The organism is Pelagerythrobacter sp. (assembly GCF_041912895.1).
Taxonomy (GTDB): Bacteria; Pseudomonadota; Alphaproteobacteria; order Sphingomonadales; family Sphingomonadaceae; genus Pelagerythrobacter.
In genome coordinates, this window is the sequence record NZ_JAYSGI010000001.1 from 55355 (window position 1) to 500678 (window position 445324).

General features: G+C 67.2%; 441 protein-coding genes, 7 tRNA genes, 1 other RNA gene, 2 pseudogenes and 1 riboswitch (1 of these 452 only partly in view). Of the genes and pseudogenes, 290 read left to right on the top strand and 161 right to left on the bottom strand.

Going from position 1 to position 445324, the window contains the following annotated elements:
- Nucleotides 1-194: 194 nt before the first annotated feature.
- Nucleotides 195-2045: a DUF885 family protein gene (locus tag ACE3QC_RS00295; protein ID WP_374405072.1), complete on the bottom strand. Its 1851-nt coding sequence runs from the start codon at nt 2043-2045 to the stop codon at nt 195-197.
- 96 nt (nt 2046-2141) lie between these two features.
- Between ACE3QC_RS00295 and ACE3QC_RS00300 the strand changes: the two genes are divergently transcribed.
- A complete protein-coding gene (locus tag ACE3QC_RS00300) occupies nt 2142-2354 on the top strand; it encodes a hypothetical protein (protein WP_374405074.1) in 213 nt (70 codons plus the stop codon).
- Between the two features lies 1 nt (nt 2355).
- On the opposite strand, the gene ACE3QC_RS00305 is transcribed toward ACE3QC_RS00300, so the two are convergent.
- The 3 genes from ACE3QC_RS00305 to ACE3QC_RS00315 all read right to left on the bottom strand — a co-directional run bounded on the left by ACE3QC_RS00305 (nt 2356) and on the right by ACE3QC_RS00315 (nt 4287).
- Nucleotides 2356-3033, bottom strand: a complete 678-nt coding sequence (locus ACE3QC_RS00305; protein WP_374405076.1) for an energy transducer TonB — start codon at nt 3031-3033, stop codon at nt 2356-2358.
- 121 nt (nt 3034-3154) lie between these two features.
- Nucleotides 3155-3625 (bottom strand): GFA family protein, encoded by a 471-nt coding sequence (locus tag ACE3QC_RS00310; RefSeq protein WP_374405078.1) that lies wholly within the window; start codon nt 3623-3625, stop codon nt 3155-3157.
- A gap of 5 nt (nt 3626-3630) precedes the next feature.
- Nucleotides 3631-4287 carry an alpha/beta hydrolase gene (locus ACE3QC_RS00315; protein ID WP_374405079.1) on the bottom strand — a complete coding sequence of 219 codons (657 nt, stop codon included), beginning with the start codon at nt 4285-4287 and terminating at the stop codon, nt 3631-3633.
- A gap of 177 nt (nt 4288-4464) precedes the next feature.
- On the opposite strand from ACE3QC_RS00315, the gene ACE3QC_RS00320 reads away from it, so the two are divergent.
- From ACE3QC_RS00320 to ACE3QC_RS00330, 3 genes are read left to right on the top strand one after another with little or no spacing between them, the layout of a single operon-like run.
- Nucleotides 4465-5427 carry a cysteine desulfurase family protein gene (locus ACE3QC_RS00320; RefSeq protein WP_374405081.1) on the top strand — a complete coding sequence of 321 codons (963 nt, stop codon included), beginning with the start codon at nt 4465-4467 and terminating at the stop codon, nt 5425-5427.
- Between the two features lie 16 nt (nt 5428-5443).
- Nucleotides 5444-6523 (top strand): cysteine desulfurase family protein, encoded by a 1080-nt coding sequence (locus tag ACE3QC_RS00325; protein ID WP_374405083.1) that lies wholly within the window; start codon nt 5444-5446, stop codon nt 6521-6523.
- Nucleotides 6524-6525: 2 nt separating this feature from the next.
- Complete coding sequence (locus tag ACE3QC_RS00330; protein WP_374406592.1) at nt 6526-6855, top strand: 2Fe-2S iron-sulfur cluster-binding protein; 330 nt, start codon at nt 6526-6528, stop codon at nt 6853-6855.
- Here the strand turns inward: ACE3QC_RS00330 and ACE3QC_RS00335 are convergent.
- Both ACE3QC_RS00335 and ACE3QC_RS00340 read right to left on the bottom strand, forming a co-directional pair.
- A pseudogene (locus tag ACE3QC_RS00335) lies at nt 6852-7313 on the bottom strand (DUF4349 domain-containing protein); the annotation flags it as partial. The gene ACE3QC_RS00330 and the pseudogene ACE3QC_RS00335 sit on opposite strands and share 4 nt — an antisense overlap.
- Nucleotides 7314-7464: 151 nt before the next feature.
- Complete coding sequence (locus tag ACE3QC_RS00340) at nt 7465-8001, bottom strand: type 1 glutamine amidotransferase domain-containing protein (RefSeq protein WP_374405084.1); 537 nt, start codon at nt 7999-8001, stop codon at nt 7465-7467.
- 99 nt (nt 8002-8100) lie between these two features.
- On the opposite strand from ACE3QC_RS00340, the gene parC reads away from it, so the two are divergent.
- Nucleotides 8101-10398 (top strand): DNA topoisomerase IV subunit A, encoded by a 2298-nt coding sequence (gene parC / locus ACE3QC_RS00345; RefSeq protein WP_374405085.1) that lies wholly within the window; start codon nt 8101-8103, stop codon nt 10396-10398.
- A gap of 83 nt (nt 10399-10481) precedes the next feature.
- On the opposite strand, the gene ACE3QC_RS00350 is transcribed toward parC, so the two are convergent.
- The 6 genes from ACE3QC_RS00350 to ACE3QC_RS00375 all read right to left on the bottom strand — a co-directional run bounded on the left by ACE3QC_RS00350 (nt 10482) and on the right by ACE3QC_RS00375 (nt 15465).
- Entirely contained in the window at nt 10482-11060 is a 579-nt protein-coding gene (locus tag ACE3QC_RS00350) for a hypothetical protein (RefSeq protein ID WP_374405086.1), read from the bottom strand.
- A gap of 240 nt (nt 11061-11300) precedes the next feature.
- The gene (locus ACE3QC_RS00355) at nt 11301-12479 is read right to left on the bottom strand and encodes a CCA tRNA nucleotidyltransferase (RefSeq protein ID WP_374405087.1); all 1179 of its coding nucleotides are present in this window, start codon (nt 12477-12479) and stop codon (nt 11301-11303) included.
- On the bottom strand, nt 12472-13077 hold the full coding sequence (locus ACE3QC_RS00360; RefSeq protein ID WP_374405088.1) for a CoA pyrophosphatase: 606 nt from the start codon (nt 13075-13077) through the stop codon (nt 12472-12474). Before ACE3QC_RS00360 ends, ACE3QC_RS00355 begins: the two co-directional genes overlap by 8 nt.
- Nucleotides 13074-13622: a DUF1285 domain-containing protein gene (locus tag ACE3QC_RS00365; protein WP_374405089.1), complete on the bottom strand. Its 549-nt coding sequence runs from the start codon at nt 13620-13622 to the stop codon at nt 13074-13076. Before ACE3QC_RS00365 ends, ACE3QC_RS00360 begins: the two co-directional genes overlap by 4 nt.
- Nucleotides 13623-13657: 35 nt before the next feature.
- Entirely contained in the window at nt 13658-14164 is a 507-nt protein-coding gene (locus ACE3QC_RS00370) for a GNAT family N-acetyltransferase (RefSeq protein ID WP_374405090.1), read from the bottom strand.
- Nucleotides 14165-14241: 77 nt separating this feature from the next.
- Nucleotides 14242-15465: a PQQ-dependent sugar dehydrogenase gene (locus ACE3QC_RS00375; protein ID WP_374405091.1), complete on the bottom strand. Its 1224-nt coding sequence runs from the start codon at nt 15463-15465 to the stop codon at nt 14242-14244.
- On the opposite strand from ACE3QC_RS00375, the gene ACE3QC_RS00380 reads away from it, so the two are divergent.
- The 42 genes from ACE3QC_RS00380 (at nt 15464) to ACE3QC_RS00585 (ending at nt 47337) form a co-directional block, all read left to right on the top strand.
- On the top strand, nt 15464-16087 hold the full coding sequence (locus ACE3QC_RS00380; protein ID WP_374405092.1) for a ribonuclease HII: 624 nt from the start codon (nt 15464-15466) through the stop codon (nt 16085-16087). The genes ACE3QC_RS00375 and ACE3QC_RS00380 overlap by 2 nt on opposite strands.
- Nucleotides 16088-16489: 402 nt before the next feature.
- Nucleotides 16490-17668: a site-specific DNA-methyltransferase gene (locus ACE3QC_RS00385; protein ID WP_374405093.1), complete on the top strand. Its 1179-nt coding sequence runs from the start codon at nt 16490-16492 to the stop codon at nt 17666-17668.
- A gap of 39 nt (nt 17669-17707) precedes the next feature.
- Nucleotides 17708-17950: a hypothetical protein gene (locus ACE3QC_RS00390; protein ID WP_374405094.1), complete on the top strand. Its 243-nt coding sequence runs from the start codon at nt 17708-17710 to the stop codon at nt 17948-17950.
- Nucleotides 17951-18138: 188 nt separating this feature from the next.
- Nucleotides 18139-19251 (top strand): dihydropteroate synthase, encoded by a 1113-nt coding sequence (gene folP, locus ACE3QC_RS00395; protein ID WP_374405096.1) that lies wholly within the window; start codon nt 18139-18141, stop codon nt 19249-19251.
- Nucleotides 19252-19586: 335 nt separating this feature from the next.
- The gene (gene rpsL, locus ACE3QC_RS00400) at nt 19587-19958 is read left to right on the top strand and encodes a 30S ribosomal protein S12 (protein WP_006831873.1); all 372 of its coding nucleotides are present in this window, start codon (nt 19587-19589) and stop codon (nt 19956-19958) included.
- 169 nt (nt 19959-20127) lie between these two features.
- Nucleotides 20128-20598 carry a 30S ribosomal protein S7 gene (rpsG, locus tag ACE3QC_RS00405; protein WP_374405097.1) on the top strand — a complete coding sequence of 157 codons (471 nt, stop codon included), beginning with the start codon at nt 20128-20130 and terminating at the stop codon, nt 20596-20598.
- A gap of 108 nt (nt 20599-20706) precedes the next feature.
- Nucleotides 20707-22800: an elongation factor G gene (gene fusA, locus ACE3QC_RS00410; protein WP_374405099.1), complete on the top strand. Its 2094-nt coding sequence runs from the start codon at nt 20707-20709 to the stop codon at nt 22798-22800.
- 92 nt (nt 22801-22892) lie between these two features.
- A complete protein-coding gene (gene tuf, locus ACE3QC_RS00415; RefSeq protein WP_374405100.1) occupies nt 22893-24083 on the top strand; it encodes an elongation factor Tu in 1191 nt (396 codons plus the stop codon).
- A gap of 162 nt (nt 24084-24245) precedes the next feature.
- Nucleotides 24246-24557 carry a 30S ribosomal protein S10 gene (gene rpsJ, locus ACE3QC_RS00420; protein ID WP_006831877.1) on the top strand — a complete coding sequence of 104 codons (312 nt, stop codon included), beginning with the start codon at nt 24246-24248 and terminating at the stop codon, nt 24555-24557.
- Nucleotides 24558-24846: 289 nt separating this feature from the next.
- On the top strand, nt 24847-25743 hold the full coding sequence (gene rplC, locus ACE3QC_RS00425) for a 50S ribosomal protein L3 (RefSeq protein ID WP_374405101.1): 897 nt from the start codon (nt 24847-24849) through the stop codon (nt 25741-25743).
- Nucleotides 25744-25745: 2 nt separating this feature from the next.
- Entirely contained in the window at nt 25746-26369 is a 624-nt protein-coding gene (rplD, locus tag ACE3QC_RS00430; protein WP_374405102.1) for a 50S ribosomal protein L4, read from the top strand.
- Complete coding sequence (locus ACE3QC_RS00435; protein WP_374405104.1) at nt 26362-26673, top strand: 50S ribosomal protein L23; 312 nt, start codon at nt 26362-26364, stop codon at nt 26671-26673. Before rplD ends, ACE3QC_RS00435 begins: the two co-directional genes overlap by 8 nt.
- A gap of 12 nt (nt 26674-26685) precedes the next feature.
- On the top strand, nt 26686-27522 hold the full coding sequence (gene rplB, locus ACE3QC_RS00440) for a 50S ribosomal protein L2 (protein ID WP_374405105.1): 837 nt from the start codon (nt 26686-26688) through the stop codon (nt 27520-27522).
- 6 nt (nt 27523-27528) lie between these two features.
- Nucleotides 27529-27804, top strand: coding sequence for a 30S ribosomal protein S19 (gene rpsS, locus ACE3QC_RS00445; RefSeq protein WP_374405106.1), 276 nt, complete (start codon nt 27529-27531; stop codon nt 27802-27804).
- On the top strand, nt 27804-28181 hold the full coding sequence (gene rplV, locus ACE3QC_RS00450) for a 50S ribosomal protein L22 (RefSeq protein WP_374405108.1): 378 nt from the start codon (nt 27804-27806) through the stop codon (nt 28179-28181). The genes rpsS and rplV overlap by 1 nt, the downstream gene beginning before the upstream one ends.
- 1 nt (nt 28182) lies before the next feature.
- A complete protein-coding gene (gene rpsC / locus ACE3QC_RS00455; protein WP_374405109.1) occupies nt 28183-28878 on the top strand; it encodes a 30S ribosomal protein S3 in 696 nt (231 codons plus the stop codon).
- A 22-nt stretch (nt 28879-28900) separates the two neighbouring features.
- Entirely contained in the window at nt 28901-29332 is a 432-nt protein-coding gene (gene rplP, locus ACE3QC_RS00460; protein WP_374405110.1) for a 50S ribosomal protein L16, read from the top strand.
- A 2-nt stretch (nt 29333-29334) separates the two neighbouring features.
- On the top strand, nt 29335-29544 hold the full coding sequence (gene rpmC / locus ACE3QC_RS00465) for a 50S ribosomal protein L29 (protein ID WP_374405112.1): 210 nt from the start codon (nt 29335-29337) through the stop codon (nt 29542-29544).
- Between the two features lie 11 nt (nt 29545-29555).
- Nucleotides 29556-29846: a 30S ribosomal protein S17 gene (gene rpsQ, locus ACE3QC_RS00470; protein WP_374405113.1), complete on the top strand. Its 291-nt coding sequence runs from the start codon at nt 29556-29558 to the stop codon at nt 29844-29846.
- 58 nt (nt 29847-29904) lie between these two features.
- Complete coding sequence (gene rplN, locus ACE3QC_RS00475; RefSeq protein WP_061924894.1) at nt 29905-30273, top strand: 50S ribosomal protein L14; 369 nt, start codon at nt 29905-29907, stop codon at nt 30271-30273.
- Entirely contained in the window at nt 30273-30593 is a 321-nt protein-coding gene (rplX, locus tag ACE3QC_RS00480) for a 50S ribosomal protein L24 (protein ID WP_374405115.1), read from the top strand. Before rplN ends, rplX begins: the two co-directional genes overlap by 1 nt.
- Entirely contained in the window at nt 30586-31167 is a 582-nt protein-coding gene (gene rplE, locus ACE3QC_RS00485) for a 50S ribosomal protein L5 (RefSeq protein ID WP_374405116.1), read from the top strand. Before rplX ends, rplE begins: the two co-directional genes overlap by 8 nt.
- 43 nt (nt 31168-31210) lie before the next feature.
- Nucleotides 31211-31516 (top strand): 30S ribosomal protein S14, encoded by a 306-nt coding sequence (rpsN, locus tag ACE3QC_RS00490; RefSeq protein ID WP_374405117.1) that lies wholly within the window; start codon nt 31211-31213, stop codon nt 31514-31516.
- Nucleotides 31517-31526: 10 nt separating this feature from the next.
- Entirely contained in the window at nt 31527-31922 is a 396-nt protein-coding gene (rpsH, locus tag ACE3QC_RS00495; protein WP_374405119.1) for a 30S ribosomal protein S8, read from the top strand.
- Complete coding sequence (rplF, locus tag ACE3QC_RS00500; RefSeq protein WP_374405120.1) at nt 31922-32455, top strand: 50S ribosomal protein L6; 534 nt, start codon at nt 31922-31924, stop codon at nt 32453-32455. The genes rpsH and rplF overlap by 1 nt, the downstream gene beginning before the upstream one ends.
- A 1-nt stretch (nt 32456) precedes the next feature.
- A complete protein-coding gene (gene rplR, locus ACE3QC_RS00505; RefSeq protein ID WP_374405121.1) occupies nt 32457-32801 on the top strand; it encodes a 50S ribosomal protein L18 in 345 nt (114 codons plus the stop codon).
- The gene (gene rpsE / locus ACE3QC_RS00510) at nt 32801-33676 is read left to right on the top strand and encodes a 30S ribosomal protein S5 (protein ID WP_374405122.1); all 876 of its coding nucleotides are present in this window, start codon (nt 32801-32803) and stop codon (nt 33674-33676) included. Before rplR ends, rpsE begins: the two co-directional genes overlap by 1 nt.
- 5 nt (nt 33677-33681) lie before the next feature.
- Nucleotides 33682-33870, top strand: a complete 189-nt coding sequence (rpmD, locus tag ACE3QC_RS00515) for a 50S ribosomal protein L30 (RefSeq protein WP_374405123.1) — start codon at nt 33682-33684, stop codon at nt 33868-33870.
- A 112-nt stretch (nt 33871-33982) separates the two neighbouring features.
- Nucleotides 33983-34387: a response regulator gene (locus ACE3QC_RS00520; RefSeq protein ID WP_374405124.1), complete on the top strand. Its 405-nt coding sequence runs from the start codon at nt 33983-33985 to the stop codon at nt 34385-34387.
- A gap of 105 nt (nt 34388-34492) precedes the next feature.
- Nucleotides 34493-35017 (top strand): 50S ribosomal protein L15, encoded by a 525-nt coding sequence (gene rplO, locus ACE3QC_RS00525; protein ID WP_374406594.1) that lies wholly within the window; start codon nt 34493-34495, stop codon nt 35015-35017.
- Nucleotides 35018-35122: 105 nt separating this feature from the next.
- Nucleotides 35123-36487, top strand: a complete 1365-nt coding sequence (secY, locus tag ACE3QC_RS00530; protein WP_374405126.1) for a preprotein translocase subunit SecY — start codon at nt 35123-35125, stop codon at nt 36485-36487.
- Nucleotides 36488-36532: 45 nt separating this feature from the next.
- Entirely contained in the window at nt 36533-37177 is a 645-nt protein-coding gene (locus tag ACE3QC_RS00535) for an adenylate kinase (RefSeq protein WP_374405127.1), read from the top strand.
- Nucleotides 37178-37247: 70 nt separating this feature from the next.
- Complete coding sequence (locus ACE3QC_RS00540; protein ID WP_374405128.1) at nt 37248-37904, top strand: SRPBCC family protein; 657 nt, start codon at nt 37248-37250, stop codon at nt 37902-37904.
- A gap of 81 nt (nt 37905-37985) precedes the next feature.
- Nucleotides 37986-39347 (top strand): NADP-specific glutamate dehydrogenase, encoded by a 1362-nt coding sequence (gdhA, locus tag ACE3QC_RS00545; RefSeq protein WP_374405129.1) that lies wholly within the window; start codon nt 37986-37988, stop codon nt 39345-39347.
- Nucleotides 39348-39682: 335 nt separating this feature from the next.
- The gene (gene rpsM / locus ACE3QC_RS00550) at nt 39683-40051 is read left to right on the top strand and encodes a 30S ribosomal protein S13 (RefSeq protein ID WP_374405131.1); all 369 of its coding nucleotides are present in this window, start codon (nt 39683-39685) and stop codon (nt 40049-40051) included.
- Between the two features lie 63 nt (nt 40052-40114).
- Nucleotides 40115-40504 (top strand): 30S ribosomal protein S11, encoded by a 390-nt coding sequence (gene rpsK / locus ACE3QC_RS00555; protein WP_047805755.1) that lies wholly within the window; start codon nt 40115-40117, stop codon nt 40502-40504.
- A gap of 116 nt (nt 40505-40620) precedes the next feature.
- Entirely contained in the window at nt 40621-41676 is a 1056-nt protein-coding gene (locus ACE3QC_RS00560) for a DNA-directed RNA polymerase subunit alpha (protein WP_374405132.1), read from the top strand.
- A 79-nt stretch (nt 41677-41755) separates the two neighbouring features.
- Entirely contained in the window at nt 41756-42178 is a 423-nt protein-coding gene (gene rplQ, locus ACE3QC_RS00565; protein WP_374405133.1) for a 50S ribosomal protein L17, read from the top strand.
- 95 nt (nt 42179-42273) lie between these two features.
- Nucleotides 42274-43647 (top strand): serine hydrolase domain-containing protein, encoded by a 1374-nt coding sequence (locus tag ACE3QC_RS00570; RefSeq protein ID WP_374405134.1) that lies wholly within the window; start codon nt 42274-42276, stop codon nt 43645-43647.
- A gap of 81 nt (nt 43648-43728) precedes the next feature.
- Complete coding sequence (locus tag ACE3QC_RS00575) at nt 43729-45885, top strand: prolyl oligopeptidase family protein (RefSeq protein ID WP_374405135.1); 2157 nt, start codon at nt 43729-43731, stop codon at nt 45883-45885.
- 142 nt (nt 45886-46027) lie between these two features.
- Nucleotides 46028-46543, top strand: coding sequence for a hypothetical protein (locus ACE3QC_RS00580; protein WP_374405136.1), 516 nt, complete (start codon nt 46028-46030; stop codon nt 46541-46543).
- 89 nt (nt 46544-46632) lie between these two features.
- Nucleotides 46633-47337 (top strand): hypothetical protein, encoded by a 705-nt coding sequence (locus tag ACE3QC_RS00585; protein WP_374405137.1) that lies wholly within the window; start codon nt 46633-46635, stop codon nt 47335-47337.
- Here ACE3QC_RS00585 and ACE3QC_RS00590 read toward each other — a convergent pair.
- From ACE3QC_RS00590 to ACE3QC_RS00660, 15 genes are all read right to left on the bottom strand, one after another.
- Nucleotides 47325-47975, bottom strand: a complete 651-nt coding sequence (locus tag ACE3QC_RS00590) for a trimeric intracellular cation channel family protein (RefSeq protein WP_374405138.1) — start codon at nt 47973-47975, stop codon at nt 47325-47327. The two genes, ACE3QC_RS00585 and ACE3QC_RS00590, sit on opposite strands and share 13 nt — an antisense overlap.
- A 2-nt stretch (nt 47976-47977) precedes the next feature.
- A complete protein-coding gene (locus tag ACE3QC_RS00595; protein WP_374405139.1) occupies nt 47978-48652 on the bottom strand; it encodes a PepSY domain-containing protein in 675 nt (224 codons plus the stop codon).
- On the bottom strand, nt 48649-49980 hold the full coding sequence (locus ACE3QC_RS00600; protein ID WP_374405140.1) for an amidase family protein: 1332 nt from the start codon (nt 49978-49980) through the stop codon (nt 48649-48651). The genes ACE3QC_RS00595 and ACE3QC_RS00600 overlap by 4 nt, the downstream gene beginning before the upstream one ends.
- Nucleotides 49981-50053: 73 nt before the next feature.
- Nucleotides 50054-51505, bottom strand: a complete 1452-nt coding sequence (locus tag ACE3QC_RS00605; RefSeq protein ID WP_374405141.1) for a DUF4403 family protein — start codon at nt 51503-51505, stop codon at nt 50054-50056.
- Between the two features lie 67 nt (nt 51506-51572).
- On the bottom strand, nt 51573-52421 hold the full coding sequence (locus ACE3QC_RS00610) for a hypothetical protein (protein ID WP_374405142.1): 849 nt from the start codon (nt 52419-52421) through the stop codon (nt 51573-51575).
- Between the two features lie 5 nt (nt 52422-52426).
- Complete coding sequence (gene lpdA, locus ACE3QC_RS00615) at nt 52427-53830, bottom strand: dihydrolipoyl dehydrogenase (protein ID WP_374405143.1); 1404 nt, start codon at nt 53828-53830, stop codon at nt 52427-52429.
- Nucleotides 53823-54179 carry a hypothetical protein gene (locus tag ACE3QC_RS00620; RefSeq protein ID WP_374405144.1) on the bottom strand — a complete coding sequence of 119 codons (357 nt, stop codon included), beginning with the start codon at nt 54177-54179 and terminating at the stop codon, nt 53823-53825. The genes lpdA and ACE3QC_RS00620 overlap by 8 nt, the downstream gene beginning before the upstream one ends.
- Complete coding sequence (gene odhB, locus ACE3QC_RS00625; protein WP_374405146.1) at nt 54179-55483, bottom strand: 2-oxoglutarate dehydrogenase complex dihydrolipoyllysine-residue succinyltransferase; 1305 nt, start codon at nt 55481-55483, stop codon at nt 54179-54181. The genes ACE3QC_RS00620 and odhB overlap by 1 nt, the downstream gene beginning before the upstream one ends.
- Nucleotides 55484-55493: 10 nt before the next feature.
- The gene (locus ACE3QC_RS00630) at nt 55494-58343 is read right to left on the bottom strand and encodes a 2-oxoglutarate dehydrogenase E1 component (RefSeq protein WP_374405147.1); all 2850 of its coding nucleotides are present in this window, start codon (nt 58341-58343) and stop codon (nt 55494-55496) included.
- 98 nt (nt 58344-58441) lie between these two features.
- Nucleotides 58442-59332 carry a succinate--CoA ligase subunit alpha gene (sucD, locus tag ACE3QC_RS00635; protein WP_374405148.1) on the bottom strand — a complete coding sequence of 297 codons (891 nt, stop codon included), beginning with the start codon at nt 59330-59332 and terminating at the stop codon, nt 58442-58444.
- Nucleotides 59332-59802 (bottom strand): hypothetical protein, encoded by a 471-nt coding sequence (locus ACE3QC_RS00640; protein WP_374405149.1) that lies wholly within the window; start codon nt 59800-59802, stop codon nt 59332-59334. Before ACE3QC_RS00640 ends, sucD begins: the two co-directional genes overlap by 1 nt.
- Nucleotides 59803-59812: 10 nt before the next feature.
- On the bottom strand, nt 59813-60775 hold the full coding sequence (gene mdh / locus ACE3QC_RS00645; protein ID WP_374405150.1) for a malate dehydrogenase: 963 nt from the start codon (nt 60773-60775) through the stop codon (nt 59813-59815).
- Nucleotides 60776-60991: 216 nt separating this feature from the next.
- Entirely contained in the window at nt 60992-62953 is a 1962-nt protein-coding gene (locus ACE3QC_RS00650; RefSeq protein ID WP_374405151.1) for a putative bifunctional diguanylate cyclase/phosphodiesterase, read from the bottom strand.
- Between the two features lie 81 nt (nt 62954-63034).
- On the bottom strand, nt 63035-63385 hold the full coding sequence (locus ACE3QC_RS00655; RefSeq protein ID WP_374405152.1) for a hypothetical protein: 351 nt from the start codon (nt 63383-63385) through the stop codon (nt 63035-63037).
- A gap of 108 nt (nt 63386-63493) precedes the next feature.
- The gene (locus tag ACE3QC_RS00660; protein ID WP_374405154.1) at nt 63494-64627 is read right to left on the bottom strand and encodes a cell wall hydrolase; all 1134 of its coding nucleotides are present in this window, start codon (nt 64625-64627) and stop codon (nt 63494-63496) included.
- Nucleotides 64628-64837: 210 nt separating this feature from the next.
- Nucleotides 64838-65036: riboswitch (cobalamin riboswitch) on the top strand.
- A gap of 88 nt (nt 65037-65124) precedes the next feature.
- Here ACE3QC_RS00660 and ACE3QC_RS00665 point away from each other — a divergent pair.
- Nucleotides 65125-67017, top strand: a complete 1893-nt coding sequence (locus ACE3QC_RS00665; RefSeq protein ID WP_374405155.1) for a TonB-dependent receptor plug domain-containing protein — start codon at nt 65125-65127, stop codon at nt 67015-67017.
- Between the two features lie 242 nt (nt 67018-67259).
- On the opposite strand, the gene ACE3QC_RS00670 is transcribed toward ACE3QC_RS00665, so the two are convergent.
- Both ACE3QC_RS00670 and thpR read right to left on the bottom strand, forming a co-directional pair.
- Entirely contained in the window at nt 67260-69509 is a 2250-nt protein-coding gene (locus ACE3QC_RS00670; RefSeq protein WP_374405156.1) for a M3 family metallopeptidase, read from the bottom strand.
- A 111-nt stretch (nt 69510-69620) separates the two neighbouring features.
- On the bottom strand, nt 69621-70154 hold the full coding sequence (gene thpR / locus ACE3QC_RS00675) for an RNA 2',3'-cyclic phosphodiesterase (protein ID WP_374405157.1): 534 nt from the start codon (nt 70152-70154) through the stop codon (nt 69621-69623).
- 125 nt (nt 70155-70279) lie between these two features.
- On the opposite strand from thpR, the gene ACE3QC_RS00680 reads away from it, so the two are divergent.
- Both ACE3QC_RS00680 and uvrA read left to right on the top strand, forming a co-directional pair.
- On the top strand, nt 70280-71272 hold the full coding sequence (locus ACE3QC_RS00680) for a hypothetical protein (RefSeq protein ID WP_374405158.1): 993 nt from the start codon (nt 70280-70282) through the stop codon (nt 71270-71272).
- 195 nt (nt 71273-71467) lie between these two features.
- A complete protein-coding gene (gene uvrA / locus ACE3QC_RS00685) occupies nt 71468-74407 on the top strand; it encodes an excinuclease ABC subunit UvrA (protein WP_374405159.1) in 2940 nt (979 codons plus the stop codon).
- Nucleotides 74408-74415: 8 nt separating this feature from the next.
- On the opposite strand, the gene ACE3QC_RS00690 is transcribed toward uvrA, so the two are convergent.
- The 3 genes from ACE3QC_RS00690 to ACE3QC_RS00700 all read right to left on the bottom strand — a co-directional run bounded on the left by ACE3QC_RS00690 (nt 74416) and on the right by ACE3QC_RS00700 (nt 76743).
- The gene (locus ACE3QC_RS00690) at nt 74416-74880 is read right to left on the bottom strand and encodes a hypothetical protein (protein WP_374405160.1); all 465 of its coding nucleotides are present in this window, start codon (nt 74878-74880) and stop codon (nt 74416-74418) included.
- A gap of 70 nt (nt 74881-74950) precedes the next feature.
- The gene (locus ACE3QC_RS00695; RefSeq protein WP_374405161.1) at nt 74951-75265 is read right to left on the bottom strand and encodes a hypothetical protein; all 315 of its coding nucleotides are present in this window, start codon (nt 75263-75265) and stop codon (nt 74951-74953) included.
- A gap of 5 nt (nt 75266-75270) precedes the next feature.
- Nucleotides 75271-76743, bottom strand: coding sequence for a hypothetical protein (locus ACE3QC_RS00700; RefSeq protein ID WP_374405162.1), 1473 nt, complete (start codon nt 76741-76743; stop codon nt 75271-75273).
- A 127-nt stretch (nt 76744-76870) separates the two neighbouring features.
- Between ACE3QC_RS00700 and ACE3QC_RS00705 the strand changes: the two genes are divergently transcribed.
- Complete coding sequence (locus tag ACE3QC_RS00705; protein WP_374405163.1) at nt 76871-77983, top strand: hypothetical protein; 1113 nt, start codon at nt 76871-76873, stop codon at nt 77981-77983.
- Nucleotides 77984-78098: 115 nt separating this feature from the next.
- On the opposite strand, the gene ACE3QC_RS00710 is transcribed toward ACE3QC_RS00705, so the two are convergent.
- Entirely contained in the window at nt 78099-78473 is a 375-nt protein-coding gene (locus ACE3QC_RS00710; RefSeq protein ID WP_374405164.1) for a VOC family protein, read from the bottom strand.
- 126 nt (nt 78474-78599) lie between these two features.
- Here ACE3QC_RS00710 and soxR point away from each other — a divergent pair, with 126 nt between their 5' ends.
- On the top strand, nt 78600-79046 hold the full coding sequence (gene soxR / locus ACE3QC_RS00715; protein ID WP_374405165.1) for a redox-sensitive transcriptional activator SoxR: 447 nt from the start codon (nt 78600-78602) through the stop codon (nt 79044-79046).
- A gap of 9 nt (nt 79047-79055) precedes the next feature.
- Here soxR and ACE3QC_RS00720 read toward each other — a convergent pair whose 3' ends face one another.
- Both ACE3QC_RS00720 and ACE3QC_RS00725 read right to left on the bottom strand, forming a co-directional pair.
- The gene (locus tag ACE3QC_RS00720) at nt 79056-79583 is read right to left on the bottom strand and encodes a histidine phosphatase family protein (RefSeq protein ID WP_374405166.1); all 528 of its coding nucleotides are present in this window, start codon (nt 79581-79583) and stop codon (nt 79056-79058) included.
- Nucleotides 79580-82300, bottom strand: a complete 2721-nt coding sequence (locus ACE3QC_RS00725) for an ATP-dependent DNA helicase (protein WP_374405167.1) — start codon at nt 82298-82300, stop codon at nt 79580-79582. Before ACE3QC_RS00725 ends, ACE3QC_RS00720 begins: the two co-directional genes overlap by 4 nt.
- A gap of 249 nt (nt 82301-82549) precedes the next feature.
- On the opposite strand from ACE3QC_RS00725, the gene ACE3QC_RS00730 reads away from it, so the two are divergent.
- Complete coding sequence (locus ACE3QC_RS00730; RefSeq protein WP_374405168.1) at nt 82550-83617, top strand: hypothetical protein; 1068 nt, start codon at nt 82550-82552, stop codon at nt 83615-83617.
- Nucleotides 83618-83720: 103 nt separating this feature from the next.
- A complete protein-coding gene (locus ACE3QC_RS00735; protein WP_374405169.1) occupies nt 83721-85487 on the top strand; it encodes a lysine--tRNA ligase in 1767 nt (588 codons plus the stop codon).
- A gap of 3 nt (nt 85488-85490) precedes the next feature.
- Here the strand turns inward: ACE3QC_RS00735 and ACE3QC_RS00740 are convergent, their stop codons facing one another.
- Nucleotides 85491-86159, bottom strand: coding sequence for a prolyl hydroxylase family protein (locus ACE3QC_RS00740; RefSeq protein WP_374405170.1), 669 nt, complete (start codon nt 86157-86159; stop codon nt 85491-85493).
- A 75-nt stretch (nt 86160-86234) separates the two neighbouring features.
- On the opposite strand from ACE3QC_RS00740, the gene ACE3QC_RS00745 reads away from it, so the two are divergent.
- A complete protein-coding gene (locus tag ACE3QC_RS00745) occupies nt 86235-86792 on the top strand; it encodes a cytochrome b (protein ID WP_374405171.1) in 558 nt (185 codons plus the stop codon).
- A gap of 86 nt (nt 86793-86878) precedes the next feature.
- Here the strand turns inward: ACE3QC_RS00745 and ACE3QC_RS00750 are convergent, their stop codons facing one another.
- Nucleotides 86879-87868, bottom strand: a complete 990-nt coding sequence (locus ACE3QC_RS00750; RefSeq protein WP_374405172.1) for an RcnB family protein — start codon at nt 87866-87868, stop codon at nt 86879-86881.
- A 191-nt stretch (nt 87869-88059) separates the two neighbouring features.
- Between ACE3QC_RS00750 and ACE3QC_RS00755 the strand changes: the two genes are divergently transcribed.
- Nucleotides 88060-89412, top strand: a complete 1353-nt coding sequence (locus ACE3QC_RS00755; RefSeq protein WP_374405173.1) for a chloride channel protein — start codon at nt 88060-88062, stop codon at nt 89410-89412.
- A gap of 195 nt (nt 89413-89607) precedes the next feature.
- Here ACE3QC_RS00755 and ACE3QC_RS00760 read toward each other — a convergent pair whose 3' ends face one another.
- The gene (locus tag ACE3QC_RS00760; RefSeq protein WP_374406596.1) at nt 89608-89874 is read right to left on the bottom strand and encodes an acylphosphatase; all 267 of its coding nucleotides are present in this window, start codon (nt 89872-89874) and stop codon (nt 89608-89610) included.
- A gap of 81 nt (nt 89875-89955) precedes the next feature.
- Here ACE3QC_RS00760 and ACE3QC_RS00765 point away from each other — a divergent pair, with 81 nt between their 5' ends.
- Complete coding sequence (locus ACE3QC_RS00765) at nt 89956-90531, top strand: Uma2 family endonuclease (protein WP_374405174.1); 576 nt, start codon at nt 89956-89958, stop codon at nt 90529-90531.
- 56 nt (nt 90532-90587) lie between these two features.
- On the opposite strand, the gene ACE3QC_RS00770 is transcribed toward ACE3QC_RS00765, so the two are convergent.
- Complete coding sequence (locus tag ACE3QC_RS00770) at nt 90588-91646, bottom strand: type I restriction endonuclease (RefSeq protein WP_374405175.1); 1059 nt, start codon at nt 91644-91646, stop codon at nt 90588-90590.
- 86 nt (nt 91647-91732) lie between these two features.
- A complete protein-coding gene (ettA, locus tag ACE3QC_RS00775) occupies nt 91733-93406 on the bottom strand; it encodes an energy-dependent translational throttle protein EttA (RefSeq protein ID WP_374405176.1) in 1674 nt (557 codons plus the stop codon).
- Between the two features lie 138 nt (nt 93407-93544).
- Between ettA and ACE3QC_RS00780 the strand changes: the two genes are divergently transcribed.
- A complete protein-coding gene (locus tag ACE3QC_RS00780) occupies nt 93545-94927 on the top strand; it encodes a M20/M25/M40 family metallo-hydrolase (protein WP_374405177.1) in 1383 nt (460 codons plus the stop codon).
- 14 nt (nt 94928-94941) lie between these two features.
- On the opposite strand, the gene ACE3QC_RS00785 is transcribed toward ACE3QC_RS00780, so the two are convergent.
- The 3 genes from ACE3QC_RS00785 to ACE3QC_RS00795 all read right to left on the bottom strand — a co-directional run bounded on the left by ACE3QC_RS00785 (nt 94942) and on the right by ACE3QC_RS00795 (nt 98876).
- Nucleotides 94942-96096, bottom strand: a complete 1155-nt coding sequence (locus ACE3QC_RS00785; RefSeq protein WP_374405178.1) for a DUF1501 domain-containing protein — start codon at nt 96094-96096, stop codon at nt 94942-94944.
- Nucleotides 96097-96098: 2 nt separating this feature from the next.
- Entirely contained in the window at nt 96099-97487 is a 1389-nt protein-coding gene (locus tag ACE3QC_RS00790; protein WP_374405179.1) for a DUF1800 family protein, read from the bottom strand.
- A gap of 66 nt (nt 97488-97553) precedes the next feature.
- On the bottom strand, nt 97554-98876 hold the full coding sequence (locus ACE3QC_RS00795) for an MATE family efflux transporter (RefSeq protein WP_374405181.1): 1323 nt from the start codon (nt 98874-98876) through the stop codon (nt 97554-97556).
- A gap of 66 nt (nt 98877-98942) precedes the next feature.
- On the opposite strand from ACE3QC_RS00795, the gene ACE3QC_RS00800 reads away from it, so the two are divergent.
- The 11 genes from ACE3QC_RS00800 to ACE3QC_RS00850 all read left to right on the top strand — a co-directional run bounded on the left by ACE3QC_RS00800 (nt 98943) and on the right by ACE3QC_RS00850 (nt 109064).
- Complete coding sequence (locus tag ACE3QC_RS00800; RefSeq protein ID WP_374405182.1) at nt 98943-101246, top strand: CHASE3 domain-containing protein; 2304 nt, start codon at nt 98943-98945, stop codon at nt 101244-101246.
- The gene (locus ACE3QC_RS00805) at nt 101243-101614 is read left to right on the top strand and encodes a response regulator (protein WP_374405183.1); all 372 of its coding nucleotides are present in this window, start codon (nt 101243-101245) and stop codon (nt 101612-101614) included. The genes ACE3QC_RS00800 and ACE3QC_RS00805 overlap by 4 nt, the downstream gene beginning before the upstream one ends.
- A complete protein-coding gene (locus ACE3QC_RS00810; protein ID WP_374405185.1) occupies nt 101607-101921 on the top strand; it encodes an Hpt domain-containing protein in 315 nt (104 codons plus the stop codon). Before ACE3QC_RS00805 ends, ACE3QC_RS00810 begins: the two co-directional genes overlap by 8 nt.
- Nucleotides 101922-102548 carry a response regulator gene (locus ACE3QC_RS00815; RefSeq protein ID WP_374405186.1) on the top strand — a complete coding sequence of 209 codons (627 nt, stop codon included), beginning with the start codon at nt 101922-101924 and terminating at the stop codon, nt 102546-102548.
- 141 nt (nt 102549-102689) lie between these two features.
- Nucleotides 102690-103298 (top strand): hypothetical protein, encoded by a 609-nt coding sequence (locus ACE3QC_RS00820; protein ID WP_374405187.1) that lies wholly within the window; start codon nt 102690-102692, stop codon nt 103296-103298.
- Nucleotides 103299-103360: 62 nt separating this feature from the next.
- Complete coding sequence (locus ACE3QC_RS00825) at nt 103361-103699, top strand: hypothetical protein (RefSeq protein WP_374405188.1); 339 nt, start codon at nt 103361-103363, stop codon at nt 103697-103699.
- Nucleotides 103696-104733, top strand: a complete 1038-nt coding sequence (locus ACE3QC_RS00830; RefSeq protein ID WP_374405190.1) for a hypothetical protein — start codon at nt 103696-103698, stop codon at nt 104731-104733. The genes ACE3QC_RS00825 and ACE3QC_RS00830 overlap by 4 nt, the downstream gene beginning before the upstream one ends.
- Nucleotides 104734-104887: 154 nt before the next feature.
- Nucleotides 104888-105448 (top strand): hypothetical protein, encoded by a 561-nt coding sequence (locus ACE3QC_RS00835; protein WP_374405191.1) that lies wholly within the window; start codon nt 104888-104890, stop codon nt 105446-105448.
- A 58-nt stretch (nt 105449-105506) separates the two neighbouring features.
- Nucleotides 105507-105668: a hypothetical protein gene (locus ACE3QC_RS00840; protein ID WP_374405192.1), complete on the top strand. Its 162-nt coding sequence runs from the start codon at nt 105507-105509 to the stop codon at nt 105666-105668.
- A gap of 125 nt (nt 105669-105793) precedes the next feature.
- A complete protein-coding gene (locus ACE3QC_RS00845) occupies nt 105794-106555 on the top strand; it encodes a molecular chaperone (protein ID WP_374405193.1) in 762 nt (253 codons plus the stop codon).
- A 16-nt stretch (nt 106556-106571) separates the two neighbouring features.
- Complete coding sequence (locus tag ACE3QC_RS00850; protein WP_374405194.1) at nt 106572-109064, top strand: fimbrial biogenesis outer membrane usher protein; 2493 nt, start codon at nt 106572-106574, stop codon at nt 109062-109064.
- Between the two features lie 56 nt (nt 109065-109120).
- On the opposite strand, the gene ACE3QC_RS00855 is transcribed toward ACE3QC_RS00850, so the two are convergent.
- The 4 genes from ACE3QC_RS00855 to ACE3QC_RS00870 form a co-directional block, all read right to left on the bottom strand.
- Nucleotides 109121-109197 (bottom strand) — tRNA-Pro (locus ACE3QC_RS00855).
- A 25-nt stretch (nt 109198-109222) separates the two neighbouring features.
- Nucleotides 109223-109296, bottom strand: a tRNA-Ile gene (locus ACE3QC_RS00860).
- Nucleotides 109297-109352: 56 nt separating this feature from the next.
- Complete coding sequence (locus ACE3QC_RS00865) at nt 109353-110330, bottom strand: polysaccharide deacetylase family protein (RefSeq protein WP_374406598.1); 978 nt, start codon at nt 110328-110330, stop codon at nt 109353-109355.
- Nucleotides 110331-110371: 41 nt separating this feature from the next.
- Nucleotides 110372-112066, bottom strand: a complete 1695-nt coding sequence (locus ACE3QC_RS00870; RefSeq protein ID WP_374405195.1) for a histidine kinase dimerization/phospho-acceptor domain-containing protein — start codon at nt 112064-112066, stop codon at nt 110372-110374.
- Nucleotides 112067-112274: 208 nt separating this feature from the next.
- On the opposite strand from ACE3QC_RS00870, the gene ACE3QC_RS00875 reads away from it, so the two are divergent.
- Complete coding sequence (locus tag ACE3QC_RS00875; protein ID WP_374405197.1) at nt 112275-112739, top strand: Lrp/AsnC family transcriptional regulator; 465 nt, start codon at nt 112275-112277, stop codon at nt 112737-112739.
- A 107-nt stretch (nt 112740-112846) separates the two neighbouring features.
- Here the strand turns inward: ACE3QC_RS00875 and ACE3QC_RS00880 are convergent, their stop codons facing one another.
- The 6 genes from ACE3QC_RS00880 to ACE3QC_RS00905 form a co-directional block, all read right to left on the bottom strand.
- The gene (locus ACE3QC_RS00880; protein ID WP_374405198.1) at nt 112847-113203 is read right to left on the bottom strand and encodes an endonuclease domain-containing protein; all 357 of its coding nucleotides are present in this window, start codon (nt 113201-113203) and stop codon (nt 112847-112849) included.
- Between the two features lie 73 nt (nt 113204-113276).
- Complete coding sequence (gene accC, locus ACE3QC_RS00885) at nt 113277-114626, bottom strand: acetyl-CoA carboxylase biotin carboxylase subunit (protein ID WP_374405199.1); 1350 nt, start codon at nt 114624-114626, stop codon at nt 113277-113279.
- Between the two features lie 8 nt (nt 114627-114634).
- Nucleotides 114635-115129, bottom strand: coding sequence for an acetyl-CoA carboxylase biotin carboxyl carrier protein (accB, locus tag ACE3QC_RS00890; RefSeq protein ID WP_374405200.1), 495 nt, complete (start codon nt 115127-115129; stop codon nt 114635-114637).
- Nucleotides 115130-115196: 67 nt separating this feature from the next.
- Nucleotides 115197-115631 (bottom strand): type II 3-dehydroquinate dehydratase, encoded by a 435-nt coding sequence (locus ACE3QC_RS00895; RefSeq protein ID WP_374406599.1) that lies wholly within the window; start codon nt 115629-115631, stop codon nt 115197-115199.
- A gap of 37 nt (nt 115632-115668) precedes the next feature.
- The gene (locus ACE3QC_RS00900; RefSeq protein WP_374405202.1) at nt 115669-116082 is read right to left on the bottom strand and encodes a holin family protein; all 414 of its coding nucleotides are present in this window, start codon (nt 116080-116082) and stop codon (nt 115669-115671) included.
- Between the two features lie 75 nt (nt 116083-116157).
- Complete coding sequence (locus tag ACE3QC_RS00905) at nt 116158-117030, bottom strand: CoA ester lyase (RefSeq protein ID WP_374405203.1); 873 nt, start codon at nt 117028-117030, stop codon at nt 116158-116160.
- A gap of 217 nt (nt 117031-117247) precedes the next feature.
- On the opposite strand from ACE3QC_RS00905, the gene ACE3QC_RS00910 reads away from it, so the two are divergent.
- The gene (locus ACE3QC_RS00910) at nt 117248-117406 is read left to right on the top strand and encodes a hypothetical protein (RefSeq protein WP_374405204.1); all 159 of its coding nucleotides are present in this window, start codon (nt 117248-117250) and stop codon (nt 117404-117406) included.
- A 4-nt stretch (nt 117407-117410) separates the two neighbouring features.
- On the opposite strand, the gene ACE3QC_RS00915 is transcribed toward ACE3QC_RS00910, so the two are convergent.
- On the bottom strand, nt 117411-118898 hold the full coding sequence (locus tag ACE3QC_RS00915) for an amidohydrolase family protein (RefSeq protein WP_374405205.1): 1488 nt from the start codon (nt 118896-118898) through the stop codon (nt 117411-117413).
- A gap of 120 nt (nt 118899-119018) precedes the next feature.
- Nucleotides 119019-119095, bottom strand: a tRNA-Pro gene (locus ACE3QC_RS00920).
- Between the two features lie 205 nt (nt 119096-119300).
- Between ACE3QC_RS00920 and yajC the strand changes: the two genes are divergently transcribed.
- Genes yajC through secF form a run of 3 tightly spaced genes read left to right on the top strand, consistent with a single transcriptional unit; the run spans nt 119301 to nt 122223 of the window.
- On the top strand, nt 119301-119621 hold the full coding sequence (gene yajC / locus ACE3QC_RS00925; protein ID WP_374405206.1) for a preprotein translocase subunit YajC: 321 nt from the start codon (nt 119301-119303) through the stop codon (nt 119619-119621).
- Nucleotides 119622-119637: 16 nt separating this feature from the next.
- Nucleotides 119638-121233 (top strand): protein translocase subunit SecD, encoded by a 1596-nt coding sequence (secD, locus tag ACE3QC_RS00930; RefSeq protein ID WP_374405207.1) that lies wholly within the window; start codon nt 119638-119640, stop codon nt 121231-121233.
- Nucleotides 121234-121245: 12 nt separating this feature from the next.
- A complete protein-coding gene (secF, locus tag ACE3QC_RS00935) occupies nt 121246-122223 on the top strand; it encodes a protein translocase subunit SecF (RefSeq protein WP_374405208.1) in 978 nt (325 codons plus the stop codon).
- Nucleotides 122224-122235: 12 nt separating this feature from the next.
- Here secF and ACE3QC_RS00940 read toward each other — a convergent pair whose 3' ends face one another.
- Together ACE3QC_RS00940 and ACE3QC_RS00945 are read right to left on the bottom strand one after the other, a co-directional pair.
- Nucleotides 122236-123426, bottom strand: coding sequence for a glycosyltransferase (locus ACE3QC_RS00940; protein ID WP_374405210.1), 1191 nt, complete (start codon nt 123424-123426; stop codon nt 122236-122238).
- Nucleotides 123423-123995 (bottom strand): helix-turn-helix domain-containing protein, encoded by a 573-nt coding sequence (locus ACE3QC_RS00945; RefSeq protein ID WP_374405211.1) that lies wholly within the window; start codon nt 123993-123995, stop codon nt 123423-123425. The genes ACE3QC_RS00940 and ACE3QC_RS00945 overlap by 4 nt, the downstream gene beginning before the upstream one ends.
- Before the next feature lie 89 nt (nt 123996-124084).
- Here ACE3QC_RS00945 and ACE3QC_RS00950 point away from each other — a divergent pair, with 89 nt between their 5' ends.
- Both ACE3QC_RS00950 and ACE3QC_RS00955 read left to right on the top strand, forming a co-directional pair.
- Entirely contained in the window at nt 124085-124558 is a 474-nt protein-coding gene (locus tag ACE3QC_RS00950) for a DUF6456 domain-containing protein (RefSeq protein WP_374405212.1), read from the top strand.
- Nucleotides 124559-124614: 56 nt separating this feature from the next.
- Nucleotides 124615-125196, top strand: a complete 582-nt coding sequence (locus tag ACE3QC_RS00955; protein WP_374405213.1) for a glutathione binding-like protein — start codon at nt 124615-124617, stop codon at nt 125194-125196.
- On the opposite strand, the gene ACE3QC_RS00960 is transcribed toward ACE3QC_RS00955, so the two are convergent.
- Both ACE3QC_RS00960 and ACE3QC_RS00965 read right to left on the bottom strand, forming a co-directional pair.
- Complete coding sequence (locus ACE3QC_RS00960) at nt 125193-127010, bottom strand: ABC-F family ATP-binding cassette domain-containing protein (protein WP_374405214.1); 1818 nt, start codon at nt 127008-127010, stop codon at nt 125193-125195. The genes ACE3QC_RS00955 and ACE3QC_RS00960 overlap by 4 nt on opposite strands.
- 44 nt (nt 127011-127054) lie before the next feature.
- Complete coding sequence (locus tag ACE3QC_RS00965) at nt 127055-128641, bottom strand: amidohydrolase family protein (RefSeq protein WP_374405216.1); 1587 nt, start codon at nt 128639-128641, stop codon at nt 127055-127057.
- A 119-nt stretch (nt 128642-128760) separates the two neighbouring features.
- Between ACE3QC_RS00965 and ACE3QC_RS00970 the strand changes: the two genes are divergently transcribed.
- The 5 genes from ACE3QC_RS00970 to ACE3QC_RS00990 all read left to right on the top strand — a co-directional run bounded on the left by ACE3QC_RS00970 (nt 128761) and on the right by ACE3QC_RS00990 (nt 132676).
- Nucleotides 128761-129483: an SIMPL domain-containing protein gene (locus ACE3QC_RS00970; protein ID WP_374405217.1), complete on the top strand. Its 723-nt coding sequence runs from the start codon at nt 128761-128763 to the stop codon at nt 129481-129483.
- Nucleotides 129484-129556: 73 nt separating this feature from the next.
- The gene (locus ACE3QC_RS00975; protein WP_374405218.1) at nt 129557-129862 is read left to right on the top strand and encodes a hypothetical protein; all 306 of its coding nucleotides are present in this window, start codon (nt 129557-129559) and stop codon (nt 129860-129862) included.
- A gap of 88 nt (nt 129863-129950) precedes the next feature.
- On the top strand, nt 129951-130628 hold the full coding sequence (locus ACE3QC_RS00980; RefSeq protein WP_047805901.1) for a response regulator transcription factor: 678 nt from the start codon (nt 129951-129953) through the stop codon (nt 130626-130628).
- A complete protein-coding gene (locus ACE3QC_RS00985) occupies nt 130579-132036 on the top strand; it encodes a sensor histidine kinase (protein WP_374405219.1) in 1458 nt (485 codons plus the stop codon). The genes ACE3QC_RS00980 and ACE3QC_RS00985 overlap by 50 nt, the downstream gene beginning before the upstream one ends.
- A 103-nt stretch (nt 132037-132139) precedes the next feature.
- Nucleotides 132140-132676, top strand: coding sequence for a hypothetical protein (locus ACE3QC_RS00990; RefSeq protein WP_374405220.1), 537 nt, complete (start codon nt 132140-132142; stop codon nt 132674-132676).
- An 18-nt stretch (nt 132677-132694) separates the two neighbouring features.
- Here ACE3QC_RS00990 and ACE3QC_RS00995 read toward each other — a convergent pair whose 3' ends face one another.
- A complete protein-coding gene (locus tag ACE3QC_RS00995) occupies nt 132695-132988 on the bottom strand; it encodes a chorismate mutase (protein ID WP_374405221.1) in 294 nt (97 codons plus the stop codon).
- A gap of 78 nt (nt 132989-133066) precedes the next feature.
- On the opposite strand from ACE3QC_RS00995, the gene ACE3QC_RS01000 reads away from it, so the two are divergent.
- From ACE3QC_RS01000 to ACE3QC_RS01030, 7 genes are all read left to right on the top strand, one after another.
- A complete protein-coding gene (locus ACE3QC_RS01000; RefSeq protein WP_374405222.1) occupies nt 133067-134077 on the top strand; it encodes a polyprenyl synthetase family protein in 1011 nt (336 codons plus the stop codon).
- 38 nt (nt 134078-134115) lie between these two features.
- On the top strand, nt 134116-136542 hold the full coding sequence (gene hrpB / locus ACE3QC_RS01005) for an ATP-dependent helicase HrpB (RefSeq protein WP_374405223.1): 2427 nt from the start codon (nt 134116-134118) through the stop codon (nt 136540-136542).
- A 254-nt stretch (nt 136543-136796) separates the two neighbouring features.
- On the top strand, nt 136797-137075 hold the full coding sequence (locus ACE3QC_RS01010; RefSeq protein WP_374405224.1) for an NADH dehydrogenase ubiquinone Fe-S protein 4: 279 nt from the start codon (nt 136797-136799) through the stop codon (nt 137073-137075).
- Between the two features lie 199 nt (nt 137076-137274).
- An RNA gene (gene ffs, locus ACE3QC_RS01015) (signal recognition particle sRNA small type) lies at nt 137275-137369 on the top strand.
- 49 nt (nt 137370-137418) lie between these two features.
- Nucleotides 137419-139179: a DNA polymerase III subunit gamma/tau gene (locus tag ACE3QC_RS01020; RefSeq protein WP_374405225.1), complete on the top strand. Its 1761-nt coding sequence runs from the start codon at nt 137419-137421 to the stop codon at nt 139177-139179.
- Between the two features lie 22 nt (nt 139180-139201).
- On the top strand, nt 139202-139543 hold the full coding sequence (locus ACE3QC_RS01025) for a YbaB/EbfC family nucleoid-associated protein (protein WP_374405227.1): 342 nt from the start codon (nt 139202-139204) through the stop codon (nt 139541-139543).
- Between the two features lie 130 nt (nt 139544-139673).
- Nucleotides 139674-140456, top strand: coding sequence for a class II aldolase/adducin family protein (locus ACE3QC_RS01030; protein ID WP_374405228.1), 783 nt, complete (start codon nt 139674-139676; stop codon nt 140454-140456).
- 26 nt (nt 140457-140482) lie between these two features.
- On the opposite strand, the gene ACE3QC_RS01035 is transcribed toward ACE3QC_RS01030, so the two are convergent.
- The gene (locus ACE3QC_RS01035) at nt 140483-141223 is read right to left on the bottom strand and encodes an SDR family NAD(P)-dependent oxidoreductase (protein WP_374405229.1); all 741 of its coding nucleotides are present in this window, start codon (nt 141221-141223) and stop codon (nt 140483-140485) included.
- A gap of 118 nt (nt 141224-141341) precedes the next feature.
- Here ACE3QC_RS01035 and ACE3QC_RS01040 point away from each other — a divergent pair, with 118 nt between their 5' ends.
- A complete protein-coding gene (locus tag ACE3QC_RS01040) occupies nt 141342-141530 on the top strand; it encodes a hypothetical protein (RefSeq protein WP_374405230.1) in 189 nt (62 codons plus the stop codon).
- A gap of 9 nt (nt 141531-141539) precedes the next feature.
- Nucleotides 141540-142223: an AraC family transcriptional regulator N-terminal domain-containing protein gene (locus tag ACE3QC_RS01045; protein WP_374406601.1), complete on the top strand. Its 684-nt coding sequence runs from the start codon at nt 141540-141542 to the stop codon at nt 142221-142223.
- 34 nt (nt 142224-142257) lie between these two features.
- Here ACE3QC_RS01045 and ACE3QC_RS01050 read toward each other — a convergent pair whose 3' ends face one another.
- Nucleotides 142258-142527: a hypothetical protein gene (locus tag ACE3QC_RS01050; protein ID WP_374405232.1), complete on the bottom strand. Its 270-nt coding sequence runs from the start codon at nt 142525-142527 to the stop codon at nt 142258-142260.
- On the opposite strand from ACE3QC_RS01050, the gene lon reads away from it, so the two are divergent.
- Both lon and ACE3QC_RS01060 read left to right on the top strand, forming a co-directional pair.
- Nucleotides 142516-144930: an endopeptidase La gene (gene lon / locus ACE3QC_RS01055; protein WP_374405233.1), complete on the top strand. Its 2415-nt coding sequence runs from the start codon at nt 142516-142518 to the stop codon at nt 144928-144930. The two genes, ACE3QC_RS01050 and lon, sit on opposite strands and share 12 nt — an antisense overlap.
- 205 nt (nt 144931-145135) lie before the next feature.
- Nucleotides 145136-145417: an HU family DNA-binding protein gene (locus ACE3QC_RS01060; protein ID WP_374406603.1), complete on the top strand. Its 282-nt coding sequence runs from the start codon at nt 145136-145138 to the stop codon at nt 145415-145417.
- A gap of 70 nt (nt 145418-145487) precedes the next feature.
- On the opposite strand, the gene ACE3QC_RS01065 is transcribed toward ACE3QC_RS01060, so the two are convergent.
- Nucleotides 145488-146366, bottom strand: coding sequence for a hypothetical protein (locus tag ACE3QC_RS01065; RefSeq protein ID WP_374405234.1), 879 nt, complete (start codon nt 146364-146366; stop codon nt 145488-145490).
- Between the two features lie 26 nt (nt 146367-146392).
- A complete protein-coding gene (locus tag ACE3QC_RS01070) occupies nt 146393-147181 on the bottom strand; it encodes a TrmH family RNA methyltransferase (protein WP_374405235.1) in 789 nt (262 codons plus the stop codon).
- Nucleotides 147182-147318: 137 nt separating this feature from the next.
- Here ACE3QC_RS01070 and ACE3QC_RS01075 point away from each other — a divergent pair.
- A tRNA-Tyr gene (locus ACE3QC_RS01075) sits at nt 147319-147404 on the top strand.
- Between the two features lie 12 nt (nt 147405-147416).
- Here ACE3QC_RS01075 and ACE3QC_RS01080 read toward each other — a convergent pair.
- Complete coding sequence (locus ACE3QC_RS01080) at nt 147417-149087, bottom strand: M28 family metallopeptidase (RefSeq protein ID WP_374405236.1); 1671 nt, start codon at nt 149085-149087, stop codon at nt 147417-147419.
- Between the two features lie 113 nt (nt 149088-149200).
- On the opposite strand from ACE3QC_RS01080, the gene ACE3QC_RS01085 reads away from it, so the two are divergent.
- Complete coding sequence (locus ACE3QC_RS01085; protein ID WP_374405238.1) at nt 149201-150331, top strand: beta-ketoacyl-ACP synthase III; 1131 nt, start codon at nt 149201-149203, stop codon at nt 150329-150331.
- Here ACE3QC_RS01085 and ACE3QC_RS01090 read toward each other — a convergent pair.
- Nucleotides 150292-151380 (bottom strand): phosphatase PAP2 family protein, encoded by a 1089-nt coding sequence (locus ACE3QC_RS01090; protein WP_374405239.1) that lies wholly within the window; start codon nt 151378-151380, stop codon nt 150292-150294. The genes ACE3QC_RS01085 and ACE3QC_RS01090 overlap by 40 nt on opposite strands.
- An 85-nt stretch (nt 151381-151465) precedes the next feature.
- Between ACE3QC_RS01090 and ACE3QC_RS01095 the strand changes: the two genes are divergently transcribed.
- Nucleotides 151466-152215, top strand: a complete 750-nt coding sequence (locus ACE3QC_RS01095; RefSeq protein ID WP_374406605.1) for a phosphatidylserine decarboxylase — start codon at nt 151466-151468, stop codon at nt 152213-152215.
- Nucleotides 152216-152237: 22 nt separating this feature from the next.
- Complete coding sequence (locus tag ACE3QC_RS01100) at nt 152238-153068, top strand: phosphatidylcholine/phosphatidylserine synthase (protein WP_374405241.1); 831 nt, start codon at nt 152238-152240, stop codon at nt 153066-153068.
- Here ACE3QC_RS01100 and ACE3QC_RS01105 read toward each other — a convergent pair.
- Nucleotides 153019-153288 (bottom strand): hypothetical protein, encoded by a 270-nt coding sequence (locus ACE3QC_RS01105; protein ID WP_374405242.1) that lies wholly within the window; start codon nt 153286-153288, stop codon nt 153019-153021. The genes ACE3QC_RS01100 and ACE3QC_RS01105 overlap by 50 nt on opposite strands.
- A gap of 349 nt (nt 153289-153637) precedes the next feature.
- Between ACE3QC_RS01105 and rpsB the strand changes: the two genes are divergently transcribed.
- Complete coding sequence (rpsB, locus tag ACE3QC_RS01110) at nt 153638-154387, top strand: 30S ribosomal protein S2 (RefSeq protein ID WP_374405243.1); 750 nt, start codon at nt 153638-153640, stop codon at nt 154385-154387.
- Between the two features lie 88 nt (nt 154388-154475).
- Nucleotides 154476-155402 (top strand): translation elongation factor Ts, encoded by a 927-nt coding sequence (gene tsf, locus ACE3QC_RS01115; protein WP_374405244.1) that lies wholly within the window; start codon nt 154476-154478, stop codon nt 155400-155402.
- Nucleotides 155403-155411: 9 nt separating this feature from the next.
- Here tsf and ACE3QC_RS01120 read toward each other — a convergent pair whose 3' ends face one another.
- Complete coding sequence (locus ACE3QC_RS01120; protein WP_374405245.1) at nt 155412-156296, bottom strand: metallophosphoesterase; 885 nt, start codon at nt 156294-156296, stop codon at nt 155412-155414.
- 80 nt (nt 156297-156376) lie between these two features.
- Here ACE3QC_RS01120 and pyrH point away from each other — a divergent pair, with 80 nt between their 5' ends.
- The 11 genes from pyrH to ACE3QC_RS01175 all read left to right on the top strand — a co-directional run bounded on the left by pyrH (nt 156377) and on the right by ACE3QC_RS01175 (nt 166393).
- Nucleotides 156377-157099, top strand: a complete 723-nt coding sequence (pyrH, locus tag ACE3QC_RS01125; RefSeq protein ID WP_374406607.1) for a UMP kinase — start codon at nt 156377-156379, stop codon at nt 157097-157099.
- A gap of 3 nt (nt 157100-157102) precedes the next feature.
- Complete coding sequence (gene frr / locus ACE3QC_RS01130; RefSeq protein ID WP_374405246.1) at nt 157103-157660, top strand: ribosome recycling factor; 558 nt, start codon at nt 157103-157105, stop codon at nt 157658-157660.
- Between the two features lie 25 nt (nt 157661-157685).
- Entirely contained in the window at nt 157686-158369 is a 684-nt protein-coding gene (gene uppS, locus ACE3QC_RS01135) for a polyprenyl diphosphate synthase (RefSeq protein ID WP_374405247.1), read from the top strand.
- Nucleotides 158356-159138 (top strand): phosphatidate cytidylyltransferase, encoded by a 783-nt coding sequence (locus tag ACE3QC_RS01140; protein WP_374405248.1) that lies wholly within the window; start codon nt 158356-158358, stop codon nt 159136-159138. Before uppS ends, ACE3QC_RS01140 begins: the two co-directional genes overlap by 14 nt.
- A 13-nt stretch (nt 159139-159151) precedes the next feature.
- Nucleotides 159152-160312, top strand: coding sequence for a 1-deoxy-D-xylulose-5-phosphate reductoisomerase (locus ACE3QC_RS01145; RefSeq protein ID WP_374405249.1), 1161 nt, complete (start codon nt 159152-159154; stop codon nt 160310-160312).
- A gap of 16 nt (nt 160313-160328) precedes the next feature.
- Nucleotides 160329-161444, top strand: coding sequence for an RIP metalloprotease RseP (gene rseP / locus ACE3QC_RS01150; RefSeq protein ID WP_374406609.1), 1116 nt, complete (start codon nt 160329-160331; stop codon nt 161442-161444).
- 167 nt (nt 161445-161611) lie between these two features.
- Nucleotides 161612-164443 carry an outer membrane protein assembly factor BamA gene (gene bamA / locus ACE3QC_RS01155; protein ID WP_374405250.1) on the top strand — a complete coding sequence of 944 codons (2832 nt, stop codon included), beginning with the start codon at nt 161612-161614 and terminating at the stop codon, nt 164441-164443.
- Nucleotides 164443-165132 (top strand): OmpH family outer membrane protein, encoded by a 690-nt coding sequence (locus tag ACE3QC_RS01160; RefSeq protein ID WP_374405251.1) that lies wholly within the window; start codon nt 164443-164445, stop codon nt 165130-165132. The genes bamA and ACE3QC_RS01160 overlap by 1 nt, the downstream gene beginning before the upstream one ends.
- Before the next feature lie 22 nt (nt 165133-165154).
- Nucleotides 165155-165622, top strand: coding sequence for a 3-hydroxyacyl-ACP dehydratase FabZ (gene fabZ / locus ACE3QC_RS01165; RefSeq protein WP_374405252.1), 468 nt, complete (start codon nt 165155-165157; stop codon nt 165620-165622).
- A gap of 102 nt (nt 165623-165724) precedes the next feature.
- On the top strand, nt 165725-165952 hold the full coding sequence (gene rpmE, locus ACE3QC_RS01170) for a 50S ribosomal protein L31 (RefSeq protein ID WP_374405253.1): 228 nt from the start codon (nt 165725-165727) through the stop codon (nt 165950-165952).
- Nucleotides 165953-166069: 117 nt separating this feature from the next.
- Entirely contained in the window at nt 166070-166393 is a 324-nt protein-coding gene (locus ACE3QC_RS01175; RefSeq protein WP_374405254.1) for a multidrug efflux SMR transporter, read from the top strand.
- A gap of 22 nt (nt 166394-166415) precedes the next feature.
- On the opposite strand, the gene ACE3QC_RS01180 is transcribed toward ACE3QC_RS01175, so the two are convergent.
- Nucleotides 166416-167048 (bottom strand): prolyl hydroxylase family protein, encoded by a 633-nt coding sequence (locus ACE3QC_RS01180; protein ID WP_374405255.1) that lies wholly within the window; start codon nt 167046-167048, stop codon nt 166416-166418.
- 200 nt (nt 167049-167248) lie between these two features.
- Between ACE3QC_RS01180 and ACE3QC_RS01185 the strand changes: the two genes are divergently transcribed.
- The 10 genes from ACE3QC_RS01185 to ACE3QC_RS01230 all read left to right on the top strand — a co-directional run bounded on the left by ACE3QC_RS01185 (nt 167249) and on the right by ACE3QC_RS01230 (nt 175397).
- Nucleotides 167249-167325: transfer RNA gene (locus ACE3QC_RS01185), tRNA-His, on the top strand.
- Between the two features lie 48 nt (nt 167326-167373).
- Nucleotides 167374-168438, top strand: a complete 1065-nt coding sequence (locus ACE3QC_RS01190) for a Leu/Phe/Val dehydrogenase (RefSeq protein WP_374405256.1) — start codon at nt 167374-167376, stop codon at nt 168436-168438.
- 59 nt (nt 168439-168497) lie between these two features.
- Nucleotides 168498-169220, top strand: coding sequence for a heme ABC transporter permease CcmC (gene ccmC, locus ACE3QC_RS01195; RefSeq protein ID WP_374405258.1), 723 nt, complete (start codon nt 168498-168500; stop codon nt 169218-169220).
- Complete coding sequence (locus ACE3QC_RS01200) at nt 169217-169360, top strand: hypothetical protein (protein WP_374406677.1); 144 nt, start codon at nt 169217-169219, stop codon at nt 169358-169360. Before ccmC ends, ACE3QC_RS01200 begins: the two co-directional genes overlap by 4 nt.
- Nucleotides 169361-169377: 17 nt before the next feature.
- Nucleotides 169378-169833, top strand: a complete 456-nt coding sequence (gene ccmE, locus ACE3QC_RS01205) for a cytochrome c maturation protein CcmE (RefSeq protein WP_374406611.1) — start codon at nt 169378-169380, stop codon at nt 169831-169833.
- On the top strand, nt 169830-171785 hold the full coding sequence (locus ACE3QC_RS01210) for a heme lyase CcmF/NrfE family subunit (RefSeq protein WP_374405259.1): 1956 nt from the start codon (nt 169830-169832) through the stop codon (nt 171783-171785). The genes ccmE and ACE3QC_RS01210 overlap by 4 nt, the downstream gene beginning before the upstream one ends.
- A complete protein-coding gene (locus ACE3QC_RS01215; RefSeq protein WP_374405260.1) occupies nt 171785-172309 on the top strand; it encodes a DsbE family thiol:disulfide interchange protein in 525 nt (174 codons plus the stop codon). The genes ACE3QC_RS01210 and ACE3QC_RS01215 overlap by 1 nt, the downstream gene beginning before the upstream one ends.
- The gene (locus ACE3QC_RS01220) at nt 172306-172722 is read left to right on the top strand and encodes a cytochrome c-type biogenesis protein (protein WP_374405261.1); all 417 of its coding nucleotides are present in this window, start codon (nt 172306-172308) and stop codon (nt 172720-172722) included. The genes ACE3QC_RS01215 and ACE3QC_RS01220 overlap by 4 nt, the downstream gene beginning before the upstream one ends.
- A complete protein-coding gene (locus ACE3QC_RS01225) occupies nt 172719-173351 on the top strand; it encodes a cytochrome C biosynthesis protein (RefSeq protein ID WP_374405262.1) in 633 nt (210 codons plus the stop codon). Before ACE3QC_RS01220 ends, ACE3QC_RS01225 begins: the two co-directional genes overlap by 4 nt.
- 108 nt (nt 173352-173459) lie before the next feature.
- Nucleotides 173460-175397, top strand: a complete 1938-nt coding sequence (locus ACE3QC_RS01230) for a potassium transporter Kup (RefSeq protein WP_374405263.1) — start codon at nt 173460-173462, stop codon at nt 175395-175397.
- A 3-nt stretch (nt 175398-175400) separates the two neighbouring features.
- Here the strand turns inward: ACE3QC_RS01230 and ACE3QC_RS01235 are convergent, their stop codons facing one another.
- From ACE3QC_RS01235 to ACE3QC_RS01255, 5 genes are read right to left on the bottom strand one after another with little or no spacing between them, the layout of a single operon-like run.
- On the bottom strand, nt 175401-176039 hold the full coding sequence (locus tag ACE3QC_RS01235; protein ID WP_374405264.1) for an inner membrane-spanning protein YciB: 639 nt from the start codon (nt 176037-176039) through the stop codon (nt 175401-175403).
- Complete coding sequence (gene ftsY / locus ACE3QC_RS01240) at nt 176039-176962, bottom strand: signal recognition particle-docking protein FtsY (RefSeq protein WP_374405265.1); 924 nt, start codon at nt 176960-176962, stop codon at nt 176039-176041. The genes ACE3QC_RS01235 and ftsY overlap by 1 nt, the downstream gene beginning before the upstream one ends.
- Nucleotides 176959-178146: a MiaB/RimO family radical SAM methylthiotransferase gene (locus ACE3QC_RS01245; RefSeq protein WP_374405266.1), complete on the bottom strand. Its 1188-nt coding sequence runs from the start codon at nt 178144-178146 to the stop codon at nt 176959-176961. The genes ftsY and ACE3QC_RS01245 overlap by 4 nt, the downstream gene beginning before the upstream one ends.
- Entirely contained in the window at nt 178128-178937 is an 810-nt protein-coding gene (dapF, locus tag ACE3QC_RS01250) for a diaminopimelate epimerase (RefSeq protein WP_374405268.1), read from the bottom strand. Before dapF ends, ACE3QC_RS01245 begins: the two co-directional genes overlap by 19 nt.
- A gap of 39 nt (nt 178938-178976) precedes the next feature.
- Nucleotides 178977-180599: a putative bifunctional diguanylate cyclase/phosphodiesterase gene (locus ACE3QC_RS01255; protein ID WP_374405269.1), complete on the bottom strand. Its 1623-nt coding sequence runs from the start codon at nt 180597-180599 to the stop codon at nt 178977-178979.
- 175 nt (nt 180600-180774) lie between these two features.
- On the opposite strand from ACE3QC_RS01255, the gene ACE3QC_RS01260 reads away from it, so the two are divergent.
- The 3 genes from ACE3QC_RS01260 (at nt 180775) to ACE3QC_RS01270 (ending at nt 181827) form a co-directional block, all read left to right on the top strand.
- On the top strand, nt 180775-181212 hold the full coding sequence (locus tag ACE3QC_RS01260; protein ID WP_374405270.1) for an EVE domain-containing protein: 438 nt from the start codon (nt 180775-180777) through the stop codon (nt 181210-181212).
- Nucleotides 181213-181300: 88 nt separating this feature from the next.
- Nucleotides 181301-181483 (top strand): CsbD family protein, encoded by a 183-nt coding sequence (locus ACE3QC_RS01265; RefSeq protein ID WP_374405271.1) that lies wholly within the window; start codon nt 181301-181303, stop codon nt 181481-181483.
- 149 nt (nt 181484-181632) lie between these two features.
- Entirely contained in the window at nt 181633-181827 is a 195-nt protein-coding gene (locus tag ACE3QC_RS01270) for a hypothetical protein (protein ID WP_374405272.1), read from the top strand.
- Here ACE3QC_RS01270 and ACE3QC_RS01275 read toward each other — a convergent pair.
- The gene (locus ACE3QC_RS01275; RefSeq protein ID WP_374405273.1) at nt 181820-183187 is read right to left on the bottom strand and encodes an MFS transporter; all 1368 of its coding nucleotides are present in this window, start codon (nt 183185-183187) and stop codon (nt 181820-181822) included. The genes ACE3QC_RS01270 and ACE3QC_RS01275 overlap by 8 nt on opposite strands.
- Nucleotides 183188-183301: 114 nt before the next feature.
- Between ACE3QC_RS01275 and pgsA the strand changes: the two genes are divergently transcribed.
- Nucleotides 183302-183895: a CDP-diacylglycerol--glycerol-3-phosphate 3-phosphatidyltransferase gene (gene pgsA, locus ACE3QC_RS01280; protein ID WP_374405274.1), complete on the top strand. Its 594-nt coding sequence runs from the start codon at nt 183302-183304 to the stop codon at nt 183893-183895.
- An 18-nt stretch (nt 183896-183913) separates the two neighbouring features.
- Here pgsA and ACE3QC_RS01285 read toward each other — a convergent pair whose 3' ends face one another.
- From ACE3QC_RS01285 to rnd, 3 genes are all read right to left on the bottom strand, one after another.
- Nucleotides 183914-184882 carry a division plane positioning ATPase MipZ gene (locus ACE3QC_RS01285; protein WP_374405276.1) on the bottom strand — a complete coding sequence of 323 codons (969 nt, stop codon included), beginning with the start codon at nt 184880-184882 and terminating at the stop codon, nt 183914-183916.
- Nucleotides 184883-184985: 103 nt separating this feature from the next.
- On the bottom strand, nt 184986-185882 hold the full coding sequence (locus ACE3QC_RS01290; RefSeq protein ID WP_374405277.1) for a hydrogen peroxide-inducible genes activator: 897 nt from the start codon (nt 185880-185882) through the stop codon (nt 184986-184988).
- Nucleotides 185879-187081: a ribonuclease D gene (gene rnd, locus ACE3QC_RS01295; protein ID WP_374405278.1), complete on the bottom strand. Its 1203-nt coding sequence runs from the start codon at nt 187079-187081 to the stop codon at nt 185879-185881. The genes ACE3QC_RS01290 and rnd overlap by 4 nt, the downstream gene beginning before the upstream one ends.
- Nucleotides 187082-187236: 155 nt before the next feature.
- On the opposite strand from rnd, the gene aspS reads away from it, so the two are divergent.
- From aspS to ACE3QC_RS01330, 7 genes are all read left to right on the top strand, one after another.
- On the top strand, nt 187237-189099 hold the full coding sequence (gene aspS / locus ACE3QC_RS01300) for an aspartate--tRNA ligase (RefSeq protein WP_374405279.1): 1863 nt from the start codon (nt 187237-187239) through the stop codon (nt 189097-189099).
- A 60-nt stretch (nt 189100-189159) separates the two neighbouring features.
- Nucleotides 189160-190146 carry a phosphatase PAP2 family protein gene (locus ACE3QC_RS01305; RefSeq protein ID WP_374405280.1) on the top strand — a complete coding sequence of 329 codons (987 nt, stop codon included), beginning with the start codon at nt 189160-189162 and terminating at the stop codon, nt 190144-190146.
- A 95-nt stretch (nt 190147-190241) separates the two neighbouring features.
- Nucleotides 190242-190478: an acyl carrier protein gene (locus ACE3QC_RS01310; protein ID WP_047805955.1), complete on the top strand. Its 237-nt coding sequence runs from the start codon at nt 190242-190244 to the stop codon at nt 190476-190478.
- Nucleotides 190479-190623: 145 nt separating this feature from the next.
- Complete coding sequence (fabF, locus tag ACE3QC_RS01315; RefSeq protein WP_374405281.1) at nt 190624-191883, top strand: beta-ketoacyl-ACP synthase II; 1260 nt, start codon at nt 190624-190626, stop codon at nt 191881-191883.
- A gap of 1 nt (nt 191884) precedes the next feature.
- Nucleotides 191885-192856 carry an endolytic transglycosylase MltG gene (mltG, locus tag ACE3QC_RS01320; RefSeq protein WP_374405283.1) on the top strand — a complete coding sequence of 324 codons (972 nt, stop codon included), beginning with the start codon at nt 191885-191887 and terminating at the stop codon, nt 192854-192856.
- On the top strand, nt 192853-193383 hold the full coding sequence (locus ACE3QC_RS01325) for a 2'-5' RNA ligase family protein (RefSeq protein WP_374405284.1): 531 nt from the start codon (nt 192853-192855) through the stop codon (nt 193381-193383). Before mltG ends, ACE3QC_RS01325 begins: the two co-directional genes overlap by 4 nt.
- Before the next feature lie 67 nt (nt 193384-193450).
- Nucleotides 193451-193527, top strand: a tRNA-Met gene (locus ACE3QC_RS01330).
- A 101-nt stretch (nt 193528-193628) separates the two neighbouring features.
- Here the strand turns inward: ACE3QC_RS01330 and ACE3QC_RS01335 are convergent.
- A complete protein-coding gene (locus tag ACE3QC_RS01335; RefSeq protein ID WP_374405285.1) occupies nt 193629-194825 on the bottom strand; it encodes a nucleotidyltransferase family protein in 1197 nt (398 codons plus the stop codon).
- Nucleotides 194826-194851: 26 nt separating this feature from the next.
- Nucleotides 194852-195832, bottom strand: a complete 981-nt coding sequence (locus ACE3QC_RS01340; protein ID WP_374405286.1) for a glycosyltransferase family 2 protein — start codon at nt 195830-195832, stop codon at nt 194852-194854.
- 271 nt (nt 195833-196103) lie between these two features.
- Between ACE3QC_RS01340 and ACE3QC_RS01345 the strand changes: the two genes are divergently transcribed.
- From ACE3QC_RS01345 to ACE3QC_RS01370, 6 genes are read left to right on the top strand one after another with little or no spacing between them, the layout of a single operon-like run.
- Nucleotides 196104-197036, top strand: coding sequence for a hypothetical protein (locus ACE3QC_RS01345; protein ID WP_374405287.1), 933 nt, complete (start codon nt 196104-196106; stop codon nt 197034-197036).
- Complete coding sequence (locus ACE3QC_RS01350; protein ID WP_374405288.1) at nt 197033-197899, top strand: sulfotransferase domain-containing protein; 867 nt, start codon at nt 197033-197035, stop codon at nt 197897-197899. The genes ACE3QC_RS01345 and ACE3QC_RS01350 overlap by 4 nt, the downstream gene beginning before the upstream one ends.
- A gap of 10 nt (nt 197900-197909) precedes the next feature.
- Nucleotides 197910-198200 carry a PqqD family protein gene (locus ACE3QC_RS01355; protein WP_374405289.1) on the top strand — a complete coding sequence of 97 codons (291 nt, stop codon included), beginning with the start codon at nt 197910-197912 and terminating at the stop codon, nt 198198-198200.
- 1 nt (nt 198201) lies between these two features.
- Nucleotides 198202-198708, top strand: coding sequence for a lasso peptide biosynthesis B2 protein (locus ACE3QC_RS01360; protein ID WP_374405290.1), 507 nt, complete (start codon nt 198202-198204; stop codon nt 198706-198708).
- A complete protein-coding gene (locus ACE3QC_RS01365; RefSeq protein ID WP_374405292.1) occupies nt 198708-200570 on the top strand; it encodes an asparagine synthase-related protein in 1863 nt (620 codons plus the stop codon). Before ACE3QC_RS01360 ends, ACE3QC_RS01365 begins: the two co-directional genes overlap by 1 nt.
- A 17-nt stretch (nt 200571-200587) precedes the next feature.
- Entirely contained in the window at nt 200588-200743 is a 156-nt protein-coding gene (locus ACE3QC_RS01370; RefSeq protein ID WP_374405293.1) for a hypothetical protein, read from the top strand.
- A 73-nt stretch (nt 200744-200816) separates the two neighbouring features.
- On the opposite strand, the gene ACE3QC_RS01375 is transcribed toward ACE3QC_RS01370, so the two are convergent.
- The gene (locus ACE3QC_RS01375) at nt 200817-201341 is read right to left on the bottom strand and encodes a phage tail protein (protein ID WP_374405294.1); all 525 of its coding nucleotides are present in this window, start codon (nt 201339-201341) and stop codon (nt 200817-200819) included.
- A gap of 182 nt (nt 201342-201523) precedes the next feature.
- Between ACE3QC_RS01375 and ACE3QC_RS01380 the strand changes: the two genes are divergently transcribed.
- From ACE3QC_RS01380 to ACE3QC_RS01395, 4 genes are all read left to right on the top strand, one after another.
- Complete coding sequence (locus ACE3QC_RS01380; protein WP_374405295.1) at nt 201524-203374, top strand: ATP-binding cassette domain-containing protein; 1851 nt, start codon at nt 201524-201526, stop codon at nt 203372-203374.
- Between the two features lie 94 nt (nt 203375-203468).
- Nucleotides 203469-204176 carry a class I SAM-dependent methyltransferase gene (locus tag ACE3QC_RS01385; RefSeq protein ID WP_374405296.1) on the top strand — a complete coding sequence of 236 codons (708 nt, stop codon included), beginning with the start codon at nt 203469-203471 and terminating at the stop codon, nt 204174-204176.
- 136 nt (nt 204177-204312) lie between these two features.
- The gene (locus tag ACE3QC_RS01390; protein ID WP_374405297.1) at nt 204313-205188 is read left to right on the top strand and encodes an XdhC family protein; all 876 of its coding nucleotides are present in this window, start codon (nt 204313-204315) and stop codon (nt 205186-205188) included.
- Nucleotides 205163-205780, top strand: a complete 618-nt coding sequence (locus tag ACE3QC_RS01395; protein WP_374405298.1) for an NTP transferase domain-containing protein — start codon at nt 205163-205165, stop codon at nt 205778-205780. The genes ACE3QC_RS01390 and ACE3QC_RS01395 overlap by 26 nt, the downstream gene beginning before the upstream one ends.
- Here ACE3QC_RS01395 and paoC read toward each other — a convergent pair.
- From paoC to ACE3QC_RS01415, 4 genes are read right to left on the bottom strand one after another with little or no spacing between them, the layout of a single operon-like run.
- Nucleotides 205772-207970: an aldehyde oxidoreductase molybdenum-binding subunit PaoC gene (gene paoC, locus ACE3QC_RS01400; protein WP_374405299.1), complete on the bottom strand. Its 2199-nt coding sequence runs from the start codon at nt 207968-207970 to the stop codon at nt 205772-205774. The two genes, ACE3QC_RS01395 and paoC, sit on opposite strands and share 9 nt — an antisense overlap.
- A gap of 3 nt (nt 207971-207973) precedes the next feature.
- Nucleotides 207974-208924: a xanthine dehydrogenase family protein subunit M gene (locus tag ACE3QC_RS01405; RefSeq protein ID WP_374405300.1), complete on the bottom strand. Its 951-nt coding sequence runs from the start codon at nt 208922-208924 to the stop codon at nt 207974-207976.
- A 4-nt stretch (nt 208925-208928) separates the two neighbouring features.
- On the bottom strand, nt 208929-209555 hold the full coding sequence (gene paoA, locus ACE3QC_RS01410) for an aldehyde dehydrogenase iron-sulfur subunit PaoA (RefSeq protein WP_374405301.1): 627 nt from the start codon (nt 209553-209555) through the stop codon (nt 208929-208931).
- 60 nt (nt 209556-209615) lie between these two features.
- Complete coding sequence (locus ACE3QC_RS01415) at nt 209616-212345, bottom strand: TonB-dependent receptor (protein ID WP_374405303.1); 2730 nt, start codon at nt 212343-212345, stop codon at nt 209616-209618.
- Nucleotides 212346-212509: 164 nt separating this feature from the next.
- On the opposite strand from ACE3QC_RS01415, the gene otsB reads away from it, so the two are divergent.
- From otsB to trxB, 5 genes are read left to right on the top strand one after another with little or no spacing between them, the layout of a single operon-like run.
- On the top strand, nt 212510-213253 hold the full coding sequence (otsB, locus tag ACE3QC_RS01420) for a trehalose-phosphatase (protein WP_374405304.1): 744 nt from the start codon (nt 212510-212512) through the stop codon (nt 213251-213253).
- On the top strand, nt 213250-215076 hold the full coding sequence (locus ACE3QC_RS01425; protein WP_374405306.1) for a glycoside hydrolase family 15 protein: 1827 nt from the start codon (nt 213250-213252) through the stop codon (nt 215074-215076). The genes otsB and ACE3QC_RS01425 overlap by 4 nt, the downstream gene beginning before the upstream one ends.
- On the top strand, nt 215073-216485 hold the full coding sequence (locus ACE3QC_RS01430) for a trehalose-6-phosphate synthase (RefSeq protein WP_374406613.1): 1413 nt from the start codon (nt 215073-215075) through the stop codon (nt 216483-216485). Before ACE3QC_RS01425 ends, ACE3QC_RS01430 begins: the two co-directional genes overlap by 4 nt.
- Nucleotides 216486-216492: 7 nt before the next feature.
- Complete coding sequence (locus ACE3QC_RS01435; protein ID WP_374405307.1) at nt 216493-217272, top strand: tyrosine-protein phosphatase; 780 nt, start codon at nt 216493-216495, stop codon at nt 217270-217272.
- Nucleotides 217273-217318: 46 nt separating this feature from the next.
- Nucleotides 217319-218293, top strand: coding sequence for a thioredoxin-disulfide reductase (gene trxB / locus ACE3QC_RS01440; RefSeq protein WP_374405308.1), 975 nt, complete (start codon nt 217319-217321; stop codon nt 218291-218293).
- A 123-nt stretch (nt 218294-218416) separates the two neighbouring features.
- On the opposite strand, the gene ACE3QC_RS01445 is transcribed toward trxB, so the two are convergent.
- The 3 genes from ACE3QC_RS01445 to ACE3QC_RS01455 are packed head-to-tail and all read right to left on the bottom strand — an operon-like array spanning nt 218417 to nt 220296.
- Nucleotides 218417-218845, bottom strand: coding sequence for an MAPEG family protein (locus tag ACE3QC_RS01445; RefSeq protein ID WP_374405309.1), 429 nt, complete (start codon nt 218843-218845; stop codon nt 218417-218419).
- On the bottom strand, nt 218842-219291 hold the full coding sequence (locus ACE3QC_RS01450; RefSeq protein ID WP_374405310.1) for an MAPEG family protein: 450 nt from the start codon (nt 219289-219291) through the stop codon (nt 218842-218844). Before ACE3QC_RS01450 ends, ACE3QC_RS01445 begins: the two co-directional genes overlap by 4 nt.
- A 51-nt stretch (nt 219292-219342) precedes the next feature.
- Nucleotides 219343-220296, bottom strand: coding sequence for a threonine/serine dehydratase (locus ACE3QC_RS01455; RefSeq protein WP_374405311.1), 954 nt, complete (start codon nt 220294-220296; stop codon nt 219343-219345).
- A gap of 247 nt (nt 220297-220543) precedes the next feature.
- Here ACE3QC_RS01455 and ACE3QC_RS01460 point away from each other — a divergent pair, with 247 nt between their 5' ends.
- The 3 genes from ACE3QC_RS01460 (at nt 220544) to ACE3QC_RS01470 (ending at nt 224477) form a co-directional block, all read left to right on the top strand.
- Nucleotides 220544-221755: a saccharopine dehydrogenase family protein gene (locus tag ACE3QC_RS01460; RefSeq protein ID WP_374405313.1), complete on the top strand. Its 1212-nt coding sequence runs from the start codon at nt 220544-220546 to the stop codon at nt 221753-221755.
- A gap of 170 nt (nt 221756-221925) precedes the next feature.
- On the top strand, nt 221926-223098 hold the full coding sequence (locus ACE3QC_RS01465) for a carboxynorspermidine decarboxylase (RefSeq protein ID WP_374405314.1): 1173 nt from the start codon (nt 221926-221928) through the stop codon (nt 223096-223098).
- 176 nt (nt 223099-223274) lie between these two features.
- Entirely contained in the window at nt 223275-224477 is a 1203-nt protein-coding gene (locus ACE3QC_RS01470) for a type III PLP-dependent enzyme (protein ID WP_374405315.1), read from the top strand.
- Between the two features lie 9 nt (nt 224478-224486).
- Here ACE3QC_RS01470 and ACE3QC_RS01475 read toward each other — a convergent pair whose 3' ends face one another.
- The 3 genes from ACE3QC_RS01475 to murI all read right to left on the bottom strand — a co-directional run bounded on the left by ACE3QC_RS01475 (nt 224487) and on the right by murI (nt 227851).
- The gene (locus tag ACE3QC_RS01475) at nt 224487-225677 is read right to left on the bottom strand and encodes a cell wall hydrolase (RefSeq protein ID WP_374405316.1); all 1191 of its coding nucleotides are present in this window, start codon (nt 225675-225677) and stop codon (nt 224487-224489) included.
- A 48-nt stretch (nt 225678-225725) separates the two neighbouring features.
- Complete coding sequence (hemA, locus tag ACE3QC_RS01480; RefSeq protein ID WP_374405317.1) at nt 225726-226946, bottom strand: 5-aminolevulinate synthase; 1221 nt, start codon at nt 226944-226946, stop codon at nt 225726-225728.
- Between the two features lie 101 nt (nt 226947-227047).
- Entirely contained in the window at nt 227048-227851 is an 804-nt protein-coding gene (gene murI, locus ACE3QC_RS01485) for a glutamate racemase (RefSeq protein WP_374405318.1), read from the bottom strand.
- Nucleotides 227852-227975: 124 nt separating this feature from the next.
- On the opposite strand from murI, the gene plsY reads away from it, so the two are divergent.
- From plsY to ACE3QC_RS01510, 5 genes are all read left to right on the top strand, one after another.
- Entirely contained in the window at nt 227976-228569 is a 594-nt protein-coding gene (plsY, locus tag ACE3QC_RS01490) for a glycerol-3-phosphate 1-O-acyltransferase PlsY (RefSeq protein ID WP_374405319.1), read from the top strand.
- Nucleotides 228566-229645 carry a DNA-processing protein DprA gene (gene dprA / locus ACE3QC_RS01495; RefSeq protein ID WP_374405320.1) on the top strand — a complete coding sequence of 360 codons (1080 nt, stop codon included), beginning with the start codon at nt 228566-228568 and terminating at the stop codon, nt 229643-229645. Before plsY ends, dprA begins: the two co-directional genes overlap by 4 nt.
- A 112-nt stretch (nt 229646-229757) precedes the next feature.
- A complete protein-coding gene (gene topA, locus ACE3QC_RS01500) occupies nt 229758-232340 on the top strand; it encodes a type I DNA topoisomerase (protein WP_374405321.1) in 2583 nt (860 codons plus the stop codon).
- Entirely contained in the window at nt 232340-232522 is a 183-nt protein-coding gene (locus tag ACE3QC_RS01505) for a hypothetical protein (protein ID WP_374405322.1), read from the top strand. The genes topA and ACE3QC_RS01505 overlap by 1 nt, the downstream gene beginning before the upstream one ends.
- The gene (locus ACE3QC_RS01510) at nt 232522-233907 is read left to right on the top strand and encodes an MFS transporter (RefSeq protein ID WP_374405323.1); all 1386 of its coding nucleotides are present in this window, start codon (nt 232522-232524) and stop codon (nt 233905-233907) included. The genes ACE3QC_RS01505 and ACE3QC_RS01510 overlap by 1 nt, the downstream gene beginning before the upstream one ends.
- Before the next feature lie 173 nt (nt 233908-234080).
- Here ACE3QC_RS01510 and ACE3QC_RS01515 read toward each other — a convergent pair whose 3' ends face one another.
- Genes ACE3QC_RS01515 through lepB form a run of 4 tightly spaced genes read right to left on the bottom strand, consistent with a single transcriptional unit; the run spans nt 234081 to nt 237461 of the window.
- Nucleotides 234081-235022 carry a hypothetical protein gene (locus ACE3QC_RS01515; protein WP_374405324.1) on the bottom strand — a complete coding sequence of 314 codons (942 nt, stop codon included), beginning with the start codon at nt 235020-235022 and terminating at the stop codon, nt 234081-234083.
- A 38-nt stretch (nt 235023-235060) separates the two neighbouring features.
- Entirely contained in the window at nt 235061-235966 is a 906-nt protein-coding gene (era, locus tag ACE3QC_RS01520; RefSeq protein WP_374405325.1) for a GTPase Era, read from the bottom strand.
- Entirely contained in the window at nt 235963-236634 is a 672-nt protein-coding gene (gene rnc / locus ACE3QC_RS01525; RefSeq protein WP_374405327.1) for a ribonuclease III, read from the bottom strand. Before rnc ends, era begins: the two co-directional genes overlap by 4 nt.
- Nucleotides 236631-237461, bottom strand: a complete 831-nt coding sequence (gene lepB / locus ACE3QC_RS01530) for a signal peptidase I (RefSeq protein WP_374405328.1) — start codon at nt 237459-237461, stop codon at nt 236631-236633. The genes rnc and lepB overlap by 4 nt, the downstream gene beginning before the upstream one ends.
- Before the next feature lie 83 nt (nt 237462-237544).
- Between lepB and pgi the strand changes: the two genes are divergently transcribed.
- Both pgi and ACE3QC_RS01540 read left to right on the top strand, forming a co-directional pair.
- Entirely contained in the window at nt 237545-239086 is a 1542-nt protein-coding gene (pgi, locus tag ACE3QC_RS01535) for a glucose-6-phosphate isomerase (protein ID WP_374405330.1), read from the top strand.
- The gene (locus ACE3QC_RS01540) at nt 239086-239961 is read left to right on the top strand and encodes a DUF4886 domain-containing protein (protein WP_374405331.1); all 876 of its coding nucleotides are present in this window, start codon (nt 239086-239088) and stop codon (nt 239959-239961) included. Before pgi ends, ACE3QC_RS01540 begins: the two co-directional genes overlap by 1 nt.
- Before the next feature lie 7 nt (nt 239962-239968).
- On the opposite strand, the gene ACE3QC_RS01545 is transcribed toward ACE3QC_RS01540, so the two are convergent.
- On the bottom strand, nt 239969-240295 hold the full coding sequence (locus tag ACE3QC_RS01545; protein ID WP_374405332.1) for a hypothetical protein: 327 nt from the start codon (nt 240293-240295) through the stop codon (nt 239969-239971).
- Nucleotides 240296-240589: 294 nt separating this feature from the next.
- Between ACE3QC_RS01545 and ACE3QC_RS01550 the strand changes: the two genes are divergently transcribed.
- From ACE3QC_RS01550 to ACE3QC_RS01590, 9 genes are all read left to right on the top strand, one after another.
- The gene (locus ACE3QC_RS01550) at nt 240590-242017 is read left to right on the top strand and encodes a DEAD/DEAH box helicase (RefSeq protein WP_374405334.1); all 1428 of its coding nucleotides are present in this window, start codon (nt 240590-240592) and stop codon (nt 242015-242017) included.
- Nucleotides 242018-242107: 90 nt separating this feature from the next.
- Nucleotides 242108-242794 carry a CDP-alcohol phosphatidyltransferase family protein gene (locus ACE3QC_RS01555; RefSeq protein ID WP_374405336.1) on the top strand — a complete coding sequence of 229 codons (687 nt, stop codon included), beginning with the start codon at nt 242108-242110 and terminating at the stop codon, nt 242792-242794.
- Between the two features lie 67 nt (nt 242795-242861).
- Entirely contained in the window at nt 242862-244220 is a 1359-nt protein-coding gene (gor, locus tag ACE3QC_RS01560) for a glutathione-disulfide reductase (RefSeq protein ID WP_374405337.1), read from the top strand.
- 81 nt (nt 244221-244301) lie between these two features.
- Entirely contained in the window at nt 244302-245834 is a 1533-nt protein-coding gene (locus ACE3QC_RS01565; protein WP_374405339.1) for an acyl-CoA carboxylase subunit beta, read from the top strand.
- A 71-nt stretch (nt 245835-245905) separates the two neighbouring features.
- Nucleotides 245906-246193, top strand: a complete 288-nt coding sequence (locus ACE3QC_RS01570; protein WP_374405340.1) for a hypothetical protein — start codon at nt 245906-245908, stop codon at nt 246191-246193.
- On the top strand, nt 246190-246402 hold the full coding sequence (locus tag ACE3QC_RS01575; RefSeq protein ID WP_374405341.1) for a hypothetical protein: 213 nt from the start codon (nt 246190-246192) through the stop codon (nt 246400-246402). Before ACE3QC_RS01570 ends, ACE3QC_RS01575 begins: the two co-directional genes overlap by 4 nt.
- Nucleotides 246399-246836: a methylmalonyl-CoA epimerase gene (mce, locus tag ACE3QC_RS01580; protein WP_374405343.1), complete on the top strand. Its 438-nt coding sequence runs from the start codon at nt 246399-246401 to the stop codon at nt 246834-246836. The genes ACE3QC_RS01575 and mce overlap by 4 nt, the downstream gene beginning before the upstream one ends.
- A 67-nt stretch (nt 246837-246903) precedes the next feature.
- The gene (locus ACE3QC_RS01585; RefSeq protein WP_374405345.1) at nt 246904-247698 is read left to right on the top strand and encodes an enoyl-CoA hydratase-related protein; all 795 of its coding nucleotides are present in this window, start codon (nt 246904-246906) and stop codon (nt 247696-247698) included.
- Complete coding sequence (locus ACE3QC_RS01590; protein ID WP_374405346.1) at nt 247698-248309, top strand: glutathione S-transferase family protein; 612 nt, start codon at nt 247698-247700, stop codon at nt 248307-248309. Before ACE3QC_RS01585 ends, ACE3QC_RS01590 begins: the two co-directional genes overlap by 1 nt.
- Nucleotides 248310-248321: 12 nt before the next feature.
- Here the strand turns inward: ACE3QC_RS01590 and ACE3QC_RS01595 are convergent, their stop codons facing one another.
- Genes ACE3QC_RS01595 through aroA form a run of 3 tightly spaced genes read right to left on the bottom strand, consistent with a single transcriptional unit; the run spans nt 248322 to nt 250500 of the window.
- Nucleotides 248322-248948 carry a d(CMP) kinase gene (locus ACE3QC_RS01595; RefSeq protein ID WP_374405347.1) on the bottom strand — a complete coding sequence of 209 codons (627 nt, stop codon included), beginning with the start codon at nt 248946-248948 and terminating at the stop codon, nt 248322-248324.
- A complete protein-coding gene (locus ACE3QC_RS01600; RefSeq protein ID WP_374405348.1) occupies nt 248945-249205 on the bottom strand; it encodes a permease in 261 nt (86 codons plus the stop codon). Before ACE3QC_RS01600 ends, ACE3QC_RS01595 begins: the two co-directional genes overlap by 4 nt.
- A complete protein-coding gene (gene aroA, locus ACE3QC_RS01605; protein ID WP_374405349.1) occupies nt 249202-250500 on the bottom strand; it encodes a 3-phosphoshikimate 1-carboxyvinyltransferase in 1299 nt (432 codons plus the stop codon). The genes ACE3QC_RS01600 and aroA overlap by 4 nt, the downstream gene beginning before the upstream one ends.
- Nucleotides 250501-250703: 203 nt before the next feature.
- Here aroA and ACE3QC_RS01610 point away from each other — a divergent pair, with 203 nt between their 5' ends.
- The 13 genes from ACE3QC_RS01610 to ACE3QC_RS01670 all read left to right on the top strand — a co-directional run bounded on the left by ACE3QC_RS01610 (nt 250704) and on the right by ACE3QC_RS01670 (nt 260777).
- Entirely contained in the window at nt 250704-251030 is a 327-nt protein-coding gene (locus tag ACE3QC_RS01610; RefSeq protein WP_374405350.1) for a TIGR02300 family protein, read from the top strand.
- A gap of 102 nt (nt 251031-251132) precedes the next feature.
- Nucleotides 251133-251208 (top strand) — tRNA-Ala (locus tag ACE3QC_RS01615).
- A 244-nt stretch (nt 251209-251452) separates the two neighbouring features.
- Nucleotides 251453-252880 carry a signal recognition particle protein gene (gene ffh, locus ACE3QC_RS01620; protein ID WP_374405351.1) on the top strand — a complete coding sequence of 476 codons (1428 nt, stop codon included), beginning with the start codon at nt 251453-251455 and terminating at the stop codon, nt 252878-252880.
- Nucleotides 252881-252919: 39 nt separating this feature from the next.
- Complete coding sequence (rpsP, locus tag ACE3QC_RS01625; protein WP_374405352.1) at nt 252920-253411, top strand: 30S ribosomal protein S16; 492 nt, start codon at nt 252920-252922, stop codon at nt 253409-253411.
- A gap of 9 nt (nt 253412-253420) precedes the next feature.
- Nucleotides 253421-253906, top strand: a complete 486-nt coding sequence (gene rimM / locus ACE3QC_RS01630; RefSeq protein ID WP_374405353.1) for a ribosome maturation factor RimM — start codon at nt 253421-253423, stop codon at nt 253904-253906.
- A gap of 30 nt (nt 253907-253936) precedes the next feature.
- Nucleotides 253937-254206, top strand: coding sequence for a hypothetical protein (locus ACE3QC_RS01635; protein ID WP_374405354.1), 270 nt, complete (start codon nt 253937-253939; stop codon nt 254204-254206).
- A gap of 11 nt (nt 254207-254217) precedes the next feature.
- The gene (locus tag ACE3QC_RS01640; protein WP_374405355.1) at nt 254218-254589 is read left to right on the top strand and encodes a type II toxin-antitoxin system VapC family toxin; all 372 of its coding nucleotides are present in this window, start codon (nt 254218-254220) and stop codon (nt 254587-254589) included.
- Nucleotides 254590-254637: 48 nt separating this feature from the next.
- Nucleotides 254638-255369: a tRNA (guanosine(37)-N1)-methyltransferase TrmD gene (gene trmD, locus ACE3QC_RS01645; RefSeq protein WP_374405356.1), complete on the top strand. Its 732-nt coding sequence runs from the start codon at nt 254638-254640 to the stop codon at nt 255367-255369.
- A gap of 5 nt (nt 255370-255374) precedes the next feature.
- The gene (rplS, locus tag ACE3QC_RS01650; protein ID WP_374405357.1) at nt 255375-255740 is read left to right on the top strand and encodes a 50S ribosomal protein L19; all 366 of its coding nucleotides are present in this window, start codon (nt 255375-255377) and stop codon (nt 255738-255740) included.
- A gap of 165 nt (nt 255741-255905) precedes the next feature.
- A complete protein-coding gene (locus tag ACE3QC_RS01655) occupies nt 255906-258131 on the top strand; it encodes a DPP IV N-terminal domain-containing protein (RefSeq protein WP_374406615.1) in 2226 nt (741 codons plus the stop codon).
- Between the two features lie 9 nt (nt 258132-258140).
- Nucleotides 258141-259061 (top strand): APC family permease, encoded by a 921-nt coding sequence (locus tag ACE3QC_RS01660; protein WP_374405359.1) that lies wholly within the window; start codon nt 258141-258143, stop codon nt 259059-259061.
- 85 nt (nt 259062-259146) lie between these two features.
- The gene (locus ACE3QC_RS01665; protein WP_374405360.1) at nt 259147-260172 is read left to right on the top strand and encodes an aspartate-semialdehyde dehydrogenase; all 1026 of its coding nucleotides are present in this window, start codon (nt 259147-259149) and stop codon (nt 260170-260172) included.
- Between the two features lie 14 nt (nt 260173-260186).
- The gene (locus ACE3QC_RS01670; RefSeq protein ID WP_374405361.1) at nt 260187-260777 is read left to right on the top strand and encodes a hypothetical protein; all 591 of its coding nucleotides are present in this window, start codon (nt 260187-260189) and stop codon (nt 260775-260777) included.
- Between the two features lie 9 nt (nt 260778-260786).
- Here ACE3QC_RS01670 and ACE3QC_RS01675 read toward each other — a convergent pair whose 3' ends face one another.
- Genes ACE3QC_RS01675 through ACE3QC_RS01685 form a run of 3 tightly spaced genes read right to left on the bottom strand, consistent with a single transcriptional unit; the run spans nt 260787 to nt 263902 of the window.
- Nucleotides 260787-262361 (bottom strand): DHA2 family efflux MFS transporter permease subunit, encoded by a 1575-nt coding sequence (locus ACE3QC_RS01675; RefSeq protein ID WP_374405362.1) that lies wholly within the window; start codon nt 262359-262361, stop codon nt 260787-260789.
- Between the two features lie 4 nt (nt 262362-262365).
- Nucleotides 262366-263466 (bottom strand): HlyD family secretion protein, encoded by a 1101-nt coding sequence (locus ACE3QC_RS01680; protein WP_374405363.1) that lies wholly within the window; start codon nt 263464-263466, stop codon nt 262366-262368.
- Nucleotides 263459-263902: a MarR family winged helix-turn-helix transcriptional regulator gene (locus tag ACE3QC_RS01685; protein ID WP_374405365.1), complete on the bottom strand. Its 444-nt coding sequence runs from the start codon at nt 263900-263902 to the stop codon at nt 263459-263461. The genes ACE3QC_RS01680 and ACE3QC_RS01685 overlap by 8 nt, the downstream gene beginning before the upstream one ends.
- Nucleotides 263903-264013: 111 nt before the next feature.
- Between ACE3QC_RS01685 and ACE3QC_RS01690 the strand changes: the two genes are divergently transcribed.
- The 6 genes from ACE3QC_RS01690 (at nt 264014) to ACE3QC_RS01715 (ending at nt 270042) form a co-directional block, all read left to right on the top strand.
- Entirely contained in the window at nt 264014-264772 is a 759-nt protein-coding gene (locus ACE3QC_RS01690; protein ID WP_374405367.1) for an alpha/beta fold hydrolase, read from the top strand.
- Nucleotides 264773-264881: 109 nt separating this feature from the next.
- Nucleotides 264882-266738: a M2 family metallopeptidase gene (locus tag ACE3QC_RS01695; protein WP_374405368.1), complete on the top strand. Its 1857-nt coding sequence runs from the start codon at nt 264882-264884 to the stop codon at nt 266736-266738.
- Entirely contained in the window at nt 266732-267736 is a 1005-nt protein-coding gene (locus ACE3QC_RS01700; protein WP_374405370.1) for a YncE family protein, read from the top strand. Before ACE3QC_RS01695 ends, ACE3QC_RS01700 begins: the two co-directional genes overlap by 7 nt.
- Before the next feature lie 17 nt (nt 267737-267753).
- Complete coding sequence (locus tag ACE3QC_RS01705) at nt 267754-268197, top strand: ATP-dependent zinc protease (RefSeq protein ID WP_374405371.1); 444 nt, start codon at nt 267754-267756, stop codon at nt 268195-268197.
- Between the two features lie 10 nt (nt 268198-268207).
- The gene (rimK, locus tag ACE3QC_RS01710) at nt 268208-269113 is read left to right on the top strand and encodes a 30S ribosomal protein S6--L-glutamate ligase (protein WP_374405372.1); all 906 of its coding nucleotides are present in this window, start codon (nt 268208-268210) and stop codon (nt 269111-269113) included.
- Between the two features lie 74 nt (nt 269114-269187).
- Nucleotides 269188-270042 carry an SUMF1/EgtB/PvdO family nonheme iron enzyme gene (locus ACE3QC_RS01715; RefSeq protein ID WP_374405373.1) on the top strand — a complete coding sequence of 285 codons (855 nt, stop codon included), beginning with the start codon at nt 269188-269190 and terminating at the stop codon, nt 270040-270042.
- 60 nt (nt 270043-270102) lie between these two features.
- Here ACE3QC_RS01715 and ACE3QC_RS01720 read toward each other — a convergent pair whose 3' ends face one another.
- The 4 genes from ACE3QC_RS01720 to rpsF form a co-directional block, all read right to left on the bottom strand.
- Entirely contained in the window at nt 270103-271542 is a 1440-nt protein-coding gene (locus ACE3QC_RS01720; RefSeq protein WP_374405374.1) for an AMP nucleosidase, read from the bottom strand.
- 126 nt (nt 271543-271668) lie between these two features.
- Nucleotides 271669-272346, bottom strand: a complete 678-nt coding sequence (rplI, locus tag ACE3QC_RS01725; RefSeq protein WP_374405375.1) for a 50S ribosomal protein L9 — start codon at nt 272344-272346, stop codon at nt 271669-271671.
- A gap of 13 nt (nt 272347-272359) precedes the next feature.
- Nucleotides 272360-272584 (bottom strand): 30S ribosomal protein S18, encoded by a 225-nt coding sequence (rpsR, locus tag ACE3QC_RS01730; RefSeq protein ID WP_374405376.1) that lies wholly within the window; start codon nt 272582-272584, stop codon nt 272360-272362.
- Nucleotides 272584-272949, bottom strand: coding sequence for a 30S ribosomal protein S6 (gene rpsF, locus ACE3QC_RS01735; protein WP_374405377.1), 366 nt, complete (start codon nt 272947-272949; stop codon nt 272584-272586). The genes rpsR and rpsF overlap by 1 nt, the downstream gene beginning before the upstream one ends.
- Before the next feature lie 202 nt (nt 272950-273151).
- Between rpsF and ACE3QC_RS01740 the strand changes: the two genes are divergently transcribed.
- Nucleotides 273152-274090: a DUF808 domain-containing protein gene (locus tag ACE3QC_RS01740; RefSeq protein ID WP_374405378.1), complete on the top strand. Its 939-nt coding sequence runs from the start codon at nt 273152-273154 to the stop codon at nt 274088-274090.
- A gap of 9 nt (nt 274091-274099) precedes the next feature.
- On the opposite strand, the gene ACE3QC_RS01745 is transcribed toward ACE3QC_RS01740, so the two are convergent.
- On the bottom strand, nt 274100-275527 hold the full coding sequence (locus tag ACE3QC_RS01745) for a glutamate ligase domain-containing protein (protein WP_374405379.1): 1428 nt from the start codon (nt 275525-275527) through the stop codon (nt 274100-274102).
- Nucleotides 275528-275581: 54 nt separating this feature from the next.
- Here ACE3QC_RS01745 and ACE3QC_RS01750 point away from each other — a divergent pair, with 54 nt between their 5' ends.
- The 5 genes from ACE3QC_RS01750 to dnaN all read left to right on the top strand — a co-directional run bounded on the left by ACE3QC_RS01750 (nt 275582) and on the right by dnaN (nt 279900).
- On the top strand, nt 275582-276409 hold the full coding sequence (locus ACE3QC_RS01750; protein WP_374405380.1) for an LD-carboxypeptidase: 828 nt from the start codon (nt 275582-275584) through the stop codon (nt 276407-276409).
- Nucleotides 276410-276435: 26 nt separating this feature from the next.
- Complete coding sequence (fabD, locus tag ACE3QC_RS01755) at nt 276436-277371, top strand: ACP S-malonyltransferase (protein ID WP_374405381.1); 936 nt, start codon at nt 276436-276438, stop codon at nt 277369-277371.
- Between the two features lie 43 nt (nt 277372-277414).
- The gene (locus ACE3QC_RS01760) at nt 277415-277849 is read left to right on the top strand and encodes a GxxExxY protein (protein ID WP_374406617.1); all 435 of its coding nucleotides are present in this window, start codon (nt 277415-277417) and stop codon (nt 277847-277849) included.
- Nucleotides 277849-278601 carry a 3-oxoacyl-ACP reductase FabG gene (gene fabG, locus ACE3QC_RS01765; RefSeq protein WP_374405382.1) on the top strand — a complete coding sequence of 251 codons (753 nt, stop codon included), beginning with the start codon at nt 277849-277851 and terminating at the stop codon, nt 278599-278601. Before ACE3QC_RS01760 ends, fabG begins: the two co-directional genes overlap by 1 nt.
- A 171-nt stretch (nt 278602-278772) precedes the next feature.
- Entirely contained in the window at nt 278773-279900 is a 1128-nt protein-coding gene (gene dnaN / locus ACE3QC_RS01770; protein ID WP_374405383.1) for a DNA polymerase III subunit beta, read from the top strand.
- A gap of 238 nt (nt 279901-280138) precedes the next feature.
- On the opposite strand, the gene ACE3QC_RS01775 is transcribed toward dnaN, so the two are convergent.
- Nucleotides 280139-281455, bottom strand: a complete 1317-nt coding sequence (locus ACE3QC_RS01775; RefSeq protein ID WP_374405384.1) for an FAD-dependent oxidoreductase — start codon at nt 281453-281455, stop codon at nt 280139-280141.
- Nucleotides 281456-281636: 181 nt separating this feature from the next.
- Here ACE3QC_RS01775 and ACE3QC_RS01780 point away from each other — a divergent pair, with 181 nt between their 5' ends.
- The 8 genes and pseudogenes from ACE3QC_RS01780 (at nt 281637) to ACE3QC_RS01815 (ending at nt 291814) form a co-directional block, all read left to right on the top strand.
- The gene (locus ACE3QC_RS01780; protein WP_374405385.1) at nt 281637-284339 is read left to right on the top strand and encodes an EAL domain-containing protein; all 2703 of its coding nucleotides are present in this window, start codon (nt 281637-281639) and stop codon (nt 284337-284339) included.
- A gap of 169 nt (nt 284340-284508) precedes the next feature.
- Nucleotides 284509-285543: pseudogene (locus ACE3QC_RS01785) on the top strand (diguanylate cyclase domain-containing protein); the annotation flags it as partial.
- A gap of 100 nt (nt 285544-285643) precedes the next feature.
- Nucleotides 285644-286546: an EAL domain-containing protein gene (locus tag ACE3QC_RS01790; RefSeq protein ID WP_374405386.1), complete on the top strand. Its 903-nt coding sequence runs from the start codon at nt 285644-285646 to the stop codon at nt 286544-286546.
- Nucleotides 286547-286590: 44 nt separating this feature from the next.
- Nucleotides 286591-288408 carry a translation elongation factor 4 gene (gene lepA, locus ACE3QC_RS01795; protein ID WP_374405387.1) on the top strand — a complete coding sequence of 606 codons (1818 nt, stop codon included), beginning with the start codon at nt 286591-286593 and terminating at the stop codon, nt 288406-288408.
- 154 nt (nt 288409-288562) lie between these two features.
- Nucleotides 288563-289630 (top strand): hypothetical protein, encoded by a 1068-nt coding sequence (locus ACE3QC_RS01800; protein ID WP_374405388.1) that lies wholly within the window; start codon nt 288563-288565, stop codon nt 289628-289630.
- Nucleotides 289627-290205, top strand: a complete 579-nt coding sequence (locus ACE3QC_RS01805; protein ID WP_374405389.1) for a hypothetical protein — start codon at nt 289627-289629, stop codon at nt 290203-290205. Before ACE3QC_RS01800 ends, ACE3QC_RS01805 begins: the two co-directional genes overlap by 4 nt.
- Nucleotides 290202-291326 (top strand): ImmA/IrrE family metallo-endopeptidase, encoded by a 1125-nt coding sequence (locus ACE3QC_RS01810; protein WP_374405390.1) that lies wholly within the window; start codon nt 290202-290204, stop codon nt 291324-291326. Before ACE3QC_RS01805 ends, ACE3QC_RS01810 begins: the two co-directional genes overlap by 4 nt.
- A 146-nt stretch (nt 291327-291472) precedes the next feature.
- Nucleotides 291473-291814: a hypothetical protein gene (locus ACE3QC_RS01815; protein WP_374405391.1), complete on the top strand. Its 342-nt coding sequence runs from the start codon at nt 291473-291475 to the stop codon at nt 291812-291814.
- A gap of 276 nt (nt 291815-292090) precedes the next feature.
- On the opposite strand, the gene ACE3QC_RS01820 is transcribed toward ACE3QC_RS01815, so the two are convergent.
- The 3 genes from ACE3QC_RS01820 to ACE3QC_RS01830 form a co-directional block, all read right to left on the bottom strand.
- Nucleotides 292091-293002: a hypothetical protein gene (locus ACE3QC_RS01820; protein ID WP_374405392.1), complete on the bottom strand. Its 912-nt coding sequence runs from the start codon at nt 293000-293002 to the stop codon at nt 292091-292093.
- Nucleotides 293003-293171: 169 nt separating this feature from the next.
- Nucleotides 293172-294437, bottom strand: coding sequence for a glutamate-5-semialdehyde dehydrogenase (locus tag ACE3QC_RS01825; protein WP_374405393.1), 1266 nt, complete (start codon nt 294435-294437; stop codon nt 293172-293174).
- A 44-nt stretch (nt 294438-294481) separates the two neighbouring features.
- A complete protein-coding gene (locus tag ACE3QC_RS01830) occupies nt 294482-295270 on the bottom strand; it encodes a pyrroline-5-carboxylate reductase family protein (RefSeq protein ID WP_374405394.1) in 789 nt (262 codons plus the stop codon).
- A 178-nt stretch (nt 295271-295448) separates the two neighbouring features.
- Here ACE3QC_RS01830 and proB point away from each other — a divergent pair, with 178 nt between their 5' ends.
- From proB to ACE3QC_RS01850, 4 genes are all read left to right on the top strand, one after another.
- Complete coding sequence (gene proB, locus ACE3QC_RS01835; RefSeq protein ID WP_374405395.1) at nt 295449-296597, top strand: glutamate 5-kinase; 1149 nt, start codon at nt 295449-295451, stop codon at nt 296595-296597.
- A gap of 73 nt (nt 296598-296670) precedes the next feature.
- Nucleotides 296671-296967, top strand: coding sequence for a nucleotidyltransferase family protein (locus ACE3QC_RS01840; RefSeq protein WP_374405396.1), 297 nt, complete (start codon nt 296671-296673; stop codon nt 296965-296967).
- Nucleotides 296967-297329 carry a DUF86 domain-containing protein gene (locus ACE3QC_RS01845; protein WP_374405397.1) on the top strand — a complete coding sequence of 121 codons (363 nt, stop codon included), beginning with the start codon at nt 296967-296969 and terminating at the stop codon, nt 297327-297329. Before ACE3QC_RS01840 ends, ACE3QC_RS01845 begins: the two co-directional genes overlap by 1 nt.
- A gap of 85 nt (nt 297330-297414) precedes the next feature.
- Nucleotides 297415-298218, top strand: a complete 804-nt coding sequence (locus tag ACE3QC_RS01850; RefSeq protein WP_374405398.1) for an outer membrane protein assembly factor BamD — start codon at nt 297415-297417, stop codon at nt 298216-298218.
- A gap of 7 nt (nt 298219-298225) precedes the next feature.
- On the opposite strand, the gene ACE3QC_RS01855 is transcribed toward ACE3QC_RS01850, so the two are convergent.
- Complete coding sequence (locus ACE3QC_RS01855; protein WP_374405399.1) at nt 298226-299371, bottom strand: diguanylate cyclase; 1146 nt, start codon at nt 299369-299371, stop codon at nt 298226-298228.
- A gap of 128 nt (nt 299372-299499) precedes the next feature.
- Between ACE3QC_RS01855 and recN the strand changes: the two genes are divergently transcribed.
- Genes recN through ligA form a run of 6 tightly spaced genes read left to right on the top strand, consistent with a single transcriptional unit; the run spans nt 299500 to nt 305824 of the window.
- Nucleotides 299500-301164, top strand: coding sequence for a DNA repair protein RecN (gene recN, locus ACE3QC_RS01860; RefSeq protein ID WP_374405400.1), 1665 nt, complete (start codon nt 299500-299502; stop codon nt 301162-301164).
- Nucleotide 301165: 1 nt separating this feature from the next.
- A complete protein-coding gene (locus tag ACE3QC_RS01865) occupies nt 301166-302155 on the top strand; it encodes a restriction endonuclease (RefSeq protein ID WP_374405401.1) in 990 nt (329 codons plus the stop codon).
- A gap of 21 nt (nt 302156-302176) precedes the next feature.
- Nucleotides 302177-303073 (top strand): alpha/beta hydrolase fold domain-containing protein, encoded by an 897-nt coding sequence (locus tag ACE3QC_RS01870; RefSeq protein ID WP_374405402.1) that lies wholly within the window; start codon nt 302177-302179, stop codon nt 303071-303073.
- Nucleotides 303074-303104: 31 nt separating this feature from the next.
- Complete coding sequence (locus ACE3QC_RS01875) at nt 303105-303386, top strand: type II toxin-antitoxin system prevent-host-death family antitoxin (protein ID WP_374405403.1); 282 nt, start codon at nt 303105-303107, stop codon at nt 303384-303386.
- Entirely contained in the window at nt 303373-303675 is a 303-nt protein-coding gene (locus ACE3QC_RS01880) for a type II toxin-antitoxin system RelE/ParE family toxin (protein ID WP_374405404.1), read from the top strand. Before ACE3QC_RS01875 ends, ACE3QC_RS01880 begins: the two co-directional genes overlap by 14 nt.
- Entirely contained in the window at nt 303641-305824 is a 2184-nt protein-coding gene (gene ligA, locus ACE3QC_RS01885) for an NAD-dependent DNA ligase LigA (protein WP_374405405.1), read from the top strand. The genes ACE3QC_RS01880 and ligA overlap by 35 nt, the downstream gene beginning before the upstream one ends.
- Before the next feature lie 4 nt (nt 305825-305828).
- Here ligA and ACE3QC_RS01890 read toward each other — a convergent pair whose 3' ends face one another.
- Genes ACE3QC_RS01890 through ACE3QC_RS01900 form a run of 3 tightly spaced genes read right to left on the bottom strand, consistent with a single transcriptional unit; the run spans nt 305829 to nt 308105 of the window.
- Nucleotides 305829-306521, bottom strand: coding sequence for a DUF2459 domain-containing protein (locus ACE3QC_RS01890; RefSeq protein ID WP_374405406.1), 693 nt, complete (start codon nt 306519-306521; stop codon nt 305829-305831).
- Entirely contained in the window at nt 306494-307405 is a 912-nt protein-coding gene (locus ACE3QC_RS01895) for a 50S ribosomal protein L11 methyltransferase (RefSeq protein WP_374405407.1), read from the bottom strand. The genes ACE3QC_RS01890 and ACE3QC_RS01895 overlap by 28 nt, the downstream gene beginning before the upstream one ends.
- Complete coding sequence (locus ACE3QC_RS01900) at nt 307395-308105, bottom strand: SDR family NAD(P)-dependent oxidoreductase (RefSeq protein ID WP_374405408.1); 711 nt, start codon at nt 308103-308105, stop codon at nt 307395-307397. The genes ACE3QC_RS01895 and ACE3QC_RS01900 overlap by 11 nt, the downstream gene beginning before the upstream one ends.
- Nucleotides 308106-308211: 106 nt before the next feature.
- On the opposite strand from ACE3QC_RS01900, the gene sdhC reads away from it, so the two are divergent.
- Genes sdhC through sdhA form a run of 3 tightly spaced genes read left to right on the top strand, consistent with a single transcriptional unit; the run spans nt 308212 to nt 310816 of the window.
- Nucleotides 308212-308592, top strand: coding sequence for a succinate dehydrogenase, cytochrome b556 subunit (gene sdhC, locus ACE3QC_RS01905; protein ID WP_374405409.1), 381 nt, complete (start codon nt 308212-308214; stop codon nt 308590-308592).
- 11 nt (nt 308593-308603) lie between these two features.
- Nucleotides 308604-308996 (top strand): succinate dehydrogenase, hydrophobic membrane anchor protein, encoded by a 393-nt coding sequence (sdhD, locus tag ACE3QC_RS01910; protein ID WP_374405410.1) that lies wholly within the window; start codon nt 308604-308606, stop codon nt 308994-308996.
- Nucleotides 308996-310816 (top strand): succinate dehydrogenase flavoprotein subunit, encoded by a 1821-nt coding sequence (sdhA, locus tag ACE3QC_RS01915; RefSeq protein ID WP_374405411.1) that lies wholly within the window; start codon nt 308996-308998, stop codon nt 310814-310816. The genes sdhD and sdhA overlap by 1 nt, the downstream gene beginning before the upstream one ends.
- Nucleotides 310817-310855: 39 nt before the next feature.
- On the opposite strand, the gene ACE3QC_RS01920 is transcribed toward sdhA, so the two are convergent.
- Nucleotides 310856-311152 carry a type II toxin-antitoxin system RelE/ParE family toxin gene (locus ACE3QC_RS01920; RefSeq protein ID WP_374405412.1) on the bottom strand — a complete coding sequence of 99 codons (297 nt, stop codon included), beginning with the start codon at nt 311150-311152 and terminating at the stop codon, nt 310856-310858.
- Nucleotides 311149-311439 carry a type II toxin-antitoxin system ParD family antitoxin gene (locus tag ACE3QC_RS01925; protein ID WP_374405413.1) on the bottom strand — a complete coding sequence of 97 codons (291 nt, stop codon included), beginning with the start codon at nt 311437-311439 and terminating at the stop codon, nt 311149-311151. The genes ACE3QC_RS01920 and ACE3QC_RS01925 overlap by 4 nt, the downstream gene beginning before the upstream one ends.
- Between ACE3QC_RS01925 and ACE3QC_RS01930 the strand changes: the two genes are divergently transcribed.
- Together ACE3QC_RS01930 and ACE3QC_RS01935 are read left to right on the top strand one after the other, a co-directional pair.
- Nucleotides 311423-312283, top strand: a complete 861-nt coding sequence (locus ACE3QC_RS01930; RefSeq protein ID WP_374405414.1) for a glycoside hydrolase — start codon at nt 311423-311425, stop codon at nt 312281-312283. The genes ACE3QC_RS01925 and ACE3QC_RS01930 overlap by 17 nt on opposite strands.
- A gap of 88 nt (nt 312284-312371) precedes the next feature.
- Nucleotides 312372-313580: a GGDEF domain-containing protein gene (locus tag ACE3QC_RS01935; protein ID WP_374405415.1), complete on the top strand. Its 1209-nt coding sequence runs from the start codon at nt 312372-312374 to the stop codon at nt 313578-313580.
- Nucleotides 313581-313583: 3 nt separating this feature from the next.
- On the opposite strand, the gene ACE3QC_RS01940 is transcribed toward ACE3QC_RS01935, so the two are convergent.
- A complete protein-coding gene (locus ACE3QC_RS01940; RefSeq protein ID WP_374405416.1) occupies nt 313584-314225 on the bottom strand; it encodes a peptidylprolyl isomerase in 642 nt (213 codons plus the stop codon).
- A gap of 20 nt (nt 314226-314245) precedes the next feature.
- Nucleotides 314246-315394, bottom strand: a complete 1149-nt coding sequence (locus ACE3QC_RS01945) for an alpha-hydroxy acid oxidase (RefSeq protein ID WP_374405417.1) — start codon at nt 315392-315394, stop codon at nt 314246-314248.
- Nucleotides 315395-315500: 106 nt separating this feature from the next.
- Between ACE3QC_RS01945 and ACE3QC_RS01950 the strand changes: the two genes are divergently transcribed.
- Complete coding sequence (locus ACE3QC_RS01950; protein ID WP_374405418.1) at nt 315501-315893, top strand: BlaI/MecI/CopY family transcriptional regulator; 393 nt, start codon at nt 315501-315503, stop codon at nt 315891-315893.
- Nucleotides 315890-317521, top strand: coding sequence for a M56 family metallopeptidase (locus ACE3QC_RS01955; protein WP_374405419.1), 1632 nt, complete (start codon nt 315890-315892; stop codon nt 317519-317521). Before ACE3QC_RS01950 ends, ACE3QC_RS01955 begins: the two co-directional genes overlap by 4 nt.
- Before the next feature lie 10 nt (nt 317522-317531).
- Here ACE3QC_RS01955 and ACE3QC_RS01960 read toward each other — a convergent pair whose 3' ends face one another.
- The gene (locus ACE3QC_RS01960) at nt 317532-318209 is read right to left on the bottom strand and encodes a hypothetical protein (RefSeq protein ID WP_374405420.1); all 678 of its coding nucleotides are present in this window, start codon (nt 318207-318209) and stop codon (nt 317532-317534) included.
- Nucleotides 318187-319053, bottom strand: coding sequence for a neutral zinc metallopeptidase (locus tag ACE3QC_RS01965; RefSeq protein WP_374405421.1), 867 nt, complete (start codon nt 319051-319053; stop codon nt 318187-318189). The genes ACE3QC_RS01960 and ACE3QC_RS01965 overlap by 23 nt, the downstream gene beginning before the upstream one ends.
- A gap of 113 nt (nt 319054-319166) precedes the next feature.
- On the opposite strand from ACE3QC_RS01965, the gene ACE3QC_RS01970 reads away from it, so the two are divergent.
- From ACE3QC_RS01970 to ACE3QC_RS01990, 5 genes are all read left to right on the top strand, one after another.
- Entirely contained in the window at nt 319167-319922 is a 756-nt protein-coding gene (locus tag ACE3QC_RS01970) for a 3-hydroxybutyrate dehydrogenase (protein WP_374405422.1), read from the top strand.
- Nucleotides 319923-319932: 10 nt separating this feature from the next.
- Nucleotides 319933-321423: a M28 family peptidase gene (locus tag ACE3QC_RS01975; protein WP_374405423.1), complete on the top strand. Its 1491-nt coding sequence runs from the start codon at nt 319933-319935 to the stop codon at nt 321421-321423.
- Between the two features lie 88 nt (nt 321424-321511).
- Complete coding sequence (gene guaB / locus ACE3QC_RS01980) at nt 321512-322966, top strand: IMP dehydrogenase (RefSeq protein ID WP_374406619.1); 1455 nt, start codon at nt 321512-321514, stop codon at nt 322964-322966.
- A gap of 37 nt (nt 322967-323003) precedes the next feature.
- A complete protein-coding gene (locus ACE3QC_RS01985) occupies nt 323004-324185 on the top strand; it encodes an RsmB/NOP family class I SAM-dependent RNA methyltransferase (protein WP_374405424.1) in 1182 nt (393 codons plus the stop codon).
- 58 nt (nt 324186-324243) lie between these two features.
- Nucleotides 324244-324750 carry a tetratricopeptide repeat protein gene (locus ACE3QC_RS01990; protein WP_374405425.1) on the top strand — a complete coding sequence of 169 codons (507 nt, stop codon included), beginning with the start codon at nt 324244-324246 and terminating at the stop codon, nt 324748-324750.
- 13 nt (nt 324751-324763) lie between these two features.
- On the opposite strand, the gene ACE3QC_RS01995 is transcribed toward ACE3QC_RS01990, so the two are convergent.
- Together ACE3QC_RS01995 and ACE3QC_RS02000 are read right to left on the bottom strand one after the other, a co-directional pair.
- A complete protein-coding gene (locus ACE3QC_RS01995) occupies nt 324764-325237 on the bottom strand; it encodes an RNA pyrophosphohydrolase (RefSeq protein WP_374405426.1) in 474 nt (157 codons plus the stop codon).
- Between the two features lie 4 nt (nt 325238-325241).
- Nucleotides 325242-326207 (bottom strand): alpha/beta hydrolase, encoded by a 966-nt coding sequence (locus ACE3QC_RS02000; protein WP_374405427.1) that lies wholly within the window; start codon nt 326205-326207, stop codon nt 325242-325244.
- A gap of 170 nt (nt 326208-326377) precedes the next feature.
- Between ACE3QC_RS02000 and ACE3QC_RS02005 the strand changes: the two genes are divergently transcribed.
- From ACE3QC_RS02005 to ACE3QC_RS02020, 4 genes are all read left to right on the top strand, one after another.
- A complete protein-coding gene (locus ACE3QC_RS02005; RefSeq protein ID WP_374405428.1) occupies nt 326378-328312 on the top strand; it encodes a 2-oxoacid:acceptor oxidoreductase subunit alpha in 1935 nt (644 codons plus the stop codon).
- Nucleotides 328309-329343: a 2-oxoacid:ferredoxin oxidoreductase subunit beta gene (locus tag ACE3QC_RS02010; protein WP_374405429.1), complete on the top strand. Its 1035-nt coding sequence runs from the start codon at nt 328309-328311 to the stop codon at nt 329341-329343. The genes ACE3QC_RS02005 and ACE3QC_RS02010 overlap by 4 nt, the downstream gene beginning before the upstream one ends.
- 43 nt (nt 329344-329386) lie before the next feature.
- Nucleotides 329387-329779 (top strand): GxxExxY protein, encoded by a 393-nt coding sequence (locus ACE3QC_RS02015; RefSeq protein ID WP_374405430.1) that lies wholly within the window; start codon nt 329387-329389, stop codon nt 329777-329779.
- 229 nt (nt 329780-330008) lie between these two features.
- On the top strand, nt 330009-330968 hold the full coding sequence (locus tag ACE3QC_RS02020) for a metal-dependent hydrolase (RefSeq protein WP_374405431.1): 960 nt from the start codon (nt 330009-330011) through the stop codon (nt 330966-330968).
- A 65-nt stretch (nt 330969-331033) separates the two neighbouring features.
- Here the strand turns inward: ACE3QC_RS02020 and ACE3QC_RS02025 are convergent, their stop codons facing one another.
- Complete coding sequence (locus ACE3QC_RS02025; RefSeq protein WP_374405432.1) at nt 331034-331768, bottom strand: phosphatase PAP2 family protein; 735 nt, start codon at nt 331766-331768, stop codon at nt 331034-331036.
- Between the two features lie 41 nt (nt 331769-331809).
- Here ACE3QC_RS02025 and ACE3QC_RS02030 point away from each other — a divergent pair, with 41 nt between their 5' ends.
- On the top strand, nt 331810-333189 hold the full coding sequence (locus ACE3QC_RS02030) for a deoxyribodipyrimidine photo-lyase (RefSeq protein WP_374405433.1): 1380 nt from the start codon (nt 331810-331812) through the stop codon (nt 333187-333189).
- Here the strand turns inward: ACE3QC_RS02030 and ACE3QC_RS02035 are convergent.
- Nucleotides 333186-333602 carry a hypothetical protein gene (locus ACE3QC_RS02035; protein ID WP_374405434.1) on the bottom strand — a complete coding sequence of 139 codons (417 nt, stop codon included), beginning with the start codon at nt 333600-333602 and terminating at the stop codon, nt 333186-333188. The two genes, ACE3QC_RS02030 and ACE3QC_RS02035, sit on opposite strands and share 4 nt — an antisense overlap.
- A gap of 113 nt (nt 333603-333715) precedes the next feature.
- On the opposite strand from ACE3QC_RS02035, the gene ACE3QC_RS02040 reads away from it, so the two are divergent.
- Nucleotides 333716-334957: a class I SAM-dependent methyltransferase gene (locus tag ACE3QC_RS02040; RefSeq protein WP_374405435.1), complete on the top strand. Its 1242-nt coding sequence runs from the start codon at nt 333716-333718 to the stop codon at nt 334955-334957.
- A 2-nt stretch (nt 334958-334959) separates the two neighbouring features.
- The gene (locus ACE3QC_RS02045; RefSeq protein WP_374405436.1) at nt 334960-336132 is read left to right on the top strand and encodes a serine hydrolase domain-containing protein; all 1173 of its coding nucleotides are present in this window, start codon (nt 334960-334962) and stop codon (nt 336130-336132) included.
- Nucleotides 336133-336141: 9 nt separating this feature from the next.
- Here ACE3QC_RS02045 and ACE3QC_RS02050 read toward each other — a convergent pair whose 3' ends face one another.
- From ACE3QC_RS02050 to purF, 3 genes are all read right to left on the bottom strand, one after another.
- Entirely contained in the window at nt 336142-336492 is a 351-nt protein-coding gene (locus tag ACE3QC_RS02050) for a PilZ domain-containing protein (RefSeq protein WP_374405437.1), read from the bottom strand.
- A gap of 73 nt (nt 336493-336565) precedes the next feature.
- Nucleotides 336566-337288, bottom strand: coding sequence for an SDR family NAD(P)-dependent oxidoreductase (locus ACE3QC_RS02055; RefSeq protein ID WP_374405438.1), 723 nt, complete (start codon nt 337286-337288; stop codon nt 336566-336568).
- Entirely contained in the window at nt 337288-338754 is a 1467-nt protein-coding gene (gene purF, locus ACE3QC_RS02060) for an amidophosphoribosyltransferase (protein WP_374405439.1), read from the bottom strand. The genes ACE3QC_RS02055 and purF overlap by 1 nt, the downstream gene beginning before the upstream one ends.
- A 166-nt stretch (nt 338755-338920) precedes the next feature.
- On the opposite strand from purF, the gene ACE3QC_RS02065 reads away from it, so the two are divergent.
- From ACE3QC_RS02065 to ACE3QC_RS02095, 7 genes are all read left to right on the top strand, one after another.
- A complete protein-coding gene (locus ACE3QC_RS02065; protein WP_374405440.1) occupies nt 338921-340162 on the top strand; it encodes a lipoprotein-releasing ABC transporter permease subunit in 1242 nt (413 codons plus the stop codon).
- Entirely contained in the window at nt 340155-340829 is a 675-nt protein-coding gene (locus ACE3QC_RS02070; protein WP_374405441.1) for an ABC transporter ATP-binding protein, read from the top strand. The genes ACE3QC_RS02065 and ACE3QC_RS02070 overlap by 8 nt, the downstream gene beginning before the upstream one ends.
- 50 nt (nt 340830-340879) lie before the next feature.
- Nucleotides 340880-341155, top strand: coding sequence for a hypothetical protein (locus tag ACE3QC_RS02075; RefSeq protein WP_374405442.1), 276 nt, complete (start codon nt 340880-340882; stop codon nt 341153-341155).
- A 14-nt stretch (nt 341156-341169) separates the two neighbouring features.
- Complete coding sequence (locus tag ACE3QC_RS02080; protein ID WP_374405443.1) at nt 341170-341649, top strand: glutathione peroxidase; 480 nt, start codon at nt 341170-341172, stop codon at nt 341647-341649.
- A 65-nt stretch (nt 341650-341714) separates the two neighbouring features.
- Entirely contained in the window at nt 341715-345188 is a 3474-nt protein-coding gene (gene dnaE, locus ACE3QC_RS02085; RefSeq protein WP_374405444.1) for a DNA polymerase III subunit alpha, read from the top strand.
- A 77-nt stretch (nt 345189-345265) separates the two neighbouring features.
- Entirely contained in the window at nt 345266-346876 is a 1611-nt protein-coding gene (locus tag ACE3QC_RS02090; RefSeq protein ID WP_374405445.1) for a long-chain fatty acid--CoA ligase, read from the top strand.
- Nucleotides 346873-347085, top strand: a complete 213-nt coding sequence (locus ACE3QC_RS02095; protein ID WP_374405446.1) for a hypothetical protein — start codon at nt 346873-346875, stop codon at nt 347083-347085. Before ACE3QC_RS02090 ends, ACE3QC_RS02095 begins: the two co-directional genes overlap by 4 nt.
- Nucleotides 347086-347108: 23 nt before the next feature.
- On the opposite strand, the gene ACE3QC_RS02100 is transcribed toward ACE3QC_RS02095, so the two are convergent.
- The 4 genes from ACE3QC_RS02100 to ACE3QC_RS02115 form a co-directional block, all read right to left on the bottom strand.
- Nucleotides 347109-348206, bottom strand: a complete 1098-nt coding sequence (locus ACE3QC_RS02100; protein WP_374405447.1) for a PA0069 family radical SAM protein — start codon at nt 348204-348206, stop codon at nt 347109-347111.
- Between the two features lie 317 nt (nt 348207-348523).
- Nucleotides 348524-349063 carry a molybdenum cofactor biosynthesis protein B gene (moaB, locus tag ACE3QC_RS02105; protein ID WP_374405448.1) on the bottom strand — a complete coding sequence of 180 codons (540 nt, stop codon included), beginning with the start codon at nt 349061-349063 and terminating at the stop codon, nt 348524-348526.
- Nucleotides 349063-350841 (bottom strand): lytic transglycosylase domain-containing protein, encoded by a 1779-nt coding sequence (locus tag ACE3QC_RS02110; RefSeq protein WP_374405449.1) that lies wholly within the window; start codon nt 350839-350841, stop codon nt 349063-349065. Before ACE3QC_RS02110 ends, moaB begins: the two co-directional genes overlap by 1 nt.
- Entirely contained in the window at nt 350819-351595 is a 777-nt protein-coding gene (locus ACE3QC_RS02115) for a hypothetical protein (protein WP_374405450.1), read from the bottom strand. Before ACE3QC_RS02115 ends, ACE3QC_RS02110 begins: the two co-directional genes overlap by 23 nt.
- A gap of 86 nt (nt 351596-351681) precedes the next feature.
- Between ACE3QC_RS02115 and ACE3QC_RS02120 the strand changes: the two genes are divergently transcribed.
- From ACE3QC_RS02120 to ACE3QC_RS02150, 7 genes are all read left to right on the top strand, one after another.
- A complete protein-coding gene (locus ACE3QC_RS02120) occupies nt 351682-353328 on the top strand; it encodes an electron transfer flavoprotein-ubiquinone oxidoreductase (protein ID WP_374405451.1) in 1647 nt (548 codons plus the stop codon).
- A gap of 30 nt (nt 353329-353358) precedes the next feature.
- Nucleotides 353359-354165: a 4-(cytidine 5'-diphospho)-2-C-methyl-D-erythritol kinase gene (locus ACE3QC_RS02125; RefSeq protein ID WP_374405452.1), complete on the top strand. Its 807-nt coding sequence runs from the start codon at nt 353359-353361 to the stop codon at nt 354163-354165.
- Nucleotides 354162-354890: an N-formylglutamate amidohydrolase gene (locus tag ACE3QC_RS02130; RefSeq protein ID WP_374405453.1), complete on the top strand. Its 729-nt coding sequence runs from the start codon at nt 354162-354164 to the stop codon at nt 354888-354890. The genes ACE3QC_RS02125 and ACE3QC_RS02130 overlap by 4 nt, the downstream gene beginning before the upstream one ends.
- Nucleotides 354891-354997: 107 nt before the next feature.
- Nucleotides 354998-356854, top strand: a complete 1857-nt coding sequence (gene ilvD, locus ACE3QC_RS02135; protein WP_374405454.1) for a dihydroxy-acid dehydratase — start codon at nt 354998-355000, stop codon at nt 356852-356854.
- Nucleotides 356851-357222 carry a hypothetical protein gene (locus tag ACE3QC_RS02140; protein WP_374405455.1) on the top strand — a complete coding sequence of 124 codons (372 nt, stop codon included), beginning with the start codon at nt 356851-356853 and terminating at the stop codon, nt 357220-357222. Before ilvD ends, ACE3QC_RS02140 begins: the two co-directional genes overlap by 4 nt.
- Nucleotides 357209-358597 (top strand): NAD(P)H-hydrate dehydratase, encoded by a 1389-nt coding sequence (locus ACE3QC_RS02145; RefSeq protein ID WP_374405456.1) that lies wholly within the window; start codon nt 357209-357211, stop codon nt 358595-358597. The genes ACE3QC_RS02140 and ACE3QC_RS02145 overlap by 14 nt, the downstream gene beginning before the upstream one ends.
- Nucleotides 358594-359790, top strand: coding sequence for a class I SAM-dependent RNA methyltransferase (locus ACE3QC_RS02150; protein ID WP_374405457.1), 1197 nt, complete (start codon nt 358594-358596; stop codon nt 359788-359790). The genes ACE3QC_RS02145 and ACE3QC_RS02150 overlap by 4 nt, the downstream gene beginning before the upstream one ends.
- 28 nt (nt 359791-359818) lie before the next feature.
- On the opposite strand, the gene ACE3QC_RS02155 is transcribed toward ACE3QC_RS02150, so the two are convergent.
- From ACE3QC_RS02155 to ACE3QC_RS02170, 4 genes are all read right to left on the bottom strand, one after another.
- Nucleotides 359819-360598 (bottom strand): hydrolase 1, exosortase A system-associated, encoded by a 780-nt coding sequence (locus tag ACE3QC_RS02155; protein WP_374405458.1) that lies wholly within the window; start codon nt 360596-360598, stop codon nt 359819-359821.
- Complete coding sequence (locus ACE3QC_RS02160; protein WP_374405459.1) at nt 360595-361170, bottom strand: hypothetical protein; 576 nt, start codon at nt 361168-361170, stop codon at nt 360595-360597. The genes ACE3QC_RS02155 and ACE3QC_RS02160 overlap by 4 nt, the downstream gene beginning before the upstream one ends.
- Nucleotides 361171-361265: 95 nt before the next feature.
- On the bottom strand, nt 361266-361562 hold the full coding sequence (locus ACE3QC_RS02165) for an acyl carrier protein (protein WP_374405460.1): 297 nt from the start codon (nt 361560-361562) through the stop codon (nt 361266-361268).
- Nucleotides 361563-361597: 35 nt separating this feature from the next.
- Complete coding sequence (locus ACE3QC_RS02170) at nt 361598-362473, bottom strand: GNAT family N-acetyltransferase (RefSeq protein ID WP_374405462.1); 876 nt, start codon at nt 362471-362473, stop codon at nt 361598-361600.
- Nucleotides 362474-362607: 134 nt separating this feature from the next.
- On the opposite strand from ACE3QC_RS02170, the gene ACE3QC_RS02175 reads away from it, so the two are divergent.
- From ACE3QC_RS02175 to ACE3QC_RS02235, 13 genes are all read left to right on the top strand, one after another.
- Complete coding sequence (locus tag ACE3QC_RS02175; RefSeq protein ID WP_374405463.1) at nt 362608-364134, top strand: acyl-CoA ligase (AMP-forming), exosortase A system-associated; 1527 nt, start codon at nt 362608-362610, stop codon at nt 364132-364134.
- Complete coding sequence (locus tag ACE3QC_RS02180; RefSeq protein ID WP_374405464.1) at nt 364131-365357, top strand: pyridoxal-dependent decarboxylase, exosortase A system-associated; 1227 nt, start codon at nt 364131-364133, stop codon at nt 365355-365357. Before ACE3QC_RS02175 ends, ACE3QC_RS02180 begins: the two co-directional genes overlap by 4 nt.
- Before the next feature lie 201 nt (nt 365358-365558).
- Complete coding sequence (locus ACE3QC_RS02185; RefSeq protein ID WP_374405465.1) at nt 365559-366182, top strand: XrtA/PEP-CTERM system exopolysaccharide export protein; 624 nt, start codon at nt 365559-365561, stop codon at nt 366180-366182.
- A 16-nt stretch (nt 366183-366198) separates the two neighbouring features.
- Nucleotides 366199-367719 (top strand): XrtA system polysaccharide chain length determinant, encoded by a 1521-nt coding sequence (locus tag ACE3QC_RS02190; protein WP_374405466.1) that lies wholly within the window; start codon nt 366199-366201, stop codon nt 367717-367719.
- Between the two features lie 10 nt (nt 367720-367729).
- On the top strand, nt 367730-368785 hold the full coding sequence (locus ACE3QC_RS02195; RefSeq protein ID WP_374405467.1) for a capsular biosynthesis protein: 1056 nt from the start codon (nt 367730-367732) through the stop codon (nt 368783-368785).
- 4 nt (nt 368786-368789) lie between these two features.
- A complete protein-coding gene (locus tag ACE3QC_RS02200) occupies nt 368790-370442 on the top strand; it encodes a preprotein translocase subunit YajC (RefSeq protein WP_374405468.1) in 1653 nt (550 codons plus the stop codon).
- A 13-nt stretch (nt 370443-370455) separates the two neighbouring features.
- A complete protein-coding gene (locus tag ACE3QC_RS02205; RefSeq protein ID WP_374405469.1) occupies nt 370456-371610 on the top strand; it encodes an XrtA/PEP-CTERM system-associated ATPase in 1155 nt (384 codons plus the stop codon).
- A gap of 2 nt (nt 371611-371612) precedes the next feature.
- On the top strand, nt 371613-372485 hold the full coding sequence (locus ACE3QC_RS02210) for an XrtA system polysaccharide deacetylase (RefSeq protein WP_374405470.1): 873 nt from the start codon (nt 371613-371615) through the stop codon (nt 372483-372485).
- Nucleotides 372482-373540: a FemAB family XrtA/PEP-CTERM system-associated protein gene (locus tag ACE3QC_RS02215; protein WP_374405471.1), complete on the top strand. Its 1059-nt coding sequence runs from the start codon at nt 372482-372484 to the stop codon at nt 373538-373540. The genes ACE3QC_RS02210 and ACE3QC_RS02215 overlap by 4 nt, the downstream gene beginning before the upstream one ends.
- Complete coding sequence (locus ACE3QC_RS02220; protein WP_374406621.1) at nt 373540-374772, top strand: TIGR03087 family PEP-CTERM/XrtA system glycosyltransferase; 1233 nt, start codon at nt 373540-373542, stop codon at nt 374770-374772. Before ACE3QC_RS02215 ends, ACE3QC_RS02220 begins: the two co-directional genes overlap by 1 nt.
- Entirely contained in the window at nt 374762-376321 is a 1560-nt protein-coding gene (xrtA, locus tag ACE3QC_RS02225; RefSeq protein ID WP_374405472.1) for an exosortase A, read from the top strand. Before ACE3QC_RS02220 ends, xrtA begins: the two co-directional genes overlap by 11 nt.
- 12 nt (nt 376322-376333) lie before the next feature.
- A complete protein-coding gene (locus ACE3QC_RS02230; RefSeq protein ID WP_374405473.1) occupies nt 376334-378232 on the top strand; it encodes an XrtA/PEP-CTERM system amidotransferase in 1899 nt (632 codons plus the stop codon).
- Between the two features lie 238 nt (nt 378233-378470).
- Nucleotides 378471-379337, top strand: coding sequence for a crotonase/enoyl-CoA hydratase family protein (locus ACE3QC_RS02235; RefSeq protein WP_374405474.1), 867 nt, complete (start codon nt 378471-378473; stop codon nt 379335-379337).
- Nucleotides 379338-379361: 24 nt separating this feature from the next.
- On the opposite strand, the gene zapE is transcribed toward ACE3QC_RS02235, so the two are convergent.
- The 5 genes from zapE to ACE3QC_RS02260 all read right to left on the bottom strand — a co-directional run bounded on the left by zapE (nt 379362) and on the right by ACE3QC_RS02260 (nt 384607).
- A complete protein-coding gene (zapE, locus tag ACE3QC_RS02240) occupies nt 379362-380471 on the bottom strand; it encodes a cell division protein ZapE (RefSeq protein WP_374405475.1) in 1110 nt (369 codons plus the stop codon).
- A complete protein-coding gene (locus ACE3QC_RS02245) occupies nt 380468-380926 on the bottom strand; it encodes a PaaI family thioesterase (RefSeq protein WP_374405476.1) in 459 nt (152 codons plus the stop codon). The genes zapE and ACE3QC_RS02245 overlap by 4 nt, the downstream gene beginning before the upstream one ends.
- A 6-nt stretch (nt 380927-380932) precedes the next feature.
- Nucleotides 380933-381715, bottom strand: a complete 783-nt coding sequence (locus tag ACE3QC_RS02250; RefSeq protein ID WP_374405477.1) for a succinate dehydrogenase iron-sulfur subunit — start codon at nt 381713-381715, stop codon at nt 380933-380935.
- Nucleotides 381716-381800: 85 nt separating this feature from the next.
- Entirely contained in the window at nt 381801-382349 is a 549-nt protein-coding gene (locus tag ACE3QC_RS02255; protein ID WP_374405478.1) for a hypothetical protein, read from the bottom strand.
- Nucleotides 382350-382456: 107 nt separating this feature from the next.
- Nucleotides 382457-384607: a TonB-dependent receptor gene (locus ACE3QC_RS02260; RefSeq protein WP_374405479.1), complete on the bottom strand. Its 2151-nt coding sequence runs from the start codon at nt 384605-384607 to the stop codon at nt 382457-382459.
- A gap of 180 nt (nt 384608-384787) precedes the next feature.
- Here ACE3QC_RS02260 and ACE3QC_RS02265 point away from each other — a divergent pair, with 180 nt between their 5' ends.
- The gene (locus ACE3QC_RS02265) at nt 384788-385456 is read left to right on the top strand and encodes an HAD-IB family phosphatase (RefSeq protein WP_374405480.1); all 669 of its coding nucleotides are present in this window, start codon (nt 384788-384790) and stop codon (nt 385454-385456) included.
- On the opposite strand, the gene ACE3QC_RS02270 is transcribed toward ACE3QC_RS02265, so the two are convergent.
- Nucleotides 385433-386590 (bottom strand): glycosyltransferase family 4 protein, encoded by a 1158-nt coding sequence (locus tag ACE3QC_RS02270; RefSeq protein ID WP_374405481.1) that lies wholly within the window; start codon nt 386588-386590, stop codon nt 385433-385435. The genes ACE3QC_RS02265 and ACE3QC_RS02270 overlap by 24 nt on opposite strands.
- Nucleotides 386587-387753 (bottom strand): hypothetical protein, encoded by a 1167-nt coding sequence (locus ACE3QC_RS02275; protein WP_374405482.1) that lies wholly within the window; start codon nt 387751-387753, stop codon nt 386587-386589. The genes ACE3QC_RS02270 and ACE3QC_RS02275 overlap by 4 nt, the downstream gene beginning before the upstream one ends.
- 145 nt (nt 387754-387898) lie before the next feature.
- Between ACE3QC_RS02275 and ACE3QC_RS02280 the strand changes: the two genes are divergently transcribed.
- Together ACE3QC_RS02280 and ACE3QC_RS02285 are read left to right on the top strand one after the other, a co-directional pair.
- A complete protein-coding gene (locus ACE3QC_RS02280) occupies nt 387899-389191 on the top strand; it encodes a lipopolysaccharide biosynthesis protein (RefSeq protein WP_374405483.1) in 1293 nt (430 codons plus the stop codon).
- On the top strand, nt 389188-389937 hold the full coding sequence (locus ACE3QC_RS02285) for an NTP transferase domain-containing protein (RefSeq protein WP_374405484.1): 750 nt from the start codon (nt 389188-389190) through the stop codon (nt 389935-389937). The genes ACE3QC_RS02280 and ACE3QC_RS02285 overlap by 4 nt, the downstream gene beginning before the upstream one ends.
- A gap of 40 nt (nt 389938-389977) precedes the next feature.
- Here the strand turns inward: ACE3QC_RS02285 and ACE3QC_RS02290 are convergent, their stop codons facing one another.
- Nucleotides 389978-392659 (bottom strand): ribonuclease E/G, encoded by a 2682-nt coding sequence (locus ACE3QC_RS02290; protein WP_374405485.1) that lies wholly within the window; start codon nt 392657-392659, stop codon nt 389978-389980.
- Nucleotides 392660-393284: 625 nt separating this feature from the next.
- On the opposite strand from ACE3QC_RS02290, the gene ACE3QC_RS02295 reads away from it, so the two are divergent.
- The 6 genes from ACE3QC_RS02295 to ACE3QC_RS02320 all read left to right on the top strand — a co-directional run bounded on the left by ACE3QC_RS02295 (nt 393285) and on the right by ACE3QC_RS02320 (nt 400892).
- The gene (locus tag ACE3QC_RS02295; RefSeq protein ID WP_374405486.1) at nt 393285-394154 is read left to right on the top strand and encodes an N-acetylmuramoyl-L-alanine amidase; all 870 of its coding nucleotides are present in this window, start codon (nt 393285-393287) and stop codon (nt 394152-394154) included.
- A 222-nt stretch (nt 394155-394376) separates the two neighbouring features.
- Nucleotides 394377-396890 (top strand): penicillin-binding protein 1A, encoded by a 2514-nt coding sequence (locus ACE3QC_RS02300; protein ID WP_374405487.1) that lies wholly within the window; start codon nt 394377-394379, stop codon nt 396888-396890.
- 19 nt (nt 396891-396909) lie between these two features.
- Entirely contained in the window at nt 396910-397449 is a 540-nt protein-coding gene (locus tag ACE3QC_RS02305; RefSeq protein ID WP_374405488.1) for a peroxiredoxin, read from the top strand.
- An 88-nt stretch (nt 397450-397537) separates the two neighbouring features.
- Nucleotides 397538-398665 (top strand): peptide chain release factor 2, encoded by a 1128-nt coding sequence (gene prfB, locus ACE3QC_RS02310; RefSeq protein ID WP_374405489.1) that lies wholly within the window; start codon nt 397538-397540, stop codon nt 398663-398665.
- A 68-nt stretch (nt 398666-398733) separates the two neighbouring features.
- On the top strand, nt 398734-399462 hold the full coding sequence (locus tag ACE3QC_RS02315; RefSeq protein ID WP_374405490.1) for a class I SAM-dependent methyltransferase: 729 nt from the start codon (nt 398734-398736) through the stop codon (nt 399460-399462).
- A 23-nt stretch (nt 399463-399485) separates the two neighbouring features.
- The gene (locus tag ACE3QC_RS02320) at nt 399486-400892 is read left to right on the top strand and encodes an NAD(P)H-dependent flavin oxidoreductase (protein ID WP_374405491.1); all 1407 of its coding nucleotides are present in this window, start codon (nt 399486-399488) and stop codon (nt 400890-400892) included.
- A 3-nt stretch (nt 400893-400895) separates the two neighbouring features.
- On the opposite strand, the gene ACE3QC_RS02325 is transcribed toward ACE3QC_RS02320, so the two are convergent.
- Nucleotides 400896-401915: a 2-hydroxyacid dehydrogenase gene (locus ACE3QC_RS02325; protein WP_374405492.1), complete on the bottom strand. Its 1020-nt coding sequence runs from the start codon at nt 401913-401915 to the stop codon at nt 400896-400898.
- Nucleotides 401916-401998: 83 nt separating this feature from the next.
- Between ACE3QC_RS02325 and ACE3QC_RS02330 the strand changes: the two genes are divergently transcribed.
- The gene (locus ACE3QC_RS02330; protein WP_374405493.1) at nt 401999-402475 is read left to right on the top strand and encodes an SH3 domain-containing protein; all 477 of its coding nucleotides are present in this window, start codon (nt 401999-402001) and stop codon (nt 402473-402475) included.
- Between the two features lie 6 nt (nt 402476-402481).
- On the opposite strand, the gene ACE3QC_RS02335 is transcribed toward ACE3QC_RS02330, so the two are convergent.
- Nucleotides 402482-402907 (bottom strand): hypothetical protein, encoded by a 426-nt coding sequence (locus ACE3QC_RS02335; protein WP_374405494.1) that lies wholly within the window; start codon nt 402905-402907, stop codon nt 402482-402484.
- A gap of 95 nt (nt 402908-403002) precedes the next feature.
- Nucleotides 403003-404199 carry an acetyl-CoA C-acyltransferase gene (locus ACE3QC_RS02340; protein WP_374405495.1) on the bottom strand — a complete coding sequence of 399 codons (1197 nt, stop codon included), beginning with the start codon at nt 404197-404199 and terminating at the stop codon, nt 403003-403005.
- Between the two features lie 146 nt (nt 404200-404345).
- Here ACE3QC_RS02340 and ACE3QC_RS02345 point away from each other — a divergent pair, with 146 nt between their 5' ends.
- The 22 genes from ACE3QC_RS02345 to ACE3QC_RS02450 all read left to right on the top strand — a co-directional run bounded on the left by ACE3QC_RS02345 (nt 404346) and on the right by ACE3QC_RS02450 (nt 424453).
- Nucleotides 404346-405776 carry a coniferyl aldehyde dehydrogenase gene (locus ACE3QC_RS02345; RefSeq protein ID WP_374405496.1) on the top strand — a complete coding sequence of 477 codons (1431 nt, stop codon included), beginning with the start codon at nt 404346-404348 and terminating at the stop codon, nt 405774-405776.
- Between the two features lie 152 nt (nt 405777-405928).
- Complete coding sequence (locus ACE3QC_RS02350) at nt 405929-406303, top strand: NADH-quinone oxidoreductase subunit A (protein ID WP_374405497.1); 375 nt, start codon at nt 405929-405931, stop codon at nt 406301-406303.
- A 4-nt stretch (nt 406304-406307) separates the two neighbouring features.
- Nucleotides 406308-406862 (top strand): NADH-quinone oxidoreductase subunit B family protein, encoded by a 555-nt coding sequence (locus ACE3QC_RS02355; RefSeq protein ID WP_374405498.1) that lies wholly within the window; start codon nt 406308-406310, stop codon nt 406860-406862.
- Nucleotides 406859-407068 carry a hypothetical protein gene (locus ACE3QC_RS02360; protein ID WP_374405499.1) on the top strand — a complete coding sequence of 70 codons (210 nt, stop codon included), beginning with the start codon at nt 406859-406861 and terminating at the stop codon, nt 407066-407068. Before ACE3QC_RS02355 ends, ACE3QC_RS02360 begins: the two co-directional genes overlap by 4 nt.
- Complete coding sequence (locus ACE3QC_RS02365) at nt 407065-407913, top strand: NADH-quinone oxidoreductase subunit C (protein ID WP_374405500.1); 849 nt, start codon at nt 407065-407067, stop codon at nt 407911-407913. The genes ACE3QC_RS02360 and ACE3QC_RS02365 overlap by 4 nt, the downstream gene beginning before the upstream one ends.
- Nucleotides 407910-409124, top strand: coding sequence for an NADH-quinone oxidoreductase subunit D (locus ACE3QC_RS02370; protein WP_374405501.1), 1215 nt, complete (start codon nt 407910-407912; stop codon nt 409122-409124). The genes ACE3QC_RS02365 and ACE3QC_RS02370 overlap by 4 nt, the downstream gene beginning before the upstream one ends.
- On the top strand, nt 409121-409366 hold the full coding sequence (locus ACE3QC_RS02375) for a hypothetical protein (RefSeq protein WP_374405502.1): 246 nt from the start codon (nt 409121-409123) through the stop codon (nt 409364-409366). Before ACE3QC_RS02370 ends, ACE3QC_RS02375 begins: the two co-directional genes overlap by 4 nt.
- Nucleotides 409359-410027: an NADH-quinone oxidoreductase subunit NuoE gene (nuoE, locus tag ACE3QC_RS02380; protein ID WP_374405503.1), complete on the top strand. Its 669-nt coding sequence runs from the start codon at nt 409359-409361 to the stop codon at nt 410025-410027. Before ACE3QC_RS02375 ends, nuoE begins: the two co-directional genes overlap by 8 nt.
- Complete coding sequence (locus ACE3QC_RS02385; RefSeq protein WP_374405504.1) at nt 410027-410170, top strand: hypothetical protein; 144 nt, start codon at nt 410027-410029, stop codon at nt 410168-410170. The genes nuoE and ACE3QC_RS02385 overlap by 1 nt, the downstream gene beginning before the upstream one ends.
- On the top strand, nt 410170-411462 hold the full coding sequence (gene nuoF / locus ACE3QC_RS02390; RefSeq protein ID WP_374405505.1) for an NADH-quinone oxidoreductase subunit NuoF: 1293 nt from the start codon (nt 410170-410172) through the stop codon (nt 411460-411462). The genes ACE3QC_RS02385 and nuoF overlap by 1 nt, the downstream gene beginning before the upstream one ends.
- Entirely contained in the window at nt 411462-413459 is a 1998-nt protein-coding gene (gene nuoG, locus ACE3QC_RS02395) for an NADH-quinone oxidoreductase subunit NuoG (protein ID WP_374405506.1), read from the top strand. The genes nuoF and nuoG overlap by 1 nt, the downstream gene beginning before the upstream one ends.
- Nucleotides 413456-414514: an NADH-quinone oxidoreductase subunit NuoH gene (gene nuoH / locus ACE3QC_RS02400; RefSeq protein WP_374405508.1), complete on the top strand. Its 1059-nt coding sequence runs from the start codon at nt 413456-413458 to the stop codon at nt 414512-414514. Before nuoG ends, nuoH begins: the two co-directional genes overlap by 4 nt.
- Nucleotides 414511-414996 carry an NADH-quinone oxidoreductase subunit NuoI gene (gene nuoI, locus ACE3QC_RS02405; protein ID WP_374405509.1) on the top strand — a complete coding sequence of 162 codons (486 nt, stop codon included), beginning with the start codon at nt 414511-414513 and terminating at the stop codon, nt 414994-414996. The genes nuoH and nuoI overlap by 4 nt, the downstream gene beginning before the upstream one ends.
- Nucleotides 414997-415011: 15 nt before the next feature.
- Complete coding sequence (locus ACE3QC_RS02410) at nt 415012-415635, top strand: NADH-quinone oxidoreductase subunit J (protein ID WP_374405510.1); 624 nt, start codon at nt 415012-415014, stop codon at nt 415633-415635.
- On the top strand, nt 415632-415937 hold the full coding sequence (gene nuoK / locus ACE3QC_RS02415) for an NADH-quinone oxidoreductase subunit NuoK (protein ID WP_119512137.1): 306 nt from the start codon (nt 415632-415634) through the stop codon (nt 415935-415937). The genes ACE3QC_RS02410 and nuoK overlap by 4 nt, the downstream gene beginning before the upstream one ends.
- 6 nt (nt 415938-415943) lie before the next feature.
- Nucleotides 415944-418007, top strand: coding sequence for an NADH-quinone oxidoreductase subunit L (nuoL, locus tag ACE3QC_RS02420; protein WP_374405511.1), 2064 nt, complete (start codon nt 415944-415946; stop codon nt 418005-418007).
- The gene (locus ACE3QC_RS02425) at nt 418007-419581 is read left to right on the top strand and encodes an NADH-quinone oxidoreductase subunit M (RefSeq protein ID WP_374405512.1); all 1575 of its coding nucleotides are present in this window, start codon (nt 418007-418009) and stop codon (nt 419579-419581) included. The genes nuoL and ACE3QC_RS02425 overlap by 1 nt, the downstream gene beginning before the upstream one ends.
- Nucleotides 419581-421041 carry an NADH-quinone oxidoreductase subunit NuoN gene (gene nuoN, locus ACE3QC_RS02430; RefSeq protein WP_374405513.1) on the top strand — a complete coding sequence of 487 codons (1461 nt, stop codon included), beginning with the start codon at nt 419581-419583 and terminating at the stop codon, nt 421039-421041. Before ACE3QC_RS02425 ends, nuoN begins: the two co-directional genes overlap by 1 nt.
- Nucleotides 421038-421748 (top strand): biotin--[acetyl-CoA-carboxylase] ligase, encoded by a 711-nt coding sequence (locus tag ACE3QC_RS02435; RefSeq protein WP_374405514.1) that lies wholly within the window; start codon nt 421038-421040, stop codon nt 421746-421748. The genes nuoN and ACE3QC_RS02435 overlap by 4 nt, the downstream gene beginning before the upstream one ends.
- An 11-nt stretch (nt 421749-421759) precedes the next feature.
- A complete protein-coding gene (locus ACE3QC_RS02440; RefSeq protein WP_374405515.1) occupies nt 421760-422536 on the top strand; it encodes a type III pantothenate kinase in 777 nt (258 codons plus the stop codon).
- Nucleotides 422533-424179, top strand: coding sequence for a ribonuclease J (locus tag ACE3QC_RS02445; protein ID WP_374405516.1), 1647 nt, complete (start codon nt 422533-422535; stop codon nt 424177-424179). The genes ACE3QC_RS02440 and ACE3QC_RS02445 overlap by 4 nt, the downstream gene beginning before the upstream one ends.
- A 4-nt stretch (nt 424180-424183) precedes the next feature.
- Nucleotides 424184-424453 (top strand): DUF1467 family protein, encoded by a 270-nt coding sequence (locus tag ACE3QC_RS02450; RefSeq protein WP_374405517.1) that lies wholly within the window; start codon nt 424184-424186, stop codon nt 424451-424453.
- Here ACE3QC_RS02450 and ACE3QC_RS02455 read toward each other — a convergent pair.
- Nucleotides 424442-427063, bottom strand: a complete 2622-nt coding sequence (locus ACE3QC_RS02455; RefSeq protein ID WP_374405518.1) for an ATPase — start codon at nt 427061-427063, stop codon at nt 424442-424444. The genes ACE3QC_RS02450 and ACE3QC_RS02455 overlap by 12 nt on opposite strands.
- 71 nt (nt 427064-427134) lie before the next feature.
- Between ACE3QC_RS02455 and ACE3QC_RS02460 the strand changes: the two genes are divergently transcribed.
- From ACE3QC_RS02460 to ACE3QC_RS02475, 4 genes are all read left to right on the top strand, one after another.
- Complete coding sequence (locus ACE3QC_RS02460; protein ID WP_374405519.1) at nt 427135-427443, top strand: Hpt domain-containing protein; 309 nt, start codon at nt 427135-427137, stop codon at nt 427441-427443.
- Nucleotides 427444-427572: 129 nt separating this feature from the next.
- A complete protein-coding gene (locus tag ACE3QC_RS02465) occupies nt 427573-428718 on the top strand; it encodes a hypothetical protein (protein WP_374405520.1) in 1146 nt (381 codons plus the stop codon).
- Between the two features lie 23 nt (nt 428719-428741).
- Nucleotides 428742-429704: a hypothetical protein gene (locus tag ACE3QC_RS02470; RefSeq protein ID WP_374405521.1), complete on the top strand. Its 963-nt coding sequence runs from the start codon at nt 428742-428744 to the stop codon at nt 429702-429704.
- A gap of 3 nt (nt 429705-429707) precedes the next feature.
- Nucleotides 429708-431084, top strand: a complete 1377-nt coding sequence (locus tag ACE3QC_RS02475; protein ID WP_374405522.1) for a sensor histidine kinase — start codon at nt 429708-429710, stop codon at nt 431082-431084.
- Between the two features lie 12 nt (nt 431085-431096).
- On the opposite strand, the gene ACE3QC_RS02480 is transcribed toward ACE3QC_RS02475, so the two are convergent.
- The 3 genes from ACE3QC_RS02480 to gltX are packed head-to-tail and all read right to left on the bottom strand — an operon-like array spanning nt 431097 to nt 434026.
- Nucleotides 431097-431300: a hypothetical protein gene (locus ACE3QC_RS02480; RefSeq protein ID WP_374405523.1), complete on the bottom strand. Its 204-nt coding sequence runs from the start codon at nt 431298-431300 to the stop codon at nt 431097-431099.
- A gap of 5 nt (nt 431301-431305) precedes the next feature.
- Nucleotides 431306-432592 (bottom strand): citrate synthase, encoded by a 1287-nt coding sequence (locus ACE3QC_RS02485; protein WP_374405524.1) that lies wholly within the window; start codon nt 432590-432592, stop codon nt 431306-431308.
- Nucleotides 432593-432613: 21 nt separating this feature from the next.
- Nucleotides 432614-434026, bottom strand: a complete 1413-nt coding sequence (gltX, locus tag ACE3QC_RS02490) for a glutamate--tRNA ligase (protein WP_374405525.1) — start codon at nt 434024-434026, stop codon at nt 432614-432616.
- A gap of 119 nt (nt 434027-434145) precedes the next feature.
- On the opposite strand from gltX, the gene ACE3QC_RS02495 reads away from it, so the two are divergent.
- Nucleotides 434146-436236: a ComEC/Rec2 family competence protein gene (locus ACE3QC_RS02495; protein WP_374405526.1), complete on the top strand. Its 2091-nt coding sequence runs from the start codon at nt 434146-434148 to the stop codon at nt 436234-436236.
- Nucleotides 436237-436258: 22 nt separating this feature from the next.
- Here ACE3QC_RS02495 and lexA read toward each other — a convergent pair whose 3' ends face one another.
- From lexA to ACE3QC_RS02545, 10 genes are all read right to left on the bottom strand, one after another.
- Entirely contained in the window at nt 436259-436954 is a 696-nt protein-coding gene (lexA, locus tag ACE3QC_RS02500) for a transcriptional repressor LexA (RefSeq protein WP_374405527.1), read from the bottom strand.
- Between the two features lie 82 nt (nt 436955-437036).
- Complete coding sequence (locus tag ACE3QC_RS02505) at nt 437037-438191, bottom strand: molybdopterin molybdotransferase MoeA (RefSeq protein ID WP_374405528.1); 1155 nt, start codon at nt 438189-438191, stop codon at nt 437037-437039.
- 11 nt (nt 438192-438202) lie between these two features.
- Nucleotides 438203-438676 (bottom strand): cyclic pyranopterin monophosphate synthase MoaC, encoded by a 474-nt coding sequence (gene moaC, locus ACE3QC_RS02510; protein WP_374405529.1) that lies wholly within the window; start codon nt 438674-438676, stop codon nt 438203-438205.
- 156 nt (nt 438677-438832) lie between these two features.
- On the bottom strand, nt 438833-439621 hold the full coding sequence (trpC, locus tag ACE3QC_RS02515) for an indole-3-glycerol phosphate synthase TrpC (RefSeq protein ID WP_374405530.1): 789 nt from the start codon (nt 439619-439621) through the stop codon (nt 438833-438835).
- A 193-nt stretch (nt 439622-439814) separates the two neighbouring features.
- Nucleotides 439815-440807 (bottom strand): anthranilate phosphoribosyltransferase, encoded by a 993-nt coding sequence (gene trpD / locus ACE3QC_RS02520; protein ID WP_374405531.1) that lies wholly within the window; start codon nt 440805-440807, stop codon nt 439815-439817.
- Nucleotides 440804-441403: an aminodeoxychorismate/anthranilate synthase component II gene (locus ACE3QC_RS02525; protein ID WP_374405532.1), complete on the bottom strand. Its 600-nt coding sequence runs from the start codon at nt 441401-441403 to the stop codon at nt 440804-440806. Before ACE3QC_RS02525 ends, trpD begins: the two co-directional genes overlap by 4 nt.
- Nucleotides 441404-441452: 49 nt before the next feature.
- Nucleotides 441453-442412: a prolyl aminopeptidase gene (gene pip / locus ACE3QC_RS02530; protein ID WP_374405533.1), complete on the bottom strand. Its 960-nt coding sequence runs from the start codon at nt 442410-442412 to the stop codon at nt 441453-441455.
- A gap of 4 nt (nt 442413-442416) precedes the next feature.
- Nucleotides 442417-443247, bottom strand: a complete 831-nt coding sequence (locus tag ACE3QC_RS02535) for a phosphodiester glycosidase family protein (RefSeq protein ID WP_374405534.1) — start codon at nt 443245-443247, stop codon at nt 442417-442419.
- A complete protein-coding gene (locus tag ACE3QC_RS02540; RefSeq protein WP_374405535.1) occupies nt 443244-444758 on the bottom strand; it encodes an anthranilate synthase component I family protein in 1515 nt (504 codons plus the stop codon). Before ACE3QC_RS02540 ends, ACE3QC_RS02535 begins: the two co-directional genes overlap by 4 nt.
- Nucleotides 444759-444762: 4 nt before the next feature.
- On the bottom strand, nt 444763-445324 hold the 3' portion of the coding sequence (locus tag ACE3QC_RS02545) for a SurA N-terminal domain-containing protein (protein ID WP_374405536.1). It continues 1373 nt past the right edge of the window; 562 of the gene's 1935 nt are visible here — the last part of the coding sequence; the start codon falls outside the window, past its right edge; its stop codon occupies nt 444763-444765.

The window sequence follows — 445324 nt, forward strand, 5'->3', positions numbered from 1 at the left end:
TTCACGCGGAGACGCAGAGACGCAGAGACGCGGAGATGTGTTCCTCGCGGCGCAGCCGCGCTTCATCTTCGGGTGCGGTGCGAGCGATCGATGCGCCTTCGGCGGAGGGCAGACGAAGCTTTAACATGATCCAGCCCCCTCCGCGTCTCTGCGTCTCCGCGTGAATCAAAAAAACGCGCGCCCGCAGTCGAACCTCAGCCCGTCGCCGCGCCGGTGATATGGCGTTCGACGTTCTTCGCCAGCACGTCCATCGGGACATTGCCGCCGAGTACGACCGCATCGTTGAACGCGCGGAAATCGTAGGCGTCGCCCAGCGCCGCCCGCGCACGATCCCGCTGGCCGACGATCTCGCTATGGCCGATCTTGTAGCCGCAGGCCTGCCCCGGCCAGCTGCAATAGCGGTCGACCTCGCTCGCCACCTCGTCGGGCTTGGAGCCGTTCTCCTCGACGAAGAACTGCCGCCCGCGCTCGCGCGTCCAGCGCTTGTGGTGCAGCCCCGTGTCGACCACCAGGCGGCAGGCGCGGAACGCCAGGCTCTGGAGATAGCCGAGCCGGCCGACCTCGAAATCCTCGTACGCACCGAGTTCGTCGGCGATCTGCTCGGCGTAGAGCGCCCAGCCTTCGGAAAAGGCGTTGAACGCGAGGATCGAGCGGATCAGCGGCAGGCGGTTGGAGAATTCGCCTTCCCACACGTGGCCGGGGATCGTCTCGTGATAGGTCAGGTCGGCGAGGTCGTACTTGCGGTGCAGGTCGGTGCTCCTGAGGTTGATCCACATGCGCCCCGGGATCGTGCCGTCCTTGCTCCCCGCGCCGCCATAGGCGCCGGGCGCGCCGGGTTCCTCGGCCAGCGGCAGGCGGCGAACCTCCAGGTTGGGATCGACCAGCGTGTTGAACGCGCGCGGCATCTGCGCGGTGATCCATTCGATCCGCTCGTGGATGAAATCCATAATCTGCTTGCGGCCCGGATCGCCCTCGGCGAACTTGTAGCGCGGATCGGCCGACAGCGCCTGCATCCGCTCGCCCACGCTGCCGCTGGTGTAGCCGATCTTGCGCAGGATCGGGTCCATCCGCCCGTGCAGTTCGGCCAGTTCGTCGAGACCCCGCTGGTGGACCTCGTCGGGGCTGAGCGTGGTCGTGGTGCTCGCGCGCAGGCCCCAGGCGTACCATTCCTCGCCTTGCGGCTGGGCCCACATGCCCGCGTCGGATTTCGCGACCGCACGCTCCGCCTTCAGCTCGGCGAGCTGGCGGCCGAGCGCCTCCGCGACCGGCCCGGTGACGAGCGCATCGACCCGCTCGGCATAGCTGGCGGGCAGGCCCGAGGCGGCGAGGTTCTCGCGCAGCTGGGCGACGAACAGCGCGCTGCCCCGCGCATCGGCGATCGTGCTCTCCATCTGCGCGATCGCCTTGTCGAGCAGGAAGTCGGGCGGCACCACGCCGATGCCGCGCGCCGCCGTCATCCGCTCCAGCTCGCCGTCGAGCGCGCCGGGCAGCGCCTCGATCCGCGCGAGGTAGGCCTCGGCGTCTTCCGCCGTTTTCAGCGGGTGCGTGGTGTCCATGAAGCGCGGCATGTCGAGATAGGTGCCGACGTTCTGGATCACGACATAGGGGGCATTGCGCCAGCTCCCGACCGCGACGTCGCCGTAGGGCAGGGCGAAACCGTCGAGCGCGGTCGCATAGGCGCTCTCGACCACCTCGAAGCTGGTCCGGGTGTCGGCGTCGAGCCCGGCGGTGTCGTGCGCGCGGACCCGTGCAAGATCGGCGCGCAGCGTCTCGGCATAGGCACGCTGACCGGCGGCGGACTGGTCCTCCAGCTCCGCGCGCAGCGCCGCGTGCGCTCCGGTGTCGACGCCGAGGCTGGTCGCCCGCTCGGGCTCGTGCGCGAGGAGGTTCCAGGCGACGTCGTCGAGCAGCGGATGGCTGGCGGTGCCGACCGATGCGGGTGGGGTCAGCGCGCGCTGGCAACCGCCGAGCGCGAGCAGCGAGGCCCCCGCGCCCAACCCTGCGAGGGCCTGGCGGCGGGTGATGTCGAAGCGCGTTTCCTGCATGGGCGCCGGTGTGGCTGGCGCGCCGTTTGCTGTCAATCGACGGGACTGGCGGCCTCGGACAGTCCACGATAGGAGCGGGCGCGAAGGGAGCGGACAATGCTGGGCACCGTGCTGTCGATCATCATGCTGGCGGGGATCGCGCTGATCGTCGGCGCGGTCTTCCTCTGGCGCAAGGGCGGCTCGCGCAAGCAGGTGCTGCTGATGATCGTGATGGCGCTCGTGTGCTTCGCCAACGTCGCGATCTGGACGGTGCCCGACGCGAGCGGCGACGCCCCGGCCGACAGGGTCGAACGGGGCGTCGGCAACTAGTTCATTCGGGCAGGCGCCAGGAAACCGCGCTCGAATAGCTGCCGGGCGCCTTCTCGCCCTGCGCGTCGCGCGCCGGATCGAAGCGCGCGCGGCGCGTCACGAGATCGCAGGTCGCCCGGTCGAGTTCGGCATGGCCGCTCGACCCGGTAACCGTGCATTGCGCCACCCGGCCATCGGCGCCGACCTGCACGCGGAAGCGCGCGACGCCGGTCAGCTCGCGGCTGATCCAGCTGCTGCGATAATCGCCGGTCGTGACCCACCGCGAGGTGTCGTTGCTCGGCTTCGCTGCGATTGCATCGAAACGCGGCGTCGACTGGCCCGAAGGCGTCGGCCCCGGTGTAGGAAAGGCCTCGAGCTCGATCGGTTTCAGCGGCGGCAGCGGATCATCGACGATCGTGATGAGCGGATCGTCGCTGACGAGATCCACCGGCGTATCCGGCACGTGGACGTAGCTTTGCGAGGTGGCGGGTTCGTCGACAATTTCGTCGGGCTTGGGCGGCGGCGGGGGATCGATCGGAACTTCGGTCACCGTCTCGCCGGTCAGGCTCGGCACCGTTTCGATCACCCCGGTCGCCTGCAACCCGAACAGCAGCGCGTAGGCGAGCGCGCCGTGCACCGCGACCACCCCGGCGATCGATTTCGCCCGGTCCTGCGGCGATCTTGCATCCATATAAGCCATTGCCCGTTCTCCTCTCTCCAGCCGTGACCGGTGAGCCGGTCCGGCGCTCTTCCGCGAAAGAATGATACAACGTTACAGTTGGAGGCGCAAGATCAACCGCCTGGGATGCCTGCGAGCGAAATCAGTCGTGGTCCGGGTGCTGTCTGCTGGTGTGACGGATCGCAGCGGCCCACTCGGCGCGATCGCCCGCCTCGGTCGCGCCTTCGTCGCGCAGCGCGGGCAGCGCTTCGAACCACGGCAGGCGCGATTCGGTGCCCATCTGCGACTGCGGCGCGAAGGCGGCGGGATCGTCGAGCGAGCCGATGGTCAGGTTGGTCCGCCCCGCCGCGAGCGAATGGTAGAACAGCGGTGTACCGCATTGCGCGCAGAACCCGCGTTCGACCCCGGCGCTGCTCTCGAACGTGGCGGGCGCGCCGCGTGTCCATTCGAGTGCGTCGTCGGGCGCGGCCACCAGCGCGGCGAACGGCGCGCCGGTTGCCTTCTGGCACATCCGGCAGTGGCACACGTGCGCGTTGTCGAGCATTGCCGAGGCGCGGTAACGCACCGCGCCGCACTGGCAGCCACCGGTCGCGACGATCGGTAGCCGCCGCATCGCGCTCACTTGATCGGGCAGGCGGGGTCGAGCCGGAAATCGAGATAGTTGTCGACCGAGGCCATCAACTCGTCGTTCTCGTTCTCGAAGAAGTGATTGGCGCGCGGGATTTCCTCGTGGTGGATCGTGATGTGCTTCTGCGTGCGCAGCTTTTCCACCAGCTTGGTCACCGCGCCCGGCTGCACCACCGTGTCCGCCGCGCCCTGGATGAAGATGCCGCTCGCGGGGCACGGGGCGAGGAAGCTGAAATCGTACATGTTGGCGGGCGGGGCGATCGAGATGAACCCGCGGATCTCCGGCCGGCGCATCAGCAGCTGCATGCCGATCAGCGCGCCGAAGCTGACGCCCGCGACCCAGGTGGTCTGCGCTTCCTGATGGATCGACTGGACCCAGTCGAGCGCCGAGGCGGCGTCGGACAGTTCGCCCACGCCGTTGTCGAAGCTGCCCTGGCTGCGGCCGACGCCGCGGAAGTTGAAGCGCAGCACCGCGAACCCGCGGTCGACGAAGGTCTTGTAGAGCCGCTGCGTGATGCGGTCGTTCATCGTCCCGCCGCCCTGCGGATGCGGGTGCAGGATCATCGCGACCGGCGCGCGCGGGCGCGGGGGAGGGGAGAAACGGCCTTCGAGACGGCCTTCGGGGCCGGGAAAGATGACTGAGGGCATCGGGTGATCCTGCCGGAATTGAGCTATCCGCAGCGGGCCGGGTGGCGCGCGCGAAGTCGCGGGCTATATAGTGCGGCCCCCTGAAATCGCAATTGTTTCGAGCATCGTCCCATTCCCGAGCGCATCTACCTCGATCACGCCGCCACCAGCCCGCTGCGCCCCGAGGCGCGCGCCGCGATGGAGGAGGGGTTTCGCCTGTGGGCGAACCCCTCCAGCCCCCACGCCGAAGGCCGCAAGGCGAAGGCGGCGCTGGAGGATGCGCGCGAGCGGGTGAAGCGTGCGCTCGGCTGGCAGGGCGAGGTGATCTTCACCTCGGGCGCGAGCGAGGCGCTGGCGATCGGGCTGGGCAGGGCGAAGGTCGAACGGCGGCTTGCTAGCGCGGTCGAGCACGATGCGGTGTTCCGCGCTGCGCCTGACCCCGAGGTGCTGCCGGTACGCGGCGGCGCGATCGATGCGGAGGCACTGGGCGGCGGCGAACGCGCGATCGCCGCAGTGCAGCACGTCAATTCGGAAACCGGCACCTGCCTGCTGCGCGACGGCGACGGCCTGCTGCGGCAGGTGCGCGAAGCAGGCGGGCTGCTGTTGAGCGACTGCGCGCAATCGGCGGGCAAACTCGCTCTGCCCGATGCGGACATGGCGGTCGTCTCGGCGCACAAGTTCGGTGGGCCGATCGGCGTCGGCGCGCTGCTGGTGCGCGATTTCGCGATGCTCGAACCCACCGGCGGGCACGAGCGCGGCTATCGGCAGGGGACCGAGAACCTGGCCGGCGCGATGGGCATGGCGGCGGCGCTCGAAGCGGGCGGGATCGCAAGCTGGCGCACCAGCGAAGCGCAGCGGACCGATTTCGCGGCCGCGTTGGCGGGCGAGCGCATCGCGCCCGGCCTGCAGACCTCGCACATCGTCGCCATCGCGCATCCCTCGCTCAGCGCGCAGGCGCTGCTGATCCGCCTCGACGCGCTGGGCTTCGCGGTGTCGGCGGGCAGCGCATGTTCCTCCGGCACGCTGAAGAAAAGCCGCGTGCTCGAAGGCTTCGGGGTGCCCGACGACGTGGCCGCGCGCACGATCCGCATAAGCCTCGGCTGGAACACCACCCCGGAGCACCTCGAACGGTTTGCCGAAGCGTGGACAGCGCTCGGCTGAGCATTATGGAAGCGTCATGATCTACCTCGATTATCAGGCCACTACTCCGCTCGCGCCCGAGGCGCGCACGGCGATGCTGCGCTGGCTCGACGGGCCGGAGGGCGCCGGGTTCGGCAATCCGCACAGCCCGCATCGGATGGGGCGGCAGGCGGCCGCCGCGGTCGAGGTCGCGCGCGAGCGGGTCGCCGCGCTGTTGCCGCCGGGCGGGCGGGTGCTGTTCACCGGCAATGCCTGCGAGGCGATCAACCTCGCGATGCGCGGCTCGGATGGTGTGCGAAAGCCGGGCATTGCCTATTCCGCGATCGAGCACGCGGCGGTGCGCGATACGGCGATGGCGCTCGGCGAGGCCGCCGAAATCCCGGTCGATGCCGAGGGTCTGACCGATCCCGCCGCCGCGCTGCCGGAAAATACCGGCCTCGTCGCCGTCATGGCGGTCAACAACGAGATCGGCACCGTGCAGGCGGTCGCCGAATGGCACGCCCGCGCGAAAGCCGCCGGCGCGCTGTTCCTGTGCGACGCGGTGCAGGCCTGCGGCAAGATGGCGGTCCCCGTGGCCGACATGATCGCGGTCAGCGCGCACAAGATGCACGGGCCCAAGGGCATCGGCGCGCTGTGGGTGCGCGACGGGCTGGAGCTCGATCCGCAGATCACCGGCGGGCTGCAAGAGGGGGCGCGCTCGGGCACGCTCAGCCCCGCGCTCTGCGCCGGCTTCGGCGCCGCCGCGCAGCGCGCCGCCGAGCGGATGGAGGAGGACGCCGCGCATATCGAGGCGCTGTGGACGCGCGCGCGCGACCTGTTCGCCGGATGGGCGCTGAACGGCAGCGCCGAGGCGCGCTGGCACGGCAATCTCAACCTGCGTTTGGAAGGTCTCGACGTGAACCGCCTGATGAGCGAATGCCGCGAGGTGATGTTCTCCGCCGGATCGGCCTGCGCCAGCGGCTCGGGCCGGACGAGCCACGTACTGAAGGCGATCGGGCTTTCCGACGCGCAGGCGAAAAGCTCGATCCGCCTCGGCTTCGGCCGTTACACGACTATGGACGATCTCGAACGCGGCGCCTCCGCGATCGTCGCGGGCGCCAAGGCGCAAGGCCTGTGACAGTGCGCGTCCGCTTCGTCACCACGAAGGGCGATCCGGTCGAGGCCGAGGGCGCCGTGGGCCTCCCGTTGCTCGAAGTCGCGCAGGCCGCCGGAATGCCGTTGGAGGGCACTTGCGAGGGCCAGATGGCCTGCTCCACCTGCCACGTGATCGTTGCGCCCGAGTGGTTCGACCGCCTGCCCGAAGCGAGCGAAGAAGAGGAAGACATGCTCGACCTCGCCGCCGGGGCCTGCCGCACCAGCCGCCTGTCCTGCCAGATACTGGTGTCCGAAGCCCTCGACGGCCTCGAAGTCCGCGTCCCCCCGGACAGCCACGACATGCGCGGGCGCTAGGCGGTTTCGCCCACGATCTTCCGGCCGATCCTGCGGCCGAGCCAGACCAGTCCGGCGATCGGGCCGAGGATCGCGCCGAGCACGATCAGTGCGGCGACCAGGAAGCCGAGGATCGACCCAAGCGAGCCGACCGCCGCGCGCACCGGCGAGAGGAAGTCGTTCGCCACCAGCGCGCCGCTCTCGTAGCGCACATCGACCCGGCTGTAGGCGACGCGGCCCTGCATCTCGCGCAGCCAGTTTCGCGCCTGGTCGATCTCCTGATTGACTTCGGCCACGCTGCGTTCGGCCGCGACCAGTTCCTGCAAGCTCCCGCGCCGGGTGCGCAGCACGCCCATCAGCCGGTCGCGCAATTCGGTTCGCGCGCGTAGCTGCGCCTCGGTGTCGACGATCGCCTTCGACACTTCCTCGGTCGCGATCTCGGCGGAAATCTGGACACCGCCACCAGCGAACACACTCTCCTGGAAATCCTCTGCCGCATTGCGGCCTCCTTTTCGCCATTATTTTGCCACAATTGCGCCGCAATTCCACTAGCGTCAAGCGCAGATATGCGAAGGGCCCCGCCGCAATCAGCGACGAGGCCCTGCGAAACGGCGGATTTTCAGGTGGTTGTCAGGCCGCTTCGGTCACTTTCTCCAGTTGCGCGATCAGCGCCTTCGAGAACGCCGGAATGTCGTCGGGATTGCGGCTGGTGATGATGTGACCATCTTCCGCGACTTCCTTGTCGACCACATTGCCGCCCGCGTTGGTGAGGTCGGTGCGGATCGAGGGCCAGCTCGTCACGGTCTTGCCCTTCACCACGTCCGCTTCGACCAGCAGCCAGGGGCCGTGGCAGATCGCGGCGATCGGCTTGCCGTCGCGGTCGAATTCGCGGACGATGTTCACCGCGCGCTCGTTCATCCGCAGCACGTCCGGGTTGATCTGGCCGCCGGGCAGCAGCAGCGCGTCGTAATCGCCGGTGCCGACCTCGTCGACGGTGATGTCGACCTTGACCTCGTCGCCCCAATCCTTCTCGGCCCAGCCGCGGATTTCGCCGTCTTCGAGGCTGGCGACGGTGGTTTCGAAGCCGGCCTTCTCCAGCGCTTCGCGCGGTTTCATCAGTTCGGATTGCTCGAAGCCATCGGTGGCGAGGATGAGTACGCGTTTCATGGGTATTTCCTTTCGTTTCGGGTTGTCGGTGCAACGCATGGGGGAAGCGCCTCGTTCCGCCGCTTCCAGCCCGCGCGGCGCGCTGCTAGGGCGATCAGCATGGCCACCGTTCAAGACGAGAAAGACCCGTTCGACGCGATCGTCGATGCGCCATTCGATTCCGCGCTGGAGGAACGCTATCTCGTCTACGCGCTGTCGACGATCACCGCGCGCTCGCTGCCCGACCTGCGCGACGGGCTGAAGCCGGTCCACCGCCGCCTGCTGTGGGCGATGCGGCAGTTGAAGCTGAACCCGACCGATGCGTTCAAGAAATCCGCCCGCGTGGTGGGTGACGTGATCGGCAAGTACCACCCGCACGGCGATGCCAGCGTCTACGACGCGATGGTCCGCCTCGCGCAGGATTTCGCGCTGCGCTATCCGCTGGTCGAGGGGCAGGGCAACTTCGGCAACATCGACGGCGATAACGCCGCCGCCTACCGCTACACCGAAGCGCGCCTGACCAGGACCGCGCTGCGCCTGATGGAAGGGCTGGACGAGGGCACGGTCGATTTCGTCCCGACCTACAACGGGGAAGACAGCGAGCCCGACATCTTCCCCGGCCTGTTTCCCAATCTGCTCGCCAACGGGGCCAGCGGGATCGCGGTCGGCATGGCGACCAATATCCCGAGCCACAACGTCGCCGAAATAATCGACGCCACGCTGGAGTTGATCGACAACCCGCATGTCGAGCACGCGCGGCTGATGGCGCTGTTCCAGGGGCCGGATTTCGCCACCGGCGGGCTGATCGTCGACAGCCCCGATGCGATCGCCCATGCCTACGAAACGGGGCGCGGGTCCTTCCGCATCCGCGCGCGCTTCCACGCCGCCGAAGCCGAAAAGGCGGAAGATCGCGATGCGGGGATCGAGCGGCTGGGCGGCGGCCAATGGCAGCTCGTCGTCAGCGAAATCCCCTATCAGGTGCAGAAGGGCAAGCTGATCGAACAGATCGCCCAGCTTATCGCCGACAAGAAGCTGCCGATCCTCGAGGATATCCGCGACGAGAGCGACGAGAACATCCGGCTGGTGTTCGTGCCGCGCAGCCGTAACGTCGATCCCGAACTGCTCAAGGAATCGCTCTACAAGCTGAGCGATCTGGAAACGCGCTTCGGCCTCAACCTCAACGTGCTCGACGCGCAGGAGGGCACCGGCCGCACCCCGATGGTCATGGGCCTGAAGGAATTGCTGACCCACTGGACCGCGAGCCAGATCGACATTCTGCAACGCCGCAGCCGCCACCGGCTCGAACAGATCGCGCGGCGGCTGGAACTGGTCGAAGGCTACATCGTCGCCTTCCTCAACCTCGACCGGGTGATCGAGATCATCCGCACCGAGGACGAACCCAAGCCGGTGATGATGGCGGAATTCAACCTCACCGACCGGCAGGCCGAGGCGATCCTCAACATGCGGCTGCGCAGCTTGCGCAAGCTGGAGGAAATGCAGCTGCGGCAGGAGAAGGACGCGCTGCTGAAGGAGCAGGACGAGCTGGAAAAATTGCTCGGTAGCCCCGCTCGCCAGCGCACGCGGCTGAAGCGCGACCTGACCGCGCTGCGCAAGGAATATGCCGAGGACACGCCGCTCGGCCGCCGACGTACCACGATCGCGGAAGCCGCGCCCGCGGTCGAATTCAGCATGGACGCGATGATCGAGAAGGAGCCGGTCACCGTGATCCTCAGCCAGAAGGGGTGGATTCGCGGCGCGCGCGGCCATGCCGATCTGGCGAGCGACTGGAAGTTCAAGGAAGGCGACGGTCCGGCCTTCGCGCTTCACGCGCAGACCACGGACAAGCTGCTGGTGGTGGCGGGCGACGGGCGTATCTACACGCTCGGCGCGGACAAGCTGCCCGGCGCGCGCGGCTTCGGCGAACCGATCCGCAACACGATCGACATCGATCCGCAGACGCAGGTCGTCGGCCTGATCGTCCATCGGCCGGGCGGGCAACTGCTGCTCGCCGCGACCACCGGCAAGGGTTTCGCCGCCGCGACCGACGAGATCCTCGCCGAAACCCGGAAGGGGCGGCAGGTGGTGAACCTGAAGGCCGGCGCGCAGCTTCGCGTCGTGCGCGAGATCGCCGCCGAGCACGATCACGTCGCGGTCGTCGGCGACAATCGCAAGCTCGTCGTGTTCAACCTGGAGGAACTGCCGATGCTCGCGCGCGGGCAGGGCGTCACGCTCCAGCGCTATCGCGACGGCGGGCTGAGCGATGCGACCACCTTCACCCTTGCCGAGGGGTTGAGCTGGGCGATGGGCGGCGAGACCGGCCGCACGCGGACCGAAAACGACATCTGGCAATGGAAGGTCGCGCGCGGTGCTGCGGGGCGCCTGCCACCGCAAGGCTTCCCGAAGGACAATCGGTTCTAACTATACAGGCAGCAAAAAAGCCGGGCTCGCCATCGCGCGCCCGGCCTTCCTGATATCAAAACCCCGGTGAGAGGCCTGTCCGATTACTCGGTGGTCGCTTCCGCGGCGGCGTCGGTCGCCGTGTCCGCGGCGGGCGCTTCGGTCTGCGCGGTCGCGGCGGCACCGCCGGCGGCGGCGGCCTGGTCGATCTGCGCGTCGGTGAACAGCACCATGAGCTGGCCGGCCTGGTTGACCGCGAAGTGCTCGCGAAGCAGGTTCACGTCGCCTTCGGCGCGGGTGACGATCACGGTGTTGCCGTTGACGCTCTTGACCGTGCCCAGCGGCTGGTTGTCGGCGGTGAGGACCGGCGCGGCGGCCACCAGTGCGGTGTCGCGCTGCGCGTTGGCGGCAGCCATCTGCTCGGCGATCATCGCGTCGAGCTGGGCCTTGGTGACGGTGATCGTCGGGCCGTTCTCGCTCGTGCCGAAGGCGTTGGTCGGCAGCGGGGCCTTGTGCGTGCCGGTGTCGAGCGTGACGACGCCATTGGCGACGCTTTCGACGGTGCCGACCGGGTTGCCTTCGGGGCCGTACACGGTCGCGCCGACGGTGACGTCCTGCGCGTGAGCAGCGGTGGCGAGGCCGGCGGCGGCGACGGCGGCGAGGGCAAACTTGGTGAACTTCATGAAATCACTCCGTATCTAAAGTACAATCAACGTGATCGATGCGGGCGAACCCGCGGGAAAGGGCGAAACAGGGATGCGAGCGCGCCGCTGCGGCAGGGATGCCGTCGGCGCATTGCACCGCCGCTGGAAAGCGACAGAGGCCCAAACACCCAAATTGGGGTCGAGGTTCCATCGCAAGCTGTGCATACGATGGCAACACGGCTGTTATAGCATGGCCACATTAGCCCACGATGAAGCGCGTCAGTCGCGGTCCAGCGCTTCGTCGAGCATCTGCAACACCCGCTCGCGCGGCGGAAAGCCCTCGGCGATCCAGCGCGCCTCGATCTGCTGCAGGATGCGCGCGATGTCCGGCCCGGCTTCGACCCCCCGCGCGACGATCTCGCCGCCTTTCAGCGGGAGACGGGGCACGTCCCAGCCGTGCAGTTCGGCGATGTTTCCGTCGCCGAGCAGGAGCCGGTCGGTCGCGCAGTCGATCCCCTCGCGATAGGCGAGCGCGCGCGGGTCTTGCGTATCTGCCGCGCCGCGCGCGGCGGCGCAGGCGATCCGTTCGCGCTGCGCCTTCGACAGCCGCAGGCGCGAGGCCACCGTCTCCGCCACCGGCGGCAGCGCGGGCAGCAGCGCGGCGAGGCGGCGCACCGGATGCGGCGCGATGCCAGCCGCGCGTTCTGCCGCGACGAGGTTGCGCAGGGCCGCGATGCCCTTGCCGTTCACCTCGGGCAGCACGACCGGCAGCACGCCCAGCGCGAGCATCCGCTCGACCGTGTCGGAGGGGTCGGGCAGCGCGAGCAGGGTCAGCAGCTCGCCCGCGATCCGTTCGCGCGACAGGCCCTTCAGCGTGCCCGCGAGTTCGGCGCAGGCGTCTTCCGCCTCGGGGTCGAGCCGCGATCCGAAGCGCGCCTGGAAGCGGAAGTAGCGCAGGATGCGCAGGTGATCCTCGCGGATGCGTTCGCGCGCATCGCCGATGAAGCGCACGCGCCGCTCCGCCAGGTCGCCGAGCCCGCCGAACCAGTCCGAAATCTCCAGCGTATCGGGCGCGGCGTAGAGCGCGTTGATCGTGAAATCGCGCCGCGCGGCATCCTCGCGCCAGTCGCTCGCGAAGGCGACCGTCGCGCGCCGGCCGTCGGTCGACACGTCGCGGCGCAGCGTGGTCACCTCGACGTTGCCGCCCGGCAGGATCGCGGTGACGGTGCCATGGTCGATCCCGGTGGGCACGGTGCGAATACCCGCCGCGCGGCATCGCTCGATCACCGTATCGGGGGTCAGCGGGGTCGCCCCGTCGACATCGTATATGTCCGCGCCCAGCAGCGTGTCGCGCACCGCGCCGCCGACCCAGCGCACGTTATCGGCGCCGAGCGCCGCGACCAGCGCCGCGAGATCCTCGCGCGCGGTCCATGGGGCGGGTGGCAGGCGCTCAGGCATCGAACAGCGCCCGATATTCGATCCGCCGCGACAGGTTGGCGATGATCGCGGCGGTTACGCCCCAGATGCGGAAGCCTTCGTAATGATATTCGAGATACGTGCGCATCGCACCCTGCCAGAACACTTCGTGCTCGGCCCAGTTCGCACGGTCGAGCAGCAGGTCGAGCGGCGCTTCGAACCAAGCCTCCACCTCGCCCGGATTGGCGACCAGCGGCAGGTCGGGCGGGACCACGCCGAGCACCGGGGTGATGTCGAACCCGGTGCCTGTCTGGTAACGGTCGGTCGCGCCGATCACGCGCACGTCGGACGGCCGCAGCGCGAGTTCCTCGTCCGCCTCGCGCAGCGCGGCCTCGATCGCGTTTTCGCCCGGATCGATCTTGCCGCCGGGGAAGGCGACCTGCCCCGGATGATCGCGCATGTCGTTGGGGCGCTGGGTCAGGATCACGCCGGGGACGGGGCGATCGGTGACGGCGATCAGCACCGCCGCGTCGGCCGAGCGATCGGCGTCGGCGAAGCGCGCGTCGGTCATCAGGTCGGGAATGTCCGCCGCGTGGCCCTGCTCGAACAGCGCCGCGAGACGGTCGAACAGCGCGCTCATTCGGGCAGCAGCGACCAGCGCTCGCCGCCGCTGGAGACGTGGGTGCCGTCGCCCTCGGCCAGCGCGATTTCGGCGAGCTGGAGCCAGGTGCTGCGGTTGAGCTGCGCCTCGCACCCCCGCCGCACCCCCAGGTAGATCGCCGGTTCTTCCGCGCTACCGCCCGCGCGCAACGGATGCTGCGGCCCGGCGACGACCAGCTCGTCGGTGTTCAGCCGGAACGCGAGATCGCCGTCCTTGCGCACCACGTCGGTCGCGACGAAGGCCGCGTCCTCGACTTCGATCGACAGCTTCTCGAACGGGGTGACGAGCCAGTGCTGCCCGCCATCGTCGCGGGTCAGCAGGCCGGCGAACGCGCGCACCATCGCCTGCCGCGTGAGCGGGCTGCCTTCGTGAAACCACGTGCCGTCCCCCGCGATGCGCATCGCGCTGTCGCCGGTCTTTTCCGGGCTCCAGTCCTCGACCGGCGGCAGCTTGCGCGCGGCGACATGCGCGGCGATCTGATCGAGCGTGAGGCCGGCGAGTTCGGGCGGGGGTTCGTAAGGCATTGCGACAGGAGCGTTGGCAGATTGCCGGGATCGCTTCAATCCTGCCACGGCCCCAGCATGCCTTCGGCCGGGAGCACCGCCGGGTTGTCACACCGCACCAGCAGGCGGGCGGGGTCGAATGGACCGGGGCAGTGCCACCCGCCCGCAGGCGCCGCGATGAAGCCGAAGAAGCGCCCGTAGTAGTCCGCGTCGCCGATCATCACCTGCGGCAGCGCGCCCGCGTCCAGCGCGCCCAGCGCGGCGAGCATCAGCGCCTTGCCATAGCCTTCGCCCTGCCGCTCGGGCACGACCGCGACCGGGCCGACCATCAACATCGGATGCGCGCGGCCTTCCGGGTCGGTCAGCGCGACGGGCCAGAGCTGAATCGTGCCGACGAGATAGCCGTCGTCGTCCGCCGCCGCGAAGCTCAACGCGGGCAGCCAGTCCGTCCCTTCGCGAATGCGATAAGCGGTGCGCGCGTGGCGGTCGGGCCCGAACGCACGGTCGAGCAGCGCCTCGATCAGCGCGGGTTCGACGGTGGCGAGGGGCGCGATGGTGGCCATAGCCGCGCGCCGTTACGGGCGAGGCGCGGGCCTGTCGATCAATTTCGCCTTGGCCCGCGCAGCGCCGCGCTTGTCGCTCAACCGCCGGGCACCATGCGGATCAGCCGCCCGCCGTCGCCGTCCTCGAGGATCCATAACGCGCCGTCGGGGCCTTCGACGATCTCGCGCACTCGCCGTTCGAACGGATAGCGGGCGACCTCGCGTGCCGTCTCGCCATCGATCGCGACGCGCACGATGGCGGTGGGGTCCATCGCGGCGATAATCGCCTGCCCCTGCCACTCCGGCCACAGCTTGCCCGAATAGAACACGAAATCGCCCGGCGCGATCACCGGGTTCCAGCTGATCGCCGGGGCGTGGAATTCGGGACGTGTGGAGTGCGGCGGAATTTCCTCGCCGTCGTAATGATCGCCTTCGGAGACCAGCGGCCAGCCATAGTTGTCGCCCTGCGCGACGAGGTTGAGCTCGTCGCCGCCCGCCGGACCGTGCTCGAGATCCCACAGCCGCCCCTGCGCGTCGAAATGCAGGCCGAGGATATTGCGGTGGCCGTAGGACCAGATTTGGTCCGAGGGGCTGCCGCGATCGGCGAACGGATTGCCCGGCGCAGCCTTTCCGTCCAACGTCAGCCGCAGCACGCTGCCGAGGTTGTTCGACAGATCCTGCGCGGGCTGCATCTTCTGCCGGTCGCCCGAAGCGAGCCACAGGTGCTGCCCGTCGGGCGCGATGGCGATGCGATGCGAGAAATGGCCGCGCCCGGTCACCTTGGGGTCCTGCCGCCAGATCACGTTCAGTCCCTCGATCGCGCAGCTTTCGGCGGCGGCGCAGTTGAGCGTGCCCTTGCCGAGCACGGCGCCGCGGGTGTCTCCGTCACCGGCTTCCACCCAGGTCAGATAGATCGTTCGGCTGCCGACGGTGCCTGCGCTCTCGGACGGCAGGAAGGCGATATCGCCGAACCCGCCCTGGCCGCCGTAGTCGACCTCGGGGGTGCCGGTCACGTTGCCGGTCCGTCCGGTCGCGGTGTCGACGAACTTCATCGTCCCGCCCTTTTCGGTGATGAACAGCGTCTGCGTCCCGGGAGCGAAATCGGCGGCCCACGGCTCGTCGAACGCGCCGAACGAGCGGGTGCTGAAATCGCTACTGGAAGTGACGGTCACAGGTTCGCCCGCATCGGCCGTACCGCCGGCAGGCGGCGGCGTGGTCGGGGCCGGGGTCGAGGACGTATCCCCCGATGGCTGGCCGCTGCAGCTTGCGGCGAACAGCAGGCAGGGCGATAGAGCGGCGGCAAGGATCGCATTTTTTGTCATGTTCAGCGCAACTCCCCAATACGCATTTGGCTCCGGCCCGCTGGTCGTCGGCGTGGACGAGGCGGGGCGCGGGCCACTGGCCGGGCCGGTTGTGGCTGCTGCCGTGGCGCTGTGCAAGCCGCGACCGGCAGGGCTCGACGATTCCAAGAAACTCTGCGCCGCGACCCGCGGGCAGCTCGACCTCTCGATCCGCCGGCGTTGCGCCTGGGGCGTGGGCGTGGTCGAGGTCGAGGAGATCGACCGGCTCAACATCTTCGGCGCGACGATGCTGGCGATGACGCTGGCGGTCGCGCGCCTCGCCGAAGCACTGGCGCGCGAGCCCGACGAAGTACTGGTCGACGGCAACCTCACCCCGCATGGCCGCCGCCCCGAATGGCGCTGGGGGGCGCGCGCGATCGTCGGCGGCGATGCCAAGGAGCCGGCGATCTCGGCCGCCTCGATCGTCGCCAAGGAATGGCGCGACCGCATGATGATCGCCGCCGCGCGCGAACATCCGCACTACGGGTGGGAGCGCAACAAGGGCTACGGCACGCGCGACCACATGGCCGCGCTGCGCACCCACGGCCCGACCCCGCTCCACCGCCGCAGCTTCGCTCCGGTGGCGCAGATGGAATTGCTGTAACGGGTTCGATTTCGCGCCAAGACGCGAAGGCGCGAAGAGATTGGACGTCCCCGCGCCGAAGGCGGATCCACTGCCAACGCTGCATCGGACAATCGCTAGCGGCTTCGCCGCAAGAAAGGCATCTTGGCGCCTTCGCGTCTTGGCGCGAAAAAGTCTCTCCGCGGCCTCTGCTCCTCTGCGATCTCTGCGTGAACCCGAAACAACCGCCCGGCGAGTCTTCGCGGCAACACCTACACGATATCGAGTCCATCGGAATCGTGCAGACTCAACATCTTGTGGCAAACTCCTTTCGTTCCGCCGCAAGTTACCAGGCGTTAACCATATGCCGCGACAATTCCCGGCTTGACGCGGAGTCCGCTTGGACTCACCCTGTGGATAAGTTGAATCGGACGGGGGTAATCGATGGGGGTCGTGGAGACCACGAAGACACGCATGCTGCGCGAGGCCGAGCCGGTCGCCGCGCCGCGCGAACTGGCGGTGAAGGCGGCGCTGCCGCAGGATTTGCCGGTCGGGCAGATCCTCGACGGCGACTGCGTCGAGGCGATGCGCCGCCTGCCCGATGCGAGCGTGGACCTCGTGTTCGCCGATCCGCCCTACAACCTCCAGCTCGGCGGCGATCTCAACCGGCCGGACGGCAGCCACGTCGATGCCGTGACCGACGATTGGGACCGGTTCGACAGCTTCAAGACTTACGATGATTTTACAAGGGCCTGGCTCGCGGAAGCGAAACGAATTCTCAAGCCCGACGGCGCGCTGTGGGTGATCGGCAGCTATCACAACATCTTCCGCGTCGGCGCGATCCTGCAGGATCTGGGCTTCTGGATTCTCAACGACGTCGTGTGGCGCAAGGCCAACCCGATGCCCAACTTCAAGGGCACGCGCTTCACCAACGCGCACGAAACGCTGATCTGGGCGAGCCAGGGCGAGAAGGCGAAGTATCACTTCAACTATCGCGCGATGAAGACGCTGAACGACGAACTGCAGATGCGCAGCGACTGGGTGCTGCCGATCTGCGGCGGGGCCGAGCGGCTCAAGGAAGGCGGGCACAAGGTCCACCCGACGCAGAAGCCCGAGGCGCTGCTCTACCGCGTGCTGCTCGCGACGACCGAGCGCGGCGACGTGGTGCTCGATCCGTTCTTCGGCACCGGCACCACCGGCGCGGTCGCCAAGCGACTGGGCCGCGAATGGATCGGCTGCGAGCGAGAGGGCGGGTACCGCGAGGCCGCGATCAAGCGGATCGAGAAGGAGCTGCCGCTCGACGAAAGCGCGCTCCAGACCATGCAGAGCCGCAAAGCCGCGCCCAAGGTGGCGTTCGGCGCGCTGGTGGAAAACGGCATGATCGCGCCGGGCACGCAGGTGTTCGACAAGAAACGCCGCTGGACCGCCACCGTGCGCGCCGACGGCTCGCTCGCTTTCGGCAAGCAGACCGGCTCGATCCACGGCCTCGGCAAGGAGCTGCAAGGCGCGCCGAGCTGCAACGGCTGGACCTTCTGGCACTACGAGGCGGGCGGCCCGAACGGCATCGAGGTCAAGCCGATCGACGCCGCGCGGCAATTGCACCTGCTGGCGGTGGAGGATTGAAAACTTGTCGTTCACCCGAGGTGTGGTAGATTCGATAGCATGAACGAGAATGTCGAAAATCTCGTGCTCGAGCACCTGCGAGCCTTGCGTGAGGAAAGCGCGGAGATCCGAAGCGATATCCGTGAGGTCAAGGCGCGCCTGAGTTCGATCGAAACCTCGTTCGCTCGGTTCGGACGCGATGTCGCGCACAATTATTCCGAGCAGGTCGACGATCGTCATCGGCTCGACGAGTTGAGCGATCGTATCAGGCGGATCGAAAAGCGTCTCGAACTGGTCGACTGAACCGGCCGACATGCTCGTGGCCGGCTCTCGCTGTCCTACATCGCGATCTGCCGCTAAACCGCCTGCATGACCTTGTCGGACCTCATTTCATGCCCGCCTGACCTGCGCCCCGCGCGCCCCGAGTTTTTCTCTCCAGGACAGTGTAACAACCGGTCCATGTCACACCATATCATCGGAACTGCGAGTCGATGAGCGAGCGCGTCTATCTCCAGCCGATCGGCCTCGCCGCGAGTCCGCAGAGCGAGGAGGGCGACTGTGTCCGCCTCGCCGGCGGCATGGTCTATGCGCACCGCTTCGCCGCGATCGTGCGCCGCGAGGGCCGGGTGGCCGAGCGACTGCGCTTCACGCCGGAAGCCGCCGCCGAGACGTTCGCTCTTCTGCCCGAGGCGCTCGGTGCCGAGGCGGAGGCGCAGTGGGCGAACCTCACGCTCGCGCATCCGCCGCTACAACTGGGCGAGCGGACGGTGCGGCTCGATCAGCCGCAGATCGTGGGCATCCTCAACGTCACGCCCGACAGCTTCTCCGACGGCGGCAAGTTCCTCGACCGGCCCGAGGACGGGCGGGACCATGCCGCCACGATGCTCGAGAGCGGGGCGGCGATCGTCGACATCGGCGGCGAGAGCACGCGCCCCGGCGCGCCCGCGGTGTGGGAAGGCGACGAGCTGAAGCGCGTGATCCCCGCAGTCGAATACTGCGCTGCGATGGGCGCGGCGATCAGCGTCGACACGCGCCGCCCGGCGGTAATGGACGCCGCGCTCCACGCCGGGGCGCATATCGTCAACGACGTCTCCGCATTGCGCCACGATCCGCGCAGTCTCGAACTCGTCGCCGCGCGCGCCTGCCCGGTGGTGCTGATGCACGCGCCGGGGGAAGGTGAAAATCTGCATTCGGGCGGGGACTACGCCGACGTGGTACTCGACGTGTTCGACTGGCTGCGCGAGCGGCGCGACGCGGCGGTGGCGGCGGGCGTCGCGCGCCAGAACATCGTGCTCGATCCCGGCATCGGCTTCGGCAAGTCGCTGGCCGAGAACCTGGCGCTGGTGAACGCGCTGCCCCTCTTCCACGCGCTGGGGGCACCGCTGCTGCTCGGGGCGAGCCGCAAGCGGATGATCGGCGCATTGTCGGGCGAGGCGCCCGCGCATCTGCGGATGGGCGGCAGCCTCGCGCTCGCACTGGCGGGGATGAACGCCGGGGTCCAGTTCCTGCGCGTCCACGACGTCGCCGAAACGGTCCAGGCGCGCAACGTCTGGCGCGGCCTGCGCGATGCAGCGCTGACCGATTTCGCGCAGATGCCGGGCTAGCGGGCGGGCGTGTGTTCGCTTGACCTGCGCCCCGAATCCCCCTAGGGGCGCGGCCATCCGAAGCGGGCGGCAATCCGCGTCGGCCAGATAGAGCTGAACATTGCCGGTCATGTCCCGGGGGCCTTGGCGTATCGCGCCGAAGGCTCTTTTCTATTGAAGCTGCGAAGCTTCGGGGCAGCCGTCAAAGTAACCCGGCGTCCGTGACCCGGGTGGAGTGTTTCAAGCTCGTGCGATTGCCTCGCCTCGCGGCGGCTTCGGCCCCGCGTGCGGCGCGCACGGTCTTCTCTCCACCTCGGCCCAGTGGCGCCACCACACGGTGAAGAGAGAAAGTCTTAATGCCGACGATCAACCAGCTGGTCCGCAAGGGCCGCGTTCCGCAGAAGGCCAAGTCGAAGGTCCCTGCGATGGAGCAGAACCCGCAGAAGCGCGGCGTCTGCACCCGCGTCTACACGACGACCCCGAAGAAGCCGAACTCGGCGCTGCGCAAGGTCGCCAAGGTGCGCCTTACCAACCAGCGCGAGGTCATCTCGTACATCCCGGGCGAAGGCCACAACCTGCAGGAACACTCGGTCGTGCTGATCCGCGGCGGCCGTGTGCGCGACCTTCCCGGCGTGCGCTACCACGTGCTGCGCGGCGTGCTCGACACCCAGGGCGTCAAGGACCGCAAGCAGTCGCGTTCCAAGTATGGTGCCAAGCGGCCCAAGTGACCTGACAGCCTCCGGCGTCAGGTCATCCTGAACTCGTTTCAGGATCCATGGCTCCGCAGGCGAAGGTTCCAGAAGTTCAAGCGCCGCACCAAACCTCCCGATGGACCCTGCAACAAGTTCAGGGTGACGGGAACAGGGGAGCGGAGGCTGCAAGACAAGGAAGAGACCAATGAGTCGTCGTCGTCGTCCCGAGAAGCGGGAAATCCTGCCTGATCCCAAGTTCGGAGATCAGGTCCTGTCGAAGTTCATGAACAACCTCATGTACGACGGCAAGAAGTCCGCTGCCGAGCGTATCGTCTATGGCGCGCTCGACACCGTGGAAGCCAAGGCCAAGGCTGATCCGATCGGCCTGTTCCACGACGCGCTGAACAACATCAAGCCGCAGGTCGAGGTCCGTTCGCGGCGCGTCGGCGGTGCGACCTATCAGGTGCCGGTCGAGGTTCGCCCCGAGCGTGCCCAGGCGCTGGCGATCCGCTGGCTCATCACTGCCGCGCGCGGCCGTGCCGAAACCACGATGTCGGCGCGCCTGTCGGGCGAGTTGATGGATGCGGCGAACAACCGCGGCAACGCGGTCAAGAAGCGCGAAGATACCCACCGCATGGCCGACGCGAACCGCGCGTTCAGCCACTACCGCTGGTAACGCGCGCGCCGGTCGAGGCGTGCCCGGCACCGGCTGGGCACGTCTTCAACCGGTCACACAGTTAACTATATGGGGCGCGACACCGCCCCGAACCGCAAGGAAATCCACATGGCCCGCGACTATCCGCTGGAGCGCTATCGCAACATCGGCATCATGGCGCACATCGATGCCGGCAAGACCACCACGACCGAGCGTATCCTCTATTACACCGGCAAGTCCTACAAGATCGGCGAAGTCCACGACGGCGCCGCGACCATGGACTGGATGGAGCAGGAGCAGGAGCGCGGGATCACCATCACTTCCGCCGCCACGACCACGTTCTGGCAGGCGGAAGACGGCGAGGGCCCCAAGCACCGAATCAACATCATCGACACCCCCGGCCACGTGGACTTCACCATCGAGGTCGAGCGTAGCCTGCGCGTGCTCGACGGCGCGGTCGCGGTGTTCGACGGCGTCGCGGGCGTGGAGCCGCAGTCGGAAACGGTGTGGCGCCAGGCCGACAAGTACGGCGTGCCGCGGATGTGCTTCATCAACAAGCTCGACCGCACCGGCGCCGATTTCTATTACTGCGTCCAGTCGATCATCGACCGCCTCGGCGCGACGCCGCTGGTGCTCTACCTGCCGATCGGCATGGAGAGCGACCTCAAGGGCGTGGTCGATCTCGTCAACAATCGCGGCATCGTGTGGGAAGACGACGGCCTCGGCGCGACGTTCAACTACGTCGACATCCCCGAGGAACTGGCCGACAAGGCCGCCGAATACCGCGAGAAGCTGATCGAGACCGCCGTCGAGCAGGACGACGACGTGATGGAGCAGTACCTCGAGGGTAACGAGCCCGACGCGGCGACGCTCAAGAAACTCATCCGCAAGGGCACGATGGCGCGCGCCTTCGTGCCGGTGCTGTGCGGCTCGGCGTTCAAGAACAAGGGTGTCCAGCCCCTGCTCGACGCGGTGGTCGACTACATGCCGTCGCCGCTCGACGTGCCGGCGATCAAGGGCGTGCTGCCCGACAGCGACGAGGAGCAGACTCGCCCCTCGAGCGATGATGCGCCGTTCTCCGCGCTGGCGTTCAAGATCATGAACGATCCGTTCGTCGGCTCGCTGACTTTCACCCGCATCTATTCGGGCAAGCTGGCCAAGGGCCAAGTCCTGAACTCGGTGAAGGACAAGAAGGAAAAGATCGGCCGCATGCTGCTGATGCACTCGAACAACCGCGAGGACATCGAGGAAGCGTTCGCGGGCGACATCGTCGCGCTGGCCGGGATGAAGGACACCACGACTGGCGACACGCTGTGCGATCCGTCCAAGCCGATCATCCTGGAACGGATGGAATTCCCCGAGCCGGTCATCGAACTGAGCGTGGAGCCCAAGACCAAGGCCGACCAGGAAAAGATGGGCGTCGCGCTCAATCGCCTCGCCGCCGAGGATCCGAGCTTCCGCGTCTCGACCGACCACGAATCGGGTCAGACGATCATCAAGGGCATGGGCGAGCTTCACCTCGACATCCTGGTCGATCGCATGAAGCGCGAGTTCAAGGTCGAGGCCAACGTCGGTGCGCCGCAGGTGGCCTACCGTGAATCGCTCGCCAAGGAAGTCGAAGTCACCTACACCCACAAGAAGCAGTCGGGTGGTTCGGGTCAGTTCGGCGAGGCGAAGGTTCGCGTGATCCCCGGCGAACGCGGCCAGGGCGTGATCTTCGAAGACAACATCAAGGGCGGCAACATCCCCCGCGAGTACATCCCTTCGGTCGAGAAGGGCATGCGCGAGCAGGCGGAAAGCGGCTATCTGGTGGGCTTCCCGATCATCGACTTCACCATTGAGCTGATCGACGGCAAGTACCACGACGTCGACTCGAGCACGGTGGCCTTCGAGATCACCGGGCGCGGCGCGATGCGCGAGGCGGCGCAGAAGGCCGGCATCAAGCTGCTCGAGCCGATCATGAAGGTCGAGGTCGTGACCCCCGAGGACTATCTCGGCGACGTCATCGGCGACCTCAACAGCCGTCGTGGCCAGATCCAGGGCACCGACACGCGCGGCAACGCCCAGGCGGTTGAAGCCAACGTGCCGCTCGCCAATATGTTCGGCTACGTCAACGAGTTGCGCTCGTTCACGCAAGGGCGTGCGCAGTACTCGATGCAGTTCTCGCACTACGACGAAGTGCCGGCGAACGTGGCGCAGGAGGTCAAGGAGAAGCTTGCCTAAGATTGGGCAAGCGTCTAGGGGCGGCGCCTGATTCCCCGGGGCCGCCCGTGACCTGGTGAAATTCAAATCTGACAGACAGAGGTTACAAGCAAATGGCTAAGGAAAAATTCCAGCGTAACAAGCCGCACTGCAACATCGGCACCATTGGTCACGTCGACCACGGCAAGACCACGCTGACCGCCGCGATCACCAAGGTCATGGCCGAAGAGCACGGCGGCGCCGCCGTCGACTTCGCGAACATCGACAAGGCCCCCGAAGAGCGCGAGCGCGGCATCACCATCTCGACTGCGCACGTCGAGTACGAGACCGATGCGCGCCACTATGCGCACGTCGACTGCCCGGGCCACGCCGACTACGTGAAGAACATGATCACCGGTGCCGCCCAGATGGACGGCGCGATCCTGGTCGTGAACGCCGCCGACGGCCCGATGCCGCAGACCCGCGAGCACATCCTGCTCGCCCGTCAGGTCGGCGTGCCTGCGCTGGTCGTGTACATGAACAAGGTCGATCAGGTCGACGACGAGGAAATCCTCGAGCTGGTCGAGCTGGAAGTGCGCGAGCTGCTGTCGAGCTACGACTTCGACGGCGACAACATCGCGATCGTCAAGGGTTCGGCGCTGGCCGCGCTCGAAGGCCGTGACGACGAGATCGGCAAGAACTCGATCGTCGAGCTGATGAAGGCGGTCGACGAGCACATCCCGCAGCCCGACCGTCCGGTCGACAAGCCGTTCCTGATGCCGATCGAGGACGTGTTCTCGATCTCGGGCCGCGGCACCGTCGTGACCGGCCGCGTCGAGACCGGCGTCGTGAACGTGGGCGACGAAGTCGAGATCGTCGGCATCAAGGATACCTCGAAGACGACCGTCACCGGCGTCGAGATGTTCCGCAAGCTGCTCGATCGCGGCGAAGCCGGCGACAACATCGGCGCGCTGATCCGCGGCGTGGGCCGTGAAGACGTCGAGCGCGGCCAGGTTCTGGCCAAGCCCGGCACCGTCACCCCGCACACCGAATTCAGCGCCGAGGTCTACGTGCTGTCGAAGGACGAAGGCGGCCGTCACACGCCGTTCTTCGCCAACTACCGCCCGCAGTTCTACTTTCGCACCACCGACGTGACCGGTGAAGTGATCCTCCCCGAGGGCACCGAGATGGTCATGCCGGGCGACAACGTCACGATCGGCGTCAAGCTGATCGCGCCGATCGCGATGGACGAGGGCCTGCGCTTCGCCATCCGCGAAGGCGGCCGGACCGTCGGTTCGGGGGTTGTCAGCAAGATCACGAAGTAATATAGGCGCCGGACCGGCGGGGATTCGCTCCCCGCCGGTTCGAATTTTGGAAGGGGGCCGCCCCCACCGGTTTTTCCGGGAGGCGGGGCTGGCCTTCTTTTTTGTTGGGAGCGAAGCCGGTCCTCTGGCGAAGCTCCTCGGCTCTTTCGCATCGGTAAGGTAATGGAAGCTCAGAACATCCGCATTCGCCTCAAGGCGTTCGACCACCGCGTTCTCGACCAGGCGACTGGCGAAATCGCAGATACCGCGCGTCGTACGGGTGCTCTCATTCGTGGCCCCATTCCCATGCCGACGCGGATCGAGAAGTTCACCGTGAACCGCGGCCCGCACATCGACAAGAAGTCGCGCGAGCAGTTCGAGGTGCGCACCTACAAGCGGCTGCTCGACATCGTGCAGCCCAACGCCCAGACCGTCGACGCGCTGATGAAGCTCGACCTCGCCGCGGGCGTGAACGTGGAAATCAAGCTCGCGTAAGCCGAAGGTTTTCGCGAGCGCAGCTCCCGCGCAGGCGGGGGTCGCGGTCCTCCTGATCGGACCTTAAACGATCGGGAAAGTTTTGGGGCGCTCGATAGCCCCGCCGGCCGCAAGGCTGGCAAGACATCGGGATACCGCCGGCTGGTCTTCGGATCGATTTGGCCGGGTCTGCGTCCCCCGTCTCGCTTCCTTCGGGGAGTGGTTCAGCCCGGACGGGGCGATGCATCGAAAATAGGGCTGACAAGCACCCGGAATGGGTCCGGGTGCCTCTGTGTAGGAGTCTTGAACGATGCGCACCGGCGTTATCGCAAAGAAAGTCGGGATGACCCGCCTGTTCCAGGAGGATGGCCGGCATGTGCCCGTCACCGTTCTGGCACTGGAGAATTGCCAGGTCGTTTCGCACCGCACCGCCGACCGCGATGGCTATGTCGCGCTCCAGGTCGGTTCGGGCGAAGCCAAGCAGAAGAACGTTGCCAAGCCGCAGCGCGAAGCCTTCGCCAAGGCCGAGGTCGGCCTGAAGATGAAGGTCGCCGAATTCCGGCTTGAGAACGAAGATGGCCTGATGCCGGTCGGCTCGACCATCAGCGCCGAGCACTTCGTTGCCGGCCAGAAGGTCGATATCACCGGCCACACGCAGGGCAAGGGCTTCGCCGGCGCCATGAAGCGCTGGGGCTTCGGAGGCTTGCGCGCCACGCACGGCGTCTCGCTCAGCCACCGTTCGCACGGTTCGACGGGTAACCGCCAGGATCCCGGCCGCGTCTTCAAGAACAAGAAGATGGCCGGCCACATGGGCGACCGCCAGCGCACGCAGCAGAACCTCGAGATCGTGCGCACCGACGCCGACCGCGGCCTGCTGTTCGTCAAGGGTTCGGTCCCGGGCTCGAAGAACGGCTGGCTGCTCGTCCGCGACGCGGTCAAGCTGCCGATGCCCGAGAGCGCTCCGTTCCCCGGCGCGATCCTCGAGAAGAAGAACTCCGCTCCGCAGCACGAAGAGGCCGATGCCGGCCTGGTTGAAAGCGCGGCCGAGCACGAGGTTCACGAGCAGGTCGATGCCGAGCATCAGGAACAGCTCCTGAAGGAACAGCAGGCCGGTGCGGGCGACGACGTCACCCCCGCGGCGGGCGAAGAGAACACCACCGACGGTTCCGCCGACAAGGCGACCGACGGCGAGAACAAGGAGTCCTGATCGTGAAGGTCAAGGTCCAGAAGCTGGACGGCAAGGCGGCCGGCGACGTGGAGCTCAACGATGCCGTGTTCGGCGTCGAGCCGCGCGCCGACATCCTCCACCGCGTCGTCACCTGGCAGCTCGAGAACCGCCGCGGCACCGCCCGCCCGACGCGCGAGCGTTCGGACGTGGCGCGCACCGGCAAGAAGTTCGGCCGTCAGAAGGGTTCGGGCGGCGCTCGCCACGGCGATCGCGGCGCTCCGATCTTCATCGGCGGCGGCAAGGCCCACGGCGCGCGTCTGCGCGACTTCGAGCCGTCGCTGAACAAGAAGATCCGTGCGCTCGGCCTGAAAATGGCGCTTTCGAGCAAGGCGAAAGACGGCCTGATCGTCGTCGATACGCTCGAACTCAAGGACGCCAAGACCAAGGCGCTGGCCGAGACGTTCGGCAAGAACGGCTGGAACGGCAAGGTCCTGGTGATCGACGGCGAGGCGGTGAACGAAGGCTTCAAGAAGGCTTCGGGCAACCTCAAGGGCGTCAACGTCCTGCCCGCGGTCGGCGCGAACGTCTACGACATCCTGAAGCACGACACGCTGGTTCTCACCAAGGACGCGGTCGAAAAGCTGGAGGCGCGCTTCAATGGCTAAGAAGCAGGAAATCGACGCGCGTCACTACGACGTGATCCTCGCCCCGCACATCACCGAGAAAGCGACCATGGCGGCGGAAGCCAACGCGGTCGTGTTCAAGGTGGCCGGCACCGCGACCAAGCCGCAGATCCGCGAGGCCGTAGAGGCCATCTACGATCGCAAGGTGGCGGGGGTGAACACCATCGTGATGAAGGGCAAGACCAAGCGCTGGAAGGGCAAGGCCTACAAGCGCTCCGACGTGAAGAAAGCGATCGTGACGCTGGCCGAGGGCCAGGACTCGATCGACATCACCAGCGGTATCTGAGGCTAGAAGAAGATGGCACTCAAGAACTACAAACCGACGAGCCCCGCGCGCCGCGGCCTCATCCTCGTCGACAAGTCCGGCCTGTACAAGGGCAAGCCGGTCAAGTCGCTGACCGAGGGCAAGCGCAAGACGGGCGGCCGCAATAACAAGGGCCATGTCACCTCGCGCGGCATGGGCGGCGGTCACAAGCAGAAGTACCGCTACATCGACTTCAAGCGTCGCAAGTGGGACGTCGAAGGCACCGTGGAGCGGATCGAATACGATCCCAACCGCACCGCCTTCATCGCGCTGGTGAAGTACACCGATGGCGAACTGGCCTACATCCTCGCGCCGCAGCGTCTCGCCGTGGGCGACAAGGTCGTCGCCGGTGAGCGGACCGACACCAAGCCGGGCAACGCGATGCTGCTGGGCCAGATGCCCGTCGGCACGATCTGCCACAACGTGGAAATGAAGCCGGGCAAGGGCGGTCAGCTCGCTCGGTCGGCCGGCGCCTACGTCCAGCTCGTCGGCCGCGATCGCGGCATGGTGATGGTCCGCCTCAACAGCGGCGAGCAGCGTTATCTGCGCGCCGACTGCATGGGCACGGTTGGCGCGGTGTCGAACCCCGACAACCAGAACCAGAACCTGGGCAAGGCCGGGCGTCGCCGCTGGATGGGCATCAAGCCGCTGACCCGCGGCGTCGCCAAGAACCCGGTCGACCACCCGCACGGCGGCGGTGAAGGCCGCACCTCGGGCGGCCGCCACCCGGTCACTCCGTGGGGCAAGCCGACCAAGGGCGCCCGTACCCGCAAGAACAAGGCGACGGACAAGATGATCATCCGTTCGCGCCACGCGAAGAAGAAGAGGTAATCGCCCATGGCTCGTTCCGTCTGGAAAGGTCCGTTCGTCGAACTCAGCCTTCTGAAGAAGGCCGAGGACGCACAGGAAGCGGGTGGCCGTGCGCCGATCAAGACCTGGTCGCGTCGCAGCACGATCCTGCCGCAATTCGTCGGCCTGACGTTCAACGTCTACAATGGCCAGAAGTTCATCCCCGTCTCGGTTTCCGAGGACATGGTCGGCCACAAGCTCGGCGAATTCTCGCCCACGCGCAGCTTCCCGGGCCACGCCTCCGACAAGAAGGGCAAGCGCTGATGAGCAAGCAGAAAGCCCCCCGCCGGGTCGGCGACAACGAGGCGCTGGCCGTCGGCACCACGATTCGTGGTTCGGCGCAGAAGCTGAACCTCGTCGCCGGTCTGATCCGCGGCAAGAAGGCCGAAGAGGCGCTGAACATCCTCGCCTTCTCGAAGAAGTCGATGGCCAAGGACGCCTCGAAGGTGCTCGCTTCGGCGATCGCCAACGCCGAGAACAATCACGACCTGGACGTCGACGCGCTGGTGGTGGCGGAAGCCTCCGTCGGCAAGTCGATCACCATGAAGCGCTTCCACACGCGCGGACGGGGCAAGAGCACCCGCATCCTCAAGCCGTTCAGCCGGCTGCGCATCGTGGTTCGCGAGCAGGAAGAGGCGTAAGATGGGCCACAAGAGCAATCCGATCGGTCTGCGCCTGCAGATCAACCGCACCTGGGACAGCCGCTGGTACGCCGAAGGGCGCGACTACGCCAAGCTGCTCGAGGAAGACATCGCGATCCGCAAGCACATCGTCGACAGTCTGCCGCAGGCCGCGATCTCCAAGGTCGTGATCGAGCGTCCGGCCAAGCTGTGCCGCATCTCGATCTATGCCGCCCGGCCGGGCGTCATCATCGGCAAGAAGGGCGCGGACATCGAGAAGCTGCGTTCGAAGCTCGCCTCGATGACCGACAGCGAAGTGAAGCTGAACATCGTCGAGATCCGCAAGCCGGAAGTCGATGCCAAGCTCGTCGCGCAGGGCATCGCCGACCAGCTCGTGCGCCGCGTGGCCTTCCGCCGTGCGATGAAGCGCGCGATCCAGTCCGCCATGCGTCTGGGTGCCGAAGGCATCAAGATCGTCTGCGGCGGCCGCCTCGGCGGTGCGGAAATCGCCCGCGTCGAGCAGTACCGCGAAGGCCGCGTGCCGCTGCACACGCTGCGCGCCAACATCGACTATGCCGAAGCCGAGGCGCTGACCGCCTATGGCATCATCGGCATCAAGGTGTGGGTCTTCAAGGGCGAGATCCTGGGTCATGATCCGACGGCGCAGGACCGCCTGATGATGGAATCGCAGACCTCCGGCGTCCGTCCGGCGCGCTGAGCATCGAACTTGAGTAGATAACATGCTGCAACCGAAGAAAACCAAGTTCCGCAAGGCCTTCAAGGGCCGGATCAAGGGCGACGCCAAGGGCGGCACGACGCTGAATTTCGGCTCGTACGGCCTCAAGGCGCTCGAGCCCGAGCGGATCACCGCGCGCCAGATCGAAGCCGCGCGCCGCGCGATCACGCGCCACATCAAGCGCCAGGGGCGCCTGTGGATCCGCGTGTTCCCCGACGTGCCGGTGTCGAAGAAGCCCGCCGAGGTCCGCCAGGGCAAGGGCAAGGGTTCGGTCGAATACTGGGCCGCCCGCGTGAAGCCGGGCCGCATCCTGTTCGAGCTGGACGGCGTTGCCGGCCCGCTCGCCGCCGAGGCGTTCGAGCGCGCGGCGATGAAGCTTCCCGTCAAGACGCGCGTCGTTGCCCGTCTCGGCGACAATTCGCACCTGGAGGGTTGATCATGAGCAAGATTGAAGACCTTCGCACGAAGACCGACGATCAGCTCGACGCGCAGCTCACCGAGCTCAAGCGCGAGCAGTTCAACCTGCGTTTCCAGGCCGCCACCAACCAGCTGGAAGCCCCGGCCCGCATCCGCCAGGTCCGCCGTTCGATCGCGCAGATCAAGACGCTGCAGACCGAGCGGACCGCTGCGGCCGCAGCCAAGGCCTGAGGAGCTAGACAATGCCGAAGCGTATCCTGATCGGGACCGTCACCTCCGACAAGACCGACAAGACCGTCACCGTGCTGGTAGAACGGAAGGTGAAGCACCCGCTCTACGGGAAGATCATCCGCCGTTCGAAGAAGTACCACGCGCACGACGAAACGAACGAATACAAGCTGGGCGACACCGTCCGGATCGAGGAGACCAAGCCGTTCTCCAAGACCAAGACGTGGCGCGTGCTCGACACGGTGAAGGCCGGCGGCGTGCAGGCGGTCGAGGCCGACCTCGACGTCGAAGCCGCAGGCAACTGAGAAATCTGAAGGAACTGCCGGACTGGTTCCGGCAAGCCATTGAGAAGGAACCGCATCGATGATTCAGATGCAATCTAACCTCGACGTCGCGGACAACAGCGGCGCCAAGCGCGTCCAGTGCATCAAGGTGCTGGGCGGGTCGAAGCGCCGTACCGCGAGCGTCGGCGACGTGATCGTCGTATCCGTCAAGGAGGCGCAGCCGCGCGCCCGCGTGAAGAAGGGCGACGTCCACCGCGCGGTGATCGTGCGCACCAAGAAGGACGTTCGTCGTCCCGATGGCAGCGTGATCCGCTTCGATTCGAACGCCGCCGTGCTCGTCAACAAGAACGAGGAGCCGATCGGCACCCGCATCTTCGGCCCCGTGGTGCGCGAACTGCGCGGCCGCGGGTTCATGAAGATCATCTCGCTCGCTCCGGAGGTGCTGTGATGGCTTCCGCCAAGATCAAGAAGGGCGACAACGTCGTCGTGCTCTCGGGCAAGGACAAGGGCCGCACCGGCACCGTCCGTCAGGTCATGCCGAAGGACGGCAAGATCGTGGTCGAGGGCATCAACGTCGCCGCCCGTCACCGCAAGCCGAGCCAGGCCAACCCGCAGGGTGGCATCGACCGCTTCGAAGCGCCGATGTCGATCTCCAAGGTTGCCGTGGCCGATCCCAAGGACGGCAAGCCGACCCGCGTCCGCTTCGAAGAGAAGGACGGGAAGAAGGTCCGCATTGCCGTCAAATCCGGGGAGACCATCGATGGCTGATTACACCCCCCGCATGCGCACCCGCTATGACGACGAGATCGTCAAGGCGATGACCGAGAAGTTCGGTTACAAGAACCGGCTCGAGGTGCCGCGCTTGGAGAAGATCACGCTCAACATGGGCGTGGGCGAAGCGAGCCAGGACAAGAAAAAGGTCCAGACCGCCGCCGAGGAAATGGCCCTGATCGCCGGCCAGAAGCCGGTCATCACCAAGGCCAAGAAGTCGATCGCGCAGTTCAAGCTGCGTGAAGGCATGCCGATCGGCTGCAAGGTCACCCTGCGCCGCGAACGCATGTACGAGTTCCTCGACCGCCTGGTCACCATCGCCATGCCGCGCATCCGCGACTTCCGCGGGCTGAACCCGAAGAGCTTCGACGGGCGCGGCAACTACGCGATGGGCCTGAAGGAACAGATCATCTTCCCCGAAATCTCCTACGACAGGATCGAGAAGGTCCGGGGCATGGATATCATCGTGACCACGACGGCGAAGACCGACGAGGAAGCCCACGAACTGCTTCGGCTGTTCGGTTTCCCGTTCCCTGCCGAGCAGGCCGCCGAAGAGAAGGAGGCCGCGTGAGCGGCCCCCTGAACGCAAGGATAGCAAAGAGAGCTTAAGTCCAATGGCGAAACTGAGTTCCATCAACAAGAACGAGCGTCGCAAGAAGCTCGTGAAGAAGTACGCGGGCAAGTATGCCAAGCTGAAGGCGATCGCCGACGATACGTCGCTCGACGATGGCGAGCGTTTGATCGCGCGCCTCCAGATGGCGGAAATCCCGCGCAACGCGAACCCGACCCGTGTGCGCAACCGCTGCACCACCACCGGCCGCCCGCGCGGCTATTACCGCAAGTTCGGCCTCAACCGCATCGAACTGCGCGACCTCGGCAACAAGGGCCTGATTCCGGGCCTGACCAAGTCGAGCTGGTGAGGACTGACAGATGGCAATGACCGATCCCCTGGGTGACATGCTCACCCGCATCCGCAACGGCCAGCAGGCGAAGAAGGACAGCGTCCTCTCGCCCGCCAGCAAGCTGCGTGCGAACGTGCTCGAAGTGCTCCAGCGCGAAGGCTACATCCGTGGCTACAGCGAGGATTCGAGCGGCAAGCACCCCGCGCTGCGGATCGAACTCAAGTACTTCGAGGGCGAGCCCGCGATCAAGCACGTCGCCCGCGTCTCCAAGCCCGGCCGCCGGATCTACTCGGGCTCGAAAGAGCTGCCGACCGTCCGCAACGGCCTCGGCATCACCATCGTCTCGACCCCGCGCGGGGTGCTTTCCGATGCGGAAGCGCGCACGCACAACGTCGGCGGCGAAGTGCTGGCGGAGGTGTTCTGATGAGCCGCATCGGCAAACGTCCGGTGGCGATCCCCAGCGGGGTTACCGCCAATATCGACAACGGTACGCTCACCGTGAAGGGCCCCAAGGGCACCCTCGCGATGGGTCTCGCCGACGAGGTCGAGTACAAGCTCGAGGATGACGCGATCAGCGTCAAGCCCGCCAACGACACCCGCCGCAGCCGCGATTTCTGGGGCATGCAGCGCACGCTGGTGGCCAACCTGGTCGACGGCGTGACCGAAGGCTACACCAAGGTGCTCGAGATCTCGGGCGTCGGCTACCGTGCGCAGGCGCAGGGCAAGCGGCTCAAGCTGCAGCTCGGCTACAGCCACGACGTCGATCTCGAGGTGCCCGAGGGCATCGAGGTGAAGACCCCGGATCAGACCACGGTCGAGATCAGCGGCATCGACAAGCAGGCGGTCGGCCAGTTCGCCGCCGAGGTGCGTCGCTGGCGCAAGCCCGAACCCTACAAGGGCAAGGGCATCAAGTACCGCGGCGAATATGTCTTCCGCAAGGAAGGGAAGAAGAAGTAAGATGGCCAAGCTTTCCCTTTTCGAACGCCGCCGCCGCCGTGTCCGCACGGCCCTGCGCAGCCGCGCCGGCGCCCGCCCGCGCCTGTCGGTGCACCGCACCGGCAAGCACATCTATGCCCAGATCATCGACGACGCCGACGGCAAGACCGTCGCCGCCGCCTCGACGCTGGGGGGCAAGAGCTCGGGTGCGAACGTCGATGCCGCCACGCAGGTCGGCAAGGATATCGCCGCCGCCGCCAAGAAGGCCGGCGTGACCACCGTCGTGTTCGATCGCGGCGGGTTCCTGTTCCACGGCCGCGTCAAGGCGCTGGCCGACGCCGCCCGCGAAGGCGGGCTGGAGTTCTGATGATGGCTGAAGAAAACAACACCGAAAACACCGAGACCGCCAAGGTCGAGGACGCTCCCAAGGTTGAGGACGCCAAGGTCGAAGAGACCAAGACGGAAGCGACCGAAGCTGCGCCTGCCGACGCTCCCAAGGTCGACAACGCGGGTTCGACCCCGACGCCGACCGTGTCGTCGACCGAAGCGGCCGATAGCCAGTCGGCCGAGAGCGGCGATCCGGCGCAGCCGCGTGGCCGTGGCGGCCGTGGTGGCCGCGACGGCGGCGATCGTGGCGGACGCGACGGTGGCCGGGGCCGCGGCCGCGGTCGCGACGACCGCCGTGGCGGGCGCCGCGAGGAAGAAGACGACGGCATCATCGAGAAGCTCGTCCACATCAACCGCGTGTCCAAGACGGTGAAGGGCGGCAAGCGCTTCGGTTTCGCCGCGCTGGTCGTGGTGGGCGACGGTTCGGGTCGCGTCGGCTTCGGCCACGGCAAGGCCCGCGAGGTGCCCGAGGCGATCTCCAAGGCGACCGCTTCGGCGCGCAAGAAGATGATCCGCGTTCCGCTCAAGGAAGGCCGCACGCTGCACCACGACGGCAACGGCCGTTTCGGTGCCGGCAAGGTCACCGTGCGCACCGCGCCTCCGGGGACCGGCATCATCGCCGGCGGTCCGATGCGCGCCGTGTTCGAGAGCCTGGGCGTGGCCGACGTGGTGACCAAGTCGGTCGGCACGTCCAACCCCTACAACATGATCCGCGCCACGTTCGACGCGCTGACCGACCAGACTTCGCCGAAGTCGGTCGCCCAGCGTCGCGGCAAGAAGGTCGCCGACCTTCTCGGCCGTGGTGGCGCCAGCGAGGCCGAGGCTGAAGCCGACGCCGCCGCGATTGCGGAGTAAGATCGATGGCCGACAAGAACAAGACCATCAAGCTCAAGCAGATCGGTTCGCCGATCCGCCGCCCGGAAAGCCAGCGCAAGATCCTGATCGGGCTCGGGCTGAACAAGATGCACAAGGTCGTCGAGCGCCAGGACACCCCCGAGGTGCGCGGCGCGGTCGCCAAGGTTCCGCACCTGGTCGCGATCGTCGACTGATTTTTCGATCGATCGGGGGCTTTGCCCATCGATAGCGAAAGCCCCGGCCCGGCGCCGGGGCTTTTTGCATTGAGGTTGCCACGGGCACGACCTCGCGAATAGGTAGGTTCCCATGGCACGCATAATCTACGCAGAAGACGACAAGCTGATCGGCGAACTGGTCCAGACCGTGTTGATGGATTCGGGCCACGCGGTCGGCGTGGTGCCGGATGGAAAGGCGGCGCTGGCGGCGTTGGCTCTCCGGCGTCCCGACCTGCTGATACTGGACATGTCGATGCCGGAGATGACCGGATCGCAAGTGCTCGACAAGGTCCGGCGCGATCCGTCATTGTACGACCTGCCCGTGCTCATCATCACCGCCCGGACGAGCAAGGCGGACGAGACCATCGCGCGGTCGGCGGGCGCGACTGAATATCTCCGCAAGCCGTTCGATCCCGACGAACTCGTCGTCATCGTCGAACGTCTTCTCGCGCATCGACCGGCGCGCTCGAACAACAAGGCGGTCCGTCCGATCTGAGCCTTCGGCTCGACCTGAGCAATCAAGGGGTGACAGCCTAGGGATGTTTCCCTAAGGCGCCACCCTTCCAACCAGCGCGAATCAAAGCGAAAGCGAGTGCAGACTATGAAACTCAACGACATCCGCGACAACGAAGGTGCCCGCCATCGCAAGATGCGCATCGGCCGGGGCATCGGCTCGGGCAAGGGCAAGACCGGCGGCCGCGGCCAGAAGGGCCAGAAGAGCCGTTCGGGCGTCGCCGTGAAAGGCTTCGAGGGCGGCCAGATGCCGCTCCACATGCGCCTGCCGAAGCGCGGCTTCAACAATCCGTTCGCCAAGGACTTCGCCGAAGTGAACCTGGGCATGGTGCAGAAGTTCATCGACGCCAAGAAGCTCGACGCCAAGAAGGTCGTCGATCACGAGGCGCTCAAGGCCGCGGGCCTGGCGCGCGGCGGCAAGGACGGCGTGCGCCTGCTCGGCAAGGGCGAGCTCACGGCCAAGGTCCAGTTCAAGGTCGCCGGCGCCAGCAAGGGCGCGATCGAAGCGGTCGAGAAGGCCGGCGGTTCGGTCGAGCTTCCCAAGGAAGGCCCTTCCGAGCACGAGAAGAAGACCGCGCGGCGCGACGCCAACAAGGCCGCCAAGGCCAAGTAAGAGGCAAAATAGCGGGCGGAGGGTTCGACATCGTGCCCCCCGCACCCTATCTAGCCTGTCCGAGCCGGGAGGGTCCGGCGCCGAGTTAGGGCACAAGCATTTCTCATGGCATCACGCGCCGATAATCTCGCGAGCAACCTCAGTCTCGCCAACTTCTCGAAAGCGACCGAGCTCAAGAACCGTATCTGGTTCACGATCGGCGCGCTGATCGTCTTCCGTTTCCTGAGCTTCGTTCCGCTCCCCGGGGTCAACCCGCTGGTGCTGCAGGATCTCTACGATACGGCGCGCGGCGGCATTCTCGATCTGTTCAACACCTTCTCGGGCGGCAGCCTCGAGCGCATGAGCCTCATCGCGCTCGGCGTGATGCCCTACATCACCGCCTCGATCGTGGTGCAGCTCGCCGCCTCGCTCCATCCGGCGCTTGCCGCGATGAAGAAGGAAGGCGCGAGCGGACGGCAGAAGCTCAACCAGTACACCCGCTACGGCACGGTGTTCCTGTGCGCGATCCAGGGCTGGTTCCTCGCCTCGGGGCTGGAGGCCTATGCAGCGCAGAGCGGGCTGCAGGCCGTGGTCCAGCCGGGCGTGATGTTCCGCGTCGGCGCGGTCGTCAGCCTCGTCGGCGGCACGATGTTCCTCCTGTGGCTGGGCGAGCAGATCACCAGCCGCGGAATCGGCAACGGCGTGTCGCTGATCATCATGGCCGGCATCGTCGCCCAGTTTCCCAGCTTCGCCGCGAACATGTTCGAAGGCGGCCGCAGCGGGGCGATCTCGCCGGTGATCATCGTCGGCTTCTTCGCGATGGTCATCATCCTGATCCTGTTCATCTGCTTCATGGAGCGCGCGCAGCGGCGCCTGCTGATCCAGTATCCCAAGCGCGCGACGCAGCGCGGGATGATGCAGGCCGACCGCAGCCACCTGCCGCTCAAGCTGAACACCGCGGGCGTCATCCCGCCGATCTTCGCCAGTTCGCTGCTGCTGCTGCCGCTGACGATCAGCCAGTTCGCCGGCAATCAGGTCGATACCGACAGCGCCTGGGGCAGCACGATCGTGTGGCTCAACCAGTATCTCGCGCACGGCCAGCCGATCTACATGGCGCTCTATGCCGCGGGCATCATCTTCTTCTGCTTCTTCTACACCGCCGTGGTCTTCAACCCGGAGGAAACGAGCGAGAACCTGAAGAAGAACGGCGGCTTCATCCCCGGCATCCGCCCGGGCAAGCGCACCGCCGAGTATCTCGATTACGTCCTCACCCGCATCACCGTGATCGGGGCGATCTACCTGACGCTGGTCTGCGTGATCCCCGAGTACATGATCGCGCAGACGGGCATTCCGCTGTTCCTCGGCGGCACCAGCCTGCTGATCGTGGTCAACGTCACGGTGGATACGATCACGCAGATCCAGTCACACCTGCTGGCGCACCAGTATGGCGACCTGATCAAGAAGGCCAAGCTGAAGGGCCGGATGCGCTGATCGCGCGCGAAGGGACTGACCGCGAAAAGAAATAGGGGAAGCGGCTTGGACATCATCCTCTTGGGGCCTCCGGGCGCAGGCAAGGGCACGCAGGCCCAGCGTCTCGAGCAGCAGCGCGGGATGCGCCAGCTCTCGACCGGCGACATGCTGCGCGCCGCGGTTAAGGCGGGCACGCCGGTCGGGCTCAAGGCGAAGGCCGTGATGGAGCGCGGCGAGCTCGTCTCGGACGAGATCGTCTCCGAACTGATCGACGCCGAACTGACCGCGATGGGCGCCAGCACCGGCGCGATCTTCGACGGCTATCCGCGCACCGCCGCGCAGGCCGCTTCGCTCGATGAAATCCTCGCCAGCCACGGCCGCTCGCTCGATCACGTGATCGAACTCGAGGTGGACGAGGACGCGTTGGTCGAGCGCATCACCGGACGCTTCACGTGCGCCAGTTGCGGCGCCGGCTATCACGACACCTTCAAGCAGCCGGTGGTCGAGGGCGTGTGCGATTCGTGCGGCGGCACCGAGTTCAAGCGGCGCCCCGACGACAACGAGGAAACCGTGCGCACCCGCATGGCCGAATACCGCGCCAAGACCGCGCCGATTCTGCCGATCTACGAAGAGCGCGGCATCGTCAGCCGGGTCGACGGCATGGCCAGCATCGACGAGGTTACCGGCGCGATCGACGCCATCCTCGGCTGAACGCGGCCCCTTCGGCACTTTGCTTGCGGCGATGGCTGTGAGATATCGGCGGCCAAGGGGAGGATTGCCGATGACCAGAACCATTCCGTTTACGCTTGCCGCCGGCGCGCTGCTCGCTCCGGCCGCCGCGCTGGCCGACGTCGTCGAGGAAGAGGCGAGCGCGTTCGTCACGCGCGAGACCCGGGTGGTCGAGGCGACTCCGCGCGAGGCGTGGATGGCGCTGGTCTCGCCCGCGAAGTGGTGGAACGACGATCACACCTGGTCGGGCGACGCGGCGAACATGACGCTGACCCCGCAGGCGGGCGGCTGCTTCTGCGAGCGCATTCCCGAGGTCGAGACCAGCGACCGGGTCGGGCTCGCCGGCAGCGTGCAGCACATGGTCGTGGTCTATGCCGCGCCCGACGAGGCGCTGCGCATGCGCGGCGCGCTCGGCCCGCTGCAGAGCGAAGCGGTCACCGGTGTATTGACCATCGCATTGGACACGGTCGAGGCGGGCACCTCGATCACGTTCGAATATGTCGTATCGGGCTACATGCGCTACGAGACGCCGACGATCTCGAAATCGGTCGACGGAGTCATGACCCAGCAGCTCGAGGGCCTTGCCGCTCTGCTGGGACCTGTCGATGCGCCCGAAACGCCGGATGCGCCGGATGCGGACGAACCGGCAGCAGCCGCGCCGACGGTCGACGAGGCCTTCGGCGACCTGTCCGACGACGACGGCGCCTGACCGGCCGAGCAGCACGCGCGGAACAGGGGCCGCCAGCCGATCATTTCCCGTCTTGCACGAGAGACAGGGACGATCACGATCATGAATGCAATCTACCAGCGGCACGTCGATCTGCCGCATTTCATGGAAGGCGTGAAGAAGCGCAATCCGCACCAGCCCGAATTCGTCCAGGCGGTGCAGGAAGTTGCCGAGGACATCTTCGAGTTCATCGACGACAAGGAGGAATACCACGAGGCGCAGATCCTGCGCCGCATCGCCGAACCCGACCGGGTGGTGAGCTTCCGCGTGTGCTGGGAAGACGACAACGGCAGCATCCGCGTCCAGCGCGGATGGCGCGTGCAGAACAACAACGCGATCGGCCCGTACAAGGGCGGCATCCGATTCCACGCCGGCCTCAACGAAAGCGTGCTCAAGTTCCTCGCTTTCGAGCAGACGTTCAAGAACGCGCTCACCGGACTGCCGATGGGCGGGGGGAAGGGCGGGTCCAACTTCAACCCCAAGGGCAAGAGCGTGCGCGAGATCATGCGCTTCTGCCAGAGCTTCATGACCGAACTCTATCGCCACATCGGCGCCGACGTGGACGTGCCGGCGGGCGATATCGGCGTGGGCGCGCGCGAGATCGGCTTCATGTTCGGCCAGTACAAGCGGATCACCAACGAATTCACCGGCGTGCTGACGGGCAAGGGTCTCGAATACGGCGGCTCGATGATCCGCCCCGAGGCGACCGGGTACGGCGCGGTCTATTTCCTCGAGAACATGCTGCAGCACAAGGGCGAGGGGATCGAAGGCAAGCGGGCGGTGATCTCCGGCTCGGGCAACGTGGCGACCCATGCGGCGGAGAAGATCGTCCAACTCGGCGGCAAGGTGCTGACGCTGTCGGATTCTGGCGGCTTCATCCACGATCCCGACGGCATCACGCAGGACAAGATCGACTGGATCAAGGCGCACAAGACGCGCCGCCGCGGCCGCATCAGCGACTATGCCGACGAATTCAAGGGGGCGACCTTCCACGAGGGCGAGACGCCGTGGCGCGTCGAATGCGACGTCGCGCTGCCCTGCGCGACGCAGAACGAACTGCTCGGCGAGGACGCTAAGGCGCTGATCGCGAACGGGTGCATCGCGGTGGCCGAAGGCGCGAACATGCCGACCGATCTCGACGGGGTGCACGCGTTCAAGGAGGCGAAGATCATGTTCGCGCCGGGCAAGGCCGCCAACGCGGGCGGCGTCGCGGTCTCGGGCCTGGAGATGAGCCAGAATTCCGAGCGGCGCGCGTGGAAGGAAGACCAGCTCCAGTCGATGCTGCGCGAGATCATGGACGGAATCCACGAACGCTGCCTGACCTACGGCGATCGCCGCGATGGCCACGTCGATTACGTCAAGGGCGCCAATATCGCCGGGTTCAAGAAGGTCGCCGACGCGATGCTGGCCTTCGGCATGGTGTAGGCGACCGCGGCGGCGCGGGCCGAAATGGTAAAGGCCGAGCGAAGGCTTTTGACGCCGCGCCGTTCGTTGTGTAGCGTTCTTGAAATTCGGCGCACCCCGCCCATATCGGGCGGCGTGGTCGCATGCGCGCGCATTGCGGTTGACGTTCATCGCGAATCGACCTAAGCGCGCCCTTCATTCGGCATTGCGGGACAGTCCGGCAGGCGGCAGCCTTGAAAAGCGCGCCATCCGGGCCTTTTGCCATTCGGGCCCCTGCCGTGCCGATGAACAGCGATGAGATAGGGGGCGCCACCCGCTTGCGGGCCTGGTCGAACCTGTGGAGCATGGAGAAGTAAGTGGCTCGTATTGCCGGGGTAAACATCCCCACCAACAAGCGCGTGATCATCGCGCTGACCTACATCCACGGTATCGGCCGCACTACGGCCGTGCGGATCGCCGACAAGCTCGGCATCGATCACACCCGCCGGGTGCAGGATCTGACCGACGCCGAAGTCCTGCAGATCCGCGAGACGATCGACGCCGACCACCAGGTCGAGGGCGACCTTCGCCGCACCACCGCGATGAACATCAAGCGTCTGATGGACCTGCGTTCGTATCGCGGCCTGCGCCACCGTGCCGGTCTGCCCGTCCGCGGCCAGCGCACGCACACCAACGCCCGCACCCGCAAGGGCAAGGCCAAGCCGATCGCCGGCAAGAAGAAGTAAGCGCGCGGGGGACCATGTCCTCCACGCTTTTCCCTTCTTGAACTCTTGTAAGGATTACGAACCATGGCACGCGAACCCGGCCGGATCAGGCGGCGCGACAAGAAGAACATCTCGAGCGGCGTCGCGCACATCAACGCCAGCTTCAACAACACGATGATCACCATCACCGATGCGCAGGGCAATGCGATCAGCTGGTCCAGCGCCGGCATGATGGGCTTCAAGGGCAGCCGCAAGTCGACTCCCTATGCCGCCCAGGTCGCCGCCGACGACGCCGGCAAGAAGGCCGCCGAACACGGCGTGCGCACGCTCGAAGTCGAGGTCAAGGGCCCCGGCTCGGGCCGCGAGAGCGCGCTGCGTGGCCTCGCCGCGGTCGGTTTCACGATCACCTCGATCCGCGACGTGACCCCGATCCCGCACAACGGCGTGAGGCCTTCCAAGCGCCGCCGCGTCTGATCCGACCCTGCCCGGCGGGCTGCGGGCGATCCCGTGGCCCCGCCGACCCTGATCGGACCGGACGCGCGCACCAGCGCCGCCGGTCCTTGCCCGTATTAGAACCCTAGGGGAAATCCATGGCCGTCAACACCAAGAACTGGCAGGAACTCAAGAAGCCCAGCAGTCTCGACATCAAGGCCGGTGGCGACAAGGCGCGCAAGGCGACCTTCGTGGCCGAGCCGCTCGAGCGCGGCTTCGGCCTGACGCTGGGCAACGCGCTGCGCCGCGTGCTCCTCTCCAGCCTCCAGGGCGCCGCGATCACCTCGATCAAGATCGAGAACGTGCTGCACGAATTCTCCAGCCTCGCCGGCGTGCGCGAGGACGTGACCGACATCGTGCTCAACGTGAAGCAGATCGCGCTCAAGATGGAAGGCGAAGGCCCCAAGCGCCTGCAGCTGAACAAGACCGGCCCGGGTGAAGTCACCGCGGGCGACATCGCCGTGTCGGGCGACATCGAGGTGATGAACAAGGATCTCGTGATCTGCCACCTCGACGAAGGCGCCAACTTCGCGATGGAGCTCACCGCCGACACCGGCAAGGGCTACTCGCCCGCCGTTTCGAACCGCCCGGCCGACGCGCCGATCGGCCTGATCCCGGTCGATTCGCTCTACTCGCCGATCCGCCAGGTCAGCTACAAGGTCGAGGCCGCCCGCGTCGGGCAGGAGCTCGACTTCGACAAGCTGAGCCTGACGGTCGAGACCGACGGCACCGTGACGCCGGAAGACGCCGTGGCCTATGCCGCGCGCATCCTGCAGGATCAGCTCACGCTGTTCGTCCACTTCGAGGAAGGCATTCCGCAGCCGAGCTCGGCCATGATCGGCCACGCCGCGCAGCCGGAAGAAAGCGACGCCAACCAGCTCAACCGCTACCTGCTCAAGAAGGTGGACGAGCTGGAACTGTCGGTGCGTTCGGCCAACTGCCTCAAGAACGACAACATCATCTACATCGGCGACCTGGTCCAGAAGACCGAGGCCGAGATGCTCCGCACGCCGAACTTCGGCCGCAAGTCGCTCAACGAGATCAAGGAAGTCCTTTCTTCGATGGGCCTGCGCCTCGGCATGGACATCCCTGGCTGGCCGCCCGAGAACATCGAGGAAATGGCCAAGAAGCTCGAGCAGGAACTGCTGGGCTGACGAAGGGATTGGGCGGCGCCCTTAACCGCCGCCCGGACCGGGGTACCTGATACGGCCCCCTTACGAACGGAGTACTGAAATGCGTCACGGAATCCACGGCCGCAAGCTGCAGCGCAAGACGGGCCACCGCAAGGCCCTGCTGCGCAACATGGCCACCGCGCTCATCAAGCACGAGCAGATCATGACCACGGCCCCCAAGGCCAAGGAACTGCGCCCCTACGTCGAAAAGCTGGTCACGCTGGCCAAGCGCGGCGGGCTTTCGAACCGTCGCCTCGCGATGAGCCGCCTGGGCGACGAGACCCAGCTCAAGAAGCTGTTCGACGTTCTGGCCGAGCGCTACGGTGACCGCGAGGGTGGCTACACCCGCGTCATCAAGGCCGGCTTCCGCGGCAGCGACGCCGCCGCGATGGCGGTGATCGAATTCGTCGACCGCGACGTCGAGGCGAAGGGCCAGGATTCGGGCCCCGTCATGAACGACGAGGAAGAGTTCGAGGACGCGTAAGCCGCCAGCGCAACACGAGACATGAAGGGCCGCGAGGGGAAACTTTCGCGGCCCTTTCGTTTGACTGCGCGCCCGCGCGTGGCACAACGCGCGGCATGATCCGCCACCTCCTCGCCGCCACCGCGCTGCTCGCGCCCGTTCCAACCCTCGCGCAGAGCGCGCAGGAAACGCTCGACGCGCGCTACGACCGCGCGCTCGCGGCGGGCTACAAGGCGCTGATGCTGTGCGGTGGGATCGCCAGTTCCGGGCCTTCGAGCCAGCGGCGGAGCGAGGCGTCGGTGATCGACTACGAACTTACCGGAATCTACCCCGCGCTCGGTCCGATCGTGCGTGAACTGCCGCACCGTGTGGAACGCGGAGAAGACGGTTTTCTCGACTATGTCGCGGCCGATTGGGCGGAAGACATGCCGCCGCGCATCGCGCTTCACAAAGGCGCGGAGCAAGGTTGTGCGCTGCTGCCGATCGGTGCCGGTGCGCCCGATAGGGAAACGCCATCCGCGATGCGCATCGACCGCGTGATCCCGCCCGGTACGCCGCGCCGTCAGCCGTCGCAAACGACCGGCCGCCATGCCACACTCGCTGCGACCGCGCTGGGCGAGCGGTATGGTGCGGGCACGCGCACGACGGCGGTGCTCGTCCAGCGAGACGGGCGTATCCTGGGCGAAGCCTTCGCACCCGGTTTCGACGGCGATCTGCCGCAGCGCACGTGGTCGGTCGCCAAGAGCCTTGCGGCAACCCTGATCGGCGCGGCGGTGCAGCGGGGCGAGGCCGATGTCGCAGCCTCCGCGGGGCTCGGGCTGGCGGACGGCGATCCACGCCGCGCGATCACCGTGGATCACTTGCTCCGCATGGCTTCGGGCCGCTATTCGGATACCGTCGGCAATCGGACCGATCCGCTTTATTTCGGCGGCGCGACGGTGGACGAGCGGGCCGCGACCTGGCCGCTGATCCATCCGCCGGGCACCACGTTCCGCTACGCCAACAACGACACGCTGATGGCGGTGAAGACGATCGAGGATACGTTCGACGACGCTCCGCCCGCCGGGCTGTTCGAACGGCTCGGAATGTATCAGACGATCGCCGAAACCGACTGGCAGGGAAACTACATCCTTTCCAGCCAGGTCTGGGCCTCCGCCCGCGATCTGGCGAAACTCGGCCAACTCTATCTCGACGACGGCGTTCTGCCCGGCGGCGAGCGCGTGCTCCCCGACAACTGGCTCGAATACGTTTCCAGCCCCTCGGGCCCGCAGCCGACAGGAGAGTTCGGTTATGGCGCAGGGTTCTGGCTGTTCGACAAGTCCGACGGCATCCCGCCCGATACCATCGCGATGATGGGCAACCGCGGACAATACGTGGTTATTGTGCCCAGCCAGAAGGTGCTGATCGTGCGCCGGGGCGAAGACCCGACCGGCGCGCGGTTCGACATCGCCGCCTTCACGCGCGACGTGCTGGCAACCTTGCGGAAATAGCCCCGCGGCGATTGCAAACCGGGGCGCAGCGGTTACATCGGTAACCGCATGTTTTTCCGATCCCCGGGGGAGTTTCCTATCATGAATATCCGTTCTGTCGCACTCGCGGCTTCCGCCATCGCGCTCGCCGTCGCGGCGCCGCTTTCCGCCCAAGAGGTGACTTTGCCCGACTACCCCGAAACCCGCGCCGGAGACGTGAGCGAGACGATCTTCGGCGAGGAGATCGCCGATCCCTACCGCTGGCTCGAAGCGGACGTGCGCAACGACGCCGAAGTCGCCGCATGGGTGCAGCAGCAGAGCACGTTCACCGACGCCTATCTCAAGAAGCTGCCCGGCAACGACTGGTTCAAGGCGCGCATCGGCGAACTGCTCGATTACGAGCGGTTCGGCATTCCGCAAAAGGCGGGGGAATACTATTTCTACACCCGCAACACCGGCCTCCAGAACCAGAGCCCGCTTTATGTGCGCCACGGCCTGGATGCCGAACCGCGCCTGCTGATCGACCCCAACGCCTGGGCGCAGGACGGTGCGACCGCGCTCGCCGGGTGGGAGCCGTCGGAGAACGGCACGCTGATGGCCTACGCCGTGCAGGACGGCGGGACCGACTGGCGGATCATCCGCGTGCTCGACGTCGAAACCGGCGAACAGCTGGAAGACGAAATCCGCTGGGCCAAGTTCACCGGCATCTCGTGGCTGGGGAACGAAGGCTTCTTCTACTCGCGCTTCCCCGAGCCGGAGGAAGGGCAGGATTTCCAGGCGCTCAACTACAACCAGGCGGTCTATTACCATCAACTCGGCACGCCGCAGTCGGCCGACAAGCTGGTGTTCTCCACCCCCGAGCATCCCGACCAAGGCCATGGCCTCGGCGTGTCGGACGACGGGCGCTGGGGCTTCATCATCAGCTCGCTCGGCACCGACGCGAAGTACGAAGTGCGCGTGGTCGATCTCGGCCACCAGAGCGGCGAATGGGAAGCCAAGCCGCTGGTCACCGGGTTCGACAACGCGTGGAACCCGATCGACACGATCGGCACCAAGGCGTTCTTCGTCACCAACAAGGATGCGCCGCGCTACCGCATCGTGACCACCGATCTCGCCGCGCCGACGCCCGAATGGACCACGCTGGTGCCCGAGGGCGAGCAGCCGATCGACGGCGCCTCGATCGTCGGCGACAAGCTGATCGTGACCTACCTGAAGGATGCCACCACGCGCGCGGCGGTCTATGACCTCGAAGGCAATGCGCTCAACGACATCGAACTGGGCGAACTCGGCACCGCGGGCGGCTTCGGCGGCAAGGCGGGCGATCCGGAGACGTTCTACACCTTCACCAGCTTCAACCGGCCGGGCACGATCTACCGCCTGAACGTGGAGACGGGCGAGAAGAGCGAATTCGCCGCGCCCGAACTGACCTTCGATCCCGAACGCTTCGTGACCGAGCAGCAGTTCTATACCTCGAAGGACGGCACCCGCGTGCCGATGTTCATCGTCCGCCGCAGCGACGTGACCGGCCCCGCGCCGACGCTGCTCTACGGCTACGGCGGGTTCGACATCTCGCTGACGCCCGGCTTTTCCGCCATGCGTATGGCGTGGCTGGAGGCGGGCGGCGCCTTCGCGCTCGCCAACATTCGCGGCGGCGGCGAATACGGCAAGGCGTGGCACGACGCCGGGCGGCTCGACAACAAGCAGAACGTGTTCGACGATTTCATCGCGGCGGGCGAATACCTGAAGGCCAACGGCTACACGACCGAGGACGGCCTCGCGATCCAGGGCGGCTCGAACGGCGGCCTGCTGGTCGGCGCGGTGGTCAACCAGCGGCCCGACCTGATCGACGCGGCCAATGCAGCGGTCGGCGTGATGGACATGCTGCGCTTCGATCGCTGGACGGCGGGCCGCTACTGGGTCGACGACTACGGCCACCCGTCGGAAGAAAGCGATTTCAAGGTGCTGCGCGCCTATTCGCCGTATCACAACATCCGCTCGGGCGTGGACTATCCGGCGGTGCTCGTGACCACCGCCGACACCGACGACCGCGTGGTGCCCGGCCACAGCTTCAAATATGCTGCGGCACTCCAGGCCGCCGACCTTGGCGACGAGCCCCACCTGATCCGCATCGAGACGCGCGCGGGCCACGGCAGCGGCAAGCCGACCGACAAGGCGATCGAGGAAGGCGCCGACGTGCTGAGCTTCCTCGGCTACTGGACGGGGCTGGACGTGCCCGAAGCCGATACCGCCGCCGAATGAGTTGAATAGCCCGCGTTCAGGAAGTCGGCTGATTGCCTGAACGCGGGCTGTCGCTGCAATTCAGCCTCGCATCACCGGCGATGGCCTAGAACGAACCTCGTAATCGCGAGCGGACCGCTCGCTCAACAACGAGGTATCGACCATGAAAACGCTCACCAAGGCACTCGTCGGGACCATCGCGGCCGGTGGGCTGGCGATGACCGCTGCAACCCCCGCGATGGCGCAATATCGCGACTACGATCGCGACGATGGCATAGGCGTCGGCGAAGTGATCGCAGGCGCTGCGATCATCGGCGGTATCGCGGCGCTCGCGGGCGCGTTCGACAACAACGATCGCGACCGTTACGACAATCGCTATTATCGCACCGGCTACGATCGCGGCTACAATTCGCGCGCGGTGATCGAACGCTGCGTGGCGGCGGCCGAGACCAACGCCCGCCGCTACGGCTATCGCGCCGCCAACGTCACCCAGATTCGCGATGTCGACACCAACCGCGACAATGTGCGGATCAAGGGCCGGATCGACGTCGGTCGCAGTTACGGCCGCAGTTACGGCTACGATCGCAACCGCGGATACGACAGCGGGGACTTCACCTGCCGCGTCGATTACAGCGGCCGGGTATACGATCTGGACTACAGCGGCATTCGCGGGCTGTGACGGTCGGCGCTCGACAACATCACCACGGGCGGTTCAGGGTGAGGACATCCTGAACCGCCCATCGCATTCCGGCACAGGGGTTTCGTCCTATGGCTCGCATTTTCAGGATTTCCGCTTTGGCCGCCAGCACGGCGATGCTCGGCACGGCTGCCGTGCCCGCCGCGGCGCTCGATCTGCCATCGCACGCCGCTCCGGCCACGCACGCCGGCTCCGCCGCATGGAGCGACGCGAGCGTTTCGGCCGAGCGTTCGCGCTGGCGCCATCGTGGCCATCACCGTGACGACGGGATCAGCGCGGGCGACGTGATCGCGGGCGCGGCGATCATCGGCGGCATCTTCGCGATCGCCAGCGCGCTGGACAACGACCGCGACGAGCCGCGCGTCGATTACCGCAATCCGCGCCCGACCTCCTACAGCGGCGACGGGATCGACCGCGCGATGGACATGTGCGTCGCCGAGATCGAGCGCGACGTTCGCGTTGCCTCGGTCGACGTCGCGACCCGCGATGCCGCCGGCTGGCGCGTCGCCGGCACGGTCGCCGACGGCGGCGGCTTCACCTGCCTTATCGGCAACGACGGCCGCATCTCCGATATCGATTACGGGCAGGGTTACGAGCGCGGTGGGGTCACGTATTCCACGCAGGCGCGCGGCAATCAGTGGGACGACGACACCTACGCCGCCGCGTGGCGCCAAGTCGGCACGGGCTCACCCGGGGTCAGCTACTCGCAGCCTGCCCCGGTCCAGCCCGCCTATCCCGGCGGTCCGCTGCCGGGCGAGGATTACTACGAGGACTGATCGCCCGGCGCTTCGGCGTCGGCGCGCTCGCGATAGGCGGGCAGGGCCAACTGCCAGCGGATCGCCGCGCCGCGCAGCGCGAACCCGGCGATCCACGCCGTGGCCCAGATGGCGGCGTCGAGCACGCCCGCGACCGTGCCGATCACCGTCAGCCCGGCGGAAAGCGCGGCGGCGGTGACGTAGAGTTCGGGCCGCATGATGATCGAGGGCACGCCCGCGATCACGTCGCGCACCACGCCGCCCGCGCAGCCGGTCACGATGCCGAGCACGGCGGCGGGCAGCGGGTCGACCCCGAAGGCCAGCGCCTTGGCCGCGCCGAGCACGGCGAAGGCGGCAAGGCCCGCGGCATCGGCCCATTCCAGCAGGCTCCCCTCCCACCACCGGCGCGGGGTGAACCACGCGATCAGCGCGGTGAGGAAGATCACCAGCGCCACCCAGGGATCGCGCAGCCAGAACGCGGGGGCGCCGATCAGCATGTCGCGCAAGGATCCGCCCCCAACTCCGGTCACCAGCGCGAAGAAGGCCATCGTCACGAAGGTCTGCCGCAGCCGCGCGGCGAGCAGCGCGCCGGTCAGCGCGAACACGGCAGTGCCGAGCAGGTCGAGCGCCGGGGGCAGGGCGGGGCTGGCGGGAAACATCGTCAGGTGCGCACCCGCGCCTTGCGCCGCCGGAACAGCAGCGCGGAGCCCATCACCGTGCCGATCAGCGCGATCGCGGCGAACAGGATCAGGATCGGGTGCGAGGTATCCTCGCGCTCCTGCAGGTCCATGATGTGCAGGCCCCACATGAAATCGAACACGCGCCACCAGCGGGTGCGCACCGCCTCGATCTCCCCGCTGTCGCGCCCGACGTAGACGTGCGTGCCGTCGGCCAGCGCGACCTGCCACACCGGCAATGGACGGCGGAAGTCGAACGGCGGCGCGTCCGCGCCGAAGAACCGTACGCTTTCGACCCGCTCGCCGTCGACGATTCCGCGTGCTGCGACCGAGCGCGCGGCGGCGGCATCGAGCGGCGCGATCGGTTCGCCCGTCGCCATGTCGCGCCGGCGCACGCTGCCGTCCATCATCGTCAGCACCGCGACCGCGCGCCCGGCCTGCATCGTCGCGCGCATCTCGCGGATCGGACCCTCGACGCTGCCGAACGCCTCGCCCGGCAGGCTCAGCGGCTGCGGAGCGGCCTCGATCCGCAGATGCTCGCCGCGCACTTGCTCGATCGGGCGCGCGACCATCACCAGTCCGGTCAGCGTCCAGCCGATCAGCGGGACCCCGATCAGCCAGCCCAGCCAGATATGCCAGCGCGCGAGCCTGCGCATCATGCGCCGACGATCCCGCCGATCGCCGCCGCCGCCGCGATGCAGTCGAGGTCCGCCCAGCGCGGCCCGATCACCTGAATCCCGCACGGCAATCCGCCCGTCTCGCCGACCGGAAGCACGGTGGCGGGCAGGTTGGGGAAAGTCGCGATACCGGCCCAGGCGAGCGCGGCGGCGGCGCTTTCCTCGCGCCCGTCGATCGTCACCGTACCGTCGAACAGCCGCCCTTCGCGCGCGGGGATGGCGAGCACGGGGGCGGGCGGCGCGAGGACGAAGTCGTATTCCTCGAACAGCGCATGCCACGCCGCTTCGTTGCGCGCCTGCGCGTCGAGCAGTTCGAACCAGTCGGTCGCGCTCGCGCGCTTGCCATCCGGCCCCGGCATCCCGCGCGCCATCGCGATATTGAGCATCTTCATGTAGTCGCGCTGCTGCTGCGCGAGATCGGGCAGCAGGCCGGTCGTGCGGTCGACGCGCACGCCCGCCGCCTCGATCGCCATCACCGCCGCGTTCACCGGGCCGAGCACCGCGGCATCGACCGGGCTCTCCGGGTATTCGGTCACCAGCAGCAGCCTGCAATCGGCCAGCGGCTTGCCGCTCTCGCGCATCGGAACGCTCGCGGTGAGGCGCAGCAGCAGCGCGAGATCCTCGGGATGGCGCGCGATCGGCCCGGCGATCGACAGCGCCCCGTCATGCGCGTCGCCGCCTGCCAGCAGCGGGTGATCGTGGCCGTGCTTGGAGACGAGCCCCCAGCTGGTCTTGTGGCCCCAGACCCCGCAGAAATGCGCCGGCACGCGAACCGATCCGCCGATGTCGGTGCCGTATTCGCACGGCACCATGCCGCTCGCCACCGCCGCGGCCGAGCCGCCCGACGATCCGCCGGGGCTGCGCGACACGTCGTGCGGGTTGGCGGTGCGGCCGTAGACCGGGTTGGTCGATTGCCAGTCGGCGAGGTCGGGCGGCACGTTGGTCTTGCCGAGGAAGATCGCGCCCGCCTGCTTGAGCAGCCGCACGATCCGCGCATCGCGCCGCGCCACGTTGCCGGCGAACTGCTGGTGGCCCCAGGTGGTCGGCAGGCCCGCGATGTCGAAGCTTTCCTTGATCGTCATCGGCACGCCGAACAGCGGGCGGTCGTCGCCCGGCGTCTGGCCGTCCATCGAACGGGCGGCTTCGCGCGCACGCTCGAAATCGCACACCACCACCGCGTCGATCTGCGCGTCGCGATCCTCGATCCGGGCGATGGCCGCATCCACCGCTTCGAGCGGAGACAGCTCGCCCGCGCGAATCGTCGCGGCGAGCGCGATCGCGCCCGGCTGGTCGGTCAGTTTCGGAATCATGCGCGGCCTCCTTGCGGTGGTGAGCGCGACCATGGCGAAACGCGCGCCGGTTGCAACCCGCCAGCGCGGCCGGTCAGTTGGGCGATAGCATGATCGAAGCGCTGCCCGTCCCGCGCACCGGCAGGTAGAGCCCCTGGCCTGCCGCGCGCAAGCGGCCGGTTTCGATATCCTCGATCTGCGCGCGGATCAGCAGATCGCCCTCGCGCTTGTTGTCGATCGCGCGCGCGATCTTGCCGAGCAGTTCATCATAGTCCCCCTCGAAATTCTGCACCAGCGCCACCGCGATCGTCTGCGCGAAGCCCGGCGAATTGGCGAGATCGAGCAGCAGGTCGGCCCCCGCGCGGTCGGTGTCGCCGGTGATCGACAGGTTCTCGAACCCGACCCGGCGCGAATTTTCCGCGTTGACCGGCTTGCCAGTCAGCCACACCGTGCCGCGCGCCGAGCCGACGTCGTGATCGCGCGGCGTGGCGGTGAAAGTGACGCCCACGGCCACGCGATTTTCCGTGGTGCCGTAGGCCTCGACCTTGCCGAACTTCGCATCGACCGGTCCGATGCCCGGCACCGCGAAGGGCCGGGCGGAACGCTTCGCCAGCGCCTCGGCGATCACCGGTTCGAGCTGAGCGTAGTCGGCGACGACCGGGATGAAGAACACCAGCTTGCCCGCTTGCTCCTCGAGCCTCTGGAGCGGCGGCAGCGCGGCGGGTTTGGGATCGGGCGGCCGGTCGCCGACGAAGGTTTCGGTCCGCGCGGTCATCCCCAGCTTCAGCTCCAGCTTGCGGCCATCGAGCGTGAAGCCGCCGTATTGCAGCCGCTCGGGCGTGATCCGCATCCATACCGGCGGATCCCGCTCGTTGAGCTGGAGCGAAGTGAACGCCTGCCGCCACAGCCGCTCGACCTCGCGCCGCAATTCCACTTTCGCCAGCTCGCGCGGCAAGGTGCGTTCGAGCCGCGCGACGACGCCTTTCAGCTTTTCGTCCGCCTCGCTGGTGAACTCGATCCGCTGGCCGAGGAAATCGACGTGCGGCGCGTCGGTCCAGTCGTATTCGATATCCACCGTGCCGCGCGGGTTCCAGTTGTCATCGGGCGAGATGTCGACCACCGCGCGCACGATCGCGTCGCCGGTGGCGGTTTCCTGCTTCAATATGCCCGCGATGTCCTGCGCGCGCACCTCGGCATGGAGCGGCATCGTCACCACGATGCGCTGGCCGCGCCCGGCGAAGGTCATCCGCCCGCGCGTGACGGTGCCGGCGATGTCGCATTTGATCTTCGGGGTCTTGAGCTTGACGAAGGCGACCTTGACCCGCTCGGACGCGACGCACGTCTCGTCCTGACGGTCGATCGTCCACAGCGTCCGCGGCACTTCGCTTTCGAGCGCGGCGGAAAGCGCCGACAGGTCCGCCGTCACCGGCACCGCGATGGTGGAGGATTGCGGCGGCACCTCGATCGCGTCGTTCGCGCGCGGCGGCGGGCCGGTGGGCGCATCCTTCTTGCACCCCGCCAGCGCAAGCGCGGTGAAAACCGTCAATACGGCAAACCGACCGATCGGCATGGATCGCTGCACCCCTGTTACCGGGGTGAATATATCCGCTTGTTCAGCCGCTTCCAATGCGAAATGATGCGATCGCGCGCGACACCGCGATCGCCAGCCCGTAACCGATCGCTGCGGCGCCGTAGCCCGCCAGCGGCGTGGGGTATGGGCCGAGCAGCGAAGCGGCCGCAAAGCCGAGCCAGCACCCGGCGATTCCGCCGTTCACCGCGCGGTCGCTCCCGCGCATGAACATCGGCGCCGCGATCGCGAACAGCAGCGTCGTCGCCAGAAGTACGCCGAGCGCCGGTTGCAACGCGAATCCGTCCTGCACCACGGATTCGACGAAGGGCACCGGCTCCAGCGGCGTGTCGCGAACCAGCGCCGCCGCGAGGCCCGCTATCGCGACGAGGAGAACGAGCAACGAAGCGGCCGAGCGCCTGCCGTACCATTCCGACAGTGCACATCCGCAAACGAGTGCGAGGGCCGCGGCCGGGTCCGGCTGCACGGCGAACACCGTGGCCGCGCCCGCGACCGGGGCGAGCCGCCAGTTTCCCCGCAGGCGCGGCAAGGCGGCGAGCACGGCGGGCAGGAGCAGCATCGCCGCATGGAGGCGCACCGGGCCAAGGGCGATCCAGCGGCGCACCCCGTCGATATCCGGTCCGGCAACGAGCGTCGCGGCAATCCCCGCGATGCCGAGCGCGACGATCCAGACGGCGCAGGTTCGGCCGCATCGTGCGCGCCCTGCCGCGACCATCGCGGCGAGCGCCACGAGCAGCGCCCCGCCATTGACGAGCGAATAGGACGGCGGGGCGTCGCCGACCCAGAACAGCGCGAGCCCGGCGCCGACCGCTGCGATCAGCGCGCCGGCGGGCAGCCACGGCAGCGATGTGCGGGCCTGGTCGTTCGCCCGCATCGCCGTCAGATGTGGATCGGCTTGCCGGTCACCGCCATCGCGGCTTCCTTGATCGCCTCGCTGTGCGTCGGGTGGGCGTGGCAGGTGTAGGCGATATCCTCGCTCGTCGCGCCGAATTCCATCGCCTGCGCGGCCTGCGCGATCATCGTGCCCGCAACGCTGGCGATGCACCACACGCCGAGCACGCGGTCGGTTTCGGCATCGGCGATGACCTTCACGAAGCCGTCGGGCTCGTGGTTGGTCTTGGCGCGGCTGTTGGCCATCATCGGGAACTTGCCGACCTTCACCGAACCCTTCGCCTTGGCGTCTTCCTCGGTCAGGCCGACGCCGGCGATCTCGGGCCAGGTGTAGACGACGCTGGGGATCACCGCGTGGTTCACGATGCCCGTCTGCCCGGCGATGTTCTCGGCCACGGCGATGCCTTCGTCCTCGGCCTTGTGCGCCAGCATCGGGCCGGGAATCACGTCGCCGATCGCCCACACGCCGTCCACCTTGGTGCGGAAATCATGCTCGGTCTCGATCTGGCCGCGCTTGTTGGTTTCCAGCCCGATCGCCTCGAGCCCGAGGCCATCGGTGTTGGGCTTGCGCCCGATCGACACGAGCACGCAATCGGCCTCGATCGTATCGGCGTCTCCGCCGTCCGACGGCTCGACCGTCAGCGTGGCGGTCTTGCCCTTGACGGTGCAGCCGGTGACCTTGTGGCCGAGCTTCAGCTCCATGCCCTGCTTCTTGAAGATCTTGGCCGCTTCCTTGCGCACGTCGCCGTCCATGCCGGGCAGCAGCTGGTCGAGGAATTCGACCACCACGACCTCCGCGCCCAGCCGCCGCCAGACGGAGCCGAGCTCCAGCCCGATCACGCCGCCGCCGATCACGACCATCTTCTTCGGAACTTTGCCCAGCTCCAGCGCGCCGGTGCTGTCGACGACCACGCCCTTGGCGTTATCGACCTCGACGTTCGGCAACGGAGTGACCGAGGAGCCGGTGGCGATGACGATGTTCCTGGCGGTGACGGTTTCGTCGCCCACCTTCACCGTGTGCGCATCCTGGAAGGTGGCGCGGCCCTTCTTCCAGTCGACCTTGTTCTTCTTGAACAGGAATTCGATCCCGCCGGTCAGCTGCTTGACCGCGTCCTGGCGCTGGCCGTGCATCGCATCGAGGTTGAGCTTGGGGCTGACGTCGACGCCCATCTTGGCCATCGCGCCGTTCGCCGCGGCGTCGAAATACTCGCTCGCGTGCAGCATCGCCTTGGAGGGGATGCACCCGACGTTGAGGCAGGTGCCGCCCAGCGTCTCGCGGCTTTCAGCGCAGGCGGTCTTGAGCCCGAGCTGCGCCGCACGGATCGCGGCGACATAACCGCCGGGGCCGGCCCCGATGACGAGGACGTCGTAGTCGTAGTTCTGTTCAGCCACCGATTTCCTCCGTGGGCGTTGTCTCTGTCCAGGTTCCACTCTCCGGCGCCGTGGTCCGGGCGCAGGCGTTGACTATTCCTTCGATGTTGTCGCGGGTGACGTCGTCGAGCGTCAGGTCGGGATCGGCCATGAACCTGTCGGTGCTGCACTGGCAGACTTCGGCCACGTGCCCGGCGACGAAGCTCGCCCCCTGCGCCACTTCCTCGCATTGCGCGGCGACGGCGTTGCGGATTTCGCCCTCGACCGCTTCGCCGGCGATCTGCGTCGCCGCGTCGCAACCCGCCAGCGCCACGGCGGCGACTGCGAGGAGGATGCGGGTTTTGAACATGGGGCTCGGTTCCTGCGTCATCAAAGGTCGATCAATATCCGCGTCGGATCCTCGATCGCTTCCTTGATCGTCTTCAGCGCGGTCACCGCCTCGCGGCCGTCGATCAGGCGGTGATCGTAGCTGAGCGCGATGTACATCATCGGGCGGATCACGATCTCGCCGTCGCGCACGACCGGGCGGTCCTCGATCCGGTGGAGGCCCAGCACCGCGCTCTGCGGCGGGTTGATGATCGGGGTGGACATCAGCCCGCCGAACACGCCGCCGTTGGAGATGGTGAAGGTGCCGCCCTTCATGTCGTCCATCGTCAGCGAGCCGTCGCGCGCGCGCTTGCCGAGGTCGGCGATGTCCTTCTCGATCTGCGCGAAGCCCTTGGCGTGGGCATTGCGGACCACCGGCACGACCAGCCCGTTGGGCGCGCTGACCGCGACCGAGATGTCGACGTAGTCGTGATAGACGATCTCGTCGCCGTCGATCTGCGCGTTGACGGCGGGAATGTCCTTCAGCGCGAGGCACGAGGCCTTGGCGAAGAACGACATGAAGCCGAGCTTGATGTCGTGCTTCTTGGCGAACACGTCCTTGTACTTCTCGCGCGCCTCGATCACCGCGCTCATGTCGCAGTCGTTGAAGGTGGTCAGCAGCGCGGCGGTGTCCTGCGCGCTCTTGAGGCGCTTGGCGATCGTCTGGCGCATGCGCGTCATCTTCACGCGTTCCTCGCGGCGTTCGCCGCTCGATGCAGGCGCGGGAATGTCGATCTTCGCCTGCGCGGGCGCGGTATCGTCGATCGTCTCCTCGCGGCCGCCGCCGTCCTTCTTCGCCTGCGCGGCGGAGAGCACGTCTTCCTTGGTCAGCCGCCCGTCCTTGCCGGTGCCCTTGATGGTCGAGGGATCGACCCCGTGTTCGAGCACCGCGCGGCGCACCGCGGGCGACAGCGTCTGCGTGTCGGACGAAGCGGCTTCCTTCGCCGCCGCCGGGGCAGGCGCGGCCTTGGCGTCGTCCTCGGTCTTGTCCTTGTCCTCGGCCTTGTCCGCATCCTTGGCGTCCGCCGGCTTCTCGCGCGGCTCGACATCGGTGCTCTCGCCCGCGGCGGTCGCGTCCTCGATCGTCGCGATCACCGCGCCGACCTCCACCGTGTCGCCGACAGCGGCCTTCTGCTCGCCCAGCACGCCGGCGACGGGGGAGGGGACCTCGACCGCGACCTTGTCGGTCTCGAGGCTGACGATCGGCTCGTCCACCTTCACGCTGTCGCCCGGCTTCTTCAGCCATTCGCCGATCGTACCTTCGGTAACCGATTCGCCCAGCGTGGGGACTTTGACTTCGCTCGCCATGTTCGTTTCCTCAGGCCTTTGTCTTCGTCTTGCTCTTGCCGCCGCGCGCAGCCTCGCCGCCGTCGTTGAGGCCCAGCGCCATCGACACCAGGCAGCGCTGCTGCTCGGCGTGCCGCTTGGCGAGGCCCGTGGCGGGCGATGCCGCTTCCTCGCGCCCGGCATAGCGCGGGCGCATCCCGCCGTGCCCGGCTTCGGTCAGCGCGTGTTCGATCTTGCCTTCCACGAAGAACCACGCGCCGTTGTTGCGCGGTTCCTCCTGGCACCAGACGACCTCTTCGAGATTGGTCATCCGGCCGAGGCGCACCGCCAGCGGTTCGCCGGGGAAGGGGTAGAGCTGCTCGATCCGGACGATCGAGACATCGTCCAGCTTTTCCGCGTCGCGCTTCTCGATCAGGTCGTAGGCGACCTTGCCGCTGCACAGCACGAGGCGGCGGATCTTCGCGTCGCCGATCTCGGCCGTGTCGCTCACGATGCGGCGGAAATGGCTTTCGCCCAAGAACTCGTCGGCGCTGCTCTTGGCCATCGGATGGCGCAGCAGGCTCTTGGGCGTCATGATCACCAGCGGCTTGCGGAACGAACGCTTCATCTGCCGGCGCAGGACGTGGAAGTAGTTCGCCGGCACGGTGATGTTGCACACCTGCAGGTTATCGTTCGCACACAGTTGCAGGAACCGCTCGAGCCGGGCGGAACTGTGTTCCGGCCCCTGGCCCTCGTAGCCGTGGGGCAGCATCAGGACGAGGCCGTTGGCGCGCAGCCATTTCACCTCGCCGCTGGCGATGTACTGGTCGATCACGATCTGCGCGCCGTTGGCGAAATCACCGAACTGCGCTTCCCAGCACACCAGCGTCTTGGGATCGGCCATCGCGAACCCGTATTCGAAGCCGAGCACGCCGTATTCGGACAGCGGGCTGTCGTAGACCTCGAACTTGCCGTGCGGCAGCTGAGTGAGCGGGATGTACTTGTGCTCGTCGGTCTGGTCGATCCACACCGCGTGGCGCTGGCTGAACGTGCCGCGGCCCGAATCCTGGCCCGACAGGCGCACGCCGAAGCCTTCGGTCACGAGGCTGCCGAACGCCAGCGCTTCCGCCGTCGCCCAGTCGAAGCCTTCGCGGCTGTCGAACATCTTACGCTTGGCCTCGATCACGCGGCCCAGCGTCTTGTGCAGGTCGAGATCGTCCGGAACGGTGGTCAGCGTGCGGCCGAGGCTGTCGAACAGCTTGTCGGACACCGCGGTATCCACGTTGCGGCGCGCGGTTTCGGGATCGGCGGGCTTGTTGAGGCCCGCCCAGCGCCCGCCGAACCAGTCGGCCTCGTTGGGCTTGTAGCTCTTGGCGGCCGCGAATTCCTTCTCGAGAATATCCACGAACTCGCCGCACAACACGTCGCGCTCGCCCGCGTCGATCACGCCCTCTTCCTCGAGGCGCTTGGCGTAGATCTCGCTGACCTTGGGATGGCCCTTGATCGCATCGTACATCAGCGGCTGGGTGAACTTGGGCTCGTCGCCTTCGTTGTGGCCGAAGCGGCGATAGCACCACATGTCGATTACGATGTCGCGGCCGAACTTCTGGCGGTATTCGATCGCCAGCTTGCAGGCGAAAGTCACCGCTTCGGGATCGTCGCCGTTGACGTGCAGGATCGGCGCCGAGACGCCCTTGGCCACGTCGGAGGGATAGGGGGACGATCTGGCGAATTGCGGGCTCGTCGTAAAACCGATCTGGTTGTTGATGACGAAGTGGATGCAGCCGCCGGTGTTGTAGCCGCGCACCCCGGAAAAGCCGAAGCATTCCCACACGATGCCTTGGCCCGCGAAGGCCGCGTCGCCGTGGATCAGCACCGGCAGGACCTGCTCGTGCTTCTTCAGGTCGTCGCGGATCGCCTGCTGGGCGCGCGTCTTGCCGAGCACGACCGGGTCGACCGCTTCGAGATGGCTTGGGTTCGGCACGAGGCTCATGTGCACGTCGATGCCGTCGAACTCGCGATCGGTGCTGGTGCCGAGGTGGTATTTCACGTCGCCCGAACCGCCCACGTCCTCCGGATTGGCGCTGCCGCCGGAGAATTCGTGGAAGATCACCTTGTAGGGCTTGCCCATCACGTTCGCGAGCACGTTCAGCCGGCCGCGGTGGGCCATGCCGTAGATGATCTCGCGCACGCCGTCCTGCCCGCCGTACTTGATGACCGCTTCCAGCGCGGGGATCATCGATTCCCCGCCGTCGAGGCCGAAGCGCTTGGTGCCGACGTATTTCTTGGCGAGGAACGCCTCGTACTGCTCACCGCGGATCACCGCCGCCAGCATCGCGCGCTTGCCCTCGGGCGTGAACTGGATCACGTCCTCGGGCCCTTCGAACTTCTCCTGCAGGAAGCGCCGTTCCTCGACATCGGCGATGTGCATGTATTCGAGGCCGACGTGCCCGCAGTAATTGGCCTGCAGGATCTCGGCGAGCTCGGACACCTTGACCCATTCGCGGCCCATCAGCCCGCCGACGAACACTTCCTTGTCTTCCTGCCCGGCGAAGCCGAGCGAGCGGAGCTGGAGATCTTCGGGCAGTTCGCGGTCGGCGAGGTTCAGCGGGTCGAGCTTGGCCGCCAGGTGTCCGCGCACCCGGTAGAGCCGGATCATCAGCATCGCGCGGATGGAATCCTCCGCCGCTTCCTCGATCGCCCTGGGATCGGCGGGCTTGCCGGCCTTTTCCGCCGCCGCCTTCACCGCGATCTTCATCGCCGTGGGATCGAGCGCCTGCGTCAGGTCGCCCTCGGCATCGACCGCCGTCATCGGCCAGCGCGGGTTGGCCCAGCTCGGCCCCGGCTGCGGCCCACCCTGATCGCCCAGCTCGGGCAGGAAATCGTGGCTCTCGTTACCCATCCGGGTCACCTCTCGCGCCGGCACGCGCGCCGGCTTAACAAAACCAATGTCCGAGCGGCGCGGATGCTCCCGGGGAGGAGGGCAGTCCGCGCCTTAACTCAGGCCAGTTCCTTCAGCATCGCGTCGAGCGTGGTGCCGAGTTCGCTGGGGGAGGGGGAGACGCGGATGCCCGCCTTCTCCATCGCGGCAATCTTGTCGTCGGCGCCGCCCTGGCCGCCGCTGACGATCGCGCCCGCGTGGCCCATGCGGCGACCCGGAGGGGCGGTGCGGCCCGCGATGAAGCCGACCATCGGCTTCTTGCGGCCCTTCTTCGCCTGGTGCGCGATGAACTCGGCCGCCTCTTCCTCGGCCGATCCGCCGATCTCGCCGATCATGATGATCGACTTGGTCGCGTCGTCGGAGAGGAACAGGTCGAGCACGTCGATGAAGTTCGTGCCGTTCACCGGATCGCCGCCGATGCCGACCGCGGTGGTCTGGCCGAGGCCGACCTGCGTCGTCTGGTGCACCGCCTCGTAGGTCAGCGTGCCCGAACGCGACACGACGCCGACCGAGCCCTTCTGGAAGATCGACCCGGGCATGATGCCGATCTTGCATTCGCCGGGGGTCAGCACGCCGGGGCAGTTGGGGCCGATCAGCCGGCTCTTGCTGCCGTCGAGCGCGCGCTTGACGCGAACCATGTCGAGCACCGGAATGCCTTCGGTGATCGCGACGATCAGCTCGACCTCGGCGTCGATCGCCTCGAGAATGGAGTCCGCAGCGAACGGCGGCGGCACGTAGATGCAGCTCGCGGTCGCGCCGGTCGCCTTCACCGCCTCGGCGACGGTGTCGTAGACCGGCAGCCCGATATGCTCGGTCCCACCTTTGCCCGGCGTCACGCCCGCGACCATCTGCGTCCCGTAATCGAGCGCCTGCTGGGTGTGGAACGTGCCGGTGTCACCCGTCATGCCCTGGGTGATGACCTTGGTATTCTTGTCTACGAGGATGCTCATTACGTGTCCATTTCCTTGAATTCGCGCGCGATCTGACGCCAGGTGCCCTGCGACTCTGGTTCCAATTCTTCTCCAGGGAAGTGGATTTCGCCACTTCCTTCATCGCCGCTCACGTCATAAAATCCCACTCCGTGTTTGACAGCTAACCTTCGGACGAGGGGATAAACTTGTTCGGCTTCTGACCAGCGAAATCCCGCATAAATCACATGGTGCCCGATGCAATAATCACCAAGCCGATCCTCGATCCCCGGTTTCATTAGATCTTGGTCGGTCACTGATTCCGGACCGTTCATATTCGGGTAGCTCTGGCGAATATCCTCGTACCATGCGGCGAGAGCCGCCGTGGTATTTGTTGGATCATCGTAGGTGTGACCCTCCGACCACTCCGCTTGATGATGGTACCATTCAACGAAAGCCGCCCGCTCACGTGGTGCAACCTCCGCGTCAAAAACCATCAAATCGTAGCTCATAGCGTCTTCCTCACGCCAACGAGCTATCGATACCCTTGCACGCCTCCAGCAGTTCCTTGACCGCGTCGACGCTGACCTGAAAGCCCTTCTTGGCTTCGTCGTCGAGCTCGATCTCGACGATCCGCTCCACGCCGTTCGCGCCGATCACGATCGGCACGCCGACGTAGAGGCCGTCGACGCCGTACTGGCCGGTCAGGTGCGCGGCGCAGGGGAGGACGCGCTTCTTGTCCTTGAGGTAGCTCTCGGCCATCTGGATCGCGCTGGTTGCGGGCGCGTAATAGGCGCTGCCGTTGCCGAGCAGCTGGACGATCTCGCCGCCGCCGCCGCGCGTGCGCTTGACGATCGCGTCCATCTTCTCCTGCGTCGACCAGCCCATCTTGATGAGATCGGGCACCGGGATGCCCGCGACGGTCGAATATTCGAGGATCGGCACCATCGTGTCGCCGTGGCCGCCGAGCACGAAAGCGGTGACGTCTTCCATGCTCACGTCGAATTCCTCGGCGAGGAAGTGGCGGAAGCGCGCGCTGTCGAGCACGCCCGCCATGCCCACGACCTTCTCGTGCGGCAGGCCGGAGAATTCGCGCAGCGCCCAGACCATCGCGTCGAGCGGGTTGGTGATGCAGATCACGAAGGCGTCGGGTGCGTTGGCCTTGATGCCTTCGCCCACGGCCTTCATCACCTTGAGGTTGATTTCGAGCAGGTCGTCGCGGCTCATGCCCGGCTTGCGCGGCACGCCAGCGGTCACGATGACAACGTCGGCCCCGGCGATGTCCTGGTAGTCGCTCGTGCCCTTGAGCGTCGCGTCGAAGCCTTCGACCGGGCCCGCCTGGCTGAGATCGAGCGCCTTGCCCTGCGGCATGCCCTCGGCAATGTCGAACAGGACGACGTCGCCCATTTCCTTCATCGCCGCGAGGTGGGCGAGAGTGCCGCCGATCATGCCGGCGCCGACGAGCGCGATTTTCTTCCGGGCCATGTGCTGCTGTGCGTCCTTCAACTGCGCGGGACCGGCGAAGTCTGCCGTGAAGCGCGCAGCCTTAAGGTCCCGCGAGGAAGCCGCGCCCGGCGAACGGCAGCGACCTAGGCCCGCACCGGGGGGATTGCAACCGCGAAAGGCGCAGCGTAGCAAACTATCTTTGCGATTGGTTTGCAATTGCAATAAGGCATCGGAAAGCGCCGCCTGCCCGGGTCGTCAGAGCGCGATCCGGCGGCCCGAACCCTCGTCGCGTTCCTGTGCCAGCAGCATCGCCGCGAGATAATCGGGCACCGCGCGGCTGAAGTAGTAGCCCTGGCCGAGCGTACACCCGGCATCGCGCACCGCGGTCACCTGCTCGACGGTTTCGAGTCCCTCGGCGACGATCTCCATCCCGAGCTGGGCGCCCATCTCGGCGACCGCGCGGATGATCGCCTCGGTGCGCTTGGAGACTTCCGGGCCGGAGACGAAGCTGCGGTCGACCTTGATCTTCCGGAACGGATACTTGTTGACGTACGACAGCGAGGAATAGCCCGTCCCGAAATCGTCGAGCGCGAAGCGCACGCCGCGGCTCGACAGCTCGCGGATGAACGCCTCGGTCGCGTCGCTGTCGTCGAGCAGCAGGCTCTCGGTCACTTCCAGTTCCAGCCGCGTGGGGTCGAGGTTCGCCTCGCGCAGCGCGTTGAGGATACCCAGCGCCGCGCCCGGCGCCTTGATCTGCAGCGGCGAGAGGTTGACCGCGATCGTCACGTCGTCGGGCCACTGCGCCGCCGCCTTGGCCGCCTGGCCGGTGATCCAGTTGCCAAGCGTGACGATCACCCCGGTCTCCTCGGCCACGGGGATGAACTCGTCGGGGCGCATCTCGCCCTTTTGCGGATGGAACCAGCGCACCAGCGCCTCGAACGTGCGGATGCGGCCGGTGGAAAGGTCGACGATCGGCTGGAAGAAGATCGACAGCTCGTTCTTCTGGATCGCGCTGCGCAGCTCCGCCTCGATCTCGCGCCGGCGGGCGAGGTCGCGGCTCATCGAGCTGTCGAAGAAGCAGGTCTGGCGCCGGCCGCCCACTTTGGCGTGATAGAGCGCCAGGTCGGCCGCCTGCATCACGCTGTCGGCGTCGGCGCCGTCGTCGGGCAGCACCGCCACGCCGAGCGACGCGCCGATTTCCAGCCGCTCGCCGTCGATCCGGACCGGGCGCATGATCTCGGCGTGGACCTCGCTCGCCAGCCGCATGCAGTCGGCGCGGTTGTCGACTTCGCAGAAGATGATGAACTCGTCGCCGCCGAAGCGCGCCACCGTGGCCCCGTCGGGCGTCACGTCCTGCAGCCGCCGCGCCACGCTCTGCAGCAGGCGGTCGCCGATCGGGTGGCCGAGCAGGTCGTTGACTTCCTTGAACCGGTCGAGGTCGATCCAGATCATGCCCATCATCTGGTCGGCGGGCACGTTCATCAGCTTCTCGACCATCTCGTGGTTGAGCCCGGCGCGGTTGGCCAGCCCGGTCACCGCGTCGGTCCGGGCGAGGTTTTGCATCTTGGCGGCCAGCCGCGCGCTGGTTTCGGCGGCGGCGATGTTGTCGCGCAGCACCTTGAACACGTTCATCGTGATCGAGGCCATCGCGGGCACCATCAGCACGATCGTCACCGCGAAGGCGTAATAGGCGAGCGAGCCGAGATAGAGGCAGGCGGCGAACATCGGCATGCAGACGAGGATCAGCTGGCCGATCGCGATCGTCGGGCGGCCTGCGTTGCGCGCGCAGATCGCCACGCCGTAGCCGATCGCATTCGCCGCCAGCAGCACCTTGCCCGCCGGCTCGACCTCGAGGATCAGCGAGGCGGCCGCCACGGTGCCCATCAGCAGGGCGTACGTGAACGCGCCGACTTCGTAGAAGATCTCGAGCTTGCTCGTGCTCGCCTTGCTGTCGGGCGAGAGGACGACGGCCACGGCCACGCGGACGAGCGCGACGACCGTCAGCGCGAGGCTGAGCACGTAGAGCACGGTCGATCCGCTGAGCCAGGCGACCACCAGCGAAGCGGCGATCCCGCTCGCCGCGCCCGCGGCGAGGCTGCTGGGCAAAGTGTAGAGCGTGCGGACGAGCGTGCCGCGAACGCGTTCGGACAACGCGTCGCCTTTCGTGAAATAGGCCAGGGCCCAGTCTGCCTCGTCCTTCGGATCGCTGCTCGCCATAGGGACCGGCCTAGCGAAAAGTGGTCACCGCATAGTTAATAGGCCGCTTACAGATCGACGAAACGCGCGGGAAACCCGGCGTTAGGCATCCGACGCCGGCCGCAGCGGCGCGCCGGCGCGCGGTCCGGCTCGATCGCCTTCCGCCTGTTCGATCGATCGCGCCAGCCGCGCGTCGAGCGTACGGCAGATGCCGAGCCACCAGTCGTAGCGTTCGCGGTCGCCCGCGAAGAAGGCGCGTTCGGCCTGGCCCCGTGCCTCGTGCGCGGCGCCGATCCCGTATTGCGCGAAATGCCGCAGCGCGGCGTGGAGCAGGCGGTCGTCGGCGCGCTCGTGGCAGTTGTCGTTGGCGGCGGTGGCGGGGGCGCGGCGGCGGAGGACGCGGGCGATCGGCGAGTCCGCGTTCAGACGCGAAGCGGCGAAATGGACGGTCATGCGGAGAAGGCCCTCTTGCGGGGTTGCGACTTCCGCGGGTTTAGGCGCCAACTCGTGAAGCGGGGGTTTTGCGCTAGGGTTTCCCCGTTCTTAACCCTTGTCGGCCGGTCAGCGCGCCTGGCCCGGCTCGGCGATCCAGCGACCGCTGTTGGCGTATTCGGCCTTTACCCCGCCGCCGCCGGGCAGGTCGCTCGCGGTGAAGGCCGCATCGCCGCCGCGCGCCTCGACCGCCGGCGCATAGTCCGGCGCGGGCACGCGGGTCGCGGCAGGCGGGGCCGCGCCGATCGCGGCGCTGCGCGCATCCTCGTAAGCGCGGGCGAGCGCCACCGGGTCGGACGCGGCGGCCGGTTCCGGCACGCTCGAGCGCGGGTGGGGCGCGGCCAGCGGCTCGCCGCCGCGATAGGCCGCGGTGAACGCGGCAGGCCGCCCCGCCGCACCGCGCCAGCGGTAGAAGCGGTGCGCGCCGATCACGCCGACCGTGTCGAGGCTCGGCGCCCAGTACGGGTTGATCCAGATCGTGTGGTAATGGGTCGCGAGGCCCACCGGCGCGTAGGTTTCGCCCGCCAGCGCGCGCCGGGCCACGCCCATCGCGCGGTCCCACGCCGCCTTCATCGGCTGGCGCGCCAGCGAGCCGTCGCAGGTGAAGGTAAACTGGCACCCGGTCGTCCGCTCAGAACCTTGATAGACCACGCCGCACACGCTGTTCGGATAGCTGGGGTGCGCGACGCGGTTCAGCACCACCTGCGCCACCGCGCGCTGGCCGCCGATCGCTTCGCTCGCCGCCTCGTAATAGACCGCGCTGGCGAGGCATTGCAGCGCGCGCGCCTTGTCGATCCCGGTGCCCGCCGAATGGAAGGCGCGCGCCGCCGGCCCCGCATTGCGCACCGCGGCGAGTTCGGCCGCCGCGCCGCCCGCACCGGTCAGGTCGAACACGCGCGCGCCGTTCTCGATCGCGGCGTAGTCGGCGCGCGGCGCGGCTTCGAGGAAATAGAACGCCGAGCCGGGAAAGCTCTGGCCCGCGCGCTCGAACGGCATCGGCTTGACGGCGGATGTGGCCGCCTCGTGCCGGGCGTCGGGGGCGAAGGCGCGCCAGTCGTCCGGCGCGGCCATCGCCGGAACCCCCACCGCGGCGATCAGCGCGAGAATCCGCCGCCCGCGATGCTTGCCCGCCAGCCGCGCCCACAGGCTCGCCTGCCGGCGGCGCGCGCGAAGCTGGAAGGCAGGGGTGCGGGCAGGGGTCACGGCGATCCTTGTGCTTGCGGCGCTTGCAGCGCGCCCCGGCGCGTACCAGCGCGACCGGTGAATTTCGACCGCGCCGCACGGGCTGTCCCTTGGCGGAACACCTCGCAAGCGGCGGTTAACGCGGACACTTTCCGCCCGGTTACCGCGCGGCCATCTTGTGCACCCGCGAAGCCGCCGCTAAGGGCGCGCGCACGTCATGGGTTGTCGGCGCGTTTCCCTCGGGAAGCGGGCGGACCGAAGAGGGAAGGGGGTAGGGAGGTCGTCTCCCGGGGCCTCCGCTGCCCCCGCAACTGTGACCGGGGAGCGCCCGCTCCACATGCCACTGGCCGATCCTTCGGGGGGCCGGGAAGGCGGTGCGAGGCGTGACGATCCGGGAGCCAGGAGACCTGCCCGTCGACGGTCGTTCGTGCTGCCGGGCGGGGTGAACCGGAAGCAGGCGGAAGGGGCATGTGCCCCTGCTCCGTCATGGGCGACGTTCGCACATGACAGGAGGTATAATGCGTAACCATCTGATTATCGGCACGGCGCTCACCGCGCTCGCCGCTCCGCTCGCGGCGCAGGACAGCGCCGGGACGTTCTCGGAATTCCGGCCCGAGGAAACCCAGATCACCGTCACCGCCACCGGCACGCGGATCGAGCTGGAGGATACCGGTCAGCCGATCACCGTGATCGGCGAGGACGAGATCGAGAGCGTGCAGGGCGCCGACCTGACCCGCGTGCTCGAGCGCGTGCCGGGCCTCACCTTCAGCCGCAACGGCGGGCCGGGCGCGGTGACCCAGGTCCGCGTGCGCGGTGCGGAGGGCGAGCAGCTCCTCGTCCTGCTCGACGGGGTGCGCGTGGCCGATCCGGCCGCACCCGGCGGCGGGTTCGATTTCGGCAACCTGCTGGCAGGCAACCTGTCCAAGATCGAGGTGCTGCGCAGCTCGAACTCCACGATCTGGGGCTCGGACGCGATCGGCGGCGTGCTCGTCGCCAGCACCCGCGCGGCCAGCGGGCTGGAAGCGAGCGCCGAATACGGCGCGCGCGATACCGCCACCGGCACGCTTTCCGGCGGGATCGGCGGCGACCGCGGCTTCCTCGGCGGATCGGCGAGCTACTACCGCACCGACGGGTTCTCGCAAGCCGCGAGCGGCGCCGAGGCCGACGGGTTCGAGCAGTGGGCGGTGAACGGCCAGGGCCGGCTCTACCTCTCGCCCAGCGTCGAACTGTTCGCACGCGGCCGCTATGCCGAAGGCGACGTCGACCTCGACGGCTTCCCGGCACCGAACTTCGTGCTCGCCGACACCGAGGAAACGCAGCACACCCGCCAGTATTCGGCCTCCACCGGCGCGATCTACGACACCGGGCCGCTGTTCGTCAGCGCGGCCTACTCGTTCGCCGATACCGAGCGGGTCAATGTCGATCCCGTCGCTGGCGCCGACCCCACGTTCACCAGCGACGGCCATTCGGACCGCGTGGAACTGCGCGGCGAATGGCGTCCGATCGGCCCGCTGCTGGTGAATTTCGGCGCGGAGAACGAGTGGGCTTCCTACCGTACGTTGTTCGAGGAGGAGCAGGACACGCGCATCTTCGGCGCCTACGGTCAGCTCGGGATCGAGATGGGCGGGCTCGCCGCGCATGCGGGGATGCGGGTCGACGATCACCAGCGCTTCGGCACCGAAACCAGCTTCGGCGGCGACCTGAGCTACGTCCTGACGGGCGAGCTGCGGCTGCGCGCCAGCGTGGGCGAGGGCTTCAAGGCGCCGACGCTCTACCAATTGTTCTCCGACTACGGGAACGAGGCGCTCCAGCCCGAACGCAGCACCAGCTACGACGTCGGCCTGGTCCACGGCGATCGCTCGCTGACGGACACGCGCTTCTACGGCTCGGCCACGCTGTTCCGCCGCGACGCGCGCGACCAGATCGAGTTCGCGAACTGCGACACCAACTGCGACACGCGGCCCTTCGGCTACTACGTGAACATCGGCCGCGTGCGCGCCGAAGGGTTCGAATTCGAACTCGGCGCGCGTCCGTCCGACCGCTGGATCACCCGCGCGGTCTACTCGTGGACCGACACCGAGAACCGCACCCTCGGCGCGGCGAACGCGGGCAACGTCCTCGCCCGCCGTCCGCGCCACGCGCTCACGCTCTCGGCCGACTGGGTCAGCCCGCTGGCCGATCTCACGCTGGGCGGCGACGTGCGCATGGTCGGCGATTCGTTCGACGACGCGGGCAACTTCACCCGGCTCGACGGCTACACGCTGGCCGGCGTGCGCGCCGCGCTGCCGTTCGGCGAACGGTTCGAGGTATTCGGCCGGGTCGAGAACCTGTTCGACGCCGAATACCAGACCGTCGCCGGCTACGCGACGGCAGGCCGCAGCGCCTTCATCGGCGCCCGCGCGCGGTTCTGAAGGCTTCCGGTGCCCGGCTTCGTTTCGAGCCGGGCACCGATTTGGGTCTCACACGAAGACACGAAGGCACGAAGAAATATCGCGACACGAAGTGTCGAAACCAATCTGCAAGCGGGTATCTTGCCGCCTGACCATCATTGGGTGCGGCTTCGCCGCCGGCACAACATCTTTGTGCCTTCGTGTCTTCGTGTGAGAAAAACCAGGCCCGCCCCCTCCTCGCCGTGAGGAGGGGGCGGCCACGATCACTGCGCCCCGTCGCCCGTGGTCTGCGGCGGCAGCGCGCCGTCCGACGTCGCGCCCGCATCGCCGCCGTCGCCGGTCAGGCCGCGCGCCTCGAGCATCGGGGTCACGTCCGGCTGGCGCCCGGCGAAGTTCTCGAACATCTCGAAGTAGTCCATCGTCCCGCCCTTGCTGAGCACGGTGTCGCGGTAGTGATCGCCGTTCTCACGGGTCAGCCCGCCATTGTCGAGGAACCACTTGCGGCTGTCGCGGTCGAGCATCTCGGTCCACAGGTACGAGTAATACCCCGCGCTGTAGCCGGTCGCGCTGGAGAAGATGTGGTTGAAGTAGCTGCTGCGATAGCGCGGCGGCACCAGATCGACCTCCAGCCCCAATTCCTCCAGCGACTTGCGCTCGAAGGCGTCGACCTTTTCGGGCGTGTCGATCGCGGCCGCCTGCTGCGGGTTCAGCGCGTGCCACTTCATGTCGAGCAGCGCGGCCTCCACCGTCTCGCCGAAGTCGTAGCCCTGGTTGAACTTCGCCGCCGCCTCGATCTTCTCGATCAGTTCGGCCGGGATCGCCTCGCCCGTCTGGTAGTGCTTGGCATAGTTGCGCAGCACCTCGGGATAGGTCGCCCACAGCTCGTTCACCTGGCTCGGGTACTCGACGAAATCGCGCGCCGTCGCGGTGCCCGAGAGGCTGGCGTATTTCTGGTTGGCGAAGAAGCCGTGCAGCGCGTGGCCGAATTCGTGGAACATCGTGTTGACGTTGTCGAAGCTGACGAGCTGCGGCTCGCCCGCGTTCGCCTTGGGGATGTTGAGCACGTTGTAGATCACCGGCTTGGTGCCGTAGAGGTGGCTCTGGTCCACGAAGTTGCTCATCCACGCCCCGCCGCGCTTGCTCGGGCGCTGGTAGGGGTCGAAATAGAAGATTCCGAGCTCGCTGCCGTCCTTGTCGAACACGGTGTAAGTCGTCACGTCCGGGTGATAGACGGGCAGGTCGGTGCGCTGTTCGAAGCGCAGGCCGTAGAGCTTGTTGGCGGCATAGAACACGCCGTTTTCCAGCACGCTCTTGATCTCGAAATACGGCTTCACCGCATTCTCGTCGATGTCGTAGCGCGCCTTGCGGACCTTCTCGGCGAAGCGATACCAGTCCCACGGCTTGACCTCGAAATCGCCGCCCTCGGATGCGATCTGCTCGTTCAGCACCGCCGCCTCGCGCCGCTGCGTGGCGGCGAGGGCGGGGACCATCTGCTGCATGAAGTCGAGCGCGGTCTTCGGGTTCTGCGCCATGCGGTCGTACATCACGTAGCTCGCCCAGTCGGGCTGGCCGAACAGCGCGGCCTTCTGCGCGCGCAGTTCGGCGATATCGGCCAGCAGCGTGCGGGTATCGTTCTCGTCACCGTGGACCGAGCGGTTATAGCTGTTCATGAACAGCTGCTCGCGCGTGGCGCGGTCTTCCATTATCGGCAGCAGCGGCTGCTGCGTCGTGTTCTGCAGCGCAATCACGTATTGCCCGTCCAGCCCCTTTTCGGTGGCGAGCTGGGCCGCCGCCTGGATGTCCGAATCCGACAGCCCGGCCAGCTTGGCCCGGTCGCTCACCACCAGCGCGCCGTCGACCGTCGCCGCGCGGACTTTCTGCGAAAACTCGGTGGTCAGTTCGGACAGGCGCGAGTTGATCGTCTTGACCTGTTCCTTCTGCGCCGGGTCGAGCATCGCACCGGCGTGGACCATCTGCTCGTAGGTTTCCTCGAGCAGCTTGGTGTCTTCCGCCGTCAGGTCCAGCGAGGCGCGGTTGTCGTAGACCGCCTTCACCCGCTCGAACAGCACCGGGTCGAGCGTGATCGCGTCCGAATGCTGCGACAGCTTGGGGCCGATGTCGGCCTGCACCGCGTCCAACGTATCGTTGGTGTTCGACCCGGTCAGCGCGAAGAATACCGTGGCCACGCGGCCCAGCATCCGGCCCGAGGTTTCGAGCGCGACGATCGTGTTCTCGAACGTCGGCGCTTCGGGGTTGGCCTTGATCGCCGCGATCTCGGCGTTGTGGATCGCCATCGCCTGCTCGAACGCAGGCTGATAGTCGCTGTCCTGGATCTTGGTGAAGTCGGGCGCGTGGAACGGCAGCGTGCTCGGCTGCGCGAAGTATCCGGTGCCTGCGGGAATATCGGCCGAGGCTACTACATCGGAAGCGGACTGCATGTTGCCCTCCTGCATGGTGGAACAACCCGCCAGCGCGACGGCAAGGGCGGTGGTGGCCAGGATATGGGCCTTCATGGTCTCTCCAGTTCAGGTTTGGCGCCGGCGCGTGCGAAAGGCGCGGCGAATACGGGATGAAATATCACCCGGCGCTTGAACCGGAGATTGCCCGCGATTGCAAGGGCGTGCTCAACCCAGCGGATAGCGCACCAGCGCATCGTATTGCGAACCCGCGGGCGTCAGCCGGCTCGAATAGAGCGCGAAGGCTTCCACCCGCCAAGGCTTGCTCGCCAGCAGCGCGTGGCGCGCCAGCCAGCCGCCGATCGGTCCGCTCGCGCGGTTGAGGCGGGCGAGGGTGATATGCGCCGCGAACTTGCGCGTCTCCGCCGCTAGCCCGGCGGCGCGGCACGCCCGCTCGACCCGGCGTTGCAGCACGGCGAGCGGCTCGCTCGCCTCGACCCCGGCCCACAAGGTATGCGCCAGTCCCTTCTTCTCGAAATATCCCACCCCGCGCAAGGCGAGGTCGAACGGCCCGCCCGCGACCCGCGCCAGCGCGTCGGCGAGGTCTTCCGCCTGCGGCCCCTCGATCTCGCCCGCGAAACGCAGCGTCAGATGCAACTGGTCGTCGTCCTGCCAGCGCGCGCCCGCGACACCGTCCATCGTGTCGATCAGCATGTCGCGCACCACGGCGGGCGGGCGGATCGCGGCGAAGAGGCGGTGCATGGGGGCACGTTACAGATCGCGCCGGGTGCGCGCCAGCGGCGGCACGCGGGATTGCCGCCGCAGGATGCGCCGTTTCGTGCGCGTTTGGGGCTTGATCGGGCCGAGAACGCCGATAGGCACGGCGAATGCCCGATGCCGCATCCCTAGCCTCCGACCCCGATTGGCTTCCCCATCGGATAGACATGGCCTCCGGCAGGATGGGCTTCCTCCGGCTCGCGCGCGAGCAGCTCGATGGTCCGACGTTCCTCGCCGATCGAACTCCGGGTTCGGCGGACCATGAAGCATCGGTACCGCTCGGCGACGTGCTCGGGATGGCGCCAGCCACAGGTCCGCTTCATTTCATTTTCCATACCGCGTTCTGCCGCTCCACATTGCTGGTGCGGGCGCTGGACCTGCCGGGAATCTCGGCCGGATTGAGCGAGCCCGGCATCATCGGCAGCCTGGCCGGTGCCGGTCGGCAGGGCGCGCCGCTGGTCAAGCCCGTCCTCGATCTCCTCTCGCGTCGGCATGGGGACGAGCGGGCGGTCATCGTCAAGCCGACCAATCATGCGAACATGTTGATCCCGGCCCTGCTCGATGCGCGCCCCGATGCGCGCGGCGTACTGATGACCAGCGCGCTCGATCCGTTTCTGCTGTCGGTGGCGAAGCGGGGCATGATGGGGCGCCGCTGGGGACGCCAACTCTATTTCGAGCTGATGGGTTACGCGGGCGTCGATCTCGGCATGGATGGCCCCGAGCAGTTCGCGATGACCGACCTTCAGGCGGCCGGTCTCGCCTGGTTCCTGAACCGCCGCTATTTCTCGATGCTGCGCGATAGATACGGCGAGCGGCTGATCTGGCTCGACGGCGACCGCTTCGACGCGGCCCGCGCCGCCACCCTGCTGACTGTCAGCCGGCATTTCGCGCTCGACCTCACGCCCGAACGGGCGGACGCCGTGGCATCGGGCGATCTCTTTTCCAGCCACGCGAAGCTGGGGGGCGATTTCGACGCGCGAAGGAAAAGCGAAACGGAGCGGGCCGCCAGTCGCGTGACCGAGGAAGAGATCGCGCAGGTCGGCGAATGGATCGGGCTGATCGCGCGGCAGGCGGGCGTGGACCTGACGCTCGGCGGGAACTGATCCTTCGCGGACTGCGGCCCGCAAGCCATGTCCTCGCCGCCCGGCCCGTCCGGTTGCAATCGGGGGCCGGCCTCCCACATCGACCGCGCGAGCCGGACCATCACATCTGCCGATCGCCCACATCCTGCTGACGGCGGCGGCTCTGTCGCTTTAGCTTCTTGACCCACGTGAACATTTGCGGAACAGACGCGCGCTATGGCACTCACCAAAATTTCCGTCCGCGGCGCCCGCGAGCATAACCTCAAGGGCGTCGACATCGATCTGCCGCGCGATGCGCTGATCGTCATCACCGGGCTGTCGGGTTCGGGCAAGTCGTCGCTGGCGTTCGACACGATCTATGCCGAGGGGCAGCGGCGCTACGTCGAGTCGCTCTCGGCCTATGCGCGCCAGTTCCTCGAGATGATGCAGAAGCCCGATGTCGAGCATATCGACGGGCTCAGCCCCGCGATCTCGATCGAGCAGAAGACCACCAGCCGCAATCCGCGCTCGACCGTGGCGACCGTCACCGAGATCTACGACTACATGCGCCTGCTGTGGGCGCGCGTGGGCGTGCCCTATTCGCCCGCGACGGGCTTGCCGATCGAGGCGCAGACCGTCTCCAACATGGTCGACCGGGTGATGGCGTTGCCCGAGGGCACGCGGCTCTACCTGCTCGCGCCCGTGGTGCGTGGGCGCAAGGGCGAGTACCGCAAGGAACTCGCCGAATGGCAGAAGGCGGGCTTCACCCGCGTGCGGATCGACGGCGACATGTACCCGATCGAGGAAGCCCCCGCGCTCGACAAGAAGTACAAGCACGACATCGAGGTCGTGGTCGATCGCCTCGCGGTGAAGGAGGGCCTCGAAACCCGCCTCGCCGACAGCTTCGAGACCGCGCTCAAGCTGGCCGAGGGGCTGGCCTACGTCGATCTGGCGGACGGCGTGGTGCCGGGCCGCGAGGACGAGGGCGAAGCGGGCGGCGCGATGAAAGGCGCCGGCCTGCCGCCCAACCGCATCGTCTTCTCCGAGAAGTTCGCTTGCCCCGTCTCCGGCTTCACCATCGAGGAGGTCGAGCCGCGCCTGTTCTCGTTCAACGCCCCGCAGGGCGCCTGCGCCGCGTGCGACGGGCTGGGGGAGAAGCTGCTGTTCGACCCGCAGCTCGTCGTCCCGAACGAGGCGCTGACCTTGAAGCAGGGCGCGGTCGTGCCGTGGGCCAAGTCCAACCCGCCGTCGCCCTATTACATGCAGGTGCTCGCCAGCCTGGCGAAGGAGTACGGCTTCGATCTCACCACCGCGTGGGCCGACCTGACCGAGGATCAGCGCGCCACGATCCTCCACGGCACGAAGGGCAAGGCCGTGCCGCTCACCTTCAAGGACGGGCGCAAGGAATACACGGTGAAGAAGGCGTTCGAGGGGGTCATCGGCAACCTCAACCGCCGGATGCTCCAGACCGAAAGCGCGTGGATGCGCGAGGAGCTGGGCAAGTTCCAGACCGCGCAGCCGTGCGAGGTGTGCGGCGGCAAGCGGCTGAACGAGAAGGCGCTGGCGGTGAAGCTGCCGGGGCCGGATGGCGTTACCGACATCGCCACCCCCACCAAGATGAGCGTCAGCGACGCGAAGGCCTGGTTCCTCGCGCTGCCCGATCACCTCGGCGACACGCAGCAGCAGATCGCCAGGGCCATCCTCAAGGAAATCAACGAGCGGCTGGGCTTCCTCGACAACGTCGGCCTCGATTACCTCAACCTCGATCGAACTTCAGGCACCCTCTCCGGCGGCGAGAGCCAGCGCATCCGCCTCGCCAGCCAGATCGGCAGCGGCCTCTCGGGCGTGCTCTACGTGCTCGACGAGCCGAGCATCGGCCTCCACCAGCGCGACAACGACCGGCTGCTGGAAACCCTCAAGCGCCTGCGCGACCTCGGCAACACCGTGATCGTGGTCGAGCATGACGAGGATGCGATCCGCGCGGCCGATTACGTGGTCGATCTCGGCCCCGGCGCGGGCGTCCACGGAGGCGAGGTGGTCGCGGAAGGCACGCTGAAGCAGGTGCTCAAGTCGAAGGCCTCGCTCACCGCCGCCTACCTCACCGGGCGGCGCGAGATCGCGGTTCCGGCCACGCGCCGCAAGGGCAACGGCCACCAGCTCACCGTCCACGGTGCGCGCGCGAACAACCTCGCCGACGTCACCGCCTCGATCCCGCTCGGCACCTTCACCTGCGTCACCGGCGTATCGGGCAGCGGCAAGTCGAGCTTCACCATCGACACGCTCTACGCCGCCGCCGCGCGCACATTGAACGGCGCGCGGGTGATCGCGGGGCCGCACGACAAGGTCACCGGCCTCGAATACTGCGACAAGGTGATCGAGATCGACCAGTCGCCGATCGGCCGCACCCCGCGCTCCAACCCGGCGACCTACACCGGCGCCTTCACCCAGATCCGCGACTGGTTCGCCGGCCTGCCCGAAAGCCAGGCGCGCGGCTACAAGCCCGGGCGCTTCAGCTTCAACGTCAAGGGCGGCCGGTGCGAGGCGTGCCAGGGCGACGGCCTCATCAAGATCGAGATGCACTTCCTGCCCGACGTCTACGTGACGTGCGAGGAATGCGGCGGCAAGCGCTACAACCGCGAGACGCTGGAGGTGAAGTTCAAGGGCCTCTCGATCGCCGACGTGCTCGACATGACGATCGAGGACGCGGAAGGCTTCTTCAAGGCCGTCCCCCCGATCCGCGACAAGATGCACATGCTGAACGAGGTCGGCCTCGGCTACGTCAAGGTCGGCCAGCAGGCGACCACGCTCTCGGGCGGGGAGGCGCAGCGGGTGAAGCTGGCCAAGGAACTGAGCAAGCGCAGCACCGGCCAGACGCTCTACATCCTCGACGAGCCCACCACGGGCCTGCACTTCGAGGACGTCCGCAAGCTCCTCGAAGTGCTCCACCGGCTGGTGGACCAAGGGAACAGCGTGGTGGTGATCGAGCACAACCTCGACGTGATCAAGACGGCTGACCACATCCTCGACCTCGGCCCGGATGGCGGCGTGCGCGGCGGCGAGGTGGTGGCCGAGGGGACGCCGGAGGAGGTCGCGGCGACGCCGGCGAGCTATACGGGGCAGTATCTCAAGCCGATGCTGGGGAACGCGAAGAAGCGGGTCAGCGAGGCGGCAGATTAGGTTTTATTTTATCGCACACGAACTCGCTCTATTTTTGTTCGTAAGTCCTTAACCAAATTATGAATTCTTTCTTTTGCTTTCAATACAACGCGACTCAACAAAACGTCGTTTGTTTGCTCTTGGGCGCCTGAAAGAAGTCCTTCTATATCACGATATTTACATTGGAATTTTGATTCCCAATCATCTCTATTTACACGTTTTGAAAGATCTACTTCCCGTAATATAGCTCGTATATCTGATGATGATTCTTCAATTTCTGCAATCATGCCTGAAAGCTCATCTTGAAGATCGTCCAAACTCTTCGCGCTTTTATAAAGAAACGCGTTTAGAGAATCCGCCGACTTATCGAGTTTTCGACAGGATAGACGTAAATTCTCTCCGAAGTTTTTTTCAAACCAAGATTCTTTTTCCAGTCGTCCGGCCCTTCTGTGCCCGGAGACGGCGAAGGCTATCGCAACGAAAGAAAGAAGCATTGATCCCGCGCTTATGGTAGGTCCATAATCCGCAGGTACTGGAGGGGTGGGAGATTGTGTGGTGGTTGCCTCAGTGGGTGCGCTGCGACTGCTCGGCATATTCCGCCAACTTTGTCCGAATGTGAGCCGGGGCATCGAATCTGTAGTGTTCAAAAAACGCCAAAGCGCCACCAAGCGCGCGCACGCTTTCCGAAAACATGCCTTGAAAAAATGACGCGCTGATTGCTCGAAAATTTTCCGGTACATCAACAATAACCGGCTCTGGCACCTGATCTAACCTGTCGATTTCAAAAAACGCACGAGCCGAAGTTCCGCGATCATGACCTGCTAGATTCCTAACCTGTCCACGCGTTAGCTTCTTCAGTACAATGTGGCCATCAGCCATGACAATCATACTTTCATGCTCTTTCTGAGGAATTCCGGATCGATACAAAACCAAGCCGAAATTACCGTACCAGCGAAACGCTCGGGAATGGTGAAGGCGTGTGATTCGGTTGGAACGCTGCTGGCAGAGTTTGTCTCATTAAACCACAACTCTCGCAACTGAGTTCCCGGGGCTCGCTCGCCACGCTGATATGGCGCGGTAACCTGTAAGCATGATGAACCAGATAAGATCGTGTATCTCGATTGCAACTCTGGTTGATCAGTATCACCAAGCTCGGCAACCAAGTCAGCAAGTTCCAGCAAGCCCACACCTCCGCGCTTTGCCCCACTGGCCGCCGGAACCCGCGTGATACCGTCCTGAAGCGCAACAACGGTGGCCGCCAATTCTGGGCTCAAAAGATCGTCGTGTCGATTCGTATAAGTTGCCACAAATTGCTTGATCGTGGCATCAGCGGTGGTGAGGCTCTCAAAGATCGTCGCGCCTACATTCACGATCGCAAAGGCGCACTCCAAGCGCGGCGCTTCTTGATCCTCGTCGGAAGGATCGACGAGTCGGCTGAAACCGCACATAGACCAATCTCCAACGCTATTCTCAATGTCGGGTCGACCGTGCCTTTCGGCATTATCAAGCGCTTCTGTAATGGAATTAATGAGCGATTGAGCACCGCCCTCCGTCAATTCCATTTCATACTTATCTAACCAGCTTTCCAACGCGTCGCAGAACCGATCGGCGACCATCTCCTTATTTTGCGGTTTTAACTGTGAGTTTTTATCCCGAAACCTCCGAGGAGGGTTTCTGACCGCCATTTTGAAAGGCAAAATGGGGTATTTACTGCGCGACCGCTTATGTATGCGGTATACTCTCAGCGCGTCATGCAGACCCACCGACTCAATCACGGCAGCAACCTCGGCGCTAATAAATCCCCCAGAAAAAACAGGAGGCAAGGTCGGCATGAGCGATGCGAGAACTAAGTAAGGAGAAACATCGTCGCAGACTTCATCTACAAAGTCTAGCCGAACATTTAAACAGTTTGAGCTTATGCGAACTAAATCCCTAATTTGAACGAGCGTTCCATGTGGATTTCTACTAAAGGAGAAATCTTTTAGGACTATATGGTCACGATTTCGTCCCTTTAATCTCTTGGGGATGGGAATCCATCGCTTTTTATATAGCGGGCATAATGAATCCCGAAGATAACTATCGCGAATTTTAAATAGAAGAAGCTCCGGGTCTTTGATATTGAATCTTTTCTTCCCGGGGTCTCGGGTGCTTTTTAATATCTTCTGACGCTTTCGGTAGTAAGAACGTTTGGCATTTGACCTATGGCGCATTTCATCGGCGGCAAAGGCTCTTTGGAGCTCGGCCTTTTTTTCTTTTTTAAGAAATGCGTAAAGAGAGAGGTCTCGATCCGCTCGCAGTTCGTTTGGGACCGAAGTCTTAAATTTTTTATATCGTTTGCGCCACGCGGAAGCAGTCATGGGCGCAACAAGGCGTGACTGGGGGCATAAATCAAGGGCGTGGTTGATGTTTTGCCAAACAACTTTCCTACAGCCCCCCACCTGCCATACATAGCCCGGTTCGTTCCCTCGCACGGAGACACGAACCATGGCTTTCACTCCCGCCGCCGTCCGCCGCGCGCCTCGTCAGGACACTGCTCCCGACGCTCCGCCCGCAAGCGCCGCCCCCACCAATCTCCCCGCGCTCATCGAGGCGCTGTCCGGCGATGCCGCGCGGCCGCAGCAGACCGAGTTCACGCGCGCGCGGCAGGTGCAGTTCCTCCTCGCGCTCGCCGATTCGGGCGCGGTGCGGCGGGCGGTGAAGGCGGCGGGGGTCAGCCATCAGACCGCTTATCGCATGCGCCGCGCCACCCCGGCGTTCAGGCTCGCGTGGGATGCGGCGCTGCTCGCCGCGCGGGCGGTGACGGCGGACGTGCTCGCCACCCGCGCGCTCGACGGGGTGGAGGAGAAGGTGTTCTACCACGGCGAGGAGGTCGCCACCCGGCGGCGCTACGATTCGCGGTTGCTGCTGGCGCACCTCGCGCGGCTCGACCGGCTGGACGGCGATGCCGCTACCCACGCCTTCGCCGAGGATTTCGAGGAAGCGCTCGCCCGCTTCGAACGCGGAGAGCCGCAGCCGGAGCCTGACGCGGAAGCCACCACCTCCGCTCACCCTGAGCCTGTCGGAAGCGAAGCTGACCCGCAGGGTCAACGGGCCCAGTGCAACCGTGCAGCAAGCACCCTTCGACAAGCTCAGGGTGAGCGGGAAGGGGATGGGCGTCAGTTTGCCAGGGCGGGGGACCCGGACTTTTCTTCTCCAGGACAGTGTAACAACCGGTCCATGTCTCCCCTTGAGCGAGGGAAGGGCGGGCACGGGGAGGGCGGGGGTTCGGCCCCTGCGGCGGCCGGTCCGCGCGCGGTGCCGCCGGGCCGCAAGCTTCCGCCCGGTTACGACACGTGGCTGCCCGACATGGACGATCCCGCGCACTGGCGCGGCGGCGAGTATATCCCGCCCTATTGCCGGCGGCTCGACGCGATGGACGCCGCTCGCCCGCCCGGCGCCCGCCCGCCCGCGTCGTTCCCCGGAACGTGCGCCTATGTCGGCGAGGTCGAGGCCGAGCAGCTCGCCGCGTTCGAGGCGGGGGTTGAACACTGGTGGCTGGTCGTGCCGCCCGGCCCCGGCGACGACCCGGACGCGTGGTACTTCGCGGACGAGGAATAGCGGAGATCGGAAGGGAGGGTTCGCGAGGGGGCGAGCCGGAATGCGGGCCCCCTCGCGAGTCCCCGCCGGGTGGCGGGAACCTCGATCATGCGGTTATCGGCGTGGGGCGAACGGCTTACTGGTAGGCGACCACCTCGAACTCGATCCCGTCCCAGTCGCGGAAGTAGAACGTGCGCGGGCCGGGGTCGTAGCGGCCGTGGTTGAACGGCTTCAGCCCCGCCGCGCGCACCACCGCCTCGGCCGCGTCGAGATCGTCGACCGCCAGCCCCACGTGGTTGAGCGGCGCGCCGGTGTCGTATCCGTCGCGCGCCGCGGGATTGGTGTAGAGCGCGAGGTAGGTGTGATCGTCGCCGACGTGGATCGTCTCCCCGCCGTTCATCGCCGGCCCGCGCCAGCGCTGCCGCCAGCCGCACAGCCGCTCGAACAGCGCGGCGCTGCGCTGCGGATTGGTGACGGTGAGGTTGGCGTGTTCGATATGGCCTGTCGGCATGGTGGCACTCCTGTCGTTGTGCGCCGGATGCCGCGCGCGGCGGGTCCGGGGCGAATCGGGGTGCCCGCGATAATGCAACTTCAAGCTAACTTGAGGTCAAGCGGTTTCTCGGCTATCGCGGGCGGCATGAACGCCAGCGACCTCCTGCCGATCGGCACGCTCGCCCGCCGCACCGGGCTCTCGCCCTCGGCGATCCGCTTCTACGAGGACAAGGGGCTGGTCGCCGCGCACCGTACCGGCGGCAACCAGCGCCGCTTCCTGCGCTCCGACATCCGGCGGCTGAGCTTCATCCTGATCGCGCAGAAGCTCGGCCTCACGCTGGAGGAGATCGCCGAACAGCTCGCCCGCCTGCCCGCGGGGCGCACGCCGACCAGCTTCGACTGGTGGAAGATCAGCGAGGCGATCCGCGAGCGGCTCGACCGCCGCATCGCGCAGTTGGAGGCGATGCGCGACAACCTCGACGGGTGCATCGGTTGCGGGTGCCTGAGTCTCAAGCACTGCAAGCTCTACAATCCGGGCGATGCGGCGGGCGAGGCGGGGCCGGGGCCGCGCGTGTTGCGCGAGATCGCCTAGCTTTCGGGCCTAAGTCTCTGGGCCGAGGGCCGGGTCGAGATCGCGCGGGCGGGTGAAGTGGACCAGCCGCCCGCGATCGGGCGCGAGATCGGCCCAGTCGTCGATGTCGAGCTCGAACACGGCGAACGTCGCGGTCGGATACTTGGCCGCCGCCTCGTCGAACAGCGCGTCCTCGGCCGACGGGGGGACGAGGGCGAACAGCACTTCCTGCAAGCCCGGGTTGTGCCCCGCGACGAGCACCGCCTGCGCCTCGCCCGCCCGCTCGCGCACCACGTCGAGGATGGTGTCCGCGCTGGCGAGGTAGAGCCGTTCGTCGAATTCCGGGGAGGCATCGGGCAGCGCCGCCTCCAGCGTCCGCCGCACCCGCTCCGCCGGGCTGGCGACGATGCGGTCGAAGGCCACGCCATGCTCGCCGATATGCCGCCCGATCAGCCGCGCGCCCTTGCGCCCGCGCGCGTTGAGCCCACGGTCGAAATCGCGCTTGCCGATGTCGTCCCAGTCCGATTTCGCGTGGCGCAGCAGTCCCAGGATCTTCACGACGATTGGCGGTCCTCTACAGTGCGCGCGGTTTCGCCCCCTGAAACACCGGCGGCCACGCGTTGTAAAGCCTCCGCCAGCGTCAGCCTGATGACAGGCGTGCCCGGCGGGAAGGCTGAGAGGAGGCGGCTGGGGAAGGCCGCGGACAGGACCACGAAGTGCCCGGCATCGTCCTTGCTGCGGATCAGCCGCCCGAACGCCTGCGCCAGCCGCGCGCGGATGATCCGGTCGTCGTATGCGCCGCCGCCGTTCGCTGCGCGGCGTGCGCGGTGGAGGATGTCGGGGCGCGGCCACGGCACCTGCTCCATCACCACGCAGCGCAGTGAGTGGCCGGGCACGTCGACCCCGTCGCGCAGCGCGTCGGTGCCGAGCAGGCTGGCCGCAGGATCGTCGCGGAAGATGTCGACCAGCGTGCCGGTGTCGATCGGATCGACGTGCTGGGCGTAGAGCGGCAGCCCGGCGCGCGCCAGCCGGTCGGCGATCCGCCCGTGCACCGCACGCAGGCGGCGCACCGCGGTGAACAGGCCGAGCACGCCGCCGCCCGCCGCCTCGACCAGCCGGGCGTAGGCCCCGGCAAGCGCGGGCAGGTCGCCGCGTTTGACGTCGGTGACGATCAACACCTCGGCACGGCGGGCATAGTCGAACGGACTCTCGGCGCTGGCGAGATGCGGTTCGATCTCGATGTGCCGCGTGCCCGCGCGCTCGACCGCACTACTCCAGTCCTCCCCGTCGCGAAGGGTGGCGCTGGTCAGCATGACGCCGTGCGCGGGTTCGAGCACGACGCGCGCGAACGGCTTCATCGGGTCGAGCCAGCGGCGGTGTATGCCGACATCGAACTCGCGCGCCTCGCTGCGATCGACCGCCAGCCAGTCGACGAATTCGGGATCGGCGGGGCCGCCGAGCCGGTCGAGCAGCGCTTCCCACGCCAGCAACAGGTCGATCCGCCAGGCGAGCGAATGCCGCGCGCCCTCGATCCGCGCGCGTCCCTGGCCGTCGAGCCAATCGGGCGCGTCCTCCACCACCGCTTCCAGCCGCACCGCGAGCTTGGCGAGCGGGCGGCGGATCGCGGCCAGCGCCGCCTGCGCATGGCCCGCCGCTTCGATCACCGGGCCGGGCAACCCGGCGGCCTCGGTCTCGATGCCGTAGCCCGCCTCCTGCCCACCGCTCTCGTCGCGCGCGTAGACGCAGCCGCGCACGGCGGCGAGCAGCGCTTCGAGCGGGCCGTAGGGCTCGCCGTCGTGCAGCCGCTGGAGCCAGCCATCGGAGGGGAGGGCATGCGCCGCCTCAAGCGCGGCCTCGATCGCTTCGCCGCCCGCTTCGTCGTAGCTGGCGACGTCGGCCAGCCGCGCGGCGAGGCCCCGGCGACGGCCCTTGGACTTTCGTTCCGGCCCGACGATCCAGCGCCGCAGTTCGATCGCCTCCTGCCCGCTCAGCGCCGCGGCGAAGGTGCTGTCGGCGGCGTCGAACACGTGATGCCCCTCGTCGAACACGATCCGCGTCGGACGCTGCGCGTGGTCGCGCCCGCGCGCGGCGTTGACCATCACCAGCGCATGGTTGGCGATCACGAGGTCGGCCTGCGCCGAGGCGCGTGCCGCGCGTTCGATGAAGCACTTTCGGTAGTGCGGACACCCGGCATAGACGCATTCGCCGCGCTGGTCGGTCAGGGCCGCGATCCCGCGCTTGCGGAACAGCGTACCCAGCCAGCCGGGCAGGTCGCCGCCGATCATGTCGCCATCACGGCTATAGGCGGCCCAGCGCGCGACCAGATGCGCGAGGATCGCCGCGCGCCCGCCGAAGCCACCTTGCAGCGCATCTTCCAGATTGAGCAGGCACAGGTAGTTCTCGCGCCCCTTGCGCACCACGACCGGCTGCGACCCGTCGGCGCGCCGTTCGGGCCAGGCGCGGCGGCTTTCCCCGCGAAGTTGGCGCTGGAGGTTCTTGGTATAGGTCGAGACCCACACCGTGCCTTGCGCCGCCGAGGCCCAGAGCGAAGCGGGCGCGAGGTAGCCCAGCGTCTTGCCGATCCCGGTGCCCGCCTGCGCGAGCAGCACGTGTGGCGCGCCGCGTTTGCCGCGCGGGGCGAACACCTTGCCGACATCGCGCGCGTAGGCCCGCTGCCCCTCACGCCGTTCGGAACCCGCGCCGGTGAGGTGAGCGAGCTGGGCCTCGATCTCGGGCTCCTCGATCAGCACCTGTCCGGGGGCGGGGCGCTCGGGCGCTTCCTCCCACTCTGGCAGGCGGGAGAACAGCCACTTCTCGGCCTTTTCGGGCCGCGCGACATGCGGCGCGAGGACTTGCGCCCACGGCCATCGAAGCCGCATCAGTGATTGCAGCGCCGACCACGCGCCCTCGCGCTCGACCCAGTCGTCAGCCGCGCAGGTTTCGAGCAGCACGCCTGCCGCCTGCTGGAGCAGCGCGGGAACGGCATCGTCGCTCGCCGGCTCGTCCAGATCGAGCGCATGCGCCAGTCCCCTCGGCGTCGGCACGCAAAACCGCGCAGGATGCACGAAGGCGTAGAGTTCGAGCAGGTCGAGCCCCGACAGGTCGGGGTAGCCGAGCCGCGTGGCGACGAGCGGGGCGTTGAGCAGCAGCACGGGCGTGTCGGCTGACGCCATGATCGCCTCGCCCCGCGAGCACGTGCGCGTGGCGCCGGCGTCGCGCAGCCATGATCCGGCGTGGCTGGCGTGGAGCGCGGGAAGGGGCACCGGTGCGGGCATCGGCTGACGATGGCGTGGCCGGAACGAAATGTAAACATCGCCCTCCAAGTGCGCCATTTCGGGCAACGGTTGGTCGCAGACAGTTCGCGCCCGGTCGCGAAGTCGAATGGCGAAATCACGAAAAATCAATAGTTTAGAAAATCCTGAACCCGCCGTGGACCGGAACATGGCGAAAATGTGCCGCGTTGTTTCGTCACTATGCGACACACACAGCATCTTGTTCGCAGCGCCCCCATCGCGATTGCCGCGATGCTCGCGCTTGGCACCACCCCCGTCATGGCGCAGAGCGCGCCGGCGCAGACACCCTCGGCCTCCGATCCGATCGTGCTGCAGTCGCCGGTCGCTCCGCCTGCGGCAACGCCCAATCCCGCGCCGACGACCGCGGCTCCGGTGGCTGCGCCGCGTACGACGCAGAGTACCGCTCCGACGCAACCCGCGCCGCAACAGCCGGCCATCGTGCTGGACGTGCCTCCGGCTCCTGTCGCCGAAACACAGCGTGAAGCCGCGCCCGTCAGCAACGAACGGGCGACCGCCGCTGCGCCTGCCGCCGAACCGCGTCCGGCGAGCCGCGAACGTGCTGTTCCTGACCGCGCCGCATCGAACGACGCCGCTCCGGTCGCGGCATCGGCCGATGCGCCCGTTTCGTCGACTGCCGATGACGCGCTGCTGGCCGAGCCGACCGTCGCGCCGGCTCCTTTCGCCGCAACCGCGCCCGAAGCGGTTGCAGCCGAGCCTGCGCCTGCTGGCGCTGGACCCGATTGGGTGGCGATCATCTCGCTTGCGCTCGCCGGCCTGATCCCGCTGGGTGCGATCGCCTTCGCACTGGTCTGGTTCCGTCGCCGCTCGCGCCGGGTGGATGCGCTCGAGAGCGAGGCTTACGACGAGGTCGAGTATGTCGAGGAACCGGCTGCCGAGCCTGTGCAGGCCCCGCTGGCCGACCGCGTTGCCGAACCCGTCACGCCGTCGCTCGCGTTCGATCCGGAACCGGTGCCGGTCGTGACGACTCCTGCCACCACCGCGCCGCGTGAAAACCCGATGGACGGCTATCAGGGCCTGCCCAACAAGGGTGCGGCGGTTTCGCTGCCGGCCGAGTTGCCCAAATCGTTCGAGGAGCGCGATGCCCTTCTCAAGCGGATGATCGAGGCCGAGCCGGATCGCGCCAACCCCTTCCGTTCGGGCAAGGCCCGCGCGCGGCGCGCGCGGCTGATCCTCCAATCGCTCGGCCGGACGTTCGAGAACGTCAAGCCGCGCTTCGACCTCAGCCAGTACACCCGCAACTGGCCGGCGCTGGCGGGCCGCCGCACCTCCTTCGCCTGATCTCGCGAGGGTCGCAGGGAAGGGGCGTACCGCGAGGTGCGCCCCTTTTCCTTTGTGCCGTTCGCGCTTGCAACATGGTGCGTGTTACGCAACACGCACGCACATGACCGAGCAGACCCTCATCGAAGCCGCCCGCGTGTCCAAGGCCTGGCCGTTCCAGGAAGCGCAGAAGCTGCTCAAGCGCTATCCCGACGGCAAGGTCGCGGCGGATGGCACGCGTGCGCCGGTACTGTTCGAAACTGGCTACGGCCCATCGGGCCTGCCGCACATCGGCACGTTCCAGGAAGTGCTGCGCACCACGCTCGTGCGCCGCGCCTACGAGGCGCTGATCGGCGCGAAGCCGGGCGACGGCGCGACCCGGCTGATCGCGTTCAGCGACGATATGGACGGGCTGCGCAAGGTGCCCGACAACGTCCCCAACCGCGAGATGCTGACCGGCCACCTCGGCAAGCCGCTCACCCGGATACCGGATCCATTCGAGGCGGGGTTCGCCAGCTTCGCGCATCACAACAACGCCATGCTGCGCGATTTCCTCGACCGGTTCGGCTTCGAATACGAGTTCGTGTCCGCCAGCGAGCGCTACAATTCGGGCGCGTTCGACGACGCGCTGCGACAGGTTCTGCGGCAGAACCAGGCGATTCTTGACATCATGCTGCCGACCCTGCGGGAGGAGCGGCGGCGGACCTACTCGCCCGTGCTGCCGATCAGCCCAACGACCGGCGCGGTCCTGCAAGTGCCGGTCGAAGTGGTCGACGCCGAGGCGGGCATGGTGCGCTTCACCGACGAGGACGGAACGACCGTCGAGCAGTCGGCGCTGGGCGGCATGGCCAAGCTGCAATGGAAGGTCGACTGGGCGATGCGCTGGTACGCGCTGGGCGTCGATTACGAGATGTGCGGCAAGGATCTGACCGACAGCGTCACGCAGTCGGGCCGGATCGTGCAGGTGCTCGGTGGCCGCAAGCCGGAAGGGCTGATCTACGAACTGTTTCTCGACGCGAACGGCGAGAAGATCTCCAAGTCGAAGGGCAACGGCCTGACGATCGAGGAATGGCTGACCTACGGCAGCGAAGAGAGCCTTGGCTTCTACATCTTCCCCAATCCCAAGAGCGCCAAGCAACTCCACGCCGGGGTGATCCCGCGCGCGGTCGACGATTACTGGCAGTTCCGCGAGCGGCTGGCGGAACAGCCGCTCGACAAGCAGCTCGGCAATCCGGTTTGGCACCTGCTGCGCGCGAACGGATTGTCAAAGCTGACTAGTAACGCTCCGCGAGCAGTGCAGGGTAACCCGCAGGCTCGATTGTCAACCGCAGGCAGGCTCTTGCGCAACGCTCCCGTAGCGATTGGCTACTTCAGTGGCCCCGGATCTGAACTGAGTGCCGCGGCGCCGGGGGCGGGTGACACGCTGCCCGTAACCTATGCGCTGCTGCTCAACCTCGTCGGCGTGCTCGGGGCCGGCGCGACGCGCGAGCAGGTGTGGTCGTATCTCGGCAACTACATCGCCGAGCCCGATCCGGCGAAGCACCCGGAGCTCGACGCGCTGGTCGGCACCGCGCTCGCCTACAACCGCGATTTCGTCGCCCCCACGCTGGAACGGCGTGCGCCTGCGGATAACGAAGCAGCTGCACTGCGTACGCTCGATATGGCGCTCGAGATGGTCGCGGCGGATGCGAGTGCGGAAGATCTTCAGACGATTGTCTATGAGATCGGCAAGCAGGAGGAGTTCGGGTTCGAGAGCCTGCGCGACTGGTTCAAGGCGCTTTACGAGACGCTGCTCGGCTCGCCGCAGGGGCCGCGCATGGGCAGCTTCATCGCGCTCTACGGCATCGGCAATACCCGCAAGCTGATCGCCGAGGCGTTGGCGCGCGGGTGAAGCCTAGCCCCACTTGCGGGTGCGGTACCACTTGGTGATGACGTATTTCACGCCGCTTTCGACCGGCGTTCCGGCGTGGATCGTATCGTCGTTCGGCGAGCCGTCGGGCAGGGCATTGTTCCACGCCAGCAGCACGCCGGGCTTGGGCGGGATCTTGATCCCGACCTCGGTGAAGTGCGTCTCGCCCCCGGCCTCGACCTCGTTGAGGAAGGCCATCGCGGTCCACGATCGCTGCCCGCCGCGCTTGCGCTCTGACTTCCAGTAGTCCTCGGTGGTGTAGAACCAGTCGTTGTGCGGCTTGAACTGCTGGCCGGGCATGTAGCGCTGGCCCTGGATCGCCTCCCCCGTCTCGGCCTTCATGCCGAGCAGGTCGTCGATCCGGCGCGAAATGCCCGCGACGAACAGATCGCGCGGATCGAGATTGCCCGAATACGAGGTGCGGAAGCCAGTCGAATAGTCGGCATCGAACAGCGTGCTGGGTTCCGCCACCGCATCGATCATCAGGATCAGCCGCTGGCACTCGGCCGCGCCGAGGAAGTCGCCGAAAGCGTAGATCTCCGCCTTGTCGGTATCGATTTTGTAAGCCTGCGGATCGGCGCCGAGGCGCTTTCGCACCGAAGCACCTACGCGCTTCAGCGCGTCCTGGTCGGGGATGGTGGCCGTCTTCTTCATCGAGGCCTTCCCTACCAGCGCCAGGGTGTGCTTCAAGGTCCGATGCGACACAGACGGTTCGAAGGGAGACATGCGGTGAACGAAGCTGCGGGACGCCGATATTCGAAAGTGGCGATGGCGCTGCACTGGCTCCTCGCGATCGGGGTGATCGCGCAATGGCGGCTCGCCGTTGCAGGGGAGAACGCGCCCAGCGACGAAGCGGGGAGTGCGATCATGGCGAACCATTTTTCGCTCGGCATCGTGGTGATGCTGGTCGCGCTGGCGCGACTCGCCTGGCGGCTGGTGCGGCCCAATCCGCCGCTCGCGGCCGATCTCGCGGCTTGGGAACGGTGGCTGGCGAAGGTCACCCATACGCTGTTCTACGTGCTCCTGATCGGGATGCCGCTGGCCGGGTGGTACGCGATGTCGAAATACGGCACCGGCGTGGATGTGTTCGGCCTATTCGCCTTGCCCGCGCTGCCGGTAGCGACCGATCCCGAAGGCGCGGGCGACGTGTTCGGTTTCCATGCCGCGGCGGGGATCGCGCTGCTGGTGCTTGCCGCGATCCATGTGCTCGGCGCGCTCAAGCACACGCTGATCGACCGTGACGGCAACCTGTTTCGCATGCTGCCGTTCGGCACGCCGAAGGCCTGACGCAAGAACCCCCGCCGGCGCGGGCCGACGGGGGCTTGCAAAGGGCTGCCGGGCTGAGAGGCCCCGGCAGCCTTGGGAAACGCGCGCTACCAGAAGAAGTCGTAGATCACGTCCGCGACCTCTCCGGTGTAGGTGTTCACCAGCAGGACGTCGTCGTAGTAGCGGACCCAGCGATAGGGGCCGTAGGCGGGCGGCAGGCGATACTGCCACGGATCGTTGATCCAGTAGCGGTTGCCATAGAACGGGCTGCCGAGACGGATGCCGATGTTGATCCGGCTGTAGTTGTAGTTGCGGTACGGCGCGTAGTAGCGGCCGATGCGATAGACGCTGCGGTTGGACGAGCGATAGCGGTGCCAGTCGTAGCGATTGTCGTTGCGCCAGGTGCGGGTCCACGCGCGATGGTTGCGGTTGTCGCGGCGGTCGTCCCACCGGTCGCGGCGATTGTCGCGCCGGTCGTCCCAGCGGTCCCGCCGGTCATCGTTGCGATCGCGCCAGTTGTCTCGCCGATCGTCCCACCTGTCGCGGCGGTCGTCGTTGCGGTCGCGCCAGTTCTCGCGCTGATTCTCGCGCCGGTCGCGCCAGTTTTCACGGTTGTCGCGGCGGTCGTTATCGCGCGGGCGGTAGGTCCGGTTGCGGTCGTTGTCGCGATAGCTGCGGTTGCGGTCGGACTGGACGGTCCGCCCAACGACGGCCGCGCGGCGCTGCGCTTCGCCGCGCTGGCTCGCCTGCCGCTGCTGCGCGGCACGCTGAAGCGCTTCCTGCCGGACGCTGACGCTCTGCCGGACGGACCGCGCGCGGCCCGCATCGGCATCGCGCACCGTGCGGGCGACGGGGCGGGGCTGCTGCGGTCGGCTCTCGCTGCGCTGCTGGGGCCGGCTCTCGCGGCGTTGCTGCGGCCGTGCCTGGCGACGCTCGCCACGGTTCGAGCGCGCCTGCGGCCGCTCTCCGCGCTCGCGATCGGCGCGCTGCTGCTGCATTTCCGCGGCCGCCGCGGGGGCGGCTGGGAGCACGGTCAGCGCCATCGCCGCGGCGATTGCCGACAGCGCGCTTCCCTTCAGTAACTGTTCCAGTGTCATCGTGCGATTCTCCAGTGTTCGAGAAACGCCGCGCCCACTCCTAGCGGCCCTCCGATGCCATCCGCATACCGCCGACGGGCTGACCGCAAACTGAACCGGGTACGATGCCTCTCGTTCAGGTTCGCGCGATCCCGCATGAACGAAGCTGCGGGGCTGGACCTCGTGCGTGCAGGCTCATAAGCGCGGCAGTCATGCGCTGGCGCGAACAGATCAACCGATCGATGCAGGAAGGGGTCCCGGCCGAGATCCTGCGCCCGGCCGACTGGGGCCGGCGCATCGCCATGCTCGTATCGGCCGTGCTCGTGGGCCTCGCGGCGATCGCCTTCGCCTTCGCGGGCGACTGGGCGCAGGAGACGTTCCTGCATGCGCAGGCGCGTCGCCCCTGGATCAACCTCGTCGCGACCCCGCTGGCCTTCGTCGCCATCGCCGCGATCACGGTGCGCTTCGCCAGCGCTTCGCGCGGATCGGGCATTCCGCAGGTCATGGCCGCGGGCAAGGCCCCCGAAGCCGCGCAGAGCGGCGCGCTGCTGTCGATCCGCACCGCGCTGGCCAAAGTGGCGCTGACCGTCGGCGCGTTGCTCGGCGGGGCATCGGTCGGGCGCGAGGGGCCGACGGTGCAACTCGCTGCGGCGACGATGGCGCACGTCCATCGGCTGTTCCGGGTCAAGGTGACCTCGGGCGTGATCATCGCGGGCGGCGCGGCGGGCGTGGCGGCGGCGTTCAACACCCCGCTCGCCGGGATCGCCTTCGCGATCGAGGAACTCGCGGTCGCCTACGAACAGCGGGTCGCGATCCTGGTGATGGGGGCGGTGATGATCGCGGGCCTGACCGCGCAGGGCATCGCCGGGAGCTACGTCTATTTCGGCGAGCTCGACGGGGCATTGCCGATCGCCACGGTGCTGATCGCCGCGCCGCTCGCGGGCGTGATCGGCGGCGTGCTCGGCGGGCTGTTCGCGCGCGCCGTCTGCGCGCTGCGCGGGCCCGACGGGCGCTATACCCGCGTGCTCGGCAAGCGCCCGCTGGCGACCGCGCTGGTCTGCGGACTGATCGTCGGCGGCCTGGGCTTCGCCACTGCGGGCGCGACCGCGGGCACCGGGTACGAGCCGACGCGCGACCTGCTCGCGGGCGCGGGCGGCGCCTACTGGTTCGGCCCGGCCAAGTTCGCCGCCGCGCTCGCCACCAGCGTCAGCGGCATCCCCGGCGGCATCTTCGCGCCTTCGCTCGCGGTCGGCGCGGGCTTCGGCGAGCTGATGACCCCGCTGTTCGCACCCGAGCATGCCGGGCTGATCGTGCTGCTGGGCATGGGCGGCTACTTCACCGGCGTGGTGCGCGCGCCGCTGACCGCGGTCATCATCCTGAGCGAAGCGACCGGATCGAGCCACGCGATCCTCCCGCTGTTCGCCACCGCGCTGATCGGCGACTGGACCGGCGCGATGGTCTGCCGCGAGCGGCTCTACCACGCGCTGGCGCGCGATTTCGCCGCGCCCCGCGCGGCTGCCGAGGGCGGGGAGGCCGAGTCGCGCAAGGACGACGGCGCGAGCTGAACCGGCGCGCAGTGTCGCGCGACGGCGAGACATGGACCGGTTGTTACACTGTCCTGAAGAGAAAAAATCCGGCGTGCGCGAAGGAGCGCTTGGTATGGGAATGGCGCTGTCGCGCAGGTGGCTGGCGAGCACGGACATGGCGCGAGAGTAGCCCGGCGATAGCGCTGTAGGAAAACGGTTTCCGCCGCGTTCGGCTCAACGCCGCGCGAACCCTTGCAGCCCCTCGGTCTCCGTGTCGCGGTCTACGATCCGCTCGACCGCCGCGCGCGGGGGACCGTCGTGCAGCGCCGCGATCATCCGCCGCACCGCACCCACCTCACCCTCGACATGCGCCTCGACGCTGCCGTCGGGCAGGTTCCGGACCCACCCCGCTATGCCGAGAGAGCGCGCCGTCTCGACCGTCCAGTCGCGGAAGAACACGCCCTGGACGCGGCCGTGGATGGTGAGATTGCGGGCGGTCATGGGTTCCAACGATGCCTCTGATGTGGAGCGGTCGGTCTGATGGGATTTGAACACTCCGCTGCCGTTTGGTAGTATTTGCCGATGACGGCGCAAGAGCTTCTCGACGGGCAGAACAAGCATCGCCTGACGGTGGAGGAATTCCTCATGCTCGATCGCGCGGGCGCGTTTGGCATGCGCAGCGCGGAGCTCTTCGGGGGGGAAGTCTACTACATGAGTCCGAAGCATCGGCCGCATGCGCGCACTGTCGGCGATCTCTACTTCTGTATCAGGCAGGCGCTCGAAGCCGGCGATACCGGCCTCAGCGTCCTCACCGACATTTCGGTGCGGCTCTCGGACCACGACGCACCCGAACCGGATATCGTCATTACGAACGCGCCCGACGGCGAGGGCATCCTGCCTTTAGAGGCGGCGAAGCTCGTGATCGAGGTGGCGGACAGCACGCTCGCCACCGACCTCGGCCCCAAGGCCGACCTCTACGCCGCGGCCGGCGTGCCCGAATACTGGGTGGTCGATGTCGAGGAGCGCCGCGTCTTGATGCACGCTCATCCGCGAGAGGACGCCAGCGGCTACGATGGACAGATCGACGTGCCGTTCGGCGAGCCGCTGCACGCGGCGACGATCGAGGGGCTGGCGGTGGAGACCAGCGGGCTCAATTAAGCTTGATCTCGGCTAAGCGGTAAGGCGCCGGACGGGAGGCGGCTGAAGCTAGAGAATTAAGGCTCAAGCTCCGCGATCCGGCCAGCGATCTGCTTCTCGAACTTGTAAAGGTCCACAGGTCCGCTAACCGCATGGCGACTTTCATTCTTGTCTATGAAAGTGCCCAAGTACCGAGCTGTGGGGCTATTGAAGTGGAGGCGCGCAATCGTCTTGCGGTTGTTGTCATCCAACAGAACGGCGCAGTAGGATTTGGCATCTCGCATGACGATGCGACTGGGATCCACAACCCGCGACCCGATGGCTCGAACGATGTTGAAGCCATCAATCTCATCTTGGGTCGTCATCACGCCCTCGCTTTCAAGTGTGGCGGGCGGATCGCCATCCTCGATATCACCCGGGTTGGAAGCGTGTAAGGCGGAAGTCAGCCGCTCGTTCACCTTATCGCGGATGAGAGCGTTGATGGAGGTGACGATCAGGCTTTTGAAGCTGTCTTTGATCGAAGCGGTTACGCGGCCCTCATGAACGCGGTTGGCGATCAATCGAATCAACTCGTCCGATGGTTCTGCAAACTCCTTCTCAAGTTCGTTCGCCACCAGGCTCTGCATCTTGAGGTTGCCTGCCTCAGCGACAATCGTGTCGATGTTGAAGGCATTTTTCATGAAATTCGAGAGTATGCGAATGTCGGACTTCTTCACTCCCTCCATATCAAGCGTGAAGAACGGCTTGGAATCCATCTTATTGGGACTGTCGATATCAGAAAAGAATTTAAAAATTACCCCATTTGTCAGAATTGCAATTCGAGTATCCGTGACGGAGAAATAGCGAAATAGTTGAGAAGCGTGATTAATTGTCAGGTCTGAGCTTGCTGGCTTGCACTCCACCAAGATTGAAACCTTGCCCTCGTTGCAGATTGCATAATCAACCTTCTCGCCCTTTTTTGTTCCGACATCAGCCGTGAATTCCGGAACCACTTCAGAGGGATTGAAGACATTGTAGCCTAGCGCCTGTAGAAAAGGCATCACCAGCGCGTTTTTCGCCGCTTCCTCGGTCAGAAGAACCTCTCGGTGCTCGCGAACAGTTTTCGTGAGATCAGCTAGCTTCGTTTCCAGTTCCATTTTTGCCCCCATTTGTTTGCGGACAAATTACCGGAATCGCTTTCTGGTGCAACGACTTCTGTAGAGCAAACAAGCGAGGGAAACGATCACCTAGTCAACTTCTTGTACGCCAACCGCGTCGGCCGGTCCGCAGCATCTCCCAGCCGCCGCCGCTTGTCTTCCTCGTAAGCCTCGAAGTTGCCCTCGAACCACTCCACGTGGCTGTTGCCCTCGAAGGCGAGGATGTGGGTCGCCAGGCGGTCGAGGAAGAAGCGGTCGTGCGAGATGACCACGGCGCAGCCGGCGAAGTTCTCGATCGCCTCTTCCAGCGCGCCCAGCGTCTCGACGTCGAGGTCGTTGGTAGGTTCGTCCAGCAGCAGCACGTTGCCGCCCTGCTTGAGCATCTTGGCCATGTGGACTCGGTTGCGCTCGCCGCCCGACAGCTTGCCGACGTTCTTCTGCTGGTCCTGCCCCTTGAAGTTGAACGCGCCGACGTAGGCGCGCGTGCTGACGTCGTGGCCGTTGACTTTCATGTAGTCGAGCCCGTCGGAGATCTCCTCCCACACGTTGTTCTTCGCGGTGAGGTCGTCGCGACTCTGGTCGACGTAGCCGAGGCGCACGGTCTCGCCGATCTCCAGCTTGCCGTCGTCGGGCTGTTCCTGCCCGGTGATGATGCGGAACAGCGTGGACTTGCCCGCGCCGTTCGGCCCGATCACGCCGACGATGCCGCCCGGCGGGAGCATGAAATCGAGGTTTTCGAACAATAGCTTGTCGCCATAGGCCTTGGAGATGCCCTTGGCCTCGATCACCTTGCCGCCGAGCCGCTCGGGCACCTGGATGACGATCTGCGCCTTGCCCGGCTTGCGGCTGTCCTGCGATTCCTGCAGCGCCTCGAACTTGCGGATACGGGCCTTGGACTTGGTCTGGCGCGCGGCGGGGGTCTGGCGAATCCATTCCAGCTCGCGGGCGAGCGCCTTCTGCTTGCCGCTCTCCTCGCGGCTTTCCTGTTCGAGCCGCTTGGCCTTCTTCTCGAGGTAGGTCGAGTAGTTGCCTTCGTAGGGGTAGTAGGTGCCGCGATCGAGCTCGAGGATCCAGCCGACCACGTGATCGAGGAAGTAGCGGTCGTGGGTGATCATCAGCACCGCGCCGGCATATTCCTTGAGATGGTTTTCGAGCCATTCGACCGACTCGGCGTCGAGGTGGTTGGTGGGCTCGTCCAGCAGCAGGATCGAGGGCTTCTGGATCAGCAGGCGGGTAAGCGCGACGCGGCGCTTCTCGCCCCCCGACAGATCGGTGACCGGCCAGTCGCCCGGCGGGCAACGCAGGGCCTCCATCGCGATCTCGAGCTGGTTGTCGAGCGTCCACCCGTCGACCGCGTCGATCTTGTCCTGCAGCTCGGCCATCTCGGTGCTGAGCGCGTCGAAATCGGCGTCGGGCTCGCCCATCTCCATGCCGATCGCGTTGAACCGCTCGACCATGTCGGCGGTCTCGCGCGCGCCGTCCTTGACGTTCTCGAGCACGGTCTTGCTCTCGTCGAGCGAAGGCTCCTGCGGCAGGTAGCCGACGGTGATGTTCTCGCCCGGCCAGGCCTCGCCGCTGAAATCGGTGTCGATGCCCGCCATGATCTTCATCAACGTGGACTTGCCGACGCCGTTGGGGCCGACGATGCCGATCTTCGCGCCCTGGTAGAATTGCAGGTCGATGTTGTTCAGCACCGGCTTGGGCGCGCCGGGGAAGGTCTTGGTCATGCCTTTCATGACAAATGCGTATTGGGCGGCCATCAGTCGTCCTTCGAGAATATCGGATGTTTCGAGAGTTGGCGCGCAGATAGGGGCTGGCGCGCGCGCGGGCAAGCCGGACGTGCCCCCTCAACCAGCCGCGCTGGACTTGGGCCGGGGAGAGGGATAGCAGGTGCGGCCATGCACAGACTCGCCCTGGCGCTCGCCGCCGCATCGCTCCCGACCTTTGCCTTCGCGCAGGCCGCCGGCCCCCAAACCCCCGCAACCCTGGAAGCCAGCGCCGATGCCGCGCTGACCGACGACGTGCTGGCGTGGGATTTCGTGGAAGGCATTACCACCGAGGTCGGCCCGCGGCAGGCGGGCACCGAAGCGGAGAAGCGCGGGCGCGACTGGGCGGTCGCCTGGCTCAACGCCAACGGCTTCGCCAACGTGGCGGACGAGCCGTTCGAGATGGACACCTGGGTGCGCGGCACCGAGACGGCCGAAATCGTCAGCCCCTATCCCCAGCCGTTCCATGTCGCCGCGCTCGGCACCAGCGCCTCGACCGGCAACCGCGGGATCACCGCCGAAGTGGTCGAGTTCGACAGCGTGGCCGCGCTGCAGGCCGCGCCCGAGGGCAGTCTGAAGGGCAAGATCGCCTATATCAGCAACAACATGACGCCGACGCAGGACGGCTCGCAATACGGCTTTGCCGGCCCGGCGCGCTGGGTCGGCGCGGGCATCGCGGCGAGCAAGGGCGCGGTCGCCAGCGTCATCAAGTCGGTCGGCACCGATTACCACCGCAACCCGCACGTCGGCGGCACCTCGTTTCCCGAAGGCGTGAAGCCGATCCCGGCGGGCGCGCTGAGCAATCCCGATGCCGCCAATCTGGAGCGGATGTTCGACCGGGCGGGCGACACCCCGATCACGATGAAGCTGGTGCTGACCCCGCGCGATCTCGGCACGACCACCAGCGGCAACGTGGTGGGCGAGATCGTCGGGCGCGATCCGTCGCTGCCGCCGGTGCTCGTCGCCTGCCATATCGACAGCTGGGATCTCGGCACCGGCGCGATCGACGACGGGGCGGGCTGCGGGATCGTCGCCGCCGCCGCGAAGCACGCCGCCGCCGCAGGCCAGCCGCTGCGCACGATCCGCGTGCTGATGGCGGGCGCGGAGGAAACCGGGCTGTGGGGTTCGGAAGCCTATTCGAAGGCACATATCGACGAGCCGATCGCCGTCGGCCTGGAAAGCGATTTCGGCGCGGACCGGATCTGGAAGTTCGAAAGCAACTTCGCCAAGAGCAATCCCGACCTGCACAAGCGCATTGCCGCCGCGGTCGCGCGCTTCGGGGTGTCGACCGGCACCGGCGTTGCCACCGGCGGGGCGGACATCAACATCGTGCGCGACCAGAACGGCGCGATCATCGACCTGTCGCAGGACGGCACGCGCTATTTCGACCTGCACCACACGCCCGACGACACGCTCGACAAGATCGATCCGGAGCAGCTGCGCCAGAACGTCGCGGTGTGGACGCAGGTGGTCGGCCTGCTCGCCAACGAACCGGGCCCGATCAAGGGTCAGTAATCAGGCGATGACTATCAGGCGGTAACGAGCCCTTCGACGGGCCGCCCGTTCATCGCGGGAAACAGCGTGCGCCCGACCTGCTCCGGGTCTAGCGCATAGTGTTCCGCGATCGCGCCCGCGACGAGCGCTTCCAGGCTCTGTGCCGGATAGAGGTCGCGGCCCTGATAGAGCGCCGATGAACTCAGCCCCGGCCAGTCGCCCACGATCCGCCCGCCGCGCACCTTGCCGCCCAGCAGCCAGGCGAGCGAGCCGGTGCCGTGGTCGGTCCCGCCGGTGCCGTTGACCGCGACCGTGCGACCGAACTCGGTCGCGACGATCACCAGCGTGTTCGCCCACGCCGGGCCCATCCCTTCGCGCAGAGCGGCGAGCAGCGCGTCGAGATCCTTCAGCAGCGCATTCGACCGGGCGCGCTGGCCGTAATGCGTATCCCACCGCGTCGTCTCGATCGTGGCGATCCGCGCGCCGCCCTCGGCCGTCAGCATCGCGGCGGCGAGCGTGCCGAGGCTGGCCGCGCCGCGCCCGGCGGCTTCGCCGTCCTCCGCGATGCCGTGGGTGCGCAGGGCGTCGTCCCACAGCCCGCCCAACTGCGCGTCCTCGGCATAGAGCTGCGCGACGCGGCCCATCAGCGCGGCCTGCGCGTCGGGCAGGCCCGAGGGGGCGTAGCTCGACACCGGATTCACCCCGCGCAGCACCGGCGGGGCGGTCGCCGCCAGCGCCAGCGCGCGCGCTTCGCCGCCGTCGAGCAACCCGACCAGCCGGTTGAGCCAGCCGTCCTTCACCGCGTAGGCGCGCGCGCCGCCGGTTTCGAGCACGTTCTGCGCATCGAAATGCGATCGCTCGCGATAGACCGAGGCGACGGCGGGGGCGAACAGCACCTCGCCCGCCGCGTGGAGCTTCGCGGTTTCGGCGAGCGCGGGGTGGAGCGCGAACAGCCCGCCGATCTGCGGCGCGTCGGCGAAATCTTCCGCCAGCGCGCCGCGCACCGCGCCGAACTGCGGATCGCCGGGCGCGCCCAGCGCCATCAGCCCGTCGGCCGCGCCGCGCTGGATCACGAACACCAGCCGCTGTTCGCCCGCCACGCGCGCCAGCGACAGGCCGGGCCAGGCGAGCGCCAAGCCCCCGAACAGACCGGAAGCGAGGAGGGAGCGGCGCGAGAGGGGCATGGTCATGGCTATTTCCGCATCATTTCGGGCGACACGAGCAGCAGCGCGAGACCCTGCGACTGGCTTTCGGCGCGGGCGATGGCATCGGCGGTGGCCGTGCTCAGCGCTTCGGGAAACAGAGCGGGGGCGAGCGCGCGCGGATCGACCTCGCGCACCTCGGCCGCGATCCGCCCGGCGACCTCGACCCGGCGCATCAGCGCGTCGGACCCGGCCCATCCGGCGGCGAGATCGTCGTATCCGGCGGGCGATCCGGGCTTCCACACCGGCTGGCCCAGTTCCTCGGTCAGGCGATAGGCGAAGCGCGGGCGCGGCGGGGCGTATCCGGTCGCGCGCGCGCCTGCGACCAGCCATTCCCACGGGCTGCGGAAGCGCGGCGTGGCCGCCCATGCCTCGGGTCGTTCGACCAGCACGCGATAGAGGGCGGGCAAATCGCCGCCGGTGGCGAGGAACCGCTCGGCGAGCGCATCGACCAGCGCGGGCGGCGGCGTGTCGCCCGCGAAATGGCGCGCGAGCTTGGTCGCGACGTGCCGCGCGGTCGAGGGATGCACCGCCAGATCGGCGAGGATCGCGCGCAGTTGCCCCGCGCCGCCTTCGCCGTAACGCTTGCCCATGATCGTGCGCGCGCCGGGCTCGTGCGTACGCGCGGCGAAGCGGGTGCCGGTGGGACCGGTGATGTCGCGCGCGGCGGCGCCTGCCACGGTCCACCCGGTCAGCGCCTTGGCCAGTTCGATCACGTCGGCCTGCTCGTACCCGCCGCCCGCGCCGAGCGTGTGCAGTTCGAGCACTTCGCGCCCGAGGTTCTCGTTCAGTCCGCGCTGCCGCCGCCCGCGCTCGCGCACCCGCAGACCGAGCGGGCTTTCCGGCCCGATCGAGCGCGACTGGTCGAGATAGAGCAGCATCGCGGGGTGGGTCACCGCCGCCTCCAGCATGTCGGCGAAGCGGCCGGTCACGTGCGGGCGGATCGCCTCCGCTTCGAACGGCCCGGCGAGGCCGACGACGGTGCGCTTGTCGGTGGAGACCGCGAAATGGTTGGCCCAGAAATGCACCATGCGTTCGGCGAAGGGCGTTTCGGTGGCGACGGCCTGCGTCAGCCGCGCGGCGACCGCATCCTGCAACGGCCCGCGCACGCCGTCGGCGCGCTTGCGGTTGCCCTTGGCACGGCCTTGCGCCGCGCTGTCATCGGCCTTGCGCTGTTCGCGCAATTCCCGGCGTGCGCGCAGCAACTCGGCATATCTGCCGATCATCGCGGAGCTGCCGGGCAGCGCGGCGATGGCGGGCGGCGCGGGGTCGTAGCGGTCGATCTGCCACAGCAGGTCGGCGCGCGGATCGCCGGGCGGGGCGGTGCCGCCGCGCGCGCCGAGGCCGAACCGGTTCAAGGCGATCGAAAGTTCGCTCATTCCGCCACCATACGCCGCATCGCGCGCCCGTCGCGTCGCGGTTGGTAGCGGATTGTCGCACGCCGTTCAGGTTGCGAAGCCGTGCCGTATCAGCCGGGGCAGCATCGCCGCCTGAATCGCGGCGCGCGCGGCAAGCAGCAGGGTGAAGGCGAGCCACAGCCCCCAGTTGCCGTGCGGCCATGCGAGCCACAAAGCGATGACATAGACTGCGACCGCACCGAGCATCGAGAGCAGCAGCGCGCGCGTCCAGCTCGCGCCGACGAACACCCCGTCGAACACAAAGCCCGCTACGCCCGAAAAGGGGATCAGCACCAGCCAGATCGCCTGCTCCTGCGCGGCGCTTGCGACCGCTTCCGTGGCGGCGAAGCTGGCGAGGATCGGGTCGGCGAACAGCGCGAAGCCCGCCGCCACCAGCGCGGCGACCGCGAAGCCGCGTAGCAGGATCGCCTTGAGATAGGCGGCGAACCCGGCGCGATCCTCGGCCCCCTTGCGCTCGCCGTTCAGCACTTGCGCGGCGTTCTCGAACCCGTCGAGCAGCAGGGCGGAAAGCACGAACATCTGGTAGAGGATGCCGTTCGCCGCCAGCACCACCGCGCCGCGTTCGGCGCTCAGCCGGGTCAGCGCGGCGAGCGCGATCATCAGCACCACCGTGCGCAGGAACAGGTCGCGGTTGAGCGCGAGGAACGGCCGGAGGCTCGCCCAGCGCAGCACCGTGCGTTCGCGCGCGGCGGCGATCACCACGCGGCCCTTGTTGCCGCGCAGCACGAACAGCACGACGACGGCCAGCTTGGCGTATTCGGCCGCGAAGCTCGACCAGCCAACCCCGGCGATGCCCATGTCGAGCCCGAGCACGAACCACAGCCCGAGCGCCACGTTGGCGAGGTTGTAGCCGACCTCGAACAGCAGTACCGCCGTCATCCGCCGCTGCCCCACGAGATAGCCGACCAGCGCGAGATTCAGCATCACGCCCGGCGCGGTCCAGTAGCGGATATCGGCATAAGTCCGCGCCGCCGCCAGCACTTCGCCGCGCGCGCCGAGCACGTCGAGCAGCGCGGGCAGGAGCAGCGGCTTGGCGAGCAGCAGCGCCGCGGCGATGGCGATCCCGATCGTCGCCCCGCGCAGCAGCACCGCGGCCTGCTCATGCGCGCCATGGCGCGTGCCCGCCTGCGCGACGAGGCCGGTCGTCCCGGTCTTGAGGAAATTCATCACCACGAACAGCATCGCGAACAGCCGCGCGCCGATATCGACCGCACCCTGCGCTGAAGCGTCGCCCAACCGCCCGACAATCCATATGTCGCCGAGCCCGATCAGCGCCGTGGCGACATTGGTGACCATCGCAGGCAGGGCGATCGCCCATATCGCGCGGGTGTCGGTGGAGGTGGCCTTCAAGCAGTGCTCCTCCCAAAGAATCGCAACGGCGGAAAGTTATCGTTCTTCACGACCCATAGGATGCAGTTGGCGGCATGTGCCACGCTTGTGCGCCGTGCGCGCCGATTTCCATCGTGCGGTCGGCAAGTCTCCTTTAACTGTTTCCTAACCGCGCGCGCACTATGTATCTTAAGGTTTGACGACAAATTTCGCGGATCGCGTTCCGGACATTCACACATGCGGCGTTTTTCGCTTTTAAGATTTGCCCGGAATTCCAATCATTTGCTGATTGCGGCATGCGCCGGTGTGCTGGTGGTTATCGCGTTTCTGGCGCTCGCGACGGATCGCGGGTTCGATCAGAGCGCGAAGCTGCGGCAGGACGTTTTTTCATCCTATGACGCGCGGGCCGCGTTGCAGAGCGTCCTGACTTTGCATCAGGACATGGAACTGGGTCAGCGCGGTTATGTCATTACCGGCGACCCGCGATTCCTCGAACCTTATCTCGCCGCCGAAGCGCGCGTGGACGAGAGCCTTGCGACATATATCCGGTTGGCCGGCCGATCGCGCGAAGCGGGGCTGATCGATCTGCTTCGCGGCGCATCGACTGACAAGCGGCGCTTCATTGCGCGGACGATCGCGCTGGTCGAGGAAGGGCGGCGGGACGAGGCCGTTCGTCTGATATCGACCGGCAGCGACAAGAGAATCATGGATCGCATCCGGTCGCTGGTGGAGACGATCTCCGAAGAGGAGCGCGCCAGGCTCGAACAGCGTACAGCCACAGCGGCAGTGGTTCGTGAACGGCTGCGAATACGCACGCTGACTCTGGAAGCGGGCCTGATCGCGCTGCTCGCGATCGCGGCCTTCCTGATCGTCCGCAGCCAGTCCGCGCGCACCCGGGCGCTACGCCGCGCGAGCGATGCCGCCGCGCGGCAGGACGCGATTTTCGGCAGCGCGAAAGACGGCATGATCGTGCTGAACCCCAGCGGTAGCATCGAAAGCCTCAATTCGGCCTCTGCGGACATGTTCGGGGTGACGGAACAATCGCTCTTGCGGCGCGACATCGGCGCGCTGTTCGAAGTCGCGCCCGATCGCGGCCAGATCGAGACGTTCCTCCGCCGCCTCAAGGCGAACCGCAAGGCGGGTTCGGGAAACATCCAGGAGTTCGTCGGGCGGCGGAGCGACGGTTCGACCTTCCCGCTGGAGGTTTCCATCAGCCCGGTCGAACTCGCTAGTGAAACCCTGTTCCTGGCAGTTCTGCGCGACATCAGCGAGCGCCGCGAGGTCGAACAGTTGAAGGGAGAATTCGTCGCCACGGTCAGCCATGAACTGCGCACGCCGCTAACCTCGATCGCCGGTTCCCTCGGTCTCATCAATGGCGGCGCGGCCGGCGAGGTGCCGCCCAAGATCGCACGCCTGATCGAGATCGCGCATAGCAATGCCGCGCGGCTGGTGCGGCTCATCAACGACATCCTCGATATCGAGAAGATCGAAGCGGGCCGCATGACGTTCGATATCCGCCCGCTGTCGCTGTCGACCTTGCTCGAGGCCGCGGTTCACCAGACGGCCGGGTTTGCGGGCGATTACGGGGTAACCGTGGAGGTCGACGATATCCCGGCAGACGCCGCCGTGCTGGCGGACGAGGACCGGTTGATGCAGGTGGTGACGAACTTGCTGTCCAACGCGATCAAATTCTCCCCACGCGCCGAGGCGGTGACGTTGCGCGTCACGCCGCTGGATCGGCGTTACCGCATCAGCGTGATCGACCGGGGTGACGGCATTCCCGAAGCCTTCCGGGACAGGATCTTCGGCAAGTTCGCGCAGGCCGACGCGTCGGATTCGCGGCAGAAGGGCGGTACGGGCCTTGGCCTCAGCATCGTGCGCGAGATCGTGATACGGCTGGGCGGATCGGTCAGTTTCGATAGCGAGACGGGCAAAGGCAGTATGTTTCATGTCGACCTGCCGATGGCGGAAATGCGCAGTTCCGCCGCGGCGCGCGAACCTGCCCCCGGCGATCATGCGTTGCCTGTCATACTCCATGTCGACGACGATCCGGATATGCTCGCTGTCGTCGCCAGCGCGTTCGGCGGACGCGCGCGCATTCATTCGACGCCAAGCGTCACCGAGGCGCGCTCGCTCATCAAGCGGACGCGCTACGACGCCGCGATCCTCGACGTGGGTATGCTCGATGGTCCCGGCACCGAACTGGTCGCCCCGCTGCGCAAGCGTTCATCGACCTTGCCGATCGTTCTGTTCACCGCACAGGAGGTCGCCGCGGGCGGAGAAGACGGTATCGATCTCGTGCTCGTGAAATCGCGCGCCAGCCTCGATACGCTGGTCGACGAGGTGATGGGGCGCATCGATCGAAAGGAACATGCCGGAGGCAAGCAGTGACGAGCCGTATACTCTATGTCGACGACGAGGCGGATATCCGCGAGATCGCCGAGATGGCGCTGTCGCTCGATCCCGCGTTCGAAATCCGCACCTGCGGTTCGGGTCATGAAGGAGTGGACGCCGCGCGGGCGTGGCAACCGAATCTTATCCTGCTCGATGTCATGATGCCCGAACTCGACGGGCCGGGTGTGCTCCGCATCCTGCGCGACGACGACCGGACCTATGCGATCCCCGTGGTCTTCATCACCGCGCGCACGCAAGCGCAGGAAGTCGCGCATCTGCGCGATCTCGGCGCGCGCGGGGTGATCGCCAAGCCGTTCGACCCGATGACATTGGCGCAGCAGGTGCGCGACTTGCTCGATGAATGACATCGGCCAGCGCCTCGCCGCGCTCTCGGCGCGTTTTGCGGAGCAGGCGGGCGACACCGCCGCTGCTATCGCCGCCGCGCTGGAGCGCGAAGACCGGCAGGAATTGGCAAGCCTGTGCCACAGCCTTTCGGGGCGCGCAGGAATGTTCGGCCATCCCGCGATCGGCGATGCGGCGCGCTGTGTCGAGATCGCGATCGACGAGGGACGGCCTGAGGGCGAGGTTGCGGAACTGGCGCGCGATCTCCTACGCCAACTTGCATCGCTCGGGCATGGTCCGGCGCCGCTTGCTAACGATACGGTGGAGTAGATGACCAAGGTTCTCGTTGCGGACGACGACCCGTTGACCATGGCGGGAATTACGACGTTGCTGGACAACACCAATTTCGAGGTCGTGGCGACGGTGAACACCGGCGCGGCCGCGCTCGATGCGCTCGCGAGCGCGCGGCCCGACATGCTCATCCTCGACAACGGAATGCCCGAACGCAGCGGGCTGGACGTGCTGCGGACATTGCGCGCACGCGGCGACAACCGCCCGGTCGTGCTGCTGACGGGCGGCATCAACGACCAGCTTGCGCGCGAGGCGATCCAGCTGTCGGTGAACGGCATCGTCATCAAGGCGACCGCGCCGCGCGACCTGCTGACTTGTCTTGAGACGGTGGTGCAGGGGCGCCGCTGGCTGGATCAGGAGGTGATGCAGCGGGCGATGGATTTCGCCATGTCCCCCGATGCGCCGCGCGACCCCTTCGCCGTGCTCTCCAGCCGAGAACGCACGGTCGCGGCACTGGTGCAACGCGGCCTGCGCAACAAGGAAATCGCCAGCGAACTGGGCCTCACCGAAGGCACGGTGAAAGTGCATCTGCACAAGGTGTTCGAGAAGCTGGAGGTGCGCGGCCGCACCGAGCTGATCCTGCTCGCCAAGGAGCATGGCCTCTAGCCGCTATATCCGAAGATATAGGCGTTTTTTGCCGAAGGTGAGCCGCTTTATCGCCGCCGGATGAATGGCCCGCGCCGCCCTGATCGCGCATCTGCCGCTCAAGGCGAGCGGCATGGGGCCGCCGCCGACGACAGGCGGACGATGGCTTACCTCCACACGCTCGGAATGGCACTGCTGGTCGCGATCCTCGCTATAGCCAGCCCGCCCGCGCGTGCGCAGACCACCGCCTATGCTGCCGGGCAGGGCGCGATCAACAGCATCGAGGTGGGGGTGGAAGTCCGCGCTTCAGTGCTCGGCCGCTGCGGCTTCGCCAGCGGCGGCGCGCCTTCGGGCACGATCGACCAGGCCGATTTCGACCGCAACGGCTTCACCCGCGATTTCGCGATCCAGCTCGATTGCACGGGCGCTTCGCGCATCGCGGTCACCTCGCAGAACGGCGGGATGGCGAGCGCCGCGGCCGGCGGAAGCGGGTACCAGGCGAAGGCGCCCTATCGCGTCGCGCTCTACATGGTGGCGGACAACGGTACCAACAGCTCGTCCAGCTGCGACGCTTCGAGCCTGTCGGCCGGCGGCTCCTGCGCCTTCGCGGGCACGGCGAGCAGCAGCACCGGCCTGCGGCTGGCAGGCGCCGCCACGAAAGCGAACGGATCGTATCTGCGCGTGAGCGCGCCAGCCTATGCCGGAGCCGATACGCTCGTGGCGGGCCGCTATGCCGATACGCTCTCGATCACCGTCAGTGTGAGTCCCTAACATGCGGGTAAGCATTTCGTCTTTGCTTTCATTAACCGGCGGCGCATACCTCTCGCTCCGGTATGATGAGGCCTGCATCTCGTTTGCGCGGATTTTCGGCGTTCGCCGCCCTGGCGGTGATACTGGCGCTGCCAGTGAGCCCGGCGCGCGCGGACGAGGCCGTGCAGATCGGGGTTCAGGGTCATGTCGCGCCGCGCTGCTGGGTCGCGAATCCAAATGTATCGGCTGCGCGCAAGACCCGCTCGACGCCCGATGGCAGGGCGATTTGCAATCATGCGCAGCCGCGCATGACATCGCAGGTTCGCAATCTGACGGAACGCGACGGTGCATCCGGAACCGCACGCTCGGACACGCAATCGACTCGCGCCGCACTGGAGATCGTCGTATCGCCCCGTTTATGAGGGCGCGGACATTTGCATTCACCATCGGCGGGCTGGCGGGGATGCTGGCGATCGCGTCGCCTGCGCAGGCGCAGACCCAGATCGCGTCGATCTGCGGCGTCACCGGCACCGCGACCGCGCCGGCCAGCATCACCTACGATCCGTTTTCCCCCGGCGGCCTGTCCGAAGTCACCATCCCACTTGTCCTGCGGCGCAATCGCGGGCTGGTGCTGGGCCTGACCGACGAGGTGAGCGCGATTATCGTCGCCCCCACCGGCTCGCCCGCGATCGACGTGACCTATCGCGGATACCGGGTGATCTATCCCGAGGGTGCGACCGCCGGTCGCCCCCGCGCGCTCGATTCGCGCGACAATGGCGCGGGTGCGGCGGGTGAGATACGGTTCGATTTCGGGGGGATATTGTCGTCGGACCTGTCCACGCCGCTTAATCTGCGCGTCACCGTGCCGCCCGGCACCGACCTTTCTTCCGGCGAGCCGATCGTGCTCGACCTCATGTACATCTGTTCCGGCGTCCTCGGCCTTCTCGGCCAGCCGGTGCCCGTGCGCGAGCCCGGCGCGATACGGATCAACGTCAACACCGTCAGTGCGCTCCAGGCCTATTACGCCGGATCGCCGCTCGACTTCGGGGAAATCGGGGACGCAACCACCTCGGCCGTGCTTGCGGCACCCGACCGCTACACCACTTCGGCGGTGAATTCGCTGCGTGTGCGCAGCTCCGGCCCATTCGAGGTGAGAATGCGGTCGCAGAACAATTTCCGCCTGACCTATCCCGGCGGCAACCTGTCGGACAGCGCGCAGACGATCCGCTACAGCGCGCGCTTCCTGGGGCAGGAAGTCACCTCGAACACTTCGTTCGGCACGCGCACCTGCGCGCGGGCGGGGATGGATGGGAGGGCCGGAACGCTGCCGTTGCGCGCCACGCTGAAGGAAGGCGGATCGGCCAAGACCCCGGCGCCCAATTACGGCGACGTCATCAGCATCACGTTCACGCCGATCGTCACCGCATCAGCTCCCACCAACTGCGCGGCGCTGTAGGCCGCCTTGCGGCTATATCCTCGGATATAGCGAGAAAGCGCCGGAAGTTAGGCTGCTTTTCGCCGTCCGCTAAATGTCGGCGCGGTCAGGTCCGGGCTATCTCCAGGTCATCGGGGCAACACCGCCCCTTCGAACTTTCGACTGGAGAATGACGATGAACAAGCTGCTTCTTTCCGCTCTCGTGATCGGTTCCGCCTTCGCCACCACCCCCGCCTTCGCGCAGTCGGCCAGCGGCTCGGTTGACGTGACCGGCACCGTGGGTGCGCGCTGCTCCGCCGTGACGCCGATCACCGGCAGCATCACGCTGGGCGAACTCGCCAAGGCCGACGGCACCGTCGACCCGAGCTTCGCCGGCAACACCGGCGGCCTCAGCCGCAGCTTCACCGTGAAGTGCAACGGTGCCAACCCGAAGATCTCGGTCGATGCGAAGCCGCTGGTGAACGCCGCCGCGACCAACTCGCCCAACGGCTACACCAACACCGTGCACTACACCGCCACGCTGGTCGCGATGGGTGCGAAGGGCGGCACGACGCCGGTGGCCGACCAGTCGCTGAGCTCGGGCGCGACGACGGGCCAAGTGGGCGATCGCTTCGCTGCGGTGTCCAACAACGTCACGCTGACGGTCGGTAGCGGCATGACCGCCGATTCGACGGCGATCCTCGATGCGGGCACCTATGCCGGCAAGGTCGAGATCACCATCGCGCCGACCGCCTGACGGGGGGCTCCCGGCAGGTTCCTTCGGGGGCCTGCCGGGATTTTGGCCGCGAGCCGGCATGCAGACTTGCAACCCTTCGGCCCTCGCGGCCGAATTGCGCGTCCGGGCGGCGGCGGCGAGCGATCCGCGCGAGCGAGAAGAGCTGCTCTTCCTGGCCGAGGAATACGAGCGCCTGTCGGGCGCTTTCGGTGAAGGCGAACGTTTCTTCCTGCCGGACTAGTGTGCCCGTTTCACCGCAGGCGCGACGAAATGGATAAGCGCGGGTTAACCCGGTTTCTTTCTTCCGATATGACGGACGGACGTTCATCGTCACGCCCGAAACTGGTGCGCGAGAGGAGTAGGTCGTTGCAATTGCTCAACAAGATCGCAATCGGTACCGTATCGGCCGTAGCTGCCGCGGGGCTGCTGGTGTCCGCCGCCGCTTATGCGATGATCGTCCAGCCGGTGGTGATCGACCTCACCACCTCGGGCCGTACGATGAGCCAGACGGTTACGGTCGAGAACACGTTCGACCAACCGCTCCCCGTTGAAATGCGCGTCGAGGCGCTGGAGCTGACCGAAGATGGAGTGACACCCACCGGGCAGGACCCGGGCGAACTCGTGGTCTTCCCGCCGCAATCGCTGATCGAACCGGGCCAGCGGCAGAGCTTTCGCGTCCAGTACGTCGGCGATCCGGCGCTGGAGCGCAGCAAGCACTATTTCGTGACCGCCGCGCAGTTGCCCGTCCAGACCACGGACGTGCAGTCGAACGTCCAGCTGCTCTACAATTTCCAGATCCTCGTCAGCGTGTCGCCCGTAGGCGTGACACCCGAGCTGTCGATCGTTTCGGCCGAAATCGGCGCGAATGCCGAAGGCGCGCCAGTACCGGTCGTCACCGTCTCCAATACCTCGGCCGCGCACGGATATCTGTCGCGCGGACGCATTCGTGTTGCGCAATATGGCGCAGACGGCCGCGAGGTTTTCAGCGACGAGATCACCGGACCCGAGATGCAGCAGACCCTCGGCTACGGGCTGATCGGCGGCAAGCAGACCCGGCGGCTGACTCTGCCGCTCGCGCTGCCGCAGGCCGAAGGCCGGATCGAGGCGCGCTTCACGCCCGACAATTGAGACAGCGCAGGCCGCAATGACGAAACGTATCGCGGCTGCACTGCTCGTCGCTGCAAGCCTGCTGCCGGTCGCGGGCCACGCCCAGACCGCGGCGGACGGCGGTGCGCGGGTGGTGATCGACCCTGCGGCTGACGGCGCGCGGGTCAATCCGACCGGCAGGATCACGGTGCTGATCGTTCCGGTGATGGATGGCGAGGCCTACCTCGGCGACGCCACTGTCACGCTGGAGACGAACGGCCAACTCAGCTTCGCCACCACACGTTTGCTCGATCTTCTTGAGCCGCGTCTTGCGCCGGCGCTGGTAGCGCGCCTGCGCACGCGTGCGGCGCAACGCGGCGTGCTCGATCGCGCCGATCTGGAAGCGGTCGGCGTGGGCATCGGCTACGATCCGCAGACGCTCGAACTCGTTCTCGAGATCGCCCCGGCGAGCCGCATCAGCCGCTCGCTGGCGGTTGGCGACGATGGCGTGCGGGGCCCGGTGAGCTACGTCGCACCGGCGGATGTCAGCGCGTATCTCAACGTGCGTGGCTCGATGGACTGGGTCCAGCAGGGCAGCGACCGCGGGCTGGCCGCGCCGATCACCTATCTCGACGGCGCGGCGCGCATCAACGGCATCGTGGCGGAGAGCGAGGCGAACTGGCAGGCGGGCGCGCCGGGCGCGGATTTCCAGCGCCGCGGATCGCGCCTGGTCTACGACGACCGACGCAATCTCATGCGCTGGAGCGGCGGCGACCTGCAGACGCTCGCGCGCGGATTCCAGGCCGCGCCGGAGATCAGCGGCCTGTCGGTTTCGCGTTTCTACTCGCTGCTCGATCCGCAACGGATCGTCCGCCCGCGCGGCAATCGCAGCTTCCAGCTCGACCGCCGCTCGGTGGTGGAAGTGCGCGTGAACGGCCAGCTCGTGCGCCGGGTAGAACTCGATCCCGGCACGTTCGACCTCACCGATTTCCCGTTCGCGCAGGGTGCCAACGACGTGGAACTGACGATCACCGACGATACCGGGCGGAGCGAAACGGTCGATTTCGATATCTTCCTCGATCAGGGGCAACTGGCCGACGGCCTGAGCGAGTTCGGCCTCTACGCAGGCGTGCTCGCACCGCTCGGCAGGCGCGGGCCCGTGTACAGCGACGATCTCGCGTTCAGCGGGTTCTATCGCCGCGGGGTCAGCGACAATCTGACGCTAGGCGTCAACGCGCAGGCCGATCCGGGCGGCTGGATGGGCGGGGTGGAAACCGTGGTCGCCACGCCGATCGGATCGTTCGGCGGGTTCGCCTCGGCCTCGCACGTAAACGGCGTGGGATCGGGCTGGGCGTCGATCCTGACCTTCCAGCGCACCATCGCCCGCGCGGCGAGCGGCGGCAGCGACGTTCTCTCGGCATCGGTCGAGACGCGCAGCCGCAATTTCGCGCCGATCGGCACCTTCTTGCCCTTCAACCCTTACGGCGTGATCGCGGGCGCCAGCTACAATGCGTCGATCACCGAAACCATCTACGCCGGGATCGACGCGCGCTATTCACGCGGGCGCGGCGGAGAGCCAGACGCAGGAATCCTGCGCGCGACGGGCGGCTGGTTGATCTCCCCCCGTCTCAACCTCACCGCGGATGTGGGTTACGAGCGCGTCCGGGGCGAAGGGCGCGTCTCCGCTTTCATATCGCTGGTGTACCGCCTCGACCGCAGCTCAAGCGTGCGGAGCGACTACGACAGCCGGAACAACCGCGCGCGGTTGAGCTACCAGACCTATCGCGGTTCGGGCACCGGGGCCTATAATCTGAGCGCGGACGTGGAGCGCAGCGATCTCGGCATCGGCACCACCGCCAACGGGATCTACTACTCCAACCGCGCCGAACTCGGTTTCGCGCATTTCGGCACGTTCGAGGGCGATCTGGGCGGATCGACCTCGCAGCGCACCTCGCTGCGCTTCGGCATCGCGCTGGCGATGGCCGATGGCGCGGTCACCGTCGGCAGACCGATACAGGACGGGTTCGCGATCGTCGCGCCGCACCGCGCGCTGGAAGGCACCGACGTGCTGATCGATGCCAACGGACGCTACGCCACCGCCAACAGCGGCGCGCTGGGCACCGCGCTGCAGCCCAGCCTGAGCAGCTACAGCGAGCGCAATATCCTGGTGACCGCGCCCGATGCGCCGCTCGGCACCGATCTGGGCGAAGGCTCGTTCCGCCTGCTGCCGCCCTATCGCGCCGGATACCGTCTGACGGTCGGCTCCGACTACATGACGAGCGTGGTTGGCCAGTTGCTCGATGCGGGCGGCCAGCCCATCGCGCTGGTCTCCGGCACCGCCACCGAAGACGCCAATCCGGACCGCGAGCCGATCGCCCTGTTCACCAACGCCGCCGGCCGGTTCGGCGCCTCGGGCCTGGCTCCGGGCCGCTGGACGATCGTCCTGAACGACGCCGACCACACGCGCTTCATATTTTCGATCGCGGAAGACGCGAACCGCGCCGTCGCGCTGGGCAGCCTCGCGCCTGCGGCGGCCGATGACAGTGAGTGATCTGGATAGACCTGGAAAAGCGAAGGTGCGCTTCTGCGCTGATCTGGATAAAAAAATGGTCGGGGAGACAGGATTCGAACCTGCGACATCTTGCTCCCAAAGCAAGCGCGCTACCGGGCTGCGCCACTCCCCGACCTGATTTCGCCTGCGGTATCCGGTGGGCCCGGCAGGACTCGAACCCGCGACCTAGCCGTTATGAGCGGCCAGCTCTAACCAACTGAGCTACAGGCCCTCCGCGATACCGTGCGGCGCGTGGCGACTAGCCCGCGGCGCGGCGGGGCGCAAGCGTCAGCGCACCACCGACTGCACGATCTCCGCAACGGTGGTCGGGCGCACGCCGTGGCGGGCGAGGTAGGCAAAGACCGCGGCGAGCCAGCCGTAGAGCGCGCCGACGTCGCCCTCGCTCTTCACATAGGGCGTGTGCCCGGGAGCGAGCGAGGGGCTGTGGAACGACAGGACGATCAGCGGCAGGCGGTCGTCTATCGCGATGTCGAGCCCGCGCACGGCCTCGTCGATCGTGATCCCCTCGGGCGTCAGCGCGATGCGTTGCAGCAGGCCGAGCTTCGCAAACAGGCCCGACAGCGCCGGCGCGCGCGACAGCAAAGGATGGAGCATACGCCCCTGCTGCCGCAACATGCCCCAGTAGACCGTCGTCACAGGCAGTTCGAGCACCTGCCGCTCGTCGTCCAGCCAGAACGGCGTGAGCGGGCAGGCGCTGTAATCGGGGCCGTGCCCACCGCTGTAATCGAACAGCGCGCGAAACGAAGTGTCGATCGCGACCCCCGCTTCTTGCAGCAGCCCGGGCGTGGCGGGGCCGAAGCCGTACCGCCCCGCGCGATAGATGATCGGTTCGATGCCGAAGCCCTGCGCAATCGCGTCGCGCAGGCGCAGGAGCTTGTCCCGTTCCAGTTCCGGCGGCAGGTTTCCGGCGAACGAATTGCGCGCGTTCACCTCTTCGTCGAACGGCGGATTGACCCACGGGTGGAGTTGGATGCCGATCTCCGCCGCGCCGCGCGCCGCGGCATCGCCGAGGATTTCCTGCGCCAGCGGCGACGTGGCGATCGGCCAGTCGACCAGATAGACCGGCACGATCGCATGATCTTCGCAGAACTGCTGGAAGTTGCGCAGCCGGGGCAGATGGTCGAGCCCGTGCCGGTCGCGGGTGAACGGCGCGTCCCAGTCGAACTCTTCCTCGGTATCGACCGTCAGCAGCACGCGCTGCCCGAAGTCGGGGGCGAAGCGGGCCGGAGGGCCGGGCGGGGACATGCGGTTCAAGCGGCGGCGTTCCTCACGAGCGGGTCGACCGGTCAGCGCGCCTGTGGTCGCCGCCGATCCTCGTCCTGATCCACGGCGCTAGAGTTGCGCCCGGCGGCGGTCAAGAGCGGTAGAACGAGCCGGAGTTCGCCGCGGGTGTGGGAGAGATCGCCCCCGGCCGCGCGCGCTTCCGCCCGCGCGAGCCGCAGCGCGAACCCCGCGCCGAACATCCCCGCGCTCAGCGCGCCCGACGAGGGACGCGGCGCGGCGGCGAACACGTCCTCCTCGTCCGCCAGCGCCGCGGGCACGCCTGCGGTCAGGGTGAGGTGCCCGGCCTCGCGGCGCAGCACGAGCGGGAGGGATTCGCCGGTGCCGACCGCGGTCGCGAGCGTCGCGAGCAGCCGCCAGGCCAGCGCTTCCCCCTCGCGCAGCGCGAGCGGGACGACCGCCGGACCCTTGGGGATGTCGATCTCGAACCCCGACATCCGCGGCGCGAGAACCGGCTCGAGCTGGCCGGCCAGCGCGCGGCACAGCAGTGCGAAATCGCAATCGCCCTCCAGCGGCTCGATCGCACCGGTCTCGAGCCGCGCCAGCCGGTCGAGCTCGTCGAACCCGGCGAGCATGCGCGCGGCATCCCCCGCGATCGCGGCCGCCAGCGCGCGGTATTCGTGCGGCACCGGGCCGAACACCTGCTGCTGGATCACCTCGGCGAAGCCCTGGATCGCGTTCACCGGGGTGCGCAGTTCGTGAAGCAACTGGCGGATGCGGTCGGCCTCTCCCTCCGTGTCGGCAACGGCGGCTGCGGCGCGCACCGGCGGGCGGCGCAGCTTGCCCGCCATGCCGTAGAACCGCCCGCTCGGTACGGTGAAGCGCGGTGCCGCGTCCACCACCCAATGCCCCGCGACCAGCGAAGCCCCGCGCAGCTCGACCGGCATGCGCTCCACCCGCCGCCACTCGCGCAGCGCCTTGCGGAACGCGGCGTCCGCCAGCACGGTGCCGACAACCATCGGGGCCACGTGCGGCTCCGCCCAGTCGATCCGCCCCTCGCCATCAGTGGTGAAAGCGAAGCCCGCCAGCGGCGGCCGCGCGGTGTCGTCCTGTTCGCCGAGCGGCAGGCGCGGCGACGTATCGTTCGGCACGCCCTCGGCGCGCGCACGCTGGAACGCCTCGATCCGCCGGACGAGCGCGCCGATCGCGCTTTCCTCCTCGATCTCCCCGTCGTCGTAATCGTTGGCGGGGACGGTGAGCTCGAGCGGCTCGCGCTCGCGTGCAGGGAATGGGGTGACATCGGGCGATGCCGCAGGGCCGGGATCGGGCAGCCCGCGGTCGTGGATGCCGAGCCGTTCGAGCAATTCCTCCGCGCGTGGCGGCAGGCCGCGGCGCAGGCGGAGGAAGCCGCGCGCGCGGATCGGCAGGCGCGGGATCAGCGCCTCCCAGTCGTCCTCCGACAAGTCCGCGCGGGCGAGGGCGGCGGCGGCGACCTCGGGCTCCTCCTCCGCCAAATGCGCGGCCAGCTCGGGGTTGCCGAAGCGCCAGCCTCCGTCGCGGATCATCGTCGCCCGCTCGCGCGGCGCGATCGCCTCGCCCAGCGCGCCGAGCCGCAGCCAGGCGGACGACAGCAGCTTGCCGTCATGCCCCCCGCGCCGTGCGCCGAGCAAGTCGAGCAACTGCCGGAACTGCGTATGCGCAGCCCGGCCTCCGCTCGCGCGGTGGCGCAGCACTGTGGCGAGGCGGTCGTCGAACTGCATGGATCTCCGCTGGACATAGAGGCCCCGGCGCGTGGCGGGAATGCGCCATCTATCAATATCCCCGGAGCTGCGGCAGGCCGTCGAACACTGCGTTGCAAAGCGGGACAATTGCTGGCAGAGATAATAAAATTAGCCAACTGGCGGCGGTGGGGCCGGTTTAGTTTCAGCATGGCCGTGCGGGCGCATGGCAGTCGTAGGGGCACCCGCGATGGCGAATCTGGATGACATCGACCGGCGTCTGCTGGCCGAACTGCAGGACGAGGGGCGCGTCACCAACGTCGAGCTCGCGCATCGGGTGGGGTTGACCGCACCGCCGTGCCTGCGGCGAGTCCGCTCGCTGGAGGAAGCCGGCGTCATCCGCGGCTATCACGCCGAACTCGACGCCTCCAAGCTCGGCTTCGCGATTACGGTGTTCGCGATGGTCAGCCTCAAGAGCCAGGCCGAGGACGCGCTGCGCGAGTTCGAAACGCACATGCACGACCTGCCCGAAGTGCGCGAGGTCCACATGCTGAATGGCGAGATCGATTTCATCCTCAAGATCGTCAGCCGCGACCTGCAGAGCTTCCAGGAATTCCTGACCAGCAAGCTGACCCCCGCGCCCAACGTCGCCAGCGTGAAGACCTCGCTGACGATCCGCACGAGCAAGCATGAACCCGGTGTGCCGCTGGAGTAGCTCTTCCCGTCAACACCGTAAGATTGGCGACTGAGTTTCGGTATCCTCCCCATTTTCACGCAGTGCAAATGGGGAGGTGGCAGCCGCGACAGCGGCTGACGGAGGGGTTATCCCCCAAGGCAATACCGGATTATCGCATCGGCAGTCCCGTCCGCATCGCGCAGCACCTCGTCCGCTGCGATCCGCATGACCTCGATGCCTCGTTCGCGCAGCCATGCATCGCGCGCTTCGTCGCGGGCAGGGCGGTCACCCATGTCGTGGGAAATGCCATCGATCTCGATCGCGAGCTTCCGGCTTGCGACGTAGAAATCGAGCACATAGTCGCCGATCGCGTGCTGGCGGCGGACCTTGATGCCCTGCGGAGATCCACGCAGCGCCTGCCACAACAGCACTTCTGGCAGCGACATCGACTGGCGCAACCTGCGTGCCAGGCCAACGTTGCGCGGTTGCTTGCTGCGTGGCATTCGCCCCCTCCGTCACCCGCCTGCGGCGGGCGCCACCTCCCCATTTGCGCCTGCGGCGAAAACGGGGAGGATCTTATCCCTCCCGCTCCTTCAGCCATTCCTCGAGCCATTTGATCGAGTAGTCGCCGCTCAGCACGTCGGGTTGCTGGATCAGTTCCTGATGCAGCGGGATCGAAGTCTTGACGCCTTCGACCACCATTTCCTCCAGCGCGCGGCGCAGGCGCATCAGGCAGCGTTCGCGGTTGCGGCCGTAGACGATCAGCTTGGCGATCATGCTGTCGTAGTATGGCGGGATGCGATAGCCGGCGTAGAGCCCGCTATCGACGCGCACGTGCATGCCGCCTGCCGCGTGGTAGTAGTTCACCGTGCCCGGCGAAGGGGCGAAGGTGAACGGGTCTTCCGCATTGATCCGGCATTCGATCGCGTGCCCGGAAAACGTGATCTGGTCTTGCCGGCACGACAGGTCCTTTCCGTCGGCGATACGAATCTGTTCGCGTACCAAGTCGATCCCGGTGATCATCTCGGTCACCGGATGCTCGACTTGCAGGCGCGTGTTCATCTCGATGAAGTAGAACTCGCCGTTTTCCCACAGGAACTCGATCGTACCCGCGCCGCGATAGCCCATCTTGGCCATCGCGTCGGCGCAGATCATTCCCATGCGGTCACGCTCCTCGGGCGTGAGGATGGGGGAGGGGGCTTCTTCGAGCACCTTCTGGTGGCGGCGCTGGAGCGAGCAGTCGCGCTCGCCCAGATGGATCGCCTTGCCGCGCCCGTCGCCAAACACCTGGAATTCGATGTGACGCGGATTGCCGAGATATTTCTCGATATAGACGGTCGCGTCGCCGAACGCGGCCTTCGCCTCGGTCCCGGCCTGCTTCATCAGGCTTTCGAGCTGGTCCTCGGCCTCGCACACCTTCATCCCGCGCCCGCCGCCGCCGCTGGCGGCCTTGATGATGACGGGGTAGCCGATCTCCGCCGCGATGCGCCGCGCCTCGTCGTAATCGGACACGGCGCCGTCGCTGCCGGGCACCAGCGGCAGGCCGAGTGCGCCCGCGGTTCGCTTGGCCTCCACCTTGTCGCCCATCGTGCGAATGTGCTCGGGCTTGGGGCCGATCCAGGCGAGGTCGTGCGCTTCGACGATCTCGGCGAACTTGGCGTTCTCCGACAAGAACCCGTAGCCGGGATGGACCGCGTCGGCATGCGCGATCTCGGCGGCCGAGATGATCGCCGCGACGTTCAGGTAGCTGTCGGCGGCGGGCGGCGGGCCGATGCACACCGCATGGTCGGCCAGCCGCACGTGCATCGCATCGGCGTCGGCGGTCGAATGGACGGCGACCGTCTCGATCCCCATCTCGTGCGCGGCACGATGGATGCGCAGCGCGATCTCGCCGCGGTTGGCGATCAATATGCGTGAAATGCCCATGTTGCGAATCAGCCGATCACGACCAGCGGCTGGTCGAATTCGACCGGCTGGGCGTTGTCGACGAGGATCGCCTTGACCGTGCCCGCCTTGTCGGCCGCGATCGGGTTCATCACCTTCATCGCTTCCACGATCAGCAGGGTGTCCCCCTCTTTCACGCTGTCGCCGACTTTCACGAAATTGGGCGCCTCCGGCTCGGGCGCGAGGTAGCAGGTGCCGACCATCGGGGACTTGAGCGCGCCGGCGTGGTCGTCGGCGGCAGGCGCGGCGGGTGCATCCCCCGGGGCGGCGCCCGGCGCCGATGCTGCGGCAAGAGGAGGCGGGGGAGCATAGGCCGGGGCCGCAGCGACGCCGCCCCCGCGCGAAACGCGCACCTTGCGCTCGCCGTCTTCCACCTCGATTTCCGTCAGCCCGGTTTCGGCAAGCAGTTCGGCGAGCTCGCGCACCAGCTTCGTGTCGACGTCCATGCCGGATTTACGCCCGGCGCTGCCTTTGGTTTCGGCCATAAACAACCCTTGTTCGCTGTAAGCGGACGCCTATGCGCGGACGGGCGCGGGCTGGCAAGGGCGCAGGTTACAATTCCGCTACGGCTTCCAGCGCGACGATGTACGAGCGCGCGCCGAGACCCTGCACGGTCTTCGCCGCCGTCATCCCGACGTAGGAAAGGTGGCGGAATTCCTCGCGCGTGGAGGGATCGGACAAGTGAACCTCGATCACCGGCGTGCGGATCGCGCGGATCGCATCGAGCAGCGCGATCGAGGTGTGGGTATAGGCCCCCGCGTTCAGCAGCACGGCCTTCGCGCCTTCCGCCTGCGCCTCGTGCAGCCAGTCGACCAGCATCCCCTCGTGATTGGTCTGGCGCATGTCGATCTCGTAGCCGAGCCCGCGCGCGCAATCCTCCAGCATGGCCGCGATGTCGTCGAGCGTGTCCGAGCCATAGATGTCCGGCTCGCGCAGACCCAGCAGGTTGAGGTTGGGGCCGTTGAGGACGTAGATGGTGTTTGTGATCGGAACGCTCATGCCGCGCAGATAGCGCGGAGCCCGATCACCGCTCAACCCCCTTCGCCTTGCCCCATTGGCGGGCCGCGGTGTAGCCGAGGTAGCCGGTGCCGAAGAGCGCGTAGAGTTCTTCCGGCAGCGCGCGCAGATAGGCGGTGATGCCCGCACTGATCCCCTGGGCGATGCCTGGCGAGAACGCCGAGATCACGCCCATCGGCAGCGCGAATAGCACCAGCGCATACATCACGTAGAGGAAGCTGGGGCGCGCTCGGCTGGTCCAGGGATCGCGCGAAGTGGCTTCGGCGACGATGGCGGAGAGCCGCGCCTCGATCTGCTTCAGGTCCTGCGTGCCTTGCAGCGCGAGAAGTTCGAGCTTGGCCTTCGCCCGCGCCTCTTTGTCGGGGATGACCTTGTCGATGATCGAGGCGATCGGGCCGATCAGCGATTCGATGAGGGGCATTGGCGCACTCCGCTGGCTGCGAGTCGCCAATTTAGATAACCATACTGGTTCGTGTAGGAAACCAGTTTTTACCGATCAGCCATCCAACCCCGCATCCGCCAGCAGCGATCGCGCCAACACGAGGTGCGGCCGGTCGAGCATCGCGCCGTCCAGCCCCACGGTGCCCGCGCCGGGATGGGCATCGAACGTCGCGATCACCTTGCGCGCGTGCGCGATCTCTTGCTCGCCGGGCGTGAAGGCGTCGTTGATCACCTCGACCTGCGCCGGATGAATCGCCAGCATCCCGCGAAAGCCCTGGCTGCGCACCATCGCCGCGCGTTCGCGCAAGCCGTCCAGATCGCGGAAATCAGCCTGGATCGTCTCGATCGGCGCGACACCCGCCGCGACCGCGCCGAGCAGGCATAAGCTGCGCGCCAGTTCGTAGGTCGGCATGTAACCGCCGCCCGGCGCGAACTGAACCCGTGCGCCCAGTGCCGACGACAGGTCTTCCGCTCCCCAGCTCATCGCCACCAGCCTGGGCGAACCCGCATAGTCGCCGGTGTGGAACATCGCCTTCGCGGTTTCGGTCACCAGCGCGGCGACCCGCGTCGAGCCCGGCGCGATGCCGTGCTTCGCCTCCAGCGCGGAGAGCATTTCGTCGAGGGTCTCGACATCGCCACGCCCCTCCGCCTTGGGCAGGAAGACCCCGCCGGGCGCCGAGGGCATCACCGCCTCGAGATCACGCGCCGCCTCGTCCCCCGACAGCGGATTGATCCGCACCCACAGTCGCTCGCGGTCGCCGCGCGCGGCCAGGAACTCGCGCACCAGCTCGCGCGCGGCGGGCTTGGCTTCGGGCGCGACCGAATCCTCGAGGTCGAGCAGCACCACGTCGGCCGCGCCGTCCGCCGCCTTGGCCATCTTCTTCTCGCTGTCCCCGGGGGCGAACAGCCACGAGCGCATCCGCTGCATCGATCGTCTCCTTGTTCGTCAGCGCGTAGCACGGCGCGCGTCACAGGCAACCGCACGCACGATTGCGCGGATTTTTCAACTCGCCGCAGCCCTGAAACCGGTTCGCGGCGACCGGCGCTCGGCTTGCGGCGGGGCGCGCAGAATATTCAACCGCGCGACAGGAAATGCGGCATAGTCGGCCCCTTGAATTCAGGGTCGAATTTCAACGGAGGGTCGCGTGTCGCGTTTCAGGTTCCACAGTACGGGTTCGGGTGGGGGCAGGCTGTCGGAGCACACGCTCGATCCTTCCGCGCGCCGGGCAATCTTCGGCCGCATCCAGCCGATGGACGAGAAGCCCGGTTGGCTGCAGCGCTTCATGCGCCGCCGCGAACGCTGAACCTCTAGCCGCGCGCGACGTAGCCGTAGCGGCGGTTGGACGGCGCAGCGCCGCCTGCCAGATAGTCGCGGCGGATCGCCGCTACCCGGTCGCCGGCCACGCTGTCCGCCTCCGCCGCGGTGATCCCGTAGAGGCGCGCATTGTTGCCGCCGAAGATCGCGTTCTTCACTGCTCCGTCGGCCGGGCCGAGTTCGGCGAAGCCGTACTTGGTGCGCATGTCCTCGGGGATTTCGAGCCGCCGCAGCCCCTCGATCTGCCATTGCGGGGAGCCGGTCCACACCGCATCGGTGCCCCAGCACACGTGATCGGCGCCGAGCCCGGCGACGAGCTGCCCCATGATCGCCGCGCATAGCCGGGGCTGCGCGATCAGCGTTTGCGCGAAGATCTGGCCGAGATCGGCATAGACGTTGTCGACCCCATGCTTCGCGGGGATTTCGGCGAGGTCGGTCACCCAGTCGATGCGCCCCGTGCGCTCGAACTCCTCGAGCGCCCAGGCCGGATCGTCGAGCCGATAGGCCGCGTGGTAGATCACGAAATTGAGCTGCGGCCAGTCCTTCGCCGCCTGCGCCACGTCGTCGACCCGGGCATAGGGGGCGAGGCGCGGGAAGCGATCGTCGAGCTGCCGGCCCCACAGGCCCTTGTGCACGCAGATGTTGCGAATGCCCGCCGCCGCCGCCTTCTCGTAGCCGCGGTAGGTATCCTCGCTGTCCATCCGCCATGGGTGCCGGGCGAGATCCTTGTGGGTGTTGTCGCCGACCGTGTAGCCCTTGAGCGAATCCGGCTTCAGCTCCAGCGCGGCGTCGAGATCGTCGAGCCAGCCTGGTGCGCCCGGAGTGATGATCGCATGGGTCATCATCCGCTTGCCGCCGGCCTCTGCATTCACCCGCGTCCGCGCTTCGGCCATCTGGCGGTTGGTCAGGAACCAGTCGTCGGGAATTTCGGACGGAGCGGAAGATATCAGCGCGATCTTGGTGTCGGAATCGAGATAGACTTCCTTGAAGTAATTGGCGAATTTCAGATCGTCGATGGTCTGCTCGCCCGCTTCGCTCAATTGCGGGTTCCACCCTTGCGCGGCGACCGATTCGCGCATCGCCACGAAGTGGGTCAGCTTCGTATCGTCGCGCAGGAAATGGGTGTGCATGTCCATGATGAACTGGCCCGACAAGGCGCGGGCGCGCTCGTCGGCGGCCTCGGGCGTCGCGGCTTCGGCGGCGCTGGCGGCGAACAGGTTGCCGAACGTGCCGTTGAGCGCGGTGAACGCCGCCGCCATCCCGGCCGATGTCTGAAAGAACCGCCGGCGGCTCAGCCCCAGCCGCGGCGCGATTTCGTCGGCCAGCGCGTAGAGCCGCTGCTCGGCCTCGCGCTGCTGGGCGGTCTGCCGCACGGGAAGGTATTCCTCGCTCGCCACCATCCGCACCGGCAGCGGCGTGCGCGGCTCGCTCTCCTCCGCCGGATCCAGGCCCTCACGGTCGCTGTCGGTGAAAAACCGCATCGCTCGCTCCTTCATCCTCGCCCGAAGGCAGGATGACAGGTGATGACAGGTATGGCGAACGACGCAAGGGGAGGGCGGAGCTGTCGCCGAAGCGGGTGCCGCCGATGCTGCTGAAACCACTGGTCGGGACGAGAGGATTCGAACCTCCGACCCCCACACCCCCAGTGTGATGCGCTACCAGGCTGCGCTACGTCCCGATCCAGTGGAGGGCGGCCCTATAGGGGGCAGTCGGGCGGCTGGCAAGCGCCGATCGGGCGGGGCGGGGCAGGTGCGCGATTCGTTGCCCTGCCCTTGCAATGCTGCTAGGCGCGCCCACCTGATCGCCGGGGAGGCCAAGGTCCGCTTGCGGGCGTGCGCAATCCCGCCGACTTCCTGGTCTCAAGCTCGATAGGCGCTTTACCCATGCTCGATTTCCTTGCCGCGGCGGCCAGCGCAGACGCGCCGCCCGCGTGGATCCAGTGGCTCCCGATCGTCGGGATGATCGCGATTTTCTGGTTCCTGATCATCCGCCCGCAGATGCGCCAGCAGAAGCAGCATCGCGAGAAGATCGCCGGCATCAAGAAGGGCGACCAGGTCGTCACCGCCGGCGGCATCGTCGGCAAGGTGATCAAGGTCGACGACAGCTATGCCGAGATCGAGATCGCGCAGGGCGTGCGCGTGAAGGCGGTTAAGAGCACGATCGGCGACATCGTTCCGCCCGGCGGCAAAGCCGCGAACGACTGAGCGGAGAGAAACGCAGATGCTCGATTTCCCGCTCTGGAAGCGTGGCTGGTTCTGGGGGCTGACGCTCGCCTGCTCGCTTCTCGCGCTGCCGTCGCTCGTGTCGATCAGCGGCGCAAACTGGCCGTCAGCACTGCCCGATCCGGAGGTCAACCTCGGGCTCGACCTTGCCGGCGGCAGTCACATCCTGCTCGAGGCCGATCCGGGCGAAGTTTCCCGCCAGCGCCTGCAGAACATGGCCGAATCGGTCAATTCGACGCTCGACCGCGCCGAACCCGCGATCAATTTCGGCGACCTGTCGACCGCCGAAGGGCGGCTGAGTTTCATGGTCGAGAGCGTGGCCGACGTCGACCGGGTGCGCGAACTGCTCGAACCCCTGCTCAACGGCGAGGGACTGGTGCGCGAATGGAACCTGGCGGTCGAGGACGAGACGCGTGTCGTGCTGACACCGACCGAAGCGGGCCTCGAACGCGCGGTCAACGCCGCGATGGATGCTTCGCAGGACGTGATCGACCGCCGCATCAACGCGCTCGGCACGCGCGAGCCGACGATCATCCGCCAGGGCGACAATCGCATCGTGGTGCAGGTTCCCGGCCTGCAGGATCCCGAGCAGGTCAAGGAACTGATCGGCAAGACCGCGCGGCTCGAATTCAAGCTTGTCAACGAAAGCGCGCTGCCGACCGATATCGCGCAGGGCATCGCCGAGCCGGGGCAGCAGATATTCCCCTATTCCCCCGACAGCGGCTTCGCCGGACAGAGCGTCGCGGTCTATCGGCTGGGCGGGATCGACGGCAACTCGCTGATCAAGGCGCAAGCGAGCCGCAATCAGGAAAATCAGGACGTCGTCGTCATCACCTTCGACCAGCAGGGTGGGGCGCGGTTCGCCAAGCTGACGTCCGAGAACGTGCGCAAGCAGTTCGCGATCATCCTCGACGGCCAGGTGATCTCGGCCCCGGTGATCAACGATCCGATCCTCGGCGGCGTCTCCGAAATTTCGGGCAACTTCACCGCCGAAAGCGCTCAGCAACTGGCGATCTCGCTCCAGTCGGGCGCTCTGCCGGTCGACCTGACCGTGGTCGAAGAGCGGACCGTCGGCCCCGACCTCGGCGCCGAATCGATCCGTCTCGGGATTATCGCGATGATCGTCGGTTCGGCCGCGGTGGTCGCGCTGATGATCGCCACCTACGGCCGGTTCGGCGTCTACGCGACGATCGCGCTGGTGTTCAACGTGCTGATGATCCTCGGCATCATGGCGCTGATGAACACCACGCTGACGCTGCCCGGCATCGCCGGCTTCGTGCTGACCATCGGCGCGGCCGTCGACGCGAACGTACTGATCAACGAGCGCATCCGCGAGGAGCGAAAGCGCGGGCGGCGGGTGGTCGCCGCGGTCGAGAACGGCTACCGCGAGGCGAGCCGCGCGATCTTCGACGCCAACATCACCAATTTCATCGCGGGGGCGCTGTTGTTCATGTTCGGCACCGGGCCGGTGCGCGGCTTCGCGGTCGTGCTCGTGATCGGGCTGTTCACCAGCGTGTTCACCGCGGTGTCGCTGACCCGCATGTGGGTCGCCGGCTGGTTGCGCAAGGCGCGGCCGCAGGACATCCGCCTTTAAGGGAGACGACACATGAAACTGCTCAAGCTCGTCCCCGACGACACCAACATCAGGTTCCTGCGCTGGCGCATGCCGTTCTACGTGGTCAGCATTCTGCTGATCGTGGCGAGCTGGGGACTGGTGATGACCAAGGGCCTCAACTACGGCGTCGACTTCGCCGGCGGGCTCAACATCACCGCGACCTTCACCGAAAGCAGCGAGGCGCCGGTGGGTGAGCTGCGCGATACCGTGGCCGGCCTCGGCTACGGCGAGCCGGTCGTGCAGCGCTTCGGTGAGAACAATCAGGTCGCGATCCGCGTGCCGCTACCCGAAAGCGCCGAGGGCAATCCCGAGGCGGCGCAGACGATCGCGAACGCCATCGTCGCCGAACTGGATTCGAGCTTCGCCGATTTCCGGCTCGACGGAAACGAGAACGTTTCGGGCAAGGTTTCGGAGGAGTTCCGCGGTGACGCAGCCTTCGCTCTGCTCGCTGCGATGCTCGCGGTCGCGCTCTATATCTGGGTCCGCTTCGAATGGCAGTTCGGCGTCGGGGGGCTGTTCGCGCTGTTTCACGACGTGTCGCTGACGCTCGGCATGTTCGCGCTGTTCCAGATGGAATTCAGCCTGCAGAGCATCGCCGCGATCCTTGCGATCATCGGCTATTCGCTCAACGATACCATCGTGATCTACGACCGCATCCGCGAGAACATGAAGAAGTATCGCAAGATGCCGCTGCCCGAGCTGCTCGACCTGTCGGTCAACGAGACGCTGGCGCGCACCGTGATGACTTCGCTGACGCTGTTCATCGCACTGATCCCGCTGCTGCTGTTCGGCCCGCCGAGCCTGTTCGGTATGGTCGCCGCGATCACGCTCGGCCTGTTCGTGGGCACCTACAGCTCGGTCTACATGGCCGCGCCGATCCTGATCTGGTTGGGCGTCGATTCGAACAGCTTCGTGCCGCAGGAATCGGCCGCCGACCGACAGGAGAAGATCGCCCGCGGCGAGGTCTAGGGCCTGAGAGCCCTAGGCGAAGTTCGCGTAGAGCCGCGCCAGTTGCGCGGCGTGCGCGGGCCAGCCGAACCGTTCGACCGTCGCCGCCACCCGCTCGCGCGGGGGCGGGGCGGCGAACAGCCTGCGCAGCGCGCCTGCAACCCCTTCGATCGTGCGCGGGACGATGTACCCGGCCTCCGGCGCGGTCACGAGTTCGCGCGCGCCGCCCGCGTCGGAGATCACCAGCGGTGTGCCGCAGGCGAGCGCTTCGACCCAGGCGTTGGCCAGCCCCTCGCTGCGTGAGGGCAGCGCCATCGCGTCCGCGGCGGAGAGCACCACCGGCAGCAGATCGTGATCGACCGAGCCGAGGAAATGCACCCGCCCGGCCACGCCGAGATCGGCCGCGAGCCGGCGCAAGTGCGCCTCGTCCTCGCCCTTGCCGACCAGCAGCAGCCGCGTACCCGGCAGGCCAGCGATCGCGCCGATCACCAGATCCTGTCCCTTGCGGTCGATCAGCGCGCCGACGGTGACGACGAGCTTGTCGCTCTCGGCCAGCGGGATACCGAGCCGTTCGCCGAGCCGCGCGCGCAGCCCGGTGTGCGCGAGCGGTCGGAAGCGGTCGCGGTCGAGCCCGGTGTAATGCACCGCGATCCGGCCCGCCGGCATGCCCAGCGCCGCCATGTCCTCCGCCAGCGCGTGGGACACCGCCAGCAGTCCGCGCGCGCCCTCGGCCGCCTCGACCATCTGTTCGCGCGCGAACGGCCGGGCGCCCCAATACGATATGTCCGATCCGCGCGCCTTGATCGCGTAGGGCAGGTCGAGCTGCCGGGCGATCCACGCCGCCGCGGGGCCATCGGGGTAGAAGAACTGCGCGTCGACGAGGTCGAACGGCTGTTCCTCATGCAGACGCCGGGCGAGCGGCAGGATCGCGCGCGCGATCATCGCCGGGTTGATGCGCCCGCCCATCCGCGGGATCAGCAGGAAGCTCGGGCGGTGGACGGCGACGCCGCCTTCCACCCCGTCGACCGCCGCCGCCGCGAGCGCGCGGTAGCGGCCCAGCGCGAGCGGCGGGATGCCGATCGGATTGATGACGGTGACCTCCCAGTCGTCGCGCGCGGCGAGCGCCTCGAGCGAGCGCGCGACGAAGGTGCCGAATTGCGGGGTGTGGGCGTTCGGGTAGAGCGTCGCGATCGACAGCAGGCGACGGTGGCGCTGCCCGGTCACAGCCGCCGCACCAGCATTTCCGCAACCGCGAGCCAGGGCGGCGAATCGACCACCTGCTGTTTCTGTCCCGCGCCGGTTGGCAGGATACCCAGGCGGTCGCCCTGCCGGTCGATCAGCCGCCCGAAAGCGAACCGCCCGCCCTTGCGCGGGACGAGCACGTCGCGATTGATCGCACGCGCCGCGTCCTCCGGGTCGATCTGCCGCAACCACACTTGATCCCCCGCGAGATAGGGGCCGGTCGCGGCCTCGACCGCGAGCACGACCAGCGGAGCATCGCCGCCGATCTCGGTCGGCGCGATCGCGTCGCGCGGCTTGGCCAGCGCTTCGGGGCCGCCACCGCCGAGCTTGGCGACGACTTGCGGATGCGCGATGCCGTCCGAACGGACCAGCGCATCGGGCGACACACCCAGCGCGGCGCCGATCCGGTCCATCCACTTGATCGAGAGGTTGCGCATTCCGGTTTCGAGCCGGCCGATCGTCTGCGCGGTGGTCGGCGGATCGCAGGCCTGCGCGAGATCGGCGAGCGTCAGGCCCTTTTCGCGGCGAATGTCGCGGATGCGGTTTATCATGACGATCCTCGTGTAACCGATATGGTTTTCACTTTCCTACATCAGTGTCGTTTTGGCAAGGGGCGATCCGCAGCCAGAAGGAGATCGCAATGCCGCGCAAACTCGCCGAACGCGAACTGACGGGGGAGGGGCCGCGCCGGAGCGGAACCGCGCGCGGCAAGCGCCGCACGGTAACCGTCAACCTCGCCGAATCGCCGCTCGCCTGGCTTCACGCGCGCGGCCATATTGAGGATCGGCTGTTCGACGCGGGCGAGCGCCTGCGCGCCGATTACGAGCGCGCCGCGCTCGCCCCGAACGTGACGATGCGATGGGATCCGGTGCGGATAAAGACGCAGCGCGGGGTCGGGCTCACCCCCACCGAACGCCAGATCGCCGCCAAGCAGCGCTTCCACGGCGCGATCGCCCAGGCGGGCAAGGGGCTGGAGGACATCCTGTGGCGCGTCGTCTGCGGCTGCGAAAGTCTGCCCGATGCCGAACGCGCGCTCGCTTGGCCCGCGCGCAGCGGGAAGCTGGTGCTCAGGATCGCGCTGGACCGGGTGGCCGATTTCTATCGCATCGCGTGACGGCTTCGGAACGCGATGCGCCGCGAAGCCTTCCTTCCAGTGAAAGGAAGCTATCCATGAAACTTTACTACGCCCCCGGCGCTTGCAGCCTCGCCAGCCATATCGCTCTGATCGAGAGCGGGCGCACGTTCGACAAGGTCAAGGTCGACCTCGGGAAGCATCAAACCGAGGACGGCGAGGATTTCTACGCGATCAGCCCGCGCGGCTACGTGCCCGCGATCGCATCGGACGATTTCGACGTGCTGACCGAGAACCCCGCGGTGCTCGCCTACGTCGCCGACTGGACCGGCGCTGCGCCCAAGGGCAACGACCATTACCGCATGCTCGAATGGCTCGGGTTCATCGGCACCGAACTGCACGGCGGCTATCATCCGCTGTTCGGCAAGGACACCGACGAGCGCCAGGCGAAGGCCAAGAAAGCGCTCGCGGACAAGTACCAGCTGACCGAAAAGCTGATGGACGGGCGCGAATGGCTCGTCGGCGATGGCCCGACCGTGGCGGACAACTACCTGTTCGTCACGCTGCTGTGGGCCGACAAGTTCGGCGTCGAACTGCCCGATACGCTGAAGGAATACCGCAAGCGCAACCTCGCGCGCGATTCGGTGAAGCAGGCGATGGCCGCCGAAGGGCTGGGTTAGCCCTCGACCAGTTCGGCCAGTTCGAGCCAGCGTTCCTCGGCCGAATCCTTCTCGGCGCGGGCGTTTTCGATTCCCTTGGTGAGATTGGCGAACTTCTGCGGATCGCGGGCGTAGAGCTCGGGGTCCGCCAGAAGTTCCTCGCCGCGCACGATCGCCGCTTCCAGTTCCTCGATCCGTGCGGGCAGCAGCTCGTAATCGCGCTGGTCCTTGTAGGAGAGTTTGGTCGATTTCGGCGGGGGCGGGGCGGCCGGAGATTTTGTGGAGGCCCCGCCGCCATCGCCCCGTGACGATCCTCCCCCGCGCGACAGGGAGGATCGGCGTTTCGCCTCCCAGTCCTCGTAGCCGCCCGCCACGATGTCGACGAAGCCGCTGCCGTCGAGGCCCAGCGTCAGCGTCACCGTGCGGTCGAGGAAGTCGCGGTCGTGGCTCACGATCAGCACGGTGCCCTCGTAGTCCGCGATCACTTCCTGCAGCAGGTCGAGCGTTTCGAGGTCGAGATCGTTGGTCGGCTCGTCCAGCACCAGCAGGTTCGACTTGCGAGCAAATTCGCGCGCGAGCAGCAGCCGGCTGCGCTCGCCGCCCGACATGATCCCGACCTTCGTGTCGACGACGCCGGGATCGAACAGGAACTCCTTGAGATAGCCCTGCACGTGCTTGCGCACGCCCCGCACGTCGATCCAGTCGCCGCCCTCGGCCAGCACCTGCCGCACCGTGCGGTCGCCTTCGAGCAGCGAGCGTTGCTGGTCGATCATCACCCCGGTGAGCTTCTTCGAGATTTCCACGCTGCCTTCGTCGGGCACGATCTCGCCGGTGAGCAGCTTCAGCAGCGTGGTCTTGCCCGCACCGTTCGCACCGACCACACCGATCCGGTCGCCGCGCTGGATGCGTAGCGTAAAGTCGCGGATGATCTTCCGATCACCATAAGACTTCGAGACGCCCTGCGCGACGATCACCGACTTCGACTTGAAATCCTCCTCGGTCGCCAGTCCCAGCTTCGCGGTGCCCTTGGGCGCGATCATCGCGGCGCGCTGGGCGCGCATCTGCCGCAGCTTTTCCAGCCGCCCCTGGTTGCGCCTGCGCCGCGCGGTCACGCCGCGTTCGAGCCAGTGCGCTTCGAGCTTCAGCTTCGCGTCGAGCTTTTCTGCGGAACGCGCTTCCTCGGCATACACGGCCTCCTCCCACGCTTCGTACCCGCCGAAGCCGACTTCCTTGCGCCGCAGCCCGCCGCGGTCGAGCCAGATCGTCGCGCGGGTCAGGCGCTTCAAAAACGTGCGGTCGTGGCTGATGACGACGAAGGCTCCCTTGTAGCGGTCGAGCCAGCCTTCGAGCCAGTCGATCGCGGCGAGGTCGAGGTGGTTGGTCGGCTCGTCCATCAGCAGCAGGTCGGGCTCCTGCGCCAGCGCCTTGGCGATCGCCGCGCGGCGTTTTTCGCCCCCGCTCGCGCCCTTCGCCGGGGTGGCCATGTCAATCCCGAGCTGGCCCGCGATCGCCTCCACCTCGTGCTCGGCGGGCGCGTGCGGCCCGCGCAGCGCGAAGTCCATCAGCGTCTCGCAGCCAGAAAAGTCCGGCTCCTGCTCCAGCAGCACGATCCGCGTGCCCGGCTTGACCTTGCGCAGCCCGCGGTCGGCCTCGATCTGATTGTCGATCAGCTTGAACAGCGTGGTCTTGCCCGCGCCGTTGCGACCGATCAGCGCGAGCCGGTCGCGCGGGCCGATGTGGAGGTCGATGTCGCCGTAGTCGGGACCGCCGAACAGCCAGCGGCCGCCTTGCTGCAGGCCGAGGCCTTCCCATGAGAGGATCGGAGGTTGCGCCATGAGGCGCGCCGGTTAGGCGAGCGCAGCGCGCGCGGCAAGCCGCCTTACTGCGCGGCCGGCATCCGCGCCTTCTCCGCCTCGACCATCGCGGCCACGCTTTCCAGCAGCGTGGGCGCGTCGAACACGATCCCGTCCTTGATCGTCCAGCGCACGCCGCCGACCGTCTCGAGCTGGTTGGTTTCGCGGTTCAACCGCTTGTGCCCGGTGCCGTAGAGCACCTTGAGGTTGTCGAGCGGGTTCTCGGGCACGATCACCAGATCGGCGAGCTTGCCCACCGCGATCCGGCCCATCGGCGGCTCCTCGCCCTTGGGCTGGTAGATCTCGCGCGCGCCGTTGATCGTCGCCGCCTGGATCACTTCGAGCGGGCTCAGCCCGGCTTCGCGCAACATCTCCAGCTCGCCGATATAGGCGAAGCCCCAGGTCTGGTAGATATAGCCCGGGTCCGATCCGGCGGTGACCCGGCCGCCCTTGTTCTTGAACTCGTTGGTCAGCCGCATCCACGGGGCGTAGAACTTGCGCCACGCCGCCTCGTCCTCGGTCGACCAGTCGTGATAATAGCTGCCGTGGTTGGTCAGGCTCGGCTCGTAGAAGTTCATCAGTGAGGGCAGGGTGTAGCGGTCGTGCCATTCGAGGGTCCGCGCGCGCATCACGTCGCGGCTGGCCGAATAGATGTTGAACGTCGGGCTCAGCGTCACGCCGCTGTCGACCAGGAAATCGACGTATTCGTCCCACGCCTCGCTGCCCGGCTCGACGATCTCGTCCGCCAGCCGGGCCACCCAGCCGAAGCGGTCCTGCTCGTCGAGATAGTTGTAGCCCGCCGGATATTCGGGGACCACGCCGTCTTCCAGCAGGCTTTCGAAGTGGCCGTAGAAGTGCGTCACGCCGTCGAGCCCGAGTTCGACCGCCTTCCTCGCGTTGACCTGCGCCACGCCCACTTGCGCCAGATGCGCGACGGTGCCGAGTCCCTGCCGATCCGCTTCGTCGAGCGCGGCACCGAGCACTTCGGGGGTCTCCGAATTGAAGAACTTCGCCCCGTGGTATCCCGCCGCCTTGATCCAGCGGACCCATTCGCGCGCTTCTTCCGGCGTGTCGGGCGTGCCGCCGGGCCATTTGTCGCCGAACGCGGCATAGGGGATCAGCCGCGGCGCGGTGATCGTGTTCGCCTCGCTGCGCGCGGCATCGCTGAGGTCGGGCTGGTCGGGGCCGAAGTAGAACGAGACGCCGCGCACCGTCGTCACCCCGTGCGCCAGCCACAGCTTGTAGCCGTAGCTCGGCTGCGGGGCCTTGCCCGGATCGCCGTTGTGCCCGTGGACGTCGACGAAGCCGGGCATCACGAACATGCCGCCCGCATCGATCGTGCGATCCGCGCCAGCGATCGCGTCGGCAGGCGCGCCGCCCAAGTGGACCCCGGCGATCCGGTCGCCTTCGACCACGATGTCGACCGGCCCCATCGGCGGGGCGCCCGTGCCGTCGATCATCGTCGCGCCGCGGATCACCAGCGTGGGGTAGGGCCCTTCGCCTTCGCCGGCCGGGCGGTCGGGCACCGGCTCCATCCCCGGCTGCGCGGCGAGCGCGGTGCTCCAGACCAGAGTGCAGGCGGCCAGCACGGCGCGCAGGTTCAAGGTAGGCAAGGGACCCCTCCGTCTATCGTCTGCGGACGCTATCGCCGCGATCCGTCGCCGGAACAACCCGGTTCATCCACGCGTAACCGGCCTGTCCGCATCAGCGCCGGACCAACAAAGGAGTGCTTATGTTCCGCTATGCCATCCCGTTGCTCGCCGTTACCTCCGCCGGCGCGCTTCCCGCGCAGGCCGCCGAGGTCCAGATTCCGGCGCAGGGCCCGGTGGTCGAGCTGACCGTCAACGAAACCGTGCAGGCCAAGCCCGACATCGTCGAGATCAGCGCCGGGGTCACCACCGATGCGCAGACCGCGGTCGAGGCGATGCAGCGCAACGCCCAGCAGATGACCGCGGTGGTCGAGCGGATCAAGGCGCTCGGCATCGCCGCCGACGACATCCGCACCGTCGGCATCAACCTCGGCGCGCAGTACGATTACGATCAGGCGACCCGCCGGCAGGTATTCCGCGGCTATCAGGCTTCCAACCGCGTCAGCGTGACGCTGCGCGACGTGGCGCGCGCGGGCCCCGTGCTCGATGCGCTGGTCGCCGCCGGAGCGACCGATATCGGCGGGCCGAACTTCTCGCTCGACGACGACAGCGAAGCGCGCAAGCAGGCGCGTCAGGCCGCGTTCGAGAAGGCGAAGGCGCAGGCTACCGAATACGCGAGCTGGTCCGGCTATTCGGATGTCCGCCTGCTCGAGGTGAACGAAACCGTGCAACCGGGCCCGCCGATGCCCTATGCCGGCAACGCGCCGCGCGCGGTGATGGCCGAGGCGAAGGCGCCGACCCCGGTCGAGCCGGGCATGGTCGAGACGCTCGTGACGCTCACGGTTAAGTACGAGATGACCCAGTAAGGTAAAACTGAACCGGCGGCGGCGCGCATATTCACAGCTTGTTCAATGCGCGCCGCCTAGGCACTAAGGCGTCATGCGCAAGCTTATCGCCTCCTGCCTCGCCGCCACGCTCTCGATTTCCGGCCTCGCCGCCACCCCCGCGCACGCCCAGTCGCGCGACGATCAGGGCGAGGCGCGCAAGGAGATGCACGCGGGCAACCTGATGAAGCTGCGCGATATCGAGCGGCGCGTGCTGCCGACGATGAAGGACGCCGAATACCTCGGCCCGGCTTACGATTCGACCGCGATGGCCTATCGCCTCAAGTTCATCCGCGAAGGGCGCGTGATCTACGTCGACGTCGATGCACGCACCGGCCGCGTCCTGCGCCGCAGCCGCTGACGGCGCAGGAAACCGGCAGGCTTGTTGACGCGTTCACGCCGAAAGCCCACTTAGCGTCAGCCTTATCCCAGGGGGAACGGACCGAAACATGCGCATCCTGATCGTCGAGGACGAACCGACACTCGGCCAGCAGCTCAAGTCCACGCTCGAACAGAACGGCTATGCGGTCGATCTGTCGACCGATGGCGAGGACGGCCACTTCCTCGGTTCGACCGAGGATTACGACGCGGTCATCCTCGACCTCGGCCTGCCCGAGATCGACGGGCTCACCGTGCTCGGCATGTGGCGGCGCGAAGGGCGCACTTTCCCCGTGCTGGTGCTGACCGCGCGCGACAGCTGGTCGGACAAGGTCGCCGGGCTGGACGCGGGGGCGGACGACTATCTCGCCAAGCCCTTCCAGACCGAGGAGCTGATCGCCCGCCTGCGCGCGCTGATCCGCCGCGCCTCGGGCAACACCTCGTCCGAACTCACGGCGGGCGACGTGCGGCTCGATACACGCTCGGGCCGCGTCACGCTGAAGGGTGAGCCGGTCAAGCTGACCGCGCAGGAATACAAGCTGCTCAGCTACCTGATGCACCACAAGGGCAAGGTGGTCAGCCGCACCGAACTGATCGAGCACATCTACGATCAGGATTTCGACCGCGATTCGAACACGATCGAGGTCTTCGTCACCCGCATCCGCAAGAAGCTGGGTGCGGACGTCATCACGACCATCCGTGGCCTCGGTTACAGTCTCGACGACCCCGCAGACGCCCCCCGCGCCTGAGGCCGCCGATCCGGCCGCCGGCGCGGCGGAGCCTCGCGACGGGCAGACTCCGCATACCGGCAGTCTGGCGCGGCGCATGCTGCTCATCGCGGCGGGCTGGATCGTCGTGCTGCTGCTGGGCGGGGGCGTCGCGCTCGAACGGTCGCTCACCGGCCAGGTCGAACAGAACTTCGACGATCAGCTCGGCTACCTGCTCAACACGATGATCGCGATCTCCGAAGTCGATCCGATCGGCGAGGTCTATTTCATCCGTCCGATCGGCGAGCCGCGCTTCCTCGAGCCGAATTCGGGCATGTACTGGCAGATTTCGGCCGAAGGGCGGCAGGGCTTCGAATCGTACTCGCTCGAACCGTCGCAATCGCTGTGGGACCGCACGCTGACCCAGCAGGGCGACCACATCGACCACGAGCCGCATTTCTACGACAACCGCCAGTTTCCCGAGGAACCGCTGCGCGCGGTCGAGCGCACGGTGATCCTGCCCGGCAGCGACGTGCGCTGGACCTTCACCGTCGCCGCCGCGCGCGAGGAGATGGACAAGCAGATCGCGCGCATCCGCTCGATCCTGGTGTGGAGCTTCGCCGCATTGGGGCTCGGGCTGATCGGCATGGCGGTGCTGCAAAGCTACTACGGCCTGTTGCCGCTGCGCCGCATCCGCGCGGCGATCCAGCGCATCCGCACCACCGGCACCAACCGGGTAACCGACCCCCTGCCGCTGGAGGTGCAGCCGCTGGTGGAAGAGCTCAACATGCTGCTCGCGCACTCCGAGCGGCAGGCGGAGGAGGCGCGCACCCACGCGGGCAATCTCGCGCATGCGCTCAAGACGCCGCTCACGGTGGTCAACAACGCGGCCACCGCGCACGCGCCCGATCTCGCCGCCACGGTGATCCGCGAGGCGCGCACGATGCGCCGCCACGTCGACCACCACCTCGCCCGCGCGCGCGCCGTGGGGCGCCGCTCGGTCGGCCATGCGCGCACGCCGGTGTGCGACAGCGCCGAAGCCGTGCGCCGCGCGGTCGAGCGGCTCTATCCCGAGGTTCGCTTCGATATCGACGGGAGCCGCGAGGCGCGCGTCGCGATCGAGCGGCAGGATCTCGACGAGATCCTCGGCAACCTGATCGAGAACGCCGCGAAGTACGGCGGCGGCAGCGTGTTCGTCACCATCGATGCCGAGCCCGATCCCGACGGCTGCGTGATCTGGATCGAGGACGACGGCATGGGCATCCCCGAAGAGGAGCGTACACGCATCTTCGATCGCGGCGCGCGGCTGGATACCGGCAAACCCGGCACCGGGCTCGGCCTCGCGATCGTGCGCGACGTGGCGGAAATCTACGGCGGTTCGGTCGAGCTGAACGAAAGCGAGGATCTCGGCGGACTGCTGGTGAAGCTCCGGCTGCCGCGTGCCGGCTGAGCCGGTACGGAGGGCGCTTCGGAACTTCGCGCCGGTTCGCGCATAGCAGCTTGTAAGCTAACTTTTTTCCGGGAGACTGACGATGGCGCAGCGCATACTTGCCATGGCGACCCTGGCCGCAGCCACGATCGGCCTCGGGGCGTGCAGCACTTACGACGACGGATACGGTTACGGCGGCGCGTCGTACGGCTACGGCAGCGGCTATTACGACCGCGGCGGATATGGCAGCGGCTACGGCTCGTCGTATTACGGCTGGTACAACGACTATTATTATCCGGGCACCGGCTATTATGTCTACAACCGCGCCGGCCAGCGCTATCGCTGGAACGACAGCACCCGCCGCTATTGGGAGGCGCGCCGCCACGGGTATGGCGACCGGCGCGAGTGGCGCGACAACTGGTCCGACTATCGCCGCGACCGGCGCGATGACTGGCGCGACCGCCGGGACGATCGGCGTGACGACTGGCGCGACCGGCGTGACGACTGGCGCGACCGGCGCGAGGATTGGCGCGAACGTCGGGAGGACCGGCGCGACGACTGGCGCGATCGGCGCGGCGACCGGGGTGACTGGAACCGCGACGATCGGCGCGGTGGCCGCGACGGCGATCGCAGGTGGCGCGGGCGCGACCGCGACGACTGACTCTCGCTAGCCGCCGCGTCAGCCGCTTCTGGCGCGCTCGTGGTGGCGGATGACCTCGTCGATGATGAAGCGCAGGAACTTCTCCGAGAACTCCGGGTCGAGCTGCGAATCCTCCGCCAGCTTGCGCAGCCGCGCGATCTGCTCGGTTTCGCGCGAGGGATCGGCCGGGGGCAGCTCATTGGCCGCCTTGTATTTGCCGACCGCCTGCGTGATGCGGAACCGCTCCGCCAGGATATGGACCAGCGCGGCATCGATGTTGTCGATGCTGCGGCGGAAGGCGGCGAGCTGCGCATCTGGTTCGGAATCGGCCATCGCGCGCTCGCATATCACGCTGGACGTCACGATTCCAAGCTTGCCAAGCCGCGTCGCGGCCACCAATGCGGGCGCATCATGACCGCCGACGTCGTTCCCCTGCCGCGCCGCACGCCCACGCTCGATCCGATGCTCGCGCTGACCGCGCAGGGCATGAACTCGGTCAACGCCGTGATCCTCGACCGGATGCAGAGCGAAATCCCGCTGATCCCGCGCCTCGCCGGGCACCTGATCTCGGGCGGCGGCAAGCGGCTGCGCCCCATGCTGACGCTCGCGGGGGCGGAACTGGTCGGCTACCAGGGCACACGGCACCACAAGCTCGCCGCGTCGGTCGAATTCATCCACACCGCTACGCTGCTGCACGACGATGTGGTCGACGGCAGCGAGTTGCGCCGCGGCAAGGCGGCGGCGAACATCATCTTCGGCAATCCGGCCACCGTGCTGGTCGGCGATTTCCTGTTCAGCCGCGCGTTCGAACTGATGACCGAGGACGGGAGCCTCAAGGTGCTCAAGATCCTCTCGAGCGCGAGCGCGGTGATCGCCGAGGGCGAGGTCTCGCAGCTCACCGCGCAGCGCCAGATCGAAACCAGCGAGGAGCGCTACCTTCACATCATCGGCGCCAAGACCGCCGCACTGTTCGCCGCCGCGAGCCGCATCAGCGCGGTCGTGGCCGAATGCGGCGAGCGCGAGGAACGCGCGCTGGAGGATTACGGCCGCAACCTCGGCGTCGCCTTCCAGCTCGTCGACGATGCGATCGACTACGATTCGGACGCCGCCGAGATGGGCAAGGACAAGGGCGACGATTTCCGCGAAGGCAAGATGACCCTGCCGGTGATCTTCGCCTATGCGCGCGGCACCGCGGAAGAGCGCAAGTTCTGGCAGGCCGCCATCTCCGGCTTGCGCACGTCCGACGACGATCTGGCCGAGGCGATCCACCTGATCGGCAAGTACGACGCGGTCGAGGCGACACGCGAACGCGCTCGCCACTTCGCCGCCCGCGCGGTGGACGCGATCTCGATCTTCCCCGACGGCCGCGCCCGCGCCGCGATGGCCGAAGCCGCGCACTTCGCGGTGGCGCGGGGGTACTGATTCCGCATCCGGGATGACGAGGTGAGTAGGGCAGCTGCGTGACCGACCTCCCGATCCACGTCGCCTTGCCCGAACTGCTCGCCGCCTTGCGTGCAAGCGGCACGGCGGTGCTGGTCGCGCCGCCGGGGGCCGGCAAGACCACCGCGGTCGCGCCCGCGCTGCTGGGCGAGCCGTGGTGCACCGGGCAGGTCATCCTCCTCAGCCCGCGCCGGGTCGCCGCGCGCGCCGCCGCCGAGCGGATGGCCGAACTGCTCGGCGAGAAGGCAGGCGAAACGATCGGCTACCTGACCCGGCTCGACAGCCGCACCTCGGCGAAGACGCGGGTGCTGGTGATGACCGAGGCGATCTTCGTCAATCGCGTGATCGACGACCCGGAACTTGCGGGCGTCTCCGCCGTGCTGTTCGACGAGGCGCACGAGCGGCACCTCGACAGCGATCTTGGCCTCGCGCTGGCGCTGGAAACCCGCGCCGTGGTGCGCGAGGACCTGCGCGTCTGCGTCATGTCGGCGACGATCGACGGCGCGCGCTTCGCTCGGTTGCTGGGCGAGGATGCGCCGGTGATCGCGAGCGAGGGGCGGGCATTTCCACTCGAAATCAGGTGGTTGGGCTCGGCACCCGACAAACGGCTCGAAGATGCGATGGCGGCTGCCGTCATGGCGGCGTGGCGCGATACCGAGGGCGACATCCTCGCCTTCCTGCCCGGCGTGCGCGAGATTGAGCGGACTCGCGAGCGGCTCGCCGAGCGCCTGCCCGACATGCCAATCCTGCCCTTGCACGGCCAAGTCGACCCTGCGGCCCAGCGCGCCGCGATCCGCCGCGATCCGCAGGGGCACCGCCGCATCGTGCTCGCCACTGCGATCGCCGAAACTTCGCTGACGCTCGACGGTGTATCGGTGGTGGTCGACAGCGGCGTGGCGCGCCATGCCGAATTCGACAAGGCGGCGGGCACCACGCACCTCGTAACCCGTCGCGCGAGCCAGGCCTCGGCGGGCCAGCGTGCTGGGCGTGCGGCACGGCAGGGGCCCGGCGTCGCCTATCGCCTGTGGGAGGAGGCCGCGCACCCCGGCCGCCCCGAATTCGACTTGCCCGAAATCGCCACCGCCGACTTGGCGCCGCTGCTGCTCGGCCTCGCGCGGCGCGGAAGCGATCCGGCCTTGCTCGCCTGGCTCGATCCGCCGCCCGCCGCCGCGCTCGCTTCTGCGCGGGAGCGGCTGGCGCAACTCGGCGCGCTCGACGGGGAAGGGCGGATCACCGACCGCGGCGAGGCGCTGGCCGCGCTCCCGCTCGATCCCGCGCACGCCGCGATGGTCCTGTTCGGGGCCGAACACGGCGCGGCGCGCGATGCCGCGCGGATCGCGCTGCTGTTGCAGGAACGCGGGCTCGGCGGGCGGGGGGAGGATCTCGCGGGCCGCCTCCAGCGCTGGGCCGCCGACCGCTCGCCGCGCGCCGAAGCGAGTCGCAAGCTGGCCGAGCGATGGGCGCGCAAAGCTGAGGAATTGACGAAGTTACCTTCCCAAAGCCCTGTTCCAGCGGGAATTTGTCTTGCGGCTGGTCTGCCCGACAATATCGCGCGCCGCCGCGATCCTTCGGGCGAGCATTGGTTGTCGGCGGGCGGACGCGGCTTCGTGCTCGATCCGGCCAGCCCGCTCGCGCGCGCCGAATGGCTCGCGATCGGCGACGCGCAGGGGCAGGCGAAGGGCGCGCGGATCACCGCCGCGCTCCCGCTCGAGGAAGCCGAGATCGAACGCTGGCTGCCCGAGCGGATCGAGCGGCGCTCCGTGCTCAAGTGGAACGCGGGGGAAGGGCGGGTCGAAGCCCGGCTGGAACGTCGCCTCGGCGCGATCGTGCTCGCCAGCGGGCCGGACCCGTCGCCCGATCCCGAGGCCATTGTGGATATGCTTGTGGACAAGGCGGTGGAGCGGCTGGGGGAACTGCTCCCCGCCGACCTGCTCGCCCGCGCGCGCTACGCCGGGATTGCCGCGCTTTCGCCCGAGGGGCTGGCCGAGAACGCGGCGCTTTGGCTGCGTCCGCTGCTGGAGGGGCGGCGCGATCTCGCCGTGCCGCGCGGCAGGCTCGTCGATGCGCTGCTCGGCCAGCTCGACTGGGGCGACCGGCAGGCGCTCGACCGCGACGCCCCGCGCGAATTCGCTTCCCCCGCCGGCACGCACCACGCGATCGACTACAGCGGCGACGACGCGCCGAGCGTCGAGGTGCGGGTGCAGGCGCTGTTCGGGCTGGAGCGCCATCCGATGATCGGCCGCACGCCGCTGTTGCTCAAGCTCACCAGCCCGGCGGGCCGCCCGATCCAGTCCACCCGCGACCTGCCCGGCTTCTGGCGCGGCAGCTGGGCCGAGGTGCGCAAGGACATGAAGGGCCGCTACCCGAAGCACCGCTGGCCCGACGAACCGTGGGCGGAGGCGCCGAGCTTGAAGACGAAGAACGCCTTTTCGAGGGGCGGTGGCTGACAGGGTTCATGTAGATAGCGAGAAAAGATTTTGTCACACGAAGACACGAAGGCACGAAGCTGCTGCACATCCTCGCGCCGAAGGCGCATCAACCGCCAGCGCAGCACGCGAAGATGGGCTGCGGCTTCGCCGCGGGAGACACATCTTTGTGTCTTCGTGTCTTCGTGTGAGGGGATTTTTTCTTTCGCGCCCTCCGCGTGAACCAAACCCGAAGAACCTTGATTTTCATCCCGCCCGAGTGAAAAGCGCCAGACATGCCAGCACGAATCTACCAGCGACCGAAGAATGCGATGCAGTCCGGCAAGGCGCGGACCGACGAATGGGTGCTCGAATTCGAGCAGTCCGAGGCGCGTCGCGCCGATCCGCTGATGGGCTGGACGGGCAGCGCCGACACGCAGGCGCAGGTGCAACTCACCTTCCCCGACAAGGACGCCGCGAAGGCCTATGCCGCGAAATACGGCATCCCCGCCCGCATCCACGCCACCCCGCCGCGCAACCTGAAAATCCAGGCCTACGCCGACAATTTCCGGTAGCGTCGATCACGCGGAGACGCAGAGACGCGGAGGTGTCTCCGCAGCCGCCGAAGGCGCGTTATCTGCAAACCCCGCCTCTCGGTCACACTGGAAGATAGAGTGCGGCTGCGCCGCAGGCGAAAGCCCTCCGCGTGTCCGCGCCTCCGCGTGAGTCCTACAATCGAGTTGTAATCCCTCGCGCATCCCGCCATATGCCCGGCCGGGAGTCGGGTGGACGTTTGCGTTCGCTCACCGGGTCAGGTCCGGAAGGAAGCAGCCCAGGTGGATTGCGGCGGGTCGCCCGGCTCCTTTTTTGTTCCAGCATCCGCATGACATTCGCCGGCATTCGCCCTACCTGTCGGTCATGGGTGATTCACCGGACAATCCCGCCGACCTTCCGTGGGAAGAGGGCGACGCCGAAGCGCCGAGCGCCGCCGATCTCGAGGCGGCAGGCCAGTCCGCGATGTTCGGCGATGCACCGCCCGCCGCCGCGCCCAAGCCGAAACCTGCCGCGCCGCCCGCGAACCAGCCCTACCGCGTGCTCGCGCGCAAGTATCGCCCGCAGACCTTCTCCGAGCTGATCGGGCAGGAACCGATGGTGCGCACGCTCGCCAATGCGATCGAGCGCGACCGGCTGGCGCATGCCTTCCTGATGACCGGGGTGCGCGGGGTGGGCAAGACCTCGACCGCGCGGCTGATCGCCAAGGCGCTGAACTGTGTCGGGCCGGACGGGCAAGGCGGCCCGACGATCGACCCGTGCGGCGTGTGCGAGCCGTGCACCGCGATTGCCGAGGGCCGCCATATCGACGTGATCGAGATGGACGCGGCCAGCCACACCGGCGTCGACGACGTGCGCGAGATCATCGAGGCGGTGCGCTATGCCGCCGTCTCCGCGCGCTACAAGATCTACATCATCGACGAAGTCCACATGCTGTCGCGCAACGCTTTCAATGCCTTGCTCAAGACACTTGAGGAACCGCCCGCGCATGTGAAGTTCTTGTTCGCGACCACCGAGGTCGACAAGCTGCCGGTCACCGTGCTCAGCCGCACCCAGCGTTTCGACCTGCGCCGCATCCCCGCCGAACTGCTGCAGGCGCATTTCGCGTGGGTCTGCGAGCAGGAAGGCGTCGCGGTGGAGCCGGAGGCGCTGTACATGGTCGCCGCCGCCGCCGAAGGGTCGGTGCGCGACGGGCTCTCGATCCTCGATCAGGCGATCGCGCATGCCGACATGGGCGACGACCAGCGGGTCACCGCCGCACGGGTGCGCGACATGCTCGGGCTGGCCGACAAGGGCGCGCAGCGGCGGCTGCTCGGCACGATCCTCGAAGGCGATGCGCAGGCCCTGCTGGTGGGCGTGGCCGACCAATATGCGCTCGGGGTCGAGCCGCTTGCGCTGATGCGCGGGCTGATGGATCTCGTCCACCGGATCACCGTCGCGCAGATCGGCCAGGCCGAGCCCGACGCGCCGAGCGCGGAGGAACGCGCCGCGCTGGCCGACTGGGCCGGGCGACTTTCGGCGGGCCAGCTCCATCGCCTGTGGCAACTGCTGCTCAAGGGGCACGACGAGGTGCGGCAGGCGCCCGATCCGCTGGTCGCCGCGCAGATGGCGCTGCTCCGCGTGCTCCACGCCGCCGATCTGCCCGATCCGGGCAAGCTGGCCAAGAAGCTCGACGACATGGCCGCGAACGGCGTCGCCGCGCCCGCCTCCGTGGGGCAGGGGGCGAGCGGTGGTGCGAGCGCTGCGCTCGATTGGGAGGCGCTGGTCGACCGGGTCGGTAATTCGGGCGCGCTGCGTGTGGAGCAGACGATGCGCGACTGGGTCCGTCCGATCGAGCTGACGCAGGGCCGCCTCGTCTATGCGCTGGCCGAAGGTTTCGCGGGCGATCCGGCGGCCGAATTCCGCGACACGCTTTCCAAATTGGACGGCGAGCGCTGGGAAATCGAACAACGCGAGGCCGGCGGTGCGCCGAGCCTGCGCGAACGCGACGAGGCCGCTAAGGCCGAAGCCAAGGCGAAGCTGCGCGCGCACCCGCTGGTCGAAGCCGCTTTCGAGGCGTTTCCCGAGGCCGAGATGGTCGAGGACGCCGACGTGCAGCCCGCAGGCAAGCAGGCCTGGGGCCGATAACCCCCACCCGAGGATACGAACGATGCAATCGATGGAAGAGATGATCCAGGCCGCGCAGAAGGCCGCCGAGCAGATCCAGAGCCAGATGGGCGAGATGCAGACCAAGCTCGACGCGATCGAGGTGGAAGGCACCGCGGGTGGCGGCCTCGTCACCGTCAAGGCGAGCGCCAAGGGCCGCATCCTGCGCGTCGCGATCGACGAGAGCCTGATGAAGCCGGAAGAAAAGCAGATGGTCGAGGACCTCGTCACCGCCGCCTTCAACGACGCGCGCGACAAGGCCGACCGCGTTTCCAACGAAGAGATGCAGAAGATGCAGGGCGGGCTCGGCCTGCCGCCGGGGTTCAACCTGCCGGGCATGGGGTGAAGCGCGCTTCGCTTCGCCTTCCACGACCCAGCGCCATCGGTTCGCCCCGAGAAATCCGGTGCAGTGTCGTTCGTTTCCATGCTACCGGTAGCGAAAGACAACCAATCGAGAGGCAGCCATGGCAACGGTGATGAACGACAACGCGAGCGGTTCGGATGCCGATATCCGCGCGCAGGTTCCGGACGAGGAATGGGCGGTGCGGGTCGATCTCGCCGCCGCGTATCGTCTCGTCGCGCTCTATGGCTGGGACGACCTGATCTTCACCCACCTCTCCGTCCGTGTGCCGGGGCCGGAGCATCATTTCCTCATCAACCCCTACGACATGATGTTCGAGGAGATCACCGCGTCCAGCCTCGTCAAGATCGACGTCGAGGGGCAGCCGGTCATCCCCACCTCGCACCCGGTCAATCCGGCGGGCTTCACGATCCATTCGGCGCTGCACATGAACTGCGAGGATGCGCATTCGGTGATGCACCTCCACACGCCCTCGGGCCAGGCGGTCAGCGCGATGGCCGAGGGGCTGATGGAGCACACGCAGACCGGCATGATCGCGCGCAGCGACATCGCCTATCACGAGTACGAGGGCATCGCGACCGATCTCGAGGAGCGCGAGCGGCTGGTCGAGGACATGGGCGACAAGCACGTCATGATCCTGCGCAACCACGGCACGCTGGCGATCGGCAAGAGCGTGGGCGAATGCTTCCTGCGGCTCTATTTCGTCGAGCGCGCGTGCGACGCACAGGTGAAGATGCTCGCCGCGGGGCGCGACGGGTTGCATAATCCGCCGCAGGGCACGCCCGAGAAGGTCAAGGCGCAGACCCCGCCCGCCGGCATCGGCATGGTCGCCAATGCGCTCGCCTGGCCCGCTCTCCTGCGCAAGCTCGACCGGATCGACCCGGGGTTCCGGGAATAGGGCGGGGCCTGCCCATCTGATTGGCGTCAGGCGTTCGCGCCACCATCCACCGTGACCACGCCGCCGGTCACCATCGCGGCGGCGGGGCTGGCGAGGAACGCTACCACGTCGGCGATCTCGCGCGGCTTGGCGTAGCGCCCGACCGCCGTGAGGCTGCGCTGGTAATCGGCCTGCTCGCCGTCCGCCGGGTTCATTTCGGTATCGGTCGAACCGGGGGCGACGATGTTCACCGTGATGCCCTGAGGGCCGAGTTCGCGCGCCAGCCCGCGAGTGAAGGAAAGCAGCGCGGATTTCGACATCGAATAGGCCGTGATGCCGGGGAAGGGCACGCGGTCGCCCAGCGCCGATCCGATCGAGATTATCCGGCCCCCGTCCTTCAGGTGCGGTATCGCGGCCTGCGCATAGGCGACCGGCCCGCGCACGTTTACGTCGAGCATCTTCTGGAACTGGTCGAAATCGAGGTCCGCTATCATCCCGCCCACGCCGACGGCCGCATTGTTGACGAGGATGTCGATCCCGCCCAGCGCCTTCACGGTTTCCTCGACGCTGCGCCTGATGGCATCGACGTCGCCGCTGTCGGCCTCGATCGCTACCGCGCGCCTGCCCAGCTTCTCGATCTCGGCGACGACGCCCTGCGCGCGTCCGGCCGAGCTTTGATAGGTGATCGCGACATCCGCGCCGTTTTCGGCCAGCGCTTTTGCGATCGCGGCGCCGATACCGCGCGATCCTCCGGTGACGAGGGCGCGCTTACTGGTGAGATCTGTCATCCGTGGTCCTTTCGATAACGTTTCTGAAGGCTCCGAGAATGGGGCCGCATGGCAGCGGCGGCATTCCCGATCGCACCAGAGATTTGCCCGATCCTGCCAAATCGCTATCTGTGAGGCTATGGACCCCTACCCGAACCTCGCCGACCGCCTGCTGGATCACACCGCCCCGTACATTGGGCATCAGCCGGAACTGACCGGCTTCGCGACACCCGTTCCGCGCATGACGGTATGGTCCGGCACGCGCGACACCCCGCCGACGCCTGCCCTGTTCGATCCTATGTTCTACGCCGTTCTGCGGGGCACCTAGACCCTCATCATCGGCGCCAATCGCTTCGATATGACGGCCGGGGGCTGTGCGGTATCGTCGCTCGGCGTGCCATACAGCCACCAGTTGAGCGGGGCGACGCTCGTGCATCCGTATGTCGGGATCGGCCTCCAGCTCGATATCGACCTGCTTATCCGCGTCATGCTCGATATGCCCAAACGGGAAGATCGCTGGACATGCGTGGTCGCGGCGGGCGATCTTGACGGTCCGGTCGGCGATGCCTTCGCCCGCCTCGTCGGCCTCGTCGCCAACCCCGACGATGCCGACATGCTCGCGCCGCATTACGAGGCCGAACTCTATTATCGCCTGCTGCAAAGCCCGATGGGCGACACGCTGCGCCAGCTCGGCCCGCGCGACGAGCGGTTCCGGCAACTCAAGGCGGCGGCGGACTGGCTCGCCGCAAACCACAGCGAACCCGTTTCCATCCCCGAACTGGCGGCGTCGGCGGGGATGAGCGTGACCTCGTTCCACCGGCATTTCAAGGCGGTAACGGGGTTCAGCCCGCTCGCCTTCCAGCGCCATATGCGCCTGCATGAAGCGCGCAGGCTGCTGGCGGCCGGCAGCGCCAACGTCTCGCGCGTGGCCTATCTGGTGGGCTATCTCAGCCCGTCGCAATTCAGCCGGGAGTACAAGGGCATGTTCGGCAACGCGCCGGTCGCCGATCTCCAGCGCTGAGCCAGGGCAATCCGGCCCGCCACAAACCGTTTTCCTACATCGCGCCGATTTGCCAGTCTGCCGCCATGCCGCACCATCGCATTGCCCCCGGAAACATCCCGCCCGCCCGGCGCTCGCGCCCCGGCGATTTTTTCGTCTCAGGACAGTGTAACATGTGGTCCATGTCTCGCCCGGCGCCGCGCGGCATCCACAGCTTCGCAGCCTGCGGGCGTTGCGGCGCGGCGGGCGGGTTCCCATATCCGACGCCAAGCGAGGCGCGCATCTTGCCGCGCCCGACGGACGGATTGACAGCATGAAACAGCATTACCCCCTTCTTCCCTTGCGCGACATCGTCGTGTTTCCCGGCATGGTCGTCCCGTTGTTCGTGGGCCGCGACAAGTCGGTCGCCGCGCTGGAAGAAGCGATGGCGAACGGCAAGGGTGAGGATGGGAACAAGGACATCTTCCTGCTCTCGCAGCTCGATCCGGGCTGCGACGATCCGGGGATGGACGATCTCTACGACATGGGCACGGTGGCGCAGGTGCTCCAGCTGCTGAAGCTGCCCGACGGCACCGTGCGCGTGCTGGTGGAAGGCAGCGCCCGCGCGCGGATCGAGGACATCAAACCCAACGGCGATTTCATGGTCGCCGAGGTGACCCCGCTCGAGCCCGAAACCGCCTCGGGCAACGAAGTGGTGGCGATGATGCGCCAGGTGATCGAGCGCTTCGGCGAATACGCCAAGCTCGACAAGAAGCTGGGCGAGGGCGCGGGCGACGAGCTCGACGAGATCGACGACGCCGGCCAACTCGCCGATACGATCGCCGCCGCGATCGCCGCCAAGGTATCGGACAAGCAGGCGCTGCTGACCGAGCGCGATCCGTTGAAGCGGCTCGAAATGGTCATGTCGTTCATGGAAGGCGAGCTGTCCGTCCTGCAGGTGGAGCGCAAGATCCGCGGCCGCGTAAAGCGGCAGATGGAGAAGACCCAGCGCGAATACTACCTCAACGAGCAGATGAAGGCGATCCAGAACGAGCTGGGCGGCGACGGCGAGGACGGCGACGAGATCGCCGAACTGCAGGCCAAGATCGAGAAGCTGAAGCTCTCGAAGGAAGCCAAGGCCAAGGCCGAGAGCGAACTCAAGAAGCTGAAATCGATGCAGCCGATGAGCGCGGAGGCGACCGTCATCCGCAACTACCTCGACGTGCTGCTCGGCCTGCCGTGGGGCAAGACCTCGAAGCTCAAGAAGGATCTGGGCGAGGCGCAGGCGGTGCTCGACGAGGACCACTACGCGCTGGAGAAGGTCAAGGACCGGATCGTCGAGTATCTCGCGGTGCAGGCGCGCACCAACAAGCTCAAGGGCCCGATCCTGTGCCTCGTCGGCCCGCCGGGCGTGGGCAAAACCAGCCTCGGCAAGTCGATCGCGCGCGCCACGGGCCGCGAATTCGTGCGCCAGAGCCTCGGCGGCGTGCGTGACGAGGCCGAGATTCGCGGCCACCGCCGCACCTACATCGGCTCGCTGCCGGGCAAGATCGTCACCAACCTCAAGAAGGCGGGCAAGTCGAACCCGCTGTTCCTGCTCGACGAGATCGACAAGCTGGGGCAGGATTTCCGCGGCGATCCGGCCTCGGCGCTGCTCGAGGTGCTCGATCCCGAACAGAACGCGAAGTTTCAGGATCACTACCTCGAACTCGACATCGACCTTTCGGACGTGATGTTCGTGACCACCGCGAACAGCCTCAACCTGCCGCAGCCGCTGCTCGACCGGATGGAGATCATCCGGCTGGAGGGGTATACCGAGGACGAGAAGGTCGAGATCGCGCAGCGCCACCTGATCGCCAAGCAGGTCGAGGCGCACGGGCTGCAGGACGGCGAGTTCTCGCTGACCGAGGAAGCCCTGCGCGACCTGATCCGCCACTACACCCGCGAAGCGGGCGTGCGCACGCTGGAGCGTGAGATCGCACGGCTGGCGCGCAAGAGCCTGCGGCGGATCGTCGAAGGCAAGGCCGAGAGCGTCACCGTGACGCCCGACAACCTCGGCGAGTTCGCCGGGGTGCGCAAGTTCAAGCATGGCGTGTCGGAGGAAGAGGCGCAGGTCGGCGCGGTCACCGGGCTCGCCTGGACCGAAGTCGGCGGCGAACTGCTGACGATCGAAAGCGTTACAACGCCCGGAAAGGGCGAGGCGAAAACCACCGGCAAGCTCGGCGAGGTGATGAACGAGAGCGTCGCGGCCGCGTTCAGCTTCGTGAAGGCGCGCGCGCCCGCTTACGGCATCAAGCCTTCGATCTTCCAGCGCAGGAACATCCACATCCACCTGCCCGAAGGCGCGGTGCCCAAGGACGGGCCGAGCGCGGGCGTCGGCATGGTCACCTCGATCGTCTCCACGCTGACCGGCATCGCGGTGCGGCCCGACGTCGCGATGACCGGCGAGGTCACCCTGCGTGGGCGCGTGCTGGCGATCGGGGGCCTGAAGGAAAAGCTGCTTGCCGCGCTGCGCGGGGGGATCAAGACGGTGCTGATTCCCGAAGAGAACGTGAAGGACCTCGCTGAAATCCCGGCCAACGTGAAGGACGGGTTGGAGATCCTGCCCGTCGCGCACGTCGATCAGGTGCTCGAGCATGCGCTCGTCTCGCAGCCGTCGCCGATCGAGTGGACCGAGGCGGACGATCTCGCCAGCCAGCCGGCGCATCCGGGGCAGGCGACCGGGGAGCAGCCGCCGACCGCGCATTGATTCGCCTGCGACGGCGAGTGCGGGCTTCATCTTTCGGCAATGCGCAACGATGCTCCACGATTTGTCCCGAATCGTGCCGGATCGTTGCCGGTCGGTCGCATAGTTCCGGATTTGCCTTTGACAGCCTCGCCAAAAACGCGTTCAAATCCCGCCCTTTCGGAGAGGCGATTCACCGAAGCCCGTTTTCCAACTCGATGTCAGGGGGATTCCCAGAATGAACAAGAACGATCTGATCAGCGCCGTCGCGGACACCAGCGGCCTTTCGAAGAGCGACGCGTCGAGTGCGGTCGAAGGGGTGTTCGACGCGATCACCAAGTCGCTGTCGAAGGGCGACGAAGTGCGGCTGGTCGGGTTCGGAACGTTCTCCGTCGCGCGCCGCAAGGCCTCGACCGGGCGCAACCCGCGTACGGGCGAGCCGATGACGATCAAGGCGTCCAATCAGCCGAAGTTCAAGGCGGGCAAGGGCCTGAAAGACAGCGTCAACTGACGCCACGGGCCGCGCGCCGGCCAACCGAAAAGCCGCGCCGCCGCTGGGCGAGCGCGGCTTTTTCATGCGCTCAGTCGAGCTCGATCAGCGCCATCGGCGCCGCCTGCGCGCGCCGGTCGACCTGCCATTCGAGCACCTGCCGTCCGCCGTCCTCGGCGGGCCCCGCGTCGGTGTTGTTCGCCAGGATTCGGCCATCGGTGACGATGCGGAACGTCCCCTTCATCTCGGGGAGCGGCGGCTGGCTTTCGTCCGAAGGGCCTGCACCGGTAAACGGCTCGGATATCCCAGCGAACATCATGGCCTGCATCGGATTGGTGCCGCTCTGCGCCGCGAAGCCCGGCGCGTCGATCCGAACCCTGTCGCCATCACGCAGCGCGACATGGACGAACGAATTCGCCATCGGCATCTGCTCGATCGTCGGGAACACGAAATCGTGGTCGAGCCGCCCCGTGATGCGGAAGCTGACAGCGAACTCGCCGTCGCCGAGATATTCCACGCTGTCCCAGCCCGCCTGCCGCTCCAGCCGCGCGGCCAGATCCTGCGCAGCCTCGGGATCGGACGGGTCGATCCCGCCGAACATCGCGCGCATCATTTGCGTTTCCCGCTCGCGATCACGCTCGCGCGCCTCGCGCTGCTCCGCCCAGTCGATTTCCTGCTGCGCCAGTTCTTCCGCGGTGCATTCGCGGTCCTCGAAGGTATCGTCGTCGTAGCACGGCTGCGGCGTGTATTCGTCTTCCAGTTCCGGCTTCGGATTGCTCATTTCCGCAAGCTTGCTCAGCCCGAAGAGATGGATTTCGCCCTCGTAGGCGTAGGCGAACGTGCCGTTCTTCATCAGCTCGAGTTGCGAGGTGAACGCGCCGGGGGAGAGCATGCAACCGGTGAGCAGCGCGGCGCCCAAGGCGGCGAACCCGGCACTCGCGAGCCGCTTGAAAGTCGGGAAAACGGTCATCGATACCCGCTATGACGTTATTCGGATCAGCGTGTCGCCACAGCATAGAGCGCGATCGCGGCGGCGTTGGAGACGTTCAGGCTCTCCATCCGCTCGCTGATCGGCAGGCGGGCCAGCGCATCGCAGTGCGCGCCGATATTGTGCCGCATACCTTCGCCCTCGGCGCCGAGCACCAGCGCGACCAGCCCGGCGGGCAGGGCTTCGGCGAGGCTCGCGTCGGCTTCGCCGGCCAGCCCGATGCGCCAGTAGCCGGCCTCCGCCGCGCTCTCCAGCGCGCGCGCGAGATTGACCACCCGCACCCACGGCACGACCTCGAGCGCGCCCGAGGCGGACTTCGCCACCACGCCCGATTCGGGCGGCGCGTGCCGGTCCTGCGTCACGATCGCGCAGGCATCGAACGCCGCGGCGGAGCGCAGGATCGCGCCGACGTTGTGCGGATCGGTCACCTGGTCGAGCACCACCAGCGGCCGCGCCGGATCGCCGCCCAGCACCTCGTCCAGATGCACGTCCTCCAGCGGCGCACATTCGAGCACCAGCCCCTGATGCGGCGCATCGCGCGCGACGAGCCGGGCGAGATCGGACACGTCGGCATATTCGACCGGGAAATCGGCGGGCAGCTCGCCATCGAGCGATTCGACACCCTCACGCGTCGCCCACAGCTTGCGGTGGCTGCGCGCCGGGTTCTTCAGCGCCGCTTCGACCGCATGGCGGCCCCACAGGCGCACTTGCCCGGTGCTCGCCCGGCCGCTGCCGCGCCCACCCTGCATCCGCCCGGCACGCCCGCGCAACGCCCGCTTGCGGTCACCTTTCGCCACTGGAAACTCCCTGTTCGATCGATCGCCCGGCCCATGCCAGCGGCCCCATTGACAGGCAAGCGCCGCTTCGCCAAAGGGGCGCCTCTCGGCAAGGGGCCCGCTTCGGCAGGGCACCATTTCCCGCAAGCCAGGCATGTGGACAGGTGGCCGAGTGGTTAAAGGCAGCAGACTGTAAATCTGCCCGCGCAAGCGTACGCTGGTTCGAATCCAGCCCTGTCCACCACCTGCCTCTCGCTCACTCGCGCGCCGCGGCGCTTTCTTCGCGGATCGCCTTGAATTCGGAGCCGTCCTTCCAGCCCGGCCAGCGGTCCGAGTTGGCCAGATCGCTGCCGATCGCGTGGAACAGCGCGATATCCTGCACCGCACCGGCGAGGTTCCAGTCCTCGCTCCAGGCGTCGCACGCCGCGTGGTAGCAGCGGCCGGTGTAGTCATCGACCCACGCCTGCCCGGCGGCCGTGCCGCCTTCGACCAGATCCGACGCGCCCGCGATGCCCATCATCAGCAGCACGGGCACGCCGCGCTTGGCGAAGCTGAAGTGGTCGGCGCGGTAGAACAGTCCGCGTTCGGGCAGGCTTTCCTCGGTCACCGTGCGGCCCTGTGCGGCGGCGAAGCGCGCCATGTCGTCCTCCAGCGTGCCCTGACCCTTGCCGACGAGGATCGCGTCCTTTGCGCGGCCCGCGGTCTGGAGGATGTCGAGGCCGAGGTTCGCGACCGTCTTGTCGATCGGATAGATCGGGTTGGCGGCATAGTATTCCGAGCCGAGCAAGCCGCGCTCCTCGGCCGTCCAGAACGCGAAGACGATGCTGCGCTCGGGCTGCGGCGCGGCCTCGAACGCGCGGGCGATCTCGAACAGCCCGGCGACGCCCAGCGCATCGTCGTTGGCGCCCGCACGGTAGATGCGCCCTTGCGTATCGGGCTCGCCCTTGCCGTAGGCGTCCCAGTGCGCGCCGTAGATCACCGTTTCGTCGGGCCGAGCGCTGCCGGTGATCTTCGCCAGCACGTTCTGGCTTTGCACGACCTCGTGTTCGACCGGGAACTGCGCCGCGAGTGTGGTTTCCATATCAACCGGCGCGAAATCGGCGCGCCGCGCGGCTTCGCTCAGTTGCGCGAGATCGAGCCCGGCGTCGGCGAACAACGCTTGCGCGGTCTCGCCCGAGATCCAGCCCTGCAACGCGAGGCTGGTCACCTCGTCGGGCGCGCGAACCACGTCATAGTTCTCACCGCCGGGGCTCTCGATCACGTTCCAGCCGTAGCCCGCGCCTTCGGTCTCGTGGACGATCAGCGCGCCCACCGCGCCGCGCCGCGCGGCTTCCTCGAACTTGTAGGTCCAACGGCCGTAGTAGGTCATCGTCCGGTCGCCGAACTTGCCCGCCACCGGCTCGCCCGCAGCCGCATGGAAATCGGGATCGTTGACGAGGAACACCGCGACTTTGCCCGTCAGATCGACATCCTTGAAATCGTCCCATCCGCGCTCGGGCGCGTGAACGCCGTAGCCGACGAAGACGAGCGGTGCGCCGTCGATCCGTGCGACGTCGTTCGGCTGAAGCGTGGAGACGTAGATGTCGGTCGGGAAATCGAGCGGCTGCGCCTCGCCGCCATGGGTGAACGCGAGCGTGGCGGGCTCGCCGAGCTGGGTGTGCAGCAGCGGGACCCGCTGCGTCCACGTGCCGTCCTCGCCGCCGGGTTCGAGCCCGAGCGCCTGCAGGCGGCCGATCAGGTAACCGATCGTCCGCTCCTCGCCCACGGTGCCGGGCGCGCGGCCCTCGAACTGGTCGGACGCGAGCGTGCGCACCGTCTCGGTCAGGTTGTCCGCGTCGATCTGCGCGGTGGTGTCGGCGGCGTCCTGCGCAATGGCAGCGGACGAAACGAGACAGACGGCGGCGAAGGCGGCTGGGCGAAAGATCATGGGCGGTCCCCGGTTGCGGAAAAGCGCGCAGCCTAGCCATCCGGAGGGGCGCTGTGAACCGATGCCGTTCGCTCGCGCTTGCCCGGTTCGGGCGAGACGCTTAGTGAATCGCCATGCAAACCACGCACCGCCCCGTCATCTCCGCGACCGGCCTGTTCACGCCGCCCGAGAGCATCTCCAACGCCGAACTGGTCGCCAGCTTCAACACCTATGTCGAGCAGCACAACACGGCCCATGCCGAGGCGATCGCCGCGGGTGAGGTGGCGGCGCTGGAGCCCAGTTCGACCGAATTCATCGAGAAGGCGAGCGGGATCAAGGCGCGCCATGTGATGGCCAAGGCGCCGGTGCTCGATCCCGAGGTGATGGCCCCGCGCTGGGACGAGCGGCCCGACGAGGACCTGTCGGTGCTGGCGGAGATCGGGGTCGCTGCCGCGCGCGACGCGCTGGGGAGGGCGGGGCGTGATGCGGCCGATGTCGACGCGGTGCTGTGCGCCGCATCCAACATGCAGCGCCCCTATCCGGCGATGGCGATCGAAATCCAGCAGGCGCTGGGGATCGACGGCTTCGGCTTCGACATGAACGTGGCGTGCTCGTCGGCCACGTTCGGCATCCAGACCGCCGCCGACTATATCCGCGCAGGCAATGCGCGCAGCGTGCTGGTGGTCAGCCCGGAGATCACCAGCGGGCACCTCAACTGGCGCGACCGGGACAGCCACTTCATTTTCGGCGACGTGGCGACCGCGGTGCTGGTGGAGGACGCCGCGCTGGCCCCGGCGGCGCATTGGGACATCCTCGGCACGCGGCTGAAGACGGTGTTCTCCAACAACATCCGCAACAACTTCGGCTTCCTCAACCGCGCGCATCCCGACAGCGCGGACGCGCCCGACAAGTTGTTCGTCCAGGAAGGGCGCAAGGTGTTCAAGGAAGTCGTGCCGATGGTCGCGCAGATGATCGTCGACGAGGCGGACCGGCTCGAGATCGATCCGCAGGGCCTGCGCCGCCTGTGGCTGCACCAGGCCAATGCGGGGATGAACCGGCTGATCGCGCAGCGCGTGCTGGGGCACGAGGCGAACGAGGACGAAAGCCCGACGGTGCTCGATACCTATGGCAACACCTCGAGCGCGGGCTCGATCATCGCCTTCCATCTCCACAGCGGTGACCTCGCGCCGGGCGATACCGGGCTGATCTGCAGCTTCGGGGCGGGCTATTCGGCGGGAACGGTGTTCGTGCGCAAGGCGGGCTGAAACCGCGCGTTTCCGGTGCGCGCGTCCCACCAGGCGAACACCATGCCCGAGGCGCGCCACAACAGCGCGACCAGCACCGCAGAGACGATGCCGTCGACCGCGTAGTGGTAGGCGAGGTGGACCGATCCGATCCAGATCACCGCGGCGAATGCGAGCATCCAGCGGCCAGCGCGCGACGCGGCGCGGCGCAGCGCGAGCCAGAAGAGGAACACGATCGCGACGTGCATCGAGGGCATCGCGGTGATCCCGCTGCCGAGGCCGTTGGCGTCCGACCGGTGCCAGTCGAGCAGCATCTGCTGCACGTCGAGCGTCATCACCGGCACCTGCGCGTCCGCTGCGCGCAAATAGGCCATCTGCGCATCGAACGTCGCGTCGCCGAGCAGCGGGCCGACGAAGCACGGCCCGACCGAAGCGAGCAAGGTCGCGAACCCGCCGCCAATCACCGACCACGCGAGGACGTAGGTCAGGAAAAACTGCCGCCGGACCATCGAATCGATCCGGGCGAAGGCGAAATAGAGGCAGCCGAGATAGAGCAGCAGGAACCAGGCATGATAGAGGAACGCCAGCGCGGCGGTAACGAGCGGATAACCGAGCGCCGGCTGCAGCACCTGCCAGGCGTCGTGGCCGAAGAACAGTGCCCGGTCCCACGCGATGAAGGTGCCGTCCCAGGTGTAGTCGGCGAACAGCGGGATCGCCGCCTTCATCTTCGAGAAGAACGGGATCAGCATCACGCACAGCGCGAGCATCGGCATACCGGCGAGCCACCGACGCAACGCTTCGGGCCCGGCATAGCGGCGGTGCAGCGCGGCGATCGGTTCGGCCGGGCGATGGCGGGCGAGGTGGATTACCGCGTCGACCGAGGCCACGGCGACGACCGCGAACCCGAACAACCGGGCGTTGGCGAGGATCGGGTTCGCGTTCAGCCCGATGCCGTTGGCGGCAAGGATGGCGGTGCACAGCGCCAGCAGCGCGGCCGCGATCGCGACTATCGGCAGTTCGCCGATCCAGCGCCGCGCCCAGCCTGCGGCAGTGTCCTCACGCCTGTCCATGCCCGGCCGATACCGCGATATGGTAAGCATCCGCCTAACGCGATGCGGCATTGCCAGTTACCGGCCGGGACCCTAGATGTCGGGGATGGCAGGCGAACTGGTCGACAACAAAGGGCGCGGGGATGTGGGCTGGCAGTGGCCGGCGATCCATCCCGAAGGGCGCAAGTTCGGGCTCATCGCGATCGCGATCAGCCTGGTATTCGCATTCCTCGCGTGGGAGACGCTGGCCTGGCCGATGGCGTTCCTCTCGCTCGGCGTGTTCGCGTTCTTCCGCGATCCCGAACGCGTGGTGCCGCAGGACGACCGTTCGATCGTCTCCCCGGCGGACGGCCTGGTCTCGCTGATCGCGACGGTCGAGCCGCCAGCCGAACTGACGATGGACGACGGCAGCGGCACGCTGGCGCTGCCCAAGGGGCCGGTCACGCGCGTCTCCATTTTCATGAGCGTGTTCGACGTGCACATCAATCGCGCGCCGATCGGCGGCACCGTGCGGCGGCTGGTCTATATCCCGGGCAAGTTCGTCAACGCCGACCTCGACAAGGCGAGCGAGGAGAACGAGCGCCAGCATATCCTGATCGAGCGGCAGGACGGGCTGGCGATCGGCTTCACCCAGATCGCCGGGCTCGTCGCGCGGCGCATCGTCCCCTTCGTCAAGCCGGGCGACACGCTCGCGGTGGGCGCGCGGGTCGGCCTGATCCGCTTCGGCAGCCGGGTCGACGTATACCTGCCGGCGGGCACCGATTCGAAGGTGCTGGTCGGGCAGAAGGTCGTCGCCGGCGAAACCGTGCTGGCCGAGATCGGCGAACAGAAGCTGATCGAGGGCATCGCCCAGTGACGGTCGAAGCTACGCGCCTGTCATGAGCGACGATTACCCCCGGGTCGGCCCCAAGGCCGCCGAAGACGAGGTCCCGGTCGCCGCCGGGCGCGTCCGCGGGCTGTCATTGCGCGCGGTGCTACCGAACGCGATCACCGCCGCGGCATTGTGTTCGGGTCTCACCGGCATTCGCTTCGCGATCGGCGAGAACTGGCGGCTGGCGATCTTCGCAATCATCCTCGCCGGGCTGCTCGACGGGATCGACGGGCGCATCGCGCGGCTCCTCAAGGCGCAGTCGCGCTTCGGTGCGGAGCTCGACAGCCTCGCCGATTCGCTTTCGTTCGGCATGGCGCCGGCGATCATCTTTTACTTGTGGACCCTGCAGGATCTGCCCCGGCTCGGCTGGTTCGCTTCGCTCGCCTTCGCGATCTGCTGCGCCTTGCGGCTCGCGCGCTTCAACGCGCAGATCGACGTGGACGAGCAGCCGCACAAGTCGGCCGGATTCCTCACCGGCGTTCCCGCGCCGGTCGGTGCCGGGCTGGCGTTCCTGCCGTTCTACCTGTGGATGGCGACCGGCTGGGAGGAATTCCGCGAGCCTATCGTATGCGCGATCTGGATGGTCGCGATCGCTTTCCTGATGATCTCCAACGTCGCGACCTTCAGCTGGGCTTCGATCCGCCCGCGTCGCAACGTCAGGCTGGAAGTGATCGCACTGGTCGGGATCGTGTTCGCCGCGCTGCTGCTCGAGCCATGGTGGACGCTCGCGGCGATCTGCATCGGCTATCTCGCGCTGATGCCCTATGCGCTGATGCGTTATGCCCGGGTCAGGCGGCCACGGCGAGCCGCTGTCTCGGTGTCGGCGCGCGACAGTTAAATTTCGCGCGACGGCTAACCCGCAGGCGAGGAGCGGCGGGCACTTCGTGCGCCGCGAAATCCACGATCGTCACCACGATGCCCCCGCTCAGTGCGGACTGTCGCAGTTCGCACCGAAGACGCGCGAACGCGTCACGTCCTCGCAGAAAGCTGTCGGCCAGCACGGCAACGGCGCCGATGGCGACAACCGCGAAAAACGCGAAGAGAATGACGCCTGTCATGATCGTGATCCTTGCGATAAGCGATCCCGAAGGCTTGTTGACAGCCTGTGGGTTTGCTGTGGATAACTAACTTGCCGCATGAGTCGTTCCAGCGACACACCCTGTGTTCTCTATTTGTTCTTATGTGTCAAGCGCTATTAGCGACAGGTGCTGCCTGGCAAGCGGCAGATTGAGTCTGGCTTTCCTCGCCGAACCTCGCTAAGGGCGCGCCCGCGTGGCAACTTCCGACCGGTTCGCTGATCGGGATCGCCACTGCAAATCCACATGGAGAGCGCCACATACCGGTGCCTGCCGCGGGATCGCCGCACGGGTTCCAGCTCTCCAGAGGCATAACCGGAAGGAATTACCTATGGCGGCTTCCACCGTCACGATGCAGCAATTGATCGAGGCCGGATCGCACTTCGGCCACCAGACCCACCGTTGGAACCCGCGCATGAAGCCGTACATCTTCGGCGCGCGCAACGGTGTCCACATCATCGACCTGTCGCAGACCGTGCCGCTGTTCGCACGCGCGCTCGATTTCGTCGAGCAGACCGTTCGCTCGGGCGGCAAGGTGCTGTTCGTCGGCACCAAGCGCCAGGCGCAGGAGCCGATCGCGGAAGCCGCGCGCGCCTCGGGCCAGCACTTCGTCAACCACCGCTGGCTGGGCGGCATGCTCACCAACTGGAAGACGATCAGCCAGTCGATCAAGCGCCTCAAGACGCTCGAAGAGCAGCTCTCGGGCGACACCTCGGGCCTGACCAAGAAGGAAGTCCTCCAGCTCACGCGCGAGCGCGACAAGCTGGAGCTTTCGCTCGGCGGCATCCGCGACATGGGCGGCATCCCCGACGTGATGTTCGTGATCGACGCGAACAAGGAAGACCTGGCGATCAAGGAAGCCAACGTGCTCGGCATCCCGGTCGTCGCCGTGCTCGATACCAACGTCGATCCCACGGGCATCGCTTTCCCGGTTCCGGGCAACGACGACGCCAGCCGCGCGGTGCGCCTCTATTGCGACGCCGTGCGCGACGCCGCGGTCTCGGGCCGTGGTGGCAAGGTCGCCGATTCGGGCGACGACATCGGTGCGATGGAGCAGCCGCCCGCCGAAGCGGCCGCCTGACCTTCAACCCGCTGTAACGCACACCATATAGGCGCCGGACCCGAGCACCCGCGGGGCCGGCGCCCCGAATTCATACGAGGAAACGACAATGGCCGCATTCACTGCCGCTGACGTGAAGACCCTGCGCGAGAAGACCGGCGCGGGCATGATGGACGCCAAGAAGGCGCTCGAAGCCGCGAACGGCGATATCGAGGCCGCGGTCGACGCGCTGCGCGCCAAGGGCCTCGCCACCGCGCAGAAGAAGTCCAGCCGCACCGCGGCCGAGGGCCTCGTCGGCGTGGCCGTCGAAGGGCTGAAGGGCGTCGCCGTCGAGGTGAACTCCGAAACCGACTTCGTTGCCAAGAACGACAAGTTCCAGGATTTCGTGCGCAAGACCACCGAGGCTGCTCTCGGCGTGTCCGGCGACGATGTCGATGCGCTCAAGTCCGCGTCGTATCCCGATGGCGGCACCGTGGCCGACAAGCTGACCGACAACGTCGCGACGATCGGCGAGAACCAGCAGGTTCGCCGGATGAAGACCGTCTCGGTCGATAAAGGCGTGGTCGTGCCCTACGTCCACAATGCCGCCGCGCCGAACCTCGGCAAGATCGGCGTGCTCGTCGCGCTCGAGAGCGAGGCCGACGCCGGCACGCTTGACACGCTGGGCAAGCAGCTCGCGATGCACATCGCCGCCGCGTTTCCGCAGGCGCTCGACGCCGACGGGCTCGACGCCGAGGTGATCGAGCGCGAGCGCAAGATCGCCGCCGAAAAGGCCGCCGAGAGCGGCAAGCCCGCCGAAGTGCAGGAAAAGATGGTCGACGGCGCGGTGAAGAAGTTCGCCAAGGAAAACGCGCTGCTCAGCCAGGTCTTCGTGATGGACAACAAGACCGCCATCGCCGACGTCGTCGCCAAGGCCGGCAAGGACGCGGGCAAGCCGATCGTGCTGAAGGACTATGTCCGCTTCCAGCTCGGCGAAGGCATCGAGAAGGAAGAAAGCGACTTCGCGGCGGAAGTCGCCGCCGCCGTCGCGGGCTGACCTTCCGCGCTACATACGCGAATTTGCGGCCGTTGGAGCGACTTGCTCCGGCGGCCGCAGTTCTATCAGCCATACGGTCGGTTGAGTGAACAGCCGCAGCGGGATCAGGCTGGTGCCGAGGCCTGCGCCGACAATCAGCGTCTTGCCGTTCTCGTCGACCCGGCCACAGCCGTAGCGATCGCCGTAATCGGACAAATGCGCTGGCGCGCCTCCCCACGGATAGGCGATCTGGCCGCAGTGCGTATGCCCGGCCAGCATGAGCGGGATCGAGCCCGGCATTTCGGGAAACGGGTCGGGGCTATGGCTGAGAACGATCCGCGCGCCGCGAAGCCGGCCCAGTGCGGCCAGGGTCGCAGCGATGTCGGCGCGGCCGGTATAATCGTCGTCGAGACCGCCGATCGCCAGCGGCCCTGCCTGCATCGCTTCGTTGGCGAGCAGCGCGATCCCGTGGCGGTCGAGTTCCGCGGCCAGTCCGGGCATGTCGAACCAGTGGTCGTGGTTGCCCGGCACTGCGATCACGCCGAGCGGCGCATCGAGCGCACCTAGCGGGGCTACGATCTGCTCGGGCGTGTAGATATGCGTCGCAGTGCGCTTGTCGCTGACGAGGTCCCCCGCGATTAATACCACGTCGGGCTCCAGCGCGTTGACCTGCGCCACGATCCGCTCGAGCCGTTCTGGCGGCATGTCGGGTCCGGCGACGTGGATGTCGCTGATCAGCGCGACGCGCAATGGGGCAGCGTCGTCGGGCAACTCCGGCAGCGTGACACGCGTCCGTTCGATCACCGCGTCGCGCATCGTGTCCGACCATGCCTTCGTGCCGAGCGCGATCGTCGCCAGCGCGAGCAGCGCGGCGATCCAACGGATTTTCCTCGATTGCCGCAGCTTCCCGGCCACCGGCTTTCCCTTTGCGCACGAGGGTCGGGGCGGCTAAGGACGCCGGCGACCCCAAGATCGAACCGGAACCCGTGTCGCCTATGTCCTCCCCCGAATACAAGCGTATATTGCTCAAACTGTCGGGCGAGGTGCTGATGGGGGATCAGCAGTTCGGGATCGATCCGGCCTTCGTTGCCGAACTCGCGAAAGAGGTGAAGGCAGCCAAGGATACCGGGCTGCAGGTCTGCCTCGTCATCGGCGGCGGCAACATCTTTCGCGGCATGGCAGGCGCGGCCCAAGGCATGGACCGCGCGCAGGCCGACTACATGGGCATGCTCGCCACGGTGATGAACGCGCTGGCGATGCAGAACGCACTCGAACAACTCGGCGTGCAGACGCGGGTGCAGTCGGCGGTGCAGATGGACCAGGTGTGCGAGCCGGTGATCCGCCGCCGCGCCGAACGCCATCTCGAGAAGGGCCGGGTGGTGATTTTCGCCGCGGGTGTCGGCGCGCCGTATTTCACCACGGACAGCGGCGCAGCTTTGCGCGCGGCGGAAATGCGCTGCGACGCGCTGTTCAAGGGTACCAGCGTCGACGGGGTCTACGACAGCGACCCGAAGAAGAACGCGCAAGCAAAACGTTTCGATACCGTCAGTTACGACAAGGTGCTGGCAAGCAATCTCAAGGTGATGGACGCCTCCGCCGTCGCGCTGTGCCGCGACAACGGAATCCCGATCGTGGTCTTCTCGATCCGCGAGAAGGGCAATCTCGCGCGGGTTCTCGCGGGCGAGGGCGTGCGCACGATAGTGAAAGAGGAAGCCTGACACATGGCGAAGTACGACAAGAGCGATATCGAGCGCCGGATGCAGGGCGCGGTGGACAGCCTGAAAGGCGACCTCGGTGGCCTGCGCACCGGCCGCGCCAACACCGCGCTGCTCGATCCGGTGGTGGCGGAGGTCTACGGCGCGATGATGCCGCTCAGCCAGGTCGCGACGGTGTCCGCGCCCGAACCGCGCATGCTCAGCGTGCAGGTGTGGGACAAGGCGAACGTCAGCGCGGTGGAGAAGGGGATCGCCAAGGCGAACCTCGGCCTCAACCCGATGACCGACGGCCAGACCATCCGTCTGCCGATGCCCGACCTGACCGAGGAGCGGCGCAAGGATCTCGCCAAGCTGGCGGGCCAGTATGCGGAACAGGCCAAGATCGCGATCCGCAACGTGCGCCGCGACGGGATGGAAGCGCTCAAGGAAGACGAGAAGAAGAAGGAAATCTCCGAGGACGAGCGCAAGCGCAGCGAGGACGAGGTGCAGAAGCTGACCGACAAGTTCGTCGCCGACGCCGATGCCGCGGCCGCGCAGAAGGAAAAGGAAATCCTGACGCAGTGAGGGGTTTACGGTTCCGGGGTAGAGGATGACGCAGGACGGCCACAGCGCCCGGCACGTCGCCATCATCATGGATGGCAACGGCCGCTGGGCCAAGCGCCGCCACCTGCCGCGCGCGATGGGCCACCAGCGCGGGGTGGAGGCGGTGCGCGAACTGGTGCGCGGCCTCGGCGGCATGGGGATCGAGTGCCTGACGCTTTACGCCTTCAGTTCGGAAAACTGGAAGCGGCCCGGCGACGAGGTCGACGACCTGATGAACCTGATGCGCAAGTTCGTGAAATCGGACTTGCCCGAATTCGTCGCCAACGATGTGAAGCTGAAGATTATCGGCGATTGGCAGGGGCTTGCACCCGATATCGTGGAAATGCTCGAGGATGCGCTGGCGCAGACCGCCGGGGGCAGCCGCACTCTGGCGGTCGCGCTCAACTACGGCTCGCAGCAGGAAATCGCGCGCGCAGCAGCTAACGCTGCGGCGGACGGGGAAATCACGGTGGAGAGCATCGCCGCGCATCTCGACACCGCCGACCTGCCGCCGCTCGACCTGCTGATCCGCACCAGCGGAGAGGTGCGCCTGTCGAACTTTCTGCTGTGGCAGTGCGCCTATGCGGAAATGGTCTTCGTCGACACGCTGTGGCCCGATTTCACGCCCGCGCATCTGGCGGATGCGCTGACCGATTTTGCACGCAGGGAGCGCCGCTATGGCGGACGCTGACGACAAATCCGAGATGCGCAAGCGCGACCGGCTGAAGGCGCGCGCTAAGCGCTACATGACGGTGCCGCTGGCGGTGCGCACGTCCGACTTGCCGGTGCGGCTTGCCTCCGCCGCGGTGATGCTCGCGGTGGCGGGTGCGGCGTTCTGGGCGGGCGGGCAGGTATTCGACCTGTTCATCGGTCTCATCGCCTTCGCCTGCCTCGCCGAATTCGCGATCCTCGTCTCGCGCGCGACCGACAACGTGCCTTATCGGCTCGCCGCGCTGATCGCGGGCGCGCTCTACATCGGGATCGCCGCCGCGATCATCGTCGGGGCGGGCGATTTTCTCGTCATACTCATTCTCGGCGTGACCATCTTTACCGACACCGGCGCCTATTTCTCCGGGCGCACGATCGGCGGGCCGAAGATCGCGCCGCGTATCAGCCCATCCAAGACATGGGCGGGGCTGCTGGGCGGCATGGCGGCATCCGCGCTGTGGGTCGTGCTGTGGGTGCTCGCTATCGACAGCGAAGTGACATGGCTCGGCCCGCGGTTCGAGCTCGGCCTGCCGCTCGACGCCGAAGGGCTGGGCAATGCCGCGCTGCTCGGTGCGGGGCTGGCGGTGCTGGCGCAGGCGGGCGACTTCTTCGAAAGCTGGCTGAAGCGGCGCGCGGGCGTGAAGGACAGCTCGCGCCTGATCCCGGGGCACGGCGGTGTGTTCGACCGAGTGGACGGCATGTTGCCGGTCGCCATTGCCGTCGGCGCGCTGGCGGCTTCCGTGGCGAACTGACGGCGAGCGGCTGATGCGGACCATCTCCATCCTCGGCGCGACCGGATCGGTCGGCGCCTCCACGCTCGATCTGATACGCCGCAATCGCGACCAGTGGCGCGTCGTCGCGCTGACAGCGAATTGCAGCGCGCATGAGCTGGCGGCGCTGGCGCGTGAATTCGAGGCCGAAATCGCGGTGGTGGGCGACGATAGCTGCTTCACCGACCTGTGCGCCACGCTGTCCGGCTCGGGCATCGAGGCGGCGGGCGGGCGCGAGGCGCTGTGCGAAGCGGCGGCCCGGCCGGTGGACCTCACCGTCGCAGCGATCGTCGGCTGCGCGGGGCTGAGGCCGACGATGGCCGCGATCCGGCAGGGCGGCACCGTCGCGCTGGCGAACAAGGAAGCGCTGGTCTCGGCCGGCGAGGTGATGACGGCTGCGGTGGCCCAGCATGGCGCGACGCTGCTGCCGGTCGATTCGGAGCACAACGCGATCTTCCAGTGCCTGCAGGGCGGGCGGATCGAGGACGTGCGCTCGATCACCCTCACGGCCAGCGGCGGCCCGTTCCGCACCTGGACGCACGAGCGGCTCGCGGCTGCGACGCCTGCCGAAGCCGTAGCGCATCCCAACTGGGACATGGGGGCCAAGATCAGCGTCGATTCGGCGACGATGATGAACAAGGGCCTCGAATTCATCGAGGCGCATCACCTGTTCCCGGTGGGGCTCGATCACCTGCGCATCGTCGTCCACCCGCAGAGCGTCGTGCATTCGATGGTCGAATACCGCGATGGCTCGACGTTGGCGCAACTCGGCCCGTCGGACATGCGCGTGCCGATCGCTTCGTGCCTCGCCTGGCCCGGCCGGATGGACACGCCGCTGGCGCCGCTCGATCTCGCCGCGATCGGGTCGCTGACGTTCGAGGCGCCCGACGAGGACCGCTTTCCCGCCACCCGGCTGGCGCGCGAGGCGGTGCATGCGGGCGGCGCGGCACCGGCGGTGCTGAACGCGGCGAACGAGGTGGCGGTTGCCGCCTTCCTCGCCGGTCAGACGCGGTTCACGCACATCGCCGTAGTGGCGGAGCGAACCCTGCAAAGCTATAACCCGCCGGCGCCCGCCGCTCTCGACGACGTTCTGTCGGTCGATACCGAGGCGCGCACGCGGGCTCGCGAGATTCTGGAGACTGCCGCAATTGGCTGATTCGCCTTCCTTCTGGATGTACATCGTCGGCTTCCTGCTGGTGCTGGGGCCGCTGATCACGATCCACGAGTTCGGCCATTATCTGGTCGGGCGGCTGTTCGGCGTGCAGGCGGAGGCGTTCTCGATCGGCTTCGGCAAGGAAATCGCCGGGTGGACCGACCGCCGCGGCACGCGCTGGAAGCTGTCCGCGCTGCCGCTGGGGGGCTATGTCCAGTTCAAGGGCGACATGAACCCGGCGAGCATTCCGGACACCGAAAAGCTCGCGGCCATCCCGGCGGAAGAGCGCGCCGGATCCTTCCATTTCAAGCCTTTGTGGCAGCGCGCGCTGATCGTGTTCGCGGGGCCGGCGACCAATGTGATCGTCGCGCTGGCGATCTTCGCGGGCTTCGCGATGGTGTTCGGCAAGGCGGAGCCGGTGGGGCCGGTCGAGCCAACGGTCGTCGCGCGGTTCGCCGACGAATCGGCGGCGCGCGACGCGGGAGTGCGGATCGGCGACGACATCGTCGCGATCGACGGCGAAACGACCGAATCGTTCGCCGACATCCTCCACGCGGTGACGCTCTACCCCGACAAGCGCGTGACGCTGACCATCGATCGCGACGGCAGCCGGCTGGCGGTCCCGGTGACGATCGCGAGCACGATCGAGGAGGATTCGTTCGGCAACCGCTCGAAGATCGGGCGGCTCGGCATCTATTCCGGAGTGCAGGAATATCGCTCCGTCCCGGTCGGGCCGGGCGAAGCGGCGGTGCTGGCGGTCGACCAGTCGATCGGCGTAACCAGGATGATGGTCACCGGCATCGTGCAGATCGTGACCGGGCAGCGCTCGGTCGCGGAACTGGGCGGCCCGATCAAGATCGCCAAGTATTCGGGCGAGCAGTTCAGCCTCGGGGCCGAACGCTTCGTATGGTTCGTCGCGCTGATTTCGCTTAATTTGGCATTCATCAACCTGTTGCCAATTCCGGCCCTCGACGGGGGGCATCTGGCTTTCTACGCGGCGGAGGCTGTCCGTCGCAAGCCGGTGGGCCCGCGCGGTCAGGAAATCGCGTTTCGTACCGGGATCGCTCTGGTGCTCGCGCTGATGGTGCTCGTCACGATAAACGATCTCGTCTCGCTGCCGATCTTTGGCGGCTGACGGGTCCGGGGAGCGATAGAGCGCGGGGGACTGGTTCCTTCCTTTGCTTGATCGGGGGCACGGCATCGGGCAAGGGCGGCTTTTCGCCGCCGGGGCCCGATCGATTGGGCTATCTACGGGTGGCCCGAATGTGCGTTTTGTAAGAATTGGACGGGATCGACTTGGCGATGATTGAACGCGAAAAAGCCGCCGGCGCATTCGGCAGGACCGGCGCACGCTTCGCGATTGTGCTGCTCGGCGGCACGATGCTGGCCGGCGTTCCCGCTCCGCTGATGGCGCAGGTCGGACCGGCACCCGAAGGTTCGCTGCCGACGCCCGAGCAGCCCGCGCCGGATCCGACGCAACAGCCGATACCGGCGTCGCAGCCGGAGCCGACGGAACAACCGACGCCGCAGCCGGCACCGATCCCGCAATCCGCCCCGGCCACCACGCCCGCGGCGCAGCCGACGAGCGCGCAGACGGCGCCCGCTCCGGCTCCGCAGGGCCAGACGATTCGCACGATCTCGGTCGTGGGCGCGCAGCGGCTCGAGCCGCAGACGATCCTCTCGTACATCCAGATGCGCCCGGGCGACATCTATTCGCAGGCGCTGGCCGACCAGGCGCTGAAGGATCTCGCCGCGACGGAACTGTTTTCGGATTTCCGCATCCGTAACGAAAGCGGCAACGTGGTGATCGAGGTGACCGAGAACCCGGTCATCAACCGGATCATCCTCGAAGGCAACGACCGGATCAAGAACGACAAGATTCTGCCCGAGATCAGGCTGTCACCGCGCCAGATCTTCACCCGGTCGAAAGTCCGCGCCGACACCGCGCGCATCATCGAGCTCTACAAGCGCCAGGGCCGCTTCGCCGCCACGGTCGAGCCGCAGACGGTCGAGCTGAGCCAGAACCGCGTCGACGTCGTGTTCGAGATCACCGAAGGTCCGAAGTCGAAGGTGCGGCAGATCAACATCCTCGGCAACGAGGAATTCGACGACGGCGATCTCAAGAGCGAGATGGTCACCAAGGAAGCGCGCTTCTTCCGCTTCTTCAGCTCGAACACCAGCTACGACCCAGACCGGCTGGCGTTCGACCAGCAGAAGCTACGCCAGTTCTACCTCACCGAAGGCTACGCCGATTTCCGCGTGGTTTCGGCTGTCGCCGAGCTGACCCCCGACAAGCGCGACTTCATCATCACGTACGTCGTCGAGGAAGGCGAGCGCTACAAGTTCGGCAATGTCACGGTCGACAGCCAGATCCGCGACTTCGACAGCGACCGGATGACGCAGAACCTCGGTATCCAGGAAGGCGACTGGTACAACGCGAAGCAAGTCGAGGACACCGTCGAGCAACTGGCGGAGCTCGCCGGGACGTTCGGCTACGCCTTCGCCGATGTCGAGCCGCAGTTCGTGCGCAATCAGGACGACCTGACGATGAACGTGACCTTCGTGTTGCGCGAAGCGCCGCGGGTCTACGTCGAACAGGTCGATATCAACGGCAACACGCTGACGCAGGACAAGGTCGTGCGCCGCGAGTTTCGCGTGTCCGAAGGCGACGCGTTCAACTCGCTCCAGGTCGCCAGGTCGACCAACCGCATCAAGTCGCTCGGTTATTTCCAGGAAAACTTCGAGATTGAGCAGAAGGAGGGCAGCGCCCCCGACCGCATCATCCTCGAGGCGAACGTGCAGGAACAGCCGACCGGCGAATTGCAGCTTTCCGCCGGCTTCTCGTCGATCGAGAACTTCATCCTCGCCGGCTCGATCAGGCAGAAGAACTTCCGCGGCCGCGGCCAGACGGTCGGCGCGTCGGTGAACTATTCGCGCTATTCGCGTTCGGCCGTGCTGAGCTTCAGCGAGCCTTATCTGTTCGATCGCAACGTCTCGGTCGGCGCGGATATCTACCGCAAGGATTACAACAGCTTCAATTTCACCAACAACGATCGCAACCGTACGTTCGAACAATCGACGACGGGCTTCTCGGTCCGCGTCGGCGTGCCGCTGACCGAATACATTTCGGCGATCGGCAGCTACACGCTCAACTACGACGACGTTTCGCTCGACGAATTCTCGTACTATTCGGATATCGACGGTGATGGCATCACCGAGTGCGATCCCGTGCTCGCCGGGCGCTATCTGTGCGAGGCCGTGGGCAACCGGTTGAGCTCGATTGTCGGGCTCACCGTCGCGCTCCAGACGGTCGACAATCCCTATCGCCCGACGCGCGGCCACAATCTCTCACTGAGCACCGAGTTCGCGGGCTTGGGTGGTTCGGTGAAGTATCTGCGCTTCCGCGCCAAGGGTGCCAAGTACTGGCCGATCTTCGGCGGGTTCATCTTCTCGGTTCAGGGCGAGGGTGGCGTCATCAAGGGCCTCGAGGATCGCGGCCCCGGCGTCGACGACGTGCGCCTGACCGATCGCTTCTTCCTCGGTGAACCGCAGTTCCGTGGGTTCGACATCCGCGGCGTCGGCCCGCGCGTGCTGCGCCAGCCGATCCGCGAGGACGAGGATGGCAACCCGGTGGTCGTCACCGAACGCGATCAGGTGGGCGACGACGCGCTGGGCGGCAACGCCTATTACCTCGGCCGTGCGGAGCTCGAGATTCCCCTCGGATCGGGCGCGCGCGAACTGGGTCTGCGTCCGTCGGTCTTCCTCGACGTCGGTGCGCTGTTCAACGTCACCGCGCCGGACCTTCAGAACAGCCCGTTCCCCAACGGCATCCAGCGCCAGAGCCGCAATGGCAACGGCGATCTCCTGTTCATCGATCCGACCGATCCCACCAAGACCACGACCGATCCGACCGACGGCATGGGCAATGCCAACGATCCGGTGCTGTTCCAGGTCGCCGCACCGTTCCAGGAGGTTTTTCTGGGCGATTCCGCCAGCCCGCGCGTTTCGATCGGGATCGGCGTGAACTGGAACTCGCCGTTCGGCCCGTTCCGCATCGACTTCGCGCACGTGCTCAGGAAAGAGCCCGGTGACGACACCAAGCGCTTCACTTTCAACGTAGGAACCCAATTCTGATGAAAAAGCTTCTCCAGCCGGTGCTCGCCGCCGGACTCGTCCTCACCGCCGCTTCGGCTCCGGTGCTCGTCGCTCCGGCCGCCGCGCAGGATGCTCGCGGCGTCGGTGTCGTGAGCCTGCCCGCCGTGATCGCCAATTCGGAGGCCTTCAAGACCGCCGAGCAGCAGCGCCAGACGACCTATCAGGCGCAGATCAGCCAGGCCGAGACGCGCCGCCAGCAGATCGAGGCGCAGATCACCCCGCTGATCCAGCAGTTCAACACCGCCCGCCAGGCGGCCTCGCCCGATCAGGCCGCGCTCCAGCAGCAGGCCGCGCAGATCCAGCAGATCGAACAGTCGGGCCAGCGCGAACTTCAGACGATCCTTGCCCCGGTCTCGCTCAGCCGTGCCTATGTCACCGAGCAGATTGAGGACCGTCTCGACGAGGCGGTGCAGGCGGCTGCGACCAAGAAGAACGTTTCGCTGATCCTCGATGCCACCTCGGGTCAGGTCGTCTTCGCGGGCGCCCAGCACAACGTCACGCAGGACGTGTTGACCGAGCTCAACACGCTGCTGCCCAGCGTCCAGATCACGCCGCCGGAGGGCTGGCTCCCGCGCGAGATCCGCGAGCAGCAGGCCGCCGCACAGGCCGCGCAGTCCGCACAGCCGGCGCAACCGACGCAGCCGGCCCCTCAGCCCACCGGTCGCTGATAGACCGCGGCGGAGCAGGGCGATGAGCGAACAAAAGGATGCGTCGGCGTACGATATCCGCAAGGTGCTCGGCGCCCTGCCGCACCGCTATCCGCTGTTGCTGGTCGACCGCGTGCAGTCGATCGAGCTGGGCGAGAAGATCCACGCGGTGAAGGCGGTGACCTTCAACGAGGATTTCTTCCAGGGGCATTTTCCGGGCGCACCAATCATGCCTGGCGTCCTGCAAGTGGAAGCGATGGCGCAAGCCGCGGCGATCCTCGGCATCGAGACGCTCGAACTCGCGGGCACAGGCAAGCTGGTCTATTTCATGGGCATCGAGAACGCCAAGTTCCGTGCGCCCGTGACACCCGGCTGCCTGCTCGACCTGCGTGTCGAGTTCCTCCAGAAACGCAGCCGGGTCTACAAGTTCAAGGGCACGGCGAGCGTCGAGGGCAAGACCACGAGCGAAGCCGAGTTCACCGCGATGATCGCCGACCCGCCGAGCGACTGAGACAACGCCTTGCCAATCGCGGCGCATTTGCCTAAGGGCGCGCCTTTCCCGCCAACAGCTGGACCGGTCGGAACCGTTCCGAAGCTATGGAGATCATGAGCCATGAAGGCCGAAACGCATCCCGACTATCACACCATCACCGTCAAGATGACCGATGGCACCGAATTCCAGACCCGCTCGACCTGGGGCGGCGAGGGCGACACGCTGACGCTCGACATCGACCCGACCAGCCACCCGGCCTGGACCGGCGGCAAGCAGCAGATCCAGGAAGGCGGTCGCGTCGCCCAGTTCAACAAGCGTTTCGGCGGCCTCAGCCTCAAGAAGAGCTGAGAACCGGAAAATTGTCGCGGCCATCGCCGCGCACGAAGGGCGGTCCGCATGGGCCGCCCTTTCGCTTTGCGAAATCGATGCGACTGATAAGGTGGCCCCGTTCCAAGGGGGTGACCGATGTCGGCATGGCTTTTTCTCGCAGGCGCCATCGTGCTGGAAGTGACCGGCACGTTTCTGCTCAAGTTATCGAACGGGTTCGACGACTGGCGCTGGGGCACGCTCTCGATCCTGTGCTATTCGGCGTGCTTCTGGTTTCTCGCTCCCGCGATGAAGGTACTCCCGGTCGGCGTGGTCTATGCGATCTGGGCAGGTGTCGGCATCGTCGCGGCATCCGCGATCGGCATCTTCGCTTTCGACGAGAAGCTGGGGGCACTGCAATACGTGTTCGTCGTGATGATCCTGATCGGGGCGGTAGGCCTGAACCTCACCACGCAGCACTGATCGCGGGCAGGGGCGGCGGGGCTTAGCCCCAGGGCCTTTCGCGATACCACTTGGTGATCACGTACTTCATTCCCTTACGCACTTTCATGCCGTGATGGAGCGTGTTCGGATTGACCCGCCCGTCGGAGCGGCGGTTGTTCCAGCATAGCAGCTTGCCCGGTTCGGGCTGGAAGGTTTTGCCAGCCGCCTTGAACCGGGTCGCGCCGCCGGCTTCGACCGCGTTGAGGTAGACCATGAAGGTCCAGGTGCGCTGGCCGGCGACCGAACAATACGTGGCGAAATCGGCGCCGTCGGGCGCGAAATAGTCGGTGTGCGGCTTGAACTCCTGCCCCGGCGCGTAGCGCTGGCCCTGGAGCGGTTCGCCGTGCGCCGGGTCGATGCCCGAGAGGTCGGCCAGCATGGTTTCCAGCGCGCGCACCGCCGGGTCGTTCGGGGCGAGGTCGCAGGTCTCGCTGGTGCGGAAATAGCTGTCGCCGTTGTCGTCGGCGATGGTCGACGGGCGCCGCTCGGCGTCGATCAGCGCGATCAGTTCGGCACACAGCGCGCCCGGCACGAAATCCCTCAGCTGGAAGAGTTCGAGCCCGGGGTTGGGGATTCGCTGGAGTCCGGCGCGCGCGAGGAGCCGATCGGAACTGGATTCGCCGGGCGTCGTCATGGCGCGAGGATAGGCCGCCGGATCGTGCGGGCAAGCGCGAAAGAATATTGCGTATGCCGACCCGGAACACAGTTTTCGCTTCCCAAACATGGGCGCCTGTGCAACAGGGCCGCGCCCCTGCCACTCGCGGCTTGACCGCGCGGCGCAGGGGCCTATCAGCCCCGCCTACACGGCAGGCCCGATCCGGGCCGGGGTATGTGGCGATCGTAGCTCAGTTGGTTAGAGCGCCGGTTTGTGGTACCGGAGGTCGGGGGTTCGAGACCCCTCGATCGCCCCATTTTCCCCCGAATTTCGCCGTTGTTTTGACAGCGGAGCGCTTTCCGACATGACGGCTTTCTGGACCGAACCGGATTACGACGAGCACGAACTGGTGCAACTCGTGCATGATCGCCCATCGGGGCTGACGGCCATCATCGCGCTGCATTCCACCCATCTCGGCCCGGCCGCGGGCGGCACCCGGTTCTGGCACTATGCCGATCCGAAGGACGCGATGCGCGACGTGCTGCGCCTCAGCCGCGGGATGAGCTACAAGAACGCCATGGCCGGCCTGCCGATGGGCGGGGGCAAGGCGGTGATCCTCGCGGGGAGCGACAAGGCCAAGACGCCGCAGATGCTCGCCGCTTTCGGCGATGCGGTCGGCGCGCTCGGCGGGCGCTATGTCACTGCCGAGGATGTCGGGATCGGCGAAGCGGACATGGTCGCGGTCTCGCAGCGCACCGAATACGTCTCCGGCCTGCCGGTCGCGGGGGAAGATGCGGCGGGCGGCGACCCGGGTCCGTTCACCGCGATGGGCATCTATCACGGGATCAAGGCCGCGGTCCGGCACAAGCTCGGCAAGGATTCGGTCGCCGGCGTCCACGTCGCGATCCAGGGAACGGGCAGCGTCGGCGGCGGCGTCGCGCGCCTGCTGGCGAAGGACGGCGCGAAGCTGACCTTGTCGGACATCAACGGCGACCGGGCCGAAGCGCTCGCCGACGAACTCGGCGCGCAGACCGCCGCGCCCGACGCGGTGATGAGCGTATCGTGCGACGTGTTCAGCCCCAATGCGCTCGGCGCGATCCTCGACGACGAGGGGATTGCCCGGCTCGACGCGCCGATCGTCGCGGGCGGAGCGAACAACCAGCTCGCACGCGCGCATCACGGCAAGCTGCTGGCCGAACGCGGCATCCTCTACGCGCCCGACTACGTCATCAACGCCGGCGGGATCATCAGCGTGACGCTGGAATATCTCGCCCGCCGCGACGGCACGTCATGCGACATCAACGAAGTGCGCAAGCGCATCGCCCTGATCCCCGGCAGGCTGGAGGAAATCTGGCGCGAGAGCGACACCAGCGGCGTCCCGGCCGACGTCGTGGCCGACCGCATGGCGCAAAAGCTGATCGGCCGCTGACGCGAAACCTTGCGAGTGGGGCCGCGCCCTGCCATTGCGGCGGCGGACGGATTTCATCGATGCACGGCCTTGCCAATCCCAAGCGGTTCCTGACGCTCGCGCGCTGGATGACGCCGCTCCTGCTGACGAGCGGTCTCGCGCTCGCGGCGGGCGCGTTGGCCTGGGGCCTGTTCGTCGTTCCGCCCGATCGGCTGATGGGCGAGACGGTTCGGATCATCTTTCTCCACGTCCCCGCCGCCTGGCTCGGCATGGGTGGTTGGACGGCGATCGCCGTGGCCAGCGCGGTCTATCTCGTCTGGCGCCATCCGCTGGCCGATCTCGCCGCGCGCGCAGCCGCGGTGCCGGGCATGATCTTCACCGCGATCTGCCTCGCCACCGGCTCCATCTGGGGCAGGCCGACCTGGGGCACGTGGTGGGTGTGGGACGGGCGGCTCACCTCGATGCTGGTGCTGCTGTTCCTCTATTTCGGCTACATCGCGCTGGCGCAGGCGGTGGCGCGCGAGGGTGGGTCGAGCCGTATTCCGGCGATCTTCGGCCTGATCGGCGCGATCAACATCCCGATCATCAACCGCTCGGTGGTGTGGTGGAACTCGCTGCACCAGCCGGCCAGCATCACGCTGGGCGAAAGCTCGATCGACGCCGCGTTCCTCGCGCCGCTGCTGGTCGCGGTGGTCGGCTTCTCGCTGATCTTCGGCGGCGTGGTGCTGGCGCGGATGCGGGCGCTGCTCGGCGATATCCAGGCCGAAGCGCGCTTGCGGCGCAAGGCGGGCGAGGCGGCATGATGCGCGAGGCGCTCGACCAGTGGGATTTCGTGATCGCGGCCTACGCGATCGGTGTGCTGGCGACGCTGGCGCTCGTCGCCTGGGCGTGGTTCGACATGAAGCGCGCCGAGCGCCGCCGCGACGAGGCGCGCCGCCGGTGAACGCGCTCAAGCCCCGGATGAAGGCAAAGCACCAGCGGCTCGTGCTGGTGGTGATCGCGCTGGTGGCGCTGATCGGCGCGGGGCTGCTCGCGGCGTGGGCGCTGCGCAGCCAGGCGAGCTACTTCTACGTGCCCGAGCAGATGACGTCCGATCCGCCCGAGGCGGGCCGCGCGGTGCGGCTCGGCGGCATGGTCGAGCAAGGCTCGGTCGAGACGCTGGAGGACGGGGTGACGATCGCCTTCGTGGTCGGCGACGGTAAGGCGCGCGTGCCGGTGCGCTTCGCCGGGATCCTGCCCGACCTGTTCGTCGAAGGATCGGGCGTGGTCGCCGAAGGGCGGCTGGGCGCGGACGGCATGTTCATCGCCGACAACCTTCTCGCCAAGCACGACGAGAACTACATCCCGCGCGAGCTGCAGGAAATGAGCGAGCACCAGAAGCGCGAAGTCGTGGCCGAAACGGGCGGCAGCGTGTGATCGCCGAACTCGGCCTCGCCGCACTGTGGCTCTCGGCTGCGCTCGCGGCTTTGCAGCTTTATGCAGGGGCCATGGCGCTGCGCCCGGCGGGCGCGCCGCTGGCCGCGCTGGTGCGCCCCGCGGCAATCGCGCAGGGGCTGATCTGTACGTTCGCCTTCGGCATGCTGCTGTGGCTGTTCGCGACGACCGACCTGTCGGTGAAGCTCGTCGCCAGCAATTCGCACTCGGCCAAGCCGATGATCTACAAGCTCTCGGGCGCCTGGGGGAACCACGAAGGCTCGATGCTGCTGTGGGTCACGGTGATGAGCCTGTCCGGCGCGCTCATCGCGCTGATCGAGCGGCGCCTGCCGGAGCGCACGATGATGGCCACACTCGCCGCGCAGGCCTTCGTCGGGCTCGGCTTCTACGCCTTCCTGATCCTCAGTTCGAACCCGTTCGAGCGCCTGTCGCAGCCTGCGATCGAGGGGCTGGGGCTGAACCCGCTGTTGCAGGATATCGGCCTCGCGTTCCATCCGCCCACGCTCTACTTCGGCTATGTCGGCCTGTCGGTCGCGTTCAGCTTCGCCGTCGGGGCGCTGCTGACGCGGCAGGTGACGCCCGAGTTCGCGCGCGTGATGCGCCCGTGGGTGCTCGGCGCGTGGCTGTTCCTCACGCTTGGCATCACCGCAGGGTCGTACTGGGCCTATTACGAGCTCGGCTGGGGCGGCTGGTGGTTCTGGGATCCGGTCGAGAACGCCAGCCTGATGCCGTGGCTCGCCGCCACCGCGCTGCTTCATTCGGCCAGCGTCCTCGCCGCGCGCGACGCGTTGCGTGCGTGGACGATCATGCTCGGCGTGGTCGCCTTCTCGATGAGCATGGTGGGTACGTTTCTCGTGCGTTCGGGCATCCTCACCAGCGTCCATGCCTTCGCGGTCGACCCGGAACGCGGCAGCTTCATCCTCGGACTGCTGGCGCTCTACATCGGCGGCGCGCTGGCGCTGTTCGCCCTGCGCGCGGGCTCGGTCGCGGAAGGCAAACGGTTCGCGCTGACGAGCCGCGAAGGCGCGCTGGTGTTCAACAACGTGATGCTGAGCGCGATCCTCGGCATCGTGCTGCTCGGCACGCTCTATCCGCTGCTGACCGAGGCGTTCGACGTGCGCGTCTCGGTCGGGCCGCCCTATTTCAACCCGGTCGGCGCGATCTTCACCATTCCCATGCTGCTGGTGATGGCCGTCGGGCCGCTGCTGCGCTGGCGGCGCGATTCGCTGGCGCGGGTCCAGAAGCCGCTGGTGCTGATCGGCGTGGCGATCCTCGCGGCTGCGGTGGCGGGGCTCGCACTGGGCGGAATGAGCGTGCTCGCGTTCTGCGGCCTAGCGATCTCGCTCGGGCTCGCGATCGCCGCGTTCCTGCCGCTGCGCGGACGGCGCCTGACGCGCGTGCCGCTCGCGACCTGGGGTATGGTCGTGGCGCACTTTGGCATCGCCGTGTCGCTCTTCGGCATGGCGAGCGAGACGGCGTTCTCCGAGGAAAAACTGGCCGCCGTGGCAGCCGGCGATGTGACGCAGGTCGGCCCGTGGGAGGTGACGCTGGCGGGGATCAGGCCGACCGCCGGGCCGAACTGGACCGCGATTGAAGGCCACCTGCTCGCCAGTTATGCGGGCGCCGAACCGATCGAGCTCGATCCGCAGTCGCGCAATTTCTGGGCGCCGGCGCAGGAAACCACCGAGAGCGCGCTGGCGACCCGCTGGAACGGCCAGCTCTATGCCGTGGTCGGCAACGAGGCCGGGCCGGGGCCGAACGGGACGCGCTGGCAGCTGCGGCTGTGGTGGAAGCCGTTCGTGACCTTCATCTGGTACGGCGGAATGCTGATCGCGCTGGGCGGCGCGCTGGCCCTCGTCGGGCGCGTGCTGGCCGACCTCAAGCGCCGCACGGTGCTGGCGCGCGCGGCCGAGCGGCGGGCGGAGACGGTGTGATGCGCTGGTGGTGGATCCCCTTGATGCTGTTCGCGCTGTTCCTCGGCGTCGCGGCCTATCAGCTGACCCAGCCGAAGGACGAATTCATCCCCAGCACGATGATCGGCAAGCCGCTGCCGGAATTCGCGCTGCGCCCGGCCGTGGAAGGTATGCCCGGCGCCGCCGCTACGGATTTCCGCGACGGCACGCCGCGCCTGCTCAATATCTGGGCGAGCTGGTGCCTGCCGTGCATCGCCGAAGCGCCGCAGCTCGAACGCCTGCGCGAGGAAGGTGCGGACATCGTCGGCATCGCGATCCGCGACCGGCCAAAGGACGTCGCCGCGTTCCTCGCGCGTCATGGGAATCCTTATTCGGCGATCGGCGCGGACGACCTGTCCGAAGTCCAGCTCGCGATCGGCTCCTCGGGGGTGCCCGAGACCTTCGTGATCGATGGCGAAGGACGGATAACCTACCAGCACATCGGCGACATCCGCGCGGAGCACGTCCCCGTGCTGCTCGCGGAATTGCGAAAGGCGAGCGAATGAGGTTGCCGCTCGCCTTCGTGCTCGGCTGCGCGCTGGCCACGCTCGCGGCTCCGTCAGCCGCGCAGGACGCCATGCCGCCCGCGCCCTATGCCTATCGCCAGCTCGACGATCCGGCGCAGGAGGCCGCGGCGCAGGCGCTGATGGAGACGCTGCGCTGCCTCAAGTGCCAGAGCCAGTCGATCGCCGACAGCGACGCGCCGATGGCCGGCGACATGCGCCATCAGGTGCGCACGCGCATCGCGGCAGGCGAACAGCCCGAGACGATCCGCGCCTGGCTGGTCGAACGCTACGGCGATTACGTCAGCTACGCGCCGGTCGTCAGCGAAAGGACATGGCCGCTGTTCGCCGTCCCGCTGCTCCTGCTGCTGGCCGCAGGCGCGATCCTGTGGCGCCGGCTGCGGAGGGTGCGATGAGCTGGCTTCCCGCGATCCTGCTCGCCGCCGCGGTGTTCGCGGTCGCCGCGTTCGCGCTCAGGTTGCCGCGCGCGGGCTGGCCCGCGTTCGGCGCGGCGCTGCTGTTCGGCCTCGCGGGCTACGCGTTTCAGGGCCGTCCCGATTTGCCCGCCGCGCCCCGGAGCGCCGCCCCCCAGGCGAGCGAATCCGGTGCCGCGATGATCGAGGCGCGGCGCGAGCTGTTCGACGCGGCGATCCCGGCGAGCAATTTCGTGATCGTGGCCGACGGGTTCGCGCGCCGCGGGCAATATGCCGACGCGGCGCAGATTCTCGGAGGCGAGGTGGCCGAGAACCCGCGCAACGCCGAAGCCTGGGTCGCGCTCGGCAACGCGCTGGTCGAACATGCCGAGGGTAACCTCACGCCCGCCGCGATCTACGCCTATGCTCAGGGCGAAGAGGCCGCGCCCGGCCACCCGGCGGCGCCCTATTTCCTCGGCATCGCGCTGCTGCGCGCCGGGCGGCCGCAGGATACCAGCGCGATCTGGCGGCAGACGATCGATGCCGCGCCCGAAGATGCCGAATGGGTCGAACCGATGCGGCAGCGGCTCGAGCGGCTCGATGCGCTGATCGAAGCCATGTCCCGGCAATAGGCACCTTTCGGCACGTGTTGCAGGCGCGAAGGCGGAGTGCTAAGCGCCGCCGCCTTTGCAACAGGTCGCACCGAGGCAGCACCGGATGACGACGGGAACGCCGACTCCATGAACGATACGCCCGTACAGGCTGGCGATGCGGTTCCCGAAGGAGCTGCGCCGCGCGCGCACGTCGCTTCGTCGTCGAAGGCGGCGCTCGCCGTGGGCGCGGTCGGCATCGTGTTCGGCGATATCGGCACCAGCCCGATCTACGCCTTCCGTGAAACATTCGTCGGCCCGCACCCGCTCGCGCTCGACACGCTGCATGTGCTGGGTGTGCTCAGCCTGATCTTCTGGGCGATGACGATCATCGTCTCGCTGCAATACGTCACCATCCTGATGCGCGCCGACAACAAGGGGCAGGGCGGCACGCTCGCCCTCGTCGCGCTGATTTCCAGCCATATCGGCCGGATCGGCTACGGCTGGGTCGCGGTGATGCTCGGCGTGTTCGCCACCGCGCTGTTCTACGGCGACAGCATGATCACGCCCGCGATCTCGGTGCTGTCCGCGGTCGAGGGCCTGACGACGGTGGAGGAGGATCTCGCGCCGCTCGTCATCCCGATCGCGTTGGTCCTGCTGATCGGGCTGTTCCTGCTCCAGCGGCGCGGCACGGCGCGGATCGGCAAGCTGTTCGCGCCGATCATGATCACTTATTTCAGCGTGCTCGCGGTGCTCGGCCTGATCCAGATCGTGCAGAACCCCGGCGTGCTGGTGGCGCTGAACCCGTGGTACGCGGTGCAGTTCTTCATGACCGACAAGCTGCTCGGCTTCCTCGCGCTCGGTTCGGTCGTCCTCGCGGTGACGGGGGCCGAGGCGCTCTATGCCGACATGGGCCATTTCGGGCGCGGGCCGCTGCGGATCGGCTGGTTCGGTTTCGTCATGCCGTGCCTGCTGCTCAACTATTTCGGGCAGGCCGCGATGATCATCGGCATGGCGCCCGCCGCCGCGGCCGAGGCGATCCATAATCCGTTCTTCCTGATGGCACCGGAAGACTACCGCCTGCCGCTGGTGCTGCTGGCGACCTGCGCCACCTTCATCGCCAGCCAGGCGGTGATTACCGGGGCCTTTTCGGTCACGCATCAGGCGATCCAGCTCGGCTACGTGCCGCGCCTGTCGATCCTGCACACCAGCGAGACCGAGCATGGCCAGATCTACATCCCGTTCGTGAACTGGGTGCTGATGATCGCAGTGATCCTGCTGGTGCTGACGTTCCAGAACTCGTCGAACCTCGCGAGCGCCTACGGCATCGCGGTGACCGGTGCGATGCTGATCGACACGTGCCTGATGGCGGTGCTGTTCATCGGCGTGTGGAAGTGGAAGATGTGGGTCGTGATCCCGGCGGCGGCGGTGTTCTTCATCGTCGACGGCGCGTTCTTCGGGGCGAACCTGTCCAAGGTGCCCGACGGCGGCTGGTTCCCGCTGCTGGTGGGCGCGATCGCCTTCACCTTCCTCACCACCTGGGCGCGCGGGCGCAAGCTGATGCGCGACCGGATGAGCGAAGTCGCACTGCCGATCGAGATCTTCGCGAAATCGGCCAAGAACAGCGCGACCCGCGTGCCGGGCACGGCGATCTTCATGGCCTCGAGCACGGCCGGCGTCCCCTCTGCGTTGCTGCACAACATCAAGCACAACAAGGTGCTGCACGAGCGCGTGGTGATCCTGACGGTCCAGATCGCCGAGGAACCCTACGTCGATGCCGAAAACCGCATGGAATTCCACGACATGGGCGAGGGCTTCTATCGCATGGTGCTGCACTACGGCTTCATGGAGGAAACCGACGTGCCCGCCGCGCTGCGCCGGGTGGAGCGGTGCGGCGGCGCGTTCGACATGATGCAGACGAGCTTCTTCCTCAGCCGGCAGACGCTGCTGCCCTCGAAGAACCCGAGCATGATGATCTGGCGCGAGAAGCTGTTTTCCTGGATGCTGCGCAACGCGGCGACGGCGATGGAATTCTTCCGCCTTCCGACCAACCGCGTGGTGGAACTCGGCAGCCAAGTGGAGATCTAGCCGTTAGGCCGTGGGCGGCGGAGTCTTTTCCTCTTCGTCCAAGCCTTCGACGCCGAGCCCGTGCCGCAGCAGCATCGGGATCTGGGTGAAGGTGAACAGGAAGCTGAGCGGCAGGAACACCCACAGCTTGGCCCACAGCCAGCTCTCGAACGACAGCGTGGCGCGCAAGGCTTCGTTCAGCGCGGCGAGCGCGAAGAAGAACAGGCCCCAGTTGCGCGACAGCTTGAGCCAGCCCTGCTGGTCCAGCCCCTCGAACGCGGCGCCAAGCAGGATTTCCAGCAGCGCCTTGCCGCGCATCCAGCCGATCAGCAGCGCGGTGCCGAATAGCAAGTAGATCACTGTCGGCTTGATCTGGATGAAGCTCTCGTCACGCAGCCAGATGGTCAGCGCGCCGAAGCCGACGATCAGCGCGGTGGAAAGCCAGAGCATCGGCGACACGCGGCCGAATTTCCATTTCGAGAACGCCAGAGCAACGACGGCGGCGACCATGAACGCGATTGTCCCGCGGATCACTGCCGCGATCTCGCCCAGCGGGCTCGATTCTTCGGGCGAGTAGAACTTGTAGACCCCGAGGAATACGAGCAGCGGCCCGTAATCGACGAGGATGTTGAGCCAGCCGGATTTCTGCTTCGCTTCGGCCATCACGCCACTCCAGCAATCACGCGTGCGACGAGGTCGGGATCGAACGGGCGCAAGTCGTCGATCTTCTCGCCGACGCCAATCGCGTGGATCGGCAGGCCGTACTGCTCGGCCGCGGCGACCAGCACGCCGCCGCGCGCGGTCCCGTCGAGCTTGGTCATTATCAGGCCCGTCACCCCGGCAACCTCCTTGAAAACGTCGATCTGATTGAGCGCATTCTGCCCGTTGGTGGCGTCGAGCACCAGCACCACGTCGTGCGGCGCTTCGGGGTTCAGCTTGCCGAGAACCTTTCGGATCTTGGCCAGCTCGTCCATCAGTTCGCGCTTGTTCTGCAGCCGCCCGGCGGTATCGACCACCAGCGCGTCGATGCCCTGCGCGGTCGCCGCCTTGACCCCGTCGAACACGATCGAGGCCGGGTCGCCGCCTTCGGGCCCGCGCACGATCGGCGCGCCGATCCGCTCCGCCCAGGTGGCGAGCTGGCCGATCGCGGCGGCGCGGAAGGTGTCGCCCGCCGCCAGCATCACGCCGTAGTCGTCCTCCTGGAACCAGTGCGCCAGCTTGGCGATCGTGGTCGTCTTGCCGCTGCCGTTCACCCCGATCACCAGGATCACCTGCGGGCGGGGGAAGGCGACCACCTCCAGCGGCTTGGCCACGGGGCGCAGGATCGCGGCGATTTCTTCGGCGACGGCTTCCTTCAGCTCGCGCTCGGAAATCTCGAGGCCGAAGCGCTTTTCTGCCAGCCGCTTGCGGATACGCGCGGCGGCGGAAGGGCCGAGGTCGGACAGGATCAGCGCATCCTCGACATCGTCGAGCGTGGCGTCGTCCAGCTTCGATGTTCCGACCGCGCCGGCCAGGTTGGTCGAGAGGCGTTCGGATGTCTTGCGGAAGCCGCCGAACAGCCGCTCGCCCCAGCTCGTCTCGCTCATGAGAGCAGGCCTTTCTCGTGCCGTGTGGGAATGATGCTCAGGATCGCGCCGCGCGGGGCGCCGGGCGGAACCGCCACGCGCGCGAAAGCCGGGCCATAACCGGTGCCGTCGCTTTCGGCGAGTACGCTCTGCTTCGTGCCGATCAGCGCGCCGAGCCATGCATCACGCCGCTCGGCGACCACGCCGCGCAATTCCGCCGCGCGCGCCTTCACCGCCTCGCGCGCGACTTGCGGCATCCGCGCGGCCGGCGTGCCGGGGCGCGGCGAGTAGGGAAAGACATGCCCGTGAACGATATCGAGTTCGCGCACGATCGAGAGGTTGTCGGCGTGATGCGCCGCGCTTTCGGTGGGGAATCCGGCGATCAGGTCGGCACCGATGGCGATCTCGGGCCGCGCCGCCTTCAGCCGCGCGACCAGCTCGACCGCGTCGCCGCGCGAATGGCGGCGCTTCATCCGCTTGAGGATCAGGTCGTTCCCATGCTGGAGCGAGAGGTGGAGGTGCGGCATCACGCGCGGCTCGTACGCGAGAAGCTCGAACAGCAGCGGATCTATTTCGATCCCGTCGAGCGAGGACATGCGCAGCCGGGGGAGGGCGGGAAACGCGTCGAGGATCGCGCGCACCAGTTCCCCCAGCGGCGGCTTTCCGGGCAGGTCGTGACCCCACGAGGTGACGTCGACCCCCGTGAGAACCACTTCGGAGGCGTTGTGTGCCATGTCGCGCTCGACCTCGGCCAGCACTTGCTCAATCGTCAGCGACCGGCTCGGACCGCGTCCCTGCGGGATCACGCAGAAGGTGCAGGCGTGGTCGCAGCCGTTCTGCACCGCGATGAACGCGCGGGTGCGCGATGCTGGCGCGGGCGGGGCGCTTTCGGGCGCGTTCCAGGCGCGCGGGTCGAGCTTGCGGGTGTTGGCGACCAGCCCATCCACCTCGGGCATGGCGGCGATTGTGTCGCGTTCGATCTCGGCCGCGCAGCCGGTGACGAGCAGCCGCGCATCGGGCCGCGCGCGGCGCGCCTTGCGGATCGCCTGCCGCGTGGTCCGCACCGCCTCCGCCGTGACGGCGCAGCTGTTGACCACCACGACGTCGCGCTCGCCCGCCAGCATGGCGCGAATACGCTCGCTCTCGGCGATGTTCAGGCGGCAGCCGAGCGAGATCACCTCCGCGCTCACGCGAAGTGGCTCCATTCGAAGCTGCCGCGATAGGCTTCGGCTGCTGGGCCGGTCATGCGGATGCGCCCGTCCTGCCCCCAGGCGATCGTCAGCACGCCGCCGGGCAGGCGGACTTCGACCTCGCGCTCCACGAGCCCGCGCCCGATCGCGGCGACGGCGGTGGCGCAGGCCCCGGTGCCGCAGGCGCGCGTCAGCCCCGCGCCGCGTTCCCACACCCGCAGGCGGATGCGGCGCGGGCTCTCGACGGTGGCGACGTTGACGTTGACGAGCTCGGGGAACAGCGGATCGCGCTCGATCTCCGGCCCCAGCGTTTCCAGCGGCACCGCGTCGCAATCCTCGACGAAGAACACCACGTGCGGATTGCCGACGTTGACCGCCACCGGGTTCTCCAGCGGCTCCCAGCCGACCGGCATCGCGGCGGTGTCCATCGCGTAGGCGAGCGGGATTTCGTCCCACCCGAAGCGCGGCACGCCCATGTCCACACTCGCGCCGTCGTCCGCCGGTTCGACGCTTATCGTGCCGCCCGCCGTCTCGACGGTGGCCGGCGCGCCGTGCAGCAGAGCGACTGCGCGCGAGGCGTTGCCGCAGGCTTCCACCTCGCCGCCGTCCGAATTGAAGATCCGCATCCGGAAATCGGCGGCGGAGGAAGGCTCGAGCACGATTACCTGATCGCAGCCGATGCCGGTGCGGCGGTCCGCCAGCCGCGCCGCGACCGCCGGCGTCATCTGCGGCAGCGCCTCGACGCGCGCATCGAGTACGACGAAGTCGTTGCCGAGGCCGTGCATCTTGGTGAAATGAACCTGCATCGCGGCGCATCTATGCATCGCGTGCGGGCGCGTCCAGTGTCAGCCGCCGCGGGCAGCCCGCAGGGGATCGACCGGTTCGGACGTTTCGGCCACCGGCGTGGCAAGCCGTCCGAGAGCCCGCAGCCGCTTGCGGACCTGCTCGATCGTTTCGGGGCGGCCGTAGATATAGCCCTGGCCCTTGAGGCGGCCGAGATCGCGCAGGCTGGCGAGGATCGCGTGGTCCTCGATCCCTTCGGCGGTGATCGGCATGCCGAGCCCCTCGCCCAGCGAGACGATCGCGTCGACGATCTTCGATCCGTCGCCGCCCTGTCCCAGCTCCGCCACGAAGCTGCGGTCTATCTTGATCCGGTCGAACGGCAGCGAGCGCAATTGCGCGAGGCTCGAATAGCCGGTGCCGAAGTCGTCGAGGCTGATCTTGATTCCCTGATTCCGCAGGCTGACGATCATCGAGCGCACCATCTCGATATTCTCGTGCAGGCAGCTTTCGGTGATCTCGATCTCGAACCGCTGCGGCGGGAAATTGTGCGCCACCAGCAGCTTGAGCAGGCGCTGCGCGAACCACGGATCGTTGAGCTGGATCGGCGATATGTTGACCGAGAGCGTCAGCGACGGATCCCATCCGCGGGCATCGTCGAGCGCGCGCGCGATCAACTGCTCCGATAATGCAGCAATCGTGCCGATATCCTCGGCGATCGGAATGAACACTTCTGGCGAAACTTGGCCGAGCCGAGGGGAATTCCATCGCGCCAGCATCTCGAAGCCGGTGAGCTCGCCGCTCTCGAGATCGATCTGCTGCTCGTAGTATGGCACGAATTCGCCGTTCGCGAGCCCCGCACGAATGCCCGCTTCGAGCGATCCGCGAAAGCGCAGCTCGTCCTCCATCTGCGCTTCGAACCAGTAGTAGCGGTTCTTTCCGCGCTTCTTGGCATGATACATCGCGATGTCGGCGCGGCGCATCAGCGCGTGCGCGTCGGCCGCGCCGGCGGGGTCTTCGCCCAGGTTCGAGGTTACGCCGACCGACACCGTGATCTCAGCGCTCCCGCCCGCGATGTCGATCGATCGGGCGACGCGCGCGATGATCCGCTGCACGAGCCCGTCGAGCAGGTCGGGGCTCGCTGCATCGCTGGCCACGACGCAGACGAACTCGTCGCCGCCCAGCCGCGCCACGAGCGCGCCCGGCGGAACGGCCGAGCCGATCCGCTCGGCGGTTTGCTGCAGAACGCTGTCGCCCGCCGCATGGCCGTTGAGGTCGTTCACCTGCTTGAAGTTGTCGAGGTCGATCATGATCACCGCGACCGCCTCGCCGCGTTCCGCGCACGATGCGATCAGCTCGTCGATCGCCGGCGGCAGACTGCGGCGGTTGAGGCACCCGGTCAGCGGATCGGTTTCGGCGAGCGCGCGGGCGCTCTGCTCGGCCGCCTTGCGCTCGGCGAGCTCTCGCATCAGCTCGGAATAGCGCCGCCAGCCCAGGATGATCAGCGCGATATTGAGCAGCAGCGCGTTGACCAGCAGCATGTCGGGTGCTTCGCCCGAGCCGCTCCATGCGCGCACGATCTGCGGCAACACCGCGCCGCCCGTGCCCACGAACAGGATGATCGCCGCGATCGCGATGCCCGTCGCGACGAGGTCGTGCTCGGCCCTGTTGCCTTTTGACGATATCATCTCGTGTCGCGCCATATTTGCGGCAGCCAGGCGCCATTCGCGTCCGACTTTAATGGCCGTGCTTTTGCCAGCGGCGGATAAAGATGAAGTTAACTAAGGCCGGCCCGCCGATCCGGCTCGCCGGCGGGGTGGTGCTGGCCTGTACCGGTTGGTGCCGCTATGGCTCGCACCATCCATGGACCCGATCATAAGGAGCATGCGCGTGCCGCGTTACTGGCTGATGAAATCCGAACCCGACGTCTACGGCTGGGACGATCTCGTCGCCGAGGGCGAAGGCACGTGGGATGGCGTGCGCAACCATCGCGCGAAGAACAACCTCGCGGCGATGAAGGTCGGCGACAAGGCGTTCTTCTATCATTCGAACATCGGGCTTGAGATTGTCGGGATCGCCGAAATCAGCGTCGCGGGGATAACCGACCCGACCGATCCCGAAGGCAAATGGGCGGCGGTCAAGGTCAAGCCGAAGGAGAAGCTTCCGCGTCCGGTGACGCTCAAGCAGGTCAAGGCAGAACCAACGCTCGAGGATATGGAATTGGTCCGCCAGTCGCGCCTGTCCGTGTCCGAAGTGCGCCCGGCCGAATGGAAGAAAATTCTTTCGATGGCAGGGGCTTAGGCCGGAACCGTCGAGCGCGTCCGCGCATTGATCTTGCAAGACGGCGCGCAATTCCGCCGCCGCCGTAATAATGCAGGAGATATCTCCCATGGGCGAGATGAAAGACAAGGCCAAAGGTATCGGCAACGAAGTGGCCGGCAATGCCAAGCAGGCTGCCGCGAAGGCGACCAACAATCCGCGGCTCGACGCCGAAGGCAAGGCGCAGGAGCGCAAGGGCGAAGCCCAGAATCTCAAGGGCAGCGTAAAGGGTGCGCTCGGCGACAAGGTCTGACGCACATCCGACGAAGCTCGGTGAAGAAGGGTCGCCCTCGGGCGGCCCTTTTTCGTATGAAGCCACCGCAGGTGCCGTGAACTGTCCCGCGACGCGACAGTTCGCATTCTCCGGGAGCCGCATGGTTAGCGAAACGTTAACGCTTCACCATGCGCCGATCCCTTGTACTCACCGACGAAACCGCCCGGCATCCATTCCGGGCCAGTCTTCCGCCCAGCGCCCGTCGCCTCGAGCCGTCCGATTGCGATCCGGGTGGCGAATGGCGGATCACGCTGACCGACATGCGCGGTTTCGCCAGCGCCTACGTCAGTTGCGTGATCGCGATAACGGCGTTCATTATCTGACGGGCGGGGCTTCGACACCGGGGCTTTCGGCGGCGTAGAGCTTCTTTCCCAGCCAACTCGATACCAGGCACATCGCTGCGCTCAGCAGCAATTGATCCGTGATCTCCACGCCGGCGGCGCTCAGGCCCGTGGCGATCAGCGCGCCGATCACCATCGCGCCCGAATTGACGATGTTGTTGGCCGCGATCGTGCGCGCGGTCTGGGTCTTGGGCACGAACGTGGTCAGGAAGGCGTAAAGCGGCACGACGAACATGCCGCCCGCGACCGCGATCCCCAGCAACGACAGCAGCAGCGGCACGGCGAGGGGCTGGGCGATGAAGTCTCCCACATCCATCAGCATGCCCTCCGGCGCCGCGTTCCACGACCGGCATACGAAGTAGAACGCGACCACGAATAGCGCCATCACGATCACCGAAACGGGCGAATAGCGCGCCGAGACCGTGCCCTTGAGCAGTGCGTTGACCGAAACCGAGCCGATCGCCACGCCGATCGAGAAGATCACCAGAAACAGGCTGGCGACCTCGGGATTGCCGGTAAGCACGTTCTTCACCAGCGGCGGAAACTGGATCACCAGCACCGCGCCGATCGTCCAGAAGAAACTGATCGCCATGATCGCGAGGAACACGCGATTGTCGTGCATCGTGTTGCGCACCAGCACGTAGGACGATCTAACGACGTTGAAGTCGATCGGTTCGACCTCTCCCTGCGGCGGGGCGGGGGGAACGTGGCGCGAGGTCAGATAACCGACGATCGCCACCACGAACACAACCACCGCCGCCACTTCGACAGGGATCCAGCCGGCGAGAATCGTGCCGAAGAGAATCGCGATATAGGTCCCGGCTTCGACCAGCCCCGTCCCGGCGAGTACCTCGTCCGCTTTCAGGTGCTGGGGCAGGATCGCGTATTTGATCGGCCCGAAGAACGTCGAGTGCACGCCCATTGCGAACAGCGCGACGAGCATCAGCGGGATCGACGCCTCTTCGAATAGCGGGGGCGGCCGCATCAGGCAGTCGCTGGCCGCATTCGCGCATTCTATGCCCTGCCAGGCGATGAACAGGCCCGCGCCGCCGACCGCCATGATGCCGATCTCGCACGCTTTCACGATCCGAACGATTCGCGCCTTGTCGCCCATGTCGGCCAACTGGCCGGCGAGTGCGGAGAGCACGAAGAACGGCAGGATGAAAACGCCCGAGGCGATCGCGCTGAACATCGCCTCCTCCGCCTCGGAGTTGTAGACGACGTAGACCACGAACAGGACCATCGCGGTCTTGTAGAGGTTGTCGTTGAACGCATTGAACAATTGCGTCGCGAACAGGGGCAGGAACCGGCGGCGGCGCAGGATGTGCGTCGAGGTCGTCATGCGAAAGTCCGTGCGTCCCTTGCGGCTTCGATGCTGCTGTAGAGGACGCGCCGATGCGGACAAGGGCAAAGCGCGGCTTTTTCCCGGCCACCGGACGCGCTAGAGGTTCATTCCGTGCTCAACCTGCCGAACATTCTCACGCTTTCGCGGATCGTCACGATACCGCTGCTGGTGTTTCTCCTGTGGTGGCCGGGCTGGGCCTTCGGCTATCTCCTCGCCTTCGCGCTCTACTGCCTGATGGGCTTCACCGACTATTTCGACGGCTACCTCGCGCGGTCGAGCGGGACGGTTTCGAAACTGGGAGTGTTCCTCGACCCGATCGCAGACAAGATCATGGTTGCCGCGGTGATTCTGGTGCTGACGGCGCAGGGCTGGCTGCGCGGACCGTGGGCCGGCGATTTCCACGTGATCGCCGGGCTGGTGATCCTGATGCGCGAGATCGCGGTGTCGGGCCTGCGCGAATTTCTCGGGCCGCTGCAGGTCTCGGTGCCGGTGAGCAAGCTCGCCAAGTGGAAGACCGCTGCGCAGATGGTCTCGCTCGGCGCGTTGATCCTCGCCGGGGCGTTGCCGGGATGGACGATGCCGCTCGGTGATGCGGTGTTCAACGTGCCGCACATCGTTGGCCTCGTCACCTTGTGGACCGCCGCCGTGCTCACTCTGATAACCGGATGGGATTACCTGAGGGTCGGCCTCAGACACATGGACTGACCGCCCGTACGTTGGCCGTCAGAGCACGGCCACGAGCGCTTCGCGATAGGCGGCGCGCGTGCGCGGCGAGCTTCGCGCGCGCGGCGCGGCAGGCGCAATTCGCCGTGCCGGACGCGGCGGATCGAGCGCGAGCGACCCGAGCAGCTTTTCGAGCTCGGCCAGCGTGCCGGGGTGTGCGCGGGCGATTTCGGGCAGCAGTTCGAGATCGAGGTGCGTGAGGCCGAACTGGAACAGCTCGCGAAAGGCGACGCGTTCTGCCAGCCCTTCGCCCACCCGGAAATCGTGGTGCTGCGACAGCGTCGCGAGCGCCGCGTCGATCCGGCCGATATGGCGCCGCTCGGTATTGCGCACGCGATTTTTCGCCACCACCCAGTCGATCGGACCGCGGCCGCGCCGCTCGCGCTCGCGACGTAGCCCGGCGACGGTGTCGGCAAAGCAGCTCGGCCCTTGTGCGCGGCCCGACACCGGATCGACCTGGCCCAGCGCCTGGAGATCGATGAACGATGCGTTGACCGGCGTCACCAGTGTGTCCGCCATCGCCACCGCGCGGCGGAAGATCGGACAGTCTGCGCCCGGCGCGTCGAGCACGATATAGTCCGCCCGCGCGTCGAGGCGGGCAAGTTCCTGATAGAGCTGCGCGGTACACGGCCGCGTCAGCACGGCGTGCGCGGGCATCGGCAGACCCGTGCCGAGAATACGTACGGTGCCTTCGCGGAACGAAAGCCCACGATCGAGCGTGGATTGGCGCCAGTCGAGATCGAGCGCCACGACCCGATGACCCGCATGCGCCAGCGCGATGGCGCAATGAAACGCGAGCGTCGATTTGCCCACGCCGCCCTTTTCGTTCGCGAAAGTGATGACGTGGCCCGCGAGGGAAGGTCGCGAGGCGATGTCGGCCAAGATCACGCCCGGATGTTCGCCGTCGCTCCAACGGCGCGTGCCAGCGGCCGCCGCGATATCCCGATTGTCCTTGGCTTCGGTCCCCACGCGCAGTTCCCCGCCACACTCGCGAATCGGTTATCCACAGCTTTTAGCACGATTCGGTCAACAGTCTCTTGTGACCGGAAAAATTCTCGATCGGGGTGCGCGGCTACCCCGCGCGAAGTTCCTGCGCGAGCAGCTCGAAATCGGCCTTGCGGGGGGAATTTTTCCGCCAGATCAAAGCGATCTCGCGGCTGGCCGCTGACGACTTGAGAGGCCGGGCGACGATCTCGGTATCGTGCAGGATGCCCGCGTCGATCGCCATTTCGGGCAGCATGGTGAGGCCCAGATCGTTGTCGACCATTTGCACCAGCGTGTGCAAGCTGGTGCCGATCATCGTGGCCGAAGCGCGCAGTTCGGGCCGATTGCACGCCGCGAGCGAATGCTCCTTCAGGCAGTGCCCGTCTTCCAGCAACAGCAACCGCCCCTCGTCGATCATCGAAGGCGGGACCGCCTCGGGCGGATCGCGCGGATCGTCTTTCGGGAAAGCGACGAACAGACGGTCGTCGGCGATATGCGCCATCTCGACCTCGCCAGTCGCGAAGGGGAGGGCCAGCAGAACGCAGTCGACTCGTCCGTGCTGCAGGCTTTCGACAGCATCGGCGCTGGTTTCCTCACGCAGGAACAGCTTGAGATCGGGCCGCTCCCGCCGCAGCCGGGGCAGGATGCGCGGCAGCATGAACGGGGCGATCGTCGGGATGACGCTCATGCGCAGCGTGCCCGAAAGCGGCTTGCCGCTTGCGCGCACGAGATCGGACAGTTCCTCCGCCTCGCGCAGCAGGCGATGCGTTTTCTCGACTACCTGCTCGCCCAGCGTGGTGAAGCGCACCACGCGGCGGCTGCGCTCGACCAGCGTGACGCCGAGCAGCGATTCGAGTTCGCGGATGCCCGCCGACAGCGTCGATTGCGACACGAAGCTCGCTTCCGCCGCACGTCCGAAATGGCCATGCTCGTGCAGCGCGACGAGGTATTGCAGCTGCTTGATCGTGGGCAGGTAGGTGCTCACTCCGCCGCCTGCGCCTCGGCCATGTCGGCCTGCACGTCGTCTATGTGCGTCATATGCAGCCGCCCGCCCTTGACCGCGAAGGCCAGCTTGCCCTCGACCAGTTCGAGCGCGTCACGCCCGAAGACTTCGTAACGCCAGCCTTGCAGCACCGGCAGCTTGCGCACGCCCGCCGCGAGCGCTTCCATCTCGTCGGCGCGGGTGAGCAGGCGCGCGGCGACATCGATCTCGCGCGTGCGGATCTTCAGCAGCAGCTTCAGCAAGTCGGCCACCAGCGCGCCTTCCTTGCCCAGCGGCGCACCGCGCTTGGGCTTGTCGGGCATTTCGTCGGCGGAAAGCGGCTCGGCCTTTTCGAGCACTTTCATCAGGCGTTTGCCGATGTCGTTGTCGCGCCAGGCATTCGACAGGCCGCGGACCTTGACCAGATCCCCCTGCTGCTTGGGCGGATGGCTGGCGATGTCGGCCAGCGTTTCGTCGCGCATGATGCGGCCGCGCGGAATGTTCTTGTGCTGCGCCTCGCCCTCGCGCCATGCGGCGAGACCCTTGAGCCGGCCCAGCACCGCCGGGTTGCGCCCCGCTTGCCGGATGCGCCGCCACGCGTCGCCCGGCTCGTTACGGTAATTGGCGGGATCGGCGAGCTTCTCCATTTCCGCGTCGAGCCATTCGCCGCGCCCGGTCTTCATCAGCTTCTTCAGCAGCTTGGGGAAGATTTTCGACAGGTGCGTGACGTCGCCGATGGCGTATTCGATCTGCCGCGCGGTCAGCGGGCGGCGGCTCCAGTCGGTGAAGCGCGCGCCCTTGTCCACGGTAAAGCCGAGCCAGGATTCGACGAGATTGGCATAGCCGATCTGTTCGGACTGGCTGACCGCCATCATCGCGATCTGGGTGTCGAAGATGGGATGCGGCGTCTTGCCGGTCAGGTTGTAGATGATCTCGACATCCTGCCCGCCCGCGTGGAAGACCTTGAGGACGTCCTGATTGTCGCACATCAGGTCGAGCAGGGGAGTGAGATCGATCCCGTCGGCCAGCGGATCGACTGCCGCGGCCTCTTCCTCGTTAGCGATCTGCACCAGGCACAGTTCCGGCCAGTAGGTGTTCTCGCGCATGAATTCGGTATCGACGGTGACGAAATCGGACTTCGCGAGGCGCTCGCACAGTGCGGCGAGCTCGTCGGTGGTGGTTATCAGGTCGTGTATCTTCATAGGTCTTTTCTGTCGTGGGGCGGAGTACCGCCGCTCGGCCATGCCCGGTGCCTTGACAAAGCCCCGCGCTTGCCCTGTTAGCGCGCGCGATTTCTGCTAGAGCCTGCGCGCGCTGCGCCCCTAGCGCCATAGCCCCGAAAATGGAAAGATTTTAGATGCACGCCTATCGTACCCACAACTGCGCAGCGCTGGCCAAGGCCGATGTCGGCGAGACCGTCCGCCTTTCGGGCTGGGTCCACAACCGGCGCGATCACGGCGGCGTGCTGTTCATCGACCTGCGCGATCACTACGGCATCACGCAGGTCGTGGCCGACAGCGACAGCCCGGCGCTGCCGGTGCTGGAAAAGCTCAAGCTGGAATCGGTCGTCACGATCGAGGGCACGGTTAAGGCGCGCGCGGCCGAGGCGGTGAATCCGAACCTGCCGACCGGCGAGATCGAAGTCTTCGCGCGCGAGGTGACGGTGCAGAGCCGGGCCGACGATCTCCCGCTGATCGTCAACTCGGCGGAAGATTACCCCGAGGAAACGCGCCTCAAGTATCGTTTCGTCGACCTCCGGCGCGAGCGGGTGCACGCGAACATCATGCTGCGCAGCCGGGTCATCACCTCGCTGCGGCGGCGGATGAACGACCAGGGCTTCACCGAATTCCAGACGCCGATCCTGGGCGCTTCGAGTCCGGAAGGCGCGCGCGATTACCTCGTGCCCAGCCGCCTCCACGCCGGGCGCTTCTACGCGCTGCCGCAGGCGCCGCAGATGTTCAAGCAGCTGCTGATGGTCGCCGGGTTCGACCGCTATTTCCAGATCGCGCCGTGTTTCCGTGACGAGGATCTGCGGGCCGACCGCAGCCCCGAATTCTACCAGCTCGACTTCGAGATGAGCTTCGTCACGCAGGAAGACGTGTTCCAGACGATCGAGCCGGTGCTGGCCGGCGTGTTCGAGGAATTCGCGAACGGCAAGAGCGTGACCCCGGCGGGCGCGTTCCCGCGCATCCCCTATGCCGACGCGATGCTGAAATACGGCAGCGACAAGCCCGATTTGCGCAATCCGCTGGAAATCAGCGACGTGACCGAGCACTTCACCAGCTCGGGCTTCGGCCTGTTCGAGAAGATCGTGGGCGGCGGCGGGCGCGTGCGCGTGATCCCCGCGCCCGCGACCCACGAGAAGAGCCGCAAGTTCTTCGACGAGATGAACGACTGGGCGCGGCGCGAAGGCTTCGCCGGGCTCGGCTACGTCACCCGCAAGGGCGGAGAATTCGGCGGCCCGATCGCCAAGAACCATGGCACCGAAGGCATGGAGAAGCTCTACGCCGAGCTCGGGCTGGGCGAGAACGACGGCCTGTTCTTCGCCGCGGGCAAGGAGAAGGACGCTGCCAAGCTGGCAGGGGCCGCGCGCACCCGCGTGGCCGAGGAACTGGGCCTGATCGAGCAGGATTGCTTCAAGTTCTGCTGGATCGTCGATTTCCCGATGTTCGAATACGACGAAGACCTGAAAAAGGTCGATTTCAGCCACAACCCATTCTCGATGCCGCAGGGCGAGATGGAGGCGCTGGAAAGCCAGGACCCGCTCGACATCAAGGCGTGGCAGTACGACATCGTCTGCAACGGCTACGAGTTGTCGAGCGGCGCGATCCGGAACCACAAGCCCGAAATCATGTACAAGGCGTTCGAGATCGCCGGGTACACGCAGGAGGAAGTCGACGCGAACTTCTCCGGCATGATTGAGGCGTTCAAGCTCGGTGCCCCGCCGCACGGCGGATCGGCACCTGGCATCGACCGCATCGTCATGCTGCTGGCGGACGAGCCGAACATCCGCGAGGTGATCGCCTTCCCGATGAACCAGCGCGCGCAGGACCTGATGATGGGTGCACCCTCGGTGGTCAGCGCGAAGCAGCTACGCGAGTTGAACATCAACCTGTCCTCCGCCGCTCGCGAAGCGGTCGAAGCTGCGCCCGATGCCGAGGCCAGCGACATGAACAGCAAGGCGACCGACCGCGACGAGGCGCCCGGCAGCGAGGGTTGATCCCTGGGGCCGACGCAGGCCTTTAACCGATCTTTACCAGCGGTCGGCTAACGGCGCCGGATGCTCAGGGCAGTCATTGATCGAACCTTTGACGGGTGGCGCGACCGGCACTGGTTCGGGTGGCTGTTCGTGCCCGTACTGCTGATCGCCGCCGTCGACGCCGTATGGCTGCTGTCTTCTGACCTGACGATTTCCGAGGGTTCCTATTTTCGCATCGCGCAGGTCGTCGGTATGGCCGGGGCCGCGCTGGCGTGCAGCTATCTCTGCCGCGACATCGAGCGACTGCGAACGCTGTTTATCGGTGCAGCGGTTATGTTGGCCGCTTGGCCCAGCCTGCGTCTGTTCAACCACCTCACTATGACGATCGACGCGCCGCTGGCGGATTCGTGGCTGGCCGCGGCGGATCTGGCGCTCGGATTCGACTGGAAGGCTTACGTCGCCTTCGCCGATCAGAAGGTGTGGCTGGTGAACGGGATGAGACTGACCTACGGCAGCCTCACCGATTACACTGCGCTGCTTTTCCTTATCCTCGTCTGCCGAGAAGGCGCTCGAAGGCGCTGCGCCGAACTGATCCGGCTTTTTCTAGCCACGGCGATCTTTTGCATGGCAGCCGGTGCCTTTTTTCCGGCGGTGGCGGCGATGACTTACTATCAGGTGCCCGATGGCACGTTTCAACTTTTCTCGCCTCGCACGGGGGCCTATCACCTCGACCTGTTGCTTTCGCTACGCACCGATCCTCGCCACGTGCTGGATCTCGATCATCTCCCGGGTTTGGTGACGTTTCCCTCGTTTCACACCGCGATGGGCGTGGTCGGTATCTATTGTGCGCGCGGAAGCTGGCCGCTGTTCACCGTCATGCTGGCAATCAACCTCGTCATGATCGCCTCGACGCCGATTTTCGGCAGCCATTACGCGGTCGACGTGGTGGCGGGTGCGCTCGTATCGATGGTCGCGATCGCGGTGGATCGACGCATGTTCCGGCCGCAGCGTCAGTCCGAGCGTCGGGCTGGGGCATGGTCGCCTGCGGCGGTCACTTCTCCGATCTGAAACGCATCGTCATCGACCACCGGGCACTTGCCAGCGCGCGCGCCGTTCATTAGGGCGAAAGCCAATCACTAACCCCCCAGTAAAGAGGGCATACTATGAGCGATACCGCCGACCGCGTGCAGAAGATCGTCGTCGAGCATCTTGGCGTCGAGGCCGACAAGGTCACGCAGGATGCGAGCTTCATCGACGATCTGGGCGCCGACAGCCTCGACATCGTCGAGCTGGTGATGGCGTTCGAAGAGGAATTCGGTGTCGAAATCCCCGACGATGCGGCCGAGAAGATCACCACCGTCGGCGACGCGACCAAGTACATCGAAGAGCACAAGGGCTGATCCGCCCCCTGGCCGCGCATCCTTTGCAGGGGTGCGGCCGGGCTTCGACCCTCGCCTGCGCGGGGGCAGGCCCCCGGCTTTCGCGGGGGGCAGGCAGGCTCAGCCCGAAACGGGGTTGGGCCTGTTCTTTTTCTAGGAGAATAGCATGCGCCGTGTTGTCGTAACCGGTCTGGGCCTCGTCACCCCGCTGGGCGGCGACGTCGAGACGACGTGGGCCAACCTGATCGCGGGCAAGAGCGGCGCGGGCACGATCACCCGCTTCGACACCGAAGGGCAGAAATGCACGATCGCATGCGAGGTGAAGCCCAAGGATCACGAATGGGGCTTCGATGCCGACAAACGCGTGGATCACAAGGTCCAGCGGCAGGTCGATCCTTTCATCGTCTACGGCATCGATGCCGCCGGTCAGGCGATCGAGGATGCCGGCCTTGCCGACATGGACGACGATCTCAAGCTTCGCACCGGCGTCTCGATCGGTTCGGGCATCGGCGGCCTGCCGGGGATCGAGAGCGAATCGATCGTGCTGCACGAGCGTGGGCCGGGCCGCGTCTCCCCGCACTTCGTCCACGGGCGGCTCATCAACCTGATCGGCGGGCAGGTCTCGATCAAGTACGGGCTGATGGGGCCGAACCACGCGGTCGTCACCGCGTGCTCGACCGGCGCGCATTCGATCGGCGACGCCGCGCGCATGATCAAGGACGGCGATGCCGACGTGATGCTGGCGGGCGGCGCGGAAAGCACGATCAACCCGCTCGGCGTGGCCGGGTTCGCGCAGGCGCGCGCGCTCAACATGTCGATGAACGATCAGCCGGAAAAAGCCAGCCGCCCTTACGACAAGGGTCGCGACGGGTTCGTGATGGGCGAGGGCGCGGGCGTCGTCGTGCTCGAGGAATACGAGCACGCCAAGGCGCGCGGCGCGAAGATCTATGCCGAAGTCGTCGGCTACGGGCTGTCGGGCGATGCCTACCACGTCACCGCGCCGCACCCCGAAGGCAAGGGCGCCGAACTGGCGATGCGCATGGCCTTGAAGAAGGCCGGCATGGAGCCGGGCGATATCGACTACGTCAACGCGCACGGCACCTCGACGATGGCCGATACGATCGAGCTGGGCGCGGTCAAGCGCGTGCTGGGCGACGATCTTTCGGGCGCCTCGATGTCGAGCACCAAGTCGGCCATTGGCCACCTTCTGGGCGGTGCCGGTGCCGTTGAGGCGATCTTCTGCATCCTCGCGATCCGCGACCAGATCGTGCCGCCGACGCTCAACCTCGATAATCCGGACGAGGGCACCGAGGGCGTCGATCTCGTGCCGCACACCGCGAAGAAACGCGAGGTTTCCGCCGTGCTCAACAACAGCTTCGGCTTCGGCGGAACGAATGCCAGCTTGGTGTTGAAGAAGGTCGACTGACATGCGCGGCAAGGGCTGCCTCGTCGCCGGGGTGCTCGCCGCCCTGGCGTTGCTTGCGGCCATGTTCGCCGGGCCACTGGCGTTCGGCTCGTCCGAGGTCGAAGAGGACACGAACTTCATCGTGCCTTCCGGCTCGACGCTGACCGCGGTGGCCGGGAAGCTGGAAGACGAGGGCCTGATAACTTCGGCCGACGGCTTCCTGCTGCGCGCGAAGCTGCTCGGCGGGTCGGACCCGATTCAGGCGGGCGAATTCCTGCTGCCCGCGGGCGTCGGCCTCGGCGGCATCCTCGACACGTTCCAGCACGGCGAGGTGATCCGCCGCTTCGTGACAATTCCCGAAGGCATGCCCTCGATCATGGTCCACGAACGGCTGATGGCCGAACCGCTGCTGACCGGCGATATTCCGGTACCCGAGGAAGGCTCCGTCCTCCCCGATACCTACGATTTCGAGCGCGGCGAAGCGCGCACGGCGGTGCTCGCACGGATGCAGGCAGCGATGCGCAACTACCTCGCCGAAGCATGGCCCAGGCGCGCAGCCGACATTGCGGTGGGCGATATCGACGAAGCGGTCACGCTGGCCTCGATCGTCGAGAAGGAAACCGCATTGCCGAGCGAGCGGCGCATGGTCGCCGGGCTCTATTCGAACCGGGTGAAGGCGGGCATGTTCCTCCAGGCCGATCCGACGATCATCTACCCGATCACGCAGGGCAAGCCGCTCGGCCGCCGCATCCGCCAGTCGGAAATCGCCGATATCAACGATTACAACACCTACGCAATGGCCGGGCTGCCCAAGGGCCCGATCACCAACCCCGGCCGCGAGAGCATCGCCGCGGTGCTGAACCCTGAGAAGACCGACGCGCTCTACATGGTGGCCGACGGGTCGGGCGGGCACGAGTTCAACACCGATTACGCCGCGCATCAGGCGGCGGTCGACAAGTGGTTCGAAATCCGCCGCGCGCGCGGGGAGATGTGAGCGAAGCGCCGCTTGCACCGCTGATCGTCACCGCCGAGCTTCCGCCGGATCTGCACCGCTGGGCCACCCGCCTGCGCACCGCGCATTTCCCGGCCGAGCGTAATTTCCTCGAGGCGCACGTCACGCTGTTTCACGCCTTGCCGCCGGGCAGCGAGGCCGAGGTGCGGGATCGGCTGGCCGCGCTGGCTGGCGAACTTGCCCCGGTCGAGGCCCGGCTGGAAGGTGTGATGCCGCTCGGCACCGGCACGGCGTTGCGCCTGTCCAGCCCCGGCATGATCGCGTTGCGCGAGGAGCTGGCCGAGCACTTCCATGGCTTGCTGACCCCGCAGGACATGCATGCGCCGCGTCTCCACGTCACCGTCCAGAACAAGGTCGCTGCGGCGGAGGCGCGGGCATTGCAGCGCGAACTCGGCCCCTCGGTCGAGCCGCGCGGCTTTCGCTTCGCAAGCCTTGCGCTCCACCGCTATCGCGGCGGCCCGTGGGAGCCGGTGAAGCGCTGGGCGTTCCGGGGCAAAAAGCGAGGTTGACCGCCCCGCCACCCGCGCCTAAACGCGCCGCCTGCCCGCCGCCCAAGTGGCCGGGCGTGCCCAATGGGGCGGAGTAGCTCAGGTGGTTAGAGCAGCGGAATCATAATCCGCGTGTCGGGGGTTCGAGTCCCTCCTCCGCTACCATCGCCGAATCCGGCAAAGTGTGGCCAAATCCAGAAACGGCCTCTGATTATGGGGCAAAAGCCGCCCGTGCGAGCTGCCCCTCGACTTTATTCGAACACGCGTCAATTTTCCCGGGAATGATGGGTCAGTTTCGCGCGAAAGCCGCGCAGGCTCTGCAAAGCCAGTTCCTCGCCGGCGGTTCGGGTCCTGAAGAACTGCCTGATCTTGACGGACAGGTACCACAACCAGAAAACGGCAGTATTTCTCGGTTCCTTGCCCGGCTCGTTGCCTTCGACCAGCCATTGCCCTTTCAGCGCGGTTCGGCTGGCGAATATCTTGCTCCAAACCAGCAAGGCGCGGTCGGCCACCGCTTCGTCGGATAGCGAAGCAAGAACCTTGATCTGGCTTCTGAATCTTGCCGGCTGAAACATGAGTGCCCGGACCATCTCGTCGTCGAGCATGCCGCGCGCCGGAGCCTTCACGCCCAATCCCGATCGCTCGTTTGGGGGCAGGATCGAGGCCGCCAGTTCCACTGCCGGGCGGAGATGAAAGCGCTCGACAACGCGGTCCCATTTGGCCCGATCAAGCTGATTGCTTCGCATGAACTGGACAATGTCGGTGATGAACAGCGGACCGTTATTCAACTCGTGATCGAGCATGCCGTGAACGATCAGGTGGGCAAGCAGCAATTCTGTTCGGGGAACGGGCAGTTCCGCTTTCCCGACATGAACGACATTGCGCGCTTCCCAAACGTCCTGTTCGATAGACTGCAATACGGTCGAGGGCAGCGACACCTTGGGCGAAATCATCCGGTAGTGAAGTTCGACCGGTAATATGCGGTTGGGGGAATGGATCGGAGGAAGATGCTTGCCGTCCTCCACGATGTCCGGGGGGACATGGGCAAACCGGTCCAGACTCCCGCCCTTGTCGTGCAGAAGGGCATAGGCGTCGTGCAATCGTTCCGGTTCGATCAGCACGTCGATATCGCGCATTGGCCGCATCCATGATGCGGGATAGTCGCGAAAGGCCAGCGGCACGCCCTTGAGAAAAACGTGCGCAATCCCCGCATCGACGAACATTTCGTGGATCTGCACGCATTCGCGGCCGATCTTGAGGGCTTGAAATACACTACGATCGCGGATCACGCGCAGGCTGTCAGGCATATCCACATCGCCGCGCCGGTCGAGCGCGTAGGCTAGATAGGGAGCGCATCGGTGCTGATGGGCGAGCGCGGCGAGCGCATCCCGGCCGTCCGGGCCAAGCCGCTCGAATCGGTCGCGCTCGACCGTGTCGGGTGTGCGCATGAGATCGATCAGCAATTGCTCGATTTGGGGGGGAGAGAATTTTAGCGCCATTTCGTCCACAAGCCGACCGCACTGTTGATCCATCGCGCGAAGAACAGCTTTCGATCCTGCCCAAGGTAAGGCGTTATCGCAATCAGCACGAACAGGCCGACGCGGGCCCAGACATTCGGTTTCGTGCGGTGAAATGCCGACAGCACGATCCGGCGATCCTCAGGTCCACAACTCAGCAGATGAAGCGCGTTGACGCGTTGCCGCATCCGGCAATATTTTCGCAGCATCGGGGAGGCGTCGGGCGTTCGTCCAGCCGTATCCACTTCCGAGATGAAACGGGCCATGTCTTCGCCGTGCGAGCGGGTCGACAGGCTGCGGCCGTCGCGATGGACGTGATAGAGAACGTCCGGGGCCGACAGCACGCGCGCACCGGCCGCCATGGCCCTGAGTTGGAAATGCGTTTCAAGGTGGCGGTAGATCGGATCGAACCCGCCCAGTTCGTCGTAGAAACTTCGCGCGATCAGCAAGGTGGCCGAATTCGGGCGAAACAACATGCTCGCGAAGGCGTCGGTGACATCCGTTGCGTGGGGGCTCACTGGCGGCGTCTTGGTCGAATGCAAGCGGCCGCGATGGAGGATCCGTGAACTGCAAAATACCAGAATGCGGGGGCCATGCGCCCGGGCGAGGGCCAGTTGCGCATCGAGGCGTCCGGGCTCCATCGTGTCATCGGCATCGAGGAAGGTGATGTACTCGCCGCTCGATTCCTCGATCGCGCGGCTTCGGGCCCGATTGGACCCGGCGTGGTCGCGCCGCAGCAGGCGCACTCGCGGGTCTGGCAGCAATTCGACCAGCGCCGCTCCCGGATCGTCGGCCGATCCATCGTCGAGCACGACGACTTCGATATGCGGATAGTTTGACCGGAGCGCCGATTCCACCGCCCGGCGAACGCTTTTGGCGTGATTGAAGCAGGGGACGATGACCGAAACGAGCGGGCCATCTTCTTCGTGTTCGGCGCTTGCCTGGTGCGGCATCGGCTAGCGACCGGCGGGTTCGATGTCGGCCCGCGCGAAATCGCAAGGCCGGGCACAAAAAAAAGGAGCATGCCGCGCATCCGTCGCTGGCGGCAAGGCTCGAATGCTCCTCATTGCAAATACCACCCCCGATCTTCTCGCGAAGAAGATCCCTTCCCCGAGTAAACGAACGCGCAACGGCACTAACCGGTTCATTTCGGAAGGCAAGCGCCTCGGCAGCACCAAGTTCGTGGCCGGTTACATCCGACCGATTTACCGCTAGGGGCCTCTGATGGACGAGGCGAGCCACACGTATCTGCTGTTCGGTCAGCGGTTTCGCAGCGATATTGCCCTGCCGGAACTTGGACCGGAACTCGCGCGGGATAGCCGCCGCGACGACACCACCGCCATTGTCATCCGCCGCGGCGCCGTTCCCGAAGACGGCACGCAGGTCGGCCCGCAGATCGGGCCTTTCAGCCATGCGGCCCCGGATGCTTTATGGCTGCGCATCCCGAACATCGCGCGTTATCTGGTGCAGGGGGGCAACCGGGTGACCTATGCGCCGGAGCCCGGCATCGACGACGACAGCGTCCGGGTCTTCCTGCTCGGATCGTGCATCGGCACGCTGCTGCTGCAGCGCGGTCAACTGGTACTTCACGGCAATGCCTTCGCGATCGGCGACGGCTGCGCGTTGTGCGTGGGCCCGTCGGGCGCGGGCAAATCCACCCTGGCGGCGCGGATGATGCAGCGCGGACACCCGGTGATCGCCGACGACGTCTGCCCGATCGATGCGGAAGGCAGGGCGATCCCCGGCATGGCGCGCATGAAGCTGTGGCAGGATACCGCCGATCGCCTTGCGATCGACACGTCGCGCCTGCGCCGCATCCGGCCGGGCCTTGCCAAATACGATCTTCCGATGGGCGAGACGTTTCACGCGCAGCCGTTGCCGGTCCGGGCGATCTACGTGCTGTCGCCCTGGAATCGTGAGACTTTTGCGGTAAAGGAGCTGTCGGGGCTAGCCAAGTTCCAGGCGCTGCGGGACAACACTTATCGCTTCCGTTTCCTGAAGGGCATGGCGCTCGGCCCCGGGCATATGCGCCAGTGCGGCGACCTGGCGGCGCGCGTGCCGGTCGCTGAATTGCACCGGCCGCGGCAGGGCTTCGACATCGATGGGCTGGTCGACGCGATCCGCGACGACTTCGTGCGCCGAAATGTACTGGCGTGATCGGCCGGCTATTCTGGCTGGCGTCGTATCCTAAGTCCGGCAACACCTGGTTTCGCGCCTTTCTCCGCAACCTCGGTGGAGGCAGTGATCCGGCCTCGATCAACGATCTCGGCTCTACGTCGCTTGCCGCTTCCCGGGCTTGGATGGACGAGATGCTCGGCTTCGACACCGGCGATCTCGATCCAGGCGAGACCGAGCGGCTGCGCCCCACGGTCTATCGCTTCGCCTCGCATCGTCTGGAAGGTCACGCCTATCGCAAGATACACGACGCCTGCCACCGGACCGACGCTGGGACGTGGATCGTGGACGCCGAAGCGACTGCCGGCGCGCTCTATCTGATCCGAAATCCGCTCGACGTGGCGATCTCTTACGCGCACCACGCGGCTCACTCGATCGACGATGCGATCGCGGCGATGGCCGATCCGGACCATCGCCTCGCGCGAGACGATGGCACAGGCCTGAAACCCCAAGTCGAACAGCGCCTGCTCACCTGGTCCGATCACGTGATGAGCTGGGTCGATAATCCGGACATCCCGATCCACGTTCTGCGCTACGAGGATATGCAGACCGGCGGTGCTCCGGTCTTTGCCGAAGCGGCTCGGTTCCTGAAGCTGGAAGCCGACCGATCCGCGATCGAACGCGCGGTGGCATTCTCCTCCTTCGACACGTTGAAGTCGCAGGAAGATCGCGACCCTTTTCGCGAACGCGCGCAAAACAGCGCGCGCTTCTTTCGCAAGGGTGTGATCGGCGATTGGCAAACCACCTTGAGCGGTGCACAAATCGACAGCATCGTCGAAGCCCATGGCGCGGTGATGCGGCGCTTCGGCTATTGCGATGCGGCAGGCACGCCCAGGGCGATGTAGCGAAAAGGGGATGAAAGCGGTGATCGAGGCGGACACGGTGTTGCGGCGCAAGCGGGACTTGGTGGAATCCGCGATGGACGAGGAGACGGTGATGCTCGACATTGAGAGCGGCCATTATTTCGGGCTTTCGGGCGTCGGCCCGCGTCTCTGGACTCTGCTCGAAGAGGACCGCCGGGCGGGCGTGCTGGTCGACCGCGTGCGCGAAGAGTTCACAGCAACGCCTGAGGACGATGTTCGGGCGGATGTCATGGCGTTTTTGCAGCAGCTGCTCGACAAGGGCCTCGTCAAGGTCGTTCGCTAGAATGCGCATGGCGACGCTTCTGGCGCGTAAATGGCGGTCGTTCGGCGGCTATCCCCTTGCCGTCAGGATGCTCGTTCCGGTCGCGTTCGTGCTGCTCGGCTTGGCCAGGCTGGCGATCCTGATCCTGCCCTTTCGTCTCTATGCGCCGCTGCTCGGCCAGCGGAGGCCGCAACAGGCCGAACGCGACTGGCGAGAGGGCCCATCGCTCGATCCGCCGCAAGACGGGCGGGCGTTCGCCATAAAGCAGGCAATCCGGGTGGCGGCGCGGCTGACGCCATGGCGATCGGTTTGTTTGCCGCAAGCGCTGGTCGCCGCCGCGCTCATGCGGCCGCTGGGCATAGGCTTCACGGCGCATCTGGGTGTGACGCGGGACGACGAAGGGGCGGGCCCGATGCAGGCGCACGCCTGGACCGTCGCCGGTGGAGCGATCGTTACCGGCGCGGGGCAGCTTGCACGTTACACGCGGGTCGCACGCTTCGTCCACGATCCGCAACGCCGCCTGCGCTGATGTTCGCCGGAATCGTCACGCGGCGCGGCGGCGGCGACCCCCGTGCCTATGCGGAAGCCGGAACGTTGCTGGCCGCGCTCGATCCTTACGGTCAGGCCGATCGAACCGGCGAGTGGCGCGCAGACGACGCGTTGATGGTGCAAGCGCTGCGATGGAACACCCGCGAATCGCAGCACGAAAAAGTGCCCGCCAGGTGCCCCGCGACGGGCCGCGTTCTGGTCGGCTGGCTGCGGCTCGAAAACCGCGCGGAGCTTCTGGTGTCGCTCGGCGTTGGATCGCCCGAAGCGCCGGACGACGCGCAACTGGTTCTCGCCGCGCATCGCCAGTGGGGAGAAGGCTGCGCCGATCGGCTGCATGGCGATTTCGCGTTCGCGATCTACGACCCCGCGCGGCACGCGGTTTTCTGCGCGCGCGACGCCTTGGGCGTGAAGCCGTTCTTCTACCATCTCGGGCCCGACCTGTTCGTGTTCGCCGGCACGGCGGCGGTGTTTCCCGCATTGCGATCGTTCGACGCGTCGCCGTCACGCGAATGGCTGGCCCGATATCTGATCGGCGAATCGGCCGATCCGGCGAAGACCGCCTACGCCAACGTCGCCAAGCTGCCGCCCGCCCATACACTCGCCGTCGAACGCGAAGGCGTGACGGAACCCCGGCGCTATTTCGCTTTTGCCGATACCGCCCCGCAAGCAGACCGGCGAGACCTGGCCCGTGTCGACGCCTATCGCGAGGCATTCCACCGCGCGGTCGAGGACAGGCTTCGCAGCGCCTATCGCATCGGTGCCGAGAATTCGGGCGGGCTCGATAGCGCAACGATCATCGGCCACGCCGTCCGCACTCTGCCGGGCGGCGGTGCGGAACTGCCCTGCTTCAGCGTCTGCCACATGGAGCGCGAGGCGAGCGCCATCCTCGACGTCGCCGTGCATTGCGGCATTCGCGACAACCACGTCCTGACGCGCCCGACTTATCAGCCCTCGCCGGAGGAGACCGCACGAGCGATCCGCGTGCTCGGACATCCGCCCCAGCACACCCACGCGCTGTTCCACGCGCCATTTCTCGAACGGTGCCGCGATACCGGCGTCCGCACGCTGTTGTCGGGGTTCGGGGGGGACGAGGTCGTCACCGCGCAGGCGGAGTTCCTGTCGCGCGAACTGACCCTCGCGCGCCGCTATCGCGCGCTGGTGGACATCATGCCTGGCATCCTGCCAATGCGCGTGGCGCGCGCGGCGAAGCGCGTCGTCGAACATGCGCGGGGCCGAATCGGGTACCACCCGGCAAACCCGACACCGCGGCTCGCGCGCAGCATCCTGCGGCGCGAGGTGGCAGAGCAATACGGTCTGACCGGATTCATCGCGGCCAAGGCGGACGCCTATCGCAATGCGCGTACGCTTGGCGACCATCTGCTCGGCAAGCCGGCCTTTCGCACCATGCTGACCGGGCGGCTGGAGGGCTGCACGCTGATGGGGGCGAGCTACGGTGTCGAATATCGCTGGCCCATGCTCGATCGCAGGCTGATCGAGCGATATCTTGCGACGCCTTCGATCGAGAAGGGGTATCGCCGATGGGGGCGCTATCTCCATCGCCGGGCATGCGAAGGAACCATTCCGGACGCGATCCTGTGGAAGGAGAGCAAGGACTTGGGGGGCATACCCCATCTCGCACGCGATCGACGGTTCGCCGCGCCGGATCTCGAAAACCTGCCGCCAGTCCTAAGCGAAATAGTGGATCGTCATGCCTTGGAAGGGCAGGCTCGCACGCTCGAACGAGCCGTTGGCGATGAAGCGCACTGGATCGCCCACGCCGCCGAACGAAACAATTTGCGGGACTTGCACAGCTTAAGTATGTGGTTGAACATCACTCGCTGAAAAAAGGGGAGAAGGCGATGACCCGGAAGTCCGCACCGAACGCAACTCACGACATGAAGACCGCGGGAAAACCTGCCTACCAGCGCCCGGTGTTGACTGAGCTCGATGTCGAGGCGACTGCCAACGGCGTCGTCGTCGGGCCCCAGCCGGAAAACGTCAGCTACATCAGCTGAAGTTCGAAGATCGCCGCGCAGGCAATGTGCCGCGCGTTGCCGCCCGGCCGAAGCCGGGCGGGCAGGCGTATCGTCAGCCGCGCGAAGGGTAGATGCCCTCGAGAGCGATGATGAAGTTGATCCCCAGATAAGGGTTGCGGATGCTAAATGGCTGGCTTCCGCCGGCCGTTCCGATAGATCCGGGGGCCATGGTCCGGTCTTCTGCCGGATTCGGCGCGGCATAGATCGGGTTGCTGGCCGATGTGAGCCCCAGCATGTTCCCCTGTGGAGTCTGTTTGTCGGCTCCCGCAAGTTCGGCATGCATGGTGTGGTTGTGGAGCGGCATCTCGTTGACCGACATGGTATGAGTTTCGGCCCCATCCATCTCGCCCTGCTGAATTGGCGCTAGGCCGGGGCCCGAACCCGGATGAACGGGAAACCTTCCACGAAGGTCCGGCAGGCCAAAAGTCGTTGTGCCATTGCCGCCGTAAGTGACGCCAAGAAGCGAAAACAGCGCTTGGTTTTGCGGGATGGACAGCAATTGGCCATTGCAAAATGCCCAGCCCTGTGGCGCGAAATTTCCAGCAAAAATAAGTAACTGTCCAATAAACGGATCCATAGCATCACTCCTTGAGTATTGTAGTTTCGTTCGCCGGGGTCGCGATATTTTCAGATTTTCTGACTCAACGCGCCGGGCGATTTTGGGCGTATACTTCGACCCTCCCGACGCCAAATTTGGACGGCTGTTTAGTATGTTCATATTGGATTGATTGGCTGTCCCGCTGCGAACAGCGCGTGTCCTTGGCAACCTCGGCAATCATCGTCATGAAAGACCCGTGGAGGTTTATTGAATCTCGACGAACTGCCACCGGGAAGGCCCATTCGCCGATGACATCTCCTTCGGACACCTCCAATCCGGACGATGTGCTCGCCCTCGAGGCGGGGTTGCTGCGCGCGCTTCACCGGTATCTCGGGCGCCGAATGTGGACGACCAGCGCGCTCGTCCTGCTCGCGGCCTTTGCCGAAGGCATCGGTCTCGTCGCGCTCGCGCCGCTGCTCGCGGCGGCGACGGGTGAGGGTGAGGGCCGTTGGTGGCGTGCGATCGAAGCGGCGCTGGGCCGTGCTGGTATCGAGACGGCGGACGGCCGGTTGCTGGCGATCGTCGCCGGCTTCGCGCTTCTGCTGCTACTGCGCGGGATCCTGATCCGGTGGCGCGACCTACGCCTCGCTTCGCACAATCTCGGGTTCGCCGACCGCCTCAGACTGGAAGTGATCGGCGCTCTCGCACGAGCGCCCTGGCAACGCGTGCCAGCGGCGCGGCGCAGCGATATCGAACATGCCATCCATTCCGATATTCGCCGGGTGCAGGCCGGGTCGCTCCAGGCGCTGCGCGCGGTCGCCAGTCTGTCGCTCGCGCTGGCGCAGACGGTCGCGGCGCTCATCATCTCCTGGCAGCTTGCCCTCGTTTCGCTCGCGGCGCTCATGCTCGTGGCCGTGCCGCTGGTGCCGCGCATTCTCAGGGCGCGAAAGCTTGGGCTGGACGCTACGCAATACGGGCGTCGGACGCACGATGTGCTCGCTCGCTTCCTGTCTGGACTCAAGCTCTATAAGGCGCACGGGCGCGAAGCGGCGTTCGTCGCGGATTACGACGATACGCTGCAGGCCATGCGCGGCAGGTCGTTCGCCTTCGCCGCCGCGCAGGCGGACGTGGCGTTTCTCACGCAACTGGGGGCGAGCATCGTGCTGGCGGGCGTGGCGCTTGCGGGGCTGCTGTGGCTGGAGCTTCCGTTCGCTGTCATTGGGCTGTTTGTGGTGATCTTCGCCAGGCTCGCCCAGCAGGCCTTCGCAATGGTTCAGGGCGCGCAGGCTTACGGGCATATGCTGCCGGCATTCGAAAGCCTGCGCGCGCTCAAGACCGAGATGCCGACAGCGATCGAGCGAAGCGCGAGTAAAGCGCCGAGGCGCGGCCCTGCTACCGGCCCGATGCGGCTTGCCGTGGACGGATTGACATATGGCATCGAGCCGGACGGCCCGACGATCCTGCGTCATGCGACCTTCGAGGTGGCGCCCGGGGAGGTCGTCGCGCTGGTGGGCGTTTCTGGCGCGGGCAAGACGACGTTGCTCGATATCCTGATCGGCATGATCGCGCCGCAGGCGGGCACGATCCGGATGGACGGGTACACGATCGCGGGCGAACTCCCTGCAGACTTGCGCAGCGCTATCGCCTATGTGCCGCAAGAGACGACGTTCTTCGATAGCGACCTGCGGCACAACATGCAGGCCCTGGCCCCCGATGCGAGCGATGCCGAGATCTGGGAGGCGTTGCGGCTGGTCGAAGCCGACCAGATCTCGGCGATCGCAGCGGCCGGTCTGGATGCGCGCCTCGGCGAAATGGGCCAGCAATTTTCGGGCGGCGAGCGCCAGAGGCTGGGGCTGGCACGCGCGATCCTGCGACGACCGCGGCTGCTGATCCTGGACGAGGCGCTTTCCGCTCTCGATCGCGCGCTCGAACGGCGCATCCTGGCGCGTCTCAATGAAGTGTCGGACCGGATGACGATCCTCATCGTGACCCACCGCTTGCCGCACGGCGTCGACATCAACCGAGTGCTTACGCTGGAAAGCGGGGTTCTTTCGGTTACGTCAGCCAGCTAAGCGGGCCAGGTCACAGAATCCAAGTCGGTCGGGCCGCGAAGCTGACGGAAATGGTCCGGGCGACACCGACGCTTGGCGATGCTAACGGCTGCGGATGCGCGACGACGCCTCTTCCGACACGTCCGGCTTCTTCAACCAGAAGATGGCGGAAGGGTACGACCGCCGGAACAGCGGGCTTCAGCCGATCTCGGAATGCCTGCACTTTCTCATGCGGCTGGTGCTTGTCGACCTTCCCGCCGACGCGCGGGTGCTGTGCGTCGGCGTGGGCACGGGGGCGGAAGTCCTCTCGCTGGCCGAAGCCCGTCCAGGCTGGTCTTTCGTCGGTGTCGATCCCTCGGCTGAGATGCTCGACGTCGGGCGGGCGCGACTCGAACGGGCAGGGGTGCTGGATCGCTGCCGGCTGGTCGAAGGATATGTCGAGGATGTGGACGACGACGGGTTCGACGCGGTCGTCAGCCTGCTGGTCGCCCACTTCGTCCAGTGCGAAGACCGCGCCGCCTTTTATCGCGCCATCCACGATCGCCTGAAACCCGGCGGGCGCTTCGTGAGCGCGGAGATCAGCGGCGATCTGGACAGTCCGGAATTTCCCGCGATGATCGAGGACTGGAAGCAGGTCCAAACGGTTATGGGAGCGACCGAGGAATCGCTGGCGGCGCTCCCCGACATGCTGCGGACCAAGCTCGGTGTGGTGTCGGCCGGCGAGACCGAAGCGTTATGGCGCGATGCGGGATTCTCGCACCCGATCGCCTTTTTCCAAGCGTTCATGATCCGCGGCTGGCATGCGTTGAAGAGAACGGCGTAAAGCCTTTGTATCGCGACCCTTGAGCCGAGAGGGCTGCTTTCGTGCGGAGGGCAGACCGGGATCGCACGTCGCAAGGCTCCTGCTTTGGCAAGTTTTGGCTTTTTCAAACACGGCTGCACGGATATCGCCGGTGGATATGGCAAGCGACCTCGAACCGAATGTTTCGCCGGTGGACCACGTGCCGTCGGTGGACGAGGAAGACCATCTGGCGTTGGCAGCGGCTCGGCATCCCGGCGTCTTACTTTGCACGGTGGTCGGGATCGACGGGAGTTTTTCGCGACGTCTCGGCTCGCAGCTGGCCGTGATGCCGGATGGGCGCGTGGTCGGGAATCTGGCGGACGGATGCCTCGAAGAGCAGCTCAAGGCTGACGGCCGGGCGACCGCGTCGCCCGTCACCAGGCGGTACGGGAAAGGTTCTGAGATAATCGACTTCCGCCTGCCTTGTGGCGGAGGGCTCGACATTCTCATCGATCCATCGCCGGACCGCGCCGCGTGCGCCGCGGCGGTGCGTGACCTTGCGCAGCGCCGCACGGCGTGCGTGGCTCTGGCGCCGAACCCGTTTCTCTCCGCCCGGCTCTACATCCCCCGCCTCGTAGTGCGGGCATTCGGCGAAGGGCCGGAAGTCGACGCGTTGCAGGCGGTAGCCGCCGCGGCGGGCATCGCTTGCGAGGTGGTGACGAAATCCAACCTGTCGCTCGGCCGTCGCAGCGAATTGCCGCCCGCCGACCGATGGTCCGCGGTCGTCACGCTGTTTCACGATCACGAATGGGAGACCGCGTTGCTGGAGGAGGCGTTGGAAAGCGATGCCTTCTACATCGGTGCGCAAGGGGGCCTGAACGCGCGCTCGGCGCGGGTGGACGAATTGCGACGCAGCGGCGCGACCGATGCCGATCTCGGCCGCATCCGCAGCCCGATCGGCACGCCGACCGGCAGCCGCAGCCCGCACGCGCTGGCGCTGTCCATCCTGGCCGAGGTCGCCGGTGAATATGAACGCCTCCGCCCCGCCGCTTGATCGCTCGATCGCGTTCGCGCTGCTGGCGGCAGGCAGGGGGAGCCGGTTCGGCGGCGGCAAGATCGACGCGATGCTTGGGGCCAAGCCCGTATGGCGCTGGGCGGCGGATACAGCCGATGCCGCAGGGTTTGCGACTCGTATCCTGATCGTTGGCGAGGATGATCGAGGTGCGGGGACGGTCGGAGACGGATGGTCGATCGCCGTCAATCCCGACCCGCAAGCAGGTGTCGCCGGGTCGATCAAGTTGGCCTGCTCGCACGCCGCCAAGCACCGGCGGCTGGTTATCGCGCTCGCCGACATGCCGTTCGTCGAACGCAAGCACTTCCGCGCGCTGGCGCTGGCCGATGGAGTCGCCTTCACGCGCTATCCGTCGGGCCAGGACGGAGTCCCGGCCGCATTTCCGCGAGACGATTTCGGCAAGCTCGAAACCCTCGAAGGCGATCGGGGCGCTGCCAGCCTGCCATGGGGTGCAGGCAGGGCTTCGATCAGCCCACGCGCGTCCGAAAGCCTGATCGACATCGATACCCGCGAACAGCTCGAAATGGCGCGCGCGATGCTCTCGGCGCGCCCGGCCGATGATGTGTCAGGCTAGGGCCGGCAGGCCCTCGATCAGCTTGTCGAGCGTGATCGGATAGTCCCGCACGCGCACGCCGGTGGCATTGTAGATCGCGTTCGCCACCGCCGCGCCGGGGCCGCAGATGCCCAGTTCGCCCACGCCCTTGGCCTTCAGCGGACTGATGATCGGATCGAGCGTATCGAGGAAGATCACCTCCTGCTCCGGAATGTCCGCGTGAACCGGAACCTCGTATGCCGCGAGATCGTGGTTGACGAAGAAGCCGAAGCGCTTGTCGACCGCCAGCTCCTCCATCAGCGCCGATCCGGCCGACATGACCATCGCGCCGATGACCTGGCTGCGCGCCGACAACGGGTTGAGAATGCGCCCGGCATCGCACACCGCGAGCATGCGGCGGATGCGGACTTCGCCGGTGTAGGCGTCGACGCCGACTTCGCAAAAGTGCCCGGCATATGTGCCCATGTCGTAATCTTGCTGGAAATCGCCGAATTCCATCTCGCCGTCGGCCGACAGTGGCGCGGCTTCGGCCAGTTGGCGGCTCTTGCTGCCTTCGCGAACCTCGCCGTCGGCGAACTCCGCGCGGTCCGGATCGAAGCCGAACTTGTCGGCGATCGCCTTGCGCAGTTCGACGCAGGCCGCGTAGACTCCCGCGGTAGAGCTTGCCGCGCCCCACTGTCCGCCAGAGCCCGACGACACGGGAAATTCGGAATCGCCCAAATGGACCGTAACGTCCTCCAGCGGCACGCCCATGCACTCGGCAGCGGTCTGCGCCATGATCGTGTAGCTGCCAGTGCCGATGTCGGTCATGTCGGTGGAGACCGAAATTCTTCCCTCGATATCGATGCCTACCCGCGCGGCCGACTTGGCTACCGGCGCTCCGCGATAACCGGCGGCGACGCCCATGCCGATCAGCCATTTGCCGTCGCGGACCGAAGCCGGCCGCGCCTGGCGCTTGTTCCAGCCGAAGCGCTTCGCGCCTTCGCGCAGCGCCTCGACCAGATGGCGATCCGAAAAGCGCTTGGAGGGATCGCCGGGCGACTTGTCGGGCTCGTTGCGGATGCGCAGTTCGATGGGGTCGATGTCCAGCGCCTCGGCCAGCTCGTCCATCGCGACTTCCAGCGCGAGGTGGCCGACCGCCTCGCCCGGCGCGCGCATGGCGTTGCCTTCGGGCAGGTCGAGGTCCGAGATGTAGCTCGCGGTGAGGTTGTCGGCCCCGGCATAGAGCGACCGCGTCTGCGCGGCGCCGTTCTCCGCATCTCCGCCGGGCAAGTTGCCCGACCAGCATTCGTGCGCCATCGCGGCGATCTTGCCGTCGCGCCCCGCACCGATGCGGACGCGCTGGATCGTGGCGGGGCGGTGGGTCGCGTTGTTGATCATAAGTGGCCGCTGCATCGCGATCTTCACCGGGCGCTTGGCGGCTTTGGCGCCCAGCGCCGCGAGCACCGCTTCGGACCGGACGAACAGCTTGCCGCCGAACCCGCCGCCGATGAACGGCGAATCGATCCGCACGTTCTCCTTCGGCATATTCAGGATGCTCGCCACGGCCTGCTTGCTCCAGTCGATCATCTGGTTGCTGGTCCACAGCGTCAGCTTGTCGCCCTCCCACGCGGCGATGGTCGCGAACGGCTCCATCATCGCGTGGCTTTCATCGGGCGTGGTGTAGGTCTGATCGAACTGCACGGGAGCGGCGGCGAAAGCCTTGTCGAAATCGCCGTTCTTCTTGATGTCCTCCGGCACGCCCCAGCCGCGCGCGATCTTGGCGCCGTCCTTGACCTTGGCGAGTTCGTATCGCCCTTTCTCCGTATCGTAGGTCGTGCGGATCAGCGCGGCGGCGGCGCGCGCCTGCTCGAAGGTTTCGGCGACCACGCAGGCGATTGCCTGATGGTAGTGCGCGATCTTGCGTCCGCCGAACAGCGGCGCAGTGTTGTAGTCGCTCGTGCCGACGGGATCGGTCTCGGTTGCGGCCACGACAGCAATGACGCCGGGCGCAGCGCGCGCCTCGTCGAGGTCCATCGAGGCGATCGAACCCTTCGCGATCCCCGCGCCCACGATGTAGCCGTAGGCTTGCCCGGCCGCGACATCATGCCGCTCGTAGGCGTAGGGCGCAGTGCCGGTGACCTTGCGTGGGCCATCGATCCGCTTGGTCGATTTGCCGACAATCCTGGGGTCGGAAAACGTTTTGTCGGTGGCAGGGGCTTCGAATTTCATGGCTCAGTTCCTCGCCTCGGCCAGGATCGCGGCGAGCGTCCGCTCGGCGAGCGCGATCTTGAAGCGGTTGTCGTCGCGCGGCCGCGCGTCGGCGAACGCGGCTCTGGTGGCCGCCGCGGCGCCTTGCGGCAATGCCGTATCGGCGGCTGACGTGCGCCACGGGCGGGGCGCAACGCCGCCGAAAGCCAAGCGGCCGGTGCCGTCGGGCTGCACGACCGCCGCGACCGAGACGAGCGCGAAGGCGTAAGAAGCGCGATCGCGCACCTTGCGATAGAAATGCGTGCCGCCCGGCGGCTTTGGCAGCGTGACGTGGGTGATCATCTCGCCGCGCTCGAGCGCCGTCTCGATTTCCGGGGTATCGCCCCACAGACGGTGGAATTCGCCGATGGGAATCGAGCGAGTACCGCCTTCGGGCGTCACCGTCTCGACCACCGCGTCGAGCACGCTCAGCGCGTTGGCCATGTCGCCGGGATACGTCGCGATACAGGTGTCGGACACGCCGACCACGCCGAGCTGGCGCGAATAGCCCTCCAGCGCGCCGCAACCGCTGCCGGGGTTACGCTTGTTGCAGGGCATGTTCGGATCATAGAAATAGGGGCACCGGGTGCGCTGCAGCAGGTTGCCCCCGGTCGTCGCCTTGTTGCGCAACTGCCCGCTCGCGCCCGCCTGGATCGCGCGGGTGAGCACGGCGTAGTCGCGGCGAACGCGCGGATGGGCCGAGAGCGCGGTGTTGCTGACGAAGGTTCCGATCCGCAGCCCGCCCTCGGGGGTGTCCTCGATCGTATCGAGGCCGAGATCCTGCACGTCGACGAGATGCGTCGGCGTCTCGATTTCGAGCTTCATGAGATCGAGCAGGTTGGTACCGCCGGCGATGAATTTCGCCCCCTGCCTGCTGGCGACGGCCGTTGCGGCTTCTTGGGGGCTCTTGGCGCGCTCGTAAGTGAAACTGCGCATCGGCTCAGCCCTCCGCTACTTGGGCGATGGCCGCCGCGATATTGGAATAGGCGCCGCAGCGGCAGATGTTGCCGCTCATCCGTTCGCGCACTTCGGCATTGGTGGCCGTCATGCGGGTGGTGAGTTCGTCCGAGACGTGGCTGGGAATGCCGCGCTCGATCTCGTCCAGCATGGCGACCGACGAGCAGATTTGCCCCGGCGTGCAGTAGCCGCACTGATAGCCATCGTGCTCGATGAAGGCGGTCTGCATCGGATGGAGGTCGTCCGGCGTGCCGAGGCCTTCGATCGTCGTCACCTCGTCACCGGAATGCTGGACGGCGAGGCTGAGGCAGGAGTTGATCCGCTCGCCGTTGACGATCACGGTGCAGGCGCCGCACTGCCCGTGATCGCAGCCTTTCTTGGTGCCGGTCAGTTGAAGATGCTCGCGCAGCGCGTCGAGCAGAGTGGTCCGGCTATCGAGATCGAGACTGCGCTCGGTTCCGTTCACGGTCAGCGTTACTGGCATGCTCACTGACGCTGCAGGGGCCGAAGCGTTCCGGGCGAGCACGGACGATGCCGATGAAATGGCGAGCGTAGCCGCCGACGAAACGAGCACGCCGCGGCGCGAAATCGGCAGGATCGGTTCGTTCACAAGCAAATCCTCCAGCTGTTGGAAGGACTTTGCTCCCTGAATCCATTCCTTTCAAGGTGGTCAGAAACGGAACCGCGCGCCGATCGCCCAGAGACGTCCGTCGTAGCGGATATCGCGCGGATAGGCCTGCGTGTCGGTATAGTTGCGCACGTTGCGGAACGGCTGGTTGGTGATGTTGGCGACCTCGAAGGTCAGCGTCACCGCTTCTACCGGGGTTATCGCGAGCGAGAAATCGAGCCGTTCGATACCACGCGTGTATTCACCCGCGATCGCGTCCACGTCCGCCGGGTTGAAGAAGAAGTTCACGAAGCGCGAGCGGTAATTATAGGCGAGGCGCGCTGATACCGGGCCCTTCTCGTAGAGCGCGACGAGGTTGTAGCTCCACTTGGAAACCCCGGGGATATCGACATCGGGCGCGTCGGCGCCGAGTTCGGCCGGCAGCGCCTGCTTGCCGTCGATGTAGGTGACGTTCGCCTGCATCCCGAGGCCGCTCAGTGCGCTGGGGAGGAAATCTAAGAACGTGGTGAACGCCGCTTCCGCGCCCTCGATCCTGCCGGTGCCGCCGTTGCGGGGGCGGGTGACGAGCACGGTGCCGATGCCGGGCACGTCCTCGGGTGCTGTGTAGTTGGCGATGAAGCCGGTCACGTCGCGGCGGAAAATCGCCAGCGTGGCCGATCCGGTATCGGAGAAATAGTATTCCAGGCTGGCGTCGTAGTTCTTCGATTCCAGCGGTTGAAGGTCGATGTTGCCGCCCGATCCGAACCGGTCGGCGCCCGGATTGTTCGGGTCGGCGGGCGAGATCAGCACTGCGGGATTGAGTTGCGAGAAGGCGGGCCGGGTGCGCGTCTTCGTGGCGGAAAGGCGGAGTTGCAGATTGTCGGTGAACTGCGCGCGGAAGCTCGCGCTGGGCAGCACGTCGACGTAATTCTGCGACAGCGTCAGCGGCACCGGCTCGCCGTCGATCTGCGACGTGCCGGTGAGCCGCCCGTCGGTGTTGACGATGCGCGCGCCGACCACCCCGTCGATCGGAACGCCCGCGTCGAACTCGTAGTGAAACTGCCCGTAGGCGGTGTAGGTCTTCTCGCGCGCGTCGAACGCCTGCAGGGGATTGTAGGCAGGCAGATCGCTCGTCCAGTTGGCGGCGTTTTCCGCGTCGAGCTCGAGCAGCCCGGCGTAGGCGAAATCGCGCAGCGCGGCGATATTGGCGGTCACGCCGTCCGCGGTTGGTGCGAACCACGCGCGGTGGGGCTGCGCGTCGAGGCCGCGGAAGCCAGGGCTGATGACGGCGCCTTCGCCGAACGGCACCTCGCCCAGTGGAATGCGCAGATCGCGCAGATTGGCGTAGCGTTCGCCGTTCTCGCCGCGGCTGGTGCGATTGGTATAACGCAAGCCGAAATCGAAGCGCGGGATCAACGAGAGTTCGGTGTCGAGCTGGAGATCGCCGCGCCACTGGACGCCGGTGCCGACGAGGCGCTGGCGGCGGTCGAAGATCCCGCGCACGATATAGCCCGCCGGATCGGTTAGGTCGAAGGCGGGAAAGCCGAACTCGGCGCCGCCGCCTTCGCCATCGCGGTCGAAGTCGATATCGACCGTGGGCGGGCTCGCGGCGGCGAAATCGACCGCGTATTGAGTCAGATCCCAACGGCTGTCGGTATAGGCGAAATCGGTCGAAAGGGTGGCCGGGCCGGTTTCCCACTTCGCGCCGATAGCGCCCTGAAACGTGTTGGTGTTGCCCGAATTGACCGAGCGCTGGAGGTCGAGGCCGAAATCGTCGCCATCCGACACGGTGAGGCTGCGCACCTTGGTCGGGTCGTCGGGGTCGAGCACGACGTTGCTGAGCGTGGGGCTGCCCGCGCGGGTGAACACGATTGCGCTGTCGTTTGCATCGCGTCCGCGGAAACCCTGATACAGCCCTTCGATGTAGACTTCGAAATTGTCGGCCGGCCGCCACTGGATCGAGCCGTCCACCGACGGGCGCCAGCGCTTGCCGCGCGCGTAGAACACGCCGACCGCTTCGGGGAAGAAGAAGTCGCGGCCCACGCCCGGCGTGATGATGAGCTGGTCGGCCCCGGCCTGCCCGACATCGCCGCCGTCGGTGCGCGCGGATGTCAGAAAAGTCTGCTGCGCATAGGCGACGTTGAGCAATGCGCCGATCTCCCCGATCCCGGTCTCCCACCGGTCGGACAGGAGCAGGCTGACGTTCGGATCGTACTTGTCGGCTTCCTCGTTGTAGGTGCCGCGCACCGCACCCGCGATCTCGAAGCCATCGAAGTCGAACGGGCGGCGCGAGCGGACGTTGACGAGCCCGGCGATGCCGCCCTCGATCTGATCGGCGGTGGTCGACTTGTAGACCTCCAGCCCCTGCAAGGCCGCGGCGGGGAAATCCTGCAAGGCGACATTGCGCCCGTCGTAGCTGAAGATTTCGCGCCCGTTGAACGTCGTCGAGGCGTCGGGAAGGCCTCGCACCAGCACTTGATTCACTTCGCCGACCTGCCGCGCCACCTGCACGCCGGTGATGCGCGCCAGCGCCTCGGCCGCACTGTTGTCGGGCAACTTGCCGATATCTTCGGCTACCACGGCATCGAGGATCTGGTCTGCGTTGCGCTTGCGCTCGCGTGCCGATTGCAAACTGCCGCGCAGGCCGGTGACCACGATCGTGTGGTCGCCCGTTTCCTCCGGAGCGGCCTCTTCGGCTGCCGGTTGCGATTGCTGGGCCGCAGGCTCGGTCTGAGCGGCCGCGGGCAAGGCGACTAACGCCCCGCCGACGCTTACGAATATCCCAGTTTTCATCGGCGATCGCCTTTCCGCCCCGTCGAGAAGCGTCGAGCGGTTTGAGATGAACGGCGGCGGGGGCGGGACGGACGCCCTCGCGGCCCTCACCGAAGGTCGCGCACCGCCAAGGTAATCGTATTCACGTTTGACCTGCCGCACGCCTCGCGTAAGACGCCGCGCGGATGACCGTAGCGACCGATCTTCCCGCCCCGCCGCCCTTCGCGCGGCTGACCGCAGAGCGCCGCATCGCGCTGTTTCTCGATTTCGACGGCACGCTGGTCGACCTCGCGCCTGCGCCCGATGCGATCGAGGTGCCCGGCGCGTTGGCGCGCGGGTTGCGTGCGCTGGCGGAGCGGCTGGATGGCAGGCTCGCGCTCGTGTCGGGGCGCTCGCTCGACGATCTCGCCACGCATGTAATGCTCGATGGCATCGCGCGCGCGGGATCGCACGGCTCGGACAGGCGCGATGCCGAGGGCGGGGCGCTCGGCGCGCCAGCCGTCGGCCTGCCGGAAGCGGCGTTCGACGCGCTGCACACCAGCGCTGGCGATCTCGAGCTGATGCTGGAAACCAAGTCGCACGGCGCGGCGCTCCACTATCGCGGAGACCCTGCGATGGGTGCGGCCGCTCGCGATCTGGCAGGGCAGGTGTCCAAGCGTTTCGATCTCGCGGTCAAACACGGCAAGAGCGTCGTCGAACTGACCGCGAAAGGCGCCGACAAGGGCGGCGCGGTGCGCGCTTTCCTCGAAATCCCGCCTTTTTCCGGAGCCATGCCGGTGTTCGTCGGTGACGATGTGACCGACGAGGACGGGATCGCCGCCTGCGTGGACGCGGGCGGTTTCGGCGTGCTCGTCGGCGATCGTATGCCCACCGCAGCGCGCTATCGTCTGCCCGATGTCGCTTCCGTTTACGAATGGCTGGACCTTTGACCGAACGACCCCCCTCCGAACCCGCCTCGCTCGAACTTTGGCCGATCGGCAATTGCCAGGTTAGTGGATTGATCGACCGCAAGGGCGCACTAGTCTGGGGCTGCGTGCCGCGGGTGGATGGCGATCCGGTTTTCTGCTCGCTGCTGAATGGGGACCGGCAGGATGCGGGCGTCTGGCGCTTCGAACTCGAAGGGCAGGTTTCCGCCACCCAGCATTACGAGCGCAATACCCCGATCCTCGTCACCCGGCTCGAAGCTGAAGACGGCAGCGCGGTCGAAATCCGCGATTTCTGCCCGCGCTTCGAGCGCAGCGGTCGGATGTACCGCCCCGTCGCCTATGCGCGGATCGTCAGCCCGGTTGCAGGCAATCCGCGGATGAAGGTCGTGCTGCGGCCCACGCGTGGCTATGGTGCGCAACTTGCCGAAACGACCAGCGGAACCAACCACATCCGCTATCTGGTCGGCGGACAGGCGATCCGCCTCAGCACTGATGCGCCGGTCGGCTATGTGCTCTCTGGCCGATCCTTCCGGGTCGAGAGCGACCAGCATTTCTTCCTCGGCCCGGACGAGCCGTTTTCCGGCAATCTGCGCGCCGAGTTGCGCCAGATGGACGATCTCACCCGCAAGTACTGGACGCTGTGGGTGCGCGGCCTGCACATCCCGCTCGAATGGCAGGACGAGGTGATCCGCTGTGCGATCGCGCTGAAACTGTGTCAGCACGAGGAGACCGGCGCGATCGTCGCCGCGCTCACCACCTCGATCCCCGAAGCGCCGAACAGCGAGCGCAACTGGGACTATCGCTATTGCTGGATCCGCGATTCCTATTTCACCGTACAGGCGCTGAACCGGCTGGGCGCGCTCGACGTGTTGGAGAAATATCTCGCCTACCTGCGCAACATCGTCGATGCGGCGCAGGGCGGGCAGATCCAGCCGCTCTATTCGGTGATGGGCGACGGCACGCTGGACGAAACGACCGCCGCGCATCTTTCGGGCTATCGCGGCATGGGCCCAGTGCGCGTGGGCAATGCGGCCTATTACCAGGTCCAGCATGATTGCTACGGTCAGATCGTGATGCCCACCGTGCAGGCTTTCTTCGACCGGCGGCTGCTGCGCATGGCCGACGACCGCGACTTCGCCAGCCTCGAGAAGGTCGGCGAGATGGCGTGGACAATGCACGACCAGCCCGACGCGGGGCTGTGGGAGTTCCGCACCCGGCAGGAGGTACACACCTATTCGGCGGTGATGTGCTGGGCGGCGTGCGACCGGCTGGCGAACGTCGCCGGACACATCGGCAAGGAAGATCGCCGCGCGCTGTGGCGCGAGCGGGCCGATGCGATTCGCGCGAAGATCGAGCGCGAGGCTTGGGTCGACGACAGGGGGAGCGAAAACGGGGGTGACGGACACTTCAAGGCCAGCTTCGAGAGCGATTATCTCGACGCCAGCCTGCTGCAACTGGTCGAACTCCATTTCCTCAAGCCCGACGACCTGCGCTTCCAGGCAACCTTCACCGCCGTGGAGAAGGAACTCCGGCGCGGCGAGCACATGCTGCGCTATGCCAGCGAGGACGACTTCGGCCTGCCCGAGACCGCGTTCAACGTCTGCACTTTCTGGCTGATCGAGGCACTGCACATGGCCGGGCGCGACGACGAGGCGCGCGCCCTGTTCGACACCATGTTGTCGCATCGCACGGCATCGGGCATGCTGTCGGAAGACCTCGATGTCGATACCGGCGAACTGTGGGGGAATTTTCCGCAGACCTATTCGCTGGTCGGCATCATCAATTGCGCCGGTCTCCTGTCCAAGCCGTGGAGCGAAGTAAGATAGCCCGACTAGTCGTCATCTCGAACCGCGTCGCGGTCCCCAAGGCTCGCGGCGCCGCCGGTGCGCAAGGAGGGCTGGCGGGCGCGCTCAACGCGGCGCTCAAGAAGCATGGCGGCATCTGGTTCGGCTGGTCGGGGCGCGAGAGCCAGGCATTCACCGGCGACATCAACATCCAGCGCCACGACGGCGTGACCACCGCGACGGTCGACCTGCCGCACCAAGACGTCGAGGAATACTACAACGGCTACGCCAACTCGACGCTGTGGCCGCTGTTCCACTACCGGCTGGACCTGACCGAATACGAGCGTGAGACGGGGAAGGGCTACGAGCGCGTCAACGAGCGGCTGGCCGAAAGCGTGGCGCCCCTGATCGAGCGTGACGATCTGGTGTGGGTTCACGATTACCACCTGTTGCCGCTCGGCGCGCGGTTGCGAGCGAAGGGGGTCGAGAACCGGCTGGGATTCTTCCTCCACACACCTTGGCCGCCGACACGGCTGTTCGTCTCGCTGCCCTATCACGAACGGCTGGTGCGCACGATGCTGGAATACGACCTGATCGGCTTCCAGACCAATGAATGGCTCGAGAGCTTCTGCCATTACTGCAAGAAAGAACTCGGGGCGGATACCGACGAGGCAACCGGCCGGATCGAGTACAAGGGTAAGGTCACTTACGCTCGCGCCTATCCGATCGGGATCGACTACGACCACCTGATGGCGCAGGCCGACAGTGGCGAAGCACGGCAGGCGGGGCAGCGCCTGCTCGCCAGCACGCGGCGGCGCACGGCGATGATCGGGGTCGACCGGCTCGACTATTCGAAGGGCTTGCCCGAGCGGCTCGACGGGATCGGCCGCTTCTTCGATCGCTCACCCGAGCGGGTGCGCGATCTCGTGTTCATCCAGATTGCTCCGCCGAGCCGCGAGGATGTCGAATCCTACCAGCGCATCCGTGCCACGCTCGAGCAGAAGACCGGCCAGATCAACGGCGCGCACTCCGAAGTCGATCTTGTCCCGATCCGTTACGTCAACAAGGGACACTCGCTGGCCGAACTGTGCGGGTTCTATCGCGCGGCCAAGATCGGGCTGGTGACGCCCTTGCGCGACGGGATGAACCTCGTCGCCAAGGAATACGTCGCCGCGCAGGACCCGGAGGATCCGGGCGTGTTGATCCTCAGCCGCTTCGCCGGGGCGGCGCAGCAACTCGATTGCGACGGGCAGGGCGCGGTGCTGGTCAACCCGCACAGCCCGGACGATCTCGCGCACGCGATTCAGACCGCCCTCGACATGCCGCTGGCGGAGCGCAAGGCGCGCTGGCAAGCGATGATCGGCACGGTGCGCGACGACAACGTGCAGCGCTGGACCGAGAGCTTCACGACCGATCTCGCCGAACTCGATACGGATACCGCATCCGGGTAACGCCACGATGGAACACGACCGCGTCATCCCGCTCGAAGGCGTCCACAACTTCCGCGATTACGGCGGGTATCCGGTCGCGGGCGGCGGTCGGATGAAACGCGGGCACCTGTTCCGCTCCGGCCAGCATGTCGGCGCGAGCGACGCGGACCTCCTGAGGATCGGCGAACTGGGCCTGCGCCACGTGATCGACTTTCGCGGCGCGAGCGAGCGCGAGACCTATCCGTGCCGCCGCGGTGACGATTTCTGCGCGGCGGTGGTCGCGTTCGAGGGCGAGACGGCGAACCTTGCCCCGCATGTCGAGGCGGCGGACGGCATACTGACAGTGGACGGGGCGCACCGCGCGATGGAGCGCATCTACCGCAACCTGCCGAACCGCGAACCGGTGCTGTGGGTCATGCGGCGATATTTCGCGACACTGGCGGAAGCGGACGGCCCGAGCCTCGTCCATTGTCTCGCGGGCAAGGACCGGACCGGCATGGCGGTCGCGCTGCTCCACCACGCGCTGGGCGTTCACCCCGATGATGCGATGGCCGATTTCCTTCTCACCAACACCGCCGGCAACATCGAGGCGCGCGTGGCGGCGGGCGGTGAGACGATCCGCGCGAAATACGGCGCGGCGGACGATGATACGATCCGTGTGCTGATGGGCGTGGATGAACGCTACCTCCACGCGATGCGCGAAGCTGTGGAGGACGCGCACGGATCGCTCGACGCCTTCCTCGCCGATGTGCTGGGGGTGGACGACGCGCGGCGCGATGCGCTGCGCTTGCAACTCGTCGACGCCTGACCCACTTCGGGGCGGCACTCGCAAGCAAACGGACGGACATTCGCGCATGGCTACCCATCACACCAAGATGCTCATCATCGGCTCCGGCCCGGCCGGCTATTCCGCCGCGATCTATGGCGCGCGCGCGATGATGGAGCCGATCGTGGTGCAGGGCCTCCAGCCCGGCGGGCAGCTCACCATCACCACCGACGTCGAGAATTATCCCGGCTTCAAGGACGTGATCCAGGGCCCGTGGCTGATGCAGGAGATGCAGGCGCAGGCCGAACACGTCGGCACGCGGATGATGTGGGACACGATCGTCTCGGTCGACGTGAGCAGCGGCCCGCCGTTCCGTGCGGTGGGCGACAGCGGCGACGAATACATCGGCGACACGCTGGTGATCGCGACCGGCGCGCAGGCCAAGTGGCTCGGGCGGCCGGGCGAGCAGGAGCTGGGCGGCAAGGGCGTCTCGGCTTGCGCCACGTGCGACGGGTTCTTCTATCGCGGCAAGAAGGTCGCGGTGATCGGCGGCGGCAATACCGCGGTCGAGGAAGCGCTCTACCTCACCAACCATTCGGACGACGTGACGCTCATTCACCGCCGCGACGAATTGCGTGCCGAGCGTATCCTGCAGGAACGCCTGCTGAAATCGGACAAGATCTCGACGCTGTGGAACAAGACGGTCGAGAGTTTCGAGGGCGATCCGGCGACGGGCGGACTGACGCATCTGGTGCTCAAGGACACGCTGACCGGCGAGACCTCGACGCTGGAGGTCGACGGCGCGTTCGTCGCGATCGGCCACGCGCCGGCGACCGAACTGTTCAAGGGCAAGCTGGAGATGGACGAGAGCGGCTATCTCGTGGTCGAGCCGGGCACCCCCAAGACCGCGATCCCCGGCGTGTTTGCCTGCGGCGACGTAATGGACCATACCTATCGCCAGGCGGTGACGGCGGCGGGCACCGGCTGCATGGCCGCGCTCGACGCCGAGAAATTCCACGCCACGCTCGATTTCGCCAAGCACGAGGCCGAAGCGGCGGAATAGCTCGCGTCCTTCGAGACGCCTTCAGACTGCGTCTTCAGGCTCCTCAGGATGAGCGGGGATTTCTTACTCTTCCGCTCATCCTGAGGAGCCGAAGCTGAAGGCTGAGGCGTCTCGAAGGACGCCCTAGAACACCGCCATCCCCGCGTGGAGGATCAGCGCCGCCAGAACTACGCTCGACAGGGCGAACAGCACGAAGCGCACCATGACCTTGTTCGCGGTCGCCTGCACCAGCGAATGGATCACTCGCAGCCCGACGTAGATCCACGCCAGCAGCGCGTTCATCCCGTCGCCCTGGCCGATGATCGCGAGCAGCAGGCCCACGGCGTAGAACACCGTCGGCGCTTCGTGCAGGTGGTTGTAGTTCTGCGCTTTCCACTGCACCTGCGGCGGCAGCACCCGGTCGAGCGAGGCGGCGGGATCGCGCACCATCGCGTCGGGATCGACCTTCGCCCGGCTCATCGCCGGAATGCGCGCGGCGTACATCCAAAGCCACATGACCATCGTCCACGCCATCAGCGCGACGAGCGGCTGGAGGATCTCCATCCCGATCATGACGGAGCGATCCCCGGATTGGCGAACACGGTGAGCGCGAGTGCGTGGATCGTGAGCGCCATCAGGCACAGCGTCGAGAGTGCGAACAGGGCGAAGCGCACCGGCACGCGGTTGACCGTCGCTTGCCATATCGAATGAACCACGCGGATCGCGACGTAGGCCCAGGCGACCGGAATGGCCCACGCCGCGGGGCCCATGATCGCCAGGATCGCGATCACGGCATAGAACAGCACCGGCTGTTCGAGCAGGTGGGTGTAGTTGTGCGACTTCCAGTTGACCCGGTCGTCGATCACACCTTCGAGATTCTGCCCGCGCCCGCCCGGAGGAGCGTTGCCGAGCCCGCCCATCTTGCGCATCGCCGGCCCGCGCACGGCGGCCATCCACACCAGCATGACCAGCGTCCACGCCACCAGCACGGCGGCGGGGGCGAGTATCTGTGCCTGCATTCCCGTCCCTCCCTGTATCGCCCGCGAAACTGCGCCGCGCGCGGGCGGTTGTCAAACGCTCGAAATCGTCTCCGTGAAGGTTTCGGGATCGCAGTTGCCGCCGGTCAGCATCACGACCGTGTACTCGTCCACCGACACCTTGCCCGCCAGCACCGCCGCCAGCGCGGCCGCGCCGCCGGGTTCGACCACCAGCTTCAATCGCGCGAAGGCGAAACGCTGCGCCGCGCGCACCTCGTCGTCGGTCACCGTCACGCCGGGATCGCTGCGGCCCTGCAGCACCGCGAGATTGACCGGCGCGCTGGCCGCGGGCTGGAGGGCGTCGCAGATCGTCTTCGGCGCGTCGGGCCCAGCACGCACGATCTCGCCCGCCGCGAGGCTGCGCCCGACCATGTCCCACCCCACCGGCTCGACCGGCACGATCGCCGCTTCGGGACAGGCGAGGGCGAGCCCGGCGCTCAGACCCCCGCCGCCGCAGCAGACGACGATGCGCGACGGCTCCCGCCCCATCTGCGCGGCGATCTCGATCCCGGCGCTGCCTTGTCCCTCGATCACCCACGGATCGGCGAAAGCGTGGACGAGCACCGCGCCGCGCTGCGCGACCTCGCGCGCGGCGACCTCCTCGCGGTCCTCGCCGGGACGATCGTAGAGAACGATCTCGGCCCCCAGTGCGCGGGTGGCCTCGAGCTTCACCTTGGGCGCATCGCGCGGCATCACGATAGCCGCGGCGATCCCGAGCCGCTTGGCAGCCCACGCGACGCCTTGCGCGTGGTTGCCGCTCGACACCGCGACCACGCCGCGCGCGTGCTCCTCGTCGGTGAGGTCGCTCAGCCGGTGCCAGGCCCCTCTGATCTTGAACGCCCCGACCGGTTGGAGCGTCTCGGCCTTGGCCCAAAGCCGCTGGCCCTCGATTTCCAGCGGCAGGAGAGGCGTGGGGGGCAGAATCTCGGCGATCTTCGCCGCTGCGCGCAGCACGCCGTCGCGAGTCGGGAGGCGGTCGGCGCTCATCGGTTCGTCGCTCGCGAGCGAGACATGGACCACATGTTACACTGTCCTGAGATGAAAAAGTCGGGGCATCTGCAGGCCGTCGGCAACGGCGAGCGGGAGGCAGATAAAATGGTCATTCGGCGATGCTGGCAAACTGCGCCCGCGTAGGAAAGCGATTTCGGATCGTGTTGCGACCGCCGCGCATTTCCCTATGTGGGCGCCTATGATGAGCCGTCGAAGGCTCGCACAAGAAGAGAACGGAGCGAACATGTCGAAAGTCCTGGTAATCGGTGCGGGCGGGGTCAGCTCGGTGTGCGTGCACAAGATGGCGATGAACCCCGACGTGTTCAGCCAGATCCACCTCGCCAGCCGCACCAAGTCGAAATGCGACGCGATCGCCGAATCGGTCAAGGAGCGCACCGGGCAGGAAGTCTCGACCTACGAGATCGACGCCGAGGAAGTGCCCGCGATGGTGAACCTGATCCGCAAGCTGGAACCCGGCCTCGTGGTCAACCTCGCGCTGCCCTATCAGGATCTGCCGATCATGGACGCCTGCCTGGAGGCGGGCGTCTGCTACCTCGACACCGCGAACTACGAGCCGAAGGACGAGGCGAAGTTCGAATACAAGTGGCAGTGGGCCTATCACGATCGCTTCAAGGAAGCCGGACTGATGGCGCTGCTCGGCTCCGGCTTCGATCCGGGCGTTACCAGCGTGTTCACGATGTGGCTGAAGAAGCACAAGCTGAAGACCATCCGCCAGCTCGACATCCTCGATTGCAACGGCGGCGATCACGGGCAGCACTTCGCGACCAACTTCAACCCGGAGATCAACATCCGCGAGGTGACCGCGCCCGCACGCCACTGGGAAAAGGGCAAGTTCGTCGAGACGCCGGCGATGGGCGAGAAGGTCGAGTTCGATTTCGAGGGTGTCGGCCCCAAGACGATGTATATGATGTATCACGAGGAACTGGAAAGCCTCGCGAAGTTCGTGCCCGAGCTGGAGCGCGCCCGCTTCTGGATGACCTTTGGCGAACAGTACATCACCCACCTCACCGTGCTGCAGAACGTGGGCATGACCGCGATCGAGCCGATCAAGTACCAGGGCCGCGAGATCATCCCGCTGCAATTCCTCGCCGCCGTGCTGCCCAAGCCCGAAACTCTGGGCGAGACGACCAAGGGCAAGACCAACATCGGCGTCATCGCGACCGGCGAGGCCTTGGACGGGAGCGGCGAGAAGACGTTCTACATCAACAACATCTGCGACCACGAGGACGCTTACGAGGAAACCGGCAACCAGGCCGTCAGCTATACCACCGGCGTCCCTGCCATGGTCGGCAGCGCGATGGTGCTGGGCGGCAAGTGGGCCGGTGACGGGGTGTTCAACATGGAGGAATTCGACCCCGATCCCTTCCTCGAAATGCTCGGCGAACAGGGCCTGCCGTGGAATGTGAAGGAGCTGGACGGGCCGGTGGATTTCTGACGTTTTTGGTTTCGCGCCAAGACGCAAAGGCGCCAAGATGCGGTACGTACCCGCGCCGAAGGCGCACCAATCGTTAGTGTCATGCGGCTAGATCGAGCGCGGCTTCGCCGCGAAAACAACATCTTAGTGCCTTCGCGTCTTAGCGCGAAACACGTCTTGGGAAACTAGCGATGGAAACCAAAGCCGGCGATCCGGGCGCGTTCGCGCAGTTCGACCTCAATCGCGTCGACAGCCCGGCGTTCGTGGTCGACGCCGCGAGGCTGCGCGCCAATCTCCAGGTGCTCGCCGACATTCGCGACGCGGCGGAGATCAAGGTGCTTGCCGCGCTGAAGGCGTTTTCCATGTGGAGTGTCGCGCCGATGATCGGCGAGTATCTCGACGGGGTGTGCACTTCCGGCCTGTGGGAAGCGCGGCTGGCGGGCGAGTTCTACGACGGCGAGATCGCCACCTATTCCGCCGCCTACAAGCCCGACGAGCTGGAGGAAATCTGCCGCCTGTCGGACCACGTGATCTTCAATTCGCCCGGCCAACTCGAACGCGCCGGGCTCATCATCGAGCAGGCGCGCGCGGCGGGGCAGGATTTCGATGTCGGCCTGCGCATCAATCCGCAAGTGCCGACCGGTGAGGTGCCGCGCTACGACCCGTCCAGCCCCGGCAGCCGCCTCGGCTTCCCGCTCGACCAGCTGACGCCCGAGATCATGGATCAGGTCGACGGCATCCACTTCCACAACCTGTGCGAGCAGGATCTCGAACCGCTCCAGCGCACGTGGGACACCGTGTTCGACGCGATCGAGCCCTGGTTCGGCCAGCTGAAGTGGATCAACATGGGCGGCGGTCATCACATCACCCGCGCCGACTACCAGCGCGAGGAACTGGTCGAATTCCTGCGCGACGCGAAGGAGGATACCGGCGCGGAAATCTACCTCGAACCGGGCGAGGCGGTGGCGCTCGACGCGGGGATACTCGTGGGCACGATCCTCGATGCGCACGACAACGGACTGCCGGTCGCGATCACCGACATTTCCGCCACCTGCCACATGCCCGACGTGATCGAGGCGCCCTATCGCCCCGCGATGCTGGGCGAAGCGGGTGAGGGGCACCCCGTGCGTCTTGGTGGCCCTTCGTGCCTCGCGGGCGACGTGATCGGCGATTATCGCCTGCCGGTGCCGTGCGAGCCGGGCCAGCGGATCGCCTTCCTCGACCAGGCGCACTATTCGATGGTCAAGACCAACACCTTCAACGGCGTCCAGCTTCCTTCGATCTGGCTGTGGGACAGCGAGACCGACGCGCTCGAGCAGGTCAAGAGCTTCGGTTATGCCGACTTCCGCGATCGGCTGAGCTGAGCGCCCGGTTCGGCGGAAATCCGGAACGCGCCGCCGCCCGCACGGTTGAACCCGCATGCCGCGGTTTTCACTTGCGGTTCACGCTGTGCGGATTATAGGCGCGGTCCGCTGCCCCAAGGGGACTTCCTGACCGCAAGGCAGCTCGTTCGAACGTAACCGTTTGGGGGTCCCTTGAATTGCACCATTACCCTGACGCCCGGTCTGTAGTTCGCGCACTCGCGCCGGACGAACCGGTCATCCTCAATCGCCCGCACGCCGCGGCGCGCGCCGCGCGTTTCTTCGTGGAACGCTTCCCCGGCAAGTCGCTCTATGCGGTGAAGGCCAATCCTTCGCCCGAATTGCTTCAGGTGCTGTGGGCCAGCGGCGTGACGCATTACGACGTCGCTTCGATCGCCGAGGTGCGGCTGGTGCGCGATGCGCTGCCCGAAGCCACGCTGTGCTTCATGCACCCGGTCAAAACCCCGCGCGCGATTCGCGAGGCCTACTTCGAACACGGCGTGAAGACCTTCAGCCTCGACACGATCGAGGAGCTGGAAAAGGTCGTCGAGGCGTGCACCAACGATGAGGGCGAGCGCGCGACGGACCTGCGTCTGCTGGTGCGCCTGCGCGTCAGTTCGGACTATTCGGAGCTCAGCCTCGCGTCGAAGTTCGGCGTCGATCTGGCCGATGCCGCGCCGTTGCTCCAGGCGACCCGCCAGCACTGCGACTGGCTGGGCCTGTGCTTCCATGTCGGCAGCCAGGCGATGACCCCGTTCGCCTACGTCCAGGCGCTGGAGCGCGTGCGCGTCGCGGTGGCCGAAGCGAGCGTGGTGATCGACGTGGTCGATGTCGGCGGCGGCTTCCCCTCGGTCTATCCGGGCATGGAGCCCCCGCCGCTGGAGGACTATTTCCAGGTCATCCACCGCCATTTCGAGAACCTGCCGATCGCCTACAACGCGGAGCTGTGGTGCGAACCCGGCCGCGCGCTGTGCGCCGAGTATTCCTCGGTGATCGTGCGGGTCGAGAAGCGCCGCGGCGACGAGCTCTACATCAACGACGGCGCCTACGGTGCGCTGTTCGACGCCGCGCACGTGGACTGGAAGTTCCCCGTCGCCGCGCTGGAAGACGACCTGCGCGACCCGGTGGAGGAATTCGCCTTTTACGGCCCCACCTGCGACGATGCCGATTACATGAAGGGGCCCTTCATGCTGCCCGGCGACATCCGGGCGGGCGACTACATCGAGATCGGCATGCTCGGCGCCTATGGCGCGGCGATGAAGACCGGCTTCAACGGTTTCGGCAACGCGCAGCAGATCGTGGTCGAGGACGAGCCGATGGCGAGCCTCTATCGTGGCCGCCGCGAACTGCCCGCGAGCGACAACGTGGTGAGCCTGCGCTAGCAGCGATCGCTAGGGCCGCGCGCGCGGCAGGCAGGCACCGGTTTCGGGCGAGGGGAACAGGCGGCAGTCGAAATATATCGCCGCCGCGTTGCCGCCCCGCGCAGGCAGGAAGCTGAAGCGCAGCGCGCGCCGCGCCGTGTCGCTCAGCGGCAGCGCGGCGGGGATGTCGCCCGCATCGCTCCAGCCGTAGACCTGGCAATAGGCATCGCCGGGGCACAGTGCCCGCGCGCGCTCGACCAGAGCCTGCGGCGAATCGCCTTGCGCGACGAGCACGAAATGCACGCCGGGTTCGGGTGAGCCGGGCGCGCCGGTGGTTGCCGGGGTAGGGGAGGGCGCGGCATCGCCCGTGCCCGGCTGGAGCGACGCGGCGGTGATCGTGCGCACCGCCGCGCCATCCTCGGCCAAGCGGGGAATCATCGCTTCGGGCCGAACGACCTCCTGCGCCTGCGCCCGCAGCGCCATCGGGTCGGGCTCTCCGCCCGCATAGCGCGCCGAGAGCGCCGCACGGCTGCCCCACCAGCCGCGCCAGCGGAAGAACAGGTGCGGCCCGACCGCCGCGATCTTGTCCAGCTCCGCGCTCCAGTAGGGATAGACGTAGTCGGCGTGGTAATGCGTCGCGGTGCCCACCGCCCGGTCGACATGGCCGCCCAGCGCCGCATCCGCGCGTTCGCGCGCCGCGCGCCACATCGCCGCCGGGTAGCTGCGCGCGAGCGAGCCGTCGCAGGTGAAGGTGAATTGGCACCCGGTCGGCCGCTCCGAACCTTGGAACACCACGCCGCATACAGTCTTCGCGAAGGCCGGATGGCGCACGCGGTTGAGCACGACCTGCATCACCGCGCGCTGGTCGCCGTCGCCCGCGCCCGCCTCGGCCATCGCGGCGAGCGCGAGGCAGTCGCGCGCCCGCGTCCGGTCGGCGGCGGTGCCGGCGAAGACGAAGGGGCGGGCGGCGACGGGATCGCTGTCGGCGAAGGGCACCGCCGCGTTGCGCGCCTGCGCGTCGCCCGGCGTGAGCGCGGAGAGCGTGGGCGCCGCTTCCTGGGCATTGGCGGGCAGCGCGTCGAGCGGCGCGGCGGCAACCGGCTCGGGGCTAACGGTAGGCGGCTCCGCCCCGCGCCCGAACAGCGCGAGCCCCGCAAACACCAAGAGCAGGATCGCGCCGATCGCGTAGAGCGGGGCGTTGAGGCGGAGATGGTCTGCCATGGCGGCTATCTGCCGTCGCGCCGGATGCCGACCGCTGGCCCGGCCCGGTCAGGCGGCGCGGGCGAGGTCCAGTTCGAGCCGGTCCCAGATTTCGACCAGCGCGGCGGCGAGATCGTCCATCATCGCTTCGCTGTGCGTCGGGCCGGGCGTGAAGCGCAGCCGTTCGGTGCCGCGCGGCACGGTCGGGAAGTTGATCGGCTGGACGTAGGCGCCGTATTCGGCGAGCAGGATGTCGCTGATCTTCTTGGCGCGCACCGGGTCGCCCACCATCAGCGGCACGATGTGGGTCACGCTGTCCATCACCGGCAGCCCGGCATCGCGGAACTTGGCCTTGAGCAGCGCGGCGCTGGCCTGCTGCGCCTCGCGCTCCTCGCTCGAACCCTTGAGGTGCTTCACCGCCGCCAGCACGCCCGCCACGAGCACGGGGCTCAATGAGGTGGTAAAGATGAAGCCGGGGGCGTAGCTGCGGATGCAGTCGATCACGCGGGTGTCGGCCGCGATGTAGCCGCCCATCACGCCGAACGCCTTGCCCAGCGTGCCTTCGACGATGTCGATCCGGTGCGCCGCCTCGTCGCGCTCCGAAATGCCGCCGCCGCGCGCGCCGTACATGCCGACCGCGTGGACCTCGTCGATATAAGTCAGCGCGTTGTATTTCTCGGCGAGGTCGCAGATCGCGTGGATCGGGGCCACGTCGCCGTCCATCGAATAGACGCTTTCGAACGCGATCAGCTTGGGCGCGTCGGGGTCTTCGGCGGCGAGCAGTTCTTCGAGGTGCGCCACGTCGTTGTGGCGGAACACGCGCTTCTCGCAGCCCGAATTACGGATCCCTGCGATCATGCTCGCGTGGTTCAGCTCGTCGGAGAAAATCACGCAGCCCGGCAGCAGCTTGGCGAGCGTGGAGAGCGTCGCATCGTTGGAGACGTAGCCGCTGGTGAACAGCAGCGCGCCGTCCTTGCCGTGGAGGTCGGCCAGTTCGCGCTCCAGCTCCACGTGCAGGTGCGTGTTGCCGCCGATGTTGCGCGTGCCGCCGGACCCTGCGCCGACGTCGTGCAGCGCCTCTTCCATCGCGGCGATCACCTTGGGGTGCTGGCCCATCGACAGGTAATCGTTGGAACACCACACGGTAATCGGCTTGGGGCCGTTGTGGCCGTGGAAGCAGCGCGCGTTGGGAAATGCGCCCTTGTTGCGCAGGATATCGATGAAAACGCGATAGCGGCCTTCGGAATGCAGGCGGTCGATCGCCTGGTCGAAGATCTGGTCGTAGTTCATCGTAAACCTGCGTCGGCGCCGCGCGGACGCGGCCGAAATCGGGTTTCGCTTAGGCGCGTCGCGGGCGATTTTCCACCGCGATCTTTGCGAGCGATTCGCAGCTAGAACGCGGCGAGATCGCCGATCCCGTGCCGCGCAAAGGCCGGGGCGAGCGCGCGGAAATCCTCTATCGAGCCGGTAGTGATCGCCCGGTCCGCCCGGTCGCGCGCGAACGCTTGCCCCTCGGTCAGCGCGGCGATGCGGCGGGCGATGCCCTCGGCCCCGTCGACCAGCGTCACGCCTGCGCCCAGTTCCGCCGCCAGTTCATCGCGCAGCAGCGGGAAATGGGTGCAGGCGAGCACCACGGTGTCGATCGCCTCGCCGCCCGGCTGCCCGCGCAGCGCGGCGACCGATTGCGCGATCGCCGCAGGATCGGCTGGCGCCCCGCGCAGCTTGGCCTCCGCCGCCTCGACCAGCCCCGGCGCGGCCTGCCGCAGCAGCACGTGCCCGTTGCCGAAGCGCGCCTCCAGATCGTCGACGTAGCGCTGGCGCACCGTCGCCTCGGTGCCGAGCAGGCCGATCGTGCCGCTGCGGGTGATCGCGGCGGCGGGCTTGATCGCGGGCACAGTGCCGACGATCGGGATTTCCAGCACCTCGCGCACCATGCCCAGTGCGATCGTGCTGGCGGTGTTGCAGGCGATGCAGATCAGCCGCGGGTGGAACCGCTCGGCCATCCGGCCCAGCAACCCGCACACCCGCGCCGCAACCTCGGCTTCGGTCTTCGTGCCGTAGGGCAGGCCCGCGATGTCGGCAGCATAGATCACCGGGGCTTGCGGCAATACCTCACGCAACGCCGCGAGCACCGAAAGCCCGCCGACGCCGGAATCGAACAGCAGGATGGGGGATGAGGGCTGGGGTCTGTCCAATTCCGTTCGTCCCGAGCTTGTGGAAGCACCGCGTTTCGCTTTACGGCGCTAGAAGATCGGATGGGGCTTCGACAAGCTCGACCCGAACGATTACCAGGAAATATCCGGCAAGGGATCGGCGGCAATGGACATCACGATCGAAACGCTCCTCGCCGCGCTGCTCGGCTATGCGCTCGGCTCGATCCCGTTCGGCCTGCTGCTCACGCGCATGGCGGGCAAGGGCGACGTGCGCGCGATTGGCAGCGGCAGCATCGGGGCGACCAACGTGCTGCGCACCGGCAGCAAGGGCCTGGCTGCGGCCACGGTGCTGCTCGATGCGGGCAAAGGCGTTGCCGCTGTCTTGCTGGCCCGCGAATGGTTCCCGGGGATGGAAGGCATCGCGGCGGTGGGCGCGATCGTCGGCCACTGTTTCCCCGTCTGGCTGCGGTTCAAGGGCGGCAAGGGTTTCGCCACCGCCGCTGGCGTCTGCCTCGCGCTGGCGTGGCCGGTGATGCTGGCAAGTGCGGCGATCTGGGCCGCCGTGCTCGCGGTCAGCCGGATTTCCTCGGTATCCTCGATGGCGACGGTGGTGGCCGCGCCGGTGGTGGCGTGGCTGCTCGGCTATCCGGCGGTCGTCCCCACGCTGATCGCGGTGGCCGTGGTCGTCATCGTGCAGCATCGCGAGAACATCCGCCGCCTCGCGAACGGCACCGAGCCGAAAGTCGGCGCGAAAGGGTGAGCGAGCTTTCGCAGCCCGAGGCTTTCGCCCGCATCCGACTGCTGCGCTCGCCCAATATCGGGCCGGTTTCCTACACGCAGCTTCTCGCCCGGTTCGGCACCGCAGCCGAGGCGCTGGAGGCGTTGCCGGATCTGGGCAAGCGCGGCGGGCGCGCATACCGCGCCGCGCCGGTCGACCGGATCGAGCGCGAGGTGGAGGCGGTGAAGGCCGCCGGGGCGCGCTACCTGTTCCACGATCGGCCCGGCTATCCCGCGCTGCTCGGCGAGATCGAAAGCGCGCCACCGATCCTGACGTATCGCGGCGACCTGTCGCTGGCGGAAAAGCCCTGCGTGGCCATGGTCGGCGCGCGCAACGCCAGCGCGGCGGCGGTCAAGCTCGCGCGTGATTTCGCTGCCGGGCTGGCTGAGGCCGGGTTCGCGGTGGTTTCGGGTCTCGCGCGCGGGATCGACGGTGCCGCGCATCGCGGGGCCTTGCCCGCCACGATCGGCGTGATCGCCAGCGGGATCGACATCGCCTACCCGCCGCAGCACGCCGACTTGCAGGAGGAAATCGCCACGCAGGGCCTCCTCCTCGCCGAACAGCCGCCGGGCACCGAGCCGCGCGGCAGCCATTTCCCCAGCCGCAACCGCATCATCGCCGGGCTCGCGGCGGGCACGCTGGTGGTCGAGGCCGCGCCGAAATCGGGCTCGCTCATCACTGCGCGGCTGGCGGGGGAGGCGGGGCGCGAGGTCATGGCGATCCCCGGCAGCCCGCTCGACGCGCGTTCGCAGGGCTGCAACCAGCTGATCCGCGACGGTGCGGTGCTGGTGCAGTCGCCGGAAGACGTGGCCGAGCTGCTGAGCGGCTTCGACGGCACCCCGCGCTCGACCTTCCGCGAGGCGGCGGTGCCCGAAGATTTCGCCGAGGCCGAACCCGCCGACATCGCCAGCCTCCTCACCACCGCCCCGGTCGCGGTCGACGAATTGATCCGCCAGTCCGGCGAAGGCGCGGCGGCGGTGCAGATGGCGCTGCTCGAACTCGAGATCGGCGGCCGGCTGCAGCGTCACGCGGCGGGGCGAGTCAGTCTCCTGCAATGACCCGCCTGTTCCGTGCGGCCGGCCAGTGACGCGATTTCCCCGCTTGACGATTCTCGGGCCCCCACCCCACCTTCGCGCGTATACGCACACGTAAGGGACTGCCCACACTTCCATGCAACTCGTCATCGTAGAATCGCCGGCCAAGGCCAAGACCATCGAAAAATACCTCGGCAAGGACTTCAAGGTCCTCGCCTCCTACGGCCACGTCCGCGACCTGCCGCCGAAAGACGGCAGCGTGCGTCCGGACGAGGATTTCGCGATGGACTGGGAGCTCTATCGCGACAAGCAGAGCCGCTTCAAGGAAATCGCCGACGCCGCGAAGAAGGCCGACCGCCTCGTCCTCGCGACCGACCCCGACCGTGAGGGGGAGGCGATTTCGTGGCACGTTCGCGAGCTATTGGCCAAGCGCAAGGCGCTGCCCAAGGAGGTCGAGCGGGTCACCTTCAACGCGATCACCAAGCAGGCGGTGACCGACGCGATGAAGGCCCCGCGCGATCTCGACGGCGATCTGATCGACGCCTATCTCGCCCGCCGCGCGCTCGACTATCTCTACGGTTTCACGCTCTCGCCGGTGCTCTGGCGGCGGCTGCCCGGCGCCAAGAGCGCGGGCCGCGTGCAGTCGGTGGCGCTGCGGCTGATCGTCGATCGCGAGCGCGAGATCGAAGCGTTCACCCCGCAGGAATACTGGTCCGTCGTCGCGAAGATGGAGCAGGACGGGACTGCGTTCGACGCGCGGCTGGTGAAGCACGAGGGCAAGAAGCTCGACCGGCTGTCGCTGGGCGACGAGGGCAGCGCGATGGCGGCGAAGGCCGCGGTGGAAAGCGGCAAGTTCACGGTCGAGGAGATCGAGACCCGCCCGCTCACCCGCAATCCCGCGCCGCCGTTCACCACCTCGACCTTGCAGCAGGAGGCCGCGCGCAAGCTCGGCTATTCGGCCAGCCACACGATGCGGCTGGCGCAGAGCCTCTACGAAGCGGGCGCGATCACTTACATGCGGACCGACGGCGTGCAGATGGACGGCAGCGCCATCAGCGCCGCCCGCAAGGCCATCGCGGACCGTTACGACGGGCATTATCTGCCCGAAAAACCGCGCCACTACAGCACCAAGGCGAAGAATGCTCAGGAAGCGCACGAAGCGATCCGACCGACCGATTTCAGCCGCGACCGGGCCGGTTCGGGCGACGAGGGCAAGCTCTACGACCTGATCTTCAAGCGCGCAATGGCGAGCCAGATGGCCGCCGCGCGGCTCGAACGCACCACGATCACGTTCCGCGACGGCACCGGCAAGACAGAACTGCGCGCAACCGGCCAGGTAGTGAAGTTTCCCGGCTATTTCGCGGTCTATCAGGAAGGCTTCGACGACAAGGACAGCGACGACGAGGATGGCCTGCTGCCGGTGATGCACAAGGGCGACAGCCCGGTGAAGAAGGCGGTCAAGGCGAACCAGCATTTCACCCAGCCGCCGCCGCGCTTTTCCGAGGCTTCGCTGGTCAAACGGCTCGAGGAACTGGGTATCGGCCGCCCCTCGACCTATGCTTCCACCATCCAGACGCTGCGCGACCGCGACTATGTGCGGATGGAGAAAAACCGTTTCTTCGCAGAGGAATCGGGCCGGTTGCTCACGGCGTTTCTCGAACGGTTCTTCGAACGCTACGTCGCCTACGAGTTCACCGCCGGGATGGAGGACGAGCTCGATATCGTCTCGGACGGCAAGGAGGATTGGAAGAAGCTGCTCGAGCAGTTCTGGCGCGACTTCAAGCCCAAGACCGAAGAGGTGATGGAGAAGAAGCCCTCGGAAGTCACCGAGGTGCTTGACGAATTCCTCTCCGACTACCTGTTCCCCCCGCGCGCCGACGGCAAAGACCCGCGCACCTGCCCGCTGTGCGAACAGGAAGGGCGCGAGGGCGGGCGACTGGCGCTGCGCGGCGGGCGCTACGGCGCCTTCGTCGCTTGCGCCAACTACCCCGAATGCAAGTTCACCCGCCGCTTCGCCCAGCCGGACGCGGACGGCGACGCCGGGGCGGACGACGGGATCATGGGCAAGCACCCGGAGACGGGCGAGGAAATCCACCGCAAGACCGGCCGCTTCGGCCCCTACATCCAGATGGGCGAGGGCAAAGAGGCGGCGCGCGCCTCGATCCCCAAGGATCTCGACGATTTCGATCTCGAATGGGCGATCAAGCTGCTCGAACTGCCCCGCATCGTTGGCACGCACCCCGAAAGCGGCAAGGAAATCGAAGCGAATATCGGCCGTTACGGCCCGTACCTGCGGCATGATGGCAAGTATGCCAAGCTCGGCTCCACCCGCGACGTGTTCGATACCGGCATGAACGCCGCGGTGACGCTGCTGGCCGAAGCGGCGAACCGCAAGGGCGGCGCGCGCGGCAAGGCCGAACCGATCAAGACGCTGGGCGCGCACCCGACCAGCGGCGGCGAGATCAAGGTCATGCCCGGCCGCTATGGCCCATATGTCACCGACGGCACCACCAACGCCACGATCCCCAAGGACGTGAAGCCGGAGGACGTGACCGAAGCGCAGGCGATCGAACTGATCGACGCGCGCGCGGCCAAGGGCCCGGCGAAGAAGAAGGGGCGCAAGAAGGCCCCCGCCAAGAAGGCCGCGCCCAAGAAAGCGGCCGCGAAGAAGAAGCCCGCCGCGAAGAAGAAGGCTCCTGCCAAGGCGAAGGACGCCTGATGGCGAAGGAACATTTCGAACGCCACAAGCAGCCGTGGAAGGCGGAGGAAGCCGGCCAACTGCGCACGCTCGCGGCCAAGGGCCACGGCCTCAAGGCCATTGCCAAGGCGCTCGGCCGGAGCGAGGAATCGACCAAGGATTTCGCCAAGAAGAACAAGATCGCGATCGCCAAGAAGCGCTGATGAGCGAGCCTGACGGTCTTCCCCTTCCGCGGCGCATCTGGGCGATCGTGGCGATCAGCTTCGGCACCGCGCTGTTTGTGGTGGACGGGGCGATCGCCAATGTCGCGCTGCCCACGATCGCGCGCGATCTGGGGGTGACCGATGGCGAGGTTACGGGGGTCGTCACGGTCTATCAGCTCGTGATGGTCATGGTCCTGCTGCCGTTCGCCACGGTGGGCGACCGGATCGGGCACCGGCGGCTGTATCAGAGCGGGCAGGTGGTGTTCTTCCTCGCCTCCGCCGCGGCGCTGGTGGTTACCGAGTTCTGGATGCTGCTGGCGGTGCGCGCCTTGCAGGCGCTGGGGGCGGGAATGGCGTTGTCGGTCTCGGCGGCGATGTTGCGCACGATCTATCCCGACCGCAGCCTCGGCAGCGGGCTCGGCATCAACAGCGTGATCGTCGCCACGTCGTACGCGGTGGCGCCGACGCTGGGCGGGTTCATCACCGAACAGTTCGACTGGCGCTGGGTGTTCGTCGCCGCCGCGCCACTAGCCATCGTCTCGCTCGGGCTCGGCCGCACGCTGCCCGATCCCGAGCCGCGCCCGGGCCGCGTGGACTGGCGCAGCGGGCTGTGGAGCGCACTGACGGTAGCCCTGCTGATCGGGGGCCTCTCGGTCGCAACGCATGATCGACCCGCGATAGGCATCGCCGTGTTTGCCGCCGGGGTACTCTCCGCATGGTTCCTCGTGCAGCGCGAGCGCGGGATGGAGCGGCCCGTGCTGCCGGTGGATCTGATGGCGCGCCCGGCGATCGGCCTGTCGGTGCTCGCGGCGGTCTGCGCCTTCATCGGCTCGGCGATGCTGATCGTCGCGCTGCCGTTCAAGCTGGAGCAGGGGCTGGGCTACGGGCCGGGCGAGGTCGGCCTGCTCATCATGCCCTATCCGTTGACGATGCTGGTGGTCGCGCCCGCCGCGGGCTGGCTGTCGGACCGGATATCGCCCTCGGTGATGGGGGTGGTGGGCATGGCGATCGCCATCGTCGGCCTCGCCTTCGTGGCGCTGCTGCCGGGCGATGCCGGCGCGTTCGACATCGGCTGGCGGCTGTCGCTGTGCGCCTTGGGCTTCGGGCTGTTCCTCGCCCCCAATTCGCGGCTGATGATCGGTAGCGCCCCGCGCGATCGCTCGGCGGCGGCGGGCGGGCTGCTCTCGACCGCGCGGCTGTTCGGCCAGTCGACCGGTGCAGCGATGGTCGGCCTGATCCTCGCGCTAGGCGCAGGCCTCGGCCCCGCGCCCGCACTGATCGCCGCTTGCCTCGCCTTGCTCGCCGCCTGTTGCAGCGCATTCCGGTTCAAGGCGACGGGCGCGAACCTTCTGCGCAAGCCGCGCCACGTCGACGTGGTGCGTTAAGGGTCGAAACTCGATCAGGTCGAGGATCATGGGCAACCGCTGCGCGGCGGGCGGCTTTTGGCGCCATGCGGCGTCGCGCGTCGGTCACGATGGATATCCATCGCTCCCTCCTTGCTCCTTGCCTGGAGCCAAAATCCGCTCCGTCTCGACCTCGGCCTGATCGAGTTTCGACCCTAGGCGGCTTTCTCCGCGGGCGGCAGCGGATTGGTGGCGAGCGTGGGGATCGGCTGCCCGATCACGATCGCGCGGGCGCGCAGCATGGCATCGAGATACGGGGTGGGCAGGCGCAGGAATCGCTGCGCGGTCATCCCCAGGAAGCGCTGCGAATCGCGCAGGAAGTGCGAAGTGTCGGTGTAGGCGTCGTCGATCGCCCGATAACCCTGCGTCGCGCCCACCGCCTTCAGCGCAATCAGCGAGCGCAGGAAGCGGGCGCGGATCATCAGCACTTTGGGCGGAAAGCCGAACCGGCGCAGCGCCAGTCGCCGCAGACCGTGGATCGGCAGGTCCATCGCCTCCGCCAGTTCGTCGACGGTGCGGATATCCTCGTCGAGCAGCAGCGCATTGAGGCGGGCGATCTGCGCCTCGGCGGGATGCGGCACCGACATCGTCGCCGCGAAGAAGGCATCGAGGATCGGCTTGACCGCGATCCCCCGGTCGCTGGCCCGCAGGCTCTCGACCAGCGCCACACATGTCTCCTGGCCGATCAGCGAGCCGAGCGGAACCATGCGGTTGCGATAGCGCGCCAGATCGATGTCGAACATCCGGGCCACGCCCGCGGGCGTCGGGCTGACGCCGATCGTCACGCCGCCCTTGGTCAGCATCCGCGACGCGCGGGTGGTCGGGCCGTAGAAGCCGGCTTCCAGCATCGGCTCCCAGCGCCAGCCGTCGCCTTCGACCACCAGCGGATTATCGGCCAGCACGAAGCGGATGACCGGCCAGTTGGGCAGCATCCACTCGCTGACGTATTCCGCCGGCTCCTGCGAATCGAGCATGAAGTAATCGCCGACGAGGCCTTCGAGGGCCGGGGCGGAGCGTTCGTATCGCAGCGCGGTGCCGTCCGGCAGCCGGAAATCCGCCGGATCGACGCCCGGCGTATGCGATCCGCTTTCGATCATGCCCCGTTTCCGCCCATCGCATCACAGCGGTAATAGGGTTAACGCCCCCAATCCAGCCCGATCTCCTCGTAGACCTCGCGATCCTCGGCCCAATTTTCTTCCACCTTGACGTGGAGAAACAGATGGACCTTCACCCCCAGCATTTCGCTGAGCTCCAGCCGCGCCGCCTCGCCGATGGCCTTGATCCGGCTACCACCCTTGCCGAGGACGATCGCGCGCTGGGTGTCGCGGGCGACGACGATCTGCTGGTGGATTTCCAGGCTGCCGTCGGGCCGGTGCTGGTAGAGTTCGGGCCGCACCGCGCTGTCGTAGGGCAGTTCCTCGTGCAGCTGGCGGTAGAGCTGTTCGCGCGTGACCTCGGCGGCGAGCAGGCGTTCGCTGGCGTCGCTCACCTGATCTTCCGGATACATCCACTCCGCCTCGGGCATCGCGGCGGCGAGCGCGGCCTTCATTTCGGGCACCCCGTCGCCGGTTAGCGCGGAGACGAAGAACACTTCGGCGAAATCGGCCTTGGCGGTCAGATCCTGCGCGAGCGCGAGCAGCGGTTCCTTCTTCGCGACGTCGACCTTGTTGAGCACGAGGATCTTGCGCTCGGGCCGCTTGCCCAGCGCCTCCACCAGCGGTTCCAGCTCGTGCCGACGCTGCTTGACCGGATCGACCAGCAGCAGCACCGCGTCGGCCGCCTCGGTGCCTTCCCACGCGGCGCTGACCATCGCGCGGTCGAGCTTGCGCCGGGGCGAGAAGATGCCCGGCGTATCGACGAGGATCATCTGCGTCTGGCCTTCCAGCGCAATCCCCAGCATCCGCGCGCGCGTGGTTTGCGCCTTGGGGCTGGTGATCGCGACCTTCTGGCCGACGAGCTGGTTCACCAGCGTGGACTTGCCCGCATTGGGCGCGCCGATCACCGCGACCAGGCCGCAGCGGGTGTTCGTATCGCTGCTCACCCGTAAATCTCCATGAATTTGCGTGCGGCGGCGGTTTCCGCCTCCTGCTTGCTGCCGGCAGTTGCTTCCGCCTCGCCGACCTTGTGGACCTTGACCCGGACGGTGAACTTCGCCGCGTGATCGGGGCCCGAACGATCGACAAGTTCGTAGTCGGGCGGCCTGCGCTGGTTCCCCGCGGCCCATTCCTGCAGCGCGCTCTTGGGATGCTTGGAGCGGCCCGCGCCGCCGTCCATCGCGCTCGCCCACAGGCGGCGGACGAGATCGCGTGCAGTATCGAATCCGGCCTCCACATGCTGCGCGCCCAGCAGCGCTTCCATCACGTCGCCGAGCACGTTGTCGCCCTGCGCCGCGCCGTCGTCGCGCGCCTGCTTACCCAGCCGCAAGTGATCGGGCAGCGCGATCGCGCGGGCGACGTCGGCGCAGGCGCGCTTGCTGACCAGCGCGTTCAGCCGCTGGGCGAGCCGCCCCTCGTCGTCGCCGCTGCGTTCGTGGAGCCAGCCCGCGATGGCGAGGCCGAGCACACGGTCGCCGAGAAATTCCAGCCGCTGATAATCGCGCGCTTCCCCCGTGCTGCCGTGGGTCAGTGCCTCGCGCCACAGTGCCTCGTCGCGCACGGTAAAGCCGGTGTCCGCCAGCCACGCCTTCGTTTCCGGATCGAGCGCGCTCAAAGCCCGTCCCCGATCCGGCCCCAGCGCGCGGCGGTGAACCACGTCCACGGCTTGATCCATTCGGCGCTGCCGTCGGTCGACCACATCAGCATGCTCGCGCGGCCGACGAGGTTTTCCTGCGGCACCAGCCCCACGCCGCCGCCGGGCATCGCCGGAAAGCGGCTGTCTTGCGAATTGTCGCGGTTGTCGCCCATCACGAACAGCATCCCCTCGGGCACGATCAGCGGGCCGAAATCGTCTTGCGGGGTAAGACCGAAATCGAGCACCTCGTAGCTGCGGCCCGCCGGCAGCGTCTCGCGGAAGCGGGTATAGCGGCACAGGTCGCCGCCATCTGCATCGGGCTCACGCACCGCACCCCAGGCGCAGGTGGTGTTGGGAGAGACGGCGATCACGAAATCGGCGATCCGCTCCTTCGCCACCGGGTCGCCGTTGAGGAACAGCTGCCCGCCGCGCATCTCCACCGTGTCGCCGGGCAGGCCGATCGCACGCTTGATGTAATCGGTGTTGTCGATTGGGTGCTTGAAGATCACCACGTCGCCGCGCTCGGGCTGGCCGGCGAACACGCGGCCGGGGATCAGCGGGGCGGAGAAGGGCAGCGAATAGTCGGTATAGCCGTAGGGCCATTTCGCCGCGACGAGGTAGTCGCCGTTCATCAGCCCGGGCAGCATCGATTCGCTCGGGATCGAAAACGGCGAGAAGATGAAGCTGCGGAAGATCAGCACCGCCAGCGCGAGTTTGACGAGAAACCACGTGAAGCTGCCGAGCGTCTCGGGCTTTTCCTCGGACGCGGTGCCCGCGTCGGGCGCGGCGTTGGCGGTATCGGTCATGCCGCGGATCGGCCGGATTGGGCGGTTGCAATCATCGCTCCACGCCCTAGTCGGGAGCGCATGGTCGAGGAAAGGATTTTTGCATGAGCGACGCGGTTTCCGCAGCATGGGAACGGATCGAGGCGGCGGAGCGGCCCACGCTCGAACAGTTGTTCGCGCGTGACGCGGAGCGGGTGGCGAAGCTCGCTTCGCGGCTCGATTGGGGCCGCGCCGACGATGGGGACGAGACGGCGGGCGGCATCCGCTTCGATTGGTCGAAGACGCATCTCGACGACGATCTGATGGCCGCGTTCGAGGATCTGGCCGAGGCGCGCGAGTTCGCCCGCCACCGCGCCGCGCTGCTGGGCGGGGAGAAGGTCAACGTCACCGAAGGCCGCGCTGCTGAGCATACCGCGCAGCGCGGCGTGGGCAGCGATGCTTCGGTGGAGGAAGCCGCCGCGCTCCATGCCCGCATGCAGATGCTGGTCGAGGCAATCCACGCTGGCACGCTCGGCGAGGTGAAGCACCTGATCCATACCGGCATCGGCGGCAGCGCGCTAGGCCCGGCGATGGCGGTCGACGCGCTGACCCGCGATCTGGCGCGGGTGGACGTCCACGTCGTCTCCAATATCGACGGGCTGGCGCTGGAAGCCGCCTTCGCCGCCTGCGATCCGGCGACCACGCTGATCGCGGTGGCGAGCAAGACCTTCACAACCATCGAGACGATGACCAACGCCGCCAGCGCGCTCAAATGGCTGGCGGACGGCGGCGTCTCCGATCCTTCGGGCCGCGTGATCGCGCTGACGGCCAGCCCGGAAAAGGCGGTCGAATGGGGCGTGGACGAAACGCGCGTGCTGCCGTTTCCCGAAAGCGTCGGCGGGCGCTATTCGCTGTGGTCGAGCATCGGCTTCCCGGTCGCGCTGGCGACCGGATGGGACGATTTCGAGGCGATGCTGGCGGGCGCGCAGGCGGTGGACGAGCATTTTCGCGACACCGACGGGCGCGCCAACCTGCCGCTGCGCGCGGCCTTCGCCGATCAGTACTACACCAGTGTGCGCGGGTGCCAGACGCGCGCCGTGTTCGCCTACGACGAGCGGCTGGCGCTGTTCCCCGACTATCTCCAGCAGCTCGAGATGGAATCGAACGGCAAGTCGGTCACCGCCGACCAGCGCCCCGTCTCCGGCCCGACCGCGCCGATCACTTGGGGCGGGGTGGGCACCGACGCGCAGCACGCGGTGTTCCAGCTGCTGCATCAGGGCACGCATCTGGTACCGGTCGATTTCATCGCCTCGATCGCGCCGGGCGACATGCTCGACCCGGCGCATCACCGCATCCTGCTGACCAACTGTTTCGCGCAAGGGGCGGCGCTGATGAAAGGCGACAAGGGGAAAGACCCCGCGCGCCATTTCCCCGGCGACCGCCCGAGCGCAACGATACTGGCCGACGATCTCGATGCCGCCGCATTGGGCGCGCTGATCGCGTTCCACGAACACCGCGTGTTCGCCAACGCGGTGCTGCTGGGGATCAACCCGTTCGACCAGTTCGGGGTGGAGCTGGGCAAGCGGATGGCGAAGGATATTGAGGCGGGCGGCGGCGATTTCGACGCTAGCACGACTGCGCTGCTCGATGCGGCGGGGCTGACGTGATGCGCGATGCGTTCAAGGCTCTGATCACCGCCGTAGCTGCGGCGCTGATGGTCGCCGCGCCCGCATCGGCGCAGGACGAACCGCGCAGCATCCTGTTCATCGGCAACAGCTTCACGCAGGGTGCGAACTCGGCGGCGCTCCGCTATCGGCCCGAGAGCGTGCAGGATCTGAACGACGAAGGGGTGGGCGGAGTGCCCGCGATCTTCGCCCGGCTGGCCGAGCAGGCAGACGTGGAATGGAACGTCAGCCACGAACTGCGCGGCGGCTCCACCCTCGGTTTCCACCTCGACGAGCGACGCGAGAAAATCGACGCGCCGTGGGACGTGGTGGTGATGCAGCAGTATTCGGTGCTCGACCCCGACAATCCGGGCGACGCGACCGATACTGCCGCCGACGCGCCCGCGCTGGCGGCGATGTTCACCCGCGCCAATCCCGACGCCCAGGTCTACCTGATGGCGACCTGGAGCCGCGCCGATCAGGCGTGGAAGCCAAAAGGGCACTGGTACGGCCAGCCCGTCGAGACGATGGCGCTCGACCTGCGCCGTGCGCTCGACGCGGTGGATGCGGCTTCGCCCGAGATCGATGGGGTGATCCCGGTGGGCGAGGCGTGGAACCGCGCGATCGCGCAGGGGATCGCCGATCCCAACCCCTACGACGGGCGCGACTTCGGCAAGATCGACCTGTGGAGCTACGACCAGTACCACGCCAGCGCGGAAGGATCGTATCTCGAGGCGCTGGTCGTGTTCGGCGACGTGACCGGGATCGACCCGCGCACGTTCGGAGCGGGCGAGACAGCGGCGCACGAACTGGGCATCGAGCCGCGCGTGGCCGAGGCGCTGCAAGGCGTCGCGGCGGCGGAACTGGGAATGGAGTGAGCGCCCCTCAGGGCCGGTTCGCGCCGCTCCGCGCCTGGGTCTTTCGGGCAAGGTAGAGGCGAAGAGCGAACACGGCGAAGGCGCCGGGCAACGGAACGAGCGCGAGCAGCGGTGTGAATTCCCCTCGGCCCCACAACGCGATGATCGCCACCGTCGCGAGGTAGGCCAGCCCGACCGCGATCAACGCGCGGCGGGCCGGCGGACAGTCCGCCCCGATGCACGATCCGAGCATCCAGCTCAGCAGCAGCGCAGGCACGATACCGATCGCGAGCACGGCGATGGCGGCGAGCGCGATCCCGCCGGGCGTCCAGTCTGCGATTACTTGTGCGGCCATGCGTTGTTCCCCCGCGACGGATGATGCCATGCACGCGGGAATATGCAAGCGCGGGCGATGTGCACGATCCCGGCGCGGGACACGGCAGCGATTGACATTTGCGCACTTTGCCACCATCTGCCCGCCAGCGAAGCGCGCGTGCCAGCGTGAAGCGGCATCCGCAGACAGTGGATCGCCCCGGCCGCGCTTCGGTTATTCAAAAAGACTTCCCTTTTCACGCGGGTGGTTTGCCTAAAACCCCGCGACCGCGCGCCTGTTCGGCTGCGCGCCGCATATTTTGCGAGTATTCTAAACATGAAATTCGAAAACCTCGGGCTGTCGCAGCCCGTCCTTCAGGCGCTCGACCTGAAGGGTTATGACACCCCCACGCCGATCCAGGCGCAGGCGATCCCGCCGGTTCTGGAAGGCCGCGACCTGCTCGGCATCGCGCAGACCGGCACCGGCAAGACCGCCGCATTCATGCTCCCCAGCATCGACCGGCTGCGCGAGGCCGGGCGGCAGACGCCGTTCAAGTCGTGCCGCATGCTGGTGCTTGCCCCCACGCGCGAACTGGCGGGGCAGATCGCCCAGTCGGCCAAGGATTACGGCGCGCTCGCGGGCCTCAAGGTCCAGTCGATCGTCGGCGGCACCTCGGTCAACAAGGACCGCAACAAGCTGCACCGCGGCACCGACATCCTCGTCGCCACGCCGGGCCGCCTGCTCGACCTGATCGACCAGAAGGCGTTCGGCCTCGGCAGCGTGGAGATCCTCGTGCTCGACGAGGCGGACCAGATGCTCGACCTCGGCTTTATCCATGCGCTGCGCAAGATCAGCCAGCTCGTGCCCGCCGAGCGCCAGACGCTGTTCTTCAGCGCCACGATGCCGCGCGCGATCAAGGATCTGGTCGGGCAGTATTGCCATGATCCGGTCCACGTCTCGGTCACGCCCGAAAGCACCACGGCGGAGCGGATCGACCAGTACTTGTTCATGGTCCAGCAGGACGAGAAGCAGTCGCTGATCGAGATGATCCTCCAAGGGCGCCATCAGGTGCCGGGCAAGATCGAACGCGTGCTGATGTTCACCCGCACCAAGCACGGCGCGGACCGCGTGGTGAAGAAATTGGCGCAGGTCGGCGTGCATGCCAACGCGATCCACGGCAACAAGAGCCAGCCGCAGCGCGAGCGCGCGCTGGCCGAGTTCCGCAGCGCGAAGACGCCGGTGCTCGTCGCGACCGACGTCGCCGCGCGCGGGATCGACATTCCCGGTGTCAGCCACGTCATCAACTACGAGCTGCCCAACGTGCCCGAGCAATACGTCCACCGGATCGGCCGCACCGCGCGCGCGGGCAAGGACGGGATCGCGATCGCCTTCTGCGCGGAGGACGAGCGCGCCTATCTGAAGGATATCCGCAAGACGACCGACGCGGAATTCACCCGGCTCGATCTGCCGGAGAATTTCCGCGCGGTGGTCGAGGGCGTCGGCCCGACCAAGCCCGCGCCCAAGCAGCAGCGGGGCCGGATCAAGCCCACGCCGCGCGGCGGCGTGCGGCCCGATGCGCGCTCCGATGCCCGGGGCGACGGCGGCGAGCAGCGCAAGCCGCGGCCCAAGCGCAAGCATCCGAACCGGGCGGGCAAGCCGCATGGCGCGGGCGAACGCAGCGGCGGCAATGCGGGCGAGCGCAGCGGCGGCGGCAGTCGCCCGCCGCGCCGGCGCAATCGTTCGGGACGCGGCGGACGGGCCTGATCGTGAGGTCGCCCGGCTGGACATGGCCGGGCGGCGCGCCGATAAGCCGCGTTTTCGCATAAGCTGCGCACTCGAACCGGGCGGACGACGATGGACCACACTGGCAAGGCCGACGCGCCGCCGATCGCACGCATCCAGGAAAACCTGGTCGCGCGGCTGGAACGGCGCGTGCTGAACCGCCTTTGCCAAGTGATGCCGCGCGGCGTGACGCCCGACATGCTGACCTTCACCGGCATGTTCGGCGCGGTGCTGGTCTTCGCCGGCTACCTCGCCAGCAATCTCGATGCGAACTGGCTGTGGCTGTCGATCGGCGGATATTTCGTCCACTGGTTCGGCGATTCGCTCGACGGCAGTCTCGCCCGCTTCCGCAAGATCGAACGGCCGCGCTACGGCTATTTTCTGGATCACAGTTGTGACGGCTTCGCGACGATGCTGGTCGTCGTGGGCATCGGCCTCAGTTCGTATGTCGAGTTGGAGGTCGCGCTGATCGCGCTCGCCGGATATCTCCTGATGTCGATCCACGCGTTCCTGTCGGTGCGCGTGCTGGGCGAACTGCGCCTGTCGTATCTCAACGGCGGGCCGACCGAACTGCGGCTGATCCTGATCGCGCTCACCCTGGCGATGTATTTCATGGGGCGCGAAACGCCGATCGTCGGCGATCTCAACGTGTTCGACCTGTTCGTGGGCGGTGCCGGGCTGGGCCTCATTGCGCTGTTCGCGGCGCAGACCGCCACCACCGCCCGGCGGCTGGCGAAGGAAGAACCGCCGCGCAACTGACCCGGCAAAGGTTGCCGCCTGCCGCCCGCAGCGCCATATCGCCCGCGCAGATACAGGAGCGCGACGTATGGCCAAGGATGGCACCGAGTACGATTACGACCTCTTCACCATCGGCGCGGGTTCGGGTGGCGTGCGCGCAAGCCGGGTCGCGGCCTCGCACGGTGCGAAGGTTGCCGTAGCGGAAGAATATCGGGTCGGCGGCACCTGCGTCATCCGCGGATGCGTGCCCAAGAAGATGCTGGTCTACGGCGCGCATTTCGCCGAGGACCTCGAGGATGCGAAGAACTTCGGCTGGACGATCTCCAACCCGAAGTTCGAATGGACCACGCTGCGCGACAACGTGCTGCGCGATGTCGACCGGATCAGCGGCCTCTATGGCGAGACGCTGGAGAACAACGGGGTCGAGGTCTTCACCGAACACGCCGAGTTGACCGGGCCGCACGAGATCACGCTGGTGAGCGGCAAGGTCGTCACCGCGCGCTATATCCTCATCGCCACCGGCGCGCGGCCGCACGTGCCCGATTGCCCGGGCAGCGAGCACGGCATCACCAGCAACGAGGCGTTTCATCTCGACGCGCTTCCGCCGCGCATCCTGATCGCCGGCGGCGGCTACATCGCCAACGAGTTCGCCGGTATCTTCAACGAATTCGGCACCCACGTCACGATCATCAACCGCACCGACACGCTGCTGCGGCACTACGACGAGAGCGTGCGCGACCGGCTGCTGCAGATCAGCACGATGAAGGGCATCGATTTCCGCTTCCATGCCGAATTCCGCGGCATCGAGCGGACCGACGAGGGCTGCCTCAAGGTCTCGATGACCGGCCACGACGATATCGAGGTCGACTGCGTGATGTTCGCCACCGGCCGCGTGCCCAACACCGAGGGCCTCGGGCTGGACAAGGCGGGGGTCGAACTGGGCGATAAGGGCGAGATCGTGGTCGATCGCTTCAGCAAGACCAGCGTCGACCATATCTATGCCGTGGGCGACGTGACCGGGCGCGTACAGTTGACCCCGGTGGCGATCCGCGAAGGCCACGCCTTCGCCGACACGGTGTTCGGCGACAATCCCACCGCCGTCGACCACCAGTGCATCCCGGCCGCGGTGTTCAGCCACCCGCCGATCGCCGGCGTCGGTCTGACCGAGGGAGAGGCGCGCAACACGCTGGGCGACGTCAAGGTCTATCAGGCGGACTTCCGCCCGATGAAGAACGTGCTGGCCGGGCGCAACGAGCGCGGCCTCTACAAGATCATCTGCAACGCGGGGAACGACAAGATCGTGGGCATTCACATGATCGGCCCCGAAGCGCCGGAAATCATGCAGGCCGCCGCCGTGGCGGTGAAGGCCGGGCTGACCAAGGCTGACTTCGACGCGACAGTGGCGATCCACCCGACGATGGCGGAAGAACTGGTGCTGATGCGGTAACGGTCGCCGCTTTTCGCATAATGATTTGACGCTCGCTCGCGCCCCCCGCTAGGCGGGTCCGCCAGCAAGACAGGGGTGCCGATGTCCGCCAATATCGCCGAAATGGAACGCCGCCGCGAAGCCGCTCGCATGGGCGGGGGGCAGAAGCGGATCGACGCGCAGCATGCCAAGGGCAAGCTGACCGCGCGCGAGCGGCTCGACGTGCTGCTGGACGAGGGGAGCTTCGAGGAACTCGATACTTACGTCGAGCACGACTGCGTCGATTTCGGGATGCAGGACCAGAAGATTCCCGGCGACGGCGTCGTCACCGGCAGCGGCACGATCAACGGGCGGCTGGTCTATGTCTTCTCGCAGGATTTCACCGTGTTCGGCGGGTCGCTTTCCAAGCGCCATGCGGAGAAGATCTGCAAGGTGATGGACATGGCGCTGAAGGTCGGCGCGCCCGTCATCGGCCTCAACGACAGCGGCGGCGCGCGCATCCAGGAAGGCGTCGCCTCGCTCGGCGGCTATGCCGAGGTGTTTCAGCGCAACGTGCTCGCGAGCGGCGTGGTGCCGCAGATCAGCCTCATCATGGGCCCGTGCGCGGGCGGGGCAGTCTACAGCCCGGCGATGACCGACTTCATCTTCATGGTGAAGGACTCATCGTACATGTTCGTCACCGGGCCGGACGTGGTGAAGACCGTCACCAACGAAGTCGTGACGCAGGAGGAACTCGGCGGCGCGGTGACGCACACGACCAAGACCTCGGTCGCCGACCTCGCGTTAGAGAACGATATCGAGACGCTGCTCGCGACGCGCGACTTCTTCGATTACCTGCCGCTCAGCAACCGTGAGGACGTGCCCGAGCGGCCGACCGCCGATGCCTGGGACCGCGAGGAGCCTTCGCTCGACACGCTGATCCCCGACAACGCCAACCAGCCCTACGACATGCACGAGGTGATCCGGAAGACGCTGGACGAAGGCGACTTCTTCGAGGTCCAGCCGGCGCACGCGGGCAATATCCTGTGCGGCTTCGGCCGGGTCGAGGGGCGCACGGTGGGCGTGGTCGCGAACCAGCCGATGGTGCTGGCGGGCGTGCTCGACATCAATTCGAGCAAGAAAGCCGCGCGCTTCGTGCGCTTCTGTGACGCGTTCGACATCCCGATCCTGACTTTCGTGGACGTGCCCGGCTTCCTGCCCGGCACCAGCCAGGAACTGGGCGGGATCATCAAGCACGGCGCCAAGCTGCTGTTCGCCTATGCCGAGGCGACCGTGCCCAAGATCACCGTGATCACCCGCAAGGCCTACGGCGGTGCCTACGACGTCATGGCGTCCAAGCACCTGCGCGGCGACCTCAACTACGCCTGGCCGACCGCCGAGATCGCGGTGATGGGCGCCAAGGGCGCGGTCGAGATCATCTTCCGCCAGGACCGCGACGACCCGGAAAAGATCGCCGAGAAAACGAAGGAATACGAAGACCGCTTCGCCAACCCCTTCGTCGCGGCGAGCCGCGGTTATATCGACGAGGTGATCCATCCCCACGCGACCCGCCGCCGCATCGCGCTGGGCCTGCGCAAGCTGCGCGGGAAGGTTCTGGAGAACCCATGGAAGAAGCACGATAATATTCCGTTATAGCCTTCTTATGATGCCCCGACCTTGAGTTCGGATGGCTTGTGCATTATAAGGACATTGTAAGGAGTCCTGCGATGCAGACCGAACGCGTCACATATCTCACCAATGCCGAGCAAAAGGCTGCGCTCGAGGCGTTTGCCAAAGCGCGTGGGGTATCGGTCGGTAACGTGCTGCGCGAAGCAGCGGCGCAATACATGGAGCAGCCGACCAGCGAGGAAGAGGCGGAGCTGGCGGCGATCATCGCCGAAGTCGCAAAGGCGGTGCCGGAAATGCAGGCCAGCCTTCGGCGGAGTGCGAAGATGCTGGAGCAATCCCGTGTAGAGCTCGATCGCAAGCTGCGGGATGCCGGGATCAGAAAATGAGCACGCTTCGCGATGCGCTCGACGGTGTGAAGTCGATATTGCTGCTGCAAAACGACGTTCGCAACCTGGAGAAGGAAGTCGAGCGCCAGCGCGATGCGCTTGGCGAACTCGGCGACGATTTCGTCGCGCTCGACAAGCGCGTGGTCCGTATCGAGACCATGATCGAGATGAGCGCGGGTCAACCACAACAGAAGCGGATCGAAGAATGAAACTGGGCCGACTCAATCACATCGGGGTGGCAACTCCGAGCATCGCGGACTCGATCGCGTACTATCGCGATACGATGGGTGCAACGGCCATCACCGAGCCCTTCGACCTGCCCGAGCAGGGGGTAAAGGTCTGTTTCGTCGATACGCCGACGCACAGCGGAATGGATGGCACGCAGATCGAGCTGATCGAGCCCTATGACGAAAGCTCGCCGATCAACGGCTTCCTCGCCAAGAATCCGCTCGGCGGGCAGCACCATGTATGCTTCGAGGTTGCGGACATCGCCGCGGCGCGCGATTGGTTCGAGGGGCAGGGCAAGCGCATCCTCGGCCCCACGCGGATCGGCGCGCACGGCACGCCGATCTTCTTCGTCCACCCCAAGGACATGATGGGCCAGCTGACCGAGATCATGGAGACGCCGAAGGGCGCGCACTGATTATTTCGGGGGTTGCAAAAAACAACCGTTCGCGCTGATGCTCGTCCAAACGGGAGAGAACGCGCGCATGGAATTCCAGACGATCCGGCTCGACATCGCCGACAGTATTGCCACGATCACCCTGAACCGGCCCGAGCGGCTGAACGCCTGCTCGCTCGATATGGCCGACGAACTCTCGCTCGCGCTCGACAATCTGGGCCCAGAAGAGAATGGGGCGCGGGTGCTGGTGCTGACGGGGGAGGGGCGCGCGTTCTGTTCGGGCGCGGATCTCGCGGCGCGCGGCGACCGGCCGGTGAACGGCGGGCAGGGCAGCTACATGGCGCTGACCGAGAAATACAATCCGCTGATGATGAAGCTCGCGCGGCTCGATCTGCCGGTGGTGTGCGCGGTCAACGGCCCTGCGGCGGGGATCGGCTGTTCGCTCGCGCTGGCAGGCGATTTCGTGATCGCGGGAGCGAGCGGCTATTTCCTCCAGGCTTTCGTCAATATCGGCCTCGTGCCCGATGGCGGGGCGAGCTGGATGCTGCCGCGCCTGATCGGCAAGGCGCGCGCGACCGAGATGATGATGCTCGGCGAGAAGATCGGTGCGGACCAGGCGTTCGAGTGGGGCCTGATCCACAAGGCGGTGGCCGACGAGGCGCTGGCCGACGAGACGAAGGCGCTCGCCGTCCGCCTCGCCAGCGGCCCGACGCTCGCCTACGCCACGATGCGCCGCAATCTGCTCACCGCACTCGACAGCAGCTACGCCGAGGCGCTGCTGGCCGAAGCCGAGGGGCAGCGCACGGCGGGCGGGAGCGAGGATGCGATGGAGGGCGGCATGGCCTTCCTCCAGAAGCGCAAGCCCGTGTTCAAGGGCCGCTGATGCTGTTCTACGACAGCCCAAACCCCGCGCCCAATCCCAGACGGGTGCGTATCTTTGCAGCGGAGAAGGGCATTGAGTTGCCTTCTCGTGAGGTCTCGATTCCCAAACGCGAGCAGAAATCGCCCGAGTTCCTTGCGGTCAATCCGCGTGGGCAGACCCCGGCGCTCGCACTCGACGACGGAACGGTGATCGCCGAAAGCGTGGCGATCTGCCGCTATCTCGAGGCGCTGCATCCCGAGCCGAACCTGTTCGGCGCGGCCCCCGAAGAGATCGGGCTGGTCGAGATGTGGAACCGTCGGGTGGAGATGATCGCGATGTATCCGGTGGGCGCGGTATGGGTGCACACTCATGCTTTCACCGCTGCGCTGCCAGGGCGGAACGAGGCTTGGGGCGAGAGCAACCGGGGCGTGGTGGCCAAGGCCTTCGCGTTCTTCGACGAGGCGCTGGCGGACCGCGAATTCCTCGCCGGCGCGCGCTTCACGATGGCGGACATCCTGCTGCTGACGACGGTCGATTTCGCCGCATTCGCCGGGTGCGCGGCCTCGCCGGATCTGGCGAACCTCGCAAGCTGGCACGCGCGGGTTTCCGCTCGCCCGAGCGCTGCCGCCTGACCTCCCGCCTGTTCAGCGGGCGGGCATCATGCCTTCGACCGCTTCGATCGCCGCCGTGACGGCCTGCTCGCGGTCGAGCGCCGAGGTGTCGAGCACGAGAGCGTCGGGCGCGACGATCAGCGGCGCATCCTTGCGGCCGGTGTCGCGCGCGTCGCGCCGGTGGAGCTGCGCGACGATTTCGTCGAGCGGGACGTCGCTGCCGTTTCCGCGCATCTCCTTCCACCGGCGTTCGGCGCGTGCCTCGACGCTCGCGGTGACGAACAGCTTCACCTCCGCTTCCGGTGCGATCACAGTGCCGATATCGCGCCCGTCGAGCACCGCGCCGCCTGCCTGCGTGGCGAAGCTGCGCTGCCGCTCGAACAGCGCCTGCCGCACGACAGGGTGGATCGAGACGCGGCTGGCGAGCCCGCCCGTTTCCTCGCTGCGGAGGTGCGGATCGGCCAGCAGGCTTTCGGGAAAGCTGGTCGCGGCGAGCGCGTCGGCCGGATCGTCGGGATCGCCGCCATCCAGGAATACCTGCCGCCCCACCGCGCGATAGAGCAGCCCGGTATCGAGATGCGGCAGCCCGTAATGCGCGGCGAGCGCCTTGGCGATCGTTCCCTTGCCGCTGGCGGTCGGTCCATCGACGGCGATAATCATTCGGCAGCCTTTCGCATCCGCAGGGCTTTCGCCAGTCCGTAGATCGCAATTGCGGCCCAGAAGCCTTCGAGTACGAGGCTGGGCCAGTTGGTGTGGACCAGCAGCGATACCGTCAGCAGCGCCGCGCCCGCGAGGTTCGTGCCGTGGAGCACGAAGGGGTTCGGCGCGGCGTGGAACGTCAGGTAGGCATAGGCCGCGATGATGCAGGCCATGCCGACGAACCCGACGAGGGTGGCCAAGTCGAAGCCGGCGGTCATCGCGCGGCGCTTTCGAGCAGGGCTTCGAAATCGGGAAAGCTGGTGGCGATCGGGCGGGTGTCGTCGATTGCCACGCCGCCGCTGCTGGCGAGCCCGGCCACGGCCATCGCCATTGCGATGCGGTGGTCGAGATGGGTGACGATCGGCGATCCGTCGCCGGTGCCGGACAGCGGCGCACCGCCGGTGCCCTCTATCACGAGACCGTCCGCCGTTTCCTCGACCCGCGCGCCCGCCGCAGCGAGCGCGGCGGCCATCGCGGCGAGGCGGTCCGATTCCTTGACGCGCAGTTCTTCCAGGCCGCTGGTCCGCGTGGTGCCCTGCGCCAGCGCGGCGGCGACGAACAGCACCGGGAATTCGTCGATCATGCTCGGCGCGATCGCGGGGTCGACGTCGATGCCGGTCAGCGGCGCGTGGCGCACGCGCAGGTCCGCCACCGGTTCGCCGCCGACCTCGCGCGCATCCAGTTCCTCGATGCTCGCGCCCATCTGGCGCAGCACCAAAACCAGCCCGGCGCGGGTGGGGTTGAGGCCGACGTTCTCGATCACGAGGTCGCTGCCCTCGACCACGCTCGCGGCGACGAGGAAGAATGCGGCGGATGAGGGATCGCCCGGCACCTCGATGGTCTGCGGGCGAAGATCGGCCTCGCCGCGAATGCGGATCGCCCGCTCGCCGCCCGTTTCCTCGATTTCCAGTTCCGCCCCGAAACCGCGCAGCATCCGTTCCGAATGGTCGCGCGTCGGCACCGGCTCGATCACCGTGGTGATACCGGGCGTGTTGAGCCCGGCGAGCAGCACCGCGCTCTTCACCTGGGCGCTGGCGACCGGAAGGCGGTATTCTATCGGCACCGCGGGGCACAGCCCCTCCATCATCAGCGGCAGCGTGCCGCCGGGGCTGGACGTGAAGCTCGCGCCCATTCGCGAGAGCGGCTCGATCACCCGTCCCATCGGGCGTTTCGAGAGGCTGGCGTCGCCGGTGAACGCGGCGGTGATGCCGTGGCTGGCGACGAGGCCCATCAGCAGCCGCGTCGAGGTGCCCGAATTGCCCATGTCGAGCGCCTGCGCGGGCTGGAGCAGACCGCCGACGCCCACACCGTCGATGTGCCAGGTATCGCCGCGCTTCTCGACTTGTGCGCCCATCGCGCGCATGGCCGCGGCGGTGGCGAGCACATCCTCACCCTCCAGCAGCCCCGTCGCGCGCGTCTCGCCCACCGCCAGCGCGCCGAGCATCAGCGCGCGGTGGCTGATCGACTTGTCGCCCGGCACGCGGATTCGCGCGCGCAGAGGGCCTGACGGCATGAAGCGGCGCTGGCGGGCGGGTTGGGGCAAGGCGATCCTCGGGAAGGGCGGGTGGGGAACGGTCGCGGCTTTTGACAGCGGCATTGCCCTATGGCAAGGCGCGCGCCGCATGCGGTGCGCTCTTGATTCAGGCGGCGTCCGCACCCATCACGTTTCACGGATATTCAGCCCTGCCATGCCGGCGGGCAGCGTAAGGATTGACAATGGCCAAGCCAGAATGGGGCACCAAGCGCATGTGCCCGAAATGCGGTGAGCGCTTCTACGACCTGGGCAAGGACGACCCGGTAACCTGCATCGAATGCGGTGAGGAATGGACGCCCGAGCCGGTGCTCAAGACCAAGCAGCCGATTCCGCTCGAGGAAGAGGAAAAGAAGGACAAGAAGGCCGATAGCGATCTGGCCGACGACGATCTGGAGGACATGGACGTCGACGAAGACGACGATTCGCCCGACAACGAGGTGGATCTCGGCGGCGACGACGATCTCGGCGTGTCCAAGGGCAAGGGCGACGAGGACGAGGACGACAGTTAAATCTGTCCTTGCAAAGCGGGGCCGCGCTGGTAAAGGGCGGCCCTCCCGCTTCCGGGCGGGTTCGGCGTATTCCCCGCGATGCGTCGATTGAATGGATGGTACGGGGCCTTAGCTCAGCTGGGAGAGCGCCTGCATGGCATGCAGGAGGTCAGCGGTTCGATCCCGCTAGGCTCCACCAATCCGCCGCCTTTTGCCCCATACCGGGCTGCAAGTGGCGGTGTCGTGCGCTTCCGGTGCTCACGACCTGTATGGTCGCTGCGCGCCGGTTCTCCGACACCACCACTTTCGCTTCCGGTCTGGGCCAAAATCCGGCAGATTGGATTTTAGATTAAGTCGATCTGACCGATCGCACGCTGGCTGACGAGGTTTCGTCCGCCGGCGTTTTTCGCGTTTGGCCTGTGGTGGCCAGTTTGGAGTAGGCGATGTTCGACAATCTGTCCGACCGGCTCGGCAACGTGTTCGACCGCCTGCGCGGGCGCGGGGCGCTCAGTGAACAGGATGTGCGCGAGGCGATGCGCGAGGTGCGCGTCGCGCTGCTCGAGGCCGATGTCGCGCTGCCGGTGGTGCGCCGCTTCATCGACACCGTCACCGAACGGGCGATCGGTGCCGAAGTGCTGCGCTCGGTCACACCGGGCCAGCAGGTCGTCAAGATCGTCAACGACGAACTGGTCGCGATGCTCGGCGGCGAGGATGTCAAAGGGCTGAAGCTCGAGGCGAAGCCGCCCGTCGTCATCATGATGGTCGGCCTGCAGGGCTCGGGCAAGACCACCACGACCGCCAAGCTCGCCCGCCTGCTGAAGGAACGGCACGGCAAAAAGGCGCTGATGGCTTCGCTCGACGTCAACCGTCCGGCCGCGCAGGAACAGCTCGCGGTTCTGGGCGAGCAGGTCAGCGTCGCCACGCTGCCGATCGTCGCCGGCCAGCAGCCGGTCGATATCGCGCGCCGGGCGATGGAATCGGCGCGGTTGCAGGCGGCCGACGTGCTGCTGCTCGACACCGCGGGCCGGCTCCACGTCGATGAAGCGCTGATGGCCGAGATGAAGGCCGTCGCGGGCATCTCCGCGCCGACCGAAGTGCTGCTGGTGGTCGACAGCCTGACCGGGCAGGACGCGGTCAACGTCGCCAAGAGCTTTACCGAGGAAGTGCCGCTCACCGGCGTCGTGCTGACGCGGATGGACGGCGATGCGCGCGGCGGCGCGGCGCTCTCGATGCGCCACGTCACCGGCAAGCCGATCAAGTTCGCGGGCACGGGCGAGAAGCTCGACGCGATCGAGGCGTTCGATCCCAAGCGCGTCGCGGGCCGCATCCTCGGCATGGGCGACGTCGTCAGCCTGGTTGAAAAGGCCGCGGCGACGATCAAGGAGGAAGAGGCCGAAGCGCTCGCCAAGCGCATGGCCAAGGGGCAGTTCGATTTGAACGACCTGCGCACCCAGTTGCGCCAGATGCAGAACATGGGCGGGCTCGGCATGCTCGCCGGGATGCTGCCGGGCATGAAGAAGGCCAAGGCCGCGATGGCGCAGGGCGGGGTGGACGACAAGGTGTTGGTCCACATGGATGCGATCATCGGCTCGATGACCGCCAAGGAACGCACCAACCCCGCGCTGCTCAACGCCAAGCGCAAGAAGCGCGTCGCGGCGGGCTCGGGCCTGCAGGTGCAGGACGTGAACAAACTGCTCAAGATGCATCAGGAAATGAGCCGCGCGATGAAGCAGATCAAGAAGATGGGCGGGCTGAAGGGCCTTGGCGCGCTGTTCGGTCAGGGCGGCATGGGCGCGGCAATGCCCGGCCTCGGTGGCCCCGGCGGTGGCATGCCCCCCGGCCTTCCCGGATTGCCCGGTTCGAAGAAATAGATTTTGGTTCAGATAGTTAAGTTGGAAAGGTAACGTACAATGGCAATTGCACTCCGTCTCTCGCGCGGTGGCGCGAAGAAGCGCCCCTATTACCGCATCGTCGCGGCCGACAGCCGCAAGCCGCGCGACGGCAAGTATCTCGAGCAGATCGGTACCTACAACCCGCTGCTCGCCAAGGATGACGACAAGCGCATCCAGTTGAACGAGGATCGCGCGCGCTACTGGCTCGGCGTCGGCGCCCAGCCGAGCGACCGCGTCGCCCGCTTCCTCGACGCCGCGGGCATCCGCGAGCGCGCCGCGCGCAACAACCCGAACAAGGCCGAGCCGGGCGAGAAGGCCAAGGAGCGCGTCGAGGAGAAGGCCGCCAAGGCTGCCGAGGCCGAAGAAGCCAAGAAGGCCGCCGAGGAAGAGGCGAAGGCCGCTGCCGAAGCTCCCGCTGAAGAGGCTCCGGCCGAAGAGACTGCCGCCGAGGAAGCTCCGGCGGAAGACGCTCCGGCCGAAGAAGCCGCCGAAGAAAAGTCGGAAGGCTAAGCCGCTCCGATGCAGGACAGGCCCGTCACGCTCGCCGCCGTCATCGGCGCGCATGGCGTGGCGGGCGAAGTCCGCCTTAAGCTGCTGGGCGACGGGCTGGACACGCTCAAGGGCCACAAGGCCTTCAACGACGGCGCGCTGACGCTGTCGAAAGTGCGCAGCGACAACAAGGGCGGCGCGATCGCCCGCTTCGCCGAAGTGCCCGACCGCACCGCCGCCGAGCGCCTGCGCGGCACCGCGCTCACCGTCCCGCGCACGGCGCTGCCCCCGCTGGCGGAGGGCGAATACTACCACGCGGACCTGCTCGGCCTGCCTGCGATCAGCGACACGGGCGATCCGGTCGGCACGGTCGTCGCGGTCGAGAACTACGGCGCGACCGACCTGATCGAGATCGAGAAGCCCGACAGCAAGCGGTTCATGGCGCCGCTGACCGCCGATGCCGTGCCCGAATGGAATGCCGAGCGGCTGGTGATTGCGTCGGCCTTCGTCCAGTAGTATATACATCACGTATATACGGAGGCCGCGATGGGCAAGGAACTGACCGCCAAGAGCTTCAAGTCGGGCAATTCGGTGGCCTTGCGCCTGCCGGCCGCGCTGGGGATAAAGGCTGGCGGCGAGTGGATCGTCAGCAATGAAGACGGCGATCTTCATTTGCGCCGAAAGCCGGAATCACCTGAGCGGATCGACGTCAGCGGCTTTGCGGGTAAGGCGCCAGGCATCAGGCTGGTGCCGCGCGAGGACTTCGAAGAGCGGCCTAGCGCGATTGCGGCGCGCAAGGCAGGTGGAGGGGCTTGATACGCTATCTAATGGATGCTGACGCGGTGGTCTATTCCATGGATCCCGAGCGGCATGAAAATCTGACGGAGCGGATCGGCCAATGCCGCCCTGGCGAGATTGCCATATCGTCGATAACTCTTGCCGAGGTGGTCCTTGGAACCATGGCGGGCAAGCCTCCACCAGAGCATGTGCTGGAAGCATTCATCGCAGAGATTGCGGTGTTGCCGTTTGACGAGGCAGCGGCGCGTACTTATGCGACACTACCTTTCAAGCGCGCACGGTTCGATCGGCTGCTTGCAGCGCACGCGCTCAGTATCGGGGCGATCGTCGTTACCAACAATGTGGACGATTTCGCCGACGTGCCGGGCCTCGCGCTCGAGAACTGGAGCCTGCCGCTTTAGCTTCGCTACTCTTGCCATCGCGGACCCGGCTGGCGCATGGGCGCGGGCATGACCTTCGCCGCCACGATCCTGACGCTTTATCCCGAGATGTTTCCCGGGCCGCTCGGCGTTTCGCTCGCCGGGCGCGCGCTGGAGCGGGAGGACTGGGTTTGCGACGCGGTGCAGATCCGTGACTTCGCGACCGACAGGCATCGCACGGTGGACGATACGCCGGCGGGCGGCGGGGCGGGCATGGTGCTCAAGCCCGATGTGCTGGCGGCGGCGCTCGATAGCGTGGAGGGTGGGCGCCCCGTCCTCGCCATGACGCCGCGCGGCAGGCCGATCGATCAGGCGCGCATTCGCGAGCTTGCCGAAGGCCCCGGCGTGGTCATCCTGTGCGGCCGCTTCGAAGGGTTCGACGAGCGCCTGTTCGAGGCGCGGCCGCAGATCGAACAGGTCAGCCTGGGCGACGTCGTCCTCTCGGGCGGAGAGCCTGCCGCGCTGGCGATTCTCGACGCTTGCATTCGCCTGCTTCCCGGCGTAATGGGCGCGCCTTCGAGCGGGGCCGAGGAATCCTTCGAGGAAGGGCTTCTCGAATATCCGCAATATACCCGACCTCAGGAATGGGAAGGGCGCACGATCCCTGAAGTGCTGCGATCGGGGGATCATGCGAAGATCGCGGCGTGGCGCAAGGCACGCAGCGAAGACGACACACGGTTACGCAGGCCGGACCTTTGGGAGCGCTACAGTGGCGCTCGGGACCAGTCTGCCTCTGGCGCGCGGCGAAACGAAGAAGGATAGGTTCGATGAACCTGATTCAGCAGCTCGAGGCCGAAGCCATCGAGAACCTGGGCAAGGACGTGCCCGATTTCCGCGCCGGCGACACCGTGCGCGTCGGCGTGAAGGTCGTCGAAGGCACGCGCGAGCGTGTGCAGAACTTCGAAGGCGTCGTGATCGCCCGGTCGAACCGCGGCATGGGATCGAACTTCACCGTGCGCAAGATGAGCTTCGGCGAAGGCGTGGAGCGCGTTTTCCCGCTCTATTCGCCGATCGTGGACAGCATCACCGTGGTCCGCCGCGGCGTGGTGCGCCGGGCGAAGCTCTACTACCTGCGCGGCCGCACCGGCAAGCGCGCCCGCATCGCCGAGCGCCGCGAGAACGTGGCGAAGTAAGGCTCCGGCCTTTCCCAGCCACAACGATATTCGAAAGGGCGTCCCGGTTTCGGCTGGGGCGCCCTTTCCTTTTGGGGCCATGCGCGCCATCACGCGGGCGATACAGATCCGGGGAGAATCCATTTGCGCCTGTTCACCTATGCCGCCGCCATCGCGCTGGTCCCGATGGTGTGCGCGATGCCCGCCGTCGCGCAGGATGTCGGCGCTTCGCAAACGCAAGGAGAGAACGCCGCGATGACCGGTAAATTGACGTTCGAGCGCGTGTTCGCGAGCCCGAACCTCGACGGGCCGAGCCCGCGCGAGGCGAAGCTCTCGCCCGATGGCCGCTATCTCACGCTGCTGCGCAACCGCGCGGACGACCGGGAGCGTTACGACCTGTGGGGCTACGACCGCGAGAGCGGGGAATGGTCGATGCTGGTCGACAGCGAGAAGCTGGGCTCGGGCCGCGAACTGTCCGAGGCGGAGAAGATGCAGCGGGAGCGTGCCCGCGTCGGCAGCCTCAAGGGTATCATCGACTATCAGTGGGCGCACGACGGATCGGGCATTCTCGTGCCGCTCGAAGGCGATCTGTACCTCGCGCGGCTGGGCGGCGAGGCCGTGCGGCTGACCGATACCGAGGCGGGCGAACTGAACCCGGCGCTGAGCGAGACGGGCGAGTACGTGTCGTTCGTGCGCGACCGGCGGCTGTGGGTCGCCCCGGTGGGCGGGGAAGCGCGGCCGGTCACGCCCGAGGAAGCCGGCGAGGAGGTGCATTGGGGCGGAGCGGAGTTCGTCGCGCAGGAGGAAATGGGCCGGATGACCGGCTATTGGTGGAGCCCTGAGGATCGCCGCATCGCGGTCGCGCGGTTCGACGAAAGCGGCGTCGGCGTGGTCACCCGCGCGGCGATCGGCGCGACGGGCACGCGGGTGTTCGACCAGCGCTATCCCGTGGCGGGCAGTCCGAACGCCGTGGTCCAGCTCTACGTGATGGACCCCGATGGGCAGAACCGCGTCGCGATCGATCTGGGGCAGGAAACCGACATCTATATTCCGCGCGTAGACTGGGCGCCCGACGGCAGCGCGCTCTACGTTCAGCGGCAGAACCGCGAACAGACCCGGCTCGACATGCTCAAGGTCGATCCCGCGACCGGCGAGAGCGAGGTGCTGTTCACCGAGAAGGCAGCGGTCGACGATTACTGGATCAACCTCGGCGACGATTACCGCTTCCTCGACGACGGCAGCCTGATCTGGTGGTCGGAGCGCGACGGGTTCGGCCACCTTTATCGCTTCGCGGACGGCGAATGGACGCAGCTGACCCAAGGCGAATGGGTCGTCACCAAGCTGGTCGGCGTCGATCAGACGGCGGGCCGGGTCTATTTCCAGGGCACGAAGGACGATGTGCTGGCCCAGCAGGTCTATGCCTTCGATCTCGCCGATCCCGGCACCATCGAGCGCCTGACCGATCCGGCCTACGCCAATTCGGCGAGCATGGACGACAAGGCGCAGACGCTGCTCGTCTCCCGCTCGAGCCCGCAGCAGCCCGCGCAAAGCTATCTCGCGGACACCTCGGGCGAACGGCTGGCGTGGATCGAGGAGAACGCCGTCGCGGGCGATCATCCCTACGCGCCGTTCCTCGCCAGCCATCGCCTGCCCGAATACGGCACGATCCCGGCCGAGGACGGCACGCCGCTGCACTACCGCATCCTCACGCCCGAGATGGAGCCGGGCAAGCGCTACCCCGTCTATTTCTCGCACTACGGCGGCCCGCACGCGCAGGTCGTGAGCAAGGGCTGGGGCGGGGCGCTGGAACAGGCGATCGTCGACAAGGGCTACATCGTCTTTGCGATCGACAACCGCGGCTCGGCCAACCGCGGGGTCGCGTTCGAACAGCCGATCTACCGCGCGATGGGCGGCGTCGAGGTGCGCGACCAGAAGGCGGGCGCCGAATTCCTCAAGACGCTGCCATATGTCGATCCCGACAAGATCGCGATCGATGGCTGGTCCTACGGCGGTTACATGACACTGAAGCAATTGCAGGCCGATCCGGGCCTCTACGCGGCCGGCATCTCCGGAGCGCCGGTGACGAAGTGGGAGCTTTACGACACCCACTACACCGAACGCTACATGGGCACGCCGCAGGCCGACGCAGAAGCCTACGAGGCCGCATCGGCGATCCCCGATGCCACCGCGATCAGCGATCCGATGCTGATCATCCATGGCATGGCGGACGACAACGTGGTGTTCGAAAACGCGACCGCGGTCATCGCCGCGATGCAGGAAGGCAATGTCCCGTTCGAGATGATGCTTTACCCCGGCTACACGCACCGCGTGTCGGGGGAGAACATCAGCCCGCACCGTTACAACACGGTGTTTGACTTCCTCGAGCGCCACGGGGTGACACCGCCCGAATGAGCGCCCCGAATGAACGCGCCGGCCAGCAGCAAAGGCTCTCTCGGCCTCGCCGCGGTCTACGCCTATACTTTCGGCGCCTATGTCGGCCATGCCGTGGGTGGGCCGGACTGGCTGCCACCAGCGATGGCGGCATTCGCGATACTTGCGATGACCGCGATCAACCTCAGGGGTGCGGGCCAGGCGGCGGGGATCGAGATCGCCATCGTCGCGATCAAGCTGGCGATACTCGGCGGGCTTGCCGCGTTCGGCCTGTCGCAGTTCGATGCGGCGAAGCTGGAGATCGCGGCGCAGCCCGGGCTGGCCGGCGTGGTCGTCGGCGCGGCGAGCGTATTCATGGCCTACGAAGGCTTCGAACTGGTTGCCTACGATTACGACGAGATGCGCGACCGCAGGCGGATAATGGGCCGCATCATGCCGCTGGCGATCGGCAGCGCGGCCGTGATCTACGTATTGATCGCGCTGGCGGTGCCGATGCTGACCGGGACGCAGGCGCTCATCGAGAACGGGGAGGTCGCGCTTTCGCAGGCGGGGCAGGCCGCGCTCGGAACGCCGGGACTGGTTCTCGTGACGATCGCCGCTGCACTTTCGACCGCAAGCGCGATCAACGCCACGCTGTTCTCATCGGCGCGGCTTGCCCGCGAGGTCGCCGAGGATGGTGCGCTCCCCGCCCGCATCGGGCGGCGCAACAGCCACGGATCGCCGCAATGGGCGGTGCTGGCGCTCGCGGCGCTGGCCCTTGCGCTTGCAGTGTTGGGCGGGCTCGACGGGCTCGTCAGCGGTGCCAGCGTCGTATTCCTGCTGGTGTTTGGAACGCTGAACGTGCTGGCGGTGTACGAAAACGTCGGCAGCCGCTGGGTCACGCTGCCGGGCACGATCGGGGCATTCGGCGCGCTGACGGTATTGCTCGCGCATTTCGCCGGTCTCGTCTGAGCTTTAGCGCGCGCAATTCAAAGTGCGCTTGCGGGTGCGTGTGCAATCGCTATCTCGGCGGCGCAGACAGTGATGGAGACGTGAATTGGGTTATCGGGTGGCGATCGTCGGGGCGACCGGGAATGTCGGGCGCGAGATGATGCAGATCCTCGCCGAGCGCGAGTTTCCGTGCGACGAAGTCGCGGCGGTGGCCAGCGGGCGCTCGACCGGGACCGAGGTCGAGTTCGGCGACACCGGCAAGATGCTCAAGTGCAAGAACATCGAGCATTTCGATTTCGCCGGATGGGACATCGCGCTGTTCGCCGCGGGCAGCGGCCCGGCGAAGGACTATGCGCCCAAGGCCGCGGCGGCCGGCTGCGTGGTGATCGACAATTCCTCGCTCTACCGGATGGAGCCCGACGTTCCGCTCATCGTGCCCGAGGTGAACCCCGACGCGATCGACGGCTATACCGCGCGCAATATCATCGCCAATCCCAATTGCTCGACCGCGCAGCTGGTGGTGGCGCTTAAGCCGCTGCACGACGCGGCGACGATCAAGCGCGTCGTGGTCAGCACCTACCAGTCGGTTTCGGGCGCCGGCAAGGCCGGGATGGACGAGCTGTTCGAGCAGAGCCGCGCGATTTTCGTCGGCGATCCGCTGGAGCCGAAGAAATTCACCAAGCAGATCGCCTTCAACGTCATCCCGCACATCGACGTCTTCCTCGACGACGGATCGACCAAGGAAGAGTGGAAGATGGTGGTCGAGACCAAGAAGATCCTCGATCCCAAGATCAAGCTCAACGCCACGTGCGTGCGCGTGCCGGTGTTCGTCGGCCATTCCGAAGCGGTGAACATCGAGTTCGAGAGCGAGCTGTCGGCCGAAGCCGCGATGGAAATCCTGCGCGAAGCGCCGGGCGTGATGCTCGTCGACAAGCGCGAAGACGGCGGATACGTCACCCCGGTGGAAAGCGCGGGCGACGGCGCGACCTACGTCAGCCGCGTGCGCGACGATCCGACCGTGGAGAACGGGATCACCCTGTGGTGCGTGTCCGACAATCTGCGCAAGGGCGCGGCGCTCAACGCCGTGCAGATCGCCGAACTGCTGGGGCGGCGGCACCTCAAGAAGGGGTAAGCGTTGCAGGTGGCATGAACGCCGCCTCAACCGCCTCGCTCGCCGCAGCGATACTCGCGCTGGCCGCATGCCAGCAACCGTCCGCTCCCGTTGCGGAAGACGACGCGCCCGTCACCCCCGCTGCCACGGCCTCGCCGTCGCCCGAGGAAGCGAAGGAGGTCACGCTCGCACCGGACGGGATCGCCCTCGTCAACGCGGTGGAAGGCCGGGGAACGGCGACAGAGCTTTCCTTCGGAATGCCGCGCGAGAACGTCCTCGCGGCGATGGCGGTTGATTTCGGCGCGCCGGAAGCCAGCAGCAACGAGGAATGCGGCGCGGGCCCCATGGAGTTCGCCGGATTCGGCGCGCTCCAACTCAATTTCCTCGATGGCAAGCTGGCCGGATGGCTGGCCGAGCCTGCGGCCAATCTCGTCACGGCGGATGGCACGCGGCCCGGGGCGCCGCTGTCGGATCTGCAAGCGAGACACGCGGTCGAGATGGCCGACAGCACGCTGGAAGGCGAGTTCGGCTACGAGACGCCAGACGGCGGAACGATCGGCGGCTTCGTCGATCGCGAAGGCCGTATCACGGCGCTCAACGCCGGAGTGAACTGCTTTTTTCGCTGAGCGGAACAGTCAGTGCGCGGCGGCATCCGCGGCGGATGCGCTGCCGGGGCGGCCCGGCTTCATCAGGAACGCGAAGGGTACGGCGGCGAGCGCCATCCACATCATCAGCCAGTAGTCGTTGAGGTAACCGATCATCGCGGCCTGACGGTTGACCTCTGCATCGAGCGCGGCGAGGCCCGCCTGGCCGAGCGACTGGAAGCGGTCGACCGTCGAGAGGTCGAGTGCCGATACGCTTTCGGCAGTGATCCGCGCGCCCAGTTCCTCGTGATTGATCTGTACGTTGTTCGCCAGCAGGATCGTCGTCACCGAAATGCCGACCGACGCGCCGAGCGAGCGCACTAGGTTGAGCAGGCTCGATCCGTCGGTGCGCAGGCGCGGGGGCAGGGTGGAGAACGCGGTGACGTTGAGCGGGATGAACACCAGCCCCATGCCCAGCCCCTGGATCAGCCCGGACATGATGAAGTGAAACGAGTCCGTCTCCAGCGACCAGTGCGCCATCTGCCACTGGGAGAGCGCGCAGATCGCGAAGCCGCTCGCGACCACGAACCGCGCGTCGAAACCCTTGCGGATCAGCAGGCCGGACAGCTGCATCGATATCAACACGCCCACACCGCGCGGCATCAGCACGATCCCGGTGTCGATCACGCCGTAGCCGAAGAGGCCCTGTAGCATCGGCGGCAGCAGCGCCATGTTGGCGAACATGACCACGCCGATGACGAACATGAACGACAGCGCGAGGCTGAAATTGCGGTCGGCGAACATGGCGGCGTCGAACAGCGGGTTCTTCGCACTGGCGATGTGGATCACCGCGATCCATGCCGCGCTGGCGGCGAGGAAGGTGTAGAGCCAGATCTCGCCCGATGCGAACCAGTCGAGATGCGCGCCGCGATCGAGCAGGAGCTGGAACGAGGCGAGCGCGAGGCCGAGGATGACGAAGCCGAACACGTCGAAACGGCGCTTCATTCCGTCGCGGTGCGGCAGTTCCGCCATCAACACCGCCAGTGCGAGAATCCCGACCGGCAGGTTGACGTAGAACACCCAGCGCCAATCCGCGCTCTCGGTCAGCCAGCCGCCGAGGATCGGACCGAGGATCGGGCCGATCATGATGCCCATGCCCCAAATCGCCATCACCTGCGCGTGGCGGCTGGGGCGCGAGGTATCGAGCATGAAGCTCTGGCTCAGCGGCGGAATGAACGCGCCCGCGACGCCCTGCAGCGCGCGGAACAGCACCATTTCTTCCAGGTTCTGCGCCATCCCGCACAGCATCGAGGCGAGGATAAATCCGGCGACCGAGGCGATGAACAGCCGCCGCCCCCCCACTTTGTCCGCCAGCCAGCCGGTGATCGGCATGGCGACAGCGGAGGCGACGATATAGCTCGTCAGCACCCAGGTGATGCTTTCGGACGTCGCGCCCAGCGCGCTCTGCATGTGGGGGATCGCGACGTTGGCGATCGTCGTGTCGAGCACCTGCAGCAGCGAGGCGGCCATGATCCCTACCAGCAGCAATCCCTGATTGCGTGCGTGGAGCTGCGGCGCGTCCTCCGGCGGCACGCCGGCTTCGGCGGGAAGGGCGGCCGAAGCCACGGGGTTACTCGCGGCCGTCGGTGAAGACGGTGACGTCGGTCGAGAGCCCGGCGATCAGCTGGCGCGGGCTCTTGCCTTCGATCGCGATGCGCACCGGCACGCGCTGGGTCACCTTGACCCAGTTGCCGGTCGCGTTCTGCGCGGGAAGGACGGAGAACTCCGAACCCGTGCCCGCGCCGATCGAAGCGACGCGCCCCTTCAGAACGACATCGGGATAGGCGTCAACGTGTACCTCGGCCGGCTGGCCGACGCGCATGTCGGCCAGGTCGGTCTCCTTGAAATTCGCCTCCACGTAAGAGGTCGTCCCGCGCACGATGGTGACGACCGGGAGGCCCTGCACGATCTGCTGCCCGGGCTGGAGCCGGTCCGCCTGCGACACGATGCCGGCCACCGGAGCGCGCACTTCCGTGCGGCGCAAGTTGAGTTGCGCGGTCGCGCGCTGCGCTTCGCCCGCGGCGACCTGCGGGTTCACGCCCGGCACCGCGGAGCCTTGCGCAAGCTTGGCCGAGGCTTCGGCCTGGCGCGCCTGCGCCAGCCGCAGTTCGTCGCGAGCCTGCTGGACGGCATGCCGGGAGGCGTCGTGCTCGGTCTTGGTGAGGAAGCCTTTTTCGAACAGCGCATCCTTGCGGGCGAAATTTGCCTGCGCAAACGCGATATCCTCGCGCGCGGCGGCGATCGAAGCGCCGGAGAGATCGGAGGAATTGCTCAGCGCCGTCACGTTGGCCTGCGCTTCGGCGATCGCCGCGTTCGCCTGGGCGATTTCGAGCCGATAGGGCTCGGGATCGATGCGGAACAGCAATTGGCCGGGAGACACCGTCTCGCCGTCTTTCACCGCGATCTCGACGATCTCTCCGCCGACCTGCGTCGAAACGGACACCCGGTCCTGCTGGATATAGGCGTTGTCGGTCGAAACCTTGCCCTGCAGGCTCCACCAGTAAATCCCGCCGCCGATCAGCAGCAGGACGGGGAGCGCGATCATCAGCGCGAGCCGACCCCAGCGGCGGCGCGGCTTCGCTTCGGGCGCGGCCGGTTCCTCGTGGATCTGCTCGTCGAGCGGCGCTCGTGCGGCGGCCTCTGGCGGGGTGGCGGGATCGGCGTCAGCCATTTGCGGCAAGCTCCTTGGGCGGGGCCGAGAGGTTGGTGGAGATGCGCTCGAGCATCTTCGTGAAGGCGGCGGTTTCGGCGGCGTCGAAGCCGTCGAGAAGGGTTTCGATCAACTCGTCGAGCGCGGCACGAATGCGGGCGATCTCGCCGCTGCTGCGCTTGGTGAGATGCAGCAGTCGCGCACGCCGGTCGTCGGGATCCGGATGGCGCTCGACCAGTCCGGCCTCTTCCATGCGATCGACCATACGGCACAGCGTAATCGGCTCGATCTCGAGGAGATCGGCGTAGAACACCTGATTCCGGCGCGGATGGCGCTCGAGATTGAGCAGCAAGCGCGCCTGGGGCGAGGTGACGCCCAGCTCGCGCACGCGCTCGTCGAAGGAACGGCGCAGCAGGCGTCCGGCATCCGACAGCAGATATCCGGTGTTCTTGTCCATGCGTGGGCATATAATAAGGAAGCTTATTATATTCAAGCCTCCTCAGATCGCTTCGGCCCTGGGAAAGCGTTCACGCTTGCCATCCTCCCGTCGACGCTCCAGTCGGGGGCCATGACCGATCTCCAGACCACCCGAATTGCCTCGTTCGATGGTGCCGAACTTGCCGTTCACCGCATGGGCGAGGGCCGGCCCGTCCTGTTACTCCACGGGCTGTTTTCCAGCGCGGAGATGAACTGGGTCCGCTTCGGCCACGCGCAAAAGCTTGCCGATGCGGAGTTCGAGGCGATCATGCCCGATCTGCGGGCGCACGGAGCCAGCGCGAAGCCGCACGATGCGAGCGGCTATCCGCAAGGCGTGCTGGCGCGGGATGCGGCGGCGCTGGTCGAGGCGCTGGGGCTGGAGGACTACGATCTCGTCGGCTTCTCGCTCGGCGCGCGGACTGCGGCGCGCGCGGTGATCGAGGGGTTGCGGCCGCGGCGGCTGGTGCTCGCGGGCATGGGGCTGGCGGGGCTCGCCGGATGGAACCGCCGCGCCGGCTTCTTCATCGACGCGATCGACCGGTTCGACGAAGTGAAGCGTGGCGACCCCGCCTTCATGGCGGTGAGCTTCATGAAGACGATGAAGATCGACCGTACCGCCGCGCGCCTGCTGCTCCGGTCCGTCGACGACACCGCGCCCGAGGAGCTGGCGAAGATCACGATGCCGACGCTGGTGGTGTGCGGCGACATGGACGACGACAACGGATCGGCGGAGGAACTGGCCGAGACGCTGCCCGATGCGCGCCATGTCGTGATCCCCGGCACGCATATGAGCTCGGTCACCGAAGGTGCGCTGGGCGATGCGCTGGTGGAGTTTCTCGCGCAGGACTGAGCGCGCGCCGTTCGTCGATTTGTCCGCCGTTCGTCTTGATTCACGCACGCCTCGGGTTCAAACCGGTCACGATCGAAACCGGTTTTTAATTCGAGAGGACGCACGCCCCATGAAATTCGCACCCGTTGCGCTTGCCGCGCTCGCCGTATCGCTTGCCGCTCCCGCCCATGCGCAGGAAGCCGCGCAGGCGATGGACGAGACACAACCCGCCGCCGAGCAGTATCCGATGACGCCCGAAGGCGCGGCGCAATGGGTCGCGATGGTCGAGAAAGACCTGTTCGATTATTCGGTCGATGCGAGCCGCGTGTACTGGGTCAACGCGACCTACATCACCGACGATACCGATGCGCTGGCGGCGCAGGTGGGTGCGGAGGGCACCGAGAAGTCGGTCGAGTACGCGCTGGAGGCGGCGAAGTACGCGCAGATCGACGGGTTGGGGCCGGACGTGGCGCGCAAGCTCGATATCCTGCGCAACGGCCTCGTCCTGCCCGCACCGACCACGCCGGGCGCCGCGACCGAGCTGAACGAGATCGCCACCAGCCTCAACTCGCAATACGGCAAGGGCAAGGGCACGCTGAACGGGCAGGAAATCTCCGGCTCCGACATCGAGGCCGAGATGGGCAACCTCGAGCATACGCCGGAAGAATTCGCCGAGATGTGGGAAAGCTGGCACGACAACGTCGGCGCGCCGATGAAGGGCGAATACGCGCGCATGGTGGAAATCGCCAACGAGGGCGCGACCGAACTGGGCTTCGACAATGTCGGCGCGATGTGGCGCTCGGGCTACGACATGAGCCCGGAAGAGTTCACCGCGATGACCGACCGGCTGTGGGAAGAGACCAAGCCACTCTACCAGGCGCTGCACACTTACGTGCGCTGGAAGCTCAACGAGAAATACGGCGACGCGGTGCAGCCTGCTGACGGCCCGATCCGTGCCGACCTGCTCGGCAACATGTGGGCGCAGGAGTGGGGCAACATCTACCCGCTCGTCGCGCCCGAGGGGTCGGGCGATCTGGGCTACGATATCGGCGAACTGCTGGAAGCGCAGGGCAAGAAACCGCTCGACATGGTGAAGACGGGCGAGGGGTTCTATTCCTCGCTCGGTTTCGAGGCTTTGCCGCAAACCTTCTGGGATCGCAGCCTTTTCACCAAGCCTGCCGACCGCGAAGTGGTGTGCCACGCCAGCGCGTGGGACGTCGACAACGTCGACGATATCCGCATCAAGATGTGCATCAAGGTGAATGCGGACGATTTCGTCACCATCCACCACGAACTGGGCCACAACTACTACCAGCGCGCCTACAACGAGCAGCCGTACCTCTACCTCAACGGCGCGAACGATGGGTTCCACGAGGCGATCGGCGACTTCGTCGCGCTGTCGATCACGCCCGAATATCTCGTCCAGATCAATCTGCTCCAGCGCGATCAGGTACCGGGCGCGGACAAGGATATCGGGCTGCTGCTGCGCCAGGCGATGGACAAGGTCGCGTTCCTGCCGTTCGGCCTGCTGGTCGACAAGTGGCGCTGGGGCGTGTTCGACGGCTCGATCACGCCGGACACCTACAATCAGGCATGGGTCGATCTGAAGCGCGAGTATCAGGGCATCACGCCGCCGGTCAAGCGCCCGGCAGACGCCTTCGATCCGGGCGCGAAATACCACATTCCGGGCAACACGCCCTACATGCGCTACTTCCTCGCGCGCATCCTGCAGTTCCAGTTCTATCAGGCGGCGTGCGAGCAGGCCGGGTGGACCGGGCCGCTCCACCGGTGCAGCTTCTACGGCAACAAGGAAGTGGGGCAGAACCTCAACGCCATGCTGGAAATGGGCGCGAGCAAGCCGTGGCCCGAAGCGCTGGAGGCGTTCACCGGCACCCGTGAGATGAGCGCCAAGCCGATGCTCGAATACTTCGCCCCGCTGAAGGACTGGCTGGACGAGCAGAACGAGGGCAAGCCCACCGGATGGTGAGGTTCGCCGCCCTGCTGCCGCTCGCGGCGCTGATCGCCTGCGCGCCCGTTCCCGGCGTGGATGCGGGGGGCAGCGCTTCGACCGGCGGCGCGCTGTTTGTCGCCAACAAGTTCGGCAACTCGCTGTCGAAAATCGATCTGGCGAGCGGGCGCGAGGTCGCGCGGGTGGACAGTTGCGCCAACCCGCACGAACTGGCGACTTCGCCCGACGACGCGCATGTCGCGCTCGCCTGCTACGGCGGGACGAGCGTCGATCTGTTCCGCACCAGCGACCTCGCGCGCGTCAAGCGGATCGAACTGGGCGAAAACGCGCGCCCGCACGGCATCGTCTGGCATCCTAACGGGGACATCTATGCGAGCGCCGAAGGGCGCAAGTCGATCTTCTGGATCCGCAACCCGATGGCCGACGATGCCGAGACGTTCGAATTCGGCACGGGCAAGGATGGCACGCATATGCTGGCGGTTTCGCCCGACGCGCGCCACGCGTGGACGGTGGACATGGGGTCGAAGACGGTGACGCTGGTCGACCTGCTGACCCGCCGCGCGCCGCGCTCGGTCGAGGTCGGGGAAGAGCCGGAAGGCATCGACCTGGCGCCCGACGGCGAAACGCTGTGGGTCTCGGCACGCGGATCGGACATGGCCTTCGCGCTCGATCCGCAGACGCTGGAGGTGCGCCACGAGGTCGCGACCGGGGATTTCCCGCTGCGCCTCGCGATCCGGCCGCAGGGCGATGTCGCGGTCACCTCCAACCTCGCCGACGGATCGCTGACGGTGATCGATCTCGCCACCGCGAAGCCGCTGCGCACCATCGCGGTGTCGAGCCGCGCCGAGGCCGAGGACCGCCAGCAGGTGACGATCGTGTGGTCCGACGACGGATCGCGCGTGTACGCGGCGGAAACCGGCAGCGACACGATCGCGGAAGTCGATTATGCCAGCGGCCGCGTGCTGCGGCGGCTGGCGACCGGCGATGGCGGCGACGGGCTGGCGATCGTCGATTGACCGGAAGCCCGCGAAAGATGCCCGCGGTGGGCTGGCGCGAGCTGGTCCACCTGCCCGAACTCGGCCTGCACGAGGTGCCGGCCAAGATCGACACCGGCGCGCGCACCTCCTCGCTGCATGGCATCGTGCTCGACCGGTTCGAGCGCGACGGCGAGGAATACGTGCGCTTCGCGGTCGATTTCCAGCGCCAGCAGGTGCGCCAGGTGTGCGAGGCGGTGCACGTCGACCGGCGCGGGATCACCAGTTCCAACGGCGAGACTCAGCAGCGCTACGTCATCAAGACGCCGCTCAGGATCGGCGAGCTCGAATTCCGCGCGGAGATCAGCCTGGCCGACCGTTCGGACATGAAATTTCCGATGCTTATCGGCCGATCTGCGCTAAGGCGGCGGTTCGTGGTCGACTCGGGGCATTCGTGGCTCCAGACGCCTGGCCTCGAAGTGGAAAAAGGTTACAAACCATGAGATTGCGGCGATGAAGATCGCAATGCTCGCCCGCAACGCGAACCTCTATTCGCACCGCCGACTGGTGGAGGCGGCGGAGGCGCGCGGGCACACGCTCGATATCTTGAACACTTTGCGCTGCACGGTGCAGATCGCCTCGCATCGCCCGATCGTGACCTACAACGGCGAGCCGCTAAGCGGATACGAGGCGGTGATCCCGCGCATCGGCGCCTCCATCACGCACTACGGCCTTGCCGTGCTGCGCCAGTTCGAGATGAGCGGGGTGTGGTCGCTCAACGAGAGCGTCGCGATCGGGCGCAGCCGCGACAAGCTGCGTTCGATGCAGATCCTCGCCAAGCACGGGCTCGGCCTGCCGCTGACCGCCTTCGCGCACGATCCCAAGCAGACCGAGGAGATCATCAAGGCGGTCAAGGGGCCGCCGGTGGTCATCAAGCTGCTCGAAGGCACGCAGGGCATCGGGGTCGTGCTCGCCGAGACCGAGGCGAGTGCCAAGTCGGTGATCGAGGCGTTCCGCGGCGCCAACGTCAACATCCTGGTGCAGGAATTCATCAAGGAAGCCGGCGGCACCGACATTCGCGCGCTGGTGATCGGCGGCAAGGTGGTCGCCGCGATGAAGCGCACCGGCGCGCCCGACGATTTCCGCTCGAACCTCCACCGGGGCGGCAGTGCGCAGCTGATCAAGATCACGCCGGAAGAACGCTCGACCGCCTTGCGCGCGGCCAAGCGCATGGGGCTGAACGTGTGCGGCGTGGACATGCTGCGCAGCAATCACGGCCCGGTCATCATGGAGGTCAATTCCTCTCCCGGCCTCGAAGGAATCGAGGCGGCGACCGGGAAAGACATCGCCGGGATGATCGTCGATTTCGTCGCCGCGAACGCGAAAGCGGGCAAGACGAAGACCAAGGGGGCGGGGTGAGGGCCTCGCGGCAGATTGCGACCCCGAGACGGTCGTTCAACTTTTTGAAAATTGAATCTGATAGCGGCCTTCAGATGCGCATTCTGTTTGCACTGTTGTTATGTGTGATCCCAATGCCATCGGGGCTTGCCGACGCACAGGAAGTCGAAGCTCCTGAGCCGAACATTGCATGCGCTGACTGTCCAACCTTCATTTCTGTGCCAAACCCGCCGCCAGCCATGCGGCGTATTAGCCACGTCGCAGCATTCGAATTGACGTGGAATGAGTATTTGGCAGCTTATGATGCCGGGGCGTGCCCGATACCCAGGTCGGACCATGGTTTTTCAGAGCGACGGGAGTTGGACGCTCATATTGATTTGTTCAGAATAGATTGGCCTGCGACCCTTTTAGGTCCGGAAGAGGTTGAGTGCTATGCTGATTGGCTGTCCGACAAAATTGGTCGAACGGTTGCAATACCTACAACACAGGAATGGTTGTGGTTCGCCCGCTCCGGTCGGGCGACTGGCAGGTTTCCGTGGGGTGACAATCCAGATGCGGGTTCCGCTGCCATAGGTGGCCTTTCAGCTATCCAGGACGGCACACGCGATCATGAGGTTCGGGTGCCTTACTTGACCTGGTCACAAGCCCGCCATGTCAATCGGTACCTGTCTGCTGTAAAGGTCGGACAGTATCCGCCTACCGAATGGGGTCTGTTCGACGTGTTCGGAAATGCATGGGAGTTGACATCGGATGTATCCAACCGGACCGCGCCCGAAAATGCGCCCCAACCGAACATGTTCGCGGGTGCTAAACGTGTCAGGATCGTCGGTCAAAGCCATGGTCTCGTCGAGTGGCGACAAGCGGATATGGCGGGAAATCCGAACTACGCCATGATATTTGACGGACGTTACTCAACGGGAGTCGCCGTTCGCTTTATCCTTATCGAATGACCGGTTCGCACGACAATCTTCCCGGTGGCAACAGTCCGCGTCCCACCCTAGTAGCAGCACTCACCGAAAAGGCGGCTCGTTGAACGCCCGCAGCTTGCGCGAATGCAGGCGGTTGCCTTCCTCGCGCAGCAGGCGGCAAGTGGTGACGCCGATCTGCATGTGCGCGGCGATCGCTTCTTCGTAGAACTTGTTCGCCTGGCCCGGCAGCTTGATCTCGCCGTGCAACGGCTTGTCGGACACGCACAGCAGCGTGCCGTAGGGCACGCGGAAGCGGTAGCCTTGCGCGGCGATGGTGGCGCTTTCCATGTCGATCCCAACCGCGCGGCTGAGCGAGAGGCGGCGGGCGGACTGGGTATAGCGCAGCTCCCAGTTGCGGTCGTCGGTCGTAACGACGGTGCCGGTGCGCATCCGCCGCTTCAGGTTCGCGCCGTGCGTGCCGCTGACTTCCTCCGCCGCGCCCGCCAGCGCCTGCTGCACTTCGGCGATCGCGGGCAGCGGGATTTCGGGCGGGAGCACCGGATCGAGCACGTGGTCGTCGCGCAGGTAGGCGTGGGCGAGCACGTAGTCGCCGATCTTCTGGCTGGGACGCAGGCCGCCGCAGTGGCCGATCATCAGCCACGCCTCGGGCCGCAGCACCGCGAGGTGGTCGCAGATCGTCTTGGCATTCGACGGGCCGACGCCGATGTTGACCAGCGTGATCCCGCCGCGGTTCTTCCCCATCAGGTGATAGGCGGGCATCTGGTGCCGCCGCCACGCGGTGTCGGACAGTTCGGCGCGGGCATTCTCGCGCGGAGTTTCGAGGTAGAGCCCGCCCGCGCCGGCGAGCGCGGTGCATTCGTCGCTGCCGAGTTGCGCGCCCGCCCAGTCGACGAACTCGTCGACGTAGCGATGGTAGTTGGTGAACAGGATGAAGCGCTGGAAATGCGCCGGATCGGTGCCGGTGTAATGCGCGAGCCGGGCGAGGCTGAAATCGGTGCGCAGCCCGTCGAACAGCGACAGCGGGATGGGATCGCCCGGCCCGCCCAGTTCGATCCCGTCGGCCAGTTCGTCGCCGATGTCGGCCAGTTCGGTCGCGGGGAAATGGCGCGCCAGTTCGGTGGGGCTGATGCCCGCGAGTTCGGCCCCCGCCTCGCCGTCGAGCACATAGGGGAAGGGGATTTCCTGGCGCGACAGGCCGACTTCGCAATCGACGTCGTAATCCTCGGAGATGAGCTTGAGCTGCTCGGCGAGATAGTCGGCAAACTGGCGCGGGCGGGTGACGGTGGTCGAGTAGATGCCGGGCGCGTTCAACCGGCCGTAGGCGCGGCTGCTGTCTTCCGGGCGCGAGCCGCCGCGAAAGCGCAGGCGGATTTCGGGATAAGCGTAACTGCCGTCGCTGCGCTTATCGGGCTTGGGCAGGGCGCCGTCGCGCGCGAAGGCGATGATGTCGGTGCGCAGGCGTTCGACCGAATCGTCGTAGAGCCGGGCGAGTTCGTCGATGATCTTTTCGGGTGATTCCATCGGCGGCCAATAGCGCCGCTCGCGTGACATTTCAAAGATGGCGCTGCGGAAAACACGCCGTAGAACACGAAAGGGCGCGGCCTCCGGTGAGGCCGCGCCCTTCGCTTGTCCGGTATCGGAGAGGTGTCAGCCTTCCTTGGCTTCTTCCTCGTCCGCGTCGGCCGTTTCGGCTTCGGCTTCGATCTCGTTGCCGTCCATGTCGATCGGCGTGGGCGCCTCGAGCATGTCGGCCGGAATCTCGCCGGGTTCGAGCGTGGGATCGGTGGCATTGGCCGCGGCCATTTCCTCGATTTCCTTTTGCTCGTCTTCGAACATCTGCGCCAGCACGTCGACGCCCTGGCTCTGCAGCTCGGCCTCGTCTTCGGAGCGGGCGACGTTCGCCTTCACCGTGACGTGGACTTCGGGGTGCAGCGCGATGGTCACTTCGTGCATGCCGATCGTCTTGATCGGATGGCCCATGACGACCTGCTTCTTGTCGATCTCGTGGCCCTTGTCGGCGAGGCCGGCGACCACGTCGCGCACGTTGACCGAACCGTAGAGTTGGCCCGCGTTCGATGAGGCGCGGATCAGCACGATCTCGACCCCGTCGACGTTGCCGCCCTGCGCTTCTGCTTCGGTGCGGCGTTCCGCGTTTTCCTTTTCCAGGCGCTCGCGGTTGGCTTCGAACACCTTCTTGTTCGCATCGTTGGCGCGCAGCGCCTTCTTCTGCGGGAGCAGGAAGTTGCGGGCGTAGCCGTCCTTCACGGCGACGACGTCGCCGATGTTGCCGAGATTGCCGATCCGCTCGAGGAGGATGATATCCATGTCTCTTCTCCCCTTACTTCACGATGTAGGAAAGCAGGCCGATGTGGCGCGCGCGCTTGATCGCCTTGGCGAGTTCGCGCTGCTTCTTGGCGCTGACGGCGGTGATGCGGCTGGGCACGATCTTGCCACGCTCGGACATGAAGCCCTGCAGCAGGCGCACGTCCTTGTAATCGATCTGCGGCGCGTTCTTGCCCGAGAACGGGCAGGTCTTGCGGCGGCGGAAAAACGGGCGGGCCATCAGTCGCGCTCCTCACGGTCGCCGCGGCGCTTGCGGTCGCGGTCGTTCTTGCGCATCATCACGCTCGGGCCGTCCTCGTGCTCGTCGACACGGACGGTCATGTAGCGGATGACGTCTTCGTTAATGCGGGTCTGGCGCTCGAGCTCTTCCACCACGGCACCGGGGCCGTCGATGTTGAGCAGCACGAAATGCGCCTTGCGGTTGCGGTCGATCTTGTAGGCGAGGGACTTGAGGCCCCAGGTCTCGGTCTTGGTGACCTTGCCGTCACCCTTCTCGACGATTTCGGTGGCGGTGGCCGCCAGCGCGTCGACCTGGCTCTGGCTCAGATCCTGACGCGCGAGAAAGATATGCTCGTAAAGAGCCATCTTCGCTTCCTTCACACTGTAATGCCGATCGCTGGCTGATCCGCGGGATTGCGGGGCCCCTCCGGCTTTCTTCGTTTCCCGGTCTGGCGACGGGGAAGGCGCGCACATAGCGCCAGGGGCGCGGATTGCAAGGCAAAGGTTGCGCTTGCGGCGCGGGAACGGGCGGGGCAGGGCGGCGTAGAGCAGCGAAACAGGAGGTTCAATGCCCGGCGGACTTGTCGCCTTGCTGGACGACGTATCGGTAATCGCCCGTGCTGCGGCCGCCTCGATCGACGACGTGAGCGTCGCCGCCGGGCGCGCAGGCTCGAAAGCGGCGGGCGTGGTGATCGACGATGCGGCGGTCACCCCGTCCTACGTCACCGGTCTTTCGCCCGCGCGCGAATTGCCGATCATCTGGAAGATCACCCGCGGCAGCCTGAAGAACAAGCTGCTGATCCTGCTTCCGGGCGCGTTGCTGCTGAGCGAATTCCTGCCGTCCGCGATCGTCTTCGTGCTGATGCTCGGCGGTGCCTATCTCAGCTACGAAGGCGCGGAGAAGATTCTGGAGAAGCTCGGCGGGGGCAAACACGGCGAGACGCTCGAAGATCCGATCGAAGACCCCGCCGCGTTCGAGAAGCAGCGCACATCCAGCGCGATCCGCACCGACCTGATCCTGTCGGCCGAGATCATGGCCATTACGCTGAACGAGGTGGCGGCCGAAACGCTGCTGACCCGCGCCGCCGTGCTCGCGATCGTGGGCGTGGCGATCACGTTCGTCGTCTACGGCGCGGTCGGACTGATCGTGAAGATGGACGATGTGGGGCTGCATCTGGCGAAGAAATCCTCCGCCGCCGCCAAGGCGGTGGGGCGCTTCCTGCTGCGGGCGATGCCGTGGCTGCTGAAGGCGCTCTCGATCATCGGCACGATCGCGATGCTGTGGGTCGGCGGCGGGATCATCCTCCACGGGCTGGCGGACCTCGGCCTGCACAACCCGGCGGACGCGGCGCATGGATTGCAGCACGCGGTGGAGCAGGTTTCGGGCGGCGTCGGCGGCGTGCTGGGCTGGGCGACCTATGCCGCGATCTCCGCGCTGGTCGGGCTGGTGCTGGGCGCGATCATCGTGTTCGTGCTGCACAAGGTTTTGAAGCTGGGCGCGCACTAGGCGCGAGGATCACCCCAGCCGTTGGAACAGGTCGCGGGCGAATTCGCTCAGCGTGTCGTCGCGCGCGCCCATCACCACCACGCGGTCGTTCGGGCGGGCGATGCAGGCGATCCGGTCGCCGCAGGCCTTGCGGGTGGGGATATATTCGGCGTGGCCGCCAGCTTGCTCGATCAGGCGGACGATCCGCTCGCTGCCTTCGCTGCGGTCGGTCGTGCCACCGAAATAGACCGGATCGCACAGGATCGTGCGGTCTTCCGCGTCGAGTTCGCGCGCGAACGTCTCCGCCAGTTCGGCGCCCATCTGGCGCAGGGGGCCGTAGCCGTGAGGCTGGAAGAATGCGATCACGCGGCCCTCGTGCGCCTTGAGCGTGCGCAGCGTGGCGGCGCACTTTTCGGGGTTGTGCCCGAAATCGTCGATCACCGCGACGCCCGCCGCGGTCACCCCGATCAGGTCGAACCGGCGCGCCAGCCCCTTGAACTCCGCCAGCGCGGCGACCGAAGCGGCCACCGGCACGCCTGCCGCCGCTGCCGCTGCGATCGCGGCGAGCGCGTTCGACAGGTTGTGCCGTCCCGGCATCGCCAGCATCAGCGCATGCTCGCTGCCGTCATGCCGGTCGATCACCATCGCCGCCTGCCGGATCGGCCCCTCGGCGACCGAACCGGACACCACGCCGATCTGCGCCTTCTCCTGCTCGATCCCGAAGGTGATTGCCTCGTTCGCGCGGGGCAGCAGCGCCAGCGCCTCCGGATCGTCGGCGTTGACCACCGCGATCCGGCTGCGGCCGAGAAAATCCCCGAACAGCGCGCGCAACTCGTCCATACTCTTGTGGTCGAGGCTGACGTTGAGCAGCACGCCCACCGCCGGGCGGTAGAGCGCGATCGATCCGTCGCTCTCGTCCACTTCGCTCACGTAGATGCTGCGTCCGCCGATCACCGCGCTGGCGTTGGGGCGTTCTTCGGCGACGAAATTCTTCATCACCGCGCCGTTCATCACCGTGGGCTCGCGCCCGGCGGCGTGCATGATCCAGCCGAGCATCCCGGTCACGGTCGACTTGCCGCTGGTGCCAGCCACCGCCAGCCCCGCGCCGGCGGTGTTGAATAGGATCGAATTGAGCTCGGCGCGGCTCATCCGCAGGCAGCCGAGTTCCTCTGCGCGGACGACTTCGGGCACCGTGTCCTCCACCGCCGCCGAGGCGACGAGAATCTGGTCCTTCGAGACGATTCCGCTGCCGTCCTGCGGATGCAGCGCGAAGCCCTGAGCTTCCAGCGCGGCGAATTTCCCCGGCGTGTGGCCTTGGTCGCGGCCGCGATCGCTGCCCGCGACCTCGGCCCCGCGCCCCTTCACGATCTGCGAGAGGGGCAGCATGCCCGATCCGCCGATGCCGCAGAAGAAGAACGGGCGGGCGAACAGTTCGTCGGCTGTGGGGATATCGTCCATCGCGCGCTCGGTATTGAGTTGTGCGGATTGACACAAGATGGCTAGGTCGCTTGCATGACACGCATTGCCATCTGCGCGCCCGGCAAGCGGCTCGAACGCGAGCATGCCGACGCCGCTCTCGACCTCGCGGCGCGCGAGTTTCCCGGCGTCGAGCTGGCGTTCCATCCGCAATGCTTCGCGCGCCACGGGCATTTCGCGGGCGACGACGCGACGCGGCTCGCCGCGCTGCTCGAATGCGCGAACGATCCGGCGGCGGGCGCGGTGTGGTTCGCGCACGGCGGCTATGGGTCGAACCGGATCGCGGCGCAGGCTGTGGCGACGATGGGCGCGGCGGCGCGCGACAAGGCCTTCCTCGGCTATTCGGACACCGGCTATCTGCTCGCGGCGCTCTACAAGGGGGGCATCGGCAAGCCCGCGCACGGGCCGATGGTCGCCGACGTGCGCCGCGAGGGTGGCGATGCGGCGGTGCGGCGGGCATTGGACTGGTTCACCGGCATCGGCGAGGGGCTGGAAGAATCGCTCGACGACCGGCCGGCGGCGGCGTTCAACCTGACGACGCTGGCGATGCTGTGCGGCACCGAACTGATGCCCGACCTCACCGGCCACGTGGTGATGGTGGAGGAGGTGTCCGAACACCTCTACGCGGTGGACCGGCTGTTCTTCCACGTCACCCAGCACCTGCACGGTATCGCGGGCCTGCGCCTGGGGCGCATTTCGGACGTGCCGGAAAACGACCGCCCGTTCGGCACCAGCCCGGAGGATATTGCGCGGTTCTGGTGCGAGCGGGCCAGCATCCCCTACCTCGGTTTCGCCGATATCGGGCACGACGGTGCCAACAGGATCGTGCCCTTCGGGCTTGCCCGCGCCGCCCGCCGCGCATAGTCCGCGCCGCCAGCAAGGAGACTGACATGCGTGCATTCGTTTTTCCCGGGCAGGGGAGCCAGAAGGTCGGCATGGGCGCCGAACTCGCCGACGCCAGCGCCGCCGCGCGCGAGGTGTTCGAGGAAGTCGACGAGGCGCTGGGGCAGGGCCTGTCGACGATCATGCGCGAGGGGCCTGAAGACCAGCTCACGCTGACCGAGAACGCTCAGCCCGCGATCATGGCGAATGCCATCGCCACCTTGCGCGTGCTCGAGCGCGAATTCGGCGTCTCGCTGGCGGACAAGGGCGATTGCGTCGCCGGGCATTCGCTCGGTGAATACACCGCGCTGTGCGCCGTGGGCGCGTTCTCGCTGGCGGACACCGCGCGGCTGCTCAAGCTGCGCGGGCAGGCGATGCAGGCCGCAGTACCGGTGGGCGAGGGCGCGATGTGCGCGCTGCTCGGCGCCGATCTGGAGAAAGCGCAGGCGCTGGCCGATAGGGCGGCCGAGGGAGAGGTGTGCCAGGTCGCGAACGACAACGATCCGGGGCAGGTCGTGCTGTCGGGCCACAAGGGCGCGATCGAGCGCGCGGTCGGCATGGTGAAGGATTTCGAGATCAAGCGCGGCGTCCTGCTGCCTGTATCCGCTCCCTTCCATTGCGACCTGATGCAGCCCGCCGCCGACGCGATGGCCGAAGCGCTAGGCAAGATCCCGCCGGGCGCCTTCACCCTCCCGCTCTACGCCAACGTCACCGCCGCCGCCGTGACCGACCCGGCCGAGGAGCAGCGCTTGCTGGTCGAACAGGTCACCGGCCGCGTCCGCTGGCGCGAAAGCGTACTGGCGATGCGCGTGGCGGGCGTGGAACAGTTCGTGGAACTGGGCGGCAAGGTGCTCGGCCCGATGATCGGCCGTATCGACAAGGAAGCGCAGGCGATCAGCGTGGTGACGATGGCCGACATAGAAGCGCTGGCGAAGGAGATTTGAGATTCACGCGGAGACGCAAAGACGCGGAGGAGGAACTGCTGAGATCGATGCGCTTTCGGCCGAGGTTGTCGATGCCTGCGTACGGATTCATCGGGAGCTTGGCCCGGGTCTGCTCGAAAGTGTGTATGAACTCGTTCTCGCCGGCGAACTCGATCGCCGTGGATTGAAGACAGACCGGCAGAAGCCGGTCGATATCGTGTTTGATGGTGTCGCATATACTGCTGCATTCCGCATCGATATCGTCGTGGAGGATCGCTTGATCCTCGAGATCAAGTCCGTTGAATCGCTCAACAACGCGCATCTGAAGCAATTGTTGACGTATCTGCGCCTGACCGAGCAGCCCGTCGGGCTGCTCCTCAATTTTGCCGGTGCTACGATGAAAGAAGGCATTCGGCGTGTCGTAAACGATTACCGGCAGCCGCAAGCGCCCTCCGCGTCTCCGCGTCTCCGCGTGAACCAACCAACCGGAGAAAGATAATGTTCAGCCTCGAAGGTAAGACCGCGCTCGTTACCGGCGCCAGCGGAGGGATCGGTTCGGCGATCGCCTATGCGCTGGCGCGGCAGGGGGCACGGCTCGCGCTCAGCGGGTCGAACAGCGCCAAGCTGCGCAGCTTCCGCGAACAGTTGAACGAGGAAGTCGGCGGCGATCATGTCGAGATCACCTGCGACCTGTCGAACACCACACAGGTCGAGGAACTGGTTCCCGCCACGCTCGACACGCTCGGCAAGGTCGACATCCTCGTCAACAACGCGGGCGTCACGCGCGACAACCTCGCCATGCGGATGAAGGACGAGGAATGGGACGCGGTGATGAAAATCAACCTCGAGGCCGCGTTCCGCCTCATGCGCGCCGCCGCACGGCCGATGATGAAGGCGCGCCACGGACGTATCGTGACCATCACCAGCGTCGTGGGCGCGACGGGCAATCCGGGGCAGATGAACTACGCGGCGGCCAAGGCGGGTCTCGTCGGCATGTCCAAGAGCCTCGCGCAGGAGCTTGCGAGCCGCGGGATCACCGTCAACTGCGTCGCGCCCGGCTTCATCCGCACCGCGATGACCGACCAGTTGCCCGATGCGCAGAAGGACGCGCTCAACGCGCGCATTCCGATGGGCCGGATGGGCGAGGGCGACGATATCGGTTCGGCCGTCGCGTATCTCGCCAGCGACGAGGCGGGCTACGTCACCGGGCAGACGCTACACGTCAATGGCGGCATGGCGATGATGTCCTGAGGCCGGTTATCCCCAAGGAATCGGCGCGTCGGGGCATTGGCCCTTGTCCCGCGCCGCCTCGGGATTAAGGATATTGGGGACATTTCCGGCGCTCGCGGGCGATTCCGGCCGCGCACCTGACGGTGAGCACCGGCCCTGCCTTTTGGGCGATCCAGGGGGAATAAATACGCGATGAAGGCCACAATCGAACGCGCCACACTCCTCAGGTGCCTCAGCCACGTGCAATCCGTGGTCGAGCGGCGCAACACCATTCCGATCCTGTCGAACGTCCTGATCGAGGCGGGCGAGGGCGGATCGCTGCGCGTGATGGCGACCGATCTCGACCTTCAGGTGGTCGAGAACATGGCCGCGGCCTCGGTCGAGGCGCCCGGCGCGGTCACCGTGTCGGCGCATCTACTGTTCGACATCGCGCGCAAGCTGCCCGACGGCAGCCAGGTCAGCCTGGAGACGGCGGAAAACCGCATGGCGATCAAGGCCGGGCGCAGCCGTTTCTCGCTGCCGACCCTGCCGCGCGACGATTTCCCGGTGATCGTCGAAGGCGATCTGCCGACCAGCTTCGAGCTTCCGGCCAAGACCCTGGCCGAACTGATCGACCGTACGCGCTTCGCGATCTCGACCGAGGAAACGCGCTACTACCTCAACGGCATCTTCCTGCACGTCTCGGACGAGGACAAGCCCGTGCTCAAGGCCGCGGCGACCGATGGCCACCGCCTCGCGCGGTTCACCATCGCCCAGCCCGACGGCGCGCAGGGGATGCCCGACGTGATCGTGCCGCGAAAGGCCGTGGCCGAGCTGCGCAAGCTGCTGGAAGAGGCGCTGGACGGCAACGTGCAGATCGACCTGTCGGCGAGCAAGATCCGCTTCACGCTTGGCGGCGAGGGCGGGGTAGTCCTGACCAGCAAGCTGATCGACGGCACCTTCCCCGATTATTCGCGTGTCATTCCAACGGGTAACGACAAGCTCCTCAAGCTCGATCCGAAGAGTTTCTACGAAGGCGTCGACCGCGTCGCGACGATCGCGACCGAGAAGACCCGCGCGGTGAAGATGGGGCTGGAGAACGACAAGGTGACGCTCTCGGTCACCTCGCCCGACAACGGCACGGCGGCGGAGGAAGTCCCGGCGGATTACGCGTCGGAAGGGTTCGAGATCGGCTTCAACGCCAATTATCTCAAGGACATCCTGAGCCAGATCGACAGCGACACGGTGGAACTGCATCTCGCAGACGCAGGCGCGCCCACGCTGATCCGCCAGAACGCGGAAAGCCCGGCGCTCTACGTGCTGATGCCGATGCGGGTCTGACCCCGCGCTCGTGGACCACGAACCGGGGGCTTTCAAAAAACTTCGCCCTTTCTGATTGTCGAATGAAATCCGTATTTTGGGCGGAAAAGCCGTGGCTTGTTCGTCACCTTTCGCAATCTCGGAAGATCGGCCGGGGCGGCGGTGAACGGAATGGCGGCGCGAGCGACGATTTCAAAGAGCCGCGCGCGTGATGGCAGGCCGAATCCTACATTGAAACCGTAATGCTGCGCGGCGCCTTTCAGCCGCGCGCGCGGATCATTGCTTCGATGTCGACGAATTTCTCGCGCGGCGCGCCCTGGCGGGCGGCCTGCGCTTCGGCTTCCTCGATCTTCTTCCAGTCGCGGAAGGTGACGATGTCGAGCTTGCGCTGTTCCGCCAGCGCGTTGAAACCGGTGCGCCCCTCCTTGCCGCCGGGCCCGAGCACGCCCGCGGCGAGATCCTCGGCGATCTTCTCGACCACCCCGAATCCGTCGGGACGGTTGGTGCCGATCGTGCCGGTCGGCCCGCGCTTGGCCCAGCCGACGCAATAGAGGCCCGGCAGGATACGCCCTTCATCGTTGGCGAAGCGGCCGGCGCGCTCGTCGAACGGCACGTCGGGGATGGGCGAGCTGCGGTAGCCGATGCAGCTCACCACCAGGTCAGCCGGTATCGTGTAGGTCTCGCCCGTGCCGCTCGCCTTGCCCGCCTCCACCGTGGTGCGCTCGACCTCGACCGCTTCGACCCTGCTTTCGCCGAGCAGCCGCACGGGGCTGGCGTACATGTCGAAATCCAGCTCGATCGCCTTGTCGGCGCGTTCGCTTTCCGGGATCGCGGCGAAGCTGCGCAAGTGCGCGACCGACTTGCGCAGACCCGGCTCGAGAATCGCGTCCTCCGCGTCCTCCGGCAGGTCGGCGGGGTCGACGCGCGGGCTCGCGCGTTCGAGGTGCATCAGTTCACCCAATTCCTTGGGCGTCATCATGATCTGGTGCGGGCCGCGCCGCCCGACGATCGTGATCGTGCGCAGGTTCGATCCGCGCAAGGCGTCGAGCGCATGCGCGACGATATCGGATTCGGCGAACTCGGCTTCGGTCTTGGCGAGGATGCGCGCCACGTCGAGCGCGACGTTGCCCATGCCGATCACCACCGCATTCGCTCCAGAAAGATCTGGATCGAGCCCGGCGAATTGCGGATGCCCGTTGTACCAGCCAACGAAGGCGGCGCTGCCGAACACGTTGGCGAGATCATCGCCCGGCAGACCCAGCGGGCGGTCGTGCGGCGCGCCGGTGGCGAAGACCACGGCGTCGTAAAGCGATTGCAACTCGGGCACGCTCACGTCGGTGCCGACCGTGACGTTTCCGACGAAGCGCACGTTCTCGGTCAGCGCGGTCGCTTCGTAGCGGCGGCTCACCCCTTTGATCGACTGGTGATCGGGGGCGACCCCGGTGCGGATCAAGCCGTAGGGGACGGGCAGCGTGTCGAAGATGTCGACCCGCACGTCATCGCCCCAGTGCTTCTGCGCCGCCTCGGCGGTGTAATAGCCCGCGGGGCCCGAGCCGATGATGGCGACGTGGCGCATCATCCGGCCCGCTGCGGTTCGATGCCGCTCCGATCGAGCCGGTTCGCCTGTGCCATCGTCCTCTCCGCGGCAGCCGTAAGTAGGCGTTTCATGCACGGGCCCTATCCGCTTGGCAAGGCGGCGCTTTCGGTCCGCGCCAGCGGTTAACCGTTCCTCAATCGCGATCGGGCATGCCGAGGCAATGGGCGGATTGCCAGCCAGGTCGGCAACGGGGCCGGAACAGGTCACGCGGGGGCAATCGGCTCCCGCGCGCGCCGAACTGCGCGAGATCACCTCTCGTCCGCAGTCGCAGCCTGCCGAGCGGCGCGTGGACAGCGACCGCCGCGAAATCAAGCGCGCCAAGGTCTCCGCGCTCGCGGCGCAGCCGGGCATCGTCACGCCGAAATTCCATTGGATGGGCGCGGCCATCGCCGTCGCCATCCTCGTGTCGGGCGTCGTCACGCTCACCATGCCGCCGCTGGCCTCGCTTGCCTGCGCGCTTGCCGCGGCGGGCTTCGCCGTTGCCGGCCGGCCCGCCAACGCCTGGGCCGAGCGCGAGGAGCGCGATCCCCGGAGCAAGGCGGCGATCGGCATCGCGCTGGCGCTGTCGTCGTCGAGCTTCGTGGGCTTTGCGCTGGCGCACTGGATGTATTCCGGCGGGCTCGACTGGCGGATCGGCGTCGCCGCGCTGGTGACGATCAACATCTTCTTCACCGCGCTGCTCAGCGGGCGGACGGTGCTGATATTCGTGACCAAGCTCGGTTGCTGGGCGCCGGTCGCGGTGGTCGACGGATCGCTCTATGCCGTCGTGGGCCTGATCGTCGCGGCCATCGCGGGCGCCGTCGTCACCGTCCAGCAGGCCCGCTTCGATCGCGCACGGGCGGAGGAAGACGAGGCGCAGGCCCGCGTCCGCGACCGCGCGCAATCGATCCTCAACGATTACGAGGAGACCGGGCAGGGGTGGTTCTGGGAAACCGACCGGCGCGGCAACCTCAGCTATCTTTCGGCGTCGGTTGCGCGCGCGCTGGGACGCCCGGTGGACGATCTGGTCGGGCGGCCCTTGCCGAAGCTGTTCGATCTGGGCGACGAGAACCGCGAGGGCGAGCGAACGCTGACCTTTCACCTTTCGGCGCGCTCCTCGTTCCAGGAACTGGCGGTCAAGGCCGCCGTCCCGGGGGAAGAGCGCTGGTGGTCGGTCAACGGACGCCCGATCTACGACGGGTTCCGCAATTTCTGCGGTTTCCGCGGGTCTGGCACCGACCTGACCGAGAAGAAGCGCAGCGAGGAAAACGCCACGCGCCTCGCGCGCTACGATTCGCTCACCGGCCTCGCGAACCGGTTCCAGATGACCCAGACGCTGGAGAAGATCCTCTCCAGCCCGCAGGAGCGCGAGCGCGAGTGCGCGATCTTCCTGCTCGATCTGGACCGCTTCAAGCACGTCAACGACACGCTCGGTCATCCCGCCGGGGACGCCTTGCTCAAGCAGGTGGCGCAGCGGCTCGAGCGGACGGTGGGCAAGACCGGGCGCGTCGGCCGTCTCGGCGGTGACGAATTCAAGGTCATCGTTCCGGGTCGCCCCGCGCGCAGCCAGCTCGGCCATCTCGCGCAGGAGATCATCCACGCGCTGTCGCAACCCTATTCGATCGAAGGGCAGCGGGTGTCGATCGGCGTTTCGGTCGGCATCGCGCTCTCGCCCGGCGACGGGGTGACCACCGAATCGCTGATCCGCAACGCCGACCTGTCGCTCTATGCGGCCAAGGATGCCGGGCGCGGGCGGTATCATTTCTATTCGAACGACCTCCACACCGCGGCCGAGGAGCGCAGCGCGCTCGAGCGGGATTTGCGCGATGCGATCGCCGATGGCGGGCTAGAACTGTACTACCAGCCGGTGGTGCGCGCCTCGAACGAGCGGATCGCCGGGTTCGAGGCGCTGCTGCGCTGGAATCATCCGCGGCGCGGGTGGCTGTCGCCCGACAAGTTCATTCCCATCGCCGAGGATACCGGCCTGATCGCCGCGATCGGCGAATGGGCGATCCGCACCGCCTGCCACGCACTGTCGCACTGGCCGGAGGAAGTGCGCTGCGCGGTCAACGTCTCTCCGCTGCAGTTCGCCAATCCGCAGCTGCCGATCGTCATAACCAACGCGATCGCGCAGGCGGGCATCGATCCTTCGCGGCTCGAGCTCGAGATCACCGAAAGCGTCTTCCTCGACGACGATGCCGACAACGAGGCGATGTTCGCCGCGCTGAAGCGGATCGGCGTGCGCCTCGCGCTCGACGATTTCGGAACCGGCTATTCCTCGCTCGGCTATCTGAAGAAGGCGCCGTTCGACAAGATCAAGATCGACCAGAGCTTCGTGCGCGGCGCGACCCAGCCGGGCAGCCGCAACGGCGCGATCATCGCCTCGATCACCAGTCTCGCGCAGGCGCTGGGCATGGACGTGACGGCGGAAGGCGTGGAAACGCTCGACGAACTCGATCTGGTGCGGATGCACGGCTGCACGCACATCCAGGGCTATATCTATTCCAAGCCGCTCAGCACCGCCGATGCCGACGCCCGGCTGTCCACTGGGCTGGCGATGGCCGCCTCCGGACCGCGTTCCGCACGGCCGGCGCGCCGCACGATGCTGCGCAAGGTCGTGCTGGAGAACGGCGGCCAGCATTATGCGGGCACGATCCGCAACGTCTCAATCAGCGGCGCGCTCGTCGAAGGGCTGTGGAACGTGCCGGTCGGCACGCGTTTTCGCGTCGCGTTGACCGATTCCGCGATGCTCGATGCCACCGCGCGCTGGTGCATCGACAACCGCATGGGCCTCCAGTTCGACGAGCCGCTCCAGACCGACGGCGACGGCACGGTGATCATTCCTGCGAACGACCAGCCGGCGATCGCCGGCTACGCCGATTAAGCGCATATTAGGAACGTTTGGTTATTCTCCGGCACCCGCTAGCCCGCGCATCTGCCGCGGGCTCGGGTGACGACGACGGAACGACCGAGCGATGAGCCTGGGTGATATCTTCTCGCGACGCGATGGCGCCTCGGCGACGGGCACCCGCCGTCCGGCCTCGGCCGCTCGCATGGCGCTGCTCGAAAGCTTCGAGGATGCAGGGCTGGCATGGTTCTGGGCGACCGACGCGCAGGGACGGCTGATTTACCTTTCCGAAAGCGCCCGGGCGGGGCTTGGCGAGGATGCGCCGGCGGTCGCCGGGATGCCGCTCACCGACCTGTTCGTGCACGACCGCGACGACGACAGCGACAAGGCGCAGCGGCCGCTCGGCTTTCTGCTCGGCGCGCACAATACCTTTTCCGACCTACCGGTGCGCGTCACCGCGCGGGGCCGGGAGGTGTGGTGGGCGATCTTGGGCAAGCCGGTGTTCGATGGCGAGGCGAACTTCGCGGGCTATCGCGGCAGCGCCAAGGACATCACCGACGAACGCGAGCGCCAGCGCGACGCCTCGCGTCTCGCGCAGTTCGATTCGCTGACCGGGCTCGCCAACCGCCACCGCATGACCAAGCGCCTCGACGGGCTCCTCACCACGTTCCGCGCGGCGCAGCGGTCGTGCGCGCTGATGATGCTCGATCTCGACCGCTTCAAGCACGTCAACGACACCCTCGGCCACCAAGCGGGCGACGAACTGCTCCGGCAGGTGGCGCAACGGCTCCAGCGGATCGTCGGCAACCAGGGAGAGATCGGGCGGCTGGGTGGCGACGAATTCCAGGTCATCATTCCCGACATCGACGACCGCGGCCGGCTCGGCGACCTGGCGCAGCGGGTGATCCAGATGGTGTCGCAGCCCTACTCGCTCGACGGCAGCCGCGCGATCATCGGGACTTCGGTGGGAATTGCCGTCGCGCCCTACGACGGGATCGACCACGAGCAAATCGTCGGCGCGGCCGATCTGGCGCTTTATGCCGCGAAGGCCGGAGGGCGGGGCCAGTACCGGTTCTATTCCGCCGAGCTCAAGGACGGCGCACGCCTGCGGCGCAAGATCGAGGAGGACCTGCGCGACGCGATCCAGACCGGCGCGATCGAGCTGCACTACCAGCCCATCGTGCGCGCGGCGGACAACATGGTGGCCGGGTTCGAGGCGCTGGTGCGCTGGAACCACCCCGAGCGCGGCTGGATCAGCCCCGGCCTCTTCATCCCGATCGCGGAGGAAACGGGAATTGTGAACGGTCAACATCTCCGCGTTGCAGTTCGCAGCCGGGCAATTGCCGGCCAAGGTCGCGCTGGCGATCGAACACAGCGGCCTCGATCCCAGGCGGCTGGAAGTGGAGCTGACCGAAACGGTCTTCCTTTCCGATCCGGCGGCGAGCCAGGATACCTTTCGCGCGCTCAAGAAGGCGGGCGTGCGGCTCGTGCTCGACGATTTCGGGACGGGCTATTCTTCGTTGGGGTACTTGCGCACCGCGCCGTTTGACAAGCTCAAGATCGACCAGAGCTTCGTGCGCGGAGCGACCGAGCCGGACAGCAACAATTCGGCGATCATCACCGCCTTCGTCAGCCTCGCACGTGCGCTGGGGATGGATACGGTTGCGGAAGGCGCCGAGACGCTCGACGAACTGGCGCTGGTCCGCGAGCTGGGTGCCAGCCACGTGCAGGGATACGTCTTCGCCAGCGCGCTGCCGCAGGACGAGGTTCTCGCCCGGCTCGAGGAGGGACGTCTCGAATACGAGCCGGTCGGACCCGCCAGGCATCGCGCGGAGCGGCGCACGCTGTTCCGGCGGATCGGGGTGGTCCACGAAGATCAACGCTATCAGGCGGTCCTGCGCAACCTTTCGAAGACCGGCGCGCGGATCGAGGGCATCCTCGACGTGCCGGTCGGCACCGAGCTGGTGCTCGACCTCGGCGGCGGACAGCTCGCGGTCGCAACGGTGCGCCGCGCCGATGAGCATGCGCAGGGCCTCGAATTCGAGACCCCGCTGATTTCCGACGGCGCGGACGGCCTGTGCACCCGCCACCGCATCTCGCCTTACGACCTCGCCAGCGCGGGCATGCCCCTCGCGGCGTTGCCCCCCGGGCACTACGCTCCGGCCGATGCCGGCGACGGCCCCCGCTCGCGCCCGCGCTTCATGCAGGTCGACCTTTCCGCCCCCGGCAACCGCGCCGCCTGATCTGCCCTGCTGACACGCCTCGCGGACATCGCTAAGGGGCCGCGATGACTGACCTTGCGCGTATCCGAAATTTCTCGATCATTGCCCATATCGATCATGGCAAGTCGACGCTGGCGGATCGGCTGATCCAGGCTTGCGGCGGGCTGACCGATCGCGAGATGAGCGAGCAAGTGCTTGATAACATGGATATCGAGCGCGAGCGGGGGATCACGATCAAGGCCCAGACCGTCCGCCTCGCCTATACCGCGAAGGATGGCGAGACCTACGAGCTCAACCTCATGGACACGCCCGGCCACGTGGACTTCGCCTACGAGGTCAGCCGCAGCCTCGCCGCGTGCGAGGGCGCGCTGCTGGTGGTCGACGCGGCGCAAGGGGTCGAGGCGCAGACGCTCGCCAACGTCTACCAGTCGATCGAGCACGACCACGAGATCGTGCCCGTCATCAACAAGATCGACCTCCCCGCCGCCGAGCCCGACAAGGTCAAGGCCGAGATCGAGGACATCATCGGTCTCGACGCCAGCGACGCGGTGCTCACATCCGCGAAGTCCGGCATCGGCATCGAGGATACGCTGGAGGCGATCGTCGCCCGTATCCCGCCGCCCACCGGCGACCGCGACGCGCCATTGAAGGCCATGCTGGTCGACTCATGGTACGACCCCTACCTCGGCGTGGTCATCCTCGTGCGCGTGATGGACGGCTGGCTGAAGAAGGGTCTGCAGGTCAAGTTCATGCAGGGCGGCACCCAGCACCTGGTCGACCGCGTCGGCGCCTTCACCCCCAAGCGCGTCGACCTGCCCGAGATCGGGCCGGGCGAGATCGGCTTCATCACCGCGCAGATCAAGGAGGTGGAGCAGGCCCGCGTAGGCGACACGATCACCACGGTGAAAAACGGCGCCCCGGCACCGCTTAAGGGCTACAAGGAAGTCCAGCCGGTGGTGTTCTGCGGCCTGTTCCCGGTCGACGCGGCGGACTTCGAGAAGCTGCGCGAATCGATCGGCAAGCTGCGGCTCAACGACGCGAGCTTCAGCTACGAGATGGAAAGCAGTGCCGCGCTGGGCTTCGGCTTCCGCTGCGGCTTCCTCGGCCTGCTGCACCTGGAAATCATCCAGGAACGGCTGAGCCGCGAATACGACCTCGACCTCATCACCACCGCGCCCAGCGTCGTCTACCGCATCCGCCTCGGCCATACGAAGAACGAGGACGCGAAGACGATCGAGCTGCACAATCCGGCCGACTATCCCGATCCCAACCGGATTGAGTGGATCGAGGAGCCGTGGATCAAGGCGACGATCTACACGCCCGACGAATACCTCGGCTCGATCCTCAAGCTGTGCCAGGACCGGCGCGGCATCCAAACCGACCTCACCTACGTGGGCGGGCGCGCGCAGGTGAGCTACGAGCTGCCGCTGAACGAGGTGGTGTTCGATTTCTACGACCGCCTGAAATCGATCAGCCGCGGCTACGCCAGCTTCGATTACGAGCAGATCGGCCTGCGCGAAGGCGACCTCGTGAAGATGAACATCCTCGTCAACAACGAGCCGGTCGACGCGCTCTCGCTGATCGTCCACCGCAGCGTGGCGGAGGAGCGCGGCCGCGGCATGTGCGAGCGGCTGAAGGACCTGATCCCGCGCCACCTGTTCAAGATCCCGATCCAGGCCGCGATCGGCGGCAAGGTGATCGCCCGCGAAACCATCGCCGCCCTGCGCAAGGACGTGACCGCCAAGTGCTACGGCGGCGACATCACGCGCAAGAAGAAACTGCTGGAAAAGCAGAAGAAGGGCAAGGCGCGGATGCGGGAGTATGGGAATGTGAGCATTCCGCAGGAGGCGTTTATTGCGGCGCTGCGGATGGGGGAGGAATGACGCAGGTCTGTCTCCCGAAGCCTTGGTGAAGGGAGAAGGCGTTTAATGCGGCGTTGTGGATTGGGTGTATTCGCCCTGGTTGCACTTGCCCGTAGCAACGTATTCTTGATTTGTTCCTATCTCGCCACTATTTGTACGGGAAGGAGCGCACGAGATGCAGGAGAAGAGGTCTCACTGTGACATTCGCCCCGCCGGCAAGCGCCGAGACGGGAAGGCGCGCTTTTGGTGTCACGCCCACCAAGCTTCTGCTACCGGAAAATACGGAATAAAGTTAGAGCGATGTGAAGGCGCATATCGCGCTTTGGACTCGCGAGAAGTTCTCACTATCGATCCCCACAACTATGATGGAGGAGTGGCCCTCTGGGGCGCAGTCCGTCCGGCTTACGATTCTACTGGTCTGGCGGAGGACGAAGGGATTCATGTGCATGCGCGGAGGTCGGACGACGCAGACAAAAGCTTAGATGAAACCTTCGATGCGGTGAAACTGGAGCTATCCTACGACCTTTTCGAACGCAAGGCCGTTCATATAACTCGTGAGACTGCAGTTTCGGCATACATTGCGCGGTCAATTGGCAATCAAGTTGAATCACTTTTTTGTACGTATTGTGGCGAGCCGCATCTCGATTCTGAGTGGTTCGCGGTCAAGCCGCATAAGCGACATCTCTGCCACGCATGCGGTGAAATCTTCATCGCAAACCGCAAGGGCGTATCAAATCCGCTTGAGGGATTGCGCCTCGCATTCAATGACAGGGAGGCTGATCGTTCGATCGTACGCGCAAACAAAACGTTAGACACGCGCTTGTCTCGTTTTCCTGGCGGCATTCAAATGTGGGCTTCAAATCCAGCGCTGTTGTGGACGGCCGCTCGACCTGAGGAAGAGGGTATCCACTTTCACGGCTATGCTGCTGACAAGTGCACTAGGTTGGAAGATGACACGTTCGATTCCATTGTGCTTGATGGGATTGCAATCGACGAAGTCCAACTTCGCTACTTCATGGCACAGCAGGCGTTAGCCCATCTACAGGGACGGATAGTGACGCTGGTTTGCGATTGTGGAGAAACATATCTGGATGAGGGGATGGCGGCCTACTTTCCTCATTCGAATCATAGTTGCCGGTCTTGCGGAAAAAAACTCATTTCACCGATTAAGAAGAAGAAGGTGGTGAGTAATCCGTTTCTAGAAACTATTCAATCGCTTGATAGAGCACAGGGGATAAAATGAAGGGATACATATACATTACCGGAACCGGCGCTGATCCTGCCGGCCTCGACAATATCAGCGATCCGATGTTTGGAGATGTGCCTTCGCTCGGTGCCTGTATGAGTAACCTCCGCGAGTTCGTTGATATTGGCGACTACCTCTTTGTCGTGTCAGGCAAGGCTCCGGATTTGGCACAGTACGTGTTCGGCGGGATGAAAGTTGCCGAAAAGATCGACCATCTTGCGGCCTATGGCCGCTTTCCTCAAAATCGGCTCCGTCGCAGGGAAGATGGAAGTGTCGTTGGGAACATAATCATCGACAAGGATGGGAAGAAGCATCCACTCGATCATCACTCCGACAAAGGCTTCGAGCGGCGGATCAAGAATTTCATTGTAGGAGCTGATCCACTGGCAATAGAATCTCCGAGAGAAGTTGAATTGGCGCGTCAACAAACTTTGAACAAACTTTCAGACATTGTCGGCAAGAAAGGCAACAGGCCGATAGATATATTAGGTCGTCAGCGGAAGCTAAGCGAAGATCAAGTACATCATATGATCCAGTGGCTTCGCGGGATCAAGCAAGACGCTGCGAAATGAGTTCAAAGCTCTCTCAAAGGCTTCGAGAGCTAAAAATTTCTAAAGAGTCTTTGGCGAGAAAGACTTCTCTCAGCGTTCAACGTGCGGCTGAGATAATGGGTGGCGCGAAAGCCGACGTATCCGAGATGCGTCAAATTAGCTCCGGACTCCGCTTGCCATTGCAGATTTTGTCAGGCCGAAGTTTAAATAGGGATAGTAATGAGTTGGGGCTGTTATTCAGAGGCCCCCGGGATTCTGCCGACGAGTACGACATTACCGTTGAACGAATTGCAATATTCGTTGAGGCTTGTTTGGAGATTTTGCCTGAGCGCTCCGGGCTTCCGGGCTGGCTAGATAATTTCTCTCATGAAAAGAAGACCTTTCCTGCAGCCGACCGTCTCGCAAAAATCGCTCGAGTTGTACTAGATGAAGATGATATTTTTGGGCCAATTCCTAATCTAGCCCAAAAGATGGGTGCCCTAGAGGGCGTCATAGTAACTCCTCTCGAACATACCCGTTATGAGGGAATTTCTCTTATTGCGGGGAACTATTGCTTTGTTTTTGCCTCTCCTCGATTTTCGGGAAGAATGCTGTTCACTCTTGGTCATGAATTTGGACACATTGTGTCTGATCATTCGGAAGGTGGGTTCGCGCATTTCGAGAAAGCAGGACAAATTGGAAGTTTCGGGAGAGCGTCCAAGGTCGAATCTTTCGTAGATGCCTTCTCGTCATGCCTGCTGTTGCCAGATGTCGGCCTTGGAAAGTTTTTGTCCTTTCTATCTGCCGAAGGACTGATGTCAGCAGACGGGATCACTGATCGTGAAATACTTTACGTCGCGCGCTTCTTTGGGGTTAGCTTTGATGTTGCGGGTATAAGGCTCGAGAATTTGGGATTGTTGCCTGCTGGCGTTACCTTTAGTTTGAGCGGCCACTTGCGCAAGGAATTCGGTTCGCCGGAGAAGCGCGCAGACTACCTTGGGGTTAGCCCGCGTGAGAAAGTTCTGATCCCGCGAATATCGCCGTTGCTGTCTAAACATCTCATCGCCGCATTGCGGAACGGCGATATTTCCGTGGGGTGGGCATCAAACAGCTTTGGCTTCTCAATTGGTGAGATCTTTGCTGAGCAGGCAAAGCTCCCGTGAATGTAATCATGGACGCATGCTCTGTAATAAATCTCCACAATGGAGGAGTACTGAAGATTGCTTGCCAAATCGATGGAGTCCAGGTTCAGGTGGGGCCTATCGCGGGAGGGGAATGCTCTGAAGATTGTGCTGTCGCCTTGGCTACCTTGAACGAAGCCGGTTCACTTGAATATCTGACCGACACCACCTTAGACGCAGATACGTTTCTAGAATTTGTAGATCGCTATCGGCTTGGCGACGGCGAAGCAGAGTGCATTTTGCTGGCTGAAATTGATAATGACGCGGTAGTTTGTTGTGACGATTTGCGTGGACGAAAGAAAGCTATAATGTTGCTAGGTGAGGGAAGGCTCATTGGTTCGCTCGCACTCTTGCGCATGACAGTTGAAGGTGGACAACTAGACAGTCAGGGAGCATTCACTGCCTATCAGCAAATGAGGGACGCTGGGGGCTTCCTGCCGGAACTCGGCCTGGATTATTTCGCCACCTAGTCCGCTCATCACTTAGCCAACCTCAATCCCACTCATCAGCGTTCAAGGTCTTGACCCGTGGGCAGTGGTCCGGCTCGCGGTACCCCGGCTCTGCCCCGTCATGTAGAAAGTGCCCTGTGGTTTCGCCCTCAAGCGCCGGGCGCGGGCCATCCGGCCCGCTTGGCTCTCCTCGCATAAGCTCGGGCGGCCGTTCGGCCTTGCGGTCGGCTGGTCGCCGACCGGGCCTTTCCGGGCCATCCTCCTACGACAGGCTCAGGATGAGCGGGGTGCTGGAGACTACCACCCCTCCTCCTTCAAGCTCCGCACCCTTGGCTCCGCCCGGCGTTTCGCCACCGCTTCCTCCGCCGCCTTGTCCTTCGCGCGTTCCTCGGCGAGGAAGGCTTCGGTCTCCTTTTCCAGTTCCGCCCGGTAGTCGACGATCGTCGGGATTTCGTCGCTTTCGGGCGGGAGCGGGGGGAGGCCGGCCTGTTCGCGTTCGCGGTTTTCCTCCGCGCGCCGGCGTTCGTGGTATGCGCGTGAGGAGGGGTGTTCGGGATCTTCGCGGGGGTCGTAGCCCTCGGCCTTGTCCTCGCGCTCGAGCCGGGCGAATTCCTCGTAGGCGGCGCGGGTACGCGGGCGCATGGCGCGGAGCCAGTTCAGGTGCATCGCATCGAGCTTGCGGTCGATGCTGGCGTAGACCTCTTCCTCCGCATCGTCGGCGCGCTTCTGCTCTTCCTCCCACTCCGCGCGCCACTGCTTCTTCAGCCGTTCCAGCTCCATCTTGCCGACGGCGTTCATGGCCTTGGGCTTGCCTTCCGCAAAGCGATCGGCGGCGCGGTTGCGGAGCATGAACATGAGCAGGCGGTCGTTGTAGACGGTGCGCTCGCCGATGTGCTTGCCGTAGGAGTAGACGGGGACGCCTACGCCGTTGAGCGCGCGGTCCATCGCGGTGTCCTCGATCCTGCGCATCCCGAGATCGACTGCCGCGTCCCACGCCGCGCGGAAGCCCTCGGCGCCCGGCTGGCGGCGCAGGTGATAGGCGCCGTTCGTGCTGCGGCGGACGCGGCGGCAGGCGGAGGTGACGGAGCCGGTGTCGGCCAGTGCCTCGATGAAGGCGCGCTGGACCTCGGGCTTCCACCCATTGGAGCGGTCCACCTGGCGCGGGACGGGGGCGAAGGCGGGCAGGGTGGCGGGGGCGGTTTCGGACATGAGGGACTCTCCCGAACGAAAAGGGCCGGGGAACATGCCCCGGCCCGATGCGTGTAGGAAAATGGTTTTTTGGGGCTTTCCTGTTTGCGCCCTCAAGCGCCGGGCGCGGGCCATCCGGCCCGCTTGGGCGGCCGTTCGGCCTTGCGGTCGGCTGGTCGCCGACCGGGCCTTACGGCCGCGTCTGGCCGTTGCCGTGGACGAGGTATTTGAAGCTGCACAGCTGCTCCAGCCCCACGGGGCCGCGGGCGTGCATCTTGCCGGTGGCGATGCCGATCTCCGCGCCCATGCCGAACTCGCCGCCGTCGGAGAACTGGGTGGAGGCGTTGTGCATTACCACTGCGCTGTCGATCGCGGTCATGAAGCGGCGCGCGGCGTCGGCGTCCTCGGTCAGGATGGCGTCGGTGTGGTGGCTGGAGTGCGCGTCGACCCAGGCGATGCCTTCGTCGAGGCCGCCCACGATCTTCACGCTGGCGATGGGATCGAGGTATTCGGTGTTCCAGTCGTCTTCGCTCGCGGGCTTGATGCGGCTGTCGAGCGCGACCGCCTCGGCATCGCCGCGCAGTTCGCAGTCGGCGGCCATCGCCTCGGCCAGCTTGGGCACGACCTTGTCGGCGATCGCGCGGTCGACGACGATGCTTTCGGTCGCGCCGCAAACGCCGGTGCGGCGCAGCTTGGCGTTGCGGATGATCTGGATCGACTTGTCGACGTCGGCGGCGGCGTGGACGTAGGAGTGGCAGTTGCCGTCGAGGTGAAGGAGCGTGGGGACGCTCGCCTGGTCGCGCACCAGCTCCACCAAGCCGCGCCCGCCGCGCGGGATCACAAGATCGACGAATTCGTCCGCCTTGAGCAGCGCGGCGACGGCGTCGCGGTCGGTGGTCTGGACGGTCTGCACCGCGTCTTCGGGCAGACCCGCGGCCTGCAGCCCGGCGCGCATCGCGGCGACGATCTCGCGCGTGGAATTGCGGCTTTCGGAGCCGCCGCGCAGGATCACCGCATTGCCCGATTTCAGGCACAGCGCGGAAGCGTCGGCACCGACATTGGGGCGCGATTCGTAGATCATGCCGATGACGCCGATGGGCACCGCGACGCGCTCGATCCGAAGGCCGTTGGGCCGGTCGAACTGCGCGAGCTGGCGGCCGACGGGATCGGGCAGCTCGGCGATTTCCTCCAGCGCGGAGGCCATGCCTTCGATGCGATCCTCGGTCAGCCGGAGGCGGTCGATGAAGCTGTCGGGCTTCTTGTCCTCGACACTGGCGACGTCGGCCGCGTTCGCCTCGAGCAGCGCGGGCGCGGCGGCGCGCAGGGCCTTGGCCGCCTCGCGCAGCGCGGTGTTCTTCGCCTCGGTGCTGGCCAAGAGCAGCCCGCGCGCGGCCTCACGGGCGCGGCTGCCGAGGTCGTGGATGTGGATCTGCGGGTCGAGCGTCTGGTCGTTCATGATATCCTCGTAGTTCGTAGTGAAGGCGGGAGCGGGCGCGAAATTCAGCGCAGCTCGACCGCCCGGTCGTAGGCCGCCTGCAAGGTAGCACGCATCAGGCGCGAAAGCTCGTCCCCGCCGTTGAGCGCGGCGAGCCCCGCGGCGGTGGTGCCACCCTTGCTGGTGACCGAATTGCGCAAGCTGCCGAGATCGTCGGCATCGTCTTCCATCGCCATGGCGACCGTGCCGGCCATCGTGCCGAGCACCATGGTACGCGCTTCCTCGCGCGTGAAGCCGAGATCCTCGGCAGCGGCGACATAGGCCCGCGCGATCTCGAACACGTAGCCCGGGCCGGAGCCGGCGACTGCGGTCACGCGGTCGAGCTTGTCCTCGCTGTCGACGACGACGACGCTGCCGGCACGCTCCATCAGCGCGCGGGCGTGCGCGAGCTGGTCGCTGTCGGCATCGGCGGCGGCATAGAGGCCGCTGACGCCCTGGCCGACCGCGGCGGGGAGGTTCGGCATCACGCGAACGACGGGGGCGTCGTTCATCGCGCGGGCGAGGCGATCGGTGGAGCACCCGGCCGCGATCGATAGCACGTAGCCGCCCTCGGCGAGCCGGTGCGCGTGCCCGGGCAGGATGTCGTCGATCATCTGCGGCTTGATCGCGGCGATCACGACATCGAACTTGTCCTCGCCCAACGCCTCGGCATCGTTGACGAGTCGCGCGCCGGCGGGCGCCTTATCGAGCGCGGGATCGACGATCGTGAAGTCCTCGCTCCCATTCGACCAGTGCTTCAGCAGTGCGCCACCCATCTTGCCGCAGCCGATCATAAGTATGTGATTGAATTGCAAACCTAACCTCTTATCGTCATCAAATAAATCCCGATGCGCTGCTGTGCTCTCGACAGAAAATAGGCGATTACCCCTCGTTTCCCGCGCCAGCAAACTTTTTTCGGATCGCCGGTTGTGCAGTGCACAATTACTATCTACGTAGCGTACGGAAATTTTCAAGGAATGGATTTTTATTACCGTGTCTGAGAAGCGAAGCATTGTCGTCAAAATTGGTTCCGCGCTGCTTGCCAACTCCGACCTGCTGACACCGCGGTTCGGCTTCATTCAGCGGCTGTTGGAAGATGTGACCCGGCTGCGCAGCGAGGGCTACAACGTGATCCTGTGCTCCTCGGGAGCAGTCGCGCTGGGCCTCAGGATCGTGGGCGAGACGCCGGAAAACGCCGGGGTCAGCGACAAGCAGGCCGCCGCCGCCTGCGGGATGCCGCTGCTGCTCAACGCCTACAAGCAGGTCGGCCACGAATACGGTTTCGAGATCGCCCAGGTGCTGCTGACCTTGAGCGACTTCGAGCATCACCGCCGCTTTCTCAACACCCGCAACACCGTCCACCGCCTGCTCGAAGCGGGAGTGGTGCCGATCGTCAACGAGAACGATTCGATCACCACCGAGGAAATCCGCGTGGGCGACAACGATCGGCTGGCGGCCAAGGTCGCGCAGATGGTCGGCGCGAAGGATTTCGTCATCCTCACCTGCGTCGAAGGGCTCTACGACCGCAATCCCGACGAACCCGGCGCGCAACTCGTCGAACAGGTCGAGGACGTCGGCGCCTACATGGCGGCGACCACTGGCAAGTCCACGCTGGGCACCGGCGGCATGACGACCAAGCTCAAGGCCGCGAACATGGCGCAGGAAGCGGGCTGCACGACGTATATCGCCAACGGCGAGCACGAACGGCCGCTGTCGATGGTGCTATCGGGCGAACGGCGCTGCACCAAGTGCTTGCCGCATCCCAATCCGCTGTCGGGTAAGGACAGCTGGATCGCGAACCGCCTGCAGATGGCGGGCAGCATCGAGGTCAGCAAGGAACTGGCCGATGCGCTGGTGACCGAAAAGCGCTCGATCCAGCGCGAGGACGTGGTTGCGATGGACGGCGATTTCACCCGCGGCGACGTGCTGCACCTCTACGACAGCGATGGCGTCGAGCGCGCGCGCGGGCTGAGCGATTTCACGTCCGAGGAACTGCGGGTGATGATCGTCAACCCCGACGCCCCGGCCGAGCGGCTGCTCGGGTACAAGACGAAGGGCGAAGTGATCCGCGCCAACAACCTGGTGATGCTCGAAACCCGCCACCTGCTGTGGGATGCGCCGGCGGGGATGGCGCAGGCCTGACGCCTGCAATCGCAGCGGAGGCGCACGATTAGAGGAAATTGCGCCATGTGCTCCGCTGATGCATGATGCGGTCATGAACAGGGCCGAAGCGATAGTCCGGTTGAAGCCGATGGAGCGCCGCTTGCGCGAGCGGGGCATCAGGGCACTTTACCTTTTTGGTTCCACCGCCCGGGACGAAGCCGGCGATGAATCCGATCTTGATTTGCTTTACGAATACGACACGTCGCGCAATTTCAGCCTGTTCGATCAGGCTGGAGCCATGCTGGAACTTTCCGACGAACTCGGCGCCAAAGTCGATCTGGTGTCCCGTGCTGGGTTGCGCCCCCGCTTGCGGGCGCGCGTTGAGGGCGAGATGGTCCGAATCTTCTGATGGCAGAACTCGCGGATACATTGGACGACCTCGCACTGTTGATCGCGCGCGCGGAAAAATCGGTCGACGGCCGGACATTCGAAGAACTCGTGGCGAACGACGAGGCTTACGACGCTTTGACATACCGCCTCGCCATGATCGGCGAAACCAGCAAGCGGTTGCCCGACGCACTCAAGTCAAGGCACCCGGACTTGCCATGGCGCGAGATGGCGACGTTCCGCAACTTCGCCAGTCATGATTATTTCGGGGTCGACGCCCGGCTGGTCTGGCAGGCGGCGATGAGCCTGCGGCCGATCAAGGTCATGGTTGTCGAAGAAGCGGCGCGTTGTCGAAACGAAGAAAGCCGGGATGGCGGCCTCTAACGCGGCTGCGCAAGTGAAATCGCCTGGGGGAGCCGCCGCCAACTTCACTTGGCGTTCAGCGAGGGCGGGGCTATAGGCCCGGGCCATGATCAGTCGTCCGCGTTCGCCGCTCAAGCTCGCTCTCGCCGCCACCGCATGTGCGGCGGCCGTTCTCACCGCCGGTTGCGCCGGGCGCGGCGGAGGGCCCGAGGACACCGCCTACGTCGCGCGCGACGTGGAAACGCTCTATGCGGAAGCCAAGCGGCGGCTCGATCGGGGCAATGCGACGCTCGCGGCCGCGCTGTTCGACGAGGTCGAGCGCCAGCACCCCTATTCGCCCTGGGCGCGCCGCGCGCAGTTGATGAGCAGCTTCAGCTACTACGTCGCACAAGATTACAACAAGTCGATCCAGTCCGCGCAGCGGTTCCTGTCGATCCATCCGGGCAACAAGGATGCCCCCTACGCCTATTACCTGATCGCGCTCAGCTATTACGAGCAGATCAGCGACGTGCATCGCGACCAGGCGATCACCGAGCAGGCGCGCACCGCGCTGAACGAGGTTGTGCGCCGCTTCCCGCAGACCGCATACGCGGCGGACGCGCGGCTCAAGCTCGACCTCGTCAACGATCACCTCGCGGGTAAGGAAATGGAGATCGGCCGGTTCTACGAGCAGTCGGGCAAGTGGCTCGCGGCGCAGATCCGGTTCCAGAACGTGGTCGACAACTTCCAGACGACCACCCACGCGCCCGAGGCGCTCTATCGCCTGACCGAAACCAGCCTCGCGCTCGGCATCCCGCAGGAAGCGGTCAAGTACACCGCCGTGCTCGGCGCGAACTATCCGGGCAACGAGTGGTACGACAAGGCCTACGATCTGGTGCAGGACCACGCGGCGGGCGTGACTGCGAGCTGACCTTCGCTCAGGCGGCGATCGCTCGCGGCGATGCTGCCTGTGACGCGGCGGCCTCGGGAGCTTCCGCCATCCTGTTCCGGCCCGCCGATTTCGCCGTGTAGAGTGCCGCATCGGCCCGTGCGAACAGCGCGCGCCAGTGCTCGTCGGCAAAGGCCGGGCCGTCGGCCACGCCGATGCTGGCGGTGACCGGGCGGCCATGCGGCATCGGATGCCCGGAAATCTCGGCCAGGATCGACAACGGCAGACCCGCGGGCAGCTCGTCCGCCGGCCCGACGATCGCGAACTCCTCGCCGCCGATCCGCGCGACCGCGGCGGGGCCGCCGTCATGGCGGCGCAGCAGAGCGCCGATCGCGCGCAGCACATCGTCGCCCATGTCGTGCCCGTGGCGGTCGTTGATCGCCTTGAAATGGTCGAGATCGATCAGCATCAGCCGCAAAGCCGCGCCGTCGCGGCCCATCGCCTGCGCCTCGTCGAGCAGCGCGCGGCGGTTGCTGAGCCCGGTCAGCGCGTCGGTGCGCGCCTGGCGCTGCGCGTCGTGCCGCAGGCGGTGCAGGTTGACCATGCGGGCGTTGTGCGAATCGACCATGCGCAACTGGAAGCCGCCAGCGAGCAGCAGGCTGATCGCGGCGGCCATCTCCACCGCGTTGCCGAACAAGATCATGAGGGCGGCGATCGGCAGCATGTCGAGCGCGAGCGTGACCATCGCCCCGACCTTGACGTTCGACAGGCAATAGGCGCTCGCCAGCGCGCCGACGATCAGGATGATCGGAAAATGCATCCGCGCGTCGACCGGCGAGTTGAGCCAGCTCAGCACGCACCAGCTCGTGCAGATCAGCGCGCCGAACCACGAGGAAACGGTGCTCTGGACGAGGAAATTGGCGGCCCGGCGCGGCTTTTCGGCAAAGTGCAGGTTGCGCCGCAGCGAAACGATCGAGAGCAGCGAATAGAGCGCCATCGCTCCGGGCAGCCCATATTGCACGAACCAGCCGACGTTGGGGCTGGCGGTGAGCATGGCGATGATCGAATTGATCGTCATCGCCGCGAGCAGCCACGGCGCCTGGCGCTGCAGCTCGCACGCGGCGTTGACGAGGAAATCGTCCCGGATCTCCGGCGGGAGATCGGGAATTATCAGTGCTTCGAGCCGATTGCGCAACCTCGCCCCCTACCGTCCCGAGGGCGCGCATAACGGGTCGAGGCTAAACATCGGTTAATTCGCTGGTGATGAATCGCATGGCTTTGCCCGCTGACACGCGCGCGGGGCTGCGCTAGGAAACGCGGCGAATGCTGACCCGCCTGGCCATCCGTAACGTCGTGCTGATCGAGGCGCTCGATCTTGATTTCGGGCGCGGTCTCGGCGTGCTCACGGGCGAGACGGGGGCGGGCAAGTCGATCCTGCTCGATGCGCTGGGGCTCGTGCTCGGCAACCGCGCGGAAACGATGCTGGTGCGCAGCGGCGAAGCGCGGGCGAGCGTGACGGCGAGCTTCGAATTCGCCGCGCTGCCGGGCGTGATCGCCGAGGCGCTCGACGATGCCGATATCGAGATCGAGCCGGGCGAACCGCTGATGATCCGACGGCAGGTGAAGGCCGACGGCGGGAGCAAGGCCTTCGTCAACGATCAGTCGGTCAGCGCCGGGCTGCTGCGCGCGCTCGCGCCCGCGCTGGTCGAGCTGCACGGCCAGCACGACGATCGCGGACTGGTGAACCCGCGCGGCCACCGCGCGCTGCTCGATCGCTATGCCGGGGCGGATACCGCCGGGGTCGCCGCGGCGTGGGAGGCGTGGCGCGCGGCGGAGGCCCGGCTGGGCGCGGCGCGCAAGGCGATCGAGCAGGCGAAGGCCGATCAGGACCTGCTGCTCGCGCACCTTTCCGAGCTCACCACGCTCGAGCCGCAAGCGGGCGAGGAAGCGCGCCTCGCCGAAACGCGCGCGGCGATGCAGAAGAGGGAGCGGCTATCGGGCGACCTGGAGGAGCTGCGCCACGTGTGGGACGGTTCGGATTCGCCGCTCGCCTCGCTGCGGGTGGCGGCGCGGCGGCTCGACCGGATCGCGCCCGAGCACCCGCTGCTGGCCGAAGCGCTCGCCGCGCTCGACCGCGCGGTGATCGAGGCGGGCGAAGCGGAAGAGAAGCTGGAGGCCGCGGCCGAAGCGCTGGTCCACGATCCCGCCGCGCTGGAGGCGGCGGAAACGCGCCTGTTCGACTTGCGCGCGCTGGCCCGCAAGCATCGCTGCGAGGTGGACGAACTGCCCGACAAGATGCGCGAATTCCGCGCCGCGCTCGACCAGATCGAAGGCGGGGAAGCCGAGCTCGACGCGCTGGAGGAAGCGGCGGCAGCCGCCGGGGCGCGATACCGCGAGCGGGCGGGCAAGCTTCACGATGCACGAGTAGTGGCGGCGAAAAGGCTCGATGCGGCGGTGGCGGGCGAACTCGCGCCGCTGAAGCTCGACGCCGCGCGGTTCCGCACCGCCGTGACCGAACTGCCCGAGGATCGCTGGGGCGCGAGCGGGATGGACGGCGTGGAATTCCTCATTGCGACCAACCCCGGCGCCGATTTCGCCCCGCTCGCCAAGATCGCCAGCGGCGGCGAACTGTCGCGCTTCATCCTCGCGTTGAAGGTCGCGCTCGCCGAACAGGGCGGCGCGGCGACGGTGATCTTCGACGAGATCGACCGCGGCGTCGGCGGCGCGGTCGCCAGCGCGATTGGCGAACGGCTCGCGCGGCTGGCCGACGGCGGGCAATTGCTCGCGGTCACCCACAGCCCCCAAGTCGCCGCACGGGGCCGCACGCACTACCTGATCGCCAAGTCAAGCGAGGGCACCGTCACGAAAACCTCAGTCCGCCTGCTCGACGACACCGGGCGACAGGAAGAAATCGCGCGCATGCTCAGCGGGGCCGAAGTGACGCCCGAAGCGCGGGCGCAGGCCGACAGGTTGCTGGAGGGGGTTTAGGATGTGGAAGGTGAATGCGGGAAGGCGAAGTGCACTTGCCGATGATTTTATCGAACGTAATGTTGTCGCGATTGGATGGCGAGAAGCAGGCGATTACTCCGATGCGCGCTCCTACGATGAGGTTTACAAGCTGATTAGCGCAGCCTCGCCAGAACAGACCGAAAAACAAAAGCAAGTAAGTTCCGGTCAGATTTGGCGGTTTCTAACAGAAGTCAGTATCGGCGATTCAATTTTGACGTATGCGCCAGAGACGCGACTATATCACATAGGGGTTGTGAAGGGGTCTCCCATATTCCGTCCACGCGAAATTCCTGCTTTGCCAGTTCAAAGGTCGGTGGAATGGAAGTCATCAGTATCACGCGACGACCTTTCGCAGGCAGCTAGAGGCCGGCTTGGAGCGATCTTAACGCTCTTCAAGGTGGCTCATTCGGCAGTCGTGGAACTAGAGGCGTTGGCTGAGGGAGGACATGTTCACGCGCAACCTAACACCGATGAAGCACTTGCGTTGGATGATGCTAGTGATCCATTCGAAAGTCTTGAAGAACAAGCAATAGAGCGGGTTAAAGATCGGCTGTTGCGTTTAGATTGGGACGAAATGCAGCAAATCGTAGCGTCCCTCTTGAGAGCTTTAGGCTATCGAACACAGATTTCGCCCGCCGGGCCTGATCGCGGCAAAGATATCATTGCTTCCCGGGACGGCTTTGGATTTGAACGTCCTCGGATCGTAGTGGAAGTGAAGCATCGGCGCGATCAGATGGGAGCGCAAGAAATCCGCAGCTTTCTAGGCGGTCGGCATCAAGATGACCGAGGGCTCTACGTCAGCACTGGCGGTTTCAGCCGCGACGCCCATTATGAAGCCGAGCGGGCATCGACTGTTACGCATCTAATGACGCTGGACGAGCTCGCTCACGCGTTGATTGAGCAGTATGATCAGATAGATGAAGATGGTCGACGCCTTCTCCCGCTTACCAAAATTTACTGGCCAGCATAACGACCTTTTTTGGATGGAATTATGAAGCATGTCACGCTCGGGATCGCGCTGCTGATGGCGGCTGGATGTACGCCGACAGAAGGCAGCGCCCCGATCGCCGCAGCCAGCGGCGACATGTTCGCGGCGGATATGCATCTCGCGCCGTCAACGCCCGACGCCATCCTTCGCTATGCCGATCATCCGCGCGGGTTTGCCGAGTTGCGGGTGCCGGCGGGTGACGGGCCGTTTCCGCTCGCGGTGATCTTCCATGGCGGGTGCTGGAAGGCGGGGATCGCGAACCAGGCCTATATGTCGCCGCTCGCGACGCGGTGGCAGCAGGAAGGGATCGCGACGCTCAACGTCGATTATCGCGAGGTCGGCGACGGGGGCGGGTGGCCGGGTTCGTTCGAGGACTGGGCGGCTGCGGCCAAGCTGATCGATCAGGTCGCGAAGGACTATCCGATCGACCGGGAGCGAGTGACGCTGGTCGGCCATTCGGCGGGCGCGCTGCCCGCGCAGTGGCTGGCGACGCGGCAGGGCGACGATGGGCCGGTGGGTGCGCGCGCGCCGGTGCAGGCGCGCGCCGCGCTCGTGTTCGATGGCCCGGCCGACGTCGGCGCCGAGCGCGCGGCGTTCGATGCGCTGTGCGAGTTTTCCTCGGTCGATCCGTTCATGGGCGGCAGCCCGGCGGACACGCCCGCGCGCTACGCCGCGATCGCGCCCGCCAAGCACGCGCCGGAGCTGGAGGAACTGCTGTTCGTCCAGGCGATCCTCCCGCCCGCGCCCGAGCCGGTGCAGGCCGCGATCCGCGCAAACGGCACCGGGCTGGAAATCCGCGAGAACCCAGGCGCGAGCCACTTCGAGATCCTCACGCCCGGCACCGAAACCTACACCGCGAACGAAGCGGCGATACTGGCGGTGCTGCGCGGCGCACGTTGACGAGACCATTTGAAAGACCTATTCAAAGGTCATGAACAAGCCCTCCAAGTTGGACTCGATCGTGCCGATCCTCGCCGATGTCGGCGTGAGCGTGACCGATCTCAAGCGCAATCCAGCGGCGGTGATCGCGGCGGCACGCGAACAGCAGGTGGCGATCCTCAGCCGCAACAGGCCGGTGGGATACATCGTTTCTCCCGAAGTATGGTCGTTCATCGAGGATGTTCTGGCCGATCGCGAATTGCTGCGCGAGGCGCAGGACGCGCTGGACGAGGATGGCGAGAACGTGAAGCTCGATCTCGATGCCTATCTATGAAGTCGAGTTCCGCCCGCGCGCCGCACGGGCTTTCGAGAAACTGGGCCACGCGGAAAAGCGCCAGTTCGCGCGCAAGCTCGACGAGCGTCGGCGCAATCCCCATGTTCCCGGCGATGCCTTTCGAGGAATTCCGGACGCCTATCTGCTGAAACTGCGTTCATCGGGATTGCGACTGGTCTATCAGGTGCAGGACGACGTGTTGGTTATACTCGTGCTGGCCGTGGGCCGACGCGACCGCGAAGAGGCTTACAAGAATGCGATCCGCGAATTTGGCAAGCTCGGTAACTGAAGCCGAAGCCGCCAACGAACTGATGCGGCTGGCGAAGGCGATCGCGCGGCACAACCGGCTCTATCATGCCGACGATGCGCCCGAGATCACCGATCAGGAATACGATGCGCTGGTGCGCCGCAATGCCGAATTGGAGGCGGCGTTTCCGCATCTGGTGCGCGCGGATTCGCCCTCGCGCGCGGTGGGGCACGAGGTCGCCGCATCGCCGCTGTCGAAGGTGACGCACGAGGTGCGGATGATGAGCCTCGACAATGCCTTCGCCGACGAGGAGGTGGCCGAGTTCGCCGCGCGCGTGCGGCGTTATCTCAATCTCGGCGAGGGTGAGCCGCTGGCGTTCACCGCCGAGGACAAGATCGACGGGCTGTCGTGCTCGCTGCGCTACGAGAACGGCAAGCTGGTGCGCGCGGCCACGCGCGGCGACGGGCAGGTGGGCGAGGACGTGACCGCCAACGTCGCGCATATCGCCGATATTCCGCAGGAACTGAAAGGCAAGGCGCCCGACGTGTTCGAGGTGCGCGGCGAGGTCTACATGGAGCGCGAGGCGTTCGTGGCCTTGAACGCGCGGCTGATGGAGGAGGGGCGTGCGACGGCCGCGGCGAAAGGCGAGGAGTTCGATCCCGCCAGGATCCGCCAGTTCGCAAACCCCCGTAATGCCGCCGCCGGATCGCTGCGCCAGAAGGACGCGAGCGTGACCGCCAGCCGCCCGCTGCGCTTCTGGGCGCACGGCTGGGGCGCGGCCTCGGCCCTGCCGGGCGACACGCAGATGGCGGTGATGCAGGCGATCGGCCGATGGGGCCTGCCGATCAGTCCCGACCTGAAACTGTGCGAGACGGTGGACGACATGCTCGCGCACTATCGTGCGATCGGCGAGGGGCGGGGGGCGCTCGGCTACGAGATCGACGGCGTGGTCTACAAGGTCGACCGACTCGACTGGCAGGCGCGGCTGGGCTTCGTCGCCAAGGCGCCGCGCTGGGCGCTGGCGCACAAGTTTCCCGCCGAACAGGCCGAGACGACGCTGGAGGCGATCGATATCCAGGTCGGGCGCACGGGCAAGCTGACCCCGGTGGGGCGGCTCGCGCCGGTGCTGGTCGGCGGGGTGACGGTGACCAACGTCACGCTGCACAACCGCGACGAGATCGCGCGGCTGGGCGTGCGGCCGGGCGACCGGATCAAGGTCCAGCGGGCAGGCGACGTGATCCCGCAGGTGGTCGAGAACCTCACGCGGGATGCGCAGCGCAAGGCCTATGCGTTTCCCGATCGCTGCCCGGTGTGCGGCAGCGAGGCGGTGGCCGAGGAAGGCGAAGTCGACGTGCGTTGCACCGGCGGGCTGGTGTGCGAGGCGCAGCAGCTCGAGCGGCTCAAGCATTTCGTCAGCCGCGGCGCGCTCGATATCGAGGGGCTGGGCGAGAAGACGATCGCCGAATTCCTCGAGCTCGGCTGGCTGGACGGCGGGCCGGGCGATATCTTCCGGCTCGAGCGCCATCGCGCCGAACTGGTCGGGCGCGAAGGCTGGCAGGACAAGTCTGTGGACAACCTGTTGGCGAGCATCGAGGCGCGGCGACGGCCCGATGCCGCGCGGCTGCTGTTCGGCCTCGGCATCCGCCACGTCGGCGCGGTGACCGCGCGCGACCTGCTGAAGGGGCTCGGCGATATCCGCCGCCTGCCGGAGAAAGCGGCCGAGTTCGCGACCTATCGCAAGGACAATCCGCGGGCCGAAGGCGAGAAGGAAAGCCCGTTCAACACGCGGATGGTCGAGGCAGTGAAGGCCGTGTTCGAGGTCCGCGCCGACGGCATCGGCATCGCCGTTGGCCACGCGCTGGCGGATTTCTTCCACGAGGATCACAACCGCGAGGTGTGGGACGATCTGCTGCGCGAGGTCGATCCGCCGCTTTACGAGGTCGAGACGCGCGAAAGCTCCGTCTCCGGCAAGACGGTGGTGTTCACCGGCAAGCTGGAAACCATGAGTCGCGACGAGGCCAAGGCGCAGGCCGAACGACTGGGCGCGAAGGCGGCGGGTTCGGTGAGCGCGAAGACCGATCTGGTGGTCGCCGGGCCGGGCGCGGGCAGCAAGCTGAAGAAGGCCGCCGACCTTGGCATCGAGGTGATCGACGAGGCGGCGTGGGCGGAGATCGTGAAAGCGGCGGGCTGACGGATCAGCGCGGCACCCATTTCATCACGCCGCCCGCGAACGGGGTCCACCAGCCCGTGCGCACACCCGCGGCGGCCAGCGTGTCGCTGGTCCATTGATTGCAGGTGTTGCCGATGTGGTAGGTGCCCGGCGCTTCGTAGAACACGTCCCAGTCGGCATAGCCGGCGTGGACGGTGCGGCGCGCGGGCGGGCGGACCTGCGCCTCGATCCGGCGGACGAGGCGGGCGTATTCGGCGGGGCGCAGGCGCAGCACGCGCGCGCTGTCGCTCGGCGCGGGGCGGACGTAGTGGGCGATGTGGAGCAGGCCGTCGCCCCCGGTCGCGGCATTGACGGCGGTGGGCAGCGACAGGTCGGCCCAGGTCGGGGTGTTGAGGAACACCTCGTGCTCGCCCCAACTGACCGAGATATGGGTGTAGGGGCGGCTGGCGGCGGTGGCGGGCAGGTCGCTGGCGGGGAAGTCGACGCGCCAGTCCTTCACCGGGTCGACCAGCGGCATGACGATCGCGGTATGGACGCCGTTGGTCTCGACCATGATCGGGACGCCGCGCTCTGGTTCTTCCCACTCGCTGTTGCGCGGGATCGAGGAGCCGATCCAGGCGAACGCCATGAACAGGCCGACGATCAGCGCCAGCCACGCGAGCGCCTTGCCCGCGATCGGCGCGGCGCGTTTCAGGGCCGCGTGCGCTTGCGCAGCCACAGGATCGACCAGTCGCCGTCGACCATTCGCGCGGCGAGGCGGAAGCCCGCGCGCCGGCAGGCGGCGCGTACGCGGGGTTCCTGCGTCTCGAGCAGCCCGGCGAGCAGCAGATGCCCGCCCGGCACGATTGCGGGTGCGAAGCTGGGCGCGAGATCGACCAGCGGTCCGGCGAGGATATTGGCGATAAGGAGATCGTAGGGCGCGCGAGCCTGGAGCAGTGGATCGTCCATTCCGTCGGCGATCGTCATCGCCAATTCGCCGCGCCCACCGCCGAGGGAGACACCGTTCAGCGCCGCGTTGTCCGCCACCACGCCCGCGCAGGCCGGGTCGATGTCGCTCGCGGTCGCCAGCGCGCGCGGCCACAGCGCCAGCGCGGCGAAGGCGAGCAGGCCGGTGCCGGTGCCGATATCGGTGCAGTTGCGCACGATCACCCCGCGCCGCTTCATCGCATCGAGCATCGCGAGGCAACCGGCGGTGGTGGCGTGCTGGCCGGTGCCGAACGCCTGACTGGCGGGAATCGCGAAGCTGACCGTACCGGGTTCGCCGCTGGCCGGATGCTCGGGCGTGTGGACGTGAAAGCGACCCGCGCGGATGGGCTCGACGCCCTGCTGGCTCTCGGTCACCCAGTCGGTGTCGGGCAACTTCTCGGCGGCGAGTTCGGGCGCCGCGCCCGCGAACAGCGCGGCGACCATCGCGTGGTCGGCCTTGGTCGGCTTGCGGGGAAAGTACGCGTCGAGCCGCCAGTCGTCGGGCCGGTCGTCCGCCAGTTCGAACCCGGCGAGGACGACTTCGTGATCCCACTCCGGCGCATCCTCCTGCGCGACCAGCGCGGCCTGGATCACCGGCTTGCCCGCGAAAGCGGTGAGCTTCCAGCTACCGGACATAGCTCGCCCCGTTGGCGTCGATGGTCGCACCAGTCATGCTTTCGGGGGCGTCGAGCGCGCAGAACACGGCAATGCGGGCGATTTCCTCAGGTTCGGCGACGCGGCCGAGGGGGATGTCGGCGAGCAGGCCCGGGCCACCGCGGCTGGCGAGGTAGTCGCCCGCCATCGCCGTGTCGGTGAAGCCGGGCGTGATCGCGAAGCTGCAGATGCCGTCCCCGGCGTAGGCACGGGCGATGGTCTTGTGCAGCGCCAGCATGCCACCCTTCGCGGCGGCGTAGTGCCAGTGCGCGGGGCTGTCGCCGCGATGGCCGGCGCGGCTGGCGACGTGGACGATGCGGCCCGGTTTGCCGCGCTCGCGCCAGTGCCGCACGGCGAAACGGCTGAGCTGTGCGGCGGAGGTGAGGTTGATCCGCAGCGTGTCCTCCCACGCATCGAGCCATTCGATGTCCGAGCTGTCGAGCGGGCTGGCTGCGAACAGCCCGGCGTTGTTCACCAGTACGTCGATCTCGCCGCCCGCACGCTCGAGCGCTTCCTGCCACAGCATCTGCGGCGCGGTCGGCTCGGTGAGGTCGGCGCCGATGGTCGCTTCATCGTGCGCGGCGCTGCCGTGGCCGATCACGTGCGAGCCGCGCGACTCGAGCTGCTGACGGATCGCGGCGCCGATGCCGCGGCTGGAGCCGGTGACGAGGATGCATGTCATGCACCGCCTATCCGAAACTTTGCGCGCGAAGTCGAGGCCGCACGCCTTGTCTCGCCGGGCCATTGCGCTAAGGGAGGGCGCAAATCGAAGGACGAACGGACACGCCATGGCCGACAGACCGCTTTCACCACACCTCAGCATCTGGAAATGGGGCCCGCACATGGCGGCCTCCATCCTCCATCGCGTGACCGGCGACGGGCTCGCGTTCGTGGGGCTGGGCGTGCTGCTGTGGTGGCTCGGCGCGCTGGCGAGCGGCCCGGCGGCATACGAGACGTTCGCGGGCGTGATGACGAGCCCGATCGGCTATGTCGTCCTCGTCGGCCTGTCGTGGGCGTTCTTCAGCCACATGGCCTCGGGCCTGCGGCACTTCGTGTTGGACATGGGCGCGGGCTACGAGCTGGGCGTCAACAGGTTCTGGTCGGCCGCGGCGCCGATCATCGGCATCGTTCTTACCGCGGCGTTCTGGGCCGCGATCCTGCTGCGCTGAGGGGACTGGACATGGGCAACGGAACTTCCCTCGGCCGCGTGCGCGGACTGGGCTCGGCGCACGAGGGGCCGCATCACTGGCTGCTCCAGCGCTTCACCGCGATCGGCAACCTCGTGCTGGTGCTGTGGCTGGTCGGCTCGATCGTGCTGCTGCCCGATCTCGGCTACGCGACCGTCAGCGGCTATCTGGCGCAGCCGGTGCCCGCCACCGCGATGGCGCTGCTGATCGTCAGCACGTTCTGGCATGCGCGGCTGGGCCTGCAGGTGCTGTTCGAGGATTACGTGCACACCGCCGGCAACAAGTTCGCCGTGCTCGCTCTCATCAATCTCGCGGCGATCGCGGGCGGCGCGTTCGGCCTGCTGTGCGTCGCCCGACTTGCCCTCGCTTCCGGAGGAACCGCCTGATGGCCGACGCCGCCAGCAAACCCGCCTACACGATCGTCGACCATACTTACGACGTGGTGGTCGTCGGCGCGGGCGGATCGGGCCTGCGCGCCACGATGGGCGCGGCCGAGGCGGGCCTGAAGACGGCCTGCATCACCAAGGTCTTCCCCACGCGTTCGCACACCGTCGCCGCGCAGGGCGGGATCGCCGCTTCGCTGGGCAACAACACGCCCGACCACTGGCAGTGGCACATGTTCGATACCGTGAAGGGGTCCGACTGGCTCGGCGATCAGGACGCGATCGAATACATGGTGCGCGAGGCGCCGCAGGCGGTCTACGAGCTCGAGCATGCGGGCGTACCGTTTTCGCGTAACGAGAACGGCACGATCTACCAGCGCCCGTTCGGCGGGCACATGCAGAACATGGGCGAAGGCCCGCCAGTGCAGCGCACCTGCGCGGCCGCCGACCGCACCGGCCACGCGATGCTCCACGCGCTCTATCAGCAGAGCCTGAAGTACGACGCGGATTTCTTCATCGAATACTTCGCGCTCGATCTCATCATGGAGAACGGCGCGTGCCGCGGCGTGGTGGCGATGTGCCTCGACGACGGGACGATCCACCGCTTCCGCGCCAAGGCCGTGGTGCTGGCGACCGGCGGCTACGGGCGCTGCTACTTCACCGCGACCAGCGCGCACACCTGCACCGGCGATGGCGGCGGCATGGTCTTGCGCGCCGGCCTGCCGCTGCAGGACATGGAGTTCGTGCAGTTCCACCCGACCGGCATCTACGGCGCGGGCGTGCTCATCACCGAAGGCGCGCGGGGCGAGGGCGGCTACCTGACCAATTCCGAGGGCGAGCGCTTCATGGAGCGCTATGCGCCGAGCGCGAAGGACCTCGCCAGCCGCGACGTCGTCAGCCGCTCGATGGCGCTGGAGACGCGCGAAGGGCGCGGCGTGGGCCCGGACAAGGACCACATCTTCCTCCACCTCGATCACATCGATCCCAAGGTGCTGGCCGAGCGGCTGCCGGGCATCACCGAGAGCGGCAAGATCTTCGCCGGGGTGGACCTGACGCGCCAGCCGCTGCCGGTGACGCCCACCGTGCATTACAACATGGGCGGCATTCCCTGTAACTACCACGGCGAGGTCGTGACCATCGGGCCCGACGGCGATCCCGAGACGGTCGTGCCCGGCCTGTTCGCGGTGGGCGAGGCGGCGTGCGTTTCAGTGCACGGCGCGAACCGCCTCGGCTCCAACTCGCTGATCGATCTCGTGGTGTTCGGCCGCGCGACCGGGCATCGCCTGAAAGAAATCATCAAGCCCGGCACGGCGCACGACGAGTTGCCCGAGGACGGCGCCGAGCTCGCGCTGACCCGGCTCGACCATTTCCGCAACGCCAAGGGCGGTTCGCCGACCGCGGAAATCCGCGCCGAGATGCAGAAGGACATGCAGAAGCACGCCGCGGTGTTCCGCGACAGCAAGCTGCTGTCCGAAGGCGTCGACCTGCTGAAGAAGGCGAACAAGCGGATGGAGGACATCCACGTTTCGGACCGCTCGCTGATCTGGAACAGCGACCTGATCGAGACGCTGGAACTCGACAACCTGATGGCGCAGGCGAACGTGACCATCGCCAGCGCGGAAAACCGCAAGGAAAGCCGCGGCGCCCACGCGCACGAGGATTTTCCCGAGCGCGACGACGCGAATTGGATGAAGCACACCGCGGCATGGTTCGAAGGCTGGGGCGGCAAGGGCGGCGCGGTGAAGATCGACTACCGCCCGGTCCACGAATACACGCTGACCGACGACGCGGAGTACATCAAGCCGAAGAAGCGGGTGTATTGATTGGGTGGGGACGCGGTTTCGCCGGTTCAGCCCGGCAACCTATTTGAGCCGTCCCTCGAAATCCATCCGATCATGCAGAATGCGGACGATCTGGACTTCCCGATCGTTGAACGTAAAGAAAATCACGTCCCGGCCTGCCGTCACTCGTCGCAGATCTACATGGGGAAGTTGGGCATCATGGCCCAGCATGGGATTTTCAACGATGCTTCGGATGGTGCGTTCGATTTCATCGAGATAGCGGCGTGTTCGTGCGTTGCCGCATTCCCGTTCCGAACGGTCGGCCAGATTGGTGAAGTCGCGTTGCGCGGTCGAGTGGTATCGAAGCTGGCGCGTCATCCTTCAGGATAATGCCGATCAATCCAGGATCGTGCATCGAATTCGACCAGCGGGCTGGCAAGCCCTTCGTCGATCGCATCGAGCAATTTCGAACGGAACATGGAGCGTTCTTCGTGCATCCGCAGCGCATCGCGGATCACCTCGCTGGTCGAGCCGAACTCGCCGGACTCGACCTTGCGGCGGGTATATTCCATGAGCTTTTCGCCCAGGGCGATCGAGGTGGTTTTCGCTGGCATGCGACGGATATAGCAAATATTGGTAACCCCTTCAATGCGAACCCCCTCCATTCTCGCGCTGATCGCACTGACCTCGTGCGCCGCCGGACCGTCGGCTCCGCCCGAGGCGCTGGAAATCGACCAGTTCTATTCGCAGTATCTCGATGCCGACGGCATCCCGGTGGTGGCGTCGGCGCGGGTGGAAAGCCGCGCGCTGATCGAGGCGCGCCGGATGATCGAGGACATGCTCGCGCACCGGCCCGACCTTGCGGCGACGCTCGCGCGCGAGGGGTATCGCGTGGCGATCCTCGGCGAGGACGAGGCGATCACCGACCTGCCGGAAAACGCGCACTGGACCAAGCCCGCGCGCGACGACCCGCGCCTGACCCGCTGCGAGCGCAAGCTTTACGACGAGCGGATCGGGCAATTCACTGCGCGCGAATACTGGAACGCGAGAGTGCGCGGGATCGGCGGCATCTACACCGTCGGCGCGGAGGAGGACGTGCTCGGCAAGCCCACCAGCCGCTATTACGGCGAGACGATCCTCGTCCACGAATTCGCCCACAACGTGCTCGACGCGATCCGCATCGCGGACCCGGAGCTCTACGCCGAGGTCGAACGGGCGTACCAAAGCGCGCTGGCCGAGGGGCTGTGGAAGGACGAATACGCGAGCACGACGGTGCAGGAGTACTGGGCCGAGGGCACGCAGTTCTTTTTCAATTCCAACCGGCTGGCGGTGTTCGACGGACGCCGGATACTGAACCACGACGATCTTGTCGCCTACGATCCGCGATTGGCCGCGACCTTGCAGCAGGCCTATGGCGCGCGCCACCGCCTCGCCGCCGATCCGTTCTACCGCCACCCGGCGCGCGTGCCGCCCGGGCCGATGCCCGAGAACACGGCGGAGGTTTGCTAGCCGCCGCTTCGTGGTTTCTTAAGTTTATCGGCTCACTCTGGCGTCATTGCGCAAGGAAGGGGACCTGCCGGGGGGCGGGTGTGACGTCGTGGACGTATTCACGCTATTCGGAGCGAACGCGATCATCCTGCTGGTGATGGCGCTCGGCTTTCTCGCCGCCTACGCGCGGCGTCGGGAGAACTGGTGGCCGGCGTGGATCGCCGCCAATCTCGTGCTCGCGCTGGCGCTGCTCCTGTTCATCACGCTGCCCGGCGAACGCTCGTGGCTGATCGCAATTCCCAACACCTTGCTGGCGATCGGGTTCGGCCTGCGCTGGCGTGCGGCGCACCTGTTCACCGCGAGCCCGACCGGATGGATGCCGGTGTGGCTGCCCGCCTGCGCGGTTATCGGCGCTTTCGCGCTGCCACAGGCCTTCGGCGCGGGTACGGTGTTCGCGCTGGTCAACGTGATCCTCGGTGCGCAGGCGAGCGCGATCGCGTGGCATTTCTGGCGCGAACGTGCGCCCGCCTCGTTCTCGAGCCACGGCCTCGTCGCCGCCTACGCGGTGATGGCGCTTTCGTTCGGGATGCGCGTGATCGAAGGGATCGCCTTCTTCGACGGGCTGACCACCTATTTCCCGCTCGGCGGAACGCTGCCGTTCCACCTCGTGATCGCCGTGGTCCATACTTCGGCGAGCGGAGCCTTCGCGCTCTCGATCGCCTACGAGCGGACCGCGCTGCAGATGCGCGACGAGCGCGACAGCGCGCAGCGGCAGGCGCAGGACCTCGGCCGGCTGGCCGAGCGCGACGCGCTGACCGGGTTGCTCAACCGGCGTGCGATCGAGCCGCGCTTCGCGGAGCTGCGCGCCGTCGGGTTCAGCGCCCTCGCGGTGGTCGATCTCGACCACTTCAAGCGCGTGAACGATGCCTTCGGTCACTTGCGCGGCGACGAGGCGCTGCGCGCGGTCGCCGCCGCGCTGGCGCCGGACGAGGATTGCCTCGCCGCGCGCATGGGCGGGGAGGAGTTCATCCTGCTGCTGCGCGGCGACGACGCGCGCGGACGCGTCGAGGCGCGCCGCCAAGCCATCGCGCGCCGGGTCGCGGCGGACATTCCCGGGTTGCCGGGCGTGGTCACCGCCAGCGTCGGGCTGGTCGAGCTGCCGCGCGAAGGGCTCGCCAATCTGGCCTTCGCGGAGCTCTATGCCGCCGCCGACCGCCTGCTCTACGATGCCAAGAGCGGCGGGCGGAACCGGCTGATCGCCGAACGGCTGAGCCTGTTCGCCGCGCCCGCGCCGCGCACGAGCACCGAAGCGGCCTGACGGCTATTCTTCCAGGACGCGGCGGGCTTCGACGATCTTCACCGGTTCGGCCAGCATCTGGCCCTTCATCCAGCCTTCGCCCTTGTCGGGATCGGTCGGCGCGGCGTGGATCGCCTCGACCACCTCCATCCCCTCGACCACGTGGCCGAACGCGGCGTAGCCGGCGCGCAGCTCGGGATCGTCGGAGGCCGGATCGGCGTCCATGCCGGGTTGTTCCTGCAGCATGATCGAGAAATCACCGGTCGCGGTGCCCGGGGCGTCGCGCGCCATCGAGAGCGCGCCCCGCCCGTGGAGCACGCCGGTCTCGCTGGTCGGCTCGTGCGCGATCGGGGGGAGGACGCGCTTGGGGTCGTGCTGCGTGCCCGCCTGGATCAGTCCGTTGGGCTGGTCGCCCCATGCGAGCGGCATCGCGCGGTAGAACACGATGCCGTCCAGCCGCCCTTCGTCGACGTAGCGCAGGAAATTGGCCGCGGTGACCGGCGCACGCTCGGTCTCGATCGCGGCGGTGATGTCCCCCATCGTAGTCTCGAGCACGACGAGCACGGTTTCGGGTTCGTCCGTCGTAACCGGCGGCGGCACCACCTGCGCGGCGGCGGCGGTGGCGAGCGAGAGGGGCAGGGCGAGCGCGGCGAATCGTTTGAGCATTGGCGGACTATGCCGCAGTTTCACCGCCGCCGCAGCATTGCGCGATTCAACTGGTCCAGGCGCGTTACGCCCATCAGCCGCATGCCGCGCTCGATCTCGTCCTTCAGCAATTCCAGCGCGCGTTCGACGCCCGGCTGCCCGGCGGCGGCGAGGGCATAGAGGTAGAGCCGCCCGCCCGAGGCCGCTGTGGCCCCTTGCGCCAGCGCCTTGAGCACGTGCGTGCCGCGCCGCACGCCGCCGTCGCAGATCACCTCGATCTCGCCGCCCACGGCATCGACGATCTCGGCGAGTTGGTCGAACGGCGCGCGGCTGCCGTCGAGCTGGCGGCCGCCGTGGTTGGAGACCATGATCGCGTCGGCCCCGATCTCGACCGCGCGGCGCGCGTCGCCGGCGCTCATCACGCCCTTGAGGCAGAACGTGCCGCTCCAATCCTGCCGGATGCGCGCGGCAGTGTCCCAGTCCATCGCGGTGTCGAGCATCGTGTTGAAATACTCGGCGATCGATACCGCCTTGCCGGTGCCTTCGCTGACATGGGTGTCGAGATTGGGCAGGCGGAACTTTTCGCGCAGCATGTAGTCGAGCGCCCAGCGCGGTCGCGTGGCGTAGGACCACACGGCCGACGGCGTGAAACGGGGCGGGGTGGTGAAGCCGCTGCGCTGGCACCGCTCGCGCTTGCCCGAGACGATCGTGTCCACGGTCAGCGCCAGCGCGTCAAAGCCGCTGGCCTTGCATCGCTCGATCATCGCGGCGTTGAGCCCGGCGTCCTTATGGACGTAGAGCTGGAACAGCTTGGGCGTGGAGACGAGCGCGGCGATCTCCTCGATGCTCACTGTGGCGAGGCTGGAGATGCCGAACCACAGCCCGAACTTCTCCGCCGCGCGGGCGACCGCGCGTTCACCCTGCCAGTGGAACACGCGCTGGAGCGCGGTCGGGCTGAGCACGAGGGGCAGGGCGCTGCGCCGCCCCATGATCGTGCACCCGGTATCGATTTCCGCCACGCCCGCGAGCACGTCGGGCACGAGGTCGACCTCGTCGAATGCGGCGGTGTTGCGCGCCTTGGTGACTTCGTCGTCCGCCGCGCCGTCGATGTAGTCGAACACGGGCCGCGGCAGCCGCGTTTTCGCCAGCCGCCGCAGGTCTTCGATGTTGTGGCAGCCGGACAAACGCATGACGTGGCTCTACCAGCGACATGGAGATGAACCAATATTCATCCGCGCTTCATGTTTACAGGCGTAGTCGATATGGCTACAGACGTAGGCGCAAATCGGGGAGGGTTTGGTGGCGAAATCCGAAGACGAGCGGCCCGATCGCATCAGCGAGGCCGAACATGCCGTGATGGAGGCGTTGTGGGCGCAGAGCCCGCTGACCGCCGCCGAAGTATGCGACGCGGTGTGCGAGGAGCGGGACTGGAGCCTGCCGACGGTCAAGACCCTGCTCGCACGGCTCGTGTCGAAGCAGGCGGTCGAGACCGAGCCCGATGGGCGCCGTTTCCTCTATACCCCGCTGCTCGCCCGCGATGACTATCTCGGCGGCGAGTCGCGGCGGCTGGTCGATCGGCTGTTCGGCGGCCGCGCCGCGCCGCTGTTCGCGCATCTGGCGCAGGAAGAGGCGCTGACCGAGGACGACCTCGCCGAAATCGAAGCGCTGCTGAAGGAGCTCAAGCAATGAGCTGGCTTCTCGAAACGCTCGTCTGGACCGCGGCGCTGATCGCGCTGGTCCTCGTCCTGCGCCGCCCCGTGGCGCGCCATTTCGGGCCCAAGGCGGCCTATGCGCTGTGGCTGCTGCCGTTCGTGCGTCTGCTGTTGCCGCCGGTCGTGCTGCCGGCGTGGCTGGCGCCGTCTCCCGCCGCCGACGTGCCGGTGGCGCGGAGCGCGGAGGCGACGCCCGATATCGTCTACCTGATTGCCGACCGAACTGCCGCCCTGGACGGGACAGGCCCGGTGGAAGCAGCGTCGCCCACCTTCCCCTGGGCGGCGGCGCTGCTTGCACTGTGGCTGACGGGCGCGGCGCTGTTCCTGTGGATCCGCTTTTCCGGCTATCACCGGACCCGGCGCATGCTGCTCGAAAGCGCACTGCCGGTGGGCGAGGCGGGCCGCGTGCGGCTGGTCGAGACCGCCGGGACCACCGCGCCGATCGCCTTCGGGGTGCTCGACAAGGTCGTGGCGTTGCCGCCGGGCTTCATGGCGCAGCGCGACCGCGCGTCGCGCAATCTCGCGCTGGCGCACGAACTCGCCCACCATCGCGGACACGACCTGCTGGCGAACTTCGCCGCGCAGCTGCTGTTCGCGCTGCACTGGTTCAACCCGCTCGCCTATGCCGGTTGGCAGGCGATGCGCCGCGACCAGGAGGCGGCGTGCGACGCGCGGGTGGTCGAGAGCATCGGCCGCGACACGCGCGCGGCATATGGCCGGGTGATCGCGAGCTTCGCCGCCGGGCCGAAGCTGGCCCCCGAATTGGCGCTCGCAGCGCCCATGGCGTGCCCGGTGCTGGGCGACAAGTCCATCATCCATCGCCTGAGGAGCCTGACGATGACCGACATCACCCCGCGCCGCCGCCTGGCCGGACGCGCGATCCTCGCCGCCGGGCTGTTCGCGCTGCCGTTGACCGCCTCGGTGTCCTACGCCGAGAGCGTGGCTGCGCCCCAGGCGCCCCAGGCGCCGCTGCCGCCCGCCGCACTCGAAGCGCCCGCTGCGCCGACGGCACCGCCGCCTCCGGCCGCGCCCGACGCGCCGTCTGCTCCCGTGCCGCCGGTCGCGCCCGAGGCGCCCGGGGCGGTTGCGATCGAGCGGATCGAGCGAACCGGCGACGGCGTCGAGCGCCGGATCATCGTCAACCGCCGGGAAAGCAATACGCACGACCGCGATGCGATCGTTGAGGAGAAGCGCCGGACGGTGCGGCATCTGTCCGAACTCACCGCCGAGGAACGCGCCCACTACGATCGCGCGATGGACAAGCTCGCGTCGCGGATGGCCGAGCTCGAGCATCTCGACGAACGGATCGACCGCGAAGTCCGCCTCGCGCTACGCAGCGTCCCGCAGCCGCCCCGCGTGCCGGATGTGCCCGACGTTCCGCGCGTGATCGAAGGGTGCCGCGGCGACGAGATCGTCCACGAAAGCTCGGAGGACGGCCGCCAGGTCATCCGCATCTGCACCGCGAAGATCAACGCCGAGGCGCTGGCCGGGCTGCGCGAAGCACGCAACGACCTGGCGCACGATCCCGATCTTTCGCCCGAGATGCGCGCACGCGTGCTGCGTTCGCTCGATTCGTCGATCGCCGGGATGGCTGCAAAGGACTGAGCGGCAGCGGCTAGCGCCCGTCGTCGTCGCCCTGCACGACCTCGTGCGAGACGAATACGACCGGCTGGTCTGCTTTCGCGGGTGTTGGCGTCGCCGCCTGGGCGGGTTGCGCCGGCGGCGGACGAAGCGCCAGACCCCGACCGTCGCCGCGCCATTCGACCGGGTCCGCCGACGGCATGGCGATCCGCGCGAAAGCGGGGCGCGCCGGGTAGGAACAGCCCATCTGCGCGCCGAGACCCTTGAGATAGCCGCGCCGGATCAGCCCGGCGACGATCGCCGCCTCGAAATCGCGCTGGTGGTCGGCCGCGCCGGTCACTTCGCGCACGATGCTGCGGAAGGGGATGAACGAGCCGACCCAGCTCTTGGCCATCCGGCCGACCGAGATGTCGTCGCGGTGCCCTTCGGCGACGTCGAGATCGGGGCCGAGCACCACGTCGAGTTCGGCGATCGCTCCGCCGATCTCGCCGCATCCGGTGAGCCCCTCGCTGGCGTAGGGCGCGGCGGCGGCGGCGAGCAGCAGTTCGGGAATCGCGTCGCGCGACAGGTTGAGATCGGTCAGCGGCGTCTTCGCCACGTCCATGACGCCGGGATCGCGGTCGCGCACGCTTTCCTGCGCGCGCGCGGCGAGCGGAGCGGCGGTTGCCGTCGCGGCGAGCGCGAGCGCGCTAGCCCATGTCGAAATATGCATCGCAGACCCTTTCATCGCCGCTCTCCATGCCCGCCCGCAGCGCTTCGATTCGCTGCGCGCTCGATCCATGGGTGAAGTTTTCCGGGCTCACCTGCTGGCCCGCCTGCTGCTGTAGCGCATCGTCGCCGATCGCGCCCGCCGCGCGCAAGCCTTCTTCCATGTCGCCGGGCTCGATCAGGTCGCGGTTGCGGCCCGCCCAGACCCCGGCGTAGCAATCCGCCTGCAATTCCATCCGCACCTGCAACGCGTTTGCCTCGCCCGGGGCCTGCGCCTGCGCGCTGCGGATTTGCGCGGCGAGCCCGGTCAGCGTCTGGATATGGTGCCCGTATTCGTGCGCGATCACGTAGTGCCGCGCGAAATCACCGCCCGCGCCGAGTTCGCGCGCGAGCGTGTCGTAGAAGCTGGTGTCGATGTAGATGTCGCGGTCGCTCGGGCAGTAGAACGGCCCGACCGCGCTCGAAGCCTGGCCGCAGCCGGAAACGGTGCCGCCGGTGTAGAATTCCAGCTCGGGATCCTCGAACGCGATGCCGGCGCGCGCGAATTCGGGCTGCCAGGTGCGGTTGAGCGAATCGAGCGCGTTGCACGCCTCCAGCGAATAGGCGTTCTGTTCGCACAGCGCGGTTTCCGACATGTCGCCCTGCTGCCGCTGCGTGCCCGGCGCGCTCTGCTGGACGCTGTCGATCGTGCCGAGCATCTGGCCGGGATCGACCCCGAACACGAGCGCGGCGACGATCACGATCACCAGCGAGCCGCAGCCGATCTTGCCTCCGCCGCCACCGGGGAAACCACCCCCGCCGCCCTGCCGGACGCGGATATTGCTGGGATCGAAACGGTTGAGCCGCATTATTTTCCTCCCCAGTGCCGTATGCTGACCGAAAGGCTCTGGACAGTGGCAGCCTTGCTCGCGAAAGCGGAACGCGCAAGGCCTTTCGACGGCAAAAACTGCAGGAGTAACAAATGTTCCTCTCGGGCAAGCGCGCTCTCGTCACCGGATCGACCTCGGGCATCGGGCTCGCGGTCGCGCGCGCGCTGGCCGCCGAAGGGGCCGAGGTCGTGCTCAACGGCTTCGGGGAGGAGAGCGCGATCGCGAAGCTGTGCGACGAACTGGGCGCGCGCCATGTCGGCGCGGACCTGACCACCGCCGAAGGCTGCGACGCGCTGATGGATGCGGCGGGCCCGATCGACGTGCTGGTCAACAACGCCGGGATGCAGCACGTTGCGCCGGTCGAGGAATTTCCGGTCGAGAAATGGGACGCGATCATCGCGCTAAATCTCTCGGCGGCGTTCCACACCGCGCGCCGCGCGGTGCCGCACATGAAGGCGAAAGGGTGGGGCCGGATCGTCAACACCGCCAGCGCGCATTCGAAGACGGCCTCGCCGTTCAAGAGCGCCTATATCGCTGCGAAGCACGGGCTGGACGGCCTGACCAAGACGCTCGCGCTCGAACTGGCGCAGAGCGGGGTGACCGCCAACTGCATCAGTCCCGGCTACGTGTGGACGCCGCTGGTGGAAAACCAGATCCCCGATACCATGAAAGCGCGGAGCCTGACGCGCGAGCAGGTGATGAACGACGTGCTGCTGGCCAAGCAGCCGACCAAGCGCTTCGTCCAGCCCGAGGAGATCGGCGCGCTCGCGGTGTTCCTGTGCCGCGAGGAAGCGGGTAACGTGACCGGCGCCAACTGGAGCATCGACGGCGGCTGGACCGCGGAATAGGGGAGATACCATGGGGGCGGGGGCGCCGATACGACGCCGGATTGCGATCCTGCTTGCGCTGATCGTCGCGGGCTGCGCGCCCGCGCGCATCGATTCGACGCCGGCGGGCGACAGTCTCGACGCGATCGAGCGCGAACTCGAAGCCGATATCGCGGTGCTCGCGAGCGACGATTTCGAGGGCCGCCGCCCCGGCACCGCGGGCGAAGCGAAGACGCTGCGCCATCTCGCGCAGGAATGGCAGGAAGCCGGGCTCGAATCGGGCACCAACGATCCCGCCAACCCGTGGTTCGTCCCCGTGTCGCTGCAACTCGACCAGCCCGACCGCAGCACGGCGACGTTCCATCGCGGGCGGCGGACGATCGCCGTGCCCGAAGGAAGCGTCCATCTCTATACCTCGGGCCGCCGCGCGCTGCTCGAACGCAGCCCGGTACTCTATGTCGGGCGCCAGGGTGAGAGCCTCGACCGGTCGGAGCTGGCGGGCCGGGTCGCCCTCATGGCCTGGGACCATCCGCGCCATCTCGAACAGCGCGAGGCGCTGATCGAGAAGGGCGCCGCTGCGGTGCTCGCGATCGTGCCCGACGCCGCCGATCTCGCCGAACTGGTCGAACGCCGCGCCGAGGGCTCGTACCGGCTCGCGGGCGCGGAAGACGGCGCCGCGCTCTACGGCCTGATCTCGGCGGAAGGGGCGCAGGCGCTGCTGGGCGAGCGGCGGGCCGCGGAGCTGAGGGCGGCGGCGGATCGCGAAGGCTTCCGCCCCGTCCCGCTCGATATCGAAGCCGAACTGGAGGCGACCTCGCTCCCCGGCGAAGTCCGCACGCATAATCTGATCGCCCGCCTTCCCGGCAGCAAGCCCGGCTCGGGCGCGGTGCTGCTGCTCGCGCACTGGGACCATTTCGGCCGCTGTGCGGGCGGCGAGGGGGCGCGGGCGATCTGCAACGGCGCGGTCGACAACGCGAGCGGTCTCGCGGTGCTGAGCGCGGTCGCCCGCCGTCTGACACGAGGGCCGCGGCTCGACCGCGATGTCTACTTCCTCGCCACCACCGCGGAGGAATGGGGCCTGCTCGGCGCGCGCGCCTTCGCGCAGGATCCGCCGCTGCCGCTCGATGCCATTGTCGCCGCATTCAACGTGGATACCAGCGCGATCGCGCCGCGCGGCGGCCCGGTGGCGCTGGTCGGCAACGGCATGACCGCGCTCGACGCCGAGGTCGAGCGCGTGATCGCCGCCGCGGGGCGCGAGCCGGGCGATCCGGAATACGCCAACCGCTACGTTCGCCGGCAGGACGGCTGGGCGTTGCTCCAGCACGACGTGCCCACGTTGATGGTATCGAGCGCCTTCGCCGACCACGAGGCGCTGGAGGCGTTCATGCGCGATCGCTATCACCGCCCCAGCGACGTCGCTGGCGGTGTGGAGCTGGGCGGCGCGGCGGAGGACGTGCTGCTCCACGTCGCGCTGGTGCGCCACTTCGCGAACGTTGCGAGCTATCCGGCCGGCGCGAGATAAATTGCCCGCCACCCCCTAGCGGGTTTCCGGTCATGCGGTTACATGGGCCGCCACGATTCTCCCGGCGGAAGACAGTTACGTGGCATCTATCGACATCCCCCTCGGCCTCACGTTCGACGACGTGCTCCTGCGTCCGGCCGAAAGCGACATCCTCCCCTCCATGGCGGACACGCGCACGCGGCTGACGCGCGACATCGCGCTCAACATCCCCGTGCTCTCCGCCGCGATGGACACCGTGACGGAAGCGGACATGGCGATCGTCATGGCGCAGATGGGCGGGATCGGCGTGCTCCACCGCAACCTGACGGTGGCGGAACAGTGCGCGGCGGTGCGCGCGGTCAAGCGGTTCGAAAGCGGCATGGTGGTCAACCCGATCACGATCTCGCCCGAGGCGACGCTGGGCGAGGCGCAGGCGCTGATGACGCAGCATCGCATCAGCGGCATCCCCGTGACCGACCGCGACGCCAAGCTGGTCGGCATCCTGACCAACCGCGACGTGCGTTTTGCCGAGAACGACCGTCAGCCGGTGCGCGAACTGATGACGACCGACGATCTCGCTACCGTGCCACTCGGCACCGGGCAGGACGAGGCGCGCCGCCTGCTGCACCAGCGGCGGATCGAGAAGCTGCTGGTGGTCGACGACAACTATCGCTGCATCGGCCTCATCACAGTGAAGGATATCGAGAAGGCGGTGACCTATCCCGACGCCACGAAGGACGCCGCCGGGCGCCTGCGCGTAGCGGCAGCGACGACCGTGGGCGACAAGGGCCTCGAGCGCACGCAGGCACTGGTCGAGGCCGAGGTCGACGTGGTCATCATCGACACCGCGCACGGGCACAACAAGGATGTCGCCCGCGCGGTCGAAAAGGCCAAGACGCTGTCGAACTCGGTGCAGGTGATCGCGGGCAACGTCGCCACGGCGGAAGCCACGCGCGCGCTGATCGACGCGGGGGCGGACGCGGTGAAGGTGGGCATCGGGCCGGGCTCGATCTGCACCACGCGGATCGTCGCGGGCGTCGGTGTGCCGCAGCTCACCGCGATCATGGACTGCGCGGAAGAAGCCGCGAAGTCCGGCGTGCCGGTGATCGCCGACGGCGGCCTGCGCACCAGCGGCGATGCGGCCAAGGCGCTGGCCGCGGGTGCCTCGGCGGTGATGGTAGGGTCGATGCTGGCAGGCACCGCGGAAAGCCCGGGCGAGACGTTTCTCTACCAGGGCCGTAGCTACAAGGCCTATCGCGGGATGGGCAGCGTCGGCGCGATGGCGCGCGGCAGCGCCGACCGCTATTTCCAGCAGGACGTTTCGGCGATGAAGCTGGTGCCCGAAGGAATCGAAGGGCAGGTGCCGTTCAAGGGGCCGGCGGCGGATGTCGTCCACCAGCTCGTCGGCGGGGTGAAGGCCGCGATGGGCTATACTGGCAGCGCCACGATCGACGATTTGCGGACCCGCGCGCAGTTCGTGCGGATCACCAACGCGGGCCTGAGCGAGAGCCACGTCCACGACGTGGCGATCACCCGCGAGGCACCGAACTATCCCACGAGATGAGCGCGTCGCGCTCATCTCGTGGGGGATCGGTGCCGTCATGACGCCCTCCGCACGTGTTCAGGCGGCGATCGAACTGCTCGATGCCGTGATCGCGGCCGCGCGGGGCAAGGGCGCCCCGGCCGACCGGCTGATCTCCGAATACTTCCGCCAGCGGCGCTACGCCGGGAGCAAGGACCGGCGCGCGGTGCGCGAGCTGGTCTATCGCGCGATTCGCGCCTGCGGGCCGGTGCCCGCCAGCGGACGCGCGGCGATGCTGCGGCTTGCGGCCGACGATTCGGCGATCGCGCCGCTGTTCGACGGATCGCAGCACGGCCCCGCGCCGATCGCCGAGTGCGAGAGCGTGGCCGGGGGCGGCCTCGCGCCCGAATGGCTCGAAGCCGCGCTCGCGCAGTCCGGTATCGCGGGTGATGAAGCCGAGGCGCTGCTGGGCCGTGCGCCGCTCGACCTGCGGGTCAACACGCTCAAGGCCGCGCGCGACACCGTGGCGCTGCCTGAGCCGGGCGAACAGCTCGCCGCGCCGCACGCGCTGCGCTTTCCCTCCGGCACTTCGGTCGACCAGTGGCCGGCGTATCGCGAAGGGCTGGTCGAGATACAGGACCACGGCAGCCAACTCGCCTGCATGTCTGTAGGCGCGCAGCCGGGCGAGACGGTGATCGACCTCTGCGCTGGGGCGGGCGGCAAGACGCTCGCGCTCGCCGCTGCGATGAACAATCGCGGCACGCTGATCGCCAGCGACACCGACCGCGCGCGCCTGTCGAACCTGCGGCCCCGCGCCGCGCGCGCCGGGGCGGGCATGATCGAGAGTCTGCTGCTCGATCCAGGCCGCGAAATGGATGTGCTCGGCGCGTTCGCGGGCAAGGCCGACGCGGTGCTGATCGACGCGCCGTGTTCGGGCACCGGCACCTGGCGGCGCAATCCGGAGGCGCGCTGGCGGCTCGATCCGAAGGAACTTGCCCGGCTGACGGACACGCAGGATCGCCTGCTCGATCTCGCCGCGCGGCTGGTGCGGCCGGGCGGGCGGCTGGTCTACGTCACCTGCTCGCTGCTCGATGCCGAAGGGGCCGACCGGATCGCGCGCTTCCTCACCGATCATCCGGCCTGGCGCGCCGACCCGTCCGCGCTGCCATTGGGTGTCGCGCGGGGGAACGGCATGCGGCTGACCCCGTTCCACGACGCGACCGATGGATTTTTCATCGCGCGTGCAGGCTTGCCGTGTTAACCGGCGAAGCATGGCAGAGGACCCATCTGCAAAGGCCCCGGCCGTTCAGGAGTTTATCATGCGTTTTGCCCCCGCCGCCGCCGCCCTGTCGCTGATCGTCGCGATCACCGCGAGCGTGGGGCAGGGCGCCGAACGCGACGCCGATCCGCGCGCCGCGATGCTGGTGACCGAAGGGCGCGCGGCGCTCGAAGCCGACCAGCCGCAGCGGGCGATCGACGCGTTCGAGGCCGCGCTGGCGATCGATCCCGGCTATACCGCGATATTCCTCGATCTCGCGCAGGCCTCGCGCGCCGAGGGTATGCAGGGCAAGGCGATCCACTATTACCGCGAGGCGCTGGTGCGCGATCCGGGCAATCTCGCGGCGATCTCGGGCGAAGGCGCCGCGCTGGTCGAGAAAGGCGCGCTGGAGAAGGCTCGGGCCAATCTCTCCAAGCTCACCAGCATGTGCGGCGCCGGGTGCGCGGAAACGCGCCAGCTCGCCGCGGCGATCGAGGCGGGCCCGCGCCAGCCGGTGCTGACCGCCGAGGCGCTGCTGCCCGAAGCGCAGGTGACGCAGGCGAACTGAACGCCCGCGCCCATCACACCAGCTCGCGAAACGCCTCGACCACGGTGCGATAGACGCGCTTCTTGAATGGCACGATCAGTTCGGGAAGCTGCTCGGGCTCGACCCATTTCCAGTCGCAGAATTCGGGCGGATCGTGCGCCTCCAGGTCGATGTCGGCATCGCCGCCGCCGAAGCGCGCGAGGAACCAGACCTGTTCCTGCCCGCGATATCTGCCGCCCCACAATTTGCCGATCAGGTCCTCGGGAAGATCGTAGCGGATCGCATCGTCCATCCGCTTGAGCAGCGTGACATGCTCCGCCTGAACGCCGGTTTCCTCGTGCAGTTCGCGCAGTGCCGCGTCGCGCAGGTCCTCGCCCTCGTCGACGCCGCCCTGCGGCATCTGCCACCAGTCGCCTTCCTTGTTGTCGATCCGGCGCCCGACGAAGACCTTGCCCTCGGCGTTGACCAGCATCACGCCCACGCAGGGGCGATAACCAAGCTCTTCCATGTTTCTACGTGCCCCGGCTCGCACGGCGGTCCAGCATCAGCCGGATCGCGGCAATGAACGAATCGATATCCTTTTGCCCGCTCGGGATCGCCTTGCGCAAGGTGATGAAGCCGTGGATGTTGCCCGCGAACTCGAAGTAGGTCACGTCCACCCCGAGACCGATCAGGTGAGCCGCGTAATTGCGCCCGGAATCGCGCAGCGGATCGAGCCCGGCGGTGCACAGCACGGTGGGCGGGGTGCCTGCCAGATCGCCCGCGGCCATCGGGGTGTGGCGCGGATCGGCGGGATCGCCGCCGTATTGCTCGGTGAACCACGCCATCGCCGCGCCGGTGAGGAAGAAGCCCTCGAAGAAGTCCTTGAGGCTGCGATGTTCGCGGATGTCGTCGGCGACCGGGTAGATCGGCGCCTGCACGATCACCGGCACGGCGGCGGGTTGCGCGCCGAGTTGGTTGGCGGTGACGATGGTGAGGTTGCCACCCGCGCTGTCGCCGCTGAGGACGAGGCCGGTGACTTCGCGCCCCAGTTCGGCCGGCCCGGTCGCGATCCAGCGCGCCGCGGCCTCGCAATCGTCGGGCGCGGCGGGGAAGCGATGTTCGGGCGCCAGCCGGTAGTCGACCGACACTACCGGCAGGTCGAGCTGGTGCGACAGCTCGGTGCAGAACGCGTGATAGACGCCCAGATCGCCGATCACGAACCCGCCGCCGTGGAAGAACACGACGCACGGGCCCGGCTCGCGGGTTTCCCGGCTGTCGTACAGTCGCAGCGGTATGTCGCCCGCCGGGCCGGGGCAGGCGAGGTCGCGGATCACCGCCAGATCGCGCGGCGGCGCCTCCGCCAGCGTGCCGAGCATGCGCATGGCTTCGCGCCCTTCGGCGACGGGCTGCGCCTCCACCCCCGGGCGGCCGAGCTGTTCGAGCATGTCGAGAAATCCGCGCACGTCGTCGCGCACGTAATGCTTGGTGTCGGCCATCGTCATCTCCCGAACGGTTGCTTTTCGTGAGTCCTAACGCTGGCCCGGCGCTTTTCCACTCGACATTTTGCTTCCCGGGGAGAAAAACTTCATTGCGGGAGAGGGTTGGGGTGCATAGGTCCCGGCCCCAAGGCACACAGCGCCGCAAAGGCGCGCGAAAAGGATATCCGATGGCTACGCAAGCCGCCCAGCAGCCGCGCGAAGCGGACAGCCCAGAAGCCGTCGTCGTCCGCTTCGCCGGGGATTCCGGCGACGGGATGCAGTTGACGGGCGGGCAGTTCACGCTCTCCACCGCGCTGGCGGGCAACGATCTCGCCACGTTTCCCGATTTCCCCGCCGAAATCCGCGCGCCGCAGGGCACGCTGTTCGGCGTCTCGGCGTTCCAGATCAACTTCGGCAGCCGCCAGATCAACACCGCGGGCGACGCGCCGGATGTGCTGGTGGCGATGAACCCGGCGGCGCTGAAGGTGAACCTCGCGGCCTTGAAGCCCGGCGGCCTCGTCATCGCCGACAGCGGCGAATTCTCCAAGCGCAATCTCGACAAGGCGAAGTACGAGGCGAACCCGCTGGAAGACGGGAGCCTGGCGAAATACGACCTGCTCGCGTTCGACATCAGCGCGCTGACGATCGAAGCGGTCAAGCCCTTCGGGCTCGGCAACAAGGACGCGCTGCGCTGCAAGAACATGTGGACGCTCGGCCTCGCGCTGTGGATGTTCGATCGCCCGCGCGAGCCGCTGCACGACTGGCTGCGCGCCAAGTTCAAGAACAAGCCCGACATCGCCGACGCGAACATCGCCGCGCTCGATGCAGGCCATGCCTATGGCGAGACGGCGGAGCTGTCGGGGCCGCTCAGGCAGCTCCACGTCGATCCGGTGCCGAGCGCGCCGGGCCTCTATCGCACGATCACCGGGGCCGAGGCGGTCTCGCTCGGGCTGGTGGCGGGTGCGCAGCTTGCCGATCTGCCGATGTTCTTCGGCGGCTATCCGATCACGCCCGCTTCCGCGATCCTGCACCACCTCGCGCGGCTCAAGGAATTCGGCGTCACCACCTTCCAGGCGGAAGACGAGATCGCCGCCGTCTGCGCCGCGATCGGCGCGAGCTACGCTGGCAGCCTCGGCGTTACATCCTCCAGCGGCCCCGGCATCGCGCTGAAGGGCGAGGCGATGGGCCTCGCGATCATGACCGAACTGCCGCTGGTGATCGTCAACTCGCAGCGCGGCGGGCCCTCCACCGGGCTGCCGACCAAGACCGAGCAGAGCGACCTCTATCAGGCGGTCTACGGCCGCAACGGCGACGCGCCGATGCCGGTGATCGCCGCGCGCAGCCCCGGCGACGCGTTCGACTGCGCGATCGAGGCCTGCCGCATCGCGGTCGAATACATGACCCCGGTGATGCTGCTGACCGACGGCTACATCGCCAATGCCGCCGAACCGTGGAAGGTGCCCGATCCGGCGGCTTACGAGAAATTCCCCGTGCGCTTCCTCGAGGAGAAGAACGCGGAGGAGGAACTGCTCCCCTACAAGCGCGACGGCAAGGGCGCGCGGCCGTGGATCAAGCCCGGCACGCCCGGCCTGATGCACCGAATCGGCGGGATCGAGAAGGCGATCGATACGGGCCACATCGACTATTCGCCCGGCAACCACCAGGCGATGACCGATGCGCGGCGCGACAAGGTGCTGGGCGTCACCGTGCCCGATCAGGACGTGTGCCGGGGCGAGACGAGCGGCAGGCTGGCGGTGGTCGGCTGGGGCAGCACCTACGGCCCGATCCATCAGGCGGTCGGCCGCGCGCGGGCCAAGGGGCAGGACGTCAGCCATATCCACGTGCGCCACATCTGGCCGCTGCCCGCCAACCTCGGCGCGCTGCTCAAAGGCTTCGACAAGGTGCTGGTGCCCGAAATGAACACCGGCCAGTTCAAGACCGTGCTGCGCGACCAGTACCTGGTCGACGCCGAGCCGCTGACCAAGACCAGCGGCCAGCCGTTCCAGATCGCAGAACTGGAAGAGGCGATCGGCAAGTACTTCGACGGCATCCCCGGCAACGAGGGCGGCGAGGTGGAGCCGAACACACAGCAACTTCCCAATCCCGTGGGAGTCGAGAAATGAACGCTCCCGTGACAATCGAAACCACGCTCAAGGACTGGGAAACCGACCAGGAGGTCCGCTGGTGCCCCGGGTGCGGCGACTACGCGATCCTCAAGGCCGTGCAGCGCACGCTGCCGCAGCTTGGCGCCGATCCAGCGAACACGGTGTTCATCAGCGGCATCGGCTGCTCGAGCCGTTTCCCGTACTACATAGAAAGCTACGGCTTCCACACGATCCACGGCCGCGCGCCGGCGGTGGCGACGGGGGTGAAGCTCGCAAACCCGGATCTCGACATCTGGCTGGTAACCGGCGACGGCGACGGCTTGTCCATCGGCGGCAATCACTTGATGCACGTTCTTCGACGCAACGTGAACATGCAGATCATGCTGTTCAACAACGAGATCTACGGTCTCACCAAGGGCCAGTATTCGCCGACCAGCCGCGAGGGCACCAAGTCGCCCTCGACCCCGCTCGGCAGCTACGACCACCCGGCGCGCCCGGCCGCCTTCGCGCTCGGCGCGGGGGCGCGGTTCGTGGCGCGCGGGTTCGACGTGTCGAAGAAACTGCCCGAGGTGCTCAAGGCGGCGCACGCGCATCAGGGCGCCGCGTTCATCGAGATCTTCCAGAACTGCATCGTCTACAACAAGGACGTGTTCGACGATTTCGCCGCGCCAAAAGGGGCCGAGGGCCAGCAGCTCTGGCTCGAACACGGCGAGCCGATGCTGTTTGCGGGCGGCGAGAAGGGCATCGCGCTCGACCGCGAGGCGCTGGAGCTGAAAGTGGTCGATGTCGCCGATGGCGACTGGGAAGCGGCGGGCGTGATCGTGCACGACGCGGCCAACCGCTCGATCGCGCACATGCTGGTCGAAATGCCGTTCGGCCCGTTCCCGATGGCATTGGGCGTCCTCTACGACGACCCGCGCCCGACCTTCGAAACCGCCGTAATCGAAGAACGCACCCGCGCCAGCGAGGGCCGCGATACGGACCTGGCGAAACTGCTCGGCAAGGGGCAGACCTGGACGGTGGACGAGACTGCGGGCCATCCGGCTTGAGGTTTGTTTTCGCGCAAAGGCGCTAAGACGCGAAGGGGGACGCGTGGACATCGAGGGGCTAGCTCGCCACTGTGTCGATCGCGGCTATCGATTGCATCGCGATCTGGGACCGGGGCTGCTCGAGAGCGTATACGAGAGTCTTCTGTTTGAAGGCCTTCGGCGGGATGGTTTCGGCGTTTCGCGCCAGCAGCCGGTGGCGGTCCGTCACGACGGGATCGTGATCGAAAACGGGTTTCGCTACGACTTGCTTGTCGAAGACAAGCTTCTGATCGAAATCAAATCCACCGAACGCCATGCCGCGGTTCACGCGAAGCAGGTCATCACATATCTGCGTCTGATGGACCTTCGCATCGGTTTGCTGATGAATTTCGGCATGGGCACCTTCAAGGAAGGCTGTCAGCGCCTCGCCAACAATTACGCGGAAGGCCGAAAATAAGCACCCTTTGCGCCTTGGCGTCTTAGCGCGAACCAATTGATCGGAAACCTCGCATACCGTTCGCCGCGCCTGAAAAACATTTTCCTACTGCCCGCCCGTGCGGCTAGCCTCCGCGCATGATCGCACGCGCTCCCTCGATTCCGCCTTTCCGCCCACCCGCGAACGGGGCGGATTTTTTCTCTTCAGGACAGTGTAACATGTGGTCCATGTCTCGGCGCGGGGCGGCCTGATGGACAACCTCACGCACAGCCTCGTCGGCGCGTTGATCGGGCAGGCGGGGCTCAAGCGGAAGACCGGGCTGGCGATGCCCGCGCTGATCATCGGGGCGAACCTGCCCGATGTCGATGCGGCGTGCCTGCTGTGGCTCGACGGGGTCGAACATCTCGCCTTCCGGCGCGGCATCACCCACGGGCCGATCGCCTGGGTGCTGTTGCCGCTGGTGCTCGCGGGCCTGCTATACGGCTTCGACCGATGGCAGGCGAAGCGCGGCAAAAGGCCGGAGGGGCGGCTGCCGGTGCGCTTCGGCTGGCTCTACGCGCTCGCGCTGATCGGCTGCCTGACCCACCCGGCGCTCGACTGGCTGAACGTCTACGGCATCCGCCTGCTCGAACCGTTCAGCAGCCGCTGGTTCTACGGCGACATACTGTTCATCATCGACGTCTGGCTCTGGGCGCTGCTGGGCTTCGCCACGTGGTTCTCGCTGCGGCGCGAGAAGCGCGGCGGCGAGTGGCGCAGGCCCGCGCGGATCGCGATCGCGGTGGGGTTGGCATATGTCGGAATCAATGCAGCCATTACTTGGTTGAATGAAACGACGTCCGCAACAAGCGGGGAGACTGTCATCGCAAGCCCGCCACCATTAGCCTTTTGGTCGCGCGAGATGCTGATGGGCGAAGCACACGATTGGTATGTAAGGCAGGAAGGCGACTTTCCGCCATTCCAGGCAATCACCGATCAACCATGCGCTTGGCCCGATACGGATTCCCTTCGGCAAGCCAATCCGCAGCTCGACGCCTTCCTCTTCTGGTCGCGCACGCCCTTCGCCGAACGCGCCCCGGACGGTTCGGTGCTCATCCGCGACGCGCGTTACTACGATCCCAGCGCGCGGGATCGGTTCACCGTCGCGCTGCCCGATGTGGAGTGCGAACCTCTTTCCCTGACCGCTCATGCTGAGGAGGTGGCGAGGCCGTAGGCCGAGGCGCCATCTCGAAGCACCATGGCGATCCTTCGAGACGCTCGGCCATGCGGCCTCGCTCCTCAGGATGAACGAGGGGGGAAGAGTGGATGACTATCCGCCGCCGCCTTCGCGGGCCGGTACAGCAGCGCCGCGGCCAGGAACGCCCACCCGGCGCCGCCAAGCCAGCCCGCCACCACGTCGGTCGGGAAATGCACGCCGAGCAGCACCCGGCTCCACGCGACCATCGCGGAGATCAGCATCGCGGCAGCAATCACCGTGACGCGCACCGCTTGCCGCCGGCTCATCGCGGCGAAGGCCAGCGCCATCGCGATATAGACCACCGCCGCGTTGAAGCTGTGGCCCGAGGGGAAACTCTGCCCGCCCACCTCCATCAGGTGCGGCACGATCTGCGGCCGCTCGCGCCCGACCAGCAGCTTGAGGCCCGAATTGACGACCCAGCCCGCAATCACCGTCATCGCGAACAGCACCGCCTCGCGCCGCAGCCGCAGGAACAGCAGCGCCACCACCGCGCCGATCGCGAAGAGGTTGCGCAGGAACACGCCGCCCAGCGCGGTCGTGTCGCGCACGATCTCGTGCAGTCGCGTGGGGCCGGCGAGACCGAGTTCCTCGCCGGTGCGCGCCGAGAGCAGGCCCATGCGGTCCAGCCCCGCCGCGTGCCCTCCCGCCACCAGCCACACCACCAGCGCGAAGCCGAGCCAGCACGCGCCGCCCGCCAGCAGCGCGCGGCGGCGGTCGATCGCGAAGCCGCGTTCGGGCAGGTGGAGGGTCTCGGCGGGCAGGTGGTGCGGGTCCATCCCCGAAGGAACCGCGCCGCGCGGCTGCCGTTCCTCGCACCATGGCTTCTCCGCAGATCGTCTGGCTGCGGCGCGACCTGCGCCTCGCCGATCATTCCGCCTTCCACGCCGCCGCCGAGGCCGGGCCGGTCATCCCGGTCTTCGTGCTCGACGACGACGCGGCGGGCGACCATGCCAATGGCGGCGCGGCGCGCTGGTGGCTGCACCATTCGCTCGAAAGCCTGGGCAAGTCGCTCGGCCGCCATCGCTCGCGGATCGTGTTGCGTAAGGGCGATGCGGTCGAGCATCTGGTCAAGATCGCCGACCAGACCGGCGCCGGGTGCATTCACGCCATCCGCCATTACGAGCCGTGGTGGCAGGAGGCGGAGAGCAGGCTCGGCGCCGAATGCGATCTCGCGCTTTACGACGGCAACTACCTGATGCCGCCCGGCGCGGTCACCAGTGGATCGGGCGATCCGTACAAGATCTACACCCCCTTCGCGAAGGCGATGCGCGAGGTGATGCCGCCGCGCGACGTGCTCGATGCGCCCGAGACGATCCACGCCCCCGGCGAATGGCCCGAGGGCGACGATCTCGCCGATTGGAACTTGCTGCCGACGAAGCCCGACTGGGCCGGCGGCCTGCGCGATTTCTGGCGGGTGGGGGAGGATGCGGCGCACGAGCGGCTCGAGGAATGGGCGGGTGAAGTCTCGGATTACGAGGACAGTCGCAACCTGCCCTCGATCGACGGCTCCTCGCGACTCTCGCCGCACCTGCACTGGGGCGAGATTTCGCCCGCGCAGGTGTGGCACGCGCTCAAGGGGCGGCGCGGGCAAGGGTGGGATACCTTCGCGGGCGAGCTGCTGTGGCGCGACTATGCGCAGAACGTGGTCTGCCAGTTTCCCGACTATGCCCGCGAAAGCTATCGCGACGGCTATGCCGGGCTATGGCGCAATCCCAACCGCGGGCATGTAATCGCGGACGAGTTGAAGGCGTGGCAGCGCGGCATGACCGGCTATCCGATCGTCGATGCCGGGATGCGCCAGCTCTGGCAAACCGGCTGGATGCACAACCGCGTGCGCATGATCGCCGCGAGCTTCCTCGTGAAGCATCTGCTGATCGACTGGCGCTTCGGCGAACAATGGTTCTGGGACACGCTGGTCGATGCCGACTACGGCAACAATGGGGTCAACTGGCAGTGGATTTCGGGCACCGGGGTCGACAGCAACATGTTCGTGCGGATCATGGCTCCGCTCACGCAGAGCGCGAAGTTCGATGCGGGCGATTACATTCGCGAATACGTGCCCGAACTGGCCGACCTGTCCGACGACGACATCCACGATCCGCCGGACGACAAGCGGGGCGATTATCCGGCGAAGATGATCGGCCACAAGGAAGCCCGCGAACGCGCGCTCGCGGCCTACCGCGAGGCTAAGGACTAGGCCGACACCAGCCGCGCCGCCATCACCCGCTTGGCCACCAGCACGGCGACCAGCGGCAGCACCGCGCCCGCCGCCAGCATCCAGTCCGGGTGCGGAAACATCTGCGTGGTCCACACGCTCGACAGCGCGATGACCAGGCCGACGATCCACGCCATCAGCGCGCGGTGCGAGATCGCGATGGCGGCGCACGTCCCGGCCAGCGCGCCGAGGAACCAGGCGACGACCACCGCGATCCTGGCTTCGTCGGGCACCAGTTCCATCAGCCGCGCCTGATCGTCGGGGTCCGACAGGTCGAGCCCCGCGGGCGGCCGGAACAGCGCGTGGCCGATGCCCTCGACCACGAAGACCACGATCATCGCCACCACGATGCCGGCCGCCACGGCCACGATATTGCGCACCATCGGATTGTTCATCGCGCCGTCTCCCCTTCGCGCCCGAACCGGCTTCTAGCACGCACTCGCACGATTGCGCACTGCGGATTGCGCGGTGCTTGAACCGCGCAGCGGGGCGGTTCATAGGGGCGCCGATGAAGGCAGAGGGGCTAGGCAGGGGCGAGACCCTTCTCACCGGCGGCGCCCGGTTCGAGCGTAGCCCGGGCCTGCTCGCGCGCCTGTTCGCGCCGGGCTTCCACAAGGTGCTCGATCGGATCGACGCGGGGCTGGAAAGCGGCTCGATCACCGGCCACCTGCCCGACGGCACCACGCGCCTGCTCGGCGGGCGCAATCCGGGCTTCGCGGCCGAAGTCATGATCCGCGACTGGCGCGCGCTGATGCGGCTCGCGACCAACGGCTCGATCGGCTGGTATCAGGCGTGGGAAGCGGGCGAGTGGGACAGCCCCGACCCGGTGCCGATCTTCGCGCTGTTCATGGCCAACGGCGACGCACTCGGCGATACGGGCCGCGCGCGCGGTCCGTTCCGCTGGGCGGCGCGGCTGGCGCACTGGATGAACCGCAACACGCACGAGGGCGCGGCGCGCAACATCCACGCACATTACGACCTCGGCAACGATTTCTACGCCGCCTGGCTCGACCCGACGATGAGCTATTCCTCGGCCATCTGGGCGGACGGCGACGATTTGGAAGCGGCGCAACGGCGCAAGTGGGCGAAGCTGGCCGAACGCCTGGGCGAACCCGAAACGCTGCTGGAGATCGGCTGCGGCTGGGGCGGCTTGTCCGATCGTTTCGCGCGCGGCGGAGCACAGGTGACCGGCATCAGCCTGTCGGACGAACAGCTCGACTGGGCCCGGCGACGGCACGATCCGGCGATCGATTTCCGGCGGCAGGATTACCGCGACGTCACCGGGCAATACGACGCGATCGTCAGCGTCGAGATGGTCGAGGCGGTGGGGCGCGAGTACTGGCCGGGGTTCTTCGACTGCATCGCGCGCTGCCTGAAACCCGGCGGCCGCGCGGCGATCCAGTTCATCGCGATGAAGGACAGCCTGTTCGACGCCTATGCCGCGAGCGCTGACTTCATCCAGGCTTACGTCTTCCCCGGCGGCCTGCTGATTCGCACCCGCGAATTCGAGCAACTGGCGCGCGAGCGCGGGCTGACGTGGCAGGATTGCAGCAGCTTCGGGGTCGACTACGCCGAAACGCTGAAGGTCTGGCGCGAGAGGTTCGACGCCGCCGCTGCCGAAGGGCGGCTGCCGGTCGAATTCGATGCGCGCTTTCGGCGGCTGTGGCGCTATTACCTGATGTATTGCGAAGGTGGTTTCCGCGGCGGTGGGATCGATGTCCATCAGGTTACGCTGGTGAAGGAGGGGTGAGAATGCGGACGAAATTCGGTGCACTGGTGGCGGCGGCGCTTCTGGCAGGTTGTGCGACCGCTCCCGGCGGCGAACGCGCCGCGGTCTATCCGACGCAACCGGCGGAAGCCGTGCCGGTCGAGCACCAGCAGGTCCTGTTCTGGGACGACGCGACGCGCAGCGACCGCTTCCGCCGGATGGAGGATATCTTCGCCGGGATCGACACCGCGCCCGCGCCGAGCGTGCGCGCGCTGCCGCAGGGCGAAGCGTTCGATGCCGAAACGCTCGCGAAAGTCGACGGCTATCTCGCCGAGATGAACGCGGCGGGGATCATGGTGCTGCAAGACGGCAAGGTCCGGCTTGAGAAATACCGCCTCGGCTTCGGGCCGGAACAGCGCTGGACCAGCTTCTCGGTCGCCAAGAGCTTCACCTCCACCCTGCTCGGCGCGGCGGTGAAGGACGGCAGCATCGCCAGCCTGTCCGATCCCGTGACCCGCTATCTGCCGCAGCTTTCGGGCACCGCCTACGATGGAGTGACCGTGGAACAGGTGGCGACGATGACCTCGGGCGTGGCGTGGAACGAGGACTATGCCGATCCCGACAGCGACGTGGCCAAGATGCTCGGCATCGCGCCGGTCGCGGGCGAACCGCAGGCGGTGACCTATGCCCGCACGCTGACGCGCGAGGCGCCCGCGGGCGAGAAGTGGGTTTACAAGACGCTCGAGACCAATCTGCTCGGCGATATCGTGGCGGCTGCGACCGGCAAGTCGCTCACAGCCTATGCCAAGGACAAGATCGTCGATCCGGCGGGCTTTGCCGGCGGGCTGTTCTGGATGGCGGACCTCACCGGGAACAATATCGGCGGGTGCTGCCTGTCGATCCGCCTGTCGGACTATGCCCGGATGGGCCAGTGGGTGCTGGAGGGGGGGCAGCCCTCGGTGCCCGAAGGCTGGTTTGCGAAAGCGGGTGCGGCGCAGGTCGATCTCGGCAACGGCTTCGGCTACGGCTACCAGTGGTGGACCTATCCCGGCGGCTTCTACGGCGCGCAGGGCATCTTCGGGCAATACATCACGCTGGTGCCGGAAGAGAACATGGTGATCGCCGTCGTCTCGAACTATCCGACTGCGACGGGTGACGGCCTCACGCGGGCGCGCATGGCGCTGTGGCAGACGGTGATCGAGGCGGGCAAGCGCTGATCGCGCCGATCAGCAGGAAGAGCGGAAGACTCCGCCGGCCTGATATTTGCCCACGATATTGTCGTGCACGATCGGGCTGAGCAGTTCGCTGAACGCACAGCCGACCTGGCAGTTGTCCCACCAGATCACTTCGCCCTGCAACGCGCCGAGGCCGGGCAGGGTGAGCCAGCAGAGCTGGCCGGGATGCAGCCGGTTGATGGCCGAGGAAGAAAAGCCGGATACGGACAGGTCGTGCACCACGGTCTGGAATGCGCGCCCGCCCGAAACGCGCAATTGCGCAGGGATGGTCAACCGGGTGCGCGGCGCGCTGCGATCTTCCTGTGCGGCGACCGAATAGCGTTCGAAAGCCTTGGTGGTCATGTCTGCGCGTCCCTTGCTGTCGTGGCAGGGAATTGCTGACCGTTGCTGGTTACCGCGAGGTTTCGCGACAGGGTTAAGCCGGATTAACCACGCGCTCGCGATGGCGCGTCTCGAAGCCCTCGGCCACCAGATCGGCGATGCGCCGGCCGACCACCGCCGGTTCCTTGACGGTCGCGGGATCCTCGCCCGGATAGGCCTTGGCGCGCATCGCGGTGCGGGTCGCGCCCGGGTCGAGGATCGCCACGCGGATGTCGCCCAGCTTGCGCACTTCCTCGGCATAGCTGTCGAGCAGCGACTCGAACGCCGCCTTGGTCGATCCGTATCCGGCCCAGAACGCGCGCGGCTCCGCGCCGACGCTGCTGGTGAGGCCGATCACCCGTGCGCCCTCGCTGCGCTTCAACAAAGGATCGAACGCGGCGATCAGCGCCTGCGTGGCGAGCAGGTTGGTGGTGACGGCCTGCGCGAACTGCTTGGGCTCGATCTGCGTCACCGGGGTCAGCGTGGGCAGGTAGGCGGCGGCGATCACCAGGATGTCGAGCTTGTCCCAGCGCGCGGCGAGCGCCGCGGCGAGGCGGGCGATCCCGTCCTGCTCGCCGAGGTCGAGCGGCGCGATCGTGGCGTTGCCGCCGGCGTCGTGGATCGCGTCCTCCACACCCTCCAGCGCACGAACGTCGCGCCCGGTGAGGACGACGTGCGCACCGTCTTCCGCGAGCGCGAGAGCGGTGGCCGCGCCGATCCCGCGGCTCGCGCCGGTGACGAGCGCGACGCGCCCTTCCAGTGGCTTGGTTTGGGGCATCAGGCGACCTTGTCGAAGGAAAGCTGCGCCTCGCGATGCTCGCGCTGGGCGAGGTCGGTCAGCGATGTGGGATAGTCGCCGGTGAAGCAGGCGTCGCAGAACGAAGGACAGGCCGGATCGCGCGGCTCGTGGCCGACCGCGCGGTAGAGCCCGTCGATGGAGACGAAGGCGAGGCTGTCGGCCTTGATGAACTCGCGCATCGGCTCGATCTCCATGCGCGCGGCGAGCAGCTTCGACCGTTCGGGCGTGTCGACGCCGTAGAAGCACGAATGCGCAGTCGGCGGGCTGGCGACGCGGAAGTGGACCTCGCGCGCGCCGGCTTCGCGCATCATTTCCACGATCTTCAGGCTGGTGGTGCCGCGCACGATCGAATCGTCGATCAGCACGATCCGCTTGCCTTCCACCAGCGCGCGGTTGGCGTTGTGCTTGCGCTTGACGCTCGAATGGCGCGCGCCGTCGCCCGGCTGGATGAAAGTGCGCCCGACGTAGTGGCTGCGAATGATCCCCAGTTCGAACGGCACGCCCGATTGCTGGGCATAACCGATTGCCGCCGGCACGCCGCTGTCGGGCACCGGCACGACCAGATCGACCTCCGCCGGGCTCTCGATCGCGAGCTGCTCGCCGATCGCCTTGCGCGCGGCATAGACGCTGCGCCCGTCGAAGATCGAATCGGGACGGCTGAAATAGACGTGCTCGAAAATGCACGGACGCGCGCGGTGCTGCCCGAACGGATGGAGCGAATCGATGTTGCCGTCGAAATCGACGCGGACGATCTCGCCCGGCTCGATCTGGCGGACGAATTCCGCGCCGACCACGTCAAACGCCACGGTTTCGCTGGCGAACACCGTGGCGTCGCCCATGCGGCCCATCACCAGCGGGCGAATGCCGAGCGGATCGCGGCAGGCGATCATGCCTTCGGGCGTCATCACCACCAGCGCATAGGCGCCCTCGACCAGCCGCAGCGCGTCGATCAGGCGGTCGATCATCGTGGGATAGCGGCTGGTGGCGACGAGGTGGATGATGACCTCGGTGTCGGACGTCGACTGGAAGATCGCGCCCTTGCCGACCAGTTCCTGCCGCAACATGCCCGCGTTCGAGATATTGCCGTTGTGCGCGACCGAGAACCCGCCGCTGGCGAGATCGGCGTAGAGCGGCTGGATGTTGCGCAGGCCCGATCCGCCGGTGGTGGAATAGCGCACGTGACCCGCCGCCATGAAGCCGGGAAGCTCCGCGATCGCTTCGCTGCTGGAGAAGTTCTCCGCCACCTGGCCCAGGCCGCGGCGCTGGTAGAATTCATTGCCGTCGAAGCTGGTGATTCCGGCCGCTTCCTGCCCGCGATGCTGGAGCGCATGGAGGCCGAGCGCGGTGGCGGCGGCGGCGTCGGACGCGTTGATCGCGCCGAACACGCCGCACTCCTCGCGCAGCTTGTCGCCATCCTCGTCGCGGAACGGGTGGGTGAGGTTCATGCCGATGCGATCCGGTTGCGCTGCCTGCCGCGCTCAATGGCGATGTTGCAGCACGATTACAAGGGCAGCGCGCCGCCAGCCCGCGCACGAGCCGTGGCATTTCATTGCGCATACAGGAAACCTTTCCTAAGGCCGGAGGCTCACAGAACAGAAGAACCTTTCCGCCTTGGTCCTCTCCCTTTTCGAACGAACGATCGCCAAGCGATACCTGCTGCCGGGCCGGGGCGAGGCGTTCATCGCGCTGGTCGCCGGGATCAGCGTAGGCGTGGTCATGCTCTCGGTCGCCATGCTGGTGATCGTGATGAGCGTGATGAATGGCTTCCGCGCCGAACTCCTCGACAAGATCGTGGGGCTGAACGGCCACGCCATCGTGCAAGCCTACGGCGGGCGGCTGGACAACTGGGAGAACGTGCTGGAGGACATCCGCGAGACCCCCGGTGTCGTCAGCGCCTCGCCGCTGATCGAGCAGCCGCTGCTGGTGAGCTACAACGGCCGGGTCGAAGCGATCCTGGTGCGCGGCAACACGCAGCAGGATATCGCGGGGCTGGGCAAGAACCTCGTCGCGGGCAATCTTTCGGAGCTTCAGGCCGGGGCCAGCAACGTCGCGATCGGGGCGCGGCTGGCGGAGAACATCGGCGCGCGGCTGGGCGACACGATCACGATCATCAACCCGGAAGGCCGCTCCACCCCGTTCGGCACGATGCCGCGCCAGATCGGTTATCGCGTCGCCGCGATCTTCGAGGTCGGGATTTACGATTACGACCAGAAATTCGTCGTCATGCCGATGCAACAGGCGCAGAGCCTGCTGCTGATCGGCGACAGCGTGGGCATGATCGAAGTGAAGACCGCCGACGCCGACCGGGTCGAGGAGATCATGGCGCCGATCAAGCAAAGCCTGGCCGGCCGGGCGGTGGTCAACGACTGGAAGACGATCAACTCCACCCTGTTCGAAGCCTTGCAGGTGGAACGCGTGGCGATGTTCTTCGCGTTGAGTTTCATGGTCCTGGTCGCCGCATTCAACATCCTTTCGAGCCTGGTGATGCTGGTGCGGGCGAAGACGCGGGACATCGCGATCATGCGTACGATGGGCGCGACGCGGCGCAGCCTGCTCAAGATATTCGTCACCACCGGGTTCACCGTGGGCGCGATCGGCACGGTGGCCGGGCTGGCGCTCGGCTTCCTCGTCCTCGCCTTCCGCCAGCAGATCGTGCGCGTGATCGAGGTCGTGACCGGGCAGAACCTGTGGGATCCTTCGATCCGCTTCCTTTCCACCCTGCCGGCGCGGGTCGATCCGGTGGAGATCGCGGGCATCGTCGCGCTGGCGCTGGTGCTCAGCTTCCTCGCCACGCTCTACCCGGCGTTCAAGGCCTCGGGCACCGATCCGGTGCAGGTGCTTCGCTATGAGTAGTCCGGTCGTCCGCCTCGCGAACCTCACTCGCAGCTTCGAGCAGGGCGGGGAGCGCATCGACGTGCTGCGCGGCGTCGAGCTGGAAATCGCGCCGGGCGAGATCGTCGCGCTGCTGGGCCCCTCGGGCTCGGGCAAGTCGACGATGCTCCAGGCCGTGGGGCTGCTGGAGGGCGGCTTCGGCGGCACGATCGAGATCGCCGGAACGCCGGCGAGCGCGCTGCCCGCCGACGGGCGCACCACGGTGCGGCGCGAGCACCTGGGCTTCGTCTACCAGTTTCACCACCTGCTGCCCGACTTCAACGCGGAGGAGAACGTGATCCTGCCGCAGCTCGTGGCGGGCAAGGGGCGCGAGGAAGCTTCGGAGCGTGCGCGCGACCTGTTGACCTCGCTCGGCCTCGCGCAGCGATTGAGCCATCGGCCCAGCCAGCTGTCGGGCGGCGAACAGCAGCGCGTGGCGGTCGCCCGCGCGCTGGCCAATCGGCCGACGCTGGTGCTGGCCGACGAGCCGACCGGCAACCTCGACGAACACACCGCCGACCGGGTGCTCGCACAGTTCCTCGAACTGGTGCGCGGCGAGGGCAGCGCTGCGCTCGTCGCGACGCACAACGAGCGGCTGGCGGCGAAGATGGATCGTGTCGTCCGCCTGCACGACGGGCTGCTCGAATAGGGATACCGCATCCGCTTCGATCGTTGCGCCATGCGAAGGAGAATTTTCGCATGGCCGACCATCCCAGCACGTTCAACGCTGCCGATACCCACCGCGAGGGCGTCCAGTGGGACGACCGCGCTTCGATCCACGAGGCAGACGACGGGCAGGGCCTGCTCGACGGCGGGAAGGGGCTGCGCGACGGGACGCTGGCCGAGATGATCGCGCAGGTCATGGCCTATCCGCCCGAGCGGCGCGGCGATTTCGTAATTCAGAAGGCCGGCGACCACCGGCTCGAACGCGCCGAGATCGAGGCGCTGGCTGCCCGTTCGGACTTTCCCGGCTGAGTGGGGCTGAGGGCATGACGACGATCGCCGATTTCACCGTCGCCACCGACGGCGGCGAACCGCTCCATCTCGCGGACAAGCTGGGCAAAGTGCTGCTGGTGGTCAACACCGCCAGCAAGTGCGGCTTCACCCCGCAGTACGACGGGCTGGAGAAGCTCTACGAGCGATACCGCGACCGCGGGTTCGAAGTGCTCGGCTTTCCGTGCAACCAGTTCGGCGGGCAGGAGCCGGGCGAAGCGGCGGAGATCGCCGAGTTCTGCAAGGTCAACTTCGGAGTGACCTTCCCACTGATGGCGAAAGTCGACGTCAACGGCGGCGACGCCTCGCCGCTGTTCGACTGGATGAAGAAGGAAGCGCCCGGCCTGATGGGTTCGAAGGCGATCAAGTGGAACTTCACCAAGTTCCTGATCGACCGCGATGGCAAGGTCGTGCGCCGCTACGCTCCGACCGACAAGCCCGAGGGCATCGCGCAGGATGTCGAGGCGCTGCTCTGACGAAGTGAGGGGATAGCGTATCGCGCCGCCTTGGCGAATCCCGCCGCCGCACGCATATTGCGCTCATGTCCTTCGCCCCGTTCGTCCCCCTGCGCGTGATTTCGTCCTACTCGATGCTCGAAGGAGCGATCGATCCCAAGGCGATCGCGAAGCTGGCGAAGGAACGGGGCTTTCCCGCGATCGCGATCTGCGACCGCAACGGCCTTTACGGCGCGGTCATGTTCGCCAAAGCGTGCTTCGACGAAGGCGTGCAGCCGATCGTCGGCACCCTGCTCGGCGTGGCGCGGGACGCGGCGGGCAAGCAGGTCGATTATCTGCCGCTCTACGCGCAGGACGAGGCCGGGTACGACAACCTGTGTCACCTCGTCAGTAAGGCGCATCTCGAACGGCCGCTCGAGCTGGAACCGCACGTCACGTTGGCCGATCTCGAAGGCCGCACCGAAGGGCTTCTCGCGCTGACCGGGGCGAGCGAAGGCGCGCTGACGCGGTTGCTCGCCGAGGGGCAGGGCGATCACGCCGAGGCGCTGCTCGACCGGTTGCAGGCGTTGTTCCCGCAGCGGCTTTACGTCGAACTCGCGCGGCGCGGTAACCCGGTCGAGGATGCGGCGGAGAGCGCGCTGGTCGATCTGGCCTATGCGCGCGATCTGCCGCTCGCCGCCAGCAACCCGGCGAACTTCGCCGAAGCGCATATGTACGCCGCGCACGACGCCATGCTGTGCATCGCCGGCTCGACCCATATCGAGGCGGAGGAGCGCGTCCGCTCTAACCGCGAAGCCTGGGTCAAGCCCGCCGAGGCGATGGCCGAAGCGTTCGACGACTTGCCCGAAGCGACCGCGAACACGCTGGTGATCGCCCAGCGCTGCGCCTTCGCCCCGCCGAGCCGCGCGCCGATCCTGCCGAGCCTCGCGGGCGACCTCGAAGGCGAGGCGAAGGCACTGGCCGAGGATGCGCGCAAGGGGCTCGAGGCGCGGCTCGAACCTTACGAGGATCTGTCGGAGGAAGACCGCAAGGCCTATTTCGACCGGCTCGATTTCGAGGTTGAGATCATCGTCGGCATGGGCTTTCCCGGCTATTTCCTGATCGTCGCCGACTTCATCAAGTGGGCCAAGGAGCAGGACATTCCGGTGGGCCCCGGGCGCGGCTCGGGTGCGGGCTCGGTGGTCGCCTGGGCGCTGACGATCACCGATCTCGACCCGCTGCGGCTCGGCCTGCTGTTCGAACGCTTCCTCAACCCCGAACGCGTTTCGATGCCCGACTTCGACATCGACTTCTGCGAAACCCGGCGCGGCGAGGTGATCCGCTACGTCCAGCGCAAGTACGGGCACGACCACGTCGCGCAGATCATCACTTTCGGCAAGCTCAAGGCGCGCGCGGTGCTGCGCGATTGCGGGCGCATCCTGCAAATGAGCTACGGCCACGTCGACCGGCTGTGCAAGATGGTGCCCAACCACCCGACCGACCCATGGACGCTGCCGCGCGCGCTCAATGGCGCGGCCGATTTCCGCCGCGAGTACGACAACCACAACGAGGTCAAGCGGCTGATCGACCTCGCGATGCAGCTCGAGGGCTTCCCCCGCAACAGCTCGACTCACGCGGCGGGCGTGGTGATCGGCGACCGGCCGCTGGCGCAGCTCGTGCCGCTCTACCGCGATCCGCGTTCGGACATGCCGGTAACGCAGTTCGACATGAAGCACGTCGAGACGAGCGGGCTGGTCAAGTTCGACTTCCTCGGCCTGAAGACGCTATCCGTCCTGCAGAAGGCGGTGCAACTGCTGGAAAAGCGCGGCATCGCGGTCGATCTCGGCACGCTCGCGTGGGACGATCCGGCGGTCTACGACCTGCTCAAGCGCGGCGACACGGTGGGCGTGTTCCAGCTCGAATCCGAAGGGATGCGGCGCACGCTGACCGCGGTGAAGCCGACCAAGTTCGAGGACATCATCGCGCTCGTCTCGCTCTACCGGCCCGGCCCGATGGACAACATCCCGCTGTTCGGCAAGCGCAAGGCGGGCGAGGTCGCGATCGAGTATCCGCACCCCAAGCTCGAGGCGATCCTGGCGGAGACGTACGGTATCTTCGTCTATCAGGAACAGGTGATGCAGGCCGCGCAGATCCTCGCCGGCTATTCGCTCGGCGATGCCGACCTGCTGCGCCGCGCGATGGGCAAGAAGGTCCAGGCCGAGATGGATGCGCAGCGCCAGCGCTTCGTCGACGGGTGCAAGGAGGTTTCGGGTATCGAGCCGAAGCGGGCGAACGAACTGTTCGACTTGATCGACAAGTTCGCCGGCTACGGCTTCAACAAGTCGCACGCCGCCGCATACGCGCTGCTTGCCTACCAGACCGCGTGGCTCAAGGCGCATTACCCGGAGGAGTTCTTCGCCGCCTCGATGTGTTTCGACATGCATCAGTCGGAAAAGCTCGCGCTGTTCGTCGACGACGCGCGGCGCGGCGGGATCGAGGTGCGCGCGCCCGACGTCAACCGCTCCGAAGCCGAGTTTACCGTCGAGCGCACCGACGAGGGCTACGCCGTACGCTACGCGCTCGCCGGGGTGCGCAACGTGGGTGAGAAGGCGATGGAGGCACTCGTCGCCGAGCGCGAGGCGCACGGCTGGTTCGAAAGCCTGCAGAACCTGTTCGAGCGCATTCCCAAAGGATCGATGAACAGCCGCCAGCTCGAAGGGCTGGTCTGCTCCGGCGCGCTCGACGGGCTGGAGGAGAACCGCGCCAAGCTGTTCGCCAATATCGACATGCTGCTTGCCGTGGCGGACGCCGCCAACCGCGAACGCGAGAGCGGGCAGGCGGGCCTGTTCGGCGGCGAGGAGGCAGCGGGGGATACGCTGCGCCTCAAGGATGCCGACCCCTGGAGCCGTGCCGACCGCATGGCCAAGGAGCGGGAGAACTTCGGGTTCTATTTCTCCGCCCACCCGGTCGAACAATACCGCGCCATCGCCAGCGCCAACGGTGCGCGCAGCTACCAGAGCCTGATGGAAGGCGGCGGCCCTGCGGGCGGGCGCCAGCCGGCGGTGATGGCGGCGATGGTCGAGAAGGTGAATAAGGGCCGCACGCGGCGCGGCGGCGAGTTCGTGCGCGCCGATTTCTCCGACAGCACGGGCCAGTTCAGCGCCGCGTGTTTCGAGGAATCGCTGGTCGAGAATTTCCAGAAATGGGCGGCGGAGGGCACCTGCGTGCTGCTCAACGTCGAGCTCGACAGCCCGAGCCCCGACGAGCCGCCGCGGGTGACGGTGCGTGGTGCGCGCCCGCTCGACGAGGTCAAGTCCGGCTCGCGCATGACGATGTCGATGGACGTATCCCGTCCGGAAGCGCTGACCGAGCTCAAGCTCGCGCTCGCCCCGGGCACGCCCGGCTACGGCGAAGTGGCGGTGCGGCTGAAGACCGGCGGGGCGGAGGAGCCGGTGCTGCGGCTCGGCCGCGACTACCAGCTCGACGGCGAACTGGCCGAGCGGCTGGCCGAGATCGAAGGGATCGACAAAGTCTCGCTCACCACGCGCCGCGCGACCGGCCATCTGCGCCTGGTGGCCTGACGACGCATCCCTCTCGATTGCCAAGCCCGCAAGGTGACGGCATGATCGCGCGAAAGACGAACGGGAGAGGATAGACGATGCTCGGAGCCATGCAGGATTGGGACCTCGTGGTCACCCACCTGATAGACCACGCGGCGCGCGAGCATGGTCCGCGGGAACACGTCACGCACTGGGCCGACGGCAGCGAGACGCGCGCGACATGGGCCGGCATCCGCCACGATGCGCTGCGCATGGTGCAGGCCTTGCGCACGCTCGGCATCGGCAAGGGCGATCGGGTCGCGACGCTGGCGATGAACCATTCGCGCCATCTGGTGAGCTGGTACGGCGTGGCGGGCGCGGGCGGGGTGCTGCACACGATCAACCCGCGGCTGTTCGAAGACCAGCTCGAATACATCGCCAACCATGCCGAAGACCGCGTGCTGCTCTACGATGCGGCGTTCCAGCCGCTCGTCGATGCGATGCGCGGCAAGTGGCCGACGATCGAGCACTACATCTGTTACGACCCGCCGGCCGGTTTTTCGGGCACCGGCTTCGAGGACTGGATCGGCGCGCACGACGGCGACACGGCATGGACCGAGGTGGCGGAGCGCGATCCGTGCATGCTCTGCTACACCAGCGGCACGACCGGCAATCCCAAGGGCGTGCTCTACGAGCATCGGTCGACGACGATCCACGCGATGTCCGGCATCCAGCCGAGCACGTTCGATTTCGACGCGCGCAGCGTGATGCTGCCGGTGGTGCCGATGTTCCACGCCGCGAGCTGGGGCTTGCCGTGGGCGGGCGCGATGACGGGGGTGAAGTTCGTCTATTCGGCGGTCAACGATCCGGCGGTGCTGTGCGACCTGATGGAGCGCGAGGGCGTGACCCATTCGGCGGGCGTGCCGACGGTATGGCTGGCGATGTTCCAGCACTGCGACGCGACCGGCTCGCCGCTGCCCAAATTGCAGCAGGCGATCATCGGCGGCTCGGCCGCGCCGCGCTTCATGATCGAGCGGCTGATGAAGAACGGCAGCCGCGTCGCGCACGCCTGGGGCATGACCGAAACCAGCCCCATCGGTACCGTCGGTTCGCCGACGCCCGACTGGGATACGCTTTCGTTCGAGGAGCAGGTGGAGATCGTCACCCGCCAGGGCCGCCCGATCTTCGGGGTCGAACTGCGCACGGTCGATCTCGACGATTTCACCAAGGAACTGCCGCGCGACGGCGAAAGCGCCGGAGCGCTGCAGATTCGCGGGCCGTGGATCATCAAGCGCTATTACAAGGCCGACGAAGACGCGGTGACCGCCGACGGCTGGTTCGACACCGGCGACGTCGGCATCCTCCACCCCGACGGCACGCTGCAACTCACCGACCGCACGAAGGACGTCATCAAGTCGGGCGGCGAATGGATCAGCTCGGTTGAACTGGAGAACGCGGCCTGCGGCCATCCCAAGGTGGCGGAAGCCGCCGCGATCGGGATGCCGCATCCCAAGTGGGACGAGCGCCCGGTGCTGTTTGTCGTCGCCAAGCCCGGCGAGCAGGTCGCTGCGCGCGACGTGATGGCGCACCTCGAGCCGCTGGTCGCCAAGTGGTGGCTGCCCAACGCGGTCGAATTCGTCGACGAAATCCCCCACACCGCCACCGGCAAGATCAGCAAGAAGGACCTGCGCGCCCGCTTCGCCGACTATCGGCTGGAAGCCGACGCATGAGCAGCAAGTCCTGCGCGAAATGCGGCCGGCGCATGGAGGAAGGCTTCACCATCGACGCAGGCGACTACAGCATGCCCTCGGTCGGCGTGTGGCATCGCGGCAAGCCGCACAAATCGTTCTGGGGCCTCAAGACCGTCAAGGCCGACAAGCACGAGATCGTGGCATGGCGCTGCACGAGTTGCGGCTATCTGGAAAACTACGCGCCGTAATCCTCCCCGGAACGGGGAGGATTTTATAGCAACCGCATCTGCCCTCCCATCTGGGGCGGGCGGAGCCGCGTGCAGTCGAGTTCGAACTTCGCCTTGCCGATCCCGGCGCGCTTGCAGGCGAGCTTGAAGCGGGCGCGGAAGAGGTCGGCCCAGACGCCGCTGGGCTTCATGCGGGTGAAGAAATCGGGATCGTTGTCCTTGCCGCCGCGGATCGAGCGGACGATGGACATCACCTTGTCGCCGCGCTCGGGGAAATGGACCGAGAGCCATTCGCGGAACAGCGGGGCGACCTCGTGCGGCAGGCGCAGCGGAATCCACCCCGCCGAACGCACGCCGAGCGCGGCGGCGCGGGCGACGATATCCTCCATGAATTCGTCGGTGATCGCGGGGATGACCGGTGCGACGGAGCAGTGCGCGGGCACGCCCGCCTCAACCAGTTTTCCCAATGCTGCCAGTCGCTTCACGGGCGCGGCTGCGCGCGGTTCGAGCTTGCCCGACAGCTTGGGGTCGAACGTCGTTACCGAGATCGCCACCGCCACCAGCCGCATTTTCGCCAGTTCCGCCAACAGGTCGAGATCGTCGAGCACGCGGTCGGACTTGGTGGTGATCGTCACCGGATGGCGCGCGTCGAGGCATACCTCGAGCACCTGCCGCGTGATGCGGTAGCGCCGCTCGATCGGCTGGTACGGATCGGTGTTCGTGCCCATCGCGATCGGGCGCGGGCGATATTTCGGCTTGGCCAAGGTCTCGCGCAGCAGCCGCGCGGCATCGGGCTTGGCGAACAGCTTCGTCTCGAAATCGAGGCCGGGGGAAAGGTCGTGGTAGGCGTGCGAGGGCCGCGCGAAGCAATAGACGCAGCCGTGCTCGCACCCGCGATAGGCGTTGATCGAACGGTCGAAGGCGATGTCGGGCGAGCGGTTGAACGTGAGGATCGTCTTCGGCTTTTCCTCGGTCACCGTGGTGCGCAGCTTGACCGGCAGGCCGCCTTCTTCATTGGCCAGCGATTCCATGTGATCGCGCCAGTCGCCATCCGCCTCGCGCGTCGCCAGCCCGAACCGCGTTGGCACCGCGGCCGATTGCGCGCCGCGGCCTGTGATCTCGGGTTCGAGTCGGCGTTCCATGAGGGGAACATATATGGAACATGTGCGTGGCGCCAGTTCGATTTCGCCCGAAGACGCGAAGGCGCGAAGGGTTTGTTGATGGGGCGAAACTGCGTGCGTTAAGTGGTCTCACACGAAGACACGAAGACACGAAGATGTTCCGCGCCACGAAGTGGCGCACAAAAGATTTCAGGCGGACGCGATTGAAGTGCGGCTGCGCCGCAGGCACGCCATTTTCGTGTCTTCGTGTCTTCGTGTCTTCGTGTGAAAATTCATGAGGCGAATAGCCCAGACAACTCGCGCAGCATCTTCGCGCCTTTGCGCCTTCGCGCGAAAAACTAATTCCCTTTAAAACGAGGCATCTGCTGGACGAAGTTGCATGGCCGGTTGCGGCTGTCGAGCTGTTCGGCGAGGATCATGTCCCACCCGTCCTTCACCGCGCCGTTCGAGCCGGGCAGCGCGAACACGAAGGTGCCGTGCGCGGCGATGGCGCAGGCGCGGCTCTGGATCGTGCTGGTGCCGATGGTCCGGTAGCTGAGTTGGCGGAACAGCTCGCCGAACCCTTCGATATCGCGGCCGTAGCTGCCCTCGCGCACGCGGGCGAGCGCCTCGGGCGTCACGTCGCGGTCGGAAAAGCCGGTGCCGCCGGTGGTGACGATCACGTCGATGTCGGCATCGTCGATCCAGCGATCGAGCTGCGCGGCGATCGCTTGCACGCTGTCGGGCACGATCGTGCGCGCGGCGAGCGCGTGCCCCGCATCGGCGATGCGCGCGGCGAGGATATCGCCCGAGGTGTCGTCGGCTTCGGTGCGGGTGTCGGACACCGTGAGCAGCGCGATGGATACCGGGGCGAAGGGCAGCTCGGGGTCGATCGCCATCAGTCGCGCGCGCCGAGCCTGACGCCGCTGGCCCCCGCCAGTTCGGGGAAGGTCGGCCACATGCCCTGCGCCAGCGCGATCCGGCTTTCCGAAGCGCCGCCCGCCTGCCGCTCGTACATCCAGTAGTTGCGCATCACGATCGCGACGTAGCCGCGCGTCTCCCAATAGGGGATGCTTTCCATGTAGAGCAGCGGATCGCCCTGGTCGCGGATCTCGCTGTTCCACCGGCCGATCGGGGTGAGCCCGGCGTTGTAGGCGGCCATGATCTTGGGCAGCAGCCCGCCGGTCGCCTGCGCATCGCGCAGCATCCGCAGGTGCTCCTGCCCGAAGGCGAGGTTGACTTCTGGCCGCGCAAGATCGCTGGCGTTCCCGGTGATGCCCAGCTTGCCGCGATGGTCGATCGCCGCGGCGGGCATGATCTGCATCAGCCCGCGCGCGCCGGCCGGGCTGACCGCGTCGGCGCGGAAGACCGATTCCTGCAAGGTGTGTGCATAGGCGAGCGCGGGATCGACCTGCCAGCCGTTGACCGGCTGCCAGCGCGGCGCGGGATAGCGCAGCGCGGGTTCGGCCTGCGCGCCGCGCGGCGCGTTGTGCGCCATCCACAGCTGGGTGGACGGCAGGCCCATGTCGCGCGCGAGGCGCGAGAGTTCGTCGTAATGTTCGGGATCGCCGATGCGCGCTTCGTGGCGGAGAACCTCGTCGGCGAGGTCGTCGCGACCGATCTCCGCGAGCGATACCGCGACGCGGACGTTCTCGACCTCGCGCAGCTTCTGCCAATCCTCCATCGCGAAGTCCGCGCTGGAATGCGTCTGCGGGAGGAGCTGCCCGAGCTGCTCGCGCGCGAGCATGCCGTAAAGCGTCTCGTCCAGCCGCGCCGCGCCGCGCAGTTGCTCGGCGGCCTTTTCCGGCTGCCGGCAGCGGACCAGCGCGCGGCTGGACCAGTAGAAGGCGGCGGCGGTCAGCTCGTTGTTGGTCGAACCGCGCGTGGCGCGCTCGAAATTGTCGGCTGCACTGGTGCAGTCGCCCAGCCGCCACGCGGCGAGCCCGGCGACCCAGTCGCCCTCGGCGACCCATGCGCCCGAACCCTCGCGCACCGTCTGCGCCATCGCGAAGGCGGCGGGATCGTTGTTCTCGATGTAGTAGCTGAAGGCGACCTTCTGGCGCCATTCGGCGCGTGCCGGGGCGCTTAGCAGCGCGTCCACCCCGTCGAGCAGCAGGCGCGCGCCATCGGGATCGTCGTTGCTGATGCGGTCGAGGATCGCGTCGCGCACGTCAACGGGCATCGTGCCGTCTTCGATCGAGGAGGGGCGGATGCGCTTGGAGGCGTAGGGCTGGCGCGTGAAGCTTTGCTCGCGCGGCAGATAGGGGGCCGACATCATCCCGCGCGTCAGGCCGAGGTTGCCCATCTGCTCGGCCTGCGGCAGGCGGCTGCCGCTCGCGAGCCAGGACTGGATCGCCGGCAGTTCCACCCGGGGGCTGTTGGCGGCGAGATAGTATTCGGCGAGCGCCACCCGGTGCAGCGGGCCGTCTGCGCGATCGGCGAACATCGCGTCGACCCGCGCCCAGTCCTCGCGATCGATCGCGCGGAACAGCTCGGCATAGTATTCGCGGTCGGGGCGACTAAGCAGCTCGGGCACGTGGCTGTTCATCGCGCGCGAGCGGAAGTATTCCGCCGCGCTGCTGTTCGCCGCGGCGGGCGTCGTCGCGAAGGCCGAAGCGAAGACCGCAGCCGTCGCCGCCGCCAGTTTCCAGCCTCTAGTCAGCTTGTGTTTCGCCATAAGTCCAATCGAGCCAGCATCGCCACAGGCGCTCGCGTCGTTTCGACGAACGAAGCATGTCCGCAAGCCCGCCAGCGCCCATTGCGGGAATGCTGCGCGATTCTTGGTTGAAATCCGGTAAAATAGCAGGGCCTTGCGCCATGTCGTGCCCCAGCAGCGGTGGAATGTTGCGTCCGAGGATAAGAATCCGTTCGGGGGCCGCCAGGCCGAGGTGATGCGCGAGCACGTCGCCGTATCCCGCGGCGCGGATCGCGGGCCAATCGGGCGCGGGATCGTGGCGCGGCACGAGCGAAGCGAGATAGACCGCCTCGGGCGATATTCCCGCCGCGCGCAGGAAGCCTTGCAACAGCGCGCCTTCGGGGCCGGAGAGCAGGCGCTCGCCGTCGCCATCCTCCGGCTGGCTGACGATAACCATCAGCGCCGCGTTCGCCGGGCCGGACGGCGGCACGCGCGGATAGGCGCCGCCCGCATCGAGCGCATCGGATCCGAGCCACCATTCGCGGAACGCCGCGAGATCGGCGGGCCAGTCGGTCTTGCCGTCCGCGACATTCGCGACATTCGCTGCCGGGACGAGCGGGCGCGGCGCGGCCTTCTTCGCGGGTGGCGGCGCCTCGGCTTCGGGCTTCACATCCTCGGGCGGGGCCAGCCAGTCCGTAGCGTCCTCGGCGAAATCGCAGTCCACGCCCGCCTCGCGCCACCAGTCGATAGCGGCGGCGAACTGGCGCGAGAGGGGCGGGGCGGGGTGGTCGGCCATCGTGGCTGCGGTCTTGACCTGCCCCACCGCAGCAATCAAGGCATGATGCAAGTCTGAAGCAGCGAATAACGAAGGGCGATTGAGGGATGAGCGAACGCGAATCGATGCCGTGCGACGTGGTGATCGTGGGCGGCGGCCCCGCCGGCCTCGCCGCGGCGATCCGCCTCAAGCAGATCGACGACGCGCTCGAGGTCGTCGTGCTGGAAAAAGGCTCCGAGATCGGCGCGCACATCCTCTCGGGCGCGGTGGTCGATCCCAAGGCGCTCGACGAGCTGCTGCCCGAATGGCGCGATCAGGGCTGCCCGATGGCCGAAGTGCCGGTGACCGACAACTGGCACTGGGTGCTCTCGAAAACCGGCAAGACGGCGCTGCCGCACCTCTTCATGCCGCCCTTCATGTCGAACGACGGGTGCTACACCGGCTCCCTCGGCAACATGACCCGCTGGCTGGGCGAACAGGCCGAGGCGCTGGGCGTGATGGTCTTCCCCGGCTTCCCCGCCGCCGACGTGCTGTTCGACGAGAGCGGCGCGGTCTCGGGCGTGGTGACGCAGGACATGGGCGTCGCGGCCGACGGCAGCCACAAGCCCGATTACCAGCCGGGCATGGAAATCCACGCCAAATACACGCTCTTCGCCGAGGGCGCGCGCGGCAACCTGACCAAGCGCATGAAGGCGAAGTTCGACCTCGAGGCCGACTGCCAGCCGCAGACCTACGGCCTCGGCATCAAGGAATTGTGGGACATCGATCCCGCCAAGCACGTCCCCGGCCGGGTGCTCCACACGCAGGGTTGGCCCCTTTCGGAAAGCGACACCTGGGGCGGTGGCTTCCTCTACCATCAGGCGAACGGACAGGTGGCGCTCGGGTTCGTGACCGCGCTCGACTACGCGAACCCCTACGTCTCGCCGTTCCACGAATTCCAGCGCTGGAAGCAGCACCCGGCGATCCGCGAATACCTCGAAGGCGGCAAGCGCGTGGCCTATGGCGCGCGCGCGATCAACGAGGGCGGGTGGCAGTCCGTGCCCAAGCTCGCCTTTCCCGGCGGCGCGCTGATCGGCTGCGCGGCGGGCTTCGTGAACGTGCCGCGCATCAAGGGCAGCCACACTGCGATGAAGAGCGGAATGCTCGCCGCCGAGGCCGCCGCGGCCGCGATCAAGGGCGGCGCGGAGAAAACCGAACTGGCGGACTACGACACGGCGGTGCGTGCAAGCTGGATCGCCGACGAACTGAAGAAGGTGAAGAACGCCCAGCCCGCGATCGCCAAGTTCGGCGGCGATATCGGCACGATCCTGGCGGGCGCGGACATGTGGATGCGCGCGCTCAAGATCGGGCTGCCGATCACGATGAAGCACACGCCCGACTACACCCACACCCACCGCGCGGACCTGCACAAGCCGATCGACTATCCCAAGCCCGACGGCGAAATCACTTTCGACCGCCTGACCTCGGTTTCGTACTCGTACACCAATCACGCCGAGGACCAGCCGTGCCACCTCAAGGTCAAGGACATGGCCCTGCAGGAAGCGAGCGAGCTGGAGGTCTTCGCCGGCCCCTCGACCCGTTACTGCCCGGCGGGCGTGTACGAATGGGTCGACGTGGAGGAAGGCGATCCGAAGTTCGTCATCAACTCGCAGAACTGCGTCCACTGCAAGACCTGCGACATCAAGGACCCGAACCAGAACATCGAATGGGTCACACCGGAAGGTGGAGGGGGGCCGAACTATCCGAATATGTGATTGCATTTCTCCCTCGGTGGGGGAGGATTGATGCGCGAAACCGCGTACGCCAAGATCAACCTCGCGCTGCATGTGCGGCGGCGGAGGGAGGATGGGTATCATGAGCTCGAGACGCTGTTCGCCTTCGTCGATGCGGGAGATGTGCTGACCGCGCGCACGGCTCAACAGGACAGCCTCTCCGTCACCGGCGAGTTCGCGCAGGCGCTCGACGATCCGTTCGGCAACATCGCCGCGAAGGCGCTCGGCAAGTTGCCGCGGGCGGACGGGCTGGCGATCGCGCTGGAGAAGAACCTGCCGGTTGCAGCGGGGCTGGGCGGGGGGTCGGCCGATGCGGGGGCGGTGTTTCGCATCGTGCAGGCGCGCCATGGCTTGCCCGACGACTGGCGCGAACGCGCCGCCGCGCTCGGGGCCGATGTGCCCGCCTGTGTCGAAAGCGTGGCCTGCATCGGTCGCGGGACCGGGACCGAGCTGGCGCCGATCGAAAACGACCTCGCCGGAATACCGGTACTGCTGGTCAATCCGCGCGTGCCGCTCGCGACCGGGCCGGTCTTCGCCGCGTGGGACGGGGAGGATCGCGGGCCGCTGCCTGAAGGCGCAGCCTCGGCGATCACCCATGCCGGTCGCAACGACCTCGAGGCACCCGCGATCGACCTGTGCCCAAAAATCGGCGACGTGCTCGCATTCCTCAGGGGAACGGGCGCTTCGCTCGTCCGTATGTCAGGCTCCGGCGCGACGTGTTTTGCCCTGTTCGATGGCGAGGCGGAGCGCGATGCCGCCGCTGCCGCCGCGGCCGAACACGCGCCGGGCTGGTGGCAGATGCGAGGACGACTGCGATGATCGAAGGGCGCCCATATCGTCAGGTCGGTGAACCCGTGCCGGGCGGTATCGTGTGCCTCGCCGATCATGCCTCGGCGTTCGTGCCCGAGGATATCGATCTCGGCATCGCGCCCGAGTTGCTGAAAAAGCACGTCGCGCTCGACATCGGGGTCGAGGGCATGGCCGAGCGCATGGCGCGCCGCCATGGCATTCCCGCGCATATCGCCTGCGTCAGCCGGCTCGTGTGCGACCTGCACCGCGAGGAAGACGAGCCCGCGGTAATCCCCGAAACCAGCGACGGGCACCTGATCCCCGGCAACATCGGCGCCGACCGCGAGGCGCGGCTGGCGCGGTTCCATCGCCCCTATCACGATGCGCTCGGCACATGGCTGGAGGCCGCCAAGCCCGAACTGATCGTCGCGCTGCACAGCTTCACCCCCGCACTCGACAGCGCGGACGAGGAACGGCCGTGGGAAGTCGCACTGCTCTACAACGAGGACGACCGCGCCGCGCGCCACGCGATCCGCCTGTTCGGCGAGCAGGGGCTGACGGTGGGAGACAACCAGCCCTATTCGGGCAAGCAATTGAACGCGACGATGGATCGTCATGCCGAGGCGTTCGAGCGGCCCTATCTCACGATCGAGATCCGGCAGGACATGATCGCGCGCGAAGCCGATCAGGCGCGCTGGGCCGCGCTGGTGGCCGATGTCGCGAACCGCACCGCGCTGGCGCTCAAGGGCGGTTGACCGGCTGCCCCTCGCGCTGTTGCAGGCAATAGAATTTCCGTTTCGACCCGCGCGTGCGATGCTTTAGGGGTGCGTGATACCCCTTTTACGACACGGATACGCTTTTTATGCCCGCCTACCGCTCCCGCACATCAACCCACGGCCGCAACATGGCGGGCGCGCGCGGGCTGTGGCGCGCGACGGGCATGACCGACGAGGATTTCGGCAAGCCGATCGTCGCGGTGGTCAATTCGTTCACCCAGTTCGTGCCCGGCCACGTCCACTTGAAGGATCTGGGACAGATGGTCGCGCGCGAAATCGAGGAGGCGGGCGGCGTGGCGAAGGAATTCAACACTATCGCGGTGGATGACGGAATCGCGATGGGTCATGACGGGATGCTCTATTCGCTGCCCAGCCGCGACCTGATCGCCGACAGCGTGGAATACATGGTCAACGCGCATTGCGCCGATGCGATGGTGTGCATTTCCAACTGCGACAAGATCACGCCCGGAATGCTGATGGCGGCGCTGCGGATCGACATCCCGGTGGTGTTCGTTTCCGGCGGGCCGATGGAGGCGGGCAAGGTCGTGGTGAAGGGCAAGGAAGTCGCGCTCGACCTGGTCGACGCGATGGTCGCCGCCGCCGACGAGAGCTACACCGACGAGGAGGTCGCGAGCATCGAGCGCTCGGCCTGCCCCACCTGCGGATCGTGCAGCGGCATGTTCACGGCCAATTCGATGAACTGCCTGACCGAGGCGCTCGGCCTCTCGCTGCCGGGCAACGGATCGACGCTCGCCACCCATGCCGACCGCAAGGCGCTGTTCTTGCGCGCGGGGCGGCTGGTGGTGGAGATGTGCCGCCGCTGGTATGGCGAGGACGACGCCAGCGTGCTGCCGCGCACCATCGCCAGCAAGTCCGCGTTCGAGAATGCGATGAGCCTCGATATCGCGATGGGCGGATCGACCAACACGGTGCTCCACCTGCTCGCCGCCGCGCACGAGGCGGGGGTCGATTTCACGATGGCCGATATCGACCGGCTGAGCCGGCAGGTGCCGTGCCTGTCGAAAGTCGCCCCGGCCAAGAGCGACGTGCACATGGAAGACGTCCACCGCGCGGGCGGGATCATGGCGATCCTCGGCGAGCTCGACCGGGCGGGGCTGCTCAACACCGCATTGCCGACCGTCCACAGCCCGACGCTGGCCGACGCGCTCGACGCGTGGGACATCGCGCGCACCAACAGCCCGGCCGTGCAGGAATTCTTCCGCGCCGCGCCGGGCGGAGTGCCGACGCAGACCGCGTTCAGCCAGGACCGGCGGTGGAGCGAACTCGACCTCGACCGGCGCGGCGGGGTGATCCGCAGCGCCGAGCACGCGTTCAGCAAGGATGGCGGGCTGGCGGTGCTCTACGGTAATCTCGCCGAGGACGGCTGCATCGTGAAGACCGCCGGGGTGGACGAGAGCATCCTCAAGTTCACCGGCCCCGCGAAGGTATGCGAGAGCCAGGACGCCGCCGTCACCGCGATCCTCACCGATCAGGTCAAGGAAGGCGACGTGGTCGTCATCCGTTACGAGGGGCCGCGGGGCGGGCCGGGGATGCAGGAAATGCTCTATCCCACCAGCTATCTCAAGTCGAAGGGGCTGGGCGCGGCGTGTGCGCTGGTGACCGACGGGCGCTTTTCGGGCGGCACCTCGGGCCTCTCGATCGGCCACGTCTCGCCCGAGGCGGCCGAAGGCGGCACGATCGGCCTGGTTCGGGACGGCGATACGATCGTGATCGACATTCCCGCGCGAACCATCCATCTCGACGTGCCCGATGCGGAACTGGCCGCGCGGCGGGCGGAGATCGAGGGGAAAGGGGACGCGGCATGGCAACCGACGGAAAAGCGCAAGCGCAAGGTCTCGACCGCGCTGCAGGCCTATGCGGGGATGACGACCAGCGCGGCGCGCGGCGCGGTGCGCGACGTGACGCAACTCGTCCGCAAGTGACGGCACGCTGGCCCGCGCTGGGGCTGGCGCTCGCGCTCGCCGCCTGTTCGGGTGATGCGCCGGTGCAGGCGCAGGCAGAGGAGGGCGCGCAGCGGATCGAATGCGCGATCGGGTCGGGGGCGGAATTCGCCGCCGATTGCCTGATCGAACGCACCGCGATCGACGACGCGACCGTGCTGGTGGTGCGGCACCCCGACGGCGGCTTCCGGCGGTTCGAACAGCTCGCCGGCGGCGCGGGCCTCGCGGCCTACGACGGGGCCGACAACGTCGAGCAGCAGCTGGCTGGCGACGTGCTCGAGGTGAGCGTGGCGGGCGATCGCTACCGTTTTCCGGCACGCCCGGCACAGGATAGCGATGCCGCCGAATAATCCCGTCCTCATGGTCGCCGAGATGCAGGCGGCCGAACAGGCGCTGATCGATGCCGGGACCGGCGTCGATGCGCTGATGCAGCGTGCCGGGCGCGGCGCGGCGGAATGGGTCTGGCGGATGGCTGCCGGAAGGCCGGTCACGGTGTTGTGCGGCCCTGGCAACAATGGCGGTGATGGCTATGTAATCGCAGAGGTTTTGCGCGGGCGCGGGATCGACGTCATGGTGGTCGCCCCGGTCGAACCGAAGACCGGAGCGGCACAGAACGCGCGTGCGCTCTACGAGGGCGAGATCGTATCCGGAGCCAACGAAAGGCAAGGCGCGTTACTGGTCGATTGCCTGTTCGGCAGCGGGCTGACGCGGCCGCTGTCGAACGACCTGCTCGCGCTGCTGACGAAACTCGCCGACCGGCACGGCCAGCGCATCGCGATCGACCTGCCGAGCGGGGTCGAGAGCGACAGCGGCGCGTTGCTGAACCCCGATCTGCCACGCAACGATCTCACGCTGGCGCTCGGCGCGTGGAAGTTCGCGCATTGGACGATGCCCGCCAGCGCCACGATGGGCGCGCGGCGGCTGGTCGATATCGGAGTCCGCGATACCGTTGCGGCGGCCACGCTTTCCGCTCGCCCGCACCTCGATCCGCCTGCGCCCGATGCGCACAAGTATCGCCGGGGGCTGCTCGCGGTCGTCGCCGGGGCGATGCCGGGCGCGGGCCTGCTCGCGGCGACGGCGGCGATGCACGGCGGGGCGGGCTACGTGAAGCTGCTCGCCGACCGCTCGCACCCGGCCGTGCCCGCCGCGCTGGTGGTGGACGAGCGGCCGCTGGCGAAGGCGCTTGGCGACGAGCGGATCGCCGCGCTGCTGATCGGCCCCGGCCTCGGCCGCGATGGTGCGGCCAGGGAGCGCCTTGGTGCCGTGCTGGACTGTTGCGTGCCGCTGGTGCTCGATGCCGATGCACTCATGCTGCTCGAATGCAGGAAATTCACCGGCGAGGCGCTGGTTACGCCGCACGAAGGCGAATTGGCGGCGCTGTGCGATACTTTCGGCGTTTCGGGCGAGGGCAAACGCGGCAAGGCACAGGCACTCGCTGCGGCGAGCGGGCTGACGGTGCTGGCCAAGGGGCCGGACACCGTGCTCTGCGCGCCCGACGGCACCACGCGGCTGTTCGCACCGGGGCCGAGCTGGCTTTCCACCGCCGGGACGGGCGACGTGCTCGCCGGGATCGCCGCCAGCCGCTTGGCCACCGGCCTGAGCGCGTTCACCGCCGCCGAGCAAGCCGTGTGGCTCCATCACGAGGCCGCGCGCATCGCGGGTGCCGCATTCACCGCCAGCGAACTGGCGCAGGCCGTCAAACCCGCCTACGCGCGCTTCCTGTGACCCAATCATCCGAAATCGTGCGCATCGCCGCGAAGGGCGACGGCGTGACGGCGGACGGCCGCCACGTGCCGCGCGCCGCGCCGGGCGACGTGCTGCGCGCCGACGGTACGCTGGCGCCCGGCCAGCATCACATGGCGCCGCCATGCCGTCACTTCGGTACTTGCGGCGGCTGCCAGCTCCAGCACTGCGACGAGGCCGCGATCGCGCGTTACGTCGCCGAGCGGGTGGCCTTCGCGGCGGAAGGGCAGGGCGTGGCACTGGGCGCGATGTTCGCGCCGCATCTTTCGCCGCCGCGCAGCCGCCGGCGCTGTTCGCTTCACGCGGCGAGCGCTGGCGGCAAGCCCGTTATCGGATTCCGCGAGGCCGGATCGCACCGCGTGGTCGACATGCGCGAGTGCCATATCCTCGCGCCCGAACTGTTCGCGCTGGTCCCCGCGCTGCGCACACTGTTGGCGCGGCGCAAGGGGCGCTACGCGGTCGATATCGAACTGACGCTGGTGGATCAGGGCGTCGATTGTGCGCTGTCGGGGCTGTCGGTCGAGGGGCTGGCGGAAACCGAGGAACTGCTCGCCTTCGCGCAAGCCCATGGTCTCGCGCGGCTGACGCTCGATCACGGATACGGGCCGGAACCGATGTGGGAGCCGGAGCCGGCGACCGTTACGCTCGGCGGGGTGCCGGTGGGCTTCCCAAGCGGTGGTTTCCTGCAAGCGACGGCCGACGGCGAGGCGGCGCTGGCGGCGACGGTGCGCGAATGGCTGGCAGGCTGCGGCACGGTGGCGGACCTGTTTGCGGGGCTGGGTACGTTCGCCTTCGCGCTGGCGGGGCCGGCGAAAGTGCTGGCGGTCGAGGCGGCGCGCGATGCGCATCTGGCGTGCAAGGCCGCCGCCGGGCGCGCGGGCAAGCCGGTCCACGCGATGCACCGCGATCTGTTTCGCAATCCGCTCCAGCCCGAGGAATTGGACCGGTTCGACGCCGTGCTGCTCGATCCGCCCCGCGCCGGCGCGCGCGAGCAAGTGGCGCGGCTGGCCGAGAGCACGGTGGCGCGGATCGCCTACGTCAGCTGCAACCCGGCGAGCTGGGCGCGGGATGCGGCGCAGCTTGCAGCGGCAGGCTATCGGCTGGAAGCTGCGCGCCCGGTGGGCCAGTTCGTCTGGTCGACGCATGTGGAACTGGCGAGCCTGTTCGTGCGGTAAATCCTCCCCGGCACGGGGAGGATTGGCGCTAAACTCTCCGCAGCGCCTTCAACAGTTCCTCGTACAACCAGTCCCGCGCGTGCGGCTCGACATACGCATGGGTCGCGCCGGGGCAGCGGATCACGCGCTCGTCGGTCGCGTCCCAACCGCTAGCGAAGACCTGCGCGGTGCGATCGGCTTCGGCGAGGAGGATGCGCACCGGGCCATCGAACCCGGCGAGTCCCGCCGCCATGTCCTGTGCGAGCGAGCTGGGGCCGGCGCGCGGCCGGGCGGCTTTGGCGATGCCACGCGCGAGCTTGCCGATGTTCACACCACCTGTAACAAGCCGGGCGATCTCCTTGGGATTCCTGAGCTTTTCTGTGTAACGCGCGCGGATCGCATCGGGCGGCGGGGTGTCGTCGGCGCCCTCCTCGATGGTCCACGGGTTGGACAGCACCAGCGCGTCGCAGCCCGCGCCGCCTGCCAGCATCAGCGCGCTCGCCGCGTCGCAATTGCCGAACGCGACCACGCGGCCCATCTGCGGCGCGATCGCGCGGAAGGCGTCGATCGCGGCGGCGATATCCTTGCGACTCTTGCGAAAACCCCGGTTCGTGCCCTCGCTGTCGCCCACGCCGCGCCGGTCGAAGCGGAACACCGGAAAGCCGCGCCGGGCGACGCGCGCGGCGAGCGCGGCCTGCCCGGAAAAGGCACCCGCGCGGATTTCGTTGCCGCCGCTCACCAGCAGCAGCCCGGTGGTGCCCGGCGCGGTGTCGAGCGTCGCGCCGAGCGTGTCGCCCTCGCATGCGAAGGTCAGCGGCAGGCGGCTCATGCGCCGATCCCCGCGACGACGGCGGCAGCGAGCGCCTCGGCCTGAGCGCGCGATTCGTCCGGCTCGGCGCGCAACCACAGGCCTGCACCGGCAATCTCGAGCGTCGTGAGCGCGCCGTCAGGCTCGCCAGCTTCAAGTTGCGTAAACATCGCCGGGCCGAGCGCCCACCCGGCCAATTCGATTCCCTCGGCGCGTGCGGTGGCCTGGATCCCGTCGATCGTCTCTTCGCGCCCCGCCTCGCGCGCGGTGATGGTCCGCGCGCGCAGCATGGCGCGCAGAATCTGGCGGCCCGCGACCGGGGCATAAGCCCATCCCGGCAGGTCGGATGGCGCGACCAGCGCCCCGCCGCGCAGCGCCAGCACGTGCGTCGCACCGAAATGCGCGGCGGCGGCGCGGGCGGCCTCGCGCCAGTGTTCGAGCGTCTGGTCGGAAAGCGGCCTCAGGCTTTCGTTGCATCCGGGCAGGTCGGGCAGCACGGCGTCTATTCCCGCCGCGTCGAGCCGCCGCATAGCTTCCACCGTCAGGCGGCGCAGCTTGTTCGCCTCGTCGAACAGCGCGGGCAGCACCAGCACGCGCTTGGCGCGCTTGCCGCCGAAGGTAAGAGCGATCTCGTCGTGCGCGCCGCCCCCGATCGCGGGGCACGGCCAGGTGGCGTAGGCAAGCGCGGTCAGTTTTTGATCGCCTTGGGCTCGATCACCTTGGCTTCGGCGAAGGCGAGCAGCCCGCCGTAGGTTTCCAGCATCTCGCCGTCGACGTCATCGTCCTCGATGATGATGCCGAGGCGGTCTTCCATCTCGGTCAACAGGCCCGCGACGGCCATCGAATCGAGTTCGGGCAGGTGGCCGAACAGGCCGGTGTCGTTGTCGAAGCCATCGACCCGCGCAGTGTCGAGCCCGAGCACGTCGCCCAGGATGGCGCGCAACTTCGTGTCGATTTCACTGCGGCTTGGCGCAAGACTGCTCATGCCTGGATCATTCCCCTGCAATTCGGCGCGCCGCCTTAGCCCCGCGCGCCGCGCTCTGCAAGGCGGTGGGCGAGGCGCTTGGCGAGCGCTGGCCAGGCACGCGGGCGGCGCGGATCGAGGCAGTCGAGGCGATAGCGCGGGCGGACCGTTTCCATCCAGTCGGCCTTGTAGGCATCGTTGCCGGTGCCGAAATCGACCAGCGCCACGCGGTCGCGGTCAATCACATGCTCGAACAGCGCGGCGGTGAGCGTGGTGCCGGGGGAAAGATCCTTGCGGCTTTCGCGGTGCGCGAGCTTGTGGATGTAGGCCGTGCCGCCCTCGACCGTCCAGAACTGCGCGGCGACCGCTTCGCCATCGGCGCGCGCGACCGCAAGGCGGATGCGGCCGGCCGCGCCCTCTTCCTCGGCGAAGCGGTGGAGCAGGGCGGGATCGCCTTCCTCGGGCTTCCAGCTTTCGGCGTAGATCGCCTCGTAAGCGGCCCAGTCGGCGGGGTCGAACCGATCACGGATGGTGACGGCGACTTTCTTGCCCTTCCGCTTCAGCGTGGTGCGCATCCGGCCGGGTCGGGCGGACCAGTATTCGGCGAAGCTGCGGCCGTTCACTTCGAGCACGTGGTTGTAATCGCATTGTTCGCGAACGGTCGACCATCCGGCGGCGCGGAAGGCGCGTTCGAGGCGGGTTGCGGAGCCGTCTTCGTCCGGCAGGGGCCAGAGCGTGACGCGGTGCGCCTGCGCCTTGAGGTCGCGAGCGAGCGCCGCGAGCAGCCGGTCGCTTTCGGGTCGATCGGACGCGAGCGGGCGCCAGGTGAAGCCGTACCAGTTGCGTAGCGGTTCGAGCCGGCCGTTGTTCCTCGTGAGAGGCAGCACCGCACGCGCCTCGCCGTCCTGCGCAAGCGCGAAAAGTGACGTCATGCCACCGTCCGCCAGAAGCGCGAACCATTCGGGGCGATCGAACGGCGAGCGCGCATCGCCCCCTTGCAAGACGTTAACCGTGTCGTGATAGCTGATGGCGATCACAGCGGAACACTCACCCTTTCGAAAGACCCATGGCGCCAGCACCCGACCCACAGCCCCGGCCGCTCGACCATCTCGCCGAACGCGGCGCGCCCGACGCGCCTGCGCTGGTGCTGCGCGAGCGCACGCTTAGCCACAAGGACTTAAGAACCCGTGTCGCGCGAATGGCGGCATGGTTGCAGGCGCGGGTGCCAGAGCACGGCGCGCGGGTGGCGAGCTGGGCGGCGAAGGGCGAGCTGACATGCCTGCTGCCGCTCGCCTGCGCGCGCGCCGGGCTGGTCCACGTGCCGGTGAACCCTTTACTCAAACGCACACAGGTCGCGCATATCCTTGCCGACAGCGGCGCGGTGCTGCTGTTGGCGACCGAGGCGCGGCTGGAGACGCTGGAGGCGGGCGACCTGCCCGCCGGGTGCAAGGCGCTAGGCGAGGGTGGGGCACTGGAGGCGATCGAACGCTTCGACGGCGCGCTCGACCCGTCGCAGGCCGATCCCGATGAACTGGCGGCGATCCTCTACACCAGCGGATCGACCGGGCGACCCAAGGGCGTGGTGCTCAGCCACGCGAACCTGTGGCTCGGCGCGGCGAGCGTGGCGCATTATCTCGGGATCGAGAACGACGACGTGACGCTGGCGGTGATGCCGCTGTCGTTCGATTACGGGCAGAACCAGATGCTCAACACCTGGTATGCGGGCGGCTGCGTGGTGCCGCTCGACTACCTGTTCCCGCGCGATGTGGCCAAGGCCTGCGCGCGGCATGGCGTCACGACGCTGCCCGCGGTGCCGCCGCTGTGGGTCCAACTGACCGAGATCGACTGGCGGGAAGAAGCGGTAGCGCCGCTGCGACGGCTGACCAACACCGGTGGCGCGCTGACCATCGATCTGGTGCGAGATTTGCGGCGTATCTTCCCGCAAGCAAAGCTTTTTCCGATGTACGGACTGACCGAAGCGTTTCGTTCGACCTACCTCGATCCGGCACTGGTCGACAGCCACCCGACCTCGATGGGCAAGGCGATCCCGTTCGCCGAAATCCTCGTGATCGGCGACGATGGCCACGTGACCGCGCCCGGCGAGGAAGGCGAGCTCGTCCATTGCGGGCCGCTGGTGGCGCAGGGATATTGGCAGGACGCCGCGCGCACCACCGAGCGCTTCCGGCCGGCGCCTGCGCAGTCGGAGTACGGCGGAACAGCGGTGTGGTCGGGCGACCGGGTGCGGCGCGACGCGAACGAGCTGCTCTATTTCGTCGGGCGGCGCGATGCGATGATCAAGAGTGCGGGCAACCGCATCAGCCCGCAGGAGATCGAAGATGCGGCGGTGGCGACCGGACTGGTCGCCGAGGCGGTCGCGCTCGGCGTGGCGGACGAGCGGCTGGGACAAGCGGTGCATCTGGTGGTACGCGCGGCTGCGGATGCCGCCGATGCGGAGGTTGCGCTGCCCAGGGCGCTCGCGGCCGACCTGCCGAACTTCATGCAGCCGAAAGTCATCCACTGGCGCGAGACCATGCCGGTCAATCCCAACGGCAAGCTCGACCGCACCGCGATCGCGCGTGAGGTGGCGGCGTGAAGCCGCTCGGCCCGATCCCCGCCGGTTACACGGCGATCGGCGGCGAGCTCGCGATCGGCGGACGCACCGCGAGCGATCTCGTCGCCGAAGCGGGCGAGACGCCGCTGTTCGTCTATTCGCGCGACCTGCTGCGCGCGCGGGTCGCGGCGCTGCGCGAGGCCATGCCTGCGCGGCTCAAGATACATTTCGCTATCAAGGCAAACCCTTACGCGCCGATCCTCGAGGAAATGAAAGGTCTGATCGACGGGTTCGACGTCGCTTCGGCGGGCGAACTCGCCCGGGTGCGCGCCGCCGGGATCGCCGCATCGCTGGTCAGCTTTGCGGGACCGGGCAAACGCGACGGCGAGCTGGAAGCCGCGATTACAGAAGGTTGCACGATCAACCTCGAATCCGCAGGGGAGGCCCGGCGCGCGCTGGCGATCGGCGAACGGCTCGGCCTGCGCCCCCGGCTGGCGATCCGCGTGAACCCCTCGTTCGAACTGCGCGGTTCGGGCATGAAGATGGGTGGCGGGGCCAAGCAGTTCGGGATCGACGAGGCGCGCGTGCCCGCCTTGGCGCGTGAGGTGATCGCCGCCGGGGCAGAGTGGTGCGGACTGCATATCTTCACCGGCAGCCAGGCGCTCGACGCCGAGGCGATCATCGAGACGCAGGCGAACGTGCTCGCGTTGGCCGACCGGCTCACGGGCGAAATCGGCGCGCCGCTGCCCAAGCTCAACATGGGTGGCGGGTTCGGCATCCCTTATTTCAACGGCGACGCGCCGCTCGACATCGCGGCGGTCGGCGCAGCACTGGCCGAGCGGTTCGCCGACCTGCCCGAAGCGCTCGCCGAGACCGAGCTGTGCATCGAACTCGGGCGTTATCTCGCGGGCGAGGCGGGCGTCTATCTGACGCGGATCGTCGACCGCAAGGAAAGCCACGGGCAGACATTCCTGATCACCGACGGCGGGCTGCATCACCAGCTTGCCGCCTCGGGCAATTTCGGCACCGTAGTGCGCCGCAACTACCCGCTCGCCATCGCCACGCGGTTCGACGCCGCGCCGGAGGAGGAGGCGAGTGTCGTCGGGTGCCTGTGCACCCCGCTCGACCGATTGGCAGACCAGGCGCACCTGCCGCGGGCCGAAGTCGGCGATCTGGTCGCAGTGTTCTGCGCCGGGGCCTACGGCGCGACCGCCTCGCCCGCCGACTTCCTTGGCCATGGCCCGGCGCGCGAGATGCTGGTCTGACGCGTTAACCTTTAGCCCGCCGCCGTCCCGCCGTGGGACAGCCCCCGATCGCGGGGCGACAGCTAACAGTATGTTCACCCTTTTCGGCGAGGAAGCACGCTCGTGATTTGCGGGCTGCACATCGTCGAGGTCGCCCCTCGCCGAACGTGCCTGTCCGCTGCAAGCCAAGGACGCGCAACGATGCCCATGGGCCGATCCAGTTTGAAATCCGCCGGAGCCGCGCTCGCGGCGCTCTCGCTTGCCGGATGCGCGGGCGGCGGCGGGGCCGAACTGCCGCCCGCGTCGTTCGTCGCGATGCAGGAAGGGCCGGGCGAGGAATACGTGATCGGCCCGCTCGACGAGCTGACGATCCACGTCTGGCGCAACCCCGAGCTCGGCGCGGAGAAGATCCAGGTCCGCCCCGACGGGCGCATCACCACACCGCTGGTCGCCGACATGCCCGCGGTGGGCAAGACCCCGGCGATGCTGGCCGAGGACATCCGCCTCCAGCTCTCGCAATATATCGAGGAGCCGCTGGTTTCCGTGATCGTGACCAGCTTCGCGGGCACGTTCAGCCAGCAGATCCGCATCGTCGGCGCGACCGAGCAGCCCGCATCGATTCCCTATCGCGCCAACATGACCGTGCTGGACGCGATGATCGCGGTGGGCGGCCTCAGCGAATTCGCCGCGGGCAACCGCGCCAAGCTGATCCGCTTCGACAAGCAGGCCGGCCGCCAGCAGGAATACGCGCTGCGGCTGGGCGACCTGCTGAAGGACGGCGACAGCCGCGCCAACGTGATGCTGCAGCCGGGCGATGTGATCATCATCCCCGAAAGCATGTTCTGAAGAAGGCCCGGCGCAGATGAACCAGGTCTTCGAGGAACTGCAGGCCGCGCTGCATTCGGCATGGCACCGGCGCTGGCTGGTGCTGGCCGTGGCGTGGGGGGTGTGCGTGCTGGGCTGGCTCGCGGTGGCGATGATCCCCAACACCTACGAATCAAAGGCGCGCGTGTTCGTCCAGCTCGACGACGTGCTGTCGCAGCAGATCGGCATCGCCAACGCGGGCAAGGGCGAGATCGAGCGCGTCCGCAAGACGCTGGCGAGCGCGGTCAATCTGGAGAAGGTCGTCCGCTCGACCCGGCTCGGCGAAGGCGTGACCTCGCCCGGCCAGATGGAGCGCGCGGTGGGCGGGCTGGCCGAGAAGGTCAAGGTCGTCAGCACCGAGGACAACCTGATCGAGATCACCGCCCAGATCGGCCAGTCGAGCCTGTCGGATGCGCAGAACGCCGCGCTGGCGCAGGACGTGGTGCAGAAGATGATCGACATCTTCCGCGAAGAGAACATCGCCGGCAGCCGCGGCGAAGTGGCCGAGACCATCGTGTTCCTCGACCAGCAGCTCGAAGCGCGTAAACGCGATCTGGAGGCGGCCGAGCAGCGCCGGCTGGCGTTCGAGGCGGAGAACCCCGAGTTGATCGGCGGCACCGCCACGCTTTCCACCCGGCTGCAGCAGTTGCGCACCGAGATGCGCGGGATCGACGCCGATCTCGCCGCCGCGCAAAGCGCGCTCGCGGCGATCAACGGACAGATCGCGGGCACCCCGCGCACGCTGGTGACCGCGGGCGACGGCGGCGGCGCGCGCGGCGCGCTGATGCAGGCGCGCTCGCAGCTTGCCGGAATGCAGGCGCGCGGGCTGACCGACAACCACCCCGACGTCGCCGCCCTCCAGCGCCAGATCCAGCTGCTCGAGCGGCAGGCGGCGAGCGAAGGCCCGAACGCCTCGGGCTCGGCGAATCCGGCCTACAGCTCGCTGGTCGCGATCCGGGCGGAGCGCGACGCCAACGTCCAGGCGCTGATGGCGCGCAAGGCGGCGCTCCAGGCCGACCTCACCGGCATGATGGCAAGCCAGGCCGACGAGCCCGCGGTGGCCGCCGAAGCCAACCGGATCAGCCGCGACTACGAGGTGCTCAAGACCAAGTACGACGAGCTATTGCAGGACCGTGAGGAGATGCAGCTCCGCGGGCAGGTCGAAAGCGAGCGCAGCTCGTTCAGTTTCGAGGTGATCGATCCGCCGACGACGCCCCGCGCGCCCGCCGCGCCCAATCGTCCGATCCTGCTGATCGGTGTGCTGATCCTCGGGATCGGCGCGGGGATCGGCGCGGCCTTCGCGCTCGGGCAGGTGCGCTCGACTTTCGCCACCGGCGCCAAGCTCGAGCGGTCGCTCGGCCTGCCGCTGGTCGGCACGATCTCGCACACGCTGACCGACGCCGGGCGCGCGCTCGCACGCAAGCGGATGAAACTGTTCGCGGGCGGCTGCGCCTCGCTGGTGGGCATGTGCGTGCTGCTGCTTGCGGTCGAGTTCGTTCAGGTCGGCATGGTCGGGTGAGGAAAGTGCAATGACCGAACACAGGAAGATCCCGCTGCCCTTGGAAGGCGAGAAGCCGAGTTCGCTGCTCGAGCGCGCCAGTGGGGCGTTCGGCTTCGATCCGTTCCGCCCCGCGCCGGTCCCGCACCGGCTGGCCGATGCGGAGATGAAGCGCGCGAAAGTGCGTCGCAAGGAGCCGGAGGCGCCGACCGCCGAGGCCGCGGGGGAAGCCGCCCCCGAAACCCTGCCCGAACCGCCCGCGCCTCCCGTGATGGCGCCCGAACCCATTCGCGAGACGCTGCCCGTGCCGGTTCCCCCGTCGCAAGTGACGGTCGAGCGGCAGGTCGGCGCGGTCGTGCTGCACGGCAAGCGCTTCCCGGTCGATCGTGAACTGCTGCGCGAACAGGGCCTGATCGTGCCCGACGGCGCGGTGAATGCGCTGGTCGAGGAATTCCGTATCGTGAAGCGCCGCGTGCTCGAAAGCGCGCGTGCGGCGGGCACCGCGCTGTCGCGCCGGGTGCTCGTCTGTTCGCCGCATCCGGGCGAGGGCAAGACCTTCTGCGCCAGCAACCTCGCGATCGCGCTCGCCGCCGAGCGCGACAGCGAAGTGCTGCTGATCGACGCCGATTTCGCCAAACCCTCGATCCTCTCGACCTTCGGCTTGCCGAGGGGCGCGGGCTTCATGGACTGCCTCGCCAACGACGAGGTTCAGCCGGAAGACCTGGTGATCGGCACCGACATTCCCGGCCTGTGGGTGCTCCCCGCGGGCAACCAGACCAATGCGGACAGCGAATACCTCGCGAGCCGCCGCACCGCCGAGGTGCTCGAACGGCTGAGCATGGGCGCGCCCAACCGCATCCTGATCTTCGATTCGCCGCCCGCGCTCGCCGCCTCGCCCGCCGCCGAGCTGGCCAAGCACGTCGGCCAGGCGCTGCTGGTCGCGCGCGCCGACGCCACGTCGCAGAGCGCGCTGGAGGATGCGGTCGAGCTGCTGTCGGGCTGCCCGGATATCAAGCTGCTGCTCAACGCGGCGCACTTCAGCCCGAGCGGGCGCAAGTTCGGAACCTATTATGGGTATGGGGAATAAACCCATGAAACGCAGTCATTTTGCTTGCGCGATCGCGACTCTCTCGCTGGGGGCTCTGGGCGCTGTTCCGGCAGCTGCACAGGATACCGCGAACGAGGAAGCCGCCGAGGGCCGCGGCGACCGCCGCGTGAGCGTCGATCCCTATATCGAGGCCTCGCAGGTGCTCGTCGCCGAGCTTTCGCCGGGCGACGACGTGGTCACCTATACCCAGCTCGCGGTCGGGGTCGACGCGAGCCTCACCGGGCGCAACAACGGCGGCTCGGTCTCGCTGCGCTACGAACGCAACATCGGCTACGGCGACGACGCGCTCGATTCCGACACGCTGAGCGGCGTCGCGCGCGGCTACGCCACCGTGGTTCCGCGCGCGCTGACGATCGAAGGTGGTGCTCTCGCCGCACGCACGCGCGTCGACGGCAACGGCGGCGCGACGCTCAACCCGCTCGTCGGCGACGACAGCGAGAGCCGCATCTATTCCGCCTATGCCGGGCCCAATCTTCACACCCGCGCGGGCGACGTGGAGCTCAACGCCAACTACCGCATCGGCTACAGCCGCGTCGAAGCGCCCGATGCGATCGTGCTGGCGCCGGGCGCCGGGGCGGTCGACGTGTTCGACGAGAGCGTGGTGCAGGTCGCGGGCTTCCACGCCGGAACGCGCCCGGGCGAACCGCTGCCGGTCGGCCTGGGTGTCGGCGGGGGCTGGGTGCAGGAAGACGTCTCCAACCTCGACCAGCGCGTGCAGGATCGCTTCGTGCGCGCCGACGTGCAGGTGCCGGTGAGCCGCGACCTCGCGCTCGTCGGCGGGGTCGGGTACGAGGATGTCGAGGTGTCGAGCCGCGACGCGGTGCGCGATGCCGCCGGCAATCCGGTGATCGGCGACGACGGCCGTTTCGTCACCGACGACAGTGAACCGCGCCGCATCGCCTACGAGGCGACCGGCCTGATCTGGGACGTGGGCGTGATGTGGCGGCCCAGCCCGCGCACCGCGCTCGAGGCGCATGTCGGGCGGCGCTACGATTCAACGACCTATTACGGCACCTTCGCCTGGGCGCCGAGTTCGCGCAGCAACGTGAACGTGGCGGTGTACGACAGCGTGTCGGGCTTCGGCGGGCTGCTCAACACCGCGCTCGCCAACCTGCCGACCGAATTCAGCGCGGCGCGCAACGCATTGAGCGGCGATTTCACCGGCTGCGTCGGCGGCGAACAGGGAGCGAGCTGCCTCGCGGGTGTGCTCGGTTCCGTCCGTTCGGCGGTGTTCCGTTCGCGCGGGATCGCTGCCGGGTACAGCGTCACCCTCGGCCGGATCGATACCGGTATCGGCGCGGGCTACCAGCGGCGCAAGTTCATCGCCGCGCCGGGCACCGTGCTGGCCTCGGCCAACGGCGTCGTCGACGAGGCGTACTGGGTCAATTACTACATCGGCGCGCAGATCGGCCGCCGCGCCGGTGTCGACGGCAATATCTACGCCAGCTGGATCGACAGCGGCTTCGCCGACAGCGGCGAGGTCTTCGCGCTCGGCGCGTCGGCCGCCTACCGCCAGTCCATCACCGATCGCTTGTCGGCGCGCGCCGCGCTGGCGGTGGACCGCCTCGATAGCGAGGCGGCGATCGAGGACTACACCTCAGCCACGGCCCTGCTGGGCCTGCGATACGATTTCTGAGAGGTTTGCAGCGATGTTCGACGAATTTTACGGGCTGACAGGTCGCCCCTTCCAGCTGACCCCCGATCCCAATTTCTATTTCGAGAGCACGACGCACCGCAAGGCGTTGTCGTATCTCGGATACGGCATGGCGCAGGGCGAGGGCTTCATCGTCGTGACCGGCGAGGTCGGCGCGGGCAAGTCCACGCTCGTCGCGCACCTGATGCAGAAGATCGACCGCAACCAGATGACCGTGGGCCAGGTCGTGACCAGCAACCTCGACGGTGAGGAACTGGTCCATGTCGTGGCGCAGAGCTTCGGCCTCGATATCGAGGGGCACGACAAGGCCGCCGCGCTCGGCGCGATCGAGGCGTTCCTGCACGAGGAAGCGCGTGAGGGTCGCCGGTGCATGCTGGTGGTCGACGAATCGCAGAACCTCAGCGTCGAGGCGCTGGAGGAACTGCGGATGCTGTCGAACTTCCAGCTCGGCGCGCATCCGCTGTTGCAGACGCTGCTGCTGGGCCAGCCCGAGTTCCGGCAGGTTCTGGCCGAGCATGAAGCGCTGGAGCAACTGCGCCAGCGCGTGATCGCGGCGCATCATCTGGAGCCGATGGAGCCGGGCGAGATCGAGCCCTATATCCGCCATCGCCTCGAATGCGTGGGCTGGCAGGGCAATCCCGAGTTCGAGCCCGAGGTCTTCGCGCAGATCCACGCTGCGACCGGCGGCATTCCGCGCAAGGTCAACCAGGTCGCGACCCGGCTGCTGCTGCTCGGCGCTGTCGAGCAGCGCACGCGGATCGACGGCGCGATGCTGGATGCGGTCGTCTCGGAAATGCAGGCCGAAAACGCCGCGTCCGATAGCGAAGGCAAGCTCTCTCCCGCGCCCGCCCCGGGCCCGGTCAAGCACGCCGTCGATACGGATGCCGTGTCTGACGCTTCCGCGCCGCTGCCGGTGGATTTCGCCGCTATGCTCGCCGAGCGCGACGCGCAGATTGCCGAACTGCAGCAGGCGGTGGTCGAATTGTCGCAGGCGGCCGAGAACGCCGATCCGGTGGACGGCGAGGAACTGACCGCGCGGATCGATGCCTTCGGGCGGCGGCTGGACGAGCAGGAACGCTCGGTGCGCCACGTCCTCACCATGCTGATCGAGTGGGTCGAAACCGGCCAGGCCCCGCGCGCCGCGGCCTGACCATGGCGGCGCCGAGCATCGTCAACGGCCTGTCGGTCGACGTCGAGGACTGGTTCCAGGTCGGCGCGTTCGAGACGGTGATCGCGCGCGAGGCGTGGGACGGGCTGGCGCTGCGCGTGGAGGACAACGTGCTGCGCGTGCTCGATCTGTTCGCCGAAGCCGACGTGAAGGCGACCTTCTTCACGCTCGGCTGGGTGGCGCAGCGCAACGGCGCCTTGATGCGGCGGATCGTGGAGGCGGGGCACGAACTCGCCAGCCACGGCTTCGACCACGCGCGGGTGTTCACCTTCGACCGCAAGACCTTCGCCGCCGATATCCTGCGCGCGCGCAAGACGATCGAGGATGCCGGCGGGGTGGCCGTGACCGGCTATCGCGCGCCGAGCTTCTCGATCGATCAACGCACGCCCTGGGCCTACATGGAACTGGCCGAGCAGGGCTACGCCTATTCCTCCAGCGTCGCGCCGGTGGCGCACGACCACTACGGCTGGCGCGAGGCCCCGCGCTTCGCGTTCCGGCCGCTGCCATGGTCCGACCTGATCGAGATTCCGGTGACCACCGCGATGCTTGGCGGCAGGCGCGTGGCGGCGGGGGGCGGCGGGTTCTTCCGCGTGCTGCCCTACGGCTTCTCGCGCTGGGCGATCCGCCAGGTGAACCGGCGCGAGGAACGCCCGGCGGTATTCTATTTCCACCCGTGGGAGATCGATCCTGGCCAGCCGCGCGTGGCGGATGCGCCGATCAGGTCGAAGCTGCGCCACTATACCAATCTCGACCGGATGGCGCCCAAGCTGCGCGAGCTGGTGCACGAGTTCGCCTGGGGCCGGATGGACTTGATCGCGCATCGCGAGGCGGCGCGGGCCGTGCCGCTGGCGGCATGAACGCGCCGTTCGCCCCCGCGGCGACGGTGGTTTCGCTCGCCGACTTGCGCGATCCGGGCGAGGTGGCGCGGATCGAGGCGTTCGTGGCGGCGCACGGCGGCACCGTGTTCCACCGTCCGGCATGGCTGCACGGTGTGGAGGCCGGGACCCGCCAGCGGGCGCTGGGGCTGGTGGCGGAGCGGCACGGTGCGCTCGCGGGCTGGCTGCCGCTCAGTGAAATCCATTCGCCGATCTTCGGGCGCGCGCTCGTTTCCAGCGGCTTCGCGGTCGGCGGGGGGATTTTGGCGGAGGATGGCCGGACTGTCGAAACGCTCGCGAGCGCGGCGGAGGAGCTGGCGCAGCGGCGCAGCTGCGCGAGTGTCGAACTGCGCGGCGGGGCACTGCCGCAGGGATGGGCGGTGCGCGACGACACGCATCTCGGCTTCGTCGCCGATCTGGCGACGGACGACGAGGCGCAATTGCTCACGGTGCCGCGCAAGCAGCGGGCCGAGGTGCGCAAGAGCCTCGAGGGCGATCTCGAGGTCCGCGTCGGCCGCGACGAGAGCGACCGCGCGATGCACTACACGGTCTATGCAGAAAGCGTGCGCAATCTCGGCACACCGGTGTTTCCACGTGCGCTGTTCGACGCCGCGCTCGACGCGCTCGAAAGCGATATCCTGACCGTCACCCATCGCGGCGCGCCGGTTTCGAGCGTGCTGTCGTTCTATCACGATGGCGCGGTGATGCCCTATTGGGGCGGCGGCACTTTCGCTGCGCGGGGCCTGCGCGCGAACGAGCGGATGTATTTCGAACTGATGCTGCACGCCCGCCGGCGCGGCTGCGCGCGGTTCGATTTCGGGCGCTCGAAAGTCGGCAGCGGCCCGGCGGCGTACAAGAAGAACTGGGGCTTCGCCCCCCGGCCGCTGGCTTATGCTACGTGGTCCGCGCCGGGCGCGGCGCGGCGCGACGTCGATCCGACGAGCGATGCCTATTCAGCCAAGATCGCGCTGTGGAAGCGCCTGCCGCTGGCGCTTGCCAACCGGCTCGGCCCACCGATCGCGCGGGGGCTGGGGTGATTGACGGCGAAATCCTGTTCCTTGCCCACCGGGTGCCGTTTCCACCCGATCGTGGCGACAAGATCCGCTCGCATCACCTGCTTCGGGCGCTGGCGCGGATCGCGCCGGTGCATGTCGGGTGCCTCGGCGAGACCGATGGCGACATGGCGCAGGAACATGAACTGGCGGCGCTGGCGGCGAGCCATTGCCTTGTGCGACGTGAAAAGCCGCTGGCGCTTGCGGGGATCGAGGCGCTGGCGAAGGGCCTGCCGGTCAGCCTGACGGCGTTCGACCATACGGGCCTGCGCCGCTGGGTCGCGACGACGCTGGACAAACGGCCGGTCGGGGCGATCTTCGTGTTCTCCGGGCAGATGGGCCAGTACGTCCCGACCGATTTCGCCGGGCGCGTGGTCATCGACCTGTGCGATGTCGATTCCGCCAAATTCGAAGCCTACAGCGTGGCGCGTTCCGGCCCGCGCGCATGGATCGACCGGCGCGAGGCGCGGTTGCTCGCGGTCGAGGAGGAACGGCTGGCCCGGCGCGCCGACGCCACGCTGCTGGTCAGCGAAGCGGAGGCGGCGCTGTTGCGCTCGCGGCTGCGCGCTCCGGCGCCCGGCATCAAGGCGTTGCGCAACGGGATCGATACCGCCGCTTTCGATCCCGCTGCGGCATCGCCACACCCCGCGCTCGCCAATGCGTCGGGGCCGCATCTCGTATTCACCGGACAGATGGATTATCCGCCGAACGTCGCCGCCGTGCTGCGCGTGGCCGAGCGGCTGTTGCCTGCGATCCGCCGGGTGCATCCGGGCGCGACGCTTCACGTGGTCGGCCGTGCGCCGACCGCGCAGCTTCGCAAGCGCGACGGGCAGGGCGGGGTGCGGGTGTGGGGCGAGGTGCCCGACGTGCGCCCGTTTCTCGCCGCCGCCGACCTCGTGCTCGCCCCACTCGAAATCGGGCGCGGCATCCAGAACAAGGTGCTGGAGGCGATGGCGATGGCGCGCCCGGTCGTGCTCTCGGCCGAGGCCGCGACCGGGATCGACGCGCAGGACGGTGCGCATTTCGCGGTCGGCGCGGACGACGCCGCGCTGATCGAACGCGCGCTGGCGCTGCTGGCGGACCGTGCCGCGGCACGGGCGATGGGCGCGGCGGCGCGGCGCTACGTGGTCGAGAACCAGGGGTGGGACGCGATGCTGGCGCCGCTGGCCGGGCTGGTCGGCGCGCCTGCCGCGGAGGCTGCGCGCGATGCCGCCTGAGGCCAGCCTTTCGCTCGAACGCGAGAACCTGTTTGCGCGCATCCCGGCAGAGTGGCGCGGTCCGCTGGCGCGGGTGGCACTGGCGTGGCTCGCGCTCATGCTGCTCACCGCGCGCGACTGGGCGACGATGGCGGACAAGTGGTGGAACGTCTCCACCTACAACCACGTCGTGTTCGTGCCGCTCATCATCGGCTGGCTGGTGTGGAACCGGCGGCACGACCTAGCGGCGCTGACCCCGTGCGGCTGGTGGCCGGGCCTCGCGATGCTGGCGGGCGCGCTGTTCCTCTGGCTGCTCGGCACGCTGGCGGGCTTCGACAGCGCGAGCCAGCTTGGCGCGGTCGCGGCGTTGCAGACGGCGGTGCTCGCGCTGCTCGGGCCGCGCGCGGCAGCGGGGCTGCTATTTCCGCTCGGCTACATGCTGTTCCTCGTGCCGTTCGGCGACGAGCTGGTGCCGCCGCTGCAGATGGTCACCGCCGATATTGCCATCTGGCTGACCCATGCGAGCGGCGTGCCCGCGCATATCGACGGAGTGTTCATCGACACCCCGGTGGGGCTGTTCGAAGTGGCGGAGGCATGTTCGGGCGTGCAGTTCCTCGTCGCGATGGCCGCGCTCGGAGTGCTGATCGCGCAAACGTGCTTCCGCACGTGGCGGCGGCGCGCGGTGTTCCTCGCGGTCGCATTGGCGCTGCCGATCCTTGCCAACGGCGTGCGCGCGTGGGGAACGATCTACATCGCGCAGTTCCAGGGGATCGAGTTTGCGGTGGGGTTCGACCACATCGTCTACGGCTGGGTGTTCTTCGCGGTGATCGTCGCGGTGCTGCTCGCGCTCTCGTGGCGCTGGTTCGATCGCGAGCCGGAGGAATCGGGCGTCGATGTCGAGGCACTGGAGCGTTCGCCGCTGCTCGAGCGGCTGAGCCGCACGGCGATGGCGGCGGGGCCGGCGCTCGCGGGCGTGCTCGGCATCGCGATCGCGTTCGGCCTGTGGGCGGGTATCGCCGCGCGCGCCGAAGCGGCGTTGCCGGAGCGGATCGCGTTGCCCGAGGTGCCAGGTTGGGAGCGAGTGGCCTATGCGCCCGCCGTGGCGTGGCAACCGCGTGCCAGCGGGGCGGCGCACCGCTTGCTCGGGCGCTATCGTAATGAGGCGGGCGACGAAATCGACGTGTTCTACGCGCTCTACCCGGTGCAGGATGCCGCGCGCGATGCCTCGGCCTATGGCGAGGGTGCGCTGGTGCCCGATACGCCGTGGCGCTGGCTCGCGCCGCTGCCCGGCTCGGCCGAGGCCCATCGCGACGTGCTGCTCGCCGAGGGTCGGCTGACGCGCGTGGCCGAGACGAGTTGGCGCACCGGCGACCTTACGACCGGCAGCGCCGCGCGGCTCAAGCTGGCGACGATGCGCGACCGGCTCCTGCTCCGCCGCCAACCGACCGCCACGCTGATCCTCTCGGTCGAGGACCGGCCGGCGGGCGAGGGCGCGGCCGCGATCGACCGCTTCGTCGCCGCCATCGGCGAGCGCGGCGAATGGATGGACCGCATCGCCAGGCTGCGATAGGACCGACGCCTTATGTGCGGCATCGCCGGGATCTTCCATTGCGGCACCCCCAAGCCGGTCGATCCCGAGCGCGTATCGCGCATGGCCGATGCGCTCGCCCATCGCGGGCCGGACGGGTCGGGGGTGTGGACCGGCCCCGGCGTCGGGCTCGGCCATCGCCGCCTGTCGATCATCGACATCGCCGGATCGCCTCAGCCGATGCATTCGGCGGACGGGCGCGCGACGATCGCGTTCAACGGCGAGATCTACAATTACCGCGAGTTGCGCCGCGAGCTGGAGGGCGAGGGCGCGGAATTCCGCACAGATGGCGATACCGAGGTAATCCTCGCCGCCTGGCTGCGCTGGGGCGTCGAGTGCCTGCCGCGCCTGCACGGTATGTTCGCCTTCGCGCTCTACGATGCGCACCGGCGCGAACTCGTGCTCGCGCGCGACCGGCTGGGGGTGAAGCCGCTGTTCATGGTGCATCTCGCCGATGGCAGCGTGGCCTTCGCGTCCGAACTCAAGGGCCTGCTCGCGCATCCGCTGCTGCGGCGCGAGGCCGATCCGCTGGCGGTGGAGGATTATCTCGCCTGGGGCTACGTGCCCGATCACCGCTCGATCCTGAAGGGCGTGGAGAAGCTGCCCGCGGGGCACTACCGCGTGCTGCGCCACGAAGCCGCCCCGCCGCCGCCGGTGCAGTGGTGGGACGTCGATTTCAGCCGCCGGCACCGGGGATCGACCGCCGATCTCTCGGCCGAACTGCTCCACCACATGCGCGAAGCGGTGGGATCGCGCATGGTCGCCGACGTGCCGTTGGGCGCGTTCCTTTCGGGCGGGGTCGATTCCTCGGCGGTCGTCGCGCTGATGGCGGAGACCAGCCGCGATCCGGTGACCACCTGTTCGATCGGGTTCGACGTCGCCGCGCTCGACGAAACCAGCTACGCCGAGAAGGTCGCGCACCGGTTCTCCACCGATCACCACGCGCGCACCGTCGATCCCGGCGATTTCACTGCGGTCGAGGGGCTGGCGACGATGTTCGACGAACCCTTCGCCGACGCCTCCGCGCTGCCGACATGGCGCGTGTGCCAGCTCGCGCGCGAACACGTGACGGTCGCACTGTCTGGCGACGGGGCGGACGAGGCCTTCGCCGGGTACCGCCGCCAGCTGTTCCACGCGCGCGAGGAGCAGATGCGCACCGTGCTGCCCGCCGCGCTGCGCCGCCCGGTGTTCGGCGGGCTCGGCGCGATCTGGCCCAAGGCGGACTGGGCGCCGCAGCCGCTGCGCGCCAAGGCGACCTTTCTCTCGCTCGCGGAGGATGGCGCGGAGGGCTATGCGCGCGCGATCGGCGTCGTCGCGCCCGAACTGCGTGCCGCGCTCTACACCGACCGTTTCCGGCGCGAGATCGACGGTTATCGCGCGGAGGACGTGTTCGCGCAGATCATGCGCGAGGCCCCGGCGCGCAGCGGGCTCGACGCCGCCCAATATGCCGATCTCAAGTTCTGGCTGCCCGGCGATATTCTGACCAAAGTCGACCGCACGAGCATGGCGGTGAGCCTCGAAGCGCGCGAGCCGCTGCTCGACCATCGGCTGGTCGAATTCGCCGCCGCGCTGCCGCAGCGCGAGCGGATCAGGGGGCGGCAGGGCAAGTGGCTGCTCAAGCACACCATGCGCCGCTATCTGCCCGACGAAGTGCTGTTCCGGCCCAAGCAGGGCTTCGTCACCCCGATCGCCGACTGGCTGCGCGGCCCGCTGGCCGGCGAAGCGCGCGCGATCGCGAGCGGCGCGCGGCTGGCGCGGACCGGCTGGTTCGACGAGACCCGCTTGGCGCGCATGGCCGAGGCGCATATCTCCGGCCGGTCGGACCATTCGCGGCTGCTGTGGCAGTTGCTGATGCTCGACCGCTCGCTCGACCGGCTCGGGATCGCTGCCTGAGCGCGTGCCCGCGCGGCCAGCCGGCTGCCCCGTATCGAGACTCCGGCCGCGGCCTAAGGTTAATTAAGTGTTTGCCATGCGAGTCCGGGTTCGATTACTCTCGCGAAATCGCGGGGAGTGATGCCGCCTAAAAAGCGGGGGGATCCATATGGATCGGGTAAGTTCAGGGCTTGATCGGGGCGGTGGAGACACGGGTTCCGATACATCCGCGTTTCCTCTGGGGGGCGTCGAGGAAGCATTGATTGCCGAAAGCCGGCGAAATCACGCGATTCCCGAAGATCTGTTCGCGCTGCAGGAACTCGACGTCTTTTACGAAGACGCCACCCAGACGCTGTGGACCTATATGAACCCGCAGGGGCGGCCGAGCTTCACTCCGCGCATGCTCGGCGATTTCGAGAACTGGCAGGCGCTGATCGCGCAGGGTTTCGGCCCCAGCAAGGTGCCGCTGCGCTTTCTGGTGCTCGGCAGCCGCGCGCCGGGCGTGTTCTGCTTCGGCGGCGATCTCGACCTGTTCCAGCGGCTGATCCGCGACCGCGACCGCGACGGACTGGTCCGCTACGGCCACCGCTGCTGCGCGATCCTCCACCGCAACATGGCGGCGCTCGACATTCCGATGCTGACCGTGGGGCTGGTCGAGGGCGCGGCGCTCGGCGGCGGGTTCGAGGCGCTGCTGTCGTTCGACTACATCGTGGCCGAACGCGGCGCGACGTTCGGCCTGCCCGAGATCATGTTCGGCCTGTTTCCCGGCATGGGCGCGCACGCGCTGCTCAGCCGCAAGCTGGGCGGAGCGATGGCCGACCGGCTGATCGTCTCGAACGAGACCTACACCGCCGAGCAGATGTACGACATGGGGCTCGTCCACCACTTGGCCGAGAACGGGCAGGGCCTGTCAGCCTGCCGCGAGTTCATCAAGAAGTCCGAACGGCGCCACGCGGGCCTCGTCAATTCGCGGCGCGCGATGAAGGTTTCGTGGAAGCTCGAACTGGCCGAACTGAACCGCATCACCGAGCTGTGGGCGGATTCGGCGCTGCAACTGCGCGAGCAGGACCTGAAGGTCATGGGCCGCCTCGTGGCCGCGCAGGCGCGGCTCGCCCGGGCGGCGTGAGGATACGCGCGCAGAAAGCCGCGATCAGCTCCCGTGCCCGAGCGCCATGTAGGCCTCGCTCTGCATTTCCTCGAGCCGGCTGACGGTGCGGGCGAATTCGAAGCTGCCGTCGCCCGCCGGGTAGAGGCCTTCGGACTCGGCGTCGGCGGTGGCGAACAGCTTCACGCGCAGTTCGTAAAGCGCGTCGACCAGCTTGGTGAAGCGGATCGCCTCGTTCCGGCGGTCCGGGCCCATCACCGGGATGCCGACGACGATGACGGTGTGATAGGCGCGCGCGATCGCGAGGTAATCCGCCGCGCCGCGGTTCTCGCCGCACAGCCGCTTGAAGCTGAACACCGCGACGCCCTTGAGACTCTTGGGCACGTGCAGCGTGCGGCCGCCAGCGAGGTCGAGATCGGCGCTCGGCACGTTGGCGGCGTCTTCGGGGTTGTAGTCGGTCAGGCGGAAGAACGCCTCGCGTACCTGCGCGGTAGCCGCGTCGCCGAGCGGGGTGTGCCAGGTGTCGATACCGCCGAGGCGGTCGAGCCGGTAATCGGTCGGCCCGTCGAGCGGCACGACGTCCAGCTCCGCCTCGACAAGCGCGATGAAGGGCAGGAACAGCGAACGGTTGAGCCCGTCCTTGTAGAGATCGGCCGGCGGGCGGTTGCTGGTGGTGACCACGGTGACGCCCTCGTCGCGGATCAGCGCGGTGAACAGCCGGCTCATGATCGCGGCGTCGGCGGTGTTGTTCACCACCATCTCGTCGAACGCGAGGCAGCGAACGTCGGCCGCGATGCGCTTCGCGACGGGCGCGATGGGGTCGCCGCTTTCCTTCGCGCGCTCCTCGCGGATCAGCCCGTCGACCTCCAGCATGAAGGCGTGGAAATGGACCCGCCGCTTTTCGGAAATGCCGAGCGTTTCCACGAACAGGTCCATCAGCATCGACTTGCCGCGCCCGACGCCGCCCCACATGTAGACGCCCTGCGGCCGCGTCTTGCGCCCGCCGAACAACTGCGACAGCAGCCCGCCCGAAGTCTCCGCCTCCAAGTCCTTCTGCAGCCGGTCGAGCCGCTCGGCGGCGCGGCGCTGGTCAGGATCGGGGCGCAATTCCTCCGATGCGACCAGCCGCTCGTAGCGGGCGAGCATGCCGCTCACCGCGGGCGCATCTTCCTGACGATGCCCGAAAACGCGGCGACCGCGTCGCCATCCTGCACCACGTCGCCGCGCACGAACACGAGGCTGCCGGTCTCGCGCACGATCTGCGTCACCGCGTCGAGCGGGCGCGCCGGATCGCCGGGGCCAACGAACTGCGTGGAAAGCTCGAGCGTCACCGAAGGCCCCGCGTTCCCGCTGCCGAGCGTGTGCATCGTGGTGAACAGCGCGATGTCGATCAGCGCGAGCGTGACCGCGCCGTGGACGATGCCCTGCAGGTTTTCGTGCCGCCGCTCGGGAAACATGCGCAGGCGGGCGCGCCCGTCTTCGTCGACGCGGGTGATGAGCCGCCCCATCACCGCGCTGTTGAACAGCGTCGCATCCTTGAGATTCCAGTGCCGCCAGCCCGGATTTTCCGGGTCCGGCCCGTGGTCGAAGATTTCGTCCGCCAATACCATCGCGGATCAGATCGCGCGGTCGACCATCATCTTCTTGGTCTCGGCGATCGCCTTTGCCGGGCTCAGGCCCTTGGGGCAAACGTTCGCGCAATTCATGATCGTGTGGCAGCGATAGAGCCGGAACGGATCCTCCAGCGCGTCGAGCCGTTCGCCGGTCATCTCGTCGCGGCTGTCGGCCAGCCAGCGATAGGCCTGGAGCAGGATCGCGGGGCCGAGGAACTTGTCCGAATTCCACCAGTAGCTCGGGCACGCGGTCGAGCAGCAGGCGCACAGGATGCATTCGTAGAGGCCATCGAGCTTTTCGCGCTGTTCGGGCGATTGCAGCCGTTCCTTGCCGCTCGGCGTGGTCGAGACGGTCTGCAGCCACGGGCGGATCGAGGCGTACTGCGCATAGAAGTGCGTGAAATCGGGAACGAGATCCTTGATGACTTCCATGTGGGGCAGGGGGGTGATGCGGATTTCGCCCTTCAGGTCGCCCATCGCGGTGGTGCAGGCGAGCCCGTTCTTACCGTTCATGTTCATCGAGCACGAACCGCAAATGCCTTCGCGACACGAACGGCGGAAGGTCAGCGTCGGGTCGATCTCGTTCTTGATCTTGATGAGTGCGTCGAGGACCATCGGCCCGCACGCGTCGAGATCGATCTCGAACGTATCGTAGCGCGGGTTCTCGCCGCTGTCGGGATCGTAGCGGTAGATCTTGAACTTCTGCACCCGGCTCGCGCCCTCCGCGCGGTGCGTGCGGCCCTTGCCGTTGATTTTCGAGTTCTTCGGGAGGGTGAAGGTCGCCATCGTTCGATCCTGTTGCTTTGCGCCTCTCTCTAGCGATTGACGGTGCGCTGGCAAGGGCGGCGAGCAACAAGAGCGCCGCTTGCGCTCAACCGCTGCCGGCGCGCTGCGCCTTGGCGAAGAGCCAGCCGGATGTCGCCCAGATCGTGGCGAAGAATGCGGCGATGACCCACACGAAATGGCCGTGATACTGCGCCACCGCGGCGATGGCGAACTGCGTGGCGGCCATGGCCCAGGCGATTTTCGACAGCGCGGCGGCGCGGCAGCGCGCGGCGAGCGCCGCCAGCGCCATTGCGGCCAGCGCGGCGAGATACATCAGGTTCAGCGGATTGTCCTCGTCGCCGATCATGCCGACCGCGCCATTGGCCCACACGGTGAGGAACGCCGCCCCCACCGCGACCGCGACGCCCGCGCGATAGGCCACGTCGCGCGACAGCCGCAGGCCGATCTCGACCATCAGCGCCGCGCCGAAGATCAGCACCGCGGCGAAGACGAAGTCCGCCCCGTCCCATAGCATCCCGGGCACGGCGAGCCAGGCCACCACCGGCACCGCATAGAGCGCCGCCGCGCCGCCCCAGACCAACGGTCGCCATGGTAATCTGGCGAGCCGGCCGTCGTTCGAGAATGCTTCGTTCATCGTGAAATCCCCTTCGCTGGAAACCGGACCCCCATGCACGCCGAATGCGTGAGCGGCATGAGCGAAGAGTGAGCAATCGCTGAAATCGGCGGAATCGCGCGGGCGAGTCAGAAATTCCCGCGCAGCGCGAAGAAGAAGATCGGGCCGATCAGCCGGTCGCGATCCTCCACGAACGCGACCGGGCTCTGCCCGCGAATGCCGCTATATAGGGTTCGCGTGCGGTACGATCGCGCGCCGAGCACGTTGTCGACACCCGCAGTCGCGGTCAGACCCAGCACGTCCTTGTTCTCGACGAACAGCGAAGCGAACCACGGGCCTTCCCATTCGCGGTCGACCTGATTGCTGCGGTAGCGCGGCAGGTAGTGCGTGTGGCTGGCGTTGCTGCCGATCGCCCAGTCGCTGGCGGGAATGTCGTAGCGCAGCGAAATATCGGCCTGCCGGTTCGCGAAGCCGCTCCACTGGCGTTTCTCGCCGGTGAAGGGATCGCGCAGGCGCGAGGTCTGCAGCACGAAGGTCGCATCGAGCTTGAGCCCCGCGAGGCCGATCGGCTCGAACTTGATCGTGCTGGTGGAGACGATCGCCGCGGCCCACGACTTCGCGATGTTGCCGACCGACTCGCCATCGCCGACGGGCACGATATCGACGTAGTCCTCGACGTCGCGATAGACGAAGCGGAACTGCTGCGAGCCCCACGGCCCGAACTTCTTGTTGATCTCCCCCTCGTAGCTCCAGTCCTGTTGCGGCCGGAGATCGGCATTGCCGGCGTTCTGGTTGTCGTCGTTGAGGAAGGCGCGGGCGAGGAAATCGTAGAACGACAGCTGGAGGACGCGGCGCCTGATCTTGAGCGATGCGTCGAACGTGTCGCTCGGCTTCCAGGCCAATGACAGCGTGCCCTTGGGCCGGAAGAAACTGCGCGTCAGGCCGTTGGCGCCAGTCTGTTCGATCGTCGAATGCTCGGCACCCGCGACGATCTGGAACGACAGCGTGCTCGTCAGCGGCCGCCCGAAGCTGAGCAGCGATTCGTAGCGATCCTCGCGCACGCCGCCGGTGCCGCCGGGAAATGGAATCTCGACGAATTCGCCGCCGGGATCGAGCGCGAACAGGCCCGCCACGTTGTCGAGCGTGTTGAAGGCCGCTTCCGCCGAGAGCTGCCAGTCGCCGCCCAGCATCGCCCAGTCGTATTCGCCGCGCGCGATCGTCTCGCCCAGATCGCCGGTCTGCACGAAGCGGTCGCCGATGTCGGTCGAGCCGTCGGCGAAGCGCGAGACGACGGTCTGGGAAAACGGCTCGTGGTTGAAGCGGCGCAGGCCGATCGCCTTCAGCTTGCCCGGGCCGAGGCCGAATTCGTAGTCGCCGCCGACCTCGTAGTTCCAGCTGTCGGCGTTCTCGCGCACGGTCCGCACCTCGTCGGGCAGGCCCGGCGACACGCGCAGCCCGTCCTCTCGATAGGTGCTGTAGATCCGCTGGTAGTGGGCGTTGAGATGCCCGACGCTGGAGCCGGGGCCGTCCCACGTCAGCTTGCCCGAAAGCTTGGGTGAATCGTAGTTCGAGGTCCAGATATCCTCGCGCCGCTGGGTGATCGCACCCGCACCGTCGTAGATCAGCGTCGGCCCGCCCGCGCCGCTGCGGCTCGAATCGTCGTTGTTGAGCGCGGCTTCGTATTCGATCGTTCCTGCGCGCCCGGTGACCGAGATATCGCCCCGGGTAAACAGCGGATCGGTGTAGTGCGAGCGGAACTGCGGCTTCCACGAAAACTGCCCGCTGAGCTGGTTCGCTTCGAACACGACGTTCGCGACCTGCCCGGAGAGGCCGGGGATATCGAGCGTCGCGCCGTCGACGATCTCGATGCGGATCACCGTGGCGGCCGGAATGCGCTGGAGGATCGTGGTGAGGAAGTCGGACTTGTTGGCCGGGCGGTTGCCGTTGAACAGCACGTTGCCGGTCGCCTGGCCAAGCCCGCGAAGTTGCTCGCTCTCGCGGATCGAGAAGCCGGGCACCTGTTGCAGCATGTCGAGCGCGTTCTTGGGCGCGTAGCGGGCGAAATCGGCGGGAAGGAAGACCTGGCGCTTGTCGGCGGAAGCGCCGGGGTCGGGCGACGACGGGGCTTCTACCGGAGGGGTGTCTGCCTGGGGCCCGGCTGCCGGATCGGCACCGCTCTGCGCCTGCGCGGCCGAGGCATACGCGAGGACGCCGGCGGCCGCGCCCGCCAGCAATCGGCGTCGTCCGGCCTTTCCGGCGGTCGTCCAGGTGCAGCGCATAGTCCCTCCCAGTAAGCATTCGTTTCGCGCCACCGGCAATTGCGCGTCCGCGGCGCGCCTGTCCGCCGGGCATCGACCAAGGCCGGTCCGCATCCGATCAACGTCGACAGATGTAATCGCTAGCGGCACAGGCTGCTCGGGCTTGCCCCCAGGGCGCGGCGATGGCAGGCGCGGCGGGTCATGCGCATCGCGATCTACGACCTCGACCGGACGGTGCTGCGCCATGCCAGCTACACCCCGTTTTTGATCTTCGCCGCGCGCCGTCGTGCGCCGTTGCGGCTCGCTTCGGTGCCGGTGTGGATCGCGGCGATGGCGCTCTATAAGCTGCGGCTCTTCTCGCGCGACGCGCTGAAGAACTTCGGCCTGCGCCTGTTCATCGGGCGCGATGCGGACGATGCCGCGCTCGACGATCTCGGCGCGGCTTTCGCCCGACGGATAATTCCCGGCTGGGTCGCCCCCGGCGCGGCGGCGAGCATCGCGCGCGAGCGGGCGGAGGGCCACCGGCTGGTGCTGGCCACCGCCGCGATGGGGTTCTACGCGCGCCCGATCGGCGACCTGCTCGGGTTCGACGCAGTGATCGCTACGCCGCACGTCGCCGATCCGGGCCGCCACGCGCCGCGCATCGCCGGGGGCAATTGCTACGGCGCAGGCAAGCTGGAAGCGTGCCGCCGCTGGCTGGAGGAAGCCGGCGTGGTGCGCGGCGAGGCGCGCCTGCGGTTCTATTCGGACAGCGCGAGCGACGCGCCGATGCTCGATTTCGCGGACGAGGCGCTGTTCGTCACCGCGCGCCCGGCCGTCGCGCGGCGCGCGCGCGACCGCGGGTGGCTACCGGTCGATTTTCGCCGCTGATTCGCCGATCGCGCGCAGGATCAGCGCGACGTGCCGATGCCAGCAGAACGTACGCTGCGCATGGGCGCGCGCCGCCGCGGCCATTGCGCGCCGTTCGCATGGGTCGGCGAGCAGGCGGCGCAGCGCGTCGCGCAACTCGGCATGGTCGGTCCCATCCACCGCGAGGCCGGTGACCCCATGCTCGATCAGTTCGATCGCGCCGCCCGCCTTGCCGAGCACCACCGCGGACTCTGCGAACATGGCGTCGGCGATGGCGATGCCGAACCCCTCGAAATCGCGGCCGTCGTCGATCTCGATCTGCGGGTGCAGGAAGATGTCGGCCTCGGCATAGAGCGTCGCGGCGCGGCTCGCCGGAATGAAACCGGCGACTTCGACCATGTCCGCCAGATCGAGTTGCGAAACGATGCGCTCGATCTCCTCGAGCGCAGGGCCGCGGCCGCCGATGACATAGTGGAAGCGAAAGCCTTCGTCGCGCAGATCGGCCAGCGCGCGGACGCAGGCGGCGATGTTCTTGCGCGGCTCCATCCGGCAGAGCGAGAAGATCAGCGGCGCGGCTTCAGCGGCGTCCGGGCACTTGGGCGGGCATTCGGCGGGCGCATCGCCGAGGCCGTTCCAGGCGACGACCGGCGCGGGCAGCGTGGGCCCCAGCCGCGTGCTCAGCTTCGCAGCGCTGTAGCCGCTCACCGTGACGACCGCGCGGGCGCGGCGGGCGACGAGGCGCATCACGCGGCACGTTCCGCCGCCGCCGTACATGAATTCGCGCCCGTGGAAGGTGGTCACGAACGGCAGGCCCGAGATCATCGGCAGGATCGAGGTGCGCCACGTCGTGCCGTGGACCAGCGCGGGCACGCCGCAGGTGGCCCGCTTGCGGCGCATCGCCGCGCGCAGATGCAGCGGCATGAACGGAGATTTCGCGCGGCCGACGTCGATCATGGCGACGGGCCCCACGCGCATCTCGCGCGGACCGCTCGCCGTCTGGGTGAACACGGTCACTTGCGCGCCGGCGCGGGCATAGGCTTCGGCGACGCCCTGCGCGTAAGTCTGCATGCCGCCTTCCTCGGCGGCGTAGCCTTTCGCCATCACCCAGACGTGCCTGCCATCGAGCCGGGCGGGCTCCATGCCTTCGTCGTTCATAAAGACCCGCGTTCTTCCATGAAATGCGCGATTGCGACGGCCGCGCGTGTAGCGGCAGGTTCGGCCTCGGTCGAGAAGGTATCGGCGAACAGTGCCTGCTGGCGGGCGAGGTAATCGCCGTGGCTCGCGACGGCACTATCCAGCGCGGCGACGATATCGCTCTCGCGCCCGGCCACCGGGCCGGTCTGCCAGTGCGCGTAGTCGGGATCGCCCTGCCAGTCCACGCCGTGGGCGTCGAGGTGCAGGCACGGGCGTGGGCGCAGGAGGAACTCGTAGATCTGGCTGCTCACGTCACCGCAGTAGATGTCGGCGAGATTGGTGTAGCTCATGTCGGTCGAGGCCGGGCTGCCGCGGTCGATCAGGATGTGCGGGCAGGCCTCGATCGCGGGGTCGACTTGCGGCACGCGCTCGATCGCGGGCGGGGCGATGGTCACGGTGAAGCGCCGCCGGAACAGCATGACGTGGGGCGCGAAGATCACGTTGTAGCGGTCGCTCGCCGCCAGTTCCGCCAGCACGCGCGATCCCATCCGATACCAGCTCGACAGACGCGGGGAGGGGTGCGGGGTGTAGAGCACCGTGAGGCGGGAGGGATCGGGGAAGGGGTTGGCGATCCGGTTGTCGGCGAACAGGTCGAACTTGGGATAGCCGACGATGCGGACGCGATCGGGCGAAACCCCGGCTTCCGCCGTCAGCCGGCGCGCGATCTTGGGGCCGGAAACGAGCACGAGATCGAACTTCGCGCTTTCGCTGCCGAAGCCGATCGCACGGTCCCCCGCGCCGTGACGGGTGTGGACGATCTTGAGCCGGTCGAGCCCGTAGCGCGTCTTGAGCAGGAGCGAGGTCTTTTCCGACACCACCAGCGCGTCGAACCCGCGGAAGAAATCGAGGTTATCGCGATAGAGCAGGATCTTGCGCGCCGGAACGAACCACTCCAGCGCGTCCGCTGCGAACCGCGACACGCCGCTGCTGAGGTCGAGCCGGACGAGCGAGACCCGCTCCAGCACGTCCCCGGCGATCGCCCTGATCCGCTCCGCGATCGGTTCGGTGCCCGCGGCGAGCACGATCTCGTGCCCGCCGCCGCGCGCCAGCTCCAGCGCGATCGGCAGGCTGTGCGCGAGCTGGTGGAGCTGATCGTGGTTGAACAGGAAGCAGATGCGCGCCATCGGCCGGGTGCGCTAACGCAATCGGCGGCGGGGCGCCATCGGCGATTTCACGCTGCCCCGTGCCCGCCCGGCGAGCATTGACCCACCTGCCAAGCTCGTCCAGAGCGAGACGATGCCGTCGCCCGCCCCAACTTCGCGCAATGGCTTGTCCACGATCCTCAAGAACCTGGCCTGGCTGCTCGGCGGCAAGGGCTTCGGCGCGGTGTGCAGCATCGTCTATCTCGCGGTGCTGTCGCGGTCGCTGGGGATCAAGGATTTCGGGCACTTTTCGCTGATCTTCGGCACCGGCCAGGCGCTGGTGGCGGTGGCGGGCTTCCAGACTTGGCAGACGATGGTGCGCTTCGGCGCGCAGGCCGTGCACGAGGACAACTGGCCCCGGTTCGGCCGGCTGGTGTGGTTCTGCGGCGTGATCGACGCGGGCGGGGCGCTGGTCGGCTGCCTGCTCGCCTACGTGATCTATTTCGGGTTCGCCGAGATGCTCGAACTGAACCAGACCTACATCGCGATGGGCTTCGCCTTCAACTGCGCGCTGCTGCTGGCGCGCACCACCACGCCGATCGGCATCGTGCGTGTGCTCGGCCGGTTCGACGTGGCAACTTATGTCGAGGCGATCGTGCCGACCGGGCGGCTGCTGGCGGCCTTCGCGATCGTGCTGGTCGGGGCGAACGTCGGGCGCTTCCTGATCGCTTGGGCGGCGATCGAGATCCTGTCCGCCATCGTCTACTGGATCGCGGCCTGGCGGCTGGCACCACAGGCGATGCGGCGCGAGCATTTCGGCGGGATCGCACAAGCCGCACGCGAGAACCCGGGGGTACGACGGTTCTTCGGGATCACCTATGCGAGTTCGACGCTCGACGCGCTGTACAAGCAGGGCCCGCTGCTCGCGGTCGGCTATTTCCTCGGCACCAGTTCGGCGGGCATCTACCGGTTGGCCGACCAGCTCGCGCAGGGCTTCGGCAAGCTGTCGCAGCTTGTCAGCCGGGCGATCTATCCCGAATTCGCGCATGCCCGCGTGGTCAGCGAGGTCGGCGATTTCGCGCGGCTCGTCCGGCAGGTGACGGTGATCGCGGGCATCGGCGGGGTCACGGTGACGCTGGCCGCGCTGGCGTTCGGCGACGACCTGCTGGCGCTGATCGGCGGCGAAGGCTTCGCGCGCGGCGGTGCGGTGCTGATCCCGCTGGCGATCGGCGCGGCGTTCGATCTGGCGAGCGCCTCGTACGAGCCGGTGCTCCATTCCACCGGGCACCCCTCGCGCCCGCTGATCGCGCGCAGCCTCGCCGCGGTGGTGCTGATCGGCGGTATTTTCGCGTTCGAGGGTTACGGGCCGGTGGGGATCGGCTGGGCGGTCGCACTGGGCATGGCGTGCAGCTATCTCGCGATGAGTCTGGCGGTGTTCACCGTGCTGCGCCGCGAGCGCACGGTGCAGGCGGGCCGGTGAACGCGCTCGTCCTCGCTGGGACGCGACCCGGAGGCGATCCGTTCGCGTGGCAAGCGGGGGTCGCGCACAAGGCGCTGATCGAACTGGACGGTATCCCGATGCTGGCGCGCGTGGTGGCTGCTCTGCGCGAAAGCGGTGTGACACAGGTGGCCGTGAGCTGCGACGAAGGGCCGGTCGCTCACCTCGCGCGCGAACTCGATTGCCTGGTGATTCCGCCTGCCAAAGGGCCGAGCGGGAGCGTCGCCGCCGCGTTCGAGGCGCTTGGCGCGCCGCTGCTGGTGACCACCGCCGATCATGCGCTGCTGCGCGCGGAATGGGTGGAGGAACTGGTCCGCGCGACGCCTGCCGACAGCGACGTTTCGCTGATGCTCGCGCGGCGCGAGACGATCGAGGCCGCGGTGCCCGGTTCGCAGCGGACATACCTGCGCTTCGCCGACGGACACTGGTCGGGCTGCAACCTGTTCTATCTCCGCACCCCGGCGGCGGCGCGCGCGCTGGCGCTGTGGCAGCAGGTGGAGGCCGACCGCAAGCGCCCGTGGCGGATCGTCGCCCGGTTGGGGCCGGGAATGCTGCTCGCCTATCTTGCCGGGCGGCTGACGCTCGCCGCGGGAATCGGCCGGCTCGCGGGGCGGATCGGCCTGCGAGCCACGGTGGTTCCGGCGAGCGACGGGCGCGCGGCGGTGGACGTGGACAAACCGTCCGATCTCGAAACGGTTCGCGAGCTGCTGCGGCGCGAACGCGGCTGAGGCGAAACCCGCGCGGGAACGCTCCCGCGCGGGCTGGCCGTCATTCTCCGAACGTGCGCTGCCACCAGCCACGGCGCGGCGCGACGGACTTGCCTTCGTCGGCGTCGTTGGCCGGAGCCGACGGTGCGGCGGACGGCTCGGCCGCCTGCTCGCTCGCCGGAGCTGCCTCCGCAGCGGGCTCTTCCGCCTTCTTGCGGCGCGTGCGCTTGGGCTTGGCCGGAGCCGCTTCGGCCTCTGCCTCGGCAGGCGCTTCGGCGGCGGGTTCCTCGACCTTCTTCTTCCGAGTGCGGCGCTTGGGCTTTTCCTCGGCGGCGGGCTCGGCTTCGGCGGGCGCCGCAGCTTCCTCCGGAGCCGGCTCGTCAGCCTTCTTGCGCCGCGTGCGCCGCTTGGGCTTGGGCGCTTCCGCGGCAGTCTCGTCGGCGCCCTCGGGCCCGGCGACGACAGGCATGTCGGCTTCGACGTGCTCGGAGACCTGATCGAGAGCGTCAGCCCCGGACGTGTCGGTTTCGGAAGTTTCGCTATCGCGCGAGTCCTCGTCGCCAGCGGACCGCTCGTCGCGGTCGCGGCCGCCACGCCTACGACGCCCGCCGCGCCGGCGGCGCTTGCGGGGTTTGTCCTCGTCGTCGGCGCGTTCGGAGCGGGCGGATTCGTCCTCGTCGGAATCCTCCTCGTCGGTTTCGCTGTCGCCGTTATCGCTGCGCCCCTTGTTGCGCCCGCGTCCGCCGCGGCGGCGGCGGCGTTTCTTGCCGCGTCCCGCATCCTCGCCGTCGTCGTCGTCGCGATCCGCTTCGTCGTCGGCCTCGTCCACTTCGGGTTCGTCGTCGTACTCTTCGTCGTCGACGATCGGTTCGAACTTGGGCGCTTCGGTCGGGCGCGGGCCGGAACTGGAGACGCCCATCTTGGCGCCTTCGTCCTCACCCTCAGGCACGACCTCGACGGTCACGCCGTAGCGTTGCTCGATCTCAACCAGATCGTGACGTTTCGAGTTCAGCAGGTAGACCGCCGCCTCGGTGCTCGCCGCGAGCGTGATGATCGTGCCCTTGCCCTTGGCCGCCTCGTCCTCGATCAGGCGCAGCGCCGACAGGCCCGCGCTCGACGCGGTGCGCACCAAGCCGGTGCCGTCGCAGTGCGGACAGTCGCGGGTGGTGGCTTCGAGCACGCCGGTGCGCAGGCGCTGGCGGCTCATCTCCATCAGGCCGAAGCCGGAAATGCGGCCGACCTGGATGCGCGCGCGATCGTTCTTGAGCGCGTCCTTCATCGCGCGCTCGACCTTACGGATGTTGGAGTTGTACTCCATATCGATGAAGTCGATCACGACCAGTCCGGCCATGTCGCGCAGGCGCAGTTGGCGAGCGATTTCCTTTGCCGCCTCGAGATTGGTCGCGAGCGCGGTCTGCTCGATCCCGTGTTCCTTGGTCGAGCGGCCCGAGTTGATGTCGATCGACACGAGCGCCTCGGTCGGGTTGATGACCAGGTAGCCGCCCGACTTGAGCTGGACGACCGGGTCGTACATCGCGCGGAGTTGGTCTTCCGCGCCGTAGCGCTGGAACAGCGGTACGGGATCGGAATAAGCCTTCACCCGGCGCGCGTGGCTCGGCATCAGCAGCTTCATGAACGCCTTGGCCGAGCGGTAGCCTTCCTCGCCCTCGACCACGACTTCCTCGATCTCGCGGTTGTAGACGTCGCGGATCGCGCGCTTGATGAGCTCGCTGTCCGAATGGATCAGCGCGGGGGCGGAGGAGGCGAGGGTGTTCTCGCGGATCTCGTCCCACAAGCGCGCAAGATAGTCGAAATCGCGCTTGATCTCGGTCTTGTTGCGCTGGAGCCCGGCGGTACGGACGATGAGGCCCATCGAGCGGGGCAGCTTGAGATCGCCGACGATCGACTTCAGGCGCTTGCGGTCGCTCGCGCTCGAAATCTTGCGGCTGATGCCGCCGCCGTGGCTGCTGTTCGGCATGAGCACGGTGTAGCGCCCGGCAAGGCTGAGGTAGCTGGTCAGCGCGGCGCCCTTGTTGCCGCGCTCTTCCTTCACGACCTGCACCAGCAGCACCTGGCGGCGCTGGATCACGTCCTGAATCTTGTAGCGGCGGCGCAGCGCCTGACGGCGGGCGCGGACCTCGTCGACTTCCTTCGTGCGCTCGCGGCCCTTGCCCTGACGGCGGCCCTTGCCGCGGCGTCCGCGGCGCGCATCGTCGCCGTCTTCGCGCTCGCTGCTGTTGTTCTCGTCGTCGCCGTCGTCGTCGTCGCCGCCGGCGAGCTGGCCTTCCTCGAAGGTGGAGACCTTATCTTTCTCCGAGGTATCGATTTCCTCGACCCCGTCCTCGGCGAATTCCTCGACCAGCGATTCGCCGGTTTCGTCATCGGCATCGTATTCGTCGCCGGGCAGTTCGCCGCGCTCTTCCTCTTCGGCGCGCAGGCGCGCCTCTTCCTCGGCGGCCTCGGCCTCCTCGGCGAGGAGCTGCTCGCGGTCTTCCTTGGGGATCTGGTAGTAGTCGGGATGGATTTCGCTGAAAGCGAGGAAGCCGTGCCGGTTGCCGCCGAAATCGACGAACGCGGCCTGGAGGCTCGGCTCTACCCTGGTGACTTTGGCGAGATAGATATTGCCCTTGATCTGCTTGTGTTCGGCAGATTCGAAGTCAAATTCCTCAATTCGGTTGCCCTTGAGCACCGCCACCCGCGTTTCTTCCGGGTGGCGCGCGTCGATTAGCATGCGCGTTGCCATTCAAATTTCTCCATGCGCGTCCGGGCGGGCTGGCGCCTGCCGGTATGATGCGCGCAAATGTGTGGGAGCCGGAGGCCGCGTCGCGGCCGTCGGCGTTGTCGAACCGGACGGAGCGGGAATGTCCGCCGCGCCGGAATGATGTGTCTGCAAGCATGCGAGTGCGCCTTGGTCGCGCCGCCCGGCCGGCCCATGACGCGACGCGTGCCGGGGGCAGCGTCGTCAGGGTCGGGGAGAGGCTTCTCATGTCTTGCATCAACCTGCGTAAAACGAAGCCGGAAAGGGATTTCCGGGCGTGCCGCCCGTTTCCCGCAAGCCCCAAAGGATCGGGGGCCGAGGGCATGGAGGCGGGCCGGATTCCGGCTCTCGTTCGCTAGCACCGCGGGCAAGGTTGGGCAACCATGTTGCGCAACATGGCCGCAACGCCTCAGGGTCGAAACTCGATCAGGACGAGGTCGAGACAAAAGCCGCCCGCCGCGCAGCGGTTGCCCATGAAAGCCCGCCGAGCGGCGTCGCTTGCTTGCGCCTGGCGCCGCCAGGCGACTGCGCTGCGCTCCTTGTCGGCAGGCTTTCATGGGCAATCTCGATCCTCGACCTGATCGAGTTTCGACCCTAACACCGCCGCGCAATGTCCATGCGCTTTCGCATCTGGCTGATTTTCCTCGCTCCGCTGGCGTTGCTCGGCGGGCTCTATGCGTTCGGCCTGACGCTGCCGGTGCCGCACCTGGGGCGTGACTACGTGGTGCGCGTGTTGCTGCCGCCCGCTGGCGATCCGGTAGACCTGCCCAAGATCCACGGCCCGCAGAGCCGCGCGCGCCCGCTGGTGGTGATCGATCCGGGGCACGGCGGGCGCGATCCCGGTGCCAGCGTGGAGGGGTTCCGCGAAAAGGATATCGCGCTGGCGCTGGCGCTCGCATTGCGCGACCGGCTGGTCGAGGAAGGGGGCATCCGCGTGGCGCTGACGCGCGAGGACGACAGGTTCCTCGTGCTGGGCGAGCGGCCGGAGATCGCCCGGCGGATGGGCGCCGACCTGTTCGTTTCGATCCACGCCGATTCCGCCGGGTCAGAAACCGAGGCCAGCGGAGCGAGCATCTACACTCTCTCGGCGCAAGCCTCGAGCGAAGCGGCGGCGCGCTTCGCCGCGCGCGAAAACGAGGCCGACCGGGTCAACGGGGTCGCGATCGACGGGCAGAGCGAAGCGGTCAGCGCGATCCTTGTCGAGTTGTCCCAGCGCCGCGTGCAGGAGCAGTCGGCCGAGTTCGCCGGGCTGATCGTGCGCGAGGGCGAGGGCACGCTGGTATTCCATCCGCAGACCCGCCGCTCGGCCGCGTTGGCGGTGTTGCGCGCGCCCGACGTGCCCGCGGTGCTTTACGAATCGGGGTTCATCACCAATCCCGAGGATGCTGCCCGCCTGACCACGCCCGAAGGCCGCGCCCGCTTCGCCGAGGTCATGGCACGCGCGATCCGCATCTACTTCGCGAGGGCGGCGGGTGCTTGAGCCCTACGGGCGGTGCCGGCGTTCGTGCCCCAGCAGCTTATGTCATTCCCGCGAACGCGGGAATCCATGGAGGAGCGGCTGCACTATGGATCCCCGCCTTCGCGGGGATGACATTTGTGCCGGACTGACATTTGGCGAAGATGACATTGCAGGGCAGCGCGGCCACCCGATCGCAATCGTTGTGGCGCTGCACGGAAAGCGCGTGCTAGGGACGCGCCGACCATGGCCGAAAAGTCCCACACAGAGTATTTCCGTTACCGCATCCGCCGCGATGCCTCGGGCGCGTTGAGCTGGTTTCGGGAAAACTGGCGCGAGAAGCGCTGGTTCCGCTGGTTCGCGATCCTGCTGGGCGCGGCGCTGGCGCTGTGGATCGTCGCCTGGGCGCTGCTCGCACGTGATTTGCCCGATGCCGACATGCTGCTCGAATACGAACCGCCGCTGCCCACGATGGTGCGCGGGATCGACGGCGACATCGTCTATTCCTACGCGCGCGAGCGGCGGGTTCAGTTGCAATATCCCGACTTCCCGCAACAGCTGATCGAGGCCTATCTCGCGGCCGAAGACAAGACTTTCTTCACCCATGGCGGGATCGACATGGGCGGCCTCGCGGGCGCGGTGATCGATTACGTCAGCAAGCTCGGCTCGGGCGAGCGCGCGGTCGGCGGCTCGACGATCACTCAGCAGGTGGCGAAGAACATCCTGCTGTCGAACGAATATTCGATCACGCGCAAGCTCAAGGAAATGATGCTCGCGCGCCGGATCGAAAGCGCGCTGACGAAACAGCAGATCCTCGAACTCTATCTCAACGAAATTCCGCTCGGCCGCCGCAGCTTCGGCGTGCAGGCCGCCTCGCGCGCCTATTTCGACAAGGACGTCGACGATCTCGAACTGCACGAGATGGCGTTCCTCGCGATTCTGCCCAAGGCGCCCGAGCGCTATGGGCGCAAGCAATACGAAGGCATGGCGATCGAGCGGCGCAATTTCGTGCTCGACCAGATGGTGGACAACGGCTTCGTATCCTCCGCCGAAGCAGCCACGGCGAAAGCGCAGCCGCTGGGCCTCAAGCCGATGCGCGAGCAATACAGCACCGCCGACGCCGGCTATTTCTTCGAGGAAGTGCGCCGCAACCTGATGGAGGATTTCGGCGAGACGGCGGACGACGGGCGCAACAGCGTCTACGCCGGCGGGCTGTGGGTCCGCACCTCGCTCGATCCCGAACTGCAATCGGCCGCGCGCGATGCGCTGCGCGGCGGCATGATGCGTTATCACGGCAACCGCGGCTGGCCCGGCCCGGTTGCGACGATCGACCCCGACAACGGCGATCTGATCCAGCAATTGCGCTCGTCGAACCTCGGAATCAGCTATGACGACTGGCGCGTCGGCGTGGTTACCGAACGCAGCGGCGGCTCGGCTACGATCGGGCTGACCGACGGCGAAAGCTATCCGCTGAGCGGCTTCCCCGATGCGCTGAACGTCGGCGATGTCGTGGCGGTGGAGCAGGCGGGCAATGGCTACCGCCTGCGCTCGGTACCCGAGGTGTCGGGCGGCTTCGTCGCGATGGCGCCGCTGACCGGCCGCGTGCTCGCGATGCAGGGTGGGTTCGACAGCCGGCTGAGCGACTTCAATCGCGCGACGCAGGCCGACCGCCAACCGGGATCGACGATCAAGCCGTTCGTCTATGCCGCCGGGCTCGACCACGGGATGACCCCGGCGACGCAAGTGCCCGACCAGACGTTCTGTTTCTACCAGGGTGCGCGGCTGGGCGAGAAATGCTTCCGCAACTTCGGCGGCGGCGGCGGTGGGGTGCACACGATGCGCTGGGGGCTCGAACAGAGCCGCAACCTAATGACCGTCCACATCGCGATGGACGCCGGGATGCCCAACGTCATCAAGACCTTCGAGCGGGTCGGCATCGGCAGCTACGAGCCCTATCCGGCCTTCGCGCTGGGCGCGGGCGACACCACGGTGCTCAAGATGGTCAGCGCCTATTCCGCGCTCGCCAACCACGGGCGCCAGAATCCGCCGACGCTGATCGACTACGTGCAGGACCGCCACGGCAAGGTCATCTGGCGCGCCGACAAGCGGGCATGCCAGCGCTGCAACATGGCCGAGTGGGACGGGCAGGCAATGCCGCGACCGGGGCTGAGCGGCAGGCAGGTGCTCGATCCGCGCACCGCCTATCAGGTCGTCCACATGCTGCGCGGCGTGGTCACGCGCGGCACCGCGGTGCGGCTGCGCAGCCTGAACCTGCCGCTGTTCGGCAAGACCGGCACCACCACCGGCCCGACCAACGCGTGGTTCGTGGGCGGATCGCCCGACATCATCGCCGGGATGTACCTCGGCTTCGACCAGCCGCGGAACATGGGCGGCTGGGTCCAGGGCGGCAACACCGCCGCGCCGATCTTCAAGGATTTCGTCGAGCAGACCCGCTCGCACTGGACCGACGAGCCCTTCGTCGCGCCCGCCGGGGTGCGCATGGTGCGGATCGACCGGCGGTCGGGCAAGCGCGTGTTCGACGGCACCCCGAGCGACGAGCCGCTGGCCGCGATCATCTGGGAGGCGTTCAAGCCCGACACCGAGCCGCCGCGCCGCACGCGCGCCGACGCGATCGAGGCCAAGCGGCGCGAGTTCCTCGACCTGATCCGCGCAGGCCAGCGCGCGCGGCAGGACGCCGCGTTCGGCGACGCCTTCGGCGAGCCGTCGGACTTCGTCGAGGAGCAGGGCGGAATTTACTGACGCCGCGAAGGAGAGAACGATGAGGCATATGGTTCTGACGGCCGCGCTGGCGGCGTTTCTCGCGGCCCCGGCGGCGGCCGAACTGCCCGTGGGCGCGAAGGCGCCGCTGTTCGCGACCCAAGCGGCCAAGGGCGGGGAGACCTTCGCCTTCAACTTGCGCGCCGCGCTCGCGAAGGGTCCGGTCGTGCTCTATTTCTACCCCAAGGCGTTCACCGAGGGTTGCACGCTGGAGGCGCGCCAGTTCGCCGAGGCGGCGGACGACTTCGCCGCCGCGGGAGCGACCGTGGTGGGCATGTCGGCCGACGACATAGCCACGCTCAAGCGCTTCTCGACCGAGGAATGCGGCAGCAAGTTCGCGGTCGGCGCCGCATCGCTCAAGATCATCGAGGCCTACGACGCCTCGCTGGTGCGCGAAGGCAAGGCGACCGGGCTGACCGAGCGCACCAGCTACGTGATCGACCAGCAAGGCCGCATCGCGTTCGTGCATTCGGACCTCGACTATCGCGATCACGTGCGACTGACGCTGGCCGAGGTGCGGAAGCTCGCGGCCAAGCGCTGACGCCTGCTGCCCTTTCGCGCTGCCGCCCTTTCGTATCGCGCGCGGCTCGTCTAAGCGGGCCCCCAATTCCTGATCGGAGAACCAACCAATGCGTGCCGAAGGGCAGGCCCATATCGACCGTATCGATGCCGCCCTGGCGCTCGTGCGCCAGTCGCTCGACTGGGAACGCGCGCTGCGCCGGCTCGACGAGCTGAACGCACGCGTCCAGGATCCTACGCTGTGGGACGATCCCAAGGAAGCGCAGGCGATCACTCGCGAGCAGAAGCGGCTCGAGAGTGCGGTCGAGACGGTGCGCGAGATCGAGAGCGAGAAGGCGGACGCGATCGAGTTCGTCGAGATGGGCGAAGCCGAGGGCGATGACGACATCGTCGCGGACGGCCTGTCGAGCCTCGAGAAGCTCGCCGTGCGCGCCGATGCCGACAAGGTGCAGGCCCTGCTGGCGGGCGAGGCCGACGCCAACGATACCTTCCTCGAGATTCACGCCGGCGCGGGCGGCACCGAAAGCCAGGACTGGGCCGAGATGCTGCTACGGATGTACGCCCGCTGGGCGGAGCGCAAGGGCTTCAAGGTCGAGACGGTCGAATACCAGGCGGGCGAGCAGGCCGGGATCAAGAGCGCGACGCTGCAGATCAAGGGCGAGAACGCCTACGGCTACGCCAAGACCGAGAGCGGCGTCCACCGTCTCGTGCGCATCAGCCCTTACGACAGCGCGGCGCGGCGGCACACCAGCTTCAGCTCGGTCTGGGTCTATCCGGTCATCGACGACAACATCGCGATCGAGATCAATCCCGCCGACCTCAAGATCGACACCTATCGCGCCAGCGGCGCGGGCGGACAGCACGTCAACACCACCGATTCGGCGGTGCGTATCACCCACGTACCGAGCGGCATCGTCGTCGCCAGCCAGAACGACCGCAGCCAGCACAAGAACCGCGACACCGCGATGGGCATGCTGCGCGCGCGGCTCTACGAAGAGGAACTGCGCAAGCGCGAGGAAGCCGCGAGCGCCGAGCACGCGAGCAAGAGCGACATCGGCTGGGGGCACCAGATCCGCAGCTATGTCCTCCAGCCGTACCAGATGGTGAAGGACCTGCGCACCGGGGTCACCTCCACCGCGCCCGACGACGTGCTCGACGGCGCGCTCGACCCGTTCATCTCGGCCGCGCTGGCGCAGCGGGTGACGGGCGAGGCGGTCGAGGTGGAGGACGTCGACTGACGGCGGCGAAGCCTTTTGCCAGCGTCGCCGCTTGCCGCTAGGGCGGTCGGGAAACGATGAAACCGCTGATGTTCCTTGCATGCGCCGCGCTGGCGCTCGGGCTGACGGCCTGTAAGCCGGCCGACGGCGGCAGGCCCGAGGCCGCGCGCGAGTTCCCGCTGCCCGATCGCGCGGTGTCGGAACTCGGCTCGAACGAATTCTCGACCGAAGACGTGCGCGACAATCGCGGCGAGGCGGAAACGGTAATGGATCTGGCCGGGATCGCACCGGGCATGAGCGTCGCCGATATCGGCGCGGGCGAGGGATACTACACCGTACGCCTGGCCGACCGCGTGGGCGAGGACGGGCGCGTGCTGGCGCAGGACATCGACCGCGAGGCGCTCGACCGCCTCGCGCGCCGGGTCGAGCGCGAACGGCTCGACAATGCGTCGATCAAGCTGGGCGAACCGGCCGATCCGATGCTGCCCGAAGACAGCTTCGACCGCGTGTTCATGGTCCACATGTACCACGAGATCGGCGAGCCCTACGCCTTCCTCTGGCGCCTGTGGCCGGCGCTGCGCGAAGGCGGGCGGGTGATCGTGGTCGACGTCGACCGGCCGACCGACCAGCACGGCATCGATCCACTGCTGCTGAGCTGCGAATTGCAGCAGGTCGGCTTCGTGCTCGATACGTTCAAGGACGCGCCGGAACTGGCAGGGTACTATGCACAGTTCAAGCGGGCGGCTAAGAGGCCGAAACCCGAAGACATCAGGCCATGCCGGGGCGTACCGGAAGAGGCAGGCAACGCGGCGCAGTAGTCCGCGAAGGAAACACAGTTAGCATGGCATTCAAGGGACTTAGCCCGATCGTTTACGGTGGCCGCGAGGTCTGGCCGCTCATCGAGGGCGGCAAGGGCGTTTCGGCGACCAATCACCTCTCCTCCGGCGCATGGGCGGCGGCAGGCGGCATCGGCACCGTGAGCGCGGTGAACGCCGACAGCTACGACGCCGAAGGCAAGATTATCCCGCAGGTCTACGACCAACTCACCCGCAAGGAGCGGCACGAACAGCTCGTGCGCTACGCGATCGACGGCGCGACCGAACAGGTTCGCCGCGCTTACGACGTGGCAAGCGGCAAGGGCGCGATCAACATCAACGTACTGTGGGAAATGGGTGGTGCGCAGCAGGTGCTCGAAGGCGTGCTCGAGCGCACCAAGGGGCTCGTCACCGGGGTCACCTGCGGGGCGGGGATGCCCTACAAGCTGGCCGAGATCGCGGCGCGCTTCAACGTCAGCTATCTGCCGATCATCAGCTCGGCCCGCGCCTTCCGCGCGCTGTGGAAGCGCAGCTATCACAAGGTCAGCGAACTGATGGCGGCGGTGGTCTACGAAGACCCGTGGCTCGCCGGCGGGCACAACGGCCTCAGCAACGCCGAAGACCCGACGAAACCCGAGGATCCCTATCCCCGCGTCAAGGCGCTGCGCGAGACGATGCGCGCCGAGGGCGTGTCGGAAGACGTGCCGATCGTGATGGCGGGCGGCGTGTGGTTCCTGCGCGAGTGGGACAACTGGATCGACAATCCCGAGCTTGGCAAGATCGCCTTCCAGTTCGGCACCCGTCCGCTGCTGACCGAGGAAAGCCCGATCCCGCAAGGGTGGAAGGATATGCTGCGCACGCTCGAGCCGGGCGATGTGCTGCTGCACAAGTTCTCCCCCACGGGCTTCTATTCGAGCGCGGTTAAGAACCCGTTCCTGTGGGACCTGATCCACCGCTCCGAACGGCAGATCCCCTATTCCAAGGTCGAGGCGGGCGAGCACACGGTGCAGCTCGACGTCGGCATCAAGGGCAAGAACTTCTGGGTCACGCCCAAGGACCGCGACCGCGCGCGCAACTGGGCGGCGGAAGGTTATACCGACGCGCTCAAGACGCCCGACGATACCGTTGTGTTCGTCACTCCCGAAAGCCGGGCCGAAATCCGCAAGGACCAGGCCGACTGCATGGGCTGCCTGTCGCACTGCGGGTTCTCGTCGTGGAAGGACCACGACGATTTCACCACCGGGCGTCTGGCGGACCCGCGCAGCTTCTGCATCCAGAAAACCCTACAGGACATCGCCCACGGCGCCCCGGTGGACGACAACCTCGCCTTCGCCGGCCACGCCGCCTACCGCTTCAAGCAGGACCCGTTCTATTCGAACAACTTCACGCCCAGCGTGAAGCAGCTGGTGGACCGGATCCTGACCGGCGACTGACGGCTACCGGACCAACGCCTCCAGCACCTGATCGGGCGGGCGGTGCCCGTCGGCCCAGAAGCGGATATTGGCGATGACTTTCTCGCCCGAGGCTTCGCGGCCTTCCACGGTGGCGCTGCCGATGTGCGGCTGGGCGATGACGTTGGAGAGGGCGACGAGGCGGGCGTCGACCTTGGGTTCCTCGGGGAACACGTCGAGCCCCGCGCCGCCGAGGTGGCCGCTTTCCAGCGCCTCGATCATCGCATCGTAGTCGACCAGATCGGCGCGCGCGGTGTTTACCAGCGTCGCGCCCGGCTTCATCAGGCCGATCCGCCGCGTGTCGATCAGGCCGCGCGTGTCCGCCGTGGCGGGGCAGTGCAGGGTAAGGATATCGGATTGCGCGACGAGATCGTCGAGCTTCTCGACGTATTGCGCGCCGAACATCGCCTCCACCGCCTGTGGCAGCGGATGGCGGTTGTGGTAGCGGATTTCCAGCCCGAAGGCGCGCGCGCGGTAGGCCACCGCTTGGCCGATCCGGCCCATGCCGACGATGCCGAGAACCTTGCCGCCGAGCTTGTGGCCGAGCATCGCCGAGGGTGCCCAGCCGGTCCAGGCCTCGCGCCGAATCAGCGCGGTGCCTTCGCGCAGCCGGCGAGGCACGCCGATGATCAGCGCCATCGTCAGGTCCGCGGTGTCGTCGGTGAACACGCCAGGGGTGTTGGTGACCATGATCTTGCGCTTCGCGGCGGCGGCGAGGTCGATATGGTCGGTGCCGGCGCCGAAACTGGCGATCAGGCCGAGCCGGTCGCCCGCCTGGGCGATCAGATCCGCGTCGATCCGATCGGTGACGGTGGGCACCAGCACGTCGCAATCGTTCATCGCCGCGATCAGCGCTTCGCGCGAGAGCGGCGCATCGTCGGCATTGAGCCGGGCGTCGAACAGTTCCTCCATCCGCGTCTCGATCGAAGGCAGCAAGTGCCGCGTTACGATCACGCGCGGCTTGCCCGCGACGCGCCGGTTCGATGTCTCTCCCGTCTGGTCCATGTGTCTCGCGCTAGGACGGTGTGGGGCTTTCGGTCAAGCGGCGGGGCTTGAAGCGAGGCGGGCTGGCGATTTATGAGAGGCACATGATGCGCAAGCTGACGATCGCCCTGATGCCGGTTCTCGCCGCGGCTCTTTCGGCCGTTCCCGCAGCCGCGCAGGAACGCGAGGTGCCGTATTGGGCGACGATCGGCACCTCGAAGCTGAACATGCGCGTGGGGCCGAGCGTCAACTATCAGATCGAATGGGTCTACGAACGCGAAGGACTGCCGGTGAAGGTGGTGCGCGTGGTCGAAGGGTGGCGGCTGATCCAGGACCCGGACGGGGCGCAGGGCTGGGTGGTTGCACGGCTGCTGCGTGCCGATCGCGGTGCGATCGTGACGGGGGACGGGCTGGTGGCGATGCGCGCCGGGCCGTCGGGCGATGCGGACCTGCGCTGGAATCTCGAGCCGGGCGTCGTCGGCAAGCTCGGCGACTGCGATGCCGGTTGGTGCAGCCTCGACGTCGAGGGCCACGACGGCTGGGTGCCCGCCGAGCGCCTGTGGGGCGCCGGCGAGCCCTGATTCGCCTCAGGCTGTCGCCGCGGCGTCGGCTTCGGCTTTTCGCACGATAACCTTGGTCCCGTCTTCGGCGGTGGCTTCCCAACTGCCGTCGTCGGCGCGGGTGCCGTCGGTCCAGCACAGCTCAGCGCCGCCTTCGGGGGTCAGGCAGCTCTTGCCTTCCTTCACGGCCCAGGTGCCGTGCGAGGTTTCATCGCCGTCCATCGTATCCACGTAAGTGCCGTCGGCGTTGATCATCGTCGTGGTCACCGTGCCGTCGGCCCAGGTCACCTCGTAGCTCCCGGCCGCCTCTGGGCCAGCGAGTTGTGAAATAGCGACGGTGTCGGCGGGCGTCTGGGTTGCGGCGGTCGTCGCGGCGGGCGCGGCGGGATCCTCGGCTTGCTGCGAGCAAGCGGCGAGGACGGCCACGGCGGCGATCGAAATCAGCTTCTTCATCTCCCGGAACTCCTTATCTTCTGGAGGTAAGGCCATGATAGTCCGGTCGAACGCGAGCGGCAAATCCCCGCTCGCCGCTGTCCCCCGCGTTGCGCTCAGGCGAGCTCGACCGCGACTGCAGTGGCCTCGCCGCCGCCGATGCACAGCGAAGCGACGCCGCGTTTCTTGCCCTGCTGTTTCAAGGCATTGAGCAGCGTGACGATGATCCGCGTACCGCTCGCGCCGATCGGGTGGCCGAGCGCGGTTCCGCCGCCGTTGACGTTGATCCTGTCGTGCGGGATGCCGATGTCGCGCATTGCGAACATCGCGACGCAGGCGAACGCCTCGTTCACTTCCCACAGGTCGACGTCGTCGACCGCCCAGCCGGCCTTTTCCAGCACCTTCTGGATCGCGCCGATCGGGGCGACGGTGAACTTCGCCGGTTCCTGCGCATGCGCGGAAAGCGCGACGATCTTGGCCACCGGCGCGAGCCCCTTGTCCTTCGCCACGCTCTCGCGCGTCAGCACCACCGCGGCGGCACCGTCGGAGATCGAGCTGGAGGTAGCGGCAGTGATCGTCCCGTCCTTGGCGAAGGCGGGGCGCAGGGTGGGGATCTTGTCGGGCTTGCCGCGGCCGGGCTGCTCGTCGGTATCGACGGTCTGCTCGCCCGCGCGGGTGCTGAAGGTCACCGGCACGACCTCGTCGGCAAACGCGCCGCTCTCGATCGCGGCATTCGCGCGGCGGAGCGATTCGATCGCGTAGTCGTCCATGTCCTCACGGCTCATCTGGTATTCGTTGGCGGTTTCCTGCGCGAACGTGCCCATCGCGCGGCCCGCCTCGTAGGCGTCTTCCAACCCGTCGAGGAACATGTGGTCGTAAGCGGTGTCGTGGCCGATCCGTGCGCCCGAGCGGTGCTTCTTGAGCAGGTAGGGCGCGTTGGTCATGCTTTCCATGCCGCCCGCGACGGCGAGGTCGATCGACCCGGCGGCGAGTGCCTCCGCGCCCATGATGACGGTCTGCATGCCGCTGCCGCAGACCTTGTTGACCGTGGTCGCCTGCACCGACTTGGGCAGACCGGCCTTGATCGCCGCCTGCCGCGCGGGCGCCTGGCCGAGTCCGGCGGGGAGCACACAGCCCATGTAGATGCGCTCGATGTCGTCGCCCGCGACACCCGCGCGCTCGACCGAAGCCTTGACCGCCGTCGCGCCGAGATCGGTCGCGGAAACGTCGGCCAGCGCACCCTGCATGCCGCCCATCGGCGTGCGCGCGTAAGAGAGGATGACGACGGGGTCGGCGGCGGAGAACTGGGCCATGGGATGAGCCTTTCGCTTGGATGTGATCTTGCGGTGCTACGTAATGTTGCACTGCCGCAAAGGCAAATCGGCATCATCGGAGCGCTTGCCAATCGCCGGCGGGTGCGGAACAATCGGTGGCAAAGCGAAACCAGTGGAGAGCGATCATGGCCGAGACCGACAAAACCGCGATGGAAGCGTTGCTGACGAAGCAGCGCGAGGCCTTCACCGCCGCACGCCCCGAAGCGCTCGACGTGCGGCGCGATCGTATCCGCCGAGCGATCGCGCTGCTCAAGGATAATGCCGATGCGCTGTGCGCGGCGATGAGCGCGGACTTCGGCAACCGCAGCCCGCATCAGTCGATGATAACCGACATCGGCGGCACGGCGAACTTCGGCAAGTACTGCCTCAAGCATCTCGACAAATGGGCGCGGGCGGACAAGCGGCACGTGCAGTTCCCGCTCGGCCTGCTGGGCGCGAAGGCGGAGGTGCGCTACGAACCCAAGGGCGTGGTCGGCATCCTCAGCCCGTGGAACTTCCCGGTGAACCTGAGCTTCGGCCCGCTGATGCAGGTGCTCGCGGCGGGCAACCGCGCGATGGTGAAGCCGAGCGAATTCACCGAGCGCACGTCGGCGCTGTCGGCCGAACTGTGCGCCAAGTATTTCGAGGCGGAGGAAGTCGCTTTCGTCGTCGGCGGGCCCGAGGCGGCGCATGCGTTTTCCTCGTTGCCGTTCGATCACCTCGTCTTCACCGGCTCGACCTCGACCGGACGCAAGGTGATGGAGGCGGCGGCGAAGAACCTGTGCCCGGTCACGCTGGAACTGGGCGGCAAGTCGCCGGTCGTGCTCGGGCGCAGCGCGAATCTCGAACAGGCGGGAGAGCGGATCGCGCTGGGCAAGATGATGAACGCCGGGCAGATCTGCCTCGCCCCCGATTACCTGATGGTGCCCGAGGACCAGGAGGATGCCGCGATCGCGGCGGTCGAACTGGGCGTGCACCGGATGTATCCGACGCTGCTCGACAACGACGACTACGCCTCGGTCGTGACCGACCGCCATTTCGATCGCCTGCAAGGGCTGGTCGAGGATGCGCGCGGCAAGGGTGCCGAGGTGATCGAGGTCAATCCGGGCAAGGAGGATTTCGCGAACACCAACGCACGCAAGATGCCGCTCACCATCCTGCGCAACGTCACCGAGGACATGCAGGCGATGCAGGAGGAAATCTTCGGCCCGGTGCTGCCGGTGAAAACGTACAAGGACGTCGGCGAGGCAATTGACTACGTGAACCAGCGCGACCGGCCGCTCGGGCTTTACTACTTCGGGCAGGACGCGGGCGAGCGCGAACGGGTGCTGACGCGCACGATTTCGGGCGGGGTGACGGTCAACGACGTGGTGTTCCACGTCTCGATGGAAGACCTGCCGTTCGGCGGCGTTGGCGCGTCCGGGATAGGTTCGTACCACGGTGCCGAGGGCTTCCGCGAATTCAGCCACGCGCGCAGCATCTACACCCAGCCGAAGATCGACGTGGCGAAGCTCGGCGGGCTCAAGCCGCCTTATGGCGCGGCGACCGAAAAGACGGTGCGCGCCATGCTGAAATGAGCGACGGGCGAGAGCGCGGTTTTGTTGCGAAACGTTCGCATTTCCGCGCCCTTGCGCCATCCGGGCGAGGGGCCTAGAGGCGGGCGCGAACACTCTCCCGAACGGGAATCGCCCCGGCCTTTCGTGCCCGGGAACCAGCCCGAGGAAACACCGTGGTCGACCTGAGCCAATACCTGCCCATCCTGATCTTTCTGTTCATCGCGCTGGGCCTCTCGACCGCGTTCGTGTTCCTGCCGATGGGCGTCTCGCGGCTCACCGGCGCGCACAACCCGGACTCCGAGAAACTGAGCGAATACGAGTGCGGCTTCCCCGCGTTCGAGGATTCGCGCAGCCGGTTCGACGTGCGCTTCTATCTCGTGGCGATCCTGTTCATCATCTTCGATCTCGAGGTCGCCTTCCTGTTCCCCTGGGCGGTGACCGTGTTCGATCTGGGCTGGGAGGCCTGGATCGCGATGATGATCTTCCTCGCCATCCTCACCGTCGGCTTCATCTACGAATGGAAGTCCGGCGCGCTGGAGTGGGAGTAGCGACATGAACCAGCTTTCCCCCGCCGCACAGGCAACCGCGCAACCGGGCGAGGTTCGCCAGCCCGACGCCGACTATTTCCGTGCCTTGCAGACCGAGGTGAACGACAAGGGCTTCCTCGTCACCAGCACCGAGGATCTGTTCCAGTGGGCGCGCACCGGCAGCCTGTGGTGGATGACCTTCGGCCTCGCCTGCTGCGCGGTCGAGATGATCCACGTCAACATGCCCCGCTACGACATGGAGCGCTTCGGTGCCGCCCCGCGCGCATCCCCGCGCCAGAGCGACGTGATGATCGTGGCCGGTACGCTGTGCAACAAGATGGCCCCGGCATTGCGCAAGGTCTACGACCAGATGTCGGATCCGAAATACGTCATCTCGATGGGCAGCTGCGCCAATGGCGGCGGCTATTATCACTACAGCTATTCGGTGGTGCGCGGCTGCGACCGCATCGTGCCGGTCGATATCTACGTGCCGGGCTGCCCGCCGACGGCGGAAGCGCTGCTCTACGGCGTGATGCAGTTGCAGCGTAAGATCCGCCGCGTGGGGACGATCGAGCGATGACGAAGCATCCACGCGCCCTGCAATTCGCTGGAGCCGTAATTGCGTTCGGCTCCATCATCCAGGTAGCATCGAAGCGAGACGCGCTCACGTTATTTGCTGACGGCCTCCCGGTGGCACTGGCTACCGGCGGTGTGTTTCTCGTCGGCACGTTCCTGACGGCGGCCCTTCTCGTCGTCGCAAGCCGTGCATGGGAAAATCGCCGATGAGCGTCGTCCATTCCGCTCCGAAGATCGCCTCGAACGAAGGCGTGAAGGATGCGCTGTCCGCGGCGCTCGGCGACATGCTCGTCGAAGCGCACGAGGAGCATGGCGAGATCCTGTTCGCCGTGAAGCGCGATCGCATTGAGGATGCCTTGCGCCTGCTGCGCGATCACCACGAATACCAGCAGCTGATGGAGATCGCGGGAGTCGATTACCCCGACCGGGCCGAGCGGTTCGAGGTCGTCTACATGCTGCTCAGTGTCACGAAGAACCACCGCGTGATGGTGAAGGTGTCCGCTTCGGAAAAGACCCCGGTGCCGACCGTCACCACGCTGTGGCCGGTCGCCGGCTGGCTCGAACGCGAGGTGTTCGACATGTACGGCGTGCTGTTCGACGGCAACACGGACCTGCGCCGCATCCTCACCGACTACGGCTTCGAAGGGCATCCCTTCCGCAAGGACTTCCCGCTCACCGGCTATCACGAACTGCGCTATTCCGAGGAGGAAAAGCGCGTGGTGTACGAGCCGGTGGACCTGCCGCAGGATCTGCGCCAGTTCGATTTCATGAGCCCGTGGGAAGGCGCGGACTACGTGCTGCCCGGCGACGAGAAGGCCGATACCCCACCTGTCGCCGAACCCAAGACCACCGAAAAGGCGGGCGATACCGGAGCGGGCGCCAAAACCGACAGCGAAGCTGCGGAGAAGGAAAGCAACGGTTCTCCGGCGCAGGAGAAGTCCGGCAAGGATGCTCCCCCGCCCGAGCCGACCGAGGACCGCAAGGGCAAGTCGAAGCGCAAGAGCGGGGCCAGCGGCACCGCTGCGGCTACCGAACCGAAGGGGAAGGGCGAATGAGTGGCCTCGTCATGGAGAACTCGCCGACCACCGATGGTGAGGTCGTCTCCAATTACACGATCAACTTCGGCCCGCAGCACCCCGCGGCGCACGGCGTGCTGCGCATGGTGATGGAGCTGGACGGCGAGCTCATCGAGCGGATCGATCCGCACGTCGGCCTGCTGCATCGCGGCACCGAGAAGCTGATCGAGCACAAGACCTATCTGCAGGCGCTGCCCTATTTCGACCGGCTCGATTATTGTTCGCCGCTGTGTCAGGAACACAGCTACGTCCTCGCGATCGAGAAGCTGCTCAACCTCGAGGTGCCGTTGCGCGGGCAATACCTGCGGGTGCTGTTCGCCGAGCTGACGCGCATCTGCAACCACATGCTCAACCTCGGCGCGCACATGATGGACGTGGGCGCGATGTCGCCCAACCTGTGGGTGTTCGAGCTGCGCGAAGACTGCATGAACTTCTTCGAGCGCGCATCGGGCGCGCGGATGCACAGCGCCTGGTTCCGCCCCGGCGGCGTGCACCAGGACGTGCCATTGAAGCTGCTGACCGACATCGGCGACTGGGTCGACACGCGCCTGCCCGAACTGTTCGGCGACGCGATGAGCCTGGTGCTCGACAACCGCATCTTCAAGCAGCGCAACGTCGACATCGCGGTGGTGAGCAAGGAAGACGCGCTGGCCTGGGGCTTCTCCGGCCCGATGATCCGCGCCGCGGGCATCCCGTGGGATCTGCGCAAGAGCCAGCCTTACGACGTCTACGACCGGATGGATTTCGAAATCCCGGTCGGCACGAACTCCGACTGCTACGACCGCTTCGTGGTTCGCGTGAAGGAAGTCTACGAAAGCGCGAAGATCATCAAGCAGTGCCTCGCCGAAATGCCCGAAGGGCCGGTCGCGAGTACCGATGGCAAGGTTTCCCCGCCCCGGCGCGGCGAGATGAAGCAGTCGATGGAAGCGCTGATCCACCACTTCAAGCTCTACACCGAAGGCTTCCACGTGCCCGCGGGCGAGGTCTACGTCGCGACCGAAAGCCCCAAGGGCGAATTCGGCGTCTATCTGGTGTCGGACGGGTCGAACAAGCCCTACCGCTGCAAGATTCGCCCGACGGCGTTCAGCCACCTCCAGGCGATGGATTTCATGTGCAAGGGCCACATGCTGCCCGACTCGATTCCCGCGCTGTGCGCGATCGACGTCGTGTTCGGGGAGTGCGACCGGTGAACCGCCGCAAGATCGCAATCCTGCTGGCCGGACTGCTAGTGGTGATCGCCGCTGCCGCTATAACTGTCGGCTATATCGGCGAGCACAATCGCGACATTGCAGCCGCCGAAAATGGTCGTCAGTCCGAAGAAGAGGATGGCGGCAGCTCCGCGCCCATCGCAGCGTTCGTGGCAATCTTTGCGGCTGTCATCGCAGCATCACAGGCCAGGAAATCCAAGCAGAACGGCGACAAGAATGGCTGATCGTCAACCCGCACCCGACACCCCCGAACTGCGCGAGCGGTGGGGCGCTTTCGCGTTCACCGAGGCTTACAAGGCCAGGGCCGACACCGCGATCGCGCGCTATCCCGAGGGGCGGCAGCGCAGCGCGGTGATGCCGCTGCTCGATCTCGCCCAGCGGCAGGTGGGCGAGGAAACCGATACGCAGGGCTGGCTGCCGTTGCCGGTGATTGAGTACGTCGCGGGCTACCTCGACATGCCGGTGATCCGCGTGCTCGAGGTCGCGACGTTCTATTTCATGTACAACATGAAGCCGGTCGGGAAATTCCACGTGCAGGTCTGCGGCACCACGCCGTGCATGCTGCGCGGGTCGGACGGCCTGATGGAAACGTGCACGGCGCGCGGCATGCGCAAGGGCCACGTCTCCGAAGACGGGCTGTGGACGCTGACCGAGGTCGAGTGCATGGGCAACTGCGCGACCGCGCCGATGGTCCAGATCAACGACGACAACTACGAGGATCTGACGCCCGAACGCCTCGACGCGGTGCTCGATGCACTGGCGGCGGGGGAGCAGCCGAAAACCGGCACGCAGGAACCGGGCCGCCACACCAGCGAACCCGTGGGCGGGCCGAGCACGCTCAAGGAAATGGTCGACGCCAACCACGATTACCGGGGGGAATGGTGATGCCCGCCGACATCATTACCATTATCGTCGCGCTGATCCTGATCGTGATCGCGTGGAAGGCCTTCACCGGCATCGTGAAGACGCTGGCGTTGGTGGCGATCCTGATCGTCGCCGCGATCGTCGTGTTTGGAGGTAGCTTCTGATGCTCGCGGACAAGGACCGCATCTTCACCAACCTCTACGGTTTTCAGGACTGGGGCCTGAAGGCGGCCGAGGCGCGCGGGGACTGGGACGATACCAAGGCCCTGATCGCGCGTGGGCAGGACGCGATCATCGAAGAGGTGAAGGCGAGCGGCTTGCGCGGCCGGGGCGGGGCGGGCTTTCCCACCGGCCTCAAATGGTCGTTCATGCCGAAAGAGAGCAAGGACGGCCGGCCGAGCTTCCTCGTCATCAATGCTGACGAATCCGAGCCGGGTAGTTGCAAGGATCGCGAGATCATCCGGCACGATCCGCACAAGCTGATCGAAGGCGCGCTGGTCGCGGGTTTCGCGATGCGTGCGCGGGCGGCCTATATCTACATTCGCGGCGAGTTCATTCGCGAGGCCGAGACGCTGCAGGCGGCGATCGATCAGGCGTACGACGCCGGGTTGATCGGCAAGAACGCCAGCGGGTCGGGCTACGATTTCGACGTGTTCATGCACCGCGGCGCGGGCGCCTACATCTGCGGCGAAGAAACCGCGATGATCGAGAGCCTCGAGGGCAAGAAGGGCCAGCCGCGCCTCAAGCCCCCGTTCCCGGCGGGCGCGGGCCTCTACGGCTGCCCGACCACGGTGAACAATGTCGAGAGCATCGCGGTCGTCCCCACGATCCTGCGGCGCGGCGCGTCGTGGTTCTCCAGCTTCGGGCGCGAGAACAACAAGGGCACCAAGCTGTTCCAGATCAGCGGCCACGTGGAAAAGCCCTGCGTCGTCGAGGAAGCGATGGGCATCCCGTTCAAGGAACTGATCGAGAAGCACTGCGGTGGCATCATCGGCGGGTGGGACAACCTGCTCGCGGTGATCCCCGGCGGTTCCTCGGTGCCGCTGGTCCCGGCAGCGCAGATCATGGACGCGCCGATGGATTTCGACGGGCTCAAGGAGCTCGGCAGCGGTCTCGGCACCGCAGGCGTGATCGTGATGGACAAGTCCACCGACATCGTCCGCGCGATCAGCCGCATCAGCTATTTCTACAAACACGAGAGCTGCGGCCAGTGCACCCCCTGCCGCGAGGGCACCGGGTGGATGTGGCGCGTGATGGAACGCCTGCGCACCGGCGACGCGGCGATCGAGGAAATCGACCTTCTCCAGCAAGTCACCAAGCAGGTCGAGGGCCACACCATCTGCGCACTGGGGGATGCCGCCGCCTGGCCAATCCAGGGCTTGATCCGCCATTTCCGCCCCGAGCTGGAACGGCGCATCGAGGAGCATAATGCGAACTTTGCCGAGGCAGCCGAATAATGCCTAAAGTCACCGTAGACGGTCAGGAAATCGAGGTTCCGGACGGGGCCACCGTGCTGCAGGCGTGCGAGCTTGCGGGCAAGGAGATTCCGCGCTTCTGCTATCATGAGCGGTTGTCCATCGCGGGCAATTGCCGGATGTGCCTCGTCGAGGTGAAGCCCGGGCCGCCCAAGCCGCAGGCGAGCTGCGCGCTGCCGGCTGCCGACGGTCAGGAAATCCGCACCGACAGCCAGATGGTCAAGACCGCGCGCGAAGGGGTGATGGAGTTCCTGCTCATCAACCACCCGCTCGACTGCCCGATCTGCGACCAGGGCGGCGAGTGCGACCTGCAGGATCAGGCGATGGCCTATGGCCGTGGCGGCACGCGCTATCACGAGAACAAGCGCGCGGTAACCGAGAAGTACATGGGCCCGCTGATCAAGACGATCATGACCCGCTGCATCCACTGCACCCGCTGCGTGCGCTTCTCGGAAGAGATCGCGGGCGTGGACGAGATCGGCGCGCTCTATCGCGGCGAGGACATGCAGATCACGACTTATCTTGAGGAGGCCGCCAAGCACGAGCTTTCGGCCAACGTGATCGACCTGTGCCCGGTCGGTGCGCTCACAAGCCGCCCCTACGCGTTCGAAGCGCGGCCGTGGGAGCTGAAGAAGACGCTGAGCATCGACGTGTCCGACGCGGTCGGCGCGAACATTCGCCTCGACAGCCGCGGGCGCGAGGTCATGCGCGCGCTTCCCCGCGTGAACGACGACGTGAACGAGGAATGGATCAGCGACAAGGCGCGCTATCAGGTCGACGGCCTCACCCGCCGCCGGCTCGACAAGGTGTGGATCCGCAAGGCCGGCAAGTTGCAGCAGGCGAACTGGGACGAGGCGTTCAAGGCGATCGCCAAGGCCAAGCCGGGCGCCAGCATCGCCGCGATCGCGGGCGATCTGGTCGATTGCGAGACGATGTTCGCGGCGAAGAAGCTGCTCGGCGCGATGGGATCGGAGCTGCTCGAAGGGCGGCAGACCGGGATGGACTATCCGGCCGACAACATGGCCGCGGTGGCGTTCAACTCGACGTTCGCGGGTATCGAGACCGCCGATGCGATCCTGATCGTGGGCAGCAACGTCCGCCACGAAGCGGCGTTGGTCAACGTGCGGCTGCGCAAGGCGGCGAAGCGCGGGGCGAAGGTCTTCGTGGTCGGACCCCACTGGGACACGACATATCCGGCCGAGTTTCTCGGCGACGATGCGGGCGTGCTGCATGATCTTCCGGCGCATGTTGCCGAAGCGTTCGACGCGGCCGAGCGTCCGGCGGTGATCGTCGGTGCAGGCGGGCTCGCGGCAGGCGCGTTCCACGCCGCGCTCGGGCTGTCGCAGGGCTGGGCGCGTGAAGGGTGGAACGGCTTCAACGTGCTTCATACCGCCGCGTCGCGGATGGGCGGGCTGATGCTCGGCTACGCGCAGAAGGGCGGCATCGCGGATGTCGTGAAGGCCGCGCCGAAGGTCGTGCTCGCGCTGGGCGCGGACGAAGTCGACTGGTCGGCGTTCGGCGATAGCCTCAAGGTCTATATCGGTCATCACGGCGACAAGGGCGCGCACGCGGCGGATGTGATCCTGCCTGCGGCGAGCTATGCCGAGAAGGACGGCACCTACGTCAACACCGAGGGCCGCGTGCAGTTCGCCGAAAAGGCGGTCTTCGCCCCGGGCGACGCGCGCGAGGACTGGACGATCCTGCGCGCGCTGGCCGATGCGCTGGGCGTCGAGGTCGGGTTCGACAGCTTCGCCGAATTGCAGGCCGCGATGATCGCCGAAGTGCCCGCGCTGGGCGAGGAAGGGCTGGCCGAATACGGCAAGCTGCCCAAGGCCGGGAAAGCCAAGGCAAAGGGCCGCATCGCCTATCCGATCAAGGATTTCTACCTGACCAACGCCATCGCCCGCGCCAGCGCGGTGATGCAGCAATGCTCGGCCGAACTCGTCCACGGCGAGGAAATGCTGGAGGCCGCGGAATGACCGCCTTCTTCCAATCGCTCGGCATGACGTACGACTGGGCGTGGTTCGTCGCCACGATCGCGGGCATCCTGTTGATCGCGCTGCCGCTGATGCTCAGCGTCGCGATGATCATCTATGCCGACCGCAAGATCTGGGCGGCGATCGCGCTGCGCCGAGGCCCTAACGTGGTCGGCCCGTTCGGCCTGTTGCAGAGCTTCGCCGACGGGCTGAAGGTCTTCCTGCAGGAAACCATCATCCCCTCGGCGGCGAACAAGGGCCTGTTCCTGATCGCACCGATCGTGACCTTCACCGTGGCGCTGCTCGCCTGGGCGGTAATCCCGTTCGGGCCGGATGCGGTGCTGGCCGACATCAACATCGGCCTGCTCTACGTGCTCGCGATCAGCTCGCTCGGGGTGTATGGCGTCGTGGTATCGGGCTGGGCCTCGAACTCGAAGTATCCGTTCTTCAGCGCGATGCGCGCCGCTGCCCAGATGATCTCCTACGAAGTCTCGATCGGCTTCATCCTCGTCTGCGTTATCATGTACGCGGGCACGAGCAACATGAACGGCATCATCGAGGCGCAGCGCGGGCACGGCCTCGGGCTGGTGAACGGCTACTTCTTCAACGTGCTGCTATTCCCGGTGTGGGTGATGTTCCTCATCTCGGCGTTGGCCGAAACCGCGCGCGCGCCATTCGATCTGACCGAGGCGGAAAGCGAGCTCGTCGCCGGGTATCAGACCGAATACAGTTCGATGAGCTTCGCGCTGTTCTGGCTCGGCGAATACGCCAACGTGCTGCTGATGTGCGCGCTGAACGCCATCCTGTTCTTCGGCGGCTGGCTGCCCCCGCTCAACATCGACCTGATCCCGTGGTTCGACGTTCCGGGCTGGATCTGGCTGTTCGCCAAGATCTTCTTCTTTTTCTTCATCTTCAGCTGGGTGAAGGCCACCGTCCCCCGCTTCCGCTACGACCAGCTGATGCGCCTGGGCTGGAAGGTCTTCCTGCCGCTAAGCCTGCTGTTCGTGGTGCTCGTTTCAGGCTGGCTGATGTTCACCCGTTACGGAGTCGCCGCATGAGCGTCGCCCATCTCATCAAGTCGTTCACCCTGTGGGAGTTCGTGAAGGCGCATGCCCTCACGCTGAAGTACTTCTTCAAGCCCAAGGCGACGATCAACTACCCTTACGAAAAGAACCCGATCAGCCCGCGCTTTCGCGGCGAACATGCGCTCCGCCGCTATCCCAACGGGGAGGAACGCTGCATCGCGTGCAAGCTGTGCGAGGCAGTGTGTCCGGCGCAGGCGATCACTATCGAGAGCGAACCGCGTGACGACGGCAGCCGCCGCACGACGCGCTACGACATCGACATGACCAAGTGCATCTACTGCGGCTTCTGCCAGGAAGCCTGCCCGGTGGATGCCATCGTCGAAGGGCCGAACTTCGAATACGCGACCGAAACGCGCGAGGAACTGCTCTACGACAAGGCGAAACTGCTGGCGAACGGGGACAAGTGGGAGCGGGCGATCGCCGCGAACCTTGAAGCCGATGCGCCCTACCGATAGGGGCCGCGCCGACCAATGATCCAGACTCTCGCCTTCTACATGTTCGCGTTTCTCGTGGTCGCCAGCGGCGTCTTCACGATCATGGCGCGCAACCCGGTCCATTCGGTGCTGTGGCTGATCCTCGCGTTCTTCAACGCGGCGGGCCTGATGGTGATCGTGGGCGCCGAATTCATCGCCGCGCTGCTGGTGATCGTCTATGTCGGCGCGGTCGCGGTGCTGTTCCTGTTCGTCGTCATGATGCTCGACATCGACTTCGCCGAACTGCGCGCCGGGTTCATCAAGAACTTCCCGCTTGGCATCGCCATCGCGCTGGTGCTGCTGGCGGAGCTGGTGCTGGGCATCGGCGCCTACCGCGCGGGTGCGCTTGAACTGGGCGTGCCGGACGGTTCCGCCGCCCCGGCGCTCGATCGCGCGAACATCGAGAGCCTCGGCCTCGTGCTGTTCGGCAAGTACCTGTTCCTGTTCGAAGTGGCGGGCATCATCCTGCTCGTCGGCATGATCGGCGCGATCGTGCTGACGCACCGCCAGCGCCCCGAAGGCGCGCGGGGGCATCAAGACATCGGCAAGCAGGTCCGCCGCCGTCCGCAGGACGCGACGGTCATGAAGAAGCCGGAAGTGGGCAAGGGGGTCGAGCTGTGATCGGCATCGAACATTACGTCGTCGTCAGCGCGATCCTGTTCGTGCTCGGCGTGCTCGGCATCTTCCTCAATCGCAAGAACGTGATCGTGATCCTGATGGCTATCGAGCTGATCCTGCTCGCGGTGAACATCAACCTCGTCGCGTTCAGCGCCTTCCTCGGCGACATGACGGGGCAGGTCTTCGCGATGTTCGTGCTGACCGTCGCCGCCGGCGAAGCGGCGATCGGGCTGGCGATCCTCGTGATCTATTTCCGCGGCCGCGGGACCATCGCGGTCGACGACGTCAACCGGATGAAGGGATAATCATTCGTGCAGACGTCGATCCTCCTCATCGTATTCCTGCCCCTGCTCGCGGCAATCGTCGGCGGGCTGGGCAACCGCGCGCTTGGCAACACGGTGGTGAAATCGCTCACCACCGGGGCGCTGTTCGTGTCATGCGCGCTCTCGTGGCCGATCTTCCTCGGCTTCCTCGCGGGTAGCGCCGAGGCGCAGGTCGTGCCGGTGCTGCAATGGGTGCAGTCGGGCGCGCTGAGCTTCGACTGGGCGCTGCGGGTCGATACGCTGACGGCGGTCATGCTGGTGGTCATCACCACCGTTTCCGCGCTCGTGCATCTCTACAGCTGGGGCTACATGGCCGAAGACCCGGACCAGCCGCGGTTCTTCGCCTACCTCTCGCTGTTCACCTTCGCGATGCTGATGCTGGTGACGGCGGACAACCTGGTTCAGATGTTCTTCGGCTGGGAAGGCGTCGGCCTCGCCAGTTACCTGCTGATCGGGTTCTGGTTCAGGAAACCGAGCGCCAACAAAGCGGCGATCAAGGCCTTCGTGGTCAACCGCGTGGGCGACCTCGGCTTCATGCTCGGCATCTTCGGCACCTTCCTGGTGTTCCAGACGACCTCGATCCCCGAAATCCTCGCCGCCGCGCCGGGCATGAGCGGCAGCACGATCGGCTTCCTCGGCATGCGGCTGCAGACGATGGACGTGCTGTGCATCCTCCTGTTCATCGGCGCGATGGGCAAGTCGGCACAGCTCGGTCTGCACACCTGGCTGCCCGACGCGATGGAAGGCCCGACCCCGGTTTCCGCGCTGATCCACGCCGCCACGATGGTGACGGCGGGCGTATTCATGGTCTGCCGGCTGTCGCCGATGTTCGAGACCGCGCCGGTCGCGCTCGCCATGGTGACGTTCGTCGGCGCCGCGACCTGCTTCTTCGCCGCGACGATCGGCACCACCCAGTGGGACATCAAGCGGGTGATTGCCTATTCGACCTGTAGCCAGCTCGGCTACATGTTCTTCGCCGCGGGCGTGGGCGCCTATGGCGCGGCGATGTTCCACCTGTTCACGCACGCGTTCTTCAAGGCGCTGCTGTTCCTCGGCGCGGGCTCTGTCATCCACGCGATGCACCACGAGCAGGACATGCGCTATTACGGCGGCTTGCGTAAGCGCATCCCGTTCACCTTCTATGCGATGCTGGCGGGCACGCTGGCGATCACCGGTGTCGGCATCTACTGGCTCCACGCCGGCTTCGCGGGCTTCCATTCGAAGGACGCCATCCTCGAGGTCGCCTTCGCGCGCGGCACCGAACTGGGCACGTTTGCCTTCTGGATGGGTGCGATCGCCGCGCTGCTGACCAGTTTCTATTCCTGGCGCCTGATGTTCCTGACCTTCTGGGGCAAGCCGCGCTGGGCCGAAAGCGAGCATATCCAGCACGCCGTCCACCACGGGCACGACGAGCCGGAAGAGGCCAATCCGCCGGCGCAGGAAGATGCTGGCGAGGATGCCGCGCACCACGTTCCCGCCCCCGAGCACGGAGACGGCACGGCCGGCTATCATCCGCACGAGAGCCCGCTCTCGATGCTGATCCCGCTCGGCGTGCTGACGCTGGGTGCGGTTTTCGCGGGCTGGGTGTTCAGCCACGCCTTCCTCGACGATCCAGAATTCTGGGGCGGCTCGATCTTCTACAACGAAGCGCTGGTGCATCAGATGCACGCAGTGCCGCTGTGGGTGAAGCTGACCGCGAGCGTGGTCATGCTGCTGGGCCTGCTGGGCGCGTGGTTCGCCTACATCCGTGACACCTCGGTGCCGGGCAAGTTCGTCGACCAGTTCCGCCTGGTGCACAATTTCGTCTACCGGAAATGGTATTTCGACGAGCTCTACAACCTCGTATTCGTAAAGCCTGCCTTCTGGCTCGGCCGCCAGTTCTGGCTGCGCGGCGACAAGGGCCTGATCGATCGCTTCGGGCCCGATGGCGCCGCTTGGGTCGTGGTCAAGGGCGCGGCGGTCGCGAAGAAGATGCAGTCCGGATATCTCTATAGTTACGCGCTGATCATGCTCCTCGGGCTGGTCGCCGCGGTTACCTGGGTACTGATGTAATGGGGGGCTTCCCGATCCTTTCGCTGATGCTGGCGGTGCCGCTGGTCGCAGGGCTCGCGTGCCTGTTCGTCGAGGCGAAGGCCGCACGCACGATCGCGCTCGCCGCGACGCTGGTGAACCTCGCGCTCGGCATCGCGCTGTGGCTCAATTTCGATATCGGCGGCGCGCAGTGGCAGTACGTCGAGCGTTACGAGCTGTTCGCGGGCTTCAACTACGCGCTCGGGATCGACGGGATCGCGCTGCTGCTGATCGTGCTCAGCACGTTCCTGATGCCGATCTGCATCCTCGCGAGCTGGGAAGCGATCAGCAAGCGCGTGGGCGAATACATGGCCGCGTTCCTGCTGATGGAACTGCTGATGATCGGCGTGTTCGCGGCGCAGGACCTGTTCCTGTTCTACATCTTCTTCGAAGCCGGCCTGATCCCGATGTACCTGATCATCGGCATCTGGGGCGGGCAGGATCGGATCTACGCCAGCTACAAGTTCTTCCTCTACACGCTGCTCGGCTCGGTGCTGATGCTGATCGCGATGCTGTGGATGGTGAACGAGGCGGGCACCACCGACATCCCGACGCTGATGCAGTACGATTTCCCGCCTGCTGCACAGACCTGGCTGTTCCTCGCCTTCTTCGCCAGCTTCGCGGTGAAGATGCCGATGTGGCCGGTCCACACCTGGCTACCCGACGCGCACGTGCAGGCACCGACCGCAGGCTCGGTGATCCTCGCAGGCGTGCTGCTGAAGATGGGCGGCTACGGCTTCATCCGCTTCAGCCTGCCGATGTTCCCCGAAGCGAGCGCGCAGTTCGCCTGGCTGATCTGGGGCCTCTCGATGGCCGCCGTCGTCATCACCAGCCTGATCGCGCTGGTGCAGCAGGACATGAAGAAGCTGATCGCCTACTCCTCGGTCGCGCACATGGCGATCGTGACCATCGGCCTGTTCGCGTTCAACGTGCAGGGCCTGGAAGGCGCGATGATCGTGATGCTCAGCCACGGACTCGTGTCGGGCGCGCTGTTCCTCTGCGTGGGCGTGATCTACGACCGGCTGCACACGCGCGAGATCGACCGTTACGGCGGCCTCTCGATCAACATGCCCAAGTATGCCCTGTTCTTCATGCTGTTCACGATGGCGAGCATCGGCCTTCCGGGCACGAGCGGCTTCGTCGGCGAGTTCTTGAGCCTCGCGGGTATCTACCAGGCGAACACTTGGGTCACGCTGGTGTGCACCACCGGCATCATTTTGGGCGCAGGCTACATGCTCTACCTCTACTGGCGCATCGCATTCGGCGTGCAGAAGAACGCCGACGCCGCCGCCATGCCCGATCTCAACCCGCGCGAATGGGTGATGCTCGCGCCGATCGCGGCCGCCGTGCTATGGATGGGCGTCTATCCGGAAAGCTTCCTCGCCCCGATGCGGCAGGACATCGCGGCGCTCGACGCACGCCTCGCCCGCGCCGCGCCCGCAAGCGACTCGCGTCCCGAAGCGGGTACGCCGCGCGCGCAGGCCGCCAATGCGGTGGCGGGCGCGCATGGCGAAAGCCATGACGTCCCGGGTGATGCAGCGGAGGGAGCGCACTGATGGACGTCCAGTCTTCGCTCGCGCTGATCGCGCCCGAAATCGTGCTCGGTCTCTCGGGGCTGGCGCTGCTGCTGATTGCGGCGTGGAGCCGCAATTCGGGCCGCCTCGTCAGCATTCTCGCCGCTGTGGCGCTTGGTGCCGGCACGTTCCTCGTTGCGCCCGCGCTGTGCAGCGGCGCGATGGGGCCGGACACGCTGGCCTTCGGCGGCCAGTTTGCCGCCGACGCCTTCGCGTCGTTCGCCAAGATCCTGATCTTCCTCGCGGCGATCGGCTGCCTGATGGTCGCGCCGACCTTCTTCGATCGGGACGGTGCGATCCGGTCGGAATATCCGGTGCTGATTGTGTTCGCGGCGCTCGGCATGGCGATCATGGTCTCGGCAACCGATTTCATGACGCTCTATCTCGGGCTCGAACTCAACAGCCTCTCGGCTTACGTGCTCGCTTCGTTCATGCGCAGCGACGACCGTTCGGCCGAGGCTGGGCTCAAGTATTTCGTGCTCGGCGCGCTGGCGAGCGGCATTCTGCTCTACGGTGTGAGCCTCGTTTACGGCTTCACCGGCACCACCGCGTTTTCGGGCGTGCGCGCCGCACTGGCGGGCGAGATGTCGATGGGGCTGCTGTTCGGGCTGATCTTCGTGCTCGCCGGGCTGGCGTTCAAGATCGCGGCGGTGCCGTTCCATATGTGGACGCCCGACGTGTACGAAGGCGCGCCGACGCCGGTGACGACGTTCTTCGCTACCGCGCCCAAGGTCGCCGCGATCGCGCTGACCGCGCGCGTCGCGCTCGACGCCTTCGGTACGCAGGCCGATGCGTGGCGGCAGATCGTGATCTTCGCCGCGCTCGGCTCGATCGTGGTCGGTGCGCTGGGTGCGATCGGCCAGACGAACCTCAAGCGGCTGCTCGCTTATTCCTCGATCAACAACGTCGGCTTCATCCTGATCGGTCTGGCCGCCGCGACCGCCGCCGGTGTTTCGGCGATGCTGGTCTACCTCGCGATCTACGTCGCGATGTCGCTCGGCAGCTTCGTCGCCGTGCTGATGCTGCGCAACGCGCAGGGTGAGCAGGTCGAGGGCGTGGCGGACATCGCCGGGCTGTCGAGCAGCCGTCCGCTGCTCGCGCTGTGCCTCGCGATGATGATGTTCAGCCTCGCGGGCATCCCGCCGCTGTTCGGCTTCTGGGGCAAGTTCGTGGTGTTTCAGGCGGCGGTGCAGGCCGATCTGGTGGTCCTCGCCGCGATCGGCATCGCGGCCAGCGTGATCGGCGCGTTCTACTACATCAAGATCGTCAAGGTGATGTACTTCGACGATCCGGCCGAGGTCGTGACGGGCAATGCCGGTTGGGCGCACTGGCTGATCCTCGCGGTGACCGCGGTGATCGTCTCGCCGCTCGGCTACCTGCTCACGCGCGTGCTGGGCGACTTTGCCGACAGGGCCGCCGCGGCGCTGCTGTTCGTCGCTTGATCCGCACAGTCGCCGAAACCGGATCGACCAACGCCGATCTCGCAGCGCGCCTTCGCGCGGGCGAGCACGTGACGGAGGGTGATTGGCTGGTGGCCGATCGGCAGGTCGCCGGGCGCGGTCGGCAGGGGCGGCCGTGGTCGGACGGCGCGGGCAATTTCATGGGTTCGACCGTGCTGCGCCCCGGTGCGGGCGATCCACCCGCGCACACCCTGACGCTCGCGGTCGCGCTGGCGCTCTACGAGGCGCTGCTGCCGCTGCTCGCCGACCCACAGGCGTTGACGATCAAGTGGCCCAACGATCTGCTGCTCGGCGGAGCCAAGCTGTCGGGCATCCTGCTCGAGCGTGAGGGGACAGCGGTCGTCATCGGTATCGGGGTTAATCTTGCACAAGCCCCGGAACTGCCCGACCGGCCGACGATGGCGCTGTCCCGCCTCGGCCCTGCGCCCGACCGCGACGCTTTCGCGCTCTCGCTCGCCGCCGCCTTCGACCGCGAGATCGAGCGCTGGCGCACTTTCGGCACCGAGCCGCTGATCCGCCGCTGGCTCGCCGCCGCGCATCCGGTCGGTACTCCGCTGAAGGTTCACGACGCGGGCGGCACAGCCATACCGGGTACGTTCGAGGGCCTCGCGCCCGACGCCTCGCTCCTGCTGCGCTTGGACAACGGCACGCGCCGTGCCATCCATGCCGGCGACGTCACGCTCGGTTGAAGGAACCGCCCATGCTGCTCGCCGTCGATGTCGGCAACACCAACGTGGTCTTCGCGCTGTTCGAAAACAGGGAGATCAAGGCTCGCTGGCGCATCGCCACCGACGCGCGCCGCACCGGCGACCAGTACGCCGTGTGGCTGCTGCAACTGCTCGGCATCGAGGGTTTCGCGCGCGAGCAGGTGACGCGGATCATCGTCGGCTCGGTCGTGCCGCGCGCGGTCCACAACCTGACAGTGCTGGCGGAGAAATACTTCGGCATCACGCCGCTGGTCGCGGGCGAGGGCGACGCCGACTGGGGCATCTCGGTCGACGTGGACGAGCCGCGCTCGCTCGGCGCCGACCGCGCGCTCAACGCCATCGCCGCGCACGCGAAGTATGATGGTGATCTGATCGTGGTCGATTTCGGCACCGCGACCACCTTCGACGTGGTCGATTTCAACGGCGCCTACAAGGGCGGGATCATCGCGCCGGGGATCAACCTCTCGCTCGACGCGCTGGTGGGCAACACCGCCAAGCTGCCGCGCATCGCGATCGAGGGCCCGCGCGATGCCAGCGTGATCGGCACCAACACCGAGGACCAGATGCTGATCGGCGTGTTCTGGGGCTACGTCGCGATGATGGAGGGCCTGATCGCGCGGATGCGGGCCGAGATCGGCCGGCCGGCGAGAGTGGTCGCGACCGGCGGGCTCGCGATCCTGTTCGACGAGCACACCGACATCTTCGACGCGGTCGATGCCGACCTGACGCTGGAAGGCCTGGCGATCCTGGCCGGGAGAGCCCGCGCATGAAAAAGGATTTCACGCCGGAAAAGGAACTGCTGTTCCTCGCGCTCGGCGGTTCGGGCGAGATCGGCATGAACGTCAACCTCTATGGGTGCGACGGCAAGTGGCTGATGGTCGATCTCGGCATGACCTTCTCGGGCGGCGAATACCCTGGCGTCGATCTCGTGTTTGCCGATCTCGAGTTCATCGAGGACCGGGCGAAGGACCTTGTCGGCATTGTGCTGACCCATGCGCACGAGGATCACATCGGCGCGGTGCCCTATTTCGCCGCCGAGTTGGGCGTGCCGCTCTACGCGACGCCGTTCACCGCGGACCTGGTGCTGCGCAAGCTGGACGAAGCCGGGCTGTCGCGCCGGGTGAAGCTGAACGTGGTCGAGGATACCGGCAGTTTCGCGCTGGGGCCGTTCGACGTCACCTATGTGCCGCTCGCGCACTCGATCGCCGAGGGCAACGCGCTGCTGATCGACACGCCCTATGGCCGCGTGTTCCACACCGGCGACTGGAAGCTCGACGAAGACCCGATCGTGGGCGAACCGACCACCGAGGAGGAATTGACCGCGATCGGCGACGAGGGCGTGCTCGCGCTGGTGTGCGATTCGACCAATGTGTTCAATCCGCACCCGAGCGGCTCGGAAGGCGCGGTCTATCACGCGCTGATGGACGAGGTGAAGCGCCATGCCGGGCGGCGAGTGCTCGTCACCACCTTCGCCTCCAACGTCGCGCGGCTGCATACGCTGGGCGAGGTGGCGAAGGCGACCGGGCGGCAGCTGTGCGTCGCCGGGCGCTCGCTCGACCGGATCATCGAGGTTTCGCAGGACAACGGCTATCTCGAGGATCTGCCCGAGCTGATCGATTTCGACACCGCGATGCGTCTGCCGCGCGGCGAAGTGCTGATCCTCGCGACCGGCGGGCAGGGCGAGCCGCGCGCCGCGCTCGCCCGGATCGCCGACGACAATCACCCGATCGAGTTGAGCGCGGGCGACGTGGTGCTGTTCTCCAGCCGCCAGATCCCCGGCAACGAACTTGCCATCGGCCGCATCCAAAACCAGCTCGCCGCGCGCGGGATCGTGATGGTGACCGACCGGCAGAGCGCGATCCACGTCTCCGGCCATCCGGGACGGCCCGAGCTGGAGGCGCTCTATGGCTGGCTGCGGCCCCAAGTGCTCGTGCCCGTCCACGGCGAAATCCGCCACATGCAGGAACAGGCGCGGCTCGGCCTCGCCAGCGGCATTCCCCACGCGGTGGCGCAGAAGAACGGCGACATGGTCCGCCTCGCGCCCGGCGCGCCGGGCCGGATCGCGGAGGTGCGCGCGGGCCGCTTGATCCTCGATGGCGATATCATCGCGCCGGCGAACGGCGAGGGCATCGTTATGCGCCGCCGCATCGCGGCCGAGGGCGCACTGGTCGTCGTGCTCGGCGCGAACCGCCAGATCGCGATCGAGAGCTTCGGCCTTCCGCTCGACGAGGACATGGCCGAGTTCGTCGAGGAAGCGAAGGCGGACATCGCCGCCGCGCTCGACAAGCTGCGCGGCAAGGCGCGCGAGGACATCGCCGAACTGACCGAGACCGCACGCCTCGCGGCCCGCCGCGCGGCGCGGCGCTGGGCGGGCAAGAGCCCGCAGGTCAAGGTCGTGGCGATGGGGGGCTGAGGCGATGCAGTGGACTTCGTTTCTCGCGATCTACGCGCTGGTGTGGGTGCTCAGCGCCTTCGCCATGCTGCCGCTCGGCATCCGCACGCACGACGAACTCGGAATGGAGAAAGTGCCCGGCCAGGCGGACAGCGCGCCGGGCAACTTTCGCCCGTGGACCGTCGTGCTGCGCGCAACGATCCTCGCCGCGGTGCTGACCGGGCTGTTCGCGCTGAACTATCACTATGGATGGGTCGGGGTCGACGACCTCGACGTGACGCGGCTAGTCGCGTAGCCGCTTGATCGCCTGCGCGAGCGCCACGTAGAGCTTGCCCATATCCGAGCTGAGCAGCGTGACGCCGATCGCGCCGCCGTCGCGGGTCGACAGCACCGAACGCAGCATGCCCTCGAAATCCGCGACGTAGCGATTCACGTTTTCCTGGAACTCGGGTTCGCCGTCGTAAAGTTCGGCGATCTCGCGCGCGTCGCCGTTGTCGAGCAGACGTACCGAGCGGCGGGTGAAGATGCCGCGGTCGCCGCGCAGGTACGAGGCCCAGGCGGTGTCGGTGACGTCGGTCGACAGCGCCTTGGCGATGTCGATCGCGTTGGAATTCAGGCTCTCGGTGATGAGCGCCATCCGCCGCGCGAAATCGTTGTCGACCTGCTCTTCCGCATGTTCACGCGCGCGCGTGACGCGAGTTTCGAGATTGCCCGCCAACTCGTCCACTTTGGCGAGCTGGTCGCGCAACTGGATCGCGGCCTGGCGGCTCGTGTCCGATGCCTTCGCAGCAGCGCGTTCGAGCTGGCCGATCGATTCTTCGGACTTTTCGCGGATCACCACGTCGAGCGCCTGCGAGGTTTCCGCGCCCACGCGCTCGGCCAGCTCGCGGATGCTGTCGGCCGCGTCTTCGCCGATCGCCGCGCGGGCGGAGCGGGCGGCGGTTTCGAGCGCCTCGATCGCATCGTGCAGGTCCACACGGGCCTTTTCCGCCATCGCCGAGCTGTCTTCGTCGAGCGCGACGATGGCGGCACGCAAGCCGGCGATCTGCGCCGCGTGTGCTTCGCTTGCTCCGGCAAAGCGGCTGTGCAGCGCTTCCATGTCTGCGATCGCTTCGCGCCCGGTGTCGCGGGCCGTCGTGACGTAATCGGACAGTTGCGCGCCGGACGACCCGGCCTCTCCGAGCAGTGCGTTGAGCGCGGTAGCGCGCTCTTCGACCGAGGCAAGCCGTCCTTCGGCCTCGCCGATCGACGCGGGCAGCTCGTGCCGCGTTTGATGCGCGCTGGCCTGGATCAGTTCGAGCAGACGGACGCTCGCCTCGGTGAGCGCGGCAACGGCTTCGTCGGTTCCGCCGAGCGCCGCCCGGCTGTCGGACAGCTTTGCTTCCAGCCGCTCGAGGCTTTGCGAGAGCACTTGTTCGGTTTCGCTTCCCTGATGTCCGACGCGCTCGATATCCGCGCGCAATTCCACCAGGCGCCCGGCGATGGCTTCGCCGTGCTGGCCGAGCCGTTCGGTTTGCTCGATCTGCGCTTCGCGGCGCTCGGCGATCGCGGCGTCGATCTCGGCGAGGCGCGCCGCGAGGCCGTCCGCAGCCTCGCGCTCGGCCTGTTCGAGCATGGCCTGACGTTCGGCGATCCGGGTCTGCAACCGCTCGTCGCGCTCGCCGATACCGCGATCGACCTTCTCCGCCTCCGCGCGGAGCGCGTCGAGCTTGCGGTTCGCCGAAGCGATTGCGCTGTCGTCGATCCCGGTGATGACTTCGATCGCTTCGGTCAGGCGATGCTTGATGGCCTCGATCTGGCCGTCCCACAGCGAAATCGCGGCCGCTTCGTCGGCGCGCACCGAATTGCCGATGGTCTTCGCCTCGTCACGCAGTCCGCCAAGACGCGCGCGGAGCGAAACGAGCGCTTCCTCTTCCTCGGTCTCGAGTTCGGCGTGGGTCGAGCGCAGTTCTTTCGCGAGCGCATCGGCCCTGCGGCGCAACGCGGCGAGGGTTTCTACTTCGCGGCCGTCGAGCTCGGCATGGAAATCCTCGCTGCTCGTGCGCAAAGCAGCGAAGCGTTCGGCGGCCATGCGGTCGATCCGATCCACCTGCTCGTCGAACACGACGAGGGCATCGTCGATCCGCTGGCGCAATGCCGCCACCTGCCGTTCGCTCGCTTCTCCGAATTCGTTGAGCCGTTCGAACCCGCCGACGAGTTCGCCGACCCGGTCGTTCGCGATCCGGCCGGCATTCCCGATCTGGTTCGACACATCGCGCGCGGAATTGGCCACCACCGGCAAGCCGTCACGCAGGCGGGTCATGTTTTCCAGCGCGGTAGTGCTCACAGTTGCGAGCGTTTCGACCTGCTGCCCGTTATCAAGAACCAGCGCCTGCAAATGGCCCGCATGTTCCGACAGGCGCTCGGTCGCGATCCGGCCCAGCGAATCGAGTTCGCGCGATTGCGAGGCGAGGAATTCGCGCGCCAGGCTGAGTTCGCGGTTGATCACCGACAGACGCTCCTCAAGCACCTGCGATTCGTGCGAGAGCAGCGCGGCGACGTCGCCGAACCGGCCCGCTTCGTGGCGGCTGTTGCGGGTGGCGAGGAGCCAAAGCAGCGCGATCAGCGCGACGGGCGTCGCCCATTGTCCGATCCAGCCGACCCACTGGTCGAGTTGCGCGGAGGACATGCCCGCACGATGCGCCCATGCGAACGCCGCGGTCCACCCGGCCGTCGCGGCGATCGCAAGGGTCGGCACGAGCCAGCGCCGCCGCAGCCGCGGGTCGGGCTCCTCCTCGTAATCCCACATCTCTTCGCTTTCGCTCGCGTCGACCGCATCCGCCTCGACCGGTTCGGCCGCGCCTTCGACAGGCTGTTCCGCTGGCGTCCCGGGCCCAATGGCCCTGATGTTTGATCCCCCTGACATGACGTGGAAACTATCACGGAACGGGGGGTGTGAAACCCTGTTTTAACCAATCCTGCGGCAGAACGAGCCCGATGGTCCACGAAAACGGTGCCCTCGACGCGACGCTGGCCGCTGCCGCCGGCGAAGATCCGGTCTTGCTGGCCGAATTGCGTGCGGCCTTCGTCGAAAGCCTCGATCGCCATATCGACCTGCTCGGCCGCGCGCGCTGCGACGGTAACTGGGATGTCGCCGCGATGCGGCTGAAGGGGCTGGCGGCCAGCTTTCACGCTGGCGCGCTGTTGTCGCTCGCCGACGAAGCGCTGGCCGCTGCGCCCGGCGAGCCGACCATCCTGCGCCGACTCGAGGCGTTCCGGCGCGATTTCTCCGCCGGACCAGCCTGACCGCTCGACCAGAGCGCTTGGCACGCCGCCCTTCGGTCCGTAGAATCCGCTGCGTACTATCGGGCGGAGTGAATTTTGCGGGTTGCGATCCTATCGGCGAATGTTGCGGCGGGCCAAGGCGACGCGCCGGTGCGCGGCCTGCTGACTATCGCCGGGCGCAGCGTCGCTTCGCTCCAACTCGATCTCGCGCTGCGGCTCGGGTGCGAGCGGGTCGTGTGCCTTGCCGACGGGCTGGGCGAGGGCACGCTCCCTCTGCTGCACCGCGCCGAAGGGGCAGGCGCGAGCTTTCACGCACTTTCGGGCGCGCGAGCGCTGTCGGGGCTGGTACGCGCGCAGGATGAACTGTTCGTGTTCGCCGAAGGGGTCGTGCCTGATCCGCCGCTGGTCGGCGAATTGCTGGGTGAGCGTTCGGGCATCGTCGCGCTGCCCGCGGAAGCGGGGGTCGAGGCCGGGTTCGAGCGGATCGATCGCGATCATGCCTGGGCCGGGCTCGCGCGACTGCCGGGATCGACGGTCGAGCGTTTGGCGGAAATGCCGGTCGACGTCGATATCGTGTCCGCGCTGCTCCGGGTGGGGCTGCAATCGGGCGTCAGGCTGGTGCCGCTGGCGCGCTCGCACCTGACGAATCGCGACTGGGTCTATTTGCGCGACGAAAGCCAGGCGCGCGCGTTCGAGAACGCCTGGTTGCGGCAGCGGGTCGCGCCGGTTTCGTTCGCCGCGCCCGCCTATGCGCTGGCCGACCGCGCGGCGATGGCGCTCGCGCCGCGCGTGCTCGCCCGCCGCGGTCGCTCGGCGCTGCCGCTGGTCGGCGGCATCGCAAGTCTCGCCGGCGCGCTCGCCGCGGCCTGGTGGAAGATGCCCGCACTCGCCTTCGGAGCGACCGCGCTTGCCGCGTTCCTGCTGCGCATGGGCGGCACGCTCGGGGCGCTTGCGCGGAGCGAGCGCGACGTCGGATGGTTAGGCCGCGTATTGCGCGGCGCGCCCGCCGTGGCGGTTGACGCCGCGATCGTGGTACTGGTGGAGCTTGTCGCGCCCGCCACGGAGCGCCCCGGATGGATATTCGCCGGCGGCATGCTCCTGATGGGATTGCGATTGGTCGAGCGATTGGGCAGCGATATGCCTTCGCGCGTAGCGTCAGATCGCACCGTGTTGGCCGGGATAATCGCACTCGCTGCGGTCGCTGGGCAAATTCTTCCCGTAATCCAGTTGCTTGCGCTGATATCGCTGATCGTTCTCTATTTCGTTTCCGCACCGCGACGGATAACGCGGGTTTAACTATACCGCGCTAAGGCGGGTGGATGACCGACTCCGGCGTGACCCAGGTTTCGCACTCTCCGATCGAGGCCGTCCTTGCGGACGATCTCGCGCGCGGCGACGTCGTGCTCGGCACGATCGGGCCGATGATGGGCATCCTGCTCGCCAGTCACGACCATGCGCTGTTCAGCGACGAGATCGTCGCGCGTGTCCGCTCGATGGTCGCCAGCATTGCGCGCCAGTTGCTGGTCGCCGAAGCCGCCGCGGCGGGCGAGGAAGACGCCTACGCCTTCGCAGCCGAGCGCGGCGACGCGCTGGCGGGTGCCATGGCCGAGAGCCTGCCGCTGCTCGGCCATTGCCACGCTCTCGCGCTTGAGCATCGGCTGGCGACCGACCTCGAGCGGCGCACCTCGATCGATCCGGTTCTGTCGCCGTTGCTGCAGTCGCTGATCGCTTCGTCCGACGCCGAGACCGCACGGGTCGCGATGGCGTTGCTCGCGGCGCAGGCCCGCTTCGTCCAGCGGCAGCGGCGCATGGAACTGACGCTGGAGGAACTGCCGCACGAATTGTTCGATTTCGCCGTCGACTGCTGGCGCACGCATTCCGGCGGCGATACGAACAATGCCGTGGCGCAGGCCGAGCAGCGGGTGCGCGACGCCTACGACACTCACGAGCGCCGCGCATCGCTGCTTGAACGCGCGGCGGGTGCGACGGGCGACGCGATGCAGCCGGCGATGTCGCTCGCCCATGCGGGTGTGGCGCTGTTCCTCACCGCGATCGCTCTGATCGGCAAGCAGGATCGCGATCTCGTGGCGGTGTCGACCAACGAGAGCCAGCTCGGGCGGCTTTCGCTCGCGATGCGGGCCGCGGGACTCAAGCCGGCGGATATTGCCGAACAGTTTGCGCTGATCCATCCGCACACCAGCCTGCCCGATACGTTCGACACGCTGCGCTCCGACCGCGCCGGCGAAATCCTCGCCGCCTCCGGGCGCAAGGCGCTGGGCTGAGCGATGGACGGCACGACGCAAGCCTATCGCGCGCGGGGGGTAACCGACGCCGAGGACCGGCTGATCGAGGCGGATGAGCCGATCGCCGCGCTCCAGCGCAACTGCGGCGGGGAGATTCCGGGTACGCTGGCGATCCCGGCTCTGTTGGAGCAAGTGCGCCGGGCGCGGCAAAGCGGCGCGCGACGTTCGGGTGCGATCGAGGCGACCGGCGGCGACGAAACAGTGCGCGCATGGATAGAAGTCATCCCGGACGCTTCGAGCGGCGGCGGATGCGCAATCGGCGTGGTCGACTGGCAGAGTTCGCCGGTCGTTCGCGAAGGCGATGCCGAAACGGCCGCTCGGCGGCTCGAAATCGAGCGGAACCTCGCCGAACTGACCGCTCGGCTCGACCCCGCGCAGGCCGTTCTCGCGGTCGAGAGCGGCGCACCCGACCTTGCGGACTTGGCGGCGCGCATGACGGAGGGCCGAGGCCGCGCGTGGACCGATTTCGTCGAACTTCCCGGTGCGCTTCATGCGCAGCCGATGCATTGGCGGTTGCTCGACGGCGCCCGGGTAACGGTGGCCGGTTCGCGCCGCGCGTGGACGGCGACGCTCGTGCCGCTCGGCGCGCCAGAACCGGGGCAGGCCGGGTTCGAACTCTATCTTGTCGCCGATGCGCCGCTCGTCTCAGGCGTTGCTTCAGGCACTGCTTCCGAAGCGCGCGTGCCGGCGCGGCCGATCGGGCAGGACCTTTCACCGGTGCTGCGCCAGCCCATCGCGCGGATAATCGCCAATGCGGAGACGATCCGCACGCGCCTGGCCGGGCCGCTGGCGGAGGAATACAGCAATTACGCGGCGGACATCGCCTCGGCCGGGCAGCACCTGCTCGCGCTGATCGAGGATCTGTCGGACCTGGAGGTGGTCGAATCGGACGATTTCGCCACCGCGCCCGACGAGATCGATCTCGGGGACGTGGCGCGCCGCGCGGCAGGTATTCTCGCGGTGCGGGCGAAGGAACGCGAGATCGAGATCGTCGCCCCCGGCCCGGGCGAAGCGCTACCCGCGATCGCGGAATTCCGCCGGGTATTGCAGATCCTGCTGAACCTCGTGGGCAACGCGATCCGCTACTCGCCCGAAGGCTCGACCGTGCGGATAGAATTGTCGGGCAAGGGTGATCGCTCCCGGGTGCGGGTGGTCGATCAGGGGCAGGGCATCGCCGAGAAGGACCGCGAGCGGGTGTTCGGGAAATTCGAACGGCTCGGTCGCAGCGGCGATGGCGGCTCGGGCCTCGGGCTTTACATTTCGCGCCGCCTCGCGCGGGCGATGGGTGGAGACCTGTCGGTGACAGGCAAGGCGGGGGAGGGCGCGACCTTCCGGCTCGATCTCCCGCGCAATTCCTAAGGCTTTTGGCCCTTAACGCTTCCAGCGCGACCCCAACCAGAACAGCACCACGCCGATCAGCAGCGTGACAGCGCCGCGCACCGCCCAGGTGCTGTCGGCGAGCATGAAGCTGTCGGCCGGCCACATGACCAGCCCAAGCCCCTGAAGCGCCCACAGGCCGCCGGCGAGGATCAAGGCCACGCCGGCGATCTGGAGGAGGAAGCAGATCGCTTTCACTTGGCTCAGCGCTTGCCGATCGGCACGTAGTCGCGCTCGGTCGGGCCGGTGTAGAGCTGGCGCGGACGGCCGATGACCTGGCCGGGATCGGAAATCATCTCGTTCCACTGCGCGACCCAGCCGACCGTCCGGGCGAGCGCGAACAGCGCGGTGAACATCGTGGTCGGGAAACCGATCGCCGACAGGATGATGCCCGAGTAGAAATCGACGTTAGGGAACAGCTTCTTTTCCTTGAAGTAATCGTCGTTCAGCGCGATTTCCTCGAGCCGCAGCGCGGTTTCAAACACGGGATCGTCGACCTTCAGCGCCTCGAACACCTCGCGCACGGTCTTCTGCATCACCGTCGCGCGCGGATCGTAGTTCTTGTACACGCGGTGACCGAAGCCCATCAGGCGGAACGGGTCGTTCTTGTCCTTGGCGCGCTCGATGTAGTGCGGAATTTTGTCGGGCGTGCCGATCTCCTGCAGCATGTTAAGCGCCGCTTCGTTCGCGCCGCCGTGTGCCGGGCCCCACAGGCAGGCGATGCCCGCAGCGATGCAAGCGAACGGGTTCGCGCCCGACGAACCGGCGAGCCGCACGGTCGAGGTCGAGGCGTTCTGTTCGTGATCGGCGTGGAGGATGAAGATCCGGTCCATCGCCTTTTCCACCGCCGGGTGCAGTTCATAATCCTCAGCCGGCACGCCGAAGGTCATGCGCATGAAGTTGCCGGTATAGCTGAGGTCGTTCTGCGGATAGAGGAACGGTTGGCCGACCGAATACTTGTACGCCATCGCCGCGATCGTAGGCATCTTGGCGATCAGCCGGTGGCTCGAGATCTTGCGGTGTTCAGGGTCCGAGATGTCGGTGCTGTCGTGGTAGAATGCCGACAGCGCGCCGACCACGCCGCACATGATCGCCATCGGATGCGCATCGCGGCGAAAACCGCGGTAGAACGTCATCAGCTGCTCGTGCAGCATCGTGTGACGGGTGATGGTATAATCGAAATCGTTGAGCTCGGTCTGGTTCGGCAGTTCACCGTTCAGCAGCAGATAGGCGACCTCCATGAAGCTGGAATTCTCGGCCAGCTGCCCGATCGGATAGCCGCGATGGAGCAGGACGCCTTCCTCGCCATCGATATAGGTCAGCGCGCTTTCGCAGCTCGCGGTCGACTTGTAGCCCGGATCGTAGGTGAACATACCCGTGCCGCCGTAGAGCTTGCGGATATCGATCACATCGGGCCCGACGCTGCCTTGCAGCACCGGGAAATCCTGCGTCTGGCCGCCCAGATCGAGCTTCGCCTGCTTGTCCGCCAAATTCGTTCTCCTTCTCGCTGCCTACCCCTGGGTTGCCGAGGTGGCTTGCGCGTCGATCCGCGCGAGCGCCTCTTCCCGTCCGAGCAGGACCAGCACATCGAAAATACCGGGCGAGGTGGTCGTCCCGGTCAAAGCCGCGCGCATGGGTTGCGCGAGCTTGCCGAGGCCCAGATCGAGCTCTTCGGCGAGTGATTTGGTAGTGGCTTCGAGAGCTTCGATTGTCCAGTTATTTTCGGCCCGCAGACTGTCCGCGACACGATCTAAAATTGCGCGGGCATCGTCCGTCAGCAAACTCTCGGCTTTCTCGGTCATCGCCAGCGGACGCGACTTGAACAGGAACGCCGCGCCTTCGGCCAGTTCGTCGAGATCTCGCGCGCGGGTCTTGAGCACGGGCATCGCCTGCGCGAGCAGCGCCGCGTCTGCATCCGGGCCGATCCGCGCGGCCACTAGCGCGGCCAGCCGCGCGTCGTCGGCCTCGCGGATATAGTGGCCGTTCAAGTTCTGGAGCTTCTTGAGGTCGAAGCGCGAAGGGCTTTTGCCCACGCCATCGAGGTCGAACAGCGCGATGGCTTCGTCGCGGTCGATTTCCTCGCGGTCGCCGTGACCCCAGCCGAGGCGCAGGAGGTAGTTGAACAGCGCTTCGGGCAGGATGCCGAACTCGTCTCGGTAGGTTTCCGCGCCCAACGCGCCGTGCCGCTTGGACAGCTTGGCGCCGTCGCTGCCGTGGATCAGAGGAATATGCGCATAGACCGGCTCGGGCCATTCCATCGCCCGGTAGATCGGCAGTTGGCGGAAGGCGTTGTTGAGATGGTCGTCGCCCCGGATCACGTGGGTCACGCCCATGTCGCGGTCGTCGACCACGACCGCGAGCATGTAGGTCGGGGTGCCGTCGGCACGCAGAAGCACATAATCGTCGAGCTCGGCGTTGCGCACCGTGACCTTGCCCTGAACCCGATCCTCGATCGCGGTCTCGCCCTCGGTCGGGGTCTTGAGCCGCACGACATAGGGCGCACCATCGGGGGCATCGGCCGGGTCGCGGTCGCGCCACCGGCCGTCGTAGCGCAGCGGCTGCTTGGCGGCGCGCTGTGCGGCGCGCATTTCCTCCAGCTCCTCGGGCGTGGCGTAGCACTTGTAGGCATGGCCCGCGGCGAGCAGTTGCTCGGCCACCTCGACATGGCGCGCGCCGCGTTCGGACTGGAACACGGTGTCGCCGTCCCAATCGAGGCCCAGCCAGTCGAGCCCGTCGATGATCGCGTCGATCGCCTCGGGCGTGGAGCGCTTGCGGTCGGTATCCTCGATCCGCAGCAGCGCCTTGCCGCCGTGGTGGCGCGCGAAGAGCCAGTTGAACAGCGCGGTGCGCGCGCCGCCGATATGCAGGAACCCGGTCGGCGAAGGGGCGAAGCGCGTCACGACCTGTCCGCTATCGCTTGCCATGTTCGACCTGTTCCTTTTCAATGCTGCGCATGGCGACGGGGGTGCCAGACGTGCCGCTGGGGGGCGACCCCGATGGGAGCGATGCTGCGGTGCAGCGCAATTGGCGCAGCGCGTGGCGTTTGTCCAGTCCAGCCGAAGGTGCGGAGCGGTTTCTGGCAAGCGCGGGGTTCGATCGCGGGCCGTGGCTGGCGGTCGCCTTCGCGGGCGGGATCGCGGCGTGGTTCGTGCTCGCCCGGCCGTGGCAGTGGAGCGCGGCGCTGGGTGTCGCTCTGCTCGTCGCGATAGCCGCGCAGGCGCTGTGGCGCGGGCGCGACGACCGCGCGAACCTGCGCCTCGCCGCCACATCGCTCGCGATCGTCTTCGCCGTCGGGATCGCGACGATCTGGCTGCGTTCAGAGACGGTCGGCGCCGAGCCGCTGGATTATCCGCGGGTCGAGCGGATCGAGGCGCGCGTGCTCGAACGGATCGAGCAGCCGGCAGAAGGCCGCGTGCGCGTGGTTCTCGCCTATCGCGACGCCGAGGCGGGCATGGCGCGCAAGGTGCGCGTCAACGTACCGCTGGCAGCGGATCGCGACGGGCTGGCGGAAGGCGCGGTGGTGCGGTTGCGCACCCGCCTGATGCCGCCATCCCCGCCGATGCTGCCGGGGGCATACGATTTTGCGCGCGCCGCGTGGTTCCAGGGGCTCGCCGCGACCGGATCGCTGATCGGGGAAGTCGAGATCGTCGAGGCCGCCCCGGCGGACGAGGGCGGGATCGCGCGGGTCCAGCGCACGCTCGCCGCGCATGTGCGCGGGCAATTGTCGGGATCGGCGGGCACCATCGCCGCCGCTTTCGCCAGCGGCGACCGCGGGTCGATATCCGACGCCGACGAGGAGGCGATGCGCGATTCGGGGCTGACGCACCTACTGTCGATCAGCGGCCTGCATGTCAGCGCGGTGATCGCGGCGGCGTATTTCCTCGCGATCAAGCTGCTCGCGCTGTGGCCGTGGTTGACCTTGCGCGTGCGGTTGCCGGTGCTCGCGGCCGCGATCGGGGCCGGGGCGGGGATCGGATACACGCTGCTGACCGGCGCGGAGGTGCCGACGGTGCGCAGTTGCATCGGCGCGCTGCTCGTGCTGATCGCGCTGGCGCTGGGGCGCGAGCCGCTGTCGCTGAGGATGGTCGCCGTCGCCGCCATGGCGGTGCTGCTGATGTGGCCCGAGTCGCTCGTGGGTCCGAGCTTCCAGATGAGTTTCGCGGCCGTGCTGGCGATCGTGGCGCTGCATACCAGCGCGCCGGTGAAGGCGTTCCTCGCCCCGCGCGAGGAAAGCTGGCTGGCGCGGGTGGGCCGGCGCGCGGCGATGCTGCTTGCCATGGGTTTCGTGATCGAGATCGCGCTGATGCCGATCGTGATGTTCCACTTCCATAGGGCAGGGCTCTACGGCGCGCTCGCCAACATGATCGCGATCCCGCTGGTGACGTTCGTCTCGATGCCGGCGATCGCGCTGGCGCTGGCGCTCGACCTTGCCGAGGCGGGCGCGCCGGCGTGGTGGGTGGCAGGCAAGTCGCTGGACCTCTTGCTGGGCATCGCGCACTTCACCGCTTCCCAGCCCGGCTCGGTCAAGCTCGCGCCGCAGATGAGTCTGGGCACGATCGCGCTGTTCGTCGGTGGCGGGTTGTGGCTCGCGCTGTGGCGTGGGCGGGCGCGGCTGCTCGGTTTCGCTCCGGCTGCGCTCGCCACGATGCTGCTGGTCGCGACGCCGGTGCCGGACATGCTGATATCGGGCGACGGCCGACACGTCGGGATCGCCGGCAAAGGCGATCGGTTGCTGATGCTGCGCGACACGCGCAGCGGCTTCACGCGCGACAACCTGCTGGAGCTCGCCGCGCTGGAGGACGAGCCGGTGCCGATCGAGGAATGGCCGAGCGCCCGATGCAGCCGCGATTTCTGCACACTGGCGCTCGAGCGGGGCGGACGGCGCTGGGCGCTGCTGATGGCGCGCAGCCGCGACATGGTGGAGGAGCGCGCGCTCGCCGCCGCCTGCGACCGCGCCGACATCGTCGTGGCCGATCGCTTCCTGCCACGCAGTTGCCACCCGCGCTGGCTCAGAGCCGACCGGCGGTTGCTCGAGCAGACCGGCGGCCTCTCGCTGTACCTCGACGAACCACGCATCGCCGCGGTCGCCGATACGCAAGGCGAACATGGTTGGTGGCGCGGCGAGGAGCGCTAGCCGCTCGCCTCGCCGAGCCGGATCAGTGGTAGCGGCGCAGCAGGCCCGAGAGCTTCCCCTGCACCTGCACTTCGTCGGGCCGGTAGACCTGCGGATCATAAGCGCCGTTCGCCGGGTCGAGCCGGATCATGCCGTTCTCGCGCCGCAGGTACTTGAGCGTCGCTTCCTCGTTGCGCACCAGCGCGACGACGATCTCGCCGTCACGCGCAACGTCGGTACGCCGCACCAGTGCAAAGTCGCCGTCGAAGATGCCCGCATCGATCATCGAATCGCCCGACACCTCGAGCGCGTAATGGTCGCCGGGGCCAAGCAGCGCTGCGGGAACGGGAAGGCTGTTGTAATCCTCGAACGCCTCGATCGGCGCGCCCGCGGCGATGCGGCCGTGGAGCGGCACCTCGATCACGTCGTTCGCGGGTGTCGGGCGCGCGGCCGGCGCGCGGCGCAGGTCGACCACGTTGTCGTTGGTCGAGGCGCTTTGGGCCTTGCGCGAAGCAGGCGTGGCATCGCCGGGCTGCTTCAGCACCTCGAGCGCGCGCGCGCGATTGGGCAGGCGGCGGATGAAGCCGCGTTCCTCCAGCGCAGAGATCAGGCGATGGACGCCCGACTTGCTTTTGAGGTCGAGCGCTTCCTTCATCTCTTCGAACGAAGGCGAAATCCCGGTTTCCTCCAGCCGCTGCTGGATGAAGCGGATCAGTTCGTGCTGCTTGGCCGTCAGCATGGCGAAAACTCCCTGGTCGCCTGTCCCGATCGTACGCGAATGCGAACGAATGCGGAACAATTAGGCAACCGAATGGCGCAAGTCAAGCAATTGCGCCGTTTCCGAGCCAATAGGCCGGAACATCCGTTCCCGCTTTCGCCTTCGGGCAGTGCGGCGGCCGCCAGATCAGCGCGTCGGCGCGGGCGAGTTGGCCGAGCAGGCTGGAGTCGCGGCGCATGATCGGCTCGAGCCCGTCGCTGCGATGGATCGCGCGGAGGAACTCGCCGCGCTCGCCGCCCGGCGGCAGGTCGGCGATGCAGGGCAGCGCCACGGCCGCGGGCAGAGGTTCGGGCGCGCCGAGCATGCGGCGCAGCGCGGGCAGGGCGAACAGGAAGCCGGTGACGAAGGCGGACACCGGATTGCCCGGCAGGCCGAGCACCAGCGTCGCGCCGCGCCGCGCCACGAGCAGCGGCTTGCCCGGGCGGATCGCCATGCGCCAGAACGCGAGGTCCGCGCCCCATTCCTCCAGCGCCGGGCGGATCAGGTCGTGATCGCCGACCGAGGCGCCGCCGCTGGTGACCACGAGATCGCAGCCGCCGCATTGCGCCAGCGCCGCGGCCAGCGCCTCGCGATCGTCGGGCACCGGGCCGACGCGGATGACCTCGCACGGTAGCCCGGCCATCATCGCGGCGAGCATCGCGCCGTTGGTGGCCGGAGTCGAGCCGTCGACCAACTCGTCGCCGCAATCGAGCACCGCGACGCGCGGGGAGCGGTGAGTCGACACGTCCGCCGCCGCGGCGGACAGGGCCAGCGCGATCTGCGCCGGGCCGAAGCGCGTTCCGGCAGGGAGCAGCGTGTCGCCTTGCGCGAAGTCCATTCCGCGCGGGCGAACCCATGTGCCGGGCTCGGGCGTTTCGCCGGAGAGGCGCTCGCCTTCGCGGGTCGCGTTTTCCTGAATCAGCACGCGGTCGGCGCCGGTGGGGATCACCGCGCCGGTCGAGATGCGTACCGCTTCGCCGTCGCCAAGCGGGGCACCGAACGGCGCGCCGCAGCGGCTTTCGCCGACGATGCACCACGGGCCGGGGCCGGCGATGGCATACCCATCCATCGCCGAGAGGTCGGCGGCGGGCTGGGTGCGCGCAGCGACCAGCGGCTCGGCGAGCCAGCGGCCGTGGGCCTGCTCGGGCGGAATGCGCTCGACCGGCAGCGGCACGACGAGGTCGAGCAGGAGTGCCCAGGCGTCCTCCAGCGCGATCATCCCCGGCGCCATCATTCGCTCGCGCGCCAGTTGCCTGACTTGCCGCCGGTCTTCTCGATCAGCCGCACACCCTCGATCGCCATGTCCTTCTGCACGGCCTTGGCCATGTCATAGATTGTCAGGAGTGCGACCGAAGTGGCTGTAAGGGCCTCCATTTCCACCCCGGTCCTGCCCGTCAACGAGGCGCGGGCGGTGACCCGCAGACCGTCGTCCTCGAGCGCGAAGTCGATCGTCACCGCATCGAGCGCGAGGGGGTGGCACAATGGGATCAGCTCGCCGGTCTTCTTGGCGGCCATGATCCCGGCGATACGCGCGGCGGCGAGCACGTCGCCCTTGGGGAGATCGCCCTCGCGGATCGCGGCGAGCGTGGCGGGCGCCATCGCGATCCGTCCGGTGGCGGTGGCCGAGCGCGCGGTCGCGGGCTTGCCGCCGACATCGACCATCCGCGCCGCGCCCGATTCGTCGAGATGAGTGAGTTTGTTCATCTTTCGGGCCACTTTCCTGCCAGACATGGACCACATGTTACACTGTCCTGACGCAAAAAAATTCGCCCTGCCGCGCGTGGGCGGAAGGCGCGGAAATCGGTGGGTTTAAGAGGGTTCACGCCACGGTTCTGACAGAACCCGCGCGGGTAGGAAAGTTCAGCCTTCGAGCAGCGCGCGGGTTGCGGCCTCGACGTCACGCTGGCGCATCAGGCTCTCGCCGACGAGGAAGGCGCGCACACCCGCTCCATCGGCAAGCCGCTGGCAATCGGCGTGGCTGGCGATGCCGCTCTCGCCGACCAGTAGCGCGCCTTCGGGCGCGAGCGGAGCGAGCCGTTCGGTCGTGGCAAGGTCGGTGCGGAAGGTCTTGAGATCGCGGTTGTTTATCCCGATCAGGCGCGATTTCAGGCGGTGCGCGCGCTCCATCTCCGCCTCGTCGTGAACTTCGACCAACACATCCATCCCGCGTTCGATCGCGGCGGCTTCGATCTCCGCCATCAGTGCGTCGTCCAGCGCGGCGACGATGATGAGGATCGCGTCGGCCCCGATCGCGCGCGCCTCGGCCACCTGCCACGGATCGACCATGAAATCCTTGCGCAGCACCGGCAGATCGCAGGCCGCGCGGGCGTCCATCAGGTAATCCTCGTGCCCCTGGAAATAGGGTGCGTCGGTCAGGACCGAGAGGCACGCCGCACCGCCCGCCTGATAGGCGAGCGCGTGCTCGGCGGGGCGAAAATCGGGGCGGATCAGGCCCTTGGAGGGCGAGGCTTTCTTGATTTCCGCAATCAGGCCGAAGCCTGTTTCCGACTTTGCGGCCAACGCCTTGGCGAACCCGCGTGGCGGCGTGACGTCACGCGCAGCGCGGTCGAGATCGTCCACCGTCGCGCGCGTGCGGCGGTCGGCGACTTCTTCGCGCTTGGTGGCGCAGATTTCGTCGAGCTTGTTCATCGGGTGTGCCTATGGCTGGCGGCTGGATGGGTGTCGATGGTGGATTTTTGGTTCGCGCGAAGGCGCTAAGGCACGAAGATGATGCGCCTGCGGCAAAGCCGCACTTCATCTTTTAGCCCTGCGCAGGAGTTTGATGCGCCTTCGGCGCGTGTCGTAGGACTCTTGGCGCCTTTGCGCCTTTGCGCGAACCCAGCTACTTCGCCATCGCGATCCAGCGATCGAGAAGGCTGCCCGCTTTCCCGCTATCGAGCGCTTCACCCGCGATACTTGCGCCATGCTCCCACCCGTCGGCAGCATCGGCAACGATCAGCGTGGCCGCCGCGTTTAGCAACACCGCATCGCGATACGGCCCTTTCGCGCCGCCGAGCAAAGCCTTCAGCGCCGCCGCGTTATGCGCCGCGTCGCCGCCGCGGATCGCATCGATCGGGGCGTGGCGCAGGCCCGCCTGCGATGCATCCACCCGGCGCATCTCGAAATCGTTGCCGGTCACGTCGGCGAGTTCGTTGCCGCCCGCCAGGCTGAGTTCGTCCAGCCCCTCGTCGCCCGAGGCGATGAAGGTGCGCTCTGTGCCCAGCTTCGCCTTCGCGGCGGCGTAGATCGGCACGTAGGCCGGGCGCGCGATCCCGATCAGCTGGCGGCGCACGCCGGCGGGGTTGGACAGCGGGCCCATCAGGTTGAAGATCGTGCGCCGCGCGAGCCGCTGGCGGATCGGCTGGATGCGGCCCATCGCAGGATGATGATTCTTGGCGAACAGGAAGCAAATTCCCAGTTCAGCCAACGTCTTCTCGGCGGTTCTTCCCGCTGCTTCCATGTCGAGCCCGAGCACCTCGAGCGTGTCCGCCGCGCCCGACTTGCTGCTCGCCGCGCGGTTGCCGTGCTTGGCCACGGGCACGCCCGCCGCCGCGACCACCAGGCTGACCGCGGTGGAGACGTTGAGCGTGTGGTGCCCATCGCCGCCCGTGCCGCAGCAATCGACCGCGTTTTCGGGCGCGGCGACCGGGATCAGGCGGGAGCGCAGCGCGCGCGCGGCGCCGGCGATCTCGTCCGCCGTCTCGCTGCGTTCGGTGATCGCGACGAGAAACCGCGCGATCTCCTCCTCGGTCGTCTCGCCGTCGAGAATCCAGCCGAAGACCTCCTCGGCCTCGATTTCAGACAGGTGCGGTTCGGCCTGGGGTAGCGCTTTCATGCGGGAACCTTTGCGGAAATTCCGCAGATTTCGAGGAAATTGGCGAGCAGCGCGTGGCCGTGCTCGGTGGCGATGCTTTCGGGGTGGAACTGCACGCCGTGGATCGGCAGGTCGCGGTGGCGGAAGCCCATCGCGCTGGTGCCGTCCTGCCCGGGCGTCTCGCTGGTGGCGTTGACCACCAGCGCCTCGGGAATGTCCTCCACCACCAGCGAGTGGTAGCGGGTGGCGGTGAAGGGCGAGGGCACGCCGGCGAACACGCCGCTGCCGTCGTGCTCCACCGGGCTCGTCTTGCCGTGCATCAGCCCGCCGCGCACCACTCTGCCGCCGAAGTGCTGCCCGATCGCCTGATGGCCGAGGCACACGCCGAGCAGCGGGCGCGCGGCATCGGCGCAGGCGGCCACGAGATCGAGGCTGATTCCCGCTTCGTTCGGCGTGCAGGGGCCGGGGGAGATGAGAATGCCCTTCGCCCCGCTCGCCAGCGCGTCCGTGGCGGAGAGCGCATCGTTGCGTTCCACCCGCACTTCCGCGCCCAGTTCCATCAGGTAGTGGACCAGGTTGAAGGTGAAGCTGTCGTAGTTGTCGATGACCAGGATCATTACCGCCGCCTTCGGCTGCGCGGGGCGGCCGATCAAGCAAGTTTAGGTTTCAGGCGCTCTTGCCCGCCAGCTTGTCGGTCGCGCGCACGAGGCCGTCGATGATGCCCGGTTCGCCCGCGCTGTGGCCCGCGTCGTGGACGATCCACAGCTCGGCCTCGGGCCAGGCTTTCTTGAGCGCCCAGGCGGAGGTGGGCGGGGTGCAGATATCGTGGCGGCCCTGCACGATGATGCCGGGGATACCTTTCAGCTTGCCGACGTCGCGCAGTAGTTGCGCTTCCTCGAGGAAGAAATCTTCGAGGAAGAAGCGGGCGCAGATGCGCGCGAAGGGGATCGCCTTGGCCGGATCGGCGAAGGTGCCCAGCAACGCCTCGTCGGGCAGCAGCGTGGCGACGCTGCCTTCCCACAGCGACCATTCGCGCGCGGCGGCGAGACGGACCTCCTCGTCGTCGCTGGTCAGACGGCGGTGGTAGGCTTCGACGAGGTTCGCGCGTTCGTCTTCGGGGATCAGGCCGGCGAACTGGTCCCACTGTTCGGCCATGATCTCGCTCGCGCCGTAGCGGTAGAGCCAGTCCTTCTCTTTCGCCCGCGCGAGGAACACTCCGCGCAGCACCAGTTCGGTGGTGCGCTCCGGATATTTCTGCGCGTAGGCGAGCGCGAGCGTGGCGCCCCAGCTACCGCCGAACACCTGCCAGGCATCGTGCCCGCACATCGTGCGCAGCCGTTCGATATCCTCCACGATGCGCCAGGTGTCGTTGTGCTCGATCTCCGCGAAGGGGAGCGACTTGCCGCAACCGCGCTGGTCGAACAGCAGCACGTCGTAGAGCGCCGGATCCCACTGGCGGCGATGGTTGGCGCTCATCCCACCGCCGGGGCCGCCGTGGAGGAACACCGCGGGCTTGCCGCCCGGCGTGCCCACGCGCTCGTAATGGAGCGAATGCCCTTCGCCGACGTCGAGCATCCCGCTCTCGTATGGCTCGATCTCGGGGTAGAGGGTGCGTTCGTAATCCATCGGGTCAGTCCTTTTCCTCGACCACCAGCAGCGGGCCGATCGGCGCGCGGGCGTCGGTGCGACCTCGTGCCGGATCCCACAGCGCGCTGACGCTGCCGTCGAGATAGAGCGCGTCGGGGGTTTTCAACTCGTCGCGGAAGTAGCGCGCGAGAATGCCGAAGCTTACCGGGCCTTCGGAGATCACGAAATGCGCGCGGCCCGCGCCGTCGATGCCGACGCCGTTGCGGATCGCCTTGCTCGGCCCGTCCTCGGAGATGTCCGGGTGCAGCTTGCCGTCGATGACGAGCATCGGCCCGCTCTGGGTGCCGAAGGCGGGGCGGTCGCCGACGTGGCTGTAGAAATCGTCGGCGGTGCGGATCTGCCACTTGCCGCCGGTGCCGAAGAACACGCCGTTGGGCTTCATGTGGAAATTGCCGGGGCCGTCGGCGCGGTTGAGTTCCTTCAGCCGCTCGCCCCCTTCGACATAGTAGCCGACCGGCTTGCCTTCGCCGTCGAACATGCCCGCGTTCATCGCGAAGGCGACCTTGGGCGCGTCGGACTCGCGCGCTTCGGCCAGTTTGACGAGGCTGCGCCAGGGCGCGCCGCCCGAAGGGCCGAGGTCGGTCACGATGCGGTGCTTGGCCGGGTCGGCCACGCAATGCGTCAGCGCGGCGCCTTCGAAAGAGACGCTTTCGCAGGCGGAGGCGACGGTAGGCGTCGGAGTGGGCGAGGGCGTCGGCGTCACGGTCTTCTCGGCCACGCCGCTGCCGATCTCGGTGCGCATGACCGGCTCGCCCGCCGGTTCCTGATCGCAGGCGGCGAGCGCGAGCAGGGCGAGGACAAGGAGGCGCTTCATTGGCCGAACCCCGGCTCTCCTGCGATCCGCGCGGCCTCGCGCGCGGCGGCGAGGAGCGCGCCCGCCTTGGCCTCGCACTCGCGCTGTTCGTAGGCCGCTTCGCTGTCGGCGACGATGCCCGCGCCCGCCTGCACGTGGAGCGTGCCGTCCTTCACCACGCCGGTGCGCAGGACGATGCACGAATCGACCGATCCGTCGGGCGCGAAATAGCCGACCCCGCCCGCGTAGGCGCCGCGCGTCTCGCGCTCCAGCTCGGCGATGATCTGGCACGCGCGGATCTTGGGCGCGCCGCTGACGGTGCCCGCAGGGGCGCCCGCGAACAGCGCATCGAGCGCGTCCTTCGCCGGATCGAGCCGCCCGATCACGTTGCTGACGATGTGCATCACGTGGCTGTAGCGCTCGATCGTGAAGCTGTCGGTGACCTCGACCGTGCCGCTCGCAGCCACGCGGCCGACGTCGTTGCGGCCGAGATCGAGCAGCATCAGGTGCTCGGCGCGTTCCTTGGGATCGGCGAGCAGGTCTGCTTCCGCCGCGCGGTCGCTCTCGGGCGTGGGGCCACGCGGGCGGGTTCCGGCGATGGGGCGGATGGTGACTTCACCGTCGCGCACACGGACGAGGATCTCGGGGCTCGAGCCAACCACCGCGAAGCCGGGCAGGTCGAGGAAATAGAGGAAGGGCGAGGGGTTCACCCGCCGCAGCGCGCGATAGAGCGCGACCGGCGGCAGCGGGAAGGGACAGGTGAAGCGCTGCGCGAGCACGACCTGGAACACGTCGCCCGCCGCGATATATTCCTTCGCCCGTCCGACCATCGCCGCGTAGTCGTCGGCGGGCAGGGTGGGCGAGAGCGCCATCTCGGGCAAGTCGCTGGCGGGCGGTTCGGCGGGCACCGGGCCGGAGAGCTTGCGCAACGCCTCGTCGATCCGCTCGGCGGCGGATGCGAGTGCGGCGTCGGGCTCGCCGCCCCACAGCGGAGCGATGCAGAACAGTTCGTCGCCGAGCCGGTCGAACACCAGTAGCACGGTCGGGCGCACGAACAGCATGTCGGGCAGGCCCACCGGGCTTTCGGGCGCGCGCGGCATCTTCTCGACCAGGCCGATGGTCTCGTAGCCGAAATAGCCGACCAGGCAGGCGAGGGCGGGGGGCAGTTCGGGCGGAAGGTCGATCCGGCAGCGTTCGACGAGCGCGCGCAGCTCGGCCAGCGCATCGCCGGTGCAAGGCGCGAATCCGTCACGATCATCCTGCCAGCGCGGATTGATCTCGGCCCGCGCGCCTTCGGCCCGGAACACGAGATCGGGGTCGATCCCGAGCAGGCTGTAGCGCCCGCGCACTTCGCCTCCTTCGACCGATTCGAGCAGAAAGTCCCCGCGCCCCGGCTCGATCAGCTTGAGCGCCGCGCCGACCGGGGTTTCGGTATCGGCGACCACCTTGCGCCAGACGAGCGCGGGCCGCCCCGCGGCCAGCGCCGCGCGGGCCTCGGCGGCGTTGGAGAAGCCGGAAGCGGCCCGCGCCACCCCCTCAGTTCTGCCCGACAAGTTGCCGGCGAACCGCGTCGATCGCCGCGGCGTTGCGCTCGACGCCCAGTTCGTCGCGCAGCGCGACGCGCAGCTGGTCGGAGTATTCGCCGCCCATCGCCATGCCGAGATCGGCCTTCGCCTGCGCGAAGAGCGGATCGTCGTTGCTGACTTCGCCGGCCTCGATATCGGCGAGGTCGACCACGAACCAACCGTTGCTGTCGGGCGCTTCGAGCTTCTTGGTCGTGCCTTCGGCCATCGAGAACATCAGCGCGATCGGTGCGGGGAAGCGGCCCTGCATCGCCGCGAGCTGTTCGCGGGTGAGGTCGATCGGATCGACCGCGGGCAGCGCCTGTTCCTCCGCTGCAACCGCGGCGGCGAGCGTCGCACCGCCTGCGATGCGCTTCAGGATGCGGTCGGCCGCGGCGCGCGCGGCCTGCGCGCCCTGTTCGAGACGCCAGGCGGCGATCACGTCGTCGCGGATGTCCGCCAGCGGCGCGGGGGCCGAAGCGGTGATCCGGCTCGCCTCGAAGATGAGGAACGTCTGGCCGCGCTCGATCTCGGCG

What these genes read in the sequence shown, in the direction of transcription:
- ACE3QC_RS00295 (WP_374405072.1), bottom strand. Translation starts at nt 2,045, where the DNA reads ATGCAGGAAACGCGCTTCGACATCACCCGCCGCCAGGCCCTCGCAGGG.
- ACE3QC_RS00300 (WP_374405074.1), top strand. Translation starts at nt 2,142, where the DNA reads ATGCTGGGCACCGTGCTGTCGATCATCATGCTGGCGGGGATCGCGCTG.
- ACE3QC_RS00305 (WP_374405076.1), bottom strand. Translation starts at nt 3,033, where the DNA reads ATGGCTTATATGGATGCAAGATCGCCGCAGGACCGGGCGAAATCGATC.
- ACE3QC_RS00310 (WP_374405078.1), bottom strand. Translation starts at nt 3,625, where the DNA reads ATGCGGCGGCTACCGATCGTCGCGACCGGTGGCTGCCAGTGCGGCGCG.
- ACE3QC_RS00315 (WP_374405079.1), bottom strand. Translation starts at nt 4,287, where the DNA reads ATGCCCTCAGTCATCTTTCCCGGCCCCGAAGGCCGTCTCGAAGGCCGT.
- ACE3QC_RS00320 (WP_374405081.1), top strand. Translation starts at nt 4,465, where the DNA reads ATGGAGGAGGGGTTTCGCCTGTGGGCGAACCCCTCCAGCCCCCACGCC.
- ACE3QC_RS00325 (WP_374405083.1), top strand. Translation starts at nt 5,444, where the DNA reads ATGATCTACCTCGATTATCAGGCCACTACTCCGCTCGCGCCCGAGGCG.
- ACE3QC_RS00340 (WP_374405084.1), bottom strand. Translation starts at nt 8,001, where the DNA reads ATGAAACGCGTACTCATCCTCGCCACCGATGGCTTCGAGCAATCCGAA.
- parC (WP_374405085.1), top strand. Translation starts at nt 8,101, where the DNA reads ATGGCCACCGTTCAAGACGAGAAAGACCCGTTCGACGCGATCGTCGAT.
- ACE3QC_RS00350 (WP_374405086.1), bottom strand. Translation starts at nt 11,060, where the DNA reads ATGAAGTTCACCAAGTTTGCCCTCGCCGCCGTCGCCGCCGCCGGCCTC.
- ACE3QC_RS00355 (WP_374405087.1), bottom strand. Translation starts at nt 12,479, where the DNA reads ATGCCTGAGCGCCTGCCACCCGCCCCATGGACCGCGCGCGAGGATCTC.
- ACE3QC_RS00360 (WP_374405088.1), bottom strand. Translation starts at nt 13,077, where the DNA reads ATGAGCGCGCTGTTCGACCGTCTCGCGGCGCTGTTCGAGCAGGGCCAC.
- ACE3QC_RS00365 (WP_374405089.1), bottom strand. Translation starts at nt 13,622, where the DNA reads ATGCCTTACGAACCCCCGCCCGAACTCGCCGGCCTCACGCTCGATCAG.
- ACE3QC_RS00370 (WP_374405090.1), bottom strand. Translation starts at nt 14,164, where the DNA reads ATGGCCACCATCGCGCCCCTCGCCACCGTCGAACCCGCGCTGATCGAG.
- ACE3QC_RS00380 (WP_374405092.1), top strand. Translation starts at nt 15,464, where the DNA reads ATGTTCAGCGCAACTCCCCAATACGCATTTGGCTCCGGCCCGCTGGTC.
- ACE3QC_RS00375 (WP_374405091.1), bottom strand. Translation starts at nt 15,465, where the DNA reads ATGACAAAAAATGCGATCCTTGCCGCCGCTCTATCGCCCTGCCTGCTG.
- ACE3QC_RS00385 (WP_374405093.1), top strand. Translation starts at nt 16,490, where the DNA reads ATGGGGGTCGTGGAGACCACGAAGACACGCATGCTGCGCGAGGCCGAG.
- ACE3QC_RS00390 (WP_374405094.1), top strand. Translation starts at nt 17,708, where the DNA reads ATGAACGAGAATGTCGAAAATCTCGTGCTCGAGCACCTGCGAGCCTTG.
- folP (WP_374405096.1), top strand. Translation starts at nt 18,139, where the DNA reads ATGAGCGAGCGCGTCTATCTCCAGCCGATCGGCCTCGCCGCGAGTCCG.
- rpsL (WP_006831873.1), top strand. Translation starts at nt 19,587, where the DNA reads ATGCCGACGATCAACCAGCTGGTCCGCAAGGGCCGCGTTCCGCAGAAG.
- rpsG (WP_374405097.1), top strand. Translation starts at nt 20,128, where the DNA reads ATGAGTCGTCGTCGTCGTCCCGAGAAGCGGGAAATCCTGCCTGATCCC.
- fusA (WP_374405099.1), top strand. Translation starts at nt 20,707, where the DNA reads ATGGCCCGCGACTATCCGCTGGAGCGCTATCGCAACATCGGCATCATG.
- tuf (WP_374405100.1), top strand. Translation starts at nt 22,893, where the DNA reads ATGGCTAAGGAAAAATTCCAGCGTAACAAGCCGCACTGCAACATCGGC.
- rpsJ (WP_006831877.1), top strand. Translation starts at nt 24,246, where the DNA reads ATGGAAGCTCAGAACATCCGCATTCGCCTCAAGGCGTTCGACCACCGC.
- rplC (WP_374405101.1), top strand. Translation starts at nt 24,847, where the DNA reads ATGCGCACCGGCGTTATCGCAAAGAAAGTCGGGATGACCCGCCTGTTC.
- ACE3QC_RS00435 (WP_374405104.1), top strand. Translation starts at nt 26,362, where the DNA reads ATGGCTAAGAAGCAGGAAATCGACGCGCGTCACTACGACGTGATCCTC.
- rplB (WP_374405105.1), top strand. Translation starts at nt 26,686, where the DNA reads ATGGCACTCAAGAACTACAAACCGACGAGCCCCGCGCGCCGCGGCCTC.
- rpsS (WP_374405106.1), top strand. Translation starts at nt 27,529, where the DNA reads ATGGCTCGTTCCGTCTGGAAAGGTCCGTTCGTCGAACTCAGCCTTCTG.
- rplV (WP_374405108.1), top strand. Translation starts at nt 27,804, where the DNA reads ATGAGCAAGCAGAAAGCCCCCCGCCGGGTCGGCGACAACGAGGCGCTG.
- rpsC (WP_374405109.1), top strand. Translation starts at nt 28,183, where the DNA reads ATGGGCCACAAGAGCAATCCGATCGGTCTGCGCCTGCAGATCAACCGC.
- rplP (WP_374405110.1), top strand. Translation starts at nt 28,901, where the DNA reads ATGCTGCAACCGAAGAAAACCAAGTTCCGCAAGGCCTTCAAGGGCCGG.
- rpmC (WP_374405112.1), top strand. Translation starts at nt 29,335, where the DNA reads ATGAGCAAGATTGAAGACCTTCGCACGAAGACCGACGATCAGCTCGAC.
- rpsQ (WP_374405113.1), top strand. Translation starts at nt 29,556, where the DNA reads ATGCCGAAGCGTATCCTGATCGGGACCGTCACCTCCGACAAGACCGAC.
- rplN (WP_061924894.1), top strand. Translation starts at nt 29,905, where the DNA reads ATGATTCAGATGCAATCTAACCTCGACGTCGCGGACAACAGCGGCGCC.
- rplX (WP_374405115.1), top strand. Translation starts at nt 30,273, where the DNA reads ATGGCTTCCGCCAAGATCAAGAAGGGCGACAACGTCGTCGTGCTCTCG.
- rplE (WP_374405116.1), top strand. Translation starts at nt 30,586, where the DNA reads ATGGCTGATTACACCCCCCGCATGCGCACCCGCTATGACGACGAGATC.
- rpsN (WP_374405117.1), top strand. Translation starts at nt 31,211, where the DNA reads ATGGCGAAACTGAGTTCCATCAACAAGAACGAGCGTCGCAAGAAGCTC.
- rpsH (WP_374405119.1), top strand. Translation starts at nt 31,527, where the DNA reads ATGGCAATGACCGATCCCCTGGGTGACATGCTCACCCGCATCCGCAAC.
- rplF (WP_374405120.1), top strand. Translation starts at nt 31,922, where the DNA reads ATGAGCCGCATCGGCAAACGTCCGGTGGCGATCCCCAGCGGGGTTACC.
- rplR (WP_374405121.1), top strand. Translation starts at nt 32,457, where the DNA reads ATGGCCAAGCTTTCCCTTTTCGAACGCCGCCGCCGCCGTGTCCGCACG.
- rpsE (WP_374405122.1), top strand. Translation starts at nt 32,801, where the DNA reads ATGATGGCTGAAGAAAACAACACCGAAAACACCGAGACCGCCAAGGTC.
- rpmD (WP_374405123.1), top strand. Translation starts at nt 33,682, where the DNA reads ATGGCCGACAAGAACAAGACCATCAAGCTCAAGCAGATCGGTTCGCCG.
- ACE3QC_RS00520 (WP_374405124.1), top strand. Translation starts at nt 33,983, where the DNA reads ATGGCACGCATAATCTACGCAGAAGACGACAAGCTGATCGGCGAACTG.
- rplO (WP_374406594.1), top strand. Translation starts at nt 34,493, where the DNA reads ATGAAACTCAACGACATCCGCGACAACGAAGGTGCCCGCCATCGCAAG.
- secY (WP_374405126.1), top strand. Translation starts at nt 35,123, where the DNA reads ATGGCATCACGCGCCGATAATCTCGCGAGCAACCTCAGTCTCGCCAAC.
- ACE3QC_RS00540 (WP_374405128.1), top strand. Translation starts at nt 37,248, where the DNA reads ATGACCAGAACCATTCCGTTTACGCTTGCCGCCGGCGCGCTGCTCGCT.
- gdhA (WP_374405129.1), top strand. Translation starts at nt 37,986, where the DNA reads ATGAATGCAATCTACCAGCGGCACGTCGATCTGCCGCATTTCATGGAA.
- rpsK (WP_047805755.1), top strand. Translation starts at nt 40,115, where the DNA reads ATGGCACGCGAACCCGGCCGGATCAGGCGGCGCGACAAGAAGAACATC.
- ACE3QC_RS00560 (WP_374405132.1), top strand. Translation starts at nt 40,621, where the DNA reads ATGGCCGTCAACACCAAGAACTGGCAGGAACTCAAGAAGCCCAGCAGT.
- rplQ (WP_374405133.1), top strand. Translation starts at nt 41,756, where the DNA reads ATGCGTCACGGAATCCACGGCCGCAAGCTGCAGCGCAAGACGGGCCAC.
- ACE3QC_RS00570 (WP_374405134.1), top strand. Translation starts at nt 42,274, where the DNA reads ATGATCCGCCACCTCCTCGCCGCCACCGCGCTGCTCGCGCCCGTTCCA.
- ACE3QC_RS00575 (WP_374405135.1), top strand. Translation starts at nt 43,729, where the DNA reads ATGAATATCCGTTCTGTCGCACTCGCGGCTTCCGCCATCGCGCTCGCC.
- ACE3QC_RS00580 (WP_374405136.1), top strand. Translation starts at nt 46,028, where the DNA reads ATGAAAACGCTCACCAAGGCACTCGTCGGGACCATCGCGGCCGGTGGG.
- ACE3QC_RS00585 (WP_374405137.1), top strand. Translation starts at nt 46,633, where the DNA reads ATGGCTCGCATTTTCAGGATTTCCGCTTTGGCCGCCAGCACGGCGATG.
- ACE3QC_RS00590 (WP_374405138.1), bottom strand. Translation starts at nt 47,975, where the DNA reads ATGTTTCCCGCCAGCCCCGCCCTGCCCCCGGCGCTCGACCTGCTCGGC.
- ACE3QC_RS00595 (WP_374405139.1), bottom strand. Translation starts at nt 48,652, where the DNA reads ATGATGCGCAGGCTCGCGCGCTGGCATATCTGGCTGGGCTGGCTGATC.
- ACE3QC_RS00600 (WP_374405140.1), bottom strand. Translation starts at nt 49,980, where the DNA reads ATGATTCCGAAACTGACCGACCAGCCGGGCGCGATCGCGCTCGCCGCG.
- ACE3QC_RS00610 (WP_374405142.1), bottom strand. Translation starts at nt 52,421, where the DNA reads ATGCGGGCGAACGACCAGGCCCGCACATCGCTGCCGTGGCTGCCCGCC.
- ACE3QC_RS00620 (WP_374405144.1), bottom strand. Translation starts at nt 54,179, where the DNA reads ATGACGCAGGAACCGAGCCCCATGTTCAAAACCCGCATCCTCCTCGCA.
- odhB (WP_374405146.1), bottom strand. Translation starts at nt 55,483, where the DNA reads ATGGCGAGCGAAGTCAAAGTCCCCACGCTGGGCGAATCGGTTACCGAA.
- ACE3QC_RS00630 (WP_374405147.1), bottom strand. Translation starts at nt 58,343, where the DNA reads ATGGGTAACGAGAGCCACGATTTCCTGCCCGAGCTGGGCGATCAGGGT.
- sucD (WP_374405148.1), bottom strand. Translation starts at nt 59,332, where the DNA reads ATGAGCATCCTCGTAGACAAGAATACCAAGGTCATCACCCAGGGCATG.
- ACE3QC_RS00640 (WP_374405149.1), bottom strand. Translation starts at nt 59,802, where the DNA reads ATGAGCTACGATTTGATGGTTTTTGACGCGGAGGTTGCACCACGTGAG.
- mdh (WP_374405150.1), bottom strand. Translation starts at nt 60,775, where the DNA reads ATGGCCCGGAAGAAAATCGCGCTCGTCGGCGCCGGCATGATCGGCGGC.
- ACE3QC_RS00650 (WP_374405151.1), bottom strand. Translation starts at nt 62,953, where the DNA reads ATGGCGAGCAGCGATCCGAAGGACGAGGCAGACTGGGCCCTGGCCTAT.
- ACE3QC_RS00655 (WP_374405152.1), bottom strand. Translation starts at nt 63,385, where the DNA reads ATGACCGTCCATTTCGCCGCTTCGCGTCTGAACGCGGACTCGCCGATC.
- ACE3QC_RS00665 (WP_374405155.1), top strand. Translation starts at nt 65,125, where the DNA reads ATGCGTAACCATCTGATTATCGGCACGGCGCTCACCGCGCTCGCCGCT.
- ACE3QC_RS00670 (WP_374405156.1), bottom strand. Translation starts at nt 69,509, where the DNA reads ATGAAGGCCCATATCCTGGCCACCACCGCCCTTGCCGTCGCGCTGGCG.
- thpR (WP_374405157.1), bottom strand. Translation starts at nt 70,154, where the DNA reads ATGCACCGCCTCTTCGCCGCGATCCGCCCGCCCGCCGTGGTGCGCGAC.
- ACE3QC_RS00680 (WP_374405158.1), top strand. Translation starts at nt 70,280, where the DNA reads ATGCCCGATGCCGCATCCCTAGCCTCCGACCCCGATTGGCTTCCCCAT.
- uvrA (WP_374405159.1), top strand. Translation starts at nt 71,468, where the DNA reads ATGGCACTCACCAAAATTTCCGTCCGCGGCGCCCGCGAGCATAACCTC.
- ACE3QC_RS00690 (WP_374405160.1), bottom strand. Translation starts at nt 74,880, where the DNA reads ATGCTTCTTTCTTTCGTTGCGATAGCCTTCGCCGTCTCCGGGCACAGA.
- ACE3QC_RS00695 (WP_374405161.1), bottom strand. Translation starts at nt 75,265, where the DNA reads ATGGCTGATGGCCACATTGTACTGAAGAAGCTAACGCGTGGACAGGTT.
- ACE3QC_RS00700 (WP_374405162.1), bottom strand. Translation starts at nt 76,743, where the DNA reads ATGACTGCTTCCGCGTGGCGCAAACGATATAAAAAATTTAAGACTTCG.
- ACE3QC_RS00705 (WP_374405163.1), top strand. Translation starts at nt 76,871, where the DNA reads ATGGCTTTCACTCCCGCCGCCGTCCGCCGCGCGCCTCGTCAGGACACT.
- ACE3QC_RS00710 (WP_374405164.1), bottom strand. Translation starts at nt 78,473, where the DNA reads ATGCCGACAGGCCATATCGAACACGCCAACCTCACCGTCACCAATCCG.
- soxR (WP_374405165.1), top strand. Translation starts at nt 78,600, where the DNA reads ATGAACGCCAGCGACCTCCTGCCGATCGGCACGCTCGCCCGCCGCACC.
- ACE3QC_RS00725 (WP_374405167.1), bottom strand. Translation starts at nt 82,300, where the DNA reads ATGCCCGCACCGGTGCCCCTTCCCGCGCTCCACGCCAGCCACGCCGGA.
- ACE3QC_RS00730 (WP_374405168.1), top strand. Translation starts at nt 82,550, where the DNA reads ATGCTCGCGCTTGGCACCACCCCCGTCATGGCGCAGAGCGCGCCGGCG.
- ACE3QC_RS00735 (WP_374405169.1), top strand. Translation starts at nt 83,721, where the DNA reads ATGACCGAGCAGACCCTCATCGAAGCCGCCCGCGTGTCCAAGGCCTGG.
- ACE3QC_RS00740 (WP_374405170.1), bottom strand. Translation starts at nt 86,159, where the DNA reads ATGAAGAAGACGGCCACCATCCCCGACCAGGACGCGCTGAAGCGCGTA.
- ACE3QC_RS00750 (WP_374405172.1), bottom strand. Translation starts at nt 87,868, where the DNA reads ATGACACTGGAACAGTTACTGAAGGGAAGCGCGCTGTCGGCAATCGCC.
- ACE3QC_RS00755 (WP_374405173.1), top strand. Translation starts at nt 88,060, where the DNA reads ATGCGCTGGCGCGAACAGATCAACCGATCGATGCAGGAAGGGGTCCCG.
- ACE3QC_RS00760 (WP_374406596.1), bottom strand. Translation starts at nt 89,874, where the DNA reads ATGACCGCCCGCAATCTCACCATCCACGGCCGCGTCCAGGGCGTGTTC.
- ACE3QC_RS00765 (WP_374405174.1), top strand. Translation starts at nt 89,956, where the DNA reads ATGACGGCGCAAGAGCTTCTCGACGGGCAGAACAAGCATCGCCTGACG.
- ACE3QC_RS00770 (WP_374405175.1), bottom strand. Translation starts at nt 91,646, where the DNA reads ATGGAACTGGAAACGAAGCTAGCTGATCTCACGAAAACTGTTCGCGAG.
- ettA (WP_374405176.1), bottom strand. Translation starts at nt 93,406, where the DNA reads ATGGCCGCCCAATACGCATTTGTCATGAAAGGCATGACCAAGACCTTC.
- ACE3QC_RS00780 (WP_374405177.1), top strand. Translation starts at nt 93,545, where the DNA reads ATGCACAGACTCGCCCTGGCGCTCGCCGCCGCATCGCTCCCGACCTTT.
- ACE3QC_RS00785 (WP_374405178.1), bottom strand. Translation starts at nt 96,096, where the DNA reads ATGACCATGCCCCTCTCGCGCCGCTCCCTCCTCGCTTCCGGTCTGTTC.
- ACE3QC_RS00790 (WP_374405179.1), bottom strand. Translation starts at nt 97,487, where the DNA reads ATGAGCGAACTTTCGATCGCCTTGAACCGGTTCGGCCTCGGCGCGCGC.
- ACE3QC_RS00810 (WP_374405185.1), top strand. Translation starts at nt 101,607, where the DNA reads ATGAATGACATCGGCCAGCGCCTCGCCGCGCTCTCGGCGCGTTTTGCG.
- ACE3QC_RS00815 (WP_374405186.1), top strand. Translation starts at nt 101,922, where the DNA reads ATGACCAAGGTTCTCGTTGCGGACGACGACCCGTTGACCATGGCGGGA.
- ACE3QC_RS00820 (WP_374405187.1), top strand. Translation starts at nt 102,690, where the DNA reads ATGGCTTACCTCCACACGCTCGGAATGGCACTGCTGGTCGCGATCCTC.
- ACE3QC_RS00825 (WP_374405188.1), top strand. Translation starts at nt 103,361, where the DNA reads ATGATGAGGCCTGCATCTCGTTTGCGCGGATTTTCGGCGTTCGCCGCC.
- ACE3QC_RS00830 (WP_374405190.1), top strand. Translation starts at nt 103,696, where the DNA reads ATGAGGGCGCGGACATTTGCATTCACCATCGGCGGGCTGGCGGGGATG.
- ACE3QC_RS00835 (WP_374405191.1), top strand. Translation starts at nt 104,888, where the DNA reads ATGAACAAGCTGCTTCTTTCCGCTCTCGTGATCGGTTCCGCCTTCGCC.
- ACE3QC_RS00840 (WP_374405192.1), top strand. Translation starts at nt 105,507, where the DNA reads ATGCAGACTTGCAACCCTTCGGCCCTCGCGGCCGAATTGCGCGTCCGG.
- ACE3QC_RS00850 (WP_374405194.1), top strand. Translation starts at nt 106,572, where the DNA reads ATGACGAAACGTATCGCGGCTGCACTGCTCGTCGCTGCAAGCCTGCTG.
- ACE3QC_RS00865 (WP_374406598.1), bottom strand. Translation starts at nt 110,330, where the DNA reads ATGTCCCCGCCCGGCCCTCCGGCCCGCTTCGCCCCCGACTTCGGGCAG.
- ACE3QC_RS00870 (WP_374405195.1), bottom strand. Translation starts at nt 112,066, where the DNA reads ATGCAGTTCGACGACCGCCTCGCCACAGTGCTGCGCCACCGCGCGAGC.
- ACE3QC_RS00875 (WP_374405197.1), top strand. Translation starts at nt 112,275, where the DNA reads ATGGCGAATCTGGATGACATCGACCGGCGTCTGCTGGCCGAACTGCAG.
- ACE3QC_RS00880 (WP_374405198.1), bottom strand. Translation starts at nt 113,203, where the DNA reads ATGCCACGCAGCAAGCAACCGCGCAACGTTGGCCTGGCACGCAGGTTG.
- accC (WP_374405199.1), bottom strand. Translation starts at nt 114,626, where the DNA reads ATGGGCATTTCACGCATATTGATCGCCAACCGCGGCGAGATCGCGCTG.
- accB (WP_374405200.1), bottom strand. Translation starts at nt 115,129, where the DNA reads ATGGCCGAAACCAAAGGCAGCGCCGGGCGTAAATCCGGCATGGACGTC.
- ACE3QC_RS00900 (WP_374405202.1), bottom strand. Translation starts at nt 116,082, where the DNA reads ATGCCCCTCATCGAATCGCTGATCGGCCCGATCGCCTCGATCATCGAC.
- ACE3QC_RS00905 (WP_374405203.1), bottom strand. Translation starts at nt 117,030, where the DNA reads ATGCAGCGGATGCGCTCGTGGCTGTTCGCCCCCGGGGACAGCGAGAAG.
- ACE3QC_RS00915 (WP_374405205.1), bottom strand. Translation starts at nt 118,898, where the DNA reads ATGCGGTTTTTCACCGACAGCGACCGTGAGGGCCTGGATCCGGCGGAG.
- yajC (WP_374405206.1), top strand. Translation starts at nt 119,301, where the DNA reads ATGCTCGATTTCCTTGCCGCGGCGGCCAGCGCAGACGCGCCGCCCGCG.
- secD (WP_374405207.1), top strand. Translation starts at nt 119,638, where the DNA reads ATGCTCGATTTCCCGCTCTGGAAGCGTGGCTGGTTCTGGGGGCTGACG.
- secF (WP_374405208.1), top strand. Translation starts at nt 121,246, where the DNA reads ATGAAACTGCTCAAGCTCGTCCCCGACGACACCAACATCAGGTTCCTG.
- ACE3QC_RS00945 (WP_374405211.1), bottom strand. Translation starts at nt 123,995, where the DNA reads ATGATAAACCGCATCCGCGACATTCGCCGCGAAAAGGGCCTGACGCTC.
- ACE3QC_RS00950 (WP_374405212.1), top strand. Translation starts at nt 124,085, where the DNA reads ATGCCGCGCAAACTCGCCGAACGCGAACTGACGGGGGAGGGGCCGCGC.
- ACE3QC_RS00955 (WP_374405213.1), top strand. Translation starts at nt 124,615, where the DNA reads ATGAAACTTTACTACGCCCCCGGCGCTTGCAGCCTCGCCAGCCATATC.
- ACE3QC_RS00960 (WP_374405214.1), bottom strand. Translation starts at nt 127,010, where the DNA reads ATGGCGCAACCTCCGATCCTCTCATGGGAAGGCCTCGGCCTGCAGCAA.
- ACE3QC_RS00970 (WP_374405217.1), top strand. Translation starts at nt 128,761, where the DNA reads ATGTTCCGCTATGCCATCCCGTTGCTCGCCGTTACCTCCGCCGGCGCG.
- ACE3QC_RS00975 (WP_374405218.1), top strand. Translation starts at nt 129,557, where the DNA reads ATGCGCAAGCTTATCGCCTCCTGCCTCGCCGCCACGCTCTCGATTTCC.
- ACE3QC_RS00980 (WP_047805901.1), top strand. Translation starts at nt 129,951, where the DNA reads ATGCGCATCCTGATCGTCGAGGACGAACCGACACTCGGCCAGCAGCTC.
- ACE3QC_RS00990 (WP_374405220.1), top strand. Translation starts at nt 132,140, where the DNA reads ATGGCGACCCTGGCCGCAGCCACGATCGGCCTCGGGGCGTGCAGCACT.
- ACE3QC_RS00995 (WP_374405221.1), bottom strand. Translation starts at nt 132,988, where the DNA reads ATGGCCGATTCCGAACCAGATGCGCAGCTCGCCGCCTTCCGCCGCAGC.
- ACE3QC_RS01000 (WP_374405222.1), top strand. Translation starts at nt 133,067, where the DNA reads ATGACCGCCGACGTCGTTCCCCTGCCGCGCCGCACGCCCACGCTCGAT.
- ACE3QC_RS01010 (WP_374405224.1), top strand. Translation starts at nt 136,797, where the DNA reads ATGCCAGCACGAATCTACCAGCGACCGAAGAATGCGATGCAGTCCGGC.
- ACE3QC_RS01020 (WP_374405225.1), top strand. Translation starts at nt 137,419, where the DNA reads ATGGGTGATTCACCGGACAATCCCGCCGACCTTCCGTGGGAAGAGGGC.
- ACE3QC_RS01025 (WP_374405227.1), top strand. Translation starts at nt 139,202, where the DNA reads ATGCAATCGATGGAAGAGATGATCCAGGCCGCGCAGAAGGCCGCCGAG.
- ACE3QC_RS01030 (WP_374405228.1), top strand. Translation starts at nt 139,674, where the DNA reads ATGAACGACAACGCGAGCGGTTCGGATGCCGATATCCGCGCGCAGGTT.
- ACE3QC_RS01035 (WP_374405229.1), bottom strand. Translation starts at nt 141,223, where the DNA reads ATGACAGATCTCACCAGTAAGCGCGCCCTCGTCACCGGAGGATCGCGC.
- ACE3QC_RS01040 (WP_374405230.1), top strand. Translation starts at nt 141,342, where the DNA reads ATGGACCCCTACCCGAACCTCGCCGACCGCCTGCTGGATCACACCGCC.
- lon (WP_374405233.1), top strand. Translation starts at nt 142,516, where the DNA reads ATGAAACAGCATTACCCCCTTCTTCCCTTGCGCGACATCGTCGTGTTT.
- ACE3QC_RS01050 (WP_374405232.1), bottom strand. Translation starts at nt 142,527, where the DNA reads ATGCTGTTTCATGCTGTCAATCCGTCCGTCGGGCGCGGCAAGATGCGC.
- ACE3QC_RS01065 (WP_374405234.1), bottom strand. Translation starts at nt 146,366, where the DNA reads ATGACCGTTTTCCCGACTTTCAAGCGGCTCGCGAGTGCCGGGTTCGCC.
- ACE3QC_RS01080 (WP_374405236.1), bottom strand. Translation starts at nt 149,087, where the DNA reads ATGATCTTTCGCCCAGCCGCCTTCGCCGCCGTCTGTCTCGTTTCGTCC.
- ACE3QC_RS01085 (WP_374405238.1), top strand. Translation starts at nt 149,201, where the DNA reads ATGCAAACCACGCACCGCCCCGTCATCTCCGCGACCGGCCTGTTCACG.
- ACE3QC_RS01090 (WP_374405239.1), bottom strand. Translation starts at nt 151,380, where the DNA reads ATGGACAGGCGTGAGGACACTGCCGCAGGCTGGGCGCGGCGCTGGATC.
- ACE3QC_RS01095 (WP_374406605.1), top strand. Translation starts at nt 151,466, where the DNA reads ATGGCAGGCGAACTGGTCGACAACAAAGGGCGCGGGGATGTGGGCTGG.
- ACE3QC_RS01100 (WP_374405241.1), top strand. Translation starts at nt 152,238, where the DNA reads ATGAGCGACGATTACCCCCGGGTCGGCCCCAAGGCCGCCGAAGACGAG.
- ACE3QC_RS01105 (WP_374405242.1), bottom strand. Translation starts at nt 153,288, where the DNA reads ATGACAGGCGTCATTCTCTTCGCGTTTTTCGCGGTTGTCGCCATCGGC.
- rpsB (WP_374405243.1), top strand. Translation starts at nt 153,638, where the DNA reads ATGGCGGCTTCCACCGTCACGATGCAGCAATTGATCGAGGCCGGATCG.
- tsf (WP_374405244.1), top strand. Translation starts at nt 154,476, where the DNA reads ATGGCCGCATTCACTGCCGCTGACGTGAAGACCCTGCGCGAGAAGACC.
- pyrH (WP_374406607.1), top strand. Translation starts at nt 156,377, where the DNA reads ATGTCCTCCCCCGAATACAAGCGTATATTGCTCAAACTGTCGGGCGAG.
- frr (WP_374405246.1), top strand. Translation starts at nt 157,103, where the DNA reads ATGGCGAAGTACGACAAGAGCGATATCGAGCGCCGGATGCAGGGCGCG.
- uppS (WP_374405247.1), top strand. Translation starts at nt 157,686, where the DNA reads ATGACGCAGGACGGCCACAGCGCCCGGCACGTCGCCATCATCATGGAT.
- ACE3QC_RS01140 (WP_374405248.1), top strand. Translation starts at nt 158,356, where the DNA reads ATGGCGGACGCTGACGACAAATCCGAGATGCGCAAGCGCGACCGGCTG.
- ACE3QC_RS01145 (WP_374405249.1), top strand. Translation starts at nt 159,152, where the DNA reads ATGCGGACCATCTCCATCCTCGGCGCGACCGGATCGGTCGGCGCCTCC.
- rseP (WP_374406609.1), top strand. Translation starts at nt 160,329, where the DNA reads ATGTACATCGTCGGCTTCCTGCTGGTGCTGGGGCCGCTGATCACGATC.
- bamA (WP_374405250.1), top strand. Translation starts at nt 161,612, where the DNA reads ATGATTGAACGCGAAAAAGCCGCCGGCGCATTCGGCAGGACCGGCGCA.
- ACE3QC_RS01160 (WP_374405251.1), top strand. Translation starts at nt 164,443, where the DNA reads ATGAAAAAGCTTCTCCAGCCGGTGCTCGCCGCCGGACTCGTCCTCACC.
- fabZ (WP_374405252.1), top strand. Translation starts at nt 165,155, where the DNA reads ATGAGCGAACAAAAGGATGCGTCGGCGTACGATATCCGCAAGGTGCTC.
- rpmE (WP_374405253.1), top strand. Translation starts at nt 165,725, where the DNA reads ATGAAGGCCGAAACGCATCCCGACTATCACACCATCACCGTCAAGATG.
- ACE3QC_RS01175 (WP_374405254.1), top strand. Translation starts at nt 166,070, where the DNA reads ATGTCGGCATGGCTTTTTCTCGCAGGCGCCATCGTGCTGGAAGTGACC.
- ACE3QC_RS01180 (WP_374405255.1), bottom strand. Translation starts at nt 167,048, where the DNA reads ATGACGACGCCCGGCGAATCCAGTTCCGATCGGCTCCTCGCGCGCGCC.
- ACE3QC_RS01190 (WP_374405256.1), top strand. Translation starts at nt 167,374, where the DNA reads ATGACGGCTTTCTGGACCGAACCGGATTACGACGAGCACGAACTGGTG.
- ccmC (WP_374405258.1), top strand. Translation starts at nt 168,498, where the DNA reads ATGCACGGCCTTGCCAATCCCAAGCGGTTCCTGACGCTCGCGCGCTGG.
- ACE3QC_RS01200 (WP_374406677.1), top strand. Translation starts at nt 169,217, where the DNA reads ATGATGCGCGAGGCGCTCGACCAGTGGGATTTCGTGATCGCGGCCTAC.
- ccmE (WP_374406611.1), top strand. Translation starts at nt 169,378, where the DNA reads ATGAAGGCAAAGCACCAGCGGCTCGTGCTGGTGGTGATCGCGCTGGTG.
- ACE3QC_RS01215 (WP_374405260.1), top strand. Translation starts at nt 171,785, where the DNA reads ATGCGCTGGTGGTGGATCCCCTTGATGCTGTTCGCGCTGTTCCTCGGC.
- ACE3QC_RS01220 (WP_374405261.1), top strand. Translation starts at nt 172,306, where the DNA reads ATGAGGTTGCCGCTCGCCTTCGTGCTCGGCTGCGCGCTGGCCACGCTC.
- ACE3QC_RS01225 (WP_374405262.1), top strand. Translation starts at nt 172,719, where the DNA reads ATGAGCTGGCTTCCCGCGATCCTGCTCGCCGCCGCGGTGTTCGCGGTC.
- ACE3QC_RS01230 (WP_374405263.1), top strand. Translation starts at nt 173,460, where the DNA reads ATGAACGATACGCCCGTACAGGCTGGCGATGCGGTTCCCGAAGGAGCT.
- ACE3QC_RS01235 (WP_374405264.1), bottom strand. Translation starts at nt 176,039, where the DNA reads ATGGCCGAAGCGAAGCAGAAATCCGGCTGGCTCAACATCCTCGTCGAT.
- ftsY (WP_374405265.1), bottom strand. Translation starts at nt 176,962, where the DNA reads ATGAGCGAGACGAGCTGGGGCGAGCGGCTGTTCGGCGGCTTCCGCAAG.
- ACE3QC_RS01245 (WP_374405266.1), bottom strand. Translation starts at nt 178,146, where the DNA reads ATGGAGCCACTTCGCGTGAGCGCGGAGGTGATCTCGCTCGGCTGCCGC.
- dapF (WP_374405268.1), bottom strand. Translation starts at nt 178,937, where the DNA reads ATGCAGGTTCATTTCACCAAGATGCACGGCCTCGGCAACGACTTCGTC.
- ACE3QC_RS01255 (WP_374405269.1), bottom strand. Translation starts at nt 180,599, where the DNA reads ATGATATCGTCAAAAGGCAACAGGGCCGAGCACGACCTCGTCGCGACG.
- ACE3QC_RS01260 (WP_374405270.1), top strand. Translation starts at nt 180,775, where the DNA reads ATGGACCCGATCATAAGGAGCATGCGCGTGCCGCGTTACTGGCTGATG.
- ACE3QC_RS01265 (WP_374405271.1), top strand. Translation starts at nt 181,301, where the DNA reads ATGGGCGAGATGAAAGACAAGGCCAAAGGTATCGGCAACGAAGTGGCC.
- ACE3QC_RS01270 (WP_374405272.1), top strand. Translation starts at nt 181,633, where the DNA reads ATGCGCCGATCCCTTGTACTCACCGACGAAACCGCCCGGCATCCATTC.
- ACE3QC_RS01275 (WP_374405273.1), bottom strand. Translation starts at nt 183,187, where the DNA reads ATGACGACCTCGACGCACATCCTGCGCCGCCGCCGGTTCCTGCCCCTG.
- rnd (WP_374405278.1), bottom strand. Translation starts at nt 187,081, where the DNA reads ATGAAGATACACGACCTGATAACCACCACCGACGAGCTCGCCGCACTG.
- aspS (WP_374405279.1), top strand. Translation starts at nt 187,237, where the DNA reads ATGCACGCCTATCGTACCCACAACTGCGCAGCGCTGGCCAAGGCCGAT.
- ACE3QC_RS01305 (WP_374405280.1), top strand. Translation starts at nt 189,160, where the DNA reads ATGCTCAGGGCAGTCATTGATCGAACCTTTGACGGGTGGCGCGACCGG.
- ACE3QC_RS01310 (WP_047805955.1), top strand. Translation starts at nt 190,242, where the DNA reads ATGAGCGATACCGCCGACCGCGTGCAGAAGATCGTCGTCGAGCATCTT.
- fabF (WP_374405281.1), top strand. Translation starts at nt 190,624, where the DNA reads ATGCGCCGTGTTGTCGTAACCGGTCTGGGCCTCGTCACCCCGCTGGGC.
- mltG (WP_374405283.1), top strand. Translation starts at nt 191,885, where the DNA reads ATGCGCGGCAAGGGCTGCCTCGTCGCCGGGGTGCTCGCCGCCCTGGCG.
- ACE3QC_RS01340 (WP_374405286.1), bottom strand. Translation starts at nt 195,832, where the DNA reads ATGCCGCACCAGGCAAGCGCCGAACACGAAGAAGATGGCCCGCTCGTT.
- ACE3QC_RS01345 (WP_374405287.1), top strand. Translation starts at nt 196,104, where the DNA reads ATGGACGAGGCGAGCCACACGTATCTGCTGTTCGGTCAGCGGTTTCGC.
- ACE3QC_RS01355 (WP_374405289.1), top strand. Translation starts at nt 197,910, where the DNA reads ATGAAAGCGGTGATCGAGGCGGACACGGTGTTGCGGCGCAAGCGGGAC.
- ACE3QC_RS01360 (WP_374405290.1), top strand. Translation starts at nt 198,202, where the DNA reads ATGCGCATGGCGACGCTTCTGGCGCGTAAATGGCGGTCGTTCGGCGGC.
- ACE3QC_RS01365 (WP_374405292.1), top strand. Translation starts at nt 198,708, where the DNA reads ATGTTCGCCGGAATCGTCACGCGGCGCGGCGGCGGCGACCCCCGTGCC.
- ACE3QC_RS01370 (WP_374405293.1), top strand. Translation starts at nt 200,588, where the DNA reads ATGACCCGGAAGTCCGCACCGAACGCAACTCACGACATGAAGACCGCG.
- ACE3QC_RS01375 (WP_374405294.1), bottom strand. Translation starts at nt 201,341, where the DNA reads ATGGATCCGTTTATTGGACAGTTACTTATTTTTGCTGGAAATTTCGCG.
- ACE3QC_RS01385 (WP_374405296.1), top strand. Translation starts at nt 203,469, where the DNA reads ATGCGCGACGACGCCTCTTCCGACACGTCCGGCTTCTTCAACCAGAAG.
- ACE3QC_RS01390 (WP_374405297.1), top strand. Translation starts at nt 204,313, where the DNA reads ATGGCAAGCGACCTCGAACCGAATGTTTCGCCGGTGGACCACGTGCCG.
- ACE3QC_RS01395 (WP_374405298.1), top strand. Translation starts at nt 205,163, where the DNA reads ATGAACGCCTCCGCCCCGCCGCTTGATCGCTCGATCGCGTTCGCGCTG.
- paoC (WP_374405299.1), bottom strand. Translation starts at nt 207,970, where the DNA reads ATGAAATTCGAAGCCCCTGCCACCGACAAAACGTTTTCCGACCCCAGG.
- ACE3QC_RS01405 (WP_374405300.1), bottom strand. Translation starts at nt 208,924, where the DNA reads ATGCGCAGTTTCACTTACGAGCGCGCCAAGAGCCCCCAAGAAGCCGCA.
- ACE3QC_RS01415 (WP_374405303.1), bottom strand. Translation starts at nt 212,345, where the DNA reads ATGAAAACTGGGATATTCGTAAGCGTCGGCGGGGCGTTAGTCGCCTTG.
- otsB (WP_374405304.1), top strand. Translation starts at nt 212,510, where the DNA reads ATGACCGTAGCGACCGATCTTCCCGCCCCGCCGCCCTTCGCGCGGCTG.
- ACE3QC_RS01435 (WP_374405307.1), top strand. Translation starts at nt 216,493, where the DNA reads ATGGAACACGACCGCGTCATCCCGCTCGAAGGCGTCCACAACTTCCGC.
- trxB (WP_374405308.1), top strand. Translation starts at nt 217,319, where the DNA reads ATGGCTACCCATCACACCAAGATGCTCATCATCGGCTCCGGCCCGGCC.
- ACE3QC_RS01445 (WP_374405309.1), bottom strand. Translation starts at nt 218,845, where the DNA reads ATGATCGGGATGGAGATCCTCCAGCCGCTCGTCGCGCTGATGGCGTGG.
- ACE3QC_RS01450 (WP_374405310.1), bottom strand. Translation starts at nt 219,291, where the DNA reads ATGCAGGCACAGATACTCGCCCCCGCCGCCGTGCTGGTGGCGTGGACG.
- ACE3QC_RS01455 (WP_374405311.1), bottom strand. Translation starts at nt 220,296, where the DNA reads ATGAGCGCCGACCGCCTCCCGACTCGCGACGGCGTGCTGCGCGCAGCG.
- ACE3QC_RS01460 (WP_374405313.1), top strand. Translation starts at nt 220,544, where the DNA reads ATGTCGAAAGTCCTGGTAATCGGTGCGGGCGGGGTCAGCTCGGTGTGC.
- ACE3QC_RS01465 (WP_374405314.1), top strand. Translation starts at nt 221,926, where the DNA reads ATGGAAACCAAAGCCGGCGATCCGGGCGCGTTCGCGCAGTTCGACCTC.
- ACE3QC_RS01475 (WP_374405316.1), bottom strand. Translation starts at nt 225,677, where the DNA reads ATGGCAGACCATCTCCGCCTCAACGCCCCGCTCTACGCGATCGGCGCG.
- hemA (WP_374405317.1), bottom strand. Translation starts at nt 226,946, where the DNA reads ATGAACTACGACCAGATCTTCGACCAGGCGATCGACCGCCTGCATTCC.
- plsY (WP_374405319.1), top strand. Translation starts at nt 227,976, where the DNA reads ATGGACATCACGATCGAAACGCTCCTCGCCGCGCTGCTCGGCTATGCG.
- topA (WP_374405321.1), top strand. Translation starts at nt 229,758, where the DNA reads ATGCAACTCGTCATCGTAGAATCGCCGGCCAAGGCCAAGACCATCGAA.
- ACE3QC_RS01505 (WP_374405322.1), top strand. Translation starts at nt 232,340, where the DNA reads ATGGCGAAGGAACATTTCGAACGCCACAAGCAGCCGTGGAAGGCGGAG.
- ACE3QC_RS01510 (WP_374405323.1), top strand. Translation starts at nt 232,522, where the DNA reads ATGAGCGAGCCTGACGGTCTTCCCCTTCCGCGGCGCATCTGGGCGATC.
- ACE3QC_RS01515 (WP_374405324.1), bottom strand. Translation starts at nt 235,022, where the DNA reads ATGATCGAAAGCGGATCGCATACGCCGGGCGTCGATCCGGCGGATTTC.
- lepB (WP_374405328.1), bottom strand. Translation starts at nt 237,461, where the DNA reads ATGACCGATACCGCCAACGCCGCGCCCGACGCGGGCACCGCGTCCGAG.
- pgi (WP_374405330.1), top strand. Translation starts at nt 237,545, where the DNA reads ATGAGCGACGCGGTTTCCGCAGCATGGGAACGGATCGAGGCGGCGGAG.
- ACE3QC_RS01540 (WP_374405331.1), top strand. Translation starts at nt 239,086, where the DNA reads ATGCGCGATGCGTTCAAGGCTCTGATCACCGCCGTAGCTGCGGCGCTG.
- ACE3QC_RS01545 (WP_374405332.1), bottom strand. Translation starts at nt 240,295, where the DNA reads ATGGCCGCACAAGTAATCGCAGACTGGACGCCCGGCGGGATCGCGCTC.
- ACE3QC_RS01550 (WP_374405334.1), top strand. Translation starts at nt 240,590, where the DNA reads ATGAAATTCGAAAACCTCGGGCTGTCGCAGCCCGTCCTTCAGGCGCTC.
- ACE3QC_RS01555 (WP_374405336.1), top strand. Translation starts at nt 242,108, where the DNA reads ATGGACCACACTGGCAAGGCCGACGCGCCGCCGATCGCACGCATCCAG.
- gor (WP_374405337.1), top strand. Translation starts at nt 242,862, where the DNA reads ATGGCCAAGGATGGCACCGAGTACGATTACGACCTCTTCACCATCGGC.
- ACE3QC_RS01565 (WP_374405339.1), top strand. Translation starts at nt 244,302, where the DNA reads ATGTCCGCCAATATCGCCGAAATGGAACGCCGCCGCGAAGCCGCTCGC.
- ACE3QC_RS01570 (WP_374405340.1), top strand. Translation starts at nt 245,906, where the DNA reads ATGCAGACCGAACGCGTCACATATCTCACCAATGCCGAGCAAAAGGCT.
- ACE3QC_RS01575 (WP_374405341.1), top strand. Translation starts at nt 246,190, where the DNA reads ATGAGCACGCTTCGCGATGCGCTCGACGGTGTGAAGTCGATATTGCTG.
- mce (WP_374405343.1), top strand. Translation starts at nt 246,399, where the DNA reads ATGAAACTGGGCCGACTCAATCACATCGGGGTGGCAACTCCGAGCATC.
- ACE3QC_RS01585 (WP_374405345.1), top strand. Translation starts at nt 246,904, where the DNA reads ATGGAATTCCAGACGATCCGGCTCGACATCGCCGACAGTATTGCCACG.
- ACE3QC_RS01590 (WP_374405346.1), top strand. Translation starts at nt 247,698, where the DNA reads ATGCTGTTCTACGACAGCCCAAACCCCGCGCCCAATCCCAGACGGGTG.
- ACE3QC_RS01595 (WP_374405347.1), bottom strand. Translation starts at nt 248,948, where the DNA reads ATGATTATCGCCGTCGATGGACCGACCGCCAGCGGCAAGGGAACGATC.
- ACE3QC_RS01600 (WP_374405348.1), bottom strand. Translation starts at nt 249,205, where the DNA reads ATGACCGCCGGCTTCGACTTGGCCACCCTCGTCGGGTTCGTCGGCATG.
- aroA (WP_374405349.1), bottom strand. Translation starts at nt 250,500, where the DNA reads ATGCCGTCAGGCCCTCTGCGCGCGCGAATCCGCGTGCCGGGCGACAAG.
- ACE3QC_RS01610 (WP_374405350.1), top strand. Translation starts at nt 250,704, where the DNA reads ATGGCCAAGCCAGAATGGGGCACCAAGCGCATGTGCCCGAAATGCGGT.
- ffh (WP_374405351.1), top strand. Translation starts at nt 251,453, where the DNA reads ATGTTCGACAATCTGTCCGACCGGCTCGGCAACGTGTTCGACCGCCTG.
- rpsP (WP_374405352.1), top strand. Translation starts at nt 252,920, where the DNA reads ATGGCAATTGCACTCCGTCTCTCGCGCGGTGGCGCGAAGAAGCGCCCC.
- rimM (WP_374405353.1), top strand. Translation starts at nt 253,421, where the DNA reads ATGCAGGACAGGCCCGTCACGCTCGCCGCCGTCATCGGCGCGCATGGC.
- ACE3QC_RS01635 (WP_374405354.1), top strand. Translation starts at nt 253,937, where the DNA reads ATGGGCAAGGAACTGACCGCCAAGAGCTTCAAGTCGGGCAATTCGGTG.
- ACE3QC_RS01640 (WP_374405355.1), top strand. Translation starts at nt 254,218, where the DNA reads ATGGATGCTGACGCGGTGGTCTATTCCATGGATCCCGAGCGGCATGAA.
- trmD (WP_374405356.1), top strand. Translation starts at nt 254,638, where the DNA reads ATGACCTTCGCCGCCACGATCCTGACGCTTTATCCCGAGATGTTTCCC.
- rplS (WP_374405357.1), top strand. Translation starts at nt 255,375, where the DNA reads ATGAACCTGATTCAGCAGCTCGAGGCCGAAGCCATCGAGAACCTGGGC.
- ACE3QC_RS01655 (WP_374406615.1), top strand. Translation starts at nt 255,906, where the DNA reads ATGGTGTGCGCGATGCCCGCCGTCGCGCAGGATGTCGGCGCTTCGCAA.
- ACE3QC_RS01660 (WP_374405359.1), top strand. Translation starts at nt 258,141, where the DNA reads ATGAACGCGCCGGCCAGCAGCAAAGGCTCTCTCGGCCTCGCCGCGGTC.
- ACE3QC_RS01670 (WP_374405361.1), top strand. Translation starts at nt 260,187, where the DNA reads ATGAACGCCGCCTCAACCGCCTCGCTCGCCGCAGCGATACTCGCGCTG.
- ACE3QC_RS01680 (WP_374405363.1), bottom strand. Translation starts at nt 263,466, where the DNA reads ATGGCTGACGCCGATCCCGCCACCCCGCCAGAGGCCGCCGCACGAGCG.
- ACE3QC_RS01685 (WP_374405365.1), bottom strand. Translation starts at nt 263,902, where the DNA reads ATGGACAAGAACACCGGATATCTGCTGTCGGATGCCGGACGCCTGCTG.
- ACE3QC_RS01690 (WP_374405367.1), top strand. Translation starts at nt 264,014, where the DNA reads ATGACCGATCTCCAGACCACCCGAATTGCCTCGTTCGATGGTGCCGAA.
- ACE3QC_RS01695 (WP_374405368.1), top strand. Translation starts at nt 264,882, where the DNA reads ATGAAATTCGCACCCGTTGCGCTTGCCGCGCTCGCCGTATCGCTTGCC.
- ACE3QC_RS01700 (WP_374405370.1), top strand. Translation starts at nt 266,732, where the DNA reads ATGGTGAGGTTCGCCGCCCTGCTGCCGCTCGCGGCGCTGATCGCCTGC.
- ACE3QC_RS01705 (WP_374405371.1), top strand. Translation starts at nt 267,754, where the DNA reads ATGCCCGCGGTGGGCTGGCGCGAGCTGGTCCACCTGCCCGAACTCGGC.
- rimK (WP_374405372.1), top strand. Translation starts at nt 268,208, where the DNA reads ATGAAGATCGCAATGCTCGCCCGCAACGCGAACCTCTATTCGCACCGC.
- ACE3QC_RS01715 (WP_374405373.1), top strand. Translation starts at nt 269,188, where the DNA reads ATGCGCATTCTGTTTGCACTGTTGTTATGTGTGATCCCAATGCCATCG.
- ACE3QC_RS01720 (WP_374405374.1), bottom strand. Translation starts at nt 271,542, where the DNA reads ATGGAATCACCCGAAAAGATCATCGACGAACTCGCCCGGCTCTACGAC.
- rplI (WP_374405375.1), bottom strand. Translation starts at nt 272,346, where the DNA reads ATGGATATCATCCTCCTCGAGCGGATCGGCAATCTCGGCAACATCGGC.
- rpsR (WP_374405376.1), bottom strand. Translation starts at nt 272,584, where the DNA reads ATGGCCCGCCCGTTTTTCCGCCGCCGCAAGACCTGCCCGTTCTCGGGC.
- rpsF (WP_374405377.1), bottom strand. Translation starts at nt 272,949, where the DNA reads ATGGCTCTTTACGAGCATATCTTTCTCGCGCGTCAGGATCTGAGCCAG.
- ACE3QC_RS01740 (WP_374405378.1), top strand. Translation starts at nt 273,152, where the DNA reads ATGCCCGGCGGACTTGTCGCCTTGCTGGACGACGTATCGGTAATCGCC.
- ACE3QC_RS01745 (WP_374405379.1), bottom strand. Translation starts at nt 275,527, where the DNA reads ATGGACGATATCCCCACAGCCGACGAACTGTTCGCCCGCCCGTTCTTC.
- ACE3QC_RS01750 (WP_374405380.1), top strand. Translation starts at nt 275,582, where the DNA reads ATGACACGCATTGCCATCTGCGCGCCCGGCAAGCGGCTCGAACGCGAG.
- fabD (WP_374405381.1), top strand. Translation starts at nt 276,436, where the DNA reads ATGCGTGCATTCGTTTTTCCCGGGCAGGGGAGCCAGAAGGTCGGCATG.
- fabG (WP_374405382.1), top strand. Translation starts at nt 277,849, where the DNA reads ATGTTCAGCCTCGAAGGTAAGACCGCGCTCGTTACCGGCGCCAGCGGA.
- dnaN (WP_374405383.1), top strand. Translation starts at nt 278,773, where the DNA reads ATGAAGGCCACAATCGAACGCGCCACACTCCTCAGGTGCCTCAGCCAC.
- ACE3QC_RS01775 (WP_374405384.1), bottom strand. Translation starts at nt 281,455, where the DNA reads ATGCGCCACGTCGCCATCATCGGCTCGGGCCCCGCGGGCTATTACACC.
- ACE3QC_RS01780 (WP_374405385.1), top strand. Translation starts at nt 281,637, where the DNA reads ATGGGCGGATTGCCAGCCAGGTCGGCAACGGGGCCGGAACAGGTCACG.
- lepA (WP_374405387.1), top strand. Translation starts at nt 286,591, where the DNA reads ATGACTGACCTTGCGCGTATCCGAAATTTCTCGATCATTGCCCATATC.
- ACE3QC_RS01800 (WP_374405388.1), top strand. Translation starts at nt 288,563, where the DNA reads ATGCAGGAGAAGAGGTCTCACTGTGACATTCGCCCCGCCGGCAAGCGC.
- ACE3QC_RS01805 (WP_374405389.1), top strand. Translation starts at nt 289,627, where the DNA reads ATGAAGGGATACATATACATTACCGGAACCGGCGCTGATCCTGCCGGC.
- ACE3QC_RS01810 (WP_374405390.1), top strand. Translation starts at nt 290,202, where the DNA reads ATGAGTTCAAAGCTCTCTCAAAGGCTTCGAGAGCTAAAAATTTCTAAA.
- ACE3QC_RS01820 (WP_374405392.1), bottom strand. Translation starts at nt 293,002, where the DNA reads ATGTCCGAAACCGCCCCCGCCACCCTGCCCGCCTTCGCCCCCGTCCCG.
- ACE3QC_RS01825 (WP_374405393.1), bottom strand. Translation starts at nt 294,437, where the DNA reads ATGAACGACCAGACGCTCGACCCGCAGATCCACATCCACGACCTCGGC.
- ACE3QC_RS01840 (WP_374405396.1), top strand. Translation starts at nt 296,671, where the DNA reads ATGAACAGGGCCGAAGCGATAGTCCGGTTGAAGCCGATGGAGCGCCGC.
- ACE3QC_RS01845 (WP_374405397.1), top strand. Translation starts at nt 296,967, where the DNA reads ATGGCAGAACTCGCGGATACATTGGACGACCTCGCACTGTTGATCGCG.
- ACE3QC_RS01850 (WP_374405398.1), top strand. Translation starts at nt 297,415, where the DNA reads ATGATCAGTCGTCCGCGTTCGCCGCTCAAGCTCGCTCTCGCCGCCACC.
- recN (WP_374405400.1), top strand. Translation starts at nt 299,500, where the DNA reads ATGCTGACCCGCCTGGCCATCCGTAACGTCGTGCTGATCGAGGCGCTC.
- ACE3QC_RS01865 (WP_374405401.1), top strand. Translation starts at nt 301,166, where the DNA reads ATGTGGAAGGTGAATGCGGGAAGGCGAAGTGCACTTGCCGATGATTTT.
- ACE3QC_RS01870 (WP_374405402.1), top strand. Translation starts at nt 302,177, where the DNA reads ATGAAGCATGTCACGCTCGGGATCGCGCTGCTGATGGCGGCTGGATGT.
- ACE3QC_RS01875 (WP_374405403.1), top strand. Translation starts at nt 303,105, where the DNA reads ATGAACAAGCCCTCCAAGTTGGACTCGATCGTGCCGATCCTCGCCGAT.
- ACE3QC_RS01880 (WP_374405404.1), top strand. Translation starts at nt 303,373, where the DNA reads ATGCCTATCTATGAAGTCGAGTTCCGCCCGCGCGCCGCACGGGCTTTC.
- ligA (WP_374405405.1), top strand. Translation starts at nt 303,641, where the DNA reads ATGCGATCCGCGAATTTGGCAAGCTCGGTAACTGAAGCCGAAGCCGCC.
- ACE3QC_RS01895 (WP_374405407.1), bottom strand. Translation starts at nt 307,405, where the DNA reads ATGTCCGGTAGCTGGAAGCTCACCGCTTTCGCGGGCAAGCCGGTGATC.
- ACE3QC_RS01900 (WP_374405408.1), bottom strand. Translation starts at nt 308,105, where the DNA reads ATGACATGCATCCTCGTCACCGGCTCCAGCCGCGGCATCGGCGCCGCG.
- sdhC (WP_374405409.1), top strand. Translation starts at nt 308,212, where the DNA reads ATGGCCGACAGACCGCTTTCACCACACCTCAGCATCTGGAAATGGGGC.
- sdhD (WP_374405410.1), top strand. Translation starts at nt 308,604, where the DNA reads ATGGGCAACGGAACTTCCCTCGGCCGCGTGCGCGGACTGGGCTCGGCG.
- sdhA (WP_374405411.1), top strand. Translation starts at nt 308,996, where the DNA reads ATGGCCGACGCCGCCAGCAAACCCGCCTACACGATCGTCGACCATACT.
- ACE3QC_RS01920 (WP_374405412.1), bottom strand. Translation starts at nt 311,152, where the DNA reads ATGACGCGCCAGCTTCGATACCACTCGACCGCGCAACGCGACTTCACC.
- ACE3QC_RS01930 (WP_374405414.1), top strand. Translation starts at nt 311,423, where the DNA reads ATGCGAACCCCCTCCATTCTCGCGCTGATCGCACTGACCTCGTGCGCC.
- ACE3QC_RS01925 (WP_374405413.1), bottom strand. Translation starts at nt 311,439, where the DNA reads ATGGAGGGGGTTCGCATTGAAGGGGTTACCAATATTTGCTATATCCGT.
- ACE3QC_RS01940 (WP_374405416.1), bottom strand. Translation starts at nt 314,225, where the DNA reads ATGCTCAAACGATTCGCCGCGCTCGCCCTGCCCCTCTCGCTCGCCACC.
- ACE3QC_RS01945 (WP_374405417.1), bottom strand. Translation starts at nt 315,394, where the DNA reads ATGCGTTTGTCCGGCTGCCACAACATCGAAGACCTGCGGCGGCTGGCG.
- ACE3QC_RS01955 (WP_374405419.1), top strand. Translation starts at nt 315,890, where the DNA reads ATGAGCTGGCTTCTCGAAACGCTCGTCTGGACCGCGGCGCTGATCGCG.
- ACE3QC_RS01960 (WP_374405420.1), bottom strand. Translation starts at nt 318,209, where the DNA reads ATGCATATTTCGACATGGGCTAGCGCGCTCGCGCTCGCCGCGACGGCA.
- ACE3QC_RS01965 (WP_374405421.1), bottom strand. Translation starts at nt 319,053, where the DNA reads ATGCGGCTCAACCGTTTCGATCCCAGCAATATCCGCGTCCGGCAGGGC.
- ACE3QC_RS01970 (WP_374405422.1), top strand. Translation starts at nt 319,167, where the DNA reads ATGTTCCTCTCGGGCAAGCGCGCTCTCGTCACCGGATCGACCTCGGGC.
- ACE3QC_RS01975 (WP_374405423.1), top strand. Translation starts at nt 319,933, where the DNA reads ATGGGGGCGGGGGCGCCGATACGACGCCGGATTGCGATCCTGCTTGCG.
- ACE3QC_RS01985 (WP_374405424.1), top strand. Translation starts at nt 323,004, where the DNA reads ATGACGCCCTCCGCACGTGTTCAGGCGGCGATCGAACTGCTCGATGCC.
- ACE3QC_RS01990 (WP_374405425.1), top strand. Translation starts at nt 324,244, where the DNA reads ATGCGTTTTGCCCCCGCCGCCGCCGCCCTGTCGCTGATCGTCGCGATC.
- ACE3QC_RS01995 (WP_374405426.1), bottom strand. Translation starts at nt 325,237, where the DNA reads ATGGAAGAGCTTGGTTATCGCCCCTGCGTGGGCGTGATGCTGGTCAAC.
- ACE3QC_RS02000 (WP_374405427.1), bottom strand. Translation starts at nt 326,207, where the DNA reads ATGGCCGACACCAAGCATTACGTGCGCGACGACGTGCGCGGATTTCTC.
- ACE3QC_RS02005 (WP_374405428.1), top strand. Translation starts at nt 326,378, where the DNA reads ATGGCTACGCAAGCCGCCCAGCAGCCGCGCGAAGCGGACAGCCCAGAA.
- ACE3QC_RS02010 (WP_374405429.1), top strand. Translation starts at nt 328,309, where the DNA reads ATGAACGCTCCCGTGACAATCGAAACCACGCTCAAGGACTGGGAAACC.
- ACE3QC_RS02020 (WP_374405431.1), top strand. Translation starts at nt 330,009, where the DNA reads ATGGACAACCTCACGCACAGCCTCGTCGGCGCGTTGATCGGGCAGGCG.
- ACE3QC_RS02025 (WP_374405432.1), bottom strand. Translation starts at nt 331,768, where the DNA reads ATGGACCCGCACCACCTGCCCGCCGAGACCCTCCACCTGCCCGAACGC.
- ACE3QC_RS02030 (WP_374405433.1), top strand. Translation starts at nt 331,810, where the DNA reads ATGGCTTCTCCGCAGATCGTCTGGCTGCGGCGCGACCTGCGCCTCGCC.
- ACE3QC_RS02035 (WP_374405434.1), bottom strand. Translation starts at nt 333,602, where the DNA reads ATGAACAATCCGATGGTGCGCAATATCGTGGCCGTGGCGGCCGGCATC.
- ACE3QC_RS02040 (WP_374405435.1), top strand. Translation starts at nt 333,716, where the DNA reads ATGAAGGCAGAGGGGCTAGGCAGGGGCGAGACCCTTCTCACCGGCGGC.
- ACE3QC_RS02045 (WP_374405436.1), top strand. Translation starts at nt 334,960, where the DNA reads ATGCGGACGAAATTCGGTGCACTGGTGGCGGCGGCGCTTCTGGCAGGT.
- ACE3QC_RS02050 (WP_374405437.1), bottom strand. Translation starts at nt 336,492, where the DNA reads ATGACCACCAAGGCTTTCGAACGCTATTCGGTCGCCGCACAGGAAGAT.
- ACE3QC_RS02055 (WP_374405438.1), bottom strand. Translation starts at nt 337,288, where the DNA reads ATGCCCCAAACCAAGCCACTGGAAGGGCGCGTCGCGCTCGTCACCGGC.
- purF (WP_374405439.1), bottom strand. Translation starts at nt 338,754, where the DNA reads ATGAACCTCACCCACCCGTTCCGCGACGAGGATGGCGACAAGCTGCGC.
- ACE3QC_RS02070 (WP_374405441.1), top strand. Translation starts at nt 340,155, where the DNA reads ATGAGTAGTCCGGTCGTCCGCCTCGCGAACCTCACTCGCAGCTTCGAG.
- ACE3QC_RS02075 (WP_374405442.1), top strand. Translation starts at nt 340,880, where the DNA reads ATGGCCGACCATCCCAGCACGTTCAACGCTGCCGATACCCACCGCGAG.
- ACE3QC_RS02080 (WP_374405443.1), top strand. Translation starts at nt 341,170, where the DNA reads ATGACGACGATCGCCGATTTCACCGTCGCCACCGACGGCGGCGAACCG.
- dnaE (WP_374405444.1), top strand. Translation starts at nt 341,715, where the DNA reads ATGTCCTTCGCCCCGTTCGTCCCCCTGCGCGTGATTTCGTCCTACTCG.
- ACE3QC_RS02090 (WP_374405445.1), top strand. Translation starts at nt 345,266, where the DNA reads ATGCTCGGAGCCATGCAGGATTGGGACCTCGTGGTCACCCACCTGATA.
- ACE3QC_RS02095 (WP_374405446.1), top strand. Translation starts at nt 346,873, where the DNA reads ATGAGCAGCAAGTCCTGCGCGAAATGCGGCCGGCGCATGGAGGAAGGC.
- ACE3QC_RS02100 (WP_374405447.1), bottom strand. Translation starts at nt 348,206, where the DNA reads ATGGAACGCCGACTCGAACCCGAGATCACAGGCCGCGGCGCGCAATCG.
- moaB (WP_374405448.1), bottom strand. Translation starts at nt 349,063, where the DNA reads ATGGCGATCGACCCCGAGCTGCCCTTCGCCCCGGTATCCATCGCGCTG.
- ACE3QC_RS02110 (WP_374405449.1), bottom strand. Translation starts at nt 350,841, where the DNA reads ATGGCGAAACACAAGCTGACTAGAGGCTGGAAACTGGCGGCGGCGACG.
- ACE3QC_RS02115 (WP_374405450.1), bottom strand. Translation starts at nt 351,595, where the DNA reads ATGGCCGACCACCCCGCCCCGCCCCTCTCGCGCCAGTTCGCCGCCGCT.
- ACE3QC_RS02120 (WP_374405451.1), top strand. Translation starts at nt 351,682, where the DNA reads ATGAGCGAACGCGAATCGATGCCGTGCGACGTGGTGATCGTGGGCGGC.
- ACE3QC_RS02125 (WP_374405452.1), top strand. Translation starts at nt 353,359, where the DNA reads ATGCGCGAAACCGCGTACGCCAAGATCAACCTCGCGCTGCATGTGCGG.
- ACE3QC_RS02130 (WP_374405453.1), top strand. Translation starts at nt 354,162, where the DNA reads ATGATCGAAGGGCGCCCATATCGTCAGGTCGGTGAACCCGTGCCGGGC.
- ilvD (WP_374405454.1), top strand. Translation starts at nt 354,998, where the DNA reads ATGCCCGCCTACCGCTCCCGCACATCAACCCACGGCCGCAACATGGCG.
- ACE3QC_RS02145 (WP_374405456.1), top strand. Translation starts at nt 357,209, where the DNA reads ATGCCGCCGAATAATCCCGTCCTCATGGTCGCCGAGATGCAGGCGGCC.
- ACE3QC_RS02155 (WP_374405458.1), bottom strand. Translation starts at nt 360,598, where the DNA reads ATGAGCCGCCTGCCGCTGACCTTCGCATGCGAGGGCGACACGCTCGGC.
- ACE3QC_RS02165 (WP_374405460.1), bottom strand. Translation starts at nt 361,562, where the DNA reads ATGAGCAGTCTTGCGCCAAGCCGCAGTGAAATCGACACGAAGTTGCGC.
- ACE3QC_RS02170 (WP_374405462.1), bottom strand. Translation starts at nt 362,473, where the DNA reads ATGACGTCACTTTTCGCGCTTGCGCAGGACGGCGAGGCGCGTGCGGTG.
- ACE3QC_RS02175 (WP_374405463.1), top strand. Translation starts at nt 362,608, where the DNA reads ATGGCGCCAGCACCCGACCCACAGCCCCGGCCGCTCGACCATCTCGCC.
- ACE3QC_RS02190 (WP_374405466.1), top strand. Translation starts at nt 366,199, where the DNA reads ATGAACCAGGTCTTCGAGGAACTGCAGGCCGCGCTGCATTCGGCATGG.
- ACE3QC_RS02195 (WP_374405467.1), top strand. Translation starts at nt 367,730, where the DNA reads ATGACCGAACACAGGAAGATCCCGCTGCCCTTGGAAGGCGAGAAGCCG.
- ACE3QC_RS02200 (WP_374405468.1), top strand. Translation starts at nt 368,790, where the DNA reads ATGAAACGCAGTCATTTTGCTTGCGCGATCGCGACTCTCTCGCTGGGG.
- ACE3QC_RS02205 (WP_374405469.1), top strand. Translation starts at nt 370,456, where the DNA reads ATGTTCGACGAATTTTACGGGCTGACAGGTCGCCCCTTCCAGCTGACC.
- ACE3QC_RS02210 (WP_374405470.1), top strand. Translation starts at nt 371,613, where the DNA reads ATGGCGGCGCCGAGCATCGTCAACGGCCTGTCGGTCGACGTCGAGGAC.
- ACE3QC_RS02215 (WP_374405471.1), top strand. Translation starts at nt 372,482, where the DNA reads ATGAACGCGCCGTTCGCCCCCGCGGCGACGGTGGTTTCGCTCGCCGAC.
- xrtA (WP_374405472.1), top strand. Translation starts at nt 374,762, where the DNA reads ATGCCGCCTGAGGCCAGCCTTTCGCTCGAACGCGAGAACCTGTTTGCG.
- ACE3QC_RS02230 (WP_374405473.1), top strand. Translation starts at nt 376,334, where the DNA reads ATGTGCGGCATCGCCGGGATCTTCCATTGCGGCACCCCCAAGCCGGTC.
- ACE3QC_RS02245 (WP_374405476.1), bottom strand. Translation starts at nt 380,926, where the DNA reads ATGGTATTGGCGGACGAAATCTTCGACCACGGGCCGGACCCGGAAAAT.
- ACE3QC_RS02250 (WP_374405477.1), bottom strand. Translation starts at nt 381,715, where the DNA reads ATGGCGACCTTCACCCTCCCGAAGAACTCGAAAATCAACGGCAAGGGC.
- ACE3QC_RS02255 (WP_374405478.1), bottom strand. Translation starts at nt 382,349, where the DNA reads ATGAACGAAGCATTCTCGAACGACGGCCGGCTCGCCAGATTACCATGG.
- ACE3QC_RS02260 (WP_374405479.1), bottom strand. Translation starts at nt 384,607, where the DNA reads ATGCGCTGCACCTGGACGACCGCCGGAAAGGCCGGACGACGCCGATTG.
- ACE3QC_RS02265 (WP_374405480.1), top strand. Translation starts at nt 384,788, where the DNA reads ATGCGCATCGCGATCTACGACCTCGACCGGACGGTGCTGCGCCATGCC.
- ACE3QC_RS02270 (WP_374405481.1), bottom strand. Translation starts at nt 386,590, where the DNA reads ATGAACGACGAAGGCATGGAGCCCGCCCGGCTCGATGGCAGGCACGTC.
- ACE3QC_RS02275 (WP_374405482.1), bottom strand. Translation starts at nt 387,753, where the DNA reads ATGGCGCGCATCTGCTTCCTGTTCAACCACGATCAGCTCCACCAGCTC.
- ACE3QC_RS02290 (WP_374405485.1), bottom strand. Translation starts at nt 392,659, where the DNA reads ATGGCAACGCGCATGCTAATCGACGCGCGCCACCCGGAAGAAACGCGG.
- ACE3QC_RS02295 (WP_374405486.1), top strand. Translation starts at nt 393,285, where the DNA reads ATGTCCATGCGCTTTCGCATCTGGCTGATTTTCCTCGCTCCGCTGGCG.
- ACE3QC_RS02300 (WP_374405487.1), top strand. Translation starts at nt 394,377, where the DNA reads ATGGCCGAAAAGTCCCACACAGAGTATTTCCGTTACCGCATCCGCCGC.
- ACE3QC_RS02305 (WP_374405488.1), top strand. Translation starts at nt 396,910, where the DNA reads ATGAGGCATATGGTTCTGACGGCCGCGCTGGCGGCGTTTCTCGCGGCC.
- prfB (WP_374405489.1), top strand. Translation starts at nt 397,538, where the DNA reads ATGCGTGCCGAAGGGCAGGCCCATATCGACCGTATCGATGCCGCCCTG.
- ACE3QC_RS02315 (WP_374405490.1), top strand. Translation starts at nt 398,734, where the DNA reads ATGTTCCTTGCATGCGCCGCGCTGGCGCTCGGGCTGACGGCCTGTAAG.
- ACE3QC_RS02320 (WP_374405491.1), top strand. Translation starts at nt 399,486, where the DNA reads ATGGCATTCAAGGGACTTAGCCCGATCGTTTACGGTGGCCGCGAGGTC.
- ACE3QC_RS02325 (WP_374405492.1), bottom strand. Translation starts at nt 401,915, where the DNA reads ATGGACCAGACGGGAGAGACATCGAACCGGCGCGTCGCGGGCAAGCCG.
- ACE3QC_RS02330 (WP_374405493.1), top strand. Translation starts at nt 401,999, where the DNA reads ATGATGCGCAAGCTGACGATCGCCCTGATGCCGGTTCTCGCCGCGGCT.
- ACE3QC_RS02335 (WP_374405494.1), bottom strand. Translation starts at nt 402,907, where the DNA reads ATGAAGAAGCTGATTTCGATCGCCGCCGTGGCCGTCCTCGCCGCTTGC.
- ACE3QC_RS02340 (WP_374405495.1), bottom strand. Translation starts at nt 404,199, where the DNA reads ATGGCCCAGTTCTCCGCCGCCGACCCCGTCGTCATCCTCTCTTACGCG.
- ACE3QC_RS02345 (WP_374405496.1), top strand. Translation starts at nt 404,346, where the DNA reads ATGGCCGAGACCGACAAAACCGCGATGGAAGCGTTGCTGACGAAGCAG.
- ACE3QC_RS02355 (WP_374405498.1), top strand. Translation starts at nt 406,308, where the DNA reads ATGAACCAGCTTTCCCCCGCCGCACAGGCAACCGCGCAACCGGGCGAG.
- ACE3QC_RS02360 (WP_374405499.1), top strand. Translation starts at nt 406,859, where the DNA reads ATGACGAAGCATCCACGCGCCCTGCAATTCGCTGGAGCCGTAATTGCG.
- ACE3QC_RS02365 (WP_374405500.1), top strand. Translation starts at nt 407,065, where the DNA reads ATGAGCGTCGTCCATTCCGCTCCGAAGATCGCCTCGAACGAAGGCGTG.
- ACE3QC_RS02370 (WP_374405501.1), top strand. Translation starts at nt 407,910, where the DNA reads ATGAGTGGCCTCGTCATGGAGAACTCGCCGACCACCGATGGTGAGGTC.
- nuoE (WP_374405503.1), top strand. Translation starts at nt 409,359, where the DNA reads ATGGCTGATCGTCAACCCGCACCCGACACCCCCGAACTGCGCGAGCGG.
- ACE3QC_RS02385 (WP_374405504.1), top strand. Translation starts at nt 410,027, where the DNA reads ATGCCCGCCGACATCATTACCATTATCGTCGCGCTGATCCTGATCGTG.
- nuoF (WP_374405505.1), top strand. Translation starts at nt 410,170, where the DNA reads ATGCTCGCGGACAAGGACCGCATCTTCACCAACCTCTACGGTTTTCAG.
- nuoG (WP_374405506.1), top strand. Translation starts at nt 411,462, where the DNA reads ATGCCTAAAGTCACCGTAGACGGTCAGGAAATCGAGGTTCCGGACGGG.
- nuoH (WP_374405508.1), top strand. Translation starts at nt 413,456, where the DNA reads ATGACCGCCTTCTTCCAATCGCTCGGCATGACGTACGACTGGGCGTGG.
- nuoI (WP_374405509.1), top strand. Translation starts at nt 414,511, where the DNA reads ATGAGCGTCGCCCATCTCATCAAGTCGTTCACCCTGTGGGAGTTCGTG.
- ACE3QC_RS02410 (WP_374405510.1), top strand. Translation starts at nt 415,012, where the DNA reads ATGATCCAGACTCTCGCCTTCTACATGTTCGCGTTTCTCGTGGTCGCC.
- ACE3QC_RS02425 (WP_374405512.1), top strand. Translation starts at nt 418,007, where the DNA reads ATGGGGGGCTTCCCGATCCTTTCGCTGATGCTGGCGGTGCCGCTGGTC.
- nuoN (WP_374405513.1), top strand. Translation starts at nt 419,581, where the DNA reads ATGGACGTCCAGTCTTCGCTCGCGCTGATCGCGCCCGAAATCGTGCTC.
- ACE3QC_RS02440 (WP_374405515.1), top strand. Translation starts at nt 421,760, where the DNA reads ATGCTGCTCGCCGTCGATGTCGGCAACACCAACGTGGTCTTCGCGCTG.
- ACE3QC_RS02445 (WP_374405516.1), top strand. Translation starts at nt 422,533, where the DNA reads ATGAAAAAGGATTTCACGCCGGAAAAGGAACTGCTGTTCCTCGCGCTC.
- ACE3QC_RS02450 (WP_374405517.1), top strand. Translation starts at nt 424,184, where the DNA reads ATGCAGTGGACTTCGTTTCTCGCGATCTACGCGCTGGTGTGGGTGCTC.
- ACE3QC_RS02455 (WP_374405518.1), bottom strand. Translation starts at nt 427,063, where the DNA reads ATGTCAGGGGGATCAAACATCAGGGCCATTGGGCCCGGGACGCCAGCG.
- ACE3QC_RS02460 (WP_374405519.1), top strand. Translation starts at nt 427,135, where the DNA reads ATGGTCCACGAAAACGGTGCCCTCGACGCGACGCTGGCCGCTGCCGCC.
- ACE3QC_RS02470 (WP_374405521.1), top strand. Translation starts at nt 428,742, where the DNA reads ATGACCGACTCCGGCGTGACCCAGGTTTCGCACTCTCCGATCGAGGCC.
- ACE3QC_RS02475 (WP_374405522.1), top strand. Translation starts at nt 429,708, where the DNA reads ATGGACGGCACGACGCAAGCCTATCGCGCGCGGGGGGTAACCGACGCC.
- gltX (WP_374405525.1), bottom strand. Translation starts at nt 434,026, where the DNA reads ATGGCAAGCGATAGCGGACAGGTCGTGACGCGCTTCGCCCCTTCGCCG.
- lexA (WP_374405527.1), bottom strand. Translation starts at nt 436,954, where the DNA reads ATGCTGACGGCCAAGCAGCACGAACTGATCCGCTTCATCCAGCAGCGG.
- ACE3QC_RS02505 (WP_374405528.1), bottom strand. Translation starts at nt 438,191, where the DNA reads ATGATCGCGCTGGAGGACGCCTGGGCACTCCTGCTCGACCTCGTCGTG.
- moaC (WP_374405529.1), bottom strand. Translation starts at nt 438,676, where the DNA reads ATGAACAAACTCACTCATCTCGACGAATCGGGCGCGGCGCGGATGGTC.
- trpC (WP_374405530.1), bottom strand. Translation starts at nt 439,621, where the DNA reads ATGAACAAGCTCGACGAAATCTGCGCCACCAAGCGCGAAGAAGTCGCC.
- trpD (WP_374405531.1), bottom strand. Translation starts at nt 440,807, where the DNA reads ATGAAAGCGCTACCCCAGGCCGAACCGCACCTGTCTGAAATCGAGGCC.
- ACE3QC_RS02525 (WP_374405532.1), bottom strand. Translation starts at nt 441,403, where the DNA reads ATGATCCTGGTCATCGACAACTACGACAGCTTCACCTTCAACCTGGTC.
- pip (WP_374405533.1), bottom strand. Translation starts at nt 442,412, where the DNA reads ATGGATTACGAACGCACCCTCTACCCCGAGATCGAGCCATACGAGAGC.
- ACE3QC_RS02535 (WP_374405534.1), bottom strand. Translation starts at nt 443,247, where the DNA reads ATGAAGCGCCTCCTTGTCCTCGCCCTGCTCGCGCTCGCCGCCTGCGAT.